Source organism: Lactiplantibacillus sp. B652, assembly GCF_023806745.1.
Taxonomy (GTDB): Bacteria; Bacillota; Bacilli; order Lactobacillales; family Lactobacillaceae; genus Lactiplantibacillus; species Lactiplantibacillus pentosus.
Genome location: NZ_JAMSKY010000001.1, coordinates 57,672 through 519,044, shown reverse-complemented (window position 1 = coordinate 519,044; position 461,373 = coordinate 57,672). Strand labels below are relative to the sequence as shown.

405 protein-coding genes, 6 pseudogenes, 1 CRISPR repeat array, 2 riboswitches and 1 other annotated feature (1 of these 415 cut by a window edge) are annotated in these 461,373 nt (G+C 46.5%); of the genes and pseudogenes, 284 read left to right on the top strand and 127 right to left on the bottom strand.

Translation table 11 applies throughout. From position 1 onward, the window contains the following. The 8 genes from walK to MZO40_RS02215 all read left to right on the top strand — a co-directional run. Positions 1–721, top strand: the end of a protein-coding gene (gene walK / locus MZO40_RS02250) for a cell wall metabolism sensor histidine kinase WalK (protein ID WP_050338045.1). It extends 1,154 nt beyond the left edge of the window; 721 of the gene's 1,875 nt are visible here — the last part of the coding sequence; the start codon falls outside the window, past its left edge; its stop codon occupies positions 719–721. Next, entirely contained in the window at positions 702–2,027 is a 1,326-nt protein-coding gene (locus tag MZO40_RS02245) for a YycH family regulatory protein (RefSeq protein WP_050338044.1), read from the top strand. The genes walK and MZO40_RS02245 overlap by 20 nt, the downstream gene beginning before the upstream one ends. Positions 2,028–2,038: 11 nt before the next feature. Continuing rightward, entirely contained in the window at positions 2,039–2,890 is an 852-nt protein-coding gene (locus MZO40_RS02240; RefSeq protein WP_050338043.1) for a two-component system regulatory protein YycI, read from the top strand. A gap of 373 nt (positions 2,891–3,263) precedes the next feature. After that, complete coding sequence (locus MZO40_RS02235) at positions 3,264–4,079, top strand: MBL fold metallo-hydrolase (RefSeq protein WP_003637298.1); 816 nt, start codon at positions 3,264–3,266, stop codon at positions 4,077–4,079. Between the two features lie 110 nt (positions 4,080–4,189). Continuing rightward, a complete protein-coding gene (locus MZO40_RS02230) occupies positions 4,190–5,452 on the top strand; it encodes a S1C family serine protease (RefSeq protein ID WP_050338042.1) in 1,263 nt (420 codons plus the stop codon). A gap of 555 nt (positions 5,453–6,007) precedes the next feature. Beyond that, positions 6,008–6,487, top strand: coding sequence for a 23S rRNA (pseudouridine(1915)-N(3))-methyltransferase RlmH (gene rlmH, locus MZO40_RS02225; protein WP_003637300.1), 480 nt, complete (start codon positions 6,008–6,010; stop codon positions 6,485–6,487). 72 nt (positions 6,488–6,559) lie between these two features. Further along, entirely contained in the window at positions 6,560–7,321 is a 762-nt protein-coding gene (locus MZO40_RS02220) for a hypothetical protein (protein WP_105960912.1), read from the top strand. A 161-nt stretch (positions 7,322–7,482) separates the two neighbouring features. Continuing rightward, entirely contained in the window at positions 7,483–8,634 is a 1,152-nt protein-coding gene (locus tag MZO40_RS02215) for an ImmA/IrrE family metallo-endopeptidase (RefSeq protein ID WP_105960913.1), read from the top strand. Between the two features lie 177 nt (positions 8,635–8,811). Here the strand turns inward: MZO40_RS02215 and MZO40_RS02210 are convergent, their stop codons facing one another. The 5 genes from MZO40_RS02210 to MZO40_RS02190 all read right to left on the bottom strand — a co-directional run bounded on the left by MZO40_RS02210 (position 8,812) and on the right by MZO40_RS02190 (position 14,186). Beyond that, positions 8,812–9,750: a RimK family alpha-L-glutamate ligase gene (locus tag MZO40_RS02210; RefSeq protein WP_216681077.1), complete on the bottom strand. Its 939-nt coding sequence runs from the start codon at positions 9,748–9,750 to the stop codon at positions 8,812–8,814. Between the two features lie 17 nt (positions 9,751–9,767). After that, the gene (locus MZO40_RS02205; protein WP_105960915.1) at positions 9,768–11,003 is read right to left on the bottom strand and encodes a dicarboxylate/amino acid:cation symporter; all 1,236 of its coding nucleotides are present in this window, start codon (positions 11,001–11,003) and stop codon (positions 9,768–9,770) included. A gap of 169 nt (positions 11,004–11,172) precedes the next feature. Further along, a complete protein-coding gene (locus MZO40_RS02200) occupies positions 11,173–11,664 on the bottom strand; it encodes a thioredoxin domain-containing protein (RefSeq protein ID WP_105960916.1) in 492 nt (163 codons plus the stop codon). A gap of 459 nt (positions 11,665–12,123) precedes the next feature. After that, positions 12,124–13,542 carry an MDR family MFS transporter gene (locus MZO40_RS02195; protein WP_228733535.1) on the bottom strand — a complete coding sequence of 473 codons (1,419 nt, stop codon included), beginning with the start codon at positions 13,540–13,542 and terminating at the stop codon, positions 12,124–12,126. 20 nt (positions 13,543–13,562) lie between these two features. Then, entirely contained in the window at positions 13,563–14,186 is a 624-nt protein-coding gene (locus MZO40_RS02190; protein WP_252133071.1) for an FMN-dependent NADH-azoreductase, read from the bottom strand. 204 nt (positions 14,187–14,390) lie between these two features. On the opposite strand from MZO40_RS02190, the gene MZO40_RS02185 reads away from it, so the two are divergent. The 9 genes from MZO40_RS02185 (at position 14,391) to MZO40_RS02150 (ending at position 21,503) form a co-directional block, all read left to right on the top strand. Continuing rightward, on the top strand, positions 14,391–14,840 hold the full coding sequence (locus tag MZO40_RS02185; protein WP_105960919.1) for a MarR family winged helix-turn-helix transcriptional regulator: 450 nt from the start codon (positions 14,391–14,393) through the stop codon (positions 14,838–14,840). 314 nt (positions 14,841–15,154) lie between these two features. Then, a complete protein-coding gene (locus MZO40_RS02180; RefSeq protein ID WP_105960920.1) occupies positions 15,155–16,918 on the top strand; it encodes an ABC transporter ATP-binding protein in 1,764 nt (587 codons plus the stop codon). Further along, the gene (locus MZO40_RS02175; RefSeq protein ID WP_105960921.1) at positions 16,918–18,672 is read left to right on the top strand and encodes an ABC transporter ATP-binding protein; all 1,755 of its coding nucleotides are present in this window, start codon (positions 16,918–16,920) and stop codon (positions 18,670–18,672) included. The genes MZO40_RS02180 and MZO40_RS02175 overlap by 1 nt, the downstream gene beginning before the upstream one ends. Positions 18,673–18,850: 178 nt before the next feature. Further along, on the top strand, positions 18,851–19,471 hold the full coding sequence (locus MZO40_RS02170; protein WP_105960922.1) for a hypothetical protein: 621 nt from the start codon (positions 18,851–18,853) through the stop codon (positions 19,469–19,471). Positions 19,472–19,658: 187 nt separating this feature from the next. Further along, positions 19,659–20,240, top strand: a complete 582-nt coding sequence (locus MZO40_RS02165) for a uracil-DNA glycosylase family protein (protein WP_181186549.1) — start codon at positions 19,659–19,661, stop codon at positions 20,238–20,240. A 98-nt stretch (positions 20,241–20,338) separates the two neighbouring features. Then, the gene (locus MZO40_RS17580) at positions 20,339–20,611 is read left to right on the top strand and encodes an IS1096 element passenger TnpR family protein (protein WP_105960924.1); all 273 of its coding nucleotides are present in this window, start codon (positions 20,339–20,341) and stop codon (positions 20,609–20,611) included. A 10-nt stretch (positions 20,612–20,621) separates the two neighbouring features. After that, positions 20,622–20,870, top strand: coding sequence for an IS1096 element passenger TnpR family protein (locus MZO40_RS02160; protein ID WP_105960925.1), 249 nt, complete (start codon positions 20,622–20,624; stop codon positions 20,868–20,870). Between the two features lie 140 nt (positions 20,871–21,010). Further along, positions 21,011–21,166 carry a hypothetical protein gene (locus tag MZO40_RS02155; protein WP_165860956.1) on the top strand — a complete coding sequence of 52 codons (156 nt, stop codon included), beginning with the start codon at positions 21,011–21,013 and terminating at the stop codon, positions 21,164–21,166. Further along, positions 21,135–21,503, top strand: coding sequence for a 6-carboxytetrahydropterin synthase (locus MZO40_RS02150; protein WP_056953138.1), 369 nt, complete (start codon positions 21,135–21,137; stop codon positions 21,501–21,503). Before MZO40_RS02155 ends, MZO40_RS02150 begins: the two co-directional genes overlap by 32 nt. A gap of 212 nt (positions 21,504–21,715) precedes the next feature. Here MZO40_RS02150 and MZO40_RS02145 read toward each other — a convergent pair whose 3' ends face one another. After that, on the bottom strand, positions 21,716–24,085 hold the full coding sequence (locus MZO40_RS02145) for an NAD(P)H-dependent oxidoreductase (RefSeq protein ID WP_122217459.1): 2,370 nt from the start codon (positions 24,083–24,085) through the stop codon (positions 21,716–21,718). A 462-nt stretch (positions 24,086–24,547) separates the two neighbouring features. Here MZO40_RS02145 and MZO40_RS02140 point away from each other — a divergent pair. Both MZO40_RS02140 and MZO40_RS02135 read left to right on the top strand, forming a co-directional pair. Then, positions 24,548–25,963: pseudogene (locus MZO40_RS02140) on the top strand (DASS family sodium-coupled anion symporter). A gap of 151 nt (positions 25,964–26,114) precedes the next feature. Then, entirely contained in the window at positions 26,115–27,005 is an 891-nt protein-coding gene (locus MZO40_RS02135; RefSeq protein WP_101872581.1) for a LysR family transcriptional regulator, read from the top strand. 70 nt (positions 27,006–27,075) lie between these two features. On the opposite strand, the gene MZO40_RS02130 is transcribed toward MZO40_RS02135, so the two are convergent. Beyond that, positions 27,076–27,501, bottom strand: coding sequence for a flavodoxin domain-containing protein (locus MZO40_RS02130; RefSeq protein ID WP_050338027.1), 426 nt, complete (start codon positions 27,499–27,501; stop codon positions 27,076–27,078). A 219-nt stretch (positions 27,502–27,720) separates the two neighbouring features. Here MZO40_RS02130 and MZO40_RS02125 point away from each other — a divergent pair, with 219 nt between their 5' ends. From MZO40_RS02125 to pgmB, 7 genes are all read left to right on the top strand, one after another. Further along, positions 27,721–27,927 (top strand): DUF3923 family protein, encoded by a 207-nt coding sequence (locus MZO40_RS02125; RefSeq protein WP_105960927.1) that lies wholly within the window; start codon positions 27,721–27,723, stop codon positions 27,925–27,927. 43 nt (positions 27,928–27,970) lie between these two features. After that, on the top strand, positions 27,971–28,384 hold the full coding sequence (arsC, locus tag MZO40_RS02120; protein WP_122217458.1) for an arsenate reductase (thioredoxin): 414 nt from the start codon (positions 27,971–27,973) through the stop codon (positions 28,382–28,384). Between the two features lie 354 nt (positions 28,385–28,738). After that, positions 28,739–29,599, top strand: a complete 861-nt coding sequence (locus MZO40_RS02115; protein WP_252133070.1) for an SDR family NAD(P)-dependent oxidoreductase — start codon at positions 28,739–28,741, stop codon at positions 29,597–29,599. A 32-nt stretch (positions 29,600–29,631) separates the two neighbouring features. Further along, on the top strand, positions 29,632–30,477 hold the full coding sequence (locus MZO40_RS02110) for an acetoacetate decarboxylase family protein (RefSeq protein WP_003637312.1): 846 nt from the start codon (positions 29,632–29,634) through the stop codon (positions 30,475–30,477). Positions 30,478–30,502: 25 nt separating this feature from the next. After that, positions 30,503–31,156: a nitroreductase family protein gene (locus MZO40_RS02105; RefSeq protein WP_101872586.1), complete on the top strand. Its 654-nt coding sequence runs from the start codon at positions 30,503–30,505 to the stop codon at positions 31,154–31,156. Between the two features lie 403 nt (positions 31,157–31,559). Then, positions 31,560–33,095: a CdaR family transcriptional regulator gene (locus tag MZO40_RS02100; protein ID WP_050338021.1), complete on the top strand. Its 1,536-nt coding sequence runs from the start codon at positions 31,560–31,562 to the stop codon at positions 33,093–33,095. Positions 33,096–33,422: 327 nt separating this feature from the next. After that, entirely contained in the window at positions 33,423–34,094 is a 672-nt protein-coding gene (gene pgmB, locus MZO40_RS02095) for a beta-phosphoglucomutase (protein ID WP_003637315.1), read from the top strand. 98 nt (positions 34,095–34,192) lie between these two features. Here pgmB and MZO40_RS02090 read toward each other — a convergent pair whose 3' ends face one another. Then, positions 34,193–35,209 (bottom strand): choloylglycine hydrolase family protein, encoded by a 1,017-nt coding sequence (locus tag MZO40_RS02090; RefSeq protein ID WP_105960931.1) that lies wholly within the window; start codon positions 35,207–35,209, stop codon positions 34,193–34,195. A gap of 1,535 nt (positions 35,210–36,744) precedes the next feature. Here MZO40_RS02090 and MZO40_RS02085 point away from each other — a divergent pair. Beyond that, a complete protein-coding gene (locus tag MZO40_RS02085; RefSeq protein ID WP_101872590.1) occupies positions 36,745–38,088 on the top strand; it encodes a threonine/serine exporter ThrE family protein in 1,344 nt (447 codons plus the stop codon). Positions 38,089–38,302: 214 nt separating this feature from the next. Further along, entirely contained in the window at positions 38,303–39,049 is a 747-nt protein-coding gene (locus tag MZO40_RS02080; RefSeq protein ID WP_216681075.1) for a tyrosine-protein phosphatase, read from the top strand. Between the two features lie 99 nt (positions 39,050–39,148). Here the strand turns inward: MZO40_RS02080 and MZO40_RS02075 are convergent, their stop codons facing one another. Beyond that, positions 39,149–40,573 carry a 4-hydroxyphenylacetate 3-hydroxylase N-terminal domain-containing protein gene (locus tag MZO40_RS02075; protein WP_105960933.1) on the bottom strand — a complete coding sequence of 475 codons (1,425 nt, stop codon included), beginning with the start codon at positions 40,571–40,573 and terminating at the stop codon, positions 39,149–39,151. A gap of 442 nt (positions 40,574–41,015) precedes the next feature. On the opposite strand from MZO40_RS02075, the gene MZO40_RS02070 reads away from it, so the two are divergent. From MZO40_RS02070 to MZO40_RS02045, 6 genes are all read left to right on the top strand, one after another. Further along, positions 41,016–42,155, top strand: coding sequence for an MFS transporter (locus MZO40_RS02070; protein WP_122212029.1), 1,140 nt, complete (start codon positions 41,016–41,018; stop codon positions 42,153–42,155). Positions 42,156–42,399: 244 nt separating this feature from the next. Further along, positions 42,400–43,260 carry a helix-turn-helix domain-containing protein gene (locus MZO40_RS02065; protein WP_165860955.1) on the top strand — a complete coding sequence of 287 codons (861 nt, stop codon included), beginning with the start codon at positions 42,400–42,402 and terminating at the stop codon, positions 43,258–43,260. 175 nt (positions 43,261–43,435) lie between these two features. Further along, the gene (locus tag MZO40_RS02060) at positions 43,436–44,101 is read left to right on the top strand and encodes a type 1 glutamine amidotransferase (protein WP_105960936.1); all 666 of its coding nucleotides are present in this window, start codon (positions 43,436–43,438) and stop codon (positions 44,099–44,101) included. A gap of 295 nt (positions 44,102–44,396) precedes the next feature. Next, positions 44,397–46,388 carry a GTP-binding protein gene (locus tag MZO40_RS02055; RefSeq protein ID WP_105960937.1) on the top strand — a complete coding sequence of 664 codons (1,992 nt, stop codon included), beginning with the start codon at positions 44,397–44,399 and terminating at the stop codon, positions 46,386–46,388. 262 nt (positions 46,389–46,650) lie between these two features. Next, complete coding sequence (locus MZO40_RS02050) at positions 46,651–48,015, top strand: AAA family ATPase (RefSeq protein ID WP_105960938.1); 1,365 nt, start codon at positions 46,651–46,653, stop codon at positions 48,013–48,015. 214 nt (positions 48,016–48,229) lie between these two features. Beyond that, complete coding sequence (locus MZO40_RS02045; RefSeq protein ID WP_105960939.1) at positions 48,230–49,111, top strand: DMT family transporter; 882 nt, start codon at positions 48,230–48,232, stop codon at positions 49,109–49,111. A gap of 247 nt (positions 49,112–49,358) precedes the next feature. Here MZO40_RS02045 and MZO40_RS02040 read toward each other — a convergent pair whose 3' ends face one another. Next, positions 49,359–49,529: a hypothetical protein gene (locus MZO40_RS02040; RefSeq protein WP_165860954.1), complete on the bottom strand. Its 171-nt coding sequence runs from the start codon at positions 49,527–49,529 to the stop codon at positions 49,359–49,361. Positions 49,530–50,356: 827 nt separating this feature from the next. Here MZO40_RS02040 and MZO40_RS02035 point away from each other — a divergent pair. The 5 genes and pseudogenes from MZO40_RS02035 to MZO40_RS02015 all read left to right on the top strand — a co-directional run bounded on the left by MZO40_RS02035 (position 50,357) and on the right by MZO40_RS02015 (position 53,165). Then, a complete protein-coding gene (locus MZO40_RS02035; RefSeq protein ID WP_165860953.1) occupies positions 50,357–51,556 on the top strand; it encodes a GHKL domain-containing protein in 1,200 nt (399 codons plus the stop codon). 4 nt (positions 51,557–51,560) lie between these two features. Then, positions 51,561–52,310, top strand: coding sequence for a response regulator transcription factor (locus MZO40_RS02030; protein ID WP_165860952.1), 750 nt, complete (start codon positions 51,561–51,563; stop codon positions 52,308–52,310). Positions 52,311–52,333: 23 nt separating this feature from the next. Further along, a pseudogene (locus MZO40_RS02025) lies at positions 52,334–52,546 on the top strand (EamA/RhaT family transporter); the annotation flags it as partial. A gap of 176 nt (positions 52,547–52,722) precedes the next feature. After that, positions 52,723–53,031 (top strand): hypothetical protein, encoded by a 309-nt coding sequence (locus MZO40_RS02020; RefSeq protein WP_225367179.1) that lies wholly within the window; start codon positions 52,723–52,725, stop codon positions 53,029–53,031. Then, the gene (locus MZO40_RS02015; protein ID WP_225367173.1) at positions 52,965–53,165 is read left to right on the top strand and encodes an N-acetyltransferase; all 201 of its coding nucleotides are present in this window, start codon (positions 52,965–52,967) and stop codon (positions 53,163–53,165) included. Before MZO40_RS02020 ends, MZO40_RS02015 begins: the two co-directional genes overlap by 67 nt. 107 nt (positions 53,166–53,272) lie before the next feature. Here the strand turns inward: MZO40_RS02015 and MZO40_RS02010 are convergent, their stop codons facing one another. Both MZO40_RS02010 and MZO40_RS02005 read right to left on the bottom strand, forming a co-directional pair. Next, positions 53,273–53,950 (bottom strand): type 1 glutamine amidotransferase domain-containing protein, encoded by a 678-nt coding sequence (locus tag MZO40_RS02010; RefSeq protein WP_105960942.1) that lies wholly within the window; start codon positions 53,948–53,950, stop codon positions 53,273–53,275. An 18-nt stretch (positions 53,951–53,968) separates the two neighbouring features. After that, entirely contained in the window at positions 53,969–54,994 is a 1,026-nt protein-coding gene (locus MZO40_RS02005) for an NADP-dependent oxidoreductase (protein ID WP_105960943.1), read from the bottom strand. A 177-nt stretch (positions 54,995–55,171) separates the two neighbouring features. On the opposite strand from MZO40_RS02005, the gene MZO40_RS02000 reads away from it, so the two are divergent. After that, positions 55,172–55,498 (top strand): helix-turn-helix transcriptional regulator, encoded by a 327-nt coding sequence (locus MZO40_RS02000; protein ID WP_252133069.1) that lies wholly within the window; start codon positions 55,172–55,174, stop codon positions 55,496–55,498. A 100-nt stretch (positions 55,499–55,598) separates the two neighbouring features. Here MZO40_RS02000 and MZO40_RS01995 read toward each other — a convergent pair whose 3' ends face one another. Together MZO40_RS01995 and MZO40_RS01990 are read right to left on the bottom strand one after the other, a co-directional pair. Beyond that, a complete protein-coding gene (locus MZO40_RS01995; RefSeq protein WP_050337999.1) occupies positions 55,599–56,927 on the bottom strand; it encodes an MATE family efflux transporter in 1,329 nt (442 codons plus the stop codon). 253 nt (positions 56,928–57,180) lie between these two features. Continuing rightward, complete coding sequence (locus MZO40_RS01990; protein ID WP_162985045.1) at positions 57,181–57,336, bottom strand: hypothetical protein; 156 nt, start codon at positions 57,334–57,336, stop codon at positions 57,181–57,183. 137 nt (positions 57,337–57,473) lie between these two features. Here MZO40_RS01990 and pepI point away from each other — a divergent pair, with 137 nt between their 5' ends. After that, positions 57,474–58,358 carry a proline iminopeptidase gene (gene pepI, locus MZO40_RS01985; protein ID WP_105960944.1) on the top strand — a complete coding sequence of 295 codons (885 nt, stop codon included), beginning with the start codon at positions 57,474–57,476 and terminating at the stop codon, positions 58,356–58,358. A 124-nt stretch (positions 58,359–58,482) separates the two neighbouring features. Here pepI and yaaA read toward each other — a convergent pair whose 3' ends face one another. Next, positions 58,483–59,229, bottom strand: a complete 747-nt coding sequence (gene yaaA / locus MZO40_RS01980; protein ID WP_050338351.1) for a peroxide stress protein YaaA — start codon at positions 59,227–59,229, stop codon at positions 58,483–58,485. 193 nt (positions 59,230–59,422) lie between these two features. Between yaaA and MZO40_RS01975 the strand changes: the two genes are divergently transcribed. The 4 genes from MZO40_RS01975 to MZO40_RS01960 all read left to right on the top strand — a co-directional run bounded on the left by MZO40_RS01975 (position 59,423) and on the right by MZO40_RS01960 (position 61,227). Then, entirely contained in the window at positions 59,423–59,908 is a 486-nt protein-coding gene (locus MZO40_RS01975; RefSeq protein WP_181186548.1) for a hypothetical protein, read from the top strand. Between the two features lie 51 nt (positions 59,909–59,959). Continuing rightward, positions 59,960–60,160 (top strand): hypothetical protein, encoded by a 201-nt coding sequence (locus MZO40_RS01970; RefSeq protein ID WP_065674428.1) that lies wholly within the window; start codon positions 59,960–59,962, stop codon positions 60,158–60,160. An 89-nt stretch (positions 60,161–60,249) separates the two neighbouring features. After that, positions 60,250–60,684 (top strand): hypothetical protein, encoded by a 435-nt coding sequence (locus tag MZO40_RS01965; protein WP_050337995.1) that lies wholly within the window; start codon positions 60,250–60,252, stop codon positions 60,682–60,684. Positions 60,685–60,888: 204 nt separating this feature from the next. After that, entirely contained in the window at positions 60,889–61,227 is a 339-nt protein-coding gene (locus tag MZO40_RS01960; protein WP_050337994.1) for a helix-turn-helix domain-containing protein, read from the top strand. A 414-nt stretch (positions 61,228–61,641) separates the two neighbouring features. On the opposite strand, the gene MZO40_RS01955 is transcribed toward MZO40_RS01960, so the two are convergent. Beyond that, entirely contained in the window at positions 61,642–63,285 is a 1,644-nt protein-coding gene (locus MZO40_RS01955) for a peptide ABC transporter substrate-binding protein (protein WP_105960945.1), read from the bottom strand. A gap of 668 nt (positions 63,286–63,953) precedes the next feature. Here MZO40_RS01955 and MZO40_RS01950 point away from each other — a divergent pair. After that, positions 63,954–64,703 carry a hypothetical protein gene (locus MZO40_RS01950; RefSeq protein WP_252133068.1) on the top strand — a complete coding sequence of 250 codons (750 nt, stop codon included), beginning with the start codon at positions 63,954–63,956 and terminating at the stop codon, positions 64,701–64,703. A gap of 138 nt (positions 64,704–64,841) precedes the next feature. Here the strand turns inward: MZO40_RS01950 and MZO40_RS01945 are convergent, their stop codons facing one another. Genes MZO40_RS01945 through MZO40_RS01925 form a run of 5 tightly spaced genes read right to left on the bottom strand, consistent with a single transcriptional unit; the run spans position 64,842 to position 68,289 of the window. Then, positions 64,842–65,075, bottom strand: a complete 234-nt coding sequence (locus tag MZO40_RS01945) for a hypothetical protein (protein WP_003637349.1) — start codon at positions 65,073–65,075, stop codon at positions 64,842–64,844. An 18-nt stretch (positions 65,076–65,093) separates the two neighbouring features. Next, on the bottom strand, positions 65,094–65,825 hold the full coding sequence (locus tag MZO40_RS01940) for an energy-coupling factor ABC transporter ATP-binding protein (protein ID WP_162255276.1): 732 nt from the start codon (positions 65,823–65,825) through the stop codon (positions 65,094–65,096). Between the two features lies 1 nt (position 65,826). Beyond that, positions 65,827–66,648, bottom strand: coding sequence for an energy-coupling factor transporter transmembrane component T (locus MZO40_RS01935; RefSeq protein ID WP_252133067.1), 822 nt, complete (start codon positions 66,646–66,648; stop codon positions 65,827–65,829). Further along, positions 66,623–67,609, bottom strand: coding sequence for a cobalt transporter CbiM (gene cbiM, locus MZO40_RS01930; RefSeq protein WP_105960948.1), 987 nt, complete (start codon positions 67,607–67,609; stop codon positions 66,623–66,625). The genes MZO40_RS01935 and cbiM overlap by 26 nt, the downstream gene beginning before the upstream one ends. A gap of 14 nt (positions 67,610–67,623) precedes the next feature. Beyond that, positions 67,624–68,289, bottom strand: coding sequence for a Crp/Fnr family transcriptional regulator (locus MZO40_RS01925; RefSeq protein ID WP_003637353.1), 666 nt, complete (start codon positions 68,287–68,289; stop codon positions 67,624–67,626). A 250-nt stretch (positions 68,290–68,539) separates the two neighbouring features. Between MZO40_RS01925 and larA the strand changes: the two genes are divergently transcribed. Genes larA through larE form a run of 6 tightly spaced genes read left to right on the top strand, consistent with a single transcriptional unit; the run spans position 68,540 to position 73,555 of the window. Next, a complete protein-coding gene (larA, locus tag MZO40_RS01920; RefSeq protein ID WP_050337987.1) occupies positions 68,540–69,814 on the top strand; it encodes a nickel-dependent lactate racemase in 1,275 nt (424 codons plus the stop codon). 1 nt (position 69,815) lies between these two features. Further along, on the top strand, positions 69,816–70,577 hold the full coding sequence (gene larB, locus MZO40_RS01915) for a nickel pincer cofactor biosynthesis protein LarB (RefSeq protein ID WP_252133066.1): 762 nt from the start codon (positions 69,816–69,818) through the stop codon (positions 70,575–70,577). Positions 70,578–70,607: 30 nt separating this feature from the next. After that, complete coding sequence (locus tag MZO40_RS01910) at positions 70,608–71,510, top strand: LarC family nickel insertion protein (protein WP_122217455.1); 903 nt, start codon at positions 70,608–70,610, stop codon at positions 71,508–71,510. A gap of 38 nt (positions 71,511–71,548) precedes the next feature. Then, entirely contained in the window at positions 71,549–71,980 is a 432-nt protein-coding gene (gene larC, locus MZO40_RS01905; RefSeq protein ID WP_122217454.1) for a nickel insertion protein, read from the top strand. A 4-nt stretch (positions 71,981–71,984) separates the two neighbouring features. Next, entirely contained in the window at positions 71,985–72,701 is a 717-nt protein-coding gene (gene larD, locus MZO40_RS01900) for a D/L-lactic acid transporter LarD (RefSeq protein WP_105960952.1), read from the top strand. Between the two features lie 23 nt (positions 72,702–72,724). Next, a complete protein-coding gene (gene larE / locus MZO40_RS01895) occupies positions 72,725–73,555 on the top strand; it encodes an ATP-dependent sacrificial sulfur transferase LarE (RefSeq protein WP_050338349.1) in 831 nt (276 codons plus the stop codon). A 291-nt stretch (positions 73,556–73,846) separates the two neighbouring features. On the opposite strand, the gene MZO40_RS01890 is transcribed toward larE, so the two are convergent. Continuing rightward, a complete protein-coding gene (locus tag MZO40_RS01890; RefSeq protein ID WP_105960953.1) occupies positions 73,847–74,818 on the bottom strand; it encodes a zinc-binding dehydrogenase in 972 nt (323 codons plus the stop codon). Between the two features lie 160 nt (positions 74,819–74,978). Continuing rightward, a riboswitch (TPP riboswitch) is annotated at positions 74,979–75,084 on the top strand. A 79-nt stretch (positions 75,085–75,163) separates the two neighbouring features. Between MZO40_RS01890 and thiM the strand changes: the two genes are divergently transcribed. The 10 genes from thiM (at position 75,164) to MZO40_RS01840 (ending at position 85,411) form a co-directional block, all read left to right on the top strand. Beyond that, positions 75,164–75,955 (top strand): hydroxyethylthiazole kinase, encoded by a 792-nt coding sequence (gene thiM, locus MZO40_RS01885; protein ID WP_105960954.1) that lies wholly within the window; start codon positions 75,164–75,166, stop codon positions 75,953–75,955. Between the two features lie 25 nt (positions 75,956–75,980). After that, positions 75,981–76,805: a bifunctional hydroxymethylpyrimidine kinase/phosphomethylpyrimidine kinase gene (thiD, locus tag MZO40_RS01880; protein WP_003637362.1), complete on the top strand. Its 825-nt coding sequence runs from the start codon at positions 75,981–75,983 to the stop codon at positions 76,803–76,805. Continuing rightward, entirely contained in the window at positions 76,795–77,451 is a 657-nt protein-coding gene (gene thiE, locus MZO40_RS01875; protein WP_105922083.1) for a thiamine phosphate synthase, read from the top strand. Before thiD ends, thiE begins: the two co-directional genes overlap by 11 nt. Further along, positions 77,448–78,647 (top strand): putative hydroxymethylpyrimidine transporter CytX, encoded by a 1,200-nt coding sequence (cytX, locus tag MZO40_RS01870; protein ID WP_105960956.1) that lies wholly within the window; start codon positions 77,448–77,450, stop codon positions 78,645–78,647. Before thiE ends, cytX begins: the two co-directional genes overlap by 4 nt. An 82-nt stretch (positions 78,648–78,729) precedes the next feature. Next, complete coding sequence (locus tag MZO40_RS01865; protein WP_105960957.1) at positions 78,730–79,458, top strand: gamma-glutamyl-gamma-aminobutyrate hydrolase family protein; 729 nt, start codon at positions 78,730–78,732, stop codon at positions 79,456–79,458. A gap of 152 nt (positions 79,459–79,610) precedes the next feature. Further along, positions 79,611–81,440 (top strand): FAD-dependent oxidoreductase, encoded by a 1,830-nt coding sequence (locus MZO40_RS01860; protein WP_216680954.1) that lies wholly within the window; start codon positions 79,611–79,613, stop codon positions 81,438–81,440. Between the two features lie 205 nt (positions 81,441–81,645). Continuing rightward, the gene (locus MZO40_RS01855) at positions 81,646–82,131 is read left to right on the top strand and encodes a PTS glucose transporter subunit IIA (RefSeq protein ID WP_088770280.1); all 486 of its coding nucleotides are present in this window, start codon (positions 81,646–81,648) and stop codon (positions 82,129–82,131) included. Positions 82,132–82,168: 37 nt separating this feature from the next. After that, positions 82,169–83,005, top strand: coding sequence for a PRD domain-containing protein (locus tag MZO40_RS01850; RefSeq protein WP_105960958.1), 837 nt, complete (start codon positions 82,169–82,171; stop codon positions 83,003–83,005). A 16-nt stretch (positions 83,006–83,021) separates the two neighbouring features. Beyond that, complete coding sequence (locus MZO40_RS01845) at positions 83,022–83,861, top strand: Nif3-like dinuclear metal center hexameric protein (protein ID WP_122217452.1); 840 nt, start codon at positions 83,022–83,024, stop codon at positions 83,859–83,861. A 122-nt stretch (positions 83,862–83,983) separates the two neighbouring features. After that, a complete protein-coding gene (locus MZO40_RS01840) occupies positions 83,984–85,411 on the top strand; it encodes a PTS transporter subunit EIIC (protein ID WP_105960960.1) in 1,428 nt (475 codons plus the stop codon). Positions 85,412–85,601: 190 nt separating this feature from the next. Here MZO40_RS01840 and MZO40_RS01835 read toward each other — a convergent pair whose 3' ends face one another. Then, on the bottom strand, positions 85,602–86,627 hold the full coding sequence (locus tag MZO40_RS01835; RefSeq protein WP_105960975.1) for a zinc-binding alcohol dehydrogenase family protein: 1,026 nt from the start codon (positions 86,625–86,627) through the stop codon (positions 85,602–85,604). Between the two features lie 167 nt (positions 86,628–86,794). Between MZO40_RS01835 and MZO40_RS01830 the strand changes: the two genes are divergently transcribed. Both MZO40_RS01830 and MZO40_RS01825 read left to right on the top strand, forming a co-directional pair. Continuing rightward, the gene (locus MZO40_RS01830; protein WP_021338275.1) at positions 86,795–87,139 is read left to right on the top strand and encodes a helix-turn-helix domain-containing protein; all 345 of its coding nucleotides are present in this window, start codon (positions 86,795–86,797) and stop codon (positions 87,137–87,139) included. 369 nt (positions 87,140–87,508) lie between these two features. Next, entirely contained in the window at positions 87,509–89,101 is a 1,593-nt protein-coding gene (locus MZO40_RS01825) for an HIRAN domain-containing protein (RefSeq protein WP_105960961.1), read from the top strand. Positions 89,102–89,460: 359 nt separating this feature from the next. Here MZO40_RS01825 and MZO40_RS01820 read toward each other — a convergent pair whose 3' ends face one another. Next, entirely contained in the window at positions 89,461–89,925 is a 465-nt protein-coding gene (locus tag MZO40_RS01820; protein ID WP_050337974.1) for an NUDIX hydrolase, read from the bottom strand. Between the two features lie 237 nt (positions 89,926–90,162). Between MZO40_RS01820 and MZO40_RS01815 the strand changes: the two genes are divergently transcribed. From MZO40_RS01815 to csn2, 7 genes are all read left to right on the top strand, one after another. Continuing rightward, positions 90,163–91,527 carry an amino acid permease gene (locus tag MZO40_RS01815; protein ID WP_050337973.1) on the top strand — a complete coding sequence of 455 codons (1,365 nt, stop codon included), beginning with the start codon at positions 90,163–90,165 and terminating at the stop codon, positions 91,525–91,527. A 253-nt stretch (positions 91,528–91,780) separates the two neighbouring features. Next, positions 91,781–92,491, top strand: coding sequence for a hypothetical protein (locus tag MZO40_RS01810; protein WP_105960963.1), 711 nt, complete (start codon positions 91,781–91,783; stop codon positions 92,489–92,491). A gap of 24 nt (positions 92,492–92,515) precedes the next feature. Beyond that, positions 92,516–93,298: an alpha/beta fold hydrolase gene (locus MZO40_RS01805; RefSeq protein WP_088770274.1), complete on the top strand. Its 783-nt coding sequence runs from the start codon at positions 92,516–92,518 to the stop codon at positions 93,296–93,298. A gap of 242 nt (positions 93,299–93,540) precedes the next feature. Then, positions 93,541–97,629, top strand: a complete 4,089-nt coding sequence (gene cas9, locus MZO40_RS01800) for a type II CRISPR RNA-guided endonuclease Cas9 (RefSeq protein ID WP_252133065.1) — start codon at positions 93,541–93,543, stop codon at positions 97,627–97,629. A 193-nt stretch (positions 97,630–97,822) separates the two neighbouring features. Then, the gene (gene cas1 / locus MZO40_RS01795; protein WP_122217451.1) at positions 97,823–98,728 is read left to right on the top strand and encodes a type II CRISPR-associated endonuclease Cas1; all 906 of its coding nucleotides are present in this window, start codon (positions 97,823–97,825) and stop codon (positions 98,726–98,728) included. After that, positions 98,706–99,011, top strand: coding sequence for a CRISPR-associated endonuclease Cas2 (gene cas2 / locus MZO40_RS01790; protein ID WP_105960966.1), 306 nt, complete (start codon positions 98,706–98,708; stop codon positions 99,009–99,011). Before cas1 ends, cas2 begins: the two co-directional genes overlap by 23 nt. Beyond that, positions 99,008–99,685, top strand: a complete 678-nt coding sequence (gene csn2 / locus MZO40_RS01785) for a type II-A CRISPR-associated protein Csn2 (protein WP_105960967.1) — start codon at positions 99,008–99,010, stop codon at positions 99,683–99,685. The genes cas2 and csn2 overlap by 4 nt, the downstream gene beginning before the upstream one ends. A gap of 24 nt (positions 99,686–99,709) precedes the next feature. After that, positions 99,710–100,530: direct repeats of the CRISPR family, unit length 36 nt; unit sequence GTCTTGAATAGTAGTCATATCAAACAGGTTTAGAAC. A gap of 111 nt (positions 100,531–100,641) precedes the next feature. On the opposite strand, the gene MZO40_RS01780 is transcribed toward csn2, so the two are convergent. From MZO40_RS01780 to MZO40_RS01770, 3 genes are all read right to left on the bottom strand, one after another. After that, positions 100,642–103,386, bottom strand: a complete 2,745-nt coding sequence (locus tag MZO40_RS01780; RefSeq protein WP_105960968.1) for a cation-transporting P-type ATPase — start codon at positions 103,384–103,386, stop codon at positions 100,642–100,644. A gap of 455 nt (positions 103,387–103,841) precedes the next feature. Continuing rightward, a complete protein-coding gene (locus tag MZO40_RS01775) occupies positions 103,842–104,036 on the bottom strand; it encodes a PspC domain-containing protein (RefSeq protein ID WP_050337966.1) in 195 nt (64 codons plus the stop codon). Positions 104,037–104,100: 64 nt separating this feature from the next. Continuing rightward, a complete protein-coding gene (locus MZO40_RS01770) occupies positions 104,101–104,703 on the bottom strand; it encodes an NADPH-dependent FMN reductase (protein ID WP_105960969.1) in 603 nt (200 codons plus the stop codon). A gap of 112 nt (positions 104,704–104,815) precedes the next feature. On the opposite strand from MZO40_RS01770, the gene MZO40_RS01765 reads away from it, so the two are divergent. The 9 genes from MZO40_RS01765 (at position 104,816) to MZO40_RS01725 (ending at position 111,939) form a co-directional block, all read left to right on the top strand. Further along, on the top strand, positions 104,816–105,286 hold the full coding sequence (locus MZO40_RS01765) for a MarR family winged helix-turn-helix transcriptional regulator (RefSeq protein WP_225367176.1): 471 nt from the start codon (positions 104,816–104,818) through the stop codon (positions 105,284–105,286). A 144-nt stretch (positions 105,287–105,430) separates the two neighbouring features. After that, positions 105,431–105,853: an Hsp20/alpha crystallin family protein gene (locus MZO40_RS01760; RefSeq protein ID WP_003637383.1), complete on the top strand. Its 423-nt coding sequence runs from the start codon at positions 105,431–105,433 to the stop codon at positions 105,851–105,853. Positions 105,854–106,180: 327 nt separating this feature from the next. Next, positions 106,181–107,413: an MFS transporter gene (locus MZO40_RS01755; protein ID WP_252133064.1), complete on the top strand. Its 1,233-nt coding sequence runs from the start codon at positions 106,181–106,183 to the stop codon at positions 107,411–107,413. Positions 107,414–107,645: 232 nt separating this feature from the next. After that, positions 107,646–107,945 (top strand): helix-turn-helix transcriptional regulator, encoded by a 300-nt coding sequence (locus MZO40_RS01750; RefSeq protein WP_050337962.1) that lies wholly within the window; start codon positions 107,646–107,648, stop codon positions 107,943–107,945. Between the two features lie 60 nt (positions 107,946–108,005). After that, the gene (locus tag MZO40_RS01745; protein ID WP_105960970.1) at positions 108,006–109,196 is read left to right on the top strand and encodes an MFS transporter; all 1,191 of its coding nucleotides are present in this window, start codon (positions 108,006–108,008) and stop codon (positions 109,194–109,196) included. A gap of 44 nt (positions 109,197–109,240) precedes the next feature. Then, positions 109,241–109,381, top strand: a complete 141-nt coding sequence (locus tag MZO40_RS01740) for a hypothetical protein (RefSeq protein WP_156182988.1) — start codon at positions 109,241–109,243, stop codon at positions 109,379–109,381. 155 nt (positions 109,382–109,536) lie between these two features. After that, positions 109,537–110,385, top strand: coding sequence for an aldo/keto reductase (locus tag MZO40_RS01735; protein ID WP_105960971.1), 849 nt, complete (start codon positions 109,537–109,539; stop codon positions 110,383–110,385). Between the two features lie 84 nt (positions 110,386–110,469). Continuing rightward, on the top strand, positions 110,470–111,342 hold the full coding sequence (locus MZO40_RS01730; protein WP_050337959.1) for an aldo/keto reductase: 873 nt from the start codon (positions 110,470–110,472) through the stop codon (positions 111,340–111,342). Positions 111,343–111,483: 141 nt separating this feature from the next. Continuing rightward, on the top strand, positions 111,484–111,939 hold the full coding sequence (locus MZO40_RS01725) for a nucleoside 2-deoxyribosyltransferase (RefSeq protein WP_050337958.1): 456 nt from the start codon (positions 111,484–111,486) through the stop codon (positions 111,937–111,939). Positions 111,940–112,248: 309 nt separating this feature from the next. Here MZO40_RS01725 and MZO40_RS01720 read toward each other — a convergent pair whose 3' ends face one another. Next, positions 112,249–113,385 (bottom strand): glycerol dehydrogenase, encoded by a 1,137-nt coding sequence (locus tag MZO40_RS01720; protein ID WP_003637390.1) that lies wholly within the window; start codon positions 113,383–113,385, stop codon positions 112,249–112,251. 534 nt (positions 113,386–113,919) lie between these two features. Here MZO40_RS01720 and MZO40_RS01715 point away from each other — a divergent pair. Further along, positions 113,920–115,614, top strand: a complete 1,695-nt coding sequence (locus tag MZO40_RS01715; protein ID WP_050337957.1) for an oleate hydratase — start codon at positions 113,920–113,922, stop codon at positions 115,612–115,614. 179 nt (positions 115,615–115,793) lie between these two features. On the opposite strand, the gene MZO40_RS01710 is transcribed toward MZO40_RS01715, so the two are convergent. Next, the gene (locus MZO40_RS01710; protein ID WP_105960972.1) at positions 115,794–116,687 is read right to left on the bottom strand and encodes a hypothetical protein; all 894 of its coding nucleotides are present in this window, start codon (positions 116,685–116,687) and stop codon (positions 115,794–115,796) included. A gap of 289 nt (positions 116,688–116,976) precedes the next feature. Between MZO40_RS01710 and MZO40_RS01705 the strand changes: the two genes are divergently transcribed. Next, positions 116,977–118,494 carry a hypothetical protein gene (locus MZO40_RS01705; RefSeq protein WP_105960973.1) on the top strand — a complete coding sequence of 506 codons (1,518 nt, stop codon included), beginning with the start codon at positions 116,977–116,979 and terminating at the stop codon, positions 118,492–118,494. A 152-nt stretch (positions 118,495–118,646) separates the two neighbouring features. Next, a complete protein-coding gene (locus tag MZO40_RS01700) occupies positions 118,647–119,357 on the top strand; it encodes a uracil-DNA glycosylase family protein (protein ID WP_105920206.1) in 711 nt (236 codons plus the stop codon). 941 nt (positions 119,358–120,298) lie between these two features. Here the strand turns inward: MZO40_RS01700 and MZO40_RS01695 are convergent. Beyond that, on the bottom strand, positions 120,299–122,878 hold the full coding sequence (locus MZO40_RS01695) for an RND family transporter (protein WP_105960974.1): 2,580 nt from the start codon (positions 122,876–122,878) through the stop codon (positions 120,299–120,301). 111 nt (positions 122,879–122,989) lie between these two features. Here MZO40_RS01695 and MZO40_RS01690 point away from each other — a divergent pair, with 111 nt between their 5' ends. Continuing rightward, complete coding sequence (locus tag MZO40_RS01690) at positions 122,990–123,466, top strand: TetR/AcrR family transcriptional regulator (RefSeq protein WP_181185821.1); 477 nt, start codon at positions 122,990–122,992, stop codon at positions 123,464–123,466. Between the two features lie 277 nt (positions 123,467–123,743). On the opposite strand, the gene MZO40_RS01685 is transcribed toward MZO40_RS01690, so the two are convergent. The 5 genes from MZO40_RS01685 to MZO40_RS01665 all read right to left on the bottom strand — a co-directional run bounded on the left by MZO40_RS01685 (position 123,744) and on the right by MZO40_RS01665 (position 128,900). Beyond that, positions 123,744–124,934, bottom strand: a complete 1,191-nt coding sequence (locus MZO40_RS01685; protein WP_225367177.1) for a replication initiation factor domain-containing protein — start codon at positions 124,932–124,934, stop codon at positions 123,744–123,746. 786 nt (positions 124,935–125,720) lie between these two features. Further along, a complete protein-coding gene (locus MZO40_RS01680; RefSeq protein ID WP_105960635.1) occupies positions 125,721–126,830 on the bottom strand; it encodes an NADH-dependent flavin oxidoreductase in 1,110 nt (369 codons plus the stop codon). A 307-nt stretch (positions 126,831–127,137) separates the two neighbouring features. Continuing rightward, complete coding sequence (locus MZO40_RS01675; RefSeq protein ID WP_252133063.1) at positions 127,138–127,761, bottom strand: hypothetical protein; 624 nt, start codon at positions 127,759–127,761, stop codon at positions 127,138–127,140. 1 nt (position 127,762) lies between these two features. Continuing rightward, the gene (locus MZO40_RS01670; RefSeq protein WP_050337952.1) at positions 127,763–128,572 is read right to left on the bottom strand and encodes an ImmA/IrrE family metallo-endopeptidase; all 810 of its coding nucleotides are present in this window, start codon (positions 128,570–128,572) and stop codon (positions 127,763–127,765) included. Further along, positions 128,562–128,900: a helix-turn-helix domain-containing protein gene (locus MZO40_RS01665; RefSeq protein ID WP_088770264.1), complete on the bottom strand. Its 339-nt coding sequence runs from the start codon at positions 128,898–128,900 to the stop codon at positions 128,562–128,564. Before MZO40_RS01665 ends, MZO40_RS01670 begins: the two co-directional genes overlap by 11 nt. A gap of 131 nt (positions 128,901–129,031) precedes the next feature. On the opposite strand from MZO40_RS01665, the gene MZO40_RS01660 reads away from it, so the two are divergent. After that, positions 129,032–129,214, top strand: a complete 183-nt coding sequence (locus MZO40_RS01660) for a hypothetical protein (protein WP_105960634.1) — start codon at positions 129,032–129,034, stop codon at positions 129,212–129,214. A gap of 27 nt (positions 129,215–129,241) precedes the next feature. Here the strand turns inward: MZO40_RS01660 and MZO40_RS01655 are convergent, their stop codons facing one another. Genes MZO40_RS01655 through MZO40_RS01645 form a run of 3 tightly spaced genes read right to left on the bottom strand, consistent with a single transcriptional unit; the run spans position 129,242 to position 132,348 of the window. Further along, positions 129,242–130,081, bottom strand: a complete 840-nt coding sequence (locus MZO40_RS01655; protein ID WP_003637395.1) for an energy-coupling factor transporter transmembrane protein EcfT — start codon at positions 130,079–130,081, stop codon at positions 129,242–129,244. Between the two features lies 1 nt (position 130,082). After that, positions 130,083–131,783, bottom strand: coding sequence for an ABC transporter ATP-binding protein (locus MZO40_RS01650; RefSeq protein WP_122217466.1), 1,701 nt, complete (start codon positions 131,781–131,783; stop codon positions 130,083–130,085). Positions 131,784–131,787: 4 nt separating this feature from the next. Next, positions 131,788–132,348: an ECF-type riboflavin transporter substrate-binding protein gene (locus MZO40_RS01645; protein WP_252133062.1), complete on the bottom strand. Its 561-nt coding sequence runs from the start codon at positions 132,346–132,348 to the stop codon at positions 131,788–131,790. Positions 132,349–132,954: 606 nt separating this feature from the next. Between MZO40_RS01645 and MZO40_RS01640 the strand changes: the two genes are divergently transcribed. The 10 genes from MZO40_RS01640 (at position 132,955) to MZO40_RS01595 (ending at position 142,366) form a co-directional block, all read left to right on the top strand. Continuing rightward, entirely contained in the window at positions 132,955–133,671 is a 717-nt protein-coding gene (locus tag MZO40_RS01640; RefSeq protein WP_003637398.1) for a GntR family transcriptional regulator, read from the top strand. Between the two features lie 144 nt (positions 133,672–133,815). Next, the gene (locus tag MZO40_RS01635; RefSeq protein WP_050338345.1) at positions 133,816–134,145 is read left to right on the top strand and encodes a helix-turn-helix transcriptional regulator; all 330 of its coding nucleotides are present in this window, start codon (positions 133,816–133,818) and stop codon (positions 134,143–134,145) included. A 35-nt stretch (positions 134,146–134,180) separates the two neighbouring features. Continuing rightward, on the top strand, positions 134,181–134,969 hold the full coding sequence (locus MZO40_RS01630) for a hypothetical protein (RefSeq protein ID WP_105960633.1): 789 nt from the start codon (positions 134,181–134,183) through the stop codon (positions 134,967–134,969). A gap of 19 nt (positions 134,970–134,988) precedes the next feature. Further along, positions 134,989–135,261, top strand: a complete 273-nt coding sequence (locus MZO40_RS01625; protein ID WP_252133061.1) for a hypothetical protein — start codon at positions 134,989–134,991, stop codon at positions 135,259–135,261. Continuing rightward, positions 135,224–135,787 (top strand): hypothetical protein, encoded by a 564-nt coding sequence (locus tag MZO40_RS01620; protein WP_252133060.1) that lies wholly within the window; start codon positions 135,224–135,226, stop codon positions 135,785–135,787. The genes MZO40_RS01625 and MZO40_RS01620 overlap by 38 nt, the downstream gene beginning before the upstream one ends. Before the next feature lie 473 nt (positions 135,788–136,260). Then, positions 136,261–136,752 (top strand): hypothetical protein, encoded by a 492-nt coding sequence (locus MZO40_RS01615; RefSeq protein WP_003637401.1) that lies wholly within the window; start codon positions 136,261–136,263, stop codon positions 136,750–136,752. A gap of 525 nt (positions 136,753–137,277) precedes the next feature. Beyond that, on the top strand, positions 137,278–138,195 hold the full coding sequence (locus MZO40_RS01610) for an ABC transporter ATP-binding protein (protein WP_105960630.1): 918 nt from the start codon (positions 137,278–137,280) through the stop codon (positions 138,193–138,195). Between the two features lie 5 nt (positions 138,196–138,200). Further along, positions 138,201–139,817 (top strand): ABC transporter permease, encoded by a 1,617-nt coding sequence (locus MZO40_RS01605; RefSeq protein WP_105960629.1) that lies wholly within the window; start codon positions 138,201–138,203, stop codon positions 139,815–139,817. Between the two features lie 93 nt (positions 139,818–139,910). Then, positions 139,911–140,555: a TetR/AcrR family transcriptional regulator gene (locus MZO40_RS01600; protein ID WP_105960628.1), complete on the top strand. Its 645-nt coding sequence runs from the start codon at positions 139,911–139,913 to the stop codon at positions 140,553–140,555. A 269-nt stretch (positions 140,556–140,824) separates the two neighbouring features. Beyond that, the gene (locus tag MZO40_RS01595) at positions 140,825–142,366 is read left to right on the top strand and encodes an FAD-binding protein (RefSeq protein WP_252133059.1); all 1,542 of its coding nucleotides are present in this window, start codon (positions 140,825–140,827) and stop codon (positions 142,364–142,366) included. A 246-nt stretch (positions 142,367–142,612) separates the two neighbouring features. On the opposite strand, the gene MZO40_RS01590 is transcribed toward MZO40_RS01595, so the two are convergent. Further along, positions 142,613–143,131 (bottom strand): folate family ECF transporter S component, encoded by a 519-nt coding sequence (locus tag MZO40_RS01590; RefSeq protein ID WP_105920218.1) that lies wholly within the window; start codon positions 143,129–143,131, stop codon positions 142,613–142,615. A gap of 232 nt (positions 143,132–143,363) precedes the next feature. On the opposite strand from MZO40_RS01590, the gene dhaS reads away from it, so the two are divergent. Further along, entirely contained in the window at positions 143,364–143,882 is a 519-nt protein-coding gene (dhaS, locus tag MZO40_RS01585; protein ID WP_105960626.1) for a dihydroxyacetone kinase transcriptional activator DhaS, read from the top strand. Here dhaS and dhaQ read toward each other — a convergent pair. Next, positions 143,879–144,868: a DhaKLM operon coactivator DhaQ gene (dhaQ, locus tag MZO40_RS01580; RefSeq protein ID WP_050337943.1), complete on the bottom strand. Its 990-nt coding sequence runs from the start codon at positions 144,866–144,868 to the stop codon at positions 143,879–143,881. The genes dhaS and dhaQ overlap by 4 nt on opposite strands. A gap of 158 nt (positions 144,869–145,026) precedes the next feature. On the opposite strand from dhaQ, the gene dhaK reads away from it, so the two are divergent. The 13 genes from dhaK (at position 145,027) to MZO40_RS01515 (ending at position 160,411) form a co-directional block, all read left to right on the top strand. Beyond that, a complete protein-coding gene (dhaK, locus tag MZO40_RS01575) occupies positions 145,027–146,025 on the top strand; it encodes a dihydroxyacetone kinase subunit DhaK (protein WP_105960625.1) in 999 nt (332 codons plus the stop codon). Between the two features lie 15 nt (positions 146,026–146,040). Then, positions 146,041–146,622 carry a dihydroxyacetone kinase subunit DhaL gene (gene dhaL, locus MZO40_RS01570; RefSeq protein WP_050337941.1) on the top strand — a complete coding sequence of 194 codons (582 nt, stop codon included), beginning with the start codon at positions 146,041–146,043 and terminating at the stop codon, positions 146,620–146,622. Continuing rightward, a complete protein-coding gene (dhaM, locus tag MZO40_RS01565) occupies positions 146,619–146,987 on the top strand; it encodes a dihydroxyacetone kinase phosphoryl donor subunit DhaM (protein WP_105960624.1) in 369 nt (122 codons plus the stop codon). Before dhaL ends, dhaM begins: the two co-directional genes overlap by 4 nt. Before the next feature lie 202 nt (positions 146,988–147,189). After that, positions 147,190–148,209, top strand: a complete 1,020-nt coding sequence (locus tag MZO40_RS01560) for a LacI family DNA-binding transcriptional regulator (protein ID WP_105960623.1) — start codon at positions 147,190–147,192, stop codon at positions 148,207–148,209. A 37-nt stretch (positions 148,210–148,246) separates the two neighbouring features. Further along, positions 148,247–149,203, top strand: coding sequence for a LacI family DNA-binding transcriptional regulator (locus MZO40_RS01555; RefSeq protein WP_050337938.1), 957 nt, complete (start codon positions 148,247–148,249; stop codon positions 149,201–149,203). Between the two features lie 16 nt (positions 149,204–149,219). Next, positions 149,220–150,908, top strand: coding sequence for an alpha-glucosidase (locus MZO40_RS01550; RefSeq protein WP_105960622.1), 1,689 nt, complete (start codon positions 149,220–149,222; stop codon positions 150,906–150,908). A 239-nt stretch (positions 150,909–151,147) separates the two neighbouring features. Beyond that, the gene (locus MZO40_RS01545) at positions 151,148–152,404 is read left to right on the top strand and encodes an extracellular solute-binding protein (RefSeq protein ID WP_105960621.1); all 1,257 of its coding nucleotides are present in this window, start codon (positions 151,148–151,150) and stop codon (positions 152,402–152,404) included. A 109-nt stretch (positions 152,405–152,513) separates the two neighbouring features. Then, entirely contained in the window at positions 152,514–153,803 is a 1,290-nt protein-coding gene (locus MZO40_RS01540; protein WP_003637416.1) for a carbohydrate ABC transporter permease, read from the top strand. A 4-nt stretch (positions 153,804–153,807) separates the two neighbouring features. After that, positions 153,808–154,692 carry a sugar ABC transporter permease gene (locus tag MZO40_RS01535; RefSeq protein ID WP_003637417.1) on the top strand — a complete coding sequence of 295 codons (885 nt, stop codon included), beginning with the start codon at positions 153,808–153,810 and terminating at the stop codon, positions 154,690–154,692. Between the two features lie 27 nt (positions 154,693–154,719). After that, positions 154,720–155,550 (top strand): DUF1189 domain-containing protein, encoded by an 831-nt coding sequence (locus MZO40_RS01530; protein ID WP_105960620.1) that lies wholly within the window; start codon positions 154,720–154,722, stop codon positions 155,548–155,550. Positions 155,551–155,583: 33 nt separating this feature from the next. Beyond that, complete coding sequence (locus MZO40_RS01525) at positions 155,584–156,906, top strand: alpha-amylase family glycosyl hydrolase (protein ID WP_105960619.1); 1,323 nt, start codon at positions 155,584–155,586, stop codon at positions 156,904–156,906. Positions 156,907–157,007: 101 nt separating this feature from the next. Continuing rightward, positions 157,008–158,114 (top strand): ABC transporter ATP-binding protein, encoded by a 1,107-nt coding sequence (locus MZO40_RS01520; protein ID WP_050337932.1) that lies wholly within the window; start codon positions 157,008–157,010, stop codon positions 158,112–158,114. 26 nt (positions 158,115–158,140) lie between these two features. Then, positions 158,141–160,411, top strand: a complete 2,271-nt coding sequence (locus tag MZO40_RS01515) for a glycoside hydrolase family 65 protein (protein ID WP_050337931.1) — start codon at positions 158,141–158,143, stop codon at positions 160,409–160,411. 504 nt (positions 160,412–160,915) lie between these two features. On the opposite strand, the gene MZO40_RS01510 is transcribed toward MZO40_RS01515, so the two are convergent. Further along, entirely contained in the window at positions 160,916–163,762 is a 2,847-nt protein-coding gene (locus MZO40_RS01510) for an endo-beta-N-acetylglucosaminidase (RefSeq protein WP_252133058.1), read from the bottom strand. A 448-nt stretch (positions 163,763–164,210) separates the two neighbouring features. Between MZO40_RS01510 and MZO40_RS01505 the strand changes: the two genes are divergently transcribed. Further along, entirely contained in the window at positions 164,211–164,531 is a 321-nt protein-coding gene (locus tag MZO40_RS01505; RefSeq protein ID WP_082230185.1) for a SemiSWEET family transporter, read from the top strand. Positions 164,532–164,845: 314 nt separating this feature from the next. Then, positions 164,846–165,085, top strand: a complete 240-nt coding sequence (gene relB / locus MZO40_RS01500; RefSeq protein ID WP_105960617.1) for a type II toxin-antitoxin system RelB family antitoxin — start codon at positions 164,846–164,848, stop codon at positions 165,083–165,085. A gap of 198 nt (positions 165,086–165,283) precedes the next feature. On the opposite strand, the gene MZO40_RS01495 is transcribed toward relB, so the two are convergent. After that, positions 165,284–166,150 (bottom strand): fructokinase, encoded by an 867-nt coding sequence (locus tag MZO40_RS01495; RefSeq protein WP_105960616.1) that lies wholly within the window; start codon positions 166,148–166,150, stop codon positions 165,284–165,286. A 133-nt stretch (positions 166,151–166,283) separates the two neighbouring features. Then, complete coding sequence (locus MZO40_RS01490; protein WP_105960615.1) at positions 166,284–168,239, bottom strand: sucrose-specific PTS transporter subunit IIBC; 1,956 nt, start codon at positions 168,237–168,239, stop codon at positions 166,284–166,286. A gap of 246 nt (positions 168,240–168,485) precedes the next feature. On the opposite strand from MZO40_RS01490, the gene MZO40_RS01485 reads away from it, so the two are divergent. The 3 genes from MZO40_RS01485 to MZO40_RS01475 are packed head-to-tail and all read left to right on the top strand — an operon-like array spanning position 168,486 to position 172,654. Continuing rightward, a complete protein-coding gene (locus MZO40_RS01485; RefSeq protein WP_105960614.1) occupies positions 168,486–169,997 on the top strand; it encodes a sucrose-6-phosphate hydrolase in 1,512 nt (503 codons plus the stop codon). Further along, positions 169,978–170,958 carry a LacI family DNA-binding transcriptional regulator gene (locus tag MZO40_RS01480; protein ID WP_105960613.1) on the top strand — a complete coding sequence of 327 codons (981 nt, stop codon included), beginning with the start codon at positions 169,978–169,980 and terminating at the stop codon, positions 170,956–170,958. Before MZO40_RS01485 ends, MZO40_RS01480 begins: the two co-directional genes overlap by 20 nt. A 19-nt stretch (positions 170,959–170,977) precedes the next feature. Continuing rightward, positions 170,978–172,654 carry an alpha-glucosidase gene (locus MZO40_RS01475; protein WP_105960612.1) on the top strand — a complete coding sequence of 559 codons (1,677 nt, stop codon included), beginning with the start codon at positions 170,978–170,980 and terminating at the stop codon, positions 172,652–172,654. 693 nt (positions 172,655–173,347) lie between these two features. Here the strand turns inward: MZO40_RS01475 and MZO40_RS01470 are convergent. Continuing rightward, entirely contained in the window at positions 173,348–174,262 is a 915-nt protein-coding gene (locus tag MZO40_RS01470) for an NADP-dependent oxidoreductase (protein WP_088770233.1), read from the bottom strand. 195 nt (positions 174,263–174,457) lie between these two features. Further along, complete coding sequence (gene nhaC / locus MZO40_RS01465) at positions 174,458–175,858, bottom strand: Na+/H+ antiporter NhaC (RefSeq protein ID WP_122217769.1); 1,401 nt, start codon at positions 175,856–175,858, stop codon at positions 174,458–174,460. 547 nt (positions 175,859–176,405) lie between these two features. Between nhaC and MZO40_RS01460 the strand changes: the two genes are divergently transcribed. Next, on the top strand, positions 176,406–178,079 hold the full coding sequence (locus MZO40_RS01460) for an alpha-glucosidase (protein WP_101872656.1): 1,674 nt from the start codon (positions 176,406–176,408) through the stop codon (positions 178,077–178,079). 157 nt (positions 178,080–178,236) lie between these two features. Here the strand turns inward: MZO40_RS01460 and MZO40_RS01455 are convergent, their stop codons facing one another. From MZO40_RS01455 to serC, 7 genes are all read right to left on the bottom strand, one after another. Further along, the gene (locus MZO40_RS01455; protein ID WP_105961516.1) at positions 178,237–179,157 is read right to left on the bottom strand and encodes a LysR family transcriptional regulator; all 921 of its coding nucleotides are present in this window, start codon (positions 179,155–179,157) and stop codon (positions 178,237–178,239) included. Positions 179,158–180,107: 950 nt separating this feature from the next. Next, positions 180,108–180,239 carry a hypothetical protein gene (locus MZO40_RS17355; RefSeq protein WP_021336886.1) on the bottom strand — a complete coding sequence of 44 codons (132 nt, stop codon included), beginning with the start codon at positions 180,237–180,239 and terminating at the stop codon, positions 180,108–180,110. Positions 180,240–180,332: 93 nt separating this feature from the next. After that, on the bottom strand, positions 180,333–181,175 hold the full coding sequence (locus tag MZO40_RS01450; RefSeq protein WP_050337920.1) for a helix-turn-helix transcriptional regulator: 843 nt from the start codon (positions 181,173–181,175) through the stop codon (positions 180,333–180,335). A 353-nt stretch (positions 181,176–181,528) separates the two neighbouring features. Then, positions 181,529–183,190 (bottom strand): peptide ABC transporter substrate-binding protein, encoded by a 1,662-nt coding sequence (locus tag MZO40_RS01445; RefSeq protein ID WP_105961515.1) that lies wholly within the window; start codon positions 183,188–183,190, stop codon positions 181,529–181,531. Positions 183,191–183,532: 342 nt separating this feature from the next. Continuing rightward, on the bottom strand, positions 183,533–185,194 hold the full coding sequence (locus MZO40_RS01440; RefSeq protein ID WP_105961514.1) for a peptide ABC transporter substrate-binding protein: 1,662 nt from the start codon (positions 185,192–185,194) through the stop codon (positions 183,533–183,535). Positions 185,195–185,556: 362 nt separating this feature from the next. Then, complete coding sequence (locus tag MZO40_RS01435) at positions 185,557–186,726, bottom strand: phosphoglycerate dehydrogenase (RefSeq protein ID WP_088770229.1); 1,170 nt, start codon at positions 186,724–186,726, stop codon at positions 185,557–185,559. 30 nt (positions 186,727–186,756) lie between these two features. Next, the gene (gene serC, locus MZO40_RS01430) at positions 186,757–187,833 is read right to left on the bottom strand and encodes a 3-phosphoserine/phosphohydroxythreonine transaminase (protein ID WP_105961513.1); all 1,077 of its coding nucleotides are present in this window, start codon (positions 187,831–187,833) and stop codon (positions 186,757–186,759) included. 517 nt (positions 187,834–188,350) lie between these two features. Between serC and MZO40_RS01425 the strand changes: the two genes are divergently transcribed. From MZO40_RS01425 to MZO40_RS01400, 6 genes are all read left to right on the top strand, one after another. Next, the gene (locus tag MZO40_RS01425; RefSeq protein WP_105961512.1) at positions 188,351–188,974 is read left to right on the top strand and encodes a histidine phosphatase family protein; all 624 of its coding nucleotides are present in this window, start codon (positions 188,351–188,353) and stop codon (positions 188,972–188,974) included. Between the two features lie 1,298 nt (positions 188,975–190,272). Continuing rightward, entirely contained in the window at positions 190,273–191,478 is a 1,206-nt protein-coding gene (locus tag MZO40_RS01420; RefSeq protein ID WP_165861010.1) for a hypothetical protein, read from the top strand. Beyond that, entirely contained in the window at positions 191,424–192,095 is a 672-nt protein-coding gene (locus MZO40_RS01415; protein WP_165861011.1) for an ABC transporter ATP-binding protein, read from the top strand. Before MZO40_RS01420 ends, MZO40_RS01415 begins: the two co-directional genes overlap by 55 nt. Then, the gene (locus MZO40_RS01410) at positions 192,082–193,941 is read left to right on the top strand and encodes an ABC transporter ATP-binding protein (protein WP_165861012.1); all 1,860 of its coding nucleotides are present in this window, start codon (positions 192,082–192,084) and stop codon (positions 193,939–193,941) included. The genes MZO40_RS01415 and MZO40_RS01410 overlap by 14 nt, the downstream gene beginning before the upstream one ends. 269 nt (positions 193,942–194,210) lie before the next feature. Next, positions 194,211–195,200: an aldo/keto reductase gene (locus MZO40_RS01405; RefSeq protein ID WP_252133057.1), complete on the top strand. Its 990-nt coding sequence runs from the start codon at positions 194,211–194,213 to the stop codon at positions 195,198–195,200. 462 nt (positions 195,201–195,662) lie between these two features. Next, on the top strand, positions 195,663–195,884 hold the full coding sequence (locus tag MZO40_RS01400; RefSeq protein WP_252133056.1) for a hypothetical protein: 222 nt from the start codon (positions 195,663–195,665) through the stop codon (positions 195,882–195,884). A 2-nt stretch (positions 195,885–195,886) separates the two neighbouring features. On the opposite strand, the gene MZO40_RS01395 is transcribed toward MZO40_RS01400, so the two are convergent. Both MZO40_RS01395 and MZO40_RS01390 read right to left on the bottom strand, forming a co-directional pair. Beyond that, positions 195,887–196,237, bottom strand: coding sequence for an iron chaperone (locus MZO40_RS01395; protein WP_101872665.1), 351 nt, complete (start codon positions 196,235–196,237; stop codon positions 195,887–195,889). Beyond that, entirely contained in the window at positions 196,224–197,105 is an 882-nt protein-coding gene (locus MZO40_RS01390; protein WP_105961707.1) for an NFACT RNA binding domain-containing protein, read from the bottom strand. Before MZO40_RS01390 ends, MZO40_RS01395 begins: the two co-directional genes overlap by 14 nt. A 194-nt stretch (positions 197,106–197,299) precedes the next feature. Between MZO40_RS01390 and MZO40_RS01385 the strand changes: the two genes are divergently transcribed. Next, a complete protein-coding gene (locus MZO40_RS01385; RefSeq protein WP_105961708.1) occupies positions 197,300–198,487 on the top strand; it encodes an acetate/propionate family kinase in 1,188 nt (395 codons plus the stop codon). A 129-nt stretch (positions 198,488–198,616) separates the two neighbouring features. Beyond that, positions 198,617–198,796 (top strand): small multidrug resistance protein, encoded by a 180-nt coding sequence (locus MZO40_RS01380; RefSeq protein WP_225083503.1) that lies wholly within the window; start codon positions 198,617–198,619, stop codon positions 198,794–198,796. 1,067 nt (positions 198,797–199,863) lie between these two features. On the opposite strand, the gene MZO40_RS01375 is transcribed toward MZO40_RS01380, so the two are convergent. Together MZO40_RS01375 and MZO40_RS01370 are read right to left on the bottom strand one after the other, a co-directional pair. After that, positions 199,864–200,217 (bottom strand): CrcB family protein, encoded by a 354-nt coding sequence (locus MZO40_RS01375; RefSeq protein ID WP_050337908.1) that lies wholly within the window; start codon positions 200,215–200,217, stop codon positions 199,864–199,866. After that, on the bottom strand, positions 200,217–200,600 hold the full coding sequence (locus MZO40_RS01370; protein ID WP_105961240.1) for a CrcB family protein: 384 nt from the start codon (positions 200,598–200,600) through the stop codon (positions 200,217–200,219). Before MZO40_RS01370 ends, MZO40_RS01375 begins: the two co-directional genes overlap by 1 nt. Positions 200,601–200,929: 329 nt before the next feature. Between MZO40_RS01370 and MZO40_RS01365 the strand changes: the two genes are divergently transcribed. Beyond that, positions 200,930–202,450, top strand: a complete 1,521-nt coding sequence (locus MZO40_RS01365) for an ABC-F family ATP-binding cassette domain-containing protein (RefSeq protein ID WP_105961239.1) — start codon at positions 200,930–200,932, stop codon at positions 202,448–202,450. A gap of 53 nt (positions 202,451–202,503) precedes the next feature. Here the strand turns inward: MZO40_RS01365 and MZO40_RS01360 are convergent, their stop codons facing one another. Genes MZO40_RS01360 through MZO40_RS01350 form a run of 3 tightly spaced genes read right to left on the bottom strand, consistent with a single transcriptional unit; the run spans position 202,504 to position 205,165 of the window. Then, positions 202,504–203,163, bottom strand: a complete 660-nt coding sequence (locus tag MZO40_RS01360) for an energy-coupling factor transporter transmembrane protein EcfT (RefSeq protein WP_105922129.1) — start codon at positions 203,161–203,163, stop codon at positions 202,504–202,506. Continuing rightward, positions 203,160–204,566, bottom strand: a complete 1,407-nt coding sequence (locus MZO40_RS01355; RefSeq protein ID WP_122217606.1) for an ABC transporter ATP-binding protein — start codon at positions 204,564–204,566, stop codon at positions 203,160–203,162. The genes MZO40_RS01360 and MZO40_RS01355 overlap by 4 nt, the downstream gene beginning before the upstream one ends. A gap of 29 nt (positions 204,567–204,595) precedes the next feature. Further along, a complete protein-coding gene (locus MZO40_RS01350) occupies positions 204,596–205,165 on the bottom strand; it encodes an ECF transporter S component (protein WP_105961237.1) in 570 nt (189 codons plus the stop codon). A gap of 100 nt (positions 205,166–205,265) precedes the next feature. Further along, positions 205,266–205,359, bottom strand: a riboswitch (TPP riboswitch). A 144-nt stretch (positions 205,360–205,503) separates the two neighbouring features. Here MZO40_RS01350 and MZO40_RS01345 point away from each other — a divergent pair. Both MZO40_RS01345 and MZO40_RS01340 read left to right on the top strand, forming a co-directional pair. Further along, positions 205,504–205,989 (top strand): glutathione peroxidase, encoded by a 486-nt coding sequence (locus tag MZO40_RS01345; RefSeq protein ID WP_021336862.1) that lies wholly within the window; start codon positions 205,504–205,506, stop codon positions 205,987–205,989. A gap of 43 nt (positions 205,990–206,032) precedes the next feature. Next, positions 206,033–206,863, top strand: coding sequence for an aldo/keto reductase (locus MZO40_RS01340; RefSeq protein ID WP_101872671.1), 831 nt, complete (start codon positions 206,033–206,035; stop codon positions 206,861–206,863). A gap of 1,574 nt (positions 206,864–208,437) precedes the next feature. On the opposite strand, the gene greA is transcribed toward MZO40_RS01340, so the two are convergent. The 3 genes from greA to MZO40_RS01325 form a co-directional block, all read right to left on the bottom strand. Further along, positions 208,438–208,908, bottom strand: coding sequence for a transcription elongation factor GreA (greA, locus tag MZO40_RS01335; RefSeq protein WP_105961236.1), 471 nt, complete (start codon positions 208,906–208,908; stop codon positions 208,438–208,440). Positions 208,909–208,987: 79 nt separating this feature from the next. Continuing rightward, complete coding sequence (locus MZO40_RS01330; protein WP_122217607.1) at positions 208,988–209,407, bottom strand: hypothetical protein; 420 nt, start codon at positions 209,405–209,407, stop codon at positions 208,988–208,990. 12 nt (positions 209,408–209,419) lie between these two features. Beyond that, on the bottom strand, positions 209,420–209,650 hold the full coding sequence (locus MZO40_RS01325) for a helix-turn-helix transcriptional regulator (RefSeq protein ID WP_050337900.1): 231 nt from the start codon (positions 209,648–209,650) through the stop codon (positions 209,420–209,422). A gap of 345 nt (positions 209,651–209,995) precedes the next feature. Between MZO40_RS01325 and MZO40_RS01320 the strand changes: the two genes are divergently transcribed. After that, on the top strand, positions 209,996–210,709 hold the full coding sequence (locus tag MZO40_RS01320; protein WP_003637462.1) for a glucosamine-6-phosphate deaminase: 714 nt from the start codon (positions 209,996–209,998) through the stop codon (positions 210,707–210,709). Positions 210,710–210,944: 235 nt separating this feature from the next. On the opposite strand, the gene MZO40_RS01315 is transcribed toward MZO40_RS01320, so the two are convergent. The 3 genes from MZO40_RS01315 to MZO40_RS01305 all read right to left on the bottom strand — a co-directional run bounded on the left by MZO40_RS01315 (position 210,945) and on the right by MZO40_RS01305 (position 213,242). Then, entirely contained in the window at positions 210,945–211,928 is a 984-nt protein-coding gene (locus MZO40_RS01315; protein WP_105961234.1) for a S41 family peptidase, read from the bottom strand. Between the two features lie 177 nt (positions 211,929–212,105). Next, complete coding sequence (locus MZO40_RS01310) at positions 212,106–212,324, bottom strand: hypothetical protein (protein WP_133305819.1); 219 nt, start codon at positions 212,322–212,324, stop codon at positions 212,106–212,108. A gap of 318 nt (positions 212,325–212,642) precedes the next feature. Beyond that, positions 212,643–213,242, bottom strand: a complete 600-nt coding sequence (locus MZO40_RS01305; protein ID WP_105961233.1) for a TetR/AcrR family transcriptional regulator — start codon at positions 213,240–213,242, stop codon at positions 212,643–212,645. 227 nt (positions 213,243–213,469) lie between these two features. On the opposite strand from MZO40_RS01305, the gene MZO40_RS01300 reads away from it, so the two are divergent. Together MZO40_RS01300 and MZO40_RS01295 are read left to right on the top strand one after the other, a co-directional pair. Further along, positions 213,470–213,736, top strand: coding sequence for a hypothetical protein (locus MZO40_RS01300; protein ID WP_003637465.1), 267 nt, complete (start codon positions 213,470–213,472; stop codon positions 213,734–213,736). A gap of 55 nt (positions 213,737–213,791) precedes the next feature. Continuing rightward, positions 213,792–214,235, top strand: a complete 444-nt coding sequence (locus MZO40_RS01295) for a VOC family protein (RefSeq protein ID WP_225083509.1) — start codon at positions 213,792–213,794, stop codon at positions 214,233–214,235. A 304-nt stretch (positions 214,236–214,539) separates the two neighbouring features. Here the strand turns inward: MZO40_RS01295 and MZO40_RS01290 are convergent, their stop codons facing one another. Continuing rightward, positions 214,540–215,955: a C69 family dipeptidase gene (locus tag MZO40_RS01290; RefSeq protein WP_101872681.1), complete on the bottom strand. Its 1,416-nt coding sequence runs from the start codon at positions 215,953–215,955 to the stop codon at positions 214,540–214,542. A gap of 363 nt (positions 215,956–216,318) precedes the next feature. On the opposite strand from MZO40_RS01290, the gene MZO40_RS01285 reads away from it, so the two are divergent. From MZO40_RS01285 to MZO40_RS01270, 4 genes are read left to right on the top strand one after another with little or no spacing between them, the layout of a single operon-like run. After that, positions 216,319–218,160: a PTS mannitol-specific transporter subunit IIBC gene (locus MZO40_RS01285; RefSeq protein ID WP_252133055.1), complete on the top strand. Its 1,842-nt coding sequence runs from the start codon at positions 216,319–216,321 to the stop codon at positions 218,158–218,160. A gap of 37 nt (positions 218,161–218,197) precedes the next feature. Then, on the top strand, positions 218,198–220,273 hold the full coding sequence (locus MZO40_RS01280) for a BglG family transcription antiterminator (RefSeq protein WP_252133054.1): 2,076 nt from the start codon (positions 218,198–218,200) through the stop codon (positions 220,271–220,273). A 14-nt stretch (positions 220,274–220,287) separates the two neighbouring features. Beyond that, positions 220,288–220,737 carry a PTS sugar transporter subunit IIA gene (locus MZO40_RS01275; RefSeq protein WP_003637470.1) on the top strand — a complete coding sequence of 150 codons (450 nt, stop codon included), beginning with the start codon at positions 220,288–220,290 and terminating at the stop codon, positions 220,735–220,737. Between the two features lies 1 nt (position 220,738). Further along, the gene (locus MZO40_RS01270; RefSeq protein ID WP_003637471.1) at positions 220,739–221,896 is read left to right on the top strand and encodes a mannitol-1-phosphate 5-dehydrogenase; all 1,158 of its coding nucleotides are present in this window, start codon (positions 220,739–220,741) and stop codon (positions 221,894–221,896) included. A gap of 290 nt (positions 221,897–222,186) precedes the next feature. Here MZO40_RS01270 and MZO40_RS01265 read toward each other — a convergent pair whose 3' ends face one another. Beyond that, complete coding sequence (locus tag MZO40_RS01265; protein WP_105961231.1) at positions 222,187–222,753, bottom strand: MerR family transcriptional regulator; 567 nt, start codon at positions 222,751–222,753, stop codon at positions 222,187–222,189. A 180-nt stretch (positions 222,754–222,933) separates the two neighbouring features. Between MZO40_RS01265 and trxA the strand changes: the two genes are divergently transcribed. After that, positions 222,934–223,266, top strand: a complete 333-nt coding sequence (gene trxA / locus MZO40_RS01260) for a thioredoxin (protein WP_050337889.1) — start codon at positions 222,934–222,936, stop codon at positions 223,264–223,266. 216 nt (positions 223,267–223,482) lie between these two features. Here the strand turns inward: trxA and MZO40_RS01255 are convergent, their stop codons facing one another. Next, complete coding sequence (locus MZO40_RS01255; protein WP_105961230.1) at positions 223,483–223,815, bottom strand: hypothetical protein; 333 nt, start codon at positions 223,813–223,815, stop codon at positions 223,483–223,485. A gap of 477 nt (positions 223,816–224,292) precedes the next feature. On the opposite strand from MZO40_RS01255, the gene MZO40_RS01250 reads away from it, so the two are divergent. Then, positions 224,293–224,817, top strand: a complete 525-nt coding sequence (locus MZO40_RS01250) for a hypothetical protein (protein WP_101872686.1) — start codon at positions 224,293–224,295, stop codon at positions 224,815–224,817. 1,150 nt (positions 224,818–225,967) lie between these two features. On the opposite strand, the gene MZO40_RS01245 is transcribed toward MZO40_RS01250, so the two are convergent. Further along, positions 225,968–226,369 carry a hypothetical protein gene (locus tag MZO40_RS01245; RefSeq protein WP_050337885.1) on the bottom strand — a complete coding sequence of 134 codons (402 nt, stop codon included), beginning with the start codon at positions 226,367–226,369 and terminating at the stop codon, positions 225,968–225,970. 230 nt (positions 226,370–226,599) lie between these two features. Continuing rightward, on the bottom strand, positions 226,600–227,064 hold the full coding sequence (gene ndk, locus MZO40_RS01240) for a nucleoside-diphosphate kinase (protein WP_003637477.1): 465 nt from the start codon (positions 227,062–227,064) through the stop codon (positions 226,600–226,602). 220 nt (positions 227,065–227,284) lie between these two features. On the opposite strand from ndk, the gene MZO40_RS01235 reads away from it, so the two are divergent. From MZO40_RS01235 to MZO40_RS01215, 5 genes are all read left to right on the top strand, one after another. Further along, positions 227,285–228,631: a DUF2252 domain-containing protein gene (locus tag MZO40_RS01235; RefSeq protein ID WP_003637478.1), complete on the top strand. Its 1,347-nt coding sequence runs from the start codon at positions 227,285–227,287 to the stop codon at positions 228,629–228,631. 214 nt (positions 228,632–228,845) lie between these two features. After that, entirely contained in the window at positions 228,846–229,394 is a 549-nt protein-coding gene (locus MZO40_RS01230; protein ID WP_050337883.1) for an NADPH-dependent FMN reductase, read from the top strand. Between the two features lie 482 nt (positions 229,395–229,876). Then, complete coding sequence (locus MZO40_RS01225; RefSeq protein ID WP_252133053.1) at positions 229,877–231,157, top strand: PTS sugar transporter subunit IIC; 1,281 nt, start codon at positions 229,877–229,879, stop codon at positions 231,155–231,157. A 13-nt stretch (positions 231,158–231,170) separates the two neighbouring features. Then, positions 231,171–231,428, top strand: coding sequence for a hypothetical protein (locus MZO40_RS01220; RefSeq protein WP_105920254.1), 258 nt, complete (start codon positions 231,171–231,173; stop codon positions 231,426–231,428). After that, entirely contained in the window at positions 231,425–232,516 is a 1,092-nt protein-coding gene (locus MZO40_RS01215) for a DUF871 domain-containing protein (RefSeq protein WP_105960661.1), read from the top strand. Before MZO40_RS01220 ends, MZO40_RS01215 begins: the two co-directional genes overlap by 4 nt. 312 nt (positions 232,517–232,828) lie before the next feature. Here the strand turns inward: MZO40_RS01215 and epsC are convergent, their stop codons facing one another. The 4 genes from epsC to map all read right to left on the bottom strand — a co-directional run bounded on the left by epsC (position 232,829) and on the right by map (position 237,491). After that, positions 232,829–233,362 (bottom strand): serine O-acetyltransferase EpsC, encoded by a 534-nt coding sequence (gene epsC, locus MZO40_RS01210; protein ID WP_105960660.1) that lies wholly within the window; start codon positions 233,360–233,362, stop codon positions 232,829–232,831. A 4-nt stretch (positions 233,363–233,366) separates the two neighbouring features. Continuing rightward, complete coding sequence (locus MZO40_RS01205; RefSeq protein WP_050337878.1) at positions 233,367–234,512, bottom strand: PLP-dependent aspartate aminotransferase family protein; 1,146 nt, start codon at positions 234,510–234,512, stop codon at positions 233,367–233,369. An 11-nt stretch (positions 234,513–234,523) separates the two neighbouring features. Continuing rightward, positions 234,524–235,435 carry a PLP-dependent cysteine synthase family protein gene (locus MZO40_RS01200; protein WP_105960659.1) on the bottom strand — a complete coding sequence of 304 codons (912 nt, stop codon included), beginning with the start codon at positions 235,433–235,435 and terminating at the stop codon, positions 234,524–234,526. A gap of 1,264 nt (positions 235,436–236,699) precedes the next feature. Beyond that, positions 236,700–237,491 carry a type I methionyl aminopeptidase gene (map, locus tag MZO40_RS01195; protein WP_252133052.1) on the bottom strand — a complete coding sequence of 264 codons (792 nt, stop codon included), beginning with the start codon at positions 237,489–237,491 and terminating at the stop codon, positions 236,700–236,702. Between the two features lie 361 nt (positions 237,492–237,852). Here map and pnuC point away from each other — a divergent pair, with 361 nt between their 5' ends. Continuing rightward, on the top strand, positions 237,853–238,641 hold the full coding sequence (gene pnuC / locus MZO40_RS01190; protein ID WP_105961719.1) for a nicotinamide riboside transporter PnuC: 789 nt from the start codon (positions 237,853–237,855) through the stop codon (positions 238,639–238,641). Positions 238,642–238,943: 302 nt separating this feature from the next. On the opposite strand, the gene MZO40_RS01185 is transcribed toward pnuC, so the two are convergent. Then, positions 238,944–240,734 carry a hypothetical protein gene (locus tag MZO40_RS01185; RefSeq protein WP_105961718.1) on the bottom strand — a complete coding sequence of 597 codons (1,791 nt, stop codon included), beginning with the start codon at positions 240,732–240,734 and terminating at the stop codon, positions 238,944–238,946. A 407-nt stretch (positions 240,735–241,141) separates the two neighbouring features. On the opposite strand from MZO40_RS01185, the gene treR reads away from it, so the two are divergent. The 4 genes from treR to MZO40_RS01165 all read left to right on the top strand — a co-directional run bounded on the left by treR (position 241,142) and on the right by MZO40_RS01165 (position 248,431). Next, entirely contained in the window at positions 241,142–241,861 is a 720-nt protein-coding gene (treR, locus tag MZO40_RS01180) for a trehalose operon repressor (protein ID WP_003637488.1), read from the top strand. 22 nt (positions 241,862–241,883) lie between these two features. Then, positions 241,884–243,527: an alpha,alpha-phosphotrehalase gene (gene treC, locus MZO40_RS01175; RefSeq protein ID WP_105961717.1), complete on the top strand. Its 1,644-nt coding sequence runs from the start codon at positions 241,884–241,886 to the stop codon at positions 243,525–243,527. 16 nt (positions 243,528–243,543) lie between these two features. Next, on the top strand, positions 243,544–245,541 hold the full coding sequence (locus tag MZO40_RS01170) for a PTS glucose transporter subunit IIABC (protein WP_050337873.1): 1,998 nt from the start codon (positions 243,544–243,546) through the stop codon (positions 245,539–245,541). Between the two features lie 835 nt (positions 245,542–246,376). After that, on the top strand, positions 246,377–248,431 hold the full coding sequence (locus MZO40_RS01165; RefSeq protein WP_105961289.1) for a PTS glucose transporter subunit IIABC: 2,055 nt from the start codon (positions 246,377–246,379) through the stop codon (positions 248,429–248,431). A gap of 57 nt (positions 248,432–248,488) precedes the next feature. Here the strand turns inward: MZO40_RS01165 and MZO40_RS01160 are convergent, their stop codons facing one another. After that, positions 248,489–249,271, bottom strand: coding sequence for a hypothetical protein (locus tag MZO40_RS01160; protein ID WP_105961290.1), 783 nt, complete (start codon positions 249,269–249,271; stop codon positions 248,489–248,491). 319 nt (positions 249,272–249,590) lie between these two features. Here MZO40_RS01160 and tagD point away from each other — a divergent pair, with 319 nt between their 5' ends. The 4 genes from tagD to MZO40_RS01140 all read left to right on the top strand — a co-directional run bounded on the left by tagD (position 249,591) and on the right by MZO40_RS01140 (position 260,000). Further along, a complete protein-coding gene (tagD, locus tag MZO40_RS01155; RefSeq protein WP_105961291.1) occupies positions 249,591–249,995 on the top strand; it encodes a glycerol-3-phosphate cytidylyltransferase in 405 nt (134 codons plus the stop codon). A gap of 22 nt (positions 249,996–250,017) precedes the next feature. After that, on the top strand, positions 250,018–251,235 hold the full coding sequence (locus tag MZO40_RS01150) for a CDP-glycerol glycerophosphotransferase family protein (RefSeq protein ID WP_105961292.1): 1,218 nt from the start codon (positions 250,018–250,020) through the stop codon (positions 251,233–251,235). A 124-nt stretch (positions 251,236–251,359) separates the two neighbouring features. Beyond that, complete coding sequence (locus MZO40_RS01145; protein WP_105961293.1) at positions 251,360–256,387, top strand: bifunctional glycosyltransferase family 2 protein/CDP-glycerol:glycerophosphate glycerophosphotransferase; 5,028 nt, start codon at positions 251,360–251,362, stop codon at positions 256,385–256,387. 343 nt (positions 256,388–256,730) lie between these two features. Further along, a complete protein-coding gene (locus MZO40_RS01140) occupies positions 256,731–260,000 on the top strand; it encodes a CDP-glycerol glycerophosphotransferase family protein (RefSeq protein WP_225367207.1) in 3,270 nt (1,089 codons plus the stop codon). Positions 260,001–260,186: 186 nt separating this feature from the next. On the opposite strand, the gene MZO40_RS01135 is transcribed toward MZO40_RS01140, so the two are convergent. Next, positions 260,187–261,146, bottom strand: a complete 960-nt coding sequence (locus tag MZO40_RS01135; protein ID WP_225367206.1) for a L,D-transpeptidase family protein — start codon at positions 261,144–261,146, stop codon at positions 260,187–260,189. 257 nt (positions 261,147–261,403) lie between these two features. Here MZO40_RS01135 and MZO40_RS01130 point away from each other — a divergent pair, with 257 nt between their 5' ends. From MZO40_RS01130 to MZO40_RS01120, 3 genes are all read left to right on the top strand, one after another. Beyond that, positions 261,404–261,967 (top strand): UbiX family flavin prenyltransferase, encoded by a 564-nt coding sequence (locus MZO40_RS01130; protein WP_050337869.1) that lies wholly within the window; start codon positions 261,404–261,406, stop codon positions 261,965–261,967. A gap of 2 nt (positions 261,968–261,969) precedes the next feature. After that, positions 261,970–262,380, top strand: coding sequence for a hypothetical protein (locus MZO40_RS01125; protein ID WP_003637498.1), 411 nt, complete (start codon positions 261,970–261,972; stop codon positions 262,378–262,380). Positions 262,381–262,574: 194 nt separating this feature from the next. Then, positions 262,575–262,883: a hypothetical protein gene (locus tag MZO40_RS01120; RefSeq protein WP_105961295.1), complete on the top strand. Its 309-nt coding sequence runs from the start codon at positions 262,575–262,577 to the stop codon at positions 262,881–262,883. A 188-nt stretch (positions 262,884–263,071) separates the two neighbouring features. On the opposite strand, the gene MZO40_RS01115 is transcribed toward MZO40_RS01120, so the two are convergent. Further along, positions 263,072–263,512, bottom strand: coding sequence for an Rrf2 family transcriptional regulator (locus MZO40_RS01115; RefSeq protein ID WP_105961296.1), 441 nt, complete (start codon positions 263,510–263,512; stop codon positions 263,072–263,074). Between the two features lie 184 nt (positions 263,513–263,696). On the opposite strand from MZO40_RS01115, the gene MZO40_RS01110 reads away from it, so the two are divergent. Both MZO40_RS01110 and MZO40_RS01105 read left to right on the top strand, forming a co-directional pair. Then, positions 263,697–264,386, top strand: coding sequence for a TetR/AcrR family transcriptional regulator (locus tag MZO40_RS01110; protein ID WP_003637501.1), 690 nt, complete (start codon positions 263,697–263,699; stop codon positions 264,384–264,386). Between the two features lie 169 nt (positions 264,387–264,555). Next, a complete protein-coding gene (locus MZO40_RS01105) occupies positions 264,556–265,950 on the top strand; it encodes an Nramp family divalent metal transporter (RefSeq protein WP_105961297.1) in 1,395 nt (464 codons plus the stop codon). 69 nt (positions 265,951–266,019) lie between these two features. On the opposite strand, the gene MZO40_RS01100 is transcribed toward MZO40_RS01105, so the two are convergent. The 5 genes from MZO40_RS01100 to MZO40_RS01080 all read right to left on the bottom strand — a co-directional run bounded on the left by MZO40_RS01100 (position 266,020) and on the right by MZO40_RS01080 (position 269,695). Further along, on the bottom strand, positions 266,020–266,661 hold the full coding sequence (locus MZO40_RS01100) for a hypothetical protein (protein ID WP_105961298.1): 642 nt from the start codon (positions 266,659–266,661) through the stop codon (positions 266,020–266,022). A gap of 90 nt (positions 266,662–266,751) precedes the next feature. Beyond that, positions 266,752–267,063 (bottom strand): hypothetical protein, encoded by a 312-nt coding sequence (locus MZO40_RS01095; protein ID WP_050337864.1) that lies wholly within the window; start codon positions 267,061–267,063, stop codon positions 266,752–266,754. 49 nt (positions 267,064–267,112) lie between these two features. Beyond that, a complete protein-coding gene (locus tag MZO40_RS01090; protein WP_050337863.1) occupies positions 267,113–267,364 on the bottom strand; it encodes a hypothetical protein in 252 nt (83 codons plus the stop codon). A 257-nt stretch (positions 267,365–267,621) separates the two neighbouring features. After that, entirely contained in the window at positions 267,622–269,004 is a 1,383-nt protein-coding gene (locus tag MZO40_RS01085) for a cell wall metabolism sensor histidine kinase WalK (protein ID WP_252133051.1), read from the bottom strand. After that, positions 268,991–269,695, bottom strand: a complete 705-nt coding sequence (locus MZO40_RS01080) for a response regulator transcription factor (protein ID WP_105961300.1) — start codon at positions 269,693–269,695, stop codon at positions 268,991–268,993. Before MZO40_RS01080 ends, MZO40_RS01085 begins: the two co-directional genes overlap by 14 nt. A gap of 217 nt (positions 269,696–269,912) precedes the next feature. Here MZO40_RS01080 and MZO40_RS01075 point away from each other — a divergent pair, with 217 nt between their 5' ends. From MZO40_RS01075 to celB, 3 genes are all read left to right on the top strand, one after another. Beyond that, positions 269,913–270,200, top strand: a complete 288-nt coding sequence (locus MZO40_RS01075) for a hypothetical protein (protein ID WP_031267835.1) — start codon at positions 269,913–269,915, stop codon at positions 270,198–270,200. A 77-nt stretch (positions 270,201–270,277) separates the two neighbouring features. Further along, positions 270,278–271,009, top strand: coding sequence for a MurR/RpiR family transcriptional regulator (locus tag MZO40_RS01070; RefSeq protein ID WP_252133050.1), 732 nt, complete (start codon positions 270,278–270,280; stop codon positions 271,007–271,009). Between the two features lie 298 nt (positions 271,010–271,307). Continuing rightward, on the top strand, positions 271,308–272,630 hold the full coding sequence (celB, locus tag MZO40_RS01065) for a PTS cellobiose transporter subunit IIC (protein WP_105961301.1): 1,323 nt from the start codon (positions 271,308–271,310) through the stop codon (positions 272,628–272,630). Positions 272,631–272,787: 157 nt separating this feature from the next. On the opposite strand, the gene MZO40_RS01060 is transcribed toward celB, so the two are convergent. Next, on the bottom strand, positions 272,788–273,075 hold the full coding sequence (locus tag MZO40_RS01060; protein ID WP_122217658.1) for a type II toxin-antitoxin system RelB/DinJ family antitoxin: 288 nt from the start codon (positions 273,073–273,075) through the stop codon (positions 272,788–272,790). A gap of 159 nt (positions 273,076–273,234) precedes the next feature. Then, positions 273,235–273,546 (bottom strand): hypothetical protein, encoded by a 312-nt coding sequence (locus MZO40_RS01055; protein WP_050337856.1) that lies wholly within the window; start codon positions 273,544–273,546, stop codon positions 273,235–273,237. A gap of 225 nt (positions 273,547–273,771) precedes the next feature. Here MZO40_RS01055 and MZO40_RS01050 point away from each other — a divergent pair, with 225 nt between their 5' ends. Then, positions 273,772–274,029, top strand: a complete 258-nt coding sequence (locus MZO40_RS01050; protein WP_021338208.1) for a hypothetical protein — start codon at positions 273,772–273,774, stop codon at positions 274,027–274,029. 1,238 nt (positions 274,030–275,267) lie between these two features. Here MZO40_RS01050 and MZO40_RS01045 read toward each other — a convergent pair. Beyond that, positions 275,268–276,299, bottom strand: coding sequence for an LCP family protein (locus MZO40_RS01045; protein WP_252133049.1), 1,032 nt, complete (start codon positions 276,297–276,299; stop codon positions 275,268–275,270). 278 nt (positions 276,300–276,577) lie between these two features. Here MZO40_RS01045 and MZO40_RS01040 point away from each other — a divergent pair, with 278 nt between their 5' ends. From MZO40_RS01040 to MZO40_RS01030, 3 genes are all read left to right on the top strand, one after another. Then, on the top strand, positions 276,578–277,972 hold the full coding sequence (locus tag MZO40_RS01040) for an FAD-binding oxidoreductase (RefSeq protein ID WP_122217657.1): 1,395 nt from the start codon (positions 276,578–276,580) through the stop codon (positions 277,970–277,972). A gap of 167 nt (positions 277,973–278,139) precedes the next feature. Next, positions 278,140–278,424 carry a hypothetical protein gene (locus MZO40_RS01035; protein ID WP_050337853.1) on the top strand — a complete coding sequence of 95 codons (285 nt, stop codon included), beginning with the start codon at positions 278,140–278,142 and terminating at the stop codon, positions 278,422–278,424. A gap of 44 nt (positions 278,425–278,468) precedes the next feature. Then, the gene (locus MZO40_RS01030) at positions 278,469–279,161 is read left to right on the top strand and encodes a GTP pyrophosphokinase family protein (RefSeq protein WP_050337852.1); all 693 of its coding nucleotides are present in this window, start codon (positions 278,469–278,471) and stop codon (positions 279,159–279,161) included. A 256-nt stretch (positions 279,162–279,417) separates the two neighbouring features. Here the strand turns inward: MZO40_RS01030 and MZO40_RS01025 are convergent, their stop codons facing one another. Continuing rightward, positions 279,418–279,957 (bottom strand): TetR/AcrR family transcriptional regulator, encoded by a 540-nt coding sequence (locus MZO40_RS01025; protein ID WP_152704808.1) that lies wholly within the window; start codon positions 279,955–279,957, stop codon positions 279,418–279,420. A 215-nt stretch (positions 279,958–280,172) separates the two neighbouring features. On the opposite strand from MZO40_RS01025, the gene MZO40_RS01020 reads away from it, so the two are divergent. The 5 genes from MZO40_RS01020 to MZO40_RS01000 all read left to right on the top strand — a co-directional run bounded on the left by MZO40_RS01020 (position 280,173) and on the right by MZO40_RS01000 (position 289,975). Next, positions 280,173–284,300 (top strand): MMPL family transporter, encoded by a 4,128-nt coding sequence (locus tag MZO40_RS01020; RefSeq protein WP_105961161.1) that lies wholly within the window; start codon positions 280,173–280,175, stop codon positions 284,298–284,300. A 122-nt stretch (positions 284,301–284,422) separates the two neighbouring features. Beyond that, the gene (locus MZO40_RS01015; protein WP_105961162.1) at positions 284,423–284,986 is read left to right on the top strand and encodes a DNA-3-methyladenine glycosylase I; all 564 of its coding nucleotides are present in this window, start codon (positions 284,423–284,425) and stop codon (positions 284,984–284,986) included. A 217-nt stretch (positions 284,987–285,203) separates the two neighbouring features. Beyond that, positions 285,204–287,267 (top strand): lectin-like domain-containing protein, encoded by a 2,064-nt coding sequence (locus tag MZO40_RS01010; protein WP_252133048.1) that lies wholly within the window; start codon positions 285,204–285,206, stop codon positions 287,265–287,267. A gap of 552 nt (positions 287,268–287,819) precedes the next feature. Next, positions 287,820–289,304 carry an ABC transporter permease gene (locus MZO40_RS01005; RefSeq protein ID WP_050337848.1) on the top strand — a complete coding sequence of 495 codons (1,485 nt, stop codon included), beginning with the start codon at positions 287,820–287,822 and terminating at the stop codon, positions 289,302–289,304. Positions 289,305–289,315: 11 nt separating this feature from the next. Further along, positions 289,316–289,975 carry an ABC transporter ATP-binding protein gene (locus tag MZO40_RS01000; RefSeq protein WP_105961164.1) on the top strand — a complete coding sequence of 220 codons (660 nt, stop codon included), beginning with the start codon at positions 289,316–289,318 and terminating at the stop codon, positions 289,973–289,975. 73 nt (positions 289,976–290,048) lie between these two features. On the opposite strand, the gene MZO40_RS00995 is transcribed toward MZO40_RS01000, so the two are convergent. The 8 genes from MZO40_RS00995 to MZO40_RS00960 form a co-directional block, all read right to left on the bottom strand. After that, positions 290,049–290,780 (bottom strand): CPBP family intramembrane glutamic endopeptidase, encoded by a 732-nt coding sequence (locus tag MZO40_RS00995; protein ID WP_122217655.1) that lies wholly within the window; start codon positions 290,778–290,780, stop codon positions 290,049–290,051. Between the two features lie 113 nt (positions 290,781–290,893). Further along, positions 290,894–291,712, bottom strand: coding sequence for a LysM peptidoglycan-binding domain-containing protein (locus MZO40_RS00990; RefSeq protein WP_122217654.1), 819 nt, complete (start codon positions 291,710–291,712; stop codon positions 290,894–290,896). A 1,709-nt stretch (positions 291,713–293,421) separates the two neighbouring features. Further along, positions 293,422–294,081: a LysM domain-containing protein gene (locus tag MZO40_RS00985; protein ID WP_003637529.1), complete on the bottom strand. Its 660-nt coding sequence runs from the start codon at positions 294,079–294,081 to the stop codon at positions 293,422–293,424. Positions 294,082–294,488: 407 nt separating this feature from the next. Further along, complete coding sequence (locus MZO40_RS00980) at positions 294,489–294,863, bottom strand: glycine cleavage system protein H (RefSeq protein ID WP_105922166.1); 375 nt, start codon at positions 294,861–294,863, stop codon at positions 294,489–294,491. Between the two features lies 1 nt (position 294,864). Then, positions 294,865–295,791 carry a sce7725 family protein gene (locus MZO40_RS00975; protein WP_105961217.1) on the bottom strand — a complete coding sequence of 309 codons (927 nt, stop codon included), beginning with the start codon at positions 295,789–295,791 and terminating at the stop codon, positions 294,865–294,867. Beyond that, positions 295,788–296,504, bottom strand: a complete 717-nt coding sequence (locus tag MZO40_RS00970) for a hypothetical protein (protein WP_105961218.1) — start codon at positions 296,502–296,504, stop codon at positions 295,788–295,790. The genes MZO40_RS00975 and MZO40_RS00970 overlap by 4 nt, the downstream gene beginning before the upstream one ends. Further along, positions 296,476–298,872: an ATP-dependent DNA helicase gene (locus tag MZO40_RS00965; RefSeq protein WP_105961219.1), complete on the bottom strand. Its 2,397-nt coding sequence runs from the start codon at positions 298,870–298,872 to the stop codon at positions 296,476–296,478. The genes MZO40_RS00970 and MZO40_RS00965 overlap by 29 nt, the downstream gene beginning before the upstream one ends. A 1,163-nt stretch (positions 298,873–300,035) precedes the next feature. Beyond that, on the bottom strand, positions 300,036–300,398 hold the full coding sequence (locus MZO40_RS00960; RefSeq protein WP_088770172.1) for a hypothetical protein: 363 nt from the start codon (positions 300,396–300,398) through the stop codon (positions 300,036–300,038). A gap of 186 nt (positions 300,399–300,584) precedes the next feature. Here MZO40_RS00960 and MZO40_RS00955 point away from each other — a divergent pair, with 186 nt between their 5' ends. Continuing rightward, positions 300,585–301,781 (top strand): acetate/propionate family kinase, encoded by a 1,197-nt coding sequence (locus tag MZO40_RS00955; protein ID WP_101872724.1) that lies wholly within the window; start codon positions 300,585–300,587, stop codon positions 301,779–301,781. Between the two features lie 259 nt (positions 301,782–302,040). Here MZO40_RS00955 and MZO40_RS00950 read toward each other — a convergent pair whose 3' ends face one another. Continuing rightward, positions 302,041–302,301, bottom strand: a complete 261-nt coding sequence (locus MZO40_RS00950) for a GNAT family N-acetyltransferase (RefSeq protein WP_252133047.1) — start codon at positions 302,299–302,301, stop codon at positions 302,041–302,043. Positions 302,302–302,375: 74 nt separating this feature from the next. On the opposite strand from MZO40_RS00950, the gene MZO40_RS00945 reads away from it, so the two are divergent. After that, complete coding sequence (locus MZO40_RS00945; protein WP_105920280.1) at positions 302,376–302,798, top strand: MarR family winged helix-turn-helix transcriptional regulator; 423 nt, start codon at positions 302,376–302,378, stop codon at positions 302,796–302,798. Positions 302,799–302,997: 199 nt separating this feature from the next. After that, positions 302,998–304,200: an NAD(P)/FAD-dependent oxidoreductase gene (locus MZO40_RS00940; RefSeq protein WP_252133046.1), complete on the top strand. Its 1,203-nt coding sequence runs from the start codon at positions 302,998–303,000 to the stop codon at positions 304,198–304,200. A gap of 210 nt (positions 304,201–304,410) precedes the next feature. Here the strand turns inward: MZO40_RS00940 and MZO40_RS00935 are convergent, their stop codons facing one another. Then, positions 304,411–304,926, bottom strand: a complete 516-nt coding sequence (locus MZO40_RS00935; protein WP_225367156.1) for a hypothetical protein — start codon at positions 304,924–304,926, stop codon at positions 304,411–304,413. 1,394 nt (positions 304,927–306,320) lie between these two features. On the opposite strand from MZO40_RS00935, the gene MZO40_RS00930 reads away from it, so the two are divergent. Continuing rightward, positions 306,321–306,872, top strand: coding sequence for a hypothetical protein (locus MZO40_RS00930; RefSeq protein WP_105960803.1), 552 nt, complete (start codon positions 306,321–306,323; stop codon positions 306,870–306,872). Between the two features lie 139 nt (positions 306,873–307,011). After that, entirely contained in the window at positions 307,012–307,281 is a 270-nt protein-coding gene (locus MZO40_RS00925) for a hypothetical protein (RefSeq protein WP_105960802.1), read from the top strand. Between the two features lie 150 nt (positions 307,282–307,431). Here the strand turns inward: MZO40_RS00925 and MZO40_RS00920 are convergent, their stop codons facing one another. The 5 genes from MZO40_RS00920 to MZO40_RS00900 all read right to left on the bottom strand — a co-directional run bounded on the left by MZO40_RS00920 (position 307,432) and on the right by MZO40_RS00900 (position 311,866). After that, a complete protein-coding gene (locus MZO40_RS00920) occupies positions 307,432–308,502 on the bottom strand; it encodes an ABC transporter substrate-binding protein (protein ID WP_003637543.1) in 1,071 nt (356 codons plus the stop codon). Further along, on the bottom strand, positions 308,499–309,314 hold the full coding sequence (locus MZO40_RS00915; RefSeq protein WP_105960801.1) for an ABC transporter permease: 816 nt from the start codon (positions 309,312–309,314) through the stop codon (positions 308,499–308,501). The genes MZO40_RS00920 and MZO40_RS00915 overlap by 4 nt, the downstream gene beginning before the upstream one ends. Beyond that, positions 309,314–310,147, bottom strand: a complete 834-nt coding sequence (locus MZO40_RS00910) for an ABC transporter permease (protein WP_105960800.1) — start codon at positions 310,145–310,147, stop codon at positions 309,314–309,316. The genes MZO40_RS00915 and MZO40_RS00910 overlap by 1 nt, the downstream gene beginning before the upstream one ends. 12 nt (positions 310,148–310,159) lie before the next feature. Then, on the bottom strand, positions 310,160–311,257 hold the full coding sequence (locus MZO40_RS00905; protein WP_088770167.1) for an ABC transporter ATP-binding protein: 1,098 nt from the start codon (positions 311,255–311,257) through the stop codon (positions 310,160–310,162). A gap of 66 nt (positions 311,258–311,323) precedes the next feature. Then, the gene (locus MZO40_RS00900) at positions 311,324–311,866 is read right to left on the bottom strand and encodes a helix-turn-helix domain-containing protein (RefSeq protein WP_050337831.1); all 543 of its coding nucleotides are present in this window, start codon (positions 311,864–311,866) and stop codon (positions 311,324–311,326) included. A gap of 387 nt (positions 311,867–312,253) precedes the next feature. Here MZO40_RS00900 and MZO40_RS00895 point away from each other — a divergent pair, with 387 nt between their 5' ends. Beyond that, a complete protein-coding gene (locus tag MZO40_RS00895) occupies positions 312,254–312,469 on the top strand; it encodes a hypothetical protein (protein ID WP_133305821.1) in 216 nt (71 codons plus the stop codon). Between the two features lie 40 nt (positions 312,470–312,509). On the opposite strand, the gene MZO40_RS00890 is transcribed toward MZO40_RS00895, so the two are convergent. Beyond that, the gene (locus MZO40_RS00890; protein WP_003637548.1) at positions 312,510–312,977 is read right to left on the bottom strand and encodes an ASCH domain-containing protein; all 468 of its coding nucleotides are present in this window, start codon (positions 312,975–312,977) and stop codon (positions 312,510–312,512) included. 183 nt (positions 312,978–313,160) lie between these two features. On the opposite strand from MZO40_RS00890, the pseudogene MZO40_RS00885 reads away from it, so the two are divergent. The 6 genes and pseudogenes from MZO40_RS00885 (at position 313,161) to MZO40_RS00860 (ending at position 317,855) form a co-directional block, all read left to right on the top strand. Next, positions 313,161–313,647: pseudogene (locus MZO40_RS00885) on the top strand (GNAT family N-acetyltransferase). 2 nt (positions 313,648–313,649) lie between these two features. Further along, a complete protein-coding gene (locus MZO40_RS00880) occupies positions 313,650–314,177 on the top strand; it encodes a GNAT family N-acetyltransferase (RefSeq protein ID WP_105960798.1) in 528 nt (175 codons plus the stop codon). Positions 314,178–314,271: 94 nt separating this feature from the next. After that, on the top strand, positions 314,272–314,457 hold the full coding sequence (locus tag MZO40_RS00875) for a hypothetical protein (protein WP_050337827.1): 186 nt from the start codon (positions 314,272–314,274) through the stop codon (positions 314,455–314,457). 1,126 nt (positions 314,458–315,583) lie between these two features. Next, positions 315,584–315,940 (top strand): GntR family transcriptional regulator, encoded by a 357-nt coding sequence (locus MZO40_RS00870; RefSeq protein WP_050337826.1) that lies wholly within the window; start codon positions 315,584–315,586, stop codon positions 315,938–315,940. Further along, positions 315,937–316,830: an ATP-binding cassette domain-containing protein gene (locus tag MZO40_RS00865; RefSeq protein WP_122217651.1), complete on the top strand. Its 894-nt coding sequence runs from the start codon at positions 315,937–315,939 to the stop codon at positions 316,828–316,830. The genes MZO40_RS00870 and MZO40_RS00865 overlap by 4 nt, the downstream gene beginning before the upstream one ends. Positions 316,831–316,841: 11 nt before the next feature. Then, the gene (locus MZO40_RS00860) at positions 316,842–317,855 is read left to right on the top strand and encodes a hypothetical protein (RefSeq protein WP_050337824.1); all 1,014 of its coding nucleotides are present in this window, start codon (positions 316,842–316,844) and stop codon (positions 317,853–317,855) included. 128 nt (positions 317,856–317,983) lie between these two features. Here the strand turns inward: MZO40_RS00860 and MZO40_RS00855 are convergent, their stop codons facing one another. Beyond that, the gene (locus tag MZO40_RS00855) at positions 317,984–319,354 is read right to left on the bottom strand and encodes an aldehyde dehydrogenase family protein (protein ID WP_122217650.1); all 1,371 of its coding nucleotides are present in this window, start codon (positions 319,352–319,354) and stop codon (positions 317,984–317,986) included. A 436-nt stretch (positions 319,355–319,790) separates the two neighbouring features. Between MZO40_RS00855 and fba the strand changes: the two genes are divergently transcribed. Continuing rightward, positions 319,791–320,654: a class II fructose-1,6-bisphosphate aldolase gene (fba, locus tag MZO40_RS00850; protein ID WP_003637556.1), complete on the top strand. Its 864-nt coding sequence runs from the start codon at positions 319,791–319,793 to the stop codon at positions 320,652–320,654. A gap of 338 nt (positions 320,655–320,992) precedes the next feature. Here fba and MZO40_RS00845 read toward each other — a convergent pair whose 3' ends face one another. The 3 genes from MZO40_RS00845 to MZO40_RS00835 all read right to left on the bottom strand — a co-directional run bounded on the left by MZO40_RS00845 (position 320,993) and on the right by MZO40_RS00835 (position 323,627). Next, positions 320,993–322,309: an MFS transporter gene (locus MZO40_RS00845; protein ID WP_088770162.1), complete on the bottom strand. Its 1,317-nt coding sequence runs from the start codon at positions 322,307–322,309 to the stop codon at positions 320,993–320,995. 205 nt (positions 322,310–322,514) lie between these two features. Beyond that, a complete protein-coding gene (locus MZO40_RS00840) occupies positions 322,515–323,414 on the bottom strand; it encodes an SPFH domain-containing protein (RefSeq protein WP_105961307.1) in 900 nt (299 codons plus the stop codon). Between the two features lie 12 nt (positions 323,415–323,426). After that, complete coding sequence (locus tag MZO40_RS00835; RefSeq protein WP_021338181.1) at positions 323,427–323,627, bottom strand: hypothetical protein; 201 nt, start codon at positions 323,625–323,627, stop codon at positions 323,427–323,429. Between the two features lie 920 nt (positions 323,628–324,547). Here MZO40_RS00835 and MZO40_RS00830 point away from each other — a divergent pair. The 14 genes from MZO40_RS00830 (at position 324,548) to MZO40_RS00765 (ending at position 338,655) form a co-directional block, all read left to right on the top strand. After that, on the top strand, positions 324,548–324,793 hold the full coding sequence (locus tag MZO40_RS00830) for a hypothetical protein (RefSeq protein ID WP_101872738.1): 246 nt from the start codon (positions 324,548–324,550) through the stop codon (positions 324,791–324,793). Positions 324,794–324,946: 153 nt separating this feature from the next. Further along, a complete protein-coding gene (locus tag MZO40_RS00825) occupies positions 324,947–325,201 on the top strand; it encodes an AbrB/MazE/SpoVT family DNA-binding domain-containing protein (protein ID WP_105922179.1) in 255 nt (84 codons plus the stop codon). A 264-nt stretch (positions 325,202–325,465) separates the two neighbouring features. Next, a complete protein-coding gene (locus MZO40_RS00820) occupies positions 325,466–326,878 on the top strand; it encodes a C69 family dipeptidase (RefSeq protein ID WP_105922180.1) in 1,413 nt (470 codons plus the stop codon). A 61-nt stretch (positions 326,879–326,939) separates the two neighbouring features. Then, complete coding sequence (locus tag MZO40_RS00815; protein ID WP_003637561.1) at positions 326,940–327,188, top strand: hypothetical protein; 249 nt, start codon at positions 326,940–326,942, stop codon at positions 327,186–327,188. Positions 327,189–327,702: 514 nt separating this feature from the next. Continuing rightward, positions 327,703–328,911 (top strand): MFS transporter, encoded by a 1,209-nt coding sequence (locus MZO40_RS00810; RefSeq protein WP_105920292.1) that lies wholly within the window; start codon positions 327,703–327,705, stop codon positions 328,909–328,911. Between the two features lie 55 nt (positions 328,912–328,966). Further along, positions 328,967–330,616 carry an ABC transporter ATP-binding protein gene (locus tag MZO40_RS00805; protein WP_252133045.1) on the top strand — a complete coding sequence of 550 codons (1,650 nt, stop codon included), beginning with the start codon at positions 328,967–328,969 and terminating at the stop codon, positions 330,614–330,616. Positions 330,617–331,535: 919 nt separating this feature from the next. Then, on the top strand, positions 331,536–332,099 hold the full coding sequence (locus tag MZO40_RS00800; RefSeq protein WP_105961083.1) for a biotin transporter BioY: 564 nt from the start codon (positions 331,536–331,538) through the stop codon (positions 332,097–332,099). 51 nt (positions 332,100–332,150) lie between these two features. Further along, on the top strand, positions 332,151–333,122 hold the full coding sequence (locus MZO40_RS00795; protein ID WP_105961084.1) for a biotin--[acetyl-CoA-carboxylase] ligase: 972 nt from the start codon (positions 332,151–332,153) through the stop codon (positions 333,120–333,122). Further along, entirely contained in the window at positions 333,119–333,439 is a 321-nt protein-coding gene (locus MZO40_RS00790; protein ID WP_082230179.1) for a CHY zinc finger protein, read from the top strand. Before MZO40_RS00795 ends, MZO40_RS00790 begins: the two co-directional genes overlap by 4 nt. Positions 333,440–333,940: 501 nt before the next feature. Beyond that, positions 333,941–334,780 (top strand): MetQ/NlpA family ABC transporter substrate-binding protein, encoded by an 840-nt coding sequence (locus MZO40_RS00785; protein WP_088770153.1) that lies wholly within the window; start codon positions 333,941–333,943, stop codon positions 334,778–334,780. Between the two features lie 12 nt (positions 334,781–334,792). Further along, positions 334,793–335,821 carry a methionine ABC transporter ATP-binding protein gene (locus MZO40_RS00780; protein WP_105920296.1) on the top strand — a complete coding sequence of 343 codons (1,029 nt, stop codon included), beginning with the start codon at positions 334,793–334,795 and terminating at the stop codon, positions 335,819–335,821. Continuing rightward, positions 335,814–336,476 (top strand): methionine ABC transporter permease, encoded by a 663-nt coding sequence (locus MZO40_RS00775; RefSeq protein ID WP_050337808.1) that lies wholly within the window; start codon positions 335,814–335,816, stop codon positions 336,474–336,476. Before MZO40_RS00780 ends, MZO40_RS00775 begins: the two co-directional genes overlap by 8 nt. Before the next feature lie 20 nt (positions 336,477–336,496). Continuing rightward, positions 336,497–337,480, top strand: coding sequence for a ketopantoate reductase family protein (locus MZO40_RS00770; protein ID WP_050337807.1), 984 nt, complete (start codon positions 336,497–336,499; stop codon positions 337,478–337,480). Between the two features lie 2 nt (positions 337,481–337,482). Further along, entirely contained in the window at positions 337,483–338,655 is a 1,173-nt protein-coding gene (locus MZO40_RS00765; protein WP_105961085.1) for a pyridoxal phosphate-dependent aminotransferase, read from the top strand. A 286-nt stretch (positions 338,656–338,941) separates the two neighbouring features. Here MZO40_RS00765 and MZO40_RS00760 read toward each other — a convergent pair whose 3' ends face one another. Further along, a complete protein-coding gene (locus tag MZO40_RS00760) occupies positions 338,942–340,108 on the bottom strand; it encodes a hypothetical protein (protein WP_050337805.1) in 1,167 nt (388 codons plus the stop codon). A gap of 641 nt (positions 340,109–340,749) precedes the next feature. On the opposite strand from MZO40_RS00760, the gene MZO40_RS00755 reads away from it, so the two are divergent. The 4 genes from MZO40_RS00755 to MZO40_RS00740 all read left to right on the top strand — a co-directional run bounded on the left by MZO40_RS00755 (position 340,750) and on the right by MZO40_RS00740 (position 344,018). After that, a complete protein-coding gene (locus tag MZO40_RS00755; RefSeq protein WP_003637569.1) occupies positions 340,750–341,043 on the top strand; it encodes a type II toxin-antitoxin system RelB/DinJ family antitoxin in 294 nt (97 codons plus the stop codon). A 451-nt stretch (positions 341,044–341,494) separates the two neighbouring features. Next, the gene (locus MZO40_RS00750; protein WP_050337803.1) at positions 341,495–342,310 is read left to right on the top strand and encodes an ABC transporter permease; all 816 of its coding nucleotides are present in this window, start codon (positions 341,495–341,497) and stop codon (positions 342,308–342,310) included. A 12-nt stretch (positions 342,311–342,322) separates the two neighbouring features. Beyond that, positions 342,323–343,414: an ABC transporter ATP-binding protein gene (locus MZO40_RS00745; protein ID WP_021338170.1), complete on the top strand. Its 1,092-nt coding sequence runs from the start codon at positions 342,323–342,325 to the stop codon at positions 343,412–343,414. A gap of 331 nt (positions 343,415–343,745) precedes the next feature. Then, positions 343,746–344,018 carry a hypothetical protein gene (locus tag MZO40_RS00740; RefSeq protein WP_105920297.1) on the top strand — a complete coding sequence of 91 codons (273 nt, stop codon included), beginning with the start codon at positions 343,746–343,748 and terminating at the stop codon, positions 344,016–344,018. A gap of 196 nt (positions 344,019–344,214) precedes the next feature. Here the strand turns inward: MZO40_RS00740 and MZO40_RS00735 are convergent, their stop codons facing one another. After that, positions 344,215–345,531: an ammonium transporter gene (locus MZO40_RS00735; RefSeq protein WP_105961086.1), complete on the bottom strand. Its 1,317-nt coding sequence runs from the start codon at positions 345,529–345,531 to the stop codon at positions 344,215–344,217. Between the two features lie 655 nt (positions 345,532–346,186). Here MZO40_RS00735 and MZO40_RS00730 point away from each other — a divergent pair. Together MZO40_RS00730 and MZO40_RS00725 are read left to right on the top strand one after the other, a co-directional pair. Next, entirely contained in the window at positions 346,187–347,146 is a 960-nt protein-coding gene (locus MZO40_RS00730; protein ID WP_003637574.1) for an L-lactate dehydrogenase, read from the top strand. Positions 347,147–347,248: 102 nt separating this feature from the next. Beyond that, on the top strand, positions 347,249–347,518 hold the full coding sequence (locus MZO40_RS00725; protein ID WP_021338168.1) for a hypothetical protein: 270 nt from the start codon (positions 347,249–347,251) through the stop codon (positions 347,516–347,518). A gap of 560 nt (positions 347,519–348,078) precedes the next feature. On the opposite strand, the gene MZO40_RS00720 is transcribed toward MZO40_RS00725, so the two are convergent. Then, complete coding sequence (locus MZO40_RS00720; RefSeq protein ID WP_050337800.1) at positions 348,079–348,642, bottom strand: M57 family metalloprotease; 564 nt, start codon at positions 348,640–348,642, stop codon at positions 348,079–348,081. 193 nt (positions 348,643–348,835) lie between these two features. On the opposite strand from MZO40_RS00720, the gene rpiA reads away from it, so the two are divergent. The 3 genes from rpiA (at position 348,836) to MZO40_RS00705 (ending at position 352,017) form a co-directional block, all read left to right on the top strand. Further along, a complete protein-coding gene (rpiA, locus tag MZO40_RS00715; protein WP_252133044.1) occupies positions 348,836–349,504 on the top strand; it encodes a ribose 5-phosphate isomerase A in 669 nt (222 codons plus the stop codon). A 345-nt stretch (positions 349,505–349,849) separates the two neighbouring features. Continuing rightward, positions 349,850–351,355: a multicopper oxidase family protein gene (locus MZO40_RS00710; RefSeq protein WP_105961087.1), complete on the top strand. Its 1,506-nt coding sequence runs from the start codon at positions 349,850–349,852 to the stop codon at positions 351,353–351,355. Positions 351,356–351,648: 293 nt separating this feature from the next. After that, positions 351,649–352,017, top strand: a complete 369-nt coding sequence (locus MZO40_RS00705) for a DUF1304 domain-containing protein (protein ID WP_050337799.1) — start codon at positions 351,649–351,651, stop codon at positions 352,015–352,017. A 204-nt stretch (positions 352,018–352,221) separates the two neighbouring features. Here the strand turns inward: MZO40_RS00705 and MZO40_RS00700 are convergent, their stop codons facing one another. Both MZO40_RS00700 and MZO40_RS00695 read right to left on the bottom strand, forming a co-directional pair. Beyond that, a complete protein-coding gene (locus MZO40_RS00700; RefSeq protein WP_003637580.1) occupies positions 352,222–352,731 on the bottom strand; it encodes a YbhB/YbcL family Raf kinase inhibitor-like protein in 510 nt (169 codons plus the stop codon). Between the two features lie 30 nt (positions 352,732–352,761). Then, positions 352,762–353,958: a DUF2075 domain-containing protein gene (locus MZO40_RS00695; RefSeq protein ID WP_105961088.1), complete on the bottom strand. Its 1,197-nt coding sequence runs from the start codon at positions 353,956–353,958 to the stop codon at positions 352,762–352,764. 110 nt (positions 353,959–354,068) lie between these two features. Between MZO40_RS00695 and MZO40_RS00690 the strand changes: the two genes are divergently transcribed. The 3 genes from MZO40_RS00690 to MZO40_RS00680 all read left to right on the top strand — a co-directional run bounded on the left by MZO40_RS00690 (position 354,069) and on the right by MZO40_RS00680 (position 355,755). Then, positions 354,069–354,539 carry an Rrf2 family transcriptional regulator gene (locus tag MZO40_RS00690; protein ID WP_050337797.1) on the top strand — a complete coding sequence of 157 codons (471 nt, stop codon included), beginning with the start codon at positions 354,069–354,071 and terminating at the stop codon, positions 354,537–354,539. Between the two features lie 153 nt (positions 354,540–354,692). After that, positions 354,693–355,013: a hypothetical protein gene (locus MZO40_RS00685; protein ID WP_225083111.1), complete on the top strand. Its 321-nt coding sequence runs from the start codon at positions 354,693–354,695 to the stop codon at positions 355,011–355,013. A gap of 133 nt (positions 355,014–355,146) precedes the next feature. Next, entirely contained in the window at positions 355,147–355,755 is a 609-nt protein-coding gene (locus MZO40_RS00680) for a biotin/lipoyl-containing protein (protein WP_105961089.1), read from the top strand. A 313-nt stretch (positions 355,756–356,068) separates the two neighbouring features. Here MZO40_RS00680 and rihC read toward each other — a convergent pair whose 3' ends face one another. Next, positions 356,069–356,989 (bottom strand): ribonucleoside hydrolase RihC, encoded by a 921-nt coding sequence (rihC, locus tag MZO40_RS00675; RefSeq protein ID WP_252133043.1) that lies wholly within the window; start codon positions 356,987–356,989, stop codon positions 356,069–356,071. A 136-nt stretch (positions 356,990–357,125) separates the two neighbouring features. On the opposite strand from rihC, the gene MZO40_RS00670 reads away from it, so the two are divergent. Next, a complete protein-coding gene (locus tag MZO40_RS00670; protein ID WP_050337795.1) occupies positions 357,126–358,037 on the top strand; it encodes an oxidoreductase in 912 nt (303 codons plus the stop codon). A gap of 57 nt (positions 358,038–358,094) precedes the next feature. Here the strand turns inward: MZO40_RS00670 and MZO40_RS00665 are convergent, their stop codons facing one another. Beyond that, on the bottom strand, positions 358,095–358,541 hold the full coding sequence (locus MZO40_RS00665; RefSeq protein WP_050337794.1) for a ribonuclease H: 447 nt from the start codon (positions 358,539–358,541) through the stop codon (positions 358,095–358,097). 1,146 nt (positions 358,542–359,687) lie between these two features. Here MZO40_RS00665 and MZO40_RS00660 point away from each other — a divergent pair. From MZO40_RS00660 to MZO40_RS00635, 6 genes are all read left to right on the top strand, one after another. Beyond that, positions 359,688–361,214, top strand: coding sequence for an ABC transporter permease/substrate-binding protein (locus MZO40_RS00660; protein ID WP_252133042.1), 1,527 nt, complete (start codon positions 359,688–359,690; stop codon positions 361,212–361,214). After that, on the top strand, positions 361,214–362,185 hold the full coding sequence (locus tag MZO40_RS00655; RefSeq protein ID WP_021338157.1) for an ABC transporter ATP-binding protein: 972 nt from the start codon (positions 361,214–361,216) through the stop codon (positions 362,183–362,185). The genes MZO40_RS00660 and MZO40_RS00655 overlap by 1 nt, the downstream gene beginning before the upstream one ends. A 96-nt stretch (positions 362,186–362,281) precedes the next feature. Beyond that, a complete protein-coding gene (locus tag MZO40_RS00650; RefSeq protein ID WP_122217646.1) occupies positions 362,282–363,613 on the top strand; it encodes an NAD(P)/FAD-dependent oxidoreductase in 1,332 nt (443 codons plus the stop codon). A gap of 1,413 nt (positions 363,614–365,026) precedes the next feature. Beyond that, positions 365,027–366,544 (top strand): glycerol kinase GlpK, encoded by a 1,518-nt coding sequence (glpK, locus tag MZO40_RS00645; RefSeq protein ID WP_088770138.1) that lies wholly within the window; start codon positions 365,027–365,029, stop codon positions 366,542–366,544. A gap of 14 nt (positions 366,545–366,558) precedes the next feature. Beyond that, positions 366,559–368,388, top strand: coding sequence for a type 1 glycerol-3-phosphate oxidase (gene glpO / locus MZO40_RS00640; RefSeq protein WP_003637592.1), 1,830 nt, complete (start codon positions 366,559–366,561; stop codon positions 368,386–368,388). 14 nt (positions 368,389–368,402) lie between these two features. Next, entirely contained in the window at positions 368,403–369,125 is a 723-nt protein-coding gene (locus tag MZO40_RS00635) for an MIP/aquaporin family protein (RefSeq protein ID WP_081484832.1), read from the top strand. A gap of 134 nt (positions 369,126–369,259) precedes the next feature. On the opposite strand, the gene MZO40_RS00630 is transcribed toward MZO40_RS00635, so the two are convergent. The 4 genes from MZO40_RS00630 to MZO40_RS00615 form a co-directional block, all read right to left on the bottom strand. Further along, positions 369,260–369,877 carry a sugar O-acetyltransferase gene (locus MZO40_RS00630; RefSeq protein ID WP_003637596.1) on the bottom strand — a complete coding sequence of 206 codons (618 nt, stop codon included), beginning with the start codon at positions 369,875–369,877 and terminating at the stop codon, positions 369,260–369,262. Positions 369,878–369,880: 3 nt separating this feature from the next. Continuing rightward, the gene (locus tag MZO40_RS00625; protein ID WP_105919909.1) at positions 369,881–371,026 is read right to left on the bottom strand and encodes an MFS transporter; all 1,146 of its coding nucleotides are present in this window, start codon (positions 371,024–371,026) and stop codon (positions 369,881–369,883) included. A gap of 3 nt (positions 371,027–371,029) precedes the next feature. After that, positions 371,030–371,821, bottom strand: coding sequence for a Cof-type HAD-IIB family hydrolase (locus tag MZO40_RS00620; protein ID WP_105960703.1), 792 nt, complete (start codon positions 371,819–371,821; stop codon positions 371,030–371,032). Between the two features lie 69 nt (positions 371,822–371,890). Continuing rightward, positions 371,891–372,763 carry an AraC family transcriptional regulator gene (locus MZO40_RS00615; RefSeq protein ID WP_101872754.1) on the bottom strand — a complete coding sequence of 291 codons (873 nt, stop codon included), beginning with the start codon at positions 372,761–372,763 and terminating at the stop codon, positions 371,891–371,893. A 159-nt stretch (positions 372,764–372,922) separates the two neighbouring features. Here MZO40_RS00615 and MZO40_RS00610 point away from each other — a divergent pair, with 159 nt between their 5' ends. From MZO40_RS00610 to MZO40_RS00560, 11 genes are all read left to right on the top strand, one after another. After that, positions 372,923–373,738, top strand: coding sequence for a Cof-type HAD-IIB family hydrolase (locus MZO40_RS00610; protein ID WP_050337781.1), 816 nt, complete (start codon positions 372,923–372,925; stop codon positions 373,736–373,738). A gap of 76 nt (positions 373,739–373,814) precedes the next feature. Further along, positions 373,815–374,068, top strand: a binding site (T-box leader). A gap of 156 nt (positions 374,069–374,224) precedes the next feature. Further along, the gene (gene brnQ / locus MZO40_RS00605) at positions 374,225–375,598 is read left to right on the top strand and encodes a branched-chain amino acid transport system II carrier protein (protein ID WP_105960705.1); all 1,374 of its coding nucleotides are present in this window, start codon (positions 374,225–374,227) and stop codon (positions 375,596–375,598) included. A gap of 42 nt (positions 375,599–375,640) precedes the next feature. Continuing rightward, the gene (locus MZO40_RS00600; protein WP_105922204.1) at positions 375,641–376,825 is read left to right on the top strand and encodes a cation:proton antiporter; all 1,185 of its coding nucleotides are present in this window, start codon (positions 375,641–375,643) and stop codon (positions 376,823–376,825) included. 269 nt (positions 376,826–377,094) lie between these two features. After that, positions 377,095–377,763, top strand: a complete 669-nt coding sequence (locus MZO40_RS00595) for a bacteriocin immunity protein (protein WP_105960706.1) — start codon at positions 377,095–377,097, stop codon at positions 377,761–377,763. A 24-nt stretch (positions 377,764–377,787) separates the two neighbouring features. After that, a complete protein-coding gene (locus MZO40_RS00590) occupies positions 377,788–377,940 on the top strand; it encodes a hypothetical protein (RefSeq protein WP_165860987.1) in 153 nt (50 codons plus the stop codon). 349 nt (positions 377,941–378,289) lie between these two features. Then, a complete protein-coding gene (locus MZO40_RS00585) occupies positions 378,290–378,601 on the top strand; it encodes a hypothetical protein (protein ID WP_105960707.1) in 312 nt (103 codons plus the stop codon). A gap of 550 nt (positions 378,602–379,151) precedes the next feature. After that, a complete protein-coding gene (locus MZO40_RS00580) occupies positions 379,152–379,898 on the top strand; it encodes a CPBP family intramembrane glutamic endopeptidase (RefSeq protein ID WP_105960708.1) in 747 nt (248 codons plus the stop codon). Between the two features lie 78 nt (positions 379,899–379,976). Continuing rightward, a complete protein-coding gene (locus tag MZO40_RS00575) occupies positions 379,977–380,261 on the top strand; it encodes a hypothetical protein (RefSeq protein ID WP_105922208.1) in 285 nt (94 codons plus the stop codon). A gap of 32 nt (positions 380,262–380,293) precedes the next feature. Next, positions 380,294–380,479: a hypothetical protein gene (locus MZO40_RS00570; protein WP_105922209.1), complete on the top strand. Its 186-nt coding sequence runs from the start codon at positions 380,294–380,296 to the stop codon at positions 380,477–380,479. Between the two features lie 304 nt (positions 380,480–380,783). Continuing rightward, positions 380,784–381,158 (top strand): DUF2878 family protein, encoded by a 375-nt coding sequence (locus MZO40_RS00565; RefSeq protein ID WP_105922210.1) that lies wholly within the window; start codon positions 380,784–380,786, stop codon positions 381,156–381,158. A 195-nt stretch (positions 381,159–381,353) separates the two neighbouring features. Then, positions 381,354–382,679 carry a GHKL domain-containing protein gene (locus MZO40_RS00560; RefSeq protein WP_105960709.1) on the top strand — a complete coding sequence of 442 codons (1,326 nt, stop codon included), beginning with the start codon at positions 381,354–381,356 and terminating at the stop codon, positions 382,677–382,679. Between the two features lie 197 nt (positions 382,680–382,876). On the opposite strand, the gene MZO40_RS00555 is transcribed toward MZO40_RS00560, so the two are convergent. Both MZO40_RS00555 and MZO40_RS00550 read right to left on the bottom strand, forming a co-directional pair. Then, positions 382,877–383,506 carry an ATP-binding cassette domain-containing protein gene (locus MZO40_RS00555; RefSeq protein WP_056952530.1) on the bottom strand — a complete coding sequence of 210 codons (630 nt, stop codon included), beginning with the start codon at positions 383,504–383,506 and terminating at the stop codon, positions 382,877–382,879. Between the two features lie 5 nt (positions 383,507–383,511). Further along, the gene (locus tag MZO40_RS00550) at positions 383,512–385,509 is read right to left on the bottom strand and encodes a DUF1430 domain-containing protein (RefSeq protein ID WP_105960710.1); all 1,998 of its coding nucleotides are present in this window, start codon (positions 385,507–385,509) and stop codon (positions 383,512–383,514) included. A 508-nt stretch (positions 385,510–386,017) separates the two neighbouring features. On the opposite strand from MZO40_RS00550, the gene MZO40_RS00545 reads away from it, so the two are divergent. The 10 genes from MZO40_RS00545 (at position 386,018) to MZO40_RS00500 (ending at position 397,293) form a co-directional block, all read left to right on the top strand. Further along, positions 386,018–386,365: a GHKL domain-containing protein gene (locus MZO40_RS00545; protein WP_122217643.1), complete on the top strand. Its 348-nt coding sequence runs from the start codon at positions 386,018–386,020 to the stop codon at positions 386,363–386,365. A 4-nt stretch (positions 386,366–386,369) separates the two neighbouring features. Continuing rightward, the gene (locus MZO40_RS17510) at positions 386,370–387,131 is read left to right on the top strand and encodes a response regulator transcription factor (RefSeq protein WP_105960711.1); all 762 of its coding nucleotides are present in this window, start codon (positions 386,370–386,372) and stop codon (positions 387,129–387,131) included. An 874-nt stretch (positions 387,132–388,005) separates the two neighbouring features. After that, the gene (locus tag MZO40_RS00535; RefSeq protein WP_105960712.1) at positions 388,006–389,334 is read left to right on the top strand and encodes a sensor histidine kinase; all 1,329 of its coding nucleotides are present in this window, start codon (positions 388,006–388,008) and stop codon (positions 389,332–389,334) included. Then, a complete protein-coding gene (locus MZO40_RS17505; RefSeq protein ID WP_252133041.1) occupies positions 389,335–390,081 on the top strand; it encodes a response regulator transcription factor in 747 nt (248 codons plus the stop codon). A gap of 984 nt (positions 390,082–391,065) precedes the next feature. Beyond that, positions 391,066–392,232: an MFS transporter gene (locus MZO40_RS00525; RefSeq protein ID WP_105960714.1), complete on the top strand. Its 1,167-nt coding sequence runs from the start codon at positions 391,066–391,068 to the stop codon at positions 392,230–392,232. 391 nt (positions 392,233–392,623) lie between these two features. Beyond that, positions 392,624–393,775: an acetyl-CoA carboxylase biotin carboxylase subunit family protein gene (locus tag MZO40_RS00520; protein WP_105960715.1), complete on the top strand. Its 1,152-nt coding sequence runs from the start codon at positions 392,624–392,626 to the stop codon at positions 393,773–393,775. 4 nt (positions 393,776–393,779) lie between these two features. Then, entirely contained in the window at positions 393,780–395,000 is a 1,221-nt protein-coding gene (locus tag MZO40_RS00515) for an acetyl-CoA carboxylase biotin carboxylase subunit family protein (protein WP_101872763.1), read from the top strand. Between the two features lie 557 nt (positions 395,001–395,557). After that, complete coding sequence (locus MZO40_RS00510; protein ID WP_088770111.1) at positions 395,558–396,226, top strand: CPBP family intramembrane glutamic endopeptidase; 669 nt, start codon at positions 395,558–395,560, stop codon at positions 396,224–396,226. 469 nt (positions 396,227–396,695) lie between these two features. Beyond that, positions 396,696–396,986 carry a type II toxin-antitoxin system RelE/ParE family toxin gene (locus MZO40_RS00505; protein WP_050337761.1) on the top strand — a complete coding sequence of 97 codons (291 nt, stop codon included), beginning with the start codon at positions 396,696–396,698 and terminating at the stop codon, positions 396,984–396,986. 13 nt (positions 396,987–396,999) lie between these two features. Then, positions 397,000–397,293, top strand: coding sequence for a HigA family addiction module antitoxin (locus MZO40_RS00500; RefSeq protein ID WP_088770109.1), 294 nt, complete (start codon positions 397,000–397,002; stop codon positions 397,291–397,293). Between the two features lie 257 nt (positions 397,294–397,550). On the opposite strand, the gene helD is transcribed toward MZO40_RS00500, so the two are convergent. After that, entirely contained in the window at positions 397,551–399,860 is a 2,310-nt protein-coding gene (helD, locus tag MZO40_RS00495) for an RNA polymerase recycling motor HelD (RefSeq protein ID WP_088770108.1), read from the bottom strand. A 225-nt stretch (positions 399,861–400,085) separates the two neighbouring features. Here helD and MZO40_RS00490 point away from each other — a divergent pair, with 225 nt between their 5' ends. The 20 genes and pseudogenes from MZO40_RS00490 to metG all read left to right on the top strand — a co-directional run bounded on the left by MZO40_RS00490 (position 400,086) and on the right by metG (position 425,488). Next, on the top strand, positions 400,086–400,862 hold the full coding sequence (locus tag MZO40_RS00490; RefSeq protein WP_088770107.1) for a carbon-nitrogen family hydrolase: 777 nt from the start codon (positions 400,086–400,088) through the stop codon (positions 400,860–400,862). A 413-nt stretch (positions 400,863–401,275) separates the two neighbouring features. Beyond that, positions 401,276–402,292, top strand: coding sequence for a tryptophan--tRNA ligase (gene trpS, locus MZO40_RS00485; protein ID WP_050337758.1), 1,017 nt, complete (start codon positions 401,276–401,278; stop codon positions 402,290–402,292). Between the two features lie 1,211 nt (positions 402,293–403,503). Next, entirely contained in the window at positions 403,504–405,468 is a 1,965-nt protein-coding gene (locus MZO40_RS00480) for a peptide ABC transporter substrate-binding protein (RefSeq protein ID WP_105923568.1), read from the top strand. Positions 405,469–405,540: 72 nt separating this feature from the next. Continuing rightward, positions 405,541–407,031, top strand: coding sequence for an ABC transporter permease (locus MZO40_RS00475; RefSeq protein ID WP_088770105.1), 1,491 nt, complete (start codon positions 405,541–405,543; stop codon positions 407,029–407,031). Position 407,032: 1 nt separating this feature from the next. Next, complete coding sequence (gene oppC, locus MZO40_RS00470; protein WP_087842815.1) at positions 407,033–407,971, top strand: oligopeptide ABC transporter permease OppC; 939 nt, start codon at positions 407,033–407,035, stop codon at positions 407,969–407,971. Between the two features lie 13 nt (positions 407,972–407,984). Further along, on the top strand, positions 407,985–409,022 hold the full coding sequence (locus MZO40_RS00465; RefSeq protein WP_396415496.1) for an ABC transporter ATP-binding protein: 1,038 nt from the start codon (positions 407,985–407,987) through the stop codon (positions 409,020–409,022). Between the two features lie 37 nt (positions 409,023–409,059). Further along, a complete protein-coding gene (locus MZO40_RS00460) occupies positions 409,060–410,001 on the top strand; it encodes an ATP-binding cassette domain-containing protein (protein WP_088770104.1) in 942 nt (313 codons plus the stop codon). Between the two features lie 717 nt (positions 410,002–410,718). Next, positions 410,719–411,429, top strand: a complete 711-nt coding sequence (locus MZO40_RS00455; protein ID WP_003637621.1) for a GntR family transcriptional regulator — start codon at positions 410,719–410,721, stop codon at positions 411,427–411,429. Between the two features lie 71 nt (positions 411,430–411,500). Next, a pseudogene (locus MZO40_RS00450) lies at positions 411,501–411,773 on the top strand (PTS sugar transporter subunit IIC); the annotation flags it as partial. Between the two features lie 220 nt (positions 411,774–411,993). Continuing rightward, positions 411,994–413,430, top strand: coding sequence for a 6-phospho-beta-glucosidase (locus MZO40_RS00445; protein ID WP_105961193.1), 1,437 nt, complete (start codon positions 411,994–411,996; stop codon positions 413,428–413,430). Positions 413,431–413,536: 106 nt separating this feature from the next. Then, positions 413,537–414,433 (top strand): ROK family protein, encoded by an 897-nt coding sequence (locus MZO40_RS00440; RefSeq protein ID WP_105961194.1) that lies wholly within the window; start codon positions 413,537–413,539, stop codon positions 414,431–414,433. Positions 414,434–414,577: 144 nt separating this feature from the next. Continuing rightward, positions 414,578–415,325: pseudogene (locus MZO40_RS00435) on the top strand (MurR/RpiR family transcriptional regulator). Positions 415,326–415,443: 118 nt separating this feature from the next. Continuing rightward, the gene (locus MZO40_RS00430) at positions 415,444–416,445 is read left to right on the top strand and encodes a tRNA-dihydrouridine synthase family protein (protein WP_252133039.1); all 1,002 of its coding nucleotides are present in this window, start codon (positions 415,444–415,446) and stop codon (positions 416,443–416,445) included. Between the two features lie 571 nt (positions 416,446–417,016). Further along, positions 417,017–418,129 carry a hypothetical protein gene (locus MZO40_RS00425; protein WP_105961196.1) on the top strand — a complete coding sequence of 371 codons (1,113 nt, stop codon included), beginning with the start codon at positions 417,017–417,019 and terminating at the stop codon, positions 418,127–418,129. Between the two features lie 173 nt (positions 418,130–418,302). Further along, positions 418,303–419,220, top strand: coding sequence for a Ppx/GppA family phosphatase (locus MZO40_RS00420; RefSeq protein ID WP_105961197.1), 918 nt, complete (start codon positions 418,303–418,305; stop codon positions 419,218–419,220). A 26-nt stretch (positions 419,221–419,246) separates the two neighbouring features. After that, positions 419,247–420,521 (top strand): hydroxymethylglutaryl-CoA reductase, degradative, encoded by a 1,275-nt coding sequence (locus tag MZO40_RS00415; protein ID WP_050337749.1) that lies wholly within the window; start codon positions 419,247–419,249, stop codon positions 420,519–420,521. After that, positions 420,514–421,473, top strand: coding sequence for an IpaB/EvcA family protein (locus MZO40_RS00410; RefSeq protein ID WP_105961198.1), 960 nt, complete (start codon positions 420,514–420,516; stop codon positions 421,471–421,473). The genes MZO40_RS00415 and MZO40_RS00410 overlap by 8 nt, the downstream gene beginning before the upstream one ends. Positions 421,474–421,494: 21 nt before the next feature. Beyond that, entirely contained in the window at positions 421,495–422,196 is a 702-nt protein-coding gene (locus MZO40_RS00405; protein ID WP_105961199.1) for an NAD-dependent protein deacylase, read from the top strand. Then, positions 422,196–423,038 carry a DUF72 domain-containing protein gene (locus MZO40_RS00400; RefSeq protein ID WP_088770099.1) on the top strand — a complete coding sequence of 281 codons (843 nt, stop codon included), beginning with the start codon at positions 422,196–422,198 and terminating at the stop codon, positions 423,036–423,038. The genes MZO40_RS00405 and MZO40_RS00400 overlap by 1 nt, the downstream gene beginning before the upstream one ends. 398 nt (positions 423,039–423,436) lie before the next feature. Then, the gene (gene metG, locus MZO40_RS00395) at positions 423,437–425,488 is read left to right on the top strand and encodes a methionine--tRNA ligase (protein ID WP_003637631.1); all 2,052 of its coding nucleotides are present in this window, start codon (positions 423,437–423,439) and stop codon (positions 425,486–425,488) included. A gap of 81 nt (positions 425,489–425,569) precedes the next feature. Here the strand turns inward: metG and MZO40_RS00390 are convergent, their stop codons facing one another. Both MZO40_RS00390 and MZO40_RS00385 read right to left on the bottom strand, forming a co-directional pair. Next, complete coding sequence (locus MZO40_RS00390; protein ID WP_252133086.1) at positions 425,570–426,196, bottom strand: transcriptional regulator; 627 nt, start codon at positions 426,194–426,196, stop codon at positions 425,570–425,572. A 29-nt stretch (positions 426,197–426,225) separates the two neighbouring features. After that, on the bottom strand, positions 426,226–426,459 hold the full coding sequence (locus MZO40_RS00385; protein WP_252133038.1) for a hypothetical protein: 234 nt from the start codon (positions 426,457–426,459) through the stop codon (positions 426,226–426,228). Positions 426,460–426,962: 503 nt separating this feature from the next. Between MZO40_RS00385 and MZO40_RS00380 the strand changes: the two genes are divergently transcribed. The 21 genes and pseudogenes from MZO40_RS00380 to MZO40_RS00280 all read left to right on the top strand — a co-directional run bounded on the left by MZO40_RS00380 (position 426,963) and on the right by MZO40_RS00280 (position 445,097). After that, a complete protein-coding gene (locus tag MZO40_RS00380; protein ID WP_105922227.1) occupies positions 426,963–427,454 on the top strand; it encodes a hypothetical protein in 492 nt (163 codons plus the stop codon). Between the two features lie 170 nt (positions 427,455–427,624). Beyond that, entirely contained in the window at positions 427,625–428,401 is a 777-nt protein-coding gene (locus MZO40_RS00375) for a TatD family hydrolase (protein WP_050337745.1), read from the top strand. Then, complete coding sequence (gene rnmV, locus MZO40_RS00370; RefSeq protein WP_050337744.1) at positions 428,388–428,948, top strand: ribonuclease M5; 561 nt, start codon at positions 428,388–428,390, stop codon at positions 428,946–428,948. The genes MZO40_RS00375 and rnmV overlap by 14 nt, the downstream gene beginning before the upstream one ends. Before the next feature lie 2 nt (positions 428,949–428,950). Then, entirely contained in the window at positions 428,951–429,838 is an 888-nt protein-coding gene (gene rsmA / locus MZO40_RS00365) for a 16S rRNA (adenine(1518)-N(6)/adenine(1519)-N(6))-dimethyltransferase RsmA (protein WP_101872779.1), read from the top strand. A 102-nt stretch (positions 429,839–429,940) separates the two neighbouring features. Beyond that, complete coding sequence (locus tag MZO40_RS00360; protein WP_003637638.1) at positions 429,941–430,192, top strand: Veg family protein; 252 nt, start codon at positions 429,941–429,943, stop codon at positions 430,190–430,192. Between the two features lie 131 nt (positions 430,193–430,323). Next, complete coding sequence (gene ispE / locus MZO40_RS00355) at positions 430,324–431,193, top strand: 4-(cytidine 5'-diphospho)-2-C-methyl-D-erythritol kinase (RefSeq protein WP_088770097.1); 870 nt, start codon at positions 430,324–430,326, stop codon at positions 431,191–431,193. A gap of 409 nt (positions 431,194–431,602) precedes the next feature. Continuing rightward, a complete protein-coding gene (locus MZO40_RS00350) occupies positions 431,603–432,526 on the top strand; it encodes an alpha/beta hydrolase (RefSeq protein ID WP_252133037.1) in 924 nt (307 codons plus the stop codon). Between the two features lie 259 nt (positions 432,527–432,785). Then, on the top strand, positions 432,786–433,484 hold the full coding sequence (locus MZO40_RS00345; RefSeq protein ID WP_021336944.1) for a metal ABC transporter ATP-binding protein: 699 nt from the start codon (positions 432,786–432,788) through the stop codon (positions 433,482–433,484). After that, a complete protein-coding gene (locus MZO40_RS00340) occupies positions 433,477–434,274 on the top strand; it encodes a metal ABC transporter permease (RefSeq protein ID WP_033618651.1) in 798 nt (265 codons plus the stop codon). Before MZO40_RS00345 ends, MZO40_RS00340 begins: the two co-directional genes overlap by 8 nt. A 178-nt stretch (positions 434,275–434,452) precedes the next feature. Then, positions 434,453–434,773, top strand: a complete 321-nt coding sequence (locus MZO40_RS00335; protein ID WP_105961201.1) for a hypothetical protein — start codon at positions 434,453–434,455, stop codon at positions 434,771–434,773. Between the two features lie 127 nt (positions 434,774–434,900). Continuing rightward, positions 434,901–435,125 (top strand): hypothetical protein, encoded by a 225-nt coding sequence (locus MZO40_RS00330; protein WP_252133036.1) that lies wholly within the window; start codon positions 434,901–434,903, stop codon positions 435,123–435,125. 1 nt (position 435,126) lies between these two features. Next, positions 435,127–435,495, top strand: a complete 369-nt coding sequence (locus tag MZO40_RS00325) for a hypothetical protein (RefSeq protein ID WP_252133035.1) — start codon at positions 435,127–435,129, stop codon at positions 435,493–435,495. 98 nt (positions 435,496–435,593) lie between these two features. Next, positions 435,594–436,037 carry a hypothetical protein gene (locus MZO40_RS00320; RefSeq protein ID WP_105961203.1) on the top strand — a complete coding sequence of 148 codons (444 nt, stop codon included), beginning with the start codon at positions 435,594–435,596 and terminating at the stop codon, positions 436,035–436,037. A 185-nt stretch (positions 436,038–436,222) separates the two neighbouring features. Then, positions 436,223–436,618, top strand: coding sequence for a barstar family protein (locus MZO40_RS00315; protein WP_105922232.1), 396 nt, complete (start codon positions 436,223–436,225; stop codon positions 436,616–436,618). A gap of 174 nt (positions 436,619–436,792) precedes the next feature. Then, positions 436,793–437,038 (top strand): annotated as a pseudogene (locus tag MZO40_RS00310) (hypothetical protein). Between the two features lie 319 nt (positions 437,039–437,357). Beyond that, positions 437,358–438,194, top strand: a complete 837-nt coding sequence (gene purR, locus MZO40_RS00305) for a pur operon repressor (RefSeq protein ID WP_252133034.1) — start codon at positions 437,358–437,360, stop codon at positions 438,192–438,194. 68 nt (positions 438,195–438,262) lie between these two features. After that, positions 438,263–439,645 (top strand): bifunctional UDP-N-acetylglucosamine diphosphorylase/glucosamine-1-phosphate N-acetyltransferase GlmU, encoded by a 1,383-nt coding sequence (gene glmU / locus MZO40_RS00300; protein ID WP_105961204.1) that lies wholly within the window; start codon positions 438,263–438,265, stop codon positions 439,643–439,645. A 213-nt stretch (positions 439,646–439,858) separates the two neighbouring features. Then, complete coding sequence (locus MZO40_RS00295) at positions 439,859–440,686, top strand: serine hydrolase (protein WP_101872782.1); 828 nt, start codon at positions 439,859–439,861, stop codon at positions 440,684–440,686. A gap of 271 nt (positions 440,687–440,957) precedes the next feature. After that, on the top strand, positions 440,958–441,938 hold the full coding sequence (locus MZO40_RS00290; protein ID WP_003637652.1) for a ribose-phosphate diphosphokinase: 981 nt from the start codon (positions 440,958–440,960) through the stop codon (positions 441,936–441,938). Positions 441,939–443,008: 1,070 nt separating this feature from the next. Next, positions 443,009–444,031 (top strand): YdcF family protein, encoded by a 1,023-nt coding sequence (locus MZO40_RS00285; RefSeq protein WP_252133033.1) that lies wholly within the window; start codon positions 443,009–443,011, stop codon positions 444,029–444,031. Positions 444,032–444,113: 82 nt separating this feature from the next. After that, complete coding sequence (locus tag MZO40_RS00280; protein WP_122217708.1) at positions 444,114–445,097, top strand: hypothetical protein; 984 nt, start codon at positions 444,114–444,116, stop codon at positions 445,095–445,097. A 306-nt stretch (positions 445,098–445,403) separates the two neighbouring features. Here MZO40_RS00280 and yidA read toward each other — a convergent pair whose 3' ends face one another. The 3 genes from yidA to MZO40_RS00265 all read right to left on the bottom strand — a co-directional run bounded on the left by yidA (position 445,404) and on the right by MZO40_RS00265 (position 448,624). Next, entirely contained in the window at positions 445,404–446,216 is an 813-nt protein-coding gene (yidA, locus tag MZO40_RS00275; RefSeq protein ID WP_050337736.1) for a sugar-phosphatase, read from the bottom strand. Positions 446,217–446,234: 18 nt separating this feature from the next. Then, the gene (locus tag MZO40_RS00270) at positions 446,235–447,587 is read right to left on the bottom strand and encodes an HD domain-containing protein (protein ID WP_050337735.1); all 1,353 of its coding nucleotides are present in this window, start codon (positions 447,585–447,587) and stop codon (positions 446,235–446,237) included. 125 nt (positions 447,588–447,712) lie between these two features. Then, positions 447,713–448,624: a lipoate--protein ligase family protein gene (locus MZO40_RS00265; RefSeq protein WP_105961207.1), complete on the bottom strand. Its 912-nt coding sequence runs from the start codon at positions 448,622–448,624 to the stop codon at positions 447,713–447,715. A gap of 277 nt (positions 448,625–448,901) precedes the next feature. Here MZO40_RS00265 and MZO40_RS00260 point away from each other — a divergent pair, with 277 nt between their 5' ends. From MZO40_RS00260 to MZO40_RS00250, 3 genes are all read left to right on the top strand, one after another. Then, positions 448,902–449,342 carry a DUF1934 domain-containing protein gene (locus MZO40_RS00260; protein WP_105961208.1) on the top strand — a complete coding sequence of 147 codons (441 nt, stop codon included), beginning with the start codon at positions 448,902–448,904 and terminating at the stop codon, positions 449,340–449,342. A gap of 44 nt (positions 449,343–449,386) precedes the next feature. After that, positions 449,387–449,995, top strand: a complete 609-nt coding sequence (gene rpoE / locus MZO40_RS00255) for a DNA-directed RNA polymerase subunit delta (RefSeq protein WP_003637659.1) — start codon at positions 449,387–449,389, stop codon at positions 449,993–449,995. Positions 449,996–450,169: 174 nt separating this feature from the next. Next, complete coding sequence (locus MZO40_RS00250) at positions 450,170–451,783, top strand: CTP synthase (RefSeq protein WP_003637661.1); 1,614 nt, start codon at positions 450,170–450,172, stop codon at positions 451,781–451,783. A gap of 105 nt (positions 451,784–451,888) precedes the next feature. Here MZO40_RS00250 and MZO40_RS00245 read toward each other — a convergent pair whose 3' ends face one another. Then, positions 451,889–452,758, bottom strand: a complete 870-nt coding sequence (locus MZO40_RS00245; RefSeq protein ID WP_101874087.1) for a helix-turn-helix domain-containing protein — start codon at positions 452,756–452,758, stop codon at positions 451,889–451,891. 150 nt (positions 452,759–452,908) lie between these two features. On the opposite strand from MZO40_RS00245, the gene MZO40_RS00240 reads away from it, so the two are divergent. The 7 genes from MZO40_RS00240 (at position 452,909) to MZO40_RS00210 (ending at position 461,218) form a co-directional block, all read left to right on the top strand. Continuing rightward, positions 452,909–453,499: an NAD(P)H-dependent oxidoreductase gene (locus MZO40_RS00240; protein WP_309487044.1), complete on the top strand. Its 591-nt coding sequence runs from the start codon at positions 452,909–452,911 to the stop codon at positions 453,497–453,499. Between the two features lie 7 nt (positions 453,500–453,506). Further along, complete coding sequence (locus MZO40_RS00235) at positions 453,507–454,718, top strand: MFS transporter (protein WP_122217709.1); 1,212 nt, start codon at positions 453,507–453,509, stop codon at positions 454,716–454,718. Between the two features lie 781 nt (positions 454,719–455,499). Beyond that, entirely contained in the window at positions 455,500–456,771 is a 1,272-nt protein-coding gene (gene serS / locus MZO40_RS00230) for a serine--tRNA ligase (RefSeq protein ID WP_003637662.1), read from the top strand. Positions 456,772–457,123: 352 nt separating this feature from the next. Beyond that, positions 457,124–458,404, top strand: a complete 1,281-nt coding sequence (locus tag MZO40_RS00225) for an aromatic amino acid transport family protein (RefSeq protein ID WP_252133032.1) — start codon at positions 457,124–457,126, stop codon at positions 458,402–458,404. 369 nt (positions 458,405–458,773) lie between these two features. After that, a complete protein-coding gene (gene sdaAB, locus MZO40_RS00220) occupies positions 458,774–459,427 on the top strand; it encodes an L-serine ammonia-lyase, iron-sulfur-dependent subunit beta (protein ID WP_050337727.1) in 654 nt (217 codons plus the stop codon). Positions 459,428–459,445: 18 nt separating this feature from the next. Beyond that, positions 459,446–460,345 (top strand): L-serine ammonia-lyase, iron-sulfur-dependent, subunit alpha, encoded by a 900-nt coding sequence (gene sdaAA, locus MZO40_RS00215; RefSeq protein WP_003637666.1) that lies wholly within the window; start codon positions 459,446–459,448, stop codon positions 460,343–460,345. A 150-nt stretch (positions 460,346–460,495) separates the two neighbouring features. Further along, positions 460,496–461,218 (top strand): transcriptional regulator, encoded by a 723-nt coding sequence (locus MZO40_RS00210; RefSeq protein ID WP_088770086.1) that lies wholly within the window; start codon positions 460,496–460,498, stop codon positions 461,216–461,218. Positions 461,219–461,373: the final 155 nt, after the last annotated feature.

Sequence of the window (461,373 nt, the reverse complement as noted above, 5' to 3'; positions counted from 1 at the left end):
CGTTTCCAACGTCTCACATGAATTGCGGACGCCGCTGACGAGTTTGCGGAGTTATATTGAAGCATTGAGTGACGGGGCATGGAAGGATCCAGAAGTCGCCCCGGGCTTTTTGAAGGTGACACAAGAAGAGACGGACCGGATGATTCGCATGATCAATGAACTCCTGAGCCTGTCACGGATGGACTCCGGAACGACCCGTGTTGACATGGAGCTGGTTAATATCAACGAGATGTTCAACTATGTTCTGGACCGATTCGACATGATTTTGAAGAAGGATGACAATCCGGCAAAGTATTACACGATCAAACGAGAATTTACCAAACGAGACTTGTGGGTCGAAATCGATACTGATAAGTTCACCCAAGTCCTCGACAACATTATGAACAATGCCATCAAGTATTCACCAGATGGTGGCGTCGTCACTTGCCGCTTGTTGGAGACGCATAACCAGGTCATCATCAGTATTTCTGACCAAGGCCTGGGGATTCCACGAGCAGACCTCAACCACGTCTTTGACCGTTTCTTCCGCGTGGATAAAGCGCGGTCGCGTGCGCAAGGTGGGACTGGGCTTGGTTTGGCGATTTCGAAGGAAGTTGTCCAGATGCTAGGCGGTCGCATTTGGGTCGATAGTGTTGAAGGTAAGGGGTCGACGTTCTACATTTCCTTGCCGTACGAACCTTATGAGGAGGAGGACCTTTGGGATGACGACTCACAAGATTAGACGCTTTATCTTACCCGTACTATTGACGCTTTTGATTCTATTAAGCGTGGTCTTATCCATGTACATCTGGCTAAATCCCTCGCGTTATGAACACGAAAGCAAGGTCAGTACGGCTTCATCGAACTCCTCGTTAACCACCCGGACGATCGATGATATTTATTTACCGACCCAGTTGATTTACACGAATAGTCAGGGCAAGCAGTCCCTGTTGATCAATAAAAATGTTAGTTTAGTGAGCCAGTTTAGTGAGCAGTTGCGGAAGTGGGATGCGCGGAGTATCTCCAAAGTGCGCATCTCGTCAGCCAAGAGCTATCAAGCGCTGCTGAATGGCGAAGATTCATACGTGTTGAACTTCCCGGATAGCATCACGGTCAGCCTGTTTAATACGGTTTTTAAGCAAAATTTGAATAGTTTTCGGTCTTCAGAATTCAGTCGGATCGTGATTCCGGTCAATGATACCAATCACATCTACTTTCTGAATGATGACCATCACGAAATCTACAGCGTACGTTTGAAGCATAAGTCGCTGAAGTCTTTAAAACGGGTCTTGTCGACGGATAAGGTCAAGCAGATCGCGGTCAAGATGTCTTACGGCAATGGCGAAGCGCATATCGACTATCCGAAGCAAGTGACGATGCAACACTATAGCTACTTGATGAGTAAGGCGGCGGCTAGTGAAATCGCCAACCGGTTGTTAGATGCGGATGGGAACTCGACCGTTTCGGTGCATAATCGCAATGGCAAGCAAGAGTACACCACCGGTAGTTACAAGCGGATGACGGTCGATTCCAAGCTCGGCACGGTTTACTTTGAGGACTATAGTGATTCGGGCACGACCCGGAACTTATCGCTGACGAGTCAGCTAAAGAAGAGTTTTAATTTGTTGGCTAGTCTCGGCGTGGCGATGGATAATATCCGCTATTATGGCTTCGACGCCACGAGTAATAGCGTCATCTATCGAAGTTACGTTGAAGGGTTCCCAATCTTTAATCAGACTGAGAATGGTGACGTGCGGATTCAGCTGACGTCTAACGGTTTGGACCGTTACTACTTCTCCTTGTACAGCTTACAAGTGCCAGTTCCAACGACGGGCAAGAAGCAGGCGGTGACCTTACCAAGTTCGACGAGCGTCTTGAAACAGTTGAAGGCCGCGGGCTACAAAGATAGTAAAATCGGTAGCATCGAATTGGGGTATGAATGGACGCAAAACAAGTCATCCAAACTCGTGATTGATTTGACGCCGACGTATTATGTCTACTATAACGGCAGTTGGCGGACTTATACGTCGATGTTGAGTGGATCTTAGGAGGTGGCCGCATGAATTTTCGGAGAATTGAGTGGATCTTCTTACTCGCATTCGTCGTCCTCGATATCTTTCTAGGTTACATGTTCGTTCAGACGAGTTCCAAGTCAACGAAAACGACCGGTGATACCGCGACCACGGTGATTCGTGAGATGCGCTCTGATAATATTAGTTTCAAAGATCCAGACACGCACGAAGGGACCGGCTACTACATTGCGGGCAGTAATGAGAGTGGCCTCAAACAATCGTTGAGTCAGTTAACTGAACAGTCTGCGCGGGTTCAAAGTAGTGGCAAACTAACCAGCACGCTGCGGGCAACGACCACCATCGATACGAGTAAACCCAAATCAGATTTGACGACTTTCATGAAGCAACGTACCAACGTGATTCATGGGTCGGAATACGTGTATGATGCAGACTTATCGTCCAATGGTGACTATGTGTTTGTTCAAAAGGTCGCGGATGGTGAGATCTTAACGGCTGCCGGGCAAGTGCACCTGTTTGTCAACAAAGAAAAACAGCTGACCGGCTATACGCAGACCTATGTGGCAAATGTCAAAACGTTGCGTGAAAAAGCGGTCACCATTAGTGAGAAAAAGGCGCTGGTGGCGCTGTATCAGTATAACCAAGTCTCAAGTAGTTCACGGATCGTGTGGGCCAAGCTCGGGTATTCGCGCCTGCTGAAGCTAAAAGACAGCAGTGTCTACGTGCCGACGTGGATTTTCGCCGTTCGTAGTAAGAACAGCTCCAATGTGAGCTTGCACCGCATCAATGCCTTTACAGGTTCGTCGATGAAAAACAGTAATTCCGCCACGACCAGCAGTCTGGATACGACCGCTGGGATGGTCTGGAATATCGTAGAATAAACGCGCAATTAAGCATAGAGCATGATTGTGTCATAAAGAAGGGGTCCCGCAAGCGATGGGATTCGTTGCGCCGGACAAACGGTGATCAGATATAGCTGGTTACTGAGGTGTTGCGGCTGGTGGCGAATCTCAGGTTGGCGGGGCTTTTTTGTTTAGAAGCGGCTAGCTGTTCGTTTTGAGCAGACCGCGACTATTCGGAGACGGGCGTTTTAACGCAATCAGCGGGCCAGCCGATCCAATGCTAGTCCGGAGCCTTGACGCGCGTTTGACCCAGTAGCCAGCGTCGCAACAGGTCGTTCACTTTTCAAGCCTGCTAAAAGCGTGTATCATGTAAAGATAGTAATGGATTTCAGAGATAGGAAGAGCCTAAATAATGGTATTAAAATTAGCAACGGATGATATGAAAGTAAGTATTCTGGCGTCGGGTAGTACCGGCAATGTGACTTACATTGAAACGCCAGAACATAAAGTGTTGGTTGATGCGGGGCTAAGCGGCAAAAAAATCGCGAATTTGATGGCGTCGATTGGCCGCGATATTAATGAAGTCGATAGTCTCTTCATTAGTCATGAGCATACCGACCACTGTCACTCAGCGGGAATCCTCGCCCGGAAGTACGGGTTAGATATTTATGCCAACCAGGGGACGTGGGATGCCATGGCTCACAAAATTGGCAAGGTCCCCGCTGAGCTATGCCACGTTTTTGATCCCGATACGACTTTGGACCTCGGGGACCTCGACGTGGAATCCTTTAGTGTCTCGCATGATGCGGCCGAACCACAGTTTTATGAACTGCACCATGCTGGGAAGTCGTTTGTCATTATTACCGATACCGGCTACGTTTCAGAGCATGTCGAAGGGGTTATTCGTGACGCGGACGGCTACTTATTCGAATGCAACCATGACTTGGAGATGTTGCGGATGGGCCGCTACCCATGGCCGCTGAAGCAGCGAATCATCGGTGATGAGGGCCATTTGTCCAATGAAGATGGCGCTAACGCTTTGATGGATGTGATCGGTCATCGGACCAAACGAATTTACTTAGGACATCGGAGTCAGGATAACAACCTGAAATCATTGGCTCATTTGACAGTGGCTTCAATGATGACTGAGCATGATTTTGGCGTGGAACATGATTTTCAGTTATACGATACCGACCCAGAAAAAGCGACGAAGTTAATCACGCTATAGGCTAGCTTTAATGTTTCGCAACGCTTCGATCATAAAAAAATCACACTTTTTCGCTAAAATAGACTTAAAATCAGCATTAGTAGGGAGGGATCGCGTTTCGACGCGCAATTATGGCTAACAAATCATTAATTAAAGTCGCAGTAACGGCACTAGTTGCTGGGCTCATCGGTGGTGGTGTTGCATATGGGGGTATCACTTATTTCCAAAACAACAATATTGCGACCTCATCAACTAGCGTACCAACTGGCTCGAACAAATCAGGGTCAACTTCAACCACGAACGTGAAGGTCAACGTCAGCTCACAGGCAACCAAGGTGTTCCAGAACAACAAGGCAGCCGTGGTCTCAGTGATCAACTTGCAAAAGCAAAGTTCAACGAGTGGCTGGAGCGGCATTCTTGGTGGCGATGATTCATCAGGCAGCGACAGTTCTTCGAGTTCAGATTCGAGTTCTAGCAAACTGGAAGAATACAGTGAAGGCTCTGGTCTGATTTACAAGAAGAGCGGTAGCGCAGCCTACATCGTCACGAATAACCACGTTGTTAGCGGCTCAAACGCGATTCGGGTTATTTTGAGTAACGGAACCAAGCTGACGGCTAAAATCGTCGGAACCGACTCTGTAACCGACTTAGCGGTGCTGAAGATTAATTCTTCAAAGGTCACGAAGACGGCTAGCTTCGGTAATTCCGACAATATCAAGGTTGGTGAAACGGCCTTGGCAATCGGGTCACCGATGGGGTCTAATTACGCCACGACCTTGACGGAAGGGATTATTTCCGCGAAGAAACGGACCGTGGCGACGACGAACACGTCTGGACAGACGACTGGTTACGCAACGGTTATTCAAACGGATGCTGCCATCAACTCTGGGAACTCAGGTGGGCCGCTGTTCAACATTGCGGGCCAAGTCATCGGAATCAACTCGATGAAGCTGGCTTCGGATAATTCCGGCACGAGCGTTGAAGGGATGGGCTTTGCTATTCCAAGTAACGAAGTCGTTAAAATCATCAACGAGTTAGTGAAGAATGGTGAAGTTGTTCGGCCAGCCTTAGGGGTTGCGACCTACAATGTGGCTAATATCTCCGCTAGTGACCGCTCATCCGTCCTGAAGTTGCCATCAAGCGTGAAGAAGGGTGTCGTTATCATGAAGACCTACTCAGGCTCACCGGCTAAGACGGCTGGTTTGACCAAGTACGACGTGATTACGGAACTCGGTGGTAAGAAGGTCACGAACCTGGCCACATTACGGAGTGCGTTATACGCACATTCCGTCAACGATACGGTAACGGTCAAGTATTATCATGACGGTAAGCTGAAGACGACGTCGATGAAGCTAACAGAAACTACCAAAACGTTAAATAAACAAAGTAACTAGTAAATGAGATTTTCATAAACGTCCTTGATTGTGAGTTGCAATTGAGGGCGTTTTTTTGCGCTTTTGGCGGATAATGCTGAAAAAGAGAAGGTTCGTTTTTCAAAAGTCAGGAAAATTTGTGAATGGCGGCCCCAGTTACGTAAAAAGCCGAACAAACTGGCCGAAAGCCGTCAAAGCATTTATCGGGAAAACGGCGGGTGTGCAAAACTGTGGACAACTTTGGTGATAATTTGAGCCGTCAAAAATTGAAATTTATTAACAGGCGCAACGACGGGATTGAGCCTTGTTTAAAAGTTATCCACAAGCACCGACTTACCCTGTGGATTGAATTTAAAAAAGTTATTTTAATGACGGGGGATTCTTGATATAATGGGATTTGTAACCGGAATCCACGAACAGATGTTGCTGTGCAAAACTGTGGATAAGTCGGAAGGGTCTTGACAAAAGCGGACTAAATAAATATTGTGGCGAACTAGCGTTCACCACAATATGTTGATTATTGAGTTATGCACCTGTGGATAACTATGTTAATAACTTGTGTAAAGGCGGTCAATTATGAACATCAAAATTATCTGTGTTGGTAAATTAAAGGAGAAATACTTCAAACAGGGAATTGCGGAATATGCGAAAAGAATGAGTAAATTTGCAAAATTCCAGATCGTTGAGGTTCCCGATGAAAAGGCACCAGAATCATTAAGTAACGCAGAGATGGAAAATGTGAAGCAAAAAGAAGGTCAGCGCATCCTGGAAAAAATCAAGGATCGCGATTACGTCTACGCACTGGCAATTTTAGGCAAGGAACGTTCCAGCGAAGAATTCGCGGCCGAAATCGACAAACTGACGACTTATGGTCACAGCGATATCGATTTCGTGATTGGCGGCTCGCTGGGCTTGTCGCCAGAAGTTTTGAAGCGCGCTGATACCCAGATCTCGTTTGGACGTTTTACGTTACCTCACCAGCTAATGCGATTGGTGTTGTCGGAGCAGGTTTATCGAGCGTTTATGATTAATGCGGGGTCGCCGTATCATAAGTGAGATGGCTTTTTCAGGTAGAACCCCATGATTAAAGAGAGCGCATAAGCAATTTGGCTTTAGGGGATTAATTACATGAAGACAGGTAGTATAATTCTTAAACTGGTAGATACGAGATATTTAAATGATTTTATAAAATATGGTGAGCTTCATTTTGGTTCCACTCAAACATATCGGGATATTGAGAACTTAGGCGGAAATGTTGGTATTGGTGATAAAGATGAAGGCGTTTTTCGACCAAGATTCGAGTATTCGAGATATTTTTCTAATGAAAGTTCAAAAGGGCTACCTAAAGAAATGGCATTTAGATTTCCAGCTAATATTTTTTGTGTTACACAGCTTCGACCAGGAATAGAGACCGCTAATATTATTAGGTATGACGTTATAAGAAATCTATACGATTCTCTAATGAGTGATACAAATTACCCTAGGACGATTGTTGCATTTCAGGATTTTAATATTGTGAGTAGTAGGATAAAGAAAGAGTTGGGTACGTTTAGTGGATTAGGGCCTTTTAAGCATTTAGAATCACCGGTTCATTACGTAGATACGAGAAAGATGGCAGAGAAGGCACAAAATATCGCTAAAAAGGAATCTGTCTACGAAGGTGTGCCGATTGGATTAGGTTCCATATTGGCTGCTAATTTTGTCAAAAACAAGAAATTTTCAGGCGAATATGAATATAGATTCGCGTTATTTCCCAATGCAGGAGATTCTAGACGTTTGCGTAGGCATCATGACAATATACGAATTGGTAATTTAGAAAGTCAGGCAATCATTATTGGATCGTTAAATGATCTGATGAAAGAGGTTAAAGTTGTTTTCGACGTAAAATAAATAGGAATTTCAAATATTGGAAACGTTCGGTGCGAATGGTAAGGTAAGAAAGAACATGACGTATGTCGCTATTCAAGAATTCCTCAGTGTTGAAAAGAAGACGATTGAGTAGATAGTGTGTACTGTGAGTGATTTATATTTGGCGAAAGGTGGTGATTTTCATGGCAGTATTACGGATTCCTGTAAACCCTGAAATTATTGATTGGGCCATCAGTAATGGTGAAAAGAATGAATCAGAATTATTAAAGAAGTATGCACTTTCCAACTGGAAAAACCCGCAGACTGACCATGATTATCCCACATTTAAGCAAATTCAGAACTTTAGTCGTGATACGCGAATTCCGTTTAATTACTTTTTTAAAACCGAGTTACCAAGAGAAAAAAATGAATTTGTGAAGTTTAGGACGGTTAATAATCAGGGTGTTCAGCCAAGTAGGCGTCTAATTGATACGATATATGATATGGAAATGCGACAGGCGTGGATGAAAGACTATCTACTTGATCAAAATGAAAGTACGAATTTTCAATTTGAGCACGTATTTAACGATAAGATGGATCCGGCCGCTGTATCTAGGGATGTTATAAGAATTCTAGACTTGTCCGACACACTTGGAATAGCTATGTCAGATGATGATTTCTTTAATATTCTCAGAACAAAAATTAGCGCTCTAGGTATTTTAGTCATGCAGAATGGTGTTGTTGGAACAAATACGCAACGGCCGCTTGATGTTGATGAATTCCGGGCGTTAGTATTAATGGATCCTGTGGTTCCGTTAATATTTATTAACAGCCGTGATAGCAAAAAGGCGAAGATTTTTTCACTCATTCATGAACTGATGCATGCTTTTTTGGGAAATAATGAAGTGTTGAATGTTTCACCGGATCTAGATCTGGTAAATGAGCGTTGGATTAATCAAGTTACGATTAATGTGCTGATGCCTGCTGATAAGGTCAAGGAATTGCAATCTGATAAATATTCGCCTGAAGACAACTTAACCCATTTATCCAAAAAGTTCCATACGAGTTTAGTTGCGGCGGCCATTCGTACTCAGAGTTTGCGACTGTTTGGAAATAAGTTGGTTGATTGGGCGAAGCGGCGGCAAGCAGAAGAACTACGCTTGAAGTCGGAGCAAAAGGCCCCTGGTGGTGATTTTTATAATACCGCAATATCAAGAATAGACCGGTATTATGCGAATGCGGTTATTAATGCCGAATCTAGTGGTGATATGGCGATTGCAAAAGCGGCCTCGATGCTGGGCGTGACTTTGAAAACGTATCATAAAACGGTCGATAAAATTTTGGAAATGGCGTGATATTATGAAAAAACAGGGCGAGCGTGTCTTAGATATAGCTATATTTCGAGAATAAATCATTTTGGATAAATTTTTTCATGTAAGTGTCTGATAAAACAGAACCAATAAAGCCAGCATCACGACAAAATCCACCTGGATTCCGCCGTGATGCTGGTTTTATGTCTAGTTATTGAGATTTCAGTAGCTCACAACCTGTGTCGTTTCATTAAGTAGATGGCCTAAGTAATCCGCCAAGTGCTCGTGGGCAAAGATGTGAGCGCTAGTTTCGGCTTGCTCATTATAGTTGGTATTCGTGTTGACGTCATACACAAACTTTTGGTGATTTTGATCTTCCACCCATTCAACGGCAGCGATGTCTAGGCCGTTAGCGTGTAAAAAGCGCTCATAATCAGCCTGTTGTTGGCTACTTAACGGGTCAATGATTTTAAACTTAGATTCAGCTGTATTTGGCAGTTGGCATTCATCTGCTGGACAAAGTTCGAATCCCTGGCTGGAATCAATTGAGACGGTGTAAAGAAACTTTTGACCAATAAATTCTGATCGGCGGATCCGACCATCGATGGGGCGAATATATTCTTGGAGTAGTGTAATGCCATCTACTGGTTCCTCAAAATCAGCGCTAGCGACGTACTCCTCGAGCTCTTGATCGTTATTGAATAGATGAACACCAGCGCCTTTACCAGCACGATTATGCTTAGTAATTAACGGATAAACGTTGAACTCCTGAGCCGCTTGCACTAAATTATCTTTACCCAGAACGGCGACTGTTCGGGGTGTTTTTATGCCAGCCTTGTTAAGTGCTAAGTATTGTTTAACTTTGCTAATTTCCAAATCAATTGCGCGAGAACCGTTTAAAACGACGCGCTGATTGTTCTCTAGCCATTGAATCACTTGTTGTGCAAATTCGGGTGCAAAACGGTGTCCACGGGTATGAGCAGAGGCGGACATCCGGTTGTAAAAGATGCCTTCAGGAGGGACGGACTGCAGATCAATGTGACCACTTGATAGGTCCCAAAGTTCATAGGGAATCTGTTTTTGTTGCAACCATGTCACAAGGTGGCGGGTCCAGTCGAGGTTTTCGTGTAAAATATAAACTTTTGGTTGTGATTCTGACATATGATTAGCTCCAATCTTTATTCGTTGGCGAGTTTTGATGAAATTGGTTTCGTCGCAGTGGCTTGTAATTGTCCTTCGATGGCTTTAGCCGCAATTGCGTTACCTAAAACATTGAGTGCAGTTCGGCCGGCGTTGGCAAAGAAATCAACGGCGAAGATTAATGCGACCCCTTCTTTGGGCAATCCAAGTTGAGTCGCCGTGGCGAGTAGGACGACAATGGCACCAGAAGGGACGGTCGCAATGGTTTTACTAATAAATGTTAGTAGTAAGACAATCGTAGCGAGTGTTGCTAACGATAGAGACAAGTTATAGCTGTTAGCCACAAAAGCGACGGCCAACGAAAGATAGACAGTTGCACCTTCCAAGTTAAAGGTATAGCCTAGCGGAATCACAAAATCAGTGACTGTTTGAGAAGCACCATTTGATTTTAGTCGTTCTAGTAATTTAGGGAGTACAACGCTAGAACTACCAGTGAAAAAGGCGAGGGTGAACAAATCGCGTATCTCGCGTAAAGTGGCAAGGTAAGGAACCCGGTAGATGCTTGCAATGATTGGGAAAATAATCAAAAGTAGTGCTGCATAGCCGACATATAGGCCTACGATGAAAGTGACTAAGGAAACTAACTCGCTGGTACCAACACTGCTGACATCGTGGGCAATGATGCCGAAAATCCCAATCGGTGACAGCTTGATAATGAAATCAGTGATTTTATACAGCGCTGCAATCCAGATATCGAATAAATTAAGTAGTGGCTTGGCTTTTGCTGGTCCATAGGCACCTAGACCAAGTCCAAGCACAATCGCAAAGAAAATGACAGAGAGCAAATTGTTGTCTGAGAAGGCCTTGATGATATTAGCAGGAACGATTGAGGCTAAAAATGTCCATAGATTGATACTGGTTCCAATTCCTTTCAGAGAACTGACGTTAGCGCTGGCATGTGTCCCAGTACCAAATCCAAAATAGTAAGCTGCTAATAAGAATAGTGCGATAATAATTGTGGTAATCACAAAGAAATAAACAAAGGTTTTGAGAAGAATATGACCAAAAGATTTCTGGTTAAAAATCTTAACGACAGCCGTGATGACTACCGGGAAAATCAACGGTAAGATGATCATCGTAATTGCATTAATGAAAACTGTGCCTAATAAATTGTAAAAAGAATCTGCGATCGGTAAAAAATTGCCGAAAATAACTGCTAATACTAAAGCAATCAGCAGTTGGTATGGAAATCCAATCCGTTTGATCGTTGCCATGTATAAAACCTCGCTTTTATATGTTTTCGAGCTTCAGTTGCTAGTGAAAACATCGTGTACATGGCAGTTTCACCCAAGGCACAGCCGCGCCAAAGGGTCAACCAACTATTGACCTTGTGAATTCTAAGACGACTCATGGCACGACCTCCTTTGGGTGATAATTAGCAGTTTATAACGCTGACAAGTCAAAACTTTCTTCTGGCTGGAATTGATTGTCAACGATTATTGATGGCAGATTAGTAATTCTAGCGCTAGCGACTTCGCTTGTGGTGAGCTTGCTAGCTGATGCGTTCGCTTGGGTCAGTCCATAGGTTTGTGCTAGATAAGGGCCAACCTGCGCTGGAGATAATTGATTCAACTTTGCTTGGTCCGTGAAAATATTATGGATCAGGTCGCGGGCCTGTTGAGGTTGATGATAATCAATATACTGATCAGCAATACCGCCATTTCTAAGGTCATCAACGGGCTTATCCCACAGTTTGATATGCAACTGGATATTGCCATTAGCAACCTTGCCAAAGAGTAGCGGTTCATTCTTAAGATACCAGGCCCGGCTATCAGGACAGCCGAGATTGATAATAAGTGTGACATCGTGTGTTGCGTGTGCCGAACCGTAATTAAGTGTGTTCAATTCTTGAAACTTCCAGATATATTGCGTCATTGTTCTAAACACCTTTCGTTATAATTAAAAAATCCGTCCCTGCAATTGCTTGCAGGGACGGATTAGACCGTGGTACCACCCAGATTTACAGTCATCATTGACTGCCTCAAAGCACACAACTATGTGCCGGGTGATTAACGCACCCACGCGTAATAGCAGCTTGCACTACCATTAAGACTCAGGACTCATCTTCCGATTGACTTTCAAGCCAGCCTTTCACTAACACTGGTCGCTTTACATATACTCATCAACCGTACTCTTTCCATCAATGTCGTGTAAAATTGTTATGGTTAAGATACAGCGTCGTGTATGACTTGTCAAGTGAGAGATTCGAATGGTATTAACATGTACTGTATTCACTAACCCATTTTTGGAAACATCGTTTAAACGGTCTATTAGGGTTTTATGCAACCAAAAAACCCACTTCAACATGAAATGGGTTTCGCGTCATTCAAATCCTTAGCCCTGAGCTGCCGCGTGCTTTAAGCGGAAAGTTCCGATAAGCCCGATAAGTGATAAAATCACAACGGCTAGGAAAGCTAAGCGATAGCCGAATAATGAGCTGGTAACAACTGAGGTGCTGTGGGAAAGTTGCATCCCAATCGTTGAAATCGAAATTAATAGTGCGGTCCCGATTGAGGCACCCACCTGACGTGCCATGGTATTGACACCATTACCGTGTGCAACGAGTTTTGGTGAAAGAGAATTGATACCGGCAGTTGCTAGTTGCATCACAACTAATGAAATCCCGGCCATCCAGACAGCGTAGAGAATCGTTACGGTAATGAGTGACCAAGATGGATCCATTAAAACAAATGGAATTGTTGCAAGTGTAAAGACGGTAAAGCCAAAGATAGACATTTTTTCAATCCCTGAGCGGTCGAAAATCGTTCCGGCAATCGGGTTAACGATGGCCATCATCAATGCCCCAGGAATCATGACTAATCCGGCTGATAATGCCGAAATTTTGAAGACTGATTGTAGGTACAGCGGTACAAGTAGCTGCATTCCTAAGAGTGCCATGTTGCTTAAGCTACTGAGGACGGTCGTGAGTGTGAACATGTGTGACTTGAAGACGTGTAAGTCAAGCATGGGTTCCTCAGATGAAAGCTGACGACGAACAAACAGTGTAATTCCAATGATTCCAATGATGAAGGTGACGATAATCACAGGCCAATTGCCTTCACTAATCGTTGCTAGGGCGTACAGTAGCGCACCAAATCCAATGCTGGACTCGATAATGGAGACAATATCGATTTTAGGATTAGTTAAGTTAATTAACTTGTGCATCCCGAACATTGTCAGGAGAATAACGGCCAGTGAGATTGGAATCATGATACCGAATAGGTCACGCCAACTAAAGCTATCAACGATCCAACCGGATAATGTCGGTCCTAAAGCTGGTGCGAGGGCGATAACGATTCCAGTTAAGCCCATAGCCATCCCACGTTTCTCAGTTGGGAAAATCATAACCATAATATTTTGCATAAATGGCATAATGATTCCGACACTCAACGCCTGAATGAGACGTCCAGTTAGGAGTAACGCGAAATTAGGTGCCAGGTAAGAAATAACAGAACCGACTAAGAAAATCGTTAGTGCGGTCAGATACAGATGTTTAGAGTTAAATCGGTAGAGTAATAGCGCTGAAACTGGCACCATGATCCCGATGACCAATAGGTAACCAGTTGATAACCATTGAACGGTTGCAGTGGTCACATTCAGGCTACGAGCAATAGCCGGTAGCCCATTATTCAGCAAGGTTTCGGTTAAAACCGTCATAAATCCACCAATTAAAACCGATAAAATTAATAGGACGCGATTATATTTTTTCCCGGTAACGTCGTAGCCGGTTGTGATATCTTTTTGTTCGTTCAATTGCGCTAGACTCCTTTCAATTAAAACTTAGTCGCAGCTTGTTTGGCTTCTTCAACAGCTTCATTGACGATTGTTTGAGCTTGGTCTGGGAAGTGATCCATGCCCTCAACACTGATCTTTTCAGTCGTACTTGCGCCCAAATAGTTCATCATCATTTGAATGTATTGTGTACCGAAGTCCTTACCATCATATTTGCCCCCAGCGGCTTGAATGTGTAAGATGTGCTTGCCTGGGGCCAATGGACTGGCCGTACCATCTGGATTGTACTTGAAGGTCTTACCAGCAGCGTTAATGGAATCAATCCAAGATTTTAATTTCGTTGGAATAGACATATTCCATAATGGATTGGCAATGATCACTTTGTCAGCATCGATAAATTCCTGAACAGAAGTGTTAAATGTATTGATTTTTTCACGTTGGCTAGGCGTTAGTGATTCAAACTGTTTGCCAGCGCGCAAATCATTCCAAGCGCCCATCATTTCGGCGTCAATTTCTGGAAAGTTCATCTGATATAAATCTTTGACCGTGACGTTATCGGTTGGATGAGTGTCGTGGTAACTGCTGAGAAAAGCATCTAAGACTTTTAGGGCCCGTGAGAAGTTACTGTTTAATGGATGTGCTTTGATTACTAGTACGTTGGTCATAATTATCGATCTCCTTAAAATTTTTATTTATGTTGCCGACCACGTATAAAAACATAACACCTTTTAATGTGGTTGGCAACATTTAACTTTCTTTTTTTTGAATTTTCGTGTAAATTTATGAGTGGAAGGACGAGCTGACTTGCCGGTAATGTGCGAATTGGTGGGGATATGAGGTCCGGACAAAAAAACATTGGAGGCTTGATTATGAGTAATCAAGATTTAGATTTTCCGCTTGGAACATCTATTATTAATTTAGTTGTTAGTCATCGGTTGTTGACGGCGAAAAAAATCCGTCAATTAGGATTGTATCCAGGCCAAGATATGGTATTGATTGAATTATTGCGGAAGGACCATCGCTCACAAAACGAGTTGGTTCAAGCGTTAACGGTCGATCATTCAACCATCGCTAAGTCTGCCAATCGATTACAAAAAGCCGGTATTGTTAGTTTTGAAAAATCTACCGCTGACAAGCGTGTGACAATTATCAGCCTTACCGATAAAGGCCGCGAGCTAGCGACCAAGGCAGCCGCGATTTGGCGTGACGTCGAACAAACCGCTTTTGAGGATTTATCGGAGGAAGATGTTCGTTTTTTTATCGATTATGCCAGAAAAATTACCACTACGTTTAACCAAAAAGCGTCAAAAGATAATTAGACCGTGTCAGTTGTCTCATAATTAAGTCTTTGATGATTAAAGTTAAGCAACCAAAATTCAAAAGCGTTGGCGCTTGACAATTATGTTGCCAGCCACTAATATTGATTAGGAAATGAACCAGGTGCGACTCAAACGTGCGGTTTAATTTTCATGAAATGGTGTTGGTAATAAGCATAGCGTATTAAGTAGGCTATATATGTTGCCAACCACTTATGCAACGAATAATAACATTAACCGAGTTAACCGGGCTAAATTCAACGAGTGGCTCTGTGGTCGATTCGCAGTTAATCATCAAATTATCTGAGAGGTGGACAATGAAAAAATTACTGGGACGATTGAATAAGAAAGAATGGGGATTAATTGGGCTCAGCGCACTTTTGATTATCATTCAGGTTGGGTTAGAACTACAGATTCCTTCTTATATGACGCAAATTACGACGGCGCTTGAAATGAAAGGCACCAGCACTAGTGACGTACTGAAGCCTGGTGGATTGATGCTCATGTTGTCGATTCTCAGCATGTTGACGTCAATTGCTGTTGGTTTTATTGCGGCGAAGGTTGCAGCCGGATTTGCAGCACGCTTGCGGGCTAGTGTCTTTGGTCAAGTTATGGATTACTCAAATGCTGATATTAAACAATTCTCAGTTCCTAGTCTGTTAACTCGGTCAACCAATGACATTACGCAGATTCAACAATTTGTCGCAATGGGGATGCAAGTGATTATTAAAGCACCGATTACGGCAATTTGGGCGATTTCCAAGATTGCTAATAAAGGTTGGCAATGGACAACGGCTACAGGAGTTGCGGTGCTGGTCCTAGTGGCGATGCTGACCGTCATTTTGACCTTAGTACAGCCACGCTTCAAAATTGTGCAAGGTCTGACTGATCGCTTGAACGCAGTCATCCGCGAGAATTTGAATGGGATTCGGGTAGTCCACGCTTATAACGCAGAAGATTATCAAAATAATAAGTTTCAAACAGCTAACGATAATTTAACGAAGACTAACTTGTTTGCGAACCGGGTCTTGGCACTGATGAATCCGGGAATGTCACTAATTTCAAATGGTTTGACGTTGGCCGTGTACGCAATTGGTGCAGTGTTGATTCAGTCGGCGGTCATGAGCAGTAAATTATCGTTATTCTCAAATATGATCGTCTTTTCATCATATGCAATGCAAGTCATCATGGGATTCCTGTTACTTTCGATTATTTTTGTGATTTTACCACGAGTCACGGTTTCGATTAGCCGAATTAATGAAGTTTTGGACGTTGCACCATCGATTCATTATCCATCGGAGTCGGTAACGCCAGTGACTAGTCAAGCGGTGATTGAATTTCGCGATGTCAGTTTCCGATTTGCAGCCACTGAGGCGAATGTCATCAATCATCTTAGCTTTACCGTGCAGCCAGGGCAAACGTTAGCGATTATTGGCTCAACGGGTAGTGGTAAGACGACGGTCTTGGACTTACTAGCACGTCGGTACGATGTTACTGAAGGTGAAATTCTAGTTGACGGTGTCAATGTTAAAGCTTATCCGGAAGCAGAACTCAATCGCAAAATCGGCTATGTGCCACAAAAAGCGGTCCTATTCTCCGGAACGATTCGCTCAAATATTGATTTTGGACAGACTGACGAGCATGCGGCAGCATTGACAGATGATGAAATCAATGAAGCGTTAGCAATTGCACAAGCCAGTGATTTTGTTGATGAGAGTACTGATGGTTTGGATACACCGGTTGCACAACATGGTGATAACTTCTCTGGTGGTCAAAAGCAGCGGCTTGCAATCGCACGGGCAGTTGCGAGAAAGTCGGCCATTCTGATGTTCGACGATTCGTTTTCTGCACTGGATTATGCAACTGACCAAAAATTGCGACACGCCTTACGTGAAAAGGCTAGTGGAACGACAAAAGTGATTGTGGCCCAACGCATTAGCACAATCATGGATGCAGATCAGATTATCGTGCTTGATGAAGGGAACGTTGCCGGAATTGGGACGCATCAATCGCTATTAGCAGACAACCAAGTTTATCAAGAAATTGCATACTCACAACTGTCAAAGGAGGAATTAGCGTAATGGACAAACCAAAAACAGGGATTCTTGCTGGAATTCGTAAATATGGAAAAAACTATTTATACGCGATGATTGTCGCAGCGCTAATGGCAGTTGTCGGTAATATTGCGACGTTGTTAGGGCCAAATCAGCTCAGTCGAATCACCAATCTGATTTCAAAGGGCTTACGAGGCAGTATCGACCTACAAGCGATTGGTCAAATTGTGCTTGTCCTAGCGATTATCTATGCCGTTGGGGCCATCATGTCATATGGTCAAGGTTATATCATGGCAACGGTCTCGCAAGCATTCACGCGGGATCTGCGGAACAATGTCTCTCACAAAATCAACCGATTACCATTGACTTACTTTGATGAACACGATGAAGGGGACACTTTATCGCGAGTCACGAACGATTTGGACACTTTTGGACAGTCGCTGAATCAAAGTTTGGGAACGTTGATTTCATCGGTTGTTTTAATCGTCGGGTCGATTATCATGATGACCTATACTAACTGGATCCTCAGTTTAACGGCAGTTGTTTCCGCTGTGCTAGGGATGACCATCACGGTCTTGTTATTACGAAAGTCGCAGGGTTACTTCACGAGCCAACAACAGCAGTTAGCGGAAGTATCCGGGTATGTTGAAGAAATCTATTCCGGACATGAGGTCGTTAAGTTATATAACGATACTGATAACGCGGTCAAAACTTTTACATCATTGAATACGAAACTTTACAATTCCGTTTGGAAGTCACAATTTCTATCAGGTATTATGCAGCCATTAATGACTTTTATTGGGAATTTCGGTTACGTCGCCGTGAGTGTTGTTGGTGCGTTACTAGTGCTTAACGGCACGGCTAGCATTGGCGTCATCGTTGCTTTCATGGTCTTTGTCAGAATCTTTACTCAGCCGCTATCACAGATTACGCAGGCTTTCTCTAGCTTGCAATCTGCTCAGGCTGCCTTCAGACGAGTTCTTGATTTCCTTGACGAAGACGAAGCAAGTACAGATGAACAAGGTGTAGCGACGATTGAACGAGCAAGTGGCAAAATCGATTTTGATCACGTTAATTTTGAATACGAGCCCGGAGAACCAATTATTAAAGATTTCTCAGCACATGTAAAACCAGGGCAAAAGGTAGCCATTGTTGGTCCGACGGGCGCTGGTAAAACGACTTTGATTAGTCTGTTGATGAAATTTTATCAGTATCAAGGTGGAACGATTAAGCTGGATGATCAAGATATTGCTAACTTGTCAGCAGCGGACGTTCGGTCACAATTTGATATGGTGCTGCAAGATGCTTGGCTATTTGAAGACACCGTTATGGCTAATTTGAAGTATAATCAGCCGGATATTCCAGATGAGACGGTCTATAAAGCGACCGAGGTCGTTGGCTTAGATCACTTCATCAAGACGCTACCGGATGGTTATGATACCGTCTTAGATGATTCAGTCAGTCTATCCGTTGGGCAAAAGCAATTAATGACGATTGCGCGTGCTTTGGTTCGCAATAAGCCGATGCTGATTTTGGATGAAGCCACAAGTTCGGTCGATACTAGAACGGAAGAACAACTGCAAAAAGCCATGGATGTGTTGACTAAGGGTCGGACTTCATTAGTTATTGCTCACCGGTTATCGACGATCAAAAATGCGGACAATATTTTAGTACTAAATTACGGTGAAGTCATCGAGTCCGGGACGCATGATGAATTGATTGCAGCGGATGGGTTCTATGCTAACTTGTATAACAGTCAATTTGAATCGTTGACGGCCTAGCGACGACGTGTATTCAATGTAATTAAGCGGGATTTATGATGACTCAGGAGAAGTTATTCGTCGTAACTTTTGAATCTCGACAAAGGTGGTCATGATGAGTAGGTGTATCAGTCTGCTTGACCACGATTCAATATAATGACAGTAATGAACGATTAAAACGAACTATGGAGTTGATAAAATGAAGCAAATATCGAACCAGGATACATCGCATCCAGCGCGAAATACGCACACGGTCATTGAGTCGCAACGATTAGTGACCGAGCGACCAGGGCATAAGATGAATCCGAATCCATGGGATATTGTGACCTTTGATGATATTGACACTTGGGAAGCTGATTTTTCGCATATAGAGGCGCAATGGTTTTACAATAATCCGACGTTAACGTCACCAATCCGGCAAATGGATGAGCGACCGGCGTTCACCATGGATGCCCCTGATCAGGGGGACGTCATCTTAGTTAAAGACAATGACAACGAGTATACGTTTAATGCACCTCAAGCGTCACAAAACTTTTTTGCGAATCACGCGATGTTCATCATCCTATCAAAATCGGGATTCAATGATGCCATGTCTTTTTCTTATGGCATGCAAATTCATCCAGTTCCCTTCGATGCCAAATATATGAGCGAACCTGCTTATGAACGGTACCAAGATTCAGCCCATGGCATTAATGGCACGCTGGATAAAATGCAACTACGCACAGTCGGATACGCAGGCTATACTTTGATTAATCACTTGTCAGCGCGACAATTAGCAGACTTGCAGTTTGATTTGCGCAACATCTTCGATATGAACTAACTTAGATTGAAAGGTGCGTCCTCGTATGAAGCGTAGGATGCACCTTTTTGCAAGCAGGCAAACAACCGGTTACTTTTAGTCAGGCTGAATGCTGCAGTGTATAATAGAATTATGTCAAATACACGAGGTGCAGCGATTAAACACGCACTGCACCTAAAAATCACAAACGAATCGCAGGTGCATCCCTATCACAACTATCGAAGAAATCACAGAAGCCATCAAAGCCGATCCAGATAACGCCGAATACACAGCAAAAGGCTGGGATCCGCTGTTTCACGTCCTACCTTCCGCCACGATTCTCGTCATCAGTCAGGCACCGGGGCGCATTGCGCAGAATACTAAAACGTACTTCAATGATGCGAGCGGCGACCGATTACGAGACTGGATGGGCGTTACCCGGGAGCAATTTTATCAGAGTGACCGGATTGCGGTCATGCCGCTAGATTTCTACTATCCGGGGAAGGGTAAGAGTGGTGACTTGCCGCCACGCAAGGGCTTTATGGACAAGTGGCATGAACCGTTATTAGCGATGATGCCGAATGTCCAATTGACGTTACTGGTTGGGCAGTATGCGATTAAAGCGTACCTCGGTCGGTCACGGCAAAAGACACTCACGGCGACGGTCCAGAATTATCAGGATTATTTACCGGACTACTTCCCACTCGTGCATCCATCACCACTTAATTATGGCTGGCAGAAGAAGAATCCATGGTTTCAAACGACAGTTGTACCGGACCTGCAAAAGCGCGTTAAAGCGGCACTACAATAAGCGGAGATATGGTATATTTGAGATGATGACTGGTTAGAAAGTTATCTAGCTACAAAAATCCACTTGTTTGCCACTGCGTACTTGAAACATCAATAATCATGAATTGGAAGGTCAATACGATGCAATCAAAGCCAGCAGAACCAATCGTTGCAATGGAATTAAAAATTAGATTGATCCAAGTCAAACCATCCGTCTCACGAACAATCTTAGTCCCAACGACACTGCGGTATCGTCAGTTACACGAGTTAATTCAAATTGCATTTGGCTGGGAAAATGCCCATTTGCACGAATTTCAATTGCAACAAATATCGAGCACTCGAAGTCTAATGGACGTTCTTCTAAACGCACAGCCTGAAGGGGGAGATAGATGAAGAAAATGATATGGTCTATCCAGAAATCTTAAATGGCTCACTCACCTATACTTATGACTTTGGCGAGGATTGGAAACATAAGATTGAACTTGGAAAGGTGTACACCTCTGCCGAGCTAGTGCGTCATGATCTCCCGCTATGCATACGGGGACGAGGCAATAATATGTTGGAAGATGGTTTTGAAGAACCCGGAGCCCCATATAGTCGTGACAATATTAATCGGCAGTTCTACTATTGGCGTATGCGGAACGCTAAATAATGGTTCATAAGCCTGCTAAAGACCCGTTTAGATGAATACTGGTGGTCTGAACGTCATTACCGGCGCTAAATTTCTAAGATGAAATGCAAAGCAATTCTTGACTCAAATGAGTCGGAATTGCTTTTTATTAACGGTCACGCGTGAGTTACAAAGCAGGCTATGGTTTGTGGCGAACGTCGACTGTTTACCTACCGCAACTGTTGCTATCCGCCATCGTTTCAACTAAGATGGTAGGTAACTTGAACCAGACGGAGGTAACGAGCCATGACGACCAAACAACGTTCTTACAAAATTAAATCCTATGTGAATGCGAGCCACGCGATTCGATGGGCGACGGGGTCCGGGAAAAAGCACACGCACACGTGGGAGATTGTTTGTGAGTTACACACGGTCGATGCGATGGTGGCCTTCTATGACATCGAAAAAAACTTACATCAAGCCCTAGATGAATTGTCAGGGAAATTTTTGAACGATTTGCCAGAATTCAAAACGGTCAATCCCACCGTTGAAAATGTGACGGAGTACTTGTTCAAGAAGATCGATAAAACATTACGTGAGAACGGTGCGCAACTGATGCGTATTGAAGTGAGCGATTCGCCAACCCGGGCTTACTGTATTAGCGTGACTGATTAGAAACAAAAGGACCACCTGGAAGCAGCTTGTTAGCTGTTCTGGGTGGCCTTATTTGGTAGCAGGAAAATTCTAGTAACTGAGCGTGTTGCAGGCCGTCAGCGGTTAGATACCTAAGAGTTCAATCCACAATGTTTCACGTGAAACATTGTTTAACACATCAGCGCCATCCAATTCAAATGATGTCAATTTGAATTGGATGGCGCTTTAATCATTTAATTTGTCACGGAATTCGTTACTTGTTGCAACGCATCCTGCACTGCTTCTTTGATTGCGCGGCTGGAGGCAGAAGCGCCTGAGACGGCATCGACGCTGGTTGAATTGGCTGCAACGATTTCTTGTGGAATCTCTTTAATGGCAGTCAGGCCGACGTCTTCGCTTTCGTGATGCTGGATGACATCCACGGCTTGAATCTTGTGATCACGATAGGTGACCCGGACGATGACTTTACCGCCGAGTCCAGCATTGGAGCTTCCCAAGTATTGGTCGGCACCTAGTTTGACATTGGCAGCTGTTTCACCGTCCACGAGGTCATTAATCCCATTGGCTTCGTCTGCATCGACAGACTCACTATCGGATTTAGGACGAGCCGCGTTTTCACCAGCTAACTTACCAAAAATCAGGCATTCAGCTAAATTGCCACCGCCTTGGTAGCAGTTAGCAACGATGCCACCCAATTCGCCTGCACCAAACAAGTGAGGAATCGGGTCGTTGTTGACGTTGAGAATCTGAGCATGCTCATTGCGCTGAGGACCGCCCTGGGTATTGAGTACATCGTTAGCAGCAGCGATCGCATAGTACGGTCCGGCATCTAGTTGCCGCATCGTTTGTGGATCACGACCAAAGGCAAAGTCACGGCCAACTTCCGTGTAATGATTAAAGTCGGCGACGGTCTGCTGTAGGTTATCCGCTGGAACATCGAGCTTAGCGGCTAATTTTTCAATGGTTGGTGCGGTGATGAGTTTACGCATGAATTTTGGATAGGGGAGTTGTCCATCCCGCTGTTCTTGTGCTTTGAAGGCCTCATACTGTGTCTGGTCAAAAACCAAGTAGGGGTGCTGATTCTTCATTGGAATTAGCCAAGACCCATGGGTATAGACATGACCGTGGCGGTGTTTAGCGTCTTCTGGGAAGTACCGCGTCCCGTCATCAGCGATAACGAATATACTGCCGTTCTTGAGTAGTGGCCAGTGTTCAATTTGGCGTCCACGCTCGTTAGCGTCTTCTTTAAACGTAATTCCGGGTAGGATGCCGTGTGATTCGTAGTTCGTCATATGCCACATCTTAGCATCGACTTCTTGCGCCATCTTTACACCATCACCCCGATTATAGAGGGTCCCAAGTGGTGTTAAGTGAGCACTATGCAGATAAGTTTGCGTCAGTTCTGCGTTATTTTCGAAACCGCCCATCGCTAAGACGACCCCGTGATTGGCATGCAAATTGAGCAAACGTTCGCCACGCTTGATTTGAACGCCCTGGATAATTTTAGAATTAGGATCCTGAATCAAATGTTGTGCCCGTGAATTTAGCCAGACATCGATTTTATCAGCACGGTCGAGGACGTTTTTCCGTAGTAACTTCCATAGCGCCGCATCTTTATCCCGCTTGTGAACGAGCGCAAAGTCGATGGTCTCACTACCTGCTAGCTCAGGGTATTCCGCCATCGTTTTCTTAATTGCCACGGCATCACCGGGTTTAATATCGTGCTTCCAACTGACTGCCTTGATGCCCAAGTATTTTTCAAAGTAGGTTGGAATCTGACTCATTCCACTTAAATAAGCATTCAGCGTTTTCACGGGTGTGCTAAAGGGTGCTCCTAATGCTTGGTAGTAGGCGGTCAACTGGTCAAGACTTTCACCCGTCACAACGTGTTGTGCTGAGTAACGTGTATTACCACCTTCACGGCCAAACGGTGCTGCATCAACTAAGAGCACGTGGGCACCATTGTCGGCGGCGAAACGAGCTGCCGTGGCGCCCGCACCACCAAAGCCGAGGACGATTACGTCATAACTCCCTTGCCAGTCGATATTCAGTGCCGGCGTCCCATTCATCGTCTTAACAAACTGTTCAAAATTAGCAAAGCACCGTTCCAAGAATTTGATAGACGGGCCATCTGTCAGTTCGCCAGTTTCGTCAAAGGCTTTGCCGGCGTAACTCAGCATGTATTCGTTGCCGGGGAGGACTTGGGCATCCACACCAGGCGAGTTTAAAATCCGCCGTAAATCCCCCTGAGCGCGGCACGTGCCCTGAATTCCAAGTGAAGTTCCGACTAACATTACCGGCTTATTGGCAAACGGGTGTAGTTGGTAGGAGAGCCATTCAATGACGTTTTTGAGTGCTGCCGGAATCGCGTGATCATACTCTGGCACGCCAATGATGACACCGTCTGCCTGGCTAATTCTATCGTTTAGCTGTTGAACGGATGCGGGGACGTCATTTTGATCTGGTTCGTTGAAGAGCGGAATACCGGTGATTTCATTGACCTCAATCGTGGCTTGGTGACTAAAGTGGTGCGCCATAAATTGTAACAAGTCGCGATTATAAGAGTGCTGGGCGGTCGTTCCCATCAATGCAACATATTTCATAACAAACAGTCCTTTGCTAGGTTTTAATTGGATAAACACACGTATTGTTTACGCTTTCAATATAAGTTCTTCGACTAGAAAAACAACCACAAATTTTGTGAACTGCTTCAAAATGGCCTTGTGACAACGATAACAATAATAAATTTGCTCAGCTACAATCCGACGAATTACAATTCAACGAATTAAAATCAAACTTTATTTTGGCTTTTTATAAATTTTATTTATAAAAAGTGAGACTATCAACGAGAAAACTAGCGTGATAAATCTAATCATTAGCAAAAATACTAGCTGTGAAAGGCTGATTTAATCCACTTTTAGCACTAGTCTAAACCCACACAGCCAATTTGCGATTGACAGACTCATAAATTAAGTTATGGTAAGCCTCGAAAAGCACAATAAGTAATCATAGTAGCCGTTATGTGAATTTATTAACAAAATATCGTTGGCCAGGAGGGACCTGCAATGTTGAGTACAGTAAAATGGAAGGGCTTTATTTTGCCGTTGGTATTTGGAATTGGCCTGTGGCTAGTTACGCCATTACGACCGTTAGCAATCAGTATCGTCGCATGGCGGCTGTTTGCGATTTTTGTGGCAACGATCATTGCTTGCATCACGAAGCCATTACCAATGATGGCGGTGACGCTGATTGGAATTGTCGTGGCGACACTCAGCGGTGTGTTTACAATGGACGAAGTTGCAACCGGGTTTGGCAATTCAACCGCCTGGATGGTTGCAATGTGTATGTTCATGGCGGCCGGCTTTATCAAGTCCGGGTTAGGTAAGCGCATTGCGTACCTGTTCGTGAGCTTGTTTGGCAAACGAACGCTGAGTCTGGCCTACGCGCTATCCTTTGTGGATGCCGTACTAGCAATTGGGATTCCGAGCAACAACGCGCGGGTCAACGGGATTATGTATCCAATTATTGATAATCTGTCTCGCGAAATGGGTTCTGATCCAAAGCAGGGGACGCAGCGCAAATTAGGTTCATTTCTAGTCTTCAATGAGTATGAAGTCAACAATATTACGTCTGGCTTATTTCTAACGGGTTTGGCTGGTAATATGGTGGCGATTGGCCTTGCAAAAATGCAGGGGATCACCGTTACTTGGATGTAGTGGTTCATGGCGGCTTGTGTCCCGGGGATTTTGTCACTACTGATTATTCCGTGGGTATTGTATAAGGTCTATCCGCCAGAGGTCAAAGAGACGCCGGATGCGCATCGGTGGGCAACGACGCGTTTGTCAGCCCTAGGTAAAATGACGGCCAGCGAGAAGATTATGTCAGTAACGTTCGTATTAGCCATTATTTTGTGGCTCGTCGGCACCAAAATCGGTATTGACGCGACTGAAGTCAGCTTTATTGCCGTGGTTATTTTACTGATTACCGGGGTGCTGACGACTAAGGATTTGCTTAATGAAAGCTTTGCTTGGAACATTCTGGTCTGGCTATCTATTATTATGATGATGTCGAAAAAGCTGATGACATTGGGCTTCTTCCCATGGTTTTCCAAAACACTGGGTCATTTATTAAGTGGTATGAACTGGATTAGCGTCTTGATTATCCTGTTCTTAGCTTACTTTTACTTACACTACATGTTTCCGAGTGTTTCGACGCAGATATCAGCGTTATATGCAGGATTCTTATCGATTGCAATTGGTGCCGGGGTGCCACACGTTTTAGCAGCACTGCTATTAGCGTTTGCGGGGTCAATCAACCTGTCGACGACGCCATACTCGGCAGGACCAGCCGCTCTCCTATCAAGTACGGGTTACGTTACGAGTGCAGAATGGTGGAAGTTAAGTGCGATTGTTGGCGTTATCTTCAACGTGATTTGGCTAGGCGGTGGCTTACTTTGGACTAAGCTACTGGGATTTTGGTAAAAATGATCGTTAAAGCGATCTCGATTAGGTTGCATAAAGGTGGCCTAATCGAGATCGCTTTTAGTGTTAAAATTAAGCATTAAGTAAAATCAGAATGGTTGCGGCTCACTTTTCATGAGCACGACCAAACAGAATGCGGGGGGAATCAAGGATGAATGAACGAGATTTAAGGTACTTTTGTTCATTGGTGGAGACGGGGAATTATACGGCTACAGCGACGCAATTTCACGTGACTCAGCCTGCTATTTCTGCAGCATTGAAACGGCTAGAAGCCGACTATCAGACGACCTTATTAACGCAGGCGAATCACCGTGCCCAATTGGTGACGACTGCAGCTGGGCGGATCTTGTATATCAAGGCCAATCAGTTATTGAAGGACTTTTCTCAAATGGCGCTTGAAGTCCAGCATGCCAATGACAGGCAGGTGCGCCTGGGCTTCTCGCATGTCGCAGGCGGTATTTGGCTACCACGACTGATTAAAAAATTTATTACGGTTCATTTATTAGACCAAGTGACAACGACTGTTGCGGACTCTGAGCAACTATTAGCTGATTTGCGGCGTGGCAAGTTAGATGCTGCCGTATTTTCGAGCCTGGTCCCAGAGCGGTCTGCTGATTTACGCGTCAATATTTTAGAAGAGCATCAGTTGCAGGTGTTGGTCAATGTAAATAGTCCATTGAGTCATTTAGAAACGGTGCGAGCGACTGATTTAAAAGGGGTACCAATTATTGCACGCCCCAAACACGCGCTACCACGATTGGCATTAGCGCAGTATTGCCAACAAAGTCATATTCAACCAAATATTATCTATGAAGCGGCAACTAATGCCTTGGTAGAGGGTTTGGTCGCACAAAATATTGGTGTCGGCTTAGTGATTGCTGATTCAGTGGTTTTAAGCGACCAGGTTGTGGGAATCCCGCTGGCCTCGCAAGCACAGTTACACTGCTATATGCAGCTTGCAGTCCGAAAATCTTTCTTGCCAAATGCCAACCAACAGCGATGCCTAGATGTGCTACGGCAAATCAGAAGGAATCCGGCATAATGGTTTTGATAATCAGCCAAAAAAATAACGCCCACCAACGTCCCCGTCAGTCCAAGCGTTATTCATTGCATTATTGTGCCAACATCTTTTGTGCGAATTCTTTAACGAGCTGAATTTGTTCGTCTTTGAGTTTGCCACCGGCACTGCCGATGATCTTCATGCCCTTGCCGCCCATGACTTGGTGGAAGTGGCCGATAACGGGGATACCCTTTTCGTCCGCGATTTTTGTGAGGGCCTTATCGGACACCATTTCTGGACCGCCAGAAGTGGTGAATAAGGCGATTTGCTTGACCTTAGTGGCATCCAAATTCTTCATAAAGGCGGATGCAGTCTTGTCTGGTTTCATAAAATACGTGCCACCGCCGAAAAAGAGGGTGTCCGCTTGCTCGACTGGGGTGTCGATCGATTGGGCGGGCACGCCAGCTACGGCTGCGATTTGTTCGGCGAATGCCTGGGTGTTGCCATTACGAGTCTGATAACGAATTGCAATTGTCATGAAAAAAGACCTCCGATAAGAATAATTGAATTAAGACCAGGTGCCCACCATCAGTCGACCATGATAGGCAAGGGTCACTAGAGTTGGTATACTAGTTGTTATATCAAGTCTAGTATAAAACGTTTTGGAACCGATTACAAAAATACGGGAAAATCCACTCCGATTGACCTGTAAACGACTCATAGGGGGGCGCAAAAGGACGCAAGGAGGCGTTGTGGGATGAAAGGAAGAAAATGGCGGTTCATTAACGACGTGGTGGGGAGCGTGACCATTATTCTTAGCTTAATCATACTCATTCGGCCGGTCGATGGGACGGGCCACGTTGAGACCTGGGGCTCGCGGTTGTTGGCGTTGGGGGTGCTGGCAATTTTTGTGTTATTATTTGTGGGAGTTGAAAGTCTTATTCGGCGAGTGATGCGGCACTGATGGGCGCGTGGCTTCAAGAGAATTCAGGAAAGTGGTGGCAGTGATGGCTAAAATTTATTTTTTGTGTACGGGTAATTCTTGTCGGAGTCAGATGGCAGAAGGGTTTGCCCGGCAATTATTACCAGCAGATTGGGAGGTCGCCAGTGCCGGTGTCGAAGTGCACGGCGTCAATCCACTAGCGGTCCAGGTGATGGCGGAAGTCGGCATTGATATCCGTCAGCAGACGTCTAAGTTGATCGATCCAGAATACCTCGCGCAGTGTGCCGTGGTCGTCACGTTATGTGGCGATGCCCGAGACCGGTGCCCAGTTACGCCGCCAACCGTCACGCGGCTGCATTGGCCATTGCCAGACCCGGCGCAAGCGCCCGGCAGTCCGGCAGAAAAACTTCCTGTATTTCGCCAAGTTCGTGACCAGATTCAGGCGCAGATCGTCGCGCTCGCAAAGACGTTGAAGTAAGTGGCACGCTAAACCTGCGCCAAGCGTCAATCACAGGTAGCTGCGACCCAACAAATCAATCACGGCAATCAAATCGGCCAGTCTAGGCATTCAAACCTGGGCTGGCCGATTTGTGTTGCTCGCGTAAGTCCGTAGCCCTTAAGTTTACTGGCCGTTCGTTAACTTTGTGAACAATCCAGCATGTGCAAAAGCTACAGTTTGGCAGCTGTGAAACTGGTGGTTTCATCCCTTACCGCTTGTGAATGATTGCGTTAGTATGAAAGCGTAGTCAAGATGAATGACCGGTCATCAGGCGTTGAACTGCTTTTTAAGTTAAACAAATCACAATTAGATTTAAGGAGGAGTCGGACAATCATGAAGGATTTTAAAGATAAGGTCATGTTTATTACCGGTGCTGCTCACGGATTTGGTCAAGTTATCGCGGAAGGGGCTGCCGATCGCGGCATGAAGCTGACGATTGTGGACATTGATGGCCCCGCATTGAAGGAAACATACCAGCATATTCTCGACAAGGGCGCGGATGTGCTGATGATCACGGCTGACGTGACCAAGGAAGATAGTGTCGATGATGCTGTCGAACAAGCGATGGAGAAATTTGGCCGCATCGACTTACTGATCAACAATGCCGGGATTGCTTTACCAGGGCGCATCTGGGAATTACCAACCCGTGATTGGGAATGGATCATGCATATCAACTTAATGAGTCAAGTTTATGCAATGAAACGCATTATTCCAATCATGATTCAACAAAAGACCCATGCCGATATTTTAAACGTGGCGTCAATCGCTGGCTTAGTAGACACCCCCGGAATGCCTTCCTATCACGCCAGCAAGTTTGCCTCAGTCGGGATGACGGAAGCTACGGCCTACGACTTACAGCGGGCGGGCATCGATATCGACATGCACGTCATGTGCCCCGGCTTTGTTCAAACGGACCTCTATCACACCGAGAATCACCGGCCTGCACAGTACAGTGACCCAACTGATCCGTACTATCAAAGTGAAGCTTATCTGAAGGGGCAACAATTTTCGAAGTACGTCATTACGAACGGTAAACCAATCGATACGATTGCGGACACCGTCTTCAAAGCCTTGGAAGACAACCGGTTCTACATTTTGACGCATCCAGAATACAATCCATTGATTGAGGATCGGGTCAAACGAATCGTGATGGACGGTGCGCCTGACGTGCATATCATGGATGGCATTATGTAGCTGATATCAAGCAGACAAAGGAGTGTTTTAACATGGCAAGTTTTATCGCAAGTGATCAGGATGTTAAGAACTTTTTGACGGCCCCAAGTATGAATGACCAGGAAGGAATCGGCTTCGCTTACGCCACCGATGAAGCCGTCTTGAAAGCGTTGATTCCAGCGCCATTGAAATTAATGGCGCCAGTTGTTTGCGGCTACGTGGTGCATATGGGCAAACCAACGTTCAGTGCTCCTTACCTTGAAGAGAGCTTATTTGCACTCGTTAGTTATAAGGACAAGATGATGGGCGCCTATCCAATCAACCTATTGTTACACGGACCAGGTGCCGAAAGTGGCGTCATTGCTGGTCGGGAAGGTGCTGGGATTCCTAAGAAGTTGGCGGATGCAATTGAATTACGGCGTAACGACAACAGTGCGACGGCCACGGTTGAGCGGCACGGCAAGACTTTGCTGAATGTTTCCTGGACTGCCGGTGAGCTAAACGATCCGTCTATCATGAAACAATTTGCGGGCCAATTAGCGTTAGGCAAGGAAGCTGAAATGAACAGTTTCTTCTACAAATACAATATCGACCAGCACGAAGACGGTACCAACCACTTTAACAACGTCCAGTTAGTTGCGACCCAGTTACGGTCATTGGCAGACCAGGTTGAGCCTGGGAACTTGAGTATTCAACTCGATTCGACGGATGACGATCCATTCGGTGAATTGAAAGTCTTGAAGCCACTCGGGGCAGCTTGGTTCCACTTCAAGACGTCCGTAATGTTCAATACGTTGAAATTAGATGAGGTCGATGCGGCCACCACGATGCCAAAACTCTTAACGGGCCGGTATGACCGGAGCTTCTTCAATCCAAAAGCAGCGACTTATATTATTTAAGCATTCGGAAAGCGGGGAATAGCTGATGTCAGAAGCAGTAAAAAATTTGGTTAACAACGATTTAGCAGACGTGATGTTTAATCGGCACTCGGTTCGGCAGTTTGAACCGGATGTTAAAATCAGTCGCGAGGAGCTCCAAAAGATGATTGCCGAGGCCGCAACGGCGCCGTCAGCCTGCAATTTGCAGTCATGGCACTTTGTGGTCGTCGATACCCCTGAGGCTAAGGAAAAATTCAAGCAAGCGGTTATGAAGTTTAACTATCCGCAAGTCGACAGTGCCTCCGCCATCGTCTTCATCGCCGGAGATACGCAGTCGCACTACGTTTATCGCGACGTTTGGAACAAGGTCTATCAGGATGGCAATATTACCAAGGAACGCCTGGACCAGATTCTAGGAACCTTCCTGCCGTTATATGAACATGCGACGCCAGATTTCTTGAAATTTGATGCGACCATCGACTGTTCGATCGTGGGGATGCAACTCCTGTTGGTCGCTCGCGCTCACGGTTACGATGCTAACGCCTTCTCTGGAATTGATTTCGAGAAGATGATTCCAACACTCGGACTGGATCCAAAACGCTACGTACCAGTTATGGGAATTGCGATTGGTAAGGCCGCCCAGGAGCCACTCCACACGACTCGGTACGACGCCAAAACCCAGACGGATTTCTTAGCATAATTGAATTTGATTTGATTGAAGAAAGAGCGGGGCTGACCCACTCTTTTTGTGATTTAGGGCCGTTGTAACGATAGTTTAAGGTACAGATTTATCAAGCGGTTCAAGCACGACAGCAGCTTGAGCTATTTCCATATCACTAGCTTTATCAGCCGCTTCCCACACGACTGCAAATTGAGGCTCGCTCACGCTGACCGCTATTAGTATCTTCATGGCAGGTGTCAGTCGTGAATCGGCGCCCTGCCGCTTAGTCAGTGGCTCCGTCACCAATAATGTTCAACTCCAGTTCAGGATGCACAACTGGCTGCCGTTTAAGCATGAAATCATTGATTTAGCCGCCTTTACAAAAGCGCTTACATTGCTTATGATGAAGGCGATAGGTGCGATGAAAAGGGGGACGGTTTTCATGAAATTGAACGCGATTCTACGGCAGCTAGCGATGACCTTTGATGTCACTAAACAATCGAGTTTTACCCATAATCCGGAGGTAACGGAAGTCCAATTTGTGAGTGCGACTGAAGCGGTGGCAACGCATCGGTTGTATTTGCAATCCGCAGCGAGTCAGACGGTGCAACTATCCTACGACTGGCGCGGCCACCGCCAAATCGTGGGGACGGTCAGTCTTGGAGCAGGCCTGACGACCGTCATCGCGGCTCAAAATCAGCTGCTGAAATTATTGGTGACGCTTGGGCAGTCGCTGCATCATGACATTGAGCTCCAAAATATCATCAACCAGTTCGCCATCAACGCGATTACGGCGGATTTTGATACCACGCTCGCGCAGGCCGTTCGATTATTGGGCAATCCGTTGGCGATTATTGACCTCAACGGGGAGATTTTGTCGCGGTCCCACACGACGCAACTCAATGGTCCCAGTATCCACGCGGCGGTCGAAACTAATCGGGTCGGGCGCTGGCTATTAGACCACGGTTTCGCAGCGGATACGCCAGATTTTTTAACGCAGGTCTACGTCGCGGAGGACCGGCTTTCAGCGGGGCCGATGCTGATTACACCGTTAGCGAATAAAGCTGAACCGATCGGGTACCTGGTCATGCCGGCACTCAACACACCGCTAAATGACCGCCAAGCCCTGTTGATTAATTCGATTGGGCAGGTGATTGCGGGTTCGCTAGTCAAAAATCAAATTATGCCGACTGCCGAGTCACAGCGAGACCGCTTATTGAACTTGTTGTTGACGGAACGGCAGGGTGGCACATTTGCTGATCAGTTTGCTGAACAACATGTCAAGTTACCGACTGCGATGGTCCTGGTACGCTGTGAACCACTTGCCGACCAAGCGCCAATGATTTTACAGCAACGCTTGCAATATCTGATGTTGCCGCATTTCAAACAAGTGCTGGTGTCCATTTACCATCAGCAGTGTGTCGCGCTGATTTCCATTAGTCTAGCCGCGTATAATCAACCAGATTTTATCACCACACTACAGACTATCGCGCAACGGGCAGATTGCCGGCTGATCGTTTCACAACACTATGTGAATCCGGAAGACACCTACGCGGCCTATGTCGTGTGTCAGCGTACCGCCCAGTTAAAGACGAGCCGGGGCCGGGTGGTCTTTTGTGAAGATCAATTCTATGACCTCGCCTTAGCACGGGTCAATCACGTCGAGATCCTGCCATTCTTCATTAATCCTGCCTTACGCCTGTTACTGGATTATGACCGCCAAAACCATACCGAATTAGTACCGACGCTGGATGCGTATTTGCAGGCGACTTGCCAATTGACGCGTACCGCCAAGCAATTATACGTGCATCCTAACACGCTCCGCAATCGACTTCAGCACATTACCAAGCTTACGGGATGTGATTTACGAGATGCCGAGACCTGTTTTAAATTAGCGGCCAGCTTTAAACTTCAGCACTTTCTGGTGCAACATCAGTATCGCTACCGAGCAGACGTCCCAATCCCCACGCAGGACTAGTGATCAGTCGGGCGTGCAACCGGTTGTTTATAACTGGAACTAACTAGCTTGGAAGCATTGGAAGCTAGTGACGATTAAAGACGAAGATTGTTGATATGACAGCGTTTATCAGCTGAGTCTTCAGACGTGCCAGACCAATTAAGATTAAAATAGTTATGCAACCGGTTGCATTGAGACTGAAAGCGTTTTATAATACTAAGTGAGATTGAACGGACGGCGTTAGTCAGAGATTGCCTGCTGACTGAGTTGAGCCCGTCTGCGAAGTGATTTTATACCGGTCAACAACGAGCGTCAAAACTAGTAGTCATTCACGAGGAGGAACTAGTAATGAGTAAATTTGCAGCAATTAAGGGATTCGTATTTGATTTAGATGGTGTGATTGCCGACACGTCCGTGTACCATTCACAAGCTTGGCATCAATTAGCCGATGAATTAGGCGTGGCTTGGAGCGAAGAACTCGCCGATAACTTAAAGGGTGTCAGCCGGATGGATTCCTTAAACCTGATTTTGAAAACTGGTGGTAAGGAAAACGACTATACGGAAGCCGAAAAAGTGGCGTACGCTGAAAAGAAGAACACCAACTATCTCAACCTCTTGAAGGGGATGGATAAGACGGCAATCTTACCTGGAATCGAAGCCTTCTTAGCTGACTTAGCCAAACACGGCTATAAGTTGTCACTGGCCTCCGCTTCTAAGAACTCACCATTAGTTTTGGAACAATTGGGCTTAGCGCACTATTTTGAAGCTCGCGTGGACCCATCGACTTTGAAGCATGGTAAGCCAGACCCAGAAATCTTTGCCCGCGGTGCAGAAGTGCTCGGACTCAAACCTGAAGAATGTGCGGGAGTCGAAGATGCCAAGGTCGGGATTCAGTCTATCAATGGTGCCGGCGAGACTTCGATTGGAATTGGCGACCCAGCCGTCTTAACGGGCGCTGACGTGAACTTCACTTCGACAGCAGAGTTAACTTTAGCAAATCTAGAAGCTGCATTAGGCTAATTCCAGCCGCAGCTAAATAAAAGCTTACTTCACAATTACCCGTCAAACGGGCCACGATGAAGTAAGCTTTTTTGGTGCTGTTTAAATGATTTAATCAGTTAGTGTGCCGTGGGTAGCGTCGCGACATCTGCAGTCAGTAGTTGCACGTGTGGCGTCCGACTCAGCGCATATTCTAGTGGGATCGTCTGATGTTCCAATAATTGATCAGTCAGGTTGACTTGCTGAAGCACGCCGGGATTTTCATATAATTCCAGCGCGTAAGTCTGATGATTGAGGTCCATGTAGCTGCGGTATTCCGTGTAGGTTGCTTGACCAGTCGCGCTGACCTTAACGCCCTTAGGAATCGTGACCGCATTTAAAATGTGTTGAAGCAAGTTGACGGTCGCGGTGGTCGTTTCTGGGACCTGTGCGTAATGCTTGAGAAAGACGGTCCGTGCAAACCGGGACATGGATGTGTAGTCACCAGGCAGCCCGAGCGCGCCAGTACCGGGGCCCTGAGAACCAGGCTGATAGTTGACGAATTTATTGAGCGTCCGTTCAGTATTTGTAAGTGTGCCGTATTTACTTAGGTTTTGGAGCTGCCACTTAAGGTTCGGTGAATTCGTCAAAACGCCAACGGGATTATTGATCAAATGCAGTTCGCCACTAGTCGGCTCCAAGACTGCAGTTTCGCCGGAAGCGTCACTGACCATGAAGTGGAGCGGGGGAATTTCATTGATCAGTTCCACCGTGCTACTAATTAGTTGCAGGTGCTTGACCCGGTCACGTAAATCAGCGACGCTCGAAATATTGCCCAGTGCCCAGGTGACAAAGTCGTGTGGGGCAAGCTCGATTTTAGCATGGTCGCTGTGTGGCTGATAAATGGCATGGTTAGGGAAATAGAGGGCGACGATGCTAACACCACATTCGTTGACCCCATCGGTAAAAATTTCGTGGTTCAATTGACGACCGGCGCCAATAAAGCCATAGGTCGTCTTAAAGTCGCCCAGGTCGCCGGCAATCCGATAATGCCGAGGCATGAACATGATGCGCGTGTCGAAGTCGACGTTAAAATCCATGGTACGGGCCAGAAAATGACCGCCGTGGCTATTGGTATAAGTTAGGCTGGTACACATACTAATCGCTCCTTTGCTAGATGATACCGTTAATTTAGCATGACGTGACCAGGAGATGCGATAATTGCGACATGGTCTGGCAGCATTGAACGGTCACCTTACATTTGAGCGGGTAGTTGACTTAACAAGCGGACGGGTGGGGCGATTAAAGCAATCCGCTGGTCATGAGAGTCGTAACAGTTGTGAAAGCTCAAAGCACTTCTGCCAACTTGATGGTCAGTCGCCACGTAAAATTTCAATTTATTTAGGAGATGTTAGTTCAGGAGGGAAATTCAAATTGGCTTGATTACTGTTGATTTTATTAACTCATTTTACCCAGCTAGAAATTGCGTTACCTGTCTGATAGCCAACTTCATATAGGCTTTTAATAATTCCAGGACCAAAGTAGTAGATTATAAATAATACGACTAAAATCAGAATGATGGATATCATCTTTGGTGGATTTAAAAATTGAGAAAACAGTTTGTTCATCGTATTCACCTCGTTATAATTTGACAAGATCAAGATATGTTGCGACTTCTTAAACCGTCTATGCGCCGGACGAGCAGTTTCCGTCTGTAATAAACAGATTTGTAGAAACGATTCCAATACTGCGTCCAAACTATTCCGGTTCATTTTTAACGATGCTAGATAATTTTTGTTGTTTCCTACATATGATAACCTGCTCCATTATTTTAATAGTTGTACGTAATCGTATCTTTAAGTTAACATAAATTCACTTAATACTAAATGCTTGTTTCCAAAACGTTTAATGGAATAGTCGGTAGTATCTTAAAAGCAATTCTTTACAAAGCTTGTATTCAACATAGTTAGGAGATAAATGCAGCGTACGAAGGATATTGTATAATTTTGTGTACTTTAAGAAATTGTCCATGCCTAACGATCCGGAGTGAAGAATATACCATTTCGGAAGAATGGGTATCGGATATATAACACGTATGATATATTAACTTTATGATATCGGCGTAGCAGGAATTATTATTGTAGATGTTGATGAACTTGCTTTGGGTGCATAACTCAATGCGGCAATAAGAAAAAATGGTGATTTATGACGCAAAAATTAGCAAATAACATTTTAATTGGTTGTGCGATTATAGCTTCGCTTACCTTGCTTGGTAGTTTGGTATCTTCAAGTATATGGGCGTATGGTTATTGGAATGATGGCACAAAAACAAGTGCAGTTTGTTTAATATTGATATGTATTTATTTGTACCATCATAGTTAGTATTTTGGACTTTAATCTTCCAAAAAGGTCTGAGATTACTTATTGCTTTAGCGATAAATAACCTCAGACCTTTGACTTTGCTTTGGAGTGGCAAACTAAAATTTAGAAGTGTCCGTTTCAACAACCTTATATTATTATGAAGAACTATCATTTCAAGAAATATTCTTCTATGTGTGACAAGTGGGTGGCTGAATGTTTCACGTGAAACATTTAGCCGTCACAATTAAACGCCACGCTATCAAAAACCGACAGATTGGCCTAAAATGAAATAGAAGCGTTGTCACTTTAGGGATTAAGTCTGGAGGAAATCATGAATAATAATCAGAAGTCGCCGGTGCCATTATCACAACGGCACCATATGACGATTCCGTGGAAAGATTTTATTCGCAATGAAGACGCACCAGCTAAGCATGCCAGTATTCAGGAACGGACGTCGATCGTCGGGCGAGTCGGTATCTTGATGTTATCTTGTGGAACAGGGGCCTGGCGGGTACGCGATGCGATGAATAAAATCGCCCGGAGCCTTAACTTAACGTGTTCCGCAGATATTGGGTTGATTTCAATCCAGTATACTTGTTTTCATCACGAACGCAGTTATACGCAGGTGTTAACCTTGCCGAATACCGGTGTGAACACGGATAAATTGAATATTTTGGAGCAGTTCGTCAAAGATTTTGATCGTAAATATGCCCATGCGACGGTTGCTCAGGTTCACGCGGCCATTGATGACGTTCAAAAGCGGCCAAAACAATATGCGCCGTGGATGTTGGGCTTAGCAGCCGGGTTAGCCTGCAGCGGCTTTATTTTTCTGCTGGGCGGTGGTATTCCTGAGATGATTTGTTCCTTTCTTGGAGCTGGCTTAGGCAACTATGTGCGTGCGGCGATGGGTAAACGGTCGCTGACGACGATTGCTGGGATTGCGGTCAGTGTCGCGGTCGCGTGCCTTGCCTACATGATTAGTTTCAAAATATTTGAAGCCAACTTTCAGATTCTAGCGCAACATGAAGCCGGCTATATCGGGGCGATGCTGTTTGTGATTCCGGGCTTTCCGTTCATCACGAGCATGCTGGATATGTCCAAGTTGGATATGCGCTCAGGACTGGAACGGCTAGCGTACGCGATAATGGTCACCTTAGTTGCCACGTTGGTCGGGTGGCTGGTGGCGACGTTGGTTAATTTTAAACCCGAAGATTTTCTGCCCTTAGGATTGTCGCCCTGGGCTACCTTGCTATTACGCTTACCGGCAAGTTTTTGCGGGGTGTATGGTTTCTCGATTATGTTCAATAGCTCGCAGAAAATGGCGATTACGGCGGGCTTCATTGGGGCTATCGCGAATACCTTACGACTTGAATTGGTGTCTTTGACCGCCGTTCCACCAGCCGCCGCAGCCTTTTGTGGCGCACTGGTTGCGGGGCTGATTGCCTCAGTCGTTAATCGATATAATGGTTATCCGCGGATTTCATTAACGGTTCCGTCAATCGTCATCATGGTGCCGGGACTGTACATTTACCGCGCCATTTACAGCATTGGTAGTAACCAGATCAACGTCGGGGCGCTGTGGCTGACAAAGGCCGTACTGATTATCATGTTCTTGCCACTGGGACTTTTCGTTGCCCGCGCGTTATTGGACCATGAGTGGCGCCATTTCGACTGATGCTGGGTTGATGACAGGCAAGCTACCCGCGTGGTCGCCCGCATGACTTAGCAAATATAAACGATGATTAAGTATTTCAATTGCACATCGCGTTTAATCCGTTGACTTCAGGACGTGGTCGACAGGTTAAACGCTTTTTTTGCGTGCGCATTTCTCTGAAAAACTAACGAATCAGATTTACAATAAGGTATCAACTCGCGGGGAGGCGTGGCAGATGGAACCAATTACGAATCTGCGTTCATTAGGCGGTCATCGTAACCGTCAGCATCAAGTAGTTAGGGACGGATTGCTCTACCGCTCAGGACAACTAGACCACCTGACAACGGCGCAAATCAATTACTTGGCATCGACACTTAAGATAACGAGAATCGTGGACATGCGCAGTCGAGATGAGCGCCAGCGATTTCCAGACGTGACTTGGGCGCAAGTCGATTACCAAGTCCTGGATGTGTTAGCGCAAGTGACGCAAAACGATGCTAGTTTACAGACGATGATAACCAGTACGGGTGCGGTACACGACCGCATGGTTCAGTTATATGAACAGTTGGCGTTGGATGCAACGGCCCGGGGAAGTTATCGGCAGTTTATTCAGGCCCTATTAGTTCCTAACGAACCGTTACTTTTCCACTGTTTTGCTGGCAAAGACCGAACGGGAGTCGGCGCAGCCTTGTTTTTAAAGATCTTGGATGTGAGTGAGACCCAAATCATGGCGGACTATTTATTGACTAATGAGGCGCGGGCGGCTGCAAATCAGCAGATCATACAACAATACGCCGCCCAAATGTCGCCTGACCAACAGCGGGCAGTCAATGAAGCGTTAGTGGTGGATGAAGATTATTTGACGCACTACTTTGAAGTGGTTCAGGAGCACTACGGAACCTTTGACGCGTACTTGCACACCGGTTTAGGCTTGACTGCAGCAGAGCTACAACGGTTGCGACAGCTATATTTGACAGATTAGTCAAGATGGACTGATTTTATAATGGTAATTTAAAACACGCCTCGTTTTCGGGGCGTGTTTTTGGGTTAATCATGATTAGCTGGATGGTAATGAACGCTATCAATCGACATGTTCTGCAAGCAACGAATCGAGCATATGATTACCGGCTGTTAAATCGGCATGCTGATAGTGTTGGGAACGAATGCGCATTGGATTCCCACCGTGATAGTATTCATACATTAGCTGACGCTGCCCAAAGCCAGCACTTGTTAAATCAAATGCTAAGTTCAAAAGGCGCGTACGTTCTGTGGCTGTTGCCCGGTCAGTTGTCAGCGCCTGTTTTAGAATCGTGGCGTTATCACCATCAAATTCTGCATAGCCAGGGGTACCAACCATGGAGCCTGCTGCTAGGTGCTGTGTGACGCGGAGGGCTTGATCGTAGTAGGACGGTAAGGTGGATCGAACAGCTTGTAACGCTTGAAGACTAGGGGTATAAATGCCGAATTGATCTAAGTGGCCCTGATCCTCTGAGCGTGTAATCGTACCTTTAATTAATTCAAGGTTAGCCGTTAAACGTCCGAGCTTTTCCTGAACACCAAGGAAGCCATCCAGTCCTAAGACGTGAGCGACCCGAATGGCGAGACTGGTTGCTAATTCTAACTTTGTAATACCGCGCACCTCATCTTGATGAGAGGTATGAATAAACATACCGGAATCAATAAAGAAGCGGTTACTCATTTCGACGTTATTGTCTACAAAAACTTTTGACCACGGAATGAAAGCATGGTCGAAAATAATATACGCGTCAATTTCGTCTAGCAGATTGCTTAGCGGATAGTCAGCGGTGGTATAGCCTGGATGATCTAATAGCTTACGACAAATGATTTTGACTCCTGGATTGTTCAAAGGCGTTGCAAAGGCGACCGCATAACTTGTGTCACCTGGTTCGAGCAACAGTTCTGGAGGATTAAAAATCAATAAATCATCTGCAATCGGCGCCATCGTATTAACCATCTTGGCACCGGAAACGAAGATGCCATCTTGATTACGTTCGACTGTATGAACGCCGGCATAACCAGATGGAATCGCGTTGATGGCGCGTTGCCGATTCAATTGTGGATTTTGAAGGGCATGGCTGATAAAGATGTCGTTGGCTTTGACCCATTTGGCGTAATTTCGAGCATTGTCCGCAAAGTCAGCATATTGATTATGGCCTAGAAAATCTGCCCGTTCGGCAAGAACCGCCATACCAGTATTGAGAAAATCCGGTGTGCGTCCCAACATGCCACTGTTACTTTGAGCGATTTCTTGATAAGCTTGGTGCTTTTGACGTAAATCATCAACCGTACGCGGGACCTTAAACGCAATATCATAGTTTTTGCCATTTTCCTGATAGGTGTGTACTGCAGAATGAGTGCGCTGTAAATCGTAATATTGATTGTTCAGCGCTAAGGTTTTGCGAAAGATAGGCACCTCAGCGACATTGATCCGTTTGCCATTTAAGTACACCGCGCGGCCATCGTCGAGCTGTTCAATAGTATGCATGTGTGAATTCCCCCCTGATGAAATTAATTCCAATATACCATGAGTGGAAGCGAATTCACTAGTGGGTGGCGGTGATATATTTTTGTGCGAAAATATTTCCGGCAAGCATACTTATATATTTTTTTATTACAATACGAATATTTTATCTGTTTAGCATTGCTTTTTTATGATAATATTGAAATATTAATTAAAAAAGAAGGTGAAAATGATGGCTTTCAGTGAAAAGCATTTGCTAGCACCACAGATATATATAAATTTTTATTTAACAGAGTAAAGTGAAAAGGGCTAGAGCAAAATTTAGTCCTTTTTATTGTGTGACGATAAAAATAGACAGCAGGACACTTGTCGTAGATTTATTGAATGTGTCTGCGATAGATTGAGATAGTTGTTAGTCTGTCTCGTTCGAAAAGTGAAATCTCTGTGTCGTTGAAGGGAGAAAAAGGTGAATAAATTATTTGGATATGCCTGGTTTACAACTGTGATGCCAGAGTTAGTGGTTTGGATGATCTATCTAAAGTCACAAGGTTGGACAACAGCTCAAGTAGCTATTTTAGAAGGAACATTTACTCTTTGCTCGGCCTTATTTGAGTTACCTTCAGGCATGATAGCCGATAAAATTGGTCGAAAGTTGAGCCTGCAAATTGGTGAACTATTATGTGTTGTGTATTTAATATCTTATTTCTTCCCACAGAATAGAGTAATTATTTTTGGTGGATTTATTATATTTGCACTTGGCCTATCGTTAATTTCAGGGTCTGATGTCGCACTACTTTACGATAAAGTAGGCGATAAGCAAAAATATCTTAAGTATCTAGGCTATTTTAATGGTATTCAGATTTTAGGAACGGCGTTTGGAAACAGTATTGGTGGCTGGTTATCACAAATTTCATGGTCATTCCTATTCGTAACAGCCATAGTAATTAGAGTTATCGCGGTATTGTTAGTTTCTTCAGTGGATGAGGATAATATTGTGGTCGAAGATGATGGTCCTTTCAAGGTTGTTTCTGTATTGAGGTTTGTTAGGGAAAGCAAGAAATTTCGACGGTTACTAGTTTGTATCGCGTTTTCCGAATCTGCAATTACATTAAGCTATCAATATGGCCCGCTGTTGTTTTCTAAAGAAGGTCTTCACACTGGGTATGTTTCAGTTGTATTTGGGTTAATTTCACTTTTGGGGGCCGCCGCTGCCGTGTTAGCAGAGCGGGCATCTAATAAATTGGGTAAAAAATTACTGATATTGCTATTCTCGGTAAGTATATTGTCTTTTGTACTGATTTATACGGCGCATAGTCAAGTTTTGTTAATTGTTATTTTATTTATGATTCCTAATATCATTTATGAATTGTGGAGCCCTATTTTGGAAAGTGAACTCCAAATGATTTCTCGGGAATCCATTCGAGCTTCTGCATTTTCGCTAATAAATCTAGTGACATCATTAATCCTGACCCTTGGCTCTTATGTAGTTGGAATAACATCTGAGGATTATTCTATTTTACAAATCGTCTCAGTTGGGTGTTCGCTTTTAATCGTGGTTTCATTCGTTTCATATTTATTTTTGATGCGGGAATATGCAAAAGAGTAGGAAAAGGCAGTATAGATCTTACGTGAGATAATTAGATAATGTTTAAACAGCTTTTACACAGTAATCTCTCGGTTCTTGAAAAGAATGCATTTAAGGTGAAGACTCAGTTGGGGCACTGTAATATAATTGAGCTTATATTACATCAAACGATGAATATAGCTTTTCTGTTAAAGAATGTCTTTATACCAAACCGCACATGGTTAGGTTTGCAAGATGTAAACGCCCTTTTAGAGGAGGTATCGCCATGTTAAATGGATCTATAATCAAGAAGAGACGAAAAGAATTAAAAATGAACCAACTTGAACTGGCAAAGGGCATTACAAATCAACCAACGATAAGTTTACTGGAAAACGAAAATCGTCCGCCAAGTGTGGGTGTATTGATTCAGATTGCCCAAAAGCTTGATCTTGATTTAAATGATATTGCTGGTGTGCCAAGTGCCCCAACTATTCAAAAATCATTGAGTGAAGCAGAACACTTGGTAGAAACGTATAACTATTCAAAAGCAAAAGTCGCACTGACCAAATTAGTTGCTGAGAAAAAAGAACTGAATAGTTTAGTGCAAGATAGACTAGATTGTTTGCTTGCAATATGTGATATGTGGCTAACCAAAGATTGGAATACGGCTATCTTTAATTTTAACCAGATCACGATTGTTGCGTCACAACACAAGCTTGAATCTGTTTTTCCAGTGTTAGCCTTAGTAGAAACTGGTGTCGCGTATTTTAATAAAAAGGATACAGCTAAACAAAGCTTTTATTTTACGGAAGCTGCCAAAAGAATCGTCAATGTTACGCCAAATGAAGATAACATATATTGGTATCTTTTTATTTTGAATAACATTGCTAAATATTATTCAAAGACAGGCGATTTTGAGCAAAGCACACTGATTTCTACTGAAGCGATTAGCATTGGCCAAGAGTTTTCAACTAGTTATTTTATAGAGATGTTTTACTATCTGATTGCATATGCTAACGAGAGTATAAACGACGGTGATGTTACTGCTGAGGAATACCAGAAAGCATTGTTTTTTGCGGAATATAATAAGAATGAAACAATCATTAAACAAGCAAAAAAGCATATTGCCGCGCTCAAGAGAAATTAACCATTGGGATTAATTTGTCTGATTAACAGCAAGAGACTCTGTTCACTGTTTCAGTTAAATCTAAGTTTAGCATAATGCCTAATCGATTGTGCAACTGGCGTGGTATAATGACGCTATCTTGGGTAGTTGCAGGCGATACCCATACCAAACATTGCCGTTGTGGAAAGGAGCAGTTATGCGAATTAACGTACTGCAGCACACCCCAAATGAAGGGCCAGGAATGATTGCTGATTGGGCGCACGCCCACGGCCATACAATGTATGTCTATCATCCGTACCAATTTGGTGTACTCCCAACGGCGGATGAGACGGAAATGCTCGTTATCCTGGGTGGACCAATGAGTCCAAACGATGATCTGCCATGGATCAAACAGGAACGGGACTTGATTCAACAATTACTGGACCGGGATGTCCCGATGTTTGGGGCGTGTTATGGTGCCCAACAAATCTCGAAAACCCTGGGCTACCCGGTCACGAAGGCACCAGCCAAGGAAGTCGGTTGGGCACCGGTTGCTCGTCAAAGTACGGTCATTCCAGGTATTCCGGCGACAATGTCGGTCTTACACTGGCACGAGGAAATGTTCGAAATCCCAGCCGGGGCAACGTTGTTAATTTCCAGTGACGCCGTCCGAAATCAAGGCTTTGTCATGAATCATCGAGTCGTTGGCTTGCAGTTTCATTTTGAACCCGCAGCTGACAATGTGCGTGAGATGGTCGTCAATGATTATCGCTATATCGCCGGTTCAGTTTTAGACCAATCAGCGAAGACAATCCTACAAACGCCAGTTCCACCCGAAAACAAAGACATTTTATACACTATTTTGGATTACATCACGGCTTAAGCACTGTGATGTTGAATAGCCACCATTAAGCAAATCTTGTCTTAATGGTGGCTGTTTGTTTAGGAAACTGAACAATTAAATGAAGCTAGCCTGCTTTTTCGTTTTCAGGGTTGCTATTCGGTGGTTGAAAGCTCGCACACTGCGGCTTAAATGTGGCGAATTACCAATTTTAGACGTTTAAGCTGGCATTTCACGTCACCTAATTGGCTACAGAGACTTTTGAGTGTCCACGACGTCTGTAGAACCGGTATACTAATAACATAAGCATAAATCATCTAATACGAGGGAGCCCAATATGAAACAAATTGTAGCGGGAATGATTGCCCACGTCGACGCTGGTAAAACGACGCTATCAGAAGCGCTACTTTACCGTTCTGGGGCGTTGCGGCAATTAGGGCGTGTGGATAATGGCGATGCCTTTTTGGATACGGACACGCTTGAAAAACAGCGGGGCATCACGATTTTTTCGCACCAAGCTAATTTAAAATATAATAATCTTGATTTGACATTACTAGATACGCCGGGACATGTCGATTTTGCGACACAGACCGAACAAGTCCTTTCCGTCTTGGATTACGCAATTCTGGTCATCTCAGCGACCGATGGCGTTCAAGGCTATACGCGAACTTTATGGCGATTATTAGCGCGCTATCACGTGCCAACCATCATCTTCATCAATAAGATGGACGCGCCTGGAACGGATGCGGCGCACTTGATGGCGCAAGTTCAACAGACCTTATCGCCTGGTTGCGTCGCCTTTAATACGGTTGAAGCCAATGCGACGGCTACTGAATCGCCGACGGTTCCAGATGCGGCAATGGAAGACATTGCGATGCAAAATGACGACGTTTTGGCCGATTACCTTGAAACGGGGACGATTGATGATGAGACGATTCGGCACATGATTCAGCGCCGCGAGATTTTCCCCTGCTACTTTGGCGCGGCCTTGAAATTAACGGGTGTCGATGACCTCATGACTGGGTTGGACCACTGGACACTGCCGAAACCAGCTGTGGCTGAGTTTGGCGCTCAGGTGTTCAAAATCACGCATGATGAGCAGGGCGAACGGCTAACCTGGGTCAGAGTCACTGGCGGTGCGTTGCATCCTAAAGACGTGGTACTGGGCGCGCAAAAGGTCAATCAACTGCGCATCTATAGCGGGACGAAGTATGAGACCCAATCAGTGGTCAATGCAGGGACGGTCTGTGTGATTACTGGGCTAACCCAGACGTGTCCTGGTCAGGGATTGGGCGCTGCAGCGGATGGGCAACAACCGCTGATGCAACCGGTCTTAACGTACGCACTCGATCCGCAGTCCGAGGACTTGCATGCTTGTTTGACGGCACTACGACAACTTGAGGATGAAGACCCGCAACTACACGTCACCTGGTCGGAATCGTTACAAGAATTACGGGTACAAGTGATGGGCACGATTCAACTAGAGGTGTTGCAACAGTTGCTCAAGGACCGGTTTCAACTAACGGTTCAGTTTGGCACTGGCAGTATTTTGTATCAAGAGACAATTACCGCACCAGTTGAAGGGGTCGGCCACTTTGAACCGTTGCGGCACTATGCAGAGGTGCACTTGCTGCTGGAACCGGCACCCCGGGGTAGTGGCTTGCACTTCGCTGCTGATTGTTCCTTGGAAGTCCTCGGTCGTAATTGGCAACATCAAGTCTTATCTAACTTACAGGCAAAGACGCAACGGGGCGTACTGGTTGGGGCGCCACTGACTGATGTCAACGTGACCTTGATCAGCGGTCGGGCTAGCATCGTCCATTCAGTCGGAGGCGACTTCCGCGAAGCAACGTGGCGCGCTTTGCGTCAGGGATTGATGATGTTGCGGCAACGAGGTGCCTGTCAGCTGTTAGAGCCATGGTATCGTTTCCGATTAGAGGTTGGTCAAGACCAGGTAGGCCGGGCAATGACGGACATTCAACGGATGAACGGCGAGTTCGATGCACCGGTCGCAAATACTAGTGTTGCAACGGATGGCACGGAATTGACCACGATTACCGGCGTGGCGCCAGTCGCAGCGATGCAAGATTATTCGCAAACGGTGCGGGCCTACACGCATGGTCAAGGCCAATTGGAGTGTGTGGTGGATGGCTATCGGCCATGTCATAATGCTGATGAAGTCATTGCGGACGAATCCTACGTCCCAACTGCAGACTTGGAAAACACGCCTGACTCCGTCTTTTGCGCACACGGCGCGGGTTATCCGGTGGCTTGGGATCAGGTGCCGGAGATGGCGCATGTGGCGTACAGAGACTTGAAAACTGATTAGATTGACGAATAAGCTCGAAGTGATTAGACGAACTAGTCTGGTCATTTTGAGCTTTTAAAATAGCTAAACATTGGTCGGTGGCTTAGACCAAAACACGTTTCGATTGAAAGTAGTCGGGTTTTGACAAACTTGGGTCAGGTCAGCTGCCTTCAAATGGAGATAACGACTTGACACTAATGGATGTTAATTATTGAAAAAGCAGCAGCGATGATTTATCCTTAAAGGTATAATTGATATAAAAAATATCGAAAGAGGAAACAAAATGAAAATCGAACTCAAAAAAATAACCATCGAACATATCAAGAATGTGGCGAATGGGTCGATTGATTTTTTCCATAAAGACAAGCCACTGAACATCGTTGGTGTGTACGGGGCGAATGGGTCCGGTAAAACAACGTTGGTTGATGCGATTGCATTGATCAAGCAAATTGTTGAAACTGGTCTAATTGGTAGCCAAGCTGATTATCAACATGATTTAGTGGATTTGATTGATTTTACGCAGAATCAGCCAGCACACGTTCGGATTGTTTTGGCAACTGATCAGGCGGATGTCACCTATGACGTTACTCTGCGTCGAACGGCTCAGCGGTTAGTCATTGATGATGAGCAGATTCGATATAAAGCCAACCAAAAAGGGGGCAGGACGCGGACTTTGCTGCATTACCAACGCGGCTTTTCTTGGAGTGACGATATCCCAATCCCCCTCAAAGACCTGACCAAAACGGTTCAGCGCAAAATTCGAGTGCCGAAGAATATGGTCGACTTACGGGTGCTCAGTGAGTTAGTTGACGAACGGGCGGATTCATTTTTCTTCAATAAAAATATGTTGAAACTCCTAACGACTACCGACATTTTTTCGGACCAGCTGTTGACCGTGTTGAAGGTATTCAAGCAATTCGCATTAAACCTGGCTGTCTACTCGAGCAAGATTTCTGGACAAATTTATTCGGATATTTTTTTACCATTGAGCTTTTCCGTCGATCAGGCATTTGGCTTAGTGCCGATTCCAACTGATAGCACTAAAAACATTAGCGCTGAATTATACGAGGTGGGAGTCAAAGTTTTCGCGCAAATTAACGAAGTGTTGCCGGTGCTCATTCCCGACCTCACCATTTCATTAGCGAAAAAAGAAGTGACCACGAATCAAAAAGGCGACGAAATCTTGACTGTTGAAGCGGTTGCCCATCGTGGTACTCACCATTTTCCATTACGTTGTGAGTCGGATGGCATTAAGAAAATCATCTCGATTTTAAGTACACTAATCAACACGTATAATCATGAAAATATTATTGCTGTGATTGATGAACTAGATGCAGGTATTTATGAATACTTGTTGGGGGAACTAGTCAGCGTGATGTCGGATCGTGCAAAGGGACTGCTGATTTTTACATCGCATAATTTGCGCCCGTTAGAGGTTTTGCCATATCACAAAATTATTTTTACAACGATGAACGCCAGTAATCGGTATATCACGATTAAGAATATCAAAGCAACGAATAATTTACGTGATGTTTATCTGCGTGCGATTCAACTTGGCGGAATGGACGAGAGTATCTTTAATCATAATAATGAGATCAATATTAAGCGGGCGTTTAGGAGAGCTGAGATGAAGCCAACAAATGATTGAGTTCGTGGTTGACTCAATCCCAGCCATAACCTTACATTGCCAAGGGTAGTCGCTAAAGTTGCGTCATTGGTACATACTTATGAATGGCGGTATTGTTGTGGCCTGACTATTTAGCGCATCAAGTCACTGGTAGCTGATAATGGATATTGCTCGGCTTGCCGACTTGATGGCACGGAAAAATTGAAATGATTTTAACTAGAAGGAGTGGATCTTAGTGAAGAAAATCGCGCCCATTTTCGTGGGACTCGGGGCGATTAGTTTTGGTGTGCCGGCATCGTTGTTTAAAATTGCGCGGCGAGAAGGGGTGGCTAATGGCCCCTTGCTGTTCTGGTCATTCCTTAGCGCAGTCGTTATCTTAGGTGTTATTCAATTAGTTCGACACGCACGTTTAAAAGGCCAGGCAACGAGTTGGAAGCAAATTGGCCTGGTGATTGCGGCAGGAACGGCATCAGGGTTTACTAATACCTTTTATATTCAGGCACTGAAACTTATCCCAGTTGCCGTGGCTGCGGTGATGCTGATGCAGGCAGTCTGGTTGTCGACGCTGCTAGGGGCAGTCATTCATCATCGGCGCCCCTCACGACTACAAACGGTCAGCATTGTTTTGGTATTGCTAGGCACGATTTTAGCTGCTGGCCTGTTTCCGATTACGCAAGCACTCTCACCATGGGGCTTGTTGCTTAGCTTCTTGGCCGCTTGCTCATATGCTTGTACGATGCAGTTCACAGCTAGCTTAGGCAATAACCTCGACCCGTTATCGAAAACGTGGTTGCTGTGTTTGGGTGCTTTCATACTCATTGCCATCTTGTGGTCGCCGCAATTGATTACCGCACCAACCACGCCAGCGACGGTCGGTTGGGGTGTGCTAATTGCACTCTTTTCCATGGTTTTCCCGTTGGTCATGTATTCACTATTCATGCCATACTTGGAACTGGGCATTGGGCCAATTCTTTCTTCGTTGGAATTGCCAGCTTCGATTGTCGTGGCATTTGTATTATTAGGTGAAACCGTTGATTGGGTTCAGATGGTAGGAGTTGTTGTCATCATTACGGCTGTCATTTTACCGAATGTGTTAAATCGACGACGGATACGCTAAAACTTGATAGTTACGACAAAAGCCACCAGCGAGCAAGTCTGCTGGTGGCTTTATGTTTCACGTGAAACAGGTTTATCACTGAAGAACGTGGTATTAGGTCTTTTGATCTGACGAGGTCTACTGCTAGATCAAAGTGTCCAAAGATCCAGTTAAGATTCCGTTGATGGTAGGCCGAAATTATGGAAGTTCGTCTGAAAGAACTAACTCTCACAAACTTCGATTCTTTATATATTGAGAATAAGATTGGTTATCGCTTCAAAGCCTTCTTTTCTCGTCTTAATCTTACTAAAACTACAAGCATTGCAATCGTAATGAGTGCCAAGAATGCTTTTATAATCAGACTCTGAGGTTTAAGAAAAACGTCGGTGAAAAGAACTATCCATGCCATTTTAGAAATGACATGTTCGTATTCAATCATGCTGCAAGCCTCCTAATGACTGTCATGCTAGATGTTAACTGCAAGTTGTTTCGGATACCTTAATGAATGTTAATTTAGTATTGGATAAGATATCAAAATCTGAGAATTAGTTTTCAAAACTTAATTCATTATTTATACCCAAGAAATTCTCCTATAAGTGATTAACCAAAAGCGTGTTTGAGCTTAACAATTCTATTCACGTGGAGATCCGCTCGTTTTTAATAAGGGGATCCGGACTAACTATATAAAAGGACGAGTCTTTTTTCTACAGGAGAACTTAAACAGTCGATATTCAAACGTTAAGTGGAATTTTGTAGATGTTAATGGCGGTTTAGGAATGAAAATCGACCGTTCGTGCGGAATAGTAAGAATCTGGATCCTTTATCGTATACTTATTGAAAGAGTGATAAAGTTATAATGACAAAAATATCAGAGCGTATGTTGTCTATGCTCTAGTGGAAAGACCTTGTGATAAGAGAGAATGCTCAAGCATAGGTGTGGGCGCTTTTACATCCATTTACTATCTTTCTTGGAGTCTGACTTGAATGCTTAACAATTCATCCGTTATATTATGCAATGTTTAAAAGGAGTTATAATAATTATGAAAAATATGAATCGTACGACGAATAGGAAAATATTACTTAAAAAAGTTGTTCACAAAACGCTTGTGCAGTCAAAAGCTCATTGTGCGTTGTTTTGCTATGAGCCTAAGAATCCTCAGCTCAAGAGTCTAACCCACAAATAGTATGGTAGATTTTTTAAATATAGTCGTCCAAGTGACCTCGTTGCTATTAATCTATCATAGAATAAGCAGCATAAAATTAACCATGCGAGAAATTGCGTTGGTTTTTTTAGGGACGTTTTTCAGCAGTATACTGCTCAGCACATTCTTTTTTACCGTTGTCATTATGATGTTGACAGCGATTGGCATAAAAGATGGATTGCATCAAAAGAAGTATCTGGCGTTCTTTTATAGCGTATATAGTGTCACTTTTTTTAGTTTAGTTGGAAATCTGTCATCTCTTTTAGGAACGTTTGTAGACGGGGAAAGTATTTATATACCTATATTTTTTACAGCACTTCCTGTTGTTATCAATGAATTGATTTGTAAGCTTATAAATCCTGATTTTGATTTTTTGAGAAGTAATTATGGCTATGCAACAAGAAATCTTGTGATTGGCGTTAATTTTATCTTCTTCAGTCTCTGTACAGTTCAGTACGGAAGTTACTACTGGGAAGATACTATGGGCGACATCGGATATGTGCGTTACTATCTGACTGGTAGTTTTCTACTATTGCTAATAGCTTTAGTGATTTATTTGAATTTAAAGTTAAGCGCAATACAACAGTCACAGCTCCGATGCCTACGTGAGGAACAAATAAAGCATATGGAACAATATACTTCTCAAATTGAAAATCTTTATACTGAAGTTAGAAGTATCCGGCATGATTATATTAATGTAATGCTGAGCCTTAGCCATGGTATTGAAGATGAAAATATCACAGAAATCAAAACAGTATACAATGAGGTGTTGTCAGGTCTGAATGCTTCATTACAAAGCAGTAAATATAGTTTAATTAATTTAAGTAAGCTAAAAGTTCCTGCAATAAAGAGCATACTGTCATCAAAGATTATTTACGCCCAGCAAAATGGTATAGAAGTAAATATTGAGATTTCCAGCGACGTTACGACGACTTACTTTGATTTGTTGGATTATATTAGAGTGATCGCGATTTTTCTTGATAACGCCATTGAAGCCTCCCTTAGTACAGACCTCCCTGAAATGTCTATTGCTTTCATTGAGGAAGACGATAGCCAAACTGTTATTATCGTGAATAATGCCCCGGATAGCTATATTGATAAAAGAAAGATCTTTGAATCTGGCTTTTCAACCAAGGGGGATAACCGAGGGATTGGATTGGCGACTGTTAAGGACATACTAAATAAATATCCCAACGCAAGCTTAGAGACTGAGTTTAAAAACAGTCTCTTTACGCAGAAGCTAGCAATCAAAAAGGATGTGTAGTCAATTGAATGTTTTTGTTTTAGAAGATGATTTGATTCAGCAGCAATATTTGAAGAAACTTTTACTGGAACAAAAAAGTAAAAATAATTGGAAAGATATCGTAATCCTTGAGACAGCACGTCCAAACGACATAATCGAAGCTGTGAAATCTAAGCCAAATAACAATATCTATTTTCTGGATATCGAAATTCATAACAACTTCAGTTCAGGATTTGAGTTGGCACAAGAAATTCGAGAGTATGATCCTTTTGGGTGGATTGTTTTTGTAACGACTCATTCTGAATTTTTGCCAATAACTTTTAAATATAAATTAACTGCTCTAGATTTCATCGATAAGAGTTTACCCGATCAAGAATTTGAAAATCGAATAAGCGAATGCGTTGAAATGGCGCATAAGAATCAAAGAAGAAACCTTAGTGAGGATTTATTTATCTTTGAAAATCAACAATCAAGTTTTCAGATTCCTTTTTATGAAATTTTGTTTTTTGAGACGACTGAGTTAACGCATAAGATAAGGCTTGTGACTAAGAGCAAATCTAGTGAGTTTTACTCAACATTAAATGAGATTGAAAATCAGGATGGGCGCTTATTTAAATGCCACAAGTCCTATGTGGTCAATTTACTGAATATTCAAAAAGTTGATCGTGTTAAAAGAATTATATACTTTGAAAACAATGAGCACTGTCTTGTGTCTAGAAGTAAAGTCAAAATATTATTGAAGAAAATGACTGAATTACAACAAAAGGCTGAATAATATCATATTATGGAAATAATCTGCTATTATTCATGGTTTCCCGATTGGTCATGTACTCATTATTCATGCCATACTTGGAGCTGGGCATTGTGCCAATTCTTTCTTCGTTGGAATTGCCGGATTCGATTGTCGTGGCTATTGCGTAAACCGTTGACTGGGTTCAGATGGTGGGGGTTGTTGTCATCATTATGGCCGTTGTTTTACCGAATGTGTTGAATCGGCGGCGGATGCGCTAAAAATTAATAGTTACGTACAAAGCCACCAGCGAGGTTGAACTCGCTGGTGGCTTTTAGGAATGTTTCACGTGAAACATTCCTAAAAAATCATCCCATTACTCAATGTGACCACTTATTAGTTGCCTCAACGACACACTTCGGGTAATCTAGGACCAACTTGAAAGGTGGCGAGCAAAATGACTTATCATATTGAACCAGCGCGAGCGGACAGTGATTTTGCGTCAATTCGAAAGGTCTATTACGAGACTTGGTTATCAGCCTATCGCGACTTAATTCCTGAAGTCGCCCTTAAGCAACTCACACCCGCTATTTGGCGTCCTGAACGACATTGGCGCGATATGTTACTGGCGGTAACGTCCGGTAGTGAAATCATCGGTGTCTGTACATATGGTCCGGCCCGTAATGCGGCATATGCAGGGTGGGGGAGCTGTATTCGTTATACGTGCGCCCAGCGTATCAGCATGATGGGGTGGGGCACCAATTAATCACGACGGCTCTGCAACAGTTGCGTGCTGATTTTTTGCAAATCTATCTATTGGTCTTGGCTAACAATGACACTGCGCAACAGTTTTATCGTCAACATGGGTTCCGTGATACTGGTCGTCAATATGTCGATTAGGCGCCTTTTGGGACGCTGCATGAACAAATTTTTATCATGTCATTTAAAAGATGAGCAGTCCGTTCAAGTGTGTCGGTATTCGGCATACTTGGTGGATTGCTCATCTTTTAAGCGAGCTTAGTAATTAATTGTGTCGCAACGGCGCGGACTGAAAATGGATTTTGGCCCGTAATCAGTCGACCATCAGTGACGGCATATTCACTGTAAAAACGGTGTTGGCTAAACGTGGCGCCGTGCGCGGTTGCTTGGTCGCGATTAAGGAAGGGCACGACCCGTTTTTTGCCGGCGAGACGCTCTTCAGTGGCAGTAAAGCCGGTAATTGTTTTGCCCGCAATCAGGAATTGCCCGTTTGCGTCCTTGATGTTGAACAGCCCAGCAATCCCATGGCAGACGGAAGTGACATAGCCGCCGTGCTGATAAATGGCACTGGCAATGGCCTGCAATTCAGGATTATCTGGAAAATCCCACATGACACCATGGCCGCCGGTATAATAAATGGCGGCGTAATCCTCAGGCTTGATTTGGCCGGGCGTCAAGGTATGGCTCAGGGCGCGGTCGATAAAATCAGGGTTTTCGTAAATCGCCATGGTTGCGGCGTCCGTGTACTTCATGCTTCGTGGATCTAGTGGCACAAAGCCGCCCTTAGGACTGACGTAATCCACGTCAATGTGGGCTCGCTGCATTTCATCGACAAACTCTGCTGCTTCGCCCAACCATAAACCGGTGGGGTCGTTGGTACCTTGGTAACGCATGACGTTAGTTTCGACGATCAGCACTTTTTTCATTGTTAATCACTCCTAAAATTAGTGCGCATTCTGGTCAGCTGAAGTCGTTGCAACTTCAATGACAATTTTGCCAGTCGCGTGGCCGGAATGCGAATATTGTAACGCGTCATTAATTTGATCAAGTGGCATCACGCGGTCGATAATTGGCCGCAGTGTGCCTTGCGCCAGTAGTTCGTTTAGAATGGTCAACTGCTGACCACTCGGATGCATAAACAAGAAATCATAGGTCGCATGCGTTTGCTTTTCTAACCGACTGAGGGGCCGGGTCGCGAGGGCAAACAACCATTGTTTCCAGACAGGCACACCGTAAGATTTGCCAAACCGAGCGTTAGGTAAGCCGGCGATACTGACAACGTGGCCGCCCGGTTTAATGATTTTGAAGGCTGCTTGTAAGTCCTGACCACCCCGGGTATCGAGGACCGCATCGTAATCAGTTAATACGTCCGCAAAGTTTTGCTGATGATAATCGATAATCTTGTCGGCACCTAAGGACCGGACGAGGTCGAAATGTTGCGGGCTAGTGGTTGTGGTAACGAATGCGCCGAAGTGCTTTGCCAGCTGGATCGCTAGACTACCGATACCACCTGAACCACCAGGAATAAAGACTTTTTGACCAGGCTGAAGCTGCATGATATCGTGTAACGCTTGGTAGCTCGTGAGACCAACTAGTGGAATTGCGGCGGCCTCGGTGAAAGTCAGGTTCTGTGGCTTGAAGGCAATGGCAGTATGATCGATCGCGATAAACTCAGCGAAGGTACCGATACGGTCTTTAGGCGCACGGCCATAGACTGCATCGCCAACTTTGAAAGCTGTGACTTGAGCACCAACTTCAGTAATTACGCCGGCAAAATCATTACCCAACGTTAACGGCATGTGATATTTGAGCAGGGGTCGGATACCACCGGCCATAATTTTTAAATCGAGCGGATTAATGCTCGCGGCCATAATTTTGACGAGGACGTCGTGGGCGCCAACGACAGGAACTGGCGTGTCTGTAAGTGTCAGAGTGGTTTGTTTGTAATGGTTAATCTGTGCTGCCTTCATAAGGTTCCTCCGTATCCGTTCAAGCGTTTAACATCTTGAACAAAGCATGGTGCTGATTTTAGACCGTCGCTTACTAAAAGTCAACAATTATTGTTTGACTTTTGTCGTTTGCAAGTGTTAAATGGTTTAAGAATACGAACGAGTAAGCCAGCTTTTATCATTAAAGGACGTGAGTAGATGGCAGAACAAACGATGGCAATTTTCAAAGCAGGAGTGCCAATTTTCAGCATTTTACAAGATACGCATCGCCAACAAATTCTCGTGATGCTATGCCGGACTGACCAGATGACGGTCAATCAGATTACGGAGCAAGTGGCCTTGTCACGACCAGCTGTCTCGCATCATTTGAAATTAATGCTGGACGCGGGCATCGTAGCAGTGAACCAGACTGGAACTGAGCGGTATTATCGTGCCAATATGGGGCCAACATTAAAATTACTGCGGGAGCTGACCGCTTCCTTAGAGGCTGATATTGCCAGTCAACAATCCCCACAAAACAACTAACACAACACGAAAAACACCTGCACAAGAAATGGCCCCCTGGTGGGTGTCTTCTTGCGCAGGTGTTTTTGTATGATGAAAGGGATTTGCTAAGAAATTTGGACTAAGCTGCCGTCCGAATGGCTTTGAACGCCTGGTGGTAAAGGGCCCAACCAATCAAGCAAGTTAGGACATCGGCAACGGGTTGTGCCCAGATGATCCCGGTTAACCCGAATAACTGGGCCAGGATCACGATGGCTAGTCCCAGCAAGACCGCCTGACGAGAAAGGGCCATCGTCAACGCACTCATAGCCGCGCCGATTGATTGGAAGACCGTCGTGAAGACTAGAATGAAGCCGACCAATGGTGTCGTCAGCAGCATCGCCCGGAGCATATGAGTTCCCATACTGATGATTGCGGCTTGATTCATAAATAATTTAATCAGCTGTGGGGCAAATAACATCAAAATAATGGCACAAATCGAAGCATAGCCGCCTTCAATTTTTAAGTCAAACCGGAGTGTCGCTCGCAGGCGGTCCCAATTTTTGGCACCGTACGTGTAGCCGATGAGGGGCTGAGCACCAAAGGCAAAGCCAACCATCACCATCATGACGACCATGTAGATTTTTTGAACGATTCCCATCGCGGCCACGGCTTGGGCGCCATAAGCAGCCAAGTAACTGTTTAAAATCATCATCCCAAAACTCTGCGTTAGATTGGTCAATGAGGCGGGAATTCCGACCGCGACCACGGCCTTAAAGTCTGGCCGCGAAACGTGTGCGAGTTTTGGTGCCAGTGACAAGGTCTTCGTCCGGCGCATAAAGAGCACCAGCAGTCCAGTATTCACGGCGTAGCCCAAGACGTTCGCAAAAGCAACCCCCGAAGCACCCCAGTGAAAGCCAAATAGGAAGAGGGGATCAAGGATGATTGTCAAAACGGTCCCGCTGATCGTCGCAATCATCGATAGTTGCGCCAAGCCTTCAGTCCGAATAATATTGCCGGGAACCAGTGAGACGATGATGAACGTTGACCCCAATACTAAGATGCGATAGAAATCTGAGATATAGGGCCGCGTGGCGGCAGTCGCGCCCAATAACCCGAGGATGGGCTGCTCAAAGACCAATAATAGCGCGGTAATCACGAGGCTGAGAGCAATTGCGATATAAAAGCAAAAACTACTGATACGCGCACTTTGCTCATAATGATGTTTCCCCAGCGCTCGTGAAATCACGGCACTGCCACCGAGACCAAAAATATCGCCAATCGCCAGCATAAATGAAAACAGGGGGCTGCCGAGCGCAATCCCGGCGACTAAATCAGCGTTGCCAGTCTGAGCAACGAAGAAGGTGTCAGCCAAGTTGTAAATCATACTGGCAACCATTCCTAACACCACGGGTAAAGCTAGATGAAAGTAGGCTTTAGGAATCGGTGCCTTTTCGAATAAATCATTCATAAAAATAAGGTCACTCCTTAATCTGAACTGTCGGTCGTAGAAGGTGTGACGAGACGGACAGAAAAATAATCATTATTTTCATGATACGCTTGGGTGTCAAGGGGCTCAAGAAATTTTGCATGGTAGCGGGTCGTGGTTGTGATTGCTGCACTGAATTGTTGCAGTCAAAGTTGCACTGCTGGCGAGACAAAAAAGGTATTGTACAGCCATTCAGCGTGCAATACCACCATAATTGGTTAGATTAAGTACTGGATTAACGAAGGTCGATCTGGTGTAGGTTGACTGGCATTTGACCGGTATGATGGCCGACCGTACCAGCATGCATGGCTTGAGCGCCGTGAACAAAGTGCGCACCAGTCGCTGCAATTAATCCCATTCCTAAAACTGTAATAATACTTAATACCATCATAGTCACCCGTTTCTGATTATTTCTGCACATCTATTGTAGCGCTTACATCGCCATTGTCCTTTGAGTTGTATTAGAATAGAATTAATATTTTCACTTTTATAAAATGAAGCGTTAAAAACCTGAAAGTGGGCGATTATTTGAAAATTACGGAAGGTTATTTACCGTTCCGAGGGTATCAGACTTATTATCGGATCGTGGGGGACCGCCAGTCTGAGTTGACACCACTCTTATTGTTACATGGTGGCCCGGGCTCAACCCATAATTATTTTGAAAGTTTTGATGAATTATCACGTCAGACAGGCCGACCAATTATCATGTATGACCAGTTGGGGTGCGGTCGCTCGTCGATGCCAGATAAGCCAGAACTGTGGCAAGCAAGTACTTGGGTGGCGGAATTACAGACTTTACGCACAGCGTTAGATTTGCCGGCTATTCATCTGCTCGGCCAATCGTGGGGCGGCATGCTCGCGATTATCTATAGTTGTGATTATCAGCCCCAAGGCCTTAAAAGCCTGATTCTAGCGAGCACCTTGTCATCTGCTCGATTATGGGCGCAAGAACAGCATCGAATGATTCGATTGATGCCGACGTCGGAGCAAACGGCAATTGCAGAAGCGGAGCGGCACCATGATTTCACTGGGGTGGCATATCAGGCAGCCAACCAACACTTTATGACCCAGCATGCGAGTGGCCCAGTCACGGCCGCTGACCCGGAATTCTTGCGGCGACCTAAACGAACGGGGACGCAAGCCTATCAGGTAGCCTGGGGACCAAACGAGTATTGCCCGACCGGAACGCTCGCCGACTACGATTACACGGACAAGTTGCGTCAGTTACAAGTGCCTACGCTAGTCACCAGTGGGACGGACGACCTGTGTACGCCCTTGATTGCCAAGACGATGGTCGACCAGTTGCCGAATGCGACGTGGACGTTATTCGCTCATAGCCGGCATATGGCGTTTATTGATGAGCCAACGGCCTACTTTGCTCGTCTGCAACGCTGGTTGGCCGCACACGACTAACGAAAATCTGGGGTAATATTTCCCGGGAAATACTCGCACGAAAAACGGCACCCTAGCTGATAGGGTGCCGTTTTGAGCTGCATCGACGATGATAAAGGTTATTGAAGCAATCTTTTTGGTCTGACTAGTGTTGATAGACAAAGACAAATTGCTGGTCAGTGGATGCCTCAGGGTCAAATTGGTAATCGGGATGATCAAACTGGGTGATGGCCGCCACGTCGGTCACTTGATGCTCTGCGAGGAACCGAACCATGGCGCCACGAGCCATCTTCGCTAAGGTGGCCTTGGTCTTCAACTGACCATTAACGCGACTGGCAAAGACGATGTCAATCATCGGTTGCCCAGGCACCAGATATGGCCGAATCGCTTTTGTATACTCCTGCGAGGCCAAGTTGATGATTGGCTCTGGCTGAGGGGTCAAAGCCTGATAGAGTTGGTCATGCCAGAAATGATAGAGATCCTTGTAAGCACCAATCTTAAGCCGAGCCTGCATCTCTAGCCGATACGGGACGATACCGTCGAAGGGGCGCAGAATACCATAAAAACCTGACAAAATACGTAAGTGGTCCTGGAGATAGTCCAGGGCTGGTTGGGTAAAGATGTCTGGTGCCATGTATTGATACTGAATCCCACTGTAACTCAAAACAGCGGGAGTTAACTGTTGTGTTAGGTCAACTTTTTGCAGCCAATCATAGTTGGGTTGCGCGAGCTTGTCGCTACAATGCCACAATTGCTTGGCCTCGGGGTAACTCAATTGCCGCAACCGTGTCAGTAATTGTTGTGCTTGGTCGAGATAGACCGGGGTCGTGAGCGATGGAAAAGCGTCTTGATCGACAATCATTTTTTTAGCTGGAGCGATGATAATTTTCACGAAATCACTACTTTCAATCAAAAATAATGCCATTAATTTAATGGAAACGAGGTCACTTTTACGTAATAGCTTAATATAGACCTGAAGTTCTGACAATGGCAGACGAGTCGTCTGATTCGTTTTCACCTTAGACGGGCCTACCGCTTTCACCTATACTAAGGCTAATGAAGCATTGGTGAAAGGAGAAATTGGTGTGGCCGTTAAAATTTCAAAACCATTGAAGCGACTGCTGAAGGCGAGCGTGTTAGGGCGCAACAAGAATCACCCACTGGCTGGGTGGAACGTCTTAACGATTTTATACCACGATGGGGGGAGTGGGACGGCGCTGACGCTTAATTTCTTATTAGATAAGTATAACCGCAATTACTTAGAAGCAGATGAGCGACCACTGAGCGATGCGGTTTTGAAAGAAGTACTGCGCGTCGTGAGTGAGGACGCGCGGTTAGTGGATGTGGCACCCCGGAAGGTTCGAATGCCGATGCGTAATGGTGGCTTTCATATGCAGCAATCGTATGTTTATCGGATTACGAGCAGTGGAATTGAATATTTATCCATGATGCAAAAAGTGGTCGAAGCTGAAAGTACGGTCACTGCCAATATTACGCGCATCAATGAATTTTGCGATTATGTGCATACTTTGAACGTACCGCAAGCTGATCTGACGAGCACGGGCATCTGAATTGCCGCCCAATTTTTCTCAATCCTAAAACACACGACGGCGGAACAGTTGTTGGCTATTCAGACGCCGCAACAAGTTGTCGAGTGGTTGAGTCTGTATGGTAAGATCTCCCCGAGTCGAACGCATGCGGTAACGTTAGAACTTGCGCCTTTTCAAGACGAAGCCAACACGATTCACGTCTTAGAATGCTTCGTCGAACAGGAACAGTTGATTGGCAATTATGAGCAACTGATTGGAAATTGGTTACAGTAACTGATGAATGCAAACTTATGTTCCCTAATCGAACCTGGTTGCGTTATAATTAGTTGAAGCACATTAAAGACTAAAAGGGGTTTGACATCATGGATTTAGCACTTTTAAAGCAAGTTGCGCAAACGACGAATAAGATTGCGCTTAGTACGGCAGTTAATAGCGAAGCCGACGTTAAAATCGTCAACTTTGTGTGGTATGCAGATCAGCCGGATACGTTATATTTTTCATCGGTTAAGACGAGTCCGGCCTTAAAGGTCTATGATCAGAATCCAGATATTGCCTTTATCACGATTCCTAATGACGGGACGCCCGGGAACCCTTATTTACGCGCGCAACACGTCAAGTTACAACGGTCCACTAAGACCATGGATGAGTTACTCCCACAATATTTAAAAACGATTCCGAACTATCAACAAGTATGGGATGCCATTGGATCAACCTTGGTCGTCTTCGAATTGAAATTATCCACACTGTTCGTCGATGCCGGCGTGGGTGGCGAAAAACAAACGTTACAGTTTGACTAGACTAAGTGTAGAAGAACAGTCGTTTTAAGCGTGCTGGTCCCTGCCAAATTGATTGTTGAAATAATACAAGCTTTACTTTATTTATACGGCCTTATTCCAGTATTTTGCTGGGGTGAGGTCGTTTCTGGACGTAAAGCATGATACAAGACTCGAGTCTAATAAAAATGTTGTTGAAACTTAACCAGTGACTTGGAGATAAGATGAATGAATAATACAGTCGTAATTGAAAACATAAAGAAATGGCTGAAGCAAACGAAATCATCACAAGTGTGGTTGGCAGAACAAATTCAAGTCAGTCCGACGATGCTTAGTCAGATGCTTAAAGGGGAAAGAAAAATCCAAACTAAACATCTGATCAGTATTTGTAAAGTGACGGGCATGACACCCAATCAATTAGCTAAGGACGAGAACAAACAAGATTCTAATGAGCCCGCATACGTTTTAATGGGAGAACTTTCAAGTCGGGAATCCACAAGGGAGTTTAAGAAACTACTCTTAGACATTAAAAGCTATGTGGATTTAGAGGCGATGACCCATGAGTAAACAGGACAGCGGTCTGAAGCGAATGCAGTGAGTGTCTTTTAAAGATAAAATGTTGGCTCAAATATAGTCATTGGTTCAGATATGGTGTGTTTTTGGAGCCAGCCCAAAACAGAAAAATTGGTTTTCGAGGTATCGCTCTCAGAAATCGGCTTATCGGGATTATCTAAGTGTGGAGCACATCGTACAATATGAGGGCGTCAACAAACACTAAACGGCATGATTCTGGAAGAATACCGGAATCATGCCGTTTAAAATAATGAATAGGACTTTAATTCTTTGACAAGGAGTACCGCCTACTCACGCAAATCTCGTTTCTTTAAGGTTGAACAAAGTTAGAAACGGTTGTCCAGACGCAGGTTAATTGGTTACCACTGATTAGCTGTTGCATGCTCTTTGCCCGCAACATCAGTTCAATTACTTAACATAAGCAGTTCGATAATTGGCGGCACCACTGAAGTTGTTATAAACGACACCTTGTAGATGAGATTTGACCAAGATGCTAGAACGACCTTCATACAACGGTGTGACTGCTTGGTCGTTCAATGCAATTTTGCCTGCTTGGACTAAATCTTGATAACGTTTCGTTGCATTTAAGGCGTCGATGCCTTCAGCGGCTTGCATTGCACGGTCATAGGACTTGCTTTGATAATGCCCCATGTTGGAGTTACTATCAGATGTCAGAATCGTCAGTGATTGCGATGGATCAGCGAAATCCATGGCCCAGCTGGTCAGATTCAACTGATAGTCACCCTTGGAGACTTTGCCCAGCATGGCAGTGAATGGCATTGCCTTGATATTGACTTTCAGACCGGGTAGATGGCTGGTGAGCTGACCTTGGATGAATTCAGCGATTTGATGCGAGGCATCATCATCACCACAAGTAATCGACAAGGTCAGCTGCTTTTGATGCAATTGTTGTTGTGCCTGGCGATAGGTGGTCCGGGCCTTGGCTAAATCATAGCTGACCGTACCGTTGACCGTGGCATCATCGACAAAATCTGCCCCAGTCTTGGGATTCTTAGCCATATTACGAACACCGAAACTCTTCGCCGGAATCGATCCGTTGGCCAATACCTTGTGCGTTAACTGGTTGCGATTGATGGCTAAGGATAGCGCCGTTCGTAGCTTCTGGTTGGCGGCAACGTGGTCGTGCTGATTATACTGAATGAAACCGATGCGACCACCAGCGAGTGTTTTTAATTCAGAATTAGTCTTATTTTGGACACTCTGTTCACCGCTAAGGGTGACCGTATCAAGCTTGTTTGACTGGTACAGATTATAGGCCGTCGTATTAGACTTAATGACCTGATAATTGATTTGGTGGAGTCGAACGAGCTGATGGTCATAATAAGTCGGGTTCTTTTTCAGTGTCCAAGTATTATTGGCCCCAGTCCAGCCGGTGAGTGTGAACGGCCCGTTATAAACGGTCTTGGCGGCTGAAGTGCCGTACTTTTGCCCGTATTTCTGGACGGCGTTTTGATTGACCGGATAGAAGGTCGAAACGGCTAAAATCTTTTTGAAGTAGGCGACCGGTTTGCTTAACGTAATCGTCAATTGATAGTTGCCATTAGCTTTGACGCCGAGCGTGGACGGTTGTTTTTTACCCGCCGCAATCGCGTCAGCGTTTTTGATATTCGTAAAAACGTAAGTGAATTCAGACTTGGTCTTCGGATCAAGCGTCCGTCTCCATGAATAGACGAAGTCATGGGCGGTTACTTTGTGGCCGTTGCTCCAGCGCGCATCATGGCGCAGGTTGATGGTATATGTGTGGCCATTGTTGGTCACGGTCGTTTTAGTTGCCAAGGCGTTGACTGGTTTACTCTGGCTGTTCAGGCGGTATAGGCCTTCATCAACCTGCGTCAGTTGACTGTTAGAAGTGCTATCAGTCATTTTGGCCGGGTCAAGGCTCATGATTTCAGAGCCAGCGGATAAGTTGATGACCTGTGATTGTTTGGTATGACCGGCCTGCGAATGGGCGTTAACGGTGAATCCGATACCGCCAATAATTGCCACGCCGCCGATCGTTAATAATAATTTGTGTCCCCGTGATAAACTCATGTTGTATTCCTCCAAAAGAATAATTAGATTGGTTGAAGTTGTACAATGAGTTTTGCCATCGTTTTGTGACCATGTATTTCACCCCGTTTGAAAGTCAAAAAAACCGTCCTTATCCAGCCAATGCCGTGTTAAGGACGGTTTTGAGAACCGCGGTGCCACCTTAATTGAGTGTTCACGAATTTAGTCATATAAATTCCGCAAACACTCCTACTCCATAGGGAACCAACATTCCCCTGACAACTGACGTATGTCGCACGTCTTATCGTACTCTCGACAAATGTCGATTTCGGAAAAGCCCTCGGTGGTCCATTTAATTACCTGCGTTCGGCCATACTCTCAGCAACGATGACTCTCTGTGCGGGCACGATAATCTTGATCTCCACCTCATTGGTTTATAAGGACGATATTTTGTTGAAAAGAGTATACCGCTAATGAAAATCAGTTGTCAAGGGCTGGAAAAATATTGGTCAGCGGATGATTGTCAACAATCAGATTTTTTACCTAACGGACTTTAACGGTAATAATACAGTGTTGGCGCTAAATGGCTAGTGGCTTTCGATAGTTCAGCTAAACTAATAGCTTTCATTCTGTGAGAATAGAAATTATAATGACATCAAGGATGTAAACGAATTCATAAATGAACAGTCACACAGAGGAGGCGCCACGACATGAGTTTTCGAGTAGTTGCCGGTTATTTTGGCGAATTTAGTGATGAAGCGAAGCAGGCAAATCAAGATTTAGGTGTTATTGGGATTTCATTTCAGTATCAGTGCAATCTCGTTTATCCAGAAGGGGCTGGTCCCAACTTTGGTTTTCGGACGGACAAGCAAGCGATTGATGTCTTTGATGCATTGCACGTGGCGTACGATGGCTTTAAGGTGCAAGCCGGCCTAGTCAAAGCCATGGGTCTCGTGGATTATCAATTAATTGGTGGACGCTATGAACTCACAGGGCATGATTTTCGTGAATTGAGTTTGGCGGAAATTAATCAAAACTTAGCGGCTATGCCCGGATTATTAGTCACAGGTCCAATGCCGATACGATATATCACGTATCAACGAACGACTGATTCGGTGGATACGACCACCATTAGTGGGAACTGGACGTTAGGGGATAGCGTTGGCTTCCGCCAGTTAAACGACACAGCAACCGAGCCACTGCAGGCACCAGTGGCGGCGTTGATTACGGCAATTGACCAGCTAGGCGGCACATTACAGCAAATTGATAAACCAACACCACAAGCTTCAACGGCGCTTCCGGCACATTACAGTGATGATGTTCATCAGGCTAACGTTGATGTTTGGGTGGCTTTAACGCAGCCACAGGGTGACGAGCAGCAGGTTTTACAGGCGATTCACGCCGCAGAAATAGAGAACCAGCGCATGAATGAAGCACTGACTCGAGTTTATTTGAAGTAAGATGTTTCACGTGAAACAATTTTGTTTCGACGGATAATGGTGACACAATTAGGACTAAAATCAGAATAGATTGTTAGCTTAACAAAAAATGCTTACCAGTGATCAATCACTAGTAAGCATTTTTTGTGTTGCCCCAACTTAAAGTCGGCTGTTGTAAATCAAGAAACTGATGTAGCATTTATCGCCATCAGGTAAGTCGTAACCGGTATTTTCGTTACTGCCGTCATTTTCATGTAAAACGACGAATTCACCTGAACCGTAATCTTGATCGTTTAAATATTTCACTAAACGTTCGTCACATTCAGCTAAGGTCTTGCCGGTAACGACGCGCCGGTTCCAACCACGATGGATTTCAGTATTTGGATTAAGCATCTTCTCAACTCCTCTTAATTATAAAGTCATCAATTGCGCTTGCCGCGCGGGTTGCTGCGCTAGGGCAGTACGCGTTAGGTCAGCGTCGACTTGGTGGGTAGGATTAAAAATAATGAAACGTTCGCCAACGGTTTGAACTTGTTGATAGTTGTGGCTCGCCATAATGATCGTCTTGCCAGCAACTTGTAGCCGTTGCAGTAGGGTCAGCATGTGCTGTTGAGCGGCGATCGTGAGGCCGTTCAACGGTTCATCTAACAATAAAATTTCCGGGTTTAATGCGAGCACGCTAGCTAGTGCCACGCGCTTCTTCTCGCCACCCGACAGTTGGTACGGGACGCGGTCGGCCAAGTCGCCGCAGTCAGTTAGTGCCAAACAATCGTCGACACGTTGCTTGATGGTGGCCGCAGATAATCCCAGTTGGCGGGGCCCGAACGCAACTTCGGCCGCGACCGAAGTGTTAAACAACTGGACGTCAGTGTTTTGAAAGACCATCCCGATTTGTTGATGGAGTCGCTGGCGTTGTTGTGCGTTGGCAAGGTAGTCAGCCGTAATGGCTTGGTCGTGCAACCAGTAAGTGCCGCTGGTGGGACTCGCTAAACCGCTGAGGAGCCGTAACAATGTCGACTTGCCCGAGCCATTGGGACCCATGAGACACACAAACTCACCCGCATCAATCGTCAAATTGAGCGCGTTTAACCCACATGTATCAGGATAATCATAGCAAATATTTACCAATTTAATCAATACCACGTTAATGCCCCCAGAAAATAAAGACGGCCCACACGATTAATGCCGGTGTTAAGGCCAGATAATCACGCCAATGTGTTGAATGTGTCGTTGCCCGTGCGTAATGCCCGTTGAAACCACGTGCTTCCATTGCCGCATAGAGTTCTAGCGCGTACGCGTAACTTTTGATATATAAATTACCGAATAACGCACCAATCAAGCGGTACGGATGAGCCGCTGGTGCCACGGTCCGTAATTCTAAGGCTTCCATCGTCAACAATAAATGTTGTCCGAGCATCCGCAAGTAAGTGATTGCAATGGCTAAAGTCATGATTAACAGGTCCGGGCAGTGGAGCGCCTTCAAGCCCGTTAATAACGCTTGAAACGGCGTTGTTAGACGGTAATACTGGGCGTTTGCCAGCATTAGACTGGTTTTGAGGCCGAAAAATAATAAGGTGCTGGGGCCAGCTAGCCAGTAGCTAGGCAAAACGAAGAGTAATGCCGCCGCAACGCTAATGAGCCAACTTTTGATAAAGTGGCGGAGTTGGTGCGGTGGTAACCATAATAATTGGCCACCAATCAGTAGGGCCAGTCCCCATAACAGGATGGCGTTACGGCTCACAGCAATCAAGATGACCAGCAGTAGTAACCGAACCAACTTGAATTGCGGGGCGATTTGCCAGCGCGTCGTAACGGTGACCGGCGTCGGCTGCGCGAGGCGGCTCAGCAATTGGCGTAAATGCTGCTGATTGCGTTGCCACCATTGATGCTTAGTAGCGGCGGTGGCGACTGTCGTGGTCGTTTGCAGCCACGCTGGCAGCTCAGCGGTGTGACGGGTTGGTTTCATGTTGAAGGCCTCGAATCAAAAGTAGAAAAATCAAAATGGCAGTCATTCCAGATAAAATGTATCCCAGACTAACCGGTAATCCGGCAATCTTATAGTCGCTAAATAACGCTTGAAAGTGAAAGCCGTGGACCATCCCTTGTGGCGCGTGGGTGCTAATGTGTTGTTGCACCAGACGTTGCTGGAGTTCGTGAGGCGACCATTCACCCCAAGCAGTATTACTTGCTAGGAGGCCGAAAGGTGAAAGCACGGCTAGTCCCAGCAATAAAGCAATCCAGGGACGGTGATTTCGAAGCGTTGGCGTTTGATAGAGGTTGGTCGGCGCGACGCGTTTCACGAATTGAAAGACGAGTAACGTGAATACAACTTCGACCCAGCCCGCGACCAGTAAGTGGGCCGCTAGCATAGCCGGCACGGTGATGTTGAGGCCATACGGGCAATAGAGCGGGGCGCCACTTGTCGTATGAGCTAAGAGCGGTTGTAGTCCGAGCTCAATTCCTGCAACGAGTGCCGCCATGTTGATGCCCAAATAGGCGCCAACAGCGAGTCCTAATTTTTCATGGTGCCATTTTTGACCCAGCCGATAGCAAGCGTAACCGACGAACGGCATAATGACGGCCATATTCAGGGCGTTGGCCCCAAAGGCGAGGATGCCGCCGTCACCGAATAATAACGCTTGTAGCAGTAACGTCACGGTCAGTGCAAGACAAGCCGCCCACGGCCCAATCAGCACCGCCAGTAGTGTGCCCCCAACGGCATGCGCCGTCGTTCCGCCTGGAATCGGGAGGTTAAACATCATAATCAAAAATGCCAATGACGCGGCGATGCCGAGCATTGGCAGGGTTTCACGATGTGTTTTGAGTTGAACTTTGACTTTCAAGACGGCAACGGTCCAAACGGGGACCATCGCGGTGACTAGGGTTCCGCAGGTCGCGGGACTTAAATAATTATCCGGAATATGCACGGATGAGCACCTCACTAATTTGCAATTTGGTCTAAGAGGTAGCTGACATCTTGAATAATAAACTTGTGATTTTGGACCGTAATCACGCCATCCGTGCGCAATTCTTTCAACATTCGATTAACGCTACTGCGGGAACTAATGCCACAGAAGCCCGCAATGTCATCATTTGTCACCACGAAGTCGATTAGGATACCATCGTTGACTTTGCGGCCAAATAAATCCACCAGACTATATATAAACGCACAAATCGCACCCTTCTTGCCATTCATCACCATTCGCTGTAGGCGCAAAATGTTTTCGGACAACTTTTTGCGGTAGTAGTTCTTGACGTAATTTTGAAGTTCCGGCGTGCTATTGACGTACTTCCAAAAGGCGACGCGATTGACTTGATAGAAGGTCGCGTATTCGGACTCGATGCGGACGTTAAACGGCTGGTCAGTCGACCGGGAGACCTCATCGCGCAACAGGGAGATCACATCTGGTTTGGCGATATAAGACAAGTTATATTCGCGCCCGTCTTGCAAAATAATGCTGTTTTTGATGATGCCGTCCTTCAAAACGTAGGTGTAATGTTCGGCCAGACCATGATAAGTCAAATAAGTGTGCCGTTTTTTCTGGATCGTCGGCACGTGATGGGCTTCCAAATAACTCAGTAAATATTCAATATCAGTTAATACCATCTTAGTTTTTCAGTTCTTTCGTGAATAAATTTAAGGTTGAGTGCATTAAAATAGCGATTCTCAACGCTAATCACGACAATGACGCTTCTTAAGCATAGCGGTTTTCGTGATTGTGACAATCGCATTTAAAGTATACATTTGTTAACTATTTTTGAAAACTTGAAATGTAGCGGACAACCGTCGCGACTACTAGTATAACAAAACGTGCATGCAAAAATTAGCTTTTGAGGAAAGAGGATGGCTCAAAGTCATGGTTTCAATTGATTTACCCTATGACAAGCGCACACTTACGGCTGAAATTAGCGATGAAAATTATGCCGGTAAGTTAGTGTCGCAAGCTGCAACATATCATAACAAATTATCAGAACAGGAAACGGTCGAACAATCATTAGACAATCCGATCGGCACGCCTAAGTTAGAAGAACTCGCACGTGGTAAGCACAATATCGTCATTATTAGCTCAGACCACACGCGCCCCGTTCCTTCCCACATTATCACGCCAATTCTATTGCGGCGGATTCGTTCGGTAGCACCGGATGCCCGGATTCGAATTCTAGTCGCGACCGGCTTCCATCGGCCTTCGACGCACGAAGAACTCGTTAATAAGTACGGTGAAGACATCGTCAATCATGAAGAAATCGTGATGCATGTTTCGACCGACGACAGTAGTATGGTCAAAATTGGCCAGCTGCCATCTGGTGGCGATTGCATTATTAATAAAGTCGCAGCTGAAGCGGACTTACTGATCTCTGAAGGCTTCATTGAATCCCACTTTTTTGCCGGTTTTTCGGGTGGGCGCAAGTCGGTTTTGCCGGGCATCGCCTCATATAAGACGATCATGGCGAACCACTCGGGCGAATTTATTAATTCACCTAAAGCGCGGACTGGAAATTTAATGCATAATCCGATTCACAAAGACATGGTTTACGCCGCCCGGACAGCTAAGTTGGCGTTCATTATCAACGTCGTGTTAGACGAAGATAAAAAAATCATTGGCTCCTTTGCCGGCGATATGGAAGCGGCCCATAAAGTGGGTTGCGACTTTGTCAAAGAACTCTCCAGTGTGCCCGCAATCGACTGTGATATTGCCATCTCGACTAACGGTGGTTATCCGCTTGATCAAAATATTTATCAAGCCGTTAAAGGGATGACGGCGGCCGAAGCAACCAATAAGGAAGGCGGCACGATCATTATGGTAGCCGGTGCACGTGATGGTCACGGTGGCGACGGCTTTTATCATAATTTAGCCGACGTTGACGACCCCAAGGAATTTTTGGACCAAGCAATCAACACGCCGCGGCTCAAGACGATTCCAGACCAGTGGACAGCGCAAATCTTTGCCCGCATCCTCGTGCATCATCACGTGATTTTTGTTTCTGATCTGGTCGATCCAGACTTGATTACCAATATGCACATGGAATTGGCGACGACCCTTGATGAAGCGATGGCAAAGGCCTATGCGCGTGAGGGGCAAGCAGCCAAAGTAACGGTCGTTCCCGATGGCCTAGGCGTCATTGTGAAGTAGCATGGCAACCACGACAGAAATCCTACAACAAGTGGCGGCTGGGCAATTGAGTCCGACGGCGGCCGCACAACAGTTAGAAGCGGACAAGACAGCGGCATTGGGTTTTGCAAACGTCGATTTAGACCGGCAACGCCGCAATGGCTTTCCTGAGGTCATCTACGGAGCGGGTAAGACGGCCACCCAAATCGTCGGCATCGTTAAGGCGTTATCACAACAGTCGGTATCGGCACCAACGTCAGCATTACCGATTTTAACGACCCGGTTATCTGCAGACAAATTTGCGGGGCTACAGCCGGCATTGCCAACGGCCGTTTATCACGCGGCAGCGCAGTGTATGACGGTTGGGGAACAACCTGCCCCGAAGACTCAAGATTACATTGCCGTAGTGACGGCGGGAACCTCCGATCAACCGGTTGCCGAAGAAGCGGCGGTCACAGCCGAGACGTTTGGCAATCGCGTTGAACGGGTCTATGACGTCGGCGTTGCGGGAATTCACCGACTGTTTGCCAAACTCGATGTGATTCGTGGCGCCCGGGTGGTAATCGTGATTGCTGGGATGGAAGGTGCACTGGCTAGCGTTGTCGGCGGCTTAGTCGACAAACCAGTGATTGCCGTGCCCACGAGTATCGGCTATGGGACCAGCTTTCAAGGCATGACCGCGTTACTGACGATGCTCAATAGCTGTGCGTCGGGGATTACCGTGGTCAATATTGATAATGGTTTTGGCGCCGCCTATTCGGCTAGTATGATTAATCAAATGTAAGATTCAGTTAACTGAACAAGGAGAAGACGAATGCAAACACTTTATTTAGATGCTTTTTCGGGAATCAGCGGTGATATGTTTCTGGGCGCGCTACTCGATTTAGGCCTTGATTTTGAGCAATTAAAAACCGAATTGGCTAAGTTACACGTGCACGGTTATGAATTAACCCGCCACCGGGAAGCTCAGAGTAGTATCTATGGCACGAGTTTTGACGTTCAGGTCGCGGGTGGCAAGGACCATGGCTTTGTGGAACAACATCATGAACATGGACATCATCATGAACATGAGCATGAATGTGAACATAAACGTGAATGTGACCATGACCATAAACATGACCATGATCATGTGCATGAATATGTGCATACACACGAGCGTGACCATGCAGCCGGGCATCATCACGATCACGAAGCGCGCCATTTAGCAGATATTGAACAGCTAATCGATACGAGTGACTTATCAGATACCGTGAAACATCACGCGAAAGCGATCTTTATGGAAATCGCGCAAGCAGAGGCGGCGGTCCATCACATGCCACTAGCTGAAGTGCATTTCCATGAAGTGGGCGCACTGGATTCAATCGTCGACATTGTCGGTTGCTGCGTCGGGTTGGAATTGATGCAGATCGATACGATTCTGTCGTCACCCTTAAGTGATGGCAGCGGCTTTATCAACGTGGCTCACGGACAGATGCCAGTTCCCGTTCCGGCGGTGATGCAGATGCGAGTCGGAAGCGCGATTCCGATTCAGCAACGGTTAGATGTGCATACAGAATTGATCACGCCGACTGGGATGGGTATTGTGAAGACGTTAGTACAAGACTTCGGGCCGTTGCCAGAACACGCTGTTGCCACGAAGGTCGGTTATGGGTTTGGCAAACGAGATACGGGTGGCTTTAACGCGTTGCGAGCGGTCTTATTCGAAAAAAAAAACTAAGTCAGCAAGTCGTTGAACAGACGGCCGATGCGGTCTTGATGATTGAGGCCAATCTGGATGACCAGACGGGTGAGGGACTGGGTTACGTGATGAACCAGTTATTAACGGCGGGCGCATACGATGTGTTTTTTACCCCGATTCAGATGAAAAAAGATCGGCCAGCGATTAAGTTAACGGTATTGGGAAACGTTGACGATCAAGACTTACTGACCAAGTTGATTTTACAGGAGACCACGACGATTGGTGTGCGTTACCAAACGTGGCAGCGCGCCATTATGCAACGGCATTTTTTGACCGTCGCAACGCCGTACGGGGCCATTCGCGTTAAAGTGGCGACCTATCAAGATATTAAGAAGACAATGCCGGAATATGCGGATTGCGCACAGCTGGCGCAACAGTTGCATATTCCGTTTAGGACGGTCTACCAGGCAGCATTGGTTGCTGTAGACCAAATTGAAGAGGAGGCGTAATTTTTTGGGACATCAGCTAATTGCCGAGTTTATGGGCACGGCCCTCATGATTATTTTTGGGGTGGGCGTTCATTGTAGTTCCGTGTTGAAAGGCACTAAGTACCGGGGCTCCGGTCATATTTTTGCGATTACGACGTGGGGGTTTGGGATCAGCATCGCACTGTTCATTTTTGGCAACGTTTGTATCAACCCGGCCATGGTGCTGGCGCAGTGTTTGCTAGGAAACCTGGCCTGGTCAGTGTTCATTCCGTATTCGATTGCCGAAGTATTAGGTGGCGTTGTCGGGTCAGTGATTGTTTGGATCATGTATGCCGACCATTTCAAAGCATCGACGGATGAAATCTCGCCAATCACGATTCGGAATTTATTCTGTACCGCGCCAGCCGTTCGGAACTTACCGCGGAATTTCTTTGTGGAATTATTCGATACCTTTATTTTCATTTCTGGGATTTTAGCGATCTCTGAGATCAAAACGCCGGGGATCGTGCCAATTGGCGTTGGCCTGCTCGTTTGGGCGATTGGGATGGGACTAGGTGGCCCAACTGGTTTCGCGATGAACTTAGCGCGTGACATGGGGCCCCGGATTGCTCACGCGATTTTACCGATTGCGAACAAAGCGGATAGTGACTGGCAATATGGCATCATCGTTCCCGGCATCGCGCCATTTGTCGGTGCTGCCTGTGCCGCTTGGTTCATGCATGGCTTTTTTGGGATTAATTAAATTAAGAGAGAAGAATGGAATTTATGACAACTTTAGCAACGAAGAAAGCAACTTTAATCGCCGCCTTAAAAGATTTAAAACGGGTCACGGTGGCCTTTTCCGGCGGTATCGACAGTACCCTAGTTTTAAAAATGGCCTTGGATGTGTTGGGCCGTGATAACGTGACGGCAGTTGTCGCCAATTCAGAATTATTCACGGATGAAGAGTTCGACAAAGCCATCAGCTTAGCCGAAGAATTAGGCGCCGACGTACAAGGGACGACGCTCGATTATTTGAGTGACGACCACATCAAACACAATACGCCTGACAGTTGGTACTATGCTAAAAAACTATTCTACGACCGGTTGAACGCCATTGCTGAAAACAATGGGAGTGCCGCCGTCCTAGATGGCATGATCAAAAATGACGAAAATGATTATCGGCCAGGATTGAAGGCACGGACGGAAGCGGGCGCTCGGAGCTTGTTACAAGAAGCCGACTTCTTCAAGACGGATGTGCGGGCTTTGGCACAAGAACTCGGTTTAACGAACTGGAACAAAGTGGCCTCATGCTCCGTATCTTCACGTTTCCCATATGGCACGACGTTGACGCATGACAACATTGCCCAAGTGATGGCCGCAGAAAAGTACTTGCGGGACTTAGGTTTCCCCACGGTGCGGGTCCGGTTCCACGATGACATTGCGCGAATCGAATTACCAGAAGCACGCATCGGTGACTTCTTGGTCTTCAACGACCGCGTCAACCGTCAATTACAATCGTTAGGCTTCCGTTACGTGACCCTCGACTTAGGCGGCTTCCGTAGTGGTCGCATGAACGACACCTTGACGAAGGCCCAATTGGCAACCTTTGCTTAATAATTGATTTAGTCCACCATGGACGAGGAGGTGGCGGCAAGAGGACTTGTTCGTCCATGGCGCCAATGACGATGATACCAGCCGAATTTCTACCAATAATGGTCATTGGCTTACACCCCAAAAATGCACTTCAAGGCCGCCCTTGAAGTGCATTTTTCTTTTGATTCGATTGCATTTGTCACAATCACCGTTCAGCGATTGTGACAATGAGATTTGATTCGCGACGTTAAAATTCGTTCTGGCAGAAAATTGTTGAGATAACTGAATCGTGAAGACCCAACGTGGCGTCACTTAATCAAACGTCACCACGAGTTTACCGGCCACTTGGGCTGCTTGGAGTTGCTGCAGACCATCGACGAGCTGGTCGCGTTTCAAGACTTCGCTGATCAAGGGGTCGACTTTGCCGGCTTCAATCAGAGCTAACAGGGCGGCAGCCATTTGACCGAGGTCCGCGACTTGGGCGGGGTTGCCGCTGCGATGAGCGCCACCTAAATCGAGCTTGCTAACGCTGACGACTTGGTTTTTGGGGAAGGCCTGAGGTGTCTCGAGGATGCAAACCAGCTGTCCGTTGTAGGCCAAACGAGGCAAGTCAGCTTCAGGATTACCAATCGTGTTGACAATCAAGTCGACACCCCGTTGCTGAGTCAATGCTTGAATCTTAGCCGTCACGTCTTCATGGCGGTAATCGATTTGCGCATCAGGATGAAGCGGTGCGACAAAGGCCTGTTTGCGTTGCGAGACCGTCGTATAGACCGTTTTGCCCGCAGCTTTCGCCAACTGGATGGCCATACTGCCGACACCACCGGCACCCGCGTGAATGAGGACGGTGTGCACCGCATTCAGGTTGGCTTTGCGTAACAAAGCCTGGTAGGCGGTCAAACCAGCGCAGAGACTGGCCGCGGCAGTTTCGAAGCTGAGGGTCGTTGGAATTTTGGCGAGGGCGGCAGCGGGCAAGCAGGTATATTCCGCAAACGTCCCATCTTTGGCCAGATTCGCGTGACCGCAGACCCGTTGACCAGGGGCAAAGTCAGTGACTTTAGCGCCGACCGCTTCAACGATTCCGGCCACGTCCAGGCCTAAAATGTGGGGGTATTTCCAGGCGTCATCGCCACCTAGGACTAATTTGTAATCAACAGGATTGAGACCGACTGCTTGCGTTTTAATCAAAACTTCGTCGGCTCCCAGCTCAGGCATGGGCCGTTCTTGCCATTCAAGCTGTTCTAAGGAACGATCTGATGGCGCAGGGACAACTAGTGCTTGCATCGACAATCACTCTTTTCTTTAAAGTTTAGTTGTCTTTATTATAACCATTACGTCAATGAAGATTAAACGATAATACGTTGTGTTTGCGCGAATAATGGGCCGACACAAAGATTGACGTTACCGGTTACAATCGGTAAACTAGAGGGTAACAATTGAATTCTCAAAACACTAGGGGTGTCCAAAAATGGGCTGAGATGGTGCTGTAAGTGCCGATCCCTTCGAACCTGTAAGCTCAAACTTGCGTAGGAAAGTGTCATTGCTACTATTAGCGACCACTGGATCGATGTAAGTTGATCAGTGGTCGTTTTTTATTAGCCGTGACCAGGACTAAGGAGGAGACTTGAAATGACGTTACAATTATTGAACACGTTGCGCGATCAAAATCCAATCGTTTTTAACATCGCCAACTTTGTCACGGTCCAAGATGTTGCCAATGGGTTGAATGCGCTAGGCGCGTCGCCCATTATGTCAGCAGAAGTACAGGAAGCGGAGTCAATGGTCCAAATTGCGGGGGCAGTTTGCATTAACATGGGGACGTTGACGACGCAACAGGTCAATCAAATGGCCGTTGTTGGAAAGTTGGCTAATCAGTATCATAAGCCAGTTGTGCTGGACCCGGTTGCGGTGGGGGCGGTTCCCTATCGTAAACAAGTCGCTTTGGATTTATTAGACAAGTTTTCGGTCGATGTGATTCGGGGAAATGCGGGCGAAATTGCCGCGCTAGCTGACATCGACTGGCAAGCGAAGGGCATTGATGCCGGTGCGGGCCAGGGTGACGTGGTCGAAATTGCCAAACGGTGTGCGCAGCAATTTAACTGTTGCGTGATTTTGTCGGGCCCCACGGATGTTATTACGGATGGCAAACGGGTCGCTAAAGTTGCCAATGGGACGCCACTCTTTCAGCTACACGTCGGGTCGGGAGATTTGTTATCCAGCATCGTTGCTGCGTTTGCCGCGGTTAGCCCGACAGCTATTTATGACGCGGCTCAAGTGGCCTGCGTCGTCTTGGCGGGTGCCGGCGAACTGGTTGCTAGTCAGATGACGGCTGCGCGGCCGGCGACGTTTGCCATCGATTTGATTGATCGGCTGAGCCTCGTCTCGGTGCAAGAGATTCAAGCAATTGCAAAATTAAACTAAATAAGTGAAGGGTCGCGAGAGTTTTATGAATGAATTTCCACAAGTTGCAACGATTGCCGGGACGGATAGCGGCGGTGGCGCCGGTGTCATGGCTGATCTGAAAACGATGCAAGCCCGGCACGTCTTTGGGACGGCAGTCGTCGTTGCCGTGACGGCGCAAAATACGTTGGGCGTGCAAGATTTTATGGCGATGCCAACTAAATTGATCGATGAACAGTTTGCCTCATTGGCGGCGGATTTGAAGATTCGCGCTTGTAAGACTGGGATGTTGGCGGATGCTGAACACGTCCATGCCGTTGTTGAAAATTTAAAACGAGTCGATTTTGGACCACTGACGGTCGATCCAGTCATGATTGCCAAAGGTGGCGCAGCACTGCTGGCTGAAGATGCTATTCAGACGGTTCGTGATGAGTTGCTCCCATTAGCAACGGTGGTGACGCCCAACTTACCAGAAGCTGAACGGTTGACGGGACACCACATCACCAGTAATCAAGACATGGTTGCAGCCGGGCACGCGTTACAGGATTTAGGTGCGGCGACGGTCATTATTAAGGGCGGTCACGGGGACAATCCGGATTTGGCGAATGACTTTGTGTTGTTGGCGGACGGCACTGCCTTTTGGATGTCGGCACCTCGAATCGAAACGGTACGGACGCATGGCACTGGCGATACGTTGTCGGCTTGCATCACCGCAGAACTCGCGAAGGGTCAGTCCATGGCAGCTGCCATTCAGACAGCGAAAGCTTACGTGGCGGGAACGATTCAAGACGGTATCCAAGTTGGGCATGGTCACGGTCCCTTAAATCATTGGGCAGCGCTCAGTGAGGAGGTGACCATCCATGACGCTTGAGTTTGAACCAGCCCAACTACGCGCCTACTTTGTTTGTGGCACACAAGACGTGGTGGGCCGCGACTTAGAAACGGTCGTACAAACGGCCCTCGACGCCGGCATTACGGCTTTTCAATATCGTGATAAGGGCGCTAGTCAGTTAACGGCCGCCCAACGGTTGACACTTGGTCAGCGATTACGCCAGCGCTGTGCGGACGCGCACGTTCCGTTTATTGTGGATGATGATGTGGAACTCGCCTTAGCATTGCAGGCGGATGGCATTCACGTCGGTCAAAGCGATGACCGCGTGACACAAGTGATTGAACGGGTCGCGGGACAATTATTTGTGGGACTATCCTGTTCGACATTAGCAGAAATTAAAGTGGCTAATCAGATTGATGGCATTGCTTATATCGGCAGTGGGCCAATTTTTCCGACCAATTCGAAGGCTGACGCGGATCCGGTCGTTGGGTTAGCTGGCTTACGGGAATTAGTGGCAGCGTCACAACGGCCGATTGTCGCAATTGGTGGGATTACGGTCGACCAACTGCCGGCGATTGCGGCGACGGGAGCTGCGGGTGCAGCGGTGATTTCAATGCTAGCGCAGAGCCCTGACATGGCTGCGACGGTTAAGGCGATGTTGACGGCAAGTGAGGCGCAATTATGAAGACAGGGCGCTTGTTTCGTAGTCAATTCTTGCTCTGGCTCGGGGCGGCCATCTCAATTGCCGAAATCCTGACGGGAACGTTGATTGCGCCGTTAGGGTTAACGCGTGGGTTAGTGGCGATTATTCTCGGACACCTGATTGGCTGTGGCCTGTTTTTGTTGCCAGCTGGGTACTTAGGTGCCAAGCTGCACCGCTCGGCGTTGGCTTCAGCTGAGCTGGCGTTTGGTCAGGGTGGTGTCTGGCTAGCTTCTGGGCTAAACGCCTTACAACTGGTCGGTTGGACCGCCGTCATGATCGTCAATGCCCAGCTAGCAATGAACAGTATCAGCGGGCAGCTATTTGGTTTCAAAAGTCCTATCTTGATGGCAACGATTGTGGCTGTTCTGATTATCGGTTGGTTATTGATGGGCAGTCAGCTGCTATTCAAAATCAACAATTTCGTGGTCGGTTTACTCGTGATTGGGACCGTCCTGATGCTCACGATGGTCTTCATGGCCCCCGCCACAGCACATTCGCTACCGGCAGACAGTCTGACTTTTGGTCAAGCAGTCGAGCTAAACGTCACGATGGCACTGTCCTGGTTACCGCTGATTGGGGATTACACGCAGCGTGTTGACCGACCGTTACCCGTTGCACTGGTCAGCGCTGGGGGCTACATGCTCGGCAGCATCGTGATGTTTGTGACTGGGTTGTTAGTCGTTTTGCGAACAGGCCAAACCGATATCACGGCCCTGTTGACACGCTCAGGTCTCGGGCTGATTGCGTTACTGATCATCGTCTTCTCAACGGTCACGACGACTTTCTTGGATACGTATTCGGCGGCCACCAGTCTGGCGAATTTGACCGGTAGTCGGCATATTAACCGACTCGCAATTGGCGTGACCGTCGTGGGGCTGGTGATTGCGTTGACCGTGGCAATGACCTACTATGAGAACTTCTTGTACCTGATTGGTTCTGTCTTCACGCCATTGTACGCGATTATCTTCGTCACCTACTTTATCCGCAAAGCAACGTTACCATACTGGCTCAATTTTAGTTGGTGGGTGATTGGTATCGTTGCGTACTATCAGCTCCAAAAACTAGACTTTATTGGTGGCACGACGCTATTAGTGCTAGTCGGTTTAGGGTTAGCGGTCTGGTTGAGTGGCTTAGTCGTCAAACTAGCGCCACTGACGCGCGGCGAGCTTAGTCGTTGACAATTTCTAATAAAAAGTAAATGATAATCCCATTGGTAATATTCAGTTACCGTGGGATTTTTTTGGAAAGAGGGCAAAGAGAATGAGCAAACCAATTATTGGCATTGCACCTGGTGTGATTACGGTCGACAGTCGGATGTTTCCGGGCCGGCAACGCGATTACGTGAACCGCGATTATTTGCGGTCGATTACGGCTAATGGTGGCGTGCCGCTAGTGTTGCCAGTGACGACGGATGAGACAACGATTGCGCGTTACGTCACGCTGATTGATGGCTTATTGTTATGCGGTGGCGCAGACGTGGCCCCCGCGACGTATGGTGAGGAGCCACAGCCCAAGCTGGGTGGAATCGACCCAGAACGAGATCAGTATGAAATGGCGCTGATTCGGGCGACCCACGCGGCAGATAAACCCGTTTTAGGCATTTGCCGTGGCTTGCAGATTTTGAACGCGTGCTACGGTGGTAGTTTGTACCAGGACATGAGTTATCTACCGGCTGGGCAAGGAACGCTCAAGCACATGCAGGGCCAGTTAGCCGATTATGGTAGTCATCAAGTGACCGTAACCCCTGAGTCGACCTTAGCGACATACTTAGGAACGACCAAGGTGGCGGTCAATTCATTCCACCATCAAGCATTGAAGCGGGTGGCGGATGGCTTTCAAGCTGTTGCTCAGAGCTCAGACCAGGTCGTCGAAGCCATTGAATCGACGGATGGTGCCCTCCAATTAGGCGTCCAGTGGCACCCTGAAATGATGCAGCAAGCTGATTTGATTCAAGCACAACTGTTTGCGCGGTTTGTGGCGGCTTGCTGAATGGGTGAATCGATTATATACAGCGATCGAGTCGGAATCTGACTTGGTGGCTGTATTTTTTGACTTAGAAATTGCAATATAGTATAAACTAGTGTACGCTGACCGTGTAAGCGCTTTTGTAGTCTGTTTCACAATCTAGGAGGTTAATCATTATGGCAGAAGTATACCAAGGTGTGACGCACGGATTTCATGGTCCAATCACTGCGAATGTGACGATTGAAGATCAGAAAATTAAAAAGATCGATGCTGAATATTCTCAAGCTGCGACGGTCGGGGCGTTAGGAATCGCAAGAATGAAGGCACAGATTCTAGCCCAACAATCAACGGATGTCGATGCCGTTACTGGGGCAAGTACCAGTGCAAATGCTTTTAAGGCAGCGGTTGAAAAAGCAATCGCTGTTTCACAACAAACGCTATCTGAAGAAGCCGGACGAGATATCAACGTGCCAAGTCCCAAGTCAGGGCCTGTAGATGAAGTGACTGGAGCGTCAGCAAATCCATTGCAAGCACCGACTAATCCGTCACCGGTGACGCCTGCCGAAGTGGCTTCTGAGCATGCAACGTTTGATGCAACCTATGATGTGATTGTCGTCGGCGCTGGTGGTGCTGGTTTGTCAGCGGCAGTCCAGGCAGCTAGCGAAGGCCTATCCGTGCTAATTTGTGAAAAAGCAGGCATTGCCGGAGGGACCACCAATTATTCCGGCGGCGTAGTGCAGGCTGCAGGCACAAAATATCAGAAACAATTTACAGCTTATCAGAATGATACGCCAGAAAAGCATGCTAATGAGTGGCTGGCAGCCGGCGAAAATTCGGTCGACGCTGACCTTGTCCGTGATTTAGCAACCAATGCGCCTAAAAACATCGAATGGTTAGCGGATCTCGGCATTAAATGGCATGCGGTTTACGGCCATACCCAAATTCCATATGAGCAATCCGAAGACTTTGCAGATCGGATTCATGTTTACGAAGGCGGTGGCGGTATGGCTGGCGGCACCGTGTTGGCGCAAACTTTACTCAAGCGAGCGATAGAAAAGGGTGCAAAAATCAGCTATGACACGACTGTGACGACATTGATCACGGCGAATGACCACTCGATTACTGGGGTGAAAGCACGTGTTAAGAATCAGGTCACGAGTTTTAAAGCTCGGTATGGCGTGATTTTGGCAACGGCCAGCATTGACCATAACCAAGCGCTGGCCTTTCAATATAGTCCTCAGCAGTATAATGACTTGCTATTTAATACTTGTCTCTCTGCTAAGACCGATACGGGTGACGGTATTTTATTAGGCCAGTCAGTTGGCGCTGCTATTCAAGGCATGGGTGGTTGTATTGACTTTGATGGTAAGACTGGAAACGGGACTGACAACCGGGTTCCGGCGATGCCGATGATTTTTGTCAACGGTCGTGGCAAACGCTTTGTTTGCGAAGATGCGACTTACGCTTATCAATATCGGGCCATCTTCCAGCAGGAGAAGCAATTCAAGACACCGACCTACATGATTTTTGCCGACTCGTCATTACAAGCGGATGGTGCTTGGTGGACAGCGGACTCACTGTCTGAAGATGTTAAAAAGGGCACCGTGATTGCGGCGGATTCGCTGACTGATTTAGCAACTGCAATCAACGTGCCAGTTGATAATCTGACTGCCAGCGTGACTGCCTGGAACCAGCAAGCATCAGCTGGACAGGATACGGAATTTGGTCGTCAGACGGGCATTCAAGCGCTGGCGGGTAAGTGGTATGCTTACCGTAATCGGGCCACAAACCTGGGCGCGATTGGTGGTCTGAAAATCAATGTCGATTGTCAGGTACTAGATAATTTTGACCAGCCAATCACGAATCTGTATGCAGCTGGCTTGAACGCTGGTGGTTGGATTGGCCAATACTATCCTGGTTCAGGAACTGCCATTGCGGGTATCGTGCACCAGGGCCGTAAAGCAGCTGAAACGATTAGTACATTGGCGGCGGCACGGATGTCGTAGGCGTGCGGGTGGAACCAAACTTGCTTTCACGAGGCTAGGAAGAAATTTAAAAATGTGATTGCATTTTTATGAGTACGTGTTATTATAATCAAGTAAGCGTTTACGGAAATTAAAATAATTGGGTTGTTACTCAGTAATGAGGCATCACCGTCTTTGATTGTTAGATTGAAGAGGTGGTGTCTTTTTGTAGTTCGGAGGTAAAAACATGTTCAAACTATTTAAAACTAAATCACAAGTTAATATTTGTGCTCCAGTTAGTGGAAAAATTATCAATTTGGAAAATGTAAAGGATGAGGTTTTTTCAACCAAGATGATGGGTGATGGTTTTGCGATTGAACCAATGGAGGCAAATAACATCGTTAGCTCACCAGTCAAAGGCAAAGTAGTATCGATTGCGGAAACAAAACATGCCGTTGGGATACAGACAAATGATGGCAAAGTCGAAATTTTATTGCATATTGGCTTGGATACTGTTAATCAAAAAGGCGAGGGCTTTAAAGCGCTTGTAAAGAATGGTGATCGCATTGAGAGCGGTCAGCCGTTAATTGAATATGATCGCGTGTTAATGAAAAAGAAAGGGTATGATATGGTAACTATGGTTATTTTTACTAAACCGCTCAATGAATCAATTGATTTAGTGAAATACGAAGGACAAAATATTAATGCCGGGGATCACATTCTTAATGTGTAGAGACATTGACCGTCTTCCGGCAAGGAGATGAATCAGTTTGCGAGTAATTCAGAAAATCAATAATAATGCAGTGGTATGCATAGATGGTCAAGGCAAAGAACTTGTTGCGTTTGGCAGCGGGATCGGATTTAAAAAAGTACCTTATGAATTGACGGACTTGAGCAAGATTGAAATGACGTTTTACAAACTAAACTCTCATTATTTCCAGTTGTTGAACGAAATTCCAGATACGGTTTTCGCAGTTAGTTCTGAAATTGTTAAATTAGCAAGACGTCGTATACAACATGTAATCAATCCTAACTTGATCTTTACGCTTGCTGATCATATTAATTTTACCCTTGAAAGGGTTCAGGATAAGCAACAGATGAAATTTCCATTTTCTTATGATGTCCAGCAATTATACCCACAAGAGACAAAGGTGGCACGATTGGCTGTTGATATAATCAATCGACAATTCCACCTTACGTTGCCCGATGATGAAGTTACGGCGATTACAATGCATTTAGTCAATTCTGGTACTGTTAGTGAAGCGTCTATTTCAAATGATCCGACTGAGCAAATGATTGCTGAATCAGTTGGAATGATTGAGAAAAGATTTAAGATGAAAATTGACGAAGATAGTTTTACGTATAATAGATTTGCGATGCACATGCGTTACTATATTCGACGACTTAAAGCACAAGACACTGACAAGGCAGAAGTTATGAACAATATGGTCGAAACGATGAAGCGTGATAATGCAGCAATCTATAATTGTGCGCATGATATTACAGACTTTATTGATAAAAGATTGGGAAAACATAGTGATGAGGACGAGGTGTTCTACGTTGCTATTTATGTACGGAGAATGGTGAATAGAAGTCAGTTAGCGTAGATGAAGGGCGGTTAATATGAAGATTTCAACAGTAATCAGCAAAATGAAAGCGTATTATAAGGGGAGCAAAGATATCAAACCAGATACAACAAGAGATCAACTATTATTTGGAAGTACGCAGAAGGAATGTACAGGAATTGTGACGACACAATGGCCATCTGTAGATGTAATCCGTAAAGCAATTGAGCTTGGAGATAATTTGATTATTACTCATGAAGCGCTTTTCTGGAATCATGGTGATCATACTGATTGGCTCGAATCGACAAAGAATATAACTTACTTAGCTAAAAAGCAATTATTAGAGGCTGGGGGGATTACTGTTTGGCGATGTCATGATTATGTTCATTCTGGTATTCCTTTGCCGGATGGGACATACTCTGATGGTATTTTTTATGGATTAGCTAAGGAATTAGCATGGGACCAGTACATTGTTCCTTCGAAAAATAGTGAATTGGCGCTGAGACTACCTACTAGTTCTGTGGCAGCACTGGCTAATTATATTATTGATAAGCTGGACTTAGAAGGTGCACGAGTTTTAGGTAATTTGAATAGTCATGCCAAACAAGTAAATGTCACATTTCATATTTTGGGAGATGCAAAAAAAGAAATAACAGATGCTGATCAGGAAGGAATTAATATTTATTTAACGCCAGAACTGATTGATTTTACGCTTAGTGAATATATCCGTGACAGTAGTCAGTTGGGGCAAGATAAGGCAGTCATCGCTATTGGTCATTTTAATCTGGAAGAGCCGGGCATGAAATATATGGCAACGTATATTCCAAAGGCGCTGGGTGAGAGTATCCCTTGTCGGTTTATTAAGTCCGGCGATATGTATCATTACATTACTAAATAAAAAATTGAATATTTATGGATTGTTACTCACTCTTTGAGGCATCACCGAAATACACCCACTAATTAATAGTGGCAATGTTTTGTGATACTCCAAGGGTTATTTTTTTGAAAAGAGGGATTTTTATGAGCAAAAAGAAAAATTATGAAGAATTAAGCCAACAAATAATTAAAAAAATTGGTGGCAAGGATAATGTTGTCAGTGTCACTCATTGTATGACCCGTTTACGATTCAATCTAAAGGATATGAGCGCACCAGATAGTGCAGGAATTAAGCAGTTAGATGGTGTAGTTGGTGTTGCCAATTCTGGTGGGCAATATCAGATTGTGATTGGCCCGGCTGTAGCGGATGTTTATGAGGTTGTGGTGAAGCACCTCGGTGCAGGAATGGCTGAAGGTGTTGTCGAAAATGATGCTGAAACTGAGAGCGATTTGCAGAATACTTCCAAAAAACGAATCATTGATCGTATCTTTGACTATTTAGCAGGAAGTTTGACTCCATTAATTCCAATACTATTAACTGCTTCGCTTTTTAAAACCTTGGCAGCCATTATTGGACCGTCCTTATTAAATCTGGTGTCAACAAAGAGTGACTTGTATAAAGTCTTTACATTTGTTGGTGATGCTGGCTTTTACTTTCTTCCAATTTTCGTAGGTTATACGGCAGCTAAAAAGTTAAAAATCTCAATTCCAATTGGGATGATGCTGGGGGCAGTTTTGGTTCATCCAACTCTAATTTCAATGGCTGCTAAATCAACTCATTTTACGGTTTATGGGCTACCAACTACAGCAATGAATTATTCGAGTACTGTTTTGCCAATCTTGTTATCGATTTGGGTTATGAGTTATGTTGAAAGAGCTTTTCGGCGCTTTTCACCAAGTACGTTGCAAGTCTTCTTGGTACCCTTTGGAACCATGGCTGTAATGTTGCCGGTATCGTTAGTCGTTTTGGCGCCATTAGGAGGTTATCTCGGGCAGTATCTGAGTGATGGTATTATTGCATTAGGCAAGGTTGCAGGGCCATTAGCTGTTGCTGTTATTGGTGCTTTGTTCACCTTTATGGTGCTATCTGGGATGCACGTTGTTCTATTATCATTTCTCTTTGTTACCTTTCCTGCTGCTGGTTCCGACAGCCTAATTTTGCCCGGTATTTTAGCTGCAAGTTGGGCAGGTACGGGAGTTGCAATGGCTTGCTGGTATAAGTTCAAGAACCGTAAGAATAAGGAATTAACCATCGGATATATTGTGACGTGGTTCCTAGGCGGAGTTGGAGAACCTTTACTGTATGGTTTGTCAGTTCCGTACAAGACACCTCTAGTCGCCGGTGCTATTGCTGGTGGCATAACAGGGTTGGTTGCCGGATTTCTTAATCTGACGGCCTATGTTTTGAACACATCAAATGGGATTTATGGAATTGCTGCTTTTATTGGTGGATCAAGCTGGAATTATATTGCGCTTGGTATAACTATTTTGGTGGCATTGATTGCCGGATTTGCAACGATGATGTTCTTTAAGTTGGACGAGGGACAGGTTGAGAAAAATGCCAACAATTAAAGTAAGGTAATCATAAAAGATACTGTGTTTTGAGCATATATTGCAGTGATAAGCAACTGACACATCAAAAGAGTCTGAAATCTTGTTATCTACCATGCTGGTGATAAAAGGTTTCAGACTTTTATGTTAAGTACTGCTTTTATTTTATATCATCCGTTGTGACAACTTCGCATAGGATGAATCGCACTCCTTAATCCCAACCCCTAACCACAACTTTCCCAATCATATGATGACTTTCAACCAGCTGATGGGCCAGCCGTAAATTGGCGGCATTGATGGGTGTCAGTGCTTTGGTGAGGGTGGACGAAATCAGGCCTTGGTCCAGCCAAGCCGCAATTTGATTGAGAATGTCATGTTGAGACTGCAGGTCATCGGTGCCATAGTATGATTTCGCGTACATCCACTCCCATGCAAAAGTACCACGTTTCTTAGTCAGCTTTTTGAGATTGATGGGGCGGTGATTTTCGGTAATTGAAGCGATGTGACCGGATGGCTTGATTAAGTCGCACATTTCATTCCAATGGCCATCAAGGTCGTTCAGCTCCAAGATATAGTCCACGTATTTCAGTCCAAGTTGGTGGACTTCGTGGACCAAGTCATTGCGGTGATTGACGACAAAATCAGCGCCGTGTGCTTTTGTCCAGGCAATACTTTCCGGACGTGAGGCGGTTGAAATTACGGTCAAGCCGGCTAACTTCGCTAACTGGGTCGCAATGGAACCAACCCCACCAGCACCATTGATTATGAGAATCGTCTTTGAGGGGTGCGACTGTGAGGGCGCGGTCAATGGAATCTGTAACTGTTCAAATAGTGCTTCGTAGGCAGTCAGGGCCGTCAGCGGCATGGCTGCGATTTCTTCTGGTCGGATACTTTTGGGTGCCAGGCCAACGATGCGTTCGTCTACGAGCTGGTATTGACTGTCACTGCCGGGCCGTTTGAACGAGCCCGCATAGTAGACTTTGTCACCCACCTTGAACAGACTGGTCTGGTCACCGACCGCTGTCACGGTGCCATAAGCATCCCAACCAATGATCTTTGGTGCGGAAAGCGGCCGCCGTTTGGCATGACGAACCCCAACGTCGACTGGATTAACGGATACAGCCGCAACTTGGACTAACAAGTCATGTCCACTGACGACGGGCACAGGAAGCGTGACATCTTGTAAGCTGTCTTGTGATTCAACGGGTAATGGTGCATAGAAACCAACTGCCTTCATTTTCTTCATGAGTAACATCCCCCTTAGCTTGCCTTAAATATACGACGTTGTGAGTCAAAAACAAGACGTGAATTTGTTTGCACTTAGTTACAAGCGTGTAACGGTCTCAGACTGACACGTGAATGGTATACTGCTTATAAGTTAACCATCAGAAATGGGGATTGTGTATGCATACGAGAAAGATTTTTGACTGCCAGGCAGGGTGCCCGGTTGAAAGTACCTTACAAGTGATCGCTGGCAAGTGGAAGAGCGTTATTTTGTATCATTTGTTAACGAGTGGTGTTTGTCGGTTCAGCGAATTGCAAAAACGAATGCCAGACTGTTCGCGGCGGATGCTGGCATTGCAATTGCAGGAGCTTGAACACGATCAACTGATTAGCAAGCGGGTGTATCCCGTGATTCCGCCTAAGACCGAATACCGCCTCACTGATTTCGGCCTGACGCTAAAGCCAGTCGTGATGGAAATGGAGAAGTGGGGCCGGCTGTATAACGCACGGCAAGTAGCAGATTGACTGTGAAACATAAACTGACGTGGGTTAATGACCGGGCTAGCACTAGGCTTGGTAGCTTGATCTGATGCGTACATGATGGATAGCGTCGAGTTGGTGTAAGGATACTGCTGTGAAACCAGCCCTGTTAGCAGGATTGGTTGTTGCTGGTTCTAAGAGGCTTTTCTAACCGCAAGTTTCTCGAGTGTGTAACTGGCGCAGAATGTTTCACGTGAAACATTTGGTCACACAAGTTGTTTCATCACAGCTAAGAGGTATTACCCCAGTGACCAACTATGTAAGCTGAAATTGCGAAACGACTCATTAAACTATCAATGATGATAGCGGTTACGTATAATAGAGATAGTTTAAGTTGAACGTGGGGGTGATATTGTGAAACAAATTGAAATGGGTATGCGAATTACGACCAATCAGCAGAAGATATATCGCGTGATTGCGGTCGTTAATCAGGGACAACAAATCTTGGCACGGCCAATCGAACCAGAAACAGCACCAGTTGAGGTGATTGCTGCAACCGATATTGTTCAGATAACCGAACAAAAACCAACTAAAGCAACCGGGCTATCTTTGGATACCGTTGCGGTCGTTGGCCAACGATACATTGACAATATCATTCCAGTGCTGGCCGAACTAGAAGTTGGCTTGCCAGTGCTGTTGCAACGCGAGTCTAACAATCAGTATGATGATAATGCCATCTCGGTATGGACGTGCCAGCACGAAAAACTGGGTTATATTGCCCGTTACCAGAATCAGCCCTACGCTGCCTTGATGGATCAAGGTCAACTGTTGTATGGCACAGTGACCGAATTGGACAAAAAGCAGCAGCATCTATCCGTGATGGTCTGGCGCACGACTACTGGCGAAAGTTCGGTAGAAGCGATGCAGGCGCGTCAACAGTTGACGACGCAATCAACCTCACTGGGGGCGATGCCCAAACACTTATTGCAAACGCCATTAGGGACTTTAGTCGTACTGTGCAATGGTCGGCCTATCAATTATCAACGCGTGCCACTGTCGCCCTGGTTGACGCCGGATGATGCCTTGCAAGTCACCAAACGTTATTTAATCACCCCGGATTGGTCACAAGTTCCAGCCAACAGTCTAGTCACGTGCCAGGTCACGGCTACCGCGGATGTCGTCCAGCGGTGGCAAGACGATCGCATCTCGGCGGCAGTATTGACCAATGCTAGCAGTTTCTACGTAGTTGGGCTCAGTGCGCAAACGCGGACCGGTTTAAATGATAATTTAGTTGATGATGGCAGTCAGGCGGCCGTGATTTATCGTGTTGGCCAGCTCAAGGCACACGAACAGGCCGGGTTCATGGTTAGCTGGGCCCCATTTGGTGATCCACGGGTGCAACCGGCGCTAAAACTGGCCTTGCAATTTACTTCTCAACCAGTGGTGCCGTATCAACCCAAGACGCCGAGTCAAACACACGCGACCTTTACCCAACAAGAACTCGCTGCCATCCTAGTGTCGGCGTTGCCTAATTATCAGGGTGGTCAGCGCTTAGAGCCAAGTGTGACAGCCATTACGGTCGAAAAAATCCGCCAAACACTCGGAGACCAAGCTTATCATGCACTGGCCAATTACCAACAATACGTGCAGTTAGCGGCCACCAGCACTGAAGACGTGGACGAAACGTTGCTACAAGCCTTGATCCACGCGGTCGTCTATCATGAAATCACGACGATGCACTATTATCAGCCCACGGTCGGGATGGTCGATCACGTCATTTATCCGTTGCAGTTATTCAGTACGACAACTAAGGATGATGAGTCCCAACTAATTGGTTGCCTGGCATTTTATAACTATGCGATGTTTGAAATTCAACAGGTACCGTTAACGGCAATTGCCCGCATTGCAATCATCGCTGACCCGGAGCATCCACAAATGACGCCCACCACCGAAAGCCCCGACTGGTTACGCATCTTTCTTCGTGGTTGGAATGATGATGTTGAATGAATGGTCAAAATTGTTTGCGTGGCTGACAGAGGCACTCACCGAATAGGCGGTTTAGGCTAGAAAATCAAATAATCCCAAAAATAGACGGTTCAAGAATTGGAAGCTTTCTTGAACCGTCTATTTAGCGTCTAAAAGGGGCCGTAACTGCAGCGTCTCACGCATAGCAGCAGCGAACGTTTTTATTTAGCGCGCTTATCGCTGATAAAGTCACTAGCAATCGATGGCCACCGAGACCAACCGCTACGACTGCGAGTGACGATAATCGCCAAGTGATAGTCGCAAGCGGCGGTCGAATGACGGAGTGACCAAATTTCATCGGCAGCGCATCCACTGTCGGACTGATTGCATCAACACTGAGTCTACTGAGGATGCGCCTGTAAATATTGTTGCCCCGCGTGAATCATGTCGGCGTTTTGCTGATTCAATAATGGTGGCAAGTTGTCGAAGTCGAAATAATCTAGTTTGAGCGTTTCGTCAGTGGCGTGGGTCAATGCTTGACCGCCAACTGGTTTGACCAAAAAGAGGGCGCTGATTGTCTGAGCGACGTCGCCATTCGGATAGGCCGTCTCACCCTTGTCGAAGATGGCGATGCGATCAACGATTTCAACGTCGATCCCGCTATCTTCCTTATATTCCCGAACGCAAGCCGTCGCGTACGTTTCACCGTATTCCAAATAGCCTCCGGGCAAGCTCCAGTTATGCGTATCGGTGCGCAGATTCAGTAGGACCTGTTGTTGATCATTGACCAAAATACCAGCTGCGGTGTTTAAAATGATCGGTTTGTGACCGACTAAGGCCCGGATTTCTTTAATATAATTTGCCATGACGAAACCTCATTTCTAGTTTGATTACCCTTATTATACCGATTATTGCCGTTGAAAGTGGTGAGTTGATAAATTTCTACAGAGTTAGCTGAAACCGCGTGAAATCGGGTGCGTTCTGACCATGTGTCGGGAAATGCGTTTGCGTCGGTGCGCTTTTTTAGCTATGATAAAGGCTATATACCATTCTGCCTGCTATGGGCGGTGTGAGTTCTTTGATTTATGAAAAGAGAGTATTTTATGCAGAGAAAACTAAGTACGGGCCAGATGCAAATGATTGCACTGGGCGGCACGATTGGGGTCGGACTGTTCATGGGTTCGAGCTCGACCATTAAGTGGACCGGGCCGTCCGTGCTAATTGCATACATCGTATCAGGGGCCTTTTTATACCTGATAATGCGGGCGTTGGGTGAGATGCTGTACGTTGACCCTAATACCGGTTCGTTCGCCAAGTTTGCTTCCGAATACATTCACCCAGTCTTCGGTTATCTCACGGCTTGGAGCAATATCTTCCAATTCGTGGTCGTCGGGATGAGTGAAATGATTGCGCTGGGCGGCTATTGTCGCTATTGGTGGCCGAACTTACCGGACTGGATTCCCGGCCTGATTGCCATCGTCTTCCTATGTGCGGCCAACTTGATTTCGGTCAAAATGTTCGGGACGCTGGAAACCTGGTTCTCGCTCATCAAAGTGATTACGATTATTTTGATGATTATTGCCGGATTAGGATTGATTATTTTCGGAATTGGGAACCATGGACAGCCGATTGGAATTAGTAACTTGTGGACGCATGGCGGATTCTTCACTGGTGGCGTCAAGGGCTTCGTGTTCGCGTTAGCCATTGTTCTCGCATCATATCAAGGGATCGAGCTCATCGGGGTCACTGCCGGAGAAGCCGAAAATCCACAAAGTACGATCGTCAAAGCGATTCGTTCGACCGTCGCACGGATTTTGATTTTCTACGTCGGCGCCATCTTCGTCATCGTCAGCATTTATCCCTGGAATCAACTCAGCCAGATTGGCTCACCGTTTGTGCAAACCTTCGCGAAAATTGGGATTACCGCGGCCGCTTCAATTATCAACTTCGTGGTCATCACCGCTTCTCTGTCCGGGACGAACTCCGGGATCTACAGTGCGAGTCGGATGACCTACACGTTGGCTGAAAGTCATCAATTACCGAAAAAGATGACGTTGTTGAATCGCCACGGGGTACCCTTTTATTCCGTGATTGCGATTGCAACTGGGATTCTGATTGGGGTCGTTTTAAACGTCGTCTTACCAATGTTCTTCAAGGATGCCGGCGAAATCTTTGTCATGGTTTACAGCTCGAGTGTGTTACCCGGAATGGTGCCATGGGTCGTTATTTTAGTGAGTCAGATTGCTTTTCGGAAGCAAAATGCGGCTAAGATGAAAAATCATCCGTTCAAGATGCCATTTTCACCGTATTCCAATTATTTAACGTTAGCTTTCTTGGCCTTAACGTTGCTCTTTATGTTTATCAACCCAGAAACACGTTATTCGATTTTAGTCGGTGTCGTCTTCTTGATCGTGATGACCCTGATTTATTTCCGCAAATATGCTGGGAACAAGGAAGATAACTTGTAATTTTAGATGGACCAATTAAGGTTCTTGCTGGCAACGGCAAGAACCTTTTATTTTGGCCATTTGTTGCGGTAAAATTAGGTAACGTTATTAAGACTGCGTTGCTATTAATATTAATAGCAAAGTTAATAGCAAAGTTAATATCAAAGATAATATCAAAGTTAATAGTAAAGTTGCTATCAAAGTTAATAGCAACATTGATAGCAACGTTAATCGTAAAAACGAGCGCATAAAAACTCAGAAAAGTGGTGGCGAGATGGTTAAACAAGGACGTTATGCAGGTGTCAGTAAGCAAAAACGGCTCCGGCAATTAAAACAGCGGCATCAAGCAAAGGAACAGCGCGCGATTCGGCCTGGTGCAGTCGGTGAATTTCTGCAGGTGCGGTACCATTTAACTCAGGCCGGCCAACAGCGGCCAGTCATGCGACAGACGATGCAACGCTTCATGTCGCAGTGGTTGGCGAATGCCCAAGATTTGCTAGATGAAGACGAGCAAACGACCTGGTCCATGACAGCACTCACCAAACAGGCAATGCAGCAATTCAATCGGCAACTGCCTTGGCAGGGGTATGCGTTGCTTGATCAGGAGATGCCCCGTTGGACGGCATTTTTAACTAAGGAAGTTCCGGCTGTACCACTGCAAGAACGGATTAGTCTAGTAGAACCACTGACCGTTGAGACGTGGCAAGATTGTCTGACCGAGCAGTTAGCGGTTAACACGATGCTAGCGATGACCCACAATAATCGCCAACAACTGCAACAAGTCCAGACAGATCAGATTCAGAGCTTGCAAACCAGCATTCAAACGGCGAATGGTGTTGACTGGGAGAAGGTTGCCCAATTATTGGGGCTGACCGTCACGGAACCGGATCCATTGACGAGCACGATGATGGATAACAAGACAAAACAGTGGCTGGAACGGTTAAATAAATTGACATCAGCAAAGTTTAATGCCGATGTTGAATGATTAGTCAATAAAGGAGCGAGTGAGATGCATTTCATAACGTCAGACCATGTTCAGTTAGATTATACGGACCAGGGTAGCGGGCAACCAATCGTTATTTTGACGGGCTTTGGTGGCTCGAAGGATATTTGGCACGCCCAAATCCCAGTATTGGTGCAAGCAGGCTATCGGGTCATTAATCTAGATGGTCGGTGTCAAGGCCTGTCGGAGCACACGGTTAAGGGATTGCGGATGAGTCGCCGAGCCGTCGATGCCCATGAATTAATTGAAAAGTTGCAGCTAAAGCAGCCGATTCTGTTAGGTAACTCAATGGGTGCAGCGACCTGGTTTGCCTACGTTTCACTATATGGTGATACGGGAATCAAGGCGTTGATCGATGTCGACCAGTCACCGAAGATGATCAATACCCCCGACTGGCCATATGGCTTCAAGTCGGTTCAGTGGGTCGACTTTCCGGACTATTTCCGGATGCCGCTCGGTCACTCGACGTTCAAACACATCGATGATGATACTTACGCGCGGGTCACGGCCGTGGAAGAGCAGGCGCCCTTTGATGGCAAGTTGATGTTTCCGCTATTAGTCAACCATGCGGTCCAAGACTGGCGCGACATTATTCGGCAACTCACCGTCCCGTTCCTGATTATTGCAGGCGAGAAATCGCCATTCTTTGATTCAGACTTCGCTTCAGTGACTGCTAAAATGGCGCCATTGGGGCAAAGTGTCGTGGTTCCAGATGCCGGTCATATTGTGATGGCGGAGCAGTCGGCGGCGTTTAATGAGGCGTTGTTGGCGTTTTTGAAGACGCTGTAGACTTTAGGAAAAACAAGCTACTTAAATAAGCAATCCAGTTGAAATGTGCAGTGCGATTGGCAAAAGTTTGTCGATCGCACTGCACTTTTTGTATGCATCGTGAATAGGTGGATCTAGGTCGAATTATTTTAACACAGTTTGCGCTTACAATCGTTGACACGAACAACTTTTGCCTGTTGCAAATGATTGGATGCTTGCGCGATAATAGGTGCATAATCTAAACATAATTGGAGGACATGTAAATGAACGAACCGTATGGTGTGGGCTTAGATATCGGGACGAATTCGGTCGGTTGGACCGTCGTCGATATGAACGGACGTGTTAGAAAGGTCAAGGGGAAGACAGCTCTTGGCGCACGGTTATTTAAGGAAGGTGCAACTGCCGAGGATCGTCGTGGCTTTCGAACAACTCGATGCCGTTTAAAACGGGTAAAGTGGCGGTTGCGATTGTTACGCGAATTTTTTGATCAACCAATCAGTAAAATCGATCCGAATTTTTTTGCCCGGCGTAAGTATTCGGATATCTCGCCTCGGGACCCGAACTACAATAGATTGGCAAAAACGCTGTTCAATGACAGGACTGATAAGGAATTTTATCATGACTATCCCACAATTTACCATTTACGAGACAAGTTGATGACGAGCGACCGGAAATTTGACATTCGTGAAATCTACTTGGCAATTCATCATATTGTCAAATACCGCGGGAATTTTTTGCGTACCGGACCAGCCAGTCAATATGGTAGTGCAAGCTTGCATTTAGCGACTAGCTTCCAGAAGCTTAATGATCTGTTTGCTCAGTCCGAGGAGACGTTAAATCTTAAGTTGGTAACTGATGAGGCACAACTTCAACAAATCCAGCAGATTTTGGTACGGACAGACTTGTCGCGTTCGGACCAGCAAACACAAATTTTGCCACTCATGGCAGTTTTGACGGGAGCGAGCGCTGCTGAAAAGAGGCGTCAAAAGAATGTTGTCGTTGAACTGTCGAAGGCGCTGGTTGGCCTTAAAGCGAAGATGAACGTGGTGACACTAACGGAAGTTGATGCCGGAGTAGTAAAGGATTGGACCTTTACGTTGGAGGAAAGCCAAGACAAGCTTCCGGAAATTGAAGAACAACTAAGCGAAGTTGGACAACACATTATGGATGAAGTGATCCAACTATATGCTAGCATCAACCTCGCGCAATTGATTCCAGCAGGTAAGCGTTTTTCACAACACATGGTTGAGAAATATAAGCATCATGAAAAGAATCTAAAGCTGTTAAAAGCTTATATTCACTCACAGTCTGATTCAAAACGTGGTCGCGAGATTCGCGCAACCTATGACCGATATATCGATGGTGTCGAGAGCAAACCAGTCACGCAGGAAATGTTCTACAAAGATCTAATGAAATACGTTGAGGCTGATGCTACATCGAATCATCTGGCAGCAGAGATTAAAGATGAAATTGACTCGGAACAATTCATGCCGAAGCTGCGCACCAAGCAGAACGGCTCAATTCCGTATCAAGTCCAACAATATGAATTGGATCAAATAATTAGTCATCAGAAAAAGTATTATCCATGGCTTGGTGAAGAAAACCCCGTTGCTGAACGGCGCGGCAAGTTCCCATATAAGTTGGATGAACTAGTTGGTTTTCGGGTGCCTTACTATGTTGGACCACTCATTACAAAAGAGGACCAACAAGCCACTTCTGGCGCTGGTTTTGCGTGGATGGTCCGTAAAGCAGAAGGTCCAATTACACCATGGAATTTTGATCAAAAAGTTGATCGGATTGCTTCAGCGACGGCGTTTATTCAACGGATGCAAACAACGGATACTTACTTGATTGGTGAGGATGTCCTACCAGCACGTAGCTTGATTTATCAGCGCTTCATGGTGCTCAATGAATTGAATAATATGCGAGTTGAGGACCAACAGCTGGCGCCGCGACAAAAACAACGTTTGTATAATCAAGTGTTTAAGCAACACCAACATGTTAGCGTCAAAAATATTCAGCAGAATTTGATGGATGCCGGTGAGTATCGAAAAACGCCCAAAATAACGGGACTCGCTGACCCTAAAGGATTCAATAGCTCGCTATCAACGTATCATGATTTCATAAATATTTTGCCTGAAGCAATCGCCGACGAACATAAGCGGGCTGATATTGAAAAAATTATTTTATGGTCAACGACGTTTGAAGACAGTGCCATTTTTAAGCAGAAGCTTGAAGAAGTGGCCTGGTTGACGGATGCCCAACGTAAGCAGCTTAGTGGACTGCGATACCGTGGTTGGGGACAGTTGTCGCATAAATTACTGACCGCCTTTAAGGACGACAACGGGCGTTCCATCATGGATGGCTTGTGGGAGACCAGTGATAACTTTATGCAGCTGCGTAAGCAACCTGCAATTGAAACGCAGATTAAAGAAGCGAATCAAGCTAACCTAACTGATGCGGATATCCAAGATACCATCAATGAATTGTACACGTCGCCGCAGAATAAAAAAGCCATCCGTGAAGTGATGCTGGTACTAGACGATATCAAGAACGCGATGCACGGGCAAACACCAAGCTGGATTTTCGTTGAAGCAGCGCGCGGCGGTGGGGTTGCCGGTCGGCGGACGCAATCACGGTCCAAACAAATTGTGGAAGCTTACAAGAGCACAGCTAAAGAAATCGTTAGTGAAAAAGTTCAGCATGAATTGAATGAAAAGATTAAAGTCAAGGCTGATTTTAATACGCGGCTTGTGCTCTATTTCTTGCAAAATGGTCGCGACCTATACACCAATGAAACCATCAATATTGACCGGTTATCAGAGTACGATATCGACCACATTTTGCCGCAATCATTAGTCAAAGATGACTCGTTGGATAACCGGGTGCTGACTAGTGCGCGGATTAATCGAGAGAAAAACGATACGTTTGCTAGTGAGAAATTCGGTCGTAAGATGGGCGTGCAATGGCGAGAATTACATCGGAATGGCTTAATGACGCAACGCAAACTCAATCACTTGCTGATGCGACCAGATGAGATTAGCAAGTATGCGACGGGCTTTATCAATCGGCAATTGGTTGAAACGCGTCAAGTCATCAAACTGGTGGAAGAATTAATCAGTTCGGAATACCCAGCAGCGTCAATTGTGGCCGTCAAAGCCAATCTAACACACCAATTCCGACAGACATTCAATTTTCCGAAACTTCGTGAAGTCAATGATTATCATCATGCGTTTGATGCGGCTTTAACAGCGTTTATCGGAACGTATTTATTGAAGCAGTATCCGAAGCTGGAACGATTCTTCGTTTATGGCAAGTTTGCTAAGCAGCCGGTTAATTTGACACGATTCAATGTCATTCGCAAGCTGGCAGTTGCGGAGGAACCAATCAAAAGCGTGGAAACAAATGAAACTTTGTGGGATAAGACAGCCGATATTAAGTATTTTGAAAAGCTGTACAACTACAAGCGACTACTAGTGACGCATGAGGTACGAGAAAATTATGGTGCGATGTTTAAGCAAACATTGTTCAAAGCATCTGATAATAAATCGAAGACGCTGGTTCCAAAGAAAAATCATATGAAGACAAGCGTATATGGGGGCTATTCTAATCAAGAGACAGCTTATCTGGCTATTGTTCGCGTTCCGTTTAAATCAGGCTTTAAATTTATAGTTGTTGGTATTCCTACTCGAATGGTAGCTAAAATTAAGCACTATCAGAGCCTGGGTGCAACTCTCAAGCAAGCCACACATAAGGTGATTGAGCCCAAGTTTACGAAAATCAGTCGTAAAACTAAGCAGACGGTGATAAGTGATTATGAAGTGGTACTTCCAAAAGTATACTTGGAGCAAGTCGTTCGGGATCAAGTAAAGGGCCAAATGTATCGTTTCTCTTTAGGATCAGATAAGGAATTCCATAATGTGCAAGAGCTATATTTGCCATTGTCGATTCAACAGGCATTTGTTGGACGCTATGATGAGTCTGATGATCAACGTTCAAACGATTTAGTAAGGGTTTATGATGCAGCGTTGAAACAACTGCAACGGTATTTTCCACTGCATTTGTCACGAAACTTTGACCAGGTGGCAAATCAAGCACATCAAAGTTTTGAGGGACTGAAAAGCAATGTGCAAACAAGTGATAAACAATTGGGTAAGAAAGAGGTACTCAATAGTCTATTTGTTGGTTTGCACGCAAATGCAACACGGTCGAACTTGAGTGTACTCGGAATGAGCAGTAGCTTTGGACGATTACAGTCGCGTAGTGGTATTACATTAACCGACCAAGCAGAAATTGTTTATCAATCTCCAACAGGATTATTTGAGCGGAAAGTGGCACTAAAAGATTTGTAGAAAAAAAGATGTCGTCCAGTAAATGGGCGACATCTTGATACATATGTAATGGTCCGAATACGGACTCAGAAGGTGAAACTCGGCAAAATGCCTTGTTTGATCTTGACACTAGTAGTCATATCAAGAAGGTTTAGAACTTGATACAAATGAATCTTATCATGGAAAGTGAATTTAATCAAGGGAGCTGTTATGAATGGGATGGCGCAATGTGATTATTACGCAACATGCTAAAGTTTCGTATTCGATGAATCGGATTATTGTTCAGACCAACACCGACAAACATGTGATTCCAGTGAGCGATATCCAGTTATTGTTAGTGGGGACGACTCAAGCGGTGATTACTAGTGCGGCTTTATGTGCGTTAGCTGAAGCACATGTGAAGGTGATTTTCACAGATCACCAAGGTGAACCAATCAGTGAGGTCAACGACTATTATCCAACGCGTCGAACGGCAAAGTTAGTTCGACAACAAGTTGCCTGGCCGGAATCAAGGATTGCCAAGCTATGGACGAAAAATATTGGCAGCAAAATTCTTAATCAGATTCAAGTTATTGATTTTGTTGGTGGCAACGTTCAGCCACTCGTTGATGAGTTGGACAAGCTGGAGTTAAACGATGTGACCAATCGCGAAGCTGTCGTGGCCAATAAGTATTTCTCATTGCTGTTTGGCGAGGACTTTTATCGACGAGATTTTAGTCCCATCAATGCAGCGTTGAACTATGGATACGCCGTCCTACTATCGATGGTCAACCGTGAGATTGTTATGAATGGCTATCTCACTTGTATCGGAATCCATCATGAAAACAATGAGAATGAATTTAACCTGGGTTCTGATTTGATGGAGCCATTCCGACCGATTGTTGATCAATGGGTCAGTCAGCAACGTTTTGACGAATTCACGCCAGATATCAAGATTGGCTTGGTTTCATTGTTGGATTTAGAGATTGGATTCAATGGACATCAAACGATTGTCAGTCACGCGATTACAACATATGTTGCAGATTGCCTGCATTATTTAAGCAGCGAGACAGAAGAATTGAAGATTGAGGTGAAATTACCAGATGAGGTATCGAGTCATGCGATTAATAGTCATGTTTGATGTTCCAATGGACACATCGGATCAACTGCGTGCTTACCGGCATTTTCATAAGGCACTGATTCGTGAAGGCTTTTTAATGATGCAGTATTCAACCTATGTTCGAGTTTGCGTTAATAAGAAGGCGGCTGAATTTGTGGAAAAGCGCATTGCGCCACTGGCACCCAAGGGTGGAAAAGTGCAGACGATGACGGTCACTGAGAAACAGTATCAAGCAATGCACTACATTCAAGGTACACCTAGCACGGATGTTCTAAATTCAGCTGAAAGGACAATTGTCATATGAATCTAACGTATTATCCATTTCCACCGTTTAAAATCAACACTGGTCAGGTCAATGTCTTAGACTTAGGAAACAGTCAAATGTACGCAGATATCTGTCAGGGATTTCGTGACCGGACGGATGACTTGCGTGTAAGCAACGATAATCTTGAATTGCAAACAACGAGCAGTCAATGTAGCTGGTATGGCGATTTGATGTTATCAGTCGATTTAAACCGCTTGTTTATGAAGAAGATACAGACCCAGATTATCAAGTTAATGGCTGATGAACAACAAGTGGCCGTCTTGGATCAAAGCCGGGCCATGATTGCCAAAGTAATGGAAGCAAGTTTCCTATTGGATCTGCCATTAGATGTAGAGGAAGCACCAGGACTAGATCAAGCTTTGAAGTTTGCTGGAATTCACTTTCCCACGGATTTAACGCATAATCCTAGTGCAGTTTTAGAGGCGCTTGTTCAAACTCATGTTGAACTAGGACTCAAGCAATGCCCTGTGATGACCAATGTCAGCCATTATTTGAACCCGGAACAATGGGCCGCTTTTGAACAGCAAGTGGCAGATTTAGGCACCACGGTTATTATCATTGAATACTCAGAAACGAATCGGATGGAAAAGTTCAAGAATTGCTGTTATTATTATGTTGACGAGGATTTAGTAGACTGGCGTGATATGAATTAATTAGTGGATTATGTGAGAATGCCGGTCTTGAATAGTAGTCATATCAAACAGGTTTAGAACGGCAGACGGCTTTTAACCGCACCGTCAACCGTCTTGAATAGTAGTCATATCAAACAGGTTTAGAACTGTCATTCTCGTTTGTGTCCTTTGTGCAATGTCTTGAATAGTAGTCATATCAAACAGGTTTAGAACTCATGATAAATTGCGTTTGTGACACTGGGTGTCTTGAATAGTAGTCATATCAAACAGGTTTAGAACGCGTTTTATCGCTCATATCCATTGTTAAATGTCTTGAATAGTAGTCATATCAAACAGGTTTAGAACCGCTAGCATCTACCTTGCGTTGATATAGCTGTCTTGAATAGTAGTCATATCAAACAGGTTTAGAACGGTACAATCTTGGGATTTCACTGATGATTCGTCTTGAATAGTAGTCATATCAAACAGGTTTAGAACTGATTCAGGCTAACGAGTATAGCCTGCTATGTCTTGAATAGTAGTCATATCAAACAGGTTTAGAACGCCCGATTCTCACGCCATGTTGTTGCAGTTGTCTTGAATAGTAGTCATATCAAACAGGTTTAGAACCGCGCCCGTCGTTCCTGCCTTAATTCATCTGTCTTGAATAGTAGTCATATCAAACAGGTTTAGAACCGATGGTATGTATTACGAGCTTACCTATTCGTCTTGAATAGTAGTCATATCAAACAGGTTTAGAACAATTCAAAAAAAAGAGCCATCCAAATCGGTCTTGAATAGTAGTCATATCAAGCAAGTTTAGAACAGGATCGTTTCGACCTGTCATCCGGGTCTCGGACAGTGGTCATTTTAAGCAGTTGTAGAATAACCCCCGTGTTACCGTACATCTTGAATAGTAGTCACTCCCCCTCAACCCCAGGCCCACCAAAAAAACCGCCCGACCCACCAGGTCGAGCGGTTTTTATTCGGCAACTAAACTAATCAAGCACGCGGTCTTTACCCATTCGCCGGAAACGGATGAACTTCCCGATTTCGGTCACAATCAGAACGACGATCCCGCAGACAATTGGGATGCCCCAACCATACCAGAAGTTGATGCTGGTCGTATGGAAGACGGATTGCATGAATGGCAAGTAAATGATGCCAAGCTGGAGGAGAATCAGAATACCGATAATGTAGAACGCCATCTTGTTTTGGAAGAAATACTTGGAAATGACGGGGTGGTCGTTTCGCAAGTTGAAGAGGTAGAAAATCTTACCAAAGATGATAATGTTCAGTGACATCGTACTACCGACCACGTTCGGTAAACCAAGTGCGGTCAAGTAGTCGTAGGCGAAGATTCCGAGTCCTGAAATCAGGAAGGAAACGTAGCCAATTTCGAAATAATCAAGCTTCGACAATAGCCCGGCCTTCACGTTTCGTGGCCCCCGTGCCATAATGCCGGCCTCGGGTGGCTCGAAGATGAAGGCGAACTGGATGGTCAACGCGGAAACCATGTTGATCCATAACAGCTGGGTCGGGTAGAGCGGTAATTCGTGGCCCATCAAGATACTGATGATAACCACGAGGCCTTCTGCAAAACTCGTTGGTAATAAGAAACGAATCGTCTTACGGATGTTATCGAAGACGTGGCGACCTTCACGAACAGCGGCGACAATATCGGCGAAGTCGTCATCAGCCAGCACCATGTCAGCCGATTCCTTTGCAACTTCAGTCCCCTTGATCCCCATTGCAACCCCAATATCGGCTTGCTTAAGGGCGGGCGCGTCGTTAACACCGTCCCCTGTCATGGAAACGACGTGGTTGTTCGCTTGTTGGGCACGCACAATTCGTAGCTTGTTGTTCGGTGTGGCCCGCGCGAAGACGTTATAATCGTCGATGTGTTCTTGCAACTGCTGATCATCCATCGCGTCGATTTCGGGACCAGTGATCGCCTTGACGTTAGCAGCCAAGTTCAGCTTATTGGCAATCGCCATCGCGGTGTCAGGGTGGTCACCGGTAATCATCTTAACGTCGACCCCCGCTTGCCGTAATTCGGCGATTGCGGTCGCAGCTTCTTCACGTGGTGGGTCAATGATGCCAACGAAACCGGCTAAGTGTAAACCGCTGATTGCTTTAGGGTCGATATCAGTAACGTCATCGTCAACGACTTGGTAAGCGAGCGCGACGACACGTAGGCCATCAGCAGTCAAATCGTCCATCGCGTTATCCCAATAGGCCGTTTGGTTAGCTTGGTCGGTCAAACGCAGGACGGTTGCTGGTGATCCTTTGACCATTAATAGGCGTTGGCCGTCTAAATCAGCTAGTCGTGCGGAGAAACGAAAGGCGGAGTCGAACGGTAATGACTCGATTTCGTCAACTTCTGGGTCGTGACCGGTCATCTTACGGAACAGCGTCGTTAAGGCACCGTCAGTTGGTTCACCAGTCAGTTCCCAACGATTGTTTTCAAAATGCAGTTCGGCGTCAGTTGTTTGACCCGCAATTTTAACGAGCCATTCCATTGCTTTGTCTTGATGCCAGTCCACTTTTTGACCATTGAGTTTTAAGTGACCATCGAAGTTGACGCCACCATTATCATCATAGCCGACCCCGGTCACGTCAAACGTGTGCTCGGGTGTCACGACTTTGGTGACCGTCATTTCATTTTTAGTTAATGTCCCAGTCTTATCGGTGTTAACAATGTCAACGGCACCCAAAGTTTCTACGGCTGGTAAGGATTTGACGATGACGTTTTTCTTCGTCATCTGACGGGTCCCCATGGCTAATACGACTGAGGTACTAGCGGGTAATCCTTCCGGCATGGAACCAACCACCATCGTAATGACGGCAATTAACAAGGTTGGTAGACTGTAGGTGTCCATGACCATCCCTAATAAGAATAACAGCACCGCTGCAACCACGATTGCGATTGAGAGGCCGACACCCAGCGAATTCAAGTTCCGCATCAATGGTGTCGTAGTTTCTTTGACATCACTCACGGATTGCTGGATATGACCAATTTCGGTATCGGCGGCGGTCGCTGTTACGATTCCGACGGCTGAACCACTTGTCACGGCAGTTGAGGCGTAGACCATGTTTTTGCGGTCCGCCAGTGCTAGTGACGTGTCAGTCATCGGTTCTTCTTGCTTTTCAACCGGGTTGGTTTCACCCGTCAAAACGGATTCTTGCACGTTGAAGTTATCCGCGGAGATCAGTCGCATGTCGGCAGGCACAGCATCACCGGCTTCCAAGTTGACTAAGTCCCCAACGACTAATTCGCGGGCGTCGATTTCTAACTTTTTACCGTCACGGATGACGAAGTTTTTGGAAATCAGCATTTCACGAATTCGTTCGAGGGCGTTGCCGGCCTGACGTTCCTGGACGTAACCGATAATGGCGTTGGCAATAATAACCAGTCCAATAACGATAGAATCGGAATAGTGGTGCATGAAGAACGTCAATACTGCGGCAGCAGCAAGAATGTAGATAATACTATTATTAAACTGCTTGATGAATTGGACGAACCGCGACGTACGCTTAGTCTCCAGTTCGTTGCGCCCGTTATGTTGTAAACGAGCGGCAGCTTCAGCCGTGCTCAATCCATTTTCAGGATCAGTCGCGTACTTGTTAGCTAAGGCTGATTCATCAAGCTGCCATAAGTTATCCGCATCGGGAGGGTTCTGAGAGTCGTTTTGCGCGTCATTATTCGCGCTCAACGACTGGTTGTTGTCATCATTTATCATTCAATTCGCTCCTTAAAAATAAAATTATTACCGGTGAGGTTCTGTAAAATCACGACGTTTATTGCGTGTTAAGTAGGCCAATTTCGCCACATCCTTTCTGATTAAAACTATTATAAATAATATTATATACGAACAATCACGTTGATTACCATTAAAATATTTGACAAATTCATGACTAATTATTACGTTGGTTGCAATAATATATCAGATTTTGACGGACTTGTCGCTGAAAGAGGCCGGTGGGCGCGTTATTTTTCACCAATTGGGGTAAAAATCAGTCACAGGCGTAAAAATGAGCTCCGGTAGTCGCATCGCTTCAGCAGACACTAGCTGAGGATGCGGCGACTGGGACTCATTATCTGATCTGATGATTAAACGTGAGTAAGTCATAACGGTAGCAGGTTAAACCCGGCATCCAAGCTGTAGCGTGACGATGTTTAGTGCGTCGCCACAACCTAGCTTTCGACCGGATCCTTCATTAATAGCCAGAGGATGAGGTAAGCAATGATACCAGGAAACATCGGTGAGATGGCTAGAAGCACGAATACCAAGCGCGTAATGTTGGCATTCCAGTTGAAATGTTCAGCGATGCCCCCGATGACACCAGCCAGCACCCGATTGGTAGCAGAACGATGAATATTGATTTTCATGAGTTAATACCTCCTTTTGATATTAACTATAATGTAGCAGGTTTAGACATGGAACGCTACCAATTTAATCAGTCAAGAAGGGGTGCTGCGTGAGGACGGTTGTGTAGTAGGCGATTTCACCAACGGCGCGTTGTAAACCGCTTTCGTATCGGCTGGCTAATGGTGCGTCCGGGATGACTTGTCCGTCAGCTTGGAGTGTTTGGGGGACGTTGCCGACGGGTGTTGGTTTAGGTAGGACCACCATTCCTAATCGTTGCAAGACGGGGACGAGTGCTGCAGCGCCAAATTGGCCACCCCGCATGTTATCAGAGTACGAGATCAGTTTGACTGGTTTTCGCAACCCTTCGAAGGCTAAAAAATCTAAGGCGTTCTTTGGGCCTGCGGGCATAGCGTGATTATATTCCGGCGTTAGGATGATGTAGCCGTCCATGGCTGCCATGTCGTCTAGCCATTGCTGCTGATTGGCAGGAAGCTGGCGGTGGGGATTAGCCATCGGTGGTTCAGGTTCGTCGAAGAATGGCAGCTGATAGTGTGCTAGGTCTAAGAATGCCGTTGTGATTGCCTCGCCAGTTTGCCACTGATCAAGGTTTCTTTGTAAGTAATTGAATAGGGCTCGGCCGTTGGATTGCGTGCGGGTACTACCGAGAATGATACCGATTTTTACCATATTAATGGCCTCCAGAAAATTATTGATTCGCATGAATACAAAATGGTATTATAGACTGGATGATTTGATTAAGCAAGCATTTATTCATATGAATTAAAAAGGAGTGTTTCTGATGGCAACGTTGATCGATCAATTAATGTCAGAATTAAACCAATTTATTGCGCAGGATAGCGTGGATGATCAAGAAAAACAATGGGCGATGCACCAAACGACGGACCCACAGCTACAGGCAGTCCTGAAGCAACTGTCGACGACCGATATTAAAATGATTGCGGTTCTGGGACAGGTGGGTGCCAGTCGGGCGAAGGCGTTACCCGCACCGACCGGATTATCACAAGCGACGATTTCGCGCGGGTTGACCAAGCTGGCACGACTGGGCTTAGCCGTGAAGTACCGTGATTTAACGAATAATAAGGAAGTACTGGTTAGACTGACGCCCACCGGTCAACAGGTCGCACAGTTGCATACGCAGTTGGACGCGGCGATTGCACAACAGGCGCAGGCCATCGCTGACGACTACTCGGATGCTGAGCTAGCACGGTTTGTGACCCTCATGAAACGAATTCGCGAGATTAGAATTTAGCACTCTTGGTAGTTGAGTGCTAAATTGTTGCATTCCCCCAAAAAGCTGTTAAGATATTAATTGAAGGTCAGGAAAGGTCAAACAAAGATTTGAATTACTGGCCGGTCTTAATAGCCAATTAAATTTTGAGAGGGGATTGTTAGTATGGCTAATACTTTAATGAATCGGAACGACTTTGGTATGATGGATCCGTTTGAACGGTTGGCACGGAGTTTCTGGACACCATTTGAAAATATGGATCAGGTCTTGAAGACGGATATCAGTGAAACTGATGACCAATATCAAGTTAAGGTTGATGTCCCAGGCATTGACAAGCAAGATGTTAAGCTCGACTATCGCGACAATGTCTTATCGATCAAGGTTCAAAAGGATAGTTTCGTGGACCATGAAGACGAGCAACAAAATGTTGTGATGAACGAGCGTCATACTGGCACGTTGCAACGTCAATACATGTTACCAAACGTTGCGGCGGACAAAATCAGTGCATCCCAAGCAGACGGCGTCTTAACCATCACGTTGCCGAAGACGCAAGCAAGTGACGATAATGGCACCATTGAAATTCAGTAATTAACTAGTCCCACTAAAAAAGGCACCATCGCATTTTTGCGGTGGTGCCTTTTTTAGCTTTAATGAGTGCCGTGCGGAAGGCCAGAAAATTCAAGCAGTCCTAAAGTTAGCAGTACTAGCCAATTGCCATGTATTCTAAGTCGATTAGTGCCGAGGTTAAGCGTTAGTTAAGGCGATACTAGTAGCTCAGCTTGCCAATAAATTACCCGGAAATGCGACTTTATTTCCCGGGAAATAATTGTCACTACCTCGCCCAAAGTGTGATAAGCTATTTATCGTGATAACACTTACTGAAAATTAGTAACACTAGATTTGGAGATGACGAGCGTGGATGACGCAGAACGCGAACGTGGACCATGGCATCGTAATTTAATCGTTTTATGGTTCTGTACGTTCGTTGCTGGGATGGCATTCAGTGAAATTATGCCGTTCTTATCATTATTTGTTAGTCAGTTAGGTGATTTTACCAAGGCCCAAGTGACCTTTTATAGTGGCTTGGCGTTCGCGGCCGACTACGCGATTTCGGCAATTTCAGCACCGTTGTGGGGCATTATTGCGGATAAGAAGGGCCGCAAAATCATGTTACTGCGGGCGTCCTTCGGGATGGCGGTTGCTATGGGGCTGATGGGCTTAGTCACGAATGTGTGGCAGCTGATTGCCTTGCGGGCGTTACAAGGGGTCTTTGCTGGGTTCATTTCAAATGCTCAGGCCTTAGTGGCGTCACAAGCACCGCGTAAGTATAGTGGTCGGGCGCTGAGTACCTTGATTACCGGTGCGGTCAGTGGTCAGTTGTTTGGCCCCGTGATTGGGGGCTTCTTGGCCCAACTGTTTTCAATCCGTAATACGTTTTTCATTACGGCCGGCCTATTGCTAGTGGCCTTTTTGTTGAGCCTCTTCTTCGTGCAAGAACACTTTAAACCTGTCGAGCATCATCGCAATCCTGGCGATAGCCGCAATCCGTTGGCGGCGTTTCAAAATCCCCGGCTGATCATCATGATGCTCTGTTCGACCGCCATTGTTCAATTTGGGAATGCTTCAATTGCGCCTATTATTAGTCTGTATGTGCGTGAATTGATACATTATAAAGGGCCCATCACGGTGGTGGCCGGAATTATTGCCGCATTACCAGGAATCTCAAACATCTTTTCCGCACCGCGACTGGGCCGTTATGGTGACCACCACGGCTCGGGTAAAGTCCTGTTATTCGGCTACATTTTTGCAGTAATCATGTATTTCCCACAAGGCATCGTCACCAGTGTCGTCGCATTAGGAATTTTACGGTTTGCAATTGGGATTTCTGACGGGGCGCTATATCCTGAAATTCAAACGGTCTTGACTAAGAATACGCCAGTTAATTTAACGTCCACGATTTTTAGTTATAATCAATCGTTTCAAGCCATCGGTAATATGCTGGGCGCCTTATTAGGGGGCTTAGTCGCCGGCTGGTTCAATTACAATGCGGTCTTTATTATGACGGCGCTCTTACTACTGATCAACTTAGTGCTGATTTTGTGGCTCGTGCCTGGTATCTGGAAGACTGGCGACCGGGTCGCCTCTTAACGTGAATCAAGCAGTATGTTGACAGCGAACGCTGCCGACTCGCTGTTGCAGTTAGTCTGTTTGGGGCTAACTGTTTTTTTTAGATTCAGAACCATCAATTCAATTCTGATGGGTTTGGGGAGGGTGTGATGCGTTAGTTAGCGGAATTGAGCGCTCAGATGACAACACTGGTTGCGTCCTCACCCGTGATGAGGAGTTGCATTCATCTTAAATTGGGTGTAGTCTTAGTTTCATGAATATCGAAATAAACCAACAAAATCAAGAAGATCAACAACGGGTCGCAATTTTCAAGGCGTTGGCAGATGATAATCGGTTACGGATCATTCGCGTGCTGTATCAAGCACAGCGGGAAATGACTTGCGGAGAAGTGGGGGCGCAATTAAACATTAGCAAGTCGACCGTTTCCTATCATTTCAAAGCGCTACGCTTAGTGGGACTGACGAATACGCGCCGTGAAGCGCAGACGAAGTATTTGTCACTGCAACGGGCGACCTTTGACCATTTTTTGCCAGGATTTTTGGATTCTCTGTAATTTTTTTTGCTATTAGTTCGACAAATATCGAATAACGACATAGAAAGAAGATATTAGGATATGACAACGACTCATCAACATAGCCGCTACTTGACGCTGGGCATGATTTTGGCGGCAACTAATATGCGGCTGCCCATCACCATGATGCCAGGGCTTATTAGCAGTTTGAAACGAACGCTGGGACTGCCGAGCTCAATGGCCGGCCTGCTGACGACAATTCCATTACTGACTTTCGCGGTCATGTCGCCGTTGATTGCGCACTGGGGGCGCCGGTTTGGTAATGAGTTGACGATTTATGTGATGCTGATTTTTCTGGCCCTTGGTAGTTATTTGCGGGTCATTCCAACCATCGCGGCACTGTTTATCGGAACGCTATTAGTGGGCATTGGTGCTGACGGTGGCAATGTTTTGATCCCGGCAATCATCAAGGATAACTTTCCAACTAAGATCCCAGTGGCAACAAGTCAGTATACGTTGTCGATGCTGCTAGTCGGCTCACTTGGGACCGGTATTTCTGGCGTACTGGCGGCACACTGGTCTTTACCGGTCACGATGGCGGTACTTTCAGTGATTGGGCTGATTAATCTGGTCGTCTGGTTGCCAAACTTGAAGTATAACCATCGGGAACCAGTAGCGACAAATGATGAGCAAGATTCGACAGTCGTGACGCACGGTTCGGTGTGGGGACGGCCCTTAGCGTGGGTCGTGACCGCCTTCTTTGGCCTCCAAGCTTTAGTTTATTATTCCCTGTTGACCTGGCTACCGACCGTGTTCACCGCCCATGGTTTTTCAACGATTGTCGCGGGTAATTTGGTGACGATCATGCAATTGAGCGGGCTACCGATGTCCTTTATCGTTCCCACAAGTTCGGGTAAACGACGCGGCGTCTTGGCCATGATTTGGGTCGTTGGAGTTGGCTTTATCGCAGGTATCGGCGGCATTCTGATGTCAGGGACCAGCTTTGGGTGGTCAGCCTTATGGTGCATCCTACTCGGGTTGGGCTCCGGTGCAGCCTTCAGCTTGGCAGTCGTCTTCTTCACGCAAAAAACAACGAACGGCTTTGAAACGGCTGACCTTTCAGGGATGGCCCAATCAGCCGGGTACCTATTAGCTGCGATCGGGCCAGTGCTTTTCGGTTGGCTCGGTGGTCAACTCGGCTGGGCGCCAGTGTTGTGGCTCGCCATTGGGTTCTCGGCATTACTCGCGTTAGCTGGGTCGATTATTTTCCGGCATGATAGTATCTATGACTAATGAATGAGCTGTAACAGGTCATTTAGATGGGAAAACCTGTCTGAATGGCCTTTTTACTTGGCGGTTACGTTTCGCCAGAACTAGACATTGGTCGGTCGTTTGCTCGGCAAGCGCGGGTCATTTCACCGGCAAATAAAAAAAGTGATATTTTTGAGAACTTTACAGTTGCCTTAGAGTTACTCTAAGGGGCTAAACTAATCAGTATTCAATCAAGGAGGTCACGATTTTATGGCGATTATTCAAATTTTGACGGTCGTCGTAGTGGCGATCATTGCGGCGACACTGGTTGGCGATCCAACCAAGCAGCGACAATCCAAATCAGTAAAGGGGCAAAAATAACATGGCAATTCTAACATCAACTTATCAGTTAGCAAATGGCGTCCAGATTCCAAAAGTGGCGTTCGGGACTTGGCAAATTCCGGGTGGCGACACCGCTTATCAAGCCGTTCGGGCAGCACTTAAAGCCGGTTACCGGCATATCGATACCGCACTGGCTTACCGAAATGAAGCGAGTGTTGGTAAGGCGATTCGCGATTCAGGGATTCCGCGTGAACAGATTTTTGTGACGACCAAGTTACCCGCAGAGACGAAATCTTATCAGGGTGCGTTGGCGGATTTTGATGAATCATTGAAAAACCTCGGCTTGGACTACGTTGACTTGTACTTGGTGCACGCACCGTGGCCATGGAGCCAAGTTGGACGTGTCTATGATGAAGCTAACCTGGAAGTGTGGCAAGCCATGGAAGCCATTTATGACAGCGGCCGTGCCAAGGCAATCGGGGTCTCAAACTTTGCGGTTCGCGATTTAAAGAACGTCCTCAAACAAGCGACGGTCGCACCAATGGTCAATCAGATTCAGTACTATCTTGGTTTTACTGAGCCGAAGATCACACAATTCTCAGAAGACCATGATATGTTGGTCGAAGCATATTCGCCACTCGCAACTGGCGGCGTACTGGATAATCCGCAAGTGCAAGCGTATGCCGATAAATATGGGGTCAGCGTCGCTCAGTTAGCGCTACGGTTTGTCTTACAAAATGGGGTCTTGCCATTACCTAAGGCGGTGACACCTGCGCATATCACTGCGAATACCCAATTGGACTTTACGATCAGTGACGCGGATATGGCGGCGTTGAACGCCTTGCCGGACGCTGCGGGTGCGTACATGCACAATTCAACTCAGGGCTAACGGGCAAAATGTTTGACCATGCTTGGGGCTCTGGGAGTAAACTAAGTAAGAATAATAATTAAACTAATAATGAGGAGCGATTTGATGACAACGATTAATGCAGCTAATGCAGGAACGTACGCGTTTGATGACCAGTTTAAAGTTAATCGACTGGGTTATGGTGTGATGCAGTTGACTGGACCAGGTACCTGGGGCCCTTACGCGGATCCGGAAAATGGGGTCAAGGTCATCAAGAAGGCGTTGGAATATGGCGTCAATTTCTTTGATACGGCCGATTCATACGGGCCATGGTATGCTGACCGGTACTTAGCAGCCGGTTTGAAAGATGCTGCCAACCGGGACAAAATCTTTATTTCTGATAAAGTCGGTCAGACCCGCCAAGGTCCCAACGTTTGGACGCCACATGGTGAACCACATTATTTACGGCAACAAGTCGAAGTTTCAATGATGACATTAGGACTCGACCACGAAGATTTGGTCTTCCTACATCGGATCGATTCGCACTTCTCGATTGCCGAACAAGTCGGTGAACTCAAGAAGATGCAAGATGAAGGAAAAATCAAGCATATTGGGTTGAGCCAAGTCACGGTTGAGCAAATCAAGGAAGCTCAAAAGGTTGCCAAGATCGATGCCATCGAGAACTTGTACAATGTTTCTGACCATCGTGACGATGACGTGGTCGACTACGCCGCATCGCAAAACATGGCCTTCTTACCATGGTTCCCGTTAGCGACTGGTGAACTAGCGCAGCCAGGGAGTGCCCTCAGTACGATGGCGCAGAAGTATCAAGTTAGTCCAGCCCAAATTGCGTTAGCTTGGTTATTAAAGCGTTCAGACAATATCCTGCCAATCCCAGGGACGAGTTCCATCGAACACTTGCAAGATAATGTGGCGGCTGCCAACGTTGAACTATCAACGGCTGATTTCAATGGCTTAAGCCAATTAAGTAACAAATAACACGAATTAGAGCCGGGTCTGCTCCCGGCTCTTTTTTATGCGAAAACGTCAAGTCTTGAATTTAGGTGAATGGCCGGTTAAACTGGATAAACATGACTGATTTGATTTTTTGATTTAATGAAGAGAAAGAGGACTGAGTAGATGAGTACACGAATTAAGAGTGACAACCCAACGATTTATTTAGCTGGACCATGGTTCACGGCCGGCCAACCAGAACGACTAGCTAAGATTGAAAAATTGATGGACGATTTAGAAATTACTTATTACAGTCCCCGGCTCGATGGAATCGATTTGACGCCGGATGCGACCGAAGCGGACCGGAATGCGGTATTTGCGGATAACGTGGCGCATCTGAAACAGGCCAAACTAGTGGTGGCCGTTGTTGATGGCTTTGATACCGGGACGATTTGGGAGACGGGTACGGCGTATGGCTTGGATATCCCCGTTGCTTACTATGGCGAAACCCTGGCAGAAGGGACATTCAACGTCATGTTGGCGAAGTCAGGCAAGGCCGTCGTTGAAAATATGGCCGATTTAAAAGCCTTTTTGCAGGACCCAACGTCGGATGCCTTCCAATATACCGGCACGATTCGGTAATCGCAGCGAAATTGCATACCAACTAGACTGATTGGTCAAAAATAAATTCAGCTAATCGTTGGCGTGCGCTACCGATCAGAGTAGCTCTATAGCTAGTAGCTTAAACTGGCGGTACTGTCCGTTGCGGATTTAAGGCCGACTAATCAAGGTAAGCCTGCCAGTACTCATGATAATAGCGTTACAGCGACGCCAAAATGGCCGTTTCAGACTCGAATCTGAAACGGCCATTTTAATTATTAGAACCGACGTGCATTGCAGACATCAAGCCGCAATACTTCCAAAGTAAGCAGTGACTGTGACTACTAGTGATTACTTAGCCGGCAAGATTGGTTTGATCGTATGGGTGGCTTCGTAAGTGTGGGCGAAGGTCGATGCAGCCTTCATGGCGTTGACCACCTCGCGTGGGGTGACTTTGAAAGGCATGTTCTTCATGGTTTCGTCAGGCATTGTCGCCATCTTACCAATTTGCAACATTTCTTCATCAGATAGTTGGTCGAGATGGGTCGCCTCTAGCGTGATTGGTAAGCCAAGGGTCAAGTAGAATTCAATGTAGCGATTGAGTTCTTCGTGTGAAGTGCCCTGTAATACGAGTTCAACCATGGTACCAAAGGCCACTTTCTCGCCGTGAGTCAAATGATGGACGTCGCCCTTAACAGCGGTAAAACCATTATGAATGGCGTGGGCAGCCGCTAAACCACCATTTTCAAATCCGAGCCCGGAGAGCAGGGTGTTGGCTTCGACGATAGCGTCAAGTGCTGGGGTTACAATGTGTTGGACGTTGGATTCCACGGCTTCATAGGCGTACTTCCAAATGACGCGTTCGCATTCGGCCGCAATCGCCCGACCAGTAAAGGTAGCGGCACCGTTACCCATTGTTGTGCCGTGGGATTGCGCGGTCGCCTTTGCTTCAATATTAGTGGCCATCGCGTCAGCAATCCCAGAGATGAGTGTCCGGACTGGCGCGTTAGCGATGACTTGTGTGTCCATTAAGACTAAGTCGCTGTGACGTTGGTAGAACTTGTATTGGTCGAAGCTACCTTCCTCAGTATAGAGCACTGATAAGCCAGCGGTTGGTGCATCTGCTGAAGCCGCAGTCGGCGCGATGACTAACTTGGCACCCACTTCTTCAGCGATCCCTTTACTAGTATCGAGAGTCTTGCCACCGCCGAGACCGATAATAATATCGTTATGGTTATCCTTGGCAATCTGTGTGATCCGCGCGATTTCTTGAACTGAGGCTTCACCATTAAAGGTGACCCGTGTGACGTCAAAATCGTGTTGACTCAAGTAAGTCGCGAAGTCTTCACCGACGATTTTCCAAATCAGCGCGTCGGCCATGATCAACGGATGGCTCCCGAGGGCGTTGATATAGCTTGCGGAATGTTCCAAGAGTCCGGCACCTTGAATATACTTATCGGGGCTAACAAACATTAAATCTTCACTCATGATAAATTTCCTCCTCAAAATCGGATTGGTTGATAACTAATTTAAGACACTGTTTGGTAACACGGTCAGCGGGGAAATGGAGCGGCGGCTGATAAAACGGTGCGCTGGCCCAAGTGGGGATGAGTGTCAACGCGTGCTGGCCTGGGTTACTTAACACTTATAGTTTATGGTAGCGCTTACACAATCCGCAACGGACAGAATTGAAAATGTGTCCGCGTGGCCATGATGTGAGCTGCTGAATGCCGCTAATAAACTGGAATGAAGTCGCGTGCTAGACCGGTTTGACCCACGTTTGGCCTGTGCGCAATGCTGGAATTTTGTAAACCTTAAATTGGCCTAAAACGATGTGTTTAGTTGGAGAAAATTCATCAATTGGTGTTACGCTGTAGGTAGTGACTGGTTGACTAGCGCAAATATTAAGAAAGGTGCAAGAAAGTAAAAATTTTCAGTTCAAACTGGACAATCACTATCCAAGTTGTATAATGTACTTGTAAGCGTTATCAGAACCTAATACCTATTTTGGGGGCGTTATTTATGGTTAAAAGTAAAGCAATTATGATTGGTGCCGGGCTATCGAACATGGCTGCGGCGGTCTATTTGATTCAAGATGGTCATTGGGACGGCAAGGACATCAAGTTCTACGGTGTCGATATGCACGGTGCGAACGATGGTGGTGCCACGACCGATTTTACCAATGAGTATTGGAACAAGAATCATCCGATGGAAAACACGACGGGGTATGTTGCCCGTGGTGGTCGGATGCTGAATTACCGGACGTACGTTGACTTAATGGATTTGTTGGACCGGATTCCATCGGTAACTGAACCGGGGATGACGGCGGCCGAAGATACGCGTGACTTTGATGCTAAGCACCGGACCTATGATATTGCACGGTTGATGCAAGGCGGAAAGGGCATTATTAATGCGGGTAAGTTAGGGTTCAACAACAAGGATCGGACCTTACTCACCAAGCTGATCATGATGCCAGATAGTGAAGAAACGAAGCTCGACAACGTTTCAATTGCCGAATACTTCAAGGATGACCCACACATGTTCCAGACGAATTTCTGGTATATGTGGGAAACGACTTTTGCTTTTAGAACCCAAAGTTCTGCCCAAGAACTGCGGCGTTACATGCACCAAATGATTTATGAATTTACGCAAATTGAACACTTAGTTGGGGTTAACCGGACGCGTTACAACCAATTCGAAAGCATGATTTTGCCACTGATCAAGTATCTGCAAGGGCAAGGCGTCACATTCATCGACAACAAGATCGTCAAGGATTGGCAGTTTAAAGACACGCCAATGCAAGATGAGATTACGGTCACCGGTTTAGTGATTGAAGATGCTCAAACTGGTGAGACCGAAGAAGTCGAAGTGGACGACGACACCGCGGTCATCTTTACGAACGGGTCGATTACCGATTCTGCCACGATGGGGGACTACAACACACCGGCGCCTGAAAATATGGATTATGGTGTCAGTGCTAGTCTCTGGAAGAAAGCAACTGAACGTTTCTACAACTTAGGGACGCCAGACAAATTCTTCAACGATCGCAATGCCAGCGAATGGGTCAGTTTCACGTTGACGACCAAGAATCATTTATTCCTCAACGAAATCGTGCGGATCACGACACAGGAACCTGGGAATGCCCTGAACTCCTTCTTGTCGACGACGCCAATCACACCGTTGAATCAAAAGGATGTCAACATGTCGATCGTGGTGCACCATCAACCACACTTTACGACTCAGCAGCCAAATGAAACGGTTCTCTGGGGCTACTTCTTATACCCACGGCGTCAAGGTGAGTTCGTTAACAAGCCGTATATCAAGATGACGGGGAAAGAAATGGCACAAGAATTGATTGGTCAACTGTCGAAGGTCGACCCTGGTCCTGGCAACATCAAGGATAAGGAAAAGGAAATCTTGGACAGCATTATCAACAATATTCCGGTATACATGCCATATGCCTCAGCGTTGTTCAACAATCGGGCCAAATCAGACCGGCCAGAAGTCTTACCAAAGCATTCAACGAACTTAGCCTTCACTGGTGAATTTGCGGAACAACCATACCAGATGATCTTCACGGAACAAAGTGCGGTTCGTTCTGGTGAAATTGCCGCTTACCACTTTGCTGGTGTGCCAATGGATAACTTGGTCAAGACACCGCGGTATGACAAGGATCCAAAGACCTTGCTCAAGGCAACTAAGAAGATGTTTGACTAATCAAACTAGTACCAGGTAGTCGCTTGCCGGTGCTAACCATTAAAAATGAAAATGCCACTCGTGCTGAGCTTAATCAGTCACGGGTGGCATTTTTGGCATGCTGCATTGGGGGCTGCAGCATGATTTAGGATTGAGCCTTTAAGGAATTGCGGTGGTTCGAGTCAGCGCTACCAGCTCAGCTAAAGTTTTGCAGATGCTTTGATACTAGTTTTGTGAGTCGGATGGGCTGCTGTTGGCTTTAACGGTGAGTGCTTTTTAGCGGCCAGCTTTGTCACTTTCTTGGTGGCTTTCGGGGCCGCTTTTTTGGTTGCTTTCGAAGCTACTTCCGGGGCAACCTTTTTCGTCACTTTTTTCGTGATGTTCTTGGCCGCTTGCCGATTAGCTTTCTTAGTGGCCTTCCGAGTGACCTTCTTAGTGGTCTTTTGAATGGCCTTTTCGGCGGTTTTTGTCGAGGAAGCTGGTTTGATGGTCAACTTGGGTGCCCGTTTAGTGGCCTTGGTTACGGTCTTATTGGCCTTCGGGTGCGTCGCTTTAGTTGTAGCCTTGATGCTGGTCTTAGGATGTTTGGCGACTAAGGTGATTTTTTTGGCCGTTAGGGCTGCCTTACGTGCTGGCGTCCGTTTGTTAGTCGCGCGTTTAGTGGCTTTAGCATTACGCTTAGGGGTTGACTTAGTTGTGGCTTTCGGATGAGTTACTGGTTTCGTCAAATCGACTGTTTTGACCCAACCGAGAACTTTGCCGTGCTTGCTGATGAGCGTGTAGGCCGTGGTCGCATGCTTGCCGGTGGTTAGGATAATGGTTTTGGTCGCGGTATAGGTCGTTTTGGGTGCAATTTTAGTTTTCGCGGGCGTCGTTGTGGCACTGGCGCGGTCAGCGGCAAACTGGATCGTAGTCAGCGTGGTAGTGTGTTGCACATGCACTGAAGTGGCGCGAAAATGACTCACTTTGTCTAAGGGATGAGTCGGCTTTGGGGTCGCAGTTGCAGCACTGGCCGAGGTGGACCCGACAAACGTTGTGGCGGTGAGTGGCAAAGCTAAGGCTAACGTTGCAACGACTGTAGTTAATTTTTTCATATCAAGAATCCCCCTAAATTGAAACTTATTTTTGAATCGCCGCTAGTTTAGCACCACCATGGGAACGCAACAATTAATCTGGGTAAAAAAGATGGCAAAAGGGCGGTCGTTTACAATTCAGGATAAAAACCTGATAACAAACTAACTGATTAACGGTGGTCGCGTTGCTGAGCAAGACGCAATCGTAACTAGCGAGACGAAATTAGTTATTTTGAGAACGAACGTTCGCATTATAGCGTGAAATTATGGTATGCTAGAACGGTATTTTTCAACGAGAGGGGTGGCAGGATTGCCAGCAGCAACAACCTTAATTACGCCCGCTGAAAATCGCTTTTTCTTATTAAGCGAACGCGCGCGGCGGCGAACAACACTTCAACAAATCAGTGCCTTATTAAGGGCGCACGTGACCGTCAAAGCGGACAGTGACTTTCTGAAGCCGACCGTTCGTAATTTGATTCTACAGGAGCACGCGCAATGGCTTAGCGCTTGTAGTCACGAATGGCAATTACTGGCCAGTTTGCCGTACGTCGTCAATCCAAGTGAGGCACGCCGCGAATGGCATCATTGCGAGCTGTGCCATAAACCGGTTCGGTATGAATATCATGTGCAAAATAAGCATAACCACCGGGAACTGATCGTGGGTTCGGAGTGCGTCAAGAAATTCATGAACGCCGAGACACGGTACCTGATGGTCATCACGACTGAAGATAACTTCTACGCGGTCGCACAGTACCAGACCCTGACGACGGCAATTCCAGTCGTCCCGACGATCATGTTCGCCCAACCGTGGTTGCCACAGTTACCAAGCGAGCAAGTCCCACAAGCGCGACAGTTGCGCCAAACGACCACCCAAACTGTGACGACCTATTTACGGCACAAAACCAAACAGTTGCCATTACAAGAATTGAAGCCGGCGGAGCAAACTTATCGACGGTTGGCTCAGTTTGAACAGGACGCGATTACGACTGCCGAAGAAGCGGCCCACGCACAACTGCTCAAAAATCAACAGCAACGTCAGCAACAAGCCGCCCAAACCGCAGAACAAGCTGAGCAGGATTTGCGTCAAAGCTCAGCTTATCGCCACTACTTACAACAGTTGGCGGCAATCATCGTGACCCGGCCAGACCGCGCAACGGCCAAGCAACGCTTTGAGCAACTATCCGCGCCAACGACGGAACGGCCACTTGTTAATTCTTATCAGTTTGGTCAAATGGTGACAGAGTATCGGCAAACAGGTCAGATTCAAGTCCGTCGATTAGCGATGCTGGATCACCAATTTGTCACGGAACTCAATCAAGTGACGCAGCAACTAGATGAGCGCCAAACGACCCGTTTTTATGATGATGTCTTCAATAGCTGTTGGGGCTGGCGTTATCACCAACAAGCGACTCAGCGCGCGGATTGGGAAAAACTACTGACAACGCGTTGGGGCCAACCATTATCATTGACTTGGTTCGAACAATTGTCCGCACAGACTGATTCACAGCGGGTTCAAGCTTGGTTGTCACAACATGCGGATGCGACGATGAAACGGGAACTTACTCAGCGGCTAGTGCAACAGTCAGAACGGCAGCCCATTGCCCGGACGCGGATGACACGGACGGAGCTCCGCCAGTTCTGTCGGCGTGAACAGCCGTCTGCGGCCACGTTAGCAGCATTTGAAGCGGCCTTTGACCGGTATTATCAATTACCAGCGGCTCAGCAGGCGACTGCACATGAAACACTGGCTTATTACTATGTGGCTCATCAATATCAAGGTGACCATCAGCGGGCAATGCAGCAGTTAACGTGGTTGCTGAAGTCGTAAATGTTTCACGTGAAACAATGGGGGGACTGGTGATGAGATGAGTGGTTTTTGGTAGCGAGGTGTGAAACAAGGTGTAGTGACAAAGTTCAATAAATGGGCCATCGTTGGTCAGATTCTAGATTACGATAGCGTAATAAGAAGAGGGGATAGATGTGCCTAAACAAGAAAGCTTTGGTGAACGGGTATTGGCGTTTTACAGTGACTTGTCGAAAACTGTGATTGAGTTACCTGAGAATTTTAAGATAATCAATCCTTATAATGGGACTCAAAGCGTAAAAGTGGCTCAAATTACAGCAGCATTTTTCCAAAAATATTTTAATGATACGCGGCAAAGACGACTGATTCTAGGAAGTTCACCGGCACGAAAAGGAACCGCGATAACCGGTGTTCCGTTTGAAGATGCGTTCCATCTGCAACAGATATCTGGAATAGCGATGGACGATTTTTATATTAGCCAATCGTCCTCAAACTTTCTGTATGAAGTAATTCGTGAATACGGTGGGAGTCAGCAATTTTATCGTGACTTTTACATGAGCTTCGTTTGTCCCTTAGGCTTGGCCAAGAAAAGCAAGAACGGCCATGAGGTTAATTGTAATTACTATGAGGACAAAGCACTTGAACAATCGTTACGCCCATTTATTGTCAGTTCTTTAAAGCAACAGATTAGTTTTGGAATCGATACATCTGTTTGTTATTGTATTGGTAGTGGTGACAACTTTAAAGCACTGCAAAAAATCAATCACAAGTATCATTTTTTCAAGGAGATTATCCCGCTAGAACATCCAAGATTCATCACGCAATATCACCCTCAGAAAAAGGAACTGTATTTGGAAAAATATCTGACGGCCTTAATGCGTAAGTAAGGGCTAAGCTTCTGTTATGTTGATGGTATAGTTACAGACTATCTCATGTTGAATGATTTTAATGCAATCTCGCTGTTTCACATGGAACGATTAATCACTTTTCAGAATCCCGTTAAACCAACGTTTAGCGGGGTTCTTTTTGCCTTGGTGCACAGTCAGTGCACACTGGACGCTTCTTTGTCTGGAGCGCCTAACAAGACGCTTAACTTTTGTGCCACCTTGACGTCACCACGTCACCAGAGAACCGCAAGCTGTTTAGTAAGAGTAAAGCGCAAGAAGCGGCAGCTAAAACTTTGGCAGACGCCTTCCGTGTTCTAGAGAAAACACCGAAAAAAGATTAATTGGTTGTGTAATTAGTGGTGGAAAGCCTATTAGAACAAGTTTATCGGATTTTTCCGATAAATCCCAACCAGTTTTACTCAAAAATGAGTAAGAGGTTATCTCTGATCCAAACCTAGTTGTTTGTTACCACTTTCTTCCATTTTGGAAAAAAGTTGCCGGAGTTTTTCCTGTTTTCCGGATAAACCTATCAAATAGCTATTTCTAGCCGATTAATTGGTGCTCGAATTCGAATGAAGTTCACCTTTTTCATTTATAGCGCTATTTTACGATGATATTGTCGCTAACCAATCAAGCTTTTACGCTCAGACATTTTTGTCCAACCGTAAATTATTCAACGGTTCTGTCTTTGGTTAAATTGGGTTGACGTATAAAAAGCTTCCCTTCACCATAGCTCATGAAATTTGAGCTTATAGATTAAGGGGAGCTTTTTATCTTACTTAAAGTCTTACAAATGCCGGGCTAATAGATTTCTTCGAAAATTCGGATAAATAGTCTTACTCGATATTAAGTATTCAACAATATTCAAGTCAAAGCTACGTAATAAACTTAAGGAAGAAAAATGGCAACCAGTGCACCAAACTGATTACCATTCCTCTAAATTATTTGTGTTTTAACTTTTTAGAAAATTTTGCACCAATGACAATTATTGCTGGCAAAATAGTTAAGGCTGATACAAGCGAATACATAGTGTCCAAAACAGTGATAAGCCCGAAAGAGCTTAATACTGGGAAGTTGGCGAATATTATTGCTGCAAACCCGCCAATGACTGTCAAGCCAGATACGGTAATAGCCTGACCAACCGAACCTAACGAAGAGACGATTGAAGATTTAACAGATTTACCGCAATCTAATTCTTCTTTATAGCGCTCGAGTATTAGAATTGTAAATTCAGTACCAATACCTAAAACCAAAGAACTTAAAGCAATAGTTAGTGGATTATAAGATTCTCCAATCAAGTAAAGTGTTAACGGTGAGAGACCTAAAACAACTGCAATTGGAAGCACAGGTAGGATTGCAGTCCCAAATTTACGATAAACTATTAACAACACAATAAAAATAATCGCCAAACCAGCAAATATAATTAGCCAATGATTAGCAGAAACATTAGTAATACCCAGTAACATCATAACCTGTGCACCGGCAGGGCTTATTTCAAAACTGTGGTGCTGACTATTTAAGTCATGGTCGATTTTGTCCATTAATCTTTTTTGATCATCAGAAGATAATTTGCCATTTACTTTAAACTGAACAGTTGTGTAATGTTTATTTGTACCTATTACACTAGATTTTATTGCATTTGGTAAATTATCTACATTCTGAGTTACCTGTGCTTGTGTTGCGTTACTAATTGAACCGTTTATTTGGACATATGTTGATTTCAGTGTGATTGTATCCAAGATGTCTTTATATTTATTGTCTTCATCCTGCGCTAATTTATCGACCGCATTCATGGAATGTTTATTGGTGACATCATTATCTTTAACTAAAAAGGTGATGTAAGTTGTTGATCCAATCTTTTTTTGTAAATATTTAGTATCTTTCAGTGATTGCATATCTTGTGGAATCATTTTCATCATATTAGTTTCAATTGGGATTTTATTTTCCAAACTAAATCCGGCAATTGCTGAGACGACCCCGATAATTGTTAGAATCATAGCATGCTTCATAACAAAATTAGCATACTGTGCAAGTAACAATGATATTTTTGAAGGTTGTGCCAGTTTCTTCTGCTTTTTAAGCTTAGGATGACGATCAAGTAATCCTAACGTACTGAACATCAATAAAAATTCGACTATATATGCTGATAGAATACCAATAACTAACGTTAATCCGAATTGTTGCATCATTGGTGCCTTAGATAAATACATCGTCAAAAAACTGAATGCCATAACAATCACTGCAATACCGACAGCCGGTCCCATTTTCATGATTGCTGTAGTTATAGCTTCTTTACTCGACAAATTCTTTTTGAATTCTTCTTCATAACGGTTATGAAATTGAACACCAAAGTCTGTTCCCAGACCAATAATAATTGGTAAGGTAGCCATAGTCGCTAACGTGATAGGTAAGCGCAGTAACCCCATTAAGCCAAAAGTCCAAACTAAGGCTAGCATAACAAAAGCCAGAGCTAATAATTTTCGGCGAACCGGAAAAACTATAAAAAGCACAACAATCATGATAACAACTGCAAGGGCCAACATTTCCATCATAGTTTGCATGACTTGATTTTTAACATCACCCATGACAGCTGGGTTCCCAGCAACACGAACTCTCAATGATTGACTAATATGGCTGCTCTTTATCTGATGATTTATATCAGATTTTAACTGAACCATTGTACTCATATCAGTTTTATCTGAAGTATTTACCATGATTAAAATACTTTTACCGTTACTTGGTAACAACGTTTTAAAGTTACTTTTTACATTACCGTTAGCGTTTAGTACTAGATCTCTAAGTAACACAGTCGACATTGATTGAACAGGAGGAATCTTTTTCATCAACTGTGTTGCCATCATCTTTTGCTGCTGAGCATTTAGATTTGCCATCATATAGGCTTGTGTCTGTTGTAATTGTGTGCCTGTTAGAATGAGTTTCGTATCTTGACCAGCGGCAACTTTTGCCTTTTGTTGCGGGGTTAACAGATTTATCGTGTAATTATTTAGTGCTGTTTTTTGTGGTGTAGTTAATGTCTGCTGAATCGATTCCTGTAAAGTAACCTTGTCTTTGGCTGATAAGCTATCCATTAAATCGGTCATTAACTTTTGACCCTGCTTTGAATCTTGATTGGAATTAGTCATTATTGAGTTTCCAGTAGTTGGCTTACTCAATTCTTGATTGATTAATGAAAGCAGGCTTGTCGTACTACGAACATTATCGACGTCATTTAATTTTGATTCTAACTTATTGATTTTTTTAAAAGTTTGGTGTGAGAGTATGTCCGCTTGTTTGCCTGAAATTAGAATATATGCAGAATCTCCGCCGAAATGTTTTTGATAAGTTGAAGTATCTTTATATACTTTAGAACTTGAACTTACAAAAACGTCATTACCCATCTTAAGCTGTAGCTTAGATAAACCTAGTGCCATAATTGCAGTAATAGCTAAAACAACAGTGATGATTGTTTTAGGTTTCTTTTGAATTATAGCAGCTAACTTCTTGAATATTTTTTTAACCATTTTCACAACTCCTTAGCTATCAATACAAATAATCATTTTATACAAGTAACTAAGTTGTGATAAGATACAAAAAAAGACAATTGTCCTTTTTTAGAAGAAGAGGTAATGTTCATGTCGAAATACGAAACAACTCACAAAAAAATTATTGATGCAGCAATAACTTCGTTTAATCAAAAAACAGAAAAAGAGATAACTGTAACCGATATTATTAAGCTGGCTCAAATCCATCACAGTACTTTTTATCGCCATTTTAATAGTTTTGATGATTTAATCCGCGAAATGTTTGAAAGCACAATGCCAGATGAGAATCTTGAGCAATATTCATTTTCTGATAGTATCAATATTTTAGTTAAATTTGTTGAGGATAACTTTGTTTTCTTTCGGAATCTTCTTAAAAATCGTGGTAAATTTGATATAATTTTTCGGTATTTTTTTCAAAAAAATATTTTTAAAAATAACGAAACGTTTGCTGCTAACGAATTAATCTACCGAGGGACGGTTGGCATGCTAGAGGGATGGCTTGAAAATTCTGATAGAATTAATAAAGATGATGTTATACACTATTTGATTTTGCTAATGCGCAACTAATGAGGCTACTTTTGACCTTTGTTTAGGATTATTGCAGTTTTTATCCTGATTATTTTTTTGATAAAATTGGAATTACTTCTGTCGTCAATTCGGTTAGCTTGACTTTCCCAGGGTTCTTTAGCGAAAAAAGCATTAATCCAATTACGTGTTTATAATCACTATGAAGGCGCCAGCCAAGTTTCAGGCAGCTATCAAGGCAAGCAAACTAAGGGTTATTGTTATGTTGAATTAATAGGTGATTGGTCAAAATAAGTTTAAATTATCAACGCTTTTTATCTTATCCCAGTTGTTCAACAAGGTAGTCTACACCAACAGTTTGTTCCCTAATCATGGCTTCCTGCTGTGGAGATAACTTGGCATTTTTGATATCTTGCATGGTTTCCAGCGTTCCTTGATAGCCGTCAATATTGAATAAAGCTTTCAATGTAGGCGCCACTTGTGTCTGAATCCATGCACGCTGGCGGTTAACATTGGGCAGTTCTGGGGCCAAGGTTAATTGTACCGGTGCGCGGTTCTTGCCACAGAACTGTGCCCAGCGCTTGTTCAGCGGCCATTGATTACGAGCTTTCCCAGTACGTTTATCGACAAAGCGCACATACCGTTGGATAATCCCAAACACCGTATTTTCCAAGTTACGGTGGCTGAGGAAATCCTCGACCGCTAGTATAGCGCGCTCATTGAATAAGCGGACTTCAAACCGCGTTTTAATTGGGCGTTGCTCTGCATTCAGAGTGACGCCTTTTTGCGCTTGTTCAACTTCCTTGTTATAGATACAGAAATAGATATCACTTTTCTTAGAACCTAAATACAGCGTGTCACCAGTTGCTTCACTTTTATCATCTATCAATTTGCCAGAAGCTAAAGCTTCATATTTACGCATGACTGAAATATATTCGTTGTTCTGGCATTTTTTTACTAGTTCAGGAATGGCGAGTAGGCCAACGTGGTCGTTAATCGCAAAGTCGATCCGTTTGATAATACCTTTTTCTTGTAAACAAGTGTAGAGAAAATCTTCCCAAACCATACCATGCGCAATTAGCATACTTTCAAATTGACGACAGCCGGATCCGTGCATTTCCAGTAATATGCCTAACTTTTGTGTCGGCGTAGACGTTAAAATGGTGATATCACCTAGTTGGTATTGATCAGCGTAGCCATAGCGGCCCCAGTCCTTATAGTTGATAAAGTCTTTGTCGATCCAGCATAAATCTTTGATGATATGGTCAGCTTTATTGGTAGGAAAGCGAACGCGTAAATAATCGACTTGCACCGTTAGTGGCGATAGGTCACTCCAATCTTTCAACGTCCGATCAATCTGTGCCTGTAGCCCGCTACTTGGGTGGTCGTGGGCGTTTTCCAAACGGGCGAGGTAATTAGTTGTAATGCCTATTCGGCTAGCAACCGCTGTTTGCGTCAACTGTAATTCATGACGCCGTGTCTTAATTTGTTCACTCCAAGTCATCGTCATTACAATACCTGCTTTCTATTCAAATTTACTGTCTAACCCCAACAAACAAATTTTGATTGGGCAGACTTATCTAACCACTAAACCGCGCTATATTGCCATTTGTACCGTGTTCTAAGGATTGCTAAATGTTATTTTGTACCCCCCTAGTTAGATACTGGGGGTTAAAGCGGCCGGCTTACGCCGACCGCCCGTTGCTCGCGCCTGCGCTTTCGCGCTGCACGCGCGTCGCGGCAACGGTCAAGTTTGATAGGAAGCTATACCAATTTTCATGGATTACAGTTTATTGGCTGATACTTTGTTGTATTCTTAATTTGCTTGTTTGAATTTTACGACAGAAAAAGACGATTAATTCGGAATGAATTAGTCGCCTAGAATGGTTTGATTTTAGATTTTGTGATGCACAGTTGGTGCACACTTCGGGGTCAATTTAGTATTTTTTAGTTTTCCATAAGGGCTTCAAAGCCCGATATATCAACAATGTTTCTAGAATATAATAGTTTAATCGGTTTCACGTGAAACATTCCGTTGTATCGAGTGATTTGTTCGAGCAGTACTGACCGAGAGTAATCAGTTACTACTGGTTGTTAAGCTGTTCAGATAGCCGACCACATAAAACAACCTTGTTTCACGGCCAGTACCGCCCACAAGTTTCAGCGTACCAATTAAATCTATCCACAAAAAAGTCGCTTCAAGAGCAATCTTGGAGCGACTTTTTGTAACTTGGATTTATTTTATTTCTCAGCGGTAACCCAGCAACGGCATCACTGCCAATCAGCTCACTGATAATTAAGAATTAATCACGCTATGATAACGTGCAGCTGCGAATTCATACAGTGGCCGGTTAAGTGGGGTGACTTCGACCGCTTCTTCAAACGGTGCCGTAACCATTGCATCGTCCGCATTTTTGGCTAGTTTGACAGCCCAAGTTGGATCATAAAGGAGTTGCTGTCCCACAGCGACCAGCTCAGCGTCTTGCAGCACGGCTTGTACATCGGCACGAGTCCGGACACCGCCGACCCCCACGAGCGGTAGTTTGCCTTGCAACGCGTCGTGAACATACGCAATTAGTGGTTTATCGGCATGGTTTTCATCTCGCGCAACGCGATCGTAGTTGTTCAGTGAAACGTGGACGTAATCGAGTCGACTGTCGCGTAGTTGCGAGAGTAGCCAAAGCGTATCTTCAAACCGAATCCCAGGTTCTTCGAATTCTTCGGGTGAGAAACGGTAGCCGACGATGAAAGGCCGGTCCGCGTATTTGTCGACCGCTTTAAAGACTGATTGCAACAACTCATCGATGAAGCGATAACGTTCTTGTGGTGTCTTACCACCATATTCGTCCGTCCGACGATTACTGTGTGGTGAAAAGAATTGTTGAATGAGATACGTGTTGGCACCATGGAGTTCGATGCCATCAAAGCCAGCTTGAATGGCGCGGCGGGTTGCTTCACCGAATGCGTCAATCGTGGCGTGAATCTCGTCGATCGTCATCGCCCGCGGTGTTTCAGCATCGTCACGCAGGGCAGCAACGGCACTGGCGGAGACGATTTGTTCACCATTCAAGACTTCCCGATGGGTCATCCGGCCTGCATGGAAAATCTGGACGATTGCCTTAGCACCTTGGCTCTGAATGCCCTTTGCAAGTGCGCTTAAACCTGGCAACATGCTGTCGTGAGCGATACTCAATTCACCGTGCCAGCCCTTACCTAAGTCTTCAACGTTAGCTGCACCAGTGATGACAGCGCCGAGCCCTGCAGCTCGTTGCGTATAATAGTCAATCTCATCACGGGTGATGCTCCCATTATAAAAGCTTTGCGTCGTGGTCATTGGCGACATCATCAGCCGATTGCGCAGAGTCACGCCAGACTTAAATTGCAGTGATTCATCATAACTAGTCACAATAAAACATCCTTTCGAAACGGTTTATGCTTACTTTTTGTAAGAGTTAACTTTAGTTTAGTGGATGGACGTTGGTTTATCAATTTTAAAGTCGGCGTTTTTAGTCGCTTTTGGCATAACAGTATTGGTGATGTGGAATAATGATTTTTATGTTGGCGGTTAATCAGGGTAGTTGTGTAAGTTTGGGTGATTTTATCGATAAGTTGGATCGTTTGGCGATGACGAAAAGAGGGGGATAATGGGACCTCTTTCAGGTGACTGGCTAATGAGGGAGAAGACAAGCTGATTTAGATACGAAATGAGCAGCTCATATTTTTGTGAGACGCTCATCAAGTCTCTTCAGTTCCCGTTGACGTGTTTCTTGATGATCGAAAATTGTTTTGAAGAAGTGTCTCACTTGAGATTTAGTGATAGTTGTTTCAGCAACGCAGGCACAACAGAAGTCAGCGGCGCTATCTTGTACAATTAGGTGTTCGCTGTTGTCATCTGCGATATAGGTGTAGTGCTCGGCTTGGACGACATTGCGAATGTCAAAGTCATTACTACATATCAGGCGTGCATCCTCTGTTAGGCATACTGCCAATGTTGAAATTTCGCCAGTATTAGCGGTGTGCTTAATTCGTTGCCCATTCATTGCCCGTTGTGTATCAAGCTTTTGAAGGGCCGCCTTAATAGCACGATGCTGTGCACTGTATATTAATTGGGCATCACTTGAGAGCATGCGACTGGGATCAAAGAGCCGCCAGCGTCCAGCATTAATTTCTGAAAGGACACGGTTTCGATGGTCCAACATCTCCTCTAAGACATCTACGTGAATCCAGATGTTGCCATAGAGCTGATTGAACCAGGAGAATACATCGTCCCTTCTGTATTGAGTCGCGAAGAACAACATGTTCGTATTGATGAATACACGCTCAGTGCGTCGGTTCATACTAATCACCTGTTTCAAGCTTGTTGACGAGCGCTTGGCGTCTTTCTAAGAAGTTCTTCGCAACTGTTGGATCTGCGTATGTCAGAAGTTGTGCGGCTTCCAATAATGACAGTTGCTGGTGGTCGACCAGTTGATTGACGACGGTAGAATAGTGCGAAAACTTTTTGAACGGGACTACTTGGTCTAGCGGGCTTGGCGGGAAACTAGAAGCACTGACAATTGCTTGCCATTCGTCTTCTGTTAAACGGACCAATGATGTGCTTAACAATAAATCGAGTTCTGATAAGCGGCGAGCGACTGCCTCGTATGGCATGGATGAAACATTAGCAACGCGAATAATCGCCGTTTGTGCCAGTTGACGATTGGGCTTGCTGTAATTGTGAACGTACTTATGCCAGGTGCGAATTATGGCGTCTTTTGGCATCATGACGGCTGCTGCAAAGTGATCAGCGGCTCGTTCAGTGTCAAAATCAGGGGTGTTTGTTATTTTGAGGGCTTTATTGTGATTGTCTCCGAATAGATTAGTGTCTAGTCCTAAGTGCCAAAGTTCATGGGCAGCACTGTAGTATCGTGCGCGCAAAGTTTGGTGAGTGTTTAGTGCAATGAAGTGGGTGCCTTTATAAGAAACGGCTGCACCAGAATACTTCGGGTCAGCAACATCTTGATAAATAATATTAGCTTGTTCCGCAAGAATGCGTTCAATATCAGCGCCAATAAAAATGTCTGACCCGAAATAGTTGGTCAGAAAGGTGCTAGCGATATTCTCTGCGACAGACTCAGCTAACGCAATTGCACTGGAATTATGCATCATGAATGGTCGCCTCCAAATCAACGCATTGCTGGATATCCCATAAAAGTTGTTCAATTTTCTTTTTGGAATTCTGACTTGATAAACTGCCCCTCAAGACAATTTGTGGTTCCTTGTTATCAACGTGTTCAGATGTAATCAGTGTGTCTAAAGGAATGGCGGTTACTTTTGAGATTGCGATAATATTTTTAGTCTGGAGTTTCCGTGTGCCACTTAGTATTTGGCTAAGAAATGCAGGTGACAGACCAATTTGCTGTGCTAACCATTTTTGAGACTTGTGATTTGTTTTTAACCACGTTTTGATTTGGATTAACATCGCTTGAGTATTCATAATTCGTATCCCTTTCTTTGAGATTTTCAGTCTATTTTGCTTGAGTAAAGTATAGCATCGTTTGCAAATATTTGCATTTTTTAAGTCTAAATTGCAAATTACATAATAAATTAGATACCAGGAGTAAATAGATGGCAACCCGAGATGCGGCTGCTCGTTATGTACTGAAAGATGAAGCCGGATTTAAAATAGCAAGCGCCGAAAAACGGATTATTTCTTTCGACAGCCAAACTAAAATAGGACGAGAAACCCTCTCCAGTTTCTCGTCCTATCAGTCTATTTCGAGCCGTCTCGCAGGCTCGCATACATATTAAGCTAGCATCAATGCTAAGACCGCACGTTCACGCCTTAAACGGATTCCAAAAACGGCCACCATTCACGCCAAACAGGGCGATGCCGAGGATAATGATGAGGGCGACTAGGCCTAATGCGAGGTAGTCGTTGCGCTTGAAGCGTTGCGCCATGTACCAGCTACGACGTTTGCCCTGACCAAAGCGGCGGAGTTCCATGGCTTGGCTGATGGTTTCGATGCGGTCCAAGCTGGAGAAAATCAGTGGTAACAAAATCTGGAGGCCACCTTTGACCCGCGTCATAAAGTGGGCCTTCTTCGACATTTCAAAACCACGGGCTTGCTGGGCAAGGCTAATGGTCCGGTAATCCGCTTGAACGTCGGGAATGTAGCGAAGCGCGATGGCGACTGAGTAACTAATGCGATAGGAGATACCAATCTTGTTGAGACTCGCCGCAAACTCGCTCGGGTTAGTCGTCATTAGAAAAATCAGCGCTAATGGAACGGCAAAGGTATATTTCAGTAACAAGTTGAACTCGTAAAAGAGCTGTTCAGCCGTCAAGTTAAAGTAATGGTCAGATTGACCTAGCAGCAAGTGTTCCGTACCATAAATCGAAACGCCATAGTGTGGTGCGAAAACGTAGACCATGACTAAGTTCAGAACGGAGAACCCAATAATCACGTTGAGGACGAACGCGATGTCGCGATAGTGAATTTTGGCACGTTGAAAGACAATCAACGAGAAGATCATCACACCAATCAAGTAGCGCGTGTCGTAGGTCATCATGCCGATAATCGATAGGCCGACGAAACAGAGCAGCTTAGTGCTGCCGCTGAGGCGATTCAAGAAGGTGTGGCGGTCAGTGTAGCCGATGAGTAGTTCATGTTGCATGTTAACGGCCCTCCCGTTCAGCTTGAACAAATTTGGCAACGAATTCAGTGGGGTCCAACTCGTTGGCAGCCGCCATCGTGTAAAGACTCGTTTCGGCGAGTGATGCTTGCTGGATAATCGCCGTGTTCGTCAAAACATCGGCTGGCTGGGCGTCCATCAAAATCTTGCCATGGCCAAGGACGATGGTGCGATCCGTGTATTCCAACATCAGATGCATGTCGTGAGTAATCAGCATGATCGTCATTTGTTGGTCGCGATTGATGGTCGTCAAAAAAGTCATCATTTCCGTGTAATGCTTGAGATCTTGGCCCGCGGTCGGCTCATCTAAAATTAGCATCGCTGGTTCTAAGACCAGGATGGCGGCGATGGTGACCCGTTTTTTCTGACCAAAACTCAGCGCGGAAATCGGCCAATGACGAAATTCATAGAGGCCACAGACCTTTAGAACGGCCAAGACACGGCGCTCAACTTCATCATCAGGGACACCGCGTAACTGTAAACCGGTGGCGACTTCATCATAAATCATCGTCTTAGAGATCATTTGATTGGGATCCTGCAAGATATAGCCAATCTGATCAGCCCGTTCTTTGACTGATTGGTCCGCTAACGAACGGCCGTTAAACACCATTTTGCCAGCTTGTGGCGTGAGAAATCCCGTAATTAAATTACTTAATGTTGACTTACCAGTTCCGTTTTGGCCAACAAGGCTGATCATCTCACCACGGTGAAGGGTGACACTAACATCATTGATAATCGGCTTAGTCGGCTCATAGCCAAAGCTCAAGTGGTCAATGGTCAGTAAGGGCTGGTCGTGAACGACGGGCGGATTGAGTTGAACGCCAGCCGTCCACGCCTGCAACGTCGGTTTCAAGTTAGGAACTTGCAGGGCTTGCAGATTATCTAAATGTTGGCACGTCGTTAAGTCGACACCCGCGAGTTTTAGTGCTGAGAGGTAGAGCGGTTCCCGCAAGCCGAGCTGGGTCATTAGTGATTGCCGCAGAATCGTCTCTGGCCGGTCGTTAGCGACGATGGCACCGTCTTGCATAATAATGAGCCGGTCGATGGGCTGCTGTAAGACGTCTTCAATTCGGTGTTCAATGATGACGACGGTCAGTTCCTGTGTGTGCGTCAACTGGTCGATGAGCGCCATTGACGCTTTACCTGACGCGGGGTCCAGGCTAGCTAGGGGTTCATCAAACAGGAGAATCTTGCTGTTGTCGATCAGGACGCCAGCCATCGCCACGCGTTGTTTTTGACCACCCGATAGTTCCTGTGGCCGGTGGGTCAACAAGTCTTGTAACGCTAAGGTGTCGGCCCACTGGTTGGTGGCAGTTCGCATCTCAGACTGGGATTGTTGGTCGTTTTCCAGTGAAAAAGCCATGTCTTCGACGACGGTCAGACCAACGAATTGGCTGTCGGGATCTTGCAACACGGTACCAACATGTTGGGATAGCGCAAAAATGGAGCTCTGGGTAATATCCTGGCCTGCCACGGTCGCTTGCCCGCTGATGGTGCCGGTATAAGACTGCGGGATTAAGCCATTTAAACAGCGGCCCAAGGTTGATTTGCCAGAACCCGAAGGCCCCGCAATCAAAACTTTTTCACCAGGATAAATATCGAGATTCACGTGGCGCAGCGTTGGTTCCGTTTGACTGTTGTATTGAAATGAGAAGTCTTTAAAGCTGATAATCGGTGCACTCATCATGTTAACGTTCCTTTGTTAAGCTCCCACGTTGAGTCCGCGTCCGCGCGTATAAGACGAGCAGAATCGTCCCAATAATGGCAACTGAGATAGAATCGGCGATCCAAGTCACGACACCTTGGAGGTAGACTTTGTTGGCCGGTTCGTGATAAATAATGATATCACCGGTTGGCGCTAAAAGCACCCAGCCAATAAAGTTAACGATAATCTGATAAATGTTGAACCAGATGAGCTTGGCCTTACCTAAAACGCCATTTTCAATCTTGAGACGGTTCTTCGCTAAACCAAAGGCGACCCCAATCAGTCCATCAACCACGACCCACGTCCACCAAGGCGAACCGTAAGTCACGAAGTCGTTGAGGGCGTGACCAATGAATACGGCGAGTCCAGCTGCGACCGGGCCAAAGATGGCGCCTAACAAGGCCAGAAAGCCCATCGCCATGTTGACTTGCGTGTTCGGAATCCCAGTTGGAATGGCGACAAACTTCATTAGAACGAAGATGACGGCAGCGCCAATCCCAGTAGCGACGACGGTACGAATTGAATTAGATTGCTTATTTTGCATAGTACAACACTCCTTATATGATAAAAATAATATCGTGAACAATAATCATTATGAACCGCAAAACCAATATCTCTAATCGTCAATTCAGATCAACGATGAAAACTAAAAAACGCGCCTAAAAGCAAAATGCTTTCCAGGACGCGTTTGCGTGTTACCACCGAGATTTCCCGCATGGCGGGCTTATCATGATCGTAACGAATCGCTCCGACTGGGTCGCCCCAGTAGCTTCTTCAAGACCATCTTCGACTAAGCGTATCGTCGTTTTGCACCAAATCAGCGACTCTCTAGGCACACGTCTTAGTTTACTCATCTCGTCACAGCTTTTTCTCATCTGAATTTAACTATTAAAGCATACGCCAAAGTACAGTAGGGTGCAAGCTAAACCGAACGGATGGATTCGGTTACATTTAGATTGGTCGGAAAAACCGAAAAAAGCGCATTTAAAAGCCGAACATTCCAGGGGAGTTAGCGGCAATCTGGCGAGCTAATGACAGAATGATTAGTAATTAAACAAAGCTGATAAAAGTATATACAAATCGTTTCATTTAGCTGCTAAAAGGGGTAAACTAGTTGACAAGACCAAATGGTAAAAGGGGTGTGTAGAATTTGGCTTATAAATACGAAACGATTGCGGATACCTTGCGAGAAGAAATTAAATCTGGCAAATATACGCCGGGAGAATTAATGCCCGATCAAAATAAATTAGCGGCGACCTTTGATACGACGCGGATCACCATTCATAAGGCGATTCAATTATTAATCATCGAAGGGATGGTGTACTCGAAACGAGGGGCTGGGACCTTTGTCCGTAAAGACTTTGGTTTGACCGAAAGACGGCAGGAAACGTTGGTGGACAAGCCACTCGGAACGACCCAAACCAACGCCGGTAAAAAAGTGACGAGTAAAGTGCTAGAACTAGAAGCACGGTTGCCAACGAAGCGTGAAGCCGAACAACTGCTGATCGACGAGATGGATCCCGTCTACGTGATGCGGCGGACGCGCTATGTCGATGGCAAAGTCTGGGCCTATGAACATACGATTATGCCGACTGGAATCGTCACGTTGACGAAAAAGGTGCTGGAAGGCTCCGTTTATGGTTACTTGGAACAGCATAGCGGTAAGAAAATTGCTGGATCGCACCGCATTATTTCCGCCGGTAGAGTTACGGCTGATGACGTGGCGGCCATGGGGGCAAAATTAAATGACCCCGTGTTGATCATCAATCAGATCAGTTATATGGATGACGGCCAGCCGTTTGAAGTGTCAGAATCACACTTTCCATACGCGACGAGTTCGGTTGTCGCTGATGTACAGCTCCATTAAAGAATCGGTAACCACATTTGACAGTGGTTGCCGATTTTTTGCTGAAAATGCTGGTGAAAGTTGCATTCGACTAAGCGGTGGACCATAATTAAGTTAGCTTTTAGAAAGCGCTTTAACAAGCGTGCGATATGAGGAGATGTGATGATGCCAGCTAATTTCTATCAACGATTGATCGACAAGTATGAACCAATGACGGAAGCGGCGTTCTTGGTCTTAGTCAGCGTCCGCAAGCCGATTACTAGCGAAGCGATTCCGGAAAAAATCGCTGAGTTGACGCAAAATCAGCTACAGCTTGGCTTGGGGACCCTGTTCACCAACTTACACGCGATGACCAAGGATTATTTGATGACGGAACGCGTGGATGAAAATGACGTGCACACGTATGAAATCACGGGGAGTGGCGAATCGGTCTTGGCAGCTGAACGGAAACGGCTGCAATTATTGAACCAGATTTGTGAACAAGAAGGCCTATAGATATAACAGGCTGATATCACGGGGGAAGTGGTAAGATGTGGCGTTATCATGTTACGGTCAAAGGCTCGGATGACGAGCTCAAATGGCTGAACCAGCAAGCACAGCGGGGACAGCGGTTATGCCGAATTACGGGTAATTGGTATCAATTTCAGGCGACCAAGACGCCAGTGCAGCTCTTCAGTGAGTATGTCACGAGCGAGGTGGCGACGGACATTGAGACGAGTCAGCCGCCGTTTGAATTGGTGACCAAGCTGCAGCTCAGGCAGCCGGACGTCCAAGTCATTTATACGGCCACGACACAAGCCAGTCTGGACGTGACGCGCGTTGATCGGCAAAATGCCCCACTGCAATTGAAAGTCGCGTTGGCACAGCGGGGACACTTGATGAATGTGATGAATCTCAGGGTTGTTCTGGGATTACTACTGGCAATGATTTTGATTTATTTCAGGCTCATGAACGACACGTGGGGCGGCTGGTATGGTTTGATTTGGATCCTATTTAGCTTTTATCCGGCGTGGCAGGCGAGTCGGATTCACAAGCAAGCCAACGTGTTGCGTGTCGTGACGCAACAGTATGATGATGCGTGGCGGCCAACGATGCACGTCTTTTTGAAAAACATGGCGGCACCGCTTGAGATTGAAAAAGTCGCTAGTATCGGCCAGTGGCAGTACGTGGGGCAAGATCATCGCGGCATGTATTGGTATGATGTTCGAACGTTAGCCAGTGCCAGTGAAATCAAGCAAACGCTACAGCCAGCACTTAGCCGTAGCGTTACCGTATCGATTGTCAGCTGGCTGGGATTAGCACCAATTGGTTATCTTTAGTAAAAAAGGACGTGGGATTATGTGGCGGCATCGGTTTTTAATTAAGGGTTCAGAACAGGAGTTAACGTGGCTAAACGGCCTCGCAGCCCGGCACCATTTATTGACGGGGATTCATGGAAATTGGTATCAGTTTAAAAAAGTTGAGCCGACCTACCGTGTCTTCAGTGAATACGTGACGCAGGATGTTTCGACGACGGTGACTGACCGCAACAGTGCATTTCAAGTGTTGACGACAGTTCCAGTGAAGGGGACGAATGTCGACGTCATCTATACGGGTAGCGAAACAGACTAAGCTGGCTCCCAGCGACCCGCAAATGCGCTTGAAAGTTGCGTTACAGTTGCGCGACCAGGCGATGAATACGATCAATTTGAGTTTGTATGCCGGGGTGATCGTCTGGGGCTTGTTCCTGGTACTTTTGATTCAGCGGCAACAATTTGACTTGCTAGGGCCTTGGCTGCTGCTATTGTTGGTGGGACTATTAGCCATTCTCGGACTGTATCGCATCTCCGGACGGTTACAATCACAAATCAGTCAGTTGCGCCGAGAGACTGAGCAGTACGACGGCGCGTGGATGCCAACGATGCACGTCTTTGTGAGTCCGTTAACGGCAGAGTTGGATGTTGAAGCGCCAGAACTAAAATCTTTAGGTCGGTGGACCCTGGTCGGCCATGACAAGCGCGGCAAGTATTGGTATGATGTCCAAACATTGGCCAGCACTTCCGAAATCAAGCAAGTGATCCAGTCAGTAACCGCTGACCAAGTACACATCGACATTTTCAGTTGGCTGGGACTGGCACCAGTCGGTTGGTTTGTCTGATTAGTTTTTTTATCTGGACTGACAGGCCCTTAATTGAACATAGACGTAAACGTCACTTTGTAGTCGTTACGACGAAGTGGCGTTTTTTTGACGTCCAATGGTGGGGATTAACCCGCTAAGTGGTCGGAATTTGTTTGTGGGGTGCCAAGCCAATTAAGCAGGTCGTTACTGCACTTTAAGGCGCATCGCTAGCGGCATTCAAGCGGGGTTAGTCAATCAGCTAAAAATAATATAAATAATAATAAGTGACACACAAACATAATAGTAGTATTCTAGTATAAAGGACAAAGCTGGAATGTGCGGAGTATTGACGTATTTTCCGCCAAATAAGAAGATAGGCGCAAATTTAACAATGAAAATTTTTTTATTCGTCACAAATATTTCATATAATCGGGTTACCGTAGACAGTACAAGCTCGATTGGATTTAATGTGGTCGGACTAAATATGCAGAAAGCTTAGTGAGGTGATTTTGATGCGACTCAAGGATTTGACAGGTGAGACTTTTAGCCGTTTGACTGTGCTCGAACGGGCTGAAAGTGCACCTAATGGTAATGCACGGTGGTTGTGTCAGTGTTCATGTGGTCGACAGGTAGTTGTCGATAGTTATCGGTTACGGAAAGGAATTACGAAAAGCTGTGGTTGTTTACGCGCGGATGTCAGTCGGAAGAATATTTTCGAGAATCCCCAAACACGTAAAAACATGGGACGGAGTGATAACTTACCGCTATATCAAGGAACTTCAGTCGATCGATTGAAGCCGAATAGCCGTAACCGGAGTGGCGTCATTGGGGTATCCTTTGACCGTTGCTCACAAAAATGGGTGGCCCGGTTAATGTATCGTGGTCGGTTAGTATTAAATCAACAATTTGCAGATATGGACGATGCAATTATGGCGCGCAAGCAAGCTGAACAACGCTATGTGATGCCCGTATTGAAAGAATATGAAGAATCAAGTACGGACTAGGCGCGTACATACATTTAAGCACTCCGAATAATCGGGGTGTTTTTTTGTTGGCTGAGCATGAGTCGAATTCGGGCAATCTTTAAGGGGAATCGTTCGGCAATCTAATAATTACCCAGATTATTTCCCGGGAAATAAAAAAGTTAACTTTACGATTATGGTCGTACTGGGGTTAGATGTAAGGCCTCGATTGGCTCAATTGCTTAGGTCGTTAGGACACTAAGCGAAGAAGGTAGGTTGAGCAATCAACTGGCGAGTTCACGTAAGCGGGAAATATGCACTGAAGTTAAACCACGAAATAGTGTCGTCAGGTTAGGACATTGCGCCAATCTACCACTCGTCTTCGTGGATACTTAATTAGCTTAACGAGCGAGAATAACTGATGTTGCAGCGTTTCAAACCGTTAAGCTAAAATAGCAGAAAAATTGACTCGCCAGTCATTGACTTACGAGTCAATAGTGCGTATGATAGCGGCAACAATACAACCGAGTTACTTGTTGACGAGCTCGGGAGATGGGAGTGAGTGGTATGGCTGATGAACCAGTGTTAAAAATTACGCATTTACAGAAACGGTTTGGCAAGTTCAATGCGTTAGCTGATATTGATTTTGAAGTTGGGCCGGGGGAAGTGTTTGGTTTTATTGGCCCGAACGGTGCGGGAAAGTCGACAACGATTCGGGTATTACTGGGGATTTTGCGGGCGACTAGTGGTCATGCGCTGATTTTTGGCCAAGATGTCTGGCGAGAGAGCGTTGCGATTCACAAGCGGTTGGCGTATGTTCCGGGCGATGTCTATTTGTGGCCGAATTTGAGTGGTGGTGAAATCATTGACCTGTTTTTGAAGCTGAACGGTGGGCAGCATACCGCGAAGACGGATGCGTTGATTGATAAATTTGAATTGGATCCGCGTAAAAAGGCGCGCACCTATTCTAAAGGCAATCGGCAAAAAGTGGCCTTGATTGCGGCCTTTTCGACAGATGCGGACTTTTATATCTTTGACGAGCCGACCTCCGGATTAGATCCATTGAATGAACAGACGTTTCAAAACGAGGTCCTGGCATTAAAGCAACAAGGGAAAAGCGTCTTGCTGTCGAGTCATATCCTGTCGGAGGTTGAAAAAATGTGTGACCGGATTGCGATTATTCGTGAAGGACGAATCGTTGAGACAGGGACCTTGGCCGAAATGCGCCATTTAACTCGGACAACGGTGGACGTTCAGACACAAGAGGCCTTGACCGATTTGGCAACATTACCGGGCGTTCATGGCGTCACTGCGCGGCACGGCAAAAATCACGTCAGTCTGGCAGTCGATGCGGACCAACTGAGTGTCGTCATGCAATATTTAACGCAGCGGCAACTGTTAACGTTGACCACGACACCGCCGACTCTCGAAGACTTGTTCATGCGCTACTACACCGCTGATGAACCACATGATGACGGGAAGTGATTCGGATGAAGGGGCAATTAGGTGCACAGACGGGGACACTGATCCGTTTTAATCTAAAACGAGATTGGAAGAAGAACTTGATTTGGATTGCGGTAATGACCGGCTTATTCGCGGTGATTGCGGCTAAATTTGACGGAATTTATGGGACTCAGGCCGCCTTAAATGAAATTGTCAAAACCCTTAAGATGCCGGCGATGGTCGCCTTATTTGGCGCTTTTACCGCAAAGGCACCGTATACGACAGCCAAGGTGTTTGCGACTGAAATGGTCGTTTTTATGGCGCTGTTCATGGTGATTATGAATATCATGATTGCGGTCGCTGCGACCCGCACTGACGAGGATGACGGCCGATTAGAATTGATTCGAGCACACGCGGTCGGTCGCCTCGCGCCGCTGTTCGCGGTTGCGACAGAACTGACCATCTTAAATGGCTTAGTTGGCGTGCTCTTTGGATTGGGCCTGCAAGTGGCACAACTGCCTGGTGCAACGACGACCGGTAATTGGCTGATTGGCCTGGGCTTAGGCACACTTGGCTGGGCGTTTGGGATGCTGACGCTCTTGCTTGCTCAGGTCGCAACCAGTGCTAGTGGGACCACGATGCTTAGTTACGTGGTTCTTGGCGGTATGTATATTGCGCGAATGGGAACGGACGTCAGCCACCCCCGCCTCACTTGGTGGATTCCCTTTGGCTGGATTGAAAAAATGGACGTGTATCAGACGGCTCGCTGGCTACCGGTCGGTTTGTACGGGCTGATGGGTCTAGTGTGCTTAGCCGTGGCACTAGGATTGAGTGCCCAACGTGATGTGGGTGCCGGATTGATTAGCCCGCGTCGTGGCCGGCGTCAGGCGAGCTTATGGCTGCGAGGACCGGCGACGTTATTATGGCGGCAATCACGGGGCATGATGATTGCCTGGTTGCTCGGTAATTTCATTTTAGGGGCGTCCTACGCGTCAATTTTTAACACGATTGGTGACTTAGCGAAAAGCAATCCGATGATCAAGCAATTACTGGGGACTTCCGCACTGGCTGCGGCCAATCGGACGATCGTTAAAAATTTCATTGCTGTGTTAGCGGTCGTGATGGTGATTGTGGCGCTAATTCCAGCCGTGCAGTTGATGCTGAAGCTGGTGGGCGATGAGCAAAAAGGCGTTCTGCATCAAGTTTATGCGACCGCAACGTCTCGTTGGCACGTGTGGGTCAGTTATACTGGCTGGGCGCTGGTCCTTGGCAGTGGCGTGTTGCTTGCCGGACTGGCCGGGATGTACTTGATGGGGACAATCACCATGACCGACCCGATTCGCTGGTCAACTTATTGGCAGATTTTCTGCGCCTATGTTCCGGCAATGTTGGTCATGATTGCGGCTGCCAGTGCCTTAGCTGGTTGGCTGCCCAAATGGCACGTGGTCGCCTGGGCGTGGGTTGGTTATGCGTTTTTCTCGCTTTATCTGGGTAACTTAATCGATTTGCCACGGTGGGCGCGGCGGTTGACGCCAATCGGGTTTGTCAATAAGGTTCCGATTAAAGCAATCGATTGGACCACGAGTGGCTGGTGCTTGGCAATCGCTGTGCTAATATTAATCATAGCGGCGTTTGGCTATCGGCGTCGGGACCTCGCGCAATAGGTCGCTGGCAACCCGACCAACGCCAGACATTTGATGACAATGATTAATACGGTGACAACTAGCGACAACAATGGATGAAAGGATGATTGGTAGATGGCAAACAAGCAAACAGTTCCCAAGGATCCAAAAAAGGTGGCGCGGATGATGCAAGCGGCGATGCATGAGTTTGCTGCGCGGGGCTATCGGGATGCCAAAACGGATGCCATCGCCAGTGCTGCGGCTGTCTCCAAAGGGCTCCTGTTTCATTACTATGGCAGCAAACAGGGGCTCTACTTCGCAACCGTCCAGCTGGCGACTGAGACAATTATCGCGACGATCAATCGCCAATCCTATGCCGTACCCGATGACCTGGTGACGTTGATGGCTCGCAGCGCACAATATAAGGCTGATTTCGGCCGAACCCATCCAGATGAGATGAAGGTCATGATTGAAGCTTACGGTGCCTTGGAACGGTTACCGGTGAAATTACAAGCACAGATGAAAGGCTTGTATGCCCAAGCAATGACGATGACTCAGGACATGATTGGCCAGGTCTTGGATAAAATGAAACTGCGTCCAGAGATTGATCGTGAAGCAACGATTGCGTTAATTATGGGCGTTTATAATCAAATTTTTACGGAATTTCAAGCCTATATGCGAAAACAACCAAACGTGCAGTCGATGGATGATGCCGCGTGGGTCGTTCAACGGGCTCAAACCTATATGACGATTTTGGAGCATGGCTTCGTTGCCCCTTAGTGCGCAAAGTCGCATGTATTGATGTTACATTGGCCTTCTGAAAGACTGTAGGAGGCAAACTACTGAAGCTTGCCACTTACCATCACGATGCATTCAAAAAGTAATTGCCGGCATGGATCAGGCAGTTGCTTTTTTGATTTTACAGCTAGCTTGTACTGAATGGTACGGGGCAGTGTGTGAAATGAGCCCCGTTGACAGGATTATTCGTTTGCGCGCTAAAAATGTGGTAAGTTAGACTTATTAAGTAACGGATGAAGCGAGGGATCAAGATGGAATTACATTTATCAGCACGGCAGATGGCGCTGTGGCAAACTTTACAAGCATTAGCGCGTGAGCAACTGATGGGCATGACCATGCAACTAGAAACGACTGGGACGGTCGATCCCGCGCTGTTAGCGTCACTGACCGAGCAGTTAGCTTTAAGTGATGGGTTAGCGGATGAACGCTTGACGCAACGGGTGCTGGCATTATTGGTCTTAGCGCAGAACTCCGCTGGATTAGCGAGCCAATTCGCTGCTCGCTGGCAAGTTGAAGATGCCGTGGCAACGTTTGGAACGCCCCAGCAGCGGCAACAGTATTTAACACCGCAAACGACCTTTGGCTTAGCCGCGCTACCGTTGCGCGTGACTGATAGTTCTACGGTCAAAGCCACGCCAGTAACGGCTGGTTGGCAATTAACCGGGACGGTCAAGGCTGTGTTGAACGCTGGTCAAGTGACCGACTACCTAGTGTTAGCCCAGACGCCGCCGGACGCGGCCGGCGCGTTCATGATCAAGGCCGACCAAGCAGGGGTTGAGATTGGCAATCCGGTTCCGTTACTCGGACTACGCGGTTTATCAGTGGCTGACTTAAAACTCACCGCCGTTCCGGCAACGGCGGCCAATCAACTCGGTCAGCTCGGGCGGGGCCAACGCGTCTTACAGCGAGCCCAAGCCGTTGGGCAACTATTTGCGGCAACGGTGACGGCCGGCGTCTGGCAACACGCGACGGATCAAGTGCGACAATTGGCCTTGGCTGAACAACCGCCTTTAACGACGCTGGCACCGGCCTTAGCATTGACTGCCAGCTTGGAGACGAGTGTCTTTAATGCGGCTCAACAGGCGGATGATGACCGCGGCTTTACGGATGCCGCCCAATTAGCCGCACTGTTTGCGAGTCAACAAGCCTTGGCGCCCTTTGAACCATTAATGCCGCTGATTGGCGATTTAGCCTACACGCAACAATCACCATTGGTCGCTTTGCGTAATGATTTGGCAACCCTGCCACTACTGGTGGGAACGGCCGGTCAACTTGCCACGACTTACGCGACGACCAACTTTAATGATGATGCGGCCTTAAGTGTCGGGCACGAATCCGCAACGGCGCCGGAACACCTAGTTGTCGCGGATTTACATCGGGTCGTCAAGCGGCTGAAATTAACGCAAGATGTGCCAGTCAATGTCGGAAGCATTGCGACTGCCAAACGAATCATTGCACTCGGACGGGGCGCCATGACACCGGCTGTTTTATTGCAGGCCCAGCAATTAGCCAAGTGGATCGGCGCAGCGATTGCTGTCACGCAGCCATTGACCGTCATGGAACAGTTTAGTGTTGAGCAACAAATCGGTGGCAGCGCGGTCACCGTGGCCCCTGAAGTCCTAATTAATGTGGGCGTTTCTGGTGATGATGATTACCTGGCCGGCATGTCCGGCGCGCAACACGTCTTGTCTGTGAATTCAGACGAACAGGCGCCCATCTTCAATCATTCGCAACAAATCTTTATTGGTGCGGCGGATGAATTCTTGGATGGCATGGTTGCGGCGTTGAATTAGGGCGCATGCTAAAACTGGCGGCCTGGTACCGGTTTTTGCAGACAGGTGGTAGCGCTTCGGAATGGATGCTGTGGCCGAACAGGGGCTATGCTGGCGAATAGAATAATGAATCCCACGAATAATTAAAACACCCAGTCGTCTTGCGAATTTTGCTTGAAAAATTCCTGAAACGACTGGGTGTTTTGATCTGGTGCGGCGCTTGAGAGCTAATCTTGACTGGGCGTCATCATTAATTTCAATAAATAATTAATGACCACTGTCACGGGTTGTCAGTTTGGTCAGAATCGGGACCTTAAAGACCGCGATCAAAATGGCCGTGTAGCAAACGTAGGTCACGATTTCTTGAATAAGGCGGGTCGTCAGCAGTACGGACCACGGCGTCATGTACATGATGTGTAGCCACAGACTGTTCATGAAAAGGTTGAGGATGAAGACCACGATAAAGTTCGCCGTTAAAATCCGCGGCAGGTTCGTTTGTTGTTGGAAGGCGAGACCAAAAACCAGTCCGGTCAAAAAGGCCGTTAAGATAAAGCCGGGAAAAAACGTGAATTTTGGAAACAACAACATGCCTAATAGATTGGCTAAGGCCGCACTGCCTGCGGTGACGAGTGGTGAGAATAGCCGTGCGGTCAACGCGATGATGATAAAAGTAAACGAGATTTTAGTGAGTAACAGTTGGATGGTCAGCAAGCTACCCAAAACGACCTGCATAGCAACCAACATCCCCAGTAGTGGTAGCCGCTTGACGGTAAGTGATGGTGTCATGATGAAAGCCCCCTAAGTGTGTGTTGTTAGTATTTTAGTGTATGGCGCTCAAAAATACTAGGGGCCGAAAATAGCATTAATACTCAGCATTAAAAAATTAATTCCACGAAACGCTATATCACTGTTCATAGCGTTTCGTGGAATAGTAGTGACTAGCCGATTTCAGTTCTGTTGGACAGGGCGCGCACTTATCGATACAATGTTGATAAAACAAGCATGGAGGCGTCTACAAGTGGCATACATCACCAAGAAAAAGATTGCTAAGTCATTTCACGATGTCGTACTTGCGAAGGGCTTTAGCCGGACATCAGTGACGGCCATTATGGATGCGGCCCATTTTCGGCGACAGACATTTTATGATTATTTTCAAGATAAATATGAGTTATTAACCTGGTTTATTGACGATACCTTGGCCGAGACCGTTGAACATAACTTGAACTACTTGCCCTGGCCAGACATTATCAAGCTAGTCTGTTATGAACTGGATGCGAATCGGCGGTTTTATGCCGAGTGTATCAATGCCCAGCACGAAATCGACGTGACCGCGTTAGTTGGCCATCACTTAGTCGTCTTGTTGACTGAGCTGACACAGACGGATGAACCGGAGATGGCGGCCTTGATCTGGTTACTGTGTTTAGGCATCGCGCAATCGCTGACGCATAATATCGTTGCCAATCATCCGGAAGACTATGAGGTCCTGTCGCAAGATGCGATTGCGGCCATTAAGATGACGTTGGCGATTTTGAATTAGTTGGGCCAAGCGGCAGTTGTGACCGGCTTCTGGAGTGCGGGCAGCCAGCTCGGATGCGCAAGTTTTAATAAGGTCAACGATAATCCGTGCATCCCGTTAGAAGTCAAGAAGGTCCCGACTTTATTGAAGTCAACGGTGACGGCATCTAAGTCGAGCAGCTCATGGACGTCGTTGTTGAAGACCATCAGTTCTAAGGGCGTCGTCCCACCGAGTGAGTTCACCATCACAGCGTAGTGGTCGCCAGCATGCCAGCGGAAGTTGAGCCGCAACTTGCTGACCAGTTCTTGCGCGAGCCGTTCTGAAGACTGAAAAGGTTCGCGGCGATACCCAGGTTCGCCATGAATGCCGACACCGTAGTAGATTTCGTCGGGTTGTAAGCTAAACGAGGTCGCGGTTTGACCCGGAATGCGTGCGCCACTAGCGGCAACGCCAATCGTATGAATATTGGTGATGAGGGACGCCGATAAATCAGTGAGTTCGGCGATCGACGCGCCCCGTGCTGCGGCTGCTCCGAGAATTTTATGAATTAAAACAGTGCCGGCGACCCCTCTGCGTCGTTGCTTGAGGGACGCATTGTCAACTGAAATATCATCGGCGACGATGCAGTGCCCAACTTGCCAGCCTTCAGCGGTCAGTTGGGCTTCTGCCGTTGTAAAGGCGGCGACATCGGCAGGAAAGTTTTTGATGATAAAAAAGGCTTCATGATTCTTAGTGACTTGCTTGGTCACTTTGATGATTTCTTGCGGTGTCGGTGGCTGGAAGACTTGGCCCATGACGGCGGCACTTAGCATACCAGTGCCAACGTATCCCCAGTGAGCTGGATCGTGGCCGCTACCCCCACCAGCGATCAACGGCACTTGGTCGTCGCGAAAATTTCGGTCGTAGCAGCCCAGCGTGCCAGGAACCCATTGTAGGTTTGGATAAGCTCGCTGAATGCCTTGAATCGCCTGATTCAGGGCATTTTGAGGTTCGTTGATGATTTGCATAATGCCACCTTCTTAGTCGTTAGTTTGATATAATTATACCGCATTCGAAAACAGTCTCGGTCGGCAAGTGACGGACAGAACCTGGAAAGTGTCCATTTATTTTGAAAGCGGATTCATATAGAATGAACGTGTAAATGATAGAAGGGACGGGTTGAGGTATGAAGAAAATTATTAATGATCCAAAAAACGTGGTTGAAGAGATGGTCGATGGTTTGGTACGGTCCTACCCGCAGTATTTGACGAAATTACCAGATACTGAAGCGATGGTTCGTAGCGACCAAGCCTCGATGAAAGGTAAGGTCGGTCTTGTAAGTGGTGGGGGCAGTGGTCACGAACCCGCCCACGCCGGTTTTGTTGGCCAAGGCATGTTGAGTGCCGCGGTCGCCGGCCAAGTCTTCACTTCACCAACGCCGGATCAGATTTATGCGGCGATCAAAGCCGTTGACCAGGGGAAAGGTGTTTTCCTCATCATCAAAAACTATTCCGGTGATGTAATGAATTTCGACATGGCCAAGGATATGGCTGAGTTGGATGACATTCAAGTGAAATCGATCGTGGTCGATGACGATATTGCGGTCAAGGATAGCTTGTACACGCAAGGTCGGCGCGGTGTTGCGGGAACCGTTTTGATGCATAAGATTCTCGGTGCTGCGGCAGATCAAGGGGCGAGTCTCGATGAGCTTGAAACGCTAGCCAACCAGGTCATGCCACAGCTCAAAACGATTGCGGTCGCGTTATCCGCTGCTACGGTCCCAGAAGTCGGCAAGCCAGGCTTTGAATTGGCGGACGATGAGATTGAATTTGGCGTCGGCATTCATAGTGAACCCGGTTATCGACGTGAAAAAATCAAGCCATCCAAGGCGTTAGTCCAAGAATTGTTGGGTAAGCTAGATGACGAACTCAAGTTGCAAGCCGACCATCAATACGCGGTACTCGTTAATGGGATGGGCGCAACGCCACTCATGGACCAGTACGTGTTCTGCCATGACTTATTGGATGAATTAGCTGCCCGTGACATCGAACCGGCGTTTATGAAAGTCGGCAATTACATGACGTCAATCGATATGGCGGGGATTTCACTGACACTGCTAGATATGACGACGACGAACTGGCTCGACTACTTACAATACCCAGTCAAAACGATTGCTTGGTCATAAGAGGAGGACGTAAAAATGTTAACAGTTGAAAATACGACGGCATGGCTGAACCAATTTGCCGCCCAAATCGAACAGCACCAATCTTACTTAAGTGAATTGGACACCCCCATCGGTGACGGCGACCATGGTGGCAACATGGCGCGGGGCTTAGCAGCCGTTAAGACGGCTCTAGCCACGCAACCTGCAGATTTGACGAAGCTGTTTCAAGCGACCGCCATGGCGCTGATCAGCAAAGTCGGTGGTGCTTCAGGCCCCTTATACGGGACGGCCTTCTTAGAGATGGCGAAACAGAGTAAGACCGATACGGACCTCGGCACTTTGCTCGCTGCCGCATTAGCCGGAATTGAAAAACGCGGTGGTGCGACGACTGGCGACAAAACCTTGATTGACGTGTGGGCCCCCGTCGTTGCCGCGGTTCAAGCTGGCAAATTGACGCAGACCGTGATCGACGATGCGGTTGCCAGCACGAAGCCGATGGTTGCCAAAAAAGGGCGGGCGTCCTATTTAGGCGAACGTTCTGCCGGCCATCTGGATCCAGGGGCCGTCTCTAGTGGTTACTTGTTTACGACCTTATTAGCAACGGAGGGGATTTTATGAGTCTAGGAATTGTTGTTGTTTCCCACGTCCCTGAAATCGCAGCTGGCGTTCAACGACTGCTCGCGCAAGTAGCGAAGGATGTCTCCATCACGATTGCTGGTGGAACGGATGACGATCAAGTCGGGACGAGCATGGCGAAGATCACGGAGGCCTTTGATGCCAATACGGCGGATGAGCTGTTAGCGTTCTATGACCTTGGGAGTGCCAAAATGAATCTGGAAATGGCGATTGAAATGAGCACCAAGCCGGTTCATTTGTATGACACCGCCCTAGTCGAGAGTGCCTACACCGCGGCTTCGTTGTTGCAAGCGGACGTGCCGTTGGCGGATGTGGAAGCGCAGTTGGCGCCGTTGAAAATTAAGTAGATAATAGCTAGAATTTTTTCAAAAATCAGACTAACTGATATGAGTCGATAATTATCTCAACTAAAAGACTGTGAGCGCGCGAAATCACAGTCTTTTTTGCGGTATAATTTAAATTGTAATGCAAATTTATGCAATCGCTTGCAATAACGTTGAAAACGTTTTATATTTAGAACGAGAGACTGAACAGAACGGGGGGATCATGATGGCAACCATTAAGGATGTTGCCCAGCGCGCGGGTGTGTCACCGTCAACGGCGTCACGTGCCATGCATGGCAGTAAGATTATTAGTAAACCGACACGTGATAAGGTGATTAAAGCTGCGCGAGAATTGAATTACGCGCCAGACTTTAATGCGCAAAACCTAGCCACTAAAGCTAGCAACACAATCGGTGTCGTGTTACCTGTCGACCACCACGAAATCTTTTCTAACCCATTTTTCTTAGAAATGATTCGTGGAATTAATGAAGTCTGTAGCAAGCATGGGTCGATGACGACGCTAGCGACGGGGATTTCTAGTGAAGAATTGGTGCATAATATTGACGTAATGATCGCACAAGGCCACATTCGGACCTTTATTTTGCTTTACTCAGAAAAAGACGATCCGGTCGTTGAACGGTTGAAACAATTTGACGTTCAGTATGTTGTGATTGGGAAGCCCTATCAGGAAATCAATAAGACGTCGTATGTCGATAACGACAACGTTCAAGCTGGGACGGATGCGGCACAGTACTTGGTTGACCATGGGCATCGCCGCATCGGTTTTTTGTGCACCGATTTATCACGGATGGTTCAGAGCGACCGGATGCTCGGTTATCAGCGGGTGATGATGCAGAATCAGTTACCGAACATTATGCTGTCAGAACGGTTTGAAACACATGCAGCTGGCGTTAAAGCATTGCATCAATTCTTTGACCAGAATCCTGATGTCACAGCGTTTGTCGCTGTCGATGATATGCTAGCACTTAAATTACAACAGGTACTCCACAACGATCCTGATTGGAAGGTCAAACAATTTTCACTGATTGGTTTTAACAATTCGATTTTCTCTGATTTAGCACATCCAATGTTGACTTCGATTGCCGTATTTCCACAGCGTCTAGGTGAAGAAGCTGCGAAAATCGCCTTAGCGGACCATCCGACTGATGAATTATCAACGGCGGTGATTGTCCCACATCAAATCGTGAGAAGACACTCAGTACATCAGATTAAAGCTTTGCCATAGGATCGGACTTACTTTTACCGATGGGGGGAATCTAAGTATGATAACGCTAAACGATGTCGCAAAAAAAGCCAATGTGTCGAAGATGACGGTCTCAAGAGTGATCAATCATCCCGACCAAGTCCGTCCGGAATTACGCGAGCTTATTTTGGACGTGATGGCACAATTGAATTATCAGCCGAATGCGGCAGCGCGAGCGCTAGTTGGACGACGGACGCGGGTCATCAAATTGACTATTTTTGAGGATATGGATACGACGGAACCGTACTACATGATGTTGCTGGCGGGAATTTCTAACGAGTTGAACCAGCATCAGTATGCACTACAGATTGCAACGCGCAACAGTTTTCAAAACGGTGAATGTGATGGCTACATCTTAACCGGTATTCGGCAGACTGACTATGCCTGGGTATCCCGATTGACGCAGCCAGTCGTCTTTTTTGGTAGTAATCGTCAGGGGTATGATTACGTTGATACGGATAACTATCAAGCGGTTCAAGAAAGTACGAAATATGCGGTCGAAACCGGTTATACGCACCTAGTCTTCATTGGTATCGCAGTTGCAGAACCCTTTGAATTGGACCGTGAGCGCGGCTTTCGCGAATATGTGACGACGCACCGAATCAGCGCCCAAATCATTCGCCTAGAAAATCACTCGCATACGGCAACAGCGTATGTTAAAGCCCACTGGCGTAATTTCCCACGCAACACGGCCTTTGTGTGTGCCAGTGACCGACTGGCGATTGGAGTTGAAACCGCTATCATAAGCGAGGGCGGTCAGGTGCCCACGGAATACGGTGTTATTGGGTTCGACGGTGTCTTATTGAATCAAATTGCAACGAAACGGCTAACGACGATGCAACAGCCCCTAGAAGCGATGGGACGCGCCGCTGCAAGATTATTGCTAGCTAACATTAATCATGGTGATACGCCGCGCCGCGACCAGGAGAAGGTCATCATTAATTCACGGTTGTCGGTGGCAGAATCGACCCGTTAAAGAGGAGTATAGACAGATGAGCAAGCATTGGTATGACCAACAGACGATTTATCAAATTTATCCGAAGAGTTTTAATGACAGTAATCACGATGGTATTGGCGATATTCCCGGCATCACAGCTAAAGTGCCATATTTAAAACAACTCGGGGTAACGACGTTATGGTTGAATCCCATTTACCAATCACCCCAAGTGGATAATGGCTATGATGTTTCAGATTATTATCAGGTCGACCCCAGCTTGGGAACGATGGCGGACGTGGAAACACTTATCAAAGTCGTTCATGAACATGGGATGCATCTGATTTTTGATTTTGTCCTAAACCACACCTCGGATCAACATCCGTGGTTTCAGCAAGCCGTCGCTGACCCGCATAGCAAGTATCGAGACTATTATCTGTGGCAAGATCCAGCAGCCGATGGGGGTCGTCCTAATAATTGGGGTTCTTTCTTTGGCGGTAGCGTCTGGGACAAGGATCCAGCTGGCGGCGACCAATACTATTTTCATCTGTTTGATAAGCGGATGCCGGACCTTAATTGGACCAATCCAGCGGTACAGCAAGCCATGCGCGATGTCGCCGAATTTTGGGTTGAAAAAGGCATTGATGGGTTGCGGTTAGACGCGTTCATTCACCTGGCTAAGGCGGATTTTCGGCAAATGTATCCGAGTCAGTCTGGGGATTCAACACCGATTATTAGTGATATGTTCTATGCGCACTTGCCAAAAGTGCATCAATATTTACATGATTTTGTGGCTGCAATCAAAGCCAATCATCCAGAGACTTACATTGTCGGGGAGGCGTCCTCAGCCGACCCACATCTAATGGTGGACTACACGACGCCTGGAACGGACGAATGTGATCAAGTGATTACGTTCAGAACGTTTGCGGATGATAATTCAAACGATGATCCAAGCTTCTCAGATATGTTCCAACCACGCCCCATGGATGTTACGGCGTATAAACAGCATACGGTTGGGATTCAAGCAGCGTTAGCAGATACCAGCTTGCCAACGCTTTACTGGAACAATCATGATATGGCGCGGGTTGCCACCCGCTATGGGGATGCGAACTATCCTAAACAAAGTGCGAAGGCTCTCGCAACGGCACTCTACTTGCAACGAGGAACCCCCATTATTTACTATGGGGAAGAGCTGGGACTAACGAACATTCGTTATCAGAAGTTGGCGGATTTTGAAGACCAAACTGTGCCGACATTTGTCAAAAGTGCACAGGCCGCCGGAAAAACGATGCCAGAAATTATGACGATGTTGAACAAGACGCATAAGATGGCTGGACGAGGACCGATGCAATGGGATTCGTCGACTTATCATGGTTTTTCGGACCACCTGCCATGGAAGCATGGGCAGACGGATCAGATGAATGCTGCTGATGAAATCGATGATGAAGATAGCATTTACAACTATTATCGGCAACTATTGCAATTAAAGCGCCAAGCACCGTTTACTGATGGTCAATTTATTATGCTTGGTAGCAATGATCAACTCTTCACTTATTTGATTGATGATGGGACTGAACAGGCGGCAATCATCTGCAATTTAAGCTCAGAGATGCAACGCTATACGCTGCCATTTGCGGGCGACGCAACGTTGCTTGCGCAGGGTGGCGCTAGCTGTACGGAACGGCAAGTGACCTTACCAGCTTGGAGTAGCATCGTCGTGTCGCCACGAACAACGGTGTCGGCATGATTGAATGCAAAATTGGTATATATAAAACAAGTGATGAATTTTAATTAACTTATCAATCTTTATATTAATTGGTCTAAATGTTGATAGACTAATGAATCCTAACGTTTTTCAGCGTTAGGATTTATTTTTGTTGTGATTCTGTTAACGTTAACATTACGAAAACGCTTGCGAAAGCGTTTGCACAGATGCATAATTAATTATGGTAAATGAATTAAGTTACTTCGCAAGGAGGAAGCACTATGAGTACTTGGAAAAAGTTGGGGATGGGTGCGTTAGCCACTGGGTTAGCACTCACGCTCGTAGGTTGTGGAAATAGCAAATCGTCATCATCCAGCAGTTCAAAGATGGATAAGACGTTAAAGGTTTCAGCAGACCCTTCATATAAATCATATATGAAGTCTGTGATTCCAAAGTTCGAAAAGAAGTACAACGTCAAGGTTAAGGTCTCATACAAGGCAATGCTTGATGAAGACGATGCTTTGAAGTTGGATGGCCCTTCAGGCAAGGGACCTGATGTTTTAATGGCACCATACGACCGGGTTGGTCAAATGGCTTCACAAGGACAATTATCCACGGTTAAGTTGGCAAGTGGTCGTTACAACGCAACGGGGAAGAAATCTGTTACTTATAAGAACAAGATTTATGCTGCGCCTGTAACGATTGAATCAGATGTCTTGTATTACAACAAGAAGCTGATCAAGACTGCACCTAAGAACTTCAAGGAACTTGAAAAGTTAGCTTCTGATAAGAAGTATGCTTACGCTAACGATAAGAGTAAGTCAGTTGCATTCTTGACGCAATGGACGAACTTCTATAATTCATTTGGTGTCATCAAAGGTTATGGCGGCTACGTCTTCGGCGATGACAACACCAATGCCAAGAAGATGGGCTTGAACAATTCAGGTGCCGTTGAAGGTTTGACTTACATGACGAAGTGGTTCACGAAGTACTGGCCAAGTGGGATGCAAAATGTCACTTCAAACGAAAACTTCGTAACGTCACAATTTACTTCGGGTAAGACCGCCGCTGTTATCGATGGTCCTTGGATGGCTTCAACTTATCAAAAGTCCAAGATCGATTATGGTGTCGCTGTATTGCCTAAGTTGAACAATGGCAAGGATTATCAAGCGTTTGCTGGTGGGAAAGCTTGGGCTATCTCAAACTACTCTAAGCACAAGACCGCTGCACAAGCTTGGTTAGACTTCATTTCTAACAAATCCAACCAAAACAAGTTGTACAAGTCTGCTAGTGAAATTCCAGCAAACACGGCAGCTCGTAAGGAAGCTGTAAGTACTGGCGATGACATGGCTACGGCCGTTTCAAAGCAATACGACAAGGATGTTCCTTTGATCAACTTACCACAAATGTCAGAAGTTTGGACACCAGCACAAACGATGGTTACCAACGCTGCTAGTGGCAAGATGACACCAAAGCAAGCTGCTAATAAAGCACAGAAGACCATTTTAACTAATATCTCACAAAAGTACGACAAGTAATTTAAATTGTAATTTAAGGGGGCTGAAACAAAATTCGTTTTGTCTCAGCCCTTTTTAAAAAGAAAAAAGCATTAAATCTAGGATTTATTAGGAAAGGGGTGCGGGCGACATGCAAAAGAAAGATGTAAAAAAAGCGCAACGCCTGTCAATTATTCCCGGGCTAGGTCAATTTTATAATGGTCAGACCATCAAAGGTGTCGGCTTCATCATTATCTTATTGGCGTTCGTTGCTGAATTCATCTTTGGCGGCTTTAGCGCGTTTGCTAACTTGGTGACTTTGGGTTCGGTCTCAATGGAAGACAACTCATTGTTCATGATGATTTATGGGACGTTGCAGATTCTGTTGACGATTGTCTTCATCGTGTTCTACATTGCGAACTTATATGATGCAAAACACGTGGCCCAATTAATCAACAATGGGAAAAAGGTTTCACACACATTCAAAGAATTAGGGGCTAGTCTTGTTGACGGTGGGTTCGCCTACCTGTTAACGACTCCAGCGTACTTCCTAATGATTTTCACGATTGTGTTCCCAGTATTAGTAACCTTACTGATGGCATTCACGAACTATGATTTCGCGCATATTCCACCGGCTATGTTACTCGACTGGATCGGCTTCAAGAACTTCACATCAATGTTCTTCTTGAGTAGCTACCGTGCAACCTTTAACGCAGTCTTTGGCTGGACAGTTATTTGGACGGTCTGTGCAACCACGTTACAAATTATTATCGGGATTGCCACTGCGGTGATTGCTAATCAGAACTTCATTAAAGGAAAGCGCTTCTTCGGGGTCATTTTCTTACTCCCTTGGGCTATTCCAGCGTTTGTTTCAATTATGAGTTTTTCAAATATTTTCAACGATTCAGCCGGTGCGATTAACGTGCAAGTCATTGGCCTATGGAACACATTAGTCCCATTTGCCCATATTGCACCAATTCATTGGATGACCGATACATTCTGGACGAAAGTTGCCATTATTATGATTCAAGGTTGGCTTGGGTTTCCATACATCTATGTGATGATTACGGGGATTTTACAAGCGATTCCAGAAGATTTATACGAAGCTGCGACCCTGGATGGGGCAACGGTGATGCAGAAGTTCAATAAAATCACGTTACCAACGATTTTTGCGATTGCTGCACCAATCTTCGTGACCCAATATACGTTTAACTTCAACAACTTCTCGATGATCTATCTGTTTAACCAAGGTGGTCCAGGCGATGTTGGGGCGAATGCCGGTGGGACTGATATCCTGATCTCATGGATTTACAAGTTAACGACCGGGACATCGCCACAGTACTCGTTAGCCGCAGCGGTTACACTGATTATTTCCGTCTTAGTCATTGGGATCTCATTGATTGTCTTCAAGAAGACCCACGCTTTTGAAATGGGGGACTAGTGTTATGGATAATGCACAAGCAGTGGCACCTAAAAATGCCAATTCAAAACAAAATAGCGCGCGTCGGCACCGTTTCTGGAAAGAGTTCTTTACGTATTTTTACATGGTCGTTCTTGGGATTATTATCATTTATCCCGTTCTGATTACGTTCATTACGGCGTTTAAGGATGCTAACGTGCAAGCCTTCGTCCTCGACTTCGGTGGTAAGTGGACGTTGGTTAACTTCAAAAACTTATTTACGCAGACGTTATACGGTAGCTGGTATCTGAACACGATGATTATTTCAGTCTCATGTATGGTGATCCAAGTCATCGTTGTTACGTTAGCTGGTTACGTTTACAGTCGGTATCGTTTTGCAGGTAAGAAGTTCAGTTTGACCTTCTTTATCGTAATTCAAATGGTCCCAACAATGGCTGCTTTGACTGCTTACTACGTCTTAGCTAACATGTTGAATGCTTTGGACCATTACTGGTTCTTAACTGCGATTTACATTGGTGGTGGGATTCCACAAAATACGTGGTTGATGAAAGGCTACTTCGACAATGTGCCATATGACTTGGATGAATCTGCCAAGCTAGATGGTGCCGGTAACTTTAAGATTTTCTGGTCGATTGTCTTACCACTGGTTAAACCAATGATCGCGGTCCAAGCGCTATGGGCATTTATGTCACCAGTTCAAGATTATCTGATGGCGAAGTTCTTATTGACGTCTGAATCGCATTATACGGTTGCCGTTGGGCTTCAAACATTTATTAACAACGCACAAAATCAACAAGTAGTCCTCTTCTCGGCAGGGGCAATCTTAGTGGCGTTACCAATTGCTGCCTTGTTCTTCTACCTACAACGGTTCTTCGTTTCTGGATTACTTGCTGGTGGGAGCAAAGGTTAAAACAAAATTTAGTAGGGGTGAAATTAGATGCAGAGTACGAAAAACAAACCAACCGCGTTTCCGGTCCGGTTTTTTGGCAGCCTCTTCTCACCTCGAAGAATGTTTGCCAACCGGGATCAATTTAACTGGTTACAGATTATCGTCTTATTTATCTTTCTGACTGCGGTGATGGTGATGCCGATTCCGTTTTATTACAATCATCAAACGAATTTCAACTTATCACCATTTCTGCCACATATCGATAAAATGATGGCGAGTGACCAGATGCAAACCGCATTGAAAGCCGCTGATTATCACAATCAGCAGTTCGACAATGTGCAGCATCAAGTGATTATTAAAACTAAGGATAACGTTGCTGGCTTTGACCTGACGACAGCCGATATGGCGGGGCGTAAAAACGTCATTAATCTGCACACGAGTACCTTTCAAGTGAAGTCAGTTGGCAGTACTTTCAAAGCAAAGTACGTTCCGGGACATGATTTGAGGACGAATGCGCACGCATTTCTGGTTAATTCCTGGTATCAGAGTAATAAGGTCATGATTGGGCTCTTTATGCTGATGGCGCTGGGGTTGATCATCGTTGGGGTCAACTTGATTCTTGTAAACGGAGCGGCCTTCTTCTTGTTCTTGTCACGGCATAATAAAATTACGCATATTCGCAACTTTCGCGAGGGGGTCAATTTAACCCTCATGATGATGGGAATCGGGAGTTTGTTAGCGATGGTGATTGGGCTTATCCACTTTGACGTCACTATCGAATTAACCGTTCAATCATTGAGCTTAGCGTTCGTTGTGCTATGGGTATACCTGAAAACGAAATTTAAAGATCCAGAAGTTGACCAAACCATGTTACTTTAGGCCAATTAGTAAGCATAGAAATGAGGAAGATTAATGGCACGCGATACGCAAACACAATTACGCAACGAAATGATTTACTCAGTCTTTGTCCGCAATTACTCTGAGGCTGGCAATTTTGCTGGCGTCACCGCTGACTTGCAACGAATTAAGGATCTGGGGACCGACATTTTATGGTTACTACCAATCAATCCGATTGGTGAAGTTAACCGTAAAGGGTCGTTGGGTTCACCCTATGCAATTAAGGACTATCGGAAAATCAACCCAGAATATGGGACCTTGGATGATTTTAAGGCACTGACGACTAAGGCGCATGAACTTGGCATGCGGGTGATGATGGATATTGTTTATAATCACACGTCACCAGATTCAGTCTTGGCCACTGAACATCCTGAATGGTTTTACCATGATGCGGAAGGTCAGCTAACGAACAAAGTTGGTGATTGGAGTGACGTCAAGGACTTGGATTACGGTCACCATGACTTGTGGCAGTATCAAATCGATACGTTGTTGTATTGGCGTCAATTCGTGGATGGTTATCGCTGTGATGTCGCCCCATTAGTTCCCTTAGATTTCTGGTTCGAAGCACGTCAACAAGTCAATGCCAAGTACCCAGGAACCTTGTGGCTGGCGGAATCAGCCGGTAGTGGCTTTATTCAAGAACTCCGCTCACAGGGATACACTGGATTATCAGATAGCGAGCTATACCAAGCATTTGATATGACTTACGACTACGATGTCTTCAGTGATTTCAAGGATTACTGGCAAGGCCGGCGTACGGTCGACCAGTATGTTGACTTATTACAACGACAAGATGCGACTTTCCCAGGTAACTATGTCAAAATGCGGTTCTTGGAGAATCATGACAACGCCCGGATGATGAGCTTAATGCATAGTGAATCTGAAGCGGTGAATGCGTTGACTTGGATCTTTATGCAACGTGGTATTCCGTTAATTTATAACGGGCAAGAATTCAGCGCTGAACATCAGCCGTCATTATTTGACCGCGATGTCATGGTGAACGACCGTCATGGTGACTTAACAGCATTGATTCAAAAGCTGGTTGCGATTAAGCACGAACCGCTGATGCGGGCTGCTGATTATCAATTAGCGGTCGTTGAAGATGGCATTATCAAAGTTAGCTATCAAGCCGCTGGCGCTGCATTGACGGCTTGGATTCCACTGAAAGGTCAAGTAACAACGGTTAAGACGACGCTGCCTGATGATCATTATCAAAATATCTTGACGGATACGGCAGTCGAGGTCAATAATCATCAGCTTCAAGTTAATGGTCAACCAGTACTAATTAAATATACGACAAATACGACTGCGACGAAGGTTGCGGATCAATCCAACTAATCGGTTATCGAAGGATGGCAATTGGTTGAAAAAGCAAGCGCTTGCGGGGCGCTGTGCAGTGGACGTTGTTTAGAAGTGAGAATACAAGGGAGTGGATTTCGATGGTTGAAATGAATCTCGATCACATTTACAAAAAATATGAAGGTAACGATAAGTACTCCGTTACCGACATGAATCTTGATATTAAAGATGGTGAGTTCATCTTCTTTATCGGGCCATCTGGTTGCGGTAAGTCGACGACATTACGGATGATTGCCGGCTTGGAAGATATTACTAAGGGCGATTTTAAGATGAATGGCCAAGTCATGAACGACGTGGAACCTAAGAACCGGGACATCGCGATGGTTTTCCAAACTTACGCGTTGTATCCAAACATGACGGTCTTTGACAACATGGCGTTTGGACTGAAAATTCGGAAGACTTATAGTAATACGGAAATTAAAAAACGGGTCGACAATGCCGCCGAACAATTAGGATTAACGGACTACTTACAACGTAAGCCTGCTAACCTTTCCGGTGGTCAACGGCAACGGGTTGCTTTAGGCCGGGCGATTGTTCGGGACGCGGGGACGTTCCTGCTAGATGAACCACTGTCTAACTTGGATGCCAAGTTGCGGGTTGATATGCGGACCACCATCGCTCAAATGCACCAGCGTTTGAAGACCAACATGATCTACGTCACCCATGATCAAATTGAAGCGATGACGATGGCTGACCGGATTGTGATTATGAATGATGGTAAAATCATGCAAGTCGGAACCCCACACGAACTCTACAATGAACCCGTCAACCAATTTGTGGCTGGCTTCATGGGGTCACCATCAATGAACTTCTTCAACGCAACGCTTCATGACGGCCGGGTCAGTGATGGCGAAGGCTTAGATGTTGCCGTACCAGAAGGACAACTGAAGATTCTCAAGGCACAAGGCTATGATCAAAAGAAGATGATTGTCGGGATTCGGCCAGAAGATATTCACGCTGAACAAATCGCCTTGGAAGCAATGCCGAACTCAATCGTCAAGACGAAGGTCATGGTCTCTGAATTCTTGGGTGCTGAAAGTATGCTGTACTGCACGGCTGGTAAGTCTAAGTTTACCGCTCAAGTGGATGCACGTGATTATCATAATCCAGGCGAAAACGTTGAAGTGGCATTTGAAATGGCAAAGGCGCACTTCTTTGACCCAGAAACTAAAGATGTTATTCGGTAATTTCACATTACGGAGGAGCAATTACAATGAAACGCATTTTTGAAGTAGATCCGTGGCACGTTGTCAGCCATGAACTCGTTCCAGCGGATAAGCGACTACAAGAGAGTATGACGAGTATCGGTAATGGCTACATGGGCATGCGGGGCATGTTTGAGGAGCATTACTCGGGCGATACGCTAAAAGGAATTTATATTGGTGGGGTCTGGTATCCCGACAAGACGCGGGTCGGCTGGTGGAAGAATGGCTACCCGGATTACTTTGGTAAGGTGATCAATTCGGTCAACTTCATCAAGGTCAACGTGACGATTGATGGCGACCAAGTCGATTTGGCGAAGGACAATGTCAGTGATTTCACCTTGGACCTCGACATGTACACCGGAATTTTGCGGCGGTCATTTATCGTGACGAAGGGTGAAAAACGTGTTCAGTTCATGATTGACCGGTTCGTCAGCGTGGCACAAAAGGAATTATTCGATGTGCACTATAGCGTTCATAATTTGAGTAATGAACCGGTACAAGTCAGCTTTATGTCGCAGATCGATGCGGACGTCTTTAATGAAGATGCCAACTATGATGAACAGTTCTGGCAAGTGCTCGACAAGAGCCATGCGATCACGGGTGGCAGTATGTTTGCCGAAACCAAGCCGAATGACTTTGGCACGCCACGATTCACTCTTGGCATGCAGATGTTGCATGAAACGTCGTTGCGGGGAATCAACGCACCGGATGCTGAAAAAGCCGTCACGAATATTTTCCGTGGCGAATTAGCGCCGGATGAGACTAAGAATTTTGAAAAACGAGTCTTGGTCGTGACTTCGCGTGATTATGCCGACATGCCTGCGATGCGGACCGGACTAGCTGAGTTGAGTGAAACTGTCAGTTCGCAGTCATATGAAGACCTGCGTCAGGCGCACGTTGATGGCTGGGCACAACGTTGGCAATTGGCCGATGTGGTCATTGATGGTGACGATGCGGCGCAACAAGGGATTCGCTTTAACCTATTCCAGCTGTTCTCAACCTACTATGGCGAAGACAAACGCTTGAACTTAGGGCCTAAGGGCTTCACTGGTGAAAAATACGGTGGTGCCACATATTGGGACACCGAAGCGTTTGGCGTACCGTTCTACCTATCGTTGGCAAAACCAGAAGTGACCGAAAACCTCTTGGAATATCGGTATAATCAGCTGGCTGGTGCGTTCCACAATGCTAAAATGCAAGGATTGGCGGGCGCACTCTATCCGATGGTGACCTTCAACGGAATCGAATGCCATAACGAATGGGAAATCACGTTTGAAGAAATTCACCGGAACGGCTCGATTGCCTATGCCATCTTTAACTACACGCGCTATACCGGCGATGAGACTTACTTGAAGACTAAAGGTATCGACGTTTTGACTGGAATCTCACGTTTCTGGGCGGACCGGGTTCACTTCTCACAACGGAATCAGCAATATATGATTCACGGCGTCACCGGGCCAAATGAGTACGAGAATAACGTCAATAACAACTGGTACACCAACTTCATGGCACGCTGGACGTTGGAATACACGTTGGCCAGCTTGAAGAAGGTTAGTGCTGATAAACGGGCGGAACTCAAGATTACGGATGATGAGTTAGCCAAATGGCAAGACATTATCGATCGGATGTACTTCCCACATGACGACAAATTGGGCATCTTCGTTCAACAGGATGGCTTCCTAGATAAGGATGTTCAGCCCGTCTCAGCCATCCCAGCAGATCAGCGGCCCATTAATCAGCACTGGTCATGGGATCACATTCTCCGGTCGCCGTATATTAAGCAGGCGGATGTCTTACAAGGTATCTACTACTTCATGGATCGGTTCACACCGGAAGAGAAGAAACGTAACTTTGATTTCTATGAACCACTAACGGTCCACGAATCAAGCTTGTCACCAGCTGTCCACGCCATTTTAGCTGCTGACCTGCACTATGAAGATAAAGCGGTCGAAATGTACGAACGGACTGCCCGGCTTGACTTGGATAACTACAACAATGACACGGTCGACGGGCTACACATCACGTCCATGACTGGCTCATGGTTGGCAATCGTTCAAGGCTTCGCTGGCATGCGTGTGACTGACGATACGTTAGCCTTCGCACCGTTTGTTCCAAAGGCTTGGACCCGTTATCAGTTCCACGTGAACTTCCGCGGTCGCTTGCTCAAAGTCGATGTTGACCAACAGGGGACGACCGTTGAATTGGTCAGCGGTAATCCATTGACCATCGAATTGAACGGCAAGACCGTTGAAGTCGCAAATACCGTCTCCACAAAATAATAACCTGCCTTGATTCACACCTGGCCGTAACTGGTGGGGATCAAGACTCAACCCTAGAATGATTCCAAGTTCATTCTAACCTACTCCTAGAGGGCCCGTATCGTTTTGATGCGGGCTTTTTGGGCGTCAGAAAACTTGTGCGAATGTGGCGGTTAGCGGTGAATCGTGATTTGCGGTGGTTGTGTGGTGAAACTAGTAACTGCCCACGATTGGCGGTGACCATGAGCAAATGGTGATGTGAACTTAGAAAAGCGTGTGCGGTGTGCGAGAACGGCTCGTTTCAAGTGACCAAGTATGCGTGTCTCGCGATGAGCAGGCAAAAAAAGTCGCTTCGAAATTCGAAACGACTTTTCAACGCTATTTAAATCCGGCTATTTCTATCTGTGCTTTTCTGTCTGCTATTTTGCTGGTTGCTAGTGATTCGCGATTAATCTGGCTGGATGGGAGCGCACACGCCGATTCAGCACGGCTGATTGTGGCGCTATCTATAGGCCCATCTAATTGCTATTTAAGTGGGCTGTTCAAGCCGAGAACATCCATTTCATAGATACGGACGGCAGTATCGGCCACTTGGGTCGGTTTGTCGACCACGATGCGAACGTAACGGGCGGTCGTTGCGGCAAAGGTATTCAGGCTCGTGGCCTTTGTGTTGTCGTACGTGCGGGCAATGTCCTTAAAGTGTTTACCATCGGTGCTGACTTGAATTGTCCACGCTTTGGTATTCATATCCGCGCTTTCGCCACCCGCCTTGGCGTGGGCGAGTTTGACCGCGCTAACGGTAGCTTGGTGGCCTAAATCAAGCGTTAACGTATGCGGGGCTTTACCAGTCGCACACCACTTGGTACTGAGTTTGCCATCAACGGCCATCTTTGGCGCTTCACTGCTATTGGTGTAACCCGAGGCACTCGTCTTCGCATTCTTCGATAGCACCGTCAGCGCGCCTTTAGCCTTAGGCGTGATCGTAATCAATTTTTTCATCGTTACGGACCGCTGCCCATCCTTGTTCTTCGCAGTCAAGGTGACGTTATAGGTGCCGGCCTTCGCGTATGTGACCGTTGGGTTCTTAGCCGTACTGCTGGTTTGCTTGGCACCGGTAAACTGCCACTTAAAGCTAGTCGCGTTGTTGGATGACGTGTTCGTAAACTTGATGGTACTTCCGGGACTAGCTAAGGTCCGGTCGACGGTAAAGGCTGCTTTGGGCTTGCGGTTATCGGGCCATTTCAACGTGGTTACTTTGGAGGCCGGGCCACGTTGGTTCCAAATATCGACTGGGACGACCATCAAATCAGTTTCATTTTGTTGCCCAGTCCGCTCAAGGGCGTTGAGGTAGAAATTAGTTGTATCAGTTGCGCCGAGAAATGAGCGTGAGCCATTCTGGTTGCGTTGGTAGATTTCATAGTGGTCCAAATGCTTAGTTGATGCGGCTTGCCAGCTCAAGTTCACGCCAGCGTACTTGCCTTCTTCATCAAAGACACGGTTGTCGATGGCGACGGACTTAACGGCCGTTGGACTGGCTTGCGGCTTGCCCGTGATTGCCAACCGCCCTAATTGTGCGCGATAACTGGTATCCGACTTGCTGGTCGTTAGGCTTAGACTGATTGATTTCACGGTCTTCTTAGCAAGCCCACTGACGTCGTAATCGATCGTTTGCCACTTAGAGCTGAGAGCCTGATCGCCCTTGATCGTCTTCTTGCGACCATCTTTTAACGTGACCACTAAATCTAATTGGGTCTTATCCGTGGCTTTCGCAGCGACCTTGACTTGGGTGTTGGTGGTAAACGGAATATCGGTCGTATAGAGCTTGATGGTGCTGGTCTTGTTCTTGCGCATCTGACCGGACAGCTGAATATCGTTGCCACCGTCATAGGCATCGGTATAGTCGAAAGCCGCTTTTAAGTCGTTACCAGAGGGATTGTCGATCATCCAGCGGTAAGTCGGGTTGATGGCCTGCAACGAGCGGTTGTTCCAATCGCGCAGTGAGACCTTGCGTCCCTTGATAAAGTAGTTATAGCCATTGCCTAAGCTGAAGTTAGTGACGAATGGCTGTTTCGTAATGGCACTTTTCTCCACGGCATAGGTGGAAACACCGGGCCACTGACTCGACGTCTTGGACGGAACGCTACGTGATGGATCGCTATGGTCATTTACCCATAGCGTTTCTTCCTTAGATTGGAATTCATCGGGCGTTTCAGATGACGTATAGGTCCAATTAGGCGCGTAAAGGCCTAGCGACGTGTGGGGAACGTTGTGCTGGTTGGCAAACAAATCCCAGCGAACGGGTGTCGAAGTACCATCCGCCTGAACGTCGATGCCGGCGAATAGGTTATAAGGGTTGAGCCCCAGCTTTTCAGCCCGGTCCCGCGACTTTTTGAGCAAGTCCTGGCTCGCTAACCGTTTCTTCGTCCACCAGAAGTTCAGGAACATTGAATCCGCGACTGGCTTCATGTTGGCGTCAACCAGGTAGGACTGGTTTTCCTTAGTAAGCGCATTTTGCCAATCCATCTTACCGTCCTTGGTCATCGAATCGTACCACATGAGGTCTAACTTGCTGCCGGCTTTTTGCTTGTATTCCTTGATCAATTGTTGCATGAGCTGTGCGTGCTTTTTGGTTAGCCCGCTCTTCGTCGTGGACTGGCTGTTCTTACCACTAGCGGCGGAGTCAAAACTCTTCACTTCGGGGTCGGTTTCTTGATTGATGAACCAGCCATCAAACCCATAGGCCTTAGCAACCGCTACCAATTTATCAGCCATAGGAAAATGACCGTCCTTATCTTGTTTCAGGAAGTCATTGAGCCATTTGAGCTTGCCGCCACTAACGACCTGCGGAAAGAAAACGGTTCCAAGAACGGGCACGCCATTTTTATGAGCGGCATCAATGACATCGGCCGTGGGTGGCACGATCAAGCCTTCACCCGCTGAGCCGCCCCAGTAGACGAGTTGATCAATATATTGCCAATTTGAGAAGACATTGGCGTCAAACGTATTGATCCCGCGGGGCGCATTTCCACTGGTCGACGCGTTCATAATCGATAATGCGACGACTTTCATTTTAGGGCCCTGGGTCTTGTTGACGGTCGGGAGCTGCCACTTGTCGATGCGCTTGGCCAGTGGTACGGTCGCAACATTATATTTAGCCTGCTTGTCCTTACTGAATTGCCACTTTAGCAGCTGATTAGGAAACCAGTACGGCGCTTCCGGATGATTATCCATCCCTTTATCCAGACTGGCTTCAGCGGTCTGTTTGTAGCTGACTTTGCCACTAGATTGCTGGCTTGAACATGCGGACAAGCTGAGCGCGGCTATCAGTAGGGCAAACGTACTCGCGATTTGGCGTTGCCGTCTTTTTCTCATGATACTGTTCCTCCCTTGATCAAATCTGAGTCACCTGACGAAGACGACCATGGCCATGTGGACTGACGATTGAAAGTCACCAGATAATGGCGATAAACGGTAATAAATTAGCGGTTCTGTGGTAATTGCCAATCGTCTAATGGAGACTAATCGTGTTCGGTAAAGTCCGGCCACACGACCAGGGTCATCTATACATTACTGGTATGTATGATATATAATTTTTTCAGTAAAGGGTATCGACAAATTAAAGGAATTAAGGGACAAAATAAACTAATTGATGACTGAAACAACGCCAATTTAGATGGTTTATCTGAATTTACGCTCACAACCTGGTGTGATTAGGGCGGGGCTGAATCATGAAAAGATGTATGAAAACGTTATCGATGTTGCTTTTTTTGGATTGATTGAAGTCGTGTAGTATAATGACCTACCAGGAAGGTGATTAGTTATTAAATATAAAGTTGATAATGGTGAGTACCCGACTGGTAAGGACGCTGTCGATCCCAAGCGGGTCAAATATCTGAAGTTAATTAGTAAGTTAGCAACCTTTACTTGTATTGCGATGTACGTGTCGTATATTCCGCAAATCATTGATAATTTTACTGGTAATCCGGTGTCGCCGCTACAACCCCTTGTCGCAATGATCAACGGGATATTATGGACGGGGTATGGCTGGTTCAAGACGTATAAAGACTGGCCAGTCATTATCTCGAATGTCCCTGGGGTTATCTTTGGTTTCATCACCGTTTTAACCGTATATGTTCATTAACCATAACCGAAAATAGATAATAACAATCAGCCGACAGATTTTTTGTCAGTTGTATAGCTAATAAATTCCGCCACTTTGTGCTAACATTGACCACAAAATGGCGGAATTTATTATGAATCGGGATTCAAGCGTGCTATTCTTAAGCTCAAAAGCAGCCAGCTGAAGACCGCTGGAAACAAGGCGAGTTAGCGTAAACCTGCATTGGTAGCTGCGTCCGATTCGGCTTCCATCCAGCTCAATATCTTTTAATTATCGTTAATGCTAAATAATAATCAGTGCAACGCGTCTTGTCACGAAATATAGGAGGGGTAATCATGGCGATAATTTCAGTACGCGTGAGTGACGCCGAAAAGGCATGGCTCCAACAAATGGCGATCTTTCATGGAATCAGTCTATCGGACTTGATCAAGCAATATTCAATGGATCAGTTAGAAGATGAGTACGACGCACGCGTCCTTGATCAAGCCTATCAAGCGTGGCTTAAGGATGACAAGCAAACCGTGTCCATGCAGGACGTGCTAGCCGATTTTGATAAACCGGCTGATGACGAGTAGACGGGACGGATTAGCTTTTACAATCGCATTTAAGGTTCAACAAAAGTCGCTGCGGTTATAACTGGCAACTGCATTTAAGGCTCAACAAAATAGGACCCGGAATCAATCAACAATGATTGATTTCGGGTCCTATTAGTCATTTAGAAACACATTCGCAATGAGTCACTCAATCAACAGCGACGGATTTTGATTTTCAGCTTAATGCTGGTCTAATGCGACTTGAGCTAATAACAAGCCACCAGCAATACCGGAGTTGTTTCCAAGTCCGGCGGGAACGATGTAGTCGTCGAGTGCCGGCACGTCTTCATAGCCGTTCAAGTAAGCCGCAAATTTTTCGCGAATCATTGGGAAGAGCTGCCGTTGATTCATGACCCCACCATTTAAGATGATTTTGTCTGGGGCAAACGCAACGGTCAGATTGACGCAAGCCTGCGCGATATAGTCCGCAATGATTGGCCAGACTGGATCATCGACTGGAATATCCTTACCAGCCATCCCGGTCCGTTTACCGACAGCGGGGCCGGCAGCTAGGCCTTCCAGACAGATGTCGTGGTACGGGCAACTGGATTTAAAATCGTCGCCAGGGAGCCGATTGAGCCGCATGTGGCCGAGCTCAGTGTGGGTCCGGCCGTTGAAAATTTGATTATGGCTAATAACACCCGCGCCAACGCCGGTCCCAATCGTCATGTAAATACTGTTCGGGACGTCCTTGGCAATCCCAATCATCGCCTCACCATAGGCGGCTTCGTTGACATCGGTCGTCCAGTAGAATGGAATGTCAAACTGCTGTTTCAAATGGCCGAGAAAGTCGTAGTCGCCCCAGCCAGGTTTAGGCGTGGTCGTAATGTAGCCGTATTTTGGATCTTCCGGATTAACGCCGATTGGCCCGAATGACCCGATCCCAATGGCCGCTACCGGATGGGCTGTAAAATAATCATCGACTGCCGCCATGGTTTCGGCCGGGGTGGTCGTCGGAATTGAAATCCGGTCACTAACTTGTCCTTGTTCATCGCCAATCGCACAAACAAATTTTGTGCCACCAGCTTCAATTGCACCTAAAAGCATCGTGTGCCTCCTGTGGATAAAAATATAGTTTTATTAATAAATAGTATACGCTTATTTAATAGCTTTGTTAACGATTACATTAATATTAGCACGCGTCTAGCTCACAGTTGAAATCCGGGCATCGAACTGGTGCTTATAAATTAACCGCGGCAGTCGCATCCGCTGCCGGTTCCGTCAATGCAATCAGTTGCTCGCCCGCCTGAACATCGGTGGCATTTAAACGCTCAACATTAGCGTAACTAGCGGTATTAGTGACCACGACCATGACGGTTGGATCATAGTTAGCGGCTTTCAAGGCGGCCACATCAAAGGTACCGAGTAAGTCACCTTGATGAACGGTATCGCCCTTTTGAACGTTGGCTGTAAAATGTTCGCCCTTCAAGTTGACCGTATCTAATCCTAAATGAATTAGGATTTCCGCGCCGGCAGTCGTTTTGATGCCGTATGCGTGATGGCTATCGTAAGTCACCGTGATGGTACCGTCAGCTGGCGCCAGAACCTGATCAGCGCTAGGGACGATTGCGGCACCGCTACCCATGATTTCAGCTGAAAAGACTTGGTCGTTGACTTGACTTAAAGGTTCACTGGTCCCGGTAACGGGAGCGACGAGGATTTCGTCATTGACGTTAATCGGTGCCTTCGGTGTTTCAGGTTGTTGAACTTGGTCGCGGTCATCGCCGAGGGTTCGTTTTGCATAAATAAAGGTCGGAATAAAGGCGACAACGAACGAAATGACGGCACTAAGCGCGAAGGATGGAATCGATTTTGAAGGAATTGAGATGAACCCGATGACTGATGCAGGTCCCATCGCTACTGATAGGACGTGGAATAACCCTAAGAAGGCGGAAGCAATTCCAGAAGCAATCGCTGCAAAGACGAATGGATATTTCATCTTCAAGTTGACCCCGAAGATGGCTGGTTCCGTAATTCCGAGTAACGCTGAGACCCCGGCTGAAGAAGTCAGGGCTTTTTGTTTTTGACTTTTAGTGGCAAAGAAAATAGCTAAAGTGGCGGCACCTTGCCCGATGTTGGCCATCGAAGCGACTGGGAAGATAAATGAACCACCAGTCTTGGCGACGTTGGCTAATAATTGCGTTTCGATTGCTGGGAAGGTTTGGTGGAGACCGGTAATCACAATGGCAGAATAGAGTAAGCCAAAGATGCCCATCCCAATCCAGCCGGTGCTATTATACAGCCCAACTAAGCCGTTGGTTAACGCGTCACTAACCGTCCGTAAGACTGGTCCAACAATGGTAAAGGTCAGAAATCCGGTAATCACAATTGAAAACATTGGGGTAAATGTGAAGTCAAAAGCCCCTTTAATGTGTTTATGGAAGAATTTCTCAAGGGTAGCTAAAATGAAGGCAACCCCTAAGACTGGTAGTACCTGACCTTGATAACCGGCTTGGGCCACGTGAAGTCCAAAGACGTTCCAGTAAACCATCTTACCGGCGGCCATGGTCGTCGCAACGTTATAGCCATTAACAAGTGATGGTAAGACCATGATCATCCCCATCGTCGCACCGAGGAAAGGATTACCACCGAAGCGCTTGGTTGCTGAGAAACCGAGCAGAATCGGTAAGAAGGTAAATGGGGCACTAGCCATCGCGTTGATCATTTCAGCGATGCCTTTCAACCCTGGATAGACTTCAACTACGGATTTGGCCATGAAAAGATGTTCGGCGGTCAGCACGTTGTTGAGCGCCATTAAAAGCCCACCGGCAACTAATGCGGGCACGATTGGAATGAAAATATCTGATAAGACTTTTAGAAAGTCCATCAGTGGATTGCGTTTTTTACCAGCGGCCGCGACTGCCTTAATATCATCAGGAGTCGCTTCCTTGAGGCCAGTCTTGGCAATGAGGGCATCGTAGACTTTGTCGACATCGCCGGGGCCAATAATGATTTGGTATTGGCCGTTGGTTTCGAAGGTCCCCTTGACGTCAGCATCGTTGTCTAGGGCAGTCTGATCGATTTTAGATTCATCCTTGATGACTAAACGGAGGCGCGTCGCACAATGGGCGGCCGCCTGAATATTGGTCTTGCCGATGGCCTTGAGGACGCGATCTGCAACTTCTTGATGATTCATGGTGGTTCACTCCCTGGTATCGAAATTTTGAATTTAAGTTAGTTTTGCAAGCGCTTTACAAATCCAATCATAACAAGTTCTAGTTTTATGTCAAGCGTTTGATATAAAATAATTTGGCTTTTAAATCACGTTATAAGCGTCCAATGTGAAAACTAATCACAAAAAATGTCATACGTTTGACATAACGATGTAAGCGGTTTTATAATGGAGTCACTTAATTCAAACGATAAAAGGAGCTCAATCGGCATGCAATGGAATCGTAAAATGCGTTATACCCCCTATAATCAGTGGCCAGCGACTAAATTACCGCAACTGGCGGCCCAAGCTCGGCAATCCAAGTGGCGGATGCAGCACCACATTCAACCCGCATCCGGTCTGTTAAATGATCCCAATGGCTTTTCATATTTTAATGGGCAGTGGCACTTGTTCTATCAAAGTTTCCCATTCGGGCCTGTCCATGGCCTGAAATCTTGGCAGCACGTGACTTCCGACAACTTAGTCGACTGGCACGACGAAGGCCTAGCGATTGCGCCAGATACGCCGTATGACTCGCACGGGGCCTATACGGGGACGGCGCTGCCCGTTGGTGACCGCTTATTCATTATGTATACCGGCAATGTCCGCACCGCTGACTGGCAACGTGAAGCGTACCAGATTGGCGCGTGGATGACGGCGGATAACCAAATCCATAAATTAGACCAACCGCTGATTTCCCACGCACCAGCGGGGTACACGAGCTCATTTCGAGACCCCGACCTCGTCAAGACTGACCACGGTTACTACGCATTAATTGGCGCACAAACAACCGATGAGCAGGGCGCACTCTTAGTTTATTATTCAGAAGACCTTTCGAAATGGGACTGTCGTGGCGCAGTCAATGTTCCTGAAGCCGCGCGTGGTTACATGATCGAATGCCCGAATATCGTGTGGATCGATCAACAACCCGTCCTACTATTCTGCCCACAAGGCTTGTCGCAGCAGACGCTGGCTTATCAGAATATTTATCCAAACACGTCTCTAGTTGCTGAAGAATTTGATTTAGACCAGGCCAAATTGACTGGTGCGAAAGCCTTACATCAGTTAGATGAAGGGTTTGATGTCTACGCAACGCAGGCCATCAACGCACCAGATGGGCGGGCCTTAGCCGTGAGCTGGATTGGGCTACCAGAAGTCGCCTACCCAACTGACCAGGAGAACTGGGCGCACTGCTTGAGCTTCGTGAAAGAATTGACCTTGAAAGACGGCCACCTCTACCAGAATCCAGTGGCGGAAGTCGATCAATTACGCACGACAGACCAACCACTGACACTGGACCCTCAACATACAGCGACAGTTGCTGACTTGGACGGTAGCTTTGAGCTCCTGATGACGGTTGCGGCTGACGAAACGAGTACGGTGCGCGTGGCGGATACCCATAATCGGGGTGCGCTAATCGTCACGGTTGATGCCCGAGCAGGCCAAGTCGTCATTGACCGCAGTCAGACTGGACACCCGTTTGCAGAAGACTACGGTCAGACTCGGACTGCTCAAGTAAAGCCGCACACGGCAATCAACATTCGGCTCATGATAGATGTATCGGTCTTTGAATGCTATATTGATAGTGGTTATTCTGTGATGACCGGACGCTTTTTCTTAGCGGACACACCAACGCAACTGAACATAGAAGCAAGTTCGTCAGCGGCGGTCACTGGTAAAGTCTGGAAATGGCGCCAATCAGAGCATATTGGAGCGAATGAATATGAAGCCAAAATTAAATGATGTGGCTAAGCTGGCCGGTGTCTCACCGACCACGGTGTCACGCGTGATCAACAATCACGGCTATTTAAGTGAACAAACGAAAGAAAAAGTATTTGCAGCGATGCGCGAGTTACATTACCAACCAAACAACATGGCGCGGTCGTTGCAGGGGAAGAACACGCAATTGATCGGCGTGATATTCTCAGATATCAGCAATCCGTTTTTTGGCGAGCTCGTGTCGCGGATTGAAAAAATCCTGTTTGCGAAGAACTATAAGGTGATTTTATGCAATAGTGCGGATGACCCGCAAAAGGAACGCGACTACCTGCAAATGCTGATGGCCAATCAGGTGGACGGCATCATTGCCGGGGCCCATAACTTAGGCATCGAAGAATATCAACAGTACGGGCTGCCAATTATTTCATTTGACCGCTACCTATCCGACAACATTCCCATCGTGAGCTCGGATAATTACCATGGCGGCTGGCTGGCTGCCCAAACGCTACGTCAGGCTGGTGCGGAAAACATCGCGATTTTTACCGGTAAATCCTACGCGGGTTCGCCGACGAATGGCCGCCGGGAAGGCTATGAAGCGTATTTAGCGTCGGAACAATTGACGCCACATGTACACGAATTACCGTTTGAATTATCACCAGCCTTAAAAATGATGGAAATCAAAACGATCATGTCCCAGCAAAACTACGACGGTATCTTCTGTAGTGATGATTTGACCGCCTTATTGACGATCAACGTCGCCCACCAACTCTCGATTCGGGTGCCAGAAGACTTGCGTGTCGTCGGCTACGATGGCACCGCCTTGATGCGCAACTATCACCCAGAATTGACGACCATCGAACAACCGCTGACGGATATCAGCACGCTGCTCGTATCCCTGTTATTACAGCGAATCGCGGATGCTGATTGTCAGTTGGAATCAAAATACACGTTACCGGTCAAGTTGAGTAAGGGCATTACCGCGTAACGAAGGAGTTATGAGTAACATGGCAGCAACAATTAAATGGTGGCAACAAGCCGTTGTCTATCAAGTCTATCCACGGAGCTTTCAAGATACCAATCATGATGGCATCGGCGATTTAAAAGGGATTACGGCGCACCTTGATTATTTACAGCAATTAGGGGTCGACGTCATTTGGTTGAATCCGATTTACCGCTCGCCCAATGATGATAATGGTTATGATATTAGTGACTATCAACAAATCGCCGCGGAATTCGGGACAATGGCGGACTTTGACGACTTATTAACGGCGGCGCATGACCACGGGATAAAAGTGATTATGGACCTTGTCGTGAACCATACTTCGGATGAACACCCTTGGTTCCAGCAAAGTCGCCAGAGTCGTGACAATCAGTACCGTGATTTTTACTTTTGGCGTTCCGGTAAGGGAGCTGACCAACCGAATAACTGGGAGTCGGCATTTGGCGGTTCAGCGTGGACCTATGATGAGCAGACGCAGCAGTATTATCTGCACACATTTTCAACCAAACAGCCGGATTTGAACTGGGAAAATCCGGCGCTACGAACGGCAATCTATCAGATGATGACGTGGTGGCTGGAAAAAGGCGTGGATGGGTTTCGAATGGACGTCATCAACCAGATCTCTAAATTACCAGGCCTCCCAGATGGCCCCCTCAAGCCACATAGTCAATACGGCGACGCGCGAGTGACCAATGGCCCGCATGTGCATGAATTCTTACAAGAGATGAATCGACGCGTCTTGTCGCGCTTCGATATTATGACGGTCGGCGAGACTCATGATGTGACGCCGGCTGATGCCCGTAAATACGCCGGTAATGACCGCCATGAACTCGATATGGTCTTTGAATTTCAACATTTACGACTTGATAATAGCCAACACGGATTTGGTAAATGGAGTATCCGCAAGACGCCGCTGGTTGCGCTGAAACAAGTGATCAACGACTGGCAGACGGGGCTGGCTGGACAGGCTTGGAATAGTCTTTTCTGGAATAATCATGATACGCCACGCGCCGTGTCCCGCTTTGGTGATGACCGGCCGATGTATCGGGTGCGCTCAGCTAAAATGCTCGCGACTTGCCTGCACTTGCTGCAAGGGACCCCGTATATTTATCAAGGCGAGGAACTTGGGATGACGGATGCCCATTTTACAGACTTAGATAGCTATCGTGATATTGAAACGTTGAACGCCTATCGCGACTTAGTGACTGACCGGCATTTGCTGACGCATGCTGATATGATGGCCCGGCTTGCGGCGAGTTCTCGTGATAATTCACGGACACCAATGCAGTGGAATGCGACTGAAAATGCCGGTTTTAGCGATGCGCAACCGTGGATCAAAGTGAACCCGAACTACCAACAAATCAACGCTGAAGCTGCCTTAGCTGACCCTGATTCAGTGTGGTATTACTACCAGCAACTGATAAAATTACGGCACCACTATCCAATCGTCACGCTAGGTACGTTCAAACTATTACTGGCGGATGACACGCAGGTGTTTATGTACGAGCGACACTGGCAAGGCCAAACTTGGTTGATTGCTTGCAACTTCACGTCTGAAACGATTTCACGACCACTCCATCAATATTTGACGGCCGATGCCAAGTGCTTGCTGAGTAACTACGACGACCACCAAACCGACACATTACGCCCGTATGAAGCCTGGGTGTACCAGCTCGCTTAGTGAGAGGCTCTTAAGTTCAAAAGCAGCCAGCTGAGGATCGCTGGAAGCGGTGTGAGTTGGTGGATTCCTGTTCGCCAGCCGGTGCGCGCCGTAGTCCGACTTCCGGGGCCGGCTGACAATTGCTGGAACGTAAGCCGACGTCGATTTGAACTCACTCAGAAAGTCACTGCGCAATTTCAAATACGAGTCTTATTCTAAGCCGGAAGCAACCCACTTCCAGCTAAGAATAATTTGGCTACTGAGCATTGTCAGCCAACCCCTACAGTCGGGAACCCGCTCGAATGGCAGATGAACGGCCATCTATCTGGGTACAATTGACCACTGAATATTAAGTACCTGGTCCTTCAGGAAAACTTTTAAATGGAATCGATGATGCATTATGGCATTTAAGTACTGAGAAGATTACCTGAATATTATTGATTTCCTTTATAATTCGAGACTTTGCTATTTCAGACGACCAGGGAAGGTTCTGACAAGTCCAGTAGAGTTGTTTTTCATAGGCCTCAAAATATGGATAAGGACGTGACTATTACTGAAAATTTACGCCAATTCGCACTGTTTCCAGCAGGTCTAAGCTGGTTGTTTTTGAACTTGAGCTTAACATGATTAACTCTAAGTAATAACCAGCACAACGCGTACGAATGTGACCACACAAAATAAAGCGACCCTCAAGATTCTTGAAGGTCGCTTTATTTAACGAACAATGACGATTTGGCCGATGTGTGGTTCATCTAGCTGCTGGTGGCCTTGAATAAAGCCGTTTAGGTCAAAGGGCAGTTCGGCCGCAATCGTGGTGATGAGTTGGTGAGTTGCTAATAATTTAAATAATAACTGTAATGTCGCCTGGTCCGAAATGACTTCGGTCGGTTGAATCGCTTGGAACCGAATTGACTTACTGGTGGCAGGAAGGCGGTGGGCGAAGGAGGCAATCGTGGCGTCAAACTTCGCCATTGCCAAATCGTCCTTGCCACCGACACCGTCTAAAGCGACGTTGATGATGACATCGCCGCGGTCGGCTAACACGTGGACTGGATTTTGTTGCTGGTAGTCCACAAATTGGTCGACGCCCAGTGAAGTGATCAGATCCGCGTAGCGCCCACTCGCCACGGCAATTACGTGCGCACCGAGGCGTTTTGCTAGTTGAACGACTAGCAAGCCCACGGGACTGCCAGCGCCTTTGACGATCACCGTCTGGTCAGCTTGGACGTCTGCAAAATAACGCACCGTTTTGTAAGCGATGATGCCAGGTGTGATCAGGCTTACCGCACTGGCGGGTGTGAGGTCGTCAGGAACCGTCACGGCCAGGTCGCTATCGACACAGACCTGTTCGGCGTAAGTTTCAGTGGTGTGCGCTGCGACTAAGGTGCCAATCTTAAAATCAGTGACTGCCGCTCCGACTTGAATCACGCGTCCGACCACATCATGTCCCGGAATGTGTGGCAGGTCCACGTTGGCCTTGGTACCCAGACGCTCCAAGCGGTCTTCGTCTGTTAAATTAACTGCCGCCGTTTCAATTAAGATTTGATTATCAGTCAGGTGTAGTGCTGGCTGGACAAGCGTCTCAAATACGGCGGGTCCCCCAAATTTTTGATAACCGTATGCAAGCATGATAATCCCCCTCCTATCATGGCTGAACCAGCATTTAGACTCGCAAAACCACCGAAGATACCGGCGTTTACCAACCAAATGCGTGGGTTCAGACATTGGTCCAAAAGTATGCTCTTGCCTCATTGTAGCGGGCGAACAGGGGAAATCACAAGTCGAAACAATTATATTCCGGGCTTCGTTCGGTTACCGACTGAATTAAGCGGTCGGTTTGACTGGCTGACGCTTGAGGCCCCAACCGGTAAAACCACTGATGATGGAGAAGACGGGTGACAGCAAGCTGAAGAAGCAGAATGGCAAGTAAGCCAGTGTTGAAACGCCCAAGGTATTTGCGGCAAACGCCCCCGCCACACCCCATGGAATCAAGTAGTTAATGACCGTTCCACCATCTTCGAGCACCCGGCTGAGTGCCAAGTTGGCGAGTCCGCGCTGATTGAAGGCGAGTTTGAAGGCTTTACCAGGCAAAATTACGGATAGGTATTGTTCACCGACAAAGATGTTGACGCCAATTCCGGCTAAAATTGCCGCAGTGACGGCGGCACCAGTCCCTTTGAGCCGCTTGGTCAATGGCACCATCGCGGTTTGGATCAAGTTGAATTTCATCAACAGGCCACCGAGCGATAAGGTCAGTAAAATCAGTGAGACCGTGCTCATCATCGCGCTAATGCCACCCCGAGAGAGCAGGGCGTCGACGCTGGCATTGCCAGTTTTTGCGACAAAACCAGATTCAATCATCGTTGCGATTTTAGTGATGGCGATGTGTGGTTGCTGGATAAAAATCATCACGATGGCGAGCCCGATGTTCATCAATAACGTCGCAATCGCTGGAATTTTGAGGAGCGCACAGGCGAACATCACCGCTAGCGGCAGTGCGGCCCACCACGTGATGGCAAAATTACTGTTGAGCACGGTCAGGGTCGTTTGAATTTTACCTAAGTGACTTTGGGTCGCTGCGCCCGTGCCGAGAATCGTGTACAGGACTAATGAGACGACGAACGCCGGAATCGTCGACCACATTAAGTTACGGATGTGATCGAACAAATCACTCTCAGCAATCGCTGACGCCAGGTTCGTCGAGTCTGACAGTGGCGAAGTTTTATCGCCAAAAATGGCGCCGGAAATAATTGCGCCGGCGATTAAAGCCGGGTTGATGCCCATGGTCGTCCCGATACCGAAGAGGGCGATCCCAATTGTTGAAATAATCGTGAACGCACTCCCAATCGACGTTCCGATGATGGCGCAGACCAGGAAGACGGACGGCACGAACCACTGTGCGGAAATCAAATGAAAGCCGAAGACCATCATTGACGGAATGATGCCGGCTGCGATCCACACGCTGATCAGTGCACCAATCAGCAGGAAGATGAAAATCGGAATGATCCCAGTTTTGATCCCATCAATGATGCCGCCGTGAATATCATCCCAAGCGGCGCCACGAATGCGGGCCCACAAAATAATGAGGGCAATCACCAGGATGACGGGTGTTTGTGGCGATAGGCCGAACTTAATCACTCCAAGTCCCATAATCGCTAACATAATCAACAAAACGCATAAGGCTTCTGGTAATTTGACCGGTCGCCATTTTTCTGAATGAGGCATAATCGATAACTCCTTTTGAAGGTCGCCCAGCGTCATCAAGCTAGGTGGTCACCAGCTGCTTGAATGACGGTACGCGCCAATAATAATCATAATGAATGCAAAAAATCGTCCCCGTTGCACAATAATGCAACAGGGACGATTGATTAGACCGTGGTACCACCCAGCTTGAGCCACAATATGACTCCACTCACTAGCAGTTAACGGCTCTAGTTGTTATCCGCCGGGCGTACCCGGACCTCTCCTACCGTATTTCATCGAGATTAACCTGATCGGTTCGCAGCACCCACCGACTTCCTGACGCACAGTTAATTCGCTACTTGAAAGTAAGATTATCGTTCGTTATTTGAATACTGATGATAGTAGCATGTGCGCCCGAGTTCGTCAACCGACGTGAACGGCAGTTGGCATAAAAAACTCGGACAAATTCCGTTTGCCCGCTACGATAAGTGAGGATGGAATGGTAGAATAGATAGTGTTGTAAGCGGTCTCTAGCAAGAGACGGCACTAGTTATTTTTAAAGATAAAAAAGTTTTTAGGGGATATCAATATGGCTAATCAATGGTGGCAATCAGCCGTCGTGTATCAAGTCTATCCACGCTCGTTTCAAGATTCGAATGGCGATGGGATCGGGGATCTGCCCGGAATCACCCAACGCTTAGATTATATTAAACACTTGGGTGCTGATGTCATCTGGCTCAATCCAATCTACCGGTCACCCGGAGTCGATAACGGTTATGATATCAGTGATTATTACGATATTAATCCGGAATTTGGGACGATGGCTGACTTTGACCAGCTGCTCACAACCGCCCACGCGAAGGGCTTGAAAATCATGATGGACATCGTCGTAAACCACTCATCCAACCAAAATAAATGGTTTACGGAGAGTGCCAAGAGCAAGGATAATCCATATTCTGATTATTATATTTGGCGTGACCCAGTCGACGGACATGCGCCCAATAACTGGGGTGGCTTCTTCGGCGGCTCAGTCTGGGAATACGTCGAGAGTCGGCAACAGTATTATTTGCATTCATTTGCCGTCGAACAACCGGATTTGAATTGGGATAACCCCAAGCTGCGGCAAGCGGTCTATGACATGATGAACTTCTGGGTCGATAAGGGTGTCGATGGCTTCCGCTTAGACGTCATCAACCTGATTTCCAAACCAGCCAGCTTTGCGGATGGACAACCTGAAGCGGGCGAACCATACGCGGCCATCGGTGACATCGTGGCAAACGGCCCACATTTGCATGATTACTTACAAGAGATGAATCAACAGGTCTTTGCTGGCCATCAACTGATGACGGTCGGGGAGACGCCGGGTGCGACCGTTGCGGATGCCAAACAGTTAGCGAGTCTGCAAGGGCAGGAACTCAACATGGTCTTCGAATTTGAACACATGGGTTTAGACGGCAATCCCGACCCCGCATTGGGCAAGTGGAATGATCAACCCGTTCAACTCGTTGATTTGAAGCAGAGTTTATCAAAATGGCAGACGGGCTTGCAAGGTGCCGCTTGGAATAGCCTCTATTGGAATAATCACGATCAACCACGGATCGTGTCCCGCTTTGGCGACGAACGACCAGCTTATCGGGAACGCTCAGCCAAAATGTTGGCCACGGCGCTACACTTCTTGCAAGGGACCCCGTACATTTATGAGGGCGAAGAGCTTGGCATGACCAACGCCCATTTCGACAAACTGAGCGACTATCAAGATTTGGAATCACTGAATGCCTATCATCACTTTGTCGACGACGAACAGGTCGTCTCAGCGGATAAGATGTTAAGCTATTTAGCGCACACGTCTCGTGATAATGCGCGGACCCCGATGCAATGGGATGACAGTGCCAATGCCGGCTTTTCAACGGCGACACCTTGGCTAGCGGTCAACGCAAATTATCCACGCCTGAACGCGCAACTAGCGCAACGGACACCTGGCTCGGTATTTGGCTACTATCAACGGTTGATCAAGTTGCGGCACCAATTACCAGTTATCACGACTGGGACTTACCGGCTATTGTTGCCAGAAGACCGGTCCGTCTACGCCTACATGCGCCAAGCGGGTGACCAGCATCTGCTCGTGATCTGCAACTTCACGGATGCCACCCAGACGCGGCACTTTGCTGAATTACCGGCTACGGCTAAACTTTTGTTGAGTAATTATGATGAGGACCATCAGGACGTTTTGCGGGCGTATGAAGCGAAGGTTTATCAATTCTAAGTCGAGGCTCGGGCTGATTAACTTAGGGGCATATGGTGAGGCGCTGGCTATTAGTCAATCGTTGAGTTTAGATTTAAAAATTAATCAGTAAAAACTAAAGGACACTCCTGTTATCAATATAGATAACAGGAGCGTCCTTTAGTCGTGTTAAGTGCAATTACTGCTTGTTTTCTTGTTTGGCGTTGTCATCAGCAAAGGTCTTTTCGATGATATCGATGACTTGCTTGACCAACCCGATTGGGAATAGGTGTGCGCGCCGAATCAGATTGATATGCACGCTGGGGACTTGGACGTCGTCGAATGGAATTTCAACGAGGTCGTCGTCTTCACCTTCAGCCGGCGTCGTAATGTCCGAGATGAACCCTAACGCCAAGTTCTCCTTGACCAGTCCCTTGATTAAAGTACTGCTGTCGGATTCGAAGAGAACTTGTGGCTCGATTGAAAGCTGTTCAGCCAACTGCCGAAAGACGAGCTTGTTCAAATAAGTTGCATTAAGTAGGACAAACGGTGACTTCAGCGCTTCCGCAAAGGTCGGGTGATCCGACTTGGCTAGCGGATGGTCTGGGTTAGCCAAGATGCGGAATTTAAATGGCCGCAATGGCGTGACTGCCAGGCGTTCATCGAGCGTTTGATCCAAGTTGCCACTGATGGCAAGGTCCAGCTGACCAGCCAAGACTTGCTTAACGAGTTGGTTGGCTCCCATTTCAACGGTATGGACGCTACTAAGCAAGTCCTGTTCGATGATGGGCTTAGTTAATGCTGGTAAGTAATGTTCACTGACGGAGGGTTCGATCCCAAACCGCAGTGTGTGTTGACGGAGGTGACTGATTGATTCGTTGACGTGTTGCCAGTTATTGATAATATCATTGGCCGCGAGCAAAAGCTGCTGGCCGCTCGGTGTCAGGACGAGCGCCTTGGTTTTTGCTTGACGAAAGAATAGCGTCACTTGGAAATGACGCTCCAGTCGCTTAATTGCTTGTGAAATTGTTGGTTGGCTAACGTGAAAATCAGCAGCGGTTTGCGTGTAGCTTTGCGTACTGATCAAGCGTTGGAAGTAATACAAGTCTTTAATGTTCATGAAAAATGTAGCCTCCATAAAATATTAATGTTGGTTGAGCAATTAATAGTCGCAGGTAAGCAGGCTCCGACTGATTGATTAAAGCTGGTTATTATACGTCATGTTAATCATACCATTGTTATAACGAATAGTGTCAGGATAATTCGTAAAAATAAATTCACAGAATAGTTAACGTCCTGAAATTATAATGATTATTAATAAGCCGAACACTTGAAATTGGTATGGATGCTGGTTTGACACCATTCAAGCTTTTGAATCATCAGTTTAATTTATCAGTTAAAGGGCTGTTTGATTATCTATCGGGACTAATTTGTCAATTTGAAACGGGTCATTATAGATCACTGGCACTTAAGAAACCCTTGAAATGATAGCTATGACCGCGATTGATAAAGTTAAAGGGGTCAAGTGATAAATAAATTTTATTACCCATCTTCAATAAGTACCAGGCTCAATTATAAAAGCGGTTACACACCATAAATGATTCGTATCAGTTAAGGGGTTGTCGGAAATAGCCAGCTAACTAAAAATTGGTCTACATGAAGTCGGCTGCAGGCTGTGGGCGTCGCATTTGGCGGTAACGGTCAAATTTTTGAACCAAATAAGTTAACGTGTTTAAGTTATAACTGAAACTAATAAGCTCCAAAAAACAACCAAAAAAAAGGCGATCAGCGGGCCTATGTTCGCTGGCTTAATCATAACTTGTGATAATCAGTTAAACGGGTGTGCTAATTTAGTTGGCCTGAGGATTAACCCACTCATTTGCATAAATAATTATAATACTACTCGGAACGACAATCTATAAAACACCGATATAACAGTGAGTTAATTAATTGACTATAATAATTTATTATAGCAAACCCCGAATCGGGGCTAAAGGATTTTGTCTCACAACTTGATCCAAAATAAAACGCACCAGCTATCACGAAGATAGCTAGTGCGCATACTCGACATTACCGCCGATTCTGAGGCGTACGTTGGTCATGCTTGATTCTGACTGGTTGCGCAGCAGGAACTCGGTTGCCAGCGACAACCCCGGCGACAGCAGCTAAACCAGCTGCAACTAATAAACCTGCTAATAACATGGGCAGGACCTCCTCAATGGTTGTTAAGCACTCGTCATTTGATACTTGCAGTTTAGGCGATTTCTTAACCAATTGCAATTATTTCACCGCTAATTAATGGGAATTTGAATAACTTGAAATATTCTTAAGCAATTGATGGTTTTTGTTCATCCGGGCAAAGGCAGCCGCGTCGTTGAGATACTCATGAACTTCATCAGTATCCGTCGCGAGTTGGGCCTGTAAGAACTTGATGCGAGCGGCGTAGTAGGTGACGTGGAACCGAGCACAGATTTCAATCCCGTAGTTGAGTAGTTGCAGGCTACGTTCAGTATCTGCGATGCTAGCGTAAAAGGCCCCGGTGTAATAGGCGAGGTTGATCACGCGCCAGATACTTGCGGTCGTCTCTAGTGGCAAGTTGGGCAGAGCGTGCCGGACCTTTTCAAAATAATATTGGGCCTTGTCGTTATCGCCGGTCTGCTGATAAGCAATCCCGGTTCCGCAATAAGCCAACTGGGTGTAAATCGTAATGTGCGATTCATCCAAGTCCGTGATGATTTGGTCGAAGTTAAAGACCACGTCACTGATTGGATGGTGGTTAAGTGCCGCCACGTAACCCTTTAGATAACAGTATTGGAGCTTAGTCTCGCGATCGTGCCGCGGCATATCAGCGGCCTTTTCGAGTTGTTCTTCAGCATCCTGATATTCTGCGGTGATCAAATCAAATTCGACTTGTTCCAGAATCTTCAAGACTGCAGCATCCGCGACCCGTTCAGTTGGAAAGACATCTTCCAATTGAAGGTTCAGCCGCTGGCACAATTGCGCCACGATTCGAATGGCAGGGGCCTTACCATTATTCTCAAACTTACTTAATGTTGCCTGGGTACATATGCCGTCTGCAAGGGCTTTTTGCGAAAGACCCAGTGCCTTGCGACGGGCGATGAAGAGCTCAATATTCATGCCATCAACGCTTCCTTTACATAGTTAAGTCATTTTTGAAATTGCTTTCATTTATTCTAATTAAAAACTTTTTATATAATTTTGTCAATATTTATACATAATCCATAGTATTCCAAAAATGTGTCTATCAAATATAAAAATATGGCAACTAAAAAATCGGTACCGCAAGCAGTAATCCAATACTTGCGGTGCCGATAAAGTGTCCATTCAGGCGTGAATTGAAGCTTGATTGAAGGCTAATTGATAGGACAGGTCGGCTCAAGTTAGTCTCGCACGACGGCTTAAAAGCAGTAATGCTGCTCGGCTACTTTCTGCTAAAAGCAACTAGTCGCTCTGTGTAGCGCTCATTCAACTTACTTTTCCAGATAAGCGTCTTTAAAGTTGTAGTTGGTGCCGGACGTGTTATAAATCAGGCCCTTCAACTTCGGATTGACCATCTGCGCAATCGTGTTTTGCGTTAAAGGTACGACGCCGGATTCAGTGCCGATAATTTTTTCGGCGCGGCCCATCGCTTGCCACCGCGTTGAATTGTTAGTGGCAGTTTGAGCCTGCTTGATGGCGGCGTCGTAGTCGGCATTGTTCCACTTACCAAAGTTGTAGTCGTTAGTCGATGTCAGGATGCCCAGGTCTGAGATTGGATCCGCGAAGTCTGCTTGCCAGCCCGAGATGGCAAGCTCGAAGTTGCCGGCCGTTTCACGTGCTAACCGATTTTTAAACGGCAAAGTGATGTCAGTAATCTTGAGGCCCGGTAATTCCTTTTGCCATTGTCCTTCCAGGTATTCAGCCGTTTCCTTAGTCTGGTCAACGCTGTCATGGGTGAGCGAGAGCGTCAACGATTTTTTACCGACTTCTTTGAGTCCTGCTGCCCAGAGTTGTTTAGCCTTAGCGTCATTTTGCGTTACGGCTTCTGCGACACTGTTTTCAGTGGCAAAATCTTCACCAGTCGTTGGGTCGGTGGCTAAGCCCGTGGTGACGAAGCCTTTAGGCACGGTCGACCCATCGCCGAGGACGTTTTTAACGAGTTCTTGCCGATCAATGACCAGCGACATCGCCTGGCGTAACTTGGCGTTGGCTAAAGCGGGGACTTTCTTCTGATTGAATTCTAGGTAGTTCAAACGGGACGTCTTCCGAAGGACTAATTTCGGATTATTACGTTCATTTTTGACCTGCTCACCGCTCAAGGTTGCCATATCGAGCTTGTTGCTCTGGAAGAGGTTGAACCCAGTGGTCGGTGACTTGACGACTTGGTCATTGATGCGTTCGAGATAGACGTGGCGTTTGTCCCAATAATGCGGATTGCGTTTCAAGGTCCAGGTCGTATTCGTGCCTTTCCAGCCGGTCATGGTAAACGGCCCGTCATAGACCATCTTGCTGGCAGTCGTCCCGTAGTCCTTGCCATAGTCTTGAACCGCGTGTTGATTTTGTGGGAAGAAGATGGCAAAGCCCATCAAAATCTTGAAGTAGGCCATCGGTTTATCCAAAGTGACAGTCAGTTTATATTTACCATCAGCTTTGATTCCCAAACTATCGACCTTCGCCTTGCCATTCGTAATCTGTTCAGCATTTTTGATGCCGGCGTATAAGTAAGCGTACTGTGAAGCGGTCTTCGGATCGATCGTCCGCCGCCAACTATAAACAAAGTCCTGTGCGGTCACCGGGTCGCCGTTACTCCACTTGGCATTTTTACGCAAGGTGAAGGTGTAGGTCTTCTTGTCCTTCGAAACGACGGTATTGGTGGCAATCCCAGGTGTGATTTTATTATTGGCACCAATGCGGTAGAGGCCTTCCATCGTGTTATTGATCATGTTGGCACTAATGGAATCGGTCACGAGGGACGTATCTAGTGTCGTTAACTCGGAACCATTTTCGGACCAATTCAAAACTTGGCTACTAGCCATGTCTGATTTCAAATTTCCCCCATTATCTGAAGCAGTATGACTCTGACTGCAGGCTGCCAATAGTAAGCCGGATGTCGCGGCAGCGGTCGCAGTTGTTACGATAATTTTCCATTTCATATGTGAACTCCCCCCAACTGGATGCTCACGAGGATACATTAAAGGATAATGAGAATCAATTTTTCAGCGCTAATAATTAAGGTAATTAACACGCGTTGAGCTCGTTAATAATTAAAAGTACCAGTTAGCTGGATTGCTGTTCGTCCGCCGAGAGCTTCCTAATCCGACCTCCGGGGCTGGCTGACGAACAGCACACCAACTAACTCGCAACATTTCCAGCGGTCCTAAGCTGGCTGTCTTTGAACGCAAAAACGGGCTCCCACCATACTGCAGGGAGTCCGTAATTAGTGTGTTTTAGTGACAAATTTTTCCAACTGGCTACTCGATTAAGTAGCGTGAATCCTATTTAGCCATATAAGCACTCTTGAAGTTGTAGTTGATACCGGCTGTGTTGTAGACGAGGCCTTTCAACTTTGGATTGACCATTTGAGCGACCGCGTTTTGGGATAATGGTGCGACACCTTGGTCAGTGCCCAATGTCTTGGCAGCGGTCGAAAGTGCTTGCCAGCGTTTCTTCGTGCTGGTGGTGCTGTTGGCCGTATTGATGGCACTGTCGAAGGACTTGTTCGTCCACTTACCGAAGTTGTAGTCGTTGGTCGACGTCATGATGCCTAAATCAGAGACGGGGTCAGCGAAATCGGCCTGCCAAGCAGAGATGACGAGTTGGAAGTTACCGGCCAGTTCACGAGAAATTCTGGTCTTGTATGGAACCGTGACACTTTGAACCTTCAAGCCAGGTAGTTCCTTCTCTAATTGCCCTTGAACGTATTCAGCGAGGGCCTTCATTTGGTCCGTATCGTCATGCGTCAATGTCAAAGTGACCGACTTCTTGCCTGTTTCTTCCAAGCCTTCCTTCCAAAGCTTCTTCGCCTTGGCGTTGTCTTGAGTTACGGATGATTTGACCGTGTTTTCAGTCGCAAAGTCCTTGCCCGTGGTTGGGTCAGTGGCCAGACCGGTCGTGACAAAGCCCTTTGGTGTGACGGAACCGTCACCGAGCACGTCGTTAACCAGTTGTTTGCGGTTAAGCGTCAAGGACATTGCTTGCCGGATCTTCTTGTTAGCCAAGAGCTTGACCTTCTTCTGGTTAAATTCCAAGTAGTTCAAGCGTGAAGACTTGCGGACGACTAACTTACTATTGTTCTTTTCGTTTTTAACTTGTTGTCCAGACAAGGTTGCCATATCCAGTTTGTTGCTCTGGAAGAGGTTGAAGGCCGTCGTGGTTGACTTGACAACTTGGTCGTTGATCTTCGTTAGGTAAACGTGCTTTTTATCCCAATAAGCTGAGTTACGTTTCAATGCCCAAGTAGAGTTCGTCCCTTTCCAACCGGTCATCTTGAATGGCCCGTCGTAGACCATCTTGCTGGCGCTCGTCCCGTAATCCTTGCCGTATTTTTCAACCGCATGTTGATTTTGTGGGAAGAAGGAGACGAAGCCCATCAGTAATTTGAAATACTGCATTGGTTTTTCCAGGGTGACCGTCAACTTGTACTTGCCGTCTGCCTTGATCCCCAGCGTACTTGGCTTGGCCTTGCCGTTAACGATCTTGTCGGCGTTCTTGATGCCAGAGTACAAGTAAGCGTATTGGGAAGCCGTCTTCGGATTGACGGTCCGTTGCCAGCCGTAAACGAAATCTTTGGCCGTGACTTGATCGCCGTTACTCCACTTGGCGTTCTTCCGCAGGGTAAACGTATAAGTCTTTTTATCTTTTGAAACGGTCGTCTTAGTGGCAATCCCAGGCGTGACCTTACTATTTTTACCGAGCCGATACAGGCCTTCCTGCGAATTGCTGATCATCGTGCCACTAACCACGTCGGTCGCAAGCGACGGGTCCAAAGTGGTCAAGTCTTGCCCGTTTTCTGACCAATTCAGAACTTGGGTGCTGGCCATCTTGGCCGTCGTATTGCCGGCGTTACTAGAGCTAGATGATGATTGCCCACAACCCACTAATAGAACCCCGGTGGTTGCGGTCAGTGTCGCAACAGTTGCAAATAATTTCCATTGCATAAAATATGTACCCCCTACTCAAATAAGTATGATATGTAGATGAGAATACATTAAAAATAGATTAAAAGCAATATAAACATTTTAATGGTTAACATTATTCAGTCAAAAAAGCTAGCACGACCTGTTGGAGGCCGTGCTAGCTTAATTAAGTAAACTAACGCGGGAATATTAGGGCTGATATCAATGCCCAAAACTTTGGTAGCGACATGTCAAAAGCCTGTCAGCGCTTGATTTCTGAAAGTTACGGATAGTCATAGCTAGTCCGCATTTATGTTTGAAAACTTAGCGCATACAGGCCAGAAACTAGTCAACACCAATTCCATGATGATGCAGATTTGAGCAGGGTTAAGCAAGACGAACCATTAGTCCTGTTGTAGCAACCGCACCCGAATGACTGCGGGAATCTTCGTCAGTTCGTCGATTAGTTGGGCATGTTGCGGTTGTTGTAAGTCGTCGACATCAATAATCGTATAGGCCGTTTGGTGCTTGGCAGCGTTGGCCATCGTCGTGATATTGAGGTTGGCTGCAGCCAGTTTCGCCGTGATTTGGCTCACCATGTTGGGCACGTTCTGGTGAATGATGGTAAAGCGGTAAGCGGCGTTGAATGGCACGTTTAGGTCCGGCAAATTGATGGCGGCGTGGACGTTGCCAGTCTCTAAGTAAGTCATGATGGTTCGCGCGGCCTGCGTGGCACCGTTGACCTCGGCTTCTAGCGTTGAGCCACCGATATGGGGGGTGACGGTGACGTCCGGGTTGTCAGCGAGCTGCGGTTCGCCAAAGTCGGTGTAGTAGTGCGCGATGTGATGTGCAGCGATGGCTGCTAAGGCGGCGGTATTATCCACGATGCCGAGGCGTGAATAGTTGAATAACTGGACACCGGCGGGCATTGCAGCGAAAGCTTCCGCATTAAGTAAATTTAGCGTGTCCGGATTTTTAGGAACGTGGACGGTGACGAAATCGGCGTGTTTAACGGCGTCGGTCAGGGTCGCGGCCCGCTGCACTTGTTTGGCAATATTCCAGGCAGCATCGGCGGATAGGTAGGGGTCATAACCAATCACGTTCATCCCCAGATTGAGAGCGGCGTTGGCCACTAGCGAACCGACGTGGCCCAGGCCAATCACAGCCAGCGTCTTACCCGTTAATTCGGAGCCGTTAAACTGGGTCTTGTCATGCTCAGTCCGCTGAGAAACGTCCGCCTCAGTGTGCTTCGCTGAATAGCTGGCAGCGGCCATCAAGTGGCGAGAAGCGACGATCAGAAGGCCGATAATCAGTTCCTTGACGGCGTTTGCGTTACTGCCGGGCGTATTGAAAACGGCGGTACCATTCGCGGTTGCTTGGTCGAGCGGAATGTTGTTGACACCGGCGCCAGCGCGAGCAATAACCTTGAGCGACGTGGGTAGTGTCTCATGGTGCAAGTTGACCGAGCGAATCAGATAGGCATCGGGCTGGTCAGACTGATTCAGCGCGTACTCGGCGGAAAAGGTATTGAGACCGGCTGGGGCGATGGCGTTGTAGGTTTTAATTTGATACATAACTAAATTCCTCCTCGGATCGTTCGAATATTAATGATGTTGGGCTTCAAATGCGGCTAAGTAGTCAACGAGGGCTTGGACCCCGGCAACCGGCATGGCGTTATAGAGACTGGCTCGCATGCCCCCAACGGAGCGGTGGCCCTTTAGATTCAAGAGACCGTGTTGGCTGGCACCAGCGATGACGGCGGCGTCTAGTTCGGCGTTGCCGGTGACAAAAGGCACATTCATCGTTGAGCGGTCGCTGGCTTTAACGGGATTCGTGAATAGTTGTGACTGGTCGAGAAAGTCGTACAGTAGCGCGGCTTTAGCGTGATTACGTGCTGTCATGGCTGCTAAGCCACCCTGTTGTTTGAGCCACTTGAGGACGAGCCCCGCGGCATAGATTGCAAAAACGGGTGGCGTGTTGAACATCGAGTGTTTGTCAGCGAACAGTTGGTAATCCAGCATGCTGGGGAGCTGTTGGGCGTGACCAATCAAGTCCTCGCGAACGATGACCAGTGTCAAACCAGCAGGGCCCAGGTTCTTCTGAGCGCCGGCAAAAATCAGGCCAAAATCACTGACGCGGTAGGATTCACCTAAAAAGTTAGAAGACATGTCGGCGACCAGTGGAATATCGCCGGTGGCTGGCAAATCGGTCGTCATGGTTCCTTCAATCGTATTGTTGGTCGTCAAATGAACGTAGTCGAGGGTTGGATCGAGTGGCTGTTCGATAACGGGTAGCCGGTCAAAATGGGTGGCGGCGCTACTGCCGAGGACGGTGACTTTGGTGCCAACGCGTTGGGCTTCGTCGCCAGCCCGTTGTGCCCAGTGTCCGCTATCTAGCAGGCCAATGTGGTGATGGTTCGTCGCGAGGTTCAACGGAGCAGCGGTGAACTGCAAGGTCCCGCCACCTTGAAAGAACAGCACTCGGTAGTTATCGGGAATCGCCATCAGGTCCCGCAAGTCCTGTTCGGCGTCATTGATGACTTGTTCGAACAGGTCGGAGCGATGGGAGATTTCCAAGATACTCATCCCAGAATTCTGAAATGACGGTAACGCTGCTTGAATTTGGGCAATGACGGGTTGCGGCAAGACCGCTGGACCAGCAGAAAAATTATAAATTGGCATAAGAAATCCTCGCTTTCGATTGTTTAATGGCAGTTAAACGGCTAATCGTCTGGAGCAGGTCGACCTAATCAAATCTCAATGGTTAGTCAGCTAGTACTAATGCCGAACCATCATCAGTTCGTGTATCAGGCAACCGTGGCGTTTCGCCCGATTAGTCGGTAACAACAAAAAAGTCCTCGCAGTCGATTTCGACTACCAGGACGGTTAATGACAATCTGAAGCAATTGCGCCCGGTAGCGAATGTCTAACATCCGTGCTCGGGCTGATTTGCGAACGCAAAATTAGGCCAACACAGATGAGTGCGTAGACCAGGAGGAACTGATATGATATTGATTATTGAGTTGTCGCTGTGCCATAATCAGTTAGACTCCTTTCGACTGACCGGTCATGATTGCCGGTGCTTGAATTGCGTTGGTATTAATTTAGCAAGCAAATTCTGGTTTGTCAAGCATGTTAATGAGAAAAACCTGTGACATCATCACTGTAATTAATAATAATCTAATCTTGGAGGCGCACAATGACAACCTTTTATGTGGTACGGCATGGTCAAACAACGGCCAATGCGCAAAATCTCAAACAGGGCACGATCAATACTGACATCACGCACCTAAATGCCGTGGGTCGGCAACAGGCCCAAACGCTACACGACGCGTTTGATATCAGTTTTGCGGACCGACTCATTTGTAGTCCACTCGACCGGACACAGGCAACCGCGGCTATTTTGAATGCAGGCCGTGACTTGCCCGTTAGTACGGATGAGCGGCTGTTGGAAATTTCATACGGTCAGTGGGATGGGCAGGCCAACGACCAATTATTGGCCGCCTATCCGCAGTATTTTGATCCAATGTTGCAGGACGTCTTACCGAGTTACGTCGATGTGGCGACGGACGGCGAGACGTTTACGCATGTGCAGCAACGAGTTCAAGCCTTTTTGACGGCGATGGCCCAGGCCTATCCAGATGAACAACTGATTGTTGTGACCCACGGCTTTACCGTCAAGGCCATGGCGCTCGCGGTGCTCCAACCAAAAGACCCGATGAGCCTGCCAGAGCCAGCCAATACCAGTGTGACCAAGATCGTCGTCGATGCCGTGCACGCGCGTCAATACTTGGCCTACTACAATCGGCTGCCACAGTTCTAATGGGTATCGCTTAACGAACCGCACATTCCGGATTACAATAGAGGTTGGTTTGAAATAACCACGTCCTGTTGAACCATATTTCAAATCCGAGTTTCATTCAGGCAACAACAGCAGACATCACATAAACTCCTAAGTGAGGCAGTCCTGGCAAATGCGAGGACTGCCTTTTTGGCATGGCATTATCGGGGAATCGGGCAGTTGGAGACTACATTTTCCAAATCGCCATCCAATGAACTGACCGGTTCAATCAGCGTAATAACTACGCGTTGTGCTAGTTATTCTTTAGCCTTAAAGATGGTTAAATCATGACAAGTTCTAAGTTCAAGGGCTGCCAGCTGAGACTCGCTGGAAGAAGTGCGACTTAGCGTAAACTTGCTGTTGTGGAGACGTCCTAGGCCGGCTTCCAGGTATTCGAAAGGCAGACATGTGCGGATTCAACTTTTTCTTAGATTAGTCGTTGATTCATAGTCTAAGGTCATTTTGACATTCAACTGTCAGACTAGTTTTTAATGATAGCTAAGCTTCCTAACCCATGTTTTAACTTTTCGAATCAGCAGTTTCACTGAATTTGTCACAACTTTCTATAATCGTCTGAGATAGCAAAGTCTCAAATTATAAACGAAGGTAATTTTATCAACTAAATTCAAGACTAATGTCCGTTGAATCTTGCGAATGAAATTTAACTTATTTTTTCAGTAATTAAGTGTGATAAAGCATTATTGACGCCGATTAAAAGTTTGCCTGAAGGACCAGTCACTTAATATTCAGTGGTCAATTGTACCCAGATAAGTGGCCGTTCATCCGCCATTCGAGCGGGTTCCCGACTGGAGGGGCTGGTTGACAATGCTCAAGGGCGAAATTCTTCTTGTCCGGGCGAATTTCCCGGGCTAGAAGAAGACTCGTATTTGAAATTGCGCAGTGGGGTTCTGCGTGAGTTCAAATCGATGTCCGCCCTGTTCCAGCGTTGTCAGCCAGCCCCGGAGGTCGGAATAAGACGCGCATCGGCTGACGAACAGGACGCCAACTGGTCATGATTTAACCATGAATCATGATAATTTAACTAGCACAATGCATAATAACTAGCGCCATGCCGAGTGATAAATTGACATGGCATATGATTGTAATATAATAAAGCAATTAAAAAATGATTAGATTAGCGAACTGGTTTCAGTTGTTGCTGGTGAGACTAGCGCCGTTTTGAAGCTAACAATCCGAGTAGGCGCCGTGTCATGAAACGTGATAGACGGGGATTGTTCAGAGCGAAATCGGCCTAATCAGCTAGAAAAGGGGGGATGATTATGAATCTAACGCACAAAAAGAATTCGATCTTTCAGAATATTCACTGGTACTTGACCAAAGCAGCGCCCAAATTTCCAAAGCTCAAGTATGGTTTGCTCCTGACCGTGACGATGAGTCTGATTTTACTAGTTGCGACTAGTGGCGTACCCATGTTGATTGTCTGGGGGTTGCAGGAGCAATTAGCATTTCCGCAGTTTGCCGGTTTCATCTTGTCAATTTGTGTCGGACTCGGGTGTTTGGTGGCTGGGCAAGCCGTTTATAAGACGTGGATGACGTGGGAGAATGCCAATCTCAGAATGCAACTGAGCGTGGATGATGGCGAGGGCTTTTTGAATTCGCCTTTTGAGGAGTCAATCGATACTGCCGTCCAGAAACAGCGCGCGAGGAGTAGTAAGCTGGGATACGAAGATGACGATAGTGGGGTCGCATTGCTGTGGCCCAGCTTCGTCGACTTTAGTGCAACGCTGATTTCGGTAGGGGTGATTGCCGGATTGACGCTGAGAATACAGTGGTGGAGCCCAATCGTCATTGTCACGCTGACCCTTTTGGCGGGAACCCTGCTGGTCAAGTTTGATCGCGGTCAGGAAAAGTTCAGAGCGAGTTTAGCAAACATTAATTTTATGCAGAAATATTTGTATAAAGAGGCGTTCAGGTTAGGGGCCGGCAAAGATATCAGACTCTATCACTTGCGACAGCAGTATCATCAAAAAATCGCCGCCTTATCGCAACAGATGCTAGCGGTACAGCGCCAACTTGACCGGGAGAAAATCAAAGCCGTGTGGGTCGTTTGCCTGATTGATAGTGGCCAATTGATTTTGTTATACGTGCCATTAGTGATGCAGGTGAGTTCACACCACTTATCGCTACCGGCTTTCACCTTTTTCTTTACCCTGTTAGGCACCTTAAGCAACCTGGTTCGGAAGGGTGCGACCGAATTTTCGCAGATGATTGTGGCCAACGAGAACTTATCGGTGGGCCGCGATTATTTAGATTACGCGGCACAATTCATCACGTCTGATTCAGAGCAGCACCAACCGCAAAATAAGGCGCAAGTGGAAAAATCGAGTTTAGAAACGTCAGCTATCATTATCCAAATCATGATCAGAAAATTATCGATGATGTTAGTTTTGTCATCCACAAAAACACGGCGGTGGCGCTGGTCGGGCTCAATGGCGCGGGTAAATCCACGCTGGTCGCGCTACTGATGGGCTTACTGAAGCCGACTAGTGGCACGATTTTGATCAATGATCAGCCCAGTGAGGCGTTTGATTATCATGACTATTTGGGGCTGTTTGCACCCGTTTTTCAGGAATCCGCGACGTTTGCAGATACGTTAGAAAACAACATTACTTTTGGAAAAACAGCTACCCCGGCCTTGGAAGCCGCCATCAGACAGTCTGGATTGTGGAAGGACGTCCAGGACTTGCCGGCAGGGCTGCAAATGAATTTGACACAGTACGTCGATGATCAGGGGATGAGCCTGTCAGGTGGGCAATCTCAGAAGCTGATGCTGGCCCGAGCGCTATATCAAAAGCGGCCAGTGTTGATTCTGGATGAACCGACTGCGGCCCTGGATGCGCTAGCTGAAAGTGAACTGTATCAGCACTATCACGACTTGTCGAAGGGGACGATTTCCATCTTCATCTCCCATCGCTTGGCCTCGACGCAGTTTGCGGACATTGTCTTCTTCGTTCAGAATGGCCGAATCGCGGATGCGGGGACCCATCAGGATTTGATGAAAGTCAATCCAGCCTATGCAGCCCTCTACCACGCGCAAAGTCAATATTATCAGGAGGGGGATGGCACGGATGCAACGGAATAAATTCGGACAATTTAACGCGGATTTGACCAAGGCCCGGAGCTATATCAGATATGCCAATCAGCTATATCCACATGTTTTTGGTATTCAGTTGTGTGCCTCGGTGATTTCGACCATCAGCATCTTCGTCAATATCTTCTTTATTGGCCAAATCATCAACCTGCTCGTGCGTGCGGAAGACCAACCAATCGTGGTTTGGCGAACAGTCGGCTTCTTATTGATCTTGTTGGTTTTGAATCTAATCAGCGAATATTTCAAAGTGCGGGCGAACTCGGGTGCACATCTGATTTTGGCCCACGCACGGCGCAACATGGCGACCAAAATGTTAGACGCCGACTATCCGACTTTTATTGACCCGGCCTTTAGAAAGCTGTATAGCACGGTCAAAACTGGCTTCACTTACACGGGTGGTTTTACGGTTTTCGTGGCCAATATTTTGAACGGACTGATTTCGTTTGGGACCACTTGTGTGCTGGCGGCTGGTTCGCTTGTCGTGATGATTTTGGCCCATGCGACGACTCATGATCCATTGGGGAATTTCGTTAATTCGCCGTGGTTCATCCTGGTCGTCATCGGCTTGGTCGTGATTCCACTGCTTAGTTCGCGACCAATTACGACTGCGAGAAGTCAAATCATGAAGCAGTTTTTCGCCTATAATATTCAATTCAATCGGGTGCTCGACTATTACGGCGAGATTTTATTTAAAACGCCGATTTTTGGCAAGACACTCAGATTGTATGATCTGACTGGTAAAACAGTTAGGAAGGCGCGTGAGGACGTCTACCAGCAGATCAAAAAAGACGCTGATTTTCAGGTCAGGGTCGCGCAGGTTGCCAGCATGAATACGTTGATTACATATGGTGTTGTCGGTTTATTGTATCTATTAGTCTCGATGAAGAGTGCCACTAGGGCCATTGGAGTCGGGAGCGTGGTCGTCTATGTTGGCTATTTACAGCAATTAATGGCCACGTTAGCCACCGTTTTTAGTGCTTGGGGCCAACGAGAAAGCTCATTTAAAACAATGGATCAGTATATTCAGTTCATGAATTTTGGCGATACCACCGATGATTCTGGTAAACGACCGCTTCCGGACTTGGGGACGGACTGCCAAATCGAATTTAGCCACGTGTCTTATCGCTATCCTGGAAGTGACAGGTGGGCGTTGAACGATATCAACCTGACCATCCACAAGGGCGAACGGTTAGCCATTGTCGGGCCTAATGGGAGTGGCAAGACGACGCTGGTGAAATTGTTGGTCAAACTAATTCAACCGACATCTGGCACGATCAAGATTAATGGTGTCAACATCGATGATTTAAGCGTTGCTGACTATCAAGCCCTGTTTTCGGTGGTGTTTCAGGACTTCTCATTATCTAGTTTTTCAGTCAACGACAACGTTTCGTCGGCGCCCACACTGAATGCGGCCCGGGCCAAACGGTCGTTGAAACTAGCTGGCGTCTGGGAAAAGATTGCGAGCCTTCCGCATCAAGGTGAAACCGCGATTGGGACGCAGTTGGATGCTAATGGCGTCCAATTCTCTGGTGGTGAATTACAAAAAATCGCCATTGCCCGGGCTTGGTACAAAGATGCGCCCATCATTGTGCTAGATGAACCGACCGCTGCGTTAGACCCAATCTCTGAAGCGGAGATTTATGCGCACTTCAATGAGCTGGTTGCCAATAAGACGGCGGTCTATATTTCTCATCGCATGAGCTCGACTCGCTTCAGCTCACGGATCCTCGTTTTAAATCACAGCGCCATCGTTGAAAGCGGGACACATGCAACGCTGATGGCCCAGCACGGCCTCTATTACAACTTATTCTCACAACAAGCGAAGTATTATCAGTGATGGGGTTAGAAATGTGCTAGTCAGGGTAAAATGTGTCGATTCTTAAGTTAAAAGGCAGCCAGCTTAGGACCACTGGAAACAGTGCGAGTTTGCGTCAATTTTCAGTGGAGGTGACGTCTAAGCCAATCACTGGTGCATTTTCCTCATCTTTCCGCTAACTACTACTAATGATCGAAATCCGCTGAGATATCAGTCATTAAAACGGTACCAAAAATACAGAAGCGGTATAATATAAATTGTATTTAAAAATTAGATGAGGTGAGTAAATAATGACTTATTCGGCAGCAGGGACACGCTACGATCAGTTGCCAATACGGCGTGTCGGTAAGACTGGGTTACAATTACCAGTGATTTCGTTAGGATTATGGCGGCATTTCGGGGATGAAGCCCCGTTTGCCCGTTCACGGGAAGTCGTGTTAGACGCATTTGACCATGGTGTCTTCAGCTTTGACTTAGCCAATAACTATGGACCATCGAAAGGCTCGGCAGAACGGACTTTTGGACAAATTATGCAACGTGATTTGAAACCCTATCGTGATGAGTTAGTCATTACGACTAAGGCGGGTTATCCCGCTTGGCCCGGGCCATATGGGGCGTTTGGCTCACGCAAGACACTGATTAGCTCATTGGATTGGAGTCTCAAGCAGATGCATCTGGATTACGTCGATATTTTCTATTCACATCGTCCAGACCCTAATATTGATTTACAGGAGACGGCCCAAGCGCTTGATCAACTCGTTCGTCAGGGGAAGGCGCTGTACGTCGGGATTTCCAACTACGACCGGGACCAGACCGCGACGATGATTCAGTATTTCAACGACATGCACACACCGTTCACGGTCAATCAGTATTCTTACAATATGTTGAATCAGCAGGCCCAGACGACCGGTTTATTGGACTATCTTGGCCAACATGGTGCGGGACTAGTAGCATACGGGCCATTGGCGGAAGGACTGCTGAGCCAGCGCTATTTAGACGGCATTCCAGCGGATTTCCCAATCCATCGCACCAATAAATATCTGTTTGAACAGGGGACACAGCCTGTCGTGGCGCAGTTGAATGCCTTAAATGACATCGCACAACAGCGCGGTCAAACCTTGGCCCAAATGGCGTTAGCTTGGTTATTGCGGTCTCAAACGGTTACCAGTGTCATCATTGGTACGACGAGCATCGACCACTTACACGCCAACCTTGACGCGGCTAAACAGTTGTACTTTAGTGCCGATGAAGTCGCAGCAATCACCGCGATTTTGAAGTAGGTCACGTCGCTGATATTCGGTACTGTAACGCAAAGATGACGTGGCGTTAGTGAGCGTCGTAACAGATGCTGCTATGGTTGAAACGAGTAACGGTTAGCCGGACCGCCACAGGATGTTGGGATTATGGTATTCGACGACCGAATTTTAATAAAAATGGCGCTTCAAGTAGACGAATCCACTTGAGGCGCCATTTTAGGTGGCAATGATGGTCAGAATCAGCTAGCCGATTGAAAGGGATTGGTTCACGATTCTAAACACAGTTGATTTAGCTGCTGATTAGTCAAAAAATGATGACAATGTTCGGTAATCCCGGTAGTTAAGCGTGTTATTAGTTGGCACTCGCAATCACTGATGGTTACAAACGACCGTAAAATCAACGTCATCAAAATGTAATGCTTTTTGTCGAACGTACGTTCTAAAAGTGTGCTATGATAGAGCTACTATTTCGATGAGGTGATGGACATGGAACAGCTGAAACCAATTGAAGCGTCGATATTACAAGCCTATGAGTTGAACTGCGTTGTCCGGCTCACATTGAGCGATGGCCGTCAGCCAAGCGGGCTCATTGCGGCTGTGAACGACCATCAGCTACTATTGAATCAACAAGCTGGCGTGGTGAACCAGGTCGCCCTGGACGACGTCACAGCCATTGACTTTTTAGCGCAGTCATGGTGGCAGCGCTAAGCCTAAAGGTCGTATTTGGCGATGATTTCGCGCCGACGAAAAGCCGTAATGGCACCAATTAAATCTAGTGGTAAGGGGGCATCCAGTGGGAATTGGATGGCCCCTTTACTCGTCTTATAGGCGGTCAACTTGGCTTGAAAAGCAGTCACCGCGCTGGGCGTTGGGTATAAGCCAAAGTGGTGCTGGTTGAGTGCGAAGTGAATCACATTCTCATGCCAATAAAAGGTCGGCATTTGGTATTTGAGCTGTTCTTCAGCGCCTGGTAGATTGGTGGCAATCGTCTGACGAATGGCAGTGAGCTGGTCGCGATAGGCTGCTGGTGCGGCCGCAATATAAGTATCAATGGGTGTCATTAGTCGTCTCCTGTTCGCGTAGTTCGGTGACTAGGTTGGCGTCCGGCGCTACCGTCAAGGTTTTGGCTGGACCACTGAAAGTCACTAAGCCAGCTTTGGCCCCCTTGGGTTTATGCATTTGACCCACGGTGAGGACGTCGACGGGGACGCGCTTGAGTTGTCGGCCCTTACTATAATAAGCCGTCAAGACGGCTGCTTCGTGCAAGGTCCGTTCGCTCGGATGTGTACTGTGAATGACGACGTGCGACCCCGGAATTTCACCGCCCGCGTGCATCCAGTAATAATCTTTGCGCGCCGTCATGGTCAGGTGGTCGTTTTGGTGGCTATTTTTGCCGACCTCGACTAAGACATGGTCATGGGTGTAAAACCGGCGCGGGTGAGCGGGTTCTGGCGCTTTCGATGAATGCAAAACCTGGGTGTGAATCGCACCGGCGTCGATCAATTTTGCTTTGAGTGTCGCCACTTGTTGGGCATCAGTCGGGTCAAAATTAGCTTGGGTCGTGAGCTGTTGTTGTAACTCGGCCTCAGCCTTAGTCAGGCTAGCTTGAACGGTCGCACGGCCGCGTTTGCTCTTGCGGTAGCGTTTGAAATAATCTTCGGCATTTTCCATAATTGATTTTTTAATATCAAGTTGAATACTGAGTTGGTGGCCGGGATGTTGATAGTCCGGTAATTCGACGAAATGATGGCGACCATCGATCTGGCTGGCATAAGTCTTCAACAGTGTCCCCTTGAGCTGCAGGTCATCGGCCACTGGCAGGTGTGCAAGCGCCTTCGTCAGCGACTCGATTTGCTTGCGTGTGTGATGAATCAGGTGCGCCAAGCCATGCTGGACGAGCGCAGCATCGTTTTCAGGTAAGGTTGTCATGAATACGTTCCTCTAATCTCTAAAAGTTAACGTCTCAATGATAACACGTTCCGGATAGTCAGCGGTATCATAGTCGCTGATGGCTAAAAAGGTGCGGGCTGGTGCGGCTCCCATGGTCAATTTATTAAGATTGAAAAAAGTTGAGCATTTTTCAGAAAATTCCGGTATTCTAGTACTTGGGAGTTGAGAGAGAAATGCAGAAAACATTGATTATTAATGCGGGTAGTTCGTCTTTGAAATGGCAATTATTTGCCATGCCTGCCGAAACCGTCGTCGCGAGTGGGTTGGTTGAGCGAATCAGTATGCCTGGTTCGATTTTTACCATCAAGTACGGTGACCATCAGAAATTTGAGAAGACTGTCGACCAATTGAGTCAAAGTCAGGCTGCTCAGATGCTATTAGATGAATTACAGCAGTTAGCAATTATTGAATCCTTATCAGAAATCACGGCGGTGGCGCACCGCGTCGTGGCGGGTGGCGAAACCTTCAAGCAGGCGGTCGCAATCACGCCGGAAGTGTTGACCGCCATCAAACAGTTGAGTGATTTTGCACCATTACACAATCCGATGGAAGCGCGTGGTATCGAAACGATGGCCAAAGCCTTGCCAGACGTGACGCAATACGCCGTGTTTGATAGTCAGTTCTTTACCGATTTGCCTGAAATGAACGCGATTTATAGTCTGCCCTATGATTTAACGCAACAGTATCACATTCGGCGCTATGGTGAACACGGCATTTCCCACGGTTACTTGACCGGGCGTGCGGCCACGCTATTAGATCAGCCACAATCAGAAGTTAACCTGGTGACGTTGCATTTAGGGAGCGGTTCTTCCCTAGCCGCAGTCAAAGCTGGCCGGGCGTTTGATACGTCGATGGGCTTTACGCCACTGACTGGGGTGACGATGGGCACGCGTGCGGGGGATGTCGACCCGGCACTGCTGCCATTCTTGATGAAGGTCCTAAAGACGACTGACCCGAACGAAATCATGACGTTACTCAATGACCAGTCCGGCTTATTAGGACTCTCAGGAGTGTCCTCAGATATGCGTGAAATTCGAGCCCAGGAAGCCACCAATCCGCAGGCCCACTTGGCGATTGAAATCTTCATCAACCGAATCGTTAAGTACGCCGGGAGTTATCTGACAGAGTTGAAACACGTGGATGCGTTAGTCTTCGCTGGCGGTATTGGTGAGCATAATCCGAAGCTCCGGCAACAAATCGTTGATGAACTCAGCATTTTTGGTGTCAAACTGGATGCGGACTTGAACGCCGCCGGGCAGGAAGGTGTCATCAGCAGTCCCGACTCGCAAATCAAAGTGTTACTGATTCCGACTAACGAAGAGTTGGCAATGGTGCGCCAGGTCGCCGTGCTGCAAAATTAAGCTTCTCTTAATTCGGAAGCGGCAACGACCCCTAGACGAACAGCCGTGCTATACTAACTGACAAGGATCCCATAATGGGACTTGTAAGGAGGGAAGCTCTCGTCGCAGAGCGCATAGATGATCGGTTTATTGATTGCTTTAGTAATTGGTTTGTGGTTGCTCAAAGTTATCTTTAAAATTGGTTTCAAAATTATTGGTTGGGTGTTCATGATTGCCATCGGGTTATTTTTATTCAAAATTGCCCTATGGCTCGGCCTAATCGTTGTCGCAATTGCCGGTGTCGCTTTATTCGGAAGTGCCACGACTTAACGTGAAGATAAATTGAGTAACTTAAAAAATCGTTTTACCCATTGCTAGTGACGGAATTGAATCGATACTAGCATGGTCAAAACGACTTAAATATCGTTAAAAAGGCCGCCTCGAATCTGAGGCGGCTATTTTTTAATGGTTGTCATACGCATTGTGTTAGTTAATTTGTCTGGCTTACTGTTCGTCAGCTGATGCGCTTCCTAGTCCGACTTCCGGGGCCGGCTGACAACGCTGGAACAGGGCGGACATCGATTTGAACTCACGCAGAAACCCACTGCGCAATTTCAAATACGAGTCTTCTTCTAGCCCGGGAAAACCTCCCGGACAAGAAGAATTTCGCCCTTGAGCATTGTCCGGCGGGCCGGACAGTCGGTAACCCGCTCGAATGGCGGATGAACGGCCACCTATCTTGGTGCAACTGACCACTGAATATTAAGTGGCTATCCTTCAGATGAACTTTGAATTGGTATCGTTAATGATTTGCGTAATTTATATATCGGTAAATTGCCTGCAGATAATCATTCACTTCAATGGAAACTCGCCTCATAATTAGACGATAACAGCGCCAATTGCCCTCAATTCAGGCCTTCAATTTCTCAGGCGACTATACAGCTTTTGCAAGTATTGACGGCTTTTAGAATTAAAATGCGAGTGAACCGGCCTAAAAATTATCGAAACCAACCTCAAAGTTAATTACTAAAACAACTGTTTACTAAGAATCAATGTCCACTCCAATAAAAGTTGAGTCCGCACACATCCGCCTTTCGAATACCATCCCGGCTGGAAGGTATTCTGGGCAAGGCCCAGTGGTGAAATTTCACTTAGCAAGCGTCCTTTGCTTGGTTAGTGAAAGACCAGTATTTAAGACGTGGGTTGTCGGCTTAAATCTGTGTCCACCACGTTTCCGGCCATTGCCCAGAATGCCTGGAAGCCGGCGTAGGACGTCGCTACAACAGCACGTTTACGCTAATTCGCACTGTTTCCAGCGGTTTTCAGCTGGCGGCACTTGAACTTAGAAAATAGCATGATTCAATCAGCTTTAATGCTAAAGAACACTTATGCGAAGATTAACAGCGAGTGCCTAAGTAGACGAGTAATAAGCCGCCAATCAAGCTAAGGGCTAAGTATAGCCCGGCGACGCGCCGATGCTGGTGGCGACTGAGTAAGACGATTTCGTTGATCATTGTTGAGAACGTGGTGTAGCCGCCCATGATGCCAGTACCTAAGAAGACTTGCCAGTGTCCAGATAGTGGGCTTGTCAGAATCCACCCCAGCAGGAAGGCGCCAGTCAGGTTGATAAAAAGTGTGGCGACTGGTAAGGTCCACCGCTGATTGAGAGGCCGCGCCAACTGCATGATGCCGTAGCGGCCGAGTGCCCCGAGTGCCGCCCCACCGCCAGCTAATAAGACTAAACTAAACATTACGCCTCACCCTCCGGTAACCAGTGTTCACTGAGCAAGTTTCCAGCTAGTCCAGCCAGTAGCCCCAGTCCGATGCTGACAACAATAGACAGCAATGCCGAAACGCTATGGCCACTTTGATAGCTCTGTAGCGTTTCAAAAGTGAAGGTCGAAAAGGTGGTGAAGCTGCCAATCAGCCCAACACTCATGCCCGTAATAATGGCCTCAGAGACTGGTAAACGGGCTGGTAGCAGCGTCGTAATCAGACTCAGAACAAAGGCGCCGACGATATTGATGAGGCACGTGATCCAGAAATGTTGTGGCCAGGTCACAAGGAGGCTGAGTGCTTCTCGCAACCCGCCGCCTAGAACGGCAAAGGCGGCGATGGCGATGATTTTTTTCAATATTGACACCCGCTTTCTGAAAGTAACTCTAGTTTACTGAAAGTTGGACCTGAGGACAATCCGTCAGTCGGACCTTGCAAAATAAAAATAAACATGCTAATCTACAAAGTAACTTATGAAAATACGAGGTATTCAGCCGATGCGCAACTAATTAATTCTAGTAACTGAACAGTCACCAACCCGATATGAAGGGGTGGACTGTCCGTTTTGGGATTAATTAGAGGTGCTGGCTGAATCGATGGTCAGCGGTCTCATGATTTGAGGGCGTTTTTTTGTGTCCGCAAATCATGATGGACAATTAATCCCTGCAGTAAAGGGGATGTTGATCAATGACAATGATTAATTTAACGAAGATTCAAAAAAATGTGGCGGGACGGGCACTATTTACGATTGACCATTTGGTGGCGACCACCGGTGATAAGATTGGGGTCGTCGGTCGCAATGGGACGGGAAAATCAACGCTTGCCCATTTGATCACCGGAGTAGATACCGATTACCGTGGACAACTGGTGACGGATGCGCCCGTCAGTTATGTGCCACAACTGGCTCCGACACTCGATCAGAGTGGCGGCCAAGCAATGATGTCCATAATCCGCCAAGCCTTGAGTGCCCGACCCGCAATCTTGATTTTAGATGAGCCGTCGTCAAACTTGGATGAGGCGCATCAACAGTGGCTGGTGGCGCAATTACAAGGGTTTCATGGCCTGTTGATGTTGATTTCGCATGACCGCCACTTGTTGGATGCGGTAACCAATCAGACGTGGGCATTTGAAGACCAACGGGTTCAAGCCTATGCGGGTAATTATGCCCATTATCGTGAAGTCCGCGACCAACAACGGCAGACGCAGGAAGTGGCGTATCAGCGTCAGATGCGTCATCAACGTGACTTGTTGGCGGCTCAACAACAGCGTCATGAAAAGGCTCAGCGGATTCGAAAGGGCAATCGGCGGATGTCAGCGGCTGAGCGGTCCAAAACGAAATCCTTGCGAGAAGCGACGGCGGCCAAGATGGAGCGGACGGCGAAGCGAATGGTTGCACGGGGGGCACACGAACCGCAAGTCGCCAAACCATTGACGCAACGTGGGTTTAAATTGGTGGCGACTGACTTTCCAAGCTTTACGGGGAAGACCGTCGTGACGGGCCTTAACGTGACGTTGAAGCAATATGGCAAAACGTTGCTGACGCACGCTGATTTTCAAGTGCTGCCTCATGAACGGGTCGCAATCGTGGGACCCAATGGCAGTGGCAAGACGACCTTATTACAGGCGATACTGTCCCGACGAGTCTCTGGGCTAACATTAGCGCCGGCCGCTAAAGTCGGCGTCTTCAATCAAGATATGACGATGCTGGATGGCGAGCATTCTGTCTGGGAGACGGTCCGGCGAGCGAGTCAATTACCGGACCAAACGATTCGTAACGTCATGGGCGCACTCGGCTTGCCAGCCCGTTTTTATCAACAACGAGTGGCCGCATTGAGTGGTGGCGAACTGGTTAAGCTCCAGTTGGTCGCCATCTTAGTCGGACAATATAACGTGCTGATGCTCGATGAACCGACCAACTACCTGGATGTCGACGCACTTGAAGCGTTGGCAGCTTATCTGCAAGACTATCCGGGCACCGTTCTGTTCGTCTCACATGACCAGTCATTTCGGGATGCCGTGGCGACGCGGACGCTACAATTGACCGATCAGCAACTGCTTGATTTTGCTCAGGTCGCCGTAGCCCCCAAACCTGCGGAAGCGGATATTGCCGTTCTGCAATTCAAATATGACCAGCTGATGGTGGACCCTGCGGCAACGACCGCCGAAATTCAAGCGTTAAAGCACCAAATCGATCAATTAAAAGCATGATCAAAGGCCGCCCAACTAGTCATAATGCTAGTTGGGCGGCCTTTAGATGATGGTTATGTCCATGGAACTACGAAGACGCCGATTTGTAATAAAATGACACCTGTAATCACGATGCCCCAGTCCACCTTGGTGAGTGGAATCTGGCGGTAGTGGGTCCGGGGCGCGTCCTCAACGAATCCGTGCGAACGCATCGCCTGTGCCAGATTTTGCGACCAGTTGATCGAGATTAAAATGGCTTTGAAGTAGAGCTGCGGCGACCAGAAGGAAAGCACTTGGCCACGCATCAGTCCCGCCGTCCGAATCACCTGAACTTCGTGGCGGATTCGTGGTACCAGGTTGTAAGCAGCCAAGACGCCATAGGCAAATTTGGCCGGCATGTGCCAATTTTGTTCCAACGAATCGGTCAGCTGTAGGACGTCGGTCGAGAGCGTAAACGTCGCACCAGTAAAGACGAAGGCATAGATTCTAGTGAACAGTACCCAGGCCATCAACGTCCGGTCGCCGCTACCGTTAATATATTGGGTGCTCCATAAGCCAATCGCCGGCAACAGTGGCAACAGGACTAACCAGCCCAGCGTCCGCAGTCGGGTCCGGTGTGCCAGCAAATAAATGATGGCTAGGATCACCAGTGCGACGTTGAGACTAACGATGGTCGTGAATGAAATTTCTAACGCGATAATCAGTAATAATAATAACTTCATACTTGGATTCACGGTCGCACCACCCAATCTAACTGATGATTTTCAAAATGCAGCTGATAGTCGATCAACGGCAATAGTCCGGTCAATTGATGACTGATAATGATCAAGGTCTGCTTAGTTGCGGCCTGCGTCTCAGTCAGCAGTGCCACCAGTGCGTTGACAGAGCGCAAGTCCAAGCCTTTCAACGGTTCATCCATTAAGAGTACTGGCGATTGCATGATCAGCATTAATAAAATCTGTAATTTCTTTTTCTGCCCCTCACTCAGCGTATAAATAATTTGGTCGTCACGTCCCGCCAAGTTGAGTTGGGTGAGCGCGGCTTGAATTCGTTCGGGCGTAAAGTAATCACCGTACGCATAATGCTGACTTTGCGCCAATTCTTCAGCGACCGTGATGTTTAAAAACTGAGTTTCAGCATCTTGAAACAGTAAGGCAACGTGCCGCGCATAGCGTTTGCGTTTTAATTTTGCAATGGGCGTACCGTTGTAGCGAATCTCGCCACCGTATGAATGCAAGCGGACGAGGGCTTCAAAGAGTGTCGACTTGCCACTGCCATTGGGACCCGTAATCAGCGTGTTATGGTGGGCGAGTAACTGCCGCGTCGTTGGTGCAAGTAGTTCCCGGTCACCCGCTGCAAGGGTCACCTGATCTAACTGAAAGCACGGTTTGGTCACTGGTTCCGGTGCCGTCCACGCCCGCTGAGGTTGGTCAGTGAAAGCGGCAAATAGTTGTGGCCATTCGGACTGGGCAACAGGGACTAACTGGTGATTCGTCAGCCGCACCACTTGGTCTACGAGCTGATCATAACCCGCTAAGTCGTGGTCAGCTAGGATAATCGTTTTGCCGTGTTGGTCGCGCAATTCAACGAGTCGTTCGAGTAGTCCGGCGCGGGCTTCCGGGTCCACGCTGGCAAAGGGTTCGTCGAGCAAGATCACATCGCTATCCATCGCCACGATAACGGCGAGGGCAACCTTTTGTTTTTCACCACCCGATAGCTGGTTCAAGAGCCGCGGTTGTAGGTGCTCAATCCCCACGAAGGCCAGTGCGTGCCGCAATCGTGCCATCATCTGTGAGCGGGGCACTTGTAGGTTCTCCAATGCAAAAATCAACTCGTGTTCGACCGTGTCCATGGCAAACTGTTGATTTGGATTTTGAAACATCATCGCGACGTGCCGCGCGCGATGATTAGCGGGTAGGTCGTTTAATGATTGACCGTCAAACGTGATACTGCCGGACGCGTCGGCTAGCGATAAGCCCCCCGCCATCAATTGAAGCAGTGTTGACTTGCCAGTTCCCGACGGCCCCGTTAATAAGGTGAACTGTTGTGACGGTAACGTTAAATTAACGTGTTCCAGAATGGGTGTCGGCGCCTGTGGATATGAATATGTTAAGTTGTTCAGCGCGATACGAGCCATTCTTGATTCCTCCATACCAAAGTGCGAGATTAATGTGTCGATTTGAGAACGTGGCTACGTTCAAGTAAGTCAGTAATTGCCTTGGTCAATAGACCACCGAAGACGAACATTGAGATGAAGCGCACGACTAAGTATAAGATCAGTAGCCAGAGCTGTAGTTTGAAATAGCCATTACGAGCCAGATCCCAGCCAAACGTCACCAGCGTGGTCGTGGCGGCCGCAGCCGTTAATCCTAACCAATCGTAGTGTTTGTAGCCGGTTGCGATGTAGCCCAGTTCGGCCCCGAACCCTTGAACGATCCCCGAGATCAAGGTCGTGATACCCCATTGGCCGCCAAAGAACATTTCGACCGTCGCTGCGAGCAGTTCGCCTAAGGTGGCGGAACCCTTTAAACGAATCAGGTAGCCCGCCAGCATCCCTGGCATGCACCATAAGCCCAAAAGTAGTTCGTTGGCGAGGCCGCTGAGCCCAAACGGTGTCAGTGCTGCACTCAGCACGTTATAAACAAAGTTGGTCCCCATAAAAATCGCCCCAAAGAAAATCCCGATAAGGGCCAGCAAAATAATGTCGTTCAAGTACCATGATTTAACCCATTTCATTGTTAAATCCTCCCAAAATAGTTTGTCATTCACGCATCTAAGCGACAAAAAACGCCCACCACAAGTAACAGTGGCAGGCGGCTAAGTCTGAATTGATGGTTCCCCAAATAAAGCATTGCTCCCTGCGCTGGCATTGTCCAGATTCAGGTTCAATGGGTATTATCTCAGCCGCAATGGCACCCCAGTTGCTATGAATGATACGTTCAGTGTAACGGATAATCACGTTGAGTGCAATCAAATTTCCAGAAACCAAAGCAAAGTACGATGAAAAATCACAATTTTGTGGTTTACTAGGGTTAAAGCACGGCAATTGATTAATATTCTTAGGAGGGATGTTGATGGCTGAATCAGTGTATGACTTTACCGAAACGGAAATGAGTGGTGAGACACTCGACTTGTCGCAATATCGCGGGCAAGTGTTATTGATCGTGAATACGGCCAGTAACTGTGGCTTGGCGCCGCAATTTAAAGGATTAGAAGAACTCTATCAGAAGTATCATCAAGAAGGATTAGTGGTGCTTGGCCTGCCGTCTAACCAATTTCATCAAGAAAAGGCTGATGATGAGGAGACCCACGACTATTGTCAACGGCACTATGGCGTCACCTTCCCAATGACGAAGCGCGTGATGGTCAATGGTGACCAGGCGGACCCGTTGTTTACTTATTTGAAACAAGCGGCGGGACATGGGCGCATCAAGTGGAACTTTACCAAGTTCTTGATTGGCCGCGATGGTCGCGTCCTCGAACGGTATGCGCCGACGACTCGCCCAGCAACGTTTGAGGCTGCGATTCGCGATGCTTTGGCAGACCGTTCTGAAGATTAATATGGTTTTGTGGTAAAAATTTTGAAGAAAGAAGTGGATTGTGTTGGAAACTTATACGCTACGTGATGGATTGACGGTCCCGAAGATTGGTTTTGGGACTTATAAACTGAATGGTGCGCACGGGGTGCAGGTGATTGGTTCTGCAATCGACCGCGGCTATCGACTACTAGATACGGCCTTCAATTATGAAAACGAAGGGGCCGTGGGTGAGGCGGTTCGTCGCTCATCCGTGCCACGCTCGGAGTTGCTGATTTCGTCCAAACTACCGGGGCGGCATCACACGTACACGCAAGCCATCAATACGATTCAAGAATCATTGTATCGAGCCGGGCTCGATTATTATGATCTGTATTTGATTCACTGGCCCAACCCGAAGGAAGACCATTACGTTGAAGCTTGGCAGGCATTGATTGACGCCCAAAAGTTAGGTTTGATTCGTTCGATTGGGGTCTCGAATTTCTTACCGGAACATTTAGACCGGTTGGATAAGGAGACTGGGGTCTTACCTGTCATCAATCAGGTCGAATTACACCCGTATTTCAACCAACAAGCACAACGGGACTATGACCAAGCGCACGGTATCTTAACGCAGGACTGGAGTCCCCTTGGCCGCGCGAGTGAGATGCTACAAAATGAGACACTCAAAGCGATTGCGGCGCGCTACCATAAAAATGTTGGCCAACTAATTTTACGCTGGGAGTTACAACTCGGCACGCTACCAATTCCGAAGTCGTCGACACCGAGTCGTCAAGCAGGGAACATCGACGTGTTTGACTTTGAAATCGGTGACGCTGATATGGCAACGATTAATGGCCTGAGTCGTGCAGATGGTCGTTTGAATGACCAAGATCCGGCAGTTTATCAGGAGTTTTAATTAAAACGCTGGATGTAAAAAAGATAGTGGCGCTGTTGTGATGACAACTGGCCACTATCTTTTTTAGGCTCGCTCACTTTTCTGGAATTTGAAGCGTTATAAAACAGTATTACCGGTATATTCGAGAATTAATGGTATCAATTGCAAGAAAACTAGTTATTTGCGCATGATGATAAAAACAACTAGTACATAGGCCATAAACAATATTGCTAATATGATTATCATCAATACTTGCACAAGACGGTTTATGAAGCGGCGGTTCAAAGTCGGGATGAACTCTAGGTAGGCAGTTAAGGTTAGAAAACCCGTAATGGCTAAGCCACTCCCGAGAGACGTATTCCAGTAAATGAACCAGGGACCGACTATCGCGACGAGTAGTCCGATAATACCGATCCATTTGTGCATCTTATTTTGAGGTGCTAAGAACGCGAACATGTCATGATCACTCCTAACGATATGTGGCTATGAATGCCGATAATTCTAGCTTAACATATCGAAATTGTGGTTAGGAGCTATAACTTCATACAAACTAGGAATATGCTAAAAATAATCAAAAAATAAGGATGCTTCTGTGTGTACTGGTGCAGTAGTAATTTGCTTTTTAAATCATACAGGATGCTAATGGTGTAGCTGTGAGCCGCTATCTGGTAAAATATGCTTATGGGTATGTTTTAAGGGCGGTTGGCTGTTTTTATCTTGGAAGGTCGTGGTAGTATGACAAATACGTTTCCCACACTAGGAAAGGTTTTCAGCCGTGGTCACTTTACCTGTTTGGTTTGCATTTTTGCAGATCATTTTGAGCATCGCACTAGCGATGTATCAGGTATGGAACGCCAGAAACAAAAAATAGCCACCCCAAAACTTTGGCAAGTAACTGGGTGACTGTTTTTTAGTTGTTCAAATGTTAAAGCCAACTGCTCTTAGAGCGGGCCTTGTTTCAAGTCGGTATTCGCGTACCGGCTTTTTTACTGTCTTTATTTTAACACGTATATGTTTCGGGAAGTATATTTTTGATTCAAAAAAATCAAAATAAGCGCCCAATCGATTGATATAACTACTTTATTACGCGCGCTTAATCGCAATCATCTTAACCTGATAATCCCAGTTCGGCGCACTCAAAGTAAACACGTCGCCAACGGTATGATTGGCGAGCGCCTGGCCGATGTGAATGAAATCCTTGGTTGTTCAAGATTGGCTTCTCGTTTACCGACGAGTTGATAGGTGATTTGGCCATGGTCATCAAGTTTTTCAGGCGTGGTCACTTTACCTGTTTGGCTTGCTTTTTTGCAGATCATTTTGAGCCTCACACTAGTGATGTATCAGATATGGAACGCTAGAAACGAAAAATAGCCACCCCAAAACTTTGGCAAAACTTTGGCAGGTATTAGGTGACTGTTTTTTGGTTATCTAAATTTTAAAGCCAACTGCTCTTAGAGCGGGCCTTGATTCAAGTCGGTATTCGCGTACCGGCTTTTTCACTGCTTTTATTTTAACACGTATAGGCTTCGGTAAGTGTATTTTTGGTCCTCCAAAAAATAAAAATAAGCGCCCAATCGATTGATATAACCATTTTACTACGTGCGCTTAACCGCGATCACCTTAACCTGATAAGCCCCGTTCGGCGCGTTCACAGTGACCACGTCGCCCACGGTATGATTGGCGAGCGCCTGGCCGATCGGCGATGTGAATGAGATTTTTTGTTGTTCGAGATTGGCTTCCTGTTTGCCGACGAGTTGATAGGTGATTTGGTCATGGTCGTCTAGGAATTCGATGGTGACGAACTTGCCAATATCCAGTTGGTCGTTGTCGGCGGGTTGGACGATTTGGGCATACTGTAACTGTTTGTTGAGAAAACGTAGGCGACTTTCTAAGCGGCCCAAGTCGCGTTTAGCGCTACTATATTCAGCGTTCTCAGAGCGGTCGCCCAATGCAGCGGCCGCGGCGAGAATCTTGATTCGTTCGGGCCGTTGCTGTTTCAAATCCTCGATTTCTTGTTCAATCGCATGGTAGCCGGCCGCAGTCATTTTGTTAAAAGTTGGTTCCATCGCTAAGACCTCGTATCCGTTAAATTTCTGGGAATAGTTTACCGCAAAAGTAACTGAATTGGTACCGGCCAGGCAATCGCTACTGTTCACCGCGGCTGCGTAAGTGATTGCTGTATAGCATGATGCCGCTAGTAATCGCGGTCAGAACAACTCCTGCGAGCAGGCTGATGAACGGATGATGACCGGCAGTCAGAAGGTAAAAGCCAACGGAGAAGCCAACCAGTTCAATGAGTGCGCTTACGCCGAGGTAGCGCCATGACCGTTTCGGTTTGTCTTCTATTGGGGTGCTCACGTTGAGGGACAGCACAATCATAGTGAACACGGCAATCATGAGGACGAGGAACAGCGGATTGTCGTACGTGAAGGCGTGCAAGAGGTCACTTTTTTGCCAGCCTTGCCATAGCAAAATCAGTAAAATGACACTATTTTCAATCAATAACGTTGTGCGGATGTTCTTGAAATTTTGTAAAATTAAACGTTCGTCGCGAATCTTCCTCATGATTGAGACCTCCTAACTTGGGTCGATCCAAAAGACGGTATCCAGTGTTTGGTGGAGTGCATAACAGAGGTTGAGACAGAGCTTCAATGAGGGATTATAAGTGCCTTTTTCAATCAGGCTTAAAGTCTGCCGGGTGATGCCAGTAAGGTTGGCGAGTTCTTTTTGAGAAAGCCCCGCCGCTAAACGAAATGCTTTGACGTGATTGTCCACGAATTTTCCTCCGATGTAAAATATATGTTCCATTTGTCCTTAGTATAAACGCAGGTCAGGTGACTGACAACCGGAATTGATTGGTTTGGACAACTGGCAAACGTTGACGACAAAGATGACGCCAAAAAAAATAGCCAATGACTTTGCAGCCTTGGCTAGTCGTGGAATTTCTCACGTTCCACGGAGTTACGAACAAGTTAAGTATAGGCAAAGTTATCAGAAAATACAATTAAATTATTAAGGTAGTTTAGACTGATAGCTTAAAGATGGTAACGATTGCAAGAAAATTAAATTGGATTTTTTAAACAAATCTCTTGTATTTTAGTCTAGACCAATATACAATTGGACTATACCAAACAAAGAGGGAGTCAGTTAATTATGAAAGTTATCGTAGTAAAGGATCAAGCTGCCGGCGGTAAGGAAGGCTACAAAGTATTTAAGAATGCTTTAGATAATGGTGCGAAAGTATTTGGGTTGGCAACTGGTTCGACACCCGTTACAACTTACAAAGAAATCGTAAATAGTGATTTAGATTTCAGTGACTGCACATCCGTTAACTTGGATGAATACGTTGGGATTGCACCAGACAACGACCAAAGTTATAAATACTTCATGCAAACTCATTTGTTCAATGACAAGCCATTTAAGGAATCATTCTTGCCAAACGGTTTAGCTTCAGACCCAGAAGCTGAAGTTAAGCGTTACGACAAAGTAATTGACGAACACCCAATCGACTTACAAATCTTAGGAATCGGCCGTAACGGTCACATTGGTTTTAACGAACCAGGGACCCCTCGCGACATTACGACGCACGTGGTTGACTTGACTGAATCAACGATCGAAGCCAACGCGCGGTTCTTCGCTAGCGAAAATGATGTGCCTAAGCAAGCCTTCTCAATGGGCTTAGCTTCCATCATGAAGAGCAAGCACTTATTGCTTGAAGCATTCGGTGAAAACAAGGCGGATGCCGTTAAGGGCATGATTGAAGGCCCAGACACGGTTGACTTACCAGCAAGTATCTTGCAAAACCACCCAGACGTTACCGTTATTATTGACGAAGCGGCTGCAAGCAAGTTAAGCAAGAAGTACTAAACTGAATTTAAAAGCCATTTGCAACGATGCGTGTTAGCACGCGTTGAATTGACGAATGGGATAGAATGATTTTTTAACAGCTTCACCGCGGTAGTTAGCCGTAGTGAAGCTGTTTTTTTGGGTTGATTGGTCGCCGTAATTGAAGTGGCGACTAGTAGGCTAATTTTAAATCGAGCGTAACCTAAATACCCGTCAAAGACTGGTATTAAACATTTCTTGACGGATGTTGATTGCCTTATTCGGATAAGTGCTTTTCTAATTCGTGCCAAAAATCTGTATCTAGGGGTTGTTGCTTCTGATACTGTTCACCCTTAGCAGGAGAAATCGGGGCATACATTGTTGTGAGATCCGGCTTAAGCGGTTCGTTATTAAAATGCCGTTGATTGCCAATTTTGACAGGGCTAGTGATTGTTCCAATGGTCAGGATAGCGGCTGTCTTTTTCGATTTTGCGACGCGCCCTTTATTGACACTAGTATAACCAGCTGTTGGGACGCCAATCGTAGTCACTTGCGGATTTCGTTTCAAAGCCATGATCGTCATCTCAGCCGCGCTACCTGTTCGAGAATCCGTGATGACCACGACTTGCTTGTGAATGGCCGCATGACTGGCTGGAAAGCGATAGCTGTTGCTAAGCAAGCCACCGTGAATTTGTGTGGCCGTCATCACGACTTGCTTGCCATGGTCAGCATTGTCAACTTCAGACCACAGGACACCTTTAGGGATGATTGCGGCTAATCCGGCAATCATGGGGTAATAGTCCCCACCTTGATTGTGCGCAAAATTCAAAATAATCGTTTGCTGATGACTAACGGTTTTCAGTAGGTTGCGCAGTTGTTGCTGATACTTGTTGGTTTTTTTACTATCGGCCGAAAAGAACGTTGGCACATTCAGCACTTGATACCCGTCAATGTTTGAAATTGACGGATAATTAAGTTGTTCCAATGCTTTTGGAGAATCTGTCGCAAACGAATGCCGATTTCCTTGTTGCAAAATTGCACTTAATTCACGCACGGTCTTGACGTTTTTTCCGTGATTCGTCTGTTTTACTAACGCTGACCACTGCTTAGGTTGCTCAATAATGCCATGTTTACTCATCTCTGAAATAACTGCCGGGGCTTCGAGATTATCCGTGGCGGTGGGCTGATGGTGACAACCCGCCAGTAAAATTACTAATCCCAACAAGCTGATTTTGAAATACCGCGTCAAACTTAAAGTCATACCATTCAAATCCTTATCAAAAGTCAATTACCGGCCAAAAATGACAGTCTAGGTGCATGACTGACGTAAATGGTTGGTGGCGTAGCGACTTCAGTTAGTCACTAACATTTTAGAACGTGCTTATATCATTTCTAACAGTTTAGAATGTGCTGACATCATATCTGAGCACAGACCTGATTAGCGATGACAATACAGATTGCCACCACCTGCATAAGCGCCATGATTGCCTGCTGGACACGAACCGTGGTAAAGTCCACCAGATCCGTGTGGTGTCGGAATTCCAGATGGAAAAGCCGTCTTCGGCCAAGTAGCAGCTTGTGAATTCAAGGCAGACGTAAACAAGAACAGACTGCCTGCACCCACTGTAAGTAGAAGTCTTAATACTTTTGTTTTCATATGAAAAAATCCCCCTAAAAATATCATTTTGCTTAAGCAACCGCTTACATCATCCCGCTAATCGTCTCCCTTAACAACCTGTTTTCACAAAGTTTTCAGTGAGTAATCGTCAATCAGTCTAACGACCCTATCATGGCCTCTTAATACGTCAACTCAAAAAATGTCGTCACAAACGCTAATCGAGTTTGTGACGACATTTTGAAGGGGCGTCAGACTTTCAAAGACGGCGCCGAAAATAGTGAATGAAGGTTTGGCTCTTGAGATTGGGCTCGACCGGGGTAATTAACAAAGTAGTGCGCGGTGGCATGTGACCGTTACCTACGCCTTTTTAGATGGCGATTCTAACGCATTGTTCTTGATAATTTGAGGCCGAATCGTCTGGATGAGTGCGTTAAAAGAGCTAATGACGTTTGGTAACTGTTTTGAACCGTGTTGGATAACCCACTCCAACAGTGTCATCTGCAAATTAGCTGCCATATCCGCAATCAGGTCAATTGGCGTCACCTGAGTTAGTGACTGTGCTTCAATGTAATGCTTCCAGCCATTATGTAGAATCTGTTGAAAATTGACTTTTAGATCAGCTTCTGGCTCATGGACGGTAAATAAAATATGAATCGCTTGTTGATTTTCATCTAAGAGCACCCAAATACTTTGCATGAGTTCATCAAAGTTACCATCAATAATCAATTGAAAGTGTGGCCGAACTTTTTGTGTGAACATTGTGCTGTAATGGGCGACCATTTTATCTAATAAATCATATTTGTCGAGGTAATGGCTATAAAACGTTGAGCGACTCGTTAAGGATTGTTGACAAATGTCGGCAATCGTAATTTGACGAAATTTTTTAGTTTTGAGCAAGTCTAGGAAAGCAGTTTGAATATCACGTTCGGTTTTGATTCTACGGACATCTTTTGGCATGGTAGCTCCCTTAATTGATCATAATTAGTAGTAATAAATTAAGTATAGCATATTCGATAATTTTATGAAAATTTGTTCGTTTTCGAACACTTGAAGCCAAACTGTTTGAAAGCGGACAACTGCTCTTATTTTGACAGTCGTAAATTCGGTTGGAATCTCCTATGATGATGTTGTTGAAAGGAAGCCGGCGTTATTCCCTTTAAATTAAAAGATTAGAGGTAATTGAAATGTATACTTGGACTTTTTGGATTTTAGCAATTTGGTTTGTTATTAATGTTATCTGGATGTGGTTTGCTCTAGATAAGCCAGGGTTACAAAAAACGTTTGCATGGATTAACGTGATTGCCGTTGTTTGGGGATTCTGGGCATTCTATGGTGCCGCACCAGTTGCGGGCCTCCATATTTGGTTTGAACTATTGAACTGGGTAAATGTGCTGTTGGCCTTACTGCAGTTCTACTTCGGTTATCGGCATGCGACTAAGCAAGCACAATAGACGCCATCGTTATTAGGAGAATGTAGGTTGAATGTAGATGAAAGGGTCTGATCAGATGACGAAAGCAACTATTTTCACAGGGACAATTGACCATTCGGGATTTGTTGTTCCAGACATCGACGCCGCAGTTAATTTTTTCGTGGATGTGTTGGGGTTTGAAGTCCTGCAACGTCCCGGACGGATGCAACCAGCAGATGACAGTCTGACACGGTACTTTGGCGTTCATACGGGTGCAGTAATGGAAGGTGCGGCCTTTCTACAGTATGGTGGTCGTAAGATTGAACTGGTTCAGTGGTCCGCCCCACGACAAGTTGATCCGCAACTGAATCCCGCTGACGTTGGGGCCGCACATCTCGCCATCACGGTCAGCGATTTATCGGAAGCAAAAGCCTATTTTGAACACCAACCGAATGTCACGGTCAGAGAGATGGGGCCGTTGGGGTTCTTCTACATCACGACCCCTTGGGGAATGGAAATTCAAATCATGCAACAATCGTAAAGCCCAATCTAGCGCCTCTTTTGGGTGATGTCAGTTATTGCGATTAGCCGTCATACGACATGAATGCAATCTAAGATTCCTGAGCGATTTGGGAATGTTGGATTGCTTTTTTTGTTGGGATTATCGGGAACAACATGGTTATCGTTCGGCACATGATAAATGAAACCCGAATAAAAGACACTGAAAGCTGACGACAAACTAAAACGACCTTCAAAATTGAAGGTCGTTTTTAAATTGACTGCTAATTCTAACGTGACAGAATATGGCGAGTCAGCATACGGCGGAGATATCCGAACAGTACGCCTTACAAGTTCTGTCCTTTTTCCCAAGTCGTTTTCGATAACAACAAGCCTTGCTTAACCAGCGTGTCGAACAAAGCGTGGGTCCGCTTTGAAATTTCACCAGCTGTTTCAGCGTTGGCCTGGGTTAAAAATGTCGTGGCATCGCCAGTGAGCGCGGCGTCGGTTGCGGCGACCCGGCCCCGTGCATAGGATTGGCAGCCGTCGCGATAAGCATTGACCGTCTCAGCAAATTCATGCCAGTGCGGTTCGATTAGAACGGAGAGGGTCTTCGACAGCCAGTACACGTTATCGACGTCGACGGTGCCAGTCGTATTGCGGTAGTCCAGCGGCGTGTCGTTGATATTCGTAAAGAATGGGACGTAGGGTGCGTAGGCGAAGAAGCCCATCGCGATCCATTGAATGGCCGCCTGCTCAGCAGGGACGTCATTGCGAATTTGGAGAATGGACGAGCATTGGTTGCGGTCCATCGCAATTGACCGGTACCGCGTTTGTTCGCGGTGGTCACCCGAAGCAAAAGTGCCAAATGGGTCGTAAGGGGTCCCATTGTAATGTGAAGACAGGAAGAATTGAACGTCTTCAATCGCTAGTTTTTTACTTGGGTGCCGGAACAACGGCATGTCTTGGTCGGTCGGATTTTGTGCGATTTCTGGGTTGAATAATTTTTGCCCATACCAAGTCCGAGGGGTGTTGTAGTAAGCATCCGCCTCATTTTGCGTGCCAAAGATCTCACGGAAATTAAAGTGGCCTGGATTGGGATTTAAATGATACTGGTTAACAAAGTCGGCTAAATCACTAGCGGCTAAGTAGTTCGCGGTGTCGTTGAGGTCCATTTCCTGCAAGACCGTCTGATTAGGAACGATGGCGTAAGTGTCTTCTGGCATCCGCACCGCGCCCCAATGGTGACCGCCGGCAGTTTCCAATAACCAAATATCGTCATGGTCGTTGAAGGCGATACTGTTACTTTCGCCAGTGCCGTATTTTTCAATGAGGGCGCCTAGTCGTTGGACGCCTTCCTTAGCGCTTTTGATGTAAGGCAAGACCAGGGTGACCATGGCTTCTTCGTCGACGCCATCGTGGACCAGTGGATCGTAGCCGAGAACGCGGGCATTGGTCGCCGTCGTTTCCGTTGCGCTCATGCCAACGTTGAATTCGTTGATGCCCGCTTCTTCATAACGGCCATCGTGCTGGTCGGCCTGTGGCGTCGCGGTATAGCGGTAAGCGTGGTCCGGTAGCGGTACAGTGACCCCGGTCGTCACGGATGTATAGCTGGCGTTCGTCTGGTCGTGGGCTTCGTGGACAATAAACTTAATGGGATTAATTGGGCCATAGCCGTCTTCGTTACGTGCTACGATGGTCGAACCATCCATGCTGGCAGCTTTCCCAACTAATATTTCGGTACAATCTGTGTCTTTTTTCATTCTAATCAGTCACTCCTTAGTTAAGTATAAGTATAGGAGCTTGACCAGGGATTACAACGGCAATTTGATTTTCCAGCGTTTAAAATGAGAAAACGGTGAGTCTTGAATGCGCCGAAATGGGTGCTGAATCCTCAAATCGACTTGTGAAACCGCAATCATGTTCGAAAAGTTCTTCCGAATGAAAACACTTTACTTGTTGTTGTGTCGGCGTTTATCGAACCTGCGCCAAATTCAATTTTTGTGAATTAGTGAGTTTAATTTTGGCACAGTTTGTTGTGCCACGGGTCTACCTAGATGTTCTTGAAACCGCTTACCGCGATAGATATGATTAAGTTGTTAAGAAAAAGGAAGGAGCTTTACCTGATGAGTGAAAATGTAAATACAACTGCAACCCAAAGCGCTCCTGTTGCAAAGAAAAAAGTGGGCGTCAAGGCTCGCGTTCAAAAATTTGGGAGTGCACTGAGCAACATGGTTATGCCGAACATCGGTGCCTTCATTGCTTGGGGCTTAATCACCGCCATCTTCATGGCTGGTGGGTGGTGGCCAAATGCTGATTTGGCCAAAATGATTCAGCCAATGGTTCATTATTTATTGCCATTATTAATCGCGTTTACCGGTGGGAATATGATTGCCAGTCATCGTGGTGGGGTCGTTGGTGCGATTGCCACGATTGGTGTGATTGTTGGGTCAAATATTCCAATGTTTATTGGTGCCATGATTATGGGACCTTTAGGCGGCTGGGTTATCAAGAAATGGGATGAAGCCATTTCCGATAAGATCAAGAGCGGATTTGAAATGTTAGTCAACAATTTCTCCGCTGGGATCATCGGGATGTTATTAGCTATTTTAGGCTATTACGCGATTGGGCCAGTCGTTGCCGGCGCAAGTGCATTAATGGCTGCCGGGGTTAACTGGATTATCCAAATGAAGCTTTTACCATTGGCGAACGTCTTCATTGAACCAGCGAAGATTTTATTCTTGAACAATGCGATTAACCAAGGGATTTTGACCCCACTTGGGATTCAAGCGGCAGCTAGTGCAGGTAAGTCAATTCTGTTCTTGCTCGAACCTGATCCAGGTCCAGGTCTTGGGATTCTGTTAGCCTTTGCCTTGTTTGGTAAAGGGACGGCTAAAGCATCTGCACCTAGTGCCATGATTATTCATTTCTTCGGTGGGATTCATGAAATTTACTTCCCATACGTTTTAATGAAGCCAGCATTGTTCTTAGCCGTTATTGCTGGTGGGGTTACCGGTACTGCAACGTTTAGTCTTTTAAATGTTGGGCTAAAATCAACGCCATCACCTGGTTCAATTTTAATGTTATTCATTATGTCTCCAAAGAATCTTGGTAACTATATTGGCTTAGCAGTTGGTGTGATCCTAGCCACCTTAGCCTCCTTCATCGTTGCCGCCATTATCTTGAAACGTGACAAGTCAACGGATACGGATGATTTGGCCGCTGCTCAAGGTAAGATGAGCGACATGAAGGGTGGTAACACGGCGACTGCTAGTGCAACAGATGCTGAACCTACTGATGTGATTGCTTCATATAAAGATGTTGACCACATTATCTTCGCCTGCGATGCCGGAATGGGCTCATCCGCAATGGGCGCTTCGCTCTTACGGGATAAGGTCAAGAAGGCCGGAATCAACATGTCCGTTACGAACACGGCGATTAGCAACTTGAAAGACGAACCAGGTTTATTAGTGATTACGCAAAACGAATTGGCTGACCGGGCAGCTCAAAAAGCACCCCATGCATTACGCCTTGCTGTTGATAACTTCTTGAGTAGTCCAAAATATGATCAAGTCGTTGTTAACTTGAAGGCGCGCGACCAAGTTAGCGATGCCCCAGCATCTGCAGCAGCTGAACCACAAGCAACTACAGACACGCCGGATGCATTGCCAGCTAACTTAGATTTAAGTGTTGTTGACGAAATCGTCTTCGTTCACCATGACGGTCATTTGGGAACAGCGACGATGGCAACGTCCTTAATGAAGGACCGCGTCAAGAAGGCCAACAAACATGTTAGTGTTAAGAACTTAGGAATCGATGAATTGACGGACAGCAACAGCTTGTTAGTGGTCTCCAGTGCCGAAGCGGCCAAGAACTTGAAGACCCGATACACACAAGTTCAAGTCCTCATTACTGACGACCTATTGAGCTCATCGAAGTATGATAAGATGGTATCAGAATTGAAATAAAATGATATTAATACCATTTATATTATGAGGTGGCACCATGGTTAAGTTCACACAACGTCAAGACGAGTTGTTACAGTTGTTGCTGGCGAATCCCACCGGACTTTCAATGAGTCAGATTGAAACCGGTCTCAACAGTAGTCGGCGCACGATTTATCGGGAATTTAGCAATCTGGAATTAGTGTTAGCGAATGCTGATTTGAAGATTGTGAATGAAAAACATCATTTTCAGCTGACTGGGTCCCCAGCGGCATTGGCTGAATTTCAAGGCCAATTGGCGGCAGGACGCAAACTAGCGCCGGCGTTTGATTCGCAGACGCGCCAGAATGCCTTAGCTTGTCGGTTGTTGATGACGGATCATGCCGTAAAATTAAAAGAACTCGCGCTTGATTTTGATGTGAGTGTGGCGACGATCTCAAATGATTTAACGGCCTTGACGACGCCGTTTGCAGACTACGAATTATCTATTGAACGACTGAAGTCACGGGGCATCCAAGTTGCCGGGACCGAGGGCAGCATTCGTAATCTCTTTGCCACCATTTTAAATAATGAAATCAACGACTATGAGTTTTTTAAAACGATTGGGAAGTTGAATCAGGGACTTGCCGTTTCATCAAGTGATGAACAGTCGTATTTCTTGAATTTACTAGATGCGCAATCATTGATTACGTGTTACCAAGCCGTTCGTGGATTGAAGAAGAAGTACTTTGCGTCGGTCCCCGATGGTCAGCTCCAACAGTTGATCATCACCCTGACGACGGGCATCATGCGCTTGCAACATCAGCAGCGCGTGACGTACTTGCGGGGCATCAACCGCGATGATTTCTTGAAGTATCAGCGGATCGCGTTGGCGATTATGACGCAGCTACCAGAGCAGATCAAAGCGTTGGTCACGGGTGCAGAAATTGACTTTTTGGCCCAGCAGATCAAGGGATTGACCTTCCGCATCGACCAGGACGCCTCATTATCGAATTACAATTTGCAACTCACGTATCAGGTCAAACAATTCATTGATGCGGTTGCGACGAACTTCGATTGGTCGTTTGGGACGGATGACCGATTGCTGAATAACCTCACGGCGCACATGCAGATTGCTTTGCAACGCAACGGGGTCAGCGGACCGGTACCACCGAGCTCTGAACTTCAAGAAGTTCGGGAGCAATATCCAAAGTTGTATTCAGCGGTGGTCCGCGGCTTTTTCCAAGTCTTTACCGACCAGAACTTCACGACTGACGAATTAACGTACTTGCTGATTCACTTTGCCAGCACCTATGAACAACAGTTGAGCCATCAATCGCTCAAAGTCTTGGTGCTGTGTCCCAATGGGATGACGACCGCCCGCATCTTGAAGACGCGTTTGGCCCGGTTAGTCCCAGAGATTACGTCGATTGAGGTTGCCCGCATTGGCAGCTTGGGGCAGATTCATCTGCAAGATTTCGACATGATCCTCTCGACGACGAGTCTACCAGGATTCAAGTTGAACTACCGGGTGGTCAGTCCACTCTTGTTGGAGAACGAAGTCACGGCATTGCGGGAATATATTCATCAGTATTTTCCAAGTACCAAGGTGGTCGAGTCTCCAACCGATGAACCAACGACCACCACGCTTGATTTTGATACCGTCTACCAACAAATGACGGTTGCCAAGCAAATCCTAGACCGCTTCACCATCACGCCGATTCGAAATGAGGATGAGACGATTGCGGAGACCTTGGTTAAAATCACGCGGCATATTGATCCTAATCTGATTCATGACCCCTTAGAGGTAGCGGGGCGGTTGTTACACCGTTTAGGACTAGCGCCAGTGGGCATTCCGAATACGAATTTGGCGCTCGTGCACACGTTGAGTCAGGAAGTCACCGCACCCTATTGTGCAATCTTCGAACTCGACCAACCGTTACCTTTTAAGAGTATGGATAACCAATCCATTCGGTTACAGCGGATCGTGTTAATGCTCGGCCCCGCTAATATCAGTGATTTTGAAAATCGGCTGATGGGTAAGCTGAGTGCGCTGGTCATCGAAAGCCGCAAGAACACGCAGACCTTTATGACCGGTGACCGCCAGCAACTTTATCAGTTAATTAGTACAGCATTTTTGAACGAACTAACGAAATAGCGTAGGTGAAAATAATGGAAGCTTTAGATAAGAAAATGATTGCGTTGAACCAACAAGTCGCAACGCAAGAAGAAGGCATCCGCTTAGCCGGTCAACTATTGGTCGATGGCGGTTGTGTGGAACCGGAATACATCGATGCCATGCAGGCACGTAATCAAGATGTTTCCGTTTATATGGGTAATTTCATTGCCATCCCCCATGGTACTGAAGATGGCATGAAGTACATTAAAAAGACCGGGATCTCAGTGGTCCAAGTACCAATGGGTGTGAGCTGGGGAAACCCAGACGATGACGACGATGATAAGACTGTAACGGTCATCTTCGGCATCGCGGGTTTGAACGGCGAACACTTGAACCTCTTATCTCAGATTGCGATATACTGCAGCGACGTAGCCAACGTTGCCAAGTTAGCGGACGCTCAATCTGAAGATGAAATCATAAATCTATTAAAGGAAGTTGATTAGCATGTTAGACGTACATTTTGGCGCAGGGAACATTGGTCGGGGCTTCATTGGCGAAACCTTGGCAGACAACGGGTTTAAGATTACTTTCGTTGATGTTAATGATACTTTGATTGACGAATTGAACAAACGGAATGGTTACACCATTGAATTGGCTGCAGAAGGCCAAGAACACATTGAAGTTCACGATGTTAAAGGCATTAACAACGGTAAGGATCCTAAGGCGGTTGCTGAAGAAATTGCCCAAGCCGATATGGTCACGACTGCGATTGGACCTAAGATTCTGAAGTTCATCGCACCATTGATTGCCGACGGGTTAAAGTTACGGCAAGCCAATAACAACACCACGCCAATCGACATTATTGCGTGTGAAAACATGATTGGTGGGAGCCAATCATTGAAGAAGTCCGTCTACGAATCATTGAATGCTGACGAACAAGCTTGGGCCGATCAAAATGCCGGCTTCCCAAATGCGGCGGTCGACCGGATCGTGCCACTTCAAAAGCACGACGATCCATTGTTCGTTTCTGTTGAACCATTCAAGGAATGGGTCATCGACAAGTCACAAATGAAGAACCCTAAGATCCAATTAAAGGGTGTTGATTACGCGGACGACTTGGAACCATATATCGAACGGAAACTCTTCTCCGTTAACACTGGTCACGCCACGGTTGCCTACACTGGTAACATGAAGGGCTACAAGACGATCGGTGAAGCGGTCAAGGATAACAGTGTTGTGGACCAAGCTAAGCACGTCTTAGGTGAGACTGGGGACCTGCTGATTCAAAAGTGGGGCTTTGATCCTGAAGTCCACCATGCTTATCAAAAGAAGATTTTGAGCCGGTTTGAAAACCCATATATCTCAGATGATATCGAACGGGTCGGCCGGACACCAATCCGCAAGTTAGGCTTCAACGAACGCTTTATTCGCCCAATCCGCGAATTGAAAGACCGCGGTCGCGACTACAGCGCCTTGGTTGACACGGTTGGCGAAATGTTCTTCTTCAACTATCCAAATGACAGCGAAAGCGTCAAGCTACAACAATTGTTGAAGGATGAACCAATCGAACAAGTCATTCGCGAAACAACCGACTTGAAGGACGAAGATTTAATCAATGAAATCAAAGCAGCTTACGAAAAGCATTTGGCTGCCGTAAAGTAATTTAAAAAAGGCCTAATCACAAACCGCCATAGTGATTAGGAGCCTAAAAGGACGTGCACCCTGTGATGGGATGCACGTCCTTTTGTGCTCGCGGCTTGAGCGTTGTCAGTTGTTGGTTACGACCACCGCTAATGGTAGCTAATGGTAGTCAGTGGCCGCGCAGACTTACGGATAGGCGTCGTGGCGTGTGTTGGTTGAAGTCGTCTCGAAAATAATTCGCGCTGTTCAGACGCACTGGTGATGCGAGCTGAGGCATAAACGCACCTAACCTAACGTCCCATCCAACGAGATTAGCGTTCCCAGAAGTGCCACCAGGGTTTGGCAGCTTGCTGGGACTGTTGGTCCAACTGTGCCATGACCTGGTTCAAACGGTCGCTCAATGAGTCCAGGCGGCGAATGATGATTTCCTGTTGCTTATACAATTCCGTGTTGGTTGGGCCGGATGGTCGCGCGGTCGGAACGCGTTTGTCATCGGTAACGGATGTGGTGGCCGTCTCAGGCTTAGTGGCCTTTTCAGCAATGGGTTCAGCCTGTTCAGCAGCTGCAGCCGGGGCCTTGGGAGCCTTTTCTGCTGTGGTCGGTTCAGCTTGCTTAGTTCCAAAAGCGCGTCCCAGCGCCGTTGCGAGCGTCGTACCTTGTTCTGCCAAATCGATGGCAGCTTGGAACGTCTTTAAATCCGCGGGGCTGTATAACCGATGACTATTATCGGCCGGGCGGAAGCGGTTCTCGTCGTTTAATTGTTTTTCAACCATGGTACTGTACTTGCGCAGCGTCACTGCCTTGATGCCGAGTTGTTCAGCGGCGACCGATGCGACTAATTCTGAGTCCTGCTCAGGACTGAGTGTTTGTGTGGACACAAAAATTCCTCCTTTAGCTTATATCGTTTCTATAACGCTATTATATCGAATTTTAATCGTAAAAAACACTGATATACGGGGAAATTGTGACCCATGTTCGGGATTCAGACCGCGAACACCGCTCGAAGGGGTAAAACATGCTATGATAGAACGGAAATCAATGGAAATGAGGATTACGATATGATTGAACCAGTAGATAAGACGACCTTTGAGACCGTGGCGGCCGATACGGCGCTGACCGTGGTTGATTTCTGGGCTGATTGGTGTGGCCCGTGCAAGATGCAGGAGCCAGTGCTTGAAGCGCTCGATGACGCGTATGACGGGCAAATCAAGTTTGCGTCATTAGACGTGGACCAGCATCAAGAAATTGCCGAAAAGTTTGAAATTATGAGTATTCCCGCACTCGTGATTTTTAAAAATGGCAAGCCCGCTGAAAAAGTAGTCGGGTTCCATCCGCAAGCAGCTCTGAAAAAATATTTGGATCAGAAGCTGGCGGAAGTCACTGCGGATTAGGATGAAGCCAGCGTCGTGTGCCGAATAATTACCTAAAAAATCGCCGTAAGCTAAGTGCTTACGGCGATTTTTTAGTGACCAGCGATACAGGTATTTAGTGAATAGCGTCATTAGGACGTCGTTTGGTACACGGCCTAGTTAGTCAGCTCAGGTTCAGACTACTAGCTCAGTTGAACTTTGGCGCGTGCCTGCGTGAGTTGAGCTGGGACGTACCATTCAATGTTTAGGATCATGGCGGGTTTGGTACAGCATCCAGATGGCGAAACTTCCGACGCCCAGAATGGCAAGGTCGATTAACAGCGTGTGCCACAGCGGTCTAACGATTGGATAGAAAGCCCACTGTTCGAGCAACAATGCAGCCAGGCAGACTGGCGCTAATTGATATTTGAGTACCGGCTGTTCGCGATGGCGCCACGGAATGATGATTGAAACCAACCACATTAGAATTGAAATCACGATGGTCACAACTGGATTGATCAGCATCGATAGGATGCCTAGAATAGCGAGTAGATAGGGCGTGAAGATTAAGGGATTCTTGAACGTAGTCATCTGAGTCCTCCTTGTGGTTTAATGTTGTCGGTTGCGTGGTGCGGCTGATAGGGAGCTGTGCCGGGGATATTCGGAGTCGGTACACGACTTAACGTAACTTGTAAGATGCCGGTGCATTCGGCTCACCAGCTCGATTGAATGACACAATTGCTAAAAACGATGGTTGCGCGCTGGCAATCACTAAATCGACACGATTGGCTAATCAAACGAACGCACCTCGCTAATACCAGCGTAACACAGTCATCAATTCATTTGTAATCCTATTAAGAAAGTCGTGATTTAGAAACTAATTTTCATGATAATTTTCAAAGTCTGTCAAGTTAGGAATCGTTAATAGTTTAGCGTGAGGATGGCCGCTTAACCGCGAGCTAACGGGAGCGCCGTTGTTAATAATTAAACGGTCAGTGAGACGGCCTATATAATTCGTTGAGCTATGCTAAGTTAGTAGGAATGAAAACGGCGATGAGAGGGGTTAACATGAAGAAATTAATATGGGCATTACGTCTGGGGATCGTCTTATTTGGGGTCGCATTAGTGTGGGAACAAGTGCAATATAATCGGCAAGTTGCCAGTGGTCAGCGCATCAGTCAACAGCGCCAGTCACGCCATCGTGAAGCGAATCATCTTAAAATCGTTCGTCCACGCCAACTGAGTGACTTTTCTGCCACCAAGGTTGAAGCGGCCCAAGTCTGGTTGCATGTGAAAGGCCCCCGGGTCATTGACGAAGACATACCATTACATATTCGACAGATTGCGGCCGGGCAACGTATCCAGCCCGAAAACCCGCGTAGCGCTGTCTACAATAAGCCGATGATTCAAGTCTATAGCGACGACCACCAAGACATGAATAATCGCGTGACCTATGCCCACAATGCGGATAATACGGTGATGATTACCCCCATGGAATCAAGCCCAGCGAAATCCCAAGCAGTGCGCGTCAATACGCAGGCAAGCCCAAAACACCGCACGACACTACTCAAGGTCGTACAACTCATTATTTAGACGGTCTAATACGGCACTATGCGACTTGATTTGTTATAAGGCATGCCGGTTTGGATTGTTGTTCGTCAGCCAGTGATCTCCTTATTCCGACTTCCGGGGCTGGCTGACAACGCTGGAACAGGGCGGACATCGATTTGAACTCACGCAGAAACCCACTGCGCAATTTCAAATACGAGTCTTCTTCTAGCCCGGGAAAACCGCCCGGACAAGAAGAACTTCGCCCTTGAGCATTGTCCGGCGGGCCGGCCAGTCGGGAACCCGCTCGAATGGCGGATGAACGGCCACCTATCTGGGTACAATTGGCCATTGAATAATTAGGAGACAGGTCCTTCGAGCAAACTTTTTTAAATCAGCGTTAATGACGATTTATGGTGTTTAAGTACCGAAGACATGGTCTGAAAATCATTGACAGTTTCAGACAAAGTCATTCTTGCAGTTAGGTACCAAAAGTATTTTTCGTTTAGAATTCAAGGCGTGCATCTCAGACGACTAGTGAAAATTATGCCGATGCTCAGTGATGCGGACTAAAAATACGAATAGGTAACTTCGATATTACCGAAAACTAGTCTGACTGTTAAATATCAAAATGACTGTTTACTATGAACCAACGAACAGTTCATCAAAAGTTGAGTCTGCACATGTCCGCCTTTCGAATACCATCCCCGGCTGGAAGGTGTTTCTGACAATGCTCAGCGATGAAATTCCACTTAGCAAGCGTTTTTGGCTTGGTTAGTGGAAGACCAGTATTTAAGACGTGGGTTGTCGGCTTAAATCTGTGTCCATCGCGTTCCAGCGTTGTCAGAAATGCCTGGAAGCCGGTGTAGGACGTTCACAAAACCGCCATTTTACACAAACTCGCATTGTTTCCAGCGGGCCTCAGCTGGCTGCTTTTGAACTTAAGAACTGGCATTCCACGTTCTATGCAACATTGCCGAAACGTGTTCGGGTCAGACTGGGACTTCCGGTTAGCTACGCCAGAACGCCAAGCGGAAAGTCAACGCTTAACACTCTAGCTAGGCTAATCCTCAATCCCAACCCGTCTGAACCTCGCACTCTGAAAGCACTACACAAAAAAATCGGGACAAACCATGCCGGACTCAGAAAGATCTGAGTGGCGGTTGCTTGTCCCTAATTGATGAGGTGGTGCTGATTAATAGTGGTCATACAATTGCTCAATCAAGTCATCGCTATTAGTGATGAGTTGCCGGTTCAATGAAATAAGGTAATCCGTCCGCAGCGGGTGTGCCATGTTGTGGAAGGTGTCTTCAATGATGCAGCCAGTCAAGGTAAAGGTATTCTGCCGGCCCTGGACAATAATTGTGAAGCTCCGATGATTGCTAGTCACGATGACATTTAAGCCCATCAAATGGGTCAGATTCAATCCGAGTGTCGCAGTGGAATCGGTCAGGCCGGGTGTACCGGTTCGTTTGATGAGTGCCAGACATTCGTCGATGCGCCGTAGTGAGTTGAACATCGAAAACTTACTCGTATTGATAGTGGCTGTCTTGGTGGCACGTGGCCGCCTTACGTATGGTCCAACGACTAAATTCATAATGATTCCCCCAAACCAATTAGTTGATTGGTTTAATCATAACCAGTACGAACAATTAGTGCGAAGATTTCGACGGATTGGGGCGGTTAGTTGGGTTACTTTACCGGTTAACTTCGGAAGTTTTACTAACGTAGTGGCAGTTGGTCGTCATCAGCAAACAGAAAACCCGCGTCCGAGTGGTGCTGGACGCGGGTTTTGATCTTATCAGTCTAACTTGATTGGTGCGTGAGTTAAGCCTTCACTTTGGCTTCAGCTTTACGCGCCTTAACCGCCAGTTCAGGGAACCAAATGGCGATTTCGTGATGGGCGTTTTCACGACTATCTGAGGTATGAATGATGTTTCTCAAGATACCATCTGGATATTCATGAGCGTAGTCACCCCGAATGGTGCCGGGTTGCGCTTCAGCTGGCCGGGTGCTCCCAGCAAGCCGGTGGACGGCTTTGACGACGCCGGAGCCACTCACAATAATGGCTACCATTGGGCCTTCCATCATATAGGTCTCGATTTCCTTAAAGTATGGTTTGCCGACTTTTTCGCTGTAATGTTGTTGGAGTTGTTCAGCAGTCGCTTTAATCACCTTCAAGGCGGCAATTTGATAACCTTTACGTTCTAACCGAGTGATGACCTCACCGATGTGTCCTTCACTGACACCATCGGGTTTAACTAGGACTAGTGTTTTTTCAGAATTTGCCATAATACGTGACCTCCTCGCTTTTTGAAAGCGGTATCATTTATACTTTAAATTGTAGGTGACTTTAGGGAACACGTCAACTAGAATCACCGTTTTATGATGAAAATCGCTTGTAAATTAAGATAAGCTGTTTAATAATTAGGACGCGACCACCGCAATAATAACATATTGCGACGGCGAATGACGACTTACAATTAAAACAATTTTAAAAGGATTTGATACCATGCCACCACTTGATTTAACACATATTCGGCAACATCACACGGTCGCCGAATTGATTGCGCTTGGGAAGGCCCGGCGCCAAGTCACGTCATTTGAACAATTAGGTGTTTTCACTCCAGTAAAACGGAACGCTGGTGACTACCTCCGCCATGTACGTGAGATGTTAGTTCCTGAACTGCTGCCATTGCGGCGTGAACGTATGTCAGCGTCGGCCTTTGCCTTTTTTCGGGGGTCCGTGGAATTAATGGATTATGACTTGGACTACCAGGCGTCGACCGAGATTCCAGCCGTCGTTTGTGGCGATGCCCATCTCGGTAATTTTGGCTTCTACGCCTCACCGGAACGCCGCTTAGTCTTTGACTTGAATGACTTCGATGAAGCTGGCGTCCATCCCTGGGAATGGGATTTACGGCGCTTACTCGTGAGCATTTTTCTCGCGGCTCGCGATTCCAATTTTAAGCCCAAAAAAGTTGAAAAGCTGGTTCAGGCCGCAAGTGCGAGTTACCGAGATGCACTTCAACGGATGTTTGACCAGACGACGCTCGACCGCTTTTATCGCGACAATGAAGTGCAAGCCGTCCTGAATTTTGGTGGGGCCCCAGAAGATACCGCTGACTTGATTGCGGGGCTGGTCAAAAAGGCTCAAAAACGGAATTCTGAGCAAGTCGTTCGGAAGTTTACCGTGACCAATAGCCGCGGTGAACGCCAATTTAAGGAAAATGCGCCGCGCTCGGTCCACGTTGATCGTCAGACGACCCATGACTTGAAAGTGGGGATTCAGGATTATTTGTTGAATGTGCGAACGGATGTCGCTTTGTTGCTCTCACAATACGAAGTGACGGACATCATTCGGCATAGTGTCGGGGTCGGTAGCTTCGGTTCCTTATGCTACTTAGTCTTATTGACGAGTACGGACGGTAGCCATCTGGTCCTTCAAATCAAGGAAGCGCTGCCCACGCGGCAAGTCGGTAGTCGGTCACGGCCAGCATTGACGGCGGCGATGGAATTGACGGAAGGACAACGGATCGTGAGCTCCCAGCGGATTTTGCAAGCGACGTCGGATGCGTTCTTAGGTTATTTCCAAGTGGGAGACAAGAGCTTCTATGTGCGTCAGTTCCGGGACATGAAGGAGTCGATCGACATTCCAACGTTGGATTGGGGCCAATTCCAGGCCTATGCCAACACTTGTGCCATGATTCTGGCGAAAGCCCATGCCCAAAGTCCGACGGCAGCCATGATTCGCGGCTACGTTGGTCACTCGACCAAATTTGATGAAGCCATGGCGAAATGGGCGGCCGCGTACGTGACGCAGGTCGATAATGACTATCAAGATTTCTTAGAAGGATAACACCAAACATGTTGATTAGTGCGACTCACCGGGTCAGACCGTTGTGGGCCGTTTTTTTAATGTTGATAAACATTGATATATCAACATTTATGACGAATGATGGGTCTGACTGTTAAAATTAATGGGTGAAAAAGGTTGCACTTTTGAATCAACTTGATATACTTACTATTAGTAAGTGAAATGAAGAAATTAATTTTGAAAGGATTGTTTGATAATGACTAAATATGGTGTAATCGTAGGTTCTATTCGTAAAAATTCTTATTCTAAAGGGGTTGCGGATGCAATCGTTGCTGGCTTACCAGCTGATGCAGAAGTGACTTATCTCAACATCGCTAAGTTACCACTGTACAACCAAGACTACGATGCAGATTCACCTGCAGAATACACGGAATTCCGTGAAGCCGTGGCTGCTCAAGACGCCTTCATCTTTGTCACACCAGAACACAACCGTAGCATCCCCGCAGCATTGAAGAATGCGTTGGATGTTGCGTCACGTCCATGGGGTCAAAGTGTTTGGGGTGGCAAACCAGCCTTGGTTGCTTCACAATCAATCTCCGGCATCTCCGGCGTTTTGGCACACCATGTTTTGCGTCAATCCTTAGTCTTCTTAGACATGCCAACGATGCAACAACCAGAATTATACATTGGTAACACCGACAAGTTGGCGGATGAAAACGGCCAAATCACGAATGAAGGCACTCAAAAGTTCTTAGCTGGTGCCGGGAAGCAATTTAGCGAATTTGCTGCTAAGTTCGTGGACTAGTTAAAGCCGGATTTAACATTAAAAGACGGTCACTGCTAATTGCAGAAAATGACTAATATTAGGCTCCCGATAATCGATCACTGATTATCGGGAGCTTTTTTGGGGCGTCATCAATGATGGCAGAAGCGACTGATTGCCGGATCTTTGGCCGATTTAGCGACCCATCAGACTGGTGTACAATTTAGGCTTCACTATCTTTTACGCGGTAACGGTCACATGATATGATGTGTGACAAAAGGAGGTCCTGTAAATTCTGCAATGTCGTGGTCGCAACGTTGCCGGGGCGGATGCCAGACAATCCATAAGAAAGTGATATGGTGGCGGATTGAAGGGGGTCAATCCGTGTCACGGTGAGGACCGTTGTAGTGGTTTCGTCAATCAACTTGATGGGCATAAATGATTGAAAGAAAGGATGCAATCTTTCTTGACGCAAAATAGCCTGACGCATTTTGCGTTCACCATAGTTGGCTAATAGGAACGATATGGATAACTTTATCAATTTACTGAATGCCAAAGTACTGCCAGTGGCGAATAAAGTGGGGACCCAGCGCCATATGACAGCGATTCGGAAAGGAATTATTTCCACGCTACCGCTAACGATCGTTGGGTCGTTCTTCACCATTCTGAACAATATGCCGATTGAAGCAGTGGCTAATTTTTTAGCACCCTATGCAGAAATTCTCGACGTGCCATTTCGCTATACGGTCGGGATTTTAGCACTATACGCAACGTTTGGGATTGCGTCGTCACTAGCTGAAAGTTATCAGTTAGATAAGTTAACTAACGGGATTCTGGCGATTCTCGCCTTCCTCGTGTCGACAGCGGTTCCGGTGCACGTGACCAAAAATGTGAGCGATGTCATCAGTACTGGTCGTTATATCAACATTGCGAACCTGAGCGCGTCGTCCCTCTTTGGGTCAATTATTACCGGCCTATTGACCGTCGAAATCTTTCGCTATTTGAAAAACCGCAATATTACGATCAAAATGCCAGAAGGTGTCCCACCAGAAGTCTCGAATTCGTTTGTCGCGCTGGTGCCCGCCGCGGTGATTTTGATACTATTTTGGGTGATTCGCTATGTCTTTGATTTCAATATTTCTTCATTCTTAAGTTCACTATTGATGCCTTTAAAAGGGGTGTTAGTCGGTAATAGCTTATTTGGTGGCTTACTGACGATTTTCCTGATTACCGGTTTTTGGACCCTGGGGATTCACGGAGCGGCAATCATGGACCCGGTCATTCGGCCGTTTTGGGAAATGTCGATTGCCCAAAATATGAGTGAATTTACGAGCGGGACGAGCGCGCATAACTTATCCACGATTTTTACCGAGCAATTTTTACAGTGGTTCATTTGGATTGGGGGTGCCGGGGGAACTTTGGCCCTGGTGGTGTTGTTCATCTCCTCCAAATCGACCTATCTGCGCGACTTGGGTAATAAACTATCCCTGTTGCCCGGCCTATTCAATATTAACGAACCGATTGTATTTGGGGCGCCAATCGTGATGAACCCGATCTTAGGGATTCCTTTTATTGTTGGCCCACTCATCACGGGTACGTTGAGCTACGTCCTAACGATTACCGGCGTAGTGCCGATGATGATGGCGCGGCTGCCATTTACCGTTCCGGGACCGCTTGGCGCGTTTGTCAGCACCAACTGGAGCGTGCCGGCGCTGATTTTATCCTGTGTCAATTTTGTGATTGACCTGATCATCTACTATCCATTCTTCAAAGTGTTTGAAAAACAGCAATTGAGCAAAGAATAGGGGGTTCATGCACGTGTTGGGATTATTGATGTTAGCTGTGCCACTGATTGTTAGCGAATGGCTGGTCAATCGGGGGTTGATTCCAGGTTACTTGCGACACCGGCACATTGTCTGGCGGGCATTAGCGAGTCTACTGGTCGTGATTGGCCTAGTCGCTTGGTGGCACCTACCAGTGATGATAACGGTCGTCACAACGATTTACTTGGCTACTGTGATTGCGAATCGCTACTTGCAAGCCTTTGAGGCGCTAGAACGGGGGAAACGTGAATGACGAAACGGACTTTAGGAATTTCGCTATATCCAGACCACAGTGATTTTGAGCAGGATCGCGCTTACTTAGACATTGCCGCACAGGCTGGTTTTACACGTTTGTTCGTTAGCATGCTGGAAGTACAAGATGGTAAAACACGTGTTACGGAAAAATATCAACGGCTGATTCAGCACGCGCACCAGCTCGGCTTCAAGACGACGCTCGATGTCGCGCCCAATATCTTTGACCAGCTAGGCGTATCGTATCAGGATTTGAGTTATTTCGCGTCACTGGGAGCGGACGCGCTGCGGCTAGATGCGGGCTTTGATGGGCACGAAGAAGCTTGGATGTCTTATAACCCGCCAGGACTTGATTTGGAGTTGAACATGAGTAACGACGTCGAATACTTGCCTAATATTTTGACGTACGGTGCGAATCAGCCGTTTCTTTATGGTTGCCATAACTTTTATCCACAGCGCGGAACTGGTCTGCCCCTTGATTTCTTCATTGCGTGTTCCCAGCGGTTCAAACGTGCGGGCATTGAGACAGCAGCCTTCGTTACGGCACCGGGAGCGACCATCGGACCGTGGGACATCAATGACGGTTTACCGACCTTAGAAATGCATCGTGATTGGCCACTCGCAGTTCAGGTCCAGCATCTATTTTCGACCGGACTGATCGACAGTGCCATTATTGGGAACGCCTACGCTTCACAGACGGACTTGCAACAGTTGGGACGACTGAACCGCTACCACTTGACGTTTACGGTGACACCTACCGCGGCGAGCCATCCGGTGGAACGACAGATTTTACTGGATAACTTGCATGAACGGCGCGGGGATATTAATGACCTAACCATTCGGTCGACAGCGGTCCGCAAACGGTATCATGACGCCAATCCAGTCAATGAGGACCGGCACACGTTTCAACGCGGTGATGTCGTCATCGGAAACGACCAATTTGGCAAGTATCAAAATGAACTTCAAATCGTGTTACAACCCCATCAAGATCAGCGCAAGAACTTAGTCGCGACGATTGCGCCAGACCAACTCGTTCTGTTAGACGCTGTTGGCCCTTGGGCGAAATTTGCATTTGTCGCCGCTGACTAGGGGAGTTGCTGATTCAGATAACTGCGGCTGATTTGATTCGCTACGAGACCATAGCGGTTTGTTGGATGCCAGATTCGGGTCGGCACAGGCATTGCGACAGGTCTTGCGGGTCTGTTGAGCCTTGTCAGTTGCACGGTTAGCGTCACGGACCAGTGACTGACAGGTTAACCTCAGATTGGGCTGTCGGACGGATCTGTACTGAGACTCAGGTGAGTAGTTTTGTATCGTGAAGATTGTACGCAAAAAGGCGATTCAGGATAAGCTGAATCGCCTTTTCGTCAGTTCTAATTCGTCAGTCTCTAAAATTAGCTGTCACTGGACGGCCTGATGATAAGCGTGGAGTTGTGCATTGATGATTCTAGCGGGATTACCGACTGCGGTGGCGTAAGCTGGGACGTTGGTCAAGACGATGGCGCCAGCACCGACCTTGCTGTGGACGCCAATCGAGATTGGACCTAAGATTTGGGCGTTGGCACCGATGAATGCACCGGCCCCAATATGCGGATGACGCTGCCCAGTCTGCCCAGCCTGGCGTGCTCCGAGCGTCACGCCGTGCAGTAGGGTGACATCGTCTTCGATGACGGCTGTTGCTCCGATGACGGTGCCGATGCCGTGATCAATGAAGACGCGCTGGCCAATTTGAGCAGCCGGATGAATCAAAATACCCGTCCGATGCGCCGCGTGTTGGCTAATGAGGGCAGCCAGTAACGACCAATGGTGCCGCTCGCAGTAGTGGGCTAGGCGATGCCAAGCGAGCGCGTGTAAGCCGGGATAGGTGAGTAGGACCGTGCGGAGATTAGTGGCCGCGGGGTCGCGCTTTAGAATTGCACGTGCTGTCTGCCACATCGCATTACCCCGCTTCGACGCTGGCAAATCCACGGTCTAAATCAGCTAATAAATCATCGATGGCTTCGACGCCCACGGACAACCGAATGAGTTCGTCTTGAATGCCATTTTGTAGCCGAATTGGACGTGGAATTGCGCCGTGAGTCATCAGAGCCGGAATCTCAATCAAACTTTCAAGGGCGCCAAGACTTTCAGCTAAGGTGATCACTTGCAGGTGTTCCACGAATGTCTGAGGGTTCATCCCGGGCTGGAGTTCAAATGAAATCATGGCGCCAAAACCATTCATTTGTTTCTTCGCGATTTCATAATCGGGATTGTCTGGGTCGCCTGGATAGTAAATCTTCGCCACGGCGGGATTTGCTTTGAGTGCCGCGAAGATTTTTTCGGCGTTGGCCAGGTGTGCCTGCATGCGTAAGGCCAAGGTCTTCATGCCACGTTGGAGTAACCAACTTTCTTGGGGTGCGAGGATACTGCCGATGGCGTTTTGGAGGTAGCCGATCTTATCACCCAATGCCGCGTCCTTGGTGACCACCAGTCCGCCGATGACATCGCTATGGCCGCCAAGATATTTGGATGCGCTGTGCAAGACGATGTCGACGCCTAAATCAAGGGGCTTTTGCACGTATGGCGAAGCAAAGGTGTTGTCGATGATGCTGAGTAACCCGTGCTGGTGCGCAAGCGTCGCGATGGCGGCAATGTCCGTGATGTGTAGCAGCGGATTAGTCGGTGTTTCTAAATAAATCGCTTTGGTATCCGGGGTAATCGCGGCTGATACTGCGGCTAAATCGCGGGTGTCGACGGCGGTAAATGTCATGCCAAAGTGTTTTAAGACGGCATCAATCAGCCGGAAAGTCCCACCGTAGACATCATTGCCCACAATAATGTGGTCGCCAGCGGAAAATAGGGAGAAGACCGTGTTGATGGCCGCTGAACCGGATGCAAACGCGAAGCCGGCAGTGCCGTGTTCCAGGGTCGCAATCAGTGCTTCGACGGCTGCTCGGGTCGGATTACCCGTCCGGGAGTATTCGTATTGATTTTGACCAATCTTAGTTTGACGGAAGGTCGACGCCATGTAGATTGGCACGGAGGTCGCGCCGGTCGTTGCGTCTTCACTGATACCACCATGGATTAATTGCGTTTCAAATTTCATTTTAAAAGGCCTCATTTCGAATAAATTTTTTGACTGAGATAGCGTTCGCTGCTGTCTGGGAAAATAGTGACGATATGGCTGTTGTGTGGCAAAGTTGCAGCTAATTTCAGGCTCGCAACCAGCGCCGCACCACTCGAGCTACCGACGAATAAGCCGTGTTTGCGGGCTAACTGGCGAACGGCCGCAAAGGCATCGTCGTCCGCGATGGTCAACGTCTGGTCGATTCGGACTTGCTCGAAGAATGGCGGGATGAATTCGACGCCGATTCCTTCAGTCCGGTGAGCATGCGCGGGGCCACCATTTAGGATCGAGCCCTCTGGTTCAACAACCACGGCCTGAGTCGCGTCGTCGTGTGCCTGAAGATAGGCCGCGACGCCAGCGAACGTGCCACCACTACCGGCACCAGCGACAAAGGCAGTGACCGGGTGCGGCATATCAGCGAGAATCTCTGGCGCCAGACTGTGGTAGTAGGCCGCGGGATTAGCGGGATTCTTGAATTGCATCGGGACGTAACTATTTGGAATGCTGGCAGCCAGTTCATTTGCTTTCTTGATGGCACCTTGAATCCCTTGTTCACTAGGCGTGTGGACGATTTCGGCGCCGAGTGCTTGCATCAAAACCTGTTTTTCCATACTGAATTTTTCCGGAACGACTAGAATTGTTTTGAGTTGGTGATGTTGAGCAGCTAGGGCTAACCCAATTCCGGTATTGCCAGCTGTGGGCTCAATGATGGTGGTCGTGGCGTTGATTTTCCCACTTTGCAAGCCATCTTGAATCAAGTAATCGCCCAGCCGATCTTTGATGCTGCCGCCCGGGTTGAACATCTCGAGTTTGGCATAAATATGGCTGTCGTTAGGAACGGCAATGGGTAGTTCAATTAATGGGGTGTGACCGATTAGTTCTTGGATATGGTGTACGAGCATGAAAATTCCTCCCAGTAGGTTTGTTGGCGGGGGTGCCAAAAACGACAAAAAGGGCGCGAGAATTCAAATGAATTCGTCGCGCCCAGTTCAATATCCAGCCATGCTGGACATTGATTTTTAGGATGACACTCCTCAAAAAGTCAATGCTTAACAGGCCGAACATCGCAATAAGCGCGCGGTTCGGCAACAACAGTTATTCAAAGCATTGCTAGTTAATTGAGTCATGTCTGATCCTCCTCTGGTTTGGTTGGTGATAACTATACAAGTTGAATTTGTGGCTGTCAAGTTTAAGTTGAGTCCGGTTGACGTAATGTTGAATCACGTTATCAGCGATAATCCTTGCCACAACTCGCTTGAAAAGTGGTCAGCAATTGAAAATAATTTAACACATTGTGCTAGTTGTTTTTTATCACTAAAGATGATTAAACCATGCCAATCGTTTGGCTTACTGTTCGTCAGCCGATGCGCGTCCCATTCCGAATTCCGGGGCCGGCTGACAATTGCTGGAACGTAAGCCGACGTCGATTTGAACTCACACAGAAAGTCACTGCGCAATTTCAAATACGAGTCTTATTCTAAGCCGGAAGCAACCCACTTCCACCTAAGAATAATTTGGCTACTGAGCATTGTCAGCCAGCCCCTCCAGTTGGGAAGCCGCTCGAATGGCAGATGAACGGCCACCTATCTGGGTATAATTGACCACTGAATATTAGGTGACTGGTCCTTCGGGCAAACTTTTAGTTGGTATCGATAATGACTTATCGCATTTATTTACTGAAAAGATTTCTGAATGCTATTTGCTCATCTCAACACCACGAATTCAATGGCAATTAGTCTTGAAATGAATCGATGAAATTGCCGTCGCTTAGAATTCGAGGCTTTGTTATCTCGAACGACTTGGGAAAATTCTGACAAGTTCAGCGAATCCGCGATTTAAAAAAGTTAAAACACGAATATGGAAGTTTAGCTGTCATTAGGAACCAGCAACTAATCCAACAAAAAGTTGAGTCCGCACATGTCTGCCTTTCGAATACCATCCCAGGCTGGAAGCCGGAATAAGACGCAGCTATCACAGAAAGTTTACGCTAGCTCGCACCGTTTCCAGCGGTCCTCAGCTGGCAGCTCTTGAACTTAGAAAATAACATGAGTTAATCATGATTCATGCCAAATTACTTAGGACAATGCGTAAATCTAGCCAAAAACCGCCTGAACAAGTTCAAGGTCGCTTGTTCAGGCGGTTAGTCGTTATCTAATAAAGTGATGATTATTTATGCCATAAATACTTAGCGTCGAAGTCGGTATCGAATGAAGATAAGATCTTAGGACCGTCATCCGTGACAACCAAGGTGTGTTCGTATTGGCAACTCAAGCTGCCGTCTAACGTCCGAACGGTCCAGCCATCATCGGCAGTTTCGCCAGAGCGCCAGTCGCCAATGTTGACCATGGGTTCGATCGTTATGGTCATGCCGGCTTTCAAGCGGGTACCGTGACCTGCTTCGCCATAGTGAGGAACGTCGGGCTTTTCGTGCATCGTCGGTCCAATGCCGTGGCCGATGTATTCGCGAACGACACCGTAGCCCATTTCGTTTTCAGCGTAGTTTTGAATTGCCCAACCAATATCACCGATACGGTTGCCAACAACGGCTTGGTCGATGCCCAGGTATAGCGCTTTGTGGGTCACTTCCATTAATTTCTTAACTTCTGGTGCAGGGGTCCCGGCAACGAAGGCGTGGCAAGAGTCACTGAGGTAACCGTGGTAGTTAATAACCGTATCGACCTTTAGTAAGTCACCGTCCTTAACTAAGATGTCCTTACTTGGGCAGCCGTGGCAAATCATGTCGTTGACGCTGACACAAGTTGAGTATTTGTAGCCTTCAAAGTTAAGTTCACCAGGGGTCGCATCGTGCGCGGTGATGTATTCGTAAGCAAAGTGATCGACATCCCAAGTCGTGATACCTGGTTTGATGTAATCTTCAAGGGCGTGGAACAAGCCCACCATAATGTCGCCGGCAGCTTGCATCCCTTGGATTTCACGATCTGATTTAAGCGTAATCATGAGGTTCCTCCAAAAAATTAATTATATTGTAAAGCTAAAAGATTGTTCTCCTCCAGTATACTGCAAGCGAGGTGGTCCGACAAAAGCCATTGTCTGCACTTGCTAATGATAGCGTTTCCGGTAACTTAACGCTAAAAAAAACGAAAAAAATTGCCACGCCAAAAAAGCCAAATTGGCGGGACGGAAACGGATTGGTTGTGAACAATCTAATATAAAAATGGAATTTTTCTCTTTTCATCGGCTGAGATAATGATACAATATATTGTGTTGTTTCGAACGGAAACACTACATGTAGTAGTGTGACGTGACTGGTTGGCCAACTAGACACCTACAACCGCATATGATGAACGGAAAGAGGAGCATGATTTTGAGTAATTATTTTAAATTCTTATCACACCAACTGAAGGGTTGGCCACAACAGAACTACTACTTATTCTATTTTAGCTTAGGGTGTCAAGTGATGACTTTGGTCAGTGCCCCAATCACAGCATTGTCTATTCTAACATTTATTGGGACAACTTTGGGTGTTCTTTGCGTGTTAGCCATTAACGCCGCCAAATCAGTCAATGGATTATTGGGTGTTATTTCAGCAGCTTGCTTCATCGTGGTTGGTTTTTCAGCCAAAAACTACTTAAGTATCGGCGAACAATTAGCCTACGTTGTGACGCTCGATATCCCAGTGTTACTGAGTGCTAACTGGAACGTGAACATGGTGTCCAAGATTCGGAAGTTCACCGGTAAGACTTGGGTCGTCGCAATCGCTGCAACCCTCGTCGTTTACGCCATCTCTGGTTACCTCATTGGCGCGTTGACTGATGATCCGCGCCCGTGGGTCGATGCCATCAGTTTCGCCATTTGTTTGACGGCAGGGGTCATCTGCTTCCTCCGTTACAACAACCAGTACTTCTGGTGGATTGCTTCTGGGCTAGCTCAGATGGTACTCTGGTTCATTTCGTTCCGTCAAGGTTCCGCAACGTTGGCGATGTTTATCAACAGTTCAATTTATTTGATCAACGATATCTTAGCCTTCACGGTCTCACCTTGGTACAACAAGCATGAACGGGCTCGTTTGATGGCCGAAGAACAAGCGGCTAGTGATGCTGCTAGTGTAGACGCGACTCATAATCAAGCGTTCGAATTAAATCATTAATTAGGTAAGTGTGAAGCATGACTGGCTAGGCTGGTCGTGCTTTTTTCGTCGCACAAAATCGGATATTACCGTGAATCGCATTTTATTTCGCACCTCGAATAGCGCACAGTTTGAATTCAAACGACTAGCGGTCGAAAGCTGGTTACGTTCCGTTGCTGTAAAATAAACGCTTTAATCAATTTAAAAGTCCTCCAAATTTACACAGACAAAAACGCCTCCCAGTGGCGGCAAGTGTCAGATTATGACTAGTCGTTGCTGGGAGACATTCATTTTCAAATTGAGTGATTTATTGTAAGTAGGCACTATTTGCTTGCAGCTAGTTGACGGGCCTGAATCAAGCTGTTTACCCAGCGACCTAGTGGCGTTTTGAAGAGCAGAATCAGGAGAAACACAATCAGCCAAGCAGTATAACCAATGATTTTACTTATCTTGGTCAGAATGCTTGAACTGTATCGAATTGTGAGCACATTTCGTCCTCGATGCTGGTGGACGTTGATATTGCCGACCCAGTGGCGTGTGAGTCGCGTTGTCGATAAGGGTTGACCATTCAGTGTTAGGATCGACCGCTGATAAGCAACGACGGGAACAGCTCGTGACCTAGCCGTCTTAGCGTGCCAAGTTAATTGAATACCCCCTCGAACGGCGCGGTAGCGGAAGTTGTGCTGCTGTTCAGAGAAGTTCTGGCGATATTCGCGATAGACGACTTTGTAAGTTTCAGGGTCAGTCGAGATTTTTTTGGAAACGGGCACATAATCCGGAACTGTACGATCGGCTGCCTTAATTAGCTGCCCAAGGTTCCGGGTATGGAATGCCGGTTGTAACTTAGCGATGGTCTGCAGCTTAGTGTGGACATTTTGAGGGTACGTTTGGATGCCTTGAGCGAATGATGTGTCAGGTTTCATGTTCGTGTGAACGCTCCGAGCGACATTTTGCGTACAGAGGCTAAGTGATAAGACACTCAGTAAGACGCCGGCCGAGCGCAATCCTTGCTGGAGACTGAGATTATTCGTATGTTGCGCTGCTTCATCATAGATTAAAGCGGCTGATAACAGCATGAACGGCGTGGCGATTAACGTAATCCGACCAGGCATTTGCAGGAATGACTGCAAGAAAGGCATCGATTGCTGCACGAGGTCCCAAGGAAACAGACTGGTACTCAGAATAAGATATGTGACAGTAACGCCAGCCAACATTTTGGTAAAGGGCAAAAGATGTGACCAGAATAGTAATAATCCCGTTATCAGGGCATATGCAATGATTGTTGAGATAATGTCACTGCTAGAGTAGACGCTCGTATAAAGCGGTTGGAGTATCCGGCTCGCGTGGTCCATGAGATCCATTCCTACCGGTGCAATCAGCAAGTTGCCATGGTAGACCTCTAACATGGGAATTAAGGCATTCAAACTAAGCACTAGCGCCAATAGTACGCCCGCTAGAAAGTTGAGACTGCTGAGTAGCTTCTCTCGTGACTGCCACAGCCCGTGAATGAAAAAGGGAACAAGGAATGGCAAAAACACTCCGATAGTTAGAATCTGAAATTGGCCCATAATACCGACGAATAAGCCCAGCTTCATCATTTTGGCAAGTGTCCAGTCACCATGATACAAGTCCAAAATGGGACCGATAAATATTGGCAATAACGCGACGGCCAATGAGCGCCACATTATCCCAAACAAGAAGCCGTAAACAGCGTTGGAGCTAAGAAAAATGACACCTAAAGCAATTGCCAATTTTCGTGACAACCGTAATTTTAGTGCCGCTTTGTACATAAAGTAGCCGCATAGAAAATAAACGATAAATAAGGAAATGATTTGGAAGCGAAACCAATTGCCGACTAGTAGCAGCAGGATACCACAGAGCACGGCCACTAGTGGGCTGTAAAGACTGTTGACGATACGGCCAGCCTGTTGAAAAGTGTAAAGGTTCATAAAACTAAAATTATGATTTTTAAGTTGCATCGCCGCTTCATAGATTCGGCTGTATTGAAATGGCCCGTCGACACCATATAGTGCCTGGTGATTGAGGAAGAGCGGACTGATCATAAGTAGGGTTGCTAGCCCAATGACGGTGATGGCGACTCTGTTCTTACGCATAGGTGAAGAAACATCCCTTCAATGAAATCAGATTTATGGTTCTGTGCAATCGGCGCGTCTAATTGCGCTGATTGTGGACTCTAAAGCACTTACTAGGTCATGTTGAAATGACCAATACGGTTAACTATAGCAGAGCTGTACAACGAGAACCACTGGTTTATTAATTCATCATGAGATTCTTATGTGACTGTCATAACTATTCATGGTGCTAAACGGGATGATAGTAACGAATTACCCGGTGGGAGAATTTTTACTAATGACATGTACAGTCAAGACGATTAAGGAGCTATTCTGTTGATTGAAGCTTATTTGTCAGCGAAAAAAAGAAATTATTGCTAGTGATTGACAACTTGTCTAAACAAGTTTATATTCTTAAATGAAAGCGATAACAAAGTGAGGTGTTGGCCGTGAACAAAGCGGCGCTAGTGTATCAAGATCTGTTACAGAAAATTGACGCGGAAGTTTATCCGATTGGCAGTTATTTGCCTAGCGAGCATCAGTTGTGCGAATTATATGGCATCTCCCGTGAGACTGGTCGTAAAGCGTTAGCGACCTTGGCTGACGATGGCTATATCCAGAAGATTCGGGGGAAAGGGTCCATTGTGATTGAGCACCGCCAATATGAATTTCCGGTTTCGGGAATCGTCAGTTATAAGGAATTAGCCGCGAAGTTACACATTAAAACGGAGAATGTGGTTTACGATTATCAACCGGACGCCCTATTGCCGGTAGCTGATTTTACGTCGTTAGGCACGGAATTGACTGAAGCACCCGTCACGGCTATCAAGCGCGTGCGGGTCATCAATGGGGAACCAGCCATTATTGATAAGGATTATATTTTGAAGTCAGTCGTTCCGGACGTTCCCAAACGGGCGGCTGAGGAGTCGTTATACGCCTATTTTGAAGACCAATTGGGATTGACGATTGGGTATGCGACGAAGGAAATTACGATGGCCCCGGCTACTGAGGAGGACCGTGAGCACTTAGCGTTGAATAAGGGCGCTTATGTGGCAATCGTCCGCAGTGTGACGAGCTTAACGGATGCGCGGGCGTTCCAGTACACGGAATCCCGTCACCGGGCCGACCGGTTCAGCTTTCGGGATTTTGCTCGCCGGACCAAGAAATAACCTAGCATGAGAGGATTGCAGAATGAAATTATCAGAACAAGTGATTTACCAGATTTACCCGAAATCATTTTATGATAGCAACGGTGACGGGATCGGGGATTTACAGGGGGTTATTCAGAAGATTGACTATCTTAAGCAACTGAATGTCGACATGATTTGGTTCAATCCATTTTTTGTCTCACCCCAAAATGATAACGGTTACGACATCGCTGATTACTATCACATTGACCCGATGTTTGGGACGATGGCTGATTTCGAAGAACTCGTCGCGAAGCTGAAAGCTAATGGTATCGGTGTCATGCTCGACATGGTGCTCAATCACACCTCCACCGCGCATGAGTGGTTCCAAAAGGCGTTAGCAGGTGATGAACACTATCAAAAATTTTATTATTTACGGCCGCCGAAGCCGGATGGCCAACTCCCAACTAATTGGGAATCGAAGTTTGGTGGGCCGGCCTGGGCGCCCTTTGGGGATACCGGAAAATATTACTTGCACTTATATGATCCGACCCAGGCAGATCTAGATTGGCATAATCCGGATGTCCGCCAAGCATGTGCCGATGTCGTCAACTTTTGGCGGCACAAAGGGGTTCAGGGCTTCCGCTTCGATGTCATCAACGTCACGGGTAAGGCCGAACAATTAGTTGACGCTCCAAAAGGCGTCCCAAGTAAGACGTTGTATACCGATACGCCAATCGTTCATGACTATCTCAAGGAACTGAACGCGGCGAGCTTCGGTCAAGACCCAGATAGTGTGACGGTTGGTGAAATGTCGTCGACGACCGTTGAAAATAGCGTTGGCTATACCAATCCGGCCAATCATGAATTATCGATGGTCTTTAACTTTCACCATCTCAAGACGGATTATGTAGATGGCCGCAAATGGTCACGGATGGCCTTTGATTTTCCACGGTTGAAGCAATTATTAGATAGCTGGGCGAGTGGCATGGCCGCTGGTGGCGGTTGGCAAGCGCTCTTCTGGAACAATCATGACCAACCGCGGGCCCTGAACCGGTTTGGAAATGTCGCCCAGTATCGTGAAAAATCAGCTGAAATGTTGGCGACCGTCATTCATTTACTGCGGGGGACGCCCTTCATCTACATGGGTGAAGAATTAGGAATGACCGACCCGGACTACGATAACATGGCGGATTACGTGGACGTTGAAGCGCTCAATGCGTATCGGGCCCTGATTCGAAGCGGGTATAGTCACCACGATGCCTTTACGATCGTTAAGACGAAGGCGCGCGACAATTCACGGACACCGATGCAGTGGGATGACAGCGCCCAGGCTGGTTTTACGACTGGCCGGCCGTGGTTGGCCCCGACCAATCAGGCGACGATTAATGTCAACAACGAATTGGCGCACGGTGAAATCTTCAACTATTATCAACAGCTCATCAAATTGCGCAAGACGATGCCGATTATTGCAGACGGCGGCTATCAATCTTGGCGGTTAGATGATCCACAAGTCTTTGGTTATTGGCGGACGTATCACCAACAGAAATTGCTCGTTTTGACGAATTTTTACGAGCAACCGACCACGGTCACGTTGCCGGATGAAATGGTGGGCGCACGCGTCTTATTGTCAAATTACGACGATGTCAAAGTGACGTCGCAGTTGACGATGCAACCGTATCAAGCCGTTGCATTGTTGTTAGGTTAAGAATGGAGGAATGGGTATGGCAAAGGAACAAACAGTTAAAATATTAGCGCCAGTCAGTGGGGATGTCATGACGCTCGATACCGTCAAAGATCCGGTCTTTTCAGCAGGAATGATGGGCTTAGGATTTGGCGTGCAACCAACGAGTGGTCAAGTGGTGGCGCCAGTCAGTGGTAAGGTTACGATGGTCGCTGAGACGAAGCATGCGATTGGCTTTACGACCCCTGACGATCATCTGGAAGTATTGGTGCACTTGGGCATTGATACGGTCGATTTAAAGGGTGCGCCGTTTGACGTTCAAGTGGCCGTGGGTGATGACGTTCAAGCGGGCGATGTGATCGCGACGATGGATCTGGATGCAATCGTCGCCGCTAACCGTCAGACAACGGTCATTCTGGCCGTTACAAATTCCAGCGACAAACTCGAATTATTGGACGTGACGACTGGACAAAAAACAGCCGGTGACGTGACGGCGACCGGGCGTTTGAACGCGAATACGTTTAATGCCAAACGTCAGAATCGGCTACCTAAGGCGGGCAAATATGACCAACTCGCGACGGACATCGTCGCCAATGTTGGTGGCGTCGACAATATCAATAGTTTGATTCACTGCATTACGCGGCTCCGTTTTTATCTGAAAGATGAGAGCAAAGCCAACGATGACGCGATTCGGAACTTAAAAGGCGTCATCGATGTCGCCAAGGCGGGCGGTCAGTATCAAGTCGTCATTGGTCCGGCGGTCACGGATGTGTACGATGCCGTTATCAAGCAAATTGGGCCGCACTTCTCCAACGATTCGGCGACTGCTCAGGCGGTGGCTGAAACGGCGGCCGCTGCTAATCGACCAACGACGGCTTGGGGCAAGGTCAAATGGGGCTTTAGCAATCTGATTGGCGTCATCACTGGTTCGATGATTCCGGTGATTGGACTGTTGGCTGCTTCTGGTATTTTAAAGGGAATCTTGGCGCTACTGACGACCTTCAAAGTTGTCAGCACGACCGCGCCAACTTACGTGATTATTAACGCGATGGGCGATTCCGTCTTCTACTTCCTGCCAATTTTTGTCGGCTTCACGGCTGGTAAAAAGTTGGGTGCCGACCCTGTTATCATGGGAATCATAGGTGGGGTGCTCACGTATCCTGCGATTGTGACCATGGCGAGCGGCAAGGCGACCGGGACGCTGCTAGGAATGGGCATCAATGCTGACTTCTTCGGGTTACCCGTTCACATTGCGTCGTACACGTATTCGATCTTCCCAATGATTGCGGGCGCTTGGTTAGCAAGCAAGCTCGAACCGTGGTTAAAACGGGTGATTCCAACGGTTTTACGGATGATTTTTGTGCCATTATTTGAAGTTGTGATTGTTTCTGGGGCCATTCTATTATTCCTCGGCCCAATCATTACGGTATTATCGACTGGTTTAGCCAACTTGATTGTCTGGATCTACAACTTGAGTCCCGCTATCTCTGGGCTCATTATCGGTGGTTTTTACCAAGTGTTGGTTATCTTTGGGTTGCACTGGGCTGTTATTCCAATCGTGGCGAACGATATTGCGACGACTGGTCACAGCTACTTGAATGCGATCGTTTCTGCGACGATGGTTGCCCAAGGTGGCGCAGTTCTAGCGATTGCATTGAAATCTAAACTAGCCAATATTCAAGAACTCGCCTGGCCCGCAACCATCTCAGCCTTTTGCGGTGTTACGGAACCCGCCATGTACGGGATTAACCTGAAATACGGTCGGGCCTTTATCACTGCCAGCATCGGTGCGGCGGTCGGTGGTTTCTTAACTGGGCTCCTGAACGTTAATATGTGGGGCTTTACTGGCTCACTGATTGGGTTCACATCCTTCGTTAACCCTAAGGGCCTCGACTTCAGCTTCTACGGCTTCTTGATTGCATCCGCAGCCACCATCATCGTCTCCTTTGCCTTAACTTGGATGTTCGGGTTCAAGGACGAAGACGTCAATGCCGTCAAAGTGGCGCCTAAGAAACGTCACTTGGGTGCAACTGCTTAAGCTAACTTGTCATGAAGCAGGATTTAAACGTGCGGATTTTAAGGCCAAAAGCGGCCAGCGGAGGACCGCTAGAAAATGGGGCGAATATACGTAAACTTGCAGCGATAGGGCCGTCCTATGCCGGCTTCCAGGCATTTCTGACAACGCTGGAACGCGATGGACACAGATTTAAGCCGACAACCCACGTCTTAAATACTGGTCTTCCACTAACCAAGCCAAAAACGCTTGCTAAGTGGAATTTCATCGCTGACCATTGTCAGAAACGCCCTCCAGCCGCGGATGGTATTCGAAAGGCAGACATGTGTGCACTCAACTTTTGATGAATTAGTCGTTGGTTCTTAGAAAACGTGTCTTTTAACATTCAACTGTAAGAGACTAATTTTCATTGAGAATTAGTCGTAACATTCAGAACAGCTGATCAGTGCTTTAATGTCATAAGCCATTATCGAGACTGATTAAGCCTTTGCCTGAAGGTCCAGCCAAACTCAATATTCAGTGATCAATTGTACCCAGTTAGGTGGTTGTTCATCAGCTGTTCGAACGGTTTCCCGACTGGAGGGGAGGGGTGTATCGGCTGACGAACAGCAAACCAACTAACGAGCACGTTTTAACAAGCATTTCTCACTCGAGAAATGCTTGTTTTCGATTAACATAGAGAATCAATCAGCCGAGACTCCGTTGATGATTAGTCGACCGTACGAATCGGTGACGATAGTGCCAAGTGGTTGTGAAGGGGCGAAACGTGATGATAGACTTTTAGTGAATATTACGAATGGTCAACCCAAATAATGGGCAGTGAGGTCGGTGGACATTCTTAAGAGGGGGGATAATCATCATGAAGAAGGCAGCAACAAGACGACTCTTGGCGCCGGTTGCGGGGTGGGTCCTAGCTTTGGCTGACGTGCAAGACCCGGTCTTTGCGACTGCGACGATGGGACCGGGATTTGCGATTCAACCAACTGACGGGCGCGTCGTTGCACCAGTCAGCGGTCGGGTGACGGTCGTGGCTGCGACTAAGCATGCAGTTGGACTCGTGACGGCGAGCGGCTTAGAAGTGCTGGTGCATATGGGTATCGATACGGTCGATTTGAATGGTGCACCGTTTGTTTGTCACGTACAGGTCGGTGATACGATCCAAGCGGGTGAAGTGCTAGCCGAGATGGATCTGGCGGCGCTACAACGGGCGCAGAAGTTAGCGACGGTCATCGTCGTGGTGACGAACGGCCAAACCGTGTTGGATGACTTAATCGTCGCTGCGACGGACCAAATGGTGACTGCTAAAACTGCCGTGGCAACCGCGGTATTGGCCGTCACGCCGGTACCAGGAGCGCAAGCGGTGACATCGACAACGGCAGCATCAGACGTGGAACTAGAATCTGAATTCGAATCTGAATCTGAATCCAAATCCAAATCCAAATCTAAACCAAACTCAACGTCAAAATACGCCCACCTCGCCACGGCAATTGTGACGAACGTCGGTGGCCCGGGCAACATTAACAGTGTGATTCATTGTATCACGCGCTTGCGTTTTTACTTGAAGGACGAGCACTGTGCACAGGATGCCGTGATTGCCAATCTCGATGGGGTGATTGACGTTGCCAAGGCGGGTGGTCAATACCAAGTGGTGATTGGACCCGCGGTTAATGAGGTCTACGATGCCGTGATGGCTCAGTTAGGACCTGCATTTGCGGATATGACGGCTGGCACACCAACCGCGGCAACGACCCAGGCAGCTGGTGCACCGACGGAAACCGATGCGCCAACCGGCTGGCTACCGCGACTGCGGCATGGGATGAGTCAGGTGATTGGTGTGATGACTGCGGCCATGATTCCAGTGATTGGTATTCTGGCTGGGTCCGGGATTTTAAAGGGGATTTTGGCGGCCCTGACTGGGTTTCACGTGTTGACCGTGACGAGCGGGACTTATATGGTTCTGAACGCCGTCGCGGATGCGACCTTCTATTTTCTTCCAGTCGTATTGGGCTTTACCGCCGCTAAAAAGTTGGGTTCTGACCCGATCGTATTAGCAATCGTTGGTGCGATTCTGATTTACCCAAGCCTAATGACGGCGGCAGGCCACGCCACGACGGCCCAAATCACGTTCTTCGGGGTTCCGACCCACCTGATGTCGTATGCGGCGTCGGTCTTTCCAATGATTGTCGCCGCGTGGCTCGGTGTATCTGTGGAACGTGGGCTTAAGCGCGTGATTCCCCTGTACCTGCGCAGTGTCTTTGTGCCCATTCTTGAAGCGTTGATCTTGTCAGTCATCGTTCTAGTGGTGATTGGTCCCCTGATTACGATGATTAGTAAGGGGCTCGCGAGTGGCATTTTAGCGATTTACAACTTTAGTCCGGCCTTGTCGGGGCTCGTTATTGGTGGCCTATATCAAACGATGGTTATTTTTGGTCTGCATTGGGGCATCATTCCCATCGTCATCAACGATATTGCGACGAATGGGCACAGCTACCTGAATGCGATTCTATCGATAACGATGGTCGCCCAGGGTGGTGCGGTGCTGGCCGTGTTCTTGAAGTCGAAGAATAAGCCGCTCAAGGAAATCTCGTTAGCGGCAGCCATCTCCGCGTTTTGCGGGGTGACGGAGCCGGCACTTTACGGCGTTAATTTGAAGTATAAACGGGTGTTCGTGGTCGCCAGCATCGCCAGCGGCTTAGGTGGCCTGTTAACGGGATTGTTGCACGTCAATAATTACGCGTTATCGGGTTCCTTGATCGGCTTTCCGGCCTTCATTACACCGGGCGTGGGCATTGGCCCTAACTTCTATGGCTACTTGATCTCACACTATGGCACCCTCCTGATTGCGACGATCCTAGTTTATTTATTCGGCTTTTCTGACAAAATGTTACCGGCACCCTCGGCGACCGCAAAATAGCGTTTGACGGTTGAATCAAAAAAAGACTCCTGCTCAAAAGTAGCGGGGGTCTTATTTTTAGGAACTGATTGCTTGTAGCCGGGCCTGTTGACGAATGGCTTCAACGTAGATGCGGACAAAGTCGGTGCCGTACAGCGTTGACAGCTGTTGCTCGAGATTGGGCGTCGGTGGCAAGACTTTGAGTAGTGGCCGAACCCATTGATTGGTCGGCAATAGCCGTAACAAATGGTGACTGGTGAACTGTGAAAATAACAGGTTGCGACCGAAGTATTGGCTGAGCCGGTTCTGAAATGCTGGTTGCTTAACAGGCACCAGCTGAAGACTGCTATTATTCATATTGCCTAACAGTAATTTGGCTTGACCAAAATCATCGCGTAAGTCGAGGTGCTGGTTCTTATAGGCCTTGGCAATTTCCGGCGCCAGCTGAATCAGCCAGATCAATTGATATTGCTCGAGGTGTAGAATCAGTCGGAGCGTGATGATATCAGTGGTCGTGAACTGATAACTGTAGCGCTGCAATGTTTCCGGCGTCAATTGGCGATGTAAGGTCTGCTGGACCGCGGTGAAATTGCCGGCTTCCCAACTGATTGCAAGTTGGTCATGATTCGTTAGCCAGAGCAAGTGGTCAGCGATACGTAATGTCAAAAAACGCGGCGTCGCGTGATTCGGTTGCGTCAACATGAGTAGCCAATATGAGCTGGCACTAGACCGCGCAAAATTACGTGCTAAGACGTGTGCGTTTGTGGGTAATGCGAGTTGAACGGCTAACTGTAGTCGACGACGGTCAGCGGCGGTGTTAACAAACTGATGTGGATCATGTGTGATACGACGTTTAGCCATGGACATTCCTCCCATTGATACACTGCCTTAATTATAGGCCAAAATAGGGGGAGTGGCGCAATGAATCCTTAAGTTGCGGGGATAATTTGAGAGACACTAATTCATGAGGCGTGATTTTAGAAATTTCTTAATCTGATTGATTCTAGACTGATATAATGGGATAACGATGGCGGTTTGAATTAGATTAGTTTTTCGATAGTTGCCTAATTCATAATTTGATACCAACAAAATTTGTATAATATTCGGTATGATTGGTATTGCATGATATAATTGTTTTGTTAATGCCTATACTGATATCGATTTTAGGAGGAGTTTTATTATGAAGCGTGTTATCACATACGGAACGTTTGATTTATTACACTATGGTCACATTGAATTGCTGAAGCGGGCAAAATCATTGGGGGACTATTTGATTGTTGCGTTGTCAACGGATGAATTCAACTGGGAGAGCAAACAGAAAAAAGCTTACTTCTCATATGAAAAGCGGAAGGCCTTGCTTGAAGCCATTCGTTACGTCGATTTAGTGATTCCAGAAAAATCATGGGACCAAAAAGTCAGCGATGTGAAACTATACCAGATTGACCGCTTTGTAATGGGGGATGACTGGACAGGTAAGTTTGACTTTGTCGGTGAACAAACGGATGCTGAAGTCATCTACCTACCACGGACGCCAGAAATCTCAACGACTAAGATTAAAAAGGATTTGAACTTCAAAAAGGATTAGGCTTGAACGGAGAAGTTAATAAATGGCAGTAAAAAATATAATCAGTCTTGTCTATCGCAAATTATTCAACTTGATTGCGATTCTGTGCCCAGTGCGAAAACATGTCGTGCTATTTGAAGCATTTAATGGCAAGGTACCAACGGACAATCCATTGTACGTCTACCAAGCGCTTCAAGCGGCACATCCTGACTGGCATTTGGTCTGGGGCGTTAAGCAGCGTTTATTGGCTGAAGCTAAGCGCCAATACCCGCAAATGACGATTATTCCCCGTTTTTCCCTGCAATGGCTATGGGTGGCACCGGTCGCTGAGTTTTGGGTCTTAAATGCGCGCTTGCCATATTGGCTGCGCAAGAATTCGAAGACGACCTATATTCAGACTTGGCACGGGACGCCGTTAAAGCGACTCGGGATTGATATTCCGAACGTCTCCATGCCGGGAACGGATACGGAACAGTATCGTCAGAATTTCACCACTGAAAGTCGGCGGTGGGATTACTTAATTGCACCTAATCAATTCTCTAAGGATATATTTCGCCGGGCGTTTGATTTTCATAATCAATTTTTGGACTACGGCTATCCGCGCAATGACCGGTTAGTGAATCAGGCTAAGGATCCACAAGCCTTGGCGGCAATTAAGCAAAAAATCATTGGTCACAAGACAGGTAAAGTGATTTTGTACGCGCCAACTTGGCGAGATGATTATTTCATTCGCAAGGGTATGTATAAAATGAACTTGCCTTTTAGCTTGAGCAAGGTTGTTAACGCTTTGGGTAAAGATGATGTGCTCATCATCCGGCCGCACTATTTAGTGGCAGAATCAATCAATATCCATGGCTTTGAAGCGCAGGTTAAAGTCTGTGTTGATGAAGATATCGATGATTTATATTTAATTAGTGATTTATTGATTACGGATTATTCTTCTGTCATGTTTGATTATGCGATTTTAAATCGGCCGATGTTATTTTACCCGTATGATTTGGCGCATTATCAAGGGGATATTCGCGGCTTTTACTTTGACTATGACAAGGTCCCCGGTCCAGTCGTCACGAATGAACTGGATTTCGTCAGTGCCTTGGAACAATTCTTAAGTCAGGGCAATTATCCGGCATACGCGGCTAAAATGACCGCCTTCCGTCAGCAATTTACGACGTGGGAAAAGGGAACCGCTAGTGAACGGGTCGTGGCGTTGATGGAGGCAGAGGCGAATAAGAAAGCAGTTAAGGTAACCGAGCCCTCTTAGAAAGTGGGCTCGGTTTAGACGCTGATCTGCTTTTACGTTGGACGGTGTCTAAACCGGCAGTCCGTGTGGATTTAGGGTGTAACTAAACAGAGAATATTTGAAATTTTAGACATAGGTGAAGATTGTGAAAGATATAGGATTAGTTAAGCAAGTGTCCAATCGATTGAGTGTCGTTGTTGCTTGTTATAATGTGGCAGAGTATCTACCAGAATGTCTGGATTCAATACTCGCACAGTCATTTAATAATTTAGAAGTTATTCTGATTGACGATTGTTCAGATGATGGGACGGCAGAAATTGTTGATGACTACGCACAGCAGCATGTGAATTTTAAAGCGGTTCATAATGCAGATAATTTAGGACCAAGTGCGTCAAGAAATCTGGGGATAACCCTTGCTACAGGCGACTGGCTCGCATTTGTAGATGGCGATGATATTTTGCCCGTACGAGCCTATGAATTAATGATGGGATCATTGATCAAGTCAAAGTCACAGGTCGCTACTGGGTTTGTTCGGCGCTTTGATAGCAAGCGCAATAAACAGTCGTTTTTGCACAAAAAAGCTATTATTGATGATTATCGTCATGCGACATTTGCTGACCATCCGGAGTTATTGTACGACACGACTAGCTGGAATAAGATTTATTCCTTGCCGCTGTTACGTGAAAACGACATTACGTTTCCCACGGGACAGATTTACGAAGATGTTTCATTCACGTTGAATGCTTTTCTGAAGAGTACTGGGATCGATATTCTTACCGATGTGGTTTATAACTGGCGCTGGCGTGAGAACGGGACTAAAGCATCGTTTACGCAAGTCAAAAATGAATTGCCTAAGTATCTCGACCGAATCACGAGCGTCAATCAGGTCAAGGCATTATTACAAGCACATGACTTATGGCATGGGCAAGTTAAACAACAAGTAGTGTTCAAATTATTAGATCTGGATATTCCACTTTTTATGGATGATATTGCGGATGCTGATGAATCGTTTGTTTATCAGTTTCAGGAGACGACGATTAACTTTTTTAGAAGTTGGGGCTTGTTAAAGACACCAATATTGAAGCAGTTGTCTGTGAAAAAACAATCTCAATACTATGCGTTAATACATGGTGAGTTTGAAGTGTTAAAACGCATTTCAGCGAATGCGTTTAGTGGTCGGGCTGCCCAGACTGAAAAAAAGGACCTGGGTATTCCTAATTTTCATGCGCCCAAATCCCTGACAACTCGATTGACTCGGGTGCGGCGCGTGGGTGATTCGATTGTGATAAGCGGAAGCCTACAATTAGGGAAGCAAGTGCCACGACATTTCCCGCATAATCCAGAAGTTGTCAAAGTTTATTTGGAGAATCTCGTTACGGGTGATCGTTTGCCTGTGACGACTTTTAAACGTCAATTTACGATGTTTAATCTACATCTTAGAAGGATGCCAGTCCCCTCAAGTAAATTTACGCTGGTATTAGACATGGTACAAGCTAATCAGTTGCTCAGCGAAGGAACCTATAAAATCAGAATTGAGTATCAAGCGACGAAGACGGATAAGGTTGTGACAACGTATTTGGGGCAGCCACGGAAAGGTGCTGGAAGAATTGCACCGTTTGAGATTGATGGCCAGCCGCGTTCAATTGTCTATGGCTACAATACGAATTGGCAAATCACAATCGGTCTACTGCCAACAGAAAATTTAGCTGTCGGCAGTAAACCCAATCCCACTTTGTTAACCAAAGTTCGACTTGATTCTGATGATGCGTTGATTGTTCAAGGTCGTACTCCTGAGGCAGTGTTGGCATTAGCGGTTAGCGGAGTTGTCATTGGTCAAAAACAGATCATTGATGGGGAATTTACTTACCGCATCGATAGTAAATTGCTCAAGCGATTTTTAAATCATGCAGTTGCGTTGACCTTTACAAACCCAGAAACTGGCGTGACGGTCGTCCCAGATTTTAAATTTGAGATGCCAACACCGGCAGTTTTATTTGGTACTGACTTAAGTGTTGCGCTGAATCCTAAGTTGGGTAAAGGCTTGTGGATTCAACCAGATGTTGCCGCACTTATGTTGAGCAAGGCTGATATTCAAATGAAATCAGATGGCAATCATCTGATTTTGCAATTCGATAATGATACCGTAGCGAATTTAGCGACTACTGGTGGCAAGATTGAGCTATTGTCGACCAACTTGGTCAATCGTTACTTGAATGGTGGTATCGTGACTCGGCAAGAGTCTAATCGGTTAGTGGGTGACGTATTACTCAATCAGGAGCAACAATTAGCAGTTCTGGCAGGCAAATATCAATTATACCTAGATTTAAAGATGACGGATGGCAATAATCGGCGGTTCAGAGTCTATAGTTATAATCTAACGAGTGAGTATCTCATCGACAAAACGAAAATTGCGAAAGCAACGACCGTATCTGCCTATACTGATAAATTCGGCTACTTGAAGCTGAGCGTTATACGGAAACGTCCCTGGATTGATCGAACCAAAATTCGGCGGGGGTTATCTTTCTCAGTCTTGTACCCCCTGATGCGCTTATTGCCACTCAAAACTAATACGGTTGTTTTTGAGAGCTTATGGGGACAGTTGTTTAATGATAGCCCGCGGGCGATGTATGAGTATTTAGTCGCGCAACACCCGTCCATGAAGTTTGTGTGGGTCTTTAAGGATGAACAAACACCAATCAGTGGACCAGGCGTTCGTGTTCGGCGCATGTCATTTAAATATTGGTATTACATGGCGCGTGCGAAGTATTTAGTTCAGAATACGAATTTGCCTAATCAGTATGCAAAACGGCGCGGTCAAATCGAGGTTGAAACTTTACACGGCACTTTTATGAAGGTCATGGGATTTGACGAGCCACATTTTAAGCAAGCTTCGAATAATATTCAAAAGAAATTCGCGTATCGGATTGGTCGCTGGGATTTAATGTCAGTACCGTCTGATTTCATGCTTGAACACGGCGCGCGGGCATTTGATTATCCTGAACAGAAAATTGTGACGACTGGGTTTCCGAGAACCGATGAGTTAATTCAGAATAATCATGCGACATATATTCAAAAAATTAAACATTATTTGGGTATTCCCGCTGACAAACAAGTCGTGCTATACGCACCCACGTACCGAACCACTGATGAGCCGTTTGATTTAGCATTGGATTTAGAGCGGATGCAGGCGGCACTAGGAAATGACTATGTTTTGTTAATGCGATTGCATTATTTTGTTTCACATTCACAAAACTTCGTTAATCAGAGTGGCTTTGTATATGATGTCAGCGATTATAATAATATTAATGATTTATATCTGATCAGTGATGTCTTGATTACGGATTATTCCAGTGTGATGTTTGATTTTGGATATTTACGCAAGCCGATGGTCTTCTTTGCCTATGACAAGGACTGGTATCTCGACCCGGCAAATCGTGGTATCTATATGGATTATGACGCAACGGTTCCTGGCCCAGTGGCTAAGACGACTGATGATGTGATTGAAGCGTTACAACATATTGATACAGTAAAAGTAACCTACCAAAATAAAATGACTGATTTTTATGATCGATTCTGTCAGTATGGGCGTGCTGGTGATGCAACCAAACGACTAACTGAAGCGATGTTGAACTTAAAGCCAATATCACAAGATTCCGTTGTGAGTCATTTGATTGGCAATAAGTTGACCCGGTTATTCAAACTGACCAATTTACAGTCGCAGTTGCTCAATGCGTTGGGACAGAAACTGCCAAAGAAGAACATTGCAATCTTTGAAAGCTTTTTTGGCCGCCAATACTCGGATAATCCCAAGGCTATTTATGATTATATGAAGGCCAATTATCCGCAAATCAAGGCTTATTGGAACGTCAATAAGGATTATGAGCAGTACTTTATTGACCATCAGATTCCATACGTGACTCGATTCAGTTTTAAAGGTATTTGGAAGCAAGCACGGGCCAAGTATTGGTTTACCAATGTTCGACGGCCTTTTCGGTGGATTAAGCCTAAAGGAACGGTCGTTGTTCAGACGTGGCACGGGACACCTTTAAAGACGATTGGAACTGATGTTCAACAGGTAACCATGCCAGGTTTGACGCGGATGAAGTATCATAAGCAGGTCGTCCGGGATTCTTCTCGGTGGGATTACTTGTTGACACCCAATCCTTACTCGTACGAAATCATGCACCATGCCTTTAGGAAAAATTATGCGCAGTTATTACCGACAGGCTATCCGCGTAATGACCGATTAAGTACAGCGTCAACAGCTGATATTTTGAAAATTAAGCGACATCTTAACATTGACGATGATGCCCATGTAGTTTTGTACGCACCGACTTGGCGGGATAATGACTTCGTTCGAGCTGATCATTTTCGTGCGGAATTACATTTGGATGTAAATCAATTTATTCGGGAAACACCAGATAATACGATTATTTTAATTCGGACCCATTACATGATTGCCAATAATTTGGATTTGTCAGGTTATGGCAAACGAGTGATCAATGTCAGTGATTATGAAGATATTTCAGATCTTTACTTGATTAGTGATCTTTTAATTACGGATTATTCCAGTGTGTTCTTCGATTACGCCATTCTGAAACGACCGATGATTTTCTACGCCTATGATTTGGCGGCCTATGCGGATGATATCCGAGGTTTCTATGTAGATTATGAATCAACTGTACCGGGACCAATCGTCGGGAACAATGATGAATTGATGCCACTGATTAATGAGGCCATAACTGAACCAGCACGTTTTATCGATAATGAGAAGTATCACCGATTTTTGAAAAAGTTCGCTAGCTGGGAAGACGGTCAGGCGACCAAACGGTTATTAAGTATCGTATTTGACGAACAACCGGCTTATCAGCGGCGTGAAGTTGACACGGCTGAAGGATACACGGTAAACGACCAAGTAAAAATTGCCCCGGCTAGTCTGCTCTGGAAAAACATTCCAGGATTGCCGGGTGACCAGTTTGCTGGGAATTTTGATGAGACTAACACCAATGGTTTGATTACGATCAACAAAATTGGTTGTATCGTGCCAACCAACTTTGGCACTGATGAATTGTATACCGGTGGTTATTGGATAAATGCACAGGTACAAGGACAAGATGTTTGGCTGATGATGGCAAATGTTTCTAAAAAATCGGAAACTGCTATGAATCTGTAATCGCATGTGTCTTGTACGATAAACGGCTGTTACACCGGGTTAGGGGTAAACGACCATATAATATAGTTAAAGGCAATCTATTCTTGAGTGTTCGAGAATAGGTTGCCTTTACTAGTTGTGTTAGCTGTTGCTCAGCAGGAAGATGGATAATGTTCGGATGGATAGCGCTTACATGCTATAATGATAGTTAATGTCAGTTTTAATCATCATAAAGTGATTTGGATGAATCATGAAGCAAGCTTTGAAGGTAATAAAAGAGCTTTAAATTAGCCATTTGGACATATGGCTCAACACCACAGCGGTAAGTGGCGCTGGAATTTTGGAGGGAATCTGTTTGAAAAAGATGGCGGTAGCGATTAGTTCTGGTAAGTTAGTGATTGAGACCTCTCAGAACAGTAAATTTGAGAACTTACAATTGCTTCTCACTAATCATGTTCAATCATATTATTTAAATAAAGAAGTGCTCAGTGTTGAAGATGATGCAGTTAACTACCGGTTTACGTTGGACTTAGCGCAAACATTGAGTGCAATGGTGGATGACCAACAGCTTGATGATGTGGCAACTAAATTTACGATGATGCATCAGTATACATATACAGATGAAACGACTGGTGAAGTCCGTGAATATGACCGTTCACTCCGAATTCCGGTTCGGCGAGAATGGCAGCTAGCGAACGTTGAACGGTTTTGGGACGCTGAACACAGCCACTATCTACAACCATATGTGACGAAAAAGAACGCCTTAGCATTCCTACTTGACCGTGAACTTAGTCTGAAACATTATGTGAACTATAAAGTCATTCGGAAGATTAAAGTTCAAGAAGACCGGGTCGCATTTGAAGGTTTCTTTGATACCTTGTTTTTCCCACTGGCTGATTGTCGGATGGCAATTGTTGAGCGGAGCGGTGAAAAGACGTATCAACGGTCCTTCGAATATCATCCGGTCGAGACCAAATATTCACGTATTTATCGGTATGCGTACAAAATTGAACTGACCATGGCGGAATTGAGTGACTACCTCAAACAATTGGATCAATCCAACGAATTGAGCTTGGACTTATTCTTCATCGGTCACTTAGCGGGTACCGATGCGCCGTTGAAATTCCGAATTGGGAACCCACGCTTTATTACCAACTATACGATGAAGGGTGAACTCGCACTACAGGATTCAGCCAGGAAACAGTGGCTGTCATTGGTCCCGTATTTTACAATCAAAGGATTGAATTTGTCGTTCACGTTCAATGCTTATCAGCAAGATGCTTATGCGTACTTTAGAGCGCACCAGCATCACTGGCGGGCCGTTGCTAAGCAGGCTGCGGACCGCGATATCTGGATTATTGGTGAGCGGTCGTATAAGGCTCAGGACAACGGTTTTCGATTCTTTAAATATTTGCGTGAACAGCATCCGGAAGTTGAAGCGTACTATGTCATCCGCAGAGATTCGATTGAGCGCAAGAATGTCGAACCACTTGGAAATGTGATCGACTTCGGTTCAGCTGAACATTTCGAGAAGGTTATTCAAGCTAAGTACATTTGCGGGACGCATCATCCGGACTTTCTATATCCCATTCGAAGTAAGTCTTATGAACAGCATATTCATGCCAAACGAATCTTTTTACAGCACGGGGTCTTTGGAACGAAGAATATTGCCCCGTTCTATGGCAAATCCGTCGTGAACGGGTTCTATACAGATTTGTTTATCACGAGCTCACAAAAAGAAAAGCAAATTGCGGTATCTGACTTAGGCTATGATGATAAGGAAGTCGCAGTGACGGGTTTAGCGCGTTTTGACAGCTTGTTTAAAAATGATTTGCCCGTCAAACGCCAGTTACTGATTATTCCAACGTGGCGCGATTGGATCACTAACGACGAAATTTTTGAGAAGAGTGAGTATCTAGCGCGCTATCGTGAGTTATTATTTGATGCTCGTTTGAAAGAATTTTCGGAACGCTACCAGATGGAAATTGTGTTTTGTTTACATCCCAACATGCAAGCCTACGTCGATTACTTTAAAGATGCCCCAGTGACGATTGTTCATCAGGGTGAGGTAGATGTGCAGGTGTTGATCAAAGAAAGTGCAATGATGCTGACGGACTATTCTAGTGTTGCATTTGATTTCAGCTTTTTGCATCGGCCAGTACTTTATTATCAATTTGACCGAAAACGCTTTATTGGTCAATACACTTCTCATATCGATTTGGATAAGGAATTACCAGGGCCGATTACGGATTCACTTGATCAGATTTTTGATCAGTTATTTCAATATGGTGCCCAGGACTTTGCGATGCGACCACAGGATATTCAGAAGGCTGACCGCTTCATTGCACATCGGGATACACAATCCTGTGACCGGATTTTTAGTGCCGTGACCCAGTTGCAAGATAAGACCGTCAAAGAAAAAATACGCAGTGATGTGTTCTATCTGAAGCTTCAGCAACGTTTCCGGCGTACGCGTAAGTTATATTTTCCAACGATGAAGTTCTTGTACTGGTTCTGGTCACATTTCAGTGCCGTGAAGCCCAATCGAATCATGTTTGAAAGTAGTGTTGGGAAACGCTACGAGGATTCGCCGCGGGTCATTTATGAAGCAATGGTCAACTTGTATCCGGATTTAGAATATATTTGGGTGTCGAGAGACAATCAGCCCCTGCAAGCGAACCCCAATACGAAGATTGTCCGGCGACTATCATTCGATTACTATCGCTACCTTGCCACTAGTCGGTATTGGATTAATAATCAGAACTTTCCGACCTATCTGACGAAGCGTAAGGGGACTGCCTACCTGCAGACTTGGCATGGGACCCCACTGAAGAAAATGCAGCATGACCAGGAAGTTATTTCCGGTCGCAAGCCGGGTTATCTGAAGCGGGTGACGCATGCTAAGAACCAGTGGACCGCTTTAGTGTCACCGTCACCATACGCGACTAAGGCTTTCCGTTCGGCATTTCAATATGAGGGCCCCGTTATTGAAAAAGGCTATCCGCGGAATGATTTATTTTTTGCGGATGACGTGGAAGAAACGCGGCAAAAAATTCGTAAACAATTAGACATTGCAGCGGATAAGAAGGTGATTTTGTACGCGCCAACTTTTCGAGATTATGAAAAGTCACATGGCCGTTTTGTTCTAGATAATCAATTAGACTTTGATACATTCGAACGTCAATTGGGTGACGATTATGCCTTGTTGATGCGTGAGCACGTGGTGGTCGCTTCAAAATTACAAATTCCAGAAGCGATGAGGCATAACATTATTAATGTTTCTAATTATCCGAGTGTTCAGGAACTGATGATTGCGAGCGATATGCTGATTACCGATTATTCATCGATTATGTTTGATTATTTGGATACTAACAAGCCAATTTATTTCTTCTGCTACGACTTGGAGAAGTATTTGACCTTGCGAGGCGTTTACTTCGACTTTACTAAGGAAGTGCCGGGGCCACTAGTCGAGAATGCATCGGCCTTGTTTGATGAAATCAGCCAAGGTGATCAATATTGGCAGACTTATGGTGAGAAGTACCAAGCATTCAAGCAGAAGTTTGCCCCGCATGATGGTAAGCATACGGCTAGCATCGTTTATCAGACGTTCTTCTCGATGGTTAACAAACACTAATACACACTAAAAAACAACGATTTTCAGGAAGCTATCTTGAAAATCGTTGCTTTTTAATTAGCGTAAGCACTCAGAGATTATCCGTGAAAATAAAAATGTTGTTGATGACCGCTCAGCCAGCAACAACATTTTTATTTACCTCGATTAAGATGATTGTAAAACGTGATTAATTTAAGGATCAGTAACTTAGTAGTTTAACAGCTGCGTTGCATATTGGACGTTAGTGACGTAAGCCCGTGTGCTTAGCTTGCTGACTAACTTTTGCATGTTTCCTAAACTGATGGAGACGCAGCCTTGAGTTGCCCACTGATTACGAACGTGAATGAAGAAGCCGGAGCCGTTATTCTGTCCATGATTATCCATGACGACTGCCAACTGATACTGATTACGCGGTGCCGCTTTGGTGTAGTCAATTAGATGTTCATTCTTATTGTTCGCCCACTTGCGATTTTGCCAAGTATTATACTGGCGGTCTTTTAAGTCTTCAATCCAATAACTGTTTTTCTGGATTTGCCGGTAACCGATGCCGTTCGTCCGAACATGGGCTGCTTTACCGAAAGCAAAGCTCAGATGATAAGTCCCGATAGGCGTACGACTACTGCCTTCGCGTGAATAGCCAATACCACTGCCACCAATCCGACTGCTGGCAGTCAGTGTATTACGCCAAGATAAGCCACGATTCTTTTCCCATAAGCGGAGCGTGGCCGTTGATTTGCCTGATTGGACGACCGTGACGATTTGGCGGGCGTTACGTGCGACGTTTAATTGCGAAACCATCGCAGCTTGTGAATTTTTAATTGGCTTGAGAAAGCCGTGCCAAATCCAGCCGGAAGCCCCGTTAGCACCATTGTGCACCCAATAATAAAGGCACCGTTTGCCGTCCTTCGTAATGTAGGTCTTCTGCGTTGCGGTCCAAGCCGTATTACGGTAATTCTTCAAGTTATGGTTCGCTCTGAACGTCCACCGATTATAGTTGCCATTAGCTCTAAAAGTATGCGACGTACTATTAGTTGTATAGTAGGTCTGGTGTCTGATGGCCGTCGTTGGCGTCCGATGATAAGTGCGGCTAGCCTGTGCTGGTTGTACGACTAAAACTAGCGTCAAAACTAGTCCGAATCCCAACATGAGTAATTTGAAATGCTTCAATATGAAGTCCCCCCGTCGAAGCTGTGAATTCAGCTTCAAAGAATAATTTATATCCGAATAGTTAACATGTTTATTATAATATAATGCCGGGAACCGCGCACTAACTGTTTGGCGGATGTTGCCCAGTAAACGTTAATATTCGAAAATAGAATATTAGCCAGTCGAAACACGATTTGTTCACGGCTCTGGGACAAGTTATGATAAGGGTGAGGATTAATAAACAGGATTAATAAAATAATTGAAACGAGGGTGTCAGGATGAAGCGAATTGTTGTCGGAATTACAGGGGCGTCAGGAACGATTTATGCCGTTGATTTATTAGAGAAGTTACACCAACTCCCTGATGTTGAAGTGCATCTAGTTATGAGTGCTTGGGCGAAGAAGAACTTGGAGCTCGAGACGGATTACTCACTTGCACAATTGACGGCATTGGCGGATGCGACTTACCGTGCTAACGACCAGGGGGCGGCAATCGCGAGTGGCTCATTTTTAAATGACGGTATGGTGATCGTTCCAGCCAGCATGAAGACCGTCGCCGGAATTGCTTACGGCTTTGGTGATAATCTGATTTCACGTGCAGCTGATGTGACGATCAAGGAGCAACGTAAACTCGTCATTGTTCCACGTGAAACACCCTTAAGTGTGATTCATTTGGAAAACCTGACGAAATTAGCCAAGTTGGGTGCACAAATCATTCCACCGATTCCGGCCTTTTATAACCATCCGACCACGATTCAAGACTTGGTTAACCATCAGACGATGAAAATCTTAGATGCCTTCCATATTCATAATGAAACGGATCGCCGTTGGGAAGGAGACTAGCCATGCCAACTTTTACGACTGAACAAGCGGGTTATCAGATGCAAGCGACCGTTCAGGTTATCGGATATGACTTATTGATTGTCGTTACGGGCGGCACCAATCCGCATATTGGTGATGTGACCACCATTACGGCAACGACGCCGGCCCAAACCGTCAAATTTCCTAGTCACGATGGCCGTTTTCACAAGGATAACTTTATTTCGGACCGAATGGCGAAGCGCCTGCAGTCGTCGTTGCCGGGAAGTTGCACGATTACTGCTGGAATTCATGTCAACCAGATTACTAAGGCACAGATTGCGGCAGCTGCACCAATGACGGATGATTTAAGCCAGCAAATTATTACTTGGCTACAAGCACACCCCATTCAGGCTGCTCGGCCGGAATACTACGGGGATGATGAACAGCCGAAGTAGGGTCAATATTTAAAGCTTTAAGTGCGCTAATTGTTGGACGAAACGGTTTGATAATTGGGCACTTTTTATTAATTAGTGAGCTTCATTTTAATTTTCGGAGGTAACACAACGTTCAAACCCAAACGAGTTATGTTAATATTAACAGCGGTTATCGGCCGTGTGTACACAATCTATCATCCAAGGGCGTCCTTTTAATGAATGAAAATCAAGCAGTTCTTGCGCATCTTTTAAAAATAGGTGTTAATGGCTTCAATAGCTTCTGGTCAATTGTTGATAATTCTGACGAAGAAGCTCATTTTATGCACCTGTTAGCGTATCGAGTCACAACAGCGTTTGACTTATTAAACCAACTTGGCGGGCTAGGGGTTGTTTTTGATGTTTCCTATGTCTCAACCTCCAAGTCTGGCGCCGCATCCTTACTGATTTCCAAAGACGAACCTATCGAAATTGAAATACGTGCCATTCCTGATTCGGTTATCCAATTTGATCGTTTGGGTCTGTAAAGAAAAAGCAAATAAAGCGTTAGCATGGCGTAGAATCCGTACTAACGCTTTATTTTTTATATGACGATACACATTATGCTAGTTAATTTATCATGAGCCATAAAATAAGCAAAGGACCATCCACAACACGGATGGTCCTTTTTACTGACTACAATCAACAATATGCCACCATGCCAAGTCACGCCAACTTACTGGCGTGCATCCTTCTTGGCCTGTTCGACCAGGATATTATCTACGACGTCTTGCAAGCTTGTTTTGGCTAGACGTGCTTCGGCGGCAGTTTGTGCTTCCTGATAATATTGCTTCAGGACGGTTTGAATATTGCCACCGACGATGCAGTCGGGATTGGTCTTGGGGTCGACAGCGAGCAGTGGCTTGTCGCCTTCGATGGCGTAGAAAATACTGAGTAGTGAGATTTGGCTCAGTGGCTTAGCTAGCGCGGGTTGGGCGGTGCCAGGAGTCGTTGTAAGCAGGCCAGCCTGGCGGAGCTTACTCATTAGACGGCGCACGACGACCGGACTGGTTTCGATACTTGCGGCGATGGCGTCACTCGTTAAGCGGGTGTCCGCGTAAATTTTAATGTAGGCTAATAGGTGGATCGAGTCGCTAAAACGGGTTGAAACACGCATGAAATCACTTCCTGTAACTTAATTGATTACTACGATTATAAATAGATTCGTTAATAAAAGCAATTAACAAGATTATGGGAAGGTATCATGTAACTTTTAACTTGAAGGTTGTTTCGGGTAGCCGAATCAGTTATGATATAAGTGCCAAAAATGAGCAGTCACTGCAAAAAAGGAGCTTATAACCATGAGTGAAATTGAAACCATTCAAGCCTACTATGCGGCCTCTTTGGGCAAGGATGGTCGGATTACCCGGACCCAGCGGCAGATTCTAGCCGCGGCCCTCGATTTATTTGCAGAAAAAGGCTATGAAGAAGTCGGAACCCGCGAGATTGCCGAACGGGCGGGCGTTGCGGAAGGGACGATTTTTCATAATTTTGTTAATAAAAACGGTATTTTAGATGCAATCATGCAGCCAATCGTGAAGAATATTTTGCCCACGATGTTGAATACGTTAGACCAAGCGGTGTTGGACAGTCCCAACCAGACGCTGGAAGCCTTTATTGTGGCGCTGGTTCGCGACCGAGTCAAGTTTGTGACGCGTAACCGAGCGTCCTTGGCGGTGATTCTGTCGCAGTTCTTCAATAACGCTGAGGACCGTGCTGCCGTGTTAGGGATGGTCTCACCGGCAATCTTAACACAGGCCACTGAAGCCATGGAGCGGCTGAAAGCAACTGGTGAGCTCGTTGAATGGCCCAATCACATGATTTTACAATTGGTCTTTTCAACGATTGGCGGGTACTTGGTCGAGCAAGTCCTGTATCCGCAAGCCGCTACTTTGAGTGACCAACAGGTGGTGCATTATCTCAGCGATTTCTTAGTTAACGGTTTGAGCCCACGGCGTATCCCCTTACAAAGTGATAACACCGCGTCGTAGCAAGCTTTAGGGATGCCAAATTAATAATTAATAATAGTTGACTAATAGGTTAATGGTGCTATACTACCAAGTGGAATTAAAGTGAGTGCTCAATTAAGGGCCGCACTGTTGAGGATCACATAGTAGTCCACAACCTGAATTCTAAACCAATAGAAGAGAGGGTTTCATAATGAAATCAGCAAAAACGAAGGATCACGCCAAGATGAAGACCGCCGAAGAAAAGGCGATTCATTCAACGGGTGCCGATAGTAAGAGCTTGGACGAAGTCAATGGGAGTGTCCGGGTCCCTAAGGATGCCAATTTCTGGCGAACCTTAATTGCCTACACTGGACCGGGCGCGCTAGTTGCAGTTGGTTACATGGACCCAGGGAACTGGATCACGTCAATTGCCGGTGGGTCACAATATAAATACGCGTTACTTTCAGTCATTCTGTTATCAAGTCTGATTGCCATGTTGTTACAAGCCATGGCAGCCCGGTTGGGGATCGTGACCGGTAAAGATTTAGCGCAACTGACACGGGAACGAACGTCAAAAGGAATGGGAATCTTTCTGTGGATCGTCACAGAACTCGCGATTATGGCGACCGATGTTGCTGAAATCATTGGTTCTGGGATTGCTTTGAAGCTATTATTCGGATTTCCACTGATTGTCGGTATTCTGATTACGACCGCCGACGTCTTGATTTTACTGCTATTAATGAAGTTAGGATTCCGGAAGATCGAAGCCATCGTGGCGACCTTGGTTGCGGTGATTCTGTTCGTCTTCTTGTACGAAGTAATTATCTCACAGCCTAACATTCCAGAAATGTTCAAGGGCTATGTCCCAACCAGCCGAATCGTCAGTGACCGGTCGATGCTCTTCTTGGCATTGGGAATCGTTGGGGCAACGGTGATGCCGCATAACTTATACTTGGGCTCATCGATTTCACAAACGCGGCAAGTTGACCGTAGTGATGAAAAAGAAGTGGCGAAAGCCGTTAAGTTTACGACGATTGATTCGAATATCCAATTATCAGTCGCGTTCGTTGTGAACAGTTTACTCCTGATTTTGGGTGCGGCACTGTTCTTCGGTACGAATGGTGACCTTGGTCGGTTCGTTGATTTATACAACGCACTGGGCGATAGTAAGGTCGTCGGTTCGATTGCCAGTCCGCTACTCAGCATGTTGTTTGCCATCGCATTACTGTCATCTGGGCAAAGTTCCACGATTACCGGGACGTTATCTGGGCAAATCATCATGGAAGGGTTCATCCGTTTGAAGATGCCACTCTGGGCCCAACGGTTATTGACCCGGTTGATCTCCGTGACACCAGTGCTGGCCTTCGCGATTTACTACCATGGTAATGAAGCGAAGATTGAAGGCTTACTAACGATGTCACAAGTGTTCCTGAGCATCGCCTTACCATTCGCGATGATTCCGCTGGTGATGTTTACCAGTAATCGCCAATTGATGGGGAATTTCACCAACCATGCGTGGGTCAAGTGGACCGCGTGGGTCGTGACCGTCATCTTAATCATTTTGAACATTTATCTGATTTTACAAACTTTGGGAATCGTTAAGTAACACCGGGCCGGCTGATTAAGTCAGCACCTGCGTGGGTTAATGGTACCGACTAAAAACGCGTTTCTGCCTTTAATTTGGTAGAAACGCGTTTTTAGTTGCCTGCATCGTGATGGGGGTCGCGGTGATGAGGTCGGTCAGGCAAGGGAGTAGCCCGGTTTCAAAATCGTACAAATCAGCGATTTGCTCGCGGGGGTGGCCGTGCTCAGCTAGCTTGAGCAATTGGGACTGGGTGAATTGCAGCTGACTGGCTGGGAGAATCAAGTCCGGCTGACTGTGGCGAGCGAGTGGCTGGGCGTGGTCGTGGACCAAGTAGGCGAAGTTGGGGGCGGTATTTAAAATCAAGGTCAGCACGCTGATTTCGCTAGGGTCAAGCTGGGTCGCCAGTTGGTTAGTCTGGGTCGGTGAATAGACCATTGCCGCGTAGACTTGCGGGGCGAGTTCGGGGAGGCGGGGACTCGGCGGTGTCAGGGTGATCGTCAGTCCTAATTGCCAACTCGCCAGGAGTAAGCTCGGAATCGTCATTGCTTGCATCGGACTCAGCAGGATTGCTTGACCCGCGTGGACATTTTGTTGTTGTAGGCTGGTTTCACACAACGCCAAGTCTTCCAAGATGTCGGCCCCGGTATACCAGGTACCATTACTAGCTTTGAAGACGGGCTCGGCGTATTGACGTTGTAGTTGGCGGGTGATTGCCTTAGTCAATTGACTCATCGCGAGGCCTCCTTACATGAGTTATTGTGATGCACACTTTTCTTGAGCGGGTTGCTAAAGACAGGGTGGACGCTTTGAAACGGGTGCCGGTTAGTGTGCGTTGGTCAGGTATTTCATCTTGGTAATGCTTTGGCTGCTAGCGTCGATCGTGGCTAACACCTGGTTCTGGGTGGATGCTTTGACCACTAGCCGCGTTGGCTTGGGCGTTAAAACGTGCTTAGGTTGCGTCGTTGTCCCACCAGTGGCGAGGTCCGTATCGCGGGTGACTTTGTTGACGAGGGTCGTGGAAGTCGTTTCAGAATGACTAGTAGCGGTGGTATCAGCGGAAGCGGAAACTGAAGTGGCAAAAAGTGTTCCGGCGGCCATTAAGGTTAACGTTAATTTTTTGAATGTGTTTTTCATGATGATCGAACTCCTTTTAAGTGATAATCGTGGTTGTGAGACGGACGGTTTACTGAGCGGCGGGCATTAACCAGTCGTTGGAAAGTAACTGATGAAAGTGACGGCCAAGTGGTACCCAGAGCTGGGACTTGCGAATGTTCTTTAACGTATCCCAGAATAAGGGATCTTGTAATTGGTCGTCGCTCAGTTTAACTTTGACGAATTCACCGTCTTCAGTCTTAGCAATGACCAACGGATAAGTCACCTTGACCAGTTGTACGGCGGTGATATTTTTAATTTTAGGGTCGGTATCTAATAACATATTTGATTTCTCCTTAATCGGTTGGCTTAATCGTTTTTAATTAATGAATTGATGTTTAAGCATCGGTTGTTTTATTTATTGAATGACTATAGTTTACCGGCAAAGTGCGGCTGTAACTATCGACTTACCATAAACTTTATCTAAGAAATTCTTAGATTAGCACTTAGATTCGACCAATCCCGCATCGTGACGGCCTTTTGACGACATAAAAAAACTAGTTTTAAGGCTAAAATAACCCTAAAACTAGTTGAGAAGACTTATTTAGCGACGGGCCAACTGATGGTAAAAATACTGCCAGTTGGGTGATTATCGCTGATTTTGATCGTTGCTTGGTTCAACGCAACTAATTGTTGGACGATGGCTAGGCCTAGGCCACTACCTTCGACGGCCTGCGAATGGGATTGGTCGACGCGGTAGAAACGCTGGAAAACGGCCTGTTTTTGGTCGTCCGGAATGCCATCACCGTGGTCGGCGACTGCCAGTTCAATTGCGGTGTCCGTTTGGTGCAACCGCAGCGTGATTGGCTGGTCATGCGGAGAATACTTGTGGGCGTTATCCAAGAGCGCCACCACGATTTGTTGTAGCATCTCGGCATTACCCTGAACGTGAATCCCAGCATCGATTTCAAGGTTGAGCGGTTGGTCAATGGACGGCTGGTAGTGTTCGGCCAGACTCAGTAGTAGTGTCGATAAGTCTTGGTCGGTCAAGATGAGCTTGGCGCGATCCGCACGTGATAAGTGGAGTAAATTCTCAATCAAATGCTGCATCCGCAATGATTCCTCATCGATAAATTGCAATGACTCGGGAATAACTTCCGGATGGGCATCACCACGCCGACGAATCAGACTGAGATTGCCACGAATCGCCGCAATTGGTGTCCGCAGTTCATGAGAAGCGTCGGAGATAAATTGGCGCTCGTGTTGCAGCCGCTGGTTTTGCGTCACAAGCAGTTCATTGAACGCACGCCCTAAATCATTGATTTCTCGAGGGCTGGCCGGTACATCCAAAGTCGGCTGGTCACTGTCAGGATTATTGGACGTGTAGCGCGTCTCGTGCAGGAGCTTGATGGTCGGTTCACTCAGACGACCAGCGAGCCGATGTGCCCACCAGGTTCCAAGCGCGAGTGCGGCAATCGTCACGGCAATCATGAGTAGAATCAAGATGAAGAGACTGTTGAAGAGTCGCCGCAAGCTGACCCACAGCTGGTACGTGTTATGGCCGTCCTTTTGTTGATAAGATAAGAAGAAACCGAAGTCCTGAACATAGACCAGTGGCCCGACCAATTTCGTCTGGTGCTTGGCGAAGAACGCTTTGGAAGACGGGGTCGTAATAATTGTCCGCTTAGTCTTGGTTGCCGTCGTCCAGGTGGCTTTTTTCGTCGTCACCCGGATGAATGCGGGCTGCTTGGTATTGCGCGTCGTCGTATTGTTCCACTGAACAAAGCTCGGCACGTCCTTGATGTTGGCTTGATTGAGGCTGGTCATCAAATCACGGGCTTCACGGGTCGTATTGAGCGTTTGTTGGGCGCCGACCATGATCAAGGTAATCAGACTGACGAGTAGTGTGATGGTCAGCATCAATCGGCGAATCGCTTGATTGATCAGTTGTTCGTACGTTGGCGTGTCCTTAGTTTTGGGCATTGGCGATCGACTCCCTTAGCTTATAGCCGACGCCACGCACCGTTTGAATCAATGGTGCCGCATCGGGTGTGGTAATTTTATTGCGCAAATAACCGACGTAAACGTCCACGACATTCTGTTGGCCGAGAAAATCTGCGCCCCAGACCTGGTCGAGTAGGTCATCACGGGTAAAGACTTCGTCCGGGTGCGCGAGGAAGAATTGTAGTAAATCATATTCACGATGCGTCAGAGTGACTTCTTCCCCAGCATTCGTGACGCGGTGGGCCTTGGTATCTAGTTGGATATCGTCAAGCTGATAGACCTGGTTAGGCTCGACTTGATTCTCAGCCCGCCGCTGAATGACCCGTATCCGTGCCAGTAATTCTTCAATTTCAAACGGCTTCGTAATGTAGTCGTCGGCACCGTTATCTAAACCAGCGACCTTATCGCCAACATAATCACGGGCAGTCATGATGATGACGGGGACTTGGTCGTGTTTGCGAATGCGTCTTAGGACTTCCATACCGTCCAACTTGGGCAGCATCCAGTCTAATAAGATGAGTAAGAGCTCGTTTTGGTGAGCCTGATAGGTGTCCATAGCGGCCAAACCGTCAGCGGCGACCAGGACGTTAAAATCTTCGAATTGAAGTTCCTTAGTGAGGTAACCTGATAGGCTGTCCTCATCTTCAACAATTAAAATCGTATTTTTCAATGATATACGCCTCCAGAGGATTCAATCACAGCTAGCAGGGTGGCGATGACCGGAAAATCCCAACTAGCCCATCATAATTTATCCTCAATTATAGCGGATATTTATGATGGTTTTCCGATATTTTGACTTATTTTTGTGGATAATTAGCATGCGCAATGAAAGCGCCTTAGAACTTATGCTAAAATTGGACTAATAAAACGGAAAGTAAGTGAGTAAGATGGGACTTTTTGGTGATGCCATGCAAGCACTCTATCATAGCGGGCACTATGGCTACAACGTCAACGTGAAGAAGTCGGCCCCGGCAGTCGACCCGAAGGAAGTGCCAGCAATCGCCGCACTCGGCCGAATCAATCGCACGCCGAACTTTAAAACCTGGTCCGTTGATTCCCCCTACAAGACCGCTGAATTCACGGCCAAACTAACGGCGGCGGTGGCCACTTGTGCCTTAGAAATGAGCGATATCGAGATCAAACCACAGATTGACGGCCGGTGGGGCGATAAATAAGCGGAATTTGTTCCTACTAATCCAAGTGATGACATCAATTTATCAGATAGACCAATCAATTTTAATGGGGTGAAACCATGTTTTCGTACGACCAAGTCCAACAGCTCAATCGGTTGGAGATAGAAATTTATAAATATATTGTGGGCCATCCCGTTGAAGTGAGCACCATGACGATTCGCCAACTCGCAGACCACAGCCACGTTTCGGCGACCACGATTCTGCGCTTTTTAAAGCACATGGGATACGACGGATACGCGGAATTCAAGTTCACGTTCAAGGAACAATTGCGGCAAGATGCCACCCAACCGTTGGCGCGGACCGTGATACCAATGCGGACCTTTTTTGACCACATGAGTTTACCTGATGTGACGGCCAAACTCCATCAGGTGGCGGAACTATTGCAGCAGGCGCGGATGGTGATTTTGACCGGGGCCGGGACCAGTGCGGGCTTAGCGACCTATGGCAGTCACTTGTTTGCCAACTTTGGCCTGTATAGTCTAATGCTGACGGACACTGGGCAACCACATCCGGTGCAACCGCAAGACTTATCGGACACCGTCTTTTTGGTACTCTCCGTCTCTGGGGAGTCCGAGGACATTAATGAACAGGGCGTCTATTACCAACAAAACGGCGCCAAGGTGGTCGCAATCACCGCTAGCAGTCACTCGACGTTGGCGGGAATCGCGGACGTGGTATTGAATTATGACACGCCAGAAGTGCAAGCTGTCAGCGGTGGAAGCACTTTGTCACAGCTGCCAGTCGTCTATTATTTAGAGCAATTAGCCATGATCGTGCAACCGTTGAATTAAGTTCGTGACCAATTTGTGAAACATGTTCCAAAAATAGAACAAGTTCCGATATCTGGAACGAACTTCCAATTTAAAGTGTAAGGGTATACATTCGCGTGATGACAGGTATAATGAAAATTGTAGGAAACGTATTCATGGGTACAAATGTCAGATGACAGGACGACTTAGTGAGAGCTGATTTTAATTTTGTAAACGGTTAACTGGCCATTGACCGTTTGGTATATCAATTATTCTGTCTTTTAAAATCAGCTGTCCGTTGAATACGTTAGGTTATTAAATTATTCTAGGGGGTCACGACATGAGCGAAAACAATAAGTCGAGCTTTGTTAATGACCGACTTGTCCCATTCTTTGGTAAAATCGCGGGTTCTCGTCACTTGATTGCGTTACGTGATGGGATGACACTCGCGGTGCCAATGATTATCATTGGGTCGGTCTTCATGATTATCGCGCAATTCCCAATCAAAGGCTATCAAACCTTTATGGCGAATACCTTTGGTTCGAACTGGGCAACGATCGTTCAATATCCAACCAACGCGTCGTTCCATATTATGGGACTGATTGCGGTCATCGGGATTTCTTATAACTTGGCAAAGAGTTATAAGGTCGACCCAATCTCCGCGTCAATCGTTTCGTTAGGCGCTTGGTTCTTAACGATTCCGTTAAACACGGATAAGGCAGGGGCACTGTGGGTACCCTTAACTCAACTGGACTCTGCTGGTCTGTTTACCGCACTGTTGATTGGGTTATTCATCACTGATTTTTACGTCTTCATGGTTCACCGCAACTGGACGATTAAGATGCCAGATAGTGTGCCACCGGCTGTCAGCAACTCATTTGCAGCCTTAGTTCCTGGCTTCATTATCTTATTCTTGATGTGGTTACTCCGGTTAGCCGTCGAAGCATCACCAATGCACAGCATTCCTAACGTGATTTCCTTCGTCTTGGCTAAACCACTGGGCTTATTGAGTAATACGTTACCAGGGGCCTTAGTTGCCGAATTCGTCGTATGTATCTTATGGATCTTCGGGATTCACGGTGCCAACGTGGTTTCTGGGGTCATGCAACCAATCTGGTTGGCTGCGATGTCACAAAACGCGCAAGCCTTCAATGCGGGCAAAGCTTTACCAAACGTTGTGACGCAACAATTCTTCGATAATTTCGTTCACATGGGTGGTTCAGGTGCGACCTTGGGATTAGCCTTCATGATTGCCTTTGTGTCGAAGAGTGCCGAATTTAAGACCTTGGGTAAGTTGGTGATTGGACCAGCATTGTTCAATATCAACGAACCAATCGTCTTCGGGTTGCCAATCGTTATGAACTATCGGGTTGCCGTTCCATTCATCTTGGCCCCATTAGTTAACGTTACGACGACCTACATTGCGATGTCGACCGGTTTAGTCGCTAAGACGGTTGGGGTCATGGTTCCTTGGACCACGCCGCCAATTATCTCTGGTTACCTAGCCACGATGCACATCTCTGGTGCGGTATTACAAGTTGTCAATATCGTGCTCGACGGTGCCATCTACTACTTCTTCTTCAAGGCCTTGGATCGTGACAAGGTTAAGGAAGAAAAGACCTTCGCTGCTAAGGAAGCTGCCGGCGAAACGGTTGAAGCTTAATTAACTGCTGAAAATAAATAACACCACGCTTAGACCAGTGCGACGGTTGTCGTAGGTTGGGCGTGGTGTTTTTGTGTGGTGGTGATTTTGTGTAACGTGTCTATAAGATTGCAGATATTATGACATGCTTCAAGTCATGGCACAGGCTGGTCTTGAATTAGTCAGACTTGTTAAGTTCATGATGGACACTACTTTGCCAGTCAGCCTCATTATTAAAGTGCTGAACTTGGTCGCTATAGGCTTCACGAATGGCCTTGTCAGTGTCGGTGATTAGATGTGGTCGAAAAGGTAATCCGTTTACCGCAATACTTTGTTTCAGGAAGAGATTGATTGCTGTGGTCATATCCATACCGAGCTCGTGAAATAACTGGTTAGCCGTATCATAGTCAGCTGTCGCTACAGAGACACGCAACTGGGTTTTATTGGTATCAGTTCTCGTCGTCATCGTGCACCTTCCGTTTCTAAAATGTTAGAAATACCATACTGACGAATTTTACAGATTCAAAGTTTGCCTGAAGATCCGGTCGGACTAGCAAGTTTTTTGCTGACGAACAGCAAGCCAACTAACACCTCAGATAGCAACGTCATAGCGAATTAATAAAGCTCACCGCGTATGAAACTGCGGGTGCAGCATCCGCGGATGACCATGATCAGCGCCTTTATATTGCAGTAACCAGTAGGCGTTTTGTGGCAAAGCGCTACGGGCGATGACGTGGGCGACGGTGTAGCGAATCGTGTCCGCGTTAGCGTTCGTCCATAATCGCCAAGTCGGGAGCTTAGCGGCATGGACACGCTCCCATTCTCCGAGGGCCTGTTCACTAGCAGTTAATGAGGTGAGTAATTCCGGGCGTTCGTTACCCGTTAATTCAATGTAGTAGCAGTAGGCTTGGGGATGCAGTGTGTCGAGCTGGCTCATGGTCAGGATGCTCCTTTATGATGGTTTCAATTGTTTAATATTAATCAGTAAATGTCATCAATTATAGTACAACCGTTTGACTAATTTGACTAGCTTTTTTACTTAGTGTTATTAAAATGTAATATTTGAAGTTTCAATTAAAAATAAATAAGTGTGACCCCTTGACCTGAAACGCGTTTCAGCGCTTATATTTAATGGTGAAAAATAGATGAAGGGAGTGCAGCGATGATGGAGACGGGGATTTTAAAACAAGTTGATTTAACGACGACCACTGAGCGTTATTTTTTCGTGCAAGCACAACGGTTAGCAGGCTATATCTGGATTCGCTCGGTTCAAAATTTCAAACCACTGGAATTGACCTTTCGGCTGAGTGATTTGCGGGTCAGTCAGCATCGGGCGGTCGCTGCTCGTGGCGACGTGCAATACGAATTCAATGATGATACCGGTGGCTTGGTCACACAATTGGCAGATTGGGTCAGCTAAACGAGTCGGGATTGTGACTGGGGCGTTATTGGCATGACCAGCACGGTCGTTGTGTTCAATAACCGCGCTATCATAATTTTGTGACATGTAAAGTAAATCGTGAAAGTTGTCAATGTTACTAAATATATACGCATTGTGCTAGTTAATTTGTCATGATTCAATGGTTCAATCATGACAAGTTGGCGTCCTGTTCGTCAGCCGATGCGCGCCCTAGTCCGACTTCCGGGGCCGGCTGACAACGCTGGAACAGGGCGGACATCGATTTGAACTCACGCAGAAGCCCGCTACGCAATTTCAAATACGAGTCTTCTTCTAGCCGGGGAACCCCACCCGGACAAGAAGAATTTCGCCCTTGAGCATTGTCAGCCAACCCCTACAGTCGGGAACCCGCTCGAATGGCAGATGAACGGCCACCTATCTGGGTACAACTGACCACTGAATATTAAGGACTGGTCCTTCAGGCAAACTTTTAATTGGCCTCAATAATGCTTTATCACACTTAATCACTAAAAAAATCAGTTGAATTTTCTTCGCAAGATTCAACGGACATTAGTCTTGAATTTAGTTGATAAATTACCTTCGTTTATAATTTGAGGCTTTGCTATCTCAAACGATTAGGGAAAGTTCTGACAAATTCAGTGAAACTGCTGATTTGAAAAGTTAAAACATGAGTTAGGAAGCTTAGCTATCATTAGAAACTAGTCTGACAGTTGAATGTCAAAATGACCTTGGACTATGAATCAACGACTAATCTAAGAAAAAGTTGAGTTCGCACGCGTCTGCCTTTCGAATACCATCCAGGCTGGAAGGTGTTTCTGACAATGCTCAGCGATGAAATTTCACTTAACAAGCATCTTTTGCTTGGTTAGTGAAAGACCAGTATTTAAGACGTGGGTTGTCGGCTTAAATCTGTGTCCATCGCGTTCCAGCGTTGTCAGAAATACCTGGAAGCCGGACTAGGACGTCTCTACAACAGCAGGTTTACGCAAACTCGCACTGTTCCCAGCTGGCAGCCTTTTGAACTTGGAAATAGCAGGGTCCGATCATCTTTAATGTTAAATAATAACTGACACACCGCGTAAATATATATGTTACTATATCGGCGACTGATTCTAATAATCAGTTCTAACGTCTTGTTTCTTACTTCAATGAAGAATTTTAACAGCTGATTGCACTAGAAAACGGATGGCAGTTCGAAGCACACGACTTCGAGCTGCCATCCGTTTTTTGAATCAGGGTTACTTTGTATTGTCAGTATAGGTGATCTTATCTAGCCCTTGCGTATCGTAGTTGAGATTGGTTTTACCGTCATATACCGTGTTAGCGGCATTTAACTTGGTCTCCATATTGCTGAGAGTCTGCGTGTTCAGTCCTAATTGGGTCCGTAAGCGATTCGATGTTTGTTGTAACGTCTTAGTCGTCAAAATCTGATAGGAACTAGTATTGATCCAGGCGGGCAGCCCAACGACCTGTGTGGATTGGATGTGCTTCATGTTCGCGCGGTCGTGGGTGGCCAGGCCGACCAAGTCGTCAAAGCTCAAGTCTGTTTGCAAGTTGCCTTTGAGCGACGTGAGCAATTGATCATAGCGGCTATAAGTCTTGGTCTGCGCGAGCTTGGCTAGGACAGCGCGCATGACCTGTTGTTGGCGGAGCTGTCGGCCATAATCACCCCGCGGGTCTTGGTAACGCATCCGCGTATAGGCCAGGGCCTGAGTACCGTTCAAATGGTGCTCACCCTTCGTGACGGTCACGTAGTCGAACGAGACGTTGAGGGGACTGGTAATTGTCACGCCACCGACCGCATTCACGATTTGCTTGAGGCCGCCCATATTAATGGTAGCGTAGTAGTTGATGGGAACGTTGAGCAGTTGGCTGACGCTGGCTTTCGCCATTTTGGAACCGCCAATGTTATAAGCGGCATTGAGTTTTTGCACGTTGGTGTCTTGGTCACCGACCATCTCAGCGAGCGTATCGCGGGGGATACTCGTAATGACGGTCTTTTTCGTCTTGGGGTTGATCGTGACGACCATGATCGTATCCGAATTGCCCTTGTCGATGCGCCCGTCCGCCCCAGTATCGACCCCGAGCAACAAGATGCTGAGGGGCTTTGTCGGATTGACTTTGGTATTACTGCTACCCGTGTAGATGGTCGACTGGTAGCGGGCCTGCGCCTGGCGAATAATAACGCCCAGTGCAATGGCGATGATGACAATGATAATGCCGACCGTGATGAGCACCGGCCGTAATTTTGAAGATGCTGAATGCCGCATGTTCAAATCCTCCCTTAATGAAGGTCGTTAAGGCTAATTCCCCGTATTAACGACCCGTTTGCAATGATTCACAATCACTAGCATACCCGGTTCAAACGCCGCCGGAAAATACTTATTTTGAGTGTACGCAATTCAAAAAATAGATACCACGTAAAAGTATTGGATTGGAAACTGTGCGAATAGACGGGCGGTTGTCTTGCGGACAGTATTAATGTCGAAAACGGATTCTTGGCTTATACTGACATTGAGCTTAAATAAATAAAGTGAGGTCTTGTATTTTGACAGTCTTTCGCGCGTTTTCAGATGAAGAAGTATTAGCGGATTTGACCGCCCAAGTGACGGATGGTCAAGTGTTCACCGATCAGGCAACACTGACGAAGTATTCCTTTAGTCCCCGGTTAACGGATGACGATAGTGGGCTGGCACTGGCCTATGTGGAAGCCCATTCCACGCAGGATATCCAAGGTGTGCTCCGCGTCGCCCGCAAATATCATTTGCCCGTGATTCCGCAAGACCAGACGACTAGTACGGTGATTGGTGCCGATGGCCTGACTGGGAGTGTGATTCTGTCAACAGCCAAGATGAATCGTATCATCGAAATCAGTAAGGCCGATTCAGTGGCGGTCGTACAACCCGGCGTTATTAATGGTGATTTAGACCAAGAAGCGCGCAAACAGGGCATGTTTTACGCACCTGATCCAGGCTCCAAACCAATCTCTGGGATTGGCGGTAACGTGGCGACCAATGCGGGTGGTATGAGTACCGTCAAGTACGGCGCTACCAAGGATAACGTGTTAGGTGTGAAGGTCGTACTGGCTGACGGCCGTGAAATCAAGCTCGGTGGTCGGACACTCAAACAAGCATTTGGCTATGATTTGACTCAGCTGATGATTGGTTCAGAGGGGACGCTGGGGATCATTACGGAAGTGACGGTCAAATTATTGCCGATTCCATTAGGGACTCCCGTGATGGGCGTGGCCTTCTTTGACAACATGACGGCGCTGGCCAAAGCGGTGACGGCGATTCGCATCTCAGGGGTTTACCCGACGATGCTAGAAGCGCTCGACGGCAATACGGTGGCCGCACTGGACCGCTATGAGAAGACGCATTATGCTAAGGATAGTGCTGCGATGTTGATTTTCAAACTCGATAATGGTGGCCAAGCTAGCATGGCTGTCGTCCAGAAATTATTGGCTGAACAACACGCTAGCAACGCTACGATTACGACTGAACCTAAGCAGCAGGCCGAACTCGAACAGTTACGGCGCGACATGCTACCAGCCGTTTTTGCGGGTCAGAACCATATTATGGAAGATATGGCAGTGCCGTTATCACAATTGGCACCGCTGATGGACTATATTCAAGATTTAGCCCAGCGCCTAGACGTTGAGATTTATACGGCTGGTCACGCGGGTGATGGTAACGTTCATCCGACCCTCGTTTGGCCAACGTCGGAGAAGCAGGTCCCAGAAAAAGTCGTCATCGCGTTACAGGAAATGTTCAAGAAGACCTTAGCACTTGGTGGCACGATTTCGGGTGAACATGCGGTTGGCATGTTGAAGAATCAGTGGAACAATGCCGAATTAGGCGAGGACGTGGATATGCTGCAGCACCAGATCAAAGCGCTGTTTGACCCGATGAACCTCTTGAATCCAAAACGTAAAATCAATTAAGTCGGACCTAAAGTTGTGTTTAAGAATTGCGGATGGCATCAATCAAGCATTGCGTTGGGTGCTACGATTGTCTTATTATTGAAGTAGTCCCACGTAAAAGGTTGGTTACAGCATCACTGAAATGGCGGTGCCTTGTGGGTTAACCGGAATAAAGGAGGCCCCAATTGATGCTGAAAAGTGTACGGATTCGGCTAGAATTTAATGCTGAAGTGTTACGTAATGAGATTTTTGACGTGCATGATTTTGCGAGTTTCCAAAATTTTTGGCAGCGGTTTGAAAATTTCTTAGCGGATCGAATGGTCGTTGGCCACTTGAACGTATTGGAAGGGCACGGCCTCATTCCGAGTGACTTTAAGGACGTAGATGGGCAATTGGCTTACCAAGTTGGTGAAGACGATTATCAGATTGCCTATGACCAGATTGCGCGTGAGTGGACTGTGACCATCCGCTAAGCAGGATCGAGAGAGAATAGAGTCTTATATTGGAGCGATATTGATTGAGCACAACAAAATCCCAAGCAAGTGCGGATAATGACCAGCTTCTGCCAGCACCCCCGGAACTTTTGCAAGCTGTTGATCAGTTGAAAGCTTATTCGTTACGGTATGAAGTGGCGATGAAGCTCGTTTTAGATAAGTTAGATTATATTAGTCGTGAATATGAGCTGCGTTACGGCTATGCCTTGATTGACAGCAAGCAGTCCCGAATCAAGTCGCCGGAAAGCATCGTCGGCAAGATGCAACGCAAACACTTGCCGCTGACATTGAACGCGGTCTTTAACAATTTACATGACATTGCCGGTATTCGGCTGATTGTGCGCTTCTTGAGCGATGTGAAAACGGTCGAAGATTTGTTGGCAACCCAGGCAGATATTAAAGTCTTACGGGTGAAGGATTATATCCACCATCCGAAAGCAAACGGCTATCAAAGTTTGCATTTGATTCTGGGCGTTCCCGTCTATACGGTCGATGGCCCAAGTATTGTCGAGGTCGAATTGCAAGTCCGGACGATTGCGATGAACTTCTGGGCGTCGTTGGAACATGAATTAAATTATAAAAAGAACGTCCCACATCAGGCCGATTTACGAGCCTCATTGACGAAGAAGGCGCAGCTAATTACTGAGCTGGATCAAGAAATGGATGAGATCAAACGTCGGATGTATCAACCGAAGACCCCTCCAAAGGAAGTCTGAAAAATCCCTAGTCATTTTGTTGAAAAATGGCTAGGGATTTTTTGCGCACTTGACGGCGGTCAAGGTGGTCAGGTGCGGTGATTAGTATGCTAATCATGGCTTTAAAATTTGTAAGTTAGATTGCTTTCGGATTGGTGGGGTCCATGTTACTTTAAATATGTCAGATAAATATCAAGGTATTGAAACAATAATTAATTTAATATAGTGACACATCAGTTAGTTTATTTAACTAGCGAGCCAGTGGACCCCGTCGAAGTTAGTGTTCCGTGAGGTTATTGATGGGCTTGCCCCGGTACCACCAGTCATTGATGAACCGGGCGAGTTCTTTTGGCGTCTCATGTAGACCAGTCTTTAGCCAGTAACGGACAACGCCGATGATGCCGTTGATGTAATACTCAAACATGTATTCCTTTTCACGGTTACCGATGCCGGCGATTTCGGCTTGATTGTGCGCCAAGATTTCGCGTTTCGTAGTTGCCATGAAGCTCATCAGGAAGTCTTGGTCAGTCGTTAAGATGAAGGAAGTCACGGCATGCCGTTTTTTAACGACTTCGAAGATTCCCGTCAGAATGGCTTGTAGTGAGTCGGGATTGAGATGTTCATCGATCACCGCCAGTAATTCCTCGGTGGCGTCTTGTTCCATCTTCTTCATGCAATCTTTGACATCTTCATAATGCGCATAGAAGGTCCCCCGGTTGATGTCGGCTGCTTTACAGACCGCAGTCACCGTAATCTCATCGAGTGATTGCTGCTGGAGCAGATTGATTAAGCTATCTTGAATTAAACGTTCGGTCATTTGCGAACGTCGGTTGTTTTTAGTGCCTACCACTGAAGTTCACCCCATTATTTGAACAGTACGCTGTTTATTTGTTTATTTAATGACGATTTTATGAAAATTGTTGGTTGAAATTACAACGGTTTTCATTTAACATGTTGTTATTATTTAAACACATTGTTGATTAAATGTCACGATGTCGTTTTAAGAATCTGAGTTAAGGGAAGGGATACAGAGTGAAAGGGAGCCGTAGACGCTTTACAATTCAAGCGATTATCTGGCTAGTCGTGATGGTAGCGGCCATCATCTTCTTGCCAAATATCAGCAGTCTGGTCCGCGACAAGGGTCAGACCAAGCTACCAAGTAGTGCGAAGAGTCAAGTTGCACAGGTTATCCAAAATCACTGGGGGCGCAATCAGAATAATACGCGCCAAGTGGTCGTGGTCTTCAATAATGGTGATTCACCATTAACCGCTGATCAGAAGCAGGCAATCGATGGGACGATTAAACACTTCAAAGATCAGAAATCGAAGTATCACGTGAAATCAATGACGGCAGCCAGCGATAATGCCGCTGCTAAGAAGCAATTGATTTCGAAGGATAAATCAACCGAATTGTTACAATTAATGGTTGGTAAAAAGCAAACTGTCGCGAATATGACGAAGAATATTACTGACGGCGCCAAGACCGCTGGTGTCAAGACGTACGTGACAGGGAGTGACATCTTAAATGATGACTTCACTCAAGAGACGGAAGCCGGGATCCAGAAAACGGAAATTATTACCGTTATCTTCATCTTCATTGTGTTGACCTTGGTCTTCCGGTCACCGATTACACCATTAGTTTCGCTGTTGTCAGTCGGGGTCTCATTCATCATTTCGCTGAGCGTTGTGATGAACTTAGTTGATAAATTTAACTTTCCATTGTCGAACTTCACCCAAGTCTTCATGGTCGTGGTGCTGTTCGGGATTGGGACCGACTACAACATTTTAATGTTCGATCAATTCAAAGAAGAACTCAGTCATGGCGATAGTCCGGTCGCCGCGACTGGGCGCGCGTTAAAGATTGCCGGACGAACGATCCTTTACAGTGGGTCGTCACTACTGATTGGGTTTAGTGCCCTAGGGCTCGCTAACTTCTCAATCTACAAGTCAGCGGTCGGTGTTGCGATTGCCGTTGCCATCTTACTGCTGGTCTTGTTAACCTTGAACCCATTCTTCATGGCTTTGTTAGGACCACGGTTGTTCTGGCCGACCAAGAAGTTTGCGGGTGGGAGTACGAGTAAGATGTGGCACGGTATCGCTGCTTCATCCGTGCGCTACCCAATCATCGCGTTGGTCGTTGTGTTAGGGGTCTCATTACCATTCATCCTGACTTACAACAATCAATTGAACTATGATACGTTAGCCGAATTGAACGATTCGATTCCAGCGAAGAAAGGTTTCAAAGTCGTCCAGGACCACTTCTCCAAGGGGACGGCCGAACCATCAACGCTGTATATCAAGACTGACCATGCTTTAAATAATGAAAAAGATTTGAAGCTCATCGACAGTTTGACTAAGCAGCTCCAAAAGGTCAAAGGGGTCAAAACGGTCGCTTCAGTCACCCAACCAGGTGGCTCAGAAGTGAGTCAATTGTACGTCAACGATCAATTAGGCACGGTCACTAGCGGTATGAAGAGTGCCGGCAAAGGCCTAACCAAGATTGGCAGTGGCTTGGACAGCGCCAACAGCAAGCTGAAGAGCGCGAATATGTCTGATAGCGCTAAGTCAGCTAAGAAGTTGGCGGATGGGGCGGATGAAGTCGCTAGCGGCGTCGTTTCCTATACCGATGGTGTTTACACGGTCAATAATGGCTTGAACCAATTGAATAGTAAGACTGGCACGCTCTCTAGTGGGGTTAATAAGCTGGTTAGTGGGTCTGGTCAGGTTACGAGTGGTGCTAATACCGTTGCATCCGGTAACTCAACCTTGGCTTCTAGTCTGATAACCTATACGAATGGTGTTTATACCGTCAATAGTGGCCTTAATCAGTTGAATAGTAAGACCGGCACATTATCCAGTGGTGTAAATAAATTAGCTACTGGGGCGAACTCACTATCTAGCGGATTAACCACTGTGTTCTCAGGAACCCAAACGTTGTCCAATGGATTATCAGAACTGAATGATAAGAAATCCTCCATTTCAAGCGGGACGGGTCAGTTAACAGCGTCAATTGCAAAATTACAACAGGGTTCTGCAAGTCTGTCTGAAAACCTCGCAGCCTTAGAAAAGTCAGTGAGTGGCAACTCTATTGATACAAGTAAATTGGAAACTTTAACTTCTAACTTAAATACGATCAATACGAATTTACAGAAGTTAGTAACCAGTTCAGATAGTGTTACATCTAATATCGCTAGCGTGAATAAGGCGGCCACCCTATTTAGTGAATCATCAGACAAAATGACAGAAGATATGGGTACCATGCAGAAAGCCTTATCAAGCGCGGCAAGTCGAGATGCTGCTTCAAGTTCAACGACGGCTACGGTTAATGCCAATTCAGTTGCTTCTGCTGCATTGGCTGCGGCCGGATCATCTGCAACCTCGGAACAAAAGGCTGCGATTAGTTCAGCAGTTACATCTGAGGTGAATGCTCAGAATAGCTCGAACGCTAATACGAGTTCAACTGCGACAACTAAAGCCGGTACCGTAACGGCGAGTGATGGTCTGACAGCATTGTCCGATATGCAACAGAGATTGACGGCATTAAAGAGTGCGACTGAGTCTCTGAATAATTTGAGTGATAATCTGGACAATTTAGCAAGTGTTAAGCAAGTTGCTTCCGCCGCTATTCAAGGAAACGATGCTTCGTTACAAGCCATTGAACAGATTTCTGCATCAGCAGCAAAGCTGAAAACGATGGAAAGTGCCGTTTCAGAATTGTCTAGTGGTTCTTCAGAGATTACCGCTAACTTGTCCCAGCTTCAGACTGGGGCCGAGACCCTTGCAAGTAAGTTGAATCAATATACGGCTGGAGTAGCGACAGCATCTGCAGGTGCATCTAAACTCAATACTGGTGTAAGCAGTGCTTCAACTGGTGCAAATCAACTTTCTAGTGGTTTAGGTTCATTGCAAGGTCAAATTCCAACGCTTACTAGTGCAATTAGTGCGTTAGATGCCGGGACTAATAAGCTTAATAATAATTCTGCTGCGTTAGTTTCAGGTGCAAATCAGTTAGCATCCGGTGCAACTCAAGTAGCTTCTGGTTCATCCCAAGTAACATCTGGTTTGACAACCTTGAAAGGTCAAGTACCAACCTTGGTTAGTGCAATCAGCGCATTGGATAATGGGACGAACAAGTTAGTCGCAAATTCGGCTACACTTAACAGCGGTGCCTCCCAAGTTGCCTCAGGTAACGAACAGATGTACACCAGCATTCAAAGCTTAGTTGGTCAGATGAAGACCCTCCAAGACGGTTTGAAGACTGCCAGTGATGGGACCAAGACGATCAATAAGGGTGTTGGCTCAGCTAATAGTTACTTGACTGGTTTGAAGGATTCTGCGGCTGCGAAGACGTACTACGTGCCAAAGAGTACCTTGAAGGGCAAGACTTACAAGTCTGCTTTGAAGGCTTATATGTCTGGCAATAACCATGCCACGAAGATGACGATCGTCTTGAATGAAAATCCAAGTTCGAAGTCAGCGATGAATAAGGTAACGGCAATTCAAAAACAAGCTGAAAATAGCTTGAAGGGGACTGCGTTAGACGGTGCAACGATTGCCATTGGTGGTCAAACATCTGAAACCAACGATACCCAATCAATTGCTTCTAGTGACTTTATTCGGACGGCAGCGATCATGTTAGTCGGAATCCTGATTGCCTTGATGGTCATCACGCGTTCCGTATTACAACCGTTCTACATCTTAGGGACTTTGTTATTGGCTTACATTATGTCCTTGAGTATCACGCGGATGTTGAGTAGTTGGTTCATGGGTCAAGACATGTTGACTTGGAACACACCATTCTTCGGGTTCATCATGTTGATTGCCCTTGGGGTCGACTACAGTATCTTCCTGATGATGAAATATCGTGAATTTGATAATTCGGCCGCTACACCAAGCACTCGAATCGTCAGAGCTTCTGCCGTAATCGGTGCCGTGGTCTTATCCGCTGCCCTGATTCTGAGTGGGACATTTGCCGCCTTGATGCCATCCGGTGTCTTGACGTTGATTCAAGTGGCGATGGTCGTTATCATTGGGTTGATTATCCTGGTATTCGCCATCCCAACGATTATTCCAAGTTTGATTCGATTAACTTACCCGTTGACCGATCGCATGGAAGACGAATCCGATGCTGAAAAGCAAACGAAGCGGAACCGTCACTAAAATCGATAAGTTATGCGATAATAAAGTATAACCAACTGGCGCCGTCCAACCGTTGTGTTGGGCGGCGTTTTGTATTTTGTATTTTGTATTTTTGTTTTGTTTTGTAATGAGGAGATGGGTAGATGGAACGATGTGCGTGGGCGAATTCGTCGTCAGTCATGCAAGCGTATCATGACAATGAGTGGGGCCGTCCCCAGCATGACCCGCAGCGGTTGTTTGAATTGCTGTGCCTAGAGACGTATCAGGCGGGCCTAAGCTGGCAAACGGTCTTGAATAAACGTGCGGCCTTCAATGAAGACTTCGCTAATTACGATATTGCGACCGTTGCTAAGATGACGACTGCGGATGTGGAGCGACTGCTGCAGGATGCACGGATCATTCGTCACCGGCAAAAACTGATGGCAACACTGAACAACGCACGCGTCATCGCCAATTGGCCCGCGGGCTCAGACTTTGCAACCTGGTTATGGTCGTTCGTTGATGGTCAACCGATTCGGCAAGCGTGGGCCTCAATTAATGACGTTCCCGCCACGAATGACTTGGCTCGCCAAATCTCTAAGCAAATGAAACAACGCGGCTTTAAATTCGTTGGCCCGACGACAATTTATTCTTATTTGCAGGCAGTCGGTATCATCAACGACCATGTCCGTGACTGCCCGTGTGCACCAGAAAATGAAGCTGTCTAAGTGTGAGACTAACCATCCTTATTCGCAATTGCGCGAGCGAGGGTGGTTTTTATTATTTTTTGAATTGCTCCGAATAACTACTGATTATCAGCGTCTATTTATAAATAAATACTTATTATAACTATAAAAATAAATTGACAATTACTAACGAACTTTGCTAAGATACGACGTATAAATAGACGGCAAGTTTCAGCAAAATTTAGGGAGCGGTATCAAGGTGAGAAAATTAACGAGTTGGGGATTGTTGGTCGGGCTGTTAGTCGTGATATTGGGATTATGGTGGTCGACGGTTGCGGCCACTGCGGATGAGTTGGATTCTTTACCTAAATCGGCATTGAACTTAGACGGGTTATTTGAAGTGGGCAAGTTTGAGCAGAACGCCGCTTCGAAGCTGGCTGTTGACCAGGGCGATGGTCATACGGCGAACGTCTTTGAATTGAATAATGATAATAACCAAGTGGGTGCGATTTGGTCGACACCCGTTAACCGGTTTAATTTAAACGTTGATAATAAGATCACGATGCTCGTTAATTTTGGCGACCGGGGTGCTGGGGAAGGCCTGGCCCTCGTGTTACAAAATGACCCACGCAAGACGGCTGCCATCAGTCGCTTTGGGACCAAACGGGTGATTGGCGAGAACCTCGGTGTCTACGGGACGGATACGTATAGTCGTAAAACGGCTTCATCAACGATTGCCAAGACGGCGATTCAAAAGAGCTGGGCAATTGAAATCGACACCAAAAATAACGATGGTGGCTTTTTAGGCTTATATCAACGCGGGAACTCCTTTGATGAAAAGATGCATGGTAACCACGTTGCAGTTAATTACCCCGCATCACCGGAAACCTATACGCAGCGTGGTGGTTTGACCAGTTCATACCGGTTTGAACAAAACCACTTAGCCGCACAGGAAAAGTTGAAGCTGAATAATGGGCAGTGGTATCGCCTCCAGCTATCGTGGTCAGCGAAGAGTAAGGTCATGACATACACCTTTGGCAATAATACGCCGCGGTTAGTCAAAATCGATACGAGTGTGTTCGGTAAGGAAGTCCGTAATCTGACTTGGGGCGTGACCAGCACTTCGACCAGTAGTAACTCACGAACGCTGGTGGCTTTTGAGCAACTGCCACAACCGATCGAAATCGAGTCTGAATTGAACGTGACGAACGTGAGCCAAGAGTTGCCCGTCCATGAGGGCAGTTGGGTGCATGGTGGCGACGACTTGGAATACGAGTATGTGCTGAGTTATTTGAGTGGCGACAATGGTTGGGAGAAGGTGGAAGCCAATATTCCACTGCCAGAATACGTGAAATTCTCGTCGGCCACGGTCCGTTATGAGGATGGGCATGAGGAAACGATTGAGCTGCCGGATGACGATCGATCTGAGGACCGACTGCAACACATGCTGAGCCAGAGTTTATCCAAGGAGAATCGGCATGCGTACATCACACTGCGCGGGGAAGCTGAGCGCGTCAATCAGGATACGAAGGTTCAGGATGATATCAGTTACTTTGTTGGCCCGGCGATGGAGATTGCGACCGCCACGCCACACTTCACCATTACGACCGGTAAAGCAGTCAGTTTGTCGGTAGACCCGGGTCAGCCAGTCAAAAAGGGTGCGTCCGCAACCGTCAAAGGCCAAGTTAAGCTGGATGATGGCTTGGACTTTGATAATGACGGCATGCGGGTCGAACTGAAGCTGAATGGCGAACGACTGGAAGACTACCTGCTAGACCCTGATGACGCACCTGGTTACGTGGAGTTAGAGTTAGATCCCGAAGACTTGAACGAGGGTGAAAATGAGTTGATTCTGCGCGCCAAAAGCCAGGATAATGCGACCTCAGATGCGGTGGCGGTGACGATTCTAGTCCTGAATGGTGAGCTCAAAATTAAATCTTCCAGCAAGACGAGTACGTTTGAAGCCGTGCGATTAACTGGGGCGGCGCAAACGAGTCGGCCTAAGGATCTAGAAGTCATTGTCGCGGATGAGACTGGTGGCAATACTGGCTGGCGCCTTGACGTGCACGCTAGCAAATTCGTGACGGCGCAGGGCCGAGTACTAGCAGGTGACCTCTACTATAATGATGGTAAAGAACTCAAATCGGTCACGGATGCGACCCAAACGGTGGTCAAGACGCAGACGAAAGCTGGGGAAGATTACAATGTCACCAAGGACTGGTCAGACCAGCACGGCTTGATCATCAAGACCAATCCCGCCGCGGTGCCCGGTCAGTACGAGAGCACGTTGACATGGACATTGAGTGCGGTTCCTGGGAAGTAAGCAATCGTCGTTAGCACAGACCGAATAGACATTGGGCTTATGGTGTGAGCGACTGGTGTGACGCAATAATCTTGCTGAATGTCCGCATTAACTCGGTTGCTGGCTTCCAAATTTAAATAGATGATAACTCATATCAAATACGACGCTTTGAGAATGGTCAGCCATTCTTGGGGCGTTTTTTTGAGCAAGTCTGAAGATGGAAGATTAGGCCCAAGTCCTGAGACTGCCATTCCCAAATAACGCCATTCGTTTCAAAACTTTTTTGATTGAAAAGTTATAAATTAGTATGCTACTCCGCCAAGAATTTTCATTTCTGAATCGTGATTTATTTAAAATGCGCACTTGAAAAAGAGTCTCCGATGAACCAGTTTTTAAGCGCGTCAATCACGAACACCCACTCCTTTAGAGTCCCCGTACAGGTGAATATAAAAATTTCGGTTACAAGCCTATAAATAACCTCATCGTGTTCACAAATTAGTCGGATTTCACGTGTACTTTAAAAGTTGTGAACGCAATTGTCATACTAATACTTTATCTGAAGGAGGGTTAAGCGTGAATTTTTTTAAACGCGCATGGCTTAACTTAACGGCGAAAAAGGGCCGTTCAATTCTATTAGTACTCGTGACCACTGCAATAATGTTGTTTGTGTTAGCGGGACTACTGATTAGGAATGCCGCTGATACAGCGACAAGCAATGCCAAGAAGAGTGTCGGTGCGACCGTCACATTGTCTGCTAACCGGGAGGCCGCATTCAAGAAGATGCGGAGTTCCACGTCTACTAGCAAGTCGAGCAGACCGAAGCTGACGACCTCGCCCGTTAAGTTGAGTGATGCCAAGAAGATCGCAAAACTCAACAACGTTGCCAGTTATAATGCAACGGTTTCAACTTCTGCCAATGCGAAGGGCTTTGATACGATTTCAACGTCCAGCAGTAGTGGCGGTATGAAAGGCATGGGTGGTATGAGTAGCAGTAGTAGCGGCGATATCGCGATTACTGGGGTAACGAATACCAGCAGTGTCTCAACGTTTGAAAGTAGCTCAAGTAAAATCACCAAGGGTCGTGGCATTACGGCCAGTGATGAAGGCACCAATAACGTGGTCATCGAAAGCGAATTGGCTAAGGAAGACAGCCTGAGCGTCGGTGATACGATCAAGCTCAAGGCGACGACTGGTGACAAGAAGACGTATACGATGAAGATCGTCGGAATCTACAAGGCTTCTTCAAGTGCAAGTACCCAACAAGGGCCTGGTAGCACCGATGTCAGCAACACGGTCTACACGTCATACACCTTTGCCAACACGGTCAAAGGCTCGAAGTACAAGAATACTGCAGATTCTGTAACCTTCTCAATCTCTAACCCGGCGAAGGTCAGCAGCGTCAAGACGGCTGGTAAGAAGATTATCAACACGTCGAAGTATTCATTAGCAACGGATGATAGTAGTTATCAGACGGTCAAGAGTTCGATGAATAACGTGAAGTCATTTGCGGATAAAATCGTTTGGCTGGTTGCGATTGCCGGTACGATTATCTTAGCTTTGATCGTTATTCTGATGATTCGCGAACGGCGCTACGAAATCGGTGTCTTGCTGTCATTAGGTGAGAGTCGCTGGAAGATTGTCGGCCAATTCTTCATCGAAATGGTGATGGTCTTGATTGTTTCCGTCGTCTTAGCTGGCTTCGGTGGCAAGTTTGTCGGTAACAAACTCGGCGATCAGTTAGTCTCACAACAAACGACTACGGCTACGACGTCAACTAGTTCGACGAGTCAAGGTCAGCCTGGCGGTGGCGGCGGTGCACCTAGTGGCAACACGGGTGGTAGCAAACCAAGTGGTAACATGCCTAGCGGTGGCGGTCGTATGGGCGGTGGTGCTAATAGCACGGCTAGTTCAGCGGCTGACACGGACCTCGATATCAACGTCACGATCATGGATCTGGTTGAACTTGGTGGGTTTGGTCTCGCCATCATGTTCCTGTCGATTATGTTAGCTTCGGGCGGCATTTTACGACTACAGCCGAAGAAAGTTTTAATTGATTAGGAGGGGCGGCAATGTTAAAAGTAAATGATCTTGGTTACTGGTATGACCGCCAAGAAAATAGTCTATTTGAACACGTAAATCTTGAATTTAAATCCGGCACGTCGTATGCCATCGTTGGCCAAAGTGGTTCTGGAAAGACGACCTTTCTCTCACTGCTTGCTGGTTTGGATAAACCGCGCGCTGGTCAGATTGCACTGAACGGCGAGCCCATCAATAAAATCGGCCTGACCAACTATCGGCGTTCTAAGGTGGCCATCGTCTTTCAGTCCTACAACCTGTTGACGTACATGTCGCCATTGAACAACTTGATGACGGCAATGGCGATTACCAATTCGGAACACCGTGGCGACAAGGATTACGCGATGAAGATGTTGCGGCGCTTAGGCATTAGTGACGACCAGATGAAGAAGAATGTTCAACGGTTATCCGGTGGACAGCAGCAACGGGTCGCCATTGCACGGACGATGGTGTGTGATGCCAAGTTAGTGGTGGCGGATGAACCGACTGGTAATTTGGATGAAGAGAACACGAAATATGTGATCGACCAATTCCAAAAAATCGCTCACGAACAGAAGAAATGCGTGATTATTGTGACGCATGAACCGGACGTGGCGGATGCGTGCGACCACTCGTACCGCTTAGAAAAACATCAATTTGTCTCAGAGACTTAGGTTGAGATAATTAGAAGCCGACGTATCAGGTGATTGAAAAATCACTTGGTACGTCGGCTTTTTGTTGGTCGAATTAGTGATGAGGATGATCAACCTGGTCACGAATCGTGATAGATAACGGAGCAATCAAGATGATAATAATGATGACTTCAAAAATTTGAAATTGGGCGGTAGTGGTGATGCCCGGTAGCTCAATGGTGGGTGCCATCGTACTGAAAAAATCATTGGCCGTATGGATGATAATTGCCCAGAATAACGACTTGGTTTGGACCGTGACGAGGCACAGTAATAAGCCAAGGACGAAAGTAAAGGCGAGTTGTAGTAGCGTTATAGTTAAGGTCTGATGACTGAGATTAAGCAGGTGGGTCAGACTAAAGAATACGCTACTGAGCAGTGCGCCTGGAAGCACACCCCAGGTCGATCGGCATAGTTGAAAGAGTAAGCCGCGAAAGCTAGTTTCTTCGAATAAACTGATCAGAACGGCTACGCTGAGTGCGGCAAAGGTGGTCGACCACTGGCGCGTGGACAACAAGGCTAGGCTAGCAATGAGTGCGGTCACCAGTAACGTTGGTAGCACGGGTTTGAATTGTGTCCAGCTGATGGGGACGTTGCGATAGTGCAGTGGCTGCTGAAACCAAGCGGCATTGAACAGGAGGACAATGCCTAACAACAGGCTTTCTTGTAGACCAGTGGTGAGGAGCGCTGACAACTGGTTGAAAGGCGAAATTCGCAGGAACAAGCTGACGATGCCCATACTTGCTAGAATGCCACCCCATAATATTAGGACGCTTTTGAGTTGTCGCATGTCTTCAACACCACCTTTATGGTATTAAGCATACGCCTTTTTACGAAATTTAGGCATAGAAAAAACGTGCCACGATAGTTCGTGACACGTTTTGATGGCTTGATTTAGTTATCTTATAAAGCCCAAGCAGCCATGCCTTGTGCTTTGTATAAAGAAACGGCGGCATTGACTTGGTCTTCAACAGAACCACTGCTGATGTGCATGTTTTGGAATAAACCATAGGCACCAGAAGTACTGTTCTTAACAGTGGTGTTCCAGCCTGATTCACGCGTAATGATCGTGTTCCAAGTTGATGCAGAAACACCAGTCCGTGATTGCATTTGGCTCAAGACGTAGCTCTTCAAGTTGCTACCAGTGTAGCTTGAAGTCGTTGAAGTTGAGCTGGCGCTTGATGAGGCAGCTTGGCTAGTCGTTGAAGCGGCACTTGAAGCTTGGCTTGCAGCAGAACTAGTTGAGCTTGCTGATGAAGCAGCACTAGTAGCAACGCTTGAAGTAGCGGCTGAACTAGCAGTTGAACTAGTAGCAGCAGAGTTAGTAGCTGATGAGCTGGCAGCAGAAGTAGCAGCTGAGCTTGAAGCTTGGCTAGCAACTGATTGTGAAGAAGCACTGGTTGCGCTAGCACTAGTTGCAGTTGAGGCTGCAGAACTAGTAGCTTGGCTAGTTGCAGATTGTGGTGCAGCACTTGTAGCAGCAGAAGTCGTTGTGGTCGTTGAACCGTTGACTTCCAGCTTATCACCAACGAAGATTAAGTTAACATTTGCTAACTTGTTAGCCTTTTCGATGGCTGATACTGAAGTGTTGTGTGCCAAAGCGATTTCTGAAACAGTATCGCCGGCCTTAACAGTATAAGTATCAGCGTTGGCAACCGTCGTTGAAATAGCGAATAAGGCTAAAGCAGCTGTTGATGATAATACAAGGTTTTTGATCTTCATAAGATTAATACACTCTCCTATAATTTTGCGTGTGTGCGATTATTTACAGATTCATTTTTTATTGGTCGAGCAGTTGATGTCTCAACCAATCAACAGAGACTAGTATAACTAGTGAGTGTTGCAGTGCAATAATCAGAAGATTACGTTTTTAGGGGTGTCTTGTAATATAAGGCCGTTTTTGTAATGAATTGTAATATTTGAGCCGGATTTCATGCAAAATAGCGCTACCAACTTGAGTTGACGACTTGTAATATCAAGAATACCAATGGTTAAACGTGTGAATTAATCTTGAAAATCAGTCAAATTAATCGCAAAAAACAGGAAAATCCCCCTTGATTTATGAAAATTTGGCAGTTGGCGTCGAAAATTTGGGCTATTTTGGGCTGAATTTTAGTTCAGTGGACACCTGGATTTTAAAAAATGATGGGTAAATCTGACGAAAAATAGGGTTGAATTGACTGGATGATTTAACGCAACGATGGGGAAATCCGGCGAAGATAAATCATTGAAGCTGATTGTGTCGTTTTTTTGAGTTGGCTGGTAACTTGGTATTAGTGGGATAGAGGCAATAATTGATGGTGATTTTTGAGTTAAAACTTCTATATTATATGCATTGTACTTGTTCATTTGTTATGAGCCATGATTAAATCACGCCGGTCCGTGCCATGGTCCGACTTTCAGGGCCGGCTGACAATTGCTGGAACGTAAGCCGACGCCGATTTGAGCTCACGCAGAAACCCACTGCGTAATTTCAAATACGAGTCTTATTCTAAGCCGGAAGAAGACCGCTTTCGACATAGAATGATTTGGCTACTGAGCATTGTTAACCGGCCCCTCCAGACGGGAAGCCGCTCGAATGGCGGATGAGCAGCCACTTATCTGGGTGAAATTGGTCACTGAATATTGGAAGGATGGACCTTCGGATAAACCCTGAATCTGTATTAGTGGTGCTTTATGGTATTTAGATGCTGGCAGGTGGTCTGAAGATTATTGTCAGTTTTAACGGAAACTAGTCTTCAAAGTTAGACACTAGAATTGTCATTCGCTTAAGATTCAGGACTTTTCCATCCTAATCAGCTATAAAATGCTTTGACAATATGCAGTAATGATCACAGTTCGTAGCCTCAAAACATAAGAAAACTTAGATGTTCGTAGAAACCAGTCTTACAGTTGAACATCAAAATGACGGTTACCAATAACCAACGACTAGTCCATTAAAAGGTTGAGTCTGCACACATCTGCCTTTCGAATACTGTCCAGGCTGGAAGGTATTTCTGACAATGCTCAGTGTTTTTCAGAGTGTGAGGTTCAGACGGGTTGGGACTGAGGATTAGCCTAGCTAGAGCGTTAAGCGGTGAATTTCCGCTTGGCGTTCTGGCGTAGCTAACCGGAAGTCCCAGTCTGACCCGAACACGTTTCATCCACATTGCAGCTAACGTGAAAGACCAGTATTTAAGACGTGGGCTGTCGGCTTAAATCTGTGTCCACCACGTTCCAGCGTTGTCAGAAATGCCTGGAAGCCGGTGTAGGACGCGCCTACCACAGAAAGTTTACGCAAATTCGAACTTTTTCCAGCGGTCCCAAGCTGGCGGTTTTGATTTTAAAAGCCACACCAATCAAGTCACCGACAATATGCATACAAAAAACCGTCCTCATCTACAAAAGATGAGGACGGTTGACGTTAGTTGATAAGTTAATTCAAGGGCAGTTTAGTACCAGTTGTTAGCTAACCAGTGACTCTTGGCGTTAGCCCATGAGCCGTAACGAGAGGCAACGTAATTGTTAGCAACTCGTTCTTGGTTGGCAGCGGAGTAGTCACCGTTTAAGTATGAGGCACTTAATTGATACTTACCGATGTATTGGCCGTTACGAGCTGAGTATGAGCCACCAGATTCTTTGTTGGCGATCCAAGCTTTAGCAGCACTTTCAGAACTGTTGTTGCTGTAGTTGGACGTTGAGCTAGTACTTTGTTGCGTCGTCGTCTTAGCAGCTGGTGTGCTAGTTTGGGTTTGGCTCGATTGTGTTTGACTACTTTGACTAGTTTGAGATTGGCTAGCTTGGTTAGTCGTCTGGCTGGATGATTGTGTCGTTGCAGCTGGTTGTGACGTTTGCGTTGTTGTCGTGGTGGTGGTTGTCGTTGTACTGTCATCACCGTTGACTTCAAGTTGTTGGCCGACCAGGATCAAGTTAACGTCCTTCAAGTGGTTAGCTTGTTGGATGGCGTCAACCGTGGTGTTGTGGTCAAGGGCAATTTGAGAAACGGTGTCACCGGCTTTTACGGTAACCGTAGCAGCTTGGGCGGTAGCACCAATGGCAAAGAGACTAGCAGTAGCGGCAGCAGTTGATAATAAAGCATTCTTAATCTTCATATTGTAATGTACACTCCTATTTTTTAGTCCGAATTTGGCTTGGCCCCGAGATTCTTTCCAAGCGCTTCAATGGTTCCTAGTATAGCTGGCGATTGTAACAGGAAAATAGCAGGAGTTTTACGAATTGGGCCGATTATTGTAATAAAAGGCGGGTTTTGTAATCTTTTGTAATATAACGCGGCGCGCAATGGTTTTATGAGGGTTTAATTAAGACTATCGACAAATAAAGCGGGCGTCTGTTGGTTGACATAACAAAATCGGCTGTCAATCATCAAACGCCCGTCTGATTAGGAATTGTATGATAAGTATCCAATCTGCAAATTAGTTTGGTCAATTTACAAGTTGGTTTAGTGGCAATGTAAACGCTTGCTCTTCTCTAAATTAGCTTACTTTTAGTAACTGTGAAATTAATCGGCTTTTAATTGAACGAGCCAGTTGTCATTTTGCTTCAAAGTCAGGAGTTGTTGTGGGCTAACTTGAAGGGTATCGTTGACCTTCTGAACCGTGCCACTAAAGGGCGTTGACAAGGGTTGCGGCCCTTGGTCTGTGAGTAACGTGACGAGCACATCGCCGCTATTCAGATGGCTGCCAATAGTTGGCAAAGTGACCTGACTAACAGTGGTATATGGCTGACGTCCTTGGTCACTGAGCCCTAGGATCAGTCGCTGATGGGACTTGGTCTTCAACCAGACATCGCCATAAAGCATGGGGGCATGCTGTTCTTCGTAATCATGACGATAGAAGTGGATCATTTGTTTCCAAGCAGATTCTTGTTTTGCCATATTAATCTCCTAATTGTTGTTCGAGTAACCGCTGCATCAACTGAAGGTGGTGCATGATGGTCAGCTTTTTGACGACCCCCAGACCGGGGAATTTGTGCTGGTCCGCATAGGCTAATAATGCCGTCAGCGCTGGCGTTCGATTGAGGCCAGTTAGATGCGTCGGTGCCCAAGCTGTGAGCTTAGTCAGTGCCTCGAAGAACTTCTTCTTTTGACCACGCATACTGTCATTACTGTCCGAAACAAAGTGATGAATGCGCAAGTCACCCTTAACCGTAACATAAATCACGTGTAACGCAATCGCGCGTGACGGCATTCCGTGTTCGAAATAGACGTGGCCCATCAATGAATAGTCGCCGAAACCTTGATAGCCCACCGGTGATTGCGACCAGTAGGCGGGGGCAAAATAAGTGTCTGTTAAATCTTGATAGTCCGCGACGTGTGCGGGAGAAGGCAGCGCGTCTGTTAGTAAAATGGCCCGGTCTGCCGCTAATTGATGCAAACGGGCTTCGTCTGGAATCAGAATGCCACCAACTTGTTGTAAGACTTGAGTGTGCTGATAAGCTTGAAGCAACGGATAGTTAGGCGCAATCAGCAGACTCGTTTGGCCAGGCGTCGTGGTGAGATAGTCCGCACTAAAATCAGCCGCGAGAATGGCTCCGGGATGGTAAAACGGATAAGCGTGCAAGTCGGGTAGCGGGTGTAATTTGACCGTATTGAGGCCGTACACGCTGACTTGGGGATTTGCAATCAGGCTGAAAGGTTGCGCGCTTGCAATCAGTGTCGTCACCGTCTGCTGGAGTTCTTTGGAATCACGGACCGGCTCAATGATGGGGACGATGTGCGGGCCTAGTTGACCTTGTTCACACAGGGCGCGTAACGCTAATAGGTCGTACATCCGCCCCCGAAAGTAAGGATAATAAGTGGTCATAGTTGGTCACGCAGATCTGGCGCCGTTAACGCCTGGTATTTTAGTCTGAGTGCCTGATATTCCGCATTACGGGCATCCAGTTCAGTTTGCAATGCCGCGATGGCGTCGCTTTGCGTATCATCGATGAACCGGTCGTATAAGTTTTGCTCCGGGTCGTAGACGTCATAACCTTTACGTGCGCGTTTTCGGAGTTCTTTAAATAATTGGTCGTCCGAATATAGCTGCAGGCCCTTCTTGACGCGTTTGGCTTTATCGACTTCTCGGAACAAGGAAGCGACAAAGTGGGCGGTCAGGGCAGTCTCGTCGACTTGCAAGTCTTGGTGCTGCGCCTTTTTGGCCACCGTCAAAAAACCGGGCGTTCGTAGGGGCTGTGGTGCTAAGGCCAGTGCTCGTGCGTCAAACTCACGATAAATCAAGACGCCGATGCGGTCAGGAATTTCGTCCTTGACGTCTTCATACAGGGCTTGCGGCAAGACGAAGTAATTATAGTGGCCGATAAAAGAGAGCTTGGCCTTGGAATGAAAATCAGCTTTCGTTACTTTTAGCTCGTAGCAACGCCATTCGATCTGCCCATCTGGCAGCTGCTGGTAGCTTAACGTATCGACGATGCCTTGCTCATCCGGCATGGCAACTTCTTCGACGACGTAAGCGCCCTGTTCGAAGCAATAATGGTAGAGCGTCGTTTCAAGTTGGCGAGTTAGTTTTGTCTTCATGGTGTGGGACCTCCATTTGGTGCCAAAAATTGGCGATGGTTGCTTCAAGTTGTGGGACGGAGCCAATCGTCTGGTAATATTGCCAGTGCGCTGGAAAGAGTTCTGTGTAGCGGCGACTGGCAAAACGCTGATCTAGTAAGAGGACGATGCCAGTGTCGTGCGCGCTGCGAATCAGGCGACCAGCCGCCTGTAAGACGTTGTTCATGCCGGGTAACTGGTAAGCATAGGCGAATCCCAGCCCGTTTTGATGGTCATAGTAGTCGCGAATCAAGTTGGTCTCTGGATTGATGCCAGGCAGACCGACGCTGACGATTGCGACGCCAATCAAGCGGTTGCCACGCAAGTCGATGCCTTCAGAGAAGATGCCACCCAGTACGCAAAACCCCAGCAGTGTCTGGGTGGGGTCGGCTTGAAATTGGTCCAAAAAGGCCTGGCGCGCACTGGCATCCATGGCCGCTGCCTGGGCTGTCGTCGCCACATCTGGATAGGCTGCTTCAAAGGCTGCCTTGATTTGCAGGAGGTAGCCATAGGATGGGAAGAAGACGAGGTAGTTACCAGGCTTGGCCGCCAGCATCGCGTGCAAACTCGCAATGATGCGGGGAACGTTGTGCTCGCGTTCGTGGTAGGTCGTTTGGACGTACTGGGTGACGAGAATCGCCTGGTGCTTGGGCGGAAATGGCGATGGCAGCTGGTATGCTAAACTATTGGCCTCGCCGCCCAAGACGCGTTGGTAATAGGCCATTGGTGTCAGTGTTGCTGAAAAGAGCACGGCGCCACCGCCTAATTCCAACGAACGGTTCAAGAAGTCACTCGGGTCTAAGCAGAGCTCCTTGATCGTCAAATGATGCCCTTCAAGGACGTAGCGGGTCTGATAACTGCCATCATATAAGTCACCGATTTTGACAAAGGTCAGGCAGGCGAAGAAGTAATCGCGAACGGCGTCCAGTAAGGGGCCAGGTTTCTGCTGAGCCAGCCAGTCGGTGACAAACTCGTTGAAAGTTCGGAGTGTGCGCAACAATTTGTCCGGTGGGTCTGGCAGGACTTGCTCGGTCAGATGGTCGTCGATTAAGGCCTTGCTGAGACGCGTGAAGCTCCGCCGAACTTTTTTGAGTTCGCGTTGTAGGTCGTCACTTGGCTGACTCTTATCGGGCTTGGCAAGCTTCAGTAGCGTACTGATTGGTTGGTCACTAACGGCTGCGGAATACATATCACGCGACCGGCTGACGAGGTTGTGCACTTCGTCGACAAGGAAGAAATTCTCGTCGTCACTTTCACTGAAGAAGCGTTGTAAGTAGACGAGCGGGTCGAAGAGATAATTGTAGTCACAAATAATGACATCGCAAAATAATGAGGTGTCGAGTGAGAATTCAAACGGGTCTAAGGTATGCTTGCGCGCATAGGTCTCGATGACAGCCCGCGTAATCTGGTCTTCATGGGTCAATAAGTCTTTGAGCGCTGGCTTTAACCGGTCATAATAACCCAGCATGAATGGGTTATCTTCGGGGAGTACGTCCTGTTCCTCGGGAAAACGAATCTGATCTTTGGCTGTCAGCGTGATACTTTTCAGCTTGAGCCCGTCGTGACTCATCAAAGTAATCGCTTCTTCCGCGACGCGCCGGGTACTCTGCTTAGCCGTCAAGTAAAATAGGCGTTCGATCACGTCTTCGCCCATCGCCTTAATCGCTGGAAATAGGGTGGAAATCGTCTTGCCAGTCCCAGTGGGTGCTTCCACGAAGAGTCGTGTTTGGTTACGGATCGTCTTGTAGACTGCAGCGGCGAGTTCGTGTTGCCCCGGCCGAAATGCTGGGAAGGGGAACGGCAACGTTTGAATCGATTGGTTGCGTTTCTCGCGAAGGTCAGCTCGCAGCGTCAGCCAGTATTCGTATTCGGTAATCAGGTCCTTGAAGAAGGCGTCTAATTCCGTGCGGTGCAGGATTCGCTGAGTTTTGGTGATTTTTTCGTTAATGACTTGAAAATAGGTCAGTTGGCCGGTTACCTGGTCAAGCTCAGGATGTTCTTGCAATAATAAATAACCATAGACCTTGAGCTGCCCCCAATAAAGTGTCTTCGTATTATCTGTCAGCTCATCAAACGGTTGGTCGGAAGTCTTGATTTCTTCAATCAGAGCGCCGTCATCGTTTAATTGAATGCCATCCGCTCGTCCGGCAATAATGTAATCGGTGTGATTCATCGTGACGAGTTGCTTCAAATAAACTTCACTATCATAGTCCTCACCACGGCTACTCTGCAGTTGCCGGTGAATCTTCGCACCATTCAGCGCAGTATTCTGACTGTTTTTGACTTCATTTAAATCGCCTTGTCGTAAAACGAATTCTACCAATTGTCGAATCCCAATCTTAGTTGCCATCGGAGCGTCCTTTCTGAATTTAGTCGTTTTCTATTATAAAACATCTGTTCGCTTTTGTCTGCTGTTGATTGCAAGCACACTAAAACACGCCAGCACCTTCCCGAACTGGGGCGTGCTAGCGTGGTATAAAATTGTTGTAGTTCGCATTAATGATGATTAAATTGTGCCAGTTGGTGAATTCCTGCTCGTCAGCCAGTGATCTCCTTATTCCGACTTCCGGGGCCGGCTGACAACGCTGGAACAGGGCGGACATCGATTTGAACTCACGCAGAAAACCACTGCGCAATTTCAAATACGAGTCTTCTTCTAGCCCGGGAAGACCACCCGGACAAGAAGAACTTCGCCCTTGAGCATTGTCAACCGGCCCCTCCAGTCGGGAACCCGCTCGAATGGCGGATGAACGGCCACCTAACTTGGTACAACTGACCACTGAATATTAGGCGACTGGCCCTTCAGGCATACTTTTCTGAATCGTTATCGATGGTGAGTTATAACATTTGTATGTTGAGGCGCTTGTCTAAGCATTATTCGCTAATTTCCAGTCGTTGAGCATTCAGGGATTTTTTCAGCTCAGACGGCTAGGGATGATGTGGCCATGTTCGGTAATGTTCCTGGCTTCCGAAAGACAAACACAAGTATGCTGATTTAGCGATTATCAGAAACAAATCTTACAGTTAAATACCAGATTAACTGGTTTCTAAGAATCAACGACCAGTTCATTGAAAGTTGGGCCCGCACATGTCTGCCTTTTGAATATAATCCCCTGCCGGAAGGTGTTTCTGACAATGCTCAGCGGCTCCTAGAGTGTGAGGTTCAGACGGGTTGGGACTGAGGATTAGCCTAGCTAGAGCGTTAAGCGGTGTATTTCCGCTTGGCGTTCTGGCGTAGCTAACCGGAAGTCCCAGTCTGACCCGAACACGTTTCATCCATACTGCAGCTAACGTGGAAGACCAGTATTTAAGACGTGGGTTCTCGGCTTAAATCTGTGTCCATCGCGTTCCAGCGTTGTCAGAAATTCCTGGAGGCCGGTGTAGGACGCAGCTATCAAATCAGGTTTACGCTAACTCGCCCTGTTTCCAGCGGTCAATAGCTGGCTGCATTTGAACTCAGGAACCGGGCATGCCTGAATTATGATTCAAATCAACTAGTGCGATGCGGCAATGTTAGTCGTACCAGTGGCTGTGATGTTGGCGAATCGTCTTGCGGAGGCTAAACCCATAGCTGATGATAACGGCAGTGATGATGGTTGCAAGCGTTGCGTATAGCCAGGAACCAGCTGTACTAAAGTAAGTGGCATAGCCAATGCTCAGACTCGCGAGTCCAACGATTGGCAGTAAAATTTTGGCGGGTGCGGGGTGCAAGAAGACGACACCCGCTAGCCATAAGACGGCTGCTGTGACCATCGCGTCAACGCTGATGGCCGTTCCAAAACTAGTGATGAGGGTGAGCAATGCCAGTAGCGTTCCAACGACGAGTAGGAGCGTTGCAAAGCCGTTGCTCAAAGTCCAAGTAATTCTTTTCATCATGATTCGCCTCACTTTCTGCTACCTATATTATAAGCTAATTAGTGGTTATGAAAGAAATAATATGCTGACGAATCGGTTTACAATGTTATGAAAATCATGAGTTTGTGAATAAATCCTTGAAAGCGTATGCATATTTAGCTAAACTGACAGTAGGCACACTTGATGATGGATGGAGGAAAAATAGTCATGGCAAAAATTTTAGCAATTAACGCCGGCAGTTCGACTTTAAAATGGAAACTTTTTAGTGTTCCAGAAGAAACGGTTATCGCATCAGGAATGGTTGACCGGTTGGGCTTACCGAATTCTGTTTTTACGATTAAAAAAGCAGATGGGAGTAAAGAGACCGAAACCAAGGATACGATTGACGCTAAAGAAGCTGCCGCAATGGTTTTAACGCGGTTGAAGAATGATAACATCGTCGACCAACTCACTGATATCAAAGGGGTTGGACACCGGGTCGTCGCTGGTGGCGAAGACTTCAAGGATTCTGTTGTGATTACGCCGCAAACATTGAAGAAAATCAAGGATTTATCTGAGTATGCGCCGTTACATAACCCAACGCAGGCTTACTATATTGAAGTGTTCCGTGATTTGTTACCAAAAGCGGTTCAAGTCGCGGTCTTTGATACATCGTTGTATGCGGATATGCCAAAAGTTAATTATTTATACAGCATTCCATACGACTACTATGAAAAATTCGGTGCACGGAAGTATGGTGCTCACGGGACTAGTCATCGTTACGTGGCCAACCGGACCGCTCAATTACTGGGCAAGCCCCTCGATGAATTGAAGTTAGTCACCCTGCACTTGGGCTCTGGCGCTTCGATCACGGCCTTTGATCATGGTCAAGCCATTGATACGTCAATGGGCTTCACGCCATTAGCCGGGATTACGATGAGTACGCGTTCTGGTGATATCGACGCGTCGATTATTCCGTTCTTAATGCGGCACCTCGGTATTTCAGACGTTGAGGACTTCATCGACATTTTGAACCACAAGTCCGGTCTCTTGGGTATTTCAGGCTTGTCACCAGACATGCGTGACCTGGATAAGACGCAGGATACACGTGAACAGTCGAAGCTTGCGATTGAAATCTTCGTGAACCGGGTTGTGAAGTACGTTGGGAGTTACATTGCCGAAATGAACGGTATTGATGCACTCGTCTTTACCGCCGGCATGGGTGAAAACTCATGGATGATTCGCGAACGTATCGCCAAGTCACTGGGTTACTTCGGTATCACGGTCGACGTTGACAAGAATCACATGCACGGCAAGGAAGAAGTCATCAGTAAGGAAGGCGAACCAGTTAAAGTAATGGTGGTGCCAACCAACGAAGAATTGATGATTGTTCGTGATGTTGAACGCTTATCTTCAGCTAAATAAATCATTTTGAAAGGCGCGGGCCTCGGAATTTTAATTCTGGGGCACGCGCCTTTTGCGATTTCACTTTTGCGATTTCACTTTTGCGATTTCACTTTTGCGATTTCACTTTTGCGATTTCACTTTTGCGATTTCACTTTTGCGATTTCACTTTTGCGATTTTGTTTGTTCGTCAAGATTACCTTAGTTCAGTTGCTTAGCTAATCAATGGCCTTAGCTCGCCGATTGGTCGGACGGCTGGTTTGCAGTATTTGACTGAGTCTCAGCGGCCAAGGCGGCGACCACGCTGGTTTTCGGCCACGACGGCGCGTCCAAAGGAGACGTGGTTTGCTTCTTTAAAAATTCGTGCGTATGCAACAATTTGTTGGTCGACGATTTTGAAGACGTGGTGTGCTTGTAAATCAATCGCGTCGACTTCTTGGTAGATTCGTTGTTGCTCGACGACGAACGTTTTGACGCGTAGTTCGTAGATGGCGTATAATTCAGTTGTTGTTAGTTCTGAGAATGTTTTGATTGACCACATGGTGAGACCTCCTTGGCGTTGACGTTAAGTTTATCACCAGATGATTGTATATGCAATAATAAAAAGGAGCGCTTATGATACCAACACTGAGATTGATGGGGACATTGTCGCGGATGGTGACGAATGAGGGAAACCAGCGCTTTGCCAAGTATGGGTTGAACAATAATCAATTCATTTACCTGATTCGAATCTGCGAACAGCCAGGGTTATTTTTTAGTCAACTTGCCGACCAGATGAAGATGGATCGGACAACTAACTATCGGGCAGTCCAGAATTTGATTAAAAAAGGGTATGTCCGCAAAACGTTACATCCAGAAAATAAAAAGGTCCGCTGCCTCTACCCAACGGCCGCGGGCAAGAAGCTATACCCAGAGTTGCATGCCTATGAACAGTGGTGTGCGGACTTGGTCGGAGCGCGGTTGACGGCCGGACAGCGGCAAGTTTTGTTCGAGAGTTTATCTCTCGTGACGGCCAATGTCGCCGACCAGTTGGACTGAAAGGACCCGGGTAAAGTCGCTGGACATAAAATTAATTGTAAGCAACCAAATTAACATGCCGTTTTAGCTGAATTTTATGTCAGAAGAGAGTAACATGTAGTTATCAAGTTATAACTGGATTAATGAATTGAACGCATGGCTAGCGTCCGTCTCAACAGACACATTAGTCTACGCTTATAATGAAAGGGGTTAATAAATCATGGCAAAAACTTTAGTGCTAGGTGGGGGTTACGCAGGGATGCGCGCCGTCAAATTTTTACAAAAGAGTCTTCCAACCGAGGACGAAATCGTATTGGTCGACCAGACGCCGACGCATACTGAGAAGACCAATTTACACGAAGTCGCAGCGGGAACCATCGCGCCGGACCGGATTACTTATCAAATCCCAGAAATTATTGGCAAACGGGTCCAATTTGTTCAAGCAACGGTCAACAATGTGGATATTGAAACCAAACAAGTCAGCTTCGATGACCATGCCGACATGACGTATGATTACTTAGTCTTAGCGCTTGGTTTTCAATCTGAAACATTCGGGGTTGAAGGCGCTGATGAAAATGCGTTGCCAATGGATGACTTGGCAACGTCACAAGCCGTTTATGAACATATCGAGGAACGGTTCAAGGTTTATCGGACGTCCAAGGATAAGAACGACTTGAAGATCGCCGTTTGTGGCGCTGGTTTTACGGGAATCGAATTACTGGGTGAATTGACCCAATCATTGCCAAAATTACAGGCCAAGTATCAGACACCAGCTGCCAAGGTCGTGTGTCTTGAACGGATGCCATCGATCTTGCCAATGTTCACCCAAGAACTTCGCGATTATGCCTTGAAGTTTATGGAGAAAAATAACGTTGAAATGCGGTTAGGTTCAGTGATTGAAGCCATCAAGCCAGGTGCCGTTGTCTACAGCGATGCTGATAAGAATGAGCATGAATTCACGGCCAACACCATTATCTGGACGGTCGGGGTCAGTGGCTCACACGTGATTGCGGATTCCGGCTTTGAACAACGTCGTAACCGGGTCGTAGTTAAGCCTGACCTTTCGTTAGAAGGCCATCCAGAAGTCTTCATCGTTGGTGACGTGGCCGCTGTGATGGATCCAGAAAGCAACCGGCCTTATCCAACCACGGCACAGATCGCCTTAGCAGCTGGTGAACAAGCCGCCAAGAACATTGGGGCGTTACGCCATAACCAAGCTACCACGACGTTTAACTACGAATTCAGTGGGACGGTCGCATCATTGAGTGACCGCGATGGTATCGGCCAAATCTTCAGCAGCAATAAGCCTGTGCACGGTTATGCGGCTTCTGCCTTGAAGAAGATTATTACGGACCGCTCATTGCTTGAAAGTGCCCACCTCGGCACCGTCTTCAGCAAGGGTCGTTTCGATTTGTATCATTAATCTTTAAAATGAATAAGTTGTCCGCGTTGCTGGAATAACGCGGGCTAGCGGCGTACTGATTCGAGGATGGGTCTCGGATCAGTACGCCGCTTTTTGTGTTGCGAATTGCGGCGATGATGTCTGATTGCAAGAGAAGATGGAGTTTGACCAGTAATCGTGTGGGTGGCGGGATTGGCAGAATAGATGTCGTTACGGACAATCTATCACTGGTTAGTGAGCTTGGATAAAATAATTTTGGCCAGATATTGGATTGTAAGCGCCGAAGTAGAGCCAGTTATGCCAGGCTGTGTGATAGAAGCTACGACTTGGAACGGCTGCCAAATATTGGACCAGAGAACTTGGAGCGGGTCGATTGGTTATGTAAACGGCAAAAGCGCCCTTGTTTACTGAAAATCTAATGTTGTTGGGTTTTTCGGTGGTAGCGAACAGATTTCCGCCGTAATACATTCCGGAACCCCAAAAATTGTTCGATTGGCCGTTATTCCGCCGTTTGACGGTTGTTGGTTGCTTTAGGCTAGTGTTTTCGCTAATTAGTTCTTGAGATGTTGCATCAAATGATGGCACCTGATTACCATTCTTGTCATAAATCACGACTGGTTCAGCTGCGACGCTTTGCTTGGTAGTGGGACTTGAGTTGATATTTACGGCATAGAAAGAAATTGATGCAATCAGCCCTAAAATCAATAACGGTAATGCACATAACACAATCAAAATGCGCTTTTTCATAATATCTAGCTACTTTCTTCTGGTTTGGGGAAAAACATCGGTGCTTTTACCCGAGAAGTATATGATGTTGAGCTCTAAATCGCAACTTAGCCAATATATTAATATTTCGTTGGCTTTGCAGGTGTAAATGTTGATATTTAATTTGCGCGTTCTGCTAATTAACGCTTTCCAGTAACTCATAGATATAATTGTGTTGATACTATAATCTTTACGTAATCTATGTGTTGATTAAATTTAATTATTCTAATCATAATAGACTTAATCCTACCATTCAATATTCTTTGATAAAATCAAATCTCTGTTTAAATGATTAATGCTGTTATTTTTTATAAAAAGGAACTTTTATCCCGCTAAATCAGCTTTTTAATCTTGTTTTATGAGATTGATTGAACCCAACGGTTTGTAGTATAATACATAGTCAAAACTCAAAGGGGTGTCCCGATTGTATAAAATTTTAGGCCTGTTAATTATATTGCTACTATCGTTTTTTTCTATACGATAATACTAATGCATAAGCGTAATGTACTTGTGCCCAAAAGGTATAAATACGTCGCCGGTATATTTATAGAGCAAGCTCATATTGGCAAATTTACGAAAACTTTTACACCTATTCTCCGCGACACAATAAAGCATTCTAAGCTGTTATACGCGTTACTAATTTTCTTGAAGGAACTGTACATTCTAGGCGTCGCCGGTCTTGTATGGTGCATTTTTTTATTCCAGAATTCCAAGCCGCTATGGGTGCCTGTTTTTGGAATTTCCTACCTTATTTTCAGTATACGGCCGCTCGTTCTTCAGATGTTTAGCTACGCTTTCTACAACAAACGCCCAAAAATAGATGACGCAATCATTCTTCCAAATAGAAGCACTCGTGCTAGATTTCGATGGCTGATGTGGTCACTATTTTATTGTTGCATCTCAATCGGGCTCCTGCTAATAACGATAATTTTAGGAATACAGCTAAGTACCATGCATTTTATAATAATGAAGTGAGTCGGCATTCTGCCATGTGGTGGTATTTTTTAATGTGATACCAATACGGTCAGATGCATTACAAGCTGCCGAAAAATGGACAAAGATCCTGCTGGGTGTCTATAACCCAGGTATGTCACAAAGAACGTTGATATGACGTGTTGGAGATTCAGGGATACTTTGTACGTACGCGCCAATATGGCTTGCTTGTAAATTGGTGCTATGACGATCCATTTGATCGAATATTTGCCGTCCCAATTGCGCCTTTTCAGCAGTGGAATCGTTCATTAGGGCTGCTGATTTACCATCAGTTATCAAAAGCGTTGTGCCTTCATTTCTAAAAGAAACCGAGACACAACGCTTTGGTTCAAAATACATTCCGAAAATAACGTCACCCGTTTTAGAAAGGTCGGGCCAAATTAATGACTTTATATCCAGAGCAACTCCTTATCCCTGTGTTTCAGAGCACCTTATTGAATCAGGCGCTTACCGTGGTTGGCTACGGTGCTTTGTACTGGCTAGCTGGGATCATTATGCGTCCAATCGTCCGTAGACAAATAGATCTGTTGGAAAAAGCAGGGTTACTCAAAACTGATCAAGAGGTAAAAAAGACCAAGCTGGACAGGATTCTAAAACGAACCAAAATAGTGACAGTGACAGTGGCTGTGAGTTTGTTTGTGAGCGTATTGGCGCTAAAGTACGATTATTACTACGTTATTTTTGTTATTGTATCGCTTAAAGTTTGCATATCACTACTATATTTGACGGTTCTGGTAGAGTGCTGGATTCCGGTAAGGATGCTAATTGAGAAAGGTTCTTTACTTCAAAAGACCCATAAACTGGGAGCTGAGACGAAACGCTTGGGAATTACAGTGATTAGGAAACTAGAATGGTTATTGATAACAGACGCCGCCTTGAAACTCCCCGTTGCGTTGATATGTCTAAGCTTACATCTCCCTCAATTGGCCTACTAGTCAAATATACGCCCAGTTTACCCGTTGCCACAGTTGCGCAATCAACCGCTGATTTGGACAATTAAGTTACCAGCTGTCGTTACTATCCGCCTGTGACCGATTACGCTTACAATCAAGGTAATCAAGGGGGGCGATGACAATGACAACGCCATTAGTGGTAGCACCAATTAAAAAGTGGTTCGTTAGTTTCGTGGTTGTCGTGGTAATAGTGACGCTCTGGTCGCAGGCAATCTGGTGGTTAGCGAGCAGTGCATTTGGATCATTGATCATACTCAATTTACAGTTCTTAGTCTTTCCGAATACGGCGGACCGGCACTGGCTGAATCGGTTGTGCCTCGGATTAGTCTTCGCGCTAGTCTTAATCGCTAATCTTAAGTTTATCATCGTTAGTGCAATGGTCTTTCACTAACACTAGTGACTGAATGGCGGCGTTACTCGATTGCGAGTCAGAGGGAGCGAGTCGCCGTGCAGCTAACGGCTGGCCTGACAATTGAACACGCGTGAGAATAATAAAAAAGTGGTGCTAGCTAAAGCTAACATCACTTTTTGGCGTCTCAGATTAATGGTGCATCTTGAATTCCAAGTAACGATCATTATATAGACCGACTTTGGCGGGTGATAAATCTTGATAGATTTGAAGGTGCTTGATAGTTTGGTTATCTGGGTAGAACTGCCGGTCATTGCGAATTGCTTTAGGCAATAGCGCTTTGGCCTTGCGGTTCGGGGTCGCATAGCCAATGTACTCGGCGTTTTGTGCGGCATTTTTGGGCTCGCTCATGAAATTCAAGAAGGCGTAGATGGCTTTAAAATGCTTGGCGGTCTTTGGAATGACCAAGTTGTCAAACCACAAGTTACTGCCTTCAGACGGCACGACGTAGTGGAGATGTGAGTTGCCGTCCAACATCTCACTCGCTTCACCAGACCAGTCAACCGCAATCGCCGCTTCATTTTGAATCATGTACATCTTGATCTCATCGGCAACGACCGCTTTGACGTTTGGCGATAACCGATTCAGCTTATTGCGCGCTGCCAGTAAGGTCGCCGGGTCAGTGGTATTCATGGATTTGTTCATAGAGGCGAGGGCAAAGCCCATCACGTCACGTGCGCTATCGATCAGCATGATCTTATTTTTGTACTTTTGTTGCCATAAATCGTTCCAATGCTGAATGCTGCCCGGTTGCACGTACTTGTCATTATAAATAATCCCCAGTGTTCCCCAGAAGTACGGCACGGAATAACGATTGTGCTTGTCGAAAGCGAGGTTCATGAAACGCGGGTCGTAATTCTGCATTCCGGTCAGCTTGCTTTTATCGAGTGGTAAGAGCAGGTGGGCCTTTTTCATTTTCTCAATCATGTAATCGCTAGGGACGGTCAGGTCATAGCTGGTACCGCCTTGCTTGATCTTGGTATACATGGCTTCGTTGCTGTCGAAGGTCTCGACGTTGACGTGATACCCGGTCTGCTTCTGGAACTTCGTGAGTAAGCTCGGGTCGATGTAGTCACCCCAAGTATACAAGTTCAACACCTTTTTACCGGTGCTACCGGAGCTCGTCTGTAAGCGTTGTGCGCCAAAAGCGAGCAGACCACAGACGACGAGCAGACTGACGATGATACCGAATAACTTTTTCATTTCCGCCGCCCCCTAACTGCTGGCCGCCGGTGCCGACTGCTGTATTGGTTGATGAAGTAGTAACCAATCACTAACACGAGTGCCATTAAGAACATGAGTCCGGATAGCGCGTTGATCTCCAAGTTGATGCCTTGACGCGCCCGTGAATAGATTTCAACTGACAACGTACTGAAGCCGTTCCCGGTCACGAAGAAGGTCACGGCAAAGTCATCGAGCGAATAGGTCAGCGCCATGAAGAAGCCCGAAAAAATCCCCGGCATGATGTACGGAATAATGATTTGGCTGAGTAGTTGCCAATTATTAGCGCCTAAATCCGCCGCGGCATCGAGCAAACTCGAACTCATTTCCTGAATCTTGGGGAGCACCATCAAGACCACGATGGGAATCGAGAAGGCGATGTGGCTCAGTAGCACTGAACCAAACCCGAGTGGGATTTTCAGTGCCGTGAAGAAAATCAGAAAACTAGCCCCAATGATGACATCGGGTGAGACCATCAGGATATTGTTCAAGGATAACAGCGTGTTGCGTGTGATTGGCTTGGTCGTACTATTGATGCCTAATGCCCCGAGCGTACCGATAACGGTTGCTAATAGTGAAGATAAGAGGGCAATCAATAAGGTATCCAGAAAAATCGCAATCAACCGCGTGTCGGCGAACAAATCTTGGTAGTGCTGCCACGTAAATCCGTGGAAGTTGTTCATGGTCGTCCCCTGACTGAAGGAGTAGACGATAAGAAAGATAATTGGCGCGTATAACACGATAAAGATGAACCAGAGGTATAGATTGCGCCACTTGAAGTTACGTAACGTCATTATTTCGTCAACCCCTTTCGTGTGCGTCGTTTGCCACCACTAGTCAGCCACATGATAATGACCATCGCGATAATCAGTACAACGCCGATCGTCGAGCCCATGCCCCAATTCATGGTCGTTAAGAAGTGCTCTTCAATGGCAGTCCCCAGCGTGATTACTTTGTTCCCGCCAATCAAGCGCGTCAACATGAAGAGTGATAGCGATGGAATGAAGACGGCCTGAATCCCAGCTTTGACGCCCGGTAAGGTCAAGGGGAAAATGACCCGACTGAATGTTTGCCAATTGGTCGCCCCTAAGTCACGACTGGCATTGATATACGAGGCGTTCAGTTCGCTGATCGAGTTGTAAATCGGCAGGACCATGAACGGAATTTGAATGTAGGCCGCAACAAAGATAAAGCTAAAGTTCGTGAACAGCAGCTGCTTGGGACCAATGCCAATAAAACTCAAAAATTGATTGGCGATTCCAGCTTGGCTGAAAATTCCAATGAAGGCGTAGGCCTTTAACAAGAGATTGATCCACGTTGGCATGATGATCAGCAGTAGCCATAGTTGTGGATGCTTGGTCTCGTTGAGCAAGTATGCCGTGGGATAGCTGATCAGAATGGTTGCCAAGGTGATCAAAAAAGCATACCAGACGGAGTTGAGCGTCATCATCAAATAAGTGTTGGACGAGAAGTAGGTCTGGTAATTGCCAAACGTGAATTGTCCATCAATGTTAAAGAACGATTGATAAATGAGCAATAGCACGGGCGCGATGACGAAGAGGATGATCCATAACATGTACGGAATGAAGTAAGCCGTGTTACGACTCAACCGTTGTTTTTGTTGCATGCTGGCCACCTCCTAATCATCTTCATATTGTTCAAGCCGGGCGTCGAAAGCCGCTTCGCTTTCGTTGAGGCGCATGACGTGAATGTCTTGCGGGTCAAAGGTCAAGCCGATTGGTTCACCTTCTGCCGCCGGGTTGGTCGAGTGGACGAGCCATTCGTTGTGGTCGGTATCGTAAGCCACGATTTCAAAGTAGTTGCCGCGGAAGAGTTGTGAATCCACGGTGACTACGAGCTTGCCCTGGTCCGCCGCGACGATGTCCAAGTCTTCTGGTCGGAGCACGACTTCGACGGGTTCGTCTGGTTGCATGCCGGCGTCAGCGCATTCGAAGGATTTGCCAACGAATTCGACTTCGAAGTCCTGCAGCATCTTGCCGGGAATAATATTACTTTCGCCAATGAAGTTTGCAACAAAGTGATTGATGGGTTCGTCGTAAATGTCGACTGGTGAGCCACCTTGCAGGATCTCACCAGCGTTCATGACAAAAATCTCATCACTCATGGCGAGGGCTTCTTCTTGGTCATGGGTCACAAATAGGAAGGTGATGCCAAGCCGTTGTTGCAAGTCGCGTAATTCATACTGCATGTCTTTACGAAGTTTGGCATCAAGCGCTGATAGCGGTTCGTCCAGCAATAAGACTTTGGGCTGCATGACCAGTGCCCGGGCAATTGCGACCCGTTGTTGTTGTCCGCCTGAAATTTCACTGATTTCGCGGTCGCCGAGGTCCGCCAGTTGCACCATTGCGAGCGCGTCTTGAACCCGAGTCTCGATTTCATCCTTAGGCACTTTATGGAGCTTGAGGCCAAAAGCCACGTTTTCCGCGACATTCATGTGTGGGAAGAGTGCGTAGTCTTGAAAGACCGTATTGACCTGTCGTTGGTTGGCTGGTAGTCCGTTGATGAGTTGCCCATCGAAGTAGACTTGTCCCGAAGTCGCGTCGGTAAAGCCCGCAATGGTCCGTAGAATCGTTGTTTTACCGCAACCAGAAGGGCCTAGTAAGGTGTAGAACTTACCGGCTTCTAGGTCGAGATTGATATTTTTTAAAACTTGATGTTCCCCGTAACTTTTTGTGATATTCGTTAACCGAATAATTGGTTGTGCGTTAACCGCCAAAGTAAAGACCTCCCTAAAACGTGTGCTGGATCGCGCAACGTGGCGCGCCAGTCAGTAGTACTGTGATTATAAGTAGGACGCGGTCGTAACCAAGGTGAACGTGCAGGACGTCGAGCCTGGGTTGCTGATTTGGTGCGTCTTAGTGGCATGAAATGACAAGGTGTCACCCGCCGTAGCGGTATACCGCTGTGTGCCTAATTGTAAACTGAGCGTGCCGGTTTGAACCATGATGAAGGTTTCCGCCGGCGAAGGCTCAAAGGATTTGAAGCGACCATTCGGAACCAGTGTAACGGTGACGGGCTCTAACTGGTTGTCGTTAGAGGCCGGTACAAGCCATTTGACACGGTATCCGAGGGCTTCATCGTCATAAGTCGTCTGTTCATCTGGATGGTAGACGACTTTATGGGTCGGTTGTTCCGTCGCGAAGAAATCAGCGGGGGCACAACCCAGGACTTCAAGAATCGCGAAGAAGGTCTCCATCGAAGGCGATGACTGATCGTGTTCCAATTGCGATATGTAACCTTTACTGAGATCAGTTCGTTCGCCCAGCTCTTCTTGCGTCAGTTGTTTTTGAATCCGCAGATTGCGGATGCGTTGACCAATATCCATGACATTCACCTCGAATCGGTAGTTTTGTTTAACTAAACAATAAGTTTAGCACGAGCTTTAATTATAATGAAAAATGGGGTGGTGGCAAGCCTTTTTTGCGAATTTTAACTTGCTAACTTTTACCACCAAATGACCGCGGCTGAAAAGGCTAATGCGGGTTGGTGTTTGGCGGATGGTGAGCGTTGTTCGGTTAATTAATCAATCCAGTCTTGTGCCACGGTTGCGTACGAGTTGCGCTTCAAACCTAGGAATTAAGGTTGATTGACCAAACTGAGTGAACGGCGGCATGTTAGCGGCTAGCCAGCATCCAGTGGCCAGGTTAGTTCAAGTGACATCATCAGCGTGCTATCGCTAGACGGTGCCAAACCGGTCAGCAGCGTCTCGTCGGTGGACAGTTTAAGTGGGATGTTAGCGACTGGCCAGAACCAAACGACTAGGTGGATTCAAGTTAATGATCGGCGTGCCATCATTAGATTAGTCCAAATCGACCAGCCGAAGCTCGTCATTGGACAGTTTGAAACGAATGTTATCATTTGGCACGGACCATTAAATCTGGCAGCAGTATCGCCCGGCACAGACTACAAACCGCCCAAGCGGCATTAAAAAAGCCCAAGACATCCGTCTCAGGCCGTCATCGTTGTTATTAATCCGCGCGGTAAACGACTTCAAAAACCTCGCTGACCATCGGTGTATCTGATGAAAGGTTTTTGCCGTGTTCTTCTAGCGTTGGGGTGAACTCATCGGTCTTGCGTTTCCGCCAATCGCCGATGCTGCGATCACCTTCGCCTTCATGATAAGCGTGTTCCGCGGAGATACGATAGAATGGAATCAATTCGGAGACTACCGTTTTGATGATTGCGACTGGTTTCATATCACCGTTTAATAACACGTTATAATCGCCGACTTGGGGAATGGCAACTTGTTCCGCTGTAAAAGTGTCCAACGGTGTCGTTGTGGCTGTCTTCGTTCCAGCCAGAATGGCATCAGTCAAAGCCTGAACTTCTTGAGGGTTATTTTGTTGACCAAACCAACGTGTCTGATAAGAGGCCCCTTGTGTGTCGGTCGTTTCATTGTAAGCTTTCCATAATTGTTCTGCTGATTGTGCTGGCATACCTGTCACCTAATTTCGCTTAGAATATTGAATTCGTCATCATGTAACCGAATTCACAATTCAAGTATAGCATGTCGCTTCATAAAACGACACGTTCGACACTGGATTCAATCGGAAAATTAAGTGAGTCAACAATTAAGCAAGATTTGTTATAATGGGCGTACGAATCGGAGGCGAAGATTGATGGAAATTACACCTGTTAAGATGACGGATTTGCCACAAATTATGGCGATTGAAAAAGCGGGTTTTTCGGAAGCCGAAGCCGGCAGTGAAGCTGCCTATCGGGAACGAATCGAGAAGTTGGGCGAGACTTTTTTAGTGGCGCGCGATGATGCGGTCGTATTAGGCTTTATCGTGGGGCCAGCTGTTGGTGCGCGGTACATTCAAGACGAGATGTTTGTCACGACACCGACGAACCTGCCACGTGGCGGTCACCAACTCGTGTTCACGTTGGCGGTCTCACCACTAGCCCGTCATCAACAGATTGGCAGCCAGCTACTGACTTGCCTTAGCTGAGAATGCACAGGCTCATGGTCGAACGAGTATGAGTTTGACCTGCTTGGAACGCTTGGTGCCATTTTATGAACAGAATGGCTTTGTCAATCAGGGGGTCGCTGAGTCAACGCATGCCGGTGAGACTTGGTATAACTTAGAGAAAGTTTGGGATTAAAAATGAAATTAGCAACGTTACAAGCACAATTACCGGATTTTGAAATTCGCCTGCTCACTTTAGCAGACCAGGAAGACTTACTGCGCTTAGAGCAGAGTAACCCGCAGTATCATCAGTATTTTTCACCAGAACCGTTGACCATGACGGAAGTCCAACATGACTTGACCGCCCATCCAGATGAGTTGGCTGCCGCGCAGAAACAAGTCTTTGGCTTCTATCTCGCACATCGGCTGGTCGCAGTCGTGGACTTGTTGAATCAGTACCCACAGGAGCAATTTCTATTTATTGGCTTGCTGATGGTCAACCGGGCATATCAGCGTAAATCAGTCGGTCGCATCATCGTCACCGGCCTGATGCAGGCAGCCCTTGCAAGCAATATCAAAGTGATCCAGCTGACACGGGTGACTGCGGATGAAGGCGTTGCGCGGTTCTGGGAAGGACTGGGCTTTGAAGATGGCAATCAACTCTTCTTACCGTTACGTGCCGGGGGCCGGCTGCCCGTGACGACCATGTCGCGACTGCTCCAATAGAATTCTCATGGAACTCTTAGCGATAAGGCCTAGTAAGCGATATCAGACGTGTTAAACTCGTGGTGACTAATAAATAGAAATGAGGTTAACACAGATGATTAAGCATTGGGGAAAAGCGGACACTGGGATGTTAATTGCATCCGTCTTACTATTAATGGTGATTTTCACGTTTTTCGAAATTACCGCTAGTTTGACAGTCAGTGCGATTGCTTTTCCGATTAGTTTGATTGTGTTGATGGCGATTATGGAATACGCCGCAACGGAACTACGGCGCAAATAAGTGACTCGCAGCTAAATCGCAACCTAAATAAGCGCCCGTACTTGTCATTGACAAGTGCGGGCGCTTTTACTCGTAAAAAAGTTGTTAACGCATTGTGATTGGCTGTTTGTCAGGAGTTGTGGGTAGAATGTGACAGTTCTTAAGTTCAAAAGCAGCCAGCTGAGAATCGCTGGAAAATAGAGCAAGTCTGCGTAAAACTGCAGTGGTGGTGTCGTCCTACGCCGGCTTCCAGGCATTCTGGTCAATGGCCGGAACGTGGTGGACACAGATTTAAGCCGATGACCCGCGTCTTAAATACTGGTCTTTCACTAACCAAGCAAAAAACGCTTGCTAAGTGAAATTTCACCACTGGGCCTTGTCCAGAATACCTTCCAGCCGGGGATGGCATTCGAAAGGCGGACATGTGCTAACTCAACTTTTTACAAACTGTTCCTTGATTTATAGTAAACATTCACTTTGACACTGAACTGTAAGGCTGGTCTCCAGTAATTTATAAATTGGCATACTCGTTTCTTTCATTCGACGAATTGACGGCATCATTTGACATTTTCGTCATGTTTTCTAGTCTACTGAGACGTCAAATTCCTGAGTTCTTCATGAATGGCCGGTCTGTTATTTTTAATGAGTATATTTTTTGCCGGATTTTCCTTGGGTTAGTCAATAACCTGTAGACAATCTTCTCAGTATTTACACACCATAAATCATCGCAGAGACAAACTCAAAGTTTACCTAAGGGTTCAGTTTTCTAATATTCAGTGGTCAATTGTACTCAGATAGGTAGCCGTTCATCTGCCATTCGAACGGCTTCCCGACTGGAAGGGCTGGCTGACAATGCTCAAGGGCGAAATTCTTCTTGTCCGGGTGGGGTTCCCGGGCTAGAAGAAGACTCGTATTTGAAATTGCGCAGTGCACTTCTGCGTGAGTTCAAATCGATGTCCGCCCTGTTCCAGCGTTGTCAGCCGGCCCTGTAAGTCGGACTAGGACGAGCAAACGCTGACGAACAGTAATCCCACACCCCGTTCATTTTCACAGAATATTAAGACTTTCTTACCTTGTCAGTAACTGTACTATGCTGTACTATGTTGTTTAAACAAAGCAGTCGTCGGATTGCAAATGGAGGTGGGCCATGCAAATTGACCATGGGAGCAGGCAGCCGTATTATGCGCAGTTGGTAACTGGAATTGAACAAGATATCGCGCACGGGGTGTTGCAGCCTGGCGAACAGTTGCCATCGGTGCGGGAGATGGCGCGCCAACACTTGCTCAATCCAAATACGGTCAGCAAGGCTTACAAGCAGTTGGAGGCGCAACAGATCATTCAGACGGTTCCAGGTAAGGGGACTTACGTGCAAGCCGCGGATTCGAGCCTATTGCAAGCGGAATTACGCGAACGGTTCACACAAATCGTCAAGCTAGCGTATCAGAGTGGGGTCAGTATCGCTGAACTTCACGACTGGCTGGATAAAACGGGGGAAATGTTATGAGTTTAGTGATTAATCAGTTAAGTAAACAAATCGATCATCACCAGACGTTGGATGAGATTAGTTTTGAAATTGGCTTAGGACAAATCGTCGGCGTGGTCGGTCGTAATGGTGTCGGTAAGACGACGCTGTTTCGGACCATCAACGGTCAGTATCTCAGCGACAAAGGGACCGTCACAGTCGATGGTCAAAACGTGGCAACGCAACCAGCGTCTCGTACGCAGTTGTGCTTCATCGATCCACTGACGAATTTCTTCAAGGGCGCGACGATTAAACAAATTCAGTGGTACTACCAAGCCGCTTATCCGGCCTTTGATAATGCCAAATTTGAGCAATTACTCGACCGTTATCAGTTGACTTCTAAGCAAAAATTACGGCATTTTTCAAAGGGAACCTTTGGCTTATTTACCATTATTCTCAGCGTGGCGACGCAAGCACCATACCTCTTTCTCGATGAACCGCTAGATGGTTTGGACGTCCTGATTCGCAAGAATATTCTGGGCATCTTGATTGATGAAGTCGCAACCGGCGAGCGGTCGATCGTGATTGCGTCGCATAACTTGGTCGAACTAGAAGGCGTGATCGACCGGGCATTGATGTTAAAGCACGGGCAAATCGTCAACGATTATCAGTTGGAATCGATGCGGCATAATGCGCGCAAAGTTCAACTGGTCTACCGTGATAAGCAGATTCCAGCGGTGATCAAGCAGCTGGGACACATCGTCCACGTGTCGGGACGGGTGATCGTCGTTGTTTTCGAGAATTTCGACGAAGCGCTCCAGACGCAATTGGCCGCGACTGAGCCAGTCTTTCAAGAAGAGTTACCACTCTCATTGGCTGACTTGTTCATGGCGAATTTGACGGACGAAGCGGATTTTGAATTATTATCTTAGGGGGCGGGGATATGACCAAACGAACATTATGGCAGTTGTTGTGGCGGCACTATCGCGTCATTGTATTGACAGGAATAGTGGCCTTATTGCTGGCTGGTATTAAGGAAGGTTATAGTATCGTGCAGCGTCCGTCCTTATACATTGCGGTGAATGAGACCAGTTTTACATTGACCAGTGCGAACGGTATTCGAATGGGGCTGGTCGTCAGTATTTTAGTCAGCCTAGTCATAGGCGTCGTGCTATTTTTGAATGATAATTTTACAAACTTTGATCAGTATTTATTTAGCTTGCCGGTTCCGCGGCGCCAGATCTATCGCCGCAAAATCGGACTCCTGATTGGGACGGTGGTGAGTGCGTACGTCTTGGCCGAAGCGATTTATGGCCTGATTACTTGGCGGGTGCTGGTCAATCGGCATGTTGGGGTGAACTGGGTTGGCTCGATCTATGAGGAAGTTGAAATTCTAGCACTAATTATCACGCTAAGCCTAGTCGCGGCCACGTTTGGCTTGTGGGTCGGCCGCGTCTTTGCAAGTGCCCTGGCGACGTTCGTCTTCACTTGCAGTCTGCCGTTTGCCTACGATGGCTTGATCAACATTGTGGCTGGAGTGACTGGTCAGACTTATCGCCAAGCGGATATTTTAGGGACGTTGTCGAGTCAGCACCCCAGCGGTCTGTTAATTGTCCTGGTGATTTGTGGCGTCATTAGTGGAGGTCTCTACTGGCTCAACCAATGGGCGTTTGACCACTTATCATTAGAAAATGGGCAGGACTTTTTCCGTTTCCCACAATTGCGCGGCGCTGTTCTGAGTTTTTCAATCGGCTATTTGATTATTGCCATCAGCTGCTCGCAATTCGGTGCTGGGATTGTTGGCTTACTGACCGACCATTATAAACCGCAATTACCGCTAGTTACTTTTATTCTATTGACGATTGCGGTCGCTTACCTCACTTGGAGTCTGGGTCGTTGGTTCTTATATCGACCGGACCGGTTCCGGGATGCTTGGACGTTCAAGAAGCTGGCGTAACAATTGAATCAGTTTGAACCTAAAACGTGCCCACTGAAGTGAAATGACTTCGGTGGGCACGTTTATTAGCGGCAGTTTGAATTCTCTTGGGTCTATTATCAGTGACCTGAATGAGTTATCTTATGAAGTTAGCGAATTTTATCCAAACGCTTGGCGACGGTCTTGATATTGAGCAAGTCCCAGTCTTCCAAGTTATGTGAAATCGAGTTATGACCCCATGTCCCGCAACCGAGTGTTAGGGAAGGCGCCACGTTGTCGTACTTGTAACCAATCGCCCCTTGTGAGGATGGGACGTTGATTAACGCCCGGCAAGCGGTCATTTCCAAGGCAAACTTGTTCATGACGGCTTCGTCAGTCGTGTGCAAGGCGGCCGTGTGACCCAAGCCACCCAGTGACAGACTGCGTTTCATCAAGTTGAAGCCCGTCTCAGTATCTTTGGCATGTACGACCGCGAGTACTGGCGATAACTTCTCACGTGATAAGACTTGGTCGCCACCGATGCTAGGTAGTTCAACGGCTAAGACCTTGGTGTCGGTAGGAACGTCGAAACCGGCCCATTGTGCGATCTGCCATGGCGTTTGTCCAGCAACCTTTGGATCAACGGCCTGCTTGTCGAGGTTCATGACGGTTGCTTCTAAGGCCTTAAAATTGTCAGGGCCAACGAAATAGACGCCCTGTTGACTGAGTTCGGTCTTGACCTGGTCATAAATCTGGTCGGCCACGATAAGGTTCGATTCGGACGCACAAATCATGCCGTTATCAAACGACTTGGACGTGACGACATCACTAACGGCTTGATGCACGTCAGCGGTCTGTTCGATAAAGCAGGGCACATTGCCGGGACCAACGCCGAGCGCAGGCTTGCCGGTGGAGTACGCCGTTTTGACCATGCCGGCACCCCCGGTTGCAATAATCGTTGCCACACCAGGGTGGTTCATTAAGGTGTTAGTTGCTTCCAGACTAGGTGTTTTGATCCATTGAATCCAATCTTTGGGTGCACCCGCGGCAACCGCAGCGTCACGGATGATTTTGCCAGTTTCGACACATGATTTTTGCGCAAACGGGTGGAAACCGAAGATAATCGGATTACGAGTCTTTAAGGCCAGCATCGCGTTGAAGATGACGGTCGACGTGGGATTAGTGACTGGCGTAACACCGGCGATAATACCGACTGGCTCAGCCACTTTCATGACGCCACTGACCGGATCGTCGTTAATGATGCCAACGGTCTTGTCATCCTTGATGTAATCGTAAATGTGTTTGGCTGCGAAATCATTCTTGGCGACCTTATCGCGATAATTTCCCCGTCCGGTCTCCTCAACTGCCATGGCAGCTAACATGCCACGAGCTGCGTGGGCTGCGCGAGCCATGGCGGCCACGGCTTGGTCAACTTGTTCTTGGTTCATCACTTCTAGCCGAGTGGCGGCTAACGAGGCGTTCAAGACTAACCGATCAATCGATTGTGACACGGTGGTGTGTTCATCAATTTCTTTCAACATTAACGGTTCCCCCTATGCAAAAACCAATTTGTTATTTCTTTCACAACCATTATTATAAAACCTTTTTCACAAATGTAAATAGCTGATTTGATATTTCATAATTTAGTCTTTAATTGTTAATATTGCTGTGTTTAAGGCGTTTTATAATGTAAATAAGTTGGCTGCTTACATTTTATAATCATTAATGGTTGTTATTTCTGTCACAAAATCCTAAACCTTGATTTTATAGCTAATTTTGACAGGAATTCCGACATTGGGAAATGATTTAAAAATCGATGGAAGGGTTTACAATTCGATAGGTATCAAAAAGACGGCAAATTACCGGCAATCGTTGGTTAAGAAATATGCCAAATCGGTTATCACTCCTATCTAAAATGTGCTAAAATGAATGTGATTCAAAAATCGTATCTCTTAATTAACCTAGGAGGGTTATTTTATGTCATTTGTAAATGCTGTTGATATGACACAAGACGCATACAAGAACCATTATGCTATTGGTGCGTTCAACACAAACAACCTTGAATGGACTCGTTGCATCTTGAAGGGTGCTCAAGACACTAACACCCCAGTTATTATCCAAGTTTCAATGGGTGCTGCTAAGTACATGGGTGGCTACAAGCTCGTTATGGACTTAGTTGCTGATGAAATGGAAAGCATGAACATCACTGTTCCTGTTGTTATGCACTTAGACCACGGTAACTACGAAGCTGCCAAGGAATGTATCGAAGTTGGTTACTCATCAGTTATGTTTGATGGCCATGACTTACCATTTGCCGAAAACTTAGAAAAGACTAAGGAAATCGTCAAATTAGCTCATGCTAAGGGCATCTCTGTTGAAGCCGAAGTTGGTTCAATTGGTGGTGAAGAAGACGGTATCATCGGTGAAGGTGAATTAGCTGATGTTGAAGAAGCTAAGACTTTAGCTGACACTGGTATCGACATCTTAGCCGCTGGGATTGGTAACATCCACGGCAAGTACCCAGAAAACTGGACTGGCTTACACTTCGATCGTCTTCAAGAAATCTCAGAAGCCGTTAAGATGCCATTGGTACTTCACGGTGGTTCTGGTATTCCTAAGGACCAAATCGTTAAGGCTGTTGAATTGGGTATTAGCAAGGTTAACGTTAACACCGAAAACCAAGTTGCTTTTGCCAATGCAACTCGTGCTTACATCGAATCTGGCGCAGACCAAATCGGTAAAGGCTACGATCCTCGTAAGTTATTGGCACCTGGTAAGAAAGCCATCGTTGATGTTGTTACATCACGTATTGGCTGGTTCAAGACTCCAGCTGTTAAATAATTGGATTTTTGATTCAGAAAAAGTCGACTCTTCGGAGCCGGCTTTTTTCATGCGTTTTTTTGGGGTTGGTATGGTGCAGAACAACAAAATTTGTATTCTGATAAAGCAGTTAGATAATGTTGGTGTTTAAGACGTGGGTTTCCGGCCATTGCCCAGAATGCCTGGAAGCCGGAGCAGGACGAATCCATGACTGCAGTGTTACGTTAATTCGCTCTGTTTCCAGCGTTTCTAAGCTGGTTGATTTTGAACTTAAGAACTAGCACACTGTTTGAAAACCACTCAACCAAAAACATGAGGTCCGCAACCCAACCAGGTGGATGCGGACCTCATGTTTTTAGTTATGCGTCAATTGCGTCTTGTAATTGGCGTTCATTATAGAAAATCAAAACGAGGAACATGATGACGTAGAGTAACAACGGGAGCCAAGCGTAGTTCAATGTAATCATGTGTTGCGTGGCGATGTTTTGCGCGTGGTTGGCGGTGTAGCCGCTCAGATGAAAGAGACCGGCAGTAACTAAGCCGCCCAGACCTAAGCCGACGTTTACGCCAAAGTCATCGGTAGAGGCTAAGATACCTTCCGCTTGAATGCCTAAGGCGGTACCGTAACGAATCGTGTCGGCAATCATGATGGAGACTAGCCCAATAATGAGCCCGTTACCCACGGCATTGATGAGGGTGCCACCGAAGACGAGCGTCAACTGATTGATGGCTGTTCCGAGTCCGAGAATGAGTTGGCCCACAGCCGCAATCGCGATACCGGCCAACATGGTATTCTTCTTGCCGTGGTGGTTCGCGAGTCGAACGATCAGAATCACGCCAATCAGTGACGCAAACGTGAAGCCGTTAACGACTGGAACCAAGTCTTCACGTTGAATCAGGTATTTGAAGTAGTAAATGGTCGTCTGGTTTTTGATTGCAGTCGTTAGCCAATAGAGCAAAATAACGCTCGATAAAATAAACCAGGGTTGATTTTGTTTGAGCATGCCCCAGACCGCGCTGAGTGATTGATGTGGGCGCTCTGGCTGACTAAAGCGTTCTTTAACTTGGAAGAACGTGTTCAGTATCAGCACTAATGAAATGATGCCGAATAAGACGATGGTGAGTAAAAAGCCCCGTTGCTGGTTGCCCTGACCGAATAATGCCACTAGCGGTAAGGTAAAGACGGCAACGATAATCTGGACACTACTGCCGAAAAATTGACGAATCACGCCGAGTAGCGTCAATTCACGCTCGTTTTTCGAGAGTGCCGGTAAAATGGATGTGATCGGTAAGTTAACGGCAGTATAAAAGAAGCCTAAGCCGAGGTAGGTGACATACGCCCACACGAGTTTACCAGTCGCACCAAAGTCAGGGGTGACGAAGGTCAGGACTGCAAACAGGACGTAGGGTAATGCGTACCATAAGAAAAATGGGCGACTTTTACCGAAGCGCGAATGGGTATGGTCAATCATGACACCGATAATCAGACTTTCGACGACATCGGCCAAGCGCGCAACGACAAATAAAATCGCGGCGGCACTAGTCGAAAGTCCGTAGACATCCGTGTAGAAGAATAGTAAGTAAGTGGTCATCATCTGAAAGACTAAGTTATCCGCGGCATCGCTAAGCCCGTAACTAATCCGCTCTGGCCAAGCAGTTTGCCAAGGTTGATTCAATATTAACACCTCTAAGTATGGTTTTGCACAACCTAATTCTAACCTAATTGACCGACGAAACCTAACGGAAAGGTTTACAAAAATGATAATAACCAGTTTGACGAAGCATGGTGGTGATGCTAATCGTTTGATAAGTCAAAAAAATCCTCAAGTGGCAGCACGCCATTTGAGGACTTCTAAGTTAAACAGGTGATAAAAAATTCAATTACTTCGTGGATTTACCGACTTTGGTGAGTGCGGGAATCAAGCCTAAGCTATCTAAAGTCTGGTTTGGTAAGACGACCGTGTTAGTGGAACCGTCCGCTAAGGCTTTGACGGCCTCGGTGTTTTGGAAGATGAAGTAGTTTTCTGACGACTGGGCCAGGGCTTCATTCAAAATGCGGGTCCGATAAGCATCGGCGTCGGCCTCAGTCTGGACCGCGGTGGCCTTCGCTTTAGCGCTGTTCACCAGTGCTTCGTTTTGCGCCTTGTTCGTCGCTAATAACGCGCGGTTGTTGGCTTCGTTTTCCAGCGTGATCGACTTACTCTTCCCTTCAGCGGTGGCGATGGTCGCGTCCCGTTCCCGGGTGGCTTGCAACAGCTTGTTCATTGAAGCTTGAATGTCAGCGGAGGGGTTGACGGAATCGATGTTGACCCGGTCAACGTTCAGCCCATAACCGGCAGTCACGGATGAGATTTCTTTGAACAGGGCAGCGTTGATTTCCTGCGTCCCATTCAAAACCTCGTTTAATTCTTTGTTCCCAATGATCCCCCGCAATGCAGCCCGCGTATCTTGAATCATACTGCGGACCGAGTCTTCGTTTTTGAAGACGAAATCTTCAATATTAGTGACGTGGTATTTGAGTGAGATTTTGACCGAGATTTCGGCGTTATCCTTCGTAATCACGACTTGTTGATTCAGGTCGACCGGCGTTTGCGCGGTGTTGACGGTGATGATGCGTGAAATGAATGGCTTGATGAAGTGGAAGCCAGAACTGAGTACCCGCTCGAATTTACCGAAAGTCAAAACGACCCCTTGATTAGGTTGCGTAATGATGCGGATGGATGCGGCGAGAATCAGGATGACTAAGCAAATGATGATGATTGCAACGATGATGCCTACCATAATAAAATCCCCCTATTGTTGTGGCGCGACGATCGTTACCGTTAAGCCGTGCGCGCTGACCGCCGTTATTTCAACGGTATCGCCAGCGTGAAGTGGCGTTGCGGCGTGCAAATGGTAAAAGATGCCATAGAATGCGACGCCATCGGTTAAATCGGTCGGTTTGAGAATGAAGCGCTGGCCGATTAAGCGCTGATCTAAGTATCCCTCTTGCATAGATGACCCACCTTTAATGTGATGATAATTAAATTATAAGCTGTTTTCAGTGAGATTGATAGGGGTGCGACTTTTAATCCCCCAGCGAACAGTGCGACGCTAGGCCGTGTTACTTCGGCTGATGCGAGAAATAATACGCGACATACTAATGAAAAAGGTGTCTCGCGGCAAGCTGCCAATCAAGGCCACCTATTATGGCCGCACTGTGATTTGGGCACAAAAAAACCTTCGTACGGGAATACGAAGGTCAAAAGGAGTAGGTCAGCATACGACGGGGAATCATATGCTGATAACTTGATGAGCGTTTATTCATATAAGCGGGGGGACGTTCACATGCCGCTCACCAAGCTGTCAAAGTTGTTACGCTTTGACGGATTTCATTACTTTGGAGGAGTAAATGAAAAGAATGTTAATTATTATAGTAGCAATCTTGGAGGGGGATCCTTAATTGCTATGAGTACATCATAACAACGAATTGTGAAGAAAATGTGATGACGATTTTTCAAATTTAAGAATTATTGATTAGATTACGAAAAGATTTATGGAATACGATAACTAATATGGTTCTTTTTGACGTGGATTATTATGGCAATCGATGGGGGTAAATGCAGTCGTGGTGCTGATTATGGCGAGTTGTGTCGGCCACTTAGCGTTAGTCACATTAATTTGTACAAACAAATTTACGAAATTAAATTGGACTGGCAAATAATTATCAGTATGGCGACTTGTGACTAACGTAATCGTTGAAAAAGTCGTGGACGGGAGATTTTTCTCGCAATTTAGGACAAAATCAGGTGTAATAGTGGTGGTCATTTGAAGTGGGATGAGCTGCAATGCTTGGCGTCTTGGCAGGCTTGGACGTTTGGCTCACTCAGATTGAAGCACAGTGTCATGCAGCAGTGATAGAAAGGTGATAACGAATGAGTAAATTGTTGATGTGGGCGAAAGCGCTCAGCAGATGGATTCTGACGACGATCATTGCCTTCGTGCAGCGATTAACAGGACGTTTTAAAGGGCATCGGGAACCAGCCAATACGGTTGAGCCCAGTGGCCGGCCAAATATTTTTAGTGACCCAGATTGGCAGAATTATGATTACCAGCACGATATGGCAACCGACCCGGAATTACAGCCGCTCAGCCCAGTCGGTCGTGAACACCTAGAATGATGGCCGTTAAACGGATGACTACTTTGAATGTCGATGACTTTTTATAAAATAGTGAGACAAATTAGTTATAAAAACGGTCAAAATATGGTAAAACTAAAGCATTCAGATTTTCTGAGTATTAACCGGTCATCGTTCAATGGAAGGTGAGGTCGCATGAAAGACAGCAAAGTAATTAAAGTAGATGATGGATTAGCCGTGACCATTCCAGCTGAAATGGCGAAACGGTTGCAGTTAACTGCTGGCAGTCAAGTTGAATTGGAACTGACAGCAGATAATAAATTAGCGCTCACGCGGGCTGAAGAGCCGATAAAGAAAATGTCTGATTCCGAGTTCTGGGCAGCGGTGGCGTATGCTAAAAAGAAGTATGCCAAAACGCTTCAAATGTTGGCAGAAAGTGATCGACAGTGATGGGTATGGCGTTGCAAGCTGAAGCAAGTCATTGATGATAACGAGGTAGGAAACTCAGCCTGCCTCGTTATTTTTTTACTTCAACAAACAAGTATGGCGCCTAAATATTTCGGTACACTAAGCGGCCTGGCCCCAGCAACCACCACCAGACCTTAAAATCCAGTCAAATTTAGTTGTCAGCGCTTCCGCAATGGTGGTTTTTTCGCGCAGAGCGTGTATCATTGGTATTGATAATCGATAATAAAAGACAGGAGAGATATGCTGATGTACGAACAAGCTTGTACCACCATTTTAGTCGGGAAAAAGGCCTCAGTTGACGGATCAACGATGATTGCCCGTAACGATGATACGTTTATGCCGATTACCCCGCAAAAGTTCATTGTTCACCCCGCCGTTCACGGTCGCCACGAGACGTTAACGTCCGGTAAGAACGGCTTTACTGCGCCACTTCCAGCGGATGGCTACCGTTATCAAGCGGTACCTAATATTGAAGTTGCAGAAAAAGGGGTCTTTGAAGAAAACGGGTTTAATGAGAAAAACGTGGGGGTATCGGCAACTGAAAGCGTCTACGGAAATGAACATACGTTGACCTTCGACCCCTTTGTTCCCAATGGCTTAGCGGAAGATTCCCTCCCAACGATGGTTACGCCATTCATCGATTCAGCGCGAGGCGGGGTCGAATATTTGGGCCAGTTAATTGCCAAGTATGGCTCACCAGAAGGTAACGGCGTCTTGTTCAATGATAAAGACGACGTGTGGTATATGGAAATTGTGACTGGTCATCATTGGGTCGCACAACGGATTCCGGACGATGCTTACGCTGTCGCTGCCAATCAAGTGGCGATTCAGTGGGTGGATTTCGATGATCCTGATAACTTCATGTGGTCAGACGGTATTCAAGAATTTGTCGAAGAACACCATTTGAATCCTGATAAGGAAGGTTTCAATTTCCGGCATATTTTTGGGACCGATAATGAAAAGGATCGGCACTACAATACGCCACGGGTCTGGTATGGTCAACGGTACTTCAATCCTGAAATCGAACAGGATCCACAATCGAGTGAACTCCCATTTATTTGTCATGCTGCTAAGAAAATCTCAGTGGCGGATGTCGAATTCGTGCTGGGGTCTCACTACAACGAGACGAAGTATGATCCGTTCTTAAATACGCCAGAAGCGAAGAAGTTCCGGCCAATTTCAATGAATCGGACCCAAAATTCGCACGTGATGCAGATTCGTAACGATGTCCCTGAAGAACAAAGCGCCATTATGTGGATGACCTTTGGGGTACCCGCGTTTGCGCCGTATCTTCCATTCCATGCCAACGTGACTGAAACTGACCCGAGCTTCGCTAATACACCGTTGAAGCACGATATGAAGAGTGCTTACTGGTTGTATCGGACGTTGTCAATGATCGTTGAATCACACTACGCTGACTTTGTTCAAGATGACATCGACTATTTGAAGGAATGCCGTATCGAACTAGGTCAATTTGTCGCTGAAACGGATAAGCAGGCTGCTAAGTTGTCTGGAGAAGAATTGACGGCCTTCTTAACGGAACAAGACAAAGTGATGGTCGCTAAGATGCGTGACAAGGCCCAAGCTTTGATTGGACAGCTGGTCACGAAGGGGTTGACGCTATCCAAATTAACTTATAACGTCGACATCAATCTTTAAACTTTCTTTGGCATGGTGCCAGCGTGTATAATTAAGATACTCAGAAAGGGGCTGACGGTATATGGATGAAAATGTCTTATTTAATCCCGGCGACGCAATTTCAGAATCCCACGATTACAATGAAGCGCTGCGTAGCGCGGACATTTATAATGCCCGCCATGGTCGTAAACGCGGCCTAATGATTGCGCGACCACTAGAACAGGACCACGGCTATTCAGTGTTTTATGCGGATGATCTCCTTTCAGCGGATACGCCACGACCAGAGGCACGGCAATATCATGTTGAAAAACGGATTCCTAAAGAAGAATAAGCAGGGCATCACAGTAAGTTAACTGTGAAATGTTAATCACAACCAGGATGGGTCATCATACGATGGCAGGTCCTGGTTGTTTTTTTGCGCTAATTAACTTGAATTTTGACGTGTTGGCTAAAAGAATTGGGACAATAATGTGTGTTGAAATGACCGGCAAACTGTTGTCACTTGGTTACCGGGTGTGCACTTACTTTGCGGCTAATACCTACTAACCTGACCGCTATGATAAGTAGATGTGCGGGCAAATGATAAGAAAAATTGCAATTAGATTAAAATATTATTTGATTATGATGTGTTTAGTGCTATTATAATCACATCTAACGCTAAAAGGAGTGGTGTACAAGCAGGCTCTTTATTTGAGAGTCTGAACTTTCAGAATAGCATCAGCGGATTGACCTGATTCTTGGTGTGGGGGCCTCAGTAATTATGAAAGTCACGCGTTGGTAACGTGCTTTTCTGAGGATTTTCGTTATCGGATTTAGTAGGTCATCTTAGAAAGGAGGACGACTAAATGAGCAACAAAAGAATTATCCTAGTTAGTCAGTTTATCAATAATTTTGGCACGGCATTTTCCCGAATTGCCTTAATTATCTTAGTCACGACTTGGTACAAGAATGCGATCTACGTCGGAATTTACTCGTTCTTCTTGTTTATTCCGCAAGTGGTCCTTGCAACGCCGATTGGTTATCTGATTGACTCGAGGCGTGATGAAAAACGTTTATTGCTGGTCTCTAGCTTCTTAGCGGCCCTGGCAATTCTGTGTGTGGCCGCCATGGACTATTTCCAAGTGCATTCATTCGTCTTATTGGTCGCGTTGGCGGTGGTGTATTCAGTGATTTCTGACATCTATGCGCCATGTATTACTAAGGTGACCGTGTATTTATTTGATAAGTCAGACTTTAATGATATCAATGCGTCAATCAGTGGTGCCATGACTGCCGCTAATCTTTTCTCGGGAATCATCGTCACCTATTTCATCAGCTTTTTACCATTTACAGCATTGTTTTTGTTTGATTTTGTCTCGTACATAGTAGTGATGGTGCTGTTGATGTTTTTACATATCCCACCCACCAACACGGCTATGGATGGCGTTGCAGCAACTGCAGCCCAATCTACCTCAATGTGGAATAGTTTTAAGATCGTTAAAGATTTTTTGTCGATGTTTCCTTATATCGTTCCCGTCTATTTTTCAGCAATCCTGTTTAATATTTTACTGGCGCCGATGAATGTTTATTTAACCCAAGTGGCCTATCAGATTTTTGACAATGCCAAAACGACTGGGCTACTGGAATCATTTTATTCGCTGGGCTTCTTAATTGGGTCGTTAACGTATAAGTTCCTGTGCACCAAATTCCCGATGAGTCGCTTGATTCAAACGTCGTTGCTGTTAGTGCCAGTCACCTTGGCTATCTTCGGGAGTGCCCATTCGTTACCAGTGGCGTTACTGGGGCTAGCTGGATTGGGAATCGTCATTCCGTTCTTCAATATTTCATCGAAGACAATTATTCAAAATAAGGTGCCACAAGCGAAATTAGGGGTTATTTTTAACAGCTACTTTGCGCTGATGAACTTGTCACAGCCAATTGGGCTACTAGGGATTCCCGTGTTGATTGGCGTGTTCGGGGTGACTAGTGTCTTGCTGGTCGGCGGCGCATTTTACTTGATTGCGGCAATCATGCTGGTTCTGTTCAATCAGATTTCTGTGGAACTGAATGAATAACTAATTACTATGTGGCACGAGGTTGGACGATAGCTTTTTTTTTGAGGAGGAGTTTATGCCTATTTATTCGTATTTATTTCGGCACAAGTTAGCGGTTTTGGGGTTATTGATATTAGGTGTGTTTTGGATGGGATTTCAGATGATCGATAGCATCTACTTTGGAAATGCGATTACGGCAATTGCTAATCGTGATTACCAATCGTTTATTCGTGACATGATCATTGCGTTCAGTGCCATTACGCTATTTGCAATTTGTATTCCCATCAATGATTATTTTCGCGAACGGTTAAAACAAACGATGGAAGCAGAATTACGGAACGATATTGCAGATTCGATTAATGGATTGCAGTATGCGCAGGTCAAAGAAAACGATACGGGTAAGTACGTCTCGTGGATGACTAATGATCTAACCATTATTGATGAACAAGGATTTGAGAATGTCTTTGATGCAATGCAGACGATGACAGCTGTATTGATTAATGCCATTATGATTGTCAAATACCATTATAGCCTCCTGATTCTGACGCTTATCTTGGCGGCGTTGATGATTCTAGGCCCTAAAATATTACAAGCCAAGCTTGAACGCGAATCGAAATCATATAGTCAAGCTAATGAACAACTGACGGAAACCATGACGGATACCTTTGATGGATACAATGCGCTCTATATTTTGGGGCAAAAACATTTGATTAACCAGCGTGTTCAGTATGCATCTAAGCGGTTTGGTAAGCACAAGGTCGCTTTTGTGACTGCTAAGGCAGAGAATAATGGGCTGATTAATTGGATCAGCTTTCTGAGTCAAGCCGCGATTGGTGTCCTAGCTGGTTGGTTGGCTCTCAGCGGCGTCATGAAGGTGGGGAGTATCATCACGTGCTCGTCATTGGCCGGGGTGATTTTTGGTAACTTAACGGCTTTGAGTTTTGCGATTGTAGGCTTGCGGACGGTTAAACCCATTATTAAGAAGTTTCGGCTAGCTTCAAGCAATTCAGCAACCCAAGCGACATCTCAAGCAACAACCCAACCAACGGCTAACTTGACGAATTTCCAACAAGCCATTGATTTTGATGACGTGACTTTTACATATGATAATCAAAGCACCCCAACACTGTGGAAGCTTAATTTACGGCTTGAAAAGAATCATAAGTATGCCTTGGTTGCGCCATCTGGGTTTGGAAAAACGACAATTTTGAATTTGATTTTTGGCATGTATACGGATTATCAAGGGACTTTGACGATTGATGGTCAAGATTATCGTCAGTTACCAGAAAGCCAGATTCAAGCGCAAATGTTATATGTAGACCAGCATCCCTATATCTTTACCGGGGATTTACGGGAGAACATCTTAATGGGACGGACGGTCGATGACCAAACGTTCGCCGCGGTTTGCCGGATCTGCGGTATCGATGAATTTGTCGACGAGCTACCAGATGGATTTGCGACGCAATTACGACATGGTGGGGCCAATTTGTCCGGTGGTCAGATGCAACGGGTGGCGATGGCGAGAATGTTATTAAGTGATCGACCAATCTTGTTATTAGATGAAATTACCTCTGCGTTGGATCTGGAAACCGCATTACGCGTGGAAACGAATATTCTACAACAGTCGAATAAGACGGTAATCATGGTGACCCATAATCTTCATCAGCAGACCAAACCCTTATTTGACGAAATCATCGATTTAACCGCAGATGTACGCCAAGCCTAGCCGTGGCAAGTCATTGCAATTGCGGTGAGCAAATCATTTGAGACGAACAATTAGTTAATCAGTCGGCCAGACAACGAGCTTTGGTCGACTGATTTTCATGAACAGTTGTTTGGATTACTGTTCGTCAGCGATGATCTCCTTAGTCCGACCTCCAGGGCTGGCTGACAACGCTGGAACAGGGCGGACATCGATTTGAACTCACGCAGAAACCCACTGCGCAATTTCAAATACGAGTCTTCTTCTAGCCCGGGAACCCCACCCGGACAAGAAGAATTTTGCCCTTGAGCATTGTCCGCCAGCCCCTACAGTCGGGAAACCGCTCGAATGGCGGATGAACGGCCACCTATCTGGGTACAATTGACCACTGAATATTAGGTAACTGGTCTTTCAGGGATACCTTTCTGAATCGTTATCGATGGAGAGTTATAGCACTTGTATACTGAGGCGCTTGTCTAAGTACTATTCCCTAATTTCCATTCTTTGAGCATTCCGGACTTTTTTCATTTCAGGCGGCTAAAGATGATGCGACTCATGTTCTGGAATGTTACTGACTCCGAAAGCAAAACATGAGTATGCTGACTTGGCCATTTTCAGAAACAAGTCTTACAGTTAAATACCAAAATAACTGGTTTCTAAGAATCAACGACCAATTCACAAAAAAGTTGGGTACGCACATGTCTGCCTTTCGAATAGAATGCCTGAAAGCCGGCGAGGACGATCCTAGCACTGCACGTTTACGCTAACTCGCTTTGTTTCCAGCGGTCCATAGCTGGCTGCTTTTGACCTGAAGAACTGCCACGTTCTAGTCATGTTGCATGTTAATTTGAACAGCACGTATCAAAATAGTAACCCATACTATTGATTTAAGGTTACTATTGGTGCATAATAGCGGTTAAATTGATTAACTAGGGGTGCAGGTATGACAAATCAACAGACAGTCAAACATTTGACGCAGACGGCGATGGTAACGGCGCTAATCATTGTTCTGGGGTTCTTTCCGGGGATTCCGGTGGGGATTATCCCGGTGCCAATCGTGCTGCAAAATATGGGAATTTTCTTGGCAGCTGAATTATTGGGTCGCAAATATGGCACGATTGCCGTGGCGTTGTTCTTGGGCTTAGTGGCATTAGGATTGCCACTGTTGTCAGGTGGTCGCGGTGGGGCGGCCGTGTTCTTAGGACCAACCGGTGGCTACCTCGTGGCGTGGTTGTTGGCGCCCATCTTAATTGGGACCTTAATGAAGTTGACGCCAGCAACGACGAGTGGCTACTGGTGGTTGGAAGTTGGCATCGTGTGGTTAGCCGGTATTGCGTTTGTCGACATCGTCGGGGCGGTCTGGCTGGCGATTCAGTCCAATATGACGCTTTCGGCTGCTTTATTATCGAACTTGGCCTTTATTCCGGGAGATATTATTAAGGCGACGCTAGCTGTCTTGATTGCGCGGCGCGTCCGGGCCGTCATCGATTTTGGCGTTGCAGCATAAGCTGATGGTCGAGCGATGAACAAAGCGCCGAATAAGATGAGGAGTGGCAAAATGACAACGAAAGAACAGGTCTTAATGACATTAGTGGCACACCCCGGGACATGGCTATCGGGGGATCAATTGGCTCAGCAGATTGGCCGCAGTCGTGAGAGTGTCTGGAAAGCAATCAACGCGCTCAAAAAGCAGGGCCATCAGATTGAGAGTCGTAAAAATCGCGGGTATTGTTACCGGGGTAGTCAGCGGTTGGACGCGACGGCGATTCAAATCCATGGTCAACATCAGTTTCCAGGGCCGATTGAGGTGGTGGCCGAGACGGCATCGACGCAGCTGCTGGCCAAAGAATTTTTAAGCCAGCACCCCGCCCAAATCGCGGCGTTCTTGGCGGATCAGCAAACGGCCGGCTATGGGCGACAGGGCCGCCATTTTTATTCACCAGCCAATACGGGGCTCTATCTGAGTGTGGTTATTCCCAATCCGACGCAAGCCTTGGCTAATGTCGGGCTACTGACCACCGGTATCTCGGTGAGTGTGCTGAAAGTGTTACAACAATTTTACCCAACTAAGGACTTTCAGCTGAAATGGGTCAATGATATTTATCTGGACCATCATAAGGTCGGTGGCATCATTACCGAGGCAAGTCTTGAACTAGAATCGAGTTCAACCATGGCTTTCATTGTCGGCATCGGTCTGAATTTGACGACGACTGATTTTCCACAGGAACTGCGAACACGTGCGCAAGCCGTCGATACAACGGTGGCGGTCAATCGTAATCAGCTGGCCGCGGCGCTATTGGCTGAAGTTGTAGCGCTATCGAAACGCTATACTAGCGCTGACTTCTTGCCAGCGTACCGGGCTAAATCTGCCGTTCTCGGCAAACAAGTCACGTTGCAAGTGGGACGGCAGGTCGTGACGGGGCTGGCCGAAGATATCGATGCTCATGGTGGCTTGGTCTTACGATTACCGTCTGGGGATCACCAAATCTTTACGAGTGGTGAGGTGGTCAAAGTCGGTGTTGAAGCATGAGGCAGTCGTGGCTTCAGATTGACGGGTTAAATCTCGACCAGGCGGGGCGCTGCCAACATTATCATCAAGCAACCGACATTGCCGCCTTGTGGTGCTCGCAATGTCAACGATATTATGCGTGCTATCACTGCCATGATGCATTATGTACGCATCGTTTTGTCCCGGCCAGTCGCCAGTCGCTAGCCGTGATGTGTGGCAATTGTCGCTATCGAATGACCGTTGCACAGTATCACACTGGGGCTTGTCCCAATTGTCAGGCAGCGTTCAATCCCCGTTGTAAGCGCCATGATACGTTGTACTTTAAGCCTGACGAGTGAGGCCCGTTGCCTCCTGTTTGCGTTCAATTGCCGTATTTTAGGGCCGTTAGTGAGGACAGTTTGTAAGGACTTGAAGTCGCGATTGGAGATTTTCGTGAAATGCTGTGAGTGCTGTCATTTCAGCGTATCGTCAAGTTCAATACAATCATTGATCTCATTTTTAATTAATAAATTCCTTGACATATTCTAATCTAAAACTCATAATGTGACTTATCACGAAAGATGAGTAGCGATTGCGCGCCGGTAACAGAGAGTCATCAACTGCTGAAAGATGATCCGGTAAACGTTGTGAAGATGGTCTTTCTTAATGAACGATCGGTGAGCAGTCATGTTAAGTGGTCGCGGTTAATGCCCGTTAGCGCAGCAGTTAGTTCTGCATGAGTTGGTGTCCAATTGGATACTATTGAGGTGGTACCGCGGCGACAGTCGTCCTTGTTATGTAAAAGCATAACCGGGGCGACTTTTTTAGTTGTCGCATAAAAAAGAGATGGGGTATGGATAATGAGAAGAAATACAAAGTGGTTGTTAGCGTTAGGCGGCATTCTAGTCGTATTGGTCGCCATTATTGGCTTGAGTCGCGGTGGCGGTTCTCAGGCGAGTTCCAACAAATTGACAACGGTGAAGATTGGGGTTGCGCCTGGGCCTTACGGGGACATGGCGACTAAAGTGATTGGGCCGTTACTAGAGAAGAAGGGGTACAAGGTCGTGACCAAGGAATTCAACGATTACGTGCAGCCCAACAAGGCTTTGAATTCTGGTGAGATTGACGCTAACCTGTTCCAACACACGCTGTATCTCAAGACATTTGCCAAAGCAAACCATTTGAAACTATCAGCGATCGGTGAAACGCCCACGCTAGGCATGGGGATCTATTCTAAGAAGATTTCCACACTCAGCGATTTGCAACGCGGCGACACCGTCTCGCTACCGAATGATCCGTCTAACTTGGCGCGGGCCTTACAATTGCTGGCAGCTCAAAAGTTGATCACGTTGAAGAAGAATATCAACGTGGCCACAGCTAGCACCGCTGATATCGCTTCGAACCCGCATCAATTGAAGATTAAAACGCTGGATGCGGCGCAATTACCACAATCAATGAGCAACGTGACGATTGCCTTGATTCCCGGAAACTATTCTTGGAATGCTAAGTTGAAGCCATCCAAAGCGTTGGCGCTTGAAAAATTGAAGGAAGATTACAAGGAAGTCTTCGTCGTTAAGACGAGTCAACGCAATTCCAAGTTTGCAAAAGCCGTTAAGTCAGTCTTGAATAGCGCGGCTTTCAAGAAGGCCATCGCCAAATCTGAATTTAAGGATTTCGATAAGCCCGCATCGTGGCAGTAGGAGGTCAATGGGATGAGTCAGATTGAATTAAAACATATTGATGTAACCTTTCAGCAGAAGAAGCGGACGGTCCAAGCGGTTAAGGACGTGTCACTGACGGTTGAAAAAGGAGAAATATTTGGCATCGTCGGCTTATCCGGTGCTGGGAAGTCGACCCTAGTACGGACGATCAACTACTTGCAAGCCCCTAGTCACGGACAAGTTGTGGTCGATGGTCAGGAACTGACTAAGGCCAACCGGCGAGAGATTGCAGCGATTCGCAAGAAAATCGGCTTTATCTTCCAAAACTTCAACTTGGTTGGTAATCGAACCATTGCCCAAAACCTCGCGTTTGCATTAACCGCGGGCGGCTATCCGGAGAAGCAACAGCCGGCTCGGATCCAAGAATTATTATCGCTAGTAGGCTTAGCGGAGCGTCAGGACAACTATCCGAGCCAACTCTCTGGTGGTCAGAAGCAACGGGTCGGGATTGCCCGCGCATTGGCGAATGATCCTGATATTTTGCTCTGTGACGAAGCGACCAGTGCCTTAGACGTTGAAACGGCCGAGGAAATCATTCAGATTCTAAAAGACATCAACCAACGTTTGCACATTACCATCGTCTTTATTACCCACCAGTTGGAAGTTGCTCGGAGCTTATTTGACCGCGTGGCAGTCATGGAAGCGGGCCGATTAGTCGAACAGTCGGCGACGTATGATTTATTTGCCGCACCACAGTCGGACATGGGGCAGCGGTTGGTCAATCGTTTCTTAGATACCCAGTTACCGCCAAAAGTCGCCGCGCAGCTCGCTCAACAGGAAGGCCAGTTACTAGCGTTACGCTACCGTGGCAGTGACTCGCTGACGCCGATTATCACGGAAATCGCCAAGGCGACGGATGTGGATATCAACATTATTCAAGGACGCATCGAATTTATTCAGGAACGCGCCATCGGGGTGCTGGCCGTGTACTTAACGGGGCAAACCGAAGCGGTGAAACGGGCGATTGCTGCGTTTCGGCAACGGGTCGATTACGTCGAGGAGGTCAACGCACATGAATGAGACATGGACGATTTTACAACAGAATTTAGGAACCGCCTTATGGGATACCGCTAAAATGGTCTTCATCTCGGGTTTTATCGGCGTGGTCTTCGGCACGATTATTGGCTTATTACTCTACTACTATGCCAACCCGTTATTTGCGCCCCATCCGCTAGTCAATAGCGTTGCGGGCTTTGTCATCAATGCGATTCGGTCATTACCATTTTTGATTTTGATGGTCGTCTTGATTCCATTTGCCAAATTCGTGGCGGGCGATCCATATACGCCATTAGGAGGCGCCGTCTCACTTTCAGTCGCGGCAATTCCGTTTTTTGCCCGGCTGGCGGAAGGGGCCTTTGCGGATATTGATGCCGGGGTCGTGGAAGCTGCCCGGTCGACCGGGGCTAACTTCTGGTTGACGTTTCAAGAGGTCTTATTCCCAGAAGCCTTACCAGCTTTGATTCGAGGCGTCGTTTTGACCCTGATCAGTTTGCTGGGCTATTCCGCCATGGTCGGGACGATTGGGGCGGGCGGTATCGGTGATTTAGCGATTCAATATGGCTACAATCGCTATAATACCGGCGTTTTGATTAGTGTCATCGTTATTTTGATCGTTATCGTGCAGATCGTTCAGTGGTGTGGCGACCGTTTGGCAGACCACTACACACGGTCGTAATTAGGAAGGAAGCTTTTTCAATGAAGTATGCAGTATTAGGCGCAGGTGCTATGGGATTACGGTACGGGGTATTGTTACAGGAGGCTGGCCAACACGTGGATTTTGTCGATACGTGGGACCAACAAGTCCAAACGATTCAGGAACAAGGCGGCGTTTACGTGGCGCGTGATGGACAGAACCGTCACCTAGTCCCGATTCGAATTAGCACGCCAGAAGATTACCACGGGACGCCGGACGTGTTGATTATCTTCACTAAGCAAATGGGCTTAGCGGAAATGCTGACGCGTTCAGCGCATTTCTTCAACGCAGACCAGTACGTGGTCACTGCCATGAACGGCATGGGCCATATCGAAAAAATCAACCAGTATTTCAAGCCGGAAAAGGTGCTCGGCGGAACCGCGCTGATTGGGACCGTTTTGAAGCAGGCCGGCGATGTGGACTTTATTGGCGCAGCGGGTGCCGGTTCAATGAATATTGCCAATCAGACGGAACAACCGGATGAAGTGACGCATCAAATCGTGGCAGACTTGCAGGCGGCCAATTTGAATCCGACGTTAACGACCAATTTCCTCGGAACGTTGCTCGCTAAGGTGATTTTCAACTCGGTCATCAATACGCTATGCACGATGTTTCAGATCCAAATGGGCGAATTTATTCAGTCACCGGTCGCTCAGAAATTGGGACGGCAGCTGATTGATGAAGCCTTCGATGTCTGTGAACGCGCTGGCATTACGCTGTTGAATACCCGCGAAGAAGAATGGGCGACTATCGATTATGTGAGTCGCAAGACCAATCCGCTACATTTTCCTTCCATGTATCAAGATATTTCAAAACATCGGCCCACGGAAGTTGATTATATCAATGGTTATCTTTATGATTTAGGCGTGCAGTATCACTATGAAGCGAAGACCCATGATTTCTTACGCAACTTGGTCCACTTGGCAGAATTTGCCGGGACCTTTGACGTTGCTAGTCTGAAGCCGTTAACAGAAGGGGAGCACTAGGTTTGAAATTTGAAGAATCCAAGATTTTACAGCAGTTACCAAAACAGTTCTTTGCGAATTTGGTTCGCAAGGTCAATGCGAAAGCCGCGTCGGGTGCGGATGTGATCAATTTAGGGCAGGGAAATCCGGACCAGCCCACGCCAGACTTCGTCGTGAAGGCGATGCAGGCTGCGACTGCCGACCCAGCTGACCATAAGTATTCGCTATTTCGCGGGCTACCGCGTTTCAAACAGGCCGCGGCAGATTTTTATCAGCGCGAATACGGGGTGCAACTGGATCCAGAGACTGAGATTGCCGTTTTAGGTGGCAGTAAAATCGGACTAGTCGAATTACCTTTTGCACTCCTGAACCCTGGCGATACCATGATCTTACCGGACCCGGGTTATCCCGATTACTTGTCAGGAATCACCTTAGCTCAAGTCAAACTTGAATTATTGCGGTTAACTGAACAACATCACTTCTTACCAGACTATTCTCAGGTCGATCCACAGGTGGCTGATGCAGCGAAATTGTTGTACTTGAATTATCCAAATAACCCGACTGGTGCGGTAGCCACGCCGGACTTTTTCCGCGATACGGTCGACTTTGCTAATGAGCATCAGATTGGGATTGTTCACGACTTTGCTTACGGGGCGATCGGGTTTGATGGGCAACGTCCCGTCAGTTTCTTACAAACGCCTGGCGCCAAGAATGTTGGCATTGAAATGTACACCTTGTCGAAATCCTTTAACATGGCCGGCTGGCGAGTCGGTTTTGCGGCGGGTAATCCAGATATGATTGAAGCCTTGAACCTCATTCAAGACCATTTATTCGTCAGCGTCTTCCCGGCGATTCAGGATGCCGCCATCGCAGCCCTAAATAGTGACCAACAGACCGTTCGTGACCTAGTCGGGTTATATGAACGTCGGCGCAACCAATTCTTTGCGGCCGCACGCAAAATTGGCTGGGAACCGTACCCCTCAGGCGGCTCGTTTTACGCGTGGATGCCAGTTCCAGCTGGCTATACGAGTGAAAGCTTCGCTGACCTGTTGCTCGACCAAGCAGCCGTCGCCGTGGCGCCAGGAAATGGCTTCGGTGCCGGTGGTGAAGGCTATGTGCGCGTGGGTTTACTGATTGACGAGCCCCGATTCACGGAAGCTTGCCAACGAATTGCTAAGTTGCATTTGTTCGATTAGCGACGTGGTGGTGAGTCCGATTGTGCGACAGTCGAGGTTTATTATCGGCCGGTGAAGTCGTATAGAATCACTACGAACAGGCCCTATCAACCAGTAAAAGCCAGAATCAGTGCAAGCAGAATCATTGAAAATGTTGTTAAAATGGCGTGACTAGCAGAAATCCTGCGAGTCGCGCCGCTTTTTTTGGGAAATTGGTCAACACGCCAGTCTAGTTGGGCCAAACTAAAAAAACTAGCAGCCATTCCGCTAATGAAATGGCTGCTAGTTCAGTTTTGCCGCTGATTGGTTACAGATTTCCAGTACTCTTCAAGCGTTTCTCTAGCAGGTAAGCGTCCATGTAACCGAATGATAGTTCGACGACTTGGTCGAGTTCAATCATCGTGCCAACGTGATTGATCTGGTTATCGTCATCGACGTTGTAGAAGATGAAGTGGCCATTAGTCAACGCGCCCGGATAACCGGTCATCGCCGGCAACATTGGATTCTCAGTCGTAATATGGACGAGATTATTGAAAGTCGCGGCTTGCCGTAAAATCGACTCAAATAAATCAGTCGTGCCGTCAAAGAGGCGTTCGTCGTTTAAGACCGGCTGGACATTTAACTCATACTGACGGTTCAATTCAATAAAACCGCGCATCGTCTGCAAGTAGTCCGATTGAGTCGTGACCGATTCAATCAGCGAGCGTCGGCACAGCGTGTAGCCACCAAATTGGCCGGTCATGTCAATCAAGTTGAGCAAGACGCTATCGGCGTTTAACGTGTTAATGAAGCCGACGAAGAACATATCGGAACCATCTGCCGAGCGGATTGCAATCAGCTGATGTTGGGCCAAAGCGTTATTAAGCGTTGCATCAACGTCATCGGGTTCGCTGACTTTGACGGTTTCCTGGTGAGCGTGAGCAGTTTTAACAAAGGCACTTTCCAGCAATAATTCATTGCCGCAGAATTCGAGAATTTGAATCGAATCTAGCGGAATGACTTGCTGAGTCTTATTTTTAAAATCAAATTTATCAAAAGTTGTGAACGTGATCGTCTGATCGGTGATTGCTTGAACTTGACCTTCAAGGTAATTGTCATTGTCCGCTAACACGAGCAGGACGACTTGGTGGTCAGAATGGGCGTGGTCGACTAACTGAGCGAGTGCTGGCTGTTGGTCATCGATTGCCAGCGCTGGTTGTGGCACACTATTTAATCCTTCAGTCGTTGCATTCTTGAGTCGAAAGGCCATGTTATCGAGGTCTTCGCTCATCATTTCAACTTCATCGATAACGTCGTAACGCATGAAGACGGCGCCGTCCTGGAGCCCTGCATCGTCGTAAGTGTTCACGACAACGCCATCGGGTGCCAGACGGTCGATGTAGCCGGTATAAACCACTTCGCTATTGGCTTGATATAGGTTGATGAGGTGAACCTGTTGTGCGGCTAATTGTAAATTTTCAATAATTGAACTCATCGTGTCTAACCCCCTTAGTTAATGTTCCCTCATCATAGCACTTTTTGGGCCAAAGACGCCATTATAAGTCATTATTCAGCTGGTTTGGTAAGTGTGTTATGACTACGCGGATGAACGAACGGTGTGGGGGTGGATTGTTGTTCGTCAGCCGGGGCGCTTCATACTCCGACCTCTGGGGCTGGCTGACAATTGCTGGAACAGAGCGGACATCGATTTGAACTCACGCAGAAGCCCACTGCGCAATTTCAAATACGAGTCTTCTTCTAGCCCGGGAAAACCACCCGGACAAGAAGAATTTCGCCCTTGAGCATTGTCAGCCAGCCCCGCCGGTCGGGAACCCGCTCGAATGGCAGATGAACGACCACCTAATTAGGTACAATTGGCCATTAAATGATAGAAGACTGGTTCTTTGTGTAAACTTTGAATCAGAATCGCTAATGATATATGTCAGTTAAATACTAAGAAAATTATTGGCTAACTCAATGTGGATTGTCATTCACAGGTAGATAACAGCATTGCTATTTGAGTCCAATTCAAGATTTTGAACTCAAGAACAATTATCTATCCCCAATGGTAAATAATAACGGCCGCAACGTGGTTATTATATAATCAAGGTATTAACAGAGAGAGGGATGGTTGGCATGACTCGAGTATCAACTTCTATTCGTATAGACGCTGATTTGAAGCAAGCAGCTAGCAAGCAACTTGCAAGTATGGGGCTATCAATGAATACCTATCTGAACATGGCGTTAAGGCAATTAGTCTTGCAGCAAGCGGTCCCGTTTGAAAGTGACGAGCCGTCGTGGGTACCAAATGAAGAGACGGAAAAGGCCCTAGTCCTGGCGCGCGCCGAAGAATTAGGGCTCATTCCTGATAACGCGCCCGCCTTCGATGATCCCAAGCGTGCGATTCGCTATCTCAACGATGAACAGTAAGCCTGATCGGGTGTTGTCATGGATAAAGTGATGGTGGCTGAACGTAAGCTGATGTAAAATTCAGATTTAATCAGCCGCTGATTGCGTCAAATGCCGCCGATTGACTATGTCATATTCCAGTTTGCAGGACTCAAACGCTGAGTCCTTTTTTTGTTTTCATTAATAATTACGCAGCAATAATGAAATTCCGCTAAATTCAGTCAAAAATCGCGCTGATTGCAGCGTTTTTTACCAACAAATCGGTAAGGGCTTACTTCATTGACCGCACACTACTTTTTAGCACTAAATACAGCGCGAGAAGAAGTAAATATTTGATAAAAAATGTTATTTTCTATGCTATTCGTCGGGTTTATCGTTATAATGTAAGCTGCGGTTCACCTTGACCGTAAATCTGCCATGACCTTTCAAGAGGCGCTTGATCGTGTTGTGACATTCAATTAAGGAGCGCATTATGTTTACGATGTTTAAGACGATTGGTGATCAGTTCGCCAATTTCAAGATTATTCGGCGAATGGCCAAGTATGATGACCGAGCCACATACCAAAGCCATTACCTTGGGTTAGCATGGGAATTTCTGAATCCACTGATCCAAATCGGAATTTACTACTTAGTATTCGGGGTCGCGTTAAAACGTGGCGATCCGATGCCTGGAATCCCGTACCTACCTTGGATGGTTGTCGGGATCGCACCGTGGTTATATATGAACAAAACGACGCTGGACGCGTCTTCTAGTATTTATCGGCAAGTTGGGTTAGTTTCCAAGATGAAGTTCCCAGTCAACGTGTTACCGTCCATTAAGATTTACGGAAATCTCTATAGTTTCTGGACGATGATTGCTTTCGGGATTTTCCTGATGTTTCTAAATGGCATCTGGCCATCACTTGCCTGGTTCCAGTTTATTTATTACTTCGGGTGCATGATCGTTCTCATGTATTCGCTAGGGATTCTCAATGCCACGGTCAGTGTTCTGATTCGTGACTGGCATATTACCTTGCAATCCGTATTGCGGATGCTGTTCTACATGAGTGGGGTATTGTTCAACTTTACGACCTCTAACTTCCCAGCCGTCTTTGTCCGGTTGCTGGAATTGAACCCATTTTATTACGTCCTCAACGGGATGCGGGAATCGCTATTGAATCGTGGTTGGATCTGGCAACAGCCGAACATTACGTTGACGATTGTCTTCTGGTTGTTCAATCTCGTCGCAATTCTGCTTGGAACGTATCTCTATAACAAGTTCCGTTCGAACTTTGTGGATTTGATTTAGGAGGCGGAACTGATGGAAAACCAATATAAAGTTGAATTGCATAATGTCACTAAAGAATATGATTTATATCGTAGTAACAATGATAAGTTAAAACACTTTTTTAACATTGGTAACGTTGAAGTCCCGCGGTTCTGGTCACTTAAAGGGGTCAGTCTGAATGTCAAACCCGGGGAAGCACTCGGGATTATTGGGATCAATGGTTCTGGTAAATCGACCATCTCCAACATCATTTCGGGAATCATTCCTCAAACGACGGGGACGGTCGATGTGCATGGTGACACGTCGATTATCTCGATTGGTGCCGGTCTTAAGTGGAACTTGACGGGTGATGAAAATATCCGGTTAAAAGGGCTCATGCAAGGCTTGAGTATTAAGGAAATCCAAGAAGTCCGCGATGATATCGTTGATTTTGCGGATATCGGTGATTTTATTGGCCAACCCGTTAAAGACTACTCAACTGGGATGCGGTCGCGGTTAGGCTTTGCCATCGCGGTTCACATCAATCCAGATATCATGATTATTGATGAAGCGTTATCCGTTGGTGATGATACTTTCTATCAAAAGTGTGTGGATAAAATCATGGAATTCAAGAAGCAAGGCAAGACGATTATCTTCGTCAGCCATAACTTGCGCCAAGTTGAATTACTATGTGACCGGGTGGCTTGGATGCACTTTGGTGACCTGCTAGAAGTCGGTGATACCAAGGAAACGGTCGGCCATTACCGGAAATTCTCTAAGGACTTCAAAGCGCAAACGGCCGCTTATCGTAAGAAGTACCAAGTTGCTAAGAAGAAAGAACAAGCGGACTTTGATATTGAGGCTTACGAGCGTCAATTAGTCGAAGAACGTGCTAAAGATAGCGATAAGAGCAAGCAAGCGATTAGTCGGGATGTTCACCGGACGCTGTACAAACAAATCTTGCCAGAAAAGATGACGGTCACGACCAAAATCGTGATGTGGGTGGCAATCCTATTGTTCATCTTTACTGGACTCGTCAACATTTCGGGGCATTCGTTTACGTCCGCAATTGAGAATCCGACGGTACTGTTACATCCAGTTGACCACTATATTAAGAGTCAGTCGGTCTTATTCAATAATAACTGATGCTGGCCTACAAGCGACTGGATTAGCTGCTTAATCAAAATATGGGTGATTGCAAAAGCAATCACCCATATTTTTTACACTAATGGCGCGGTTTGCGTCGATGCGATTGCTGCATGCGGTTGTAGCGACTTCAATCGTAGGCTTCAGGGTAGTGCAATGTCTAGATTGTGTTAACAGTTTGATAGGAAAACAGCTGAACAACAAACCTCAATTTTTCAGCTGATTTCGAACTGATTGAGGTTTGTTTAGTGGCAGTGTTACTGTAATCAGGTTATATTAACGATAAGTATTAGACTATTTGTTGCTCAGCATTAGAAAGGGGTGTCATGCGATGGATCTCCCGTTACCATACAGTGTTGCGGCCTATGTGCTTCTAATATTGGTGCTGCAATATATCAAATATAAGTTTCCAGACAGTGCTTTTATCCGTTTCTTCCAGAAATACGGTTGGTGGCTAATTGGGATGTGCTTTGTCGTCATATTGGTGCTCGCGGCCGGGCCACAATTTGAGCATCCCATCAACGCGCTAGATGTTCCGATTATCGGCGTCATGTTGGTATTTGGGTACTTCTTCATTAAAGACAACAAGTCAAAACGCCAGTAAACAAAAAAAGTCATGTTTCAGAAAAGCGGATCGCCGCCTTCTGAAACATGACTTTTTAATTGGTATTTAGTGTGGCACAGAACCAAGTAGCACCCGTGTGCAACGATTTTGCAACCAAATCTAACGAGTGGCTGTTCTTGGTGAGCTTGAAACAGAGCCTGGCGAGGACTCGTTTTTAGCAAGTTTGAAGGCGCCGCTAACGGAACCGTTCCTGCTTATTCAGCAATTGCGCGAGTTGTCCGCGGAATTCATCGCTGTGGTGTTGGATATTAGTTAATTCATGACTCATTTGAACCGTGTAATCGGCAACTTCGCCGTGTTCGCCTTGGTCTAACCCCAGTTCTTCTTCTTGTTCGTCAACGCGCATTCTAATGACCCGTTTCAATAGCACGATAATGACGATGCAAGCGATGGTGGTAAAGATGATGGTAAACGCGGTTGCGAGTAGTTGTAGGCCGAATAGTTTGAAGCCACCGCCGTAGAACAGACCGTTGAGTGAGATGGAACTGTTGACGGCTTTGCTGGCGAAGAGGCCAGTCATGATGCTGCCGACCATCCCAGAAACCCCGTGGCAACCAAACGCATCGAGGGTGTCGTCAATTCCTAAACGCGGTTTGATAAACGTGATGAAGCCGTAACTTGTGAGGGTCGCAACCAAGCCAATCCAGAAAGCTCCAGAGACCGTGACGTACCCACAAGCTGGCGTAATGCCGACTAACCCACACAGGGTCCCGGTACAGACGCCAACGAGGGTTGGTTTGCCCTTGGTCAGCATATCAACGACCATCCAAGTCATCATGGAAGTGGCAGTCGCAACCGTCGTGGTCAAGAAGGCCTGAATCGCGATGTCATTCATTGCTAATGCGGAGCCGGCGTTGAATCCGTACCAGCCGATCCACAAAATCGCCGTTCCGAGTAAGACCCATAAAATATTGTAGTGCTGCGTCGCGTCCTTGCCATATTTGTGCCGAGCACCTAAAAAGGCAGAGAGGACTAACGCAGTAATCCCGGCATTGATATGGACGACCGTTCCGCCGGCAAAGTCGATTACGCCGAGTTTCGCAAGCAACCCGTTATCCCACACCATGTGAACCATTGGGTAGTAGATCAGTAGTGACCAGAAGATGATGAAGGTCAGTAGGAATTTGAAACGAATTCGCCCAACGACGGCTCCCACGAATAGGGCCGGTGTAATAATGGCGAACATCATTTGGAAAATCAGGTATAAGCCGTTTGGAATTTTAGTGGCCGTTAGTGCGGTTAGGTCGACACCATGCAACCACAATGCCTTGAAGTTACCGACCACGCCACCAATATCACCAGAGAACGACAGTGAGTAGCCAAAAGCTAGCCATAATAGAATTGCTAGGCCACAAATCATGAAGACTGATAGCATCGTGTTAACAACGTTACGTTTGGAGACCAGCCCACCATAGAAGAAGGCCAATCCGGGCGTCATGAATAATACCAATATACTAGATAAAACTAAAAACGTTGAATTTGCAGCGTTCATACTCCCAACCCCTATCCATACCATTTGATGTTAGGAATTATAACATTGATTATTAATGGACGCACTACTTTTTTATATTTAGGTTAAATTCCAAACATACAAAAGGGCGGGAGAGGGCAGTGATAACTAGCAATGTTAGATTATATTACATTTATGTATCGTGCTGGTTAATTGGTTGTGAGTATGAATGAAAGCACCAATTTTCAAAAACAGCCAGCTTAGGCCCGCTGGGAAAGAGCCCGAGTTGGATTGCTGTTCGTCAGTGGAGGCGCGCCCGATTCCGACCTCCGAGGCTGGCTGACAACGCTGGAACAGGGCAGACCTTGATTTGAACTCACGCAGAAGTTCACTGCGTAAGTTCAAATACGAGTCTTCTTCTAGCCCGGGAGCCCCACCCGGACAAGCCGAACCACAGTTAAGTTTGGAAACCGACCAATCGCCCGAATCGGCCACGGAAGTTAATTATATTAAGCTAATTTCGTGAGTTACTGCATAAAAGCTGGAAAATTCATTAAGATAATGATGATTTTAAAGCTGAACCGTTTTCATGGATTGACGTTATGGGGATCCAGCAGTAAAGTTATCACCACATAAATTAAATAATGATGAGACGTTACATAATATTCTTAATAATTAAAACATGGAGGTTCAGCTTATGCGGAAATATGCGATTATTGGGGTCGGTCACGTTGGTGCAACGATTGCTTATACATTGGTTTGTAAAGGAATTGCGGATGAATTAATCTTAATTGATACGAATGTCGGTAAGGCCCGCGCGGAACAATTAGATTTACAAGATGCCCAAGCCCGATTAGATAGTCGGACAATCATTAAAATCAATGATTACCATGAATTAGACGATACCGATATTTTATTCGTGACTAGTGGCAATATTCATGCCCTTGACCATGCGTCTGGCAACCGCTGGGCGGAGTTTGAATATACCAAGCAGATCGTGCAAGACATTGCGCCTAAGGTTAAGGCCACGAAATTCGATGGTGTGGTGATTGATACGATGAATCCGTGTGATGCCATCACGCATTATTTCCAACGTGCGACCGGATTATCCCGGCAACAAGTCTTCGGGACGGGGACTTTCCTCGATACGGCACGGATGCAAAAAGTCGTCGCAGAAGCGTTTGATTGTGATCCGAAGAATATTAGCGGTTACGTCTATGGCGAACATGGCGAATCTCAATTCAGCGCTTGGTCAACGGTTCAAGTGAACGGCATTCCAATCACGTCGTTAGTCGACAAGTATCACTTAGACTTGGATGCGCTGGAAGCCGCCGCACGGCATGGTGGCTGGGCCGTTCACTCCGGCAAAGGCTATACGAGCTTTGCCATCGCAACTTGTGCGGTCAAGTTAAGCGAAGCCGTCTTCGCCAATGCGCGGTTAGCTTGTCCAGTCTCTGCATATAGTGAGACGTTCGGCACCTACGTCGGTCAGCCAGCGATTATTGGCAAGGATGGCGTTGAAAGTGTAACGACTTTGGCCCTGACAGAAGACGAACAAGCGAAGTTCCGGAATTCAGCGGATACGATCATTGAGAAATTCCACGCGTTTGATGACGTTTTAAGCGAACAATCTGTCCAAAAACGTCAACAAGCCTAAAAAGTGTCGGTTGTTAATTGTCTTGTTTGGCAAATATCTCCCAAAATGTTAAAATTTTACTAAGCAGAACGTTGACTGCATTAACTATATGGTGGGATGAATATGCGCCGACAATTAACAAACCGTCAGCGATGGTTAGTGATTATCGTCGCGACGATCTTGGGAGTGGGCTGTGCCTTGCTAGGTCAATGGGGACAGTTACTCGGGGTCGTTGCGGCGGCACTGGCACTCATGTTGTTGACCAGTGGCTGTTTGACTTTTTGTCATCACCGCGGCTGGCAACCTGGGAGTGGCATGCTACTAGCATTAGCTATGGCGACTGGATATGTCATTATTATTTTAGGAAGTTACGGCTATTTACTACGCAGCTAATAAGCAGAACACCTTGAAACGAGCATTGAACTTGTTTCAAGGTGTTTTTTTGCGCACTGGTCAGTTGACGGGATCGGGCATGATGTCAGTACTACGCTGGCAAGTGTGCCTGTCGAGTTGCCATGCTGCCCGTTGCGACAGTACTAAACCAACGTGCACCTGTTTGCACAATCCGTAGCTAAGTCACGTGCACCTGTTTACATCAATCCGTAGCTAAGTCACGTGCACCTGTTTACATCAATCCATAGCAAAACCAACGTGCACTTGTTTGCAACAATCCGTAGCTAAGTCACGTACACCTGTTTGCAGCAATCCGTAGCTAAGTCACGTAAACTTGGTTGTAGCAATTCATGGCTAAACGGCAGTTCGTCTTGAATTTGCATGGCGCATCGCAATCAATTAGAGTTAGCTGAGTCTAAGCATCCCAGCCGGCACTAAAAAAGGTCCCAACTCATCATCGGGGCCTTCTCGGGTATTGTGTTGATTAAGAATAACCAAAGTGGGGTCACCATACCCAAGGCATCAATGGCAAACCTAGTTGTTAGATTGACAACTTTGCCTTACAGCCTGCCAACCGGTAACCGGTAGCGCAACCGGACAGCGGTACTGTCCGCACTGCTGATGCCGTTATAACGATTATCGGCAAGCATGACACTGTGGCGATCACGGCTGTGTTCGAGGCCAATCGTATGGCCGAGTTCGTGTTCCGCCACGTGCACCTGATCTGAATAGGAATAATGGTAGCGTGTGAAGTTGCGAGTTAATAGATAGACTTGGGCTTTCGTATAGTAGCCATTAGGATAGCCAGTCGAAAACGTGATACCGGCCAGGCGATAGTATTGTCCGGTCGTGGCGTTACTCGTTCCCAGTGTCACTTGATGGTGAGCAGTGGTCCCCTGAACGAATTTGAATTGACCGGTGGCATTCCAAGCGCGAATCGCTGCTTGATAAACGCGCCGCTCGGAAGCAGACGCTTGAATGACATAGGTGACCTGCGCGTGTGGCCACCGACTACGTGAGATTGGCGTCGCAATTGACTTGGCGTTGGCAATCGGAGTCAGCCCAATTCCGACGATAATCGTTAACGTTGTTAAACCTAACTTTGCACGATATTTACGTTTCATTGTTGTAACCCTCTTTCCCCCAAAAACGAAGGTCGCCATCAATGATTGTATTTTAAGCCGATAACCCGGAGAAGACCTACTCAATCGTTCGAATTAATGCGGAAATTCCTCATTTTTTAGTCGCCAGCAGTTAGTTAAATAGGTTATCGCGTGCTATGATTAAAACATCTTATGATGAATGGAAGGATTTCAGATGACGATCAAACAAGCAATCGTTCAGCAGGCGCTCACGCTAATCAAACCGCAGATGGTAGTTGGTTTTGGTGGGAGCACGACCGTGGGGGAACTCGTCAAGGAGGCGGCCAACTTGGTCAATGACATTACGGTCGTGACCCCGTCGCCCACGACACGTCAATTGGCAACGGTATTAGGATATACGGTCGTCGATACGGCTTATTGCGACCGCGTTGATATTGCTTTTGACGGCTGTGATCAGTTGGACCATCACGGTAACGCCCTCAAAAGTGGTGGTGGCATTCATGCGAACGAAAAAATTATTGCCAGTCTGGCGGATGAATACTGGCTACTGACGATGCAGGACCGCTTAGTCGATCAATTTGATATCAAAACGCCACTCGTACTGGAAGTCTTGCCGGGTGCGCTATCATTAGTGATGCGCAGTGTCAGCGACCTTGGTGGCCAAGCCACTATTCGGACCGCTGAGAATCGCGACGGCTTTACGCTGACCGACAGTGGTAACCTCTTAATCGATTGCCATTTCCCGACCTATGCTAACTTACCAACACTCAATACCGCGTTAGCAACGCTGGCTGGTGTAGTTGAGACCAGCTATTTTGACCGGCTAGTGACGAATGCCTGGCTAGGCGATGCAGCCACTAATACCGTGCGAGCGTTATTTTAAGGACGAACGGTTCATTATTTAGATTGCTGTTCGTCAGCGGGGGACGCGTCCTAGTCCGACCTACGAGGCTGGCTGACAACGCTGGAACAGGGCGCAACCGTACTGCAAGTTCACGCTAATTCGCTTTATTCCCAGCGGGTTTCAGCTGGCAGTCTTTGAACTGAAAAACTAGCACGCGTTAATCATCATTTTTGACAACTAACTATCAAAATGCGCGCCGGATTATCTTTGACTAGTGCGCAATCGAGTTTGACACTCTTTTAAAATAATTCTAAACTGAAGGTGACGTGTAAAAGCGCCACCATTTTTAATTTAGTAACTTTAACGATATAAGGGGATGTCAAGATGGCAAAAAAAGTCTATACTGATTATTTTTTTGATGAACCTGCTTACAACACACATGACGGTGGCTATATTCCGTTAGTGACTTCGAAAGTCGACCCACAGCCGTTAGCGATTCCGCCGCTACTGCAACCGGACCGTCAGACCGATACGGATGACTATTATACGGTCACGGCCCAAGAGAGCGAAACCCAGTTTTTGCCGGGGAAGAAGACCAAGACTTGGGGCTACAATGCAGGCTTTTTAGGTCAAACGATCGTTTTTCGGAATGGTAAGCAGACCCATATTGACTTACAGAACAAACTCCCAGAATTAACCACCTTCCACTGGCACGGATTGAACGTTCCCGGGCCAATTACGGATGGTGGCTGTCATGCACCCGTTTATCCAGGTCAGACGAACCACATTGATTTTAAGGTACACCAACCTGCCGCAACCACTTGGCTACATGCCCATCCATGTCCATCGACTGCGACCCAAGTCTGGAAAGGGCTAGCAACGATGGTCATTATCAAGGATGACGTTGAAGACCAATTGCCATTACCACGCAACTACGGGGTCGATGATATTCCAATGGTCCTACAAGATCGTGAATTCCATGAAGATAATCAATTTGATTACCGTGCTGACTACGATCCTGATGGTGTTCAAGGCCATACTGCCTTAGTTAACGGGACGGTCAACCCATACTTTGATGTCACCACCCAACGCGTCCGGTTACGGATCTTAGACGGTTCCAACCGGCGTGAATGGCGGTTGCATTTTAACGATGACTTGGAATTTGCACAAGTTGGTTCTGATGGCGGGATTTTACCAGCACCTGTCTATATGACCAAAGTAATGATGACTTGTGCCGAACGTGATGAAATCGTGGTCGACTTTGGCAACTATCAACCAGGTGATGAAGTGACATTGATGACTGACGACACGCCACTATGCCGCTTCAGAATCAAAGCCTTTGAACCAGACGATACCACGTTGCCAGACCACTTAGTCGATATCCCAGACGAAGCACCAACTGCTGACTTGCCTGTTCGGAAGATCACGATGGACGGGATGGACGATGAAGTTGCGCTCAACGGCAAGAAGTTCGACATGGAACGGATCGACGCCCGTCAAAAAGTTGGCGACGTTGCCATTTGGGAAATCCGGAATACGAATAGTACCGAAAATGGTATGGTTCACCCATTCCACGTCCACGGGACACAGTTCACCGTGTTATCCAGAAACGGCGGCCCGGTCTATCCAAACGAACATGGTTTGAAAGATACGGTGGGCGTCAACCCTGGTGAGACGGTTCGCATCAAGGTCAAGTTTGAATTGACCGGGGTCTACATGTATCACTGCCACATCATCGAACATGAAGATGGTGGGATGATGGCCCAAATCGAATCTTACGACCCAGAACATCCACAAACCTATCATTTAATGGATATGGACACGTTACGGAATGCCTTCGCTGAAGAGCAAGGCGTCAAACCCGAAGATGTCTGGATGCCAGGAATGTAACCACTTCATTCAATCAATTTTAAAACCGGTTGCGAAACATTGGCGACCGGCTTTTTGGTGGCCAAATGCGTTGCCTACGTTTGGAATGGCGTCAACCAAAGCGCCTCGTATTTCAGTTAGAGGCGCGTCCCACAAATCCCTGGGCGTGTCTGTTTTCAGCTTGAAAGTCCGTATGGTATGATGAAAATAACCATATCGGTCCGTTGCGTTGCGAATTCGGCGACAGCCAGCTGGCCGGTGATCCGTGACCTAATGGGTTGTGTTAATTAATGTTAAAAAAGGGGGCGTCAAACATGCATATTGCAGCAACAATCATGGCGCTAGTCGTCGCCGTTGAACATCTCTTCATTCTGTGGCTGGAAATGTTCAATGCGGATAGCGAACTGGCGTCGAAGTCATTCGGCATTCCACGACAAACGCTACAATCACCAGCCGTGCAATTATTATTCAAAAATCAGGGACTCTATAATGGCTTTTTGGCCGTCGGAATTCTATATAGCTTATTTGTCATTCCGGCAGTAGCGAGTGCGGGAGCGACGTTGTTCTTCCTAGCCTGCGTGATGGTAGCAGCGGTTTACGGCAGTATCACGGTCAGCCGGGCCATCGTCGTTATTCAAGGTTTGCCAGCACTGATCGCCTTTATCTTAATGTACTTTGCTTAAGTGAGATGGAGGCGTGTCAGTCACCTTAATCATTGTGAGTCGCGATGGCCTGATAATTAGGCCCCAGACTAGAGTGGATTAGTGCGACGGCGCGATTCGTGACACTTTAGTGAGTGCAAATGCGAGTGCAAAATAAAAAGTCGTTTCAAGCATGCGAAAGTTGCTTGAAACGACTTTTTGAATGTCTTCATTGGGTACGGTGTATTAAACTCGACCAATCACAGTGGTCTTCGCGGTTGCGAGTACGTGTCCGGCGATGGCGTCATGGAATTCGTTCAGCCAGTAACCGGGTTGTAAATCTAGTTCAGTATCCAGTGCAAATAGCTTGAATGAATAGCGATGATCCTTGTCTGGCGGGTAAGGGCCGACATAGTGCTGGCTGACTTTCGGGTCAGTTTCGTGAACATAGCCACCGGCAGTTGAGTTATTACCCTGGACCATTGGAATCGCACCAGTTTGGCTGGCGTTTTCCGGAATATGGGTCGTCGTTGCGGGTAGGTTGGCCGCAATCCAGTGAATCCACGTGAAACCACCCACGGGAATCGCATCGTGGTCGACAAAGGTGAAGGCTAGTGAGTGCGTCCCAGCAGGCACGTCACTGATATCGACTGGAAATGAGATGATGGGGTGGCCCTTATAAATTTGCGCGGGTGCCGCTTGCTTTGAATAGGTCGCAGCTAAAGCACCGTCAGTGGTCGGAATTGATAGTTGCATGGCAGATTCCTCCTCATGTTGTTAGCTCAATTATAACGCTAATAGCCGCTCACGTAACGCAGGGTCCACCGCATAAATGTAAAGCCCGTAGCGCCCGCGTTTCATCAAAACGTTGATCGAGTTGAAGATGATTTGTTGCTTGAGTGGCTCGAGGTCACCCAAGTCGGCGCGTTGCTTGAAGGCTTCCTGGTCTTCATAGCGTTCGGGACGGACGATGATTCGGTCGTGGACGGCGTCGTAGCCAACCGATGGCCCGAGAATCACACCAGCGTAGTTCAAGTCAAAGCCTTGGATAGTGTAAATTGACCCCACCTCATTCAGCGTTTCTGGCCGTAAAGCCCACGGGTCGTCGGTCAAGTTGACTTTATCCCAGGGGAGTTTGAGCTGACCAGCCGTGACGTACCAGGTGCCGTGATTGACGACGTATGGAAAATCAGCGGTGGCGACCATCCGTGCCAGCCCGAAGCGGTGGTCCTGTTGACGGATGAGGTCGTACATCGGTTGGCCGTCATCGAAGAAGCGCAGGTCAAAATCAGGTGTGGCCGGCTTTTCAAGCAATTGGCCATGAGTAAAGTGATCGATCCAGTTGACGACTGCTGGGCCACCGGTGACACGAAATTGCTCGTCGAGGTTATAACTCGCATGTGGATAATGGGCCAAAAATGGCTCCAGGTCGTTCGTATGCCAATAACTCTTGAGCTTCAAGACTTGGCGGGTATCGAAGACGAGCACGACCACGTGCGCATGCTGAATCAGTTCTGTGAGTTGATTATGCCCGTCGAAGCGATTGTAGCGGTCTGGTTGCGTCAACAACAGGTGCGCTTCATCGATAAAAATGACATCCGCGCGCTGGTGCGTCTTGGTGAGTCGATTAATGAGTGGCGTTGGTTTTTGAAAGTCCTTTTTGCGCAGGTCGGGATCGTCGCCTGCCAAGCGTTTGTAAATTTTGAGCATTTCGTTATGATTGACGACCAAATAATTCTCCGTGGCTTGGAGGTCGTTAGCGGTCGTACTGCGGCTAAGGGCTTGAAGTCGGCCGAATGCCGCAGCGAGGACGGCACTTTTACCGGTCCCCGCATCGCCATGAATCACGAAGAGACTGGATTGGTCCTGATGGCGATGCGACCGAATGAAGGTGAGCAGTTGTTGCTCCAAAGATTGTTGTGCCGGCGATAACGCAGCTTGTTCGTTCAGCTTGAATGTCGCGGCACTAATTGTAGATGACATATAATTCACTCCCGGCCCTTATTATACCTGGATTATCGTGTGAATTGAAATGAGTCTCATTACAGTTGGTGGTAAAATGGAGGTACGACAAATAGTGGAGGAAAGTAAATATGAAGCTTGATTTTTCGGTTGCCGTGCATAGCATTTTGTACCTGGATGCCCACCGTGATAGCAAAGTTGCTAGTCGCGAACTGGCCCAATCATTGCACCTGAATCCGGTGATGATTCGTAATATCTTGTCAGTCCTACATAAACACGGTTATTTAACCGGAACAGTGGGCAAAAATGGGGGTTATCAGCTAGATTTGCCGCTAGTTGAAATGAACTTGGGGGATCTCTATGATTTGACGATTCCACCAACCATCAGTTACGCCCGCTTCATCACGGGACCGTCCAAGACGGATGAACAGGCATCCCAATCACCAATTGCTGCGAATATTAGTGAAACGTTGACGGACTTGTTCACGGTCGCGGATCGACAATACCGAGCCTATTATCATCAATTCACCATGGCTGATCTGCAACAAGATTTGAAGCAACATGGGCTATTTTTGAAACGTGAACGTGATTCAGAATCTTAAGTAAAACTGCGTACTTGATTGGAAAATAAGGCTGCTGTGATTAAGAACCTTAATTTGAAACGGGTTGGTCGTTAGGGATTGTCAGCGGGACGTCCCGGTGCTATCGTGAATGCCAGGATGTAAGTGGCATGGTGATAGAAAGGGGCCAGGACAATGGCAGCACGGTTAGTATTGATTCATGAAGTTGGACGGTATCAAGAATTATCGGAACCCCGCTATTGGTTGGAATCAGCTGATTTTTGGGGTGTTGACGGGCGCGGCGAGACGGTCAATGAAGCAGTCGGAAATTTTTTGACGAACTTGGTACAGTATTGCCGTGACTACTACCAACGGGGCTTATGGCAATTAGATGACCGACTACTGCAGTTAGACCACGTGGATGCCGTGTTGGCGTACGCTCAGGCTGGTCAATCGCCAGCGCCGTTGTTTCATTTTAAAGTGGTTCCCGCGCATCAACAATTAGCCTCCGCTTAGCAAATATTGACGAATTCTTAAAGAAGCGTTCATACTTCCACCACACTCCTGCGCTAAACTATGCGGTATAATCAAAGCGTTAGTTCAGGTCGCGCCTGATATTTGCCGACCGATGTTTACTGGAGGGTATTGTATGGAATTAGATAAAATCTATCAGTTAATGGACAAGTTTGAACAAAGCAGTCTCACGAGTTTTGAATATCGTGACCAGGATTTTGAAATCCAAATGGGCAAGAAAGGTCACAACAGTAAGGCGACGACAGCGGCTTCTGAGCCAGCGCCATTGCCTAATCAGCCGGTCATTGATCCGACACCGGTCACGCCAACGCCAATCGCAAACGCGAGCGCGGCTTCAGTGGTGGAACCAACGCCAACGGCTACGGTCACGAGTACGGCTGCTGCGACGCCAACTAGTATCGCACCGGAATCAACACCGGAACCGGAACCAGCGCCAACACCAGAACCAGCACCGGTCCAAGTCGATCCAAAAGAGTGCGTCACAGCACCGGTTGTCGGAATCTACTATCCAGCGCATTCCTCGGAAGAAGCCCCGTACGTCAAGTTGGGTGACCACGTTAGCGTCGGCCAACAAGTCGGCTTGATTCAGGCCATGCAGATGATGCGGCCCGTCGTTGCTAAGCAAGCTGGGACGGTCAAGGCGTTCCTCGTTAAGAATGGCGAAGAAGTCAATTTCGGTCAACCGTTGATTCAGTTGATTCCCGATACACCGGATGATATTTAGACCCGGCACTAGCCGTTAAATCGCGCGGATAACGATGCGTATCAAGCTTCGGTGGGCAGTCAGTGAAGCTAATACAATCGGATGATAAGAGCGTATCAAGCTTCAGTGGGTAGCCAGTGAAGCTAATACAATCGAATGATAAGAGCGTATCAAGCTTCAGTGGGTAGCCAGTGAAGCTAGTACGATCGGATGACAAGAGTGTATCGAGCTTTAGCGAGACAGCCGGATAACGATAATTCACGATAATCAAGAAAAGCGGACCTGTCAAACACTGAATAATGGTGTTTGGCAGGTCCGCTATTATTTATTTTGATTAAAGTTGTTCGTCGATTGCTTTGACGGTTGTCAAGAACCACTTGTTGAACGCTGCTGCGTCGATATCAACACAGACGTTGGCGTTGGTCTTGCCATCGTGGTAAGCACCACGAATATCGCCGACAGTCTCACCATTAGCTGGACCGTCCGTCTGAACGTCGATCCACATGGCTTCGGTCGTAAAGGCTTCCGGATGGAGTAGGTAGAAGAGCGTGTTAACGTCGTGCATGGCCACGCCAGTCTGGTTGCGGTCATTATAGTGGCCGAAGAGGGCGTGTAACATCTCGCCGGTCTTGCCGAATGCTGGCAGTTGTTCGATGGATTCGCGAGTTAAGAGTGCTTTCATCGTGACGTCCAAGCCAACCATCGTGATGGGAACGCCGGATTGATACATGATTTCAGCGGCATGGGGGTCGGTGAAAACATTGAATTCAGCGGCACTGGTCATATTGCCCTTTCCTAGCGCGCCACCCATTGCGACGATTTCCTTGATGTGAGGTAACACTTCAGGATAGGTCTTGAAGAGCAGTGCGATATTGGTATACGCACCAGTTGGCACTAACGTAATGGGTTGCTCGGCGGCCATGATGTAATCACGTAAAGCTTCAACGGCCGTTTCAGGTAATGGGTCGGCCAAGTCAGTTGGAAAGTCGTAGCCCGGCATGCCAGAAACACCGTGAATACGGACGGCGTCTTCAAATGGTTTGATGAGCGGCTGAGGTGCGCCACCCGCGACGGGAACGTCACTATTGAAGAAGCGCGTGAGTTCCAGCGCATTGAGCGTCGTTTTATCGACGGTCACGTTACCGGCGACCGTTGTAATTAATTGTAAGTCCAAGTCAGGATGATTTAATGCAATCGTGATCGCAGCGGCATCATCAATACCAGGATCAGTGTCCATGATAATCTTTGTTGACATGTTCATTCCTCCAATTAAATAGACGTGCTTGAAATTAGTTCTATTTTAGCATACTACGGCCAATGAATTCGATTGCAATTACATGGGGTTTGACGTAGCATGACAGTAAATACAGTTAACGATGGAGGAACGGATTATGAGTCAACCACGGGTTATCTTAATTACAGGGGCGTCTTCAGGGATCGGTAAGGCCACCGCATTAAAGTTACAAGCACAGGGCAACATTGTGTACGGTGCGGCCCGACGAATCGAGAAAATGACGGATTTAGCCGCTGCCGGCGTGCACGTTTTAAAAGTCGATGTGACGGATGAAGCCACGTTGATTGCGGCTGTCAAAACGATTCAAGTCGAACAGGGCCGCATTGATGTGCTGATCAATAATGCCGGTTATGGGTCGTACGGCGCGTTGGAAGACGTGCCGGTCACAGAAGGTGAGTACCAGTTCAAGGTGAACGTCTTTGGTGTGATGCGCTTGACCCAACTCGTCTTGCCATTAATGCGTGCGCAACACCGTGGCCGCATTATCAACGTCTCTTCGATTGGCGGTAAGATCTACCAGCCGCTGAGTGCATGGTACATGGGGACCAAGCATGCCATCGAAGGGATGAGCGACTCATTGCGGATGGAAGTCGCACCATTCGGGATTGACGTGGTCATCATTGAACCAGGTGGCATTAAGACTGAGTGGGCCGGCATCGCCGAAAAGAAACTGTTGGCGGTATCTGGTGAGACGGCTTATCGCGACCAGGCCATCAAGGTCGGTGCAATGCTCTCGTTGTTCGACCAGTTCGCCTCTAATCCAGGAGTGATTGCGAAACTGATGGTGCGTGCGGTCAATGATGTCAAACCTAAGACGCGGTATCACGCTGGAATGGGTGCTAGTTTGTCACTAACCGGCCGCCGCTGGTTGAGTGATCGCCAGTTTGATCGCATGATGACTTCGGCCGTCAACGGTGCGGCCAAGTTATCCAAAGTGACACGCCGCAAAGACCGGCGCGCAGGTAGCCGTCATTATCAACATGGCAATTCAACGAACGAAACCAATTAAGACGTTTGGGGCCTCGTTTCACCAAGAACGGTGAGACGGGGCTTTTTTCGTTCTCCGCTACAGTTTGGTCATCACCGCCGTTAGTGTCGTCGTAGCCGTCGTCATGGTCGGGTCGTCGACTGGATGGTACGTGACCTGCAAGTCCGGGTAAGCCTCAATTAGTGGCACCAGCTGTTGCCATTGTGTGAGATTGTCTTGCTCATCGTCCGGTAGCTGCCAATCATTTTGACGCCAGGTCAAGTAACGCTGCTCGCTGATGATGGTCGCCACGATTTCAGTAGTCGTATGCACGTGGACGGGTAAGTCATGACGTTTGAGTGTCGTCAGGGCTTCAATGAGTGCACTTAACGTCAACTGGGTTTCGGTATGGCCGTAACCAGCGTCGTTCAGTGCTTTTTGGTGATCTGCATAGCGCAAGATGACGACCCAAGCCGCGGGAGTTGTCGCGGTGATGGGGGTTGCTTGATGCATCGTACTGGCCAAATAGAGATGAATCGTTGTCATGGAGGTCCTCCTCGTAATCGTAATGGGATGTTAGAAGCATGGTTCATTTAATAAATACGGCAATTCGCTGGATTTCCGTTAAAAAAGTCCAAATTAATGCATTGTGGTAGTTAGTCTTACTGTTCGTCTGCCGGTGATCGTCCTAATCCGACTTCCGGGGCCGGCTGACAATTGCTGGAACGTAAGCCGACATCGATTTGAACTCACGCAGAAGACCACTGCGCAATTTCAAATACGAGTCTTATTCTAAGCCGGAAGTAACCCACTTCCAGCTAAGAATAATTTGGCTACTGAGCATTGTCAGCCGGCCCCTCCAGTCGGGAAGCCGCTCGAATGGCGGATGAACGGCCACCTAACTTGGTGCAACTGACCATTGAATATTTAGGTGTTTGGTTTTTCAGGCAAACCTTTAATTGGTATCGGTGATGCTTTATGGTATTTGAGTACTGAGAGGATTATCTAAATATTACTCACTCATCTCTATGCCACTAATTTCAATGGCAACTAGTCTTGAATTTAGTCGATAAAATGGCCTGCACTCAGAATTCAAGACTTGTTTATTCCAGACAAATAGAGAAGATTCTGACCAGTTCAGTGAAATTACTTGTCTGACAGCATGAATACAGAGCTTTAGCTATCATTAAAGACTATTCTGACAGTTGAAAGTCAAAGTGACCGTGTACCAAGGAACCAACGACCAATCCAACAAAAAGTTGGGCCCACACATGTCTGCCTTTCGAATACCATCCCGGCTGGAAGGTATTCTGGGCAAGGCCAAGTGGTGAAATTTCACTTAGCAAGCGTTTTTGGCTTGGTTAGTGAAAGACCAGTATTTAAGACGTGGGCTTCGGCTTAAATCTGCGTCCACCACGTTCCGGCCATTTCCCAGAATGCCTGGAAGCCGGCCTAGGACGCAACTATCAAATCAGGTTTACGCTAGCTCGCCTTATTTCCAGCGGTCCTCAGCTGGCTGCTTTTGAATTTAAGAACAATATGTCTCAATCAACCCTATGTGAAACCACAAAAGTTACAATCAGTTGCGATTTTGGGTGCGTATTACTATGATTTTGGTCGGAGTATGCTACGATTAAATACATAGATAATCAGGAAGTTATCATGATTAAAGCTGGGCACTGGGAGGTACTTATGCAGACATTAATACAGACATTTATGGATCGGCGGAGTGATTTACTCACTGCGTTGTGGCAACACTTGGGGATTTCTTTGGCCGCGCTAGTCATTGCAATGGTGATTGCGATTCCGTTGGCCATTTGGGTCGTTCGCCGACCACGGTGGGCCGAGGGGTTGTTGCAACTGACCAGTGTTTTGCAGACCATTCCGTCGTTGGCACTATTGGGATTGCTGATTCCGCTAGTCGGTATTGGCACGGTGCCCGCGGTGATTGCGCTAGTGATTTACGCGTTGTTACCAATTTTTCAAAATACTTATTTAGGGATCTCAGAAATCGACGCGTCAATTGAAGAGGCGGCCGATGCGTTTGGGATGTCGCGGATGCGCAAGCTGTTCAAGGTTGAACTGCCGATTGCCTTGCCACAAATCATTGCCGGGATTCGGACCGCCTTAGTGCTCATTATCGGGACGGCGACGTTAGCGGCTTTGATTGGCGCTGGGGGTCTAGGGACGTTTATCATGCTTGGAATCGACCGTAATGACACGTCGTTGCTGTTGATTGGGGCCATTTCGTCAGCGCTATTGGCGATTCTGTTGAGTGCACTCGTGCGCTGGTTCCAGACGGCCAAACCCCGCCATGCGCTGATTGTGTTCGTGGGTATTTTGGCGTTACTCGGTGGTGGTGGCGCGTACAGCGTTTACGCCAATCGAGTTGAAACAATTACAATTGCAGGTAAACTCGGTTCGGAGCCTGACATCTTGATCAATATGTACAAACAGTTGATTGAGGCTGAAGACGACCACATCCACGTGAACTTGAAACCGAACTTTGGTAAGACGACCTTCTTATTCAGCGCTCTGAAGAATAATCAGATCGACATTTACCCAGAATTCACTGGTTCCGTCTTGGAAACTTTGGTGAAGGGCAATAATCCGGCCAGTCAAACGGCTAATCAGACTTATCAGTTAGCTAAAAAGCGGCTAGCTAAGCAGGAACAGATGACTTACTTGAAGCCGATGCAGTACAACAATACGTACGCCCTGGCCGTCACTAAGAAGTTTCAACAAGAACACCATTTGAAGACCATCAGCGATTTAACACAAGTCGAATCAATCCTCAAACCAGGGATGACACTTGAATTTATCGACCGCGATGATGGCTTGAAGGGAATCAAGAAGACGTATGGCTTGGACGTCACGGCCAAATCGATGGAGCCGGCGTTGCGCTATGAAGCGATTAGCAAGGGGAAGATCAATCTGGTGGACGCCTACGCGACGGATAGTGAATTGCGACAGTATAACTTGGCGCTGCTGAAGGATGATAAGCACTTCTTCCCGACGTATCAAGGAGCGCCACTCATGAAGACCAGCTTTGCTAACAAGCACCCGAAAGTCATTCAAGCATTGAATAAGTTAGCTGGTAAGATTTCTGAAACCGATATGCAAGAGATGAACTATGAAGTCAACGTCAAAAAGAAATCGGCTTCCACAGTCGCACACAACTATCTCGTCAAACACGGCTTGTTAAAGGAGGGACGCTAATGACAACGGCAATTGAATTTCAGCACGTCCAAAAAGACTTTAACGGGCAAACCGTGATTCCAGACTTGAATCTAACGGTCGATCAGGGTGAACTGTTCGTCCTAGTGGGCACTTCCGGCAGTGGTAAGACGACGTCGCTTAAAATGATCAATCGTTTGGAACCCTTAACCGCCGGAAAAATCCTGGTCAACGGGGCCGACACCACCACGGTACCAGTACGTGATTTACGGTGGCAGATGGGGTACGTCTTGCAACAAATCGCCCTATTTCCAACCATGACGGTGGCACAAAACATCGCGGTGATTCCCGAGATGAAGGGGACGGCGAAGAAGACCATCAATCAAACGATTGACGAGTTATTGACGGAAGTCGGCCTGGACCCCCAAGAATACCGCGACCGGATGCCATCAGAATTATCTGGTGGTGAACAACAGCGAATCGGTATTTTGCGGGCAATCGCAGCGCAACCCGATATTGTGTTGATGGATGAACCGTTCAGTGCGCTGGACCCAATTTCGCGGCAACAATTACAAGATCTAGTCCTGGGACTACATGCGCGCTATCATAATACGATCGTCTTTGTGACCCATGATATGAACGAGGCGCTCAAATTAGGCGACCGCATTGGGGTCATGCAACATGGACAGCTCGTCCAAGTCGACACACCAACGGCACTGGCCCAACATCCGGTCAATGACTTCGTGCGGGACTTCTTCGGTGCGAGTCGTGCGAAAAACGTGTATGACGTTTACGTGGGCCGCGTCGGGCTCGTCCAAGGCTATCTCAAAACTGCGCCGGATGTGGCGGATGGCCGTATTCAGTCACTAGATATTCAGGCGACGTTGCGGACGGCCTTTACCGCCTTGACCGACCATGATTACTTGGCGGTCACGGAAGATGATCACGTGGTGGGTTACCTGGACCGACAACGAGTCGTCGCTTATCTGAGTCAGCATGAAGAAGTGTCTTAATCGTCAACTAGCCCGGATTACTTTAGACTAGGGGCTAGCTTAGTGAACAATAATTTGATCATGAGAATTTAAGAGTCAATTGAGGAGGTCTCAGTAATGACAGAACAGTATGATGTCGTTGTAATTGGTGGTGGCCCGGCTGGTAATGCGATGGCAAGCGGCTTACAGGCGCAAGGTAAGTCGGTGCTGATCGTTGAAGCTGATTTATGGGGTGGCACTTGTCCGAACCGCGGGTGTGACCCGAAAAAAATCTTGTTGAGCGCCGTTGAAGCCCAACAGGCAGCCCAACATCTCCAGCATCAAGGCTTAACGGGAACACCGACGATTGATTGGCCGGCCCTGATGGCGCATAAACGAGGCTATACCGATGGCATTAATGATGGCACGCTCAAGGGACTGCAGAACCAAGGCATCGCGACCTTACATGGTCAGGCCCATTTTCAAAATGACGGCCAACTAGCAGTCGGTGACCAAGTCGTAAGTGCGACGGATTACGTGATTGCGACCGGACAGCGCCCAGCGATTTTGCCGATTACCGGGCAGGAATATTTCAAGACTAGTACGGACTTTTTAGACTTAGATGAGATGCCTAAGCGCGTGGCCTTCGTGGGTGGGGGCTATGTTGGCTTCGAACTGGCAGCGATTGCGAATGCTGCCGGCGCCGATGTCCACGTGATTCATCATAATGACCGGCCACTCAAAGCCTTCGATGCGGACCTCGTCCAAGATTTGATGGCGGCCATGACTGCGGACGGTGTTACTTTTGACTTGAACACGGACCTCCAAGCCATTGAACAGACCGACGCTGGCCTACGATTGACGGCACCTGACTTTGAGCTGACGACAGACCTCGTGATTAGTTCAGCGGGGCGGATTCCGAATGCGGACCAGTTAGGACTCGAAAACGTCGGTGTCACGTTTAACCGTCATGGGATTCAAGTGAATGATCGACTACAGACGGCTAATCCGCATATTTACGCGATTGGTGACGTGAGCGATACGCCCGTGCCTAAGTTAACGCCAGTAGCGGGTTACGAAGCGCGCTACTTGGTCCAGCAACTGACCCATCCGGGAGCGGCAATCACGTATCCCGTCATCCCGACCCAAGTCTTTGCGGCACCCAAGCTGGCACAAGTGGGCCTTAGTGCGACGGATGCGGCTGACCAGCCGGATAAATATCGCGTGAATACGCTGGATATGACCAAATGGTTCTCTTATTACCGTTTTGGCGCACAACAAGCACAGGCCAAGGTCATTATTGATCAGACTAGCGGGCAAGTCGTCGGTGCGACACTGTTGAGTGATGTCGCGGATGAAATGATCAATTACCTGACGTTACTGATTGAAAAACACGTCACGTTAGCCCAATTACAGCAACTCGTATTAGCCTACCCAACACCAGCCAGTGACCTGCAGTATCTGTACTAGCTAGCGAGAACTGGTTGTGATACGGTCATGAATCGTGATTGAAATGGGCTAGTTCTTAAGTTCAAAGGCGGCCAGCTGAAAACCGCTGGAAAAAGTGCGTGTTCGTGTAAACTTGCAGTGATAGACGCGTCCTACGCCGGCTTCCAGGCATTCTGGGCAATGGCCGTGACGTGGTGGACACAGATTTAAGCCGAAAACCACGTCTTAAATACTGGTCTTCCACTAACCAAGCACAAAACGCTTGCTAAGTGGAATTTCACCACTTGGCCTTGCCCAGAATACCTTCCAGCCTGGGATGGTATTCGAAAGGCGGACATGTGCGGACTCAACTTTTTGTTGGATTAGTCGTTGGTTCTTTGGTACACAGTCATTTTGAAATTAAACTGTCAGACTGTTTTTAACAATAACTCAATTTTTTTACCCTTAAGACATCTGACAAACAACTACACTAAACTTGCTTGTCATAATTTTCTCCAGTTGACTAAGATAACAAAATTTTGAGTTTTAAACGAAGACCGTATTATCAATTAATTTCAAGATCAGTGTCCGTTGAAATTAGTAGCATTGAGATGATAATCTCCTCAGTACTCGAACAAAAAAAGTATCATCGATTCCGATTAAGCCTGTGCCTGAAGAATCTGTCACCAATATTCAGTGGTCAATTGTGCCAAGATAGGTGGTCGTTCATCCGCCATTCGAGCGGTTTCCCGACTGTAGGGGCTGGCTGACAATGCTCAAGGGCGAAATTCTTCTTGTCCGGGTGATCTTCCCGGGCTAGAAGAAGACTCGTATTTGAAATTGCGCAGTGGGCTTCTGCGTGAGTTCAAATCGATGTCCGCCCTGTTCCAGCGTTGTCAGCCGGCCCCGGAAGTCGGACTAAGACGCGCACCAGCAGACGAACAGGAATCCACTAACTGGCCCGTTTCAATTATATTTAATGCTAAATGACGTCTATTGAACAATTCAAAACGTTGTGACAAGAACTAATTCTTCCTGCCACAACGTTTTTTGCACTATTTTCAAAATCAGTATGTGAAATCATCCTCAGAATGAGCGGTGCGCCGCGAAGTCAAGTGAGTCTAGCTGCTCGTAAACGACCGCCGATTTTCATTTTATCCGCCGCTTGTGATTGTAAGCCTAACCGTTATTTTTCATGCAGAACCGCTTGGCGACGAGGCTAAACGTTAGTAAATTAATTATTTTATAAAACTAAAAGCCGCAGCTTAATCGCGTTGATGCCTGGTGTGTCGGGATTGAGATGTGTCATAGTAAGAAATAGTTTTAAAGTGAATTCAATTGTGCAAAATTTAATTTATGCAAATCTATTCACAAATCGTCCACGACATGTTATGATTCAATCATCAATTATGACAGCGTTTACATTTAGCCGTTATTACTAAGGAGTGACACACAATGACCGACAAGTACATTATGGCGATTGACGAAGGGACGACGAGTACCCGCGCCATTATCTTCGACCACGCAGGCCATAAAGTGGCTGACTCGCAACGGGAGTTTCCACAGTATTTCCCACAACCGGGTTGGGTCGAACATAATGCGAATGAAATTTGGAATGCAGTTCTGTCTACCATTGCGAATGCCTTTATTGAATCTGGAATCAAGCCGGCTCAGATCAGCGGTATCGGAATTACGAATCAGCGTGAAACGACGATCGTCTGGGACAAAAAGACGGGCTTGCCGATTCACAACGCCATCGTTTGGCAATCACGGCAAACGGCGCCAATTGCTGAACAACTCGTGAAGGACGGTCATGGCGACCTAATTCACAAGCATACGGGATTAGTGACCGACGCCTATTTCTCAGCTACGAAGATTCGTTGGATTTTGGATCACGTCAAGGGTGCGCAGGAACGGGCTGAAAAGGGTGAACTGCTCTTTGGCACGATTGATACTTGGTTGGTGTGGAAGCTGACGGGTGGCGCGACGCACGTTACGGATTACTCCAATGCCAGTCGGACGATGCTTTATAATATCCACAAATTAGAGTGGGATTCGGAGATTTTGCAATTATTAAATATTCCAGCCGCAATGCTGCCGGAGGTCCGGACGAATTCAGAAATTTACGGCAAGACTAAGGATTACCATTTCTTCGGCTCGGAAGTTCCAATCAGCGGTATGGCAGGTGATCAGCAAGCTGCACTGTTCGGACAACTGGCATTCGAACCAGGGACCGTCAAGAATACGTATGGTACCGGGGCGTTTATCGTGATGAACACCGGGGAACAGCCACAATTGTCAGATAATAACTTGTTAACGACGATTGGTTACGGGATCAATGGCAAAGTTTACTACGCGTTAGAAGGGTCGATTTTCGTTGCTGGTTCAGCCATTCAGTGGTTACGCGATGGCATTCGATTAGTCGAGAGCGCTCCGGATTCAGAACGGGCCGCGCGTGAATCACATAACGAAAATGAAGTGTACGTCGTGCCGGCCTTTACCGGGCTCGGCGCACCATACTGGGATTCGGAAGCCCGCGGGTCGGTGTTTGGACTGACGCGGGGGACGACGCGTGAAGACTTTATCAAGGCGACCTTACAAGCCCTGGCCTACCAGACGCGTGACGTGATCGAAACGATGAAGAAGGACTCAGGTATCGAAATTCCAGTGCTAAAAGTCGATGGTGGCGCTGCTCGTAATGATTGGCTGATGCAATTCCAAGCAGATATCTTAGATACGCAGATCATGCGTGCCGCTAACCTGGAAACGACCGCGCTCGGGGCAGCGTTCTTAGCTGGTTTAAGCGTTGGCTACTGGAAAGATTTGGACGAGTTGAAAGCATCCTACAAGCCGGGGACCAGTTTTAAACCGGAAATGGGTGCAGCAGAACGAACGAACTTATACGACGGATGGCAGGCAGCGGTCAAGGCGACCCAAGTCTTCAAGCACATCCCTTATCACGCAGCGAAATAGAGGAGGACAACAACATGGCATTTTCAGCAACGACGCGTCAACAAAATATTGAACGCTTACAAAATGAAACGTTAGATCTATTAGTAATCGGTGGTGGTATCACCGGTGCCGGAGTCGCTATTCAAGCAACGGCCATGAACATGAAGACCGGTCTGATCGACATGCAGGACTTCGCTGAAGGAACGTCGTCACGGTCGACCAAGCTCGTCCATGGTGGGATTCGTTATCTGAAGACTTTTGATGTGGGGGTTGTCGCCGATACAGTTAAGGAACGGGCAGTCGTTCAAGGTATCGCGCCCCACATTCCTAAGCCAGACCCAATGTTACTCCCCATCTATAATGAGACGGGTGCGACTTTTGACCTCTTTTCAGTCAAAGTGGCGATGGATCTCTATGACAAGTTAGCGGAAGTTAAGGATCCAAAATTCACCAACTACACGCTTTCTAAGGAAGAAGTCTTACAACGCGAACCCCAACTGAGTCCGAAAAACTTAGTCGGTGGTGGGGTCTACCTTGACTTCCGCAACAACGATGCCCGTTTGGTGATTGAAAACATCAAGAAGGCTCATGAAAATGGCGGTATCATGGCCAGTCATGTCAAGGCCACTGGGTTATTACATGACGATGAAGGCCGTATCAACGGGATTACCGCTGAAGACTTGTTCACCGGCGAAACCTTTGAAATCCATGCCCGGGTCGTCATCAACACGACTGGCCCTTGGTCCGACACGATTCGGAAGATGGACCATGGTGAAACTTATCAATCACAGATGCGCCCAACTAAAGGGGTCCACTTGGTAGTCGATGCTGAAAAACTACCGGTGCCACAACCAACCTACTTTGATTCAGGCGACCAAGATGGCCGGATGATTTTCGTGGTACCACGTGAGAACAAGACCTACTTTGGGACGACCGATACTGATTATCACGGTGACTTGGAACATCCAACGGTGACTCAAGAAGATGTTGATTACCTGCTTGAAATCGTGAACCGGCGCTACCCAACGGCGAAGATTACTTTAGACGATATTGAAGCAAGCTGGGCTGGGTTACGGCCATTGATCGCCGCTAACGGGAGTTCAGACTACAACGGAGGTAATTCTGGCAAAATCAGCGACAAGAGTTTCAAAGAAGTCATCAAAGTAGTCGACCAATTTGAAAATCAAGAAGCGAGCCGCGAAGATGTTGAAAGCGTGCTGAATGATCTCGAAAGTTCGCTGGCTGAAGACAAGTTAAGTCCATCGGCGGTATCACGGGGTAGTTCATTAACCAGTAGTCCGGATGGCCTGTTAACGTTGGCCGGTGGTAAGATTACCGATTACCGTAAAATGGCCGCGGGTGCCATGGCGTTGGTCGCCAAAATTCTGGCGGACAAGTTTGATGCCCACTTTAACGAAATCAATTCTAAGAATCTCCCGGTCTCTGGTGGCGATATTGATCCGCACAACGTTGATGCGACGATTGCCTTTTACGCAAAACAGGGGACGGATAACGGATTGACCAATGATGAAGCGCTACGGATTGCGAATATGTATGGCTCCAATGCGGCTCGGGTCTTCAGTCTGATTGGTAAAGTCGAACCGACACACGGGTTGAGCTTAGCCGAAACGATTAGCCTGCGCTACGCTTTGGATGAAGAAATGACGTTGACACCGGTTGATTATCTACTTCGGCGTACGAATCACCTACTCTTCATGCGTGATACGCTGGATGACCTGAAGGACGGTGTCATTGCGACGATGGCCGATTACCTTGGCTGGGATGCCGCAACGACGAAGGAACAAACGGATCGTTTGAACCAAACGATCGCTGAATCGGACTTAACGGCACTCAAGCAGGGCTAAAGAATGGGGTGGTCATGATGAAAGATCCATTAGCATTACAATTATTGGGGGAATTTCTCGGGACCTTTATCTTGATTCTATTAGGTGATGGGGTCGTTGCTGGGGTAACCCTCAACAAATCCAAAGCGCAAAATGCGGGCTGGGTCGCGATTACCTTAGGCTGGGGTTTTGCCGTCACGATGGGCGTCTATGCGTCCAGCTTCATGAGCCCGGCACACTTGAATCCCGCCGTTTCGTTAGGTATGGCGGTTGCGGGCAAGTTTCCATGGGCATACGTCTTGCCCTATAGTGCCGCTCAAATTGCCGGTGGGATCGTCGGTGGCCTGGCAGTCTGGCTACACTACTACCCACATTGGCAAGCCACAAAGGACGCCGGCGCCATTCTCGGAATCTTCTCGACTGGCCCTGGTATTCGGCAATATTTCTGGAACTTCATCAGTGAAGTGATTGGAACCTTTGTCCTAGTTTTCGGCTTGTTAGCCTTCACGAAAGGCCAGTTCACCGCGGGTTTGAATCCAATCGTCGTCGGAATTCTGATCATTGCGATTGGGTTGTCACTCGGTGGAACGACCGGGTACGCCATCAATCCAGCGCGGGACTTGGGACCACGGATTGCGCATGCCGTCTTACCAATCGCGAATAAAGGCACTTCTGATTGGGCCTACAGCTGGGTGCCAATTGCTGGACCACTGGTTGGTGGTGCGTTAGGTGCACTGTTGTTTAATGTATTGCCATAATTTTAGAACTGATTGTGAGAGTCAGCTAGGTGGAGCACTTGGCGCTCAAACGTCAACTAGATAGATATTAAATAAACACGTCGTATTGACCACGATTATCGTGATTACGTACGACGTGTTTATTTGATTTGACATTAATCCAACAAACTCGGATCAATCTTACGGTCCTTAAAATAGTATTCACGGTCATGATCACTGACCTGGCGTAAGATATGAGCCGGATTGCCGACAGCGACGACGTTATCAGGCAAGTCTTTGGTGACGATGCTGCCGGCTCCCACGACGACATTATCGCCGATCGTGATTCCAGGGAGCACGATGACGCCGGCACCTAACCAACAATTACGGCCAATATGGACGGGCATGTTGTATTGGTAAGCTTGTTCACGGAGGCTCGGCAGAATCGGATGGCCCGCGGTCGCAATGGTGACGTTTGGCCCAAACATGGTGTAGTCGCCAACGTAAATGTGAGTATCGTCAACCAGTGTCAGGTTGAAGTTCGCGTACACACCCTTGCCGAAGTGGACGTGGTGACCGCCAAAGTTACTGCGCAGTGGCGGCTCGATGTAGCAGTTAGGACCGATTTCGGCGAACATCTTGCTGAGCAGGATTTGCCGCTTGGTCAATTCACTTGGACGGGTCTGGTTAAAGTCATACAGTTGATCCAGGTAGCCGAATTGGCGTTTTTCAAGTTCTGGGTCGTTGGGTAGATAGAGTTCGCCTGTATGTAGGCGATCATTATTAGATGTCATGGTTTAAACTTCCTTTCGAGAATGGTGGGTCGCGGTGAGGATGGCTAGCCCACCTAAAATCAGCATGATCCAGATTAAAACATTGGCTGTGAGGGACTGAGGCCCCAACTGGCCAAGACCGTTCCAGACGAGGGGCGCGAAGAACGCACTGATGATCGTCGCAATCGTCAAGTAACTGCTCAAAACGTTGACTTGTGAGGCGTCTAAGCCGGTATTGCTGGTAAAGACTAGGTACGGTCCGGTGTAAGAATAAATAAAGTTAAAGAACACGGCCGCACCAATCGCAGTCGTCGCGTTAGGCGCCAACCATAGGACTAGGACTGAGCCAGCCGCCCCCGCATAGCCCAATGTCAAGGTGTAGCGATGCAAGATTCGGTGTAGATAGCCAAAGGTCAGCCCGGCCAGCAAGCCACCAATGTTCATGGCGGCCAGTGTCAGATTGATCGTGGCAGCGTTGCCAAAATGGCGGGCGGCAAAGAAGCTGGGCAGTTTGAGTTGGACGCCCCAAATGAGCAGGTAAGTGATAAAGGTCAGTCCTAATAAAAGCCATTGATGACGTGGCAGACTGGCCTGTTCCGTGGTGGTCACGGGGGCCGCACTGGTCGGTTCCGGGACAAAACGGGCCACTAATCCCGCAATGATGACGAGCCCACCGTATAACCAGAAGACCGCGTGCCAGCTGATTCCGATCAACAGGCCGGCCAGACCGAGCAATACCGCGTTACCTAGTGCCGACAGTCCGGTCTGATACCCCAATAGTCGTGCCCGCAACTCACCCGTAAAACTGTGTGTTAACAGGCTGATGGCGTGCGGTGAGAAGAGGCCCACGCCTAACCCGAGACCTAAACGACTCAGCATGATGACTGTAAAGTTGGCGGTGAATACTGGAATCAAACCCATCACCGCACTGAGTAAGAGGCCACTAATGACAACCGGCCGCAACCCCCAGCGATTCGTCAAGCGGGGATTGAGTAGCAGGGTAATCAGTGCGCTGCAATTCGCAATCGTGACGACCCATTCAATCAGCGTTGTCGGGACTCGTGGAAAAGCCCGTTTGAGCTGGGGAATGATGCCCGTAATGGCGGTCGTGATCCCAGTCACGGTGGAGAGGCTGAGAATGCTGACCGTCGTGGTTAACCGTGGTTGCATGACCTACGCCTCCAACCAATGATTGATCCATTGTAAGACGCCTTGTTCTTGGTTTGACCCTGTCGTGGCGTTGGCGACCGCCGTCACGTCGGGTTGGGCGTTAGCCATCGCGACCCCGCAGCCAACTTCCCGCAGCATTTCTAAGTCATTACCACCGTCACCAAATGCGGCCATTTCGGCAAGGTCGATGCCTAAGACTTGGCCTAATTCAACTAATCCGGCAGCCTTATTCATCCCCGGCTGGATAATGTCGATATCGCCGTGACCACTACTAGTTGGTTCGCCGAGGCCCACTAAATGGTCGCGCAATGTCGCAACGATGGCCATTGTGCGTTCAGGTGGGCATGAGATGGCGAATTTCAAGATGTCATCATCGATCTGGGCGTAATCATCGACGACGGCTAAGTGGTGATAATAGTGCCGCATGTTAGCGACGTGGTCAGGGTCAGTCGTACTGAGTGTGTAGGCACTCTTGGCACCACAGACGAGTATTTTTAAATCTGGAATTGCTTGAATCTTATCTAGAATCGTTTGCACTGCCGCGGGTTGAAAGGCGTGTTGGGCGTAAACGCGCTCGGCGTCACGAATATAAGCGCCGTTTTCCGCAACGTAGATCATTTCCGGATAGTTCTTGAAGAAGGACTTCAATTGAAAGTATTGATTACCACTAGCGACGACGAAGCGGACGCCCCGCAGCTGTAGTTGTTGATAAAGTAACGCAAAGCGCGCCTCATCGTAGGTCATGTCATCGCGAAGAAAAGTCCCATCCATATCAGTTGCCATTAATTTAATCATTGTCAAAACTCCCGTCATTTATTTGATAGCCGTAGCTTACCACGGAATCGGCACAATGAAGGGACATTTTTAGAGGCAACTAGTATCAATTCGGTGATAGCGTGCGTAGGCTTGGCGGTAATCGGTCGGTGTCACGCCCTTCCAGGATTTAAAATTACGATTGAAGGTCTTGCTATTGGGAAACCCGCACGCCATCGCGATGTAGGCGACTTTGTGGTCCGTCTCTAACAGCAAGCGCCGCGCGTTCATCAATCGAATCAAACGCAGGTAGCGGTTGACGGACATCTGGACGTTGGCGTTGAATTGCTGATTCAATGTCGTCAATGAGACGTGAAATTGGTCAGCTAAAGTATTGCCGTCGATCGGGTCAGCATAGTGTTGATTGATGGCCGACATCACGGTATCGGTCAGCGTCTGGTTCGGGTTGACCGCCGGAGCACTGATTGGGGCCGTGAACGTTTCCCCCAGCGTAGCGACGAGCTGATAAAAGTGACTGAGCACTTTCAGCCGGACTAGGTCAGTCGTGGGCGTTGCGAGCAGGTCGTGAATGGCGACTAAGTGTTGACGTACCTGGGCGTAAGCCTGTGGGTGTTCGCTCGCCGAGGACGCGCCGTGTAAGGTCAATTGCCAATTCGCACTGGCGGGGACCTGATGCTGGAGAAAATCATCGTCAATAATCAAACCAAATTCGACCCAGTCCACCTCGGCAGGACCGCTGGCACTGTGTACGACGCGCCGATTAGTGGTCCAGAGGTCGCCCGGTCGATACTCGGCGGTTTGTCCATCAGTGACGAACTTGAGCACCGTCCCGCTGACCAGATAGTTCAGCTCGATGCCTTGATGCCAGTGGGGTGCCACCGTAATGTCGGTCAAGGGGTCGTGTTCATAGTATTTAAAAGGGAGGCGGGGAATCGTCTGGACCGCCTCATGTAAGATTTCCATTGTTAGGCCTCGTTTGAATAGTTTGTAAAATCGCCCCGCCTCCTTTTAAAAATCGACCATGTTGATCGTTCGGCTATGCTATATTGGAAGTAGCCCATCGTGGAAGCGGTGGCATAACTTAATTGTAACCGTATTCGCGGATGAAAGGAACGATAATTAATGACAATTAAACTAATCGCAATTGATATTGATGACACCTTGTTGAATTCCAAGGGTGAACTGTTGCCGAGTACGATTACTGCGGTCAAAGCTGCTCGGGATGCCGGCATCAAAGTCGTCCTCTGCACGGGGCGGCCGTTAGCTGGTGCCAAGCCATATCTGGATGCACTGGGCCTAGCCGGCGACGACCAGTACGTGATTACCTACAATGGTGCTGTGATCGAGAGTATTGACGGGCGCATCGTTGCCAAACACCTGATCGACAACGCCCATTACCGACAAATGACGGCGTTTGGTCAACAACACCACGTGCCGTTCAACGTCCTCGATGCCGATAGTACGATTTATACCGCTGACCGGGACGTCAACTGGGTCACGGTCGTGCAGGCATGGGAGAACAAGGCCGGTCTGTTAGTACGCGACCCTGACGACTTGCCCGCTGACTTTCAGATTGCTAAGGGATTGTTCGTTGGGGAAGGTCCCCAACTGGATGCGGTGGAAGACCTAGTGAAGACGACCTTTGGTGATGAGCTGTACGTCGTTCGGGCCGCCACGAACTTCTTAGAATTGATGCACACTGGTGTCAATAAGGGTCAGGCGGTGCAGGATTTGGCCGCTGAGTTGCAGATTCAAGCGGATGAAGTGATGGCCCTGGGCGATGAACAAAATGATTTGCCGATGTTTGCCTTTGCCGGGACCGCGGTCGCGATGGGTAACGGGAGCGCGGTTGCCAAGGAACACGCGGATGCGGTGACGGCGACCAACGATGCGGACGGGGTCGCGAAAGCCATCCGCAAATGGGCGTTGACCGATTAAGCACGTGATTTGCGAAAAAAGTGTTGACAAGTCCGCATAATGAGTTTATGATTGCAAATATTAAAAATAAATGAGATCAAACGTGATGATCAGGAGAGTATAGTCAGCCTAATCTTAAGCGAGCCGCTGGATGGTGTGAAGCGGTGATGACACTGACTAGAAAGTAACCTGAGAACTGCTAATGCGACGTGATGAAGTGTTAGCTGGGTGCCCCCATTAACGGGCCAACGTATCGTGAGTCCTAGGCTGATGCCCGACTGACCGTACGCGAAGGTGACGAGTGTGAACTCGTGACGAAGACAGGTGGTACCACGCGGAAGCGTCCTGACAAAATCAAATGATGATTTTGTCAGGACGCTTTTTTTAATCTCATGAGAGGAAGATGAACATGTTAGTAACGAGTAGTGATGGTGGTTTGTATCGAGTGTTAATGGTCACAATGACACAAACGGATGATTGGTGACCACTTGTAATGGAGGAAATGCGATGCAAACACAAAAATTAACGTTCAAACATTATCTGATTATTGGTTCCATGCTCTTTGGAATGTTCTTTGGCGCCGGTAACTTGATCTTCCCGATTCACTTAGGGCAACTCGCGGGCAGTCACTGGCTAACGGCTGGGTGGGGCTTCCTGTTAACGGGGACGCTGCTACCACTATTGGGCATTATTGCCATTAGTGTGACACGCAGTAGTGGGATCTACGACTTGGCGCGGCCAATTGGCAAACGTTACGCGACGATTTTTATGGTGTTAACTTGTGCGACGCTGGGACCGCTCTTTGCGACACCTCGAACGGCGACGACCCCGTTTCAAATCGGGATTGCGAGCCACGTCAGTACCAGTCAGGCGCCGTGGTTCCTGTTCGCCTACTCGTTGATTTTCTTCAGTATCACCTACTGGGCGGCGCGGCGACCAACGCGTATCATTGATACGATTGGCAAGCTATTGAACCCAGCATTTCTGATTCTGTTGGCGCTGATCTTTGGGATTGCGTTCAGTCGGCCACTGGGGCGGGCGGATGCAACGCCAACTGCCGCCTACCAACACGGGGCCTTTCTAAATGGGTTCTTGCAAGGTTACAACACGATGGACGCATTAGCGGCCCTATTATTCGGGATTGCAGTCGTTACGGCGATTCGAGGCATCGGCCAACGTGATGCTGGGGCGATTGCGAAGACTGCGGCCAAGTCTAGCCTGCTGAGCATTAGCCTAGAAGCGGTGATTTACTTAGGGTTGATCTGGATTGGTGCGACCTCCTTGTCACAGTTCAAGTTGTCAGCGGATGGCGGGATTGCATTTGGCCAAATCGCGAATGCCTTTATGGGGGTTCCAGGTGAGATTATTCTCGCCATCATGGCGACCTTAACTTGCCTCACGACATCGGTTGGACTGGCGACGTCTTTTGCGGAAGCTTTACACGCCAAGTTCCCCAAGATTAGTTACGCGACTTTCAACCGGCTTGCGTGTGGCGCTTCGTTCATCATTGCCAACATTGGCCTGGATCAAATCATTGCGTGGTCGACGCCAATGCTGATGTTTCTCTATCCATTAGCCATTACCTTGATTATCCTGGCAATTGCGTCACCACTCTTCCAGCATGATCCAATCGTTTATCGGTGGACGACGGCGCTGACGTTGATTCCAGCCATTCTGGATGGGATTGCCTCCGCACCGACCGTTATTACCAATATGCAGTGGGTCCAAACGCTATTGGCCTGGGACCAGCAGTACCTGCCATTGGCCAAGCTAGGCTTTGACTGGGCATTGCCGGCAGCACTCGGCCTGTTGATTGGTCTGGGCTGGCACGTGGTTCGGCGGATGCAGACGGCTCATGCCTACAAAATTAGTCAGGATTAAGGTGTATGATTAGACTAAGACTTTTGATGGATGGGTGAGTGCATGGATTTTTTAGGAATACTTTGTTTGTTGATTTTGGCGACGACCTTAGCGGGACACTTTGCACATCGCGCGGGAATTCCGGCCGTGATTGGTGAGATCCTAGTGGGCGTCATTGTGGGTCCCGCAGTTCTGAACTGGGTCCATCTGACGACGCTTGTTCAGACGTTTTCGGATATTGGGGTCGTGGTGTTGATGTTCATCGGTGGTCTAGAGAGTAACCTCGCGCTGTTACGTAAATACCTGCGACCGGCAATCATTGTGGCGATTATTGGGGTCATCTTCCCGGTCATCATCATGGGCTTGGCAAGTCGCCTGTTCCAATTCAGTTGGTTCGAATCGTTATTTATTGGCGTGATTTTCTCAGCCACCTCGGTCTCGATTTCCGTGGAAGTGTTGAAAGAGTTCAAAGTACTCGACACGAAGGAGGGGGCGACGATTCTAGGCGCGGCGGTCGCTGACGACATTATCGGCGTGATTCTGTTGAGTATCATGATTGCGATGATGGGCGGCCAGGGCGACGTTGCGCAGACCAATCTCGGTATCGTCCTCGTAGAACAAGTCGGTTTCTTCATCGGTGTGTTCTTGGTGATCAAATGGGTGGCGCCATACTTGATGGCCTTGAGCGACCATTTACTAATGGCAGCCAGCCCGACAATCATGGCAATCATCATTTGCCTGGGTCTAGCTTGGTTAGCAGAACTCGTCGGATTGAGTGGCGCGATCGGCGCGTTCTTTGCCGGCGTCGCGATTGCGCAAACGGATTACCAGCACGTGGTGGACGTTAGTATCGAACCAGTGGGCTACACGACGTTTATTCCATTATTTTTCGTCAGTGTGGGTTTGAATATGACGTTCAAGGGTGTGTGGCAATCGCTCCCGTTCATCGTGGTCATGACGGTGCTCGGGGTCCTCACCAAACTGTGGGGCTGCGGCCTCGGCGCTAAGGTCAATGGCTTCAGTCGCCGTAGCAATTATCTAGTCGGCGCGGGCATGATCTCACGTGGCGAAATGGCGCTGATAACCGCACAGATTGGCTTTTCAGCACACTTACTATCAAACGATTACTATTCGGATATCATTTTGGTTATCATTGTGGTGACGATGATTGCGCCGTTCGTCTTGAAGAACGCCATTCATCGTGCCAGTCAGATGACCGCCACACATAGCACCATTGAAGATAATTAAACACATAGATTGGGCGGTAAATTCCGCTGGAGACGTCGTGGCTGTGGGGCTGCGGCGTTTTTTTGAGCGAGCGAGAGTGAACAGAACGCGTGCGTTGTGAACTTAGCGTGCTGACTGATTGTAATGTGATTGTGGGTTAACGTTGCATGGGGGACTGGTTGTACGATAATCGCTAAAAAGGTGACGTTTGAAGGAAATCGCGCAACAATTCAGTTCGACGTTATATGATAAGCATGGAAAGTAATTGATCGTTCAGGAGATTAAAATAAGTGATAGGAATTGATTTTAAAAGAAAATATTATCCGCTAGTATTAGTACTTTTCGTAGCTGGTTATATGGGTGCGATTTTTCTTAATCGTTATTTCGATTGGTTGGCAATGTTGACCGCTGGTATGATCAGTTTGGTCATTCTATATGGCTCTTCGAACTTAAACCGATTTTTCCAACCGCTACCCTCGCCAAAATGGCGTATCGTGTTGAAGTATGTGCTTTTATTGTTTGTCATGGAAATTGTGGCGATTGTGGTTGTCGCAATTGTCTATCCAGATGCTTTATTATCATTTCGCAATACGACGATAGCAGCTCGGTCCACTGGATTAGATGTGCCTTTAATTGAAAGAATATGGATCGCCGTGACGCTGTTAGTCTCATTAGTTGGTGAGGAAGTCGGAATGGCTTCGATTTCAATCCCGTTAATTCAATTACTATCGCACACAAGACTAAGAAAATTTGCGTGGCCAATTATCAATGTATTGGGGTGTGTCTTGTTCGCGTTGATGCACCTACCACATTATCATTTTAATTGGATTTATCCCGTAATCGTCGGTCTGACGCGTTATCCAATCACTGCTTCATGGCGGTCTGCCAATACTTTACGGAGTGGCATCTATGTCCATTGGATCTCAGACGCTGTGTTAATTATCGGGACGTTAATTTGAATATAAAAGGTGAGGTAGCTATCAATGTTCAATAAAACTATCAACATAATTAAGAAACATCCAGTGAGTAGCGTGATTATCGCGCTTGTCGTCGTCTTTGTCATCTATGTGATTAGTGATCCGTCATTTATTCCTTCATTTACTCAAGGTTTTAGCGATGGGATCGCTGATAAGTAACGCGTTGGATTAAGGCGTACCAACGATTATTCAAATAAATACGACTGAGTTTGGCGGCTGTTTGTTGAACTGATAAGTGGCATAATTGCGGTTGGTTAGCCGGCGTCATTGTGGTGTTCACCATGGTGGCGCTGGTTTTTGGTGTCGTGGCGCAGGCGTCGGTGAGAAAAGAGTGACGATTATATGGAAAAATGGAACGTTAATATCCAGAATCCATCGAAAACGAAATGAAGGTGTACATTAGAAGCAGGGAGAAAGTGAATTGAAGCCAAGTTTCCAACAGTGGCGGTGACCCAATGCTGAAGTTCTGTGGCGTCGCGTTTTGAGATGGATACGGTGGCTGAGGTAGGTGATTAATTTGAAGAAGACGGTATGGGTCAAAGGCGGTGCGATCTTGATTGCGCTTGTGTTTGTGGTCTTAATGTTTCGAGTGGACAAAGACATGCTGTGGCTGGCGTATGCTTTTGCATTGTTGGCCCTGCCTCGACCCAGACAGAAGTACCCGAAAAGCGCTGATAACTGGTACTACCTCGCCTTTTTATTATTCTGCTTTGCTTACTTATTAAGAGAAAACGTTGTCGGTAATATAGGGATTATCGTGGCAGTAATTGCTTTTAGTCCAGCGCTGTTAGTGAAGCGAAATAACCGTGATAAAAAATAACGTTCATCCTAGGTGCTGCGTGAACGAGCGATTAGCTGGCAGTTAGTGACGATACGCTTAGTGAAGCGTGTGCTTATCTCCGTGGGGATTAAGCGGCGTGAAAATCTTGCAAGGTGCAGCGGATTTGTGCGGCAACCGGGTCGGGAATTGTCACGGTAGCGGGACTAGGGACATGCGGTTTAGCTCATTTCTGAAATATTTCCTTTATGTACAGGGGATTTTACTGAAAAACACTGTGCAGTCATGTGGATAAGGGGTATATTTAGAGGTGAGAGAGAAACTGAAATGCTGTTTTGAAGCAAATGTAAGCGGATTCTTAAATGCTAACCGAGATAAACGAGTTCCAATCAGGTCCCGATAAAAATACTCCAGAAGATGGCAGAATTTATTCGGCTAGGCGTTGCTATTCAGAAAATGAAGCTGATATTTCTGTAAGCTGGAGTCGCAACACGCTGGATTGGGGCCAATCAGGATGGTCATCTATTATTGGCAGTTCAGCTGGCGTTAACATTTTACCCGATTAACGGGCTTATTTTAAAGTGGGGATGGTATGTTGAAGAATAAAAAACTAATGATTAAAATTGTGATTTGCTTCCTACTGGTCCCCGTCGCCCTAATGACCGTGCCGTACCTAATTAGTCCGATAATTCCCGAAAAATATGGACAAATGACCGTGGACTTGATTATTTTCCTAATAGTGATTATCTTGAGCCGCAACATCTGGCACGTCCGAATACATTTTTTTAGCGGAAAAAGGATTGGAAATCAGTTATGTCAGCTCATCCCCGCAGTGATTTCTCTGATATTAACCCGGTTTGGTACGCTTAGTTCGATTGCGCCACGCCTAATAAACGTTCGGATTATACTGACGGTATTATTGGTTGCCTTGGCAGAAGAAGGCATGTTTCGAGGTCTGTTACTACCCTTAAGTTTAGAACTGACCCGAAATAGGCGCTATACGGCGGTCATTATTAGTAGTGTGGGATTTGCGGTCGCTCACTTGGCTAATATCGCCAATAGTTCCTGGTCGCTTGTCTTGCTGCAGATGATAGTGGTTTTTGGAAATGGTCTGCTGTGGGGGAGCGTCTATCTGAAGACTGACAATCTGTCGTTAACGATTTTGTTACATTTCTTAGATGATCTGCCATTATTTATCACTAATGGCTCACTTAAGTTAACGACACCGACCAGCTCGCAATTGATGACGGCGCTAGTGATGTATCTACTAATGATCGGGATAATCGGCGTTGTGACATTTTTACAAGTTAACGGATTACATCGCCGGCCGACACGTTAATCGGCCAGTAACCCAGGGGACTGAGTTGGAAGCTTAGGCTACGTGTGATGGAAATTATACCTAGAGGAGATGTGAAATATGGGATTAAATGATGTCTTGTATCGACGGCAATACAAAATACAAACTGAACCATCCGTACCACCCTTAGATTTAAAACAATTGAAGACGCTGGGCTTGTGGATTAATCCAATCAAGGGGCACTACGTCGTCACATTAACGAGCGATAAGGATCCCAATAATGATATCGCTACTTTTACAACTAATTTCAAAAAAATCACGCAATTAGCTTCGACGGATTTTAAGATTGAACCGCAATTTGGGCCATTTACACTACAAAATGCCGTGGATTCGCCCTGGTTCTAGAAAATCCGGATGGCCATTAGGAGGTGTCTAACATGCTTAATGCAAATTTTTACAAAGAGCTAGATTTCTGGGGTTGGCTGATTGTCTTAGCATTGAGTATTCGCCCTGCGCTAAATGTGAATTTGAATAGCATGGACTGGATGATACAAGCAGTTTTCGCGATTGTTAGCATTATTGGGATTTGCCGATTGCTATTTTTCAAACGGACTGCTGAATAACCAATGATTTTTCTCAAATGGTTTAGGATAAAAACTGACTGACTAAAAATTTTATAGTCGGCCAGTTTTTATATTATTTTGTCCGGTTACGCGAAAAGGTTGGTTACCCCGAATTGTCAGTGGCTATGAGTAAGATATAATGGGATTATCGATATAGTTGAAGGTTGAAAGCTTAACCACTTTTGGAATACTGCATGGTTAAAAATTATCGTTTTGTGCGATAATCGCAGAAGGCTAAGCAACCATCTTGGCAGCTATTTGGAATTGACCATAGCTATTTTGGGATGCAGGAGGACCGCGTTTTATGAGAAGAGAAATGATTAACCAACTTGCTTATCGGACCTTTTATATGATGGTCTGTGCAACGGGTATCGCAGCCATTGCAATCTTTGTCGCACATTGGTGGCAAGTCCTTGTATTTGGTGTGGTGGTGGGCGCTGCCGCCGTCTTACTGGACACGATTCTTGAACATTTTAATGTCCCAGACACCAATCGCCAGGTGCCCAAAATACCGACGTGGCTGAAATTGATTCAATTGTTGGTATTGGTGCTGGTAGCGGGTGTGACAACGTTATTCACGATCCGTGCTTGGTGGGTGGCAGTACTGATTGGTATTAGTGCCGGAATACTTTCACTGTTGATCGAATTGCTTTCTCGGCGATTGGTGACCATTGATTAGGCTGTAATTGGGGCGAAGTGTGGGTGCGTGATGGATTTTTTCGGGCAATTACGTAATACTAGTGATGGCGAGATAAGTGCCGGATTTGAATGAATATTGACGTCGAAAGAAAATAGCGTAGGTTTGCACTCGTGGACGCAATTCTCATTAACTTCATAAAAGGCGCACAATATAAAAACGGTTAGGTGGATTGATATGATTGTCCTTAGTGTTATGGACTCATTTTATCAAGGGTTGGCTTGTATGCTCATCATCTTTATATGGTATTACTACATAATTGGTGTGTTAAGGTGGCGCACAGTTATTTTAGCGGCCCTTTTGGCGTTCATATGGGCAATTATAAGTGTGTTTTTGGTAGATGCTGTGTTCTTTGCAATTATTGCAGTTAATATTTTATCGCAACTTATCAGAAAACGACGTCTGAATTATTTTCAGACTGGTACGTTGATGTTAGTAAACAGTGTTCAAATTTTATTTTCAAACATCGCCATATTTATTGGAAGAATGATGATTCTGGCATATGCTCAGATAAATAATGGGGATGTTAACTCATCGCACTATTTAATTTTAATATACATCATCATGTTGATTATCATGAATGCGACAATGTTTTTTGTCCTAAAGAGGCGCATCTCCATAGTGATTGCACGAATTAATGAGTTGAACTTGGGCAAGCCAATCTTTGGAATGTCGTTGATTCTATTTATTGCTGTAGAGGGGATTATACTGCTCAGTTTTTATAAAAAGATTACAGCAACGATTCAGGTACCATTGATTATAGCGTTTTTCATTATGATGATAATGATGCTATGGCAGATGTACTTCTTTATTAGTTCATACACCAAGAAGCAGGCAGCCGATTATCAAGCACAACAAAATGCGCAACTCAACGATTATTTAAAGAGTGTGGAGCGGCAATACCTCGAACTGCGAAAGTTCAAGCACGATTACAAGAACTTGATGCTATCGCTACAGGATTCGTTAACCAACGGAAACTCCCCAGAACAAACGGCATACTTCAAAGAATTAATTGCCCAAAGCGCGGTGGAGACTTCACTGGATAGTGGGAAAATTGTCAAAGTTCAACATTTAGGCAACGAAACGCTACGTGGCTTGATTGTGCAGAAATTTCTAGACGCACAGTCACAGGGCATCAATTTAACTGTCGAACTCAATACCGAAAATTTTGTGATCCACCATGAGTTAGTAGATATAATCAGAATTGTTGGGAATCTATTGGATAATGCAATCGAAGCTACTCAGGCGACCGCGGATAAGCAGGTGATTTGTGCTTTTAACACGTTAAATGGGACCAAAGAAATTTCGGTAAGAAATCCCACAAATCAAAAAATCGATGCGAATAAAGTGTTTGAGTTAGGCGTGTCTACCAAGGGGGCTCAGCGCGGTTTCGGCTTGTCGAATATCCATCAACTAGTTGCACAGCACCGGAACTTCTTCCTGGATATGAATAGTCAGGATAACCAAGTGGTGATGACGTTAACGGTAGTGGAGGAAGATTGAATCATTTTGGCAGAGAAAACGTGGTATGAGCTGGCTTTGTTAGGTAAAAGCCATCCGTCGTGTCAGGCAGAGTTGAATCAAAAATGAAATTATTAGGACGCATAAAAAGACGGGCTCATGGTTAAATTATTGAGCCCGTCTTTTAGTATAGATTTGAACAGCATCTGAGTTTTAATGCTTAACTTCTGGATGACGTACTAAAAAGCCGCTTTGAACGTGGAGATGTCCAATAGATCGTCTGCCCATTGACTGACATGGTCATCATGAGTGGCGACGATGACTAGCTTGCCCTCATCAGCCATTTTACGCAAGCTTGTGAGCACTAATTCTCGGTTTTGCTGGTCTAGTGCTCCGGTCGGCTCATCTGCGAGTACGATAAGCGGGTTCTGTAAGCTTAGGCGGGTCAGTGCAACACGTTGCGCCTCACCCCCAGAGAGGGTGTATACTTTGCGCTTCAGGTAGGAACCGTCTAAACCGTACTGTTCTAACTGTCGTGATAGTTCAGCGATACGATGATGCTTCACCAAGTTAAGATTTTGCTGAACGGACGCTTCATCGATGAGTGCATAGTTCTGGAAGAGATACCCGATAAAATGACGGAAATATTCTAACGTTGGGATAGTGTTAATATTCCGATTATCTAGTAGAATCTCACCGGATGTGAGCGTTTCAAGCTGTCCAATGCTATTTAAGAGGGTCGTTTTGCCACCTCCTGAAGGCCCAACCAGGGCATAGGTTCGACCAACCATGAAGGTGTAGTTGACTTGATTGAAGACCGTGTAATCATCAAATCGTTTTTCACCATTAACAATTTTTAAGTCGTGCATGTTAGTTATTCTCCTTTAATCGTCTTGGCGACATGTTTGTTGAGCGAGTTGTTTTGGATGACCAATAATAGGCCTTCACCAATGTTTGACGTTATCAATAATGCAGTTACGATCACTGTATTCTTAGTGATCAACCAGACGATGACTGCTTCGAGTACACTCAATGCGAATGTGAGTGCCAAAAACGGGCCATAGATGGTTGTAAAACGTGTGCCTAAAAGTCGACGAATAGCGATTTTCTTTCGATTGTTATTAAAGTAAATATGATTAAAAGCGATGTTTTCTATCATGATAATCAGCAATGAAATCAGAATGACAGTCACAGATAGGTGGAGACTATTTTGAATTTTAGACAATTCTTTTAGTGCCCGGCTTTTAGTGTTAACAATTCCACCAATTGTTCGAGTTAAATGCGTCTTATTCAGGCCATGCTTAATCGTTGCAACATTAGGACTTAAAAAAGCTTGATTAGACAAGTAAGTGGTCCAAACGCTGTTGGCATCAACGTTGCGTTTCGAGGTTCCACCGAGTGATTCACTAGACAGGACAACAATAACCGGATCCTGGGCGTAACCGTCATAATACCCCATATCTAAAGCGTCCGCACTATAGGTAAAGAACTGCTGATGGTTCTTGATTTTAATGGCCTTAATTGGTAAGCTTTGGCCGGTTTTTGCTTGGGCGTTGTTGAGATATAAATAGTCACGATAATTTTTCAGAATCGCACGTCGATTCGCATAGTCACTTGCGGGTATAAGTACATAGGTTGTCTTAGATTTTGCCGGTACAGACAGCTGATGTCCATTAGATGCGACAACTTGATTAACTTTTAAATATTCGGCATTTACTGTCAGCACATTGCCATTGAACATATCCATAACATCACTTTTACCAGCGTCCCAGCCACCATAGTTAACCAGCATACCGTGATGATTCTCGAGGTATTTGAAAAATAATGCAGTGTTATGATTCTCTTGATTGCTTTCAGTAGATTCGGTTCCGGTGAGTGGGGCTAAATTCATCGTGTAGTAGTTCTTGCCCTGCGTCCAACTGGAAAGCTGATGATTAAGTTGGCGCTCTTGCTGAATGGTCCCAAGGAGTGCAACAAAGGCAGTACAAGCAAATACTTCAACAACCACTTTGATGACCATATTGATATAAAAGGATAATTTACTTTTTGAATTTCCTTTGATAGCGGCGGTGATTGTTTTCTCAGAATGCGACTTAGCTCGGATGATTGCGGCAATCAACGAGACGATCAGTGCGAGTAAATATAGAAAGCCAGCGAAATAGAGCATAATGCGGTAGATGCGAGTATAGTGAGCGAACCACATGTAACCAGCGATGATGGTCAGGCCGACTAGATAGATGCTTAGGAAAGCTGCTTGGTCATCCAAAAAGCTATCGCATGCATCATCAAAGTTAGACATACCAAGTAATCTGCGGATGTTGGCTTTTTTTAAATCTGTTAAGTTAGCAAGAATTAAGACAATGCCCATAACTAAAAAGGCCAGCACTAACAGGCTGAATATCTGATTAGTGTTTAAAAAGTTCCAGATGTTCCAATTCCAGCTCTCATTAATATGAGTATAGTGGATACCATTACGTGCAAACATTTTCTCAATGGAAGCTTGATTAGTCTTTCCGATAAAATAGAGTGGGTAGCGAATATCACTGGTTAGCAATTGAGATTTGGTCGCAACAGTCCCAGTTGGCAAAGAGAGGTGTTTACCATAAACATACATCTTAGTGTTGGTGGTATTACCGCCATCAACCATTGGTACATTAAAAACTTTAATCGCTGAGATGTTGTGCGACTGCGTATAATTTTGGATGACTCGATTAAATTTGTCAGCATTGACACCGTTTGTCATACCAGAGATTTCATATGAAACGTGGCTCGTTTCGATGTATGTTGACCCCAAGGATCGAACAAACGCAAAAATGAGAATTAAACAAATTGAACTAATAATACCGATGACGATTCGTCTTACTTTATTCAAGATACTGCCTCCAGTGGCGTGGTAGTGGTCACTGCTATTCGATAATCAATAAATCAATATTTTATTAACGAACAGGAACAGTGAGCAAGTTGAACATTTAACCTGTATCGTATCATAATGATACATGCTGGGTCGATAATTCTTTTAATACAGTCACTAGTGAAGGTAGGCTGGCCAGGTCGTACGATGAAGCGAAAGCGCACGCGCTGGCATAACCAGCCGGTAGGAAGCTAAATTGCTTTTATGGTATTATCAAATCAGCAGAAATTTATAACTATCGTTCGTTAGCGTCAAAAATAAATTTCATCATCGTCAGTCTCAGCGCACAAAATGACATGGCGACATTGAAAACTGATCTAGAGGATGCGACCGAGAATCAGGGGTTAGATACTAGTCTCAATGATGTCAAAATGGCTCAGGTACAACCTCTAAAAGACGAGTCGGTGCGTGGCTTGATCGTCAGGAATTTTTTTACGCGAAAAGGTGTGGGGCTAATTTAAGTCTTGGAATTTCCAGTGAGGCCTTTCAAATTAAAGTTAATATTGCGGTAGTTATCCGAATTATCGGGAATCTATTGGACAATGCAATCGAACAAGCACAGAAAAGGACTGATAAGACGGTTACTGTCGCTTTTAATAAGATTGATGGTACGACAGAAATTTCAATTAATAATGCGATTGATTCGAATTTTGAGCGAAGCAAGCTATTTCAGACGGGTTACTCCACCAAAGGGATTAACCGCGGATTAGGGCTTGCCAACGTACGTGAATTGGTCAATCAGCATCATGATTTTTATTTAAATATTGATAGTGAGCGTGGTTATGTCACCATGACCTTAATCATTAATGGAGGGTAAATAAGTGTTTCCAATATATTTATACGAGGATAATCGTGAACAACGTGAAAGTTATCAAAAAACAATCAATAACACGGTCATGATTAATGAATATGCCATGGAATTAATTGTCGCAACGACAAATCAGCAAGAGATTCTCGCGGATATGAGTCAGCGGCGGGATGGCTTGTTCTTTCTTGATATGGAGATTGGAGAAAATGAACAGGCGGGATTGGAACTTGCCAGTGAGATTCGGCAGCAGTTGCCACTAGCAAAAATTGTCTTCATCACGACCCATGATGAATTGTCGTTTGTCACGCTAGAACGGCGAATCGCGCCACTTGACTATATTCTGAAGGATCAATCAGCAGAGCAGATTACGCAGAAAATCGCCAAAGATATCAAATTAACGCAACAGATGCTTGAGAAGACCAGCGACCAGTTGCCCGAGGTGTTCAGTTATAAAATCGGGACGCGTCTTTTCACGTTGGCGCTGGCGGATGTGATTATGTTGAGTACCCATAAGGATCGGCCGGGAAATGTGACGCTCAGTACGGCCAACAGGTTAGCCGAATTTCCAGGAAATTTGAGTGCAATTGCTGACAAGCATCCGAGCCTGTTTAGATGTGATAAAAGTGCCTTAGTGAATTTGAGCCATGTTCAAAGTTTTGATTCTCAAAAACGGGAGCTCTTGCTGGATGGCGGCATCAAGTGTGACGTCTCTTTTCGGCGGACCCGTGAATTGAATAAGATATTAAAAAATGCTGATGGTGACTGTTTGAAATAATCATGCGAGAGATTCATTAGCCAAATAAGCATCGTGACATAGAAGTAAGCCTTCTTTGCCACGATGCTTATTTTCGTGTGAATGGATTTTACCATCTATTTTTGATTATTTGTTTTTTTAAAATTAGCCATGTGAATAATTACAGCTAATCGTATATTTATAGAGCCTATTTAAAAATGGTAACGAGATCTGCTTGAGTCGTTGTACTCAGGCAAGTCTCGTTTTTTGGGGGATGCTGAGTCAAATAAAGAGAGGATGCATAGCTCGTATTGAGCAGCATTTCGTTGATTGCAGGCATTGAATAAATTGGATGCAGCCTTAGTATAAGCGCCTCGAGTTGGTATCGATTTACAAATCCAAACGCCACCGTCTCCTACACCAAACATAGCGGCATTAATATCTATAGGGGAGTTTTTTGTGGACCTTGGTCGTATTATTGTCGAATATTAAGTGCGAATTTACGTTTGAAGCCCAAAAGTGTACGTTAATAAGAATAACAAAATTTTAGATTAAAATTGCTCTATCATGGATATGTGAGGTGATTGTTGTGAAAATTAAGATTGGCCATGTAAAGCAGTGTAAGTAATCACGAAATGCAGAAAATCGTTGGTGGGAAGAGTAGCACGTATTCGTTACAAATGGATCGGTTGTACGTACGGCAACAAAAATATTTAAAAACTGAAATGGTGAATTGATGTGTTGAGTGTCTACTCTTCTAAGGTGTAAATTGTTCGAATATCGCTAGTCCAAGTTGGTTAATGAGTCACAGCTCTTGAAAAAAATACTGTAAAATGATAGCTTGCTAATAAAGTAAATTAACAAATATTATTTTATATTAGCTAATGAGACGATAAAACACTTTAGGGGGAGTACTGTGATTGAAGTTAGCATTTTGGATGGCATTGCACAATCGTTTTTTATTTATTTTGGGATAATTGTGGTATACAATTTTATTTTTGGTAATACTGGTGTGAAAAACATCGTTTATTCATTGATTTTGTTATTGATATTATCTTTAATAGGAATCTTTTTAGGCGACATTACATCATTTTTCTTAGCCTTAGGAATGATAATTAGAGAAAGACGAAAGCCAAAAATCAATTATTACCATTTAAATGTTTTTTTGATGTTGTTATCAAGTCAAATCGTAGTTTTAGCACTGGCAGCTTATTTCAGTAGGGGATTGTTGTATCTTTTTCTTGACCTTCATCAAATCGCTGATTTATCAACACACAGCCATCTTTTTACTGGAGTTGAGATTGTTACGATGTGCATCATTGATCTTTTAGCGCTTCAATTTGGTCATGTCATGATAAAGCGGTATGCTGGATCGCTAGACATAAGTAATGACGGAGAAGTTAATAAGCATCTATTTACTATATTGTTGGCTGTTTTTGGATCAATCGAGCTGCTACTACTAATTAGTAATTTTCAAGGAGTTACAGCTACAATTCAGTTAACGCTGTTATTAACATTTGTTTTAATGCTTGGTCTCATCAGTTGGCAAGCTTTAGAAACCACAAGAGTGTATATTTTGCAGAAAAAAGTCGCAACTGAGAAGCTCCAAAATGAACAGTTAGATAATTATCTTAAGAGCGTAGAGCACCAGTATTTGGAATTAAGAAAGTTTAAGCACGATTATAAAAATTTAATTGCTAGTTTAAATGCTCAAAATGATATTGGTGAGATTAAGGACTACTTGACTGATTATACAAATAGTAAAGCGTTTAAAATAACTTTAAATGATGGGAGTATCGCACGTATTCAGCATTTAAAAAATGATACATTACGTGGGTTAATCGTCCAAAAGTTTTTTTATGCTAAACAATGTGATGTCAAGCTAAATATTGAAATAGGTGACACTGATTTTTATCTCAGTCATGGGGTTGCTACAGCAATGCGTATCGTGGGTAACTTGTTGGATAATGCAATTGAACAAGCAATATTAATGGCCGATAGAGCGGTGACAGTTGCTTTTAATGTAATTGAAAATACATCGGAAATTTCGATTAGTAATTCTGTTGGTTCAGATTTTGACCAGCACAAGCTCTTTGAGACTGGCTATTCAACCAAGGGCAGCAATCGTGGCTTAGGCCTCGCAAATGTGCAAGAGCTTGTCGAACAGCAGCATGGGTTCTACATGGAAATTGAAAGCACAAAAGGCTATGTCACAATGAGTTTAATTATTACGGAGGATAACTAGGTGTTACCGGTTTATATATTAGAAGATAATGAAGCTCAAAGAAGCAAATATACAAGTATCATAAACAATACCATCATGATTGAAGAATATGATATGCAATTGGAAGTAGCAACTGACGATCCGCAAGTTCTGCTGGACAGCATTGCAAGCTCCGAAGAAGGGTTGTTTTTTCTGGATATGGAAATTGGCAGTCAGCCCCAAGCAGGTCTGAATCTCGCAGATGATGTTCGCCATCGATTGCCGTTTGCCCAAATTGTATTCATTACCACTCATGAGGAGTTGTCTTTTTTAACGTTAGAACGGCGCATTGCACCGCTAGATTATATTTTGAAAGAACAAGGTCCAGATACTGTTAAGACGAAAATAGAGGCGGATATTCGTGCAACCATAGATATTCTTAAGTCGGAAGCGGAAGAACACAAGAACATTCTGGGATATAAGATTGGAACGCGCTTTTTTTCAGTCCCTGTCAAAGATGTTATTATGCTAAGTACTAGCAAAGAACGGCCTGGTATCGTGAGATTGACTGCTATAAATAAAGTGGCCGATTTTCCCGGTAATTTAAATAGTTTTGAAGGTAAATATAGTGACTTCTTCAGGTGTGATAAAAGTACATTAGTTAATCTGAATCATTTTCGTAGTTTTGATTACCAGAGAAAAGAGCTGACCATGATAGATGGTATCAAGTGCAGCGTTTCGCATAGGAAATCGCGGGAACTAAATAAAATTTTAAAAGAGGATGAGTAGCCTTCCTGGTTATTCAGAAAAAAGAGTTGTTACTTGTTGGTGGTTTTAAATGTAAAATTTTGCTCGAAAAATCACTGTGAAAAAGCGTTGTCGTGTATGGAAATTATAGAGATTAATATGTCTATATTGAATGGGTAGGCGACATCCAATATGGAACTGATAACTGTCGATTGTATTCAAAGGGGATATTAGATATGACCAAAAAAATCAGTATTGGACTGTGTGTATTTTTATTCGTGTTTATGGTGGTAACTTGGATTGTCTATCGAGAACTGCCATCTGAACTGGATGTGTTATTATTTTTTATTTTCTTAGCAGACAGTCTCAGGTTAACATTCAATGGCAAGAGCGTTCAGAAATAGCCGATAAAAACCATACTTTGTTTGTAGGCAGTAAATGCTGCAACTGATCGTGCGGCTTTATGTTTATTGCAAAAGAGTGTCTCAAGCTTCTCAAAAACCGAGAAGTTTGGGACACTCTTTTTGTATTGAAAATAATCTGAAAAGCATCAACCAATACGGTCAGCTATTTACTGCATACACGGGATCGCCCTGTCCTTAATAATTAAATTGGATAATCTCTCATTTCTATTTAATCGTCGATGGCTAACAAACACTACTGTCTATTTTTATCACTGATAAGTATAATTGCTATTTAACATATAGAACACTTGGAAACAAGTAGTATCAGCGATTCGAGACGGTTGATTTTTAGGTTGATTAGTTATCTTAATCGGATGATTAGATTAAAATATATTGACAACTTTATAATCTAGTTTTAATGTTAATAACATCTAAAAGCTACTTACGATCTAAGTTACAGTGTTAGTCGTGCAAGAACGGGATGGGGTAGGTAGTGGATGTAAAGGCGGGCGCCACATTTCAGATTAACTGGTTTGTGTTTAGTGTTCATTTTGATGAGCGCTACTGATTTAAGGAATCAGCAATGTCTGCCTTGGATGCAAAAGGGAAAGGGGGTGGTGCTGTGGAAAGCGAACGCGTAGAGCTACAACTAGCAACTTCAAAATTTTCGTCGCTGGTCGGTACCAGTATTTTCAACGTGTTTATTAATGTGTGGGTGATTGACACATTTGGATCGGCACGGGTGTTGTCGCACGTCTTAAGTATTGCCGGTGTTTCATCGCTGCTATTTTCGTTTCTAGGGGCCACGATTTCCAAAAAGCTTTATTTCATTAAGGCCATCAGGTACGCGGATGGGTTGTCGGCAATTTTTTGCTTAATTGCCGATGTGTTGCTGCTGACCACTAATTATCGACTGCCGATATTGTTGGCATTAGTCTTTACCTTGAATATGAACGTCGCGATGACCGGGCCGTCACTGAAAAGATTGATTGGTATCGCCGTATCGAAGGATAGAATCATCGGGTTTAACGCTGTGATAAGTACGGGGACAGAAACAATCAAGGTGGTTATGCCGATGCTAACCACGTTCCTTTACACCAATCATTGGCTGTCGCTAATTGGGACGATTACCTTGAATGGTATCTCGTTTTTTATTTCATTTTTATTTATCCGTGGCATCTGGTGTGAGTCTGAATCATTATCAGATGGGAACGGGGTGACTTATAAATCGGCTTTCGTCTATATGTTCAAAGCACCCTTACTAGCCTACTTGATCATCGCTGGATTTTTCTCGAACATCTTTTTGTCGGGATACACGCTAATTATTCCAACGATCGCGATTAATAATTTTCATGATCATTCTTTATATGGCCTAATCGTGAGCATTGAATCCGCTGCGGCAATTTTAGGATTGCTTTCGATTCGATATATCCATATTGATGAGCAAATATCGCGAGAGCGTTGGGGGCTAATCGTTGGTGGGCTCAGCGTGGGTGTTACTGGCATCTTTCTAACAAAAGAGGCGTTCATGCTGACTTCGTTCATACTTGGATTCTTCTATGCCAGGTATAATGTCGGCTTGCAAAGCTATATCCAAATTAATGTGAGAAATGAACTCATCGGTTATTTCTTTTCAATGATTTTTATCTGTGCGAGTATCGCAGTTCCAATTGGGAGCACGCTTTTCGGGTTGATTATCGACCAACATGCCATCGAAGCGCTGGCAATCATTAGTGCTGGCATTACCGTCATTAATGCGATTTGGTTCGTGTTAATCAGTAGACGATGATTCCAAATTGGTGTCAGGCTGAATGAGGTGAGAATTGGACTGTCGGCTGTTCCCGCAGTAGCCCCGATATTGAGTAAGGGTGATAGAACCAGCTAGTGGTGGCGTGAAAGGTGCTGGTGGCGCATATGCTGGTAGCGCGCGATTGATGCCGTACTTTGTTGAGGTAAATCTGTGGTGGGTGGCAGAAAGTCGGAAATATAAAATCGATTGGGTTTCAATTACATAAATAATTTGTCAAAGTCAACATTGATGTTCTGAAAATGAGTCATGAAGCGATTCGATACTGAATTAAAAAGATGGACACGACATAACGGAATTGATGACGGTCGCAAAACCAAGCGACGGGTCGTAACACGTTAAAACTACTTGCTGAAGTGAGGAGGTTGATATAATGAGAAAACAAGTTTTAGTTATCCAAGGCGCCGACTACACGCATCAGTCACTGGCGCCCTACGTTGACGTCAGTATTATCTGTACGAAGGCGCATGCTGAGACCTTAGCTGCTAAGCAATACCGGCATATTTTTATTGTGGATGATCTAGCTGATTTCGATGAGATTGAAAAGTTGAACCTCGGCGATTTTAGCTTTGACTTTGTCTATTCGTTTTCAGAAAGTTATCAGCAGTTGGCCGCCAAGATTGCCGATACCTATGCCATTGCGGGCTTTACGGAGGATGATATTCGTTTCTTGAATGACAAGCATCGTGTTCGTAATCTGCTAGATGAAGTCGGGTTAAGTCACTGTAAAAGCCGATCAGTTCATTCTAAACAACAGATTCTGAATTTGATCAGCGCCTTTAATTATCCGTTTATTCTCAAGCCTGATCATGGTATTGGCGGCCATGGTGTGCGAAAGATTAACTCATTACAGAATTTGCAGGATCTAGATATAGAAGATTTATCAGATTATGTCATGGAGACGTTTATTGATGGCACAGAATACAGTGTTGAAACTTTTTCAAACTTAGGCCAACATCACGTCTTGAACGTAACGGAAAAGATCAAAGATTCAAATATGAATGAAGTCGGGCACATTATTCCCGCGCGCTTAACGGCTGATGAGACGCAACGAATTGCCGCGTACATGACGCAAATAAATGATGCGTTAGGAATCAAGTCAGGGGTTGGTCACACTGAAATTATTGTGACTAAAGACGACCATATTGAACTAGTCGAAACGCACATCAGAATGGGTGGTGGCATGATGGGCGTCTTGATGAACAATGTCTATCACTGTGACGTTGTCGCTTGTTGGGGCGATTTGATTGCCGATAACAAATCCGTGAGTCACCTTCCTGATTGGAATGGCAGCTATAGTTCAATTATGTCAGTTTTTCCGACCAAACGTGGCGTAATTACGCGGCTGGACGTTCCGAATGATGACTCTTTTAAGACGATAATTCGAAAGCAGGTCGGTGATACTGTGGACGACATTGATAATCAGAATCGAATTCTTCAAATGATGGGCACAGATACCGACCCAGATCGGCTAAAAATGAATTTATTGCATCGGCTCAAGCAAGTCATTGTGGAAATCGGGTGATGGTATGGAAATTGTTATTTTGGCGAACCTGTCGATAGCGACCTTAAGACTTGATGAATGGTTAACGGCAGATGATAATCACTATGACGTGGTGACGACCAGTAAGAAACGGGCGGAATATGCGGCCGCCAATTTTGCCGCCAACGTAACCCTGACTTATGTAGATGATTGGTATGCGGAAGCAGCGCTAGTCGGACAGATCCGACGCATTAACGACCATAATCGGATTCAGAAGATTATTTCGTTTAGAGAAAGAGATGTGCTAATTGCGGCTAGGTTGAGAAAGTTATTCAAGGTGCCTGGTCAGCGCATTGAAAACGCGATTTTGTATCGTGATAAGGTCAAAATGAAAAGTTACCTGCGTGAACATGGCATTCCGGTAACTGACTTTCAGGCGATTGACGATTTACTGGATGCGCTCTGTTTTATTGAGGCGCATGAAAACCAGTATCCGTTTGTCATTAAACCCGTTTCAGGCGGTGGCTCTGCAGATACGAGCGTCGTTCACAATGTCGCTGAAGTGATGGCAGCGGTGGCCCATCATTCTGGAGAGCCGCAAATGATTGAATCCTTTGTTGACGGGAAGATGTACCATATTGATGTCTTACGAGTTGATCATCAAGTCCGATATATTTCGACGGGAAGATACCTGACCGACTGCTTGGCCTTTCAGCACGGGGTGTCCACAGCGTCTGCTTTTTTACCGTATCGCACGAGCGAATCAAGTCGAATACTAGCATTTGCTAATGCAACGCTGGACGTGATGCCAGTGGAAAAAGACGCAATCTTCCATATTGAAGTATTTGAAAATTCAGCGGGGCAACTCGTTCTCTGTGAAATTGCCTGTCGGGCTGGGGGCGGCAGAATTGTGCCGTTGATTGAGCATAATAGTCATATTAATCTCTACAAAGAACTGTTGGTACATCAAATCGAACGCGATGAGTTAAGTGATTTGCGTGAAGGCCAGATGCATAATGATAAATATGTGGGCTTTGTGCTGACGGCGCCACGCCAAGGAACAGTAGTGGCGGCGCCCAAGCAAGTTCCGTTTGAGTATGTCGATGACTACGAGATTTACACTCAAGCGGGTACGGTGTATGGTGTTCCGAATTCCTCGGTCTTTGCAACCGCATTTTTCGATGTGCACGGCAGCAGTGTCGACGAAGTGAGCGAGAAACTGGCAGCGGTCGATAATTGGATGCAGCATAATTTGGCGTATCAGTAGCTGTTTGGCGTATGCTGCGGGAACTGATGAGTATGCTGGAAAGCCTAAGCATGGTACGTCAGACCTAGGTAAGTAATGATTAAAATAATCCGATGTTTACGCGGCTTCATCGTCTTGATTTGCGATGAAGCCGCTTTTTGATGGCCGGCTCAATTTAATTGAAAAAAGTGGCTTTTCTTGGCAAGGTTGATTTTGTCTAAGCATCACGATTCGTGGACTAGCATGTCTCGATCGCGAACCGTTCTCATTTAGTGGCATCAGTTTTTTTATGACGATTAACTGGCATAATGCTACGTTACTATTTTTTTTGTTAGAAACAGTGACAGGTGAGTTACAATTTTATCTATAATCGATAAAGTTTCAGCCATTAGCCACACTTGGGGAGTGAGATGAAAGTGATATTGGCCGATTCCTAGGTCGAGGATGCTTTGAAGGCTGACGTTGTGCGGATGACTATGGATGCGCTGATGGAATTTATAGGGTCAAAGTGGTTGGGATAGTTCGTAAGAATGGGCGCGATGTGGTACGCCTGTTTTAGGATGCGAGGAGAATGTTGAATGTTAATCAAGACGGGAAGATGGATTAAGAAGGCCTTCATCGGGATATTGCTCTTTATGTTAGTTCAAGTCCCTGTTTTGGCAGATGGCTATTGGCCTTGGTGGGGAGAGACTCAGAGCGACGTTCAGGTGTGGCAACATTGGGGTGCCCTGATAGGCTTAACCGTAGTTGTGGGAATTGTGCTCCTCATAATTTATAAAAAAGTCAATTTTGAGGATATGAGCGTTAAAAAAATAACAGTATCGATGGCTGTAAAAGCAATTGTGGTTGCAATCATCCTCGTATTGCTTGAAATGGTCATTGCCGTGGTCTTTTCGAAACAACCTGAGTCAGAAAACTATGAAATTGTTCAGTTGATCCGTAGCCCACTGGGAATCCTAACGCTAGTCTCTAGCAATATCGTGAGTCCAGTACTTGAAGAACTGTTATTTCGAGGTGTGATTCAAAGTGTTTTGCGTGAATCATTACCTGGCGTTCTGGCTATCATACTGACGAATATATTATTTGCTTTGGGGCATGGCTATCAGCTGGGAAGTACATTGGGGATTTTTGTCGTCGGCTGCGGTTGCTCGTGGTTATTGATCAAAACTAAAAATTTGAGCGTGCCCATACTGAGTCATATGACGATTAATTGGCTGGTCACGCTTATCAATCTGGTGGCGATATAGTTGGTAGCTGAAATAACTGGATTTTGATAAATCGATTATTGCCAGTCAGTGTTTGCAGTCATCGGTTAAGATGTGGATAAAATAGCAAAAAATATTTATCCACAGAGGATAACTTGGCGGGATTGGGTTAGTTAACAATGTAATCGCGGCTTTGAGTTATTCGTTGAGCGTAAATACAGTGCATATTTATTCAATAACTGGTTTTGGCGGATGTTGAGACGGCCAATCGGTTCACGGCAGCGTAGTTATTAACATTGAGTGGGGATAACTCGTTGGGCAAGGTGAAAAGTTCAGGTTAATGGGGATAATCAGAACTTGTGGTTGGATAATGGCTGAGGGGCTCCTTCTATTTGTCGATATTTATTGGTCGCGAATAAGGTGTAATTGAAATCGCGACACTATAATTGAGATGTATACGCAATACGTGTATAATCTGTCCTAAAATAAGATTAAGTGAGCAATCAATTCATTGATTAAAACTTTCGCGAATAAAGTGACTCAAAAGGTTTTTCAACAAGAATTTGCTAAAACGTTACCACCAACCGTGCAACGCGTGGCACTACGTAAGTTGCTAATGATTGACCATGCTGAAACGATTAATGATTTGAGAATGCCACCCGCAAATCATTTAGAGAAGCTATCACAAGATCGGCTGGGACAGTACAGTATTCGAATTAATAACCAATATCGAATTTGCTTTACGATTCAGAATGGCAATGAGTTTTATGATGTTGAGATTGTAGATTACCATCGTGGATAGGAGATTAAAAGCTATGACTGAGATGCCAACACCTAAGATTAGTGAAATCCTCGAAGAAGAATTTATGGCGCCGTTGCAGATTTCTGCGTATTTTTTGGCCAAGCAGATTGGGGTGCCTACTTCACGAATCCAAGATTTGTTACATGACCGTCGACAAATTACTGCAGATACCTCATTGCGATTAGGCCGGTTCTTCGGGGTATCAGACCAGTATTTTCTAGCGATTCAAAATGACATTGAAATACGTAAGCTAAAGCAACGCAATAGTGCGGCCTATGCGCAAATCAAACAATATCAAGTTAATTAATCTGACCCGCCACCGCCGCTAGTACCAGTCATAGACGCAGCGCACTATCTAATTGCCGGATACGGATGCACTTAAGATACCCACTTGTGGATAAAACACAGCCCTATTAGTTATACACAGGTGGACAAGCATGCATAACTGAGTCCCCACTATCCACAGTGACCTAATCAATAGTCGTCAGACGTAAAAAAATGACATTTAACACAAGCCAAGTGGGCCGGTTAAATGTCATTTTTGAGTATCATAATTTTACTAAGTTACACGCGTACTTGATGTTCAATGGTAAATAGCGTCGGGTCCAGTTGGGCAATCAGCGGTGAGACGTCCCCGATGCTGAGTAGCGTCAAATGATGCATTGCGCGGGACGCAATCGTGTAGAGAATCCCGATTGAATTAGCATCCGGGTAATTAGCCGCGGAGACATCGTAAGCAACGACCGCGTCAAATTCTAGCCCCTTCGCGAGGTAGATTGGCATGACGATGACCCCCTGCGGCATAGTGCGGTCGCTATCGGTCATTAGCGTCGTCACCGTATGATGCTTCAGATATTGGTAGACTTGCTTACTTTCCGCGAGGTCTTTAGTGAGAACAGCGACTGTATGCGTCGTTTGAAGTTGATGGTCAACTTCGCTACGCAGACTGCTAAGCGCTGCGTCTTCACCATAGCGAATCATGACTTTTGGCAAGTCACCCTTACGCGTAAACGCCTGAATCTGGTCACCGTCGGGCAATAGCGCTTTGGCAAAGTTCGTGATCTGTTCAGTCGAACGGTAGCTTTTATTCAAGGTAATCAAGTTTGCTCGGCGCACGTTAAATGCCGCCTTGAGTCGTTCCAGCAATTGCTGCGGCAACTCGATACCTTTGAACAAGGCTTGTTCACTGTCACCTAACAGGGTGAACTTAGCCAGTGGAAAGGCGTGCTTGATGTAGAGCAACTGAGCCAATGAATAATCTTGCATTTCATCGACGAAGATGTACTGCATCCGCCGATTCTGACCACTACCAGTTAAAACGTCGCGTAGTAATAACAGCGGCGCACAGTCGACCAGTGCAATGCGGTGGTATTCCACGGCAGCTTGGTAAGCCTTGATGCGTTGCTCCCACTGTGCGGCGGGAATGTCATTAGGCCGGTCGACTTGGGCTAAGAAATCATTATATTGTTCATAAGTGTCTAAGAAATAGCCGTTATAGATGGCATCGTATACTTGTCGGAGCCGCTTGGTCACGATTTGTTTACCAATATAAAAGACTTCATCGTCGAGCGATTGGAAATCCCCGCGGCGCTTGTTGCCCAGCAAGTCGTGATAGGCTTCGTCGCTTAATTGGTCGATAATATCGTTGACCCAGTCGGCTTGAGCCTCGTCATCGATGCGGTGTTTTAACCGTTTGATCAGCGTATTCTTGATGGCGAGGAAGCGGTCAGCCGGTTGCATCGCTTTAGGAAGAGCTGCCGCGATTTTGGTAATCACTTCTTTGGCGAAGAACACCTCGCCGTTGAAGACGATGTTCGTGAAGCGCAATTGGTCGGCTGGTAACTGGTGACAGTAGTCATCGACTTGGCGCATGAAGTCGGCACTTTCTTGGAAGTCACGAATGGCCGGCGTCAATTGCGTATTTTGCCGGTCACTTTCGTAGCGTTCGAAGAGGCTCTCGACAGTCAGGCCTTGAAAACGGGCGCTGAGAAATTCCGCGAGGGTCACTTGCCGCATGTTGCGCTCCCCGAGACTAGGCAACACTTCAGAGATATAGTGACTGAATAAGCGGTTCGGTGAGAAGAGCACCATTTGGTCAGCTTCCAGTGACGCCCGGGAATGGTAGAGTAGAAAGGCGATGCGCTGCAAAATTGCCGAGGTCTTCCCCGAGCCCGCGACACCTTGGACCACTAGTAGGTCGCTGGTCGTGTCGCGAATAATATCATTTTGTTCTTTCTGGATGGTTGCGACGATGTTTTGCATATACGCATCATTTTGTTCACCCAAGACGGCCTGCAAGATTTCATCGCCGACAGTCTCGTTGGTATCGAACATGTTTTTGATTTCGCCGTGATTGATTTGAAATTGGCGCTTTTTGACCAGTTCGGTCGTTTGTTGTCCGGCCGGTGTCTGATACTGAACCTGCCCGAGTGTCCCGTTGTAGTAGACGGATGAAATCGGGGCGCGCCAGTCGTAGACCAGGAAGTTCTGTTCAGCATCTACAAACGAGGCGGTCCCGATATATAAGCGTTCCGCGTCCTCATCGGGGCTGTCTTGAATATCGATCCGACCGAAGTAGGGTGAATTACTGAGGTCCTTGAGCACGCCGACTTGCCGCTTCAAGATAGCTTCAGATTCGACTGCTCGTTCGACCATTTGCTTTTGCTGTTGCAGTTCCGCGTTCGTTTCGATACGGTCATCGACTTCAAACGTGTTGACGGAATTATTATCACCATAGTTTTTCTGAATGACATCAGTTTCGTGATGGGCCTTTTCCAACAAGTGGTCGGTCTGTTTTGCCCGTTCCTTAACTTGCTCGATAACTCGATCAACCCGCTGTTGCTCGTGTTGTTGTTCTTGATCTGATGTTGCCACGTCGAGGGCCTCCCGTCTTAAAATCCATTAAATCGCTTGAACAATTCTAGGCGGGTTTGGCAGGCATGTCAATCAAAGCGCCTGCAAAAGACCATAATAATTGCGGTTGGATGCACGGTGTTAGAACTTGTTCGGCGGCCGAACGATTACTGACGCGAAACTTGCAATGTATTCCTATTTATTCTAATATGTTTTTAATCATTATAATAAAAGTAGGTGGAGCAAATGCGTGTCGCACTAGCACAACTTGATATTCAATTCGGCGATCCAGATGCGAATTACCAGCAGGTCGAAGTCGCGATTCAACGGGCAGCGGAACAAACGGTAGATGTGATCGTGCTACCAGAAATGTGGAATACGGGGTATGCGTTAACGCGGCTAAACGTTGTGGCGGATGACGATGGTCAGCGGACGCGACAATTACTCAGTAAGTTGGCCCGCCAATTTCGCGTCAACATTGTCGGCGGCTCGGTCGCAGTCGCACGCGACGGTCATTATTATAATGAAATGCTGGTCATCGATCGGCACGGTCAACTCGTGAGTCAGTATGACAAGGTCCACCGGTTTGGCTTAATGGCGGAAGACCGCTATATTACCGCTGGCGCGACCGAAAATGTTTTTGAACTGGACGATGTCGCGGCGATGGGTGTCATCTGTTACGATATCCGGTTTCCAGAATGGTTACGCAAGCAAGCGGCACAAGGCCCCCGGGTGATTTTTGTGAGTGCCGAGTGGCCAACGCAACGCCAGATGCAGTGGCGGCTATTGCTCCAAGCGCGGGCGATTGAGAACCAAGCGTTTGTCGTTGCCGTCAATCGGGTCGGCAGTGATCCAGACAATCAGTTTGGCGGGCAATCATTAGTCATCGATCCGCTAGGGGATTTGTTAGCGATTGGTGGCGCCCATCCGCAGTTAATTACGGCGACCTTGGACTTGGCCCAAGTCGAACGTGTTCGCGGCCAGATTCCCGTCTTCGAAGACCGCCGACCGGAACTTTACTAACCGGCAGTCACAATGATGATTAGTGGCAAGGGGCGTTTTGCTAGGCCGTTCTTGCGAATTGTAAGTGGCGTGCTTTTTTACAAGTTCTCAAGTCGACCCAGCTTGTCGGGATTCCGTTTGAATTATTTTTGACACGGTTCAGTAGAACCAGTACACTAGACTTAATTAATCGTTGAAGAAAAGAACAGTAAGGCGTCCAATGACAGAGATCTAGTTGAGGCTGAGAGCTAGAAGGGACTAATGAAATGGCTTTTTGGAGATTCGGTGAACGCCGGGGCCGCCGCCCTTATCGGTCAATGAGTGGTAGAGACTAGTCTCTGCAATTTAGGTGGTACCACGGTGATGCGTCCTAATTAACGAATAATGAGTTAATTTGGGCGCTTTTTTCGTGCCAATAGAAAGGGAGAACGAACATGACAAAAAAAGTAATTTTAACGGGGGACCGGCCAACCGGTAAGCTGCATATTGGACACTATGTCGGCTCATTGCGTAACCGGGTCGCCTTACAGAACTCTGGCGACTACGAATCATACATTATGATTGCGGATAACCAGGCGTTAACGGATAACGCGCATGACCCTGAAAAGATTCGCAAGAGTTTGTTACAAGTGGCGATGGATTATCTGGCAGTCGGTATTGATCCAGACAAGTCAACGATTCTGGTCCAATCCCAAATCCCAGCGTTGACGGATATGATGAACCAATACCTGAACTTGGTCACCGTTGCGCGGTTGAACCGTAATCCAACCGTTAAGACGGAAATCAAGCAGAAGGCGTTTGGCGAAAGTGTTCCAGCCGGCTTCTTCGTCTATCCAGTCAGCCAAGCCGCCGATATTACGGCGTTTAAGGCCACGACGGTTCCAGTTGGCGATGACCAAGAACCGATGTTGGAACAAACTCGTGAAATCGTTCGGAGTTTCAACAAAACTTATCAAACGGACACGCTGGTCGAACCTGAAGGCTACTTCCCACCAAAGGGCTTGGGTCGTATCCCAGGGCTCGATGGCAATGCCAAGATGAGTAAATCACTCGGCAACGCCATCTACCTTTCTGACGACGCGGATACGTTAAAGCAGAAAGTAATGTCGATGTACACCGACCCAGACCACATCCATATTGAAGATCCCGGTAAGGTCGAAGGCAACGTCGTCTTCACTTACCTCGATATTTTCGATGAAGACAAGGCAAAGGTCGCTGACTTGAAGGCCCAATACCAACACGGTGGCCTTGGGGATGTCAAAATCAAACGTTATTTGATGGACGTGCTTGATGGCGTACTCCGGCCAATCCGGGAACGCCGCGCCATTTATGAAGCCGACCCAGCGCAAGTCTTACAGATTTTGAAAGATGGCACTGCCAAAGCCAACGTGGTCGCAGACCAAACGTGGCGTGAAATGCAAGCTGCCATTGGCATTAACTATTTCGATTAACCACTTATTTTGATAGATGAGGCGCCACTGACTGGCTTTTTACTGGTCGGTGGCGCTTTTTTTGCGTGCGGGAAGTTGAGGTGGATTCTTGGTTGGCTTATTGTTCGTCAGCCGGAGATGCGTCCTAATCCGACCTCCGGGGCCGGCTGACAACGCTGGAACAGGGCGGACATCGATTTGAACTCACGCAGAAACCCACTGCGCAATTTCAAATACGAGTCTTCTTCTAGCCCGGGAACCCCACCTGGACAAGAAGAACTTCGCCCTTGAGCATTGTCAGCCAGCCCCTCCAGTCGGGAACCCGCTCGAATGGCAGATGAACGACCACCTATCTGGGTGCAATTGACCACTGAATATTAGGAGACTGGTCATTCATTCAAACGTTGAGTTCGCATTCATGATGATTTATAGCATCTAAATATTAATGAGATGATTTGAAGATTATCTATTCATTGGCAATTCATTTTAAGATAGACGATTGAATTGAAATGTAGAATTACCTTTGAGTTTGTATTTAAGATTCGACCAATTTAACGTCTAGAGAAAATCTTGATAACGTAAAGTAAGACCGAGGATTCGACGATCTAAAAGCACGAGTGACGAGCCATAAATCATCAGAAGTCACCCTTACCATTAAAAATTATTCTGACTGGTTACTAAGAATCAGCAATCAGTACATTAAAAATTGGGCCCACACATATCTGCCTTTCGAATACCATCCCGGCTGGAAGGTATTCTGGGCAAGGCCCAGTGGTGAAAGACCAGTATTTAAGACGTGGGTTGTCGGCTTAAATCTGTGTCCACCACGTTCCGGCCATTGCCCAGAATGCCTGGAAGCCGGCGTAGGACGTCTCCGCAACAGCAAATTTACGCCAACTCGCCCTATTTTCCAGCGGTTCTAAGCTGGCTGTTCTTGAACTTGAAAATTGGTATGTGTTAATCATTTCTCACGCTAAACAATAACTTGCACAGTATATCCCATATGCTATATCTAGTTTATGTGAGAAACTCTCATTATATGGCGGGGGTAACTCATCAATTTGTCAATATAATTATCATAAATATACCCCTTCGTATCGGCAATTAACGTCAAATCGGTGTTTGCTGTCCTATAAAAATAATTAAATTAAGATTAAAATTAGATGTTGAAATATAGCATATATTATATTATTATTAAAACACAGCTGATTAGCATTTAAGGAGATGGATCTATGAAAGGAAAAAAGAGTTGGCTTGCTGTGACTTTTTTGGCAGGGGTATTACTTTTAGCGGGTTGTGGTTCTCAGAAATCTAGTTCAAGTAGTAGCAGTAACTTAGCATCGAGCTATAGTTATGTTTATACGGCTGATCCAGATAATTTTGATTATACCGTTTCGTCACGATCGACGAATAGTGATATTTATTCAAACTTTGAGGACGGGTTGTTGGAACGTAATTCTTACGGCCAATTAAAAGGTGCGCTGGCAAAGTCATGGTCAGTAAGTAAAGATGGTAAGACGTATACATATCACCTCCGTAAAGGTGTCAAGTGGGTTGATAGTGAAGGAAATCCCTATGCAACAGTTAAGGCGCAGGACTTTGTGACCGGGTTAAAGCACGCGGTGGCAGCTAAGTCTGAGACGCTATATGTTGTTCAAGACAGTATCAAAGGTTTGGATGCTTATGTCAATGGTAAGACCAAGGACTTTTCGACTGTTGGGGTTAAAGCAGTCAACGATTATACGGTCCAATACACGTTGAACAAACCAGAAAGTTATTGGAACTCGAAATTAACATACGGGGTCATGTTCCCAGTCAACGCGAAGTTCTTGGCACAAAAGGGTAAGAACTTTGGGAAGGCTTCTGCGGACGGAATTCTCTACAACGGGCCGTATGTCTTGTCGAACTTTACGTCTAAGTCAGTGATCGAATTCACTAAGAATGCGAGTTATTGGGACAAGAAGCATGTCTACTTGAAGACGGTTAAATTGACTTATAACGACGGGAGTAATCCTGATGGCCTCTACAAGTCATTTAAGAATGGCGACTATAGTGCCGCACGGGTCTACCCAAGTTCTGCTGGTTATAAAGATGTTGTCAAAGAAAGCAAAAACAATATCATTTGGTCAGATCAAGATGCGTCGACATATAACTTCACCTTTAATCTGAACCGGCAATCATATACGCAAACATCGAAGACGACTTCAAAGCAGAAGTCCAATACGCGCAAAGCAATTTTAAATCGTGATTTCCGGTTAGCCGTTCAGTTTGCCTTTAATAAGACCGACTACACCGCACAACTTAATGGTAAAGCAGGGGCAACTAAGGCGCTTCGTAATGAATTTACGCCACCGTCGTTTGTCACGATCAATGGTAAGAATTTCGGGACCCAGGTCAAGAAGGACCTCGCTTCGACGGCCTTTAGCAATGTGAACTTAGCGGATGCACAGGATGGGACTTACAAACCAGCCAAAGCGAAGGAATACCTTGCTAAAGCGCTCAAGACGTTGAAGTCTGAAGGCGTTACTGGGACGATTCACCTTGATTTACCAGTTGATGAGAAGTCAACGATCAACTTGAATGAAGCTAAGTCGTTTAAGAAATCAGTTGAAGCAACGTTAGGCAAGAAGAATGTCACGATTGACCTTCAATTGTTGAGCGATGATAAATTCAATGCCATTACCTACTATGCAACGACTGGTAAGGCGAGTGATTACGATATCAGTAATGCATCTGGCTGGTCACCAGATTATGATGATCCATCGACCTACTTGGAAATCTATAACCCGGCTTCTGGTTCTAACCTCCATACGTTGGGACTTGATCCAAGTACCAGCAAGAGTGCTTCCAACACTGCCGCCATCAAGGCAACTGGGTTGGATGAATATGAAAAACTGCTAGATAAGGCTGAGGCAATTACTCAGAATACCAATGCACGGTACAAGGCATTTGCCAAGGCCGAAGCTTGGCTAACGAATAGCGGGATTCAGATTCCAGTCTACTCACTTGGTGGTTCGCCATCCGTAACGAAGGTTGTGCCATACACGAAACCATACGCACAATCTGGGTTGGGCTCCGCACGCTTCAAGTACATGAAGGTCCAAAAGACGGCCGTAACGAAGGCACAATATAACAAAGCCAAGACCGCTTGGGAAGCCAAGCGAGCTAAAATCGCTAAAGCTGACGAAACCAACTAATAGTTTTTACGTTTATAGAAGAAAGGCTAGCGCGTAACTAGCCTTTTTTCTATACACGGGGAGGAGTTATGCATGAAGAAATACTTGTTATTTCGGGTCATTCGTTCACTGGTGAGTATCTTTCTAGTGACGACCCTCACATTCATTATCATTTATTCATTGGTACCCCGTCGTGATATTTTCAAATCAGACACGATGATCAGTAAGCTGAACGCGCAGCCTGACAAGCTAGTCGATTATAAAAACAACGCGTATGACAAGATGAATTACATCGAGTATCTAGATACCAAGTCATTAGTCGCTAAGGTTGAGAAGACGGACAAGTCGGTTACGTCCGCCCACACGGCAGCTAATACGAAGCTTATTAAGAAGTGGGCGAATAACCACGGGTTTAGTGTGCATCGTTATCCCAAGAGTAAAAATTATTATGCGACGCGCAATCTGCCACTGATAGAACGCTTAACGAAGTTCTATGCTGGTTTGATTCAAATCGATACCCCGTGGGCCGTGCATGATAAGGATAACCCCAACTTGCCACGATACTTGAAGATTGAGAAGGATAAGATCGTTGGGTGGGCCCTGGTCGGTTCTGGGACCAAATATCGTTACCAGATCTACTTCAACAGTGCTTTTCCGTATATTCACCAGAATATCATCCATCTTGATCTGGGGACTTCTTATCCGACCTACGCTGGAATCAGTGTGGATAACGTTATCGCGAGTCGTCAGGGGCAAATCAAGTTGGGCCAATACACCTTCAACGGTAAGCAGCAGTTGAATAGTGCGGATAATGTTTATACCCGCCAATATCAACAGCGCAGTAAGCAGGATGCGATGACCCGCGAACGCTATGGTGATAATTATACGAATACCGAGCAGCAGCATCAGGATCCGTCAATGATTGGGACGTCGTTTAAGGCTGGGCTAGGTGCGCTAGTCATCTCCTACTTGATTTCGATTCCAATGGCAATCTTAATGGCCCGTTATAAAGGCAAGTGGTTTGATAAAGTCGGCACTGGGGTTGTCACTGCGCTGATTGCGGTGCCAAGCCTGGCGTTCATCTATGCATTCCGGTATCTAGGCAGTGCCGTATTCGGACTACCCGATTCTTTCCCAACTAAGGGTGCTGAAGCCTTCTCCTCATGGGTCTCGCCAACGATTATTCTGGGCTTGCTATCCGTTTCCGGGCTCATTATCTGGTTCCGGCGTTACATGATTGATCAGCAGTCATCAGATTATGTCAAATTTGCGAAGGTCAAAGGATTGACGGAAGGGGAAATTTATCGGAAGCATATCTTCAAAAATGCGTCGATTCCAATCGTTCAAGGCTTGCCCGGGTCAATTATTGGCTTGATTGGCGGTGCTACGATGACCGAGACGATTTTTGCGATGCCCGGGATGGGCAAGATGCTACCGGATGCAATTTTGGCCCACAACAACCCGATCGTGATCGCATTAGTCTTTATTTTTACGACGATTGCCGTGTTCTCGATTTTACTGGGTGATATTTTGATGACCATTGTTGATCCGCGAATCAAACTTTCAGCGTCTGGAGATGATTAGAATGACAACAAATGATGCACAGATTCGTGATAGTGATTTTAAGATGGTCACACTGGACGATAAGGCAGCGGAAAAAATCGATACGCCAAAATATTCATACTGGAAGTCAGTGGCGCGGACGTTTTTCGCCAACAAAGTGACCATCGCCATGTTTGTGTTGATGTTGGTTATTTTGTTAATGGCCTTCATCCAGCCATTGTTCAGTGGCTATAACATGATGGATGTCAATAATATCAATGATTTTGGCGCACGTTACAATTGGCCAAATGCCAAGTACTGGTTTGGGACGGACGCCGATGGAAAGTCCCTGTTCGATGCCATTTGGGCGGGGGCTCGGACGTCGATTTCAATCGGGGTCGTGGCCTCGCTGATTACTACCGTGATTGGAGTGGTCGTTGGTGCCTTTTGGGGTAATTCCAAACGATTTGACCGTTTGATGCTTGAAATCTACAACGTTTTTTCCAATGTGCCCACCTTATTGATTATTATTGTGCTTTCATATACGTTCGGAAATGGCTTTTGGAATCTGATTTTTGCGATGACGGTGACGACTTGGCTGGGAACGGCGTACTTCATTCGTGTCCAAGTCATGTTACGCCGTGACCGAGAATATAATATCGCCTCCAAGACCTTAGGAACGCCAACCAAACGCATGATTTTTCGTAACGTGCTCCCGTACCTGACGTCCGTGATCGTGACGCAATTGTCACAACTATTGCCATCCTTCATTTCTTATGAAGTGTTCTTGTCATTCTTGGGGGTCGGCTTAAGTTCGAATGTGCCGTCGCTCGGGCGGCTGATTTCACAATATTCGCCCTATATGACGAGTTATCCCTATCTATTCTGGTTACCGGTGCTCGTGTTAGCACTGATTACCGTTTCGCTATATATCGTCGGGCAGAACTTGGCGGATGCCTCTGACCCACGGACACACATGTAAGGAGGACAGTCGATTGGAGAATAATGTTGTACTATCTGTTAAAAATCTGTCTGTGAACTTCAAGGTGCGCGGGCGGGAATTAAAAGCAATTCGAAATGTGACTTTAGATTTAAAAGATCAGGAGACCCTGGCGATTGTTGGGGAATCCGGTTCTGGCAAGTCGGTATTAACGAAGACCTTTACTGGGATGCTCGAAGCCAATGGCTATATTGCCGATGGAACGATTCAGTATGGGGACGTCGTCTTGAGCGATTTGAAGAAGGATAAGGACTGGGACGGAATTCGTGGTAAAGAAATCACGACGATTTTTCAAGACCCGATGACCTCGCTAGACCCGATCAAGACGATTGGCTCACAGATTTCGGAAGTGATCGTCAAGCACCAGGGCAAATCAGCTAAGGAAGCTAAAGCATTAGCGATTGACTTGATGACTCGTACTGGTATTCCGGATGCGGCCAATCGGTATAATGAATATCCCTTTGAATATTCCGGTGGGATGCGGCAACGAATCGTCATCGCGGTCGCCTTGGCCTGTCATCCGAAAATCTTGATTTGTGATGAACCGACCACGGCCTTGGATGTGACGATTCAGGCACAAATTTTGGCATTGATTCAGAGCTTGCAAAAAGAGTATCACTTTACGACAATTTTTATCACCCATGATCTGGGGGTGGTGGCGTCGATTGCGGACAGAATTGCGGTGATGTACGCTGGTCAGATCGTTGAAATGGGAACGTGTGACGAGATTTTCTACGACCCACGGCATCCGTACACCTGGAGCTTACTGTCATCGTTGCCACAGTTAGCAACGCAGGAGGCCGGTTTATACTCGATTCCGGGAACGCCGCCGTCACTGTATAACGATATTACTGGGGATGCCTTTGCGCCCCGCAACTCGTTTGCCATGGCGATTGATTTTAAGCGTGAGCCACCTGAATTTGCGGTGACGGTAACGCACTGGGCCAAGACATGGTTATTAGATCCGCGAGCGCCCAAAGTTGAGAAACCTAAAATCATCCAAAACTTACATGAACGATTAGTAAAGCTGTAACAGACAGCCACTGATGCGGAAACGGGGGGAGACGCAATTGGAAACAACTAAGGAAGCTTTGCTGAACGTTCGTGATCTTGAGATTTCATTTGGCGCCGGCAAACGTAAATTTACGGCTGTTCAAGATGTGAATTTTGATATCTATCCCGGTGAGACCTTGTCACTAGTGGGCGAATCGGGGTCTGGTAAAACCACGATTGGTCGCGCGATTCTAGGCATCAACCCCACGGCTAAGGGCACGATTAAATTTCATGGCAAGCAAATCAATCAAGCCATGCCTGCGAGTGAAAAACGCGCTTTAACGCGGAAAATTCAAATGATTTTTCAGGACCCATCGGCTTCGTTAAATGAACGGGCGACCGTCGAATATATTATTTCGGAAGGCCTCTATAACTTTCATCTGTACGACTCCGAACAAGATCGCTTAGATAAAGTTAAGCACATCATTGCGGAAGTCGGGTTATTGCCAGAGCATCTCTACCGCTATCCACATGAATTTTCTGGCGGACAACGGCAACGGGTCGGTATTGCGCGCGCCTTGGTCATGCGTCCGGAACTAGTTGTGGCCGACGAACCGATTTCGGCGCTGGACGTCTCGATTCGAGCACAAGTCCTGAACCTATTGAAGAAATTTCAACGGGAGCTCGGCGTCTCGTATCTCTTTATTGCGCACGATCTATCCGTCGTGCGGTTCGTCTCAGACCGAATCGCAGTCATTCATAATGGCCGAATTCTTGAATTAGCGCCGACGCAGGAACTGTTCGCACATCCGATTCATCCGTATACGCAGTCGTTATTGTCGGCGATTCCGGTTCCAGATCCAATCTTGGCCCGTCAAAAGCAACTGATCGTTTACGATGCGAAGATGCATCATTATGAACATGACAAGCCGAGCTTTGTAGAAATCAAGCCGGGACACTTTGTTTACGGCAACACCGAAGAACTCACCAAATATCGGCAACAATTACACCTAGACTAGGCGATTTGGCCCACGTCATTGCCTGTTAAACTATTCTCGCCAACCCCGGGTAGCTTGACAGGTAATGACGTGGGCCAAATTTTTTGGGCTTCAAGTACTGCTAGTTGACGTACTGTTCGTCAGCCGATGAGCGTCCGATTCCGACTTCCAGGGCTGGTTGACAACGCCGGAACAGGGCGGACGTCGATTTGAACTCACGCAGAAACCCACTGCGCAATTTCAAATACGAGTCTTATTCTAGGCCGGAAGAAAATCACTTCCGACTAAGAATAATTTCGCCCTTGAGCATTGTCAGCCAGCCCTTCCAGTCGGGAAGCCGCTCGAATGGCGGATGAACGACCGCCTATCTGGGCGCAACTGATCACTGAATATTAAGTGACTGGTCCTTCAGGAAAACTTTTTAATCAGCATGGATGATGACTGATGGCATTTAATTACTGAGAAGATGACCTGAATATGATTCACCCATTTCAATACCACAAATTTCAATGACCACCATTTGAATTAGCCCTAAATTGACGGAAAAATACGATTTTTTAGCTCCAAATTGGGCGGTAAGGGTCTACTGAAGGCTAGTGACGCGGGTGGTTATCAGGGATATAAATTCATTGGTATAAAATTATGAAAAATAAAGCGTTTTCATAAAGAATGTGCTAATATAATTTGTGGGCACAAGTTTTACAAGCACCTACTAATTTTGAGAAAGGAGGGTCAGTCATGTATCAGGCAATTGCGCAGGCAATCATTAAATCGATAATGGCGGATGAATATCCGACGAAGCTACCGACCGAGAAAGTGTTGATGGCGCAATATCATGCAAGCCGTAATACGATTCGCAAGGCGATCGATGTCGTGTTTCGGCACGGACTATTACGCCGGGTCCAAGGAAGTGGCAATTTTATTATTAAGCAACCTCAGGATACGAAGAAGGTATTGAATTTATCGATTGGATTTGACCAGTCCGCGATGGTCGATGGTGGACCACTGGTATCAAAAGTGATGACTTTTGATAAGGTGACGGCGGATGACCAACTGGCACAGCAGGGGAATATTGCTGTTGGTGATGAAGTGTATCGCGTCGTTCGGCTGCGGTATTTGAAAGACGTCTTGTATGATTTGGAAGAATCTTATTTTCCACGAGCCGTCGTGCCATTCTTATCCAGTGATAGCGTGCAACATTCGATTTTCGCCTTTTTACGCGAGGCGTATGACATCACGGGGAGCACGACAGAAAATTACGTTCATCAAGTACGGGTCAACGCGGAACAGGCTGCGCTGCTCGATTGTCCAGATGGTGACAAGACGTTGTGCTTGGAAGCAATCAACTATTTGGCGAATGGGACGGTGTTCAACTTCTCGAGAACGTTCTTCGTTTATCCAGATTTAGAACTCTATTACCATACGGAAAATATTGATTTGCAGAACTAGTACGGGGGTGCCACAACGAGTGGGTTGGGCACTAACTAGCGAAAACTTACATTAGGAGCGAGGGGTATATTATGAATTCATTTATCGAATGGCTTAATAAACACTTGGTACCGATCGCAGCGAAGATTGGTGCAGTACGGTGGTTGGTCGCATTACGTGACGCGTTTATTGCAATTATGCCAGCCATGATGGCCGGGTCGATCGCCACAGTACTGAACGCCTTAGTTCGCGATATTCCAACTAAGTTTGGTTGGATGGGATTTGTTAACTCGATGCAATGGTTAATCGGCATCAACGCGATGGTTTGGACGGGGACGTTAGCCATCTTAGGGTTGACATGGACGACGCCTGGACCGCTGATGCCGTTCTTAGGAACAGGTGGTAACTGGCTTGGTCTGATTATTGGTTTTCTTTGTTTAGGAATTTCTGTATTAACGTACATGCCGTTTGTTCTGGCCGCGAATAAGATGATGGCTTCGGATAGCCAGTCTGACAAAAATACGCAGGATGCAGCAGACGGTAGTACGGCAGAAGCAGCTAAGGCGTAAGTTTAAAGGAGTAGATATGACAATTAAAGGACGAGCATTTCCCGATGGTTTTCTATGGGGCGGTGCGGTTGCAGCACACCAACTAGAGGGTGGTTATAACGAAGGTGGAAAAGGGATTAGTACAGCCGACATTATGACGTTAGGTACTAACGAGCAGCCACGAGAAATTACGGATGGCGTGGTCCCAGATAAGTATTACCCGAATCATCAAGCAATTGATTTTTATCATCGTTATCCCGAAGACATCAAATTATTTGCTGAAATGGGCTTCAAGTGCTTTCGGACATCGATTGCCTGGACGCGAATTTTCCCGAATGGTGATGAGGATGAGCCTAATGAAGCTGGACTTCAATTCTATGATGATTTATTCGACGAATGTCTCAAGTATGGCATTCAGCCGGTAGTGACACTTGCACACTTTGAAATGCCATATCATTTGGTGAAGCAATATGGCGGTTGGCGTAATCGGAAGCTGATCCAATTCTATTTGAAATTTGCTAAGGCTTGTTTTGAACGTTACCACAATAAGGTCACGTATTGGATGACATTTAATGAAATCAACAATCAGACTAATTTTGAATCAGATGGCGCCATGTTGACAGATTCAGGGATCATCCATCAGCCAGGCGAAAATCGTGAACGTTGGATGTACCAGGCAGCACATTATGAATTAGTCGCCAGCGCGATGGCCGTTCGATTGGGGCATGAGATCAATGCTGACTTTCAAATTGGTTGTATGATTGCGATGTGCCCGATTTATCCATTGACGGCGGCACCGGCCGATGTGCTATTCGCTCAGCGAGCAATGCAGACACGCTTCTATTTTGCGGATGTGCATTGTAATGGTTATTATCCGCAATGGCTACAGAACCGATTTGAAACGGAACATTTTAACCTGGACATTACTGATGAAGATTTGCAGATCCTTCAGGCGGGGACAGTAGATTATATTGGCTTCAGTTATTACATGTCATTTACGGTAAAGGATACGGGTAAACTCGTGTATAACGAAGAACACGATCTGGTCAAAAATCCGTACCTTAAAGCGAGTGATTGGGGCTGGCAAGTTGATCCAATTGGTCTACGGTATGCCATGAACTGGTTTACTGATCGTTACCACTTACCATTATTTATCGTCGAAAATGGGTTAGGTGCTATTGATGAAAAAACGGCGGATAATCAAATTCATGACGATTATCGCATCGATTATTTGACGAATCATTTGCGGCAAATCAAGCTGGCAGTCTTAGAAGACGGGGTCGATTTGATTGGGTATACGCCGTGGGGCTGCATTGACTTAGTTGCGGCCAGCACTGGTCAGATGTCCAAACGCTATGGCTTCATTTACGTGGATGAGAATGATGACGGTTCTGGTAGCCTGAAACGCTATAAAAAGGACTCGTTTGCTTGGTATCAGCATGTCATTACAACCAATGGTGCTGAGATTGAATAGTTACTGTTGGAAATAAAGATGAACTTTGTGACTAAGCTAATCATAAATAGATGTTGTGCACGGCCAGCTTAGATAGCTGGCCATTGCACGTTAGGAGGAAGATTGAATGACAATGTATATTGGAATTGATATTGGTGGGACCTCAATCAAGTGTGGCTTGGTTGATGGCAATGGTCATATTAGTCGTAAAGTGACCCGGACAACTGCGACGACTAAATCTGATATCATGGCTGACTTGGTTGCGATGGTTCAGGAGTTACAAACGGATGGCCCGGTTGCGGGAATTGGCGTCAGTATGCCTGGTGTTGTTCAAAGCGATGGCTTTTTGACAACCGCTGGTGCAGTGACCGCATTTGAGCAGATTAATTTACGAGACGAGTTGCAGGCCCAAACTAAGTTGCCGGTGATTATTGAAAATGATGCGAACGCGGCAGCGATTGCCGAGCAATGGCTGGGTGTCGCACAAAATGTTCCTAATTATTTAAGTCTAGTCTTAGGAACTGGCGTTGGTGGGGCACTGATCATCAATAATCAAGTTTATCGTGGGGCACATGCACGTTCAGGAGAATTTGGCTGGATGGTGGTTGATGACGATGACATCGATATTGAGATGGGGACGCTTAACTTTCGCGGGGCAACGGTAATCGGTTTAATCCGTCGCTATAATCAATTTAGCACGGACACTGTTAATGATGCTCGCGAAATCTTCAAGCGTGCGGCCGCTGGTGAGACGCTGGCCGAGCATGTTTTTCACAGCTATTACTATAGTTTGGCTAAGGGGATTATTAATTTGATGGTTGCGTTTGACCCAGAGATAGTCGTGATTGGTGGTGGCATTAGCGCCAATGAAACGTTTATGACGAACTTGAATGCGACAATTGCTGATTTGCATGCTAATCACAATAGTATTAAACAGTTAAAGTTAGCGCCAGTTGTTCCAGCACGGTTGCGAAATGATGCGGGAATGATTGGAGCGGTGTATCAGTTGATTAAACGCGGGTAAGAATTGAGGGGTGTCTAGCGGATTCATGGGCTAGACGCTTTTTAATTCTAGCGGTAGAAAGACTGAGCTAAGATATTTTTCTAATTAGTCATTTGTTTTATGGTAATCTAGTGGATAGATTATCAGATAGGGTGGTGGCTAACGATGGCATTCTTTGGCTATAAGGATATTGATAAATTGTCTGGGGTAGATCTTGCAATTTATCGTTTTATCGTGGAACACGATGAGCAAATTCCATATATGCGAGTCCGTGAATTAGCACGGGGCGCACATGTTTCTAATTCGTCGGTCATGCGATTTATTCATAAAATTGGGTATGATAGTTTTCCAGAATTTAAAGTCTCGTTGCGCAGTGAGACGCCAATTCAAAAGACTGATGCGCCGGGAATTCAATTTGTTCAGCCTAGCGCCTTTCCGGCCGATATAACAAAAATTATTCGATTGGCGGCACAGTTGATGGTTAACGCAGATAACATTGTGTTTGTTGGAATTGGCGCTTCTGCAGCGTTAGGGGAATACGCCTCACGACAGACGTCATCTTTGGGGTTCAACAGTTACGTTGTCAAGGATCCGTTCTATCCATTGTTGCCGCAATTGCGTAATACGAGTAACAATGCTTTTGGTAGCGGTGTCAGTATCCGGCCAAACCACGGAACTTGTTGAAATGCTGAATGATTTTGTGAATAATCCTGAGGTGAATATCGTCAGCATCACTAGCAATATCGAAAGTACGATTGCGCGGATGAGTCGATATGCTTTAACTTATCGAGCAACTGAAGAACGGATTCACCAATATTATGATTTAACTAGCCAAGTTCCGTGCCTATACATTATTGAAGCCTTACTTCGCGAGCTACGTCACCAAGAGGTCATCCAGCATCGTTTTGAGTAGGTGATTTAGTTGGTTGAGTCAGGAAGCGTCAAACGTCATTCCTGCAAAACGCGTGAATCAATGCTAAAATTGAAAGCATTAATTTGAAATCAAGGTATTTGATAAGGAGTAAGAGAACGTGACAGCAACACCATTTTGGTCGCAGATTGCGGCGCAAGCAAAGGCTGAACAGCGGCCGTTTTTCACCATGGCACCCATGGAAGCTGTTAGTAATACGGTTTTTCGGCAAGTGATTGCCCATGCGGCAGCGCCGGATATGTTTTTTAGTGAGTTCGTGTACGCTAAGAGTATCACGGATCCGAATACGAAGTTCCCAGTGCACGGGCGACTTTACGTGGCGGCCGCTGAATCGCGTAAACCGGTCGTTCAGCTGTGGGGCAATGAAGCGGCTGATTTTGCAACGGCGACTGCTGAGCTGAGTCAGCGGGGATTTGAAGCCGTTGATATTAACATGGGTTGTCCGGATGGCACGGTCATCAAAAATCATGGTGGCAGTGATTTGATTCGAAATCCACAGTGGGCGGCGGATGTGATTGCTGCGGCGAAGACTTCGGGACTGGCAGTCAGCGCCAAGACGCGCTTAGGCTACAGCAAGGTCGCCGAATACCATGATTGGATTGCAACCCTGTTGGCACAACACGTTGCCGTTTTGACCGTGCATTTACGGACGAAGCAGGAGATGAGCAAGGTTCCTGCGCACTTTGAGGTCATCGATGATCTCATTAAGATGCGTGACGAAATTGCCCCGGAGACGTTGGTGCAAGTTAATGGCGATGTGGCTGACTATCAAGCGGGGGTCGCGCTGGCCAAAGCCCACCCTGGCTTAGATGGTATCATGATTGGCCGGGGCGTCTTCGCCAATCCATTCGCCTTTGAAGCACAACCACAGCCGCACGATTTGCCCGAACTATTGGGCTTACTGAATATGCAACTCGACTTGTTCGACGATTTTGCAACGCGCTATGACGTTCCGCGTTTTCCATCATTAAAACGGTTCTTCAAGATTTATGCGCGGCCAGAATTAGGCGCCACCGACCTACGCAATACGATGATGGATGCCAAATCAACGGACGATGTGCGCAAGATTTTGGCGGCGTATCAGGCTAAAGAACGGGTCTGAGGTGTGAATTATCACCGGCCTGACGCGATTGTAAGGTTCCGATGTTACAATCGTTTTGAGCGGGTTACAATCAATGTTCGGCCATCGAAAGCACTACGTTAAGTTGATTCGTTGGCTAACGAGATTAGTCCAGTGTGAACGGACAAAATTGATTGATTATTTGAAATACAGTGTTACTAAGCGGTCTCCTGTTTATCTGGGGACCGCTTTAGTTTGCACTAGTAAAAATGGTTCCGCCAATGAGGACGCGAATAAATCTGAGCCAAATACAGTTAAGAATTGAATGAGTTTATGCCGATTGTAAATGGCCAGCATGCTAGTTGACGTATTTATATCGTAGTGGCAATTAGTTGCCATTGTGCGATGACTGATAATTGGATTCCGCATTTCGTGAGTTCGGAGGTGACGACCTAAATAGCGGTTGCCCAACAAAAATGAACTTTGCTTGCGACGCGCGCCGTGGTTGAAAAAAAGATTGTAACTTAATTTTTGATAATTGTAACATTGCGATGTTACAATTGATTAAAGCAATGTTACAATCAGTGAAAACGACTGCGAGGAGGGCGCAAACGTGGATCGAATCATTAGTCAATTACATCAGATTAGTCAAGGGACTGGGATACCGATAACGGTCGGGGAAGCAGTTGAATCGTCGACGGTTGCAATGGGCCTGTCTGATCAAAAAAACACACTGCTTGTGCAGGGAATGATACTTGATCAGGCTGTCTTATTCTTGGTCTACAATGGTCAGCGCGCACTGCGGCCGGTGGTGTTGTTTCCGCAAATTAAGCAATCAACGAACACGCCAATCGTATTGCTAGCAACGCAACTGTCTACGGTTGAACGCCGTGAGTACTTGCGACACCTGCTGCCATTTATGACTTCCGATGGTGAGATGTTTCTTCCGTTCATGGGAACGCGCTTATTGCCCGGGCTGGTCACTGAACAACAAGTGCTGCCCCCAGACAAGCTAGCCCCTGCTGAGCAACGACTAGCGCTGACCCTCGTTATGGCACAGTTGATTTTTGAACGCAGTCCTGAGCACGCACAGACGCGACCTGAACTCGCTGCGTTTAGCACGGCCAATGATCGGTTCCTAATTAAAAGTGGCCAACGATTTGCGGATACGATTGGTAAGCAGGTCAATATTAATAATCGAGTGACGTTTAACCGGGCAGCTAAGCAACTCGTTGCACGTGGTTGGCTTAAGGCGTTAGGGGAGACTAAGGACCGCGTCTATGCTTGTCAATTCAATAGTCGTCGGCTGTTTGAGCAAATCGCGCCATTCCTAACTTCACCCGTGCAAAATGCCAATCGTGTGCAGTTTGCTGAATTTCCGACATCAACGATTGCCGATGATTTTCTTTATTCTGGCGTTAGTGCGCTATCAAAAGTGACGATGATTAGCGACAATCAAGCGCTACCCACCATTATTATCGACCGTACACAGCGTCAAAAGGTATTGTCGGCGGGCCAATCTCAGCTTGGGGCCGCGTCGGGCTGTGAAGTTCAAGTTTCAAAATATCAGCTTGATGGGTTCAACCGATTGTTTAAGCAAATTCAGGATTATCCAGAAAATGTTCTGGATCCGTTTCATTTGTATGCCTTGTATCAGGATGACCGTGATGGACGGACACAGGGCGAAGTAGAAGAGCTAGTCGACCAAATCTGGAACGGCGCATAATTTTCTTAAACCTTCCCAACGAGCGTCACTAGCCCACAACCCTAGTGACGTTTGTTTTGATAGTCTTACAATCTTTTTGTGCACAATCTAACGCGAGAAGCCCCCGTGGGACCGCATAAATGTTAGAATAAAGCTAATCGATATTCCCAAAAGCGAAAAGTGAGCGTGGTGTTATGAGAAACTTAGCAATTGTGGATTTGGGTTCCAATTCAGCGCGAATGGCGGTGAGTCGGTTGCACGCAAATGGCACCGCTCAAGAAATCAAGCGGGTCAAGGAAGATACCCGTTTGTCTGAAGGGATGGGGGCGTCACACGTCTTACAGCCAGCTGCAATTGAGCGTACGATCAAAGCGTTGCTGAACTTTCGGCGACTCTATGAGAAGATGCCGGATACGGATGTCATTGGCATTACCACGGCGGCAGTCCGGATGGCTGAGAATCAGACGGCCTTTCTGAACCAAGTGAAGCAAGAAGTTGGCTTAGACTTGCGGGTGCTGTCTGGTGACGATGAAGCCTACTACGACTACTTAGGGGTTGCCAATTCGTTAGTCATCAATAATTGTCTGATTTTGGACACTGGTGGCGCGAGTTGTGAACTGATTTTAGTCAAAAATGGGCGTAAGCAGCAGCTGATCAGTATTCCGTTTGGTGCAGTGACACTATCTGAACAATTTGGCCTCGATGACCTGGTGCCGTCTGCCAGTCTATTTCGTGCCCAAATGTTTTTACGCAATCGGCTCGCGGATATTTGGTGGTTATCGGAAGCGTTACATGATCCAATCATTCTACTAGGGGGTGCCAATCGGACCTTGGCGCGCATCAATCGGCGCAAGCAACAAAAACTTAAGGTCGAAGATATCCATGGTTACCGGTTGAAGACCGAGACCGTCTTTCATACCTTCTTAGATTTACTCTCGCGCTCTAAAACGGGTCGTCAAGAAATCTCCGGAATGGAGTACGACCGCGCGGATATTATTGTTGGTGGCATGTTACCACTTGTCACCTTATTGCAGATGCTCGATAGCGACCGCGTCATTTTCTCTGAGAGTGGCGTCCGCGAAGGCATTATTTCTGAACACCTAGCACAGTAACCTAAATAAGAGGATGGAATGAGAATATGACAGCAGATTTTCGACACTTTTACCAAAAAAATTGGGATGAACGCGTCGCGATCGTCGCGGAACAGGCCCATTTGACACCCGCTGAACAGGCGCTATTCAAGCAATATTATGTCCCGCAACACCACGAGATTATTGAGAACTATTTGACTGATTATCCATTACCAATGGGCTTAGCGGTCAATTTCGTGATTGATGGCATCAACCGGATCGTGCCAATGGTGACAGAAGAACCGTCCGTGATTGCGGCGGCTAGCAATGGCGCTAAAATCATGAAACGGGGCGGTGGCATCACCACAACGCTGAATCAGCGCGAAATGATTGGACAAGTTGTCTTGGAAAAGGTGAGCGATCCGGCTGCGGTGGCGGCGATGGTGACCAAGCATGCGTCCACGTTGTTGACCGTGGCGAATGAAGCCCATCCAAGTTTGGAAAAACGGGGTGGCGGCGCACGACGGATTCGGCCACGGGTCCTCGGTCAGGGGTACCTATCGATCGACCTCTTCGTTGACGTTCAAGAGGCCATGGGCGCCAATATGCTCAACAGTATGCTGGAGGCCGTGTCCAAAGCGATTGCCGTGATGACGAAGCAGGATTCGTTGATGAGCATCTTGTCGAATTATGCGACCGCTAGCCTGGTCAAAGCCGCCTGCGATATTCCGGTCGAATTACTCCAAGCGGGACGCTATTCCGGCGAGCTGGTGGCGCAAAAGATTGCTTCGGCAAGCATGGTCGCGCACATTGATCCTTACCGTGCGGCGACCCATAACAAGGGAATCATGAACGGCATCGATGCGGTGGCAATTGCCAGTGGAAATGATTGGCGGGCGCTTGAAAGTGGTGCCCACGCTTATGCGGTCAAAAACGGTCAGTACCGCGGCATGAGTCGATGGATGACTAACGGTAAGATCCTTCACGGTGAACTTGAAATGCCGTTGCCAGTGGGAATCGTTGGCGGGTCAATCAAGATCAACGAATTAGCCCAATTGAACCAACGGCTGTTAGGCGTCAAAAGCGCGGGTGATTTGGAACGAATTATGGTCGCCGTTGGGTTGGCACAGAACCTAGCAGCGTTACGGGCACTCGTGACGACCGGGATTCAACAGGGCCACATGCACTTACAATTGAAAACACTCGCAATGGCGGCTGGCGCGACCGACGATGAGTTGTCGACGGTTTTACAACGACTCGAATTAGCGCCACAACAAGATCTCGCAACGACGCAACGCATCATTACCGAGTTGCGACAAGCAAAGGAAGAGACTGATGACTGAAATTAAATTAAATCAAACGGTAACGGACTTACTAAGTACTGCCAATTCCCTGTACCCAGGCAATATTAGTGTTAGTTTTGGTGAAGACCAGGTCGGCTATGTTTGGCACGACCAAGCACAACAAGTTCTGGACAATGGTGATTTGACAGTTCGCGTGAATGACGTGACTGCCCCGAATTACACGGCGTCGCATGAATTGTTGCACCTGCTCTTGCTATTACAAGGCTTTCCGCAGGTGACGTTTAATTTAACGACGCGCGACGAACAACTTGATGAACAACTGATGGCGATCGCCATGGAACTCTACGATATGGTCAGCCATGTGCTCGTGGTGCGCAAACAACGGGAACATGACTTGATCGACGACCAAATCGAGGACTGGTACATGCAGGGCGTGGCGGCGACCATTGACCCTGAACAACCAGACAAGGCCGATGCCATGATGACGTTAAGGTTATTGACGTTGACTGACCTGCTCGTCTTCTTCAACGGGGAACTCTCTGCTGAACGTGAGCAACAGGTCGCTAAGGCCTATCCACAAGCCTGGCCAGCCGCACAACAATTATACGCGGTGATTAGCAAGAAGCCTGTTGATACGCCATTTGCGATGCGGCGGACCGTCGTCAAATTGTTCAAGGCCTTCGATGACCAGATGACGGCTTGGCACTTACCCGTCCTGCACGGCACTGAATTTGTCACGGTTCAAAGCGTCTTAAGTGAACGGCAAGAACGGCTAGAAGTTCGCCAACTATTTGATGTGTACCATTCAGATTTATTAGATAAAAACAAGCATACCCGGGCGTACATTGGGTTATACAAGAGTGATCGCCAGAATGCCTTTGTGCTACCAGCACCAGCGCAAAAAAAGAGTGATGCCTTCTTCAAGGAAGTGTACGACAAGACGGTCAAGGAATTGTTCCAAGAAATGAACTTACCCTATACGTTACGGTGATTTGATTGGGGGAATGTCGTGATGAACGACACAGCAGCACAGACAGCATTACAGCAAGCACAACACATTGTCTTTATGACGGGTGCGGGCGTTTCGACGCCGTCTGGGATTCCAGATTATCGCTCGAAAAACGGCTTATATACGGAACATCATAACGCAGAGTATTATTTAAGCCATGCTTTTTTAGCGAGCCATCCCACGGAATTTTATCAGTATTTAAAATCAAATTTATATTATCCTGATGCGCAACCGAATGTCATCCATCAAAAGATGGCGGCCTTGACGCAGCAGGGGCGCGCCAGCGTGATTACTCAAAATATCGATAATTTATATGTGGTGGCGAAGACGGCTAACTTGGTGGAATTTCATGGCAACTTATACCAAGTATATTGTACGAAGTGTGGTCAGTCGGTAGCTTGGCAGGACTATTTGAAGGCACCCACGCATCAAGCGGACGGCGGTTACTTGCGGCCCAACGTGGTGCTCTATGATGAAGGAATCGCACCTGAAAACATTGAACGCGCTGTTCAGTATTTGCAACAGGCGGACCTGGTCGTCATCTGTGGGACGTCGTTTCGGGTCTATCCATTTGCCGGCTTGATCGATTACCGTAACCCGCAAGCCCAAGTGCTCGCCGTTAACGCTGAACCGTTGCAACTACCATTTGATTTCACAATGGTCCAAGAAGATGCAACGACCTTCTTCGAGGAGGTGCAAGTCTAATGATGACGATTGGTCTGACAACTTGGACGGAACACCCCAGTCTACTTGGTGGCACGGATAAGTTGACTTTAACTGAATATTCGGGTGTGTTACCCGTGGTTGAGGTCGACACGCCATTTTATGGGATTCCCAAGGTCGCGACGGTCAAGAAGTGGCAAAAAGCGGTACCAGATAAATTTCAGTTCATTCTGAAAGCCAATCAAGTCATGACCTTGCACGACACTTACGATGAAGGTGTCTCGATGGATGCACTCAAGACGGCCTATCGAGAATACCGTGCGATGCTCAAACCACTGACGCAGCATCACCAGCTCAAAGCCGTGTTGTTCCAATTCCCACCATTCTTTGAACGCTCCAACCGGAATTTTCACTATCTTCAGCGGATGGTGGAATGGCTGCCCGGCGTGCCGATTGCGGTTGAATTTCGTAATCAGAGTTGGTATGAGGATGGTGTGAAGGATGCTGTCTTCAGCTTCCTCCACGACTTGGGCTTGATTCACGTCGTCGTCGATGAGCCCCACGCAATGAACGATGGCGTCAGCTTTGAACCAGTCGTGACGAATGCCAAGTTGGCTTTACTGCGCTTGCACGGCCGTAATCAACAGGGCTGGTCTGCTAAGGGGCCCAACTGGCGCAGCCAACGGACCTTGTATCGCTACAATGATGCTGAGCTGGCCGAATTTAAACAAACGGTGGAACAGTTGCAAGCCCAAGCCGATGAAGTGTGCGTCATCTTCAACAACAATGCTGGTGGCGACGCTGCAGATAACGCGATGGCGTTGAAAGAGTTGCTCGGCGTTTCTTTTGGTGATTTGGGACCGCATCAGTTGGATCTGTTTTAGGTTGAATACACAGAAAACCGGGCGAGCCGCTTGATGATTGCAAGTCACCACGGCTCCATGCCGGTGCAATACGAGTTCATCAAGTCTGCATCATAATCAGTTGCTGGGGAGGACATTGGCTCCTGGCTGAACTTCATGAACAAGATAATCTAAGACCTTAGCGTCCGGCTTAGCAGTCGCTGCGCTAAGGTCTTAGTGGTCTGAGCAACTCTTTTGTTATCGTTTCTTAATCTGCAGAGGAAATATGATACAATATAAGAGATTCTACACATTGTGTCTAGCGTGTGTTATTTTGGATAAATACGATCGTCTGGCACACGGTGTGATTTGTTCATGGATTTTTAAAATAAAGACATGTTTAACGATTGATCAAAACCAGTTTGAAGGGAACTTACGTCATGGCAGAAACAAAACCAACTTATTACATTACGACGCCGATTTATTATCCTTCGGGGAAATTACATATCGGTAACTCATATACGACCATTGCGTGTGATACGCTTGCACGGTACAAACGGGCGATGGGTTACGATGTCTATTTCTTGACCGGGACAGATGAACACGGCCTGAAGATTGAAGAAAAAGCAGAAAAATTGAATACTGATCCTAAATCATACGTTGATGGGATGGCTAAACAAATTAAAGATTTATGGAAATTACTCGAAATCTCTAATGACAAGTTTATCCGGACGACGGATGATTATCACGAACGTGCGGTTCAAGAAATCTTTGACCGTTTATTGAAGAATGGCGATATTTACCTCGGTGAATATGAAGGCTGGTACTCAGTTGACGATGAAGAATACTTCACTGAGACGCAGTTAGCCGAAGTCTTCCGCGATGATAATGGCAAAGTAATCGGTGGGAAAGCACCAAGCGGCCACGAAGTCGAATTGGTCAAGGAACAGTCCTACTTCTTTAAGATGAGCAAGTATGCGGACTGGTTGTTAGATTACTATCAGAAACATCCTGACTTTATCGAACCAAGCAATCGGATGACTGAAATGATCAACAACTTCATCAAGCCTGGTCTGGAAGACTTAGCGGTTTCACGGACCAGCTTTACTTGGGGCGTGCCCGTTAAGAGTGATCCTAAGCACGTGGTCTACGTGTGGATCGACGCATTGACGAACTATATCACCGCATTAGGCTATGCAACGGGTGATTCAGAGGACTTATTCAACAAGTTCTGGCCCGCTGATGTCCAAATGGTTGGTAAAGAAATCGTGCGTTTCCATACGATTTACTGGCCAATCATTTTACACGCACTCGGCTTACCATTACCAAAGAAGGTCTTCGGCCACGGCTGGTTACTGATGAAGGATGGCAAGATGTCCAAGTCAAAGGGTAATGTTATCTATCCTGAAACCTTGGTCGAACGCTATGGCCTCGATGCATTGCGCTATTATCTCGTTAAGGCCATGCCTTATGGGAACGATGGCTTATTTACACCTGAAGACTTCGTGGCGCGGGTCAACTATGACTTGGCCAACGACTTAGGTAACTTATTGAACCGGACGATTGCCATGATCAATAAGTACGAAGATGGCAAGCTCCCTGCTTTCAAGGCCGGTGTCACTGAATTTGACGCTGATTTGGAAGCCACTGCAGCCACGACTATCGAAAACTTCAACGCTTGCATGGATAGTTTGCACTTATCCGATGCACTCGGTGAAGTTTGGAAGTTGGTCAGCCGGACGAACAAGTACATCGACGAAACGGCGCCTTGGCAATTAGCTAAGAGCGACGACGCGGCGGACGCTGATAAGTTGGCGAGTGTGATGGCCCACTTAGCAGCTAGTTTACGAGTCATCGCTAGCTTGATCAGCCCAGTAATGACGCATGCGCCAAAGGAAATTTTCACCCAATTGGGCTTAGACGTGGATACTTTGGCAATCGAAGGCTTACAACTCGCTGATTTACCAGCCGGAGCCCAAGTCGTTGCGAAGGGGACACCAATCTTCCCACGGGTTGATATGGATGAAGAAATTGCCTTCTTAAAGGCTAAGATGACGAAGTCCGACAAGCAGAAGGGACGTAAAGCAATGGAAGCTGCTAAGCATGAAGCTGAAGTCGAACAAGGTTGGAATCCAGCCGAAACTAACTTAAACTTGACCAAACCAGAAATCAGCATTGATGATTTTGATAAGGTCGAACTAAAAGTTGCGGAAGTTATCACGGTCCAGAAGTTGAAGGGTGCTGACAAGCTCCTCCAATTCCGGCTAGATGCAGGTGACGCTGACCACCGTCAGATTCTGTCTGGAATTGCCAAGTGGTATCCAGAACCAGAAGAATTGATTGGTAAGAAGGTTGTCATTGTTGGTAATTTGAAGCCACGGAAGTTACGTGGTGAGATGAGCCAAGGCATGTTATTATCTGCGGAACACGACGGTAAGGTCCAATTGATCACCGTGCCAGATAATATGGTCAATGGGTCATTAATTTCGTAATTAAAAGGATGAATCGTTAAAAAAGTGAGCATCGCCAAATGTTGGTGATGCTCACTTTTTTAGCTTGTAAAATGAAGCCAGTTAGTTCGAGGTGGACTGTAAATCGTTGAGGACATCTTGAAAAACGGTGTCCCAATATTGGACGTGCAAACAGCGAACAATCGCGAGGGCTTGCTTGCATGCATCCAGCGATTGGTCTTGTTTCGTCAGGTCATCCACAATTCCACGGCAGAATTTCAATAGTAGCGGTGGCACAAGTTGTTTGGTAGGCAATGTGAGCGTCGTCATCATCTGATAGATTTGGGTGATGAGTTGCGGCTGGTTATTGTGGACAGCACTAAAGAGTTGATTGGCTAAAAACGTCATGAAGGTCAACGATTCATCGGTTAATTGCTGATACTTGTGGAAGCTTTTGTGAGCTGCCGTTAACAAAATGGTCTGTCGTGCTGGTGTTAAGCTGGTGAAAATCTGGCTGCAGAGCATTAAGTCGTATTTTGACCAGAGTTGTAGATTCAAAAGGTCTTGAATCAGCGCATTCAGGGCCGTTTCTAAAGACTGAGCTAACGGTTGGTGCGGTGTTGTCAGGTGATGCAAAGCTAGCCGCGTCAGCGTGGTGAGCTGGTCATAACGATGTGCATGCGTCGCTTTGGCTAGTTGACTAGCCCGGGCCTGTAATTGGCGGAGTTGGTGACTGTCCTGTGCACCAATCGCTCGTTGGATTTGTTGTAAGAGCTGTTCTACTGGGGGAGTTGGTAATGGTGCAGAATGAAGTCGAATTCTTGAAGCGTCAGTTCCAACCGTCCTAAAAGCTGCATGAAGCGGTCAGCTGGGATATGACTGGTTTCATTAACAAATCGATAATAGGTCGATTTTGAAATGATGCGTTCATTGTCAGTAATCGCTTTTACTGACAGCCCCTTGGCACGTTGTATCATTTGAACGGTTGCGCCGATTGAAATTGTGTTAGTCAAAGCAGTGCCTCCTAAATCAGTTAACAGCAACATTCCCACATTTGGGACTTTTGCCCAACTAAAATGATTAATGTGGTACATTAATTTTAAATATGTAGTTAACCCAGTGTACTATTCTTGCTAGGATAGTATCACTATATTAATTATTCTGGCTTAATGGTAATTGATAAAACCCAGTGCAGTATGAAAAAGATGGGAACAATGTGTGAATTTTAGAAATGGGGTTCAGAAGTTCAGCAATGCTGGTGATGATTGTCAAAAGAGAGTGGGCTTACTTTGATGGAACGATGGAATCAATTTCTACAACGTATACAAGCGAGTTATGGCAAACTATCAGCGTATCGGACTTTGAATTTTATACTGGCTTATGAAATTGTGATGGTTGGTATTGTCGCTTTTTGGGATATTAAGCCAGGCTATTCATGCTAAGAAATGATTGAATATTCAGACGATTGTCACTAAAACCAAGTCGATTCATCGTCAGTAACCAAGTGGAGGTCATAATGAAGAAAGACCGGCATTACAAACTAGGCGACAATTTCATTAAGATGGCGCCTGATCAGTTGATTAAGTTAAATCGGTGGTTGTTAGTGCTATTTATGGCGATCGAGGTCGTGACATGGTTGGCTCGTCGTGGGTCACATAACGTCATGGTGATTACGCTGCCGTTGTTCTGTTGTGCTGTCATCATTTACCCCATCATGCGTTGGGGCAAGTGGCGTAAAACGACGTCGAAAAGCCATTTTCATTTTTCTAAAGATGATTTTTCAGGGGGTGAGGTGCTCGCTTTTTACATTGCGACATTTTTGACCGTTTATCCATTAACTGTCTATTTAGAAGCGTTGGCCAATCTCACACTTGTCTGGCTGTTATTTCATAAATTTTTCCAGTATAAGTTGGACCGGTTATCTACCTACCGAATGTTGGGATTAATTTTGATGCTGCTGACGATACAAGTGGTCTTTGTGCTCGTTTTTGGACCAGCATATCTCTGACCAGTTCATATAAGCCGTTGCCAAGTGCAGCGGCTTTTTGTGGTTCATCATTCCGCCTCCCAATCACTACTTAACGCAAAATGCCCCCCATTCAGCCAGCTTCTTTTCCGAAAACTTGCGTCCCATGGTAAAATCAACTAAGATAACAAAAGTCGAAAAGGGGTTATTACATGCGGATTTTTGATTCTCACACCCATTTAAATAGCGAAGAATTTATCCAGGAAGTGCCACGTTACTTGCAACAGGCGGCTGACCTCGATGTGACGCGGATGGCAATCGTTGGTTCGAATACACAACTGAACGCCGATGCGATTAAACTGGCGGAGACCTATCCACAGCTCGTCGCCATCGTGGGCTGGCATCCAGAAGATTCCAAGAATTATGATCAGGCAGCGGAAAAAGTCTTGATTGACCAGCTACAACAGCCAAAAGTCGTTGCGTTGGGTGAGATTGGCCTGGACTATCATTGGGATACGTCGCCACAAGACGTGCAACGAAAGGTGTTTGCACGCCAAGTCGCGATTGCCAAAGACATGCAACTACCGATTTCTGTGCATAACCGGGATGCTTTCGAAGATACGTACAAGATTTTGAAGGCGGCTGACATTCGTGATACGGGTGGTGTCATGCATAGTTTTAATGGTGATCCGGAATGGCTGAAACGCTTCTTGGATTTAGGCATGCACATCTCTTACAGTGGGGTGGCGTCCTTCAAGAATGCCCATGAAGTCCACGAATCCGTCAAACAGACGCCTCTGGATTCAATGCTAGTGGAGACGGATGCCCCTTATTTAACGCCGGAACCATACCGTGGCAAGCAGAACGAACCCGGGTACACGCGCTATGTGGTTGAAGCGATTGCCAAGTTACGTGAAATGACGCCAGAAGCCATTGCGGCGCAAACTTATCAAAATGCAGAGGAATTTTTTAAGATTGAAGAAGATTAAAGAAGTAATCGTCGTCGAAGGCAAGGATGACACGAAACGTCTGGCCCTCGCCGTTGATGCAGATACATTGGAAACGAATGGCTCAGCCATCTCAGAAGCGACGTTGGCCCAGATTAAGACGTTACAGGCAAGTCGGGGCGTGATCGTGTTTACCGACCCAGATTTTTCAGGGGAGCGGATTCGCAAGACGATTTCGGCGGCCGTTCCGGGGGTCAAACACGCCTTTTTGCCGCGTAAAGCTGGAGTCCCAACTAAGGCTGGTGGTAGTCTGGGCGTGGAACATGCGAGTCCAGCGGCGATTCAAGCCGCACTTGCCCATTTGTATACCGAACAAGTCGATGAGGCCCAACCGTTGATCACGCAACATGACCTGATTCAGGCCGGTTTGTTGGCGGGCCCGACTGCCCGTAAACGGCGTGAACAACTAGGCGAGCGGCTCGGTATTGGCTACGTGAATGGGAAGCAATTACCCAAACGCCTGCAACTATTTCAGATTCAGCCCGCTGATTTTTGGGCGGCGGTGGATCAACTGACGACAGAGGAGTAACTATGAGTAGAGATTTAGATATTGCTAATCCCGCCCGCACGCGGGCCATTATGCACACGTACGGCTTACAAGTTAAAAAGAGTCTGGGTCAGAACTTTTTGACTGACCAGAACGTTTTACACAACATTGTTGCGACGGCGGACATTGGCGCCAATGATAATGTGATTGAAATCGGCCCGGGGATTGGGGCGTTGACTGAATATTTGGCTCGTGCAGCCCACCATGTCTTGGCGTTTGAAATTGACGAGCGGTTACTGCCAATTTTGGATGAGACACTAGCTGATTATGACAATGTAACGGTCGTTAACCAAGACATTTTGAAGGCTGACCTGGCAGCGATGATCAGTGAACATTTAGATAACGAGCGGCCATTGAAGTTAGTCGCCAACTTACCTTATTACATTACAACGCCAATTCTGATGAACCTATTGGCGGGCGACGTTGCTTTTGAAAACATCGTGGTCATGATGCAAAAAGAAGTCGCTGACCGGTTAGCAGCGGAACCAGGGACAAAAGCGTATGGGGCGCTGACGATTGCGGTCCAGTATCGGATGGCTGCTGAAATGGCGATGGTCGTTCCGCGGACTGTCTTCGTCCCAGCGCCGAACGTTGATTCAGCAATTGTGAAGTTGACGGCGTTACCACCGCGGACCCATGTACCATTTGACGAAGCAGCCTTTTTCAAGGTGGTCAAAGCTGGGTTTGCCCATCGCCGGAAGAATTTGTGGAACAATCTGCAAAGTTTATTTGGTAAGCAACCTGACACCAAGACGGCAATTCAGCAGGCACTTGAGATTGCGGCCATTGACCCGAAAATCCGGGCAGAACGGCTAACAGTCGATGAATTTATCACGCTGACGGATGCATGTCATCAGGCTGATTTACTCTAGATTGTTCTGTTATAAAATGGTTGCACATTAGAAAACCTTGTGATATAATATTGACTTTTTTGTGAAAAGCTAGTATAGTGTCTTTCATGAGGAGGATTCTCAATGCCAATTTCACTAGCTGCAATTAAAGATAAACTTGACTCACGGATCGGCCAACGCATGAAGGTCGTTGCCCAGGCCGGCCGCAAGAAGACAACTGAACGCCACGGTGTGTTAAAAGAAACTTACCGTTCCGTATTTGTTGTAGATTTAGATCAACAAGAAAACGCATTTGAACGGGTCTCCTACAGTTATACCGATGTTCTGACAAAGAACGTTCAAATCGCTTTTGACGATGAAACAACTGAAGCTTAATTCGCGTCTCGTGAATTCTCAATATTAAGACCCCCAGCAAGGTCTTTTTATTTTGCCTTGATATTAGTATAATTGTATCAAAGTAAGTCAGCGACCCCGGGTAATCGCGGTCATGGAAGAGGGTGAGACGCGTGCAAATCGTTGAAAAAGCACCAGCCAAGATTAATTTAGGGCTGGATACCTTATTTGAGCATTCAAATGGTGACAAAGAGTGGGATATGGTGATGACGTCGGTTGATCTGGCCGACTACGTGATGTTGGAATCCTTGAATTCGAATCGAATCGAGGTCGTCACCGATAGTGGCTTTTTGCCGAATGATCGCCGTAACTTAGCTTTTCAAGCGGTGAGTGTGTTGAAACGGTATTGTCACGTTGATTGGGGTGTGCGAATCAAAATCAGAAAGGCCATTCCAGTAGCGGCTGGTTTGGGTGGCGGCTCATCGGACGCTGCGGCAGTCCTGCGCGGGTTGAACCGCATGTGGTCGTTAGGATTAGACTTAGCGACGTTAGCACGGCTAGGATTGCAGGTTGATTCGGACGTGCCGTATTGTGTCTACAGCCAGACGGCGCACGTCACTGGCAAGGGTGAAGTCGTGACGCCGTTGCCTAAATTACCGCCGATGTGGATTGTCTTAGCAAAGCCAAAAATCAGCGTTTCCACGCCGAATATCTTACGGCAAGTCAATTATGACCGAATCGCAGCGCATCCCCATATTGATGGACTGCTATCAGGCATTCGCAACCAAGACTTTGAGGCGATCTTTGCCAATATGGGCAACGTGTTGGAGCCGATTACGGCCAAGCGCTATCCAGAGATTTTGCAAATCAAGCAGCAGTTATTGACGTTTGGGGCGGACGCCGCTCAAATGAGTGGCACGGGTCCAACGGTGTTCGGCGTCTGCCGAAAGCAGTCACGGGCACAGCGCGTTTATAACTCGCTTAAGGGCTTTTGCCGTGAGGTTTATTTGGTTAGACCGGTGAATTTGACGGAAAGAGTGTGAAGGGCTGCTAAAAAGAGTGTGGAGTCGAACGGTTTGGGTCGAGGATTAGCCTAGCCCCGGCGTTAAGCGGGGGGTTATCCGCTTGGCGTCGGGGCGTAGCTAACCGGAGGCCCAGTTCGGCTGAACACGTTTCGGCAATGCGGCAGGAGTGGGCGCCAGTCACACTAATACGAGCAAGTTATCCGCTTGGCGTCGGGGCATAGCTAACCGGAGGCCCAGTTCGGCTGAACACGTTTCGACAATGCGGCAGTGGATACCGCCCCGTGCTATGGTTAATCCCAAACGCCCTATTCAGCCACCCATCGTAACCAATATGTCCCAAACCGGTCACGAACAATCATAATTTGAGCAATTTTCAAAGCAATTTTGGCTAGATTATGCTTAAATAAAAGGTAACGGAGGTGTTGGGATGAAGCAGTCGACGAAATTCGGATTAAAGCTAGCAGGTGTCGTGGGTGCCGCAACCTATGCAGGAACGTTGTTTGGCGGGTTAGTGGCGTACAAGTTTGCCATGCATGTGAGTGATGCTCAGAAGCAGAAAGGGCAGGAACGGTCGCATGCTGAAAATACGGAGATTGAAAATTTCTGGTATTTGAAACAACCGAAGCAACAGTGGATGATTCAGTCATTTGACGGCCTTAACTTAGCGGCAACTTATATTCCTAACCCTAAAACGGTGGGACGGCTGGCGATTTTAGCGCACGGTCTTGGACATTCACGTGAACAGATGATTCCGTATGCTCGGATTTTCATGAGCCTGGGCTATGATGTGCTGATGCCGGACGCACGGGCATTTGGCGACAGTCAGGGCCACACGATTGGTTATGGCTGGTTGGACCGGTTAGATTATGAACGATGGATCACGATGGCGCTCAACCAGTTAGGCCTCGATATTGATATTGTGTTGATGGGAATCTCAATGGGCGCGGCCACGGTGATGGCGACCAGCGGGGAACCACTGCCTGCTAACGTCAAAGCCATCGTTGAGGATAGTGGTTATGCGGATTTGTACGATGAAGCCAAGTTTCGGCTAACCCACAAATTCCATCTACCGGCTTATCCAATCATGCCGGTCGCAAATCAGTTGGCACACGTGCGCGCGGGTTATGGCTTCAAAGACGGCCGCATTTTACAGCAAGTATTGACGAGTGGTTTGCCAATCTTGATGATTCATGGGTCCAAGGACCAGACCGTTCCCGTCCGAAACGCCCACGCGCTGTATAACCAGTTGCCACAACAAAAGGGGTTGTACATCGACCCAGATGCGGGCCACGTGGAAGCAATTCGCACGCATCCTGACCGCTACCAAGCCGTTGTTGATGAATTTTTGTGAGAACAAGTTGGCTTGAGTTAGCGTGAGGACTTTTAATTGAATAATGATGACCAGACCTTGCTCAGAATAGCTAGGTCTTTTTATTTTGAAAAAATGTGGCGGGCGTCAGTTGCGAATTAAGCTTGAAGCTGCGGTGATGAATCCGCTTTCCAGGCGATTGAAATAGTACCAGTGGCCCTATTGACAAATAATGGCTTTCAGGTAAACTAAAATAGTAATCATTACGATTTACTTTAATTGAGAAAGTTGGGGTAGTGTTATGACGGAACCGTTAATTGCCGTCCAACACCTTGGAATTAGTTTTCCAAATAACCAGGTGTTTAAAGATTTAGATTTTAAAATTGAACAAGGCGACTTTTTGACCGTGATTGGCGAGAATGGGGTCGGCAAGACCACCCTGATTCGGGCATTGCTCGGCATGTTGAAACCAACGGCGGGACAAATCACCTATTATCCGAATAAAAAAGCCATCAAGATTGGCTACGTGCCCCAATTTCGTAATTTGGACCAAGAATATCCACTAACGATTGAGGATTTTGTCGGCCTGAATTTGAAAGGGTGGCAGCCATGGCTGTCGAAGGCCGAACATCGCCAGGTCACAACGGCCTTAGCAGTCACCAACCTTAAAAAGTTACGCCATCGCCCACTTGGTATGGCTTCTGGTGGTGAAAAGCAGCGGGCCTATCTCGCCCAAGCCATCGTCCAGGAACCACAACTCTTGATTTTGGACGAATCGACGGCCAGTCTCGATAACGAAATGAAGTACGAACTCTTAGATCTAGTCCAGAATTTAAACCAGACGAGTCACATTACGGTCTTCTTTGTCACGCACGACTTACCATTAGCGAAGCAGTATGCCAAACATTATTTGGCGCTAAAACCGGGCCAGCAACAGTTTGGCAACATCGCTGATATGTCGGTCGAACAGCTCAAGGAGGTCACGAATGTCAATGTTTAGTTTAGTCTTCATGCGCAACGCCTACTTGGCTGGGACATTTATTGCGATTATTTGTGGGACGATCGGGGTCTTTGTGATTGCCCGAAACCTATCATTCTTAACCCACACGCTGTCTGAAATCGGCTTTGCCGGAGCGGCTTTCGGGATTTTCATGGGCTGGACGGCACTGAGTGGGATGTTGATTTTTACCGTCATCAGCTCGGTCATCGTGGGGCAGATGAGTGTGAAACAATCACGGCGCGAAGCCTCGATTTCTGCGATTTCCGCACTGTTTATCGGTTTAGGCATCCTATTCCTGTCGCTATCTAATCAGACCTCGAGCTATGCGACGAGCATTCTATTTGGGAGTGTGATTGGGATTGCTAGCGCGGATGTCATTCGGGTCGCAATCTTGTCGGCCATCGTCTTACTCGTGATGTTGGGCTTGTACCGGCCACTCAAATTTGATTCATTCGATGCGATTGGTGCCCGGGTGAGCGGCTTATGGACGACCGGCATCTCAGTGGTCTTCTTAGTCCTCGTTGCAATGAGCGTCAGCGTTGCCGCCCAAATCGTGGGGTCACTGCTGATTTTCATCCTATTGACGTTACCCGCTGCGGCGGCGCGTTACTTCGTGCACACCGTCAGCAAGATGATCTTCCTCGCAATCAGTTTTGCACTGATTGGCGTCTGGTTGGGCTTGTACTTAAGTTACATCACGAACCTGCCCGTCAGCTTCTTCATCGCGGCCATCGAATGCTTGTTCTACTTTGCTGCGCTGGTCTATCAGCGGCTCCGGGTCGGAAGCTAGTTGGGCTGTTTTTGTTCGGTGATATGAGATTAAAAACGGGCAATCTGCGGAATTTAAGCAGGTCGCTGTGATACGTTAAAATGTTACTAGTCGTTTCTGGAATTCATTGGGAATTTGGGGGACGGCTAGTTTTTTGTTTGTGTTATAACTTCCCGTTTGTGATAGGAGAGTAATGAAAATGCTTACAAAATATAATGATTTGGATTTGTTAGAATTATTCTGGTCAGAATCTGAAAGCTTAACGGGCGAAATAGATGATGGAGAAGTTTTATACAGAAGAGAAATAAGTGATTTCAAATTGATGTTGTTCATATACACGTATGAAATGAAATGTAATGTTTTTTTGAGCTACAAAGATGAGAACATACTGTCTATTGAATTAGACAATATTTCCGAATTGAAAAGAAACGAAAACCAACTATATTTTTATCATAATGGAAGTGTAAAATTGTCTGTGATTTTTGGAAAGATTTTTTCGATAGATTTTCAAGATGAATAAACTCACAATATTTCTATTAGTTAAGTTGGATTCAAATTTTTGAGGCTGATGAGGGCAGTGGATATTAAATCTGTTTAACGATATAGCAAACAAAGATCTTCTATCAAAATATAGAGGAGTAAATATGGTGCATAAGATATTACCAATAGATGATGCTGTTGCCACGAGAAATTTAATGCTGCAGAATACTGAGACGAATACAGTCGGAAAAATTTTTGGTGATTCGGGTTTGGTAAATGAGGGGGAAACTTTTATCACCCTGGTGGTGGTCACCATGGCGATTCACCTTATTATGAAGTTTCTTCTCCAGAACATGGAATTATTAGGATTTATACGAATGGGAAGGTTGTGAAATGATGACTGAAGATGTAGAAAAGTTGACAATGTTATATGACAGGGTTATCGAGAATCTTCAAGAATTTTCAATGTCTCCAGAGGATCAGATCAAACAATTAAAAGGTTTTTCGGTTGCTGATGAACTAGCTTCTGATTTTTCTGATATTACATTAAATTATGCAAAGGAATTATTTGAAAATACTTGGATAACTACAAAACAGTATCAGCAATTCCTGAGTATTGATGAAAGATTAGATGATATGAGTAAGAATAAGGCACTTTGGTGTAAAGAAGCGCTTAAAGATACTAGTGAGTGGAACAAATGCAGGAAAACTGGAGCAAAACTGCTAGCATCTTTGGAGGGCGGGCGCTCAACCTATTCTTAAACAATAATCTAGTTAATCAAGGCTTTTGGGAGCTGGTAGTAGATTTAGATACAAATAAAATTGTACATTTCAATTTTACTGAGTAGAAAGGAAAATACATGTTTGAAGTCATTGAATCAAAAATTAATAATTTTGGAAAGCTGATTTATCTAGAAAGCTCACATGAGTTTGTGTCAGAACCAAGTGTAAATTCTGATATAGTGGGATATATATATATTGGTTTTGATTCGGAGAACAGTGAGTCTACGCAAGTTTGGGGATTTCATCATAATTTTAATTGGAAATCGAGTATATTGATACCTCCGAAAGCCCATCAAGGTAAAGTTGTTTTGGATGAAGACATAAATCCTGGTGATAGCAAGAGGATAACTGATGCAAACTCATGGAAAACTGATTACGATATAAGCAACGGTTGGCTTAGATTTGGGGGAGAAAATAACTCTCTTAAAAGTAGTTATGTGGAATTTTTTCCAGGCACTATAATGGGAATTGATGATGATGGAAATATTACGGAATTGTGGTTACACCCTATCCTAAAATAAAAAAATTGGGCTGGTAAGGTATAAACTTACTAATTGAATTGACAAGTCTGACAAAATCTAGATGGATTTATTGGTACCGAATAAATCTCGAGATGCGGAACGTTTTTTGATAGATAGCAAAGGGCATGTATATTATACGAGTAATCACTATGCTTCTTTTGTGAAAGTTAAATGAGGTAATAACAATGAAAAAAAACACCATTTCTTATGTCGATAAAAACAAACTTTCGTCTTTGAAAAAAGATTTGAAGGCTTTGGACTATTTTGTCGTTGAAGTTCCTGGTGATAAGATTCACACCGCTCGACAATATTTGAATTTTATGGGAAAAGAATTTAAAATGCCGGACTATGCGGGCTTTGACGCTTATTTAGATTGGATGACTGATTTGAGTTGGATTCCTAACCATAGGATTGGTGTAATCATAGATGATTACGAGTCTTTTTTGAATAAGGATCTCAGGGCAAAAGAAATAGTAATTGAAAGTTTTACGGATGATGTTTTACCTTTTTGGGAAAAGGATGTTGTCAGGATTATGGTTGGTGGTAAGCCAAGGATTTTTGAAGTTTATATTGTAAAATAATACTTTATCTGAGCTTCAGCTTAGATAAAAACCTTAATTTCGGATAGTTAGGTTGAACAAACGGCTGAAGATTGAAAAGTGACGCTATCATCGGTATGAAGTCATCTTAAGGAAAAACATCAAGATTAGTAGGGGGTATCGTTGTTAATTAGTGCAACTATTGGTGTGTTAGTAATGGTTATTACGCTGGGCTTAGGAGTCTGGAGTTAGTTACTGGGAAAACGCAACAAATCGAATTTAGTTGGTAGTATCATACCAGCTGGCTACTTTATTGTACGGTTAGCCTTTGCACTAGTACTGGGCGAAGGCGTTCGAGAACTGATAACCAGTTTAGTCGGTAATTTGGTAAGTACTGTCGTCTATATCCTATTGTTTGTTTGGGGACGACAACGATTCAATAAGCAGAAGCCAATAAAATAAAGTGCTTGAAAGCTCAGAACGATTCCAAAATTACACGTTCTGGGCTTTTTAGGTGTAAACAGAGGCCACCCAATCGAACCTTTTTGCGCCTCTACGTCGTATAAACGATGGATCTTCCTGGCACACGCCATTAAGTCGCCCAAACTTATTGTTCTCGAATTCGCCAAATCTGAGCTGTACAGACAAGATAATTGGCAATCTTATTAAGAAATTCCGATGGTTTAGTAAAAAAATGTTAAAAAGTTAGCCTATTTCCGAACGTTTGTGTTATCATTTTGCATAGACTTTAAAAATGATGATTTAGGTTGAGGTGGAAGATATGAAAGTACGTAGAAGCGAACGTTTGATTGATATGACGCGTTATTTGTTGGAACGTCCCCATACATTAGTTTCATTGACATACTTCGCGGAACGGTACGCATCCGCAAAGTCGTCGATCAGTGAAGATTTAACGATCTTAAAGAAGGTTTTTCAGGCCCGGGGAACAGGAATCTTGGAGACCATTCCCGGTGCTGCTGGGGGCGCCCGCTTCATCCCATATATTTTAAAGGAAGAAGCGCAGACATTTATTGAAGAAATGACGACTAAGGTGGCGGACAAGAGCCGGGTCTTACCTGGGGGTTACGTCTACCTGTCAGATATTTTGGGGCAACCCGATATTTTACGCCAAGTTGGCCGGGTCATTGCGACTCAATATTTGAATCAAAGGATCGATGCCGTGATGACGGTGGCAACCAAGGGAATTCCGATTGCACAAAGTGTCGCAACTTATCTCAACGTGCCATTCGTCATCGTACGTAATGACTCTAAGATTACCGAAGGCTCCACAGTGAGCGTGAACTATGTCTCTGGTTCTTCAGAACGAATCAAGAAAATGGAACTTTCTAAGCGGAGTTTGACGGAAGGCGCCAATGTGCTCATCGTGGATGATTTCATGAAGGGCGGCGGCACGATCAACGGGATGAAGACGCTGATTGAAGAATTTGACGCTAATTTGATTGGTATCACTGTTTTTGCTGAAGCAAGTTTCGTCGGCAATCGTTTAATCGATGACTACACGTCGTTATTACGAGTGACCAACGTGAGTGATAGTGACAAGGCCATCAAGGTCATTCCGGGGAATTATTTGGAAAAAGTTTTCGGTGCGGAAGCCTAGCCGAGTATGTTATCCCAAGCGTTTTTTTGATATGATTGACTTATCTGAGGACTAAGGAGAAATTTGTAATGACAACCAAAAATGCAATCATCATGGCCGCCGGTAAAGGGACCCGGATGAAATCCAAGCTAGTCAAAGTTTTACATCAGGTATGTGGTAAATCAATGGTCGACCACGTCTTGACCCAAGTTGAAGCCACACACATGGCCAACATCGTCACGGTCGTGGGTCACGGTGCCAAAGACGTTGAAGCAGCCTTGGGCGACCGGACTGAATATGCCGTTCAAGCGGAACAACTCGGAACGGGACACGCCGTCTTACAGGCTGAACCATTGTTGAAGGACGCCGACGGGATGACGCTGATCGTTAGTGGTGATACGCCGCTATTTAAAGCTGAAACTTTTGAAGAATTATTTGAATATCATCAAGCCAAGGGCGCTGCTGGGACGATTTTGACATCACAAGCCCCAAACCCTCAAGGCTATGGCCGGGTCGTTCGTAACCGGTTAGGCATCGTTGAAAAGATTGTTGAACAAAAAGATGCTACTAAGGAAGAACAAGAAATTCGCGAAATCAACACGGGGGTCTACTGCTTCGATAATAAGAAGCTGTTTGCCGCCTTACATCAAGTGACGAATGACAATGCGCAGGGTGAATATTACCTGACGGATGTGATTCAGATCATGAAGAACCAGGGTGACGTGGTTGCCGCTTACCAGATGGATGACTTTGACGAATCCATGGGGGTCAATACTCGCGCCGCATTGGCACAAGCAACGAAGGTCATGCAACGGCGCATCAACGAACAGCATATGGAAAATGGCGTTTCAATTATCAATCCTGAAGACACCTACATCGATGCTGGCGTTAAGATTGGTGCGGATACCATCGTGGAACCAGGTGTCCTGATTAAGGGCAAGACGACGATTGGTGAAGATTGCTTTATCGGTGCTCATTCTGAGATTCATGATATGGTCATCGAAGATCGGGTTCGGGTTACGGCCTCCTTCCTCGAAGATTCGATCATGCATGCTGATAGTAATATTGGCCCATACAGTCATTTACGGCCACAAGCTGAAATCGGCGAACACGTACATTTAGGGAACTTTGTTGAAGTTAAAAAGGCCCAAATCGGTGCACGGACTAAGGTTGGTCATTTGACCTATGTGGGTGATGCAACGTTAGGTCAAGATATTAACGTTGGTTGTGGGGTCGTCTTCGTCAACTACGATGGCGTCAACAAGCATCATACCAATGTCGGCGACTCAGCTTTCATCGGTAGCAATTCCAACATCATTGCGCCGGTCGAAGTGGCGGACCATTCGTTTATCGCGGCCGGTTCGACGATCACCGACGATGTCAACTTCCATGACATGGCGATTGCCCGGGCCCGTCAGACCAACAAGCCGGACTTCTGGAGCCGGTTACCACACGAACCAGAAAACATGTAATATCACGACTGTGTAGCGGTGAGGGGTAAGCCCTAACGCAAGCGGCGGTCGAAATAAATTTATTGATATCGATAGTAAGAGTCATTCACACGATGGTGCTTGAATGGCTCTTTTTCGTATAAAAATATTGATGGTGAGTGCGTGTCCATTTCTCGTAAAAGTTGGTATAATTAGCGTGGAAACGTGATACGAGCGTGATTTGGAGGCGAAGGAATGCAAATGAAACGGTGGTTGCGGGGACTCATCTGTGGGCTGGTGCTACTCGGTGGCTTGAACTGGGCGGTGACTGCTCAAGCGACGTCGCTTAAACATGAACGGGCAGCCGTCAAACGACTGGTCAAACGCGACTTACAGCCACTGGGCGGCCGGTGGTCAGTTAAAGTGACTCGTTTAGGCCAGAAACGGGGACTGACGGTGAGAACTGGTAATCAACGGGTGACACGGCAACGGTCTGCAAGCACGATCAAAGTCTTCGTGATGCTCACGATTTATCGGCAGGTACAACAGAAAAAGTTGCGGCTTACGCAACAGGATCGGCGTGACTTGCAGTTGATGATTCACAATTCAGATAACGCCGCGGCGAATCGTTTGATCGACCGCGCCGGCGGGTTCAAACCAATCAATAAAACGATTAAGCAGTTCAAATTTCGGCACACGGTACTACAACGACACATGTTAGACACGGCTGCACTTGAACAGGGTCGTGATAATTACACTTCAGTCGGTGACTTGACGCGTTTTTTGACCCGCGTTTACCGGCACAAGTTGTTAGGCAAGACTTATGATAAGCAGATGCTGACGCTATTGAAGGGCTGCCGTAATCACAGTAAGCTGCCCGCCTTAGTCAAGCATGCGACTGTCTATAACAAGACCGGTGAGTATCCGGATAAGGGCGTTCAAAATGATGCGGCGATTTTTAAAACCAAGCATGGGACGTATAGTATCGTCGTTATGGCGCAAAATGGCCAACAAGAACAACAATATCAGGGCATGCAGCGCCTGGGCCGAGATGTCGTCAACTATCTGGACCACCATCGATAATCGGTGCGTCAATTTGGTCTGAGTTATTATCGAGAACTAGTTGTTTCTATCAACTATAGCTGATAGCGGTACCATTTCGGCTTCATGAGGTACTGAAGGGCTAGAAATGGCGCTCACGAAACTTTAATCTTTAGTTGTGAAGGGGCGTCAATCGGCGAAAGTCGTGCTTCCAGCCCAGTCTCACGCATTTTTGCGCCGTTGTTGGGACTTGATTTTCACTAGCAAAATGCCTATTATTTAGTAAGTAATAAATTTTCGAATGGAGGAAATTATGTCAGAACAGTATTTTGATCCAAAGTTAAAAATTTTTGCTTTGAATTCAAATAAACCATTGGCAGAAAAAATCGCGGACGCCGTTGGGGTCAAATTAGGTAAGACTTCGGTCGATCGCTTTAGTGATGGCGAAATTCGCATTAACATTGAGGAAAGTATTCGTGGTGATCAAGTTTACATCATTCAGTCAACTTCCGCTCCTGTTAATGATAATTTGATGGAATTATTGATTATGATTGACGCGCTTCGGCGGGCCAGTGCTAAGACCATTAACGTGGTTATTCCTTACTATGGGTACGCACGGCAAGACCGGAAGGCACGTTCTCGTGAACCAATTACCGCTAAGTTAGTTGCCAACATGCTGGAAACGGCCGGTGCAACCCGGATTTTAGCACTTGACTTGCATGCTGCTCAAATCCAAGGCTTCTTCGATATCCCATTGGACCATTTGATGGGTGCGCCACTGTTAGCTGACTACTTCCTGAACCACCACTTAGATGAGAATGCTGTGGTCGTTTCACCTGACCACGGTGGTGTGACTCGGGCACGTAAATTGGCTGAATTCCTGAAGGCCCCAATTGCCATTATCGACAAGCGGCGTCCACGGGCGAATGTTGCTGAAGTCATGAACATCATTGGTGATGTTAAGGGCAAACGGGCCATCATGATCGATGATATGATCGATACGGCCGGGACGATCACGTTAGGTGCACAGGCCTTAGTTGATGCTGGTGCAACGGAAGTTTACGCAAGTTGTACCCACCCTGTACTTTCTGGTCCAGCCATCGAACGGATCGAAAAGTCACCAATTAAGAAGTTAGTTGTGACTGACTCAATCGAATTGCCAGCTTCAAAACGTATCGACAAGATCGAAGAAGTTTCAGTTGGTCAATTAATGGGTCAAGCGATCAAGTTTATCCACGAAAATAAACCAGTTAGCCCATTATTTAAGAATCGGTTCCATAACGAAGAAAATTAATGCGTTAAATATAAATTGCTCTCTAAATAGTCGCTTCAAGAATGAATTGTTCTTGGAGCGACTATTTAGATTCTGAGGACTGTGGGCGGAAATGATGATTACGCGTTGTGTGCGGGTTAGTTGGTTTGCTGTTCGTCCGCATTGATCGCCCTAATCCGACTTCCGGAGCCGGCTGACAATTGCTGGAGCGCAGCCGATTTGAACTCACGTAGAAGACCGCTGCGCAATTTCAAATATGAGTCTTATTCTAAGCCGGAAGAACCTCACTTCCAGCTAAGAATAATTTGGCTACTGCGCATTGTCCGGCAGTCCGGACAGTCGGGAAGCCGTTCGAATGGCGGATGAACAGCCACCTATCTGGGTACAATTGACCACTGAATATTAGGAAACTGAGTCTTCAGGGAAACTTTAAATCAGAATTGATAATGCTTTATGTCAGTCAAATACTGAGAAGATTATTGGCTGGCTCAATTGGGTTTATAATTTACAGTTAGACGTAATGTTGCCATTTGAGTCTGATTCAAGACTTTGTAGTCGCAATTAACTAGAGAAAACTCTGGTGATGTCCAGTGAAACTAATGATACTTAGCATCAAAATATGCATATGATAGCTGGAAAATTATTAGAAACTCGTCTTAAAGTTGAATTTCAAGATACCCTCTGTTAGGAACCAACGACCAGTTTACCAAATAGTTGAGTCCGCAAATATCTGCCTTTCGAATACTATCCCCGGCTGGAAGGTATTCTGGGCAAGGCCCAGTGGTGATATTTCACTTAGCAAGCGTCTTGTGCTTGGTTAGTGAAAGACCAGTATTTAAGACGCGGGTTGTCGGCTTAAATCTGTGTCCACCACGTTCCGGCCATTGCCCAGAATGCCTGGAGGCCGGCTTAGGGCGCGTCTATCGCAGAAGATTTACGCTAATTCGCTTTGTTTCCAGCGGGCCTCAGCTGGCTGCTTTTGAACTTAAGAATTGACACATGATTCAAGACAATGATGCGTGTTCACCACCTGTAAATAACTGGTAAGTTGGCGCAAAATGGGTACAATGGATAGATAGGGGGTGGTTGCCATGACACCATTTTATTGGGGCAGTTTAGCCTTCGTCAGTGCGCTGACGTTGCAATTGACGGACCGCCGTCACTGGTTGACCGGCCATTTATTCTTACTGGCCATTATCGGTATTTTATTAAGCGTTTACAAGGAGTTTAGTGCCCAGGCTAGCCCCGCGTGGCAATTCATGCTAGTTGGGGCGAAGGTGTTGGCGTACACGCTCCTGCCAGTCGTGATTCTAATCGTGGCTATCAGTTTCGTGCGCTATAGTTATCGGCTGATTCGCAAGGAGGGCTGGGCGCTACACTACAGTTTGCTCGCAATCGTGGGAGTGATCCTGCTGTTGATGTTAGTGCTATCCGGTCTGAACTTTTGGCTGTGGCAAGTGCCGCGCGTCTGGCAACTCTTGGGCTTAGCATTGCTATTGACGGCGTATTTCGCCTTTAGCTTTATCGCCTATCTGGTCGCATGTGTGACGACTCGGATGGGACGGCGGCGTCAGATCGACCACATCATTGTTTTGGGCGCTGGCTTGATGCCCAATGGCCAACCGACTCGGACCTTAGCTTTCCGGTTGCAGGCCGCGGCTAAGTACTACCACGCGCAACGGAGCCGCTACCACCAACCAATTACCATCGTCGTTTCTGGTGGTCAGGGGGATGATGAGGTGATGGCCGAAAGTACCGCGATGCGGCGCTACCTGGTCGCTACGGGAATTCCGCGTGATGCGATTCAAGAGGAGAACCGGTCGACGTCCACGATTGAAAATCTGAAGTTTTCGCACGCACTGCTCGTCCGCACTGATCCGTTTTATCGCGCGGTCATCGTTACGAGTGGCTATCACGTACTCAGAGCCAATATTTTTGCCCGTCAGCTCCACCTGAACTTGACGGGTATTGGGGCCCGGACGCCGCTATATTACTTGCCATTCGCGATGTTTCGAGAGTACCTGGCGCTGATCGTCATGTATCGCTGGTCGAATCTCGTGATGGTACTGCTTTTAACGGCTGGTTACGTGCTGGCGTTAGTTCGGTTAGTTTAGTAATGCTCGACCTCAGAGCTTTGAAAAAAACGTCATCGCGATTAATGGTATAATGAGGGATGATAAAAAGGAGGGGTTTGCCGTGGATCATGCCTATCGATCGTCTTGGCCACTGATTCTGATGGTTCTGATTGGACTCATCACACTATCAGGCTGTGCCAAAAATACCGGAGGCGTAACCGCAAGTTCGGCCACGACCGCTACTAATAATAGTACAACGGCCGTTTTAACCAAAGCTGATCAGCAAATTTCGCAAACAAAAATCGCCGCTGCTCGGAAGACGTTAGCCAGTGCTGCTAATCCGAATGCGGCGGTCAAAAATCTCGCAACGGGCTTAAAGTATTATCAAGAAGCCGAAGAAGCGCTTGAAAATAACCAATTGAGTTTAGCTAAGGGCTATTTTGAGACATTAAGTAGCTATGACGGCACCACTGATGCCAGCTTTATTGCTGCGCGTCAGAAGTTAGTCAAGCAGTATCAAGCTGTCAAGCAAGCTAATGGTTATTATAATGCCGCCCGCGATGATTTGAGTGTTCATGATTTGGCCACTGCGAAGGCCAATATTGATAAGCTGGATCGGGTCTCAGACTCCCATCCGGTCATCAAAGAATTACAGAAGAAAGCTTTGGCAATGAAACAAGCCATTATGAATTATGAGGCGTCGCAATCAACGAGTTCCGGTAGTGAGAGTTCCACCGTTGTTAGTTCAAGTTCGTCGTCCAGTTCATCTGATTCAAATTCAGCAACGAGCAGTACGGACAGTACCAGTTCGTCTTCATCGACTGCCACGAGTTCGTCAGATAGTAGCACGTCGAGCAGTTCTTCGTCGACGTTAACGACTTCGGCCATCATCAAGCAATTTCAGGATGCCGCTGGGGTCACATTTGCTTCAGATACAGAGTTCAATATCACTAAGCAGACGAGTGATTATTACCAGATCACCGCAGTGTATGCGGCGGATGAGTCGTCTAGTTCGGCTTCTAAGACCGTCACTGACACGTATCGCTACTATCCCGATAGTGGTAACGTGACCAAGGAAGACAGTGCCAGCGGGACGTTTGAATAAAACGGTCTGGTGGGTCTGAATTGATCATTCAACGACTTAAGCTTTAAGTCTTTGAATAACCAGGATTACCGATGAGGTTCAGAATCTGGCACGAGTTGCTTAGTCACTAAAAATCGCTTCAAGAATTCAATCGAATTCTTGAAGCGATTTTTTTGAAGTCCTATTTTCAAACCGATAATTAGTTGCTCATCACATCTGAGTATTGGACGTTAAACGCCTGCTAGACGCGTTCAAACGGGTGCTGTCAATTGGGTGGCGTGTTTCAGGCAGCTCGCCGAACATGCCGCTTGGCACCGATTACCCAGTTTATTCAGCCAACGCCCAAGTCCGAATCGCGTGTGCAACGCCGTCTTCCACGTTGGTCTTGGTTTCGTAGCGAGCGATTTGTTTGGCTTCATCAATGGCATTGCCCATCGCGACGCTGTGTGTGGCGTATTCGAGCATGCTCAGATCATTCCCCTGGTCCCCGATTGCCATGACTTCATCCGCGGTCAGGTGAAGGTGGTCTGCAAGCGTGCGTAGGGCGTTTCCTTTGCTAGCTTCCGGATTCATGAATTCCAAGAAATAGGCTTCTGAGCGCACGATGGTAAATCGTTCTGAGAAGTCCGCTGGTAGTGCCTTGATGGCCGCATCCAGTAACGGCTGATGGTCAATGAACATGCACTTGACGATTGGTAAGTCTGGCCGCATTTCTTCAGGTGTCCGGTAGCGAATCGGCATATTGACGAGTGAGCTTTCGCCGACCGTGTACGGGCTGATATTCCGGTTCGCCGTATAAATGTGGTCTTCACTTTCGACATGGCAATGCACATTGAGCTTGCGACTTAACGTCTCGATGTCAATGTAGTCATTGTGTGAAAGCGTCAGGCCAGTGATGATTTTACCAGGGATGGTTTGGACCATCGACCCGTTGAAAGTGATGACATAGTTGTGTTCACCAGCGATACCCAGTTGTTGTAGAAATGGGGTGACGCCGCTCAATGGTCGGCCGGTACAAATAACGACTTTGATGCCCTGAGCATTGGCGTCACGGACGGCTTGAATCGTCGCGGGATTGAGTTCGCTGTGTTCGTTGAGCAAGGTGCCGTCCATATCGATGGCAATAAGTTTAACTGACATGTACTGATTCCTCCAAAATTAGTGTGGAACGACCAGGCGATCGTTCAAAATGTATTGCTGAAATTCTTGATAAATGGGTTTAAATAAATCGCTGTCGGCGTTTTCGCTGAGCATTTCTTTCGGGAAGAAGAAACGTTGGTCCCCCGAAACCTTGCCAGTGATTGCCCGGACCAGATCGCTGACGGTCGACAGTTCTAAGAGCGAGCCGTCCTTTTGCATCAGTTCAATTTGCGTCCGGGGTTTCTTCATCTTCGGATCGTAGGCGTCGTACGGCAAATCATAGCTGTCGTTGGTGTCCGTGTAGTAGTGGGCGTCAAATCCGGCTTGTTCGATCAAACGCTGTAAGTCCGGAATCAGCGGCTGCGTCGTGGTATCGACCCGTGCTGATTTTAGTGGCCGCCGATCTAGGAACCGGGTGGCGAGGTCGGCCAAGATTTGGTCGTGACTATCGCGCCAGTGACTGAAATAAGTGTTGAGGACACCGTCGTCTAAACGTAAGTAATCATGTAGTGTAAAGTGATTGTTGAAGAACGGCAGTAACATGACCGGCGTCGCTTCAGCATCCGCCGCGTGACTTTGGTACAAGTCGTTGGCCCGCTCTAACAGCCGGTCTAAGATGACTTCCATTGACCGTGAGACCGGATGGAAATAGACTTGCATGTACATTTGAAAGCGGCTGACGATGTAGTCTTCGACGGCGTGCATGCCTTCCATGGCGAACGTGATTCCGCCTGCGTAGGGCTTCATGACCCGCAGAATCCGTGTTAGGTCGAAATTACCATAGTTGGTCCCGGTAAAGTAGGAATCCCGCAGCAGGTAATCCATGCGGTCAGCGTCGATTTGACTTGAGATCATCTGAACGACCTGTGGATTCGGGTACGTTTTTTGGATAACGGCAGCGACTTGCGCAGGAAAATCTGGTGAGACTTGCCGCAAGACCTGATTGACTTCTGTTTCTGGCGAGGTGAGGATTTGTACCGTCAAAGCTTCATGGTCCGTGTGGAAAATGTGCTCGAAGGTGTGTGAATAGGGGCCGTGACCGATGTCATGTAACAAGGCCGCACACAGGGCAACGAGTCGTTCGTGGTCATCCCAGCCGCCATCGCCAGGAGTGTGGGTCGGATAGTTGCGTTCAAAATTATCGCAGATTCGACGCGTGATTTCGTAAACGCCGAGGCAATGACCAAAGCGGGAGTGTTCGGCGCCGTGGAAAGTTAGCGAAGTCGTTCCCAGTTGCTTGATGCGGCGCAGACGTTGGAACTCCGAAGTGTTGATCAAATCCAGAATAACTTGATGTTGGATATAAATATAATCATGGACGGGGTCCCGGAAAACTTTCTCCATGGGTAATAATTGTTGACGATAGGCCAAATTAATTCCTTCTTTCAGTCTTTCAATCTTGCAGACTTGCGGTTGTTCGGACTTTCATTTTTCAGACTTTTATTTTTTCAAAGGTTCATTTTTCCAGTCGTTCATTTTTTCAAGGCTTCAAGGTTTCAATGATGCAAGCGTTGTTGGCGGCGTTGCATTTGGCGATAGGCCTGACTTAAATGGGCTTGAAATTCCGGCTCCTCGGTCACGAGCGGGAGACTAGTTGAATCGACCGTGCCGTCCTGGGCGAGTACATGAACGAATTGGGCCTGAGCTTGTTTGACCGTGTACGTGGGATCGAGTTGTTCCGCGACCGTCGTCATGACATTCGGGTCGACGGTTGGAAAACGGGAATCTGACTTGCCGGCCAGACTAAGCTGATAAAATTGCTGAATCAGTTGGCTGCGCGCGGTCTGATTGCCGTTGATGCTGACGTATAGCATGATGACTAGCGCGTCGGCTGTTCGGCGTTGTGACATGCCAGCGATTTTACGGCCAGCAATGCTCAAGTCGTAATCGCCAGGACAATAGGATTGGGTGATTTCGCCGGTATCGATCTTGAGTGTCGGCCAGACTGCCCGCACATAATCGACCATTAGTTGATAAGCTTCGGTAATCGAATAGCGGTCGCGTTCGGCGGGAAGCAACAGTGACACGTTCAGGACGCCGGGGTCGGCCACGACGGCTAAGCCCCCAGAGTTGCGTAGCATCACCTGATACCCAGCCTGGCGCAAGTAGGCGAGCCCAGCCGGTAATTGTGGCAAACGTTGGTCTAGTAAGCCGAGAATCACGGTTGGCTGCAGTTGCCAGAAGTGGACGATTGGCTGCTGTCGATTGGCGGTCAGCCAAAGTAAGGCGTTCGTATACGCAAAACTATCGAGCATCGCTGCCGGTTCATAGTTTTGACTCAAAGTTGCAATGGTTGGTTCTGTCACAAAGGTCACCCCGTTAGTCGCTATTACCAAGCAATGGGCGGCTGAACCGCCATCATTGCCCGTATCACTATTAATTATACTAGAAATGCAAAGCGGTTGCATTGGGTCGGTCCAATTGTTTTAGCTGATGACGGCTGGCGGGACCCCAGTACCCGGAGTTTGAGAGGCGTAACCCACGGGATGGCAGTCCGTTGAGGTGGTCATTGGGTGGATAAGGCGCTGAACCGTGGGCAGGATTTCTTAGGTTAATTCTTAGTTATTTCGGTGCGAATGGCTTATAATTGAACAGGAAGTTTTAGGATATAAAGGGACGATAACACGGTGATCCGCGACGGGCGCTTCAGCGTGTCATTTCAATTAAATAACGGGAGGTCCAAGCATGGATGATTTAACAACTGGCGTTCCAGTCGCCATTCATTTGGAGACGCGGGCACGCCAAGATGGTGAGACGGCCAACTATGCGTTAGACGTTGATGGTCAACTGGTTCAAATGGGTGGCGCGTTTTATTTGCGCTACAAGGAAGTCAATGATGACGAGCCTGATCCGATTCCAGTGACCATCAAATTAGCGACGAATGGTGACGTGGTCTTAACTCGCAGTTCCGAGAATCGCTTGCGGTTACATTTTTCGAATGGCAAACGGGTGCGGGCCCACTACCAGACACCGATGGGCATGCTACCAGTTGAGACCGTGACGCCGATGCTACGGGTTCGGCTACGTGAGCGGCCGTTTTCTGGTGAAGTGAATGTGGATTACGATTTATACGCCGGGGAACAACTACTTGGTAACTACAAGTTGCGATTGCAATTCACGGCTTAATTTGGTATGATGTACTATAAACTGTGGAAAGGACGTGCACCAGTTTGGAACTAAAACAATTTGATGGACAAAAAAAGTCCGAATTATCTTTAATCGAGGTTGCTCACGCAATCTTATCACAACATGGTGATGTGATGGCTTTTGCCGATTTGACCAACGCTGTGCAATCATATTTAGGTAAAAGCGACGAAGAAATTCGGGAGCGTTTATCACAATTTTATACCGATCTTAATATCGATGGTAGTTTCATTTCGCTCGGTGACAATATGTGGGGCCTGCGTGCATGGTACCCATTTGAATCCATTGACGAAGCTGTTATCCATACGGATGATGACGAAGATGAAGATCGGCCAAAGCGCAAGAAGCGTAAGAAGGTCAACGCCTTCTTGGCTGACGCCGGGGATGATGACGACGTGATCGATTATGATGACGACGATCCCGAAGATGACGACAATTATGATGACGATGATGATCAGGACGACGATGACGATGATTCAGCAAGCAGCAAGTATGATGAACTTGCTGGGGTTGATGACACGGATGACGACGTTGCTGATGAGACATTGCCAGATGGCATCGAAGGTCAATTATCAGAGTTAAATGACGATGATGATGACGACTACGATGACGAGGATGAAGACGAATCCAAATAAGCTTTTCAGGATTTTTCCTTGACGAAAGGTGAATCTCCTTGTATTATCTTATTTGGGCTCTCTGGTAGAAATACCTGAGACAAACGATCGGATTAAGCTCCCTATTTCTGTTTGAAATAGGGAGCTTTCTTTATTTATACCACCCCACGAAATAAATCTTTAAGGAGTTATCACATGACCAAATATATTTTTGTAACTGGTGGCGTTGTGTCATCCATTGGTAAAGGTATCGTCGCTGCTTCGTTAGGGCGTTTATTAAAGAACCGGGGCTTGAAGGTCACGATTCAAAAGTTTGATCCCTATATCAACGTTGATCCTGGTACGATGAGTCCTTATCAACACGGTGAAGTCTTCGTGACCGATGATGGGACCGAAACTGACTTAGACCTTGGACATTACGAACGATTTATTGATATTAATCTTAATAAATACTCAAATGTCACGACCGGTAAGATTTATTCTGAAGTTCTTCAAAAGGAACGGCGGGGCGACTATTTAGGGGCAACGGTACAAGTCATTCCACATATTACGAATGCTATTAAGGAAAAAATCATGCGGGCTGGTACGACGACGGATTCCGATATCGTGATTACTGAAATCGGTGGGACGGTCGGTGATATCGAATCCTTGCCATTTATCGAAGCATTACGGCAGATGAAGAGCGACCTGGGCTCTGACAACGTCTTCTACATTCACACGACGCTGATTCCATATTTACGAGCAGCTGGTGAAATGAAGACGAAGCCAACGCAACATTCTGTTAAAGAATTGCGGAGCTACGGAATTCAACCAAACATGCTGGTCGTGCGGACGGAACAACCAATCACCCGCGAAATGCGGAACAAGATTGCGTCTTTCTGTGACGTTGAACCGGAAGCAGTCATCGAATCCTTAGACGTGAAGACGATTTATTCGATTCCTTTGAATGTGCAGAAACAAAACATGGATCAAATCGTCTTAGATCACTTTGGCGTACAAGCACCAAAGGCCGACATGAGCGACTGGGTCGAATTAGAACACCACGTTCAAAACTTATCACGGACGATCAAAATCGCATTGGTCGGGAAGTATGTGGCCTTACAAGATGCTTACATCTCAGTGACTGAAGCTTTGAAGCATGCGGGATATACGGATGACGCTGACATTGATTTGAAGAAGATTTCAGCTGAAGACGTCACACCTGACAACGTCGAAGAATTATTAGGCGATGCGGATGGAATTTTAGTTCCTGGTGGTTTCGGCGATCGTGGGATTGAAGGTAAGATTACGGCCATCAAGTACGCCCGTGAAAACGACGTACCATTCTTAGGTATCTGCCTGGGAATGCAAATGGCCAGTGTTGAATTTGCCCGCAACGTCCTTGGCTTGAAAGACGCGAACTCCGCTGAAATCGATCCAAACACGCCAGATAACATTATTGATTTAATGGCAGACCAAGAAGACGTTGAAGACATGGGTGGGACCCAACGTTTGGGCGCTTATCCTTGCAAGTTGAAGCCTGGTACCGTCGCAGCCAAGGCTTACCATAACGAAGAAGTCGTCATGGAACGGCATCGTCACCGTTATGAATTCAACAACAAGTATCGTGAAGCGATGGCTGCTAAGGGCATGGTCTTCTCTGGGACTTCGCCTGACAACCGTCTCGTAGAAGTGATTGAATTACCAGACAAGCGCTTCTTCGTTGCCTCACAATACCATCCTGAATTCTTATCACGTCCTAACCGTCCAGAAGGGTTATTCAAGGCATTCATCGATGCCGCTAACCAAACTGGTAAGGCTAAGGCATAAATTCGAAATATAAGTGTTGTCAAAAACGCGTACTAGCTGGAATGGCTGGTACGCGTTTTTGCGTGGTGATGGGGTTGATTGGAGCGACGATGTTCCGTTTAATCACTAAGCGATGGATTGCTTACCCGAAGACAGTAATCTATCCCGTAAATTTTCAAGCATTTCAGCGTGCTCAGAAAAACCGAGTTCTTTAAAATGACTGATCGTACTATCAACGTTCGCATTAGCGCCCTTAATTTGTTTGAGGAGTGCTAGGTAATAAGCACACATCATTCTGTCATAAGCTTTACGAGGTGTTTTCTCGGATATTTGATAAAGCTGTTGAATATAGAAACGTGCATTTTGGTAATTTTTTCTTTCGAGTGCCAGTACGATGCAATTATTTAGAAAAATGGAAATGTCATTTTGATAAGTATCAATTTTGCTGAGAATCTTAGTTCTTTTCAATAGGATTGTAAAAGTGGCTCGAATATACTCACTGGTGAAAATGTATAGACAGTTAGCAAAGATAGACATCTCAAAATGTCCCCATTGCGTAACCCGTTCCAAATATTTTTTGATAATCTCTGTATCTTCCCTGACGTCAAAGACAGTTTTATCCTTCTTTTTATTCAAGAAGAGTTTTAGCTCAATAGACAAACAGCAGTAATAAAAATCCTTAGAATCTTTATATTTAGACTGATAATCTAAAATCCGTTGTTCTATTTCAATATCACGTTTTTTCACAATATTATCGTAAAAGTATTTGGTTGCTAGTTCCTTTTCGGTGTTAGAACTGTCGTTGAAATAAAATAGATATTCCTGAATGGATACATTTAAACGATCCAAATAGCTAAAAAGGGTATTTATATTAACATCAGTTTTATTGTTTTCTAATGTGGAAAGGGTAGTGCGACTAGAAATTCCTTCTGCTAATTGTGCCTGAGTTAGGCCGCGTTCTTTTCGTAATCTTCTGATTAGTTGCCCATGTGTCAAGCTAAATCCCCCCTTTTGACGAATTGTTGTACACAATCATACAACATCGAAAAACGATTGTAAAATGAGCTTATCGCATTAAATGACGGTGAGTAATTTATTAATTATTTTGCATACTCGTCATTATTTTGAAAGTCATTTACGGAGGGGATTAGTATCGATACGAAAAAGATTCTGTTAATTAGTGCCTCAACTCATGTGCCCTCAAATTCAACAATTTTAGCTAAATTAGTATTAAAGGGGCTAGCGTATCAGGAAGTAAACCTAAATGATGTGAAAATATTTGATGTTCAAGATTTTCGCTTTGCGCCAAACTGGCCACGACAGAATGATGATTATTACGGCATAATCGAACAATTGAAAAAGGCAAAAATTATTGTTTTCGCAACTCCGATATATTGGTACGGAATTCCTGCCATCCTCAAAAGCTTCATCGACAGATGGTCAGAAAGTCTAAAAGTTGACACTAATTTTCGTGAAGCGATGCAAGGTAAGAAAATTGTTTTGATTATTGTCGGCGGTGATGATCCGGTGGTAAAAGGCCAAGTTATTATTGATCAGTTTAAGTATATCTGCGAATTTTTAGGCATGAAATTAATTGTAAGTGTTGTTGGAGAAGCTAATCGACCAGATACAATCTCTAATGATCCTAATGCGTTATACGAGGCAAAAAGAGCAAACATCATATTAAAAAATTTGCCTGACGTAAAAACGCCAGTATCAAAGTTCTTGAAAGGATGACGTTACAATGAATATAACAAATCTTTTAGGTAGAAGAGAATTTCGTAACTTCTTTCTGGCCGATATAATTTCTGGATTTGGTGTCGGGCTGACGACTGTCGGGGCAAATTGGTACATGCTACAAGCGACGCATTCAAACAAATTAGTTGGCCTGTACCTAACCGTGAATGTGTTGGCTGGCTTTTTGATGTCACCATTAGCTGGTAGCCTGACGGATAAGTTTTCACGTAAACAAGTGATACTTTGGACCTTTTTAGGTAGAGCGGTACCTATGAGTTTGATTGCATTAGTAATTGGATACGCTGGTTTTAATCTATGGGCAATGTACGGGCTTGCGATTTTAACAGGAGCCGGATGGATTACCTATATGGCTGCCTCCAGAAGCTATGTACAAGCTGTACTACCAGAAGAACTGTTAGGAACAGCCAACTCATTCATTGAAGTGTCATTGCAAGTTGGCATGTTTGCCGCTGGTGCTATCTCGGGAATTATTTTGAATTACACTGGATTTATGATCATTCTAGTTATCAATATTATTATGTTTGTGGCAGCAGTTTTATTAGTAGCAGCCATTAAGGCAGACTCACCTGTTAATAAAGGGGTAAATGAAGAATCAGCCGGATTTTCCAATGGTCTAGCGTATATTTGGAAGCACAAGTCAATCTTAAGTATGGGAATTATTTCAATTTTACCTTTAATAGTCACGCAGCTTTTTAACGTTTCGTCACCAGATTATGTGTCAACAGTTTTAAGAGCCAATAGTGTGGTATATGGATTTGCAGATATGGGATATGGAGTCGGAGGATTGGCTGCTGGATTAATCACCGGATACTTGATTAATCACTTTAAAGATAAGAATATCATTGTTTTTTTCTTTACTTTAGCTACTATAGGACTTTTGACATTATATTGGACACATGTTATTCCCTTGACCTATGTTTGTACGTTCAGCCTTGGCTTGAGTAACTCAGCACTTCGGGTGGTTATTAATACAGTGCTAATGCATCGAGTGGACAAGAAATTTATGGGTAGAGCAACATCTATTTGGAATGGCACCGCTCAATTAATTGAAGTATTTGCATCGACCTTAATGGGAGTCGCTAATGATAAATTTGGGGCTAACATTGGTTTTCTGTGGATGGCCGTGATTATGCTAATTGGCGCTGTGTGGAGCTTTATCATGTTAAATACAACAAAGTTGAGGAGTAAGCAAGTATGAAGAAAGACAATTTTCCAAAGGTACATACAGTTGGCCTTCATTTGTGACCTGTATTTTTGGACAAAGATTGTCTTTTATCTAGTAACCAATATATGACCGTAACTATGGCGAACATTCCCAACAACAAACAAGTATTAAATACCGTTGCATACCAGTATGTTCCTGTATAGCCAAATTGTATTATGGTTGAGGTTGCGCTTTTATTTTGAGCCTTAACATATTCGGTGCAGATAACATTGCACGCATTGCTTATGGAGACTTTCCAATTCTTTGCAACTAGCGCTTCATGAAGATACGATGTACTTAGTTGATTATGGGTACGTATTTTTTTAATTGTGATTAGGTGGCTGTCACAGTTAATGAATAGATTTACTCCTTTGTTGCCTTAGTGCTGTTCATTCTAATTCGTTAGCACCCGATTCAAGCCCCAGTGAAATAATTAAAACCACAATAAATGATTATCTCAATAATAGAAAAACAAAATGATGATAAAAAACTATTGACAATGATTCAAGTGAGGGTTAAATTATAGGTGTAAAATGAAAGCGCAAACATAATGGGCTAGTAGTTCGTTTGGTTATTCAGAGAGCCAATGGGTGCTGAAAGTTGGTTAACCGGACGGGTGAATCCGCCATTTAGCGTTTGACCTCGTTTTTAAGAGGTCGCGGTGAGACGATATACTCGTAGAGCAGTAAGTTGGGTGGTACCACGTTGGTAATAACGTCCCATAGTCTTTTTGATGGAGACTATGGGGCGTTTTAATTTTAAGGAGGTTTTCCGTATGTTAAATCCAAAGTTTGTTCGTAATAACCCAGAACTGGTTAAGGCTAAGCTCCAGACTCGAAAGGTTGATCCAGCTGAGGTCGATGAATATCTACAGCTAGATCAACAAAACCGCGATGCGATTACTAAGGTTGAAGGTTTGAAGAAACAAAAGAATCAATTGACGGAACAAATTGGGCAAAGTGATCCGCAGTCCGAAGCGGGTCAAGCGCTGATTCAACAAGTCAAGCAATTGAATGGGGACATTAAGAGCACTGAAGCAGCCCAAACGGAAGTCAATGATCGCTTGCATTACTTAGCCATCCGCTTCCCAAACTTGCCCGCTGACGATGTGCCAGTTGGTCCGGATGAAGATAGCAATGTTGAAATGCGCAAACACGGTGAGATTCCAACTTTCGATTTTAAACCCAAAGCGCATTGGGAATTAGGCGAAAGTTTAGGAATTCTAGACTTTGACCGGGCTGCGAAAGTTTCGGGTGCACGCTTTGTGTACTATAAAGATGCCGGCGCACTCCTAGAACGGGCCGTTTATAGCTTTATGCTAGATCTGCATACGCAAAAGCAAGGCTATCATGAGATTATCCCGCCATACCTGGTGAACGCACAGACGATGTATGGGACTGGGCAATTTCCTAAGTTCAAGGAAGATGTCTACACGGTGGAATCTTCTGGAATGACACTGATTCCAACCGCTGAAGTCCCGCTCACGAACTACTATGCCAATGAAATCTTATCTGAGGATCAGCTCCCAACCTACTTTACCGCGATGACGCCATGTTATCGGTCTGAAGCCGGGAGCGCAGGTCGGGATACGCGTGGCTTGATTCGTATGCACCAATTTCACAAAGTTGAGATGGTGAAGTACTGTAAGCCTGAAAATTCATACGATGAACTCGAAAAATTAACCGATAATGCCGAAGAAGTCTTACGTGAATTAGGATTGGCCTATCACGTCATCAAGCTTTCAACGGGTGATACTGGTTTTTCATCAGCGAAGACCTACGATGTTGAAGTGTGGATGCCGGAACAGGGTGTTTATCGGGAAATCAGCTCATGTTCTAACTGCTTAGATTTCCAAGCACGGCGCGCGATGATTCGGTACCGGAAAGCTGATGGGACGGTCGATTACGTCCACACGCTGAATGGTTCGGGGCTTGCTGTGGGCCGGACCGTGGCGGCAATTTTGGAAAATTACCAACAAGCGGATGGCACGGTTAAGATCCCTAAGGTGCTCCAACCTTACATGCATGGGATGACAGAGATAAAATAAAATTATTATGAGAATAAATTATTATTCAAATAATTCAGTTGAACGTTAAACTTAATATCACTAGGATTGAGATGGATACAGGCTAGATCTGTTATGCTAATCTCAATCCTTTTTAATTTGATATCAATAATATTTAATCTTGCTAATTAGACTCACATGAACGATAATTGTCACCGTGATAATATTTTCTCATGAAGAAAGGGTTTTCGCAGCTCTAAAGTGATATTTATCACAAAGTGCCGTTTTACGGCGAGTCGCGACGTTAAATCTAAATGGGAGGGTTATTCATGCAGGTTATGTTTGGACATTCTCTGGTGTGACCAGAACAACGTTATGAAAAGGAGACTTAAAAATGACAAATATATTTAAGGGTTGGCGAAAAAATGATATTTTTTGGATGCTGAGTCTGTTCGGTACCGCGATTGGGGCGGGCGTGTTATTCTTACCTATCGGGGTTGGTACAGCAGGTATTCTGGGTGTCATCATGATACTTATTTTGGCTTTGCCGACCACGTTTTTCGCTCACAGAGGTCTGAGTCGGTTCGTTCTGTCAGCGAAAAATGATGGCGATGACATTACTGATGTTGTTGAACAACAGTTTGGCTTTAAGATTGGCTTGCTTTTTACCATTATTTATTTCTTCTCCATTTATCCGATCTTATTAGTTTATTCCGTTTCGATCACGAATACGGTATCGAAATTTATGACCGACCAGATGCACATGCAAACACCACCTCGTTGGTTGTTATCACTAGTACTCGTTGGGATTCTCATCGGAATTGCGCGCTTTGGGACTTCTTTGATTACTAAGGTGATGAGTGGCCTGGCCTTTCCGTTTATTATTGTAATTGTTCTGTTTTCCTTCTATCTGATTCCACATTGGAATGGCGCCATTCTTTCAACATTTTCCAGTTCTGTTTCTGGCGGACATTTGGTTGGGACGTTAGGAAATCTGTGGTTACTGATTCCTGTCATGATCTTTTCATTTAACCATTCCCCAATCATCTCTTCGTTTTCCGTTGCCGAACGTAAAGAATACAGTGGGGACGGTAAGGATAAAGTCGATAAAAAGATTTCCAAAATTCTATTGTCGGCCGAAACCTTGATGGTCGTGGTTGCGATGTTCTTTGTCATTAGTTGTACACTGGCGTTGACGCCAGACCAAATCGTTGAAGCTAAAAATGAAAATGTCTCGATTCTGGACTACGTTGCGACTGCTTTTAATAGTCCAATTATTAAATACGTTTCTCCCGTAATTGCCTTTATTGCGATCGCCAAGTCCTTTTTAGGCCATTATCTCGGAACGAGTGAAGGCTTACGTGGGATTATTCGTAAGATGGAGGAAAAATCCGACAAGACGCTTCCAAGTCGAACCGTTTCAGCAATTGTTGATATCGTTCTGTTACTAAGTGCCTGGCTCGTTGTTTGGATCAACCCATCCATTATGGGAATGATTGAAACCATCATTGGACCAATCATTGCGTTTATCCTGTTCTTGATGCCAATGTATGCGATTCATAAGAGTCCTAAGTTACAGCAATATGCCGGCAAACACAGTAACGTCTTTGTTGTGGTCATTGGCTTGATCGCAGTTAGTGGTATCCTGTTCAATATCATCAAATTGTTCGTTTAGTAATCTGACTAAAATACGGGCTAAATTCAGATTGGTTAATATTATTGAAGCCAGTTTTTGTCACCAATCTCGGTTAGTGCTCGTAACGAGAGGCTCATGACGGTGTTGGGGGTTCGTGAGACACGCGAATCGAATGGCCATATCGACGGCTGGATTAATCATAACGGCGGGATTAACCCAGAAATGAAAGCTTTGATGGCAGCGGCTTGGTGCTTTCTCATCAGGATAATTTTGGTGCTTGCTTGTGCCGTAACTGTAAGCTTCATCAAGTTTCAAAACGGTGCACTGACGATGAGGGCGCAACGAAGCGCTAGTTGCCCGTGCCAAAGCTTAATTTGACGTGATGATTCAACTAGGAGGATGACTAAAATGACGGTGAACTACAAGAGTGTTTTTGATATTATTGGTCCGATTATGATTGGCCCATCCAGTTCGCATACGGCGGGGGCTTGTGCGATCGGTCGAGCAGCAAATAGCATTTTTAAGGAGAAGCCGACAGATATCGTAATTCATTACTATGAATCCTTTGCCCAAACTCACAAGGGCCATGGAACGGATTATGCGATTATTAGCGGAATTCTGGGCTTTGACCCGGATGACAGCCGGGTACCGTATGCCATTGGCTTAGCGCGAGACCAGGGGATGAATATTACGTTTATCGAAGAGCCTGGCGATAGTCCTATCAATCACCCGAACACCGCCATCATTGACTTAAAGAATGATGATAAACAGGTGACGGTCGCCGGATGTTCGATTGGCGGTGGGACGATTGAAATTCGTGAGATTAAAATGGATGGTTTTGATGTCAAACCGAAAGGCCCACTGCCAATTTTATTAGTTCAGGGTGGCGAGAATGACCATCAACATGTCACCAAACAGTTGGCTGACCTGACTAAAGTGAACGACCAACGGCATTATAAGACGGACCGCGGCAATTTATACGAATACGACTTGGATCGCCGCCTCAAGCAGGATGAAATCAAGAAACTAACGCAGGAACACGCGAACTTAGTTTACTTATAATCGGGGAGGTTAATGATCATGTATATGAGCGTAGCGGAACTAGTTACAGCGGCCCAAGAAACGAAGAAGCCAATCTATGAATTAATGATTGAACAAGAGATGGCAACCTCACAGGTGAGTCGCGAAGAAATCTGGCACACGATGGGCCGAAATCTAGATGTCATGGAAGCTGCCGTTAATAAAGGCGCTGCCGGTGATGGCGTCTACTCGACGACTGGTTTAACGGGTGGTGAAGCGGTGCTCTTGAAGAAGTATCGCCAAAAAGGGCACACCTTATCTGGTGATACGATGATGCAAGCTGTTCAAAACGCCATTTCAACCAATGAAGTTAACGCCTCGATGGGTGTGGTTTGTGCGACACCCACGGCTGGGTCGACGGGGACGTTGCCAGGTGTGATCTTTACGTTGAAGGATCGCATGAACTTGAATCGTGATCAGATGATTCAATTCCTGTTTACAGCCGGGGCCTTTGGGATGGTCATTGCGAATAATGCCGGGATTGCTGGTGCGACTGGTGGTTGCCAAGCTGAAGTGGGTAGTGCGTCTGCGATGGGTGCGGCCGCAGCGGTCGAATTGGCTGGTGGTACACCGGAACAAAGTGCAGAGGCTTTGGCGATGGCAATCAGCAACTTGCTAGGCTTAGTCTGTGATCCCGTTGCTGGACTCGTTGAATTGCCTTGCGTTAAACGGAATGCGATTGGGGTCGGGAATGCCCTGATTGCAGCCGATATGGCGCTAGCCGGATGCACGAACAAAATTCCGGCGGATGAAGTCATTGCGGCTATGGATAAAGTCGGTAAGGGCTTGCCAAAAGCACTACGGGAGACTGGTTTGGGTGGCTTAGCGGCGACACCAACTGGTATTCGGATGAAAGAGAAGATTTTTGGCCGCTCGACTAATTCACAAGTTCATGCATAAAAGTTTCGTGGAAAGATGATGGGCTGACGACAAACGCTATCATCTTTTTTATTTCAATATTGATATGGTGACGTGTATTAACGTTTTATCAGTGTGATAAAATAATATTAAGTTATAATGTTGACAAAAAATAGTGAGGTGGGTGCCGTTATGCAAAAACCATTAACAGCTGAGCAAGAATACGTCCGCGAATTTATTCCGTTCGTTGATTTTTTAGCCGATATCTTAGGCCCAAGTAGTGAAGTTGTCTTGAACGATTTGATGGATTTGAATCACTCCGTTGTGGCGATTCGCAATTCTCACATCTCGCATCGACAAGTTGGTGACCCCGCAACGGACCTAGCGCTGCGAACGATGAAAGCCGGCAAAGCTGAAAAACGAGACTATCTGGCTAATTATAAGGGCGTTTCACAAGGTAAGCACTCACTGCGTTCATCGACTTATTTTTTGCGGTTGGATGGTGAAATTGTTGGGATGATTTGCATCAATACGGATGACAGTGTCTTAGACGACTTGCAAGAACAAGTGCTGAAGGTGATGGCAAGCTACAAACACTTGAATACGCCGACGATTCATCAACCTAAGGGCGCCCCAGCGACCGAGACGGCCCACGACACACCGGTAGCGCCAGAGCATCTGACGACTTCTATCACAGATTTGGCCCGCGAAGTGACACAGGCGGTCTGTGCCAAGTATGGCGTTTCCGTAGAATATTTAAAGCAAAACGAAAAGCTAGAAATTGTCCGTAGCTTGTATCACCAAGGTTACTTCCTGTTGAAAGATTCGGTTAGCGAGGCGGCTAAAGTCCTCAAAGTGTCTGATCCGAGTGTGTATCGTTATTTACAGACCGTCAAGGATGAGGATTTACAGTAGAATTGAACGGCATAATTGTAAGCGATTCATTACGGATGGATTAAACTAAGCCTCCTGACGCGATTGGATTTACGGGTTGATGGCAAAGCTTTGAAGGCCAAAATTTTCAAGTAACTAGGTCGGCGTTATTAAGACACGAATCGTCATAATCAGTT

Excerpts from the sequence above, each read along its gene's own strand:
- MZO40_RS02245 (WP_050338044.1), top strand. The coding sequence starts at position 702 with ATGACGACTCACAAGATTAGACGCTTTATCTTACCCGTACTATTGACG.
- MZO40_RS02240 (WP_050338043.1), top strand. The coding sequence starts at position 2,039 with ATGAATTTTCGGAGAATTGAGTGGATCTTCTTACTCGCATTCGTCGTC.
- MZO40_RS02235 (WP_003637298.1), top strand. The coding sequence starts at position 3,264 with ATGGTATTAAAATTAGCAACGGATGATATGAAAGTAAGTATTCTGGCG.
- MZO40_RS02230 (WP_050338042.1), top strand. The coding sequence starts at position 4,190 with ATGGCTAACAAATCATTAATTAAAGTCGCAGTAACGGCACTAGTTGCT.
- rlmH (WP_003637300.1), top strand. The coding sequence starts at position 6,008 with ATGAACATCAAAATTATCTGTGTTGGTAAATTAAAGGAGAAATACTTC.
- MZO40_RS02220 (WP_105960912.1), top strand. The coding sequence starts at position 6,560 with ATGAAGACAGGTAGTATAATTCTTAAACTGGTAGATACGAGATATTTA.
- MZO40_RS02215 (WP_105960913.1), top strand. The coding sequence starts at position 7,483 with ATGGCAGTATTACGGATTCCTGTAAACCCTGAAATTATTGATTGGGCC.
- MZO40_RS02210 (WP_216681077.1), bottom strand. The coding sequence starts at position 9,750 with ATGTCAGAATCACAACCAAAAGTTTATATTTTACACGAAAACCTCGAC.
- MZO40_RS02205 (WP_105960915.1), bottom strand. The coding sequence starts at position 11,003 with ATGGCAACGATCAAACGGATTGGATTTCCATACCAACTGCTGATTGCT.
- MZO40_RS02200 (WP_105960916.1), bottom strand. The coding sequence starts at position 11,664 with ATGACGCAATATATCTGGAAGTTTCAAGAATTGAACACACTTAATTAC.
- MZO40_RS02190 (WP_252133071.1), bottom strand. The coding sequence starts at position 14,186 with ATGACCAACGTACTAGTAATCAAAGCACATCCATTAAACAGTAACTTC.
- MZO40_RS02185 (WP_105960919.1), top strand. The coding sequence starts at position 14,391 with ATGAGTAATCAAGATTTAGATTTTCCGCTTGGAACATCTATTATTAAT.
- MZO40_RS02180 (WP_105960920.1), top strand. The coding sequence starts at position 15,155 with ATGAAAAAATTACTGGGACGATTGAATAAGAAAGAATGGGGATTAATT.
- MZO40_RS02175 (WP_105960921.1), top strand. The coding sequence starts at position 16,918 with ATGGACAAACCAAAAACAGGGATTCTTGCTGGAATTCGTAAATATGGA.
- MZO40_RS02170 (WP_105960922.1), top strand. The coding sequence starts at position 18,851 with ATGAAGCAAATATCGAACCAGGATACATCGCATCCAGCGCGAAATACG.
- MZO40_RS17580 (WP_105960924.1), top strand. The coding sequence starts at position 20,339 with ATGAATTGGAAGGTCAATACGATGCAATCAAAGCCAGCAGAACCAATC.
- MZO40_RS02160 (WP_105960925.1), top strand. The coding sequence starts at position 20,622 with ATGGTCTATCCAGAAATCTTAAATGGCTCACTCACCTATACTTATGAC.
- MZO40_RS02150 (WP_056953138.1), top strand. The coding sequence starts at position 21,135 with ATGACGACCAAACAACGTTCTTACAAAATTAAATCCTATGTGAATGCG.
- MZO40_RS02145 (WP_122217459.1), bottom strand. The coding sequence starts at position 24,085 with ATGAAATATGTTGCATTGATGGGAACGACCGCCCAGCACTCTTATAAT.
- MZO40_RS02135 (WP_101872581.1), top strand. The coding sequence starts at position 26,115 with ATGAATGAACGAGATTTAAGGTACTTTTGTTCATTGGTGGAGACGGGG.
- MZO40_RS02130 (WP_050338027.1), bottom strand. The coding sequence starts at position 27,501 with ATGACAATTGCAATTCGTTATCAGACTCGTAATGGCAACACCCAGGCA.
- MZO40_RS02125 (WP_105960927.1), top strand. The coding sequence starts at position 27,721 with ATGAAAGGAAGAAAATGGCGGTTCATTAACGACGTGGTGGGGAGCGTG.
- arsC (WP_122217458.1), top strand. The coding sequence starts at position 27,971 with ATGGCTAAAATTTATTTTTTGTGTACGGGTAATTCTTGTCGGAGTCAG.
- MZO40_RS02115 (WP_252133070.1), top strand. The coding sequence starts at position 28,739 with ATGAAGGATTTTAAAGATAAGGTCATGTTTATTACCGGTGCTGCTCAC.
- MZO40_RS02110 (WP_003637312.1), top strand. The coding sequence starts at position 29,632 with ATGGCAAGTTTTATCGCAAGTGATCAGGATGTTAAGAACTTTTTGACG.
- MZO40_RS02105 (WP_101872586.1), top strand. The coding sequence starts at position 30,503 with ATGTCAGAAGCAGTAAAAAATTTGGTTAACAACGATTTAGCAGACGTG.
- MZO40_RS02100 (WP_050338021.1), top strand. The coding sequence starts at position 31,560 with ATGAAATTGAACGCGATTCTACGGCAGCTAGCGATGACCTTTGATGTC.
- pgmB (WP_003637315.1), top strand. The coding sequence starts at position 33,423 with ATGAGTAAATTTGCAGCAATTAAGGGATTCGTATTTGATTTAGATGGT.
- MZO40_RS02090 (WP_105960931.1), bottom strand. The coding sequence starts at position 35,209 with ATGTGTACCAGCCTAACTTATACCAATAGCCACGGCGGTCATTTTCTG.
- MZO40_RS02085 (WP_101872590.1), top strand. The coding sequence starts at position 36,745 with ATGAATAATAATCAGAAGTCGCCGGTGCCATTATCACAACGGCACCAT.
- MZO40_RS02080 (WP_216681075.1), top strand. The coding sequence starts at position 38,303 with ATGGAACCAATTACGAATCTGCGTTCATTAGGCGGTCATCGTAACCGT.
- MZO40_RS02075 (WP_105960933.1), bottom strand. The coding sequence starts at position 40,573 with ATGCATACTATTGAACAGCTCGACGATGGCCGCGCGGTGTACTTAAAT.
- MZO40_RS02065 (WP_165860955.1), top strand. The coding sequence starts at position 42,400 with ATGTTAAATGGATCTATAATCAAGAAGAGACGAAAAGAATTAAAAATG.
- MZO40_RS02060 (WP_105960936.1), top strand. The coding sequence starts at position 43,436 with ATGCGAATTAACGTACTGCAGCACACCCCAAATGAAGGGCCAGGAATG.
- MZO40_RS02055 (WP_105960937.1), top strand. The coding sequence starts at position 44,397 with ATGAAACAAATTGTAGCGGGAATGATTGCCCACGTCGACGCTGGTAAA.
- MZO40_RS02050 (WP_105960938.1), top strand. The coding sequence starts at position 46,651 with ATGAAAATCGAACTCAAAAAAATAACCATCGAACATATCAAGAATGTG.
- MZO40_RS02040 (WP_165860954.1), bottom strand. The coding sequence starts at position 49,529 with ATGATTGAATACGAACATGTCATTTCTAAAATGGCATGGATAGTTCTT.
- MZO40_RS02035 (WP_165860953.1), top strand. The coding sequence starts at position 50,357 with ATGCGAGAAATTGCGTTGGTTTTTTTAGGGACGTTTTTCAGCAGTATA.
- MZO40_RS02020 (WP_225367179.1), top strand. The coding sequence starts at position 52,723 with ATGACTTATCATATTGAACCAGCGCGAGCGGACAGTGATTTTGCGTCA.
- MZO40_RS02010 (WP_105960942.1), bottom strand. The coding sequence starts at position 53,950 with ATGAAAAAAGTGCTGATCGTCGAAACTAACGTCATGCGTTACCAAGGT.
- MZO40_RS02005 (WP_105960943.1), bottom strand. The coding sequence starts at position 54,994 with ATGAAGGCAGCACAGATTAACCATTACAAACAAACCACTCTGACACTT.
- MZO40_RS02000 (WP_252133069.1), top strand. The coding sequence starts at position 55,172 with ATGGCAGAACAAACGATGGCAATTTTCAAAGCAGGAGTGCCAATTTTC.
- MZO40_RS01995 (WP_050337999.1), bottom strand. The coding sequence starts at position 56,927 with ATGAATGATTTATTCGAAAAGGCACCGATTCCTAAAGCCTACTTTCAT.
- MZO40_RS01990 (WP_162985045.1), bottom strand. The coding sequence starts at position 57,336 with ATGATGGTATTAAGTATTATTACAGTTTTAGGAATGGGATTAATTGCA.
- MZO40_RS01965 (WP_050337995.1), top strand. The coding sequence starts at position 60,250 with ATGGATTTAGCACTTTTAAAGCAAGTTGCGCAAACGACGAATAAGATT.
- MZO40_RS01960 (WP_050337994.1), top strand. The coding sequence starts at position 60,889 with ATGAATAATACAGTCGTAATTGAAAACATAAAGAAATGGCTGAAGCAA.
- MZO40_RS01955 (WP_105960945.1), bottom strand. The coding sequence starts at position 63,285 with ATGAGTTTATCACGGGGACACAAATTATTATTAACGATCGGCGGCGTG.
- MZO40_RS01950 (WP_252133068.1), top strand. The coding sequence starts at position 63,954 with ATGAGTTTTCGAGTAGTTGCCGGTTATTTTGGCGAATTTAGTGATGAA.
- MZO40_RS01945 (WP_003637349.1), bottom strand. The coding sequence starts at position 65,075 with ATGCTTAATCCAAATACTGAAATCCATCGTGGTTGGAACCGGCGCGTC.
- MZO40_RS01935 (WP_252133067.1), bottom strand. The coding sequence starts at position 66,648 with ATGAAACCAACCCGTCACACCGCTGAGCTGCCAGCGTGGCTGCAAACG.
- MZO40_RS01925 (WP_003637353.1), bottom strand. The coding sequence starts at position 68,289 with ATGGTATTAACTGATATTGAATATTTACTGAGTTATTTGGAAGCCCAT.
- larA (WP_050337987.1), top strand. The coding sequence starts at position 68,540 with ATGGTTTCAATTGATTTACCCTATGACAAGCGCACACTTACGGCTGAA.
- larB (WP_252133066.1), top strand. The coding sequence starts at position 69,816 with ATGGCAACCACGACAGAAATCCTACAACAAGTGGCGGCTGGGCAATTG.
- MZO40_RS01910 (WP_122217455.1), top strand. The coding sequence starts at position 70,608 with ATGCAAACACTTTATTTAGATGCTTTTTCGGGAATCAGCGGTGATATG.
- larC (WP_122217454.1), top strand. The coding sequence starts at position 71,549 with ATGATTGAGGCCAATCTGGATGACCAGACGGGTGAGGGACTGGGTTAC.
- larE (WP_050338349.1), top strand. The coding sequence starts at position 72,725 with ATGACAACTTTAGCAACGAAGAAAGCAACTTTAATCGCCGCCTTAAAA.
- MZO40_RS01890 (WP_105960953.1), bottom strand. The coding sequence starts at position 74,818 with ATGCAAGCACTAGTTGTCCCTGCGCCATCAGATCGTTCCTTAGAACAG.
- thiM (WP_105960954.1), top strand. The coding sequence starts at position 75,164 with ATGACGTTACAATTATTGAACACGTTGCGCGATCAAAATCCAATCGTT.
- thiD (WP_003637362.1), top strand. The coding sequence starts at position 75,981 with ATGAATGAATTTCCACAAGTTGCAACGATTGCCGGGACGGATAGCGGC.
- thiE (WP_105922083.1), top strand. The coding sequence starts at position 76,795 with ATGACGCTTGAGTTTGAACCAGCCCAACTACGCGCCTACTTTGTTTGT.
- cytX (WP_105960956.1), top strand. The coding sequence starts at position 77,448 with ATGAAGACAGGGCGCTTGTTTCGTAGTCAATTCTTGCTCTGGCTCGGG.
- MZO40_RS01865 (WP_105960957.1), top strand. The coding sequence starts at position 78,730 with ATGAGCAAACCAATTATTGGCATTGCACCTGGTGTGATTACGGTCGAC.
- MZO40_RS01860 (WP_216680954.1), top strand. The coding sequence starts at position 79,611 with ATGGCAGAAGTATACCAAGGTGTGACGCACGGATTTCATGGTCCAATC.
- MZO40_RS01855 (WP_088770280.1), top strand. The coding sequence starts at position 81,646 with ATGTTCAAACTATTTAAAACTAAATCACAAGTTAATATTTGTGCTCCA.
- MZO40_RS01845 (WP_122217452.1), top strand. The coding sequence starts at position 83,022 with ATGAAGATTTCAACAGTAATCAGCAAAATGAAAGCGTATTATAAGGGG.
- MZO40_RS01840 (WP_105960960.1), top strand. The coding sequence starts at position 83,984 with ATGAGCAAAAAGAAAAATTATGAAGAATTAAGCCAACAAATAATTAAA.
- MZO40_RS01835 (WP_105960975.1), bottom strand. The coding sequence starts at position 86,627 with ATGAAGGCAGTTGGTTTCTATGCACCATTACCCGTTGAATCACAAGAC.
- MZO40_RS01830 (WP_021338275.1), top strand. The coding sequence starts at position 86,795 with ATGCATACGAGAAAGATTTTTGACTGCCAGGCAGGGTGCCCGGTTGAA.
- MZO40_RS01820 (WP_050337974.1), bottom strand. The coding sequence starts at position 89,925 with ATGGCAAATTATATTAAAGAAATCCGGGCCTTAGTCGGTCACAAACCG.
- MZO40_RS01815 (WP_050337973.1), top strand. The coding sequence starts at position 90,163 with ATGCAGAGAAAACTAAGTACGGGCCAGATGCAAATGATTGCACTGGGC.
- MZO40_RS01810 (WP_105960963.1), top strand. The coding sequence starts at position 91,781 with ATGGTTAAACAAGGACGTTATGCAGGTGTCAGTAAGCAAAAACGGCTC.
- MZO40_RS01805 (WP_088770274.1), top strand. The coding sequence starts at position 92,516 with ATGCATTTCATAACGTCAGACCATGTTCAGTTAGATTATACGGACCAG.
- cas9 (WP_252133065.1), top strand. The coding sequence starts at position 93,541 with ATGAACGAACCGTATGGTGTGGGCTTAGATATCGGGACGAATTCGGTC.
- cas1 (WP_122217451.1), top strand. The coding sequence starts at position 97,823 with ATGGGATGGCGCAATGTGATTATTACGCAACATGCTAAAGTTTCGTAT.
- cas2 (WP_105960966.1), top strand. The coding sequence starts at position 98,706 with ATGCGATTAATAGTCATGTTTGATGTTCCAATGGACACATCGGATCAA.
- csn2 (WP_105960967.1), top strand. The coding sequence starts at position 99,008 with ATGAATCTAACGTATTATCCATTTCCACCGTTTAAAATCAACACTGGT.
- MZO40_RS01780 (WP_105960968.1), bottom strand. The coding sequence starts at position 103,386 with ATGATAAATGATGACAACAACCAGTCGTTGAGCGCGAATAATGACGCG.
- MZO40_RS01775 (WP_050337966.1), bottom strand. The coding sequence starts at position 104,036 with ATGAAAATCAATATTCATCGTTCTGCTACCAATCGGGTGCTGGCTGGT.
- MZO40_RS01770 (WP_105960969.1), bottom strand. The coding sequence starts at position 104,703 with ATGGTAAAAATCGGTATCATTCTCGGTAGTACCCGCACGCAATCCAAC.
- MZO40_RS01765 (WP_225367176.1), top strand. The coding sequence starts at position 104,816 with ATGGCAACGTTGATCGATCAATTAATGTCAGAATTAAACCAATTTATT.
- MZO40_RS01760 (WP_003637383.1), top strand. The coding sequence starts at position 105,431 with ATGGCTAATACTTTAATGAATCGGAACGACTTTGGTATGATGGATCCG.
- MZO40_RS01750 (WP_050337962.1), top strand. The coding sequence starts at position 107,646 with ATGAATATCGAAATAAACCAACAAAATCAAGAAGATCAACAACGGGTC.
- MZO40_RS01745 (WP_105960970.1), top strand. The coding sequence starts at position 108,006 with ATGACAACGACTCATCAACATAGCCGCTACTTGACGCTGGGCATGATT.
- MZO40_RS01740 (WP_156182988.1), top strand. The coding sequence starts at position 109,241 with ATGGCCTTTTTACTTGGCGGTTACGTTTCGCCAGAACTAGACATTGGT.
- MZO40_RS01735 (WP_105960971.1), top strand. The coding sequence starts at position 109,537 with ATGGCAATTCTAACATCAACTTATCAGTTAGCAAATGGCGTCCAGATT.
- MZO40_RS01730 (WP_050337959.1), top strand. The coding sequence starts at position 110,470 with ATGACAACGATTAATGCAGCTAATGCAGGAACGTACGCGTTTGATGAC.
- MZO40_RS01725 (WP_050337958.1), top strand. The coding sequence starts at position 111,484 with ATGAGTACACGAATTAAGAGTGACAACCCAACGATTTATTTAGCTGGA.
- MZO40_RS01720 (WP_003637390.1), bottom strand. The coding sequence starts at position 113,385 with ATGAGTGAAGATTTAATGTTTGTTAGCCCCGATAAGTATATTCAAGGT.
- MZO40_RS01715 (WP_050337957.1), top strand. The coding sequence starts at position 113,920 with ATGGTTAAAAGTAAAGCAATTATGATTGGTGCCGGGCTATCGAACATG.
- MZO40_RS01710 (WP_105960972.1), bottom strand. The coding sequence starts at position 116,687 with ATGAAAAAATTAACTACAGTCGTTGCAACGTTAGCCTTAGCTTTGCCA.
- MZO40_RS01695 (WP_105960974.1), bottom strand. The coding sequence starts at position 122,878 with ATGGTTAAAAAAATATTCAAGAAGTTAGCTGCTATAATTCAAAAGAAA.
- MZO40_RS01690 (WP_181185821.1), top strand. The coding sequence starts at position 122,990 with ATGTCGAAATACGAAACAACTCACAAAAAAATTATTGATGCAGCAATA.
- MZO40_RS01685 (WP_225367177.1), bottom strand. The coding sequence starts at position 124,934 with ATGACGATGACTTGGAGTGAACAAATTAAGACACGGCGTCATGAATTA.
- MZO40_RS01675 (WP_252133063.1), bottom strand. The coding sequence starts at position 127,761 with ATGAACCGACGCACTGAGCGTGTATTCATCAATACGAACATGTTGTTC.
- MZO40_RS01670 (WP_050337952.1), bottom strand. The coding sequence starts at position 128,572 with ATGATGCATAATTCCAGTGCAATTGCGTTAGCTGAGTCTGTCGCAGAG.
- MZO40_RS01665 (WP_088770264.1), bottom strand. The coding sequence starts at position 128,900 with ATGAATACTCAAGCGATGTTAATCCAAATCAAAACGTGGTTAAAAACA.
- MZO40_RS01660 (WP_105960634.1), top strand. The coding sequence starts at position 129,032 with ATGGCAACCCGAGATGCGGCTGCTCGTTATGTACTGAAAGATGAAGCC.
- MZO40_RS01655 (WP_003637395.1), bottom strand. The coding sequence starts at position 130,081 with ATGCAACATGAACTACTCATCGGCTACACTGACCGCCACACCTTCTTG.
- MZO40_RS01650 (WP_122217466.1), bottom strand. The coding sequence starts at position 131,783 with ATGAGTGCACCGATTATCAGCTTTAAAGACTTCTCATTTCAATACAAC.
- MZO40_RS01645 (WP_252133062.1), bottom strand. The coding sequence starts at position 132,348 with ATGCAAAATAAGCAATCTAATTCAATTCGTACCGTCGTCGCTACTGGG.
- MZO40_RS01635 (WP_050338345.1), top strand. The coding sequence starts at position 133,816 with ATGCCAGCTAATTTCTATCAACGATTGATCGACAAGTATGAACCAATG.
- MZO40_RS01630 (WP_105960633.1), top strand. The coding sequence starts at position 134,181 with ATGTGGCGTTATCATGTTACGGTCAAAGGCTCGGATGACGAGCTCAAA.
- MZO40_RS01625 (WP_252133061.1), top strand. The coding sequence starts at position 134,989 with ATGTGGCGGCATCGGTTTTTAATTAAGGGTTCAGAACAGGAGTTAACG.
- MZO40_RS01620 (WP_252133060.1), top strand. The coding sequence starts at position 135,224 with ATGTCGACGTCATCTATACGGGTAGCGAAACAGACTAAGCTGGCTCCC.
- MZO40_RS01615 (WP_003637401.1), top strand. The coding sequence starts at position 136,261 with ATGCGACTCAAGGATTTGACAGGTGAGACTTTTAGCCGTTTGACTGTG.
- MZO40_RS01610 (WP_105960630.1), top strand. The coding sequence starts at position 137,278 with ATGGCTGATGAACCAGTGTTAAAAATTACGCATTTACAGAAACGGTTT.
- MZO40_RS01605 (WP_105960629.1), top strand. The coding sequence starts at position 138,201 with ATGAAGGGGCAATTAGGTGCACAGACGGGGACACTGATCCGTTTTAAT.
- MZO40_RS01600 (WP_105960628.1), top strand. The coding sequence starts at position 139,911 with ATGGCAAACAAGCAAACAGTTCCCAAGGATCCAAAAAAGGTGGCGCGG.
- MZO40_RS01595 (WP_252133059.1), top strand. The coding sequence starts at position 140,825 with ATGGAATTACATTTATCAGCACGGCAGATGGCGCTGTGGCAAACTTTA.
- MZO40_RS01590 (WP_105920218.1), bottom strand. The coding sequence starts at position 143,131 with ATGACACCATCACTTACCGTCAAGCGGCTACCACTACTGGGGATGTTG.
- dhaQ (WP_050337943.1), bottom strand. The coding sequence starts at position 144,868 with ATGCAAATCATCAACGAACCTCAAAATGCCCTGAATCAGGCGATTCAA.
- dhaK (WP_105960625.1), top strand. The coding sequence starts at position 145,027 with ATGAAGAAAATTATTAATGATCCAAAAAACGTGGTTGAAGAGATGGTC.
- dhaL (WP_050337941.1), top strand. The coding sequence starts at position 146,041 with ATGTTAACAGTTGAAAATACGACGGCATGGCTGAACCAATTTGCCGCC.
- dhaM (WP_105960624.1), top strand. The coding sequence starts at position 146,619 with ATGAGTCTAGGAATTGTTGTTGTTTCCCACGTCCCTGAAATCGCAGCT.
- MZO40_RS01560 (WP_105960623.1), top strand. The coding sequence starts at position 147,190 with ATGGCAACCATTAAGGATGTTGCCCAGCGCGCGGGTGTGTCACCGTCA.
- MZO40_RS01555 (WP_050337938.1), top strand. The coding sequence starts at position 148,247 with ATGATAACGCTAAACGATGTCGCAAAAAAAGCCAATGTGTCGAAGATG.
- MZO40_RS01550 (WP_105960622.1), top strand. The coding sequence starts at position 149,220 with ATGAGCAAGCATTGGTATGACCAACAGACGATTTATCAAATTTATCCG.
- MZO40_RS01545 (WP_105960621.1), top strand. The coding sequence starts at position 151,148 with ATGAGTACTTGGAAAAAGTTGGGGATGGGTGCGTTAGCCACTGGGTTA.
- MZO40_RS01540 (WP_003637416.1), top strand. The coding sequence starts at position 152,514 with ATGCAAAAGAAAGATGTAAAAAAAGCGCAACGCCTGTCAATTATTCCC.
- MZO40_RS01535 (WP_003637417.1), top strand. The coding sequence starts at position 153,808 with ATGGATAATGCACAAGCAGTGGCACCTAAAAATGCCAATTCAAAACAA.
- MZO40_RS01530 (WP_105960620.1), top strand. The coding sequence starts at position 154,720 with ATGCAGAGTACGAAAAACAAACCAACCGCGTTTCCGGTCCGGTTTTTT.
- MZO40_RS01525 (WP_105960619.1), top strand. The coding sequence starts at position 155,584 with ATGGCACGCGATACGCAAACACAATTACGCAACGAAATGATTTACTCA.
- MZO40_RS01520 (WP_050337932.1), top strand. The coding sequence starts at position 157,008 with ATGGTTGAAATGAATCTCGATCACATTTACAAAAAATATGAAGGTAAC.
- MZO40_RS01515 (WP_050337931.1), top strand. The coding sequence starts at position 158,141 with ATGAAACGCATTTTTGAAGTAGATCCGTGGCACGTTGTCAGCCATGAA.
- MZO40_RS01510 (WP_252133058.1), bottom strand. The coding sequence starts at position 163,762 with ATGAGAAAAAGACGGCAACGCCAAATCGCGAGTACGTTTGCCCTACTG.
- relB (WP_105960617.1), top strand. The coding sequence starts at position 164,846 with ATGGCGATAATTTCAGTACGCGTGAGTGACGCCGAAAAGGCATGGCTC.
- MZO40_RS01495 (WP_105960616.1), bottom strand. The coding sequence starts at position 166,150 with ATGCTTTTAGGTGCAATTGAAGCTGGTGGCACAAAATTTGTTTGTGCG.
- MZO40_RS01490 (WP_105960615.1), bottom strand. The coding sequence starts at position 168,239 with ATGAATCATCAAGAAGTTGCAGATCGCGTCCTCAAGGCCATCGGCAAG.
- MZO40_RS01485 (WP_105960614.1), top strand. The coding sequence starts at position 168,486 with ATGCAATGGAATCGTAAAATGCGTTATACCCCCTATAATCAGTGGCCA.
- MZO40_RS01480 (WP_105960613.1), top strand. The coding sequence starts at position 169,978 with ATGAAGCCAAAATTAAATGATGTGGCTAAGCTGGCCGGTGTCTCACCG.
- MZO40_RS01475 (WP_105960612.1), top strand. The coding sequence starts at position 170,978 with ATGGCAGCAACAATTAAATGGTGGCAACAAGCCGTTGTCTATCAAGTC.
- MZO40_RS01470 (WP_088770233.1), bottom strand. The coding sequence starts at position 174,262 with ATGCTTGCATACGGTTATCAAAAATTTGGGGGACCCGCCGTATTTGAG.
- nhaC (WP_122217769.1), bottom strand. The coding sequence starts at position 175,858 with ATGCCTCATTCAGAAAAATGGCGACCGGTCAAATTACCAGAAGCCTTA.
- MZO40_RS01460 (WP_101872656.1), top strand. The coding sequence starts at position 176,406 with ATGGCTAATCAATGGTGGCAATCAGCCGTCGTGTATCAAGTCTATCCA.
- MZO40_RS01455 (WP_105961516.1), bottom strand. The coding sequence starts at position 179,157 with ATGAACATTAAAGACTTGTATTACTTCCAACGCTTGATCAGTACGCAA.
- MZO40_RS17355 (WP_021336886.1), bottom strand. The coding sequence starts at position 180,239 with ATGTTATTAGCAGGTTTATTAGTTGCAGCTGGTTTAGCTGCTGTCGCC.
- MZO40_RS01450 (WP_050337920.1), bottom strand. The coding sequence starts at position 181,175 with ATGAATATTGAGCTCTTCATCGCCCGTCGCAAGGCACTGGGTCTTTCG.
- MZO40_RS01445 (WP_105961515.1), bottom strand. The coding sequence starts at position 183,190 with ATGAAATGGAAAATTATCGTAACAACTGCGACCGCTGCCGCGACATCC.
- MZO40_RS01440 (WP_105961514.1), bottom strand. The coding sequence starts at position 185,194 with ATGCAATGGAAATTATTTGCAACTGTTGCGACACTGACCGCAACCACC.
- MZO40_RS01435 (WP_088770229.1), bottom strand. The coding sequence starts at position 186,726 with ATGTATCAAATTAAAACCTACAACGCCATCGCCCCAGCCGGTCTCAAT.
- serC (WP_105961513.1), bottom strand. The coding sequence starts at position 187,833 with ATGCCAATTTATAATTTTTCTGCTGGTCCAGCGGTCTTGCCGCAACCC.
- MZO40_RS01425 (WP_105961512.1), top strand. The coding sequence starts at position 188,351 with ATGACAACCTTTTATGTGGTACGGCATGGTCAAACAACGGCCAATGCG.
- MZO40_RS01420 (WP_165861010.1), top strand. The coding sequence starts at position 190,273 with ATGAATCTAACGCACAAAAAGAATTCGATCTTTCAGAATATTCACTGG.
- MZO40_RS01410 (WP_165861012.1), top strand. The coding sequence starts at position 192,082 with ATGCAACGGAATAAATTCGGACAATTTAACGCGGATTTGACCAAGGCC.
- MZO40_RS01405 (WP_252133057.1), top strand. The coding sequence starts at position 194,211 with ATGACTTATTCGGCAGCAGGGACACGCTACGATCAGTTGCCAATACGG.
- MZO40_RS01400 (WP_252133056.1), top strand. The coding sequence starts at position 195,663 with ATGGAACAGCTGAAACCAATTGAAGCGTCGATATTACAAGCCTATGAG.
- MZO40_RS01395 (WP_101872665.1), bottom strand. The coding sequence starts at position 196,237 with ATGACACCCATTGATACTTATATTGCGGCCGCACCAGCAGCCTATCGC.
- MZO40_RS01390 (WP_105961707.1), bottom strand. The coding sequence starts at position 197,105 with ATGACAACCTTACCTGAAAACGATGCTGCGCTCGTCCAGCATGGCTTG.
- MZO40_RS01385 (WP_105961708.1), top strand. The coding sequence starts at position 197,300 with ATGCAGAAAACATTGATTATTAATGCGGGTAGTTCGTCTTTGAAATGG.
- MZO40_RS01375 (WP_050337908.1), bottom strand. The coding sequence starts at position 200,217 with ATGTTTAGTTTAGTCTTATTAGCTGGCGGTGGGGCGGCACTCGGGGCA.
- MZO40_RS01365 (WP_105961239.1), top strand. The coding sequence starts at position 200,930 with ATGACAATGATTAATTTAACGAAGATTCAAAAAAATGTGGCGGGACGG.
- MZO40_RS01355 (WP_122217606.1), bottom strand. The coding sequence starts at position 204,566 with ATGGCTCGTATCGCGCTGAACAACTTAACATATTCATATCCACAGGCG.
- MZO40_RS01350 (WP_105961237.1), bottom strand. The coding sequence starts at position 205,165 with ATGAAATGGGTTAAATCATGGTACTTGAACGACATTATTTTGCTGGCC.
- MZO40_RS01345 (WP_021336862.1), top strand. The coding sequence starts at position 205,504 with ATGGCTGAATCAGTGTATGACTTTACCGAAACGGAAATGAGTGGTGAG.
- greA (WP_105961236.1), bottom strand. The coding sequence starts at position 208,908 with ATGGAACCAACTTTTAACAAAATGACTGCGGCCGGCTACCATGCGATT.
- MZO40_RS01330 (WP_122217607.1), bottom strand. The coding sequence starts at position 209,407 with ATGAGGAAGATTCGCGACGAACGTTTAATTTTACAAAATTTCAAGAAC.
- MZO40_RS01325 (WP_050337900.1), bottom strand. The coding sequence starts at position 209,650 with ATGGAACATATATTTTACATCGGAGGAAAATTCGTGGACAATCACGTC.
- MZO40_RS01320 (WP_003637462.1), top strand. The coding sequence starts at position 209,996 with ATGAAAGTTATCGTAGTAAAGGATCAAGCTGCCGGCGGTAAGGAAGGC.
- MZO40_RS01315 (WP_105961234.1), bottom strand. The coding sequence starts at position 211,928 with ATGACTTTAAGTTTGACGCGGTATTTCAAAATCAGCTTGTTGGGATTA.
- MZO40_RS01310 (WP_133305819.1), bottom strand. The coding sequence starts at position 212,324 with ATGAAAACAAAAGTATTAAGACTTCTACTTACAGTGGGTGCAGGCAGT.
- MZO40_RS01305 (WP_105961233.1), bottom strand. The coding sequence starts at position 213,242 with ATGCCAAAAGATGTCCGTAGAATCAAAACCGAACGTGATATTCAAACT.
- MZO40_RS01300 (WP_003637465.1), top strand. The coding sequence starts at position 213,470 with ATGTATACTTGGACTTTTTGGATTTTAGCAATTTGGTTTGTTATTAAT.
- MZO40_RS01295 (WP_225083509.1), top strand. The coding sequence starts at position 213,792 with ATGACGAAAGCAACTATTTTCACAGGGACAATTGACCATTCGGGATTT.
- MZO40_RS01290 (WP_101872681.1), bottom strand. The coding sequence starts at position 215,955 with ATGAAAAAAGACACAGATTGTACCGAAATATTAGTTGGGAAAGCTGCC.
- MZO40_RS01285 (WP_252133055.1), top strand. The coding sequence starts at position 216,319 with ATGAGTGAAAATGTAAATACAACTGCAACCCAAAGCGCTCCTGTTGCA.
- MZO40_RS01280 (WP_252133054.1), top strand. The coding sequence starts at position 218,198 with ATGGTTAAGTTCACACAACGTCAAGACGAGTTGTTACAGTTGTTGCTG.
- MZO40_RS01275 (WP_003637470.1), top strand. The coding sequence starts at position 220,288 with ATGGAAGCTTTAGATAAGAAAATGATTGCGTTGAACCAACAAGTCGCA.
- MZO40_RS01270 (WP_003637471.1), top strand. The coding sequence starts at position 220,739 with ATGTTAGACGTACATTTTGGCGCAGGGAACATTGGTCGGGGCTTCATT.
- trxA (WP_050337889.1), top strand. The coding sequence starts at position 222,934 with ATGATTGAACCAGTAGATAAGACGACCTTTGAGACCGTGGCGGCCGAT.
- MZO40_RS01255 (WP_105961230.1), bottom strand. The coding sequence starts at position 223,815 with ATGACTACGTTCAAGAATCCCTTAATCTTCACGCCCTATCTACTCGCT.
- MZO40_RS01250 (WP_101872686.1), top strand. The coding sequence starts at position 224,293 with ATGAAGAAATTAATATGGGCATTACGTCTGGGGATCGTCTTATTTGGG.
- MZO40_RS01245 (WP_050337885.1), bottom strand. The coding sequence starts at position 226,369 with ATGAATTTAGTCGTTGGACCATACGTAAGGCGGCCACGTGCCACCAAG.
- ndk (WP_003637477.1), bottom strand. The coding sequence starts at position 227,064 with ATGGCAAATTCTGAAAAAACACTAGTCCTAGTTAAACCCGATGGTGTC.
- MZO40_RS01235 (WP_003637478.1), top strand. The coding sequence starts at position 227,285 with ATGCCACCACTTGATTTAACACATATTCGGCAACATCACACGGTCGCC.
- MZO40_RS01230 (WP_050337883.1), top strand. The coding sequence starts at position 228,846 with ATGACTAAATATGGTGTAATCGTAGGTTCTATTCGTAAAAATTCTTAT.
- MZO40_RS01225 (WP_252133053.1), top strand. The coding sequence starts at position 229,877 with ATGGATAACTTTATCAATTTACTGAATGCCAAAGTACTGCCAGTGGCG.
- MZO40_RS01215 (WP_105960661.1), top strand. The coding sequence starts at position 231,425 with ATGACGAAACGGACTTTAGGAATTTCGCTATATCCAGACCACAGTGAT.
- epsC (WP_105960660.1), bottom strand. The coding sequence starts at position 233,362 with ATGTGGCAGACAGCACGTGCAATTCTAAAGCGCGACCCCGCGGCCACT.
- MZO40_RS01205 (WP_050337878.1), bottom strand. The coding sequence starts at position 234,512 with ATGAAATTTGAAACGCAATTAATCCATGGTGGTATCAGTGAAGACGCA.
- MZO40_RS01200 (WP_105960659.1), bottom strand. The coding sequence starts at position 235,435 with ATGCTCGTACACCATATCCAAGAACTAATCGGTCACACCCCATTAATT.
- map (WP_252133052.1), bottom strand. The coding sequence starts at position 237,491 with ATGATTACGCTTAAATCAGATCGTGAAATCCAAGGGATGCAAGCTGCC.
- pnuC (WP_105961719.1), top strand. The coding sequence starts at position 237,853 with ATGATTTTGAGTAATTATTTTAAATTCTTATCACACCAACTGAAGGGT.
- MZO40_RS01185 (WP_105961718.1), bottom strand. The coding sequence starts at position 240,734 with ATGCGTAAGAACAGAGTCGCCATCACCGTCATTGGGCTAGCAACCCTA.
- treC (WP_105961717.1), top strand. The coding sequence starts at position 241,884 with ATGAAATTATCAGAACAAGTGATTTACCAGATTTACCCGAAATCATTT.
- MZO40_RS01170 (WP_050337873.1), top strand. The coding sequence starts at position 243,544 with ATGGCAAAGGAACAAACAGTTAAAATATTAGCGCCAGTCAGTGGGGAT.
- MZO40_RS01165 (WP_105961289.1), top strand. The coding sequence starts at position 246,377 with ATGAAGAAGGCAGCAACAAGACGACTCTTGGCGCCGGTTGCGGGGTGG.
- MZO40_RS01160 (WP_105961290.1), bottom strand. The coding sequence starts at position 249,271 with ATGGCTAAACGTCGTATCACACATGATCCACATCAGTTTGTTAACACC.
- tagD (WP_105961291.1), top strand. The coding sequence starts at position 249,591 with ATGAAGCGTGTTATCACATACGGAACGTTTGATTTATTACACTATGGT.
- MZO40_RS01150 (WP_105961292.1), top strand. The coding sequence starts at position 250,018 with ATGGCAGTAAAAAATATAATCAGTCTTGTCTATCGCAAATTATTCAAC.
- MZO40_RS01140 (WP_225367207.1), top strand. The coding sequence starts at position 256,731 with ATGGCGGTAGCGATTAGTTCTGGTAAGTTAGTGATTGAGACCTCTCAG.
- MZO40_RS01130 (WP_050337869.1), top strand. The coding sequence starts at position 261,404 with ATGAAGCGAATTGTTGTCGGAATTACAGGGGCGTCAGGAACGATTTAT.
- MZO40_RS01125 (WP_003637498.1), top strand. The coding sequence starts at position 261,970 with ATGCCAACTTTTACGACTGAACAAGCGGGTTATCAGATGCAAGCGACC.
- MZO40_RS01120 (WP_105961295.1), top strand. The coding sequence starts at position 262,575 with ATGAATGAAAATCAAGCAGTTCTTGCGCATCTTTTAAAAATAGGTGTT.
- MZO40_RS01115 (WP_105961296.1), bottom strand. The coding sequence starts at position 263,512 with ATGCGTGTTTCAACCCGTTTTAGCGACTCGATCCACCTATTAGCCTAC.
- MZO40_RS01110 (WP_003637501.1), top strand. The coding sequence starts at position 263,697 with ATGAGTGAAATTGAAACCATTCAAGCCTACTATGCGGCCTCTTTGGGC.
- MZO40_RS01105 (WP_105961297.1), top strand. The coding sequence starts at position 264,556 with ATGAAATCAGCAAAAACGAAGGATCACGCCAAGATGAAGACCGCCGAA.
- MZO40_RS01100 (WP_105961298.1), bottom strand. The coding sequence starts at position 266,661 with ATGAGTCAATTGACTAAGGCAATCACCCGCCAACTACAACGTCAATAC.
- MZO40_RS01095 (WP_050337864.1), bottom strand. The coding sequence starts at position 267,063 with ATGAAAAACACATTCAAAAAATTAACGTTAACCTTAATGGCCGCCGGA.
- MZO40_RS01090 (WP_050337863.1), bottom strand. The coding sequence starts at position 267,364 with ATGTTATTAGATACCGACCCTAAAATTAAAAATATCACCGCCGTACAA.
- MZO40_RS01085 (WP_252133051.1), bottom strand. The coding sequence starts at position 269,004 with ATGCCCAAAACTAAGGACACGCCAACGTACGAACAACTGATCAATCAA.
- MZO40_RS01075 (WP_031267835.1), top strand. The coding sequence starts at position 269,913 with ATGGGACTTTTTGGTGATGCCATGCAAGCACTCTATCATAGCGGGCAC.
- MZO40_RS01070 (WP_252133050.1), top strand. The coding sequence starts at position 270,278 with ATGTTTTCGTACGACCAAGTCCAACAGCTCAATCGGTTGGAGATAGAA.
- celB (WP_105961301.1), top strand. The coding sequence starts at position 271,308 with ATGAGCGAAAACAATAAGTCGAGCTTTGTTAATGACCGACTTGTCCCA.
- MZO40_RS01060 (WP_122217658.1), bottom strand. The coding sequence starts at position 273,075 with ATGACGACGAGAACTGATACCAATAAAACCCAGTTGCGTGTCTCTGTA.
- MZO40_RS01055 (WP_050337856.1), bottom strand. The coding sequence starts at position 273,546 with ATGAGCCAGCTCGACACACTGCATCCCCAAGCCTACTGCTACTACATT.
- MZO40_RS01050 (WP_021338208.1), top strand. The coding sequence starts at position 273,772 with ATGATGGAGACGGGGATTTTAAAACAAGTTGATTTAACGACGACCACT.
- MZO40_RS01045 (WP_252133049.1), bottom strand. The coding sequence starts at position 276,299 with ATGCGGCATTCAGCATCTTCAAAATTACGGCCGGTGCTCATCACGGTC.
- MZO40_RS01035 (WP_050337853.1), top strand. The coding sequence starts at position 278,140 with ATGCTGAAAAGTGTACGGATTCGGCTAGAATTTAATGCTGAAGTGTTA.
- MZO40_RS01025 (WP_152704808.1), bottom strand. The coding sequence starts at position 279,957 with ATGACCGAACGTTTAATTCAAGATAGCTTAATCAATCTGCTCCAGCAG.
- MZO40_RS01015 (WP_105961162.1), top strand. The coding sequence starts at position 284,423 with ATGGAACGATGTGCGTGGGCGAATTCGTCGTCAGTCATGCAAGCGTAT.
- MZO40_RS01000 (WP_105961164.1), top strand. The coding sequence starts at position 289,316 with ATGTTAAAAGTAAATGATCTTGGTTACTGGTATGACCGCCAAGAAAAT.
- MZO40_RS00995 (WP_122217655.1), bottom strand. The coding sequence starts at position 290,780 with ATGCGACAACTCAAAAGCGTCCTAATATTATGGGGTGGCATTCTAGCA.
- MZO40_RS00990 (WP_122217654.1), bottom strand. The coding sequence starts at position 291,712 with ATGAAGATCAAAAACCTTGTATTATCATCAACAGCTGCTTTAGCCTTA.
- MZO40_RS00985 (WP_003637529.1), bottom strand. The coding sequence starts at position 294,081 with ATGAAGATTAAGAATGCTTTATTATCAACTGCTGCCGCTACTGCTAGT.
- MZO40_RS00980 (WP_105922166.1), bottom strand. The coding sequence starts at position 294,863 with ATGGCAAAACAAGAATCTGCTTGGAAACAAATGATCCACTTCTATCGT.
- MZO40_RS00975 (WP_105961217.1), bottom strand. The coding sequence starts at position 295,791 with ATGACCACTTATTATCCTTACTTTCGGGGGCGGATGTACGACCTATTA.
- MZO40_RS00970 (WP_105961218.1), bottom strand. The coding sequence starts at position 296,504 with ATGAAGACAAAACTAACTCGCCAACTTGAAACGACGCTCTACCATTAT.
- MZO40_RS00965 (WP_105961219.1), bottom strand. The coding sequence starts at position 298,872 with ATGGCAACTAAGATTGGGATTCGACAATTGGTAGAATTCGTTTTACGA.
- MZO40_RS00960 (WP_088770172.1), bottom strand. The coding sequence starts at position 300,398 with ATGATGAAAAGAATTACTTGGACTTTGAGCAACGGCTTTGCAACGCTC.
- MZO40_RS00955 (WP_101872724.1), top strand. The coding sequence starts at position 300,585 with ATGGCAAAAATTTTAGCAATTAACGCCGGCAGTTCGACTTTAAAATGG.
- MZO40_RS00950 (WP_252133047.1), bottom strand. The coding sequence starts at position 302,301 with ATGTGGTCAATCAAAACATTCTCAGAACTAACAACAACTGAATTATAC.
- MZO40_RS00945 (WP_105920280.1), top strand. The coding sequence starts at position 302,376 with ATGATACCAACACTGAGATTGATGGGGACATTGTCGCGGATGGTGACG.
- MZO40_RS00940 (WP_252133046.1), top strand. The coding sequence starts at position 302,998 with ATGGCAAAAACTTTAGTGCTAGGTGGGGGTTACGCAGGGATGCGCGCC.
- MZO40_RS00935 (WP_225367156.1), bottom strand. The coding sequence starts at position 304,926 with ATGAAAAAGCGCATTTTGATTGTGTTATGTGCATTACCGTTATTGATT.
- MZO40_RS00930 (WP_105960803.1), top strand. The coding sequence starts at position 306,321 with ATGACTTTATATCCAGAGCAACTCCTTATCCCTGTGTTTCAGAGCACC.
- MZO40_RS00925 (WP_105960802.1), top strand. The coding sequence starts at position 307,012 with ATGACAACGCCATTAGTGGTAGCACCAATTAAAAAGTGGTTCGTTAGT.
- MZO40_RS00920 (WP_003637543.1), bottom strand. The coding sequence starts at position 308,502 with ATGAAAAAGTTATTCGGTATCATCGTCAGTCTGCTCGTCGTCTGTGGT.
- MZO40_RS00915 (WP_105960801.1), bottom strand. The coding sequence starts at position 309,314 with ATGACGTTACGTAACTTCAAGTGGCGCAATCTATACCTCTGGTTCATC.
- MZO40_RS00910 (WP_105960800.1), bottom strand. The coding sequence starts at position 310,147 with ATGCAACAAAAACAACGGTTGAGTCGTAACACGGCTTACTTCATTCCG.
- MZO40_RS00900 (WP_050337831.1), bottom strand. The coding sequence starts at position 311,866 with ATGGATATTGGTCAACGCATCCGCAATCTGCGGATTCAAAAACAACTG.
- MZO40_RS00890 (WP_003637548.1), bottom strand. The coding sequence starts at position 312,977 with ATGCCAGCACAATCAGCAGAACAATTATGGAAAGCTTACAATGAAACG.
- MZO40_RS00880 (WP_105960798.1), top strand. The coding sequence starts at position 313,650 with ATGAAATTAGCAACGTTACAAGCACAATTACCGGATTTTGAAATTCGC.
- MZO40_RS00875 (WP_050337827.1), top strand. The coding sequence starts at position 314,272 with ATGATTAAGCATTGGGGAAAAGCGGACACTGGGATGTTAATTGCATCC.
- MZO40_RS00870 (WP_050337826.1), top strand. The coding sequence starts at position 315,584 with ATGCAAATTGACCATGGGAGCAGGCAGCCGTATTATGCGCAGTTGGTA.
- MZO40_RS00865 (WP_122217651.1), top strand. The coding sequence starts at position 315,937 with ATGAGTTTAGTGATTAATCAGTTAAGTAAACAAATCGATCATCACCAG.
- MZO40_RS00860 (WP_050337824.1), top strand. The coding sequence starts at position 316,842 with ATGACCAAACGAACATTATGGCAGTTGTTGTGGCGGCACTATCGCGTC.
- MZO40_RS00855 (WP_122217650.1), bottom strand. The coding sequence starts at position 319,354 with ATGTTGAAAGAAATTGATGAACACACCACCGTGTCACAATCGATTGAT.
- fba (WP_003637556.1), top strand. The coding sequence starts at position 319,791 with ATGTCATTTGTAAATGCTGTTGATATGACACAAGACGCATACAAGAAC.
- MZO40_RS00840 (WP_105961307.1), bottom strand. The coding sequence starts at position 323,414 with ATGGTAGGCATCATCGTTGCAATCATCATCATTTGCTTAGTCATCCTG.
- MZO40_RS00835 (WP_021338181.1), bottom strand. The coding sequence starts at position 323,627 with ATGCAAGAGGGATACTTAGATCAGCGCTTAATCGGCCAGCGCTTCATT.
- MZO40_RS00830 (WP_101872738.1), top strand. The coding sequence starts at position 324,548 with ATGAGTAAATTGTTGATGTGGGCGAAAGCGCTCAGCAGATGGATTCTG.
- MZO40_RS00825 (WP_105922179.1), top strand. The coding sequence starts at position 324,947 with ATGAAAGACAGCAAAGTAATTAAAGTAGATGATGGATTAGCCGTGACC.
- MZO40_RS00820 (WP_105922180.1), top strand. The coding sequence starts at position 325,466 with ATGTACGAACAAGCTTGTACCACCATTTTAGTCGGGAAAAAGGCCTCA.
- MZO40_RS00815 (WP_003637561.1), top strand. The coding sequence starts at position 326,940 with ATGGATGAAAATGTCTTATTTAATCCCGGCGACGCAATTTCAGAATCC.
- MZO40_RS00810 (WP_105920292.1), top strand. The coding sequence starts at position 327,703 with ATGAGCAACAAAAGAATTATCCTAGTTAGTCAGTTTATCAATAATTTT.
- MZO40_RS00805 (WP_252133045.1), top strand. The coding sequence starts at position 328,967 with ATGCCTATTTATTCGTATTTATTTCGGCACAAGTTAGCGGTTTTGGGG.
- MZO40_RS00800 (WP_105961083.1), top strand. The coding sequence starts at position 331,536 with ATGACAAATCAACAGACAGTCAAACATTTGACGCAGACGGCGATGGTA.
- MZO40_RS00795 (WP_105961084.1), top strand. The coding sequence starts at position 332,151 with ATGACAACGAAAGAACAGGTCTTAATGACATTAGTGGCACACCCCGGG.
- MZO40_RS00790 (WP_082230179.1), top strand. The coding sequence starts at position 333,119 with ATGAGGCAGTCGTGGCTTCAGATTGACGGGTTAAATCTCGACCAGGCG.
- MZO40_RS00785 (WP_088770153.1), top strand. The coding sequence starts at position 333,941 with ATGAGAAGAAATACAAAGTGGTTGTTAGCGTTAGGCGGCATTCTAGTC.
- MZO40_RS00780 (WP_105920296.1), top strand. The coding sequence starts at position 334,793 with ATGAGTCAGATTGAATTAAAACATATTGATGTAACCTTTCAGCAGAAG.
- MZO40_RS00775 (WP_050337808.1), top strand. The coding sequence starts at position 335,814 with ATGAATGAGACATGGACGATTTTACAACAGAATTTAGGAACCGCCTTA.
- MZO40_RS00770 (WP_050337807.1), top strand. The coding sequence starts at position 336,497 with ATGAAGTATGCAGTATTAGGCGCAGGTGCTATGGGATTACGGTACGGG.
- MZO40_RS00760 (WP_050337805.1), bottom strand. The coding sequence starts at position 340,108 with ATGAGTTCAATTATTGAAAATTTACAATTAGCCGCACAACAGGTTCAC.
- MZO40_RS00755 (WP_003637569.1), top strand. The coding sequence starts at position 340,750 with ATGACTCGAGTATCAACTTCTATTCGTATAGACGCTGATTTGAAGCAA.
- MZO40_RS00750 (WP_050337803.1), top strand. The coding sequence starts at position 341,495 with ATGTTTACGATGTTTAAGACGATTGGTGATCAGTTCGCCAATTTCAAG.
- MZO40_RS00745 (WP_021338170.1), top strand. The coding sequence starts at position 342,323 with ATGGAAAACCAATATAAAGTTGAATTGCATAATGTCACTAAAGAATAT.
- MZO40_RS00740 (WP_105920297.1), top strand. The coding sequence starts at position 343,746 with ATGGATCTCCCGTTACCATACAGTGTTGCGGCCTATGTGCTTCTAATA.
- MZO40_RS00735 (WP_105961086.1), bottom strand. The coding sequence starts at position 345,531 with ATGAACGCTGCAAATTCAACGTTTTTAGTTTTATCTAGTATATTGGTA.
- MZO40_RS00730 (WP_003637574.1), top strand. The coding sequence starts at position 346,187 with ATGCGGAAATATGCGATTATTGGGGTCGGTCACGTTGGTGCAACGATT.
- MZO40_RS00725 (WP_021338168.1), top strand. The coding sequence starts at position 347,249 with ATGCGCCGACAATTAACAAACCGTCAGCGATGGTTAGTGATTATCGTC.
- MZO40_RS00720 (WP_050337800.1), bottom strand. The coding sequence starts at position 348,642 with ATGAAACGTAAATATCGTGCAAAGTTAGGTTTAACAACGTTAACGATT.
- rpiA (WP_252133044.1), top strand. The coding sequence starts at position 348,836 with ATGACGATCAAACAAGCAATCGTTCAGCAGGCGCTCACGCTAATCAAA.
- MZO40_RS00710 (WP_105961087.1), top strand. The coding sequence starts at position 349,850 with ATGGCAAAAAAAGTCTATACTGATTATTTTTTTGATGAACCTGCTTAC.
- MZO40_RS00705 (WP_050337799.1), top strand. The coding sequence starts at position 351,649 with ATGCATATTGCAGCAACAATCATGGCGCTAGTCGTCGCCGTTGAACAT.
- MZO40_RS00700 (WP_003637580.1), bottom strand. The coding sequence starts at position 352,731 with ATGCAACTATCAATTCCGACCACTGACGGTGCTTTAGCTGCGACCTAT.
- MZO40_RS00695 (WP_105961088.1), bottom strand. The coding sequence starts at position 353,958 with ATGTCATCTACAATTAGTGCCGCGACATTCAAGCTGAACGAACAAGCT.
- MZO40_RS00690 (WP_050337797.1), top strand. The coding sequence starts at position 354,069 with ATGAAGCTTGATTTTTCGGTTGCCGTGCATAGCATTTTGTACCTGGAT.
- MZO40_RS00685 (WP_225083111.1), top strand. The coding sequence starts at position 354,693 with ATGGCAGCACGGTTAGTATTGATTCATGAAGTTGGACGGTATCAAGAA.
- MZO40_RS00680 (WP_105961089.1), top strand. The coding sequence starts at position 355,147 with ATGGAATTAGATAAAATCTATCAGTTAATGGACAAGTTTGAACAAAGC.
- rihC (WP_252133043.1), bottom strand. The coding sequence starts at position 356,989 with ATGTCAACAAAGATTATCATGGACACTGATCCTGGTATTGATGATGCC.
- MZO40_RS00670 (WP_050337795.1), top strand. The coding sequence starts at position 357,126 with ATGAGTCAACCACGGGTTATCTTAATTACAGGGGCGTCTTCAGGGATC.
- MZO40_RS00665 (WP_050337794.1), bottom strand. The coding sequence starts at position 358,541 with ATGACAACGATTCATCTCTATTTGGCCAGTACGATGCATCAAGCAACC.
- MZO40_RS00660 (WP_252133042.1), top strand. The coding sequence starts at position 359,688 with ATGCAGACATTAATACAGACATTTATGGATCGGCGGAGTGATTTACTC.
- MZO40_RS00655 (WP_021338157.1), top strand. The coding sequence starts at position 361,214 with ATGACAACGGCAATTGAATTTCAGCACGTCCAAAAAGACTTTAACGGG.
- MZO40_RS00650 (WP_122217646.1), top strand. The coding sequence starts at position 362,282 with ATGACAGAACAGTATGATGTCGTTGTAATTGGTGGTGGCCCGGCTGGT.
- glpK (WP_088770138.1), top strand. The coding sequence starts at position 365,027 with ATGACCGACAAGTACATTATGGCGATTGACGAAGGGACGACGAGTACC.
- glpO (WP_003637592.1), top strand. The coding sequence starts at position 366,559 with ATGGCATTTTCAGCAACGACGCGTCAACAAAATATTGAACGCTTACAA.
- MZO40_RS00635 (WP_081484832.1), top strand. The coding sequence starts at position 368,403 with ATGATGAAAGATCCATTAGCATTACAATTATTGGGGGAATTTCTCGGG.
- MZO40_RS00630 (WP_003637596.1), bottom strand. The coding sequence starts at position 369,877 with ATGACATCTAATAATGATCGCCTACATACAGGCGAACTCTATCTACCC.
- MZO40_RS00625 (WP_105919909.1), bottom strand. The coding sequence starts at position 371,026 with ATGCAACCACGGTTAACCACGACGGTCAGCATTCTCAGCCTCTCCACC.
- MZO40_RS00620 (WP_105960703.1), bottom strand. The coding sequence starts at position 371,821 with ATGATTAAATTAATGGCAACTGATATGGATGGGACTTTTCTTCGCGAT.
- MZO40_RS00615 (WP_101872754.1), bottom strand. The coding sequence starts at position 372,763 with ATGGAAATCTTACATGAGGCGGTCCAGACGATTCCCCGCCTCCCTTTT.
- MZO40_RS00610 (WP_050337781.1), top strand. The coding sequence starts at position 372,923 with ATGACAATTAAACTAATCGCAATTGATATTGATGACACCTTGTTGAAT.
- brnQ (WP_105960705.1), top strand. The coding sequence starts at position 374,225 with ATGCAAACACAAAAATTAACGTTCAAACATTATCTGATTATTGGTTCC.
- MZO40_RS00600 (WP_105922204.1), top strand. The coding sequence starts at position 375,641 with ATGGATTTTTTAGGAATACTTTGTTTGTTGATTTTGGCGACGACCTTA.
- MZO40_RS00590 (WP_165860987.1), top strand. The coding sequence starts at position 377,788 with ATGTTCAATAAAACTATCAACATAATTAAGAAACATCCAGTGAGTAGC.
- MZO40_RS00580 (WP_105960708.1), top strand. The coding sequence starts at position 379,152 with ATGTTGAAGAATAAAAAACTAATGATTAAAATTGTGATTTGCTTCCTA.
- MZO40_RS00575 (WP_105922208.1), top strand. The coding sequence starts at position 379,977 with ATGGGATTAAATGATGTCTTGTATCGACGGCAATACAAAATACAAACT.
- MZO40_RS00570 (WP_105922209.1), top strand. The coding sequence starts at position 380,294 with ATGCTTAATGCAAATTTTTACAAAGAGCTAGATTTCTGGGGTTGGCTG.
- MZO40_RS00565 (WP_105922210.1), top strand. The coding sequence starts at position 380,784 with ATGAGAAGAGAAATGATTAACCAACTTGCTTATCGGACCTTTTATATG.
- MZO40_RS00560 (WP_105960709.1), top strand. The coding sequence starts at position 381,354 with ATGATTGTCCTTAGTGTTATGGACTCATTTTATCAAGGGTTGGCTTGT.
- MZO40_RS00555 (WP_056952530.1), bottom strand. The coding sequence starts at position 383,506 with ATGCACGACTTAAAAATTGTTAATGGTGAAAAACGATTTGATGATTAC.
- MZO40_RS00520 (WP_105960715.1), top strand. The coding sequence starts at position 392,624 with ATGAGAAAACAAGTTTTAGTTATCCAAGGCGCCGACTACACGCATCAG.
- MZO40_RS00515 (WP_101872763.1), top strand. The coding sequence starts at position 393,780 with ATGGAAATTGTTATTTTGGCGAACCTGTCGATAGCGACCTTAAGACTT.
- MZO40_RS00510 (WP_088770111.1), top strand. The coding sequence starts at position 395,558 with ATGTTAATCAAGACGGGAAGATGGATTAAGAAGGCCTTCATCGGGATA.
- MZO40_RS00500 (WP_088770109.1), top strand. The coding sequence starts at position 397,000 with ATGACTGAGATGCCAACACCTAAGATTAGTGAAATCCTCGAAGAAGAA.
- MZO40_RS00490 (WP_088770107.1), top strand. The coding sequence starts at position 400,086 with ATGCGTGTCGCACTAGCACAACTTGATATTCAATTCGGCGATCCAGAT.
- trpS (WP_050337758.1), top strand. The coding sequence starts at position 401,276 with ATGACAAAAAAAGTAATTTTAACGGGGGACCGGCCAACCGGTAAGCTG.
- MZO40_RS00480 (WP_105923568.1), top strand. The coding sequence starts at position 403,504 with ATGAAAGGAAAAAAGAGTTGGCTTGCTGTGACTTTTTTGGCAGGGGTA.
- MZO40_RS00475 (WP_088770105.1), top strand. The coding sequence starts at position 405,541 with ATGAAGAAATACTTGTTATTTCGGGTCATTCGTTCACTGGTGAGTATC.
- oppC (WP_087842815.1), top strand. The coding sequence starts at position 407,033 with ATGACAACAAATGATGCACAGATTCGTGATAGTGATTTTAAGATGGTC.
- MZO40_RS00455 (WP_003637621.1), top strand. The coding sequence starts at position 410,719 with ATGTATCAGGCAATTGCGCAGGCAATCATTAAATCGATAATGGCGGAT.
- MZO40_RS00445 (WP_105961193.1), top strand. The coding sequence starts at position 411,994 with ATGACAATTAAAGGACGAGCATTTCCCGATGGTTTTCTATGGGGCGGT.
- MZO40_RS00440 (WP_105961194.1), top strand. The coding sequence starts at position 413,537 with ATGACAATGTATATTGGAATTGATATTGGTGGGACCTCAATCAAGTGT.
- MZO40_RS00420 (WP_105961197.1), top strand. The coding sequence starts at position 418,303 with ATGAGAAACTTAGCAATTGTGGATTTGGGTTCCAATTCAGCGCGAATG.
- MZO40_RS00415 (WP_050337749.1), top strand. The coding sequence starts at position 419,247 with ATGACAGCAGATTTTCGACACTTTTACCAAAAAAATTGGGATGAACGC.
- MZO40_RS00410 (WP_105961198.1), top strand. The coding sequence starts at position 420,514 with ATGACTGAAATTAAATTAAATCAAACGGTAACGGACTTACTAAGTACT.
- MZO40_RS00405 (WP_105961199.1), top strand. The coding sequence starts at position 421,495 with ATGAACGACACAGCAGCACAGACAGCATTACAGCAAGCACAACACATT.
- MZO40_RS00400 (WP_088770099.1), top strand. The coding sequence starts at position 422,196 with ATGATGACGATTGGTCTGACAACTTGGACGGAACACCCCAGTCTACTT.
- metG (WP_003637631.1), top strand. The coding sequence starts at position 423,437 with ATGGCAGAAACAAAACCAACTTATTACATTACGACGCCGATTTATTAT.
- MZO40_RS00380 (WP_105922227.1), top strand. The coding sequence starts at position 426,963 with ATGAAGAAAGACCGGCATTACAAACTAGGCGACAATTTCATTAAGATG.
- MZO40_RS00375 (WP_050337745.1), top strand. The coding sequence starts at position 427,625 with ATGCGGATTTTTGATTCTCACACCCATTTAAATAGCGAAGAATTTATC.
- rsmA (WP_101872779.1), top strand. The coding sequence starts at position 428,951 with ATGAGTAGAGATTTAGATATTGCTAATCCCGCCCGCACGCGGGCCATT.
- MZO40_RS00360 (WP_003637638.1), top strand. The coding sequence starts at position 429,941 with ATGCCAATTTCACTAGCTGCAATTAAAGATAAACTTGACTCACGGATC.
- MZO40_RS00350 (WP_252133037.1), top strand. The coding sequence starts at position 431,603 with ATGAAGCAGTCGACGAAATTCGGATTAAAGCTAGCAGGTGTCGTGGGT.
- MZO40_RS00345 (WP_021336944.1), top strand. The coding sequence starts at position 432,786 with ATGACGGAACCGTTAATTGCCGTCCAACACCTTGGAATTAGTTTTCCA.
- MZO40_RS00340 (WP_033618651.1), top strand. The coding sequence starts at position 433,477 with ATGTTTAGTTTAGTCTTCATGCGCAACGCCTACTTGGCTGGGACATTT.
- MZO40_RS00335 (WP_105961201.1), top strand. The coding sequence starts at position 434,453 with ATGCTTACAAAATATAATGATTTGGATTTGTTAGAATTATTCTGGTCA.
- MZO40_RS00325 (WP_252133035.1), top strand. The coding sequence starts at position 435,127 with ATGATGACTGAAGATGTAGAAAAGTTGACAATGTTATATGACAGGGTT.
- MZO40_RS00320 (WP_105961203.1), top strand. The coding sequence starts at position 435,594 with ATGTTTGAAGTCATTGAATCAAAAATTAATAATTTTGGAAAGCTGATT.
- MZO40_RS00315 (WP_105922232.1), top strand. The coding sequence starts at position 436,223 with ATGAAAAAAAACACCATTTCTTATGTCGATAAAAACAAACTTTCGTCT.
- purR (WP_252133034.1), top strand. The coding sequence starts at position 437,358 with ATGAAAGTACGTAGAAGCGAACGTTTGATTGATATGACGCGTTATTTG.
- glmU (WP_105961204.1), top strand. The coding sequence starts at position 438,263 with ATGACAACCAAAAATGCAATCATCATGGCCGCCGGTAAAGGGACCCGG.
- MZO40_RS00295 (WP_101872782.1), top strand. The coding sequence starts at position 439,859 with ATGCAAATGAAACGGTGGTTGCGGGGACTCATCTGTGGGCTGGTGCTA.
- MZO40_RS00290 (WP_003637652.1), top strand. The coding sequence starts at position 440,958 with ATGTCAGAACAGTATTTTGATCCAAAGTTAAAAATTTTTGCTTTGAAT.
- MZO40_RS00285 (WP_252133033.1), top strand. The coding sequence starts at position 443,009 with ATGACACCATTTTATTGGGGCAGTTTAGCCTTCGTCAGTGCGCTGACG.
- yidA (WP_050337736.1), bottom strand. The coding sequence starts at position 446,216 with ATGTCAGTTAAACTTATTGCCATCGATATGGACGGCACCTTGCTCAAC.
- MZO40_RS00265 (WP_105961207.1), bottom strand. The coding sequence starts at position 448,624 with ATGCAACCGCTTTGCATTTCTAGTATAATTAATAGTGATACGGGCAAT.
- MZO40_RS00260 (WP_105961208.1), top strand. The coding sequence starts at position 448,902 with ATGGATGATTTAACAACTGGCGTTCCAGTCGCCATTCATTTGGAGACG.
- MZO40_RS00250 (WP_003637661.1), top strand. The coding sequence starts at position 450,170 with ATGACCAAATATATTTTTGTAACTGGTGGCGTTGTGTCATCCATTGGT.
- MZO40_RS00235 (WP_122217709.1), top strand. The coding sequence starts at position 453,507 with ATGAATATAACAAATCTTTTAGGTAGAAGAGAATTTCGTAACTTCTTT.
- serS (WP_003637662.1), top strand. The coding sequence starts at position 455,500 with ATGTTAAATCCAAAGTTTGTTCGTAATAACCCAGAACTGGTTAAGGCT.
- MZO40_RS00225 (WP_252133032.1), top strand. The coding sequence starts at position 457,124 with ATGACAAATATATTTAAGGGTTGGCGAAAAAATGATATTTTTTGGATG.
- sdaAB (WP_050337727.1), top strand. The coding sequence starts at position 458,774 with ATGACGGTGAACTACAAGAGTGTTTTTGATATTATTGGTCCGATTATG.
- sdaAA (WP_003637666.1), top strand. The coding sequence starts at position 459,446 with ATGTATATGAGCGTAGCGGAACTAGTTACAGCGGCCCAAGAAACGAAG.
- MZO40_RS00210 (WP_088770086.1), top strand. The coding sequence starts at position 460,496 with ATGCAAAAACCATTAACAGCTGAGCAAGAATACGTCCGCGAATTTATT.